We start from the raw sequence: 346,872 nt of genomic DNA on the forward strand, positions 1-346,872 counted from the left end.
AACACTTAGCGCAACGGCATCAGACCTTGATGGTGATGAGTTAACGTATGAGTGGACGGGTCCAGGTACGATAGAGTCAGCAAACAGTGCGAGCACGAAAGTGTCAGGTCTCGTTGCGGGTGACTATGTTTATACTGTGACAGTAAGTGATGGTACAACAACGGTTGAACAAAGCTTACAGTTATCAGTAACAGAAGCTCCCGAGGTTGATGACTCAGATGACGATGAGGATTCAAGCGGCTCACTTGCGTGGCTAACACTTCTAATGGCAGGTTTTGCAGGCTTAAGACGCCGTAAAGCGAAGCGCAGCTAATCACTCCCTAAGTGTGTTATGTGACAAAGGGCCTTCGGGCCCTTTTTTCGTTTGTGTACTCTGCTCGACTTAAAAGGATGTGGCCTACATGTCGTGTTTACTTCGCTTTTTAGTCAGGCTGTTTTATTAACGTTTGCAGTTAATTAAAAATGGGGGCAAAAGCCAGATTGCAAAAAGGGGGGATAGGGAAGGTGAGTGTTTATGTTACTCTTTTATAAGGGAAAATAAGTCATCTTAGAAAGATGGGTTTTTACCTTATAGCTAAAAGTAATAAAGCGATTGAAAATCCTCTGTAGCAAAATGTACAGAGTATTTCATATTTTTTTCAGTGTGTTAGTTTGAAGTAAGTGAGGGATTAGCCCCGCATTAACATACTTGTTGAGTGAAAAAATTATACAAAAATGTGTGCAAACGCTATGATCGCACCCAGAAGGGTGGAAACCTGTGGGTTATTAATCGTGTTTAGGCATCATTATAATCATTAATAATGCTATTAAGGTGAATTAAGTTGATGAAAAAATTGCTTGGCTTACTGTGTTGTTTAACGACGTCTATCGCTTATGCGCAGGGAGATGTAAAACAACCACAGTTGATAAAAAAGTCGACAATTCATGCCAGTATTACACTAGGATACGGTGGTATAGAGAACCCTGTTCTTGGTGCGGATAACGTCACGTCTCCTGTTTTACCAAGCGTGGCTTATTATGGTGATGATTGGTACTTCGACGACTTTTCGCTTGGTTACAGCTTAATCGAAACCCCAGATTACTATGTCGATTTACTCGGCCGCTTTAACGATGATGGTTTCTTTTTTGAGTTGGATGGTATCGATAAACTGTATGCCACGGGTGTCATTAGAACAGGCACTGATAGACCAACAAGACCCTCAGCTTCACCAATAAACCTGACCCCCATTGAACGCGATTTATCGTATATGGCAGGGGTAGCCTCAGCGGTAAACGTGTACGACTCTGTGTGGTTAAGTGCTGCATATTTTCACGATGTAACGCATGTACATGACGGTTATGAATTACTTTTGACTGGCTCTCGTGAATTTAAATTGTTTTCGGGTATCGCGGGTATAGAGGCCGGCGCGACCTATAAGAATGAAGAATTAATCGATTATTACTACACCGTTTTACCATCAGAAAGTGTGGTTCGCTTACCTAAATATGATTTAGAGAGTGCGGTTAATTATCACTTAAAAGTGAGTTACGTATACCCACTGAGTGACAGTTTTAGTATCGACTTTAAGCTTAAACACACGTGGCTTGATAGCCATTTGGCACGTTCACACATGATCGAAAAAAATGGTTACTTTTCGGGTTTTGCTGGAATTACTTACCACTTTTAGGCCAGCGTATTGCAATTTCAGCCCCACCGGTGTCTGTGTTGTTTGCAAGTGATATGACCCCACCATGCCAGCTGGCAATGCGATGCACAATGTAGAGCCCTAACCCATAGCCGCTTGCGAGTTTATCCCCTTCACCTTGTTTAAAAGGCTCTATGAGTGCGTCAGCATTTATAGGCAGTCCGGACCCGTCATCAGTCACACTAATGGTATAAAAATCACTTTCTTCCGCGCTGTGTATTAAAATGGTGTGTTTTGCGTACTTAGTGGCATTAATCAGCAAGTTTTGAACGGCAATGGCCATAAAACTTGCTTCGCAATAGGCATTTATTACGTCTAATTTAACGCTAAACTTAAGCTCTTTGTAGAGTTCAAATTTGTGGATCTCAGTCTCAATCAACCTTGTCAGGTTGGTTTTCTCTTGATTAAAGACACTTTGTTGATGCTCTAATCGTGCAAATGACAAATATTGTTCAAGGCGTAATTCAATTTCATCGATATCGCGTTCTATTTGAATACTTTCTTCTGTTTCACATTCAGAAATCGACAGTGCAAAGCGCATTCGCGAGAGTGGGGTACGAATCTCATGGGAAATAATGCGTGATAAATCATTATGAAGTTGTACAAACTGTGTGATGCGATCAGACATATGAGTAAAGGTATTTGCTAAAGGCGCAATGGAGGAGTTTGGTTTGATATCCAGCTCTATGCGTTGCGGCTTTTTACTGAAACGGTATGCGGCACGTTGCAATAACCCTAAATCACGAAATACAGGGCGAATAAAGGCTAAGATCATGGCTGCAAGCAAAATGTAAAATGCAAAAAAAGCGAGCCAGTCATTTTTACTTTGTGAAATAAGCGTAATAGGGCCGACTCTTTGTATTGCACCATTATCGCTCTTCAAATAAACAAATTGTTGGCCGTTTTCATTGACACTGATAATGCCATCTCTGTCGAATGATGCCTGTAAAGAGTCAGGTAAAATTAACTCATTTTGATTAAATGCGTTAATACGCGTGTCTTTATGTTGAGCGATGAGTGCTAATTCATCCACACTGAGTTGAATACTAGGGGTTTGCTCTAAGAAAAACTGATTATAGAGTTGGCCAAATGCAAGCACTAAGGCAATTAAACTTACGGTGATGATTAAATAAAGTTTAAAAAACTGCTGCTTCATATTTCTGAAATATCCAAGCTGTATCCTTTACCTCGCACAGACTTGATATCTAAAGATTCTTTATGATCTTTAATGGTTTCTTTTAGTTTTTTCCTGAGTCGACTGATTTTTAAATCGATAGCACGGTCAAGACCGTCGTACTCACGACCGATAATATGTTTGAACAAGACTTCACGTGAAACGGGTTGCGGTGAGTTTTTGGCAAGGTAGGCAATAATTTCAAATTCACTGTCGTTCAGGTTAAGCGCTGTGTTATGGAAAAAGATATCTCTTTTTTTATTATCGATGCGCAAAATATCGTTTTGCTTAGAAAAGTTATCTTGGCCAACAGAGTGGGTAATAATGGTTTTAATTTTGGCCAGTAGTAATTCAGGCTTGATTGGTTTTAAAAGATAGTCATAGGCGCCCAAATCTAACCCTTTAATTTGTGATTGCACTGAATCTAAGGCGGTTAAAAAGATCACCGGACAGCTGAACTTTTCTTTCAGCTGCGAAATTAGTTCAAAACCATTACCATCTGGGAGCATTATGTCGCAGATAATAAGTGATGGAATAAAGGTAATTTCGCTTTGGCGATATGCCTTTGCTGTATTAAAAACATCAATTGTGTAGCCATGCTTCAATAAATACGTTTGAATTAAGCTAGCTAGCTTTACATCATCTTCAATCAAAAAAATATGGTGCATTATAAACTCCAGCCAAAACGCCGTTTAATACGATAATCTTTAGCTTCATAGTTTGCTATTGAAAGTAATTGTTGCTGAACAACTTCATTGTTTATCGGATTTATTAGTTTAACAGTCAGCGGGTGCTCGGTTTTTATTATAAATTTTTCAATAATTAAGCCGTTTTGTGTATAGCACTGTGTGTACTGTGGGCGTTGTGTTACCTCTAAGCAAAGTTCTTTAAATGGGGCTAACCTAAAGTGAACTTGAATATTAAATTCACATACTTTTTGTTTTGTATCTGTTACACACACAATGGGTGATACTTTAAAAAAAGGCTGGTCTGTACTTTCATCGGCCAGCAAACTTGCTGAAAAGCACAAACATAAAAACAGTAATGACCAGCTTAATCGGTTTATCATTTAACCAAGCCCCTGTTTTCTAAAAGTCTTTTTTTCAAAGTAATATTAACCATTGAACGTTGGTGTAACGTACCTATCTCAATATGAGAGCTCATTTTTATGCCGCTTATTATAATTATGATTATGCAGCCTATGAGTGGCAATTACACGATAAAAAACGTGTTCATCATACCTTATTTACCGTTCCCGCCACAAATAGCACTAAGAACTGCCAGCGCTTTCAGACCTATTTGTGTTTTTGTCGCGACTTCTAAGTTAGCGCCTTGTTTTAAAATAGAATCTGAATTTATATTTAGTTAAAATTAATAACTTTTCATTACGCTCTGGCGCTGCTTTAGTGTTCACTATTGTTGTTCATTTGTTAACTGTTGCGTACAAATTGATACAAAGTTCATTTTAGATATAAAAACCAACATTTTAGTAATTGTAGCTAAACTCTCGCTGAGCGTGTGACTTATATTTAACAGATTCGACCTCTCCTATAAATTTTTCTGGTAGTATAGGCAGGTTATAAGCAGTTTAAGCAGTGAACAATTATGTTAAGTCCATTTTATCAGCAACATGCTGATTACGTCTCTATTACTCGTGAGCAAGGTTGTCGTTTTGCTAAGTCCGTGGCAGATGACTTTAATCCGTTACACGACAAAGATGCCAAAAAGTTTTGTGTACCTGGCGATTTACTTTTTTCGCTTGTACTCAGCCGTTACGGGATCAGCGAAAAGATGGAATTCACTTTTGCTGGTATGGTTGATGAGACATCAAAGCTCTCTTTTCCAGAAGGCGCCGATGAATTTGATATCACTGATGGCGATAAAGTAATGCTTAAAGTGAAACGTGAGGGGGCGGTCAGTCAATGTCCAGATTTGATCAATAGCTTAATTAAAAACTACGTTGAGTTTTCTGGTACCACTTTCCCGCATGTGATCATTCCATTAATGGGTAAGCAAGATGTAATGATCAATCCAGCACGACCTATGGTTATCTATGAGTCAATGCTCATTAATTTAGACCGACTTGATATTACGTCACCAGCGCTGCAATTCGCGGAGCCTGATTTCACTTATACAGGTAAGCGAGGAAAAATCACCTTACGTTTCGATTTATTAGAAAAGGGTGAAAAAGTCGGGTCAGGCGAAAAGCACATGGTGGTGTCAGGCATTCGTGAATACTGCCAAGCAACCGTGGATGATCTGATTGCGTTTTATAATCAACGCAAAGAAACACTTAAACCTGCATAACGGCAACCCTTGTAAGAAAAGGCGCTTTAGCGCCTTTTTTGTTTTTAGTGTTGCGCGTACAATAGACGTTTTACAGTAATTGTGCATCCTATCATGTCAGTAACCAGCTTTTCAGAGTTAAACCTTGCACCTGAACTCCTTTCAGCATTGCAAGCAGAGAATTATCACACCCCAACGGCTATTCAAAGCCAAACTATCCCGCTTATTTTAGCCGGGGTTGATGTTATGGGAAGTGCACAAACAGGCACGGGCAAAACAGCTGCCTTTGTTTTACCACTGCTTAATAACTTATTGCGTGAAGAGCCGCTGCCCGAGGCTGTAAAAGTTTTAATCCTGACACCAACGCGAGAGCTTGCACAACAAGTATTTGCCAGTGTTGAGCGTTATGCAGCTAATACACCTATTAAAGCCGCGCTTGCTTATGGCGGCGCCAGTATTGGCCCACAAATTAAAGCCATTAAAGGTGCGCAAGTTGTGGTGGCTACACCAGGACGATTACTTGATCATGTGATTAAAGGGAGCATTAAATTATCTGCCATTAGTGCCCTTGTTTTTGATGAAGCAGATCGCATGCTTGATATGGGGTTCATTGATGAAATAAAGCGTATTCTTCGTCATGTTCCAAAACAGCGCCAAACCTTACTCTTTTCAGCCACATTTGATGACAGCATTTTTGAGCTAAGTAAACAGTTGTTGAATGATCCTAAGTTAGTTGAGGTTGATAAACGCAATTCGGCTGCTGTTGAAGTTGAGCAGATTGTGTATGCGGTTGATGAGGATCGTAAACGCGAACTCGTTTCACATATGATCGGCATGAAAAATTGGCAACAAGTACTTATATTCACCCGCACTAAACAAACGGCCGATAGTCTGGCAAAAGAAATGTGTAAGGACGGCTTAAAAACGGAGTCTATTCACGGCGATAAAAGCCAGGGGGCGCGAGACAAAGCGCTGCAAAATTTTAAGACGGGTGTCACTCGAGTACTTGTCGCTACAGATGTTGCGGCGCGTGGCCTTGATATCGCCTCATTAAAGTATGTGATTAACTACGAACTACCCTATGTTGCAGAGGACTATGTTCACCGTATAGGGCGGACAGGACGAGCGGGTGAAACAGGGTTGGCCATGTCATTGGTGAGTATTGATGAGCAATGGTTACTGGATGAAATTGATGTTTTATTAGATACACGCTTAACACCACAATGGCTGCCAGGTTACGAGCCTGATTTAACAAAAGAGCCAAAACAAGTCCGAAAAAACACGAATAAGGCACGACGCTCTCGTGACAAAAAACGTATATTAGGGCAAAAAAATCCTAGGCGCCGATAGATTAAGCTGTATCAGTGCTAATTTAAGGGAGCCTAAATTAGCACTAATCAACACGCTAATAGCATAAGTCGTGTGTACATTAGCTTGGTGAACAAAAGCGTTTAATGAACTGTTATGCTTACCCGCATTTTCTTTGCTAGCGACCACGTTTTCTTGTTTTAAAATCGCTGTTAATTAAACGTATTGGTATAAACGCGCACATTATTTAAGCGATTTGTTTTTCGGCTAGGTTTAATTCCATGGTTGCTTTAAGTAAGCGGTAAAGATTAATTGACGCATCAATTTCTTCTTTACGGTTTGTTAAGCTCTCAATATTTAAACCAAGTGGCACCGCTAAATGTGCGCAGCTTTGTAATATGAGGTCAAGATTTTCACGGCAAATGCGTACTGACTCACTCAATGGATTTGCAGAATCAAGCATGCGCCATTTTGTTGCCTCCGGTACAGAGATACCCAGCCACTCCATAAAATCTAACGTTTTCTCACCACCACAGGGTGTAAACGTTAAAATTATACGCTTAGGTGCGATGCCTAACGCTTTGCAGCTACGTGCATAGCTAGTGATTAAATCAATGGTTGCTTGTGCGTTGTAGACGGCTTGTGAAATAAAAAACTTACAACCTTGCTCTGTTTTTTCTAATAGACGGTCATGCTCGTTACGTTTGCTTGCATGGCGTTCAGCAATAGTCACACCGCCAAGAAACACATCATTGTCTTGCTTAGCAAGGGTGTTATAAGCATCAGGTAAACTTAGTTTGATATCACCATGCGAAGATGGGCTGCCTACCAAGACTAGATTTTTTAAATCAAACTCATTACGTGTTTCGTGTAGCCAATCGGTAAATTCAGCTTCACTGCGCTGGGCAACACTTTTGTAGGTAATAACATCTAAATGAGACAGGCTACGCAACAAATGGCTGTACTCACGTGGGTCTACGGTTTCTTTAAATGGAAACGGACGCGGCTTTTCTGTACGGCTGCTTTCATCTTGAATGTCGTAGATAATGACACCATCGTATTCAATTTCATGAAGGCGACCCAATAATTTTTGTGCAATGGTTTCAAGCATGGCTTTATCAGTGCCTGATTTAGGCGGTGTGGTACCAATCAGGTATACACCCTGATTGGTGTCTTCAATTTTCTCTTGTAGTGATAAAGCCATAATCCTCATTCCAGCTCGTGCCTGCGTCTATGGGAAATAATATAGCAGCCATTTAGACGTCTAGATAGATTTTTCTGTTGAAAGTTTTTCAATGAGCATGAATTTAATTCAAGTTGGTGGTGGGGTGTTATCTTAAATTGACACACCTGTTTACATTAATTGTGCCCTTGACCCTCATATTTTCCAGTACTTTCATGCATAATCAAACACAACTGATTATGAGAAAAATAACTAACAAGTAAAATTAAAGGATCATTATGAAATTTAGATTATTAGCGACCAGTGTTGCTGTAACGCTTGCTCTTAGCGGGTGTGCGACGAATTCACAATCAAATATGGTTAAAGAAGTCGAAATAGAACAGGTTGTCAGCCAAGAAGATAACCGTGTATTTAGCCAAGATTACGTTTTAGAAGAACTAGAAAATGGTCTTCGTGTCATGGTGGTAAAAACGGATTACCCCGATGTTGTTTCATTACAAATTCCCGTGTCGGTAGGTTCTCGTAACGAAGTAGAAGAAGGCAAAACGGGCTTTGCTCACTTTTTTGAGCACATGATGTTTAAAGGCTCAGAAAAATTCCCACAAGACGTGTATTCAGATATTTTAAAAAACTCGGGTGTTGATAACCGCGCGTATACTACTAATGATTACACCAACTATCATTTAAACTTCTCAAAAGAGCACCTTGATAAAGTGCTTGAAATTGAAGCTGATATCTTTCAAAACCTCACGTACAGCGAAGAACAGTTCCGTACAGAAGCCTTAACAGTGAAAGGTGAGTACTTAAAAAATAATGCCAGTCCAATTCGTAAATTGCTTTCAGCAGTGCGTAACGAAGCATTTGAGAAACATACTTATAAACACACCACGATGGGCTTTTTTGAAGACATTGAAGCCATGCCAGATCAAATGGCTTACGGGAAAGAGTTTTTCGCAAAATTTTATAAACCAGAATATGTATCGTTGGTCATTGTTGGTGATGTCGACCCTCAAGAAACCATGGCAATGGTGAAAAAACATTGGGGTAACTGGAAAAAAGGTGATTACCAAGCAGATATTCCAGTAGAGCCAAAGCAACAAGCGCCAAAATATATACATGAGCAAAATGACGGTTTACCAGGCCATTGGTTGCTTGTATCGTATAAAGGCACTGCGTGGGATCCAACGCAAAAAGATCGCGCCGCACTTGATTTAATCTCACAGCTTTATTTCTCAAATAACTCAGCGCTTTATCAAGAATTGGTGGTTGATAAGCAAATCGCAAGTCAAATGTTCACTTATAATCCTGATACAAAAGATCCGGGGTTATTGCATGTCTTTGTAAAAGTAGAAAACGAAGCCGATCTTGCAAAAGCACGTGATGCCATTAACCGCACATATGTACAAGCACGCACTGAGCTTGTTGATGCCCAAAAACTGGCAGACTTAAAATCAAATTTAAAATACAGCTTTATCAATGGGCTTGATTCATCGCAATCAATCGCCTCGACACTTGCAAGCTACATGCATTTTGAGCGTGATCCAGAGGTAATCAATCAGCTCTATGCGACTGCCGATAGCATCACCCCAGAAGACATTAAAGCGATAGCGAATAAATACTTTGTTGATTCAAGCCGAACTACAGTGACGATGTCGGCTTTAGATAACGTGGCAGGATTTGAGCAAGAAGTTGACCTAAACGCAGCCGTTGCAAGTACAGAACAAGCGCCAACAGAGCGTCATTTTAAAGTGCTCGATAAAACCAACAGTTCACCATTGGTTGATGTTAACTGGTTATTTAATACCGGTGCCGCGGCCGATCCAGCAGGTAAAAAAGGCGTCGCCGCATTAACGGCAGCCATGCTTGCGAAAGGTGGCTCAGAAACGATGAGCTATAAAGACATTCAAAAAGCGTTATACCCACTCGCGGGTAGCTTTGGGTATCAAATCGATAAAGAGATGATTTCGTTGCGCGGTCGTGTACACAAAGACAATGCGGCACAGTGGTATGCGCTTGTGAGTGAACAATTACTCAACCCAGGTTTTAGAGAAGATGACTTCAAACGCCTGAAAAAAGAGCTTATCGATAGCATTAAAGCGGGGCTTAAAGCATCAAACGATGAAGAGCTCGGTAAAGAAGTGCTTTATCATCAACTGTATAAAGGCCACCCATACGAAAGCTATAACTATGGTGACTTATCTGATCTGGAAGCATTGACGCTTGATGATGTAAAAGCGTTTTACGACAAGCAATTCACACAATCAAAACTAACCGTAGGTTTAATTGGTGCGATTCCAAGCGATGTAAAATCTGCGATGCTAAAAGATTTAACATCGCTGCCACAAGGCAAAGAAAGCCGTTTAGTAATTCCCGATGCGCCAGCACTGAGTGGTCACCATGCCACCATTGTTGAAAAGTCGGCGCAATCAACAGCCGTGTCGTTTGGTTTCCCAATAGAGACGATTCGTAGTAGTGAAGATTGGACTGCATTATGGCTAGTGCGTTCATACTTTGGCGAGCACAGAAGTTCGAATAGCTTCTTGTATCAGCGTATTCGTCAAACCCGTGGTATGAACTATGGTGACTATGCGTACATTGAATACTTCCCACGTGGTATGTTCCAAACTAAGCCTGATGCGAACTTAGGCCGCTCTGAGCAAATTTTCCAAGTATGGCTGCGTCCATTGCGCTCTAATAACGATGCGCACTTTGCAACCCGTACCGCGTTATTCGAGTTAGATAAGCTTATTAAAAACGGCATCAGCAAAGACGATTTTGAAGCAACGCGCAACTTCTTAATTAACTTTGTGCCACAAATGGTGGCAAGCCAAGACCGCCAACTAGGCTACGCGCTAGATAGTGAGTTTTATAATACAGAGAGCTTTGTTGACTATGTACGTGGCAAGCTTGAAAAGCTAACACTTGAGGATGTGAACCGTGTTATTCGCGAGAATCTGCAAACTGACAATATTCACTACGTGTTTATTACAGGTGACGGTAAAGACATGCAAAAGCGCTTAGCGTCAGAGCAAACATCGCCTATGGTTTATAACGCAGAAAAACCAGCAGAACTTGTCGCGGAAGACAACGTGATTGCTGATTATAAGCTCGCTATTCCAGCGAAAAATATATCAGTCGTTGATGTAGAAAAGGTGTTTCAATAACACACAATAGAGTGCTCCTTTAGGGGCACTCTTCTTTATTTGTTTGCGGGTAGTGATCAGCAACAACAAGTTTGTTGCGGCCAGTATCCTTCGCTTGATAAAGTGCATTATCGGCCATTTCGATCAATTGCATGGCATTATCAGCGAGGTTTGGCACAAGTGTTGCCAAACCAATACTGACTGTTAAAGGGTGGCCAGCCAGTTCGGGGAGCTTTAATGCTGTAAGCTCGGCCATAAAACGCGTTAATAGCATTTGAGCCTGTAAACAGTGAGTATTTCCCATCACTAATATAAATTCTTCGCCACCGTATCTTGCACATAAATCGCCAGGTCTACGCGCGTAGTCGGGCAGTATTTTTGCGACTTCTTTTAGGCAGGTGTCACCAACGACATGGCCAAAGTTATCATTGAGAAGTTTGAAGTTATCTAAATCAATCATCGCCAGCGATATGGGAAGTTTGAGTCGCATGCAGCGGCTCCACTCTTGCTCATAAAAGTCATCAAAATGACGTCGATTAGCAATTTGTGTCAGACCATCAATATGCGCTAACTCTTGAACTTGCTGTTCAGCAAGTTTTCGTTCAGTGATGTTTAAATGACTAATCACCACGAAACGCTGCGCATTATACTCCAGTGGCACAGCACGCATCATAAACCAGCGTTTTTCGATGTCGCTATGACAAGGGTACTCTAAGTAAAATTCGGGTTCTTGATGATTGATGACTTTATTGAGACCTGCTAAGGCTTTTATTCCAAAATCATCGCCTTGTATTGCGGCTGACTTGCAGATAGCTAAGTAATTTTGTTTCTGCCATTGAATATCACAGTCACAATTATTCTCATCGCCAAACGTTTGCCAACTGCGATTAACAAATATGATATCGCCCAGCTCATTGATAACAACGATATGTTCTGAGATGGTATCAAGTATTAATTTCAAAAATTCTTTTGATTCAACCACATTGGTTCCTGACCATGACTACTCAATTAAGATTAGCAATAAATGCTGAGTTTTCACTGTTGTTGATGTAAAAAATAATCCGAAGCACTTAATTTATTGCGCAGTTCATTTTACTGCATTGTGAAGGTGTTACAACAGGGAATAAGTCGATACTTCAAACAACAGTGAAACAGGTTACTCATATTTTTAAGTAACCTGTTTTACGTAATAGAGAGGCTGTTGAGTCGGTTTTAAGGTTTTGCTATTTAGTTTTCTGCCGGAATCACACCAAGGCTCAACTCTGACAGTTAATCTATTTGTTATAACAATGCGCCAACTTCCACGCCGATAGCTAACAACAAAGTTGCTGCAACAAAGGCGATGAGCACTACGTGACCACGCTGTTCTTTTTTCATCATTCACTCCTAAAAAATAACAAATACTGTTGCCATACCCAGTGCAAAACTAACACACGATGAAGCTGCAACAATTGCGGCCAAGTTTTGCTTCGATACTGCTTTTGCTTCGCTTTCAACGGCTGGTTCATCGTCTAGTTTGATAAGCTCACCTTGGCGTACTTCAAATACCGCACATAGGCTCATGGTGGTTTCTTTTGATGCCGCACCTTCTTTTTCAACGCGTTGAATGGTTCGTAGGCTTACATCACAGGCGTCGGCCAACTGCTGTTGTGTCCAGTCGAACTTAAGCCTTAATGTTTTAATTGTATTAGGGTTTAATTGCATCACTTACTTCCCAATAAACGGCTCGATAAGTGTGATAAAGGCAAAACCAAAAATAGCCCCCCCAATAAAGCAACCTAAGGTAACCATAGCAACTTGTTTTGGGTTATCAGTCAGTGCGGTTTGCGTGCTTTGCTTTACCAATTTGCCAGCTTTAAAAAACGAACATTCAAGCTTGCCTGTTAGCATATTTTGCATCTTAAATTCGACTGCATACGCATTATCTTGGTAGTTAAAGTCGTGACGACTTTTAAAGCCGAAGCTGCGCTTCTCACTAACCAATTCATCGTTTACATATATTTCTTCTTTGCCGCTCATGATGTGACCAAAGCATGCGATTTGGTTATCACCATCTTGAAAGTAAAGTTTATAACCTAGTTTATGTGAGTTTAGTACGTCGTTTTTCATCATCGTTTCCTTGTTAAGTTGATGATGTAAATTTAATGATTATTTTTGTTTTTTACGCCGTCAGCGATACGCCAGTCCCTATTTTGGCATATGACAGCCAAGATGTCATATTGGTTTTGTTATTGAAATATAAGCGAATTATTTTAAGTGGTTCGATTGATGTTGTATCGGTCACTGTCGTATTGGCTTGCACTAAAATAACCGTTAGATAACAAAAAAGTAGCGATGACACTCTGGTTATTAGATATAACCAGAACAAATAAACAACGGGTTAGTACATCTTGCTACAAATCCGTTAAACTTAAGGCATAGCAGTTAGGTACAACCAGAAAGGCAAAAATATGCGTCATGAAATTTGGCAACAGCTTCGCGAAGAAGCAAACGAAGTCGTTACTCGCGAACCATTATTAGCAAGTCATGTTTACTCGTGTGTGTTAAATCATGAGTGTTTGGGGTCGGCGCTGAGTTTTATTGTTGCTAATAAGCTGGCAGATGCCGTCGTGTCAGCATTTACTATTCGTGAATTATTTGACCAAGCCTTTGTAAAATGTGACTTAATGCTAACGCATGTGGCCCATGACATAAAAGCTGTTAAAGATCGTGACCCCGCAGCCGATAGTTATTTAACTGTGATACTTAACTTAAAGGGCTTCCATGCAATACAAGCACACCGACTCGCACATTGTTTATGGCTGCAAAACAGAAAAGAGCTTGCTCGCTTTATTCAAAGTAGAACCTCAGAAGTATTTGGCGTTGATATCCATCCTGCTTGTAAAGTCGGTCATGGTATTATGTTTGACCATGCAACTGGGATTGTAATTGGTGAAACCGCGGTTATCGAAGATAACGTATCGATTCTACAGTCTGTGACATTAGGCGGTACGGGTAATGAGCAAGGCGATCGCCATCCTAAAATTCGCGCAGGCGTTCTAATTGGCGCGGGTGCAAAAGTACTTGGTAATATAGAAGTCGGTGAGGGTGCGCGTATTGGCGCAAACTCTGTGGTATTGAGTCCTGTTCCTGCCCATACAACGGTGGTTGGGGTGCCAGCTAAAGTAGTCGGTAAACCAAACTGCCCATGCCCCGCAGAAAGCATGAATCAAAACTTTTTAGATGATAGTGCAGCCACCCCTAGCAATGAATCGCATACGAGTGCTATGTTGTAATTTCAATTACATTATTATTTAAAGGGCAACGGAAGTGTCTAAATTATCTTTAGGGTTAGTCGTTGCAGCGTCTTTTTTATGTGGCGCTGCTGCGATGTCGTTCTATCAATCTTTTTCTGCTACAACAACGTCTGACATTGAGCCAGCAGCGCCGAGTGTTGCTGGTTATGAACCGCATGAAACTTCATCTGTGAGCATTAAAAAACCTGAAACCATGAGCGCTCAAAATGAGCCACTCAACAAGGCGCCTATAGAATCCGCTACGGCAACTGAGCTTGTGCAACAAATTGAAGAGTTACAGCAGCAAGTGGCAAATCAACAAACAATTATAGCCAGTTACAAAGCGGCGGTTGTCTCACCGCAACAGATTAATTCGCGTACCGAGGCATTGTACAGTTTATTAGAAGAGCAGGCGCGTGATGAAGCATGGGCGTATCAAACAGAAACGGCCATGGCAGACTTTCTTATCATGGCCGATTTACCTGTACAGCCAGATATGACTGTTGCCAACTGTAAAACCTCCGTCTGTGAATTTAAATTGCAACAGCCTGAAGGGGTTGATTCACTTCCTGCACATTATTGGCGAAATATCAGCGATAAGTTGATGGAGCAAGGCTGGTGGAAGCAGTTTAAATACTCTTCTTCCACATCAAGCGACGATACTCTGAGCATCATTGTTAGTACTGAACAGTAAATAACGCACAGCTAGATCACGTTTGATTTTAATTGGCCGTCCGCTAGTTCAGTTATCAATAATTCCCCTGATTTGATATCAGCCACTGACTTCACAACGTGACCGTGCTCATTTTTAGTGATGCTGTAGCCACGTGCTAGCACGCTTAGCGGACTCACCGAGTCTAAACGGCTTGCTTGCAGTGAAAGGGTGTTACGAGAGATTGAGAGCTGTTGTTGCATAGCTTGCGTTAAACGGCCATGTAATTGCACTAATTGATGTTCGCTTCTGGCCAGCTGCTTTTCAGGTGAACGCTGCATTAAACGCGGTGTTAAGTTTGCAAGAACGCGCTCATAATGCTGAATTTTACCGTTAATAGCGCTGTGCAATGCGAGGGTTAACTCATCTAATTTTTGAGTTTGCTGGTTTAACTGGTTACGCGGATGACACAGCTGCAAACGATGTTCAAACTGTGTTGCAGTGCTGCGTTTAACAGACAGTGTATGTTTAAATGCATGGTGTAAATGCTTCACTAACTGACTGACTTTATTGTGTAGCTCCTGCGTGTTAGGGCTAACAAGCTCGGCAGCGGCAGAAGGTGTAGCGGCACGTATATCGGCTACATAATCACTGATTGTGGTGTCGACCTCATGCCCAACTGCGCTGACAATAGGTAATTCACTGGCAAATATAGCGCGGGCGAGTTGTTCATTGTTAAAGCACCATAGATCTTCTAATGAGCCACCGCCACGACCGAGTATTAATACATCAACTTCATGTCGCTGGTTAGCAATATTAATTTTTTCAATAAGTTGGCTGTGGGCATCAGCCCCTTGCACCATGGCAGGGTAAATCACAACTTCAAGCTGCGGTGCGCGACGCTTTAAAACGGTTAAAATATCGCGGATGGCAGCCCCAGTCGCAGAGGTAATGACACCAACGCGGTTTATCGTAGTGGGGAGGGGCTTTTTATGTGCAGAACTAAAAAGGCCTTCAGCGGCAAGGCGCATTTTCAGTGCATCGAATTCTTGTTTTAGTAACCCTTCACCAGCCGGTGCCATATGCTCAACAATGAGTTGATAATCACCGCGCGGTTCGTACAATGAAACCCGAGCACGCACTGTGACTTGCGCGCCATTTGTTGGGCGAAAAGTCTGTCCACGGTTATTGCCTCGCCACATAGCCGCTTTCACTTGAGCTCTGTCGTCTTTTAAAGTGAAATACCAATGGCCTGAAGCCGGGGCAATAAAATTAGAAATCTCGCCCGTTAACACAAGTGATGAAAAGCCTTGCTCTAAAACATGGCGAATTTCCTTATTTAGGCGCGAGACCGTATAAATAGGCTGTGTTGAGTGCGTTAAAGCCATTTAAAACCCCAATAAAATAAACTGCGTCTACTTTATCATAAATAAATGCGGAATTTTATTTACTCATGCGCATAACGCTGATAAAATTTGGCCGCAATTCCTTATACTCAGATCCACATGTGAGAAGTTGCCAAAATGCTTAGAATTGCTAAAGAAGCTCTTACCTTTGACGACGTACTTTTAGTACCAGGTCATTCTACTGTTTTGCCACACACGGCAAATATTTCAACTCGCTTAACGCGTGGTATCAAACTTAACTTGCCGCTAGTTTCAGCATCTATGGATACTGTAACAGAAGCTCGCTTGGCGATTGCGCTAGCGCAAGAAGGCGGTTTAGGTTTTATCCACAAAAACATGATAATCGAAGAGCAAGCTAAAAACGTACGTAAAGTAAAAACGTACGAGGCAGGTATTGTTTCTTTCCCTGTTACTGTGACTGCGGATCTAACAATTGCTGATGCTATCGCGCTTTCAGAAGAAAAAGGTTTTTCAGGTTTCCCTGTAACCGACGCTGACAATAACCTTGTAGGTATTGTTACAAGCCGTGATATGCGTTTTGAAACTAAACTTGAGCAGCCTGTTTCTACAGTGATGACGAAAAAAGAATCGTTAGTGACTGTAAAAGAAGGTGCAGACCGCGATGAAATTTTAGGTCTCATGCACGAGCACCGTATCGAAAAAATTCTTGTAGTTGATGATGCATTTAAACTGAAAGGCATGATCACTGTAAAAGATTATCAAAAAGCACAAGACAAACCTCACGCATGTAAAGACGAACAAGGTCGTTTACGTGTAGGCGCTGCTGTAGGTGTTGGCCCAGGTACTGATGAGCGTATCGCTGCCCTTGTTGAAGCGGGTGTTGACGTATTACTTATCGATACTTCACATGGTCACTCACAAGGTGTTATCGACCGTGTTGCACAAACTCGTCAAACATACCCAGATTTACAAATCGTAGCGGGTAACGTTGCGACAGCTGAAGGTGCAATTGCCCTTGCTGATGCAGGTGTTGATGCCGTTAAAGTGGGCATTGGCCCAGGCTCTATCTGTACTACACGTATCGTTACAGGATGTGGTGTACCACAAATCACCGCTATTTCAGATGCAGTTGAAGGCTTAAAAGGCCGTGACATTCCTGTTATTGCTGACGGTGGTATTCGTTTCTCTGGCGATATCGTAAAAGCACTGGTTGCGGGTGCATCATGTGTCATGGTGGGTTCAATGCTCGCGGGTACAGAAGAAGCACCAGGTGAAGTTGAGCTATATCAAGGCCGTTACTACAAGTCATACCGTGGTATGGGTAGCCTTGGTGCGATGAACCAAAAAGAAGGTTCATCAGACCGTTACTTCCAGAAATCGAACGAAGCAGACAAGCTTGTTCCTGAAGGTATCGAAGGCCGTGTTGCTTATAAAGGACCTATTGCGACAATCATTCACCAACAAGTGGGTGGTCTTCGCAGTGCAATGGGCTTAACTGGCTGTGCGACAATTGAAGAGTTAAATACTAAACCTCAGTTTGTCCGTGTAACGTCGGCTGGTATGGGTGAATCACATGTTCACGATGTGCAAATCACCAAAGAAGCGCCAAACTACCGTTTAGGTTAATAACCGTAACGTATTGAAATTACATGGGCTAGCATATGCTAGCCCTTATTTATTTTTCATCTCCCCTGTGGGAGAGCAGTTCCTGACTAACGAGATACTCCATGAGCAAAGACATTCACGATTCACGAATTCTCATTTTAGATTTTGGTTCGCAATACACGCAATTAATCGCACGTCGTATACGTGAAATTGGTGTTTACTGTGAGCTGTGGGCTTGGGATGTAACAGAAGAGCAAATCCGCGAGTTTAACCCACAAGGTATTATCTTGTCGGGTGGCCCTGAGTCAACAACGCTTGATAACAGCCCACGTGCTCCAGAGTATGTATTTAATGCAGGCGTGCCTGTACTTGGTATTTGTTACGGCATGCAAACAATGGCAATGCAACTTGGCGGAAGTGTACACAGCTCAGATAAGAAAGAGTTTGGTTATGCGCAAGTTGAAAAAGTAGGCAACTGTGCGTTATTCGATGCTATTGAAGATCACATTACAGATGGCGGCGCAGGCGTACTTGATGTATGGATGAGCCACGGCGATAAAGTAATGGAAGTACCTGATACTTTCAAAACGACTGCTAAAACATCAACGTGTCCACATGCTGCTATGTCATGGGAAGAAAAGCGTTTTTACGGCGTACAATTCCACCCAGAAGTGACACATACTCACCAAGGTCTTCGTCTTCTTGAGCGTTTTGCGATTGATATCTGTGGCTGTGAAAAGCTTTGGACACCTGCAAAAATCATCGACGATGCGATTGAGCGAATTAAAGAAACAGTCGGTGACGATGAAGTTATCTTAGGTCTTTCAGGTGGTGTTGATTCATCGGTTGTTGCGATGCTTATTCACCGTGCGATTGGCGACAAGCTGACTTGTGTATTTGTTGATAACGGTTTACTTCGTTTAAACGAAGGCCAACAAGTCATGGATATGTTTGGTAACAAGTTTGGCCTAAACATCATCAAAGTAGATGCTGAAGATCAATTCCTTGCAGATCTTGCCGGTAAATCAGACCCAGAAGACAAGCGTAAAGCAATTGGTCATACATTTATCAAAGTATTTGATTCAGAAGCGAAGAAACTGAAGAATGCACGTTGGTTAGGTCAAGGTACTATCTACCCAGACGTGATCGAATCTGCTGCATCAGCAACAGGTAAAGCACACGTAATCAAGTCTCACCACAACGTAGGTGGTTTACCAGACGACATGGAAATGGGTCTTGTTGAGCCTTTACGTGAGCTATTCAAAGACGAAGTACGTAAAATCGGTCTTGAGTTAGGTTTACCGTACGACATGCTTTACCGTCACCCATTCCCAGGGCCAGGTTTAGGTGTACGTGTACTGGGCGAAATCAAGAAAGAATACTGTGATTTACTTCGCCGTGCAGACGCTATCTTTATCGAAGAGCTACACAAAGCTGAGCTTTACCACAAAGTAAGCCAAGCGTTTACGGTATTCCTACCTGTTAAATCAGTCGGTGTAATGGGTGATGCGCGTAAGTATGATTGGGTTGTATCACTGCGTTGTGTAGAAACAATCGACTTTATGACAGCACGTTGGTCACACTTACCTTATGAGTTCTTGGGGGTGGTGTCTAACCGTATCATTAATGAAATTGATGGTATCTCACGCGTTGTTTACGATATTTCAGGTAAGCCACCTGCAACTATCGAGTGGGAATAATCCTTTTATTTCTGTAACTACCGTATAAAAAACGGCGGATTAGCTTGCTAATTCGCCGTTTTGTTTATTTTGAAAGCAGTTGAACCACAAACTGTGTTTTTTTACTTTACCTTTATAAAAAGCTCTATATAATTCATCGTCATTGCAGGGGCGTAGTTCCAATTGGTAGAACAGCGGTCTCCAAAACCGACGGTTGGGAGTTCGAATCTCTCCGCCCCTGCCATTTCTTCCCGCTTTACTTTAATCGCAAATCTCCCTATATTACTTGCTCTTAATCATGATTGAGTTGTTATGAATCCAAGTTACGCTGCGATATTTTCTGTACAATCTTTAGAGTTAAACCAACACTATCGAACAGTGCCTGATGTTCAAGTAGAACATGCGCCAATGTCTGAGCAAACGCCGCTTACACTCTCGTTACAGTTTCATCATGATCTTGAAAAAGCATGTGCTCCTTTGGTGATTACACACGTTGTCAAAGCGCCAAATATAAGCTGGCAGGATGGCTGTTTAGCCTTACCAAGTGAGAAACTTAACAGTGAGCAAAAAAAACAATTGTGGTCTTTAATTGGTGAACAACTTGATAAGCTTTAAGCCTGTTGATGCAAATTATATAACTCAGCTAATGACAATCGAAAATGCCTGTCACAGTCACCCATGGACCGAAAAAACCATGTTGTCGTGTTTAGCTGGACGTTACTTTAATCTTGCCGCTTTTAAAGGTGATGAGATGCTTGGTTTTTACATTGGTGAGCAAGCTGGGCCTGACTACACGTTAATGGATATTTGTGTGGCGCCAAGTCATCAAGGGCAGGGCATTGCAAAGCAGCTTTTAGATGCTTTTATTCATCATGGTGAGCAACAACACGCTGAAAATCTATTTTTAGAAGTGCGAGAGTCAAACACGCGTGCCATTGCACTATACGAGCGTGCAGGTTTTTCTCATATGTCGGTGCGAAAAAATTATTATCCGACAGCAACAGGTAACGAAGATGCCATTTTAATGGGCTTAACTTTACGCTTCTAGCGTTTAAGAAGCCTTTTTTAACGCACTGATAAGCATTTCGTAACTTTGTTCTATTTGCTGGGCTTGGTTACTGCGTAGTGCCGTTTCGAGTTGCCCCGCAGTCTCATGGATTTCCTCAAAGCTAAAGCAACCCGCACTGCCTTTTAGACTGTGTGCCAGCGAGCGTAATGCTTCCCACTCTTTAGTTCGGTACAACTGCACGACTTGGTTGAGGTAGTCAGGTAATTTAGAACGGTAGTTGTCGTTAATTTGCTGGAACTTCTCACTTTTGAGTAAATTTTCCCACTTGTTTTGACTGTCTTTTTCAATATTTAAATAACTAACCAGCACTTGCTCAAGGGCATTTTTATCAATCGGTTTTGCAAGTGCTTCATCGCAGCCTGCTTCGAGATAGGTGTCAACATCGGTTTTCATTACATTTGCCGTAAGCGCGATGATTGGTCCATCGTAGGCTGCATGGCGCAGCATTTGCGTCGCCTCTAAACCACCCATAACAGGCATTTGCATGTCCATAATAATGAGTTGGTAGTCATTGACGAGTGCCATTTCAACGGCTTCTGCGCCGTTTTTCGCGATGTCTGGCTCAAGTCCCCAGGTCTGTAATAACAGTTTGATAAGCAATTGGTTATCAGGGTTATCTTCGGCGACCAATATATTTGCATCAAAACTATTTGAGGCAAAAGAAAGCTGTAGATCTTTGCTTGGAGACAATTGCTCTAAGTTGTGAATAAAGGCGTCATTTTGTTGTTGTTCTGGTTTTAGGTGACACGCAATTTGCACTGTAAAACAGCTGCCTATACCGGGCTCGCTCTTAAGGTAAACATCTCCTCCTAATAGCTGAGCCAAGTTTTTCGAAATACAAAGTCCTAACCCAGTACCGCCAAAGCGGCGAGTTGTTGTGGCATCGGCTTGTTCAAACGGTTTAAACACCCGTTCAACTTCGCGCTCTGACATACCAATACCTGTATCTTGAATCGCAAATTCTAAATATTGTTTTGCACTGTTGTAGCGAATATCAATGGAGATATGCCCTTGTTCGGTAAATTTCACCGCATTACTGGCTATGTTGATTAATATTTGCTTTAAACGGGTCGTATCACTGTTAATACTTTTAGGAATTGGCAGGCTGTAGTTAATTGTAAACTCTAATCGTTTTTCGTTTGCCAGTGGACGAATAATCGAATCAAGATCATGAATTAATTGGACGACTGAGCATGGCCCACACTCTACAGCAAGCTTCTCAGCTTCAATCTTTGATAAGTCGAGAATGTTATTAATGAGCTCAAGCAGGTGTTTTGAGTTTCTTAAAATAGTGCTTAAATGCTGGTCGTCATTCACGGCATCTTTATTGTGAAGTAGCTGTTCGGTAAACCCCATAATGGCAGTAAGAGGCGTGCGAATTTCATGACTCATATTCGCTAAAAAACGACTTTTAAGTTGATTCGCTTGTTCAGCTTGTGCAATGGCTATTTCAAGCTTGTTGTTCATTGCTTCAAGTGCTTTTGTACGGCTTTCAACTTTATCTTCTAGGTGGTGTTTATACTCTTTTAACTCATCTTGATAATGACGAATCTGGTTCACCATGTGGTTAAAGTCGTTAAATAATACACCGACTTCATCATTGGTGTGGGCGGGTAAATACACCGATAAGTCACCATCTCCAACGCGATGGCTGGCCGCACCCAATAACTCAACAGGGGTGAGTAGTAAATTGCGTACCACAATATAAATTAAAATGGGTAACGAAATAACCGAGATGATCACAATCAGCGCGGTGATTAAACTAATGGCTTTACCAGATTGGTAAAGTAAATCTTTGGGCGTGGTCGATACATAATAATCGCCATCGGTCATTTGTACCGCATAAATAATACGCTCTTCTTTATCGATACTCGACAGTTCAATGCTAGACAGCTTGCCATAATCGGCCAAGCCTTTAATTTGTTCTAATTCATACTCACTTAAATAGTTGCCCCGTAAATCGTAGTCGGAGCTAAAGAGTATTTGCCCTTTACTGGTCAAAAATAGGTTTAAGGTGTTATTAAAAGGGGCTTCTAAAATACTGGTGTTCAAAATTGATGGCTCAACATGAACAACGATAAAGCCTAACTCTTGGGGTCGTTTTAAGTAATAGTCGATATTGTAAATAGGGTGCACAAAATAAAGACTGGTTGAGCCGTCTTCTTTGGGGATCATAAATTGTTGTTGACGTAAATTAGACTGTAGAACTTGATCAAAAAACGGGTAACTTTTAGGTGCAGGAGTTAATTGGCTCGAATAAAACGCATCACTTTTACCTTGCGAGTCAACATAGTTAATGCTGACAATATCAGGGTACGCTTCTGAGTAACTGGCAAATACATTCATTAACTCGCCGAGGTGTTCTATATACTGATTTTTCGAATTAGGCTCGCGTGCTAAAAAATCGGCAAGTACCGGAGAGGTTGATAAAAGGCGAGTGATGGAATGAAATGAGTCAATATAGTTGAAAATTTTATGCTGTTGCTGCTCAACAAAGCGACTCACAATAAGCTCTGCTTGTTTTTTTGTTGAATTGGTCACATTGGTTAACGTAAAGCCACCTAAAAACAACAAAGGTAAGATCACTAATGGCGTGATATACCATAATAATCGAATACTGAGCTTACTGGTTTTCATGACCTAAATTGATATCCCTCCGTGCAATTTGTCAATAGTATGCGTTACAACTTGATTACACAAGCTTAGCAAAAAAGTGAACAACGAAAATTGCTTATCAAGGGGGAATAATTACTTACAATCGCTGCTTTTTTGGCTAAGACAAACAGGGTATAATGCCCGCAATTCTATTTTATTTTTCAGTGCGCACCGAGGCCTCTCGTTTTTAGAGCCGCTAGGTGTGCTTTGTTATGACTAAAAGCAGCTTACATGTCTAATTTAACTACCGAAATTAATAAACGACGCACCTTTGCGATTATCTCGCACCCGGATGCGGGTAAAACCACCATTACAGAAAAAGTGCTGTTATTCGGACAAGCAATCCAAAAAGCAGGTACCGTAAAAGGTCGTGGCTCAAACCAGCACGCTAAATCTGACTGGATGGAAATGGAAAAAGAACGTGGTATCTCGGTAACTACGTCAGTAATGCAGTTTCCCTATAACCAGCGTTTGGTAAACCTTCTTGATACACCAGGACACGAAGATTTCTCTGAAGATACATACCGTACCTTGACCGCAGTTGACTCGTGTTTAATGGTTATCGATGCGGCAAAAGGTGTTGAGGATCGCACACGTAAATTAATGGAAGTAACGCGCTTACGTACCACGCCAATCGTTACCTTTATGAATAAGTGTGACCGTGATATTCGTGATCCTATGGAGTTATTAGACGAAGTAGAAACCGAACTAAACATTGCATGTGCACCAGTAACATGGCCGATTGGCTGTGGTAAAGAATTCAAAGGTGTTTACCATATTCACCGCGAAGAAACGATTTTATATAGCACCGGCCAAGGCCACACTATTCAGGAAGTTCGTACAATTAAGGGCTTAGATAACCCTGAGCTAGATGCAACCATCGGCAGCGAACTAGCAGAGCAATTACGTGAAGAACTTGAGCTGGTAATGGGTGCATCGCACGAGTTTGACTTAGACCTCTTTTTAGCGGGCGAACTCTCACCTGTTTACTTCGGTACGGCGCTAGGTAACTTTGGTGTTGACCATGTACTTGATGGCTTAACTGAGTGGGCTCCGTCACCATTACCACGCGAAACAGAAGATCGCCAAGTGCTTGCAACAGAAGAAAACTTCACTGGTTTCGTATTCAAAATTCAAGCGAATATGGACCCTAAACACCGTGACCGCATTGCTTTCATGCGTATCGTATCAGGCAAATACAGCCAAGGTATGAAGATGAATCACGTACGTATTGGCAAGCAAGTGAGCATTTCTGATGCGGTAACCTTTATGGCCGGTGACCGCGAACGTGCGCAGGATGCTTATGCGGGCGATATTATTGGTTTACATAACCACGGTACGATTCAAATTGGTGATACTTTTACCCAAGGTGAAAAGTTGAAGTTTAGCGGTATTCCTAACTTCGCGCCTGAATTATTCCGCCGTATTCGTCTAAAAGATCCTCTTAAGCAAAAGCAGTTATTAAAAGGCTTAGTGCAGTTATCAGAAGAAGGGGCGGTGCAAGTATTTAGACCACTTATTAACAACGACCTTATCGTTGGCGCTGTTGGTGTACTACAGTTTGATGTGGTTGTTGCACGCTTAAAAGCAGAATACAACGTAGATGCTATTTATGAAGGGGTCAGTGTTAATACTGCACGCTGGGTAAGTTCAGACGATACTAAAAAGTTTGAAGAGTTTAAACGCAAGTGCGAAAGCAACTTAGCGCTAGATGGGGGGGATAACCTTACTTACATCGCGCCAAGTCGTGTAAACCTAAACTTATCAATGGAACGTTATCCTGATATTAAGTTTAACCATACACGCGAAAACTAAGCTTACACAGGCACATATTTTAAGTGCCCGCATGGCGGGCAATAAAGGTAAAAATTACAATGAATATCCGTACTCTTTTAATTGAAAAAGCCGTTGCAGCCATGGTTGCAGCAGGACTACCCGAAGACACGAACCCCGCGGTAACACAAAGTACACGCCCGCAGTTTGGTGATTACCAAATCAATGGCGCGATGGGAGCGGCTAAAAAGCTAAAATCAAACCCACGCGAACTGGCACAAAAAATTATCGATAACCTAGACCTTGCTGATATCGCAGAAAAAACAGAAATTGCAGGCCCAGGTTTCATCAACATTCACTTAAAGCCTGAATTTTTATCAACAAGCTTAAAAGCAGCGAATGAAGATGAAAAGCTCGCGGTTTCACCGCATGCAACCGCACAAAAAGTTGTGGTTGATTACTCATCACCCAACCTTGCGAAAGAAATGCACGTTGGCCATTTACGTTCTACGATCATTGGCGATGCCGTTGTTCGTGCGCTTGAGTTCCGTGGTGATGATGTTATTCGTCAAAACCACATGGGAGACTGGGGTACGCAGTTTGGTATGTTGATTGCGCACTTAGAAGACCAAATTAGCCAAGGTGTCGACTTAGACAAAGTGGCTCTAGCAGACTTAGAAACCTTCTACCGCGATGCGAAAAAACGGTTTGATGATGAAGAAGGCTTTGCCGATAAAGCCCGTGACTACGTGGTTAAATTACAAGGTGGCGATGCGCACTGTGAAAAGCTGTGGAAGCTATTCATTGCCACGTCAGTGAAGCACTCTGAAGAAGTGTATAAGCGCTTAAATGTTACGCTTAAACAAGACGATATTATGGCTGAAAGTGCTTACAACAGTGAGCTTGCTAATATCATCGCTTTATTAAAAGACAAGCACATTGCTGTTGAGTCTAATGGCGCACAAGTTGTGTTCCTAGACGAGCTTGCTAATAAAGACGGTGAACCTTCAGTATTTATCGTGCAAAAATCAGGCGGCGGTTTCTTATACGCGACAACTGACTTAGCAGCGTGTGATTACCGCTCAAACAAACTAGGTGCTGACCGTATCTTAATTTTTGTTGATGCGCGTCAAAGCTTACACTTTAACCAAGTTGAGCTAACTGCACGTAAAGCTGGTTTGTTACGTGATGAAACTAGTTACGAGTTTTGCCCATTCGGCACCATGATGGGTGAAGATGGCAAGCCATTCAAAACACGTACGGGTGGCACCGTTAAACTAGCTGACTTACTTGAAGAGTCAATCACGCGTGCAGCAGCAAAGCTTGCAGAGCGTGAGTCAGATCTAAGCGACGAAGAGCGTAGTGAAATTGCCCGTAAAGTAGGGATTGGCGCAGTAAAATATGCGGATCTTTCAAAGCACCGCACCAGCGACTATATCTTCAATTGGGATACGATGCTGAGTTTCGAAGGCGCAACTGCACCTTATCTTCAATATGCGTATACGCGTGTTCGCAGTATTTTCCGCAAGTCAGGTATTGATGCCGCTTCATTAACAGCAGACGTTGCTATCAACGAGCCGCAAGAAAAAGCACTTGCGCTAAAACTTCTCCAATTAGAAGAAGTACTCGACCTGATGATCAGCGAAGCAACGCCACACGTACTATGTGGATACCTATACGAACTTGCAAGCCTATACATGACGTTCTACGAAGCGTGCCCAGTACTTAAAGACGGTGTAGAACCAAGTGTACGTGATAGCCGTTTAGTACTGTGTAATTTGGTTGCGAAGACGCTTGAAAAAGGGTTGGATTTGTTAGGTATCGAAGTTATGGAGCAAATGTAATCTGCTTCGTGTAGTTCGCTTTAGCTGCGTTAATGAGTTTATTTAGCCTAAGTCACATACAAAACACGTATGCTCCTTGGCATAAATAAGCTCATTGCCTTGCTAGCACTCCTACACTTGCAGATAACGTATGTTACCGCCTTCGTAGGTTGGGTAGAGCGCAGCGACACCCAACAAAAATTGACAAGATATAAATGTTGCTTAATTTTTAGCTGATAGCTTACTGTGATAGAAGGAATTTTTAAATGAAACTTGAAGATATTCGCCGTGAATATTTACAGGATGGTTTATCTGAAGACATGCTTGATGCATCGCCTATCAAGCAGTTTGAAAAATGGCTTGAGCAGGCTGTGGCAACTAACTTGCCAGATCCGACGGCAATGGTGGTGGCAACGGTTGATGAGCATGGTCAGCCTTCGCAGCGCATCGTTTTGCTAAAGCACCTTGATGAAAACGGCTTCGTGTTTTTTACCAACACGGGTTCACGCAAAGCGCAAGAGCTTAAAGGGAACAACAAAATTTCCTTACACTTTCCTTGGCACCATATGGAGCGTCAAGTAATTGTGTATGGTGAAGCAAAACCATTACCAACCACAGCAGTGGCAAAGTACTTTTTATCGCGTCCTAAGGAAAGCCAGCTTGCAGCTTGGGCGTCTGCGCAAAGTCGTCCTGTCTCGTCTCGTAAAGTGCTAATGGAAACCTTTGCTAAAATGAAGCAGAAGTTTTCTGATGGTGAAATTCCTCTCCCTGATTTTTGGGGAGGGTATTGTGTAGAGCCGACTAAAGTTGAATTTTGGCAGGGCGGTGCACACCGTTTGCATGACCGCTTTATGTATCAGCGCAACGCTGACGGCAGTTGGCAATTCGGTCGTTTAAATCCATAAATGCGTTTTATTGATTCCCATTGTCACCTCGATTTTAGCGAGTTTGATGAGAATCGCGACGCGCTTATCGACGCGTGTCAAAACGCAGGGATCTCACACTTTGTTGTGCCGGGTATTAGCTTGGCACAATCGACCCAATTGCTTTGCTTTTCAAAATCGTATCCAAGCGTATCAATTGCACTAGGCTTACACCCTTATTTTTTATCACAGCATCAACCCCATCATCTAAGCGAGCTAGAGCAGCTTGCTAAAACCCATGCGAATGAACTTGTTGCGATTGGTGAATGCGGGCTTGATCGCAGTATTGATAATCTTGATAAACAAATTGCGTTATTTGAAGGGCAGATTGAGCTTGCTAACCAATTGGCACTCCCACTGATAGTTCACCACCGACAAAGCCATGATCTCATTGCGCATTCATTCAAGCGATGTAAGCCTAAATATGGCGGGGTAATTCATGCATTTTCCGGGTCGCAGCAACAAGCAAACAGCTATATTAAGCAAGGTTTTAAACTCGGGGTGGGTGGGGTGATAAGTTACCCTCGAGCTGAAAAAACACGCCAAGTGATAAGTAATATTGCCCCCCAGCATTTAGTACTTGAGACCGATGCGCCCTCAATGCCACTTGCAGGCTTTCAAGGGCAAATCAATACGCCACTAAAAATACGAGAGGTGTTTACTCACCTATGTGAGCTAAAAGGTGTCTCGGGTACTGAAAAGCAATTGTTAGCTGATGCGCTTTATGACTCTTGCTCAGCACTTTTTTTGATATAACGATTTACCTGCCAGCGCTTTAATCCTCGGCCTAGTTGCCATGTAAAAATACAGGTAATAACCAACATGAGTAAGACCTGTCTGCCTAAATCATGAAAACTGCTGTGACTGGTTGCAATTGACGCTTGTGTTAAATAAGTGATGGTTACAAAGCCTATCGGACGCTCATCATCGCTTATTACAGGCTCGACAAAGGGGGTTTTGAGTTTACTTATTCCCGGGGTCGAGTCTGGTAAAAGTCCAAATGTGTGGTGGCTTTGCCAGTTATCACTGGCGGCAATTTGGATCCCTTGTTGGTCATAAACGATGGCTGCTAAAACATACTCGTCTTCTGCTATGTTATTACACAGTGCATTTAATGCGGGCTTATTTTTTTCTTCGAGCGGGGTCTGCGCATTAAGCGCCATAAATTTTGTTAGGCTTGTCGCGGTACTGTTAGCACTGTCATAAAGTAGTTGATGGCTTTGAAAGCTACTATTAACGGCAACCCAACTAAGCAACACAAAACAGGCCGCAGCTAGGCTTAATCGCACGATGCGTTGGCGATAAGTAGCCGAAAATGGAGTTTTAAGTTGGTTATTTTTCATAGTCACCGTATACGCTGCTGACAGCTTTTACAATTGATGGTACAACTAAACCAGTATAATAACCTTATTAGTTCATTGATTGCGAGTAGCAAATACACGCACAACAACAGACATAAGTCTAACGTGGAGCCACTATGTCACAGCTTAGCTTAGCTGCTACACCTACAGCAAATTTAACAGGTCAAATAACACTAAATTGCTGGTATAAAATTGAAAATAAACACCTAATTGCGACAGATATTTTACCCAAAGCACACCAAGGCGTACTGAGCGTGGCGTTTGGCGGTGAACTCAGTGCTGACCATTTACTGGCTCTGACAGCGTTTTTAAGCTCGCACGGCTTCACAAATTTAACCGTGTGTTGTTATCAGCCTATTGAATCTATGCCCTCAGCGTGGTGTGTTCATAGCGACTCAACATCACCACTCAGTCCATCCGTATTAACCGCCTTTGCCAATCAGCATGGCTTGCAATTGGTGCAGTTAACGAATCCACCCACCGTGAATGAGCCTGGTTTATTACTCATGGACATGGATTCAACAGCGATTACGATAGAATGTATTGATGAAATTGCACGTTTAGCCGATGTGTATGATGAAGTGGCCGCTGTCACTGCGCAAGCCATGGCTGGGCAGCTTGATTTTGCACAAAGCTTAAAACAGCGTGTTGCAAAGCTTGAAGGCATTGATGTTGATTTAATCGATGATTTAAAATCGCGTTTACCCTTGATGCCTGGTGTGAATGAGCTCTGCCAATACCTTAAAAAGTATGACTGGCATCTTGCCATTGCCTCGGGTGGTTTTGTGCCATTTGCTGAGCAAGTACAATCGCTTATTGGTTTAGATGAAGTACATGCTAATACACTTGAGTTTAAAGATAACCGGCTAACGGGTAAGGTCATAGGCACGATTGTTGATGCAGAAGAAAAAGCGCGAGTGCTTAAGCGAATCGCAGAAAAACTGGCGCTTAATACCCGTCAAACTGTTGCCATGGGTGATGGGGCTAATGACTTAAAAATGATGGCTGCAGCAGGGCTTGGCGTGGCTGTTCATGGAAAACCGAAAGTTGTTGAGCAAGCACAAACAGCCATTAATGAAGGCTCGTTACTTCAAGTCAGTTACTTGCTCACAATTCCATTAGATTACACGCTTTAACCACGTTTTCTTGCGCTTATTCATTTCGATTTTGAGTGTTTCATCAATATCAAAATGCGTAAGCGCTTCATCACTAATATCAATTAAATCACCCACACCTGCCACGGCCCACAGCGCTTCTTCAAGATCTTTCGCTTTATGTAAGGCATACTGACTTATATATTTGAGTTCGTTTGATAAATAATCAATATCAGGGCGCCCTGTACGTGATACATATAAACGAAACACAAACATGAGGTCATTTCTCAGCGCTTTTTTTACAAACAAAGTCTGGGGTTTGTAGTCATCTTCACTAATGCACCGACTCGTAATCGCGTCGCTGATTGAAGGTTGGCGAGGGTCAAAACGAATAAATAAGGTAAAAGCAAGCGGCGGGTCTTGGCGGCTACGATCTTTTATGAGTGGTGTAATGACTTCGGTGATTTGCTGCGTTGATAAAATCCCTTCAATACTGGTGTTTTCGTTTAAGAGCGCAAAGTTTTGCAGTAATACATGTAATGGGCTCGGATATAAACCCTGACCAATTGCACCGGCTTTAAAATGCGCTGCTTCTTTGTGTAAATAGAACGGAAATTGGCAAACACTTTTGGTTACCATATTTCTGAGTGCCGTTGAAAGACCCGGTATTTTAGGCGACTCTTCACACACCCTTAACTTATCTTTATTGTTTTCAATCAGTACCGTAAAGAACTTAATCGCCATATGTGGTAAGTCTGTAATACGGTGAACTTTTAGATTAACCGTGGTGAGTGACTTACTAATCGCCATGACTTCGTAAGCAAGGCTCGATAAATCATGTTTTTTGGTAATTTTTTGTAAATCAGGCAAGCTAATATTAATTATGTCGCCTTTTTTAAACTCAACAGGTTTATCACACTCGATTTGTAATCCCATAACTGACAAGTCGCGGGTATGGCCTGTGATAATCTGCTCGTGATGATTTATGGCGATAGCTGTCTTGTACAAATAGCGCTTGTGCGCTCTTAAATTTACATATTCAAGGGCTACGGGCTCTAGGTGTGGCGGTGTTTTATGTTTGCTATGGCCAAATTGTTTTAGTTGATTAATCGCGTTTTTATCAAATGTTAATTGTTTATAAGAGTGCTGCTCATAGGGCGTACCAATGGCCGTTAAGATCAGTAAATATTTAACGTCTTTGATCAACCCTTGCACGCGAGGTGAGGGCGGTTTGTTCAACTTTTCAATGTCTTTCCCTGCACTACTGGGCAGTGACAACGGAATATACGAATCTTCAGGGTGACTTGGCATCAATTGCAACTTAAAACATTGCCAGCTGTCTTTTTGACTACCAAACCCTAAAAATAAATTTTTAAGCTGAGGCTGGCTTTCAAGCTCACTACGCGTGGCAGAGTAGTAATACACTTTACCAGCAACAACATGCGTGAAAGTATAAAGGTACTCTTCTTTTACTGCCTCTGGTGAGCTTAATAAGTGGCCTATACGTTGTTGGTTAATAATACTGTATAAGCAAGACAGCTTGCGCTCGTCACAAAAATAACGCTGAATAAAAATATTATTTTCAGTTGTTAAGGCAAGGCTTGGGTATAGCTTGTCACCTTGTAAGCTTAAAAAGGTATAAAGAGAGGTCACACGCGGAATGTAATATTGTTCATAGCCTTTTGACACAACCGCATCGAGCGTATTGTCTAGGTTAACTTTATAACGACGCTTATTGCCGTGGATAAAGCTTTCTAAAAACTCATCAAACTTTTCGTTGTTTTCAATAAAGGTGCGTTTTAGGCGAACATGATTGTATTCGCGTGATACTTTTTCAATCGCGACGACTTCGTACTGAATTCCGTTTTTTAAACCTAACTCAAAATCTTGTTCAAGGCCGACTAGGCGCAGGCCTATAAGTTGACCTTTTTTTAACTTGTAGCGTGGCGCGAGCTTTATCTTCGCACCACTGAGTGAGATATCAGATGTTGTTGCGGCTACTTTGCTGTCTTTATCAAACTCAACAGTGATTTTGATAGAGTAATTCATCCGCTCTTCACGACGGCTTTCGTAGGAGGCAAATTTTATCACTTTGGCTGATAACTGACTGTCGTTATCGTCTTCAGTAAGAGCTTGTTCGGCCGCTTTCTTTTGCATGACACGATGGTTGTTTTCAGTGTTCATCACCGCTTCATAGACAGCAAGGGTGTAACCGCCATGGCGTTTAATAGCCTGTTCAAACACTTCGATGGCAGTATCGTCCATAAAGTGTTGTTTACCTTCGTATTCGTATGGTTTTACTTGACCCGTTACTTGCCCACGTAAATCAATAAACCGTGCAACAGGCTGAGATAAACGCGACATCTCCATTTTGATCAAAAACTGCTCAGGCTTAGTTAAGCCCGCTGTTTTTGATTTAAACAGTTTGTCGAATTTTGGGGTGCCTAAATACGCCTTTAGCTCTTCAACTAGGCTTTCATATTTAAGCAGAATGTCTTCAGCCATTTATAAAACCATCAACGTCTATTAAAAAAAGTAGGTATACTAGTCGGCAATTACGCAGTAAAAACACAAACAGTAGTCACTTTTTTATTTTATTAATTATTGTTATAAGTATTTGCCAAATAAATGGCAAGCACTGTTAAGTTTTATTTGTAAGCAAAAACTATGCCCTAAAGCGGTTCTTTATTTAACAGTGTGTTGAATAAAGAGCTGGAGTAAGAGGTTTTAGTTACAACGAGTTATCTTTTTGTGATTATAAACTTACTATACATTAATTGTGTTAAGTGTCAGTTTTTAATAACAAGTTAGTCACAAATTAGCGACCTAAATAGGTAAGGCCGAATGGCAAAATCAGCAAAAATCGAATTTGTCTGCACAGAGTGCGGCATGAACTATCAGCGCTGGCAAGGACAGTGTAAGTGCGGTGCATGGAACACGCTAGCAGAATTTAAGCCCTCAGCCGGACAGTCAAAACAAGCGGCAAGCCGTGCCGTGGTTGCAGGCTACGCAGGCGGTGTTGGCGGCGGCTCAAAAAAAATTAATGAAGTCGAAACCGCCGAAGCAGAAAAACGCTTAACCGACATTGGTGAGTTAGACCGTGTATTAAGTGGCGGTGTGACCACCGGTTCCGTAAATATTATTTCGGGCGATCCAGGGGCTGGAAAAACGACATTATTGTCAGATTTAATTGCTCGCATGTCGAAAGTGATGCCGTCACTTTATTGTACGGCAGAAGAGTCATTATCGCAGTTTAAAAACCGTGTAAACCGACTGCGTTTAGATTATAACCCTGATGAGCTTTATTTACTGTCAGAAACCAGCGTTGAAGCAATTATTGAAGAGCTTGATAAGAACAAGATTAAGTTTGCGGTGATCGATTCAATTCAAGCGGTTGTGACAGAAGCCGCTAATGGCAGCCCAGGCTCTCCTTCACAAGTTAAAAGTGCAGCACAAGCACTCACTCAATATTGTAAGCAAAATGACGTCACCATGTTCATTATTGCTCACGTTAATAAAAACAACGAAATCGCAGGCCCGCAAACCTTAGTGCATATTGTTGATGCGCTGCTGCATATTGATACCAACGATGGGCAAATTCGTACCTTACGTGCCAATAAAAACCGTTTTGGCGATATTGATACCGTCGGTATTTTTAGAATGTGTGAGCGCGGTATGCTCAGTGTTGACAACCCAAGCGAAATATTTTTATCGGGATCAAGCACCGAATCGCCGGGATCGGCTATTACATGTATTCGTAAAGGTAATCGTAATTTATTGTTAGAGATTCAGTGCTTAACCACAGAAACAGAGGCTGAGTTTCCGCAGCGAGTGTGTGTTGGCTTAAATATGAATCGTATCAAAATGCTCACGGGAATTTTGCGTAAACACACCAAGACTAAAATCTTTCATGACACGTTTTTTAATATTGTCGGTGGCCTAAAAATTGATGAGTCTGAAACCTGTATCGACTTAGCATTAGTTACGGCATTGTTGAGTAGTTTGAATGAATTTGTTGTGCCAAGAACCACCTGTATTATGGGCGAATTAAGCTTAAATGGTGACGTTAGGCCCATCGACAGTGGGGTGCCGCGAGTAAAAGAAGCCGCTCAGCATGGTTTCACTGAAATTTTTATTCCATATCGTAACTACCATAAATCAATGGAAGGATTGGGCGCAAAAATTACACCTGTTAAAACAGTGCATGAGTTACTGTCTTTAATAAACTAGTTGTAATTTGATAGACTATAAAAAACACCAATCAAAGGAAATAAAATGAAAAAGTTAGTAATTGCAGCCGTTGTTGCTGCAGCTGTAGGTGGCGTCGTTTACGCAAACTATACAGCAACACAGGAAGTGAAAAAGGTTGTTGATAAGCAACTAAGCGCTTTATCAAGCCAAAGTGGTGTAGATATCACTTACAGCGATATTTCAGCAAGTGTGTTCAGTAGCAGCATGCAGTTGTCTGGTATAAATGTGCAAAGCATTGAAGGCGATGAAACCATTGCCACTATCGACAATATTGAAGTGACGGGTTACGAAGTTGATGCGATCCCACCCCACACGGGCTTCGTGATGACAAATTTCCGCTTTAGTGATGAGTTTTTATCGCAACTTCCAGACAGTGCGAATAATAAGCTTGCCGCAACGAGTTACAACGTGAATTCATCGCTTGATTACAACAAAGAGTCAGGTGATAGCAAGTTTGCGCTTAACGTGAAGGCAAGCGAAGTGGCTGATGTACGTTTTAATCTTGGTTTAGCAAATTCAACGGCGTTGATGGAAGCATCTTTATCAATCAGCCAAGCACAAAATGCTGCGAATGGGGCTGAGCTCACTTTAGAGCAACAACTACAGCAACAATCAAAAATGATGGCGGCAATGAGCCAATTAGAGCCGCGCAGTATCGAGCTTGAAATCAACGACGACGGTGAACTTAAAACTGTTGTCGAAAGCTTCTTAAAAGCGCAAGGCATGACACTTGATGACCTTGAGCAAGTTGTGGCAATGCAATTACAACAAGCTCCTGTAAGTGCGGAGTTAGACACTGCGATTAAAAACTTTGCCAGTGGTTTATCAAAATTGTCTTTATCGGCACGCCTACCTGAAGGCAAGTCGATGATGCAAATCAACCAGCAAATCATGATGCTGGTTGGTCAGCCTGAAGAGCTTGCGAAATTTATTAATTTAAAAGCCAGTGGTGAATAACCCGCTGACCGCAGCCGTGCGTTAGCTGCAATAACCTTAAAGTGTTCAACTCTCTAGTTTACTCACTTTAAGGTTATTTTTTACATGCCTTACACCCTGACTGTGTTCTAAGAACTTTTGTGCCAGCGCACGTTGAAACCCCGTTTCCGTTGAACCTAATAATTCAATCGTATCGCCACTTACAATAACCTGTAAGTTTTCAATTTTAAAATTGCGGTTATTCGTTAGTTTCTTTAAAGCCACTTGCTGTAATCGCGGTTGCGCCGAAGTACTGGTTGTTAAAACATGGGTGTTGGCACTGACTTGTGTGGCGCAAGCCAATAAAAAAAGACAGCTAAATAAGGTTACGACAACAGATAATTTGAAACGGCTCATACAATTCCCTCGCAATAATGACAGATTGAACTCTGTATGAACAATTACAAATTCTGTTCCAATTTTAGTTTGTTGATTTTTATAGGTTTTATTTTTTTGAAGAAACTGTATGTGAAGTAATTACACATAGTTCAGTAAAAAAGACACGGCAAATAACAGCGATAAAAATGCCGAGACAGGCTCGGCATTTTTATTAACAAGGCTTATTAAGCACGCACTACTTTTTCTTTTTTGGTTTTGCCTTTTTCTTCGCTTTGATCTTTGCTGGATCTTTTTTCTTTTTAGAAGGGATTTTTGCTTCTTTGTGTTGCGGCTCTATCCCTTTGATTACTCGACGCTTTAGTTTTTGTTCGATGTAACGCTCAACTTTGCCTAAAATGGCAACGTCATGCGCTTCGATAAATGAAATCGCGATTCCTTTTTTGCCTGCACGACCAGTACGTCCAATACGGTGAACGTATATGTCTGCGGTGCGAGGCATATCAAAGTTAATCACATGGCTGATATCTGCCACGTCAATACCACGGGCAGCCACATCGGTTGCTACCAATATTTTATTGCGGCCAGAATGGAAGTTCTCCATTGCTTTCATGCGTTTATCTTGTGGCATTTCACCACGTAACCAAGCAACGCGCAGTCCTTCGTTATTTAACGCACCAATTAATGATTCTAGGCGTTCACGGGTCTTAACGAACACTATCGCTTTATGGATATCATCGCCGTTTAAGATATCGACTAACATTTTAAGCTTATGGTTGTAGTCGTCGGCTAAGTGAACCCACTGGTGGATCTTTGCTTTTTCTTTACGCGACGATTCTGCTTCTAGTAGCGCAGGATCATTTAAAATACGCTCAGCGAAAAGCTCAACACTGTCACCTTCAAGTGTGGCTGAAAATAGAAAACATTGACGACGATTTCTGGCTTCATCACAAATACGCAGCATTTCTTTACGAAAGCCCATATCGAGCATGCGGTCGGCTTCGTCTAAAATAAGCATTTCGACATTTTCAGCATGGAAGTTCTCGGTTTCGAGGTATTCCATTAAGCGCCCAGGTGTCGCGATAAGAATGTCGTTATTGTTCTCAAAAATTTCTTTGTGCGTTCCATAGTTGATGCCGCCCGTCACAACACCTATTTTAAGGTGTGTTTGCTCAGCAAGCTGTTCACAATGCTCATGGATTTGATAAGCAAGCTCGCGAGTAGGAGTCATGATAAGTACGCGGGCAAAACCAGGGTCACGACGAGGGAAATCAAGCAAGTATTGAATAGCTGGGATCAAAAACGCGGCTGTTTTACCGGTACCTGTGGGTGCAGATGCCAAAATATCGCGCCCTTGTAATGCTTCAGGGATCGCTTGTTGTTGAATGCTGGTTGGCGTATCAAAACCCATTTTATTAATGGCATTTAACAGCTTGTTATCGATATCAAATTCAGAAAATTGCATAGAGTGACATAAATAGAGGACAATTGGCGTTAATTATACGCGCTATCCAGCTGTTGGTGAATGAAAAGGTGAAAAAATGTCAGGTTTTGTGTTTAAACAGTTTTCGATAGGGCAAACTCACACTGCAATGAAAGTTTCAACAGATGGGATTTTGTTGGGGGCATGGGCACATGTAAGCGATGCTGCACGAATTGTTGATATTGGCACAGGCACCGGGTTGCTTGCTTTAATGGCAAAACAACGTGCGCCGAAGGCGGTTGTTAACGCTATCGAAATAGAGGTTAACGCGTGTATTGATGCTCGCGCTAATTTTGCTAATAGCCCTTGGCCTGACATTATGCTTTATCAAGGGGCTGTGCAGTCTTTTAAAGCAGCAACCCCCTTTGATGCAATTATCACTAATCCACCTTATTTCAATGCCAGCCTTAAAGGCGATAATGCAGCACGCAATACAGCGCGCCACACCGATGGATTGAGTTTTAGCGAATTAATCAAAGCGTGTAGTGCGCTGAGTCATGCACATACTCTGCTCAATGTGATACTGCCTTGTCCTGAGGCCGAGCAATTTATTGCCATTGCAAAGCAAGAAGGCTGGTATTTAAACCACCTGTGTTTAGTTAAAACAACCGAGAAAAAAGCACCTAGTCGCAGTTTAATGTTATTTAGTCAGGTTGCAGCCCCTTTAACGACAACACATTTAACGATTCATGCAAACAGTGGCGCGTACAGTGCTGAATATAGTGCGCTATGCAAGGACTTTTATTTGAAAATGTGACGCATACCAGCCATTAATAGTCCGTCATCACTTTACTCTAAAAGGTCGTATTGCTATTCACTGATGCTCGATTGTAGGCCATTTTCGCTTACTAATAATGTATAAGAGTGTCCATATGAGGCATGACAAATGGCAACTGATTCATCAACACGCTTACCTTCATCATTCAGTCGAGAGATTTTAATATCATCTGCGCAGTCATCAGTGTGATACCACGTACTTAATTGATTTTGATATAGGTTAACTATTTGATTCTCTATTTTTAAGCGAATGTTTTCGGTGGCAAGAAAGCGGACGGCAAAAAAGCCCTCTTTGTTATTTTGAGTCTGTTTTATGAGCGTTAAACGCAGCTTTTCTGCACTTTGCCAGGCGACAAAATGGTAAGGCTGGTCGTTGTCCACTTGATACATTTGCTCTGCGAAGTTGCTCGCTTCACTGTGATCTTCTACATAAAATGAAATACGGCGTCGTTCATTGTGAAGGTGTGTTATATCAACAGGTAATGAACCTGATGCGAGCGTGTCTACATAATATTGCGCATCACTGACTTCTCTTGCGTTACCAAACAGGTCGGTATTTGCCATGGAGTAGTCAACCTCTAAGGCGGTGGTGTTTATCAATGTATACTTGTTCTCATACATCTGGTTGCCAAAATCATGACTTTCCTCGACTTCTAACTCATCACACCCTACAAGCAGCGTTGTTGCAAAGAGTAAAAATAGCGCATTTTTCATTGTTTATCCTTTTACTAATGAAGCTGCCGTATGGTTCCAATTCGCAAAAATGCTTAATTATTTTGAGGGATTAAACCGGTTGCGACCTGTGTTAAACATTGCTGATTTACGACTGCATGGATGCAGGAGGTAGAGCAATGCAGGAGCAATTGCCGAGAACAACTAAATAACGAAACCTTTGCCTTGTTTTCAACGAGGTTTTATCGCCCCAAAATAGCGCACTTAATTAAGCGAATTGGTATGGCATATTGATGCGTTGATTGTACCTCTATTTTGCACTTAATTGCACGGGAGGTTGCAGCTGCATTACTTCATCAAGTTGAATTTGTTGAACATGCTCAAGCTCAAGCAAGGCGTCTAAGACTGCTTTTGTGTGCTGTTTTTCTATTTCAGCACTGCAAAAATCAATGATACTAAAACGGCGTTTTATCAATAAGCCATCGATATCAGGTAAAGGGTCTTTGGTTTCTATTAGCACGCGTGTGGCAGGGCAGGGGTCGGCATACCCAGAGCGCATTAATTTGTTTAAGTTAAATAAATTATCGTCGAGTTTACCAAGCTCTACGGCGGTTTTAGCGCTATGCGGAATAAATAATGACTCACCAAAGCGGTTTGTTTTAATCTCGCCATCTGCTTTAATTGGGGTGACTTGATTATTGTCGAAGCTGACAATATCTCCGGTAAGTAACGTATATTGACTCATTGTGTTCCCTCGCAATGTGTTGTCTTTTTCTGATCATAGCAAAATGGTGTGTTTTACCAAGCCCTGATATAGTAATAAGGCCTTAAATTTTATGCGAGTATTTTATGTTACGACTCACAATCGCTTTATCAGCCCTTTTATTTTCTCAATTAAGCGTCGCTGCAATGAGCCCTGTTGGGCTTTGGAAAACCATTGACGAGGAAACCAATGAAGCTAAATCTTTGGTACGCATTCGTGAGCAAAACGGTGTACTTATTGGTGAAGTTGAAAAAATTCTTAACCCAGCCAAACAAGATGCAATATGTGATGCATGTAAAGGCGATAAAAAAAATAAGCCAATTTTGGGAATGGCCATTATCGATGGCGCGAAAGAAGCGGGCGATGGCAGTTGGCAAGACGGTGAAATTCTTGACCCTAATAATGGCAAAACCTACACCTTAAAGCTCACCCCTAAAGAACAGGGAAAAGTGCTTGAAGTACGCGGTTATATCGCCTTTTTCTACCGCAACCAATACTGGCAGCGTGTTGAATAGCCTAACACTAAAAACGCCAAGCAATGCTTGGCGTTTTAATAAATAAATGGGTTATGCAGCAATGCACTTAATTAGGGAGTGAATATTACAGGGTCTCGCTGTATTCAGTCATCACTTGCTCAACCCAATTAGCAATACGTTCATCGCTGAGTTCATATTGGCTGTCTTCATCAAGTGCCAATCCAACAAAGTGTTTACCCTCATTTGTGAGAGCTTTTGACGCTTCAAATTCATAGCTATCATCGTTAGGCCATAGACCTAAGAAGGTAATATCTTGATGGCAAATTTCGTCGTGTAGCATACCCAAAGCATCTTGAAACCACTGGCCATAACCTTGCTGATCGCCCATGCCAAAAAGGGCCACGGTTTTACCGTTTAGATTCACCTCTTTGATGTCGTCCCAAATTGATTCCCAATCTTCTTGTAACTCACCAAAGTCCCACGTTGAAATGCCGAAGATAACGAAATCGAATTGTTCTGCATTTTTTAATGGCTCATCTTTGATATTGTGTAAGCTGACAACATCTTGCCCGATAATATCGCGAATTTTCTCTGCCGCTATTTCTGTATAGCAAGTAGTAGAACCATAAAATAAACCAATCTGCATCGTATTTATCACCGTGTATTTGCTTGATATGATAGTTACTCAAGCTGCTTTTAGTATCTATCTTCCTGTAGTTTGATACTATTTTACCGTAAGGCTTTTTTAATTGATACCTTGATAAGGATGACAATACGCGTGGCTGAAAATAATTTCACAGCTGAAAAAGTAGCAATAACGTCAAACAATGCCGAACATTTAGAGCTGTTTTTAGATATTTTGTACCTTGAGCAAGGGGTCAGTGAAAACACATTGATGGCATATCGCAGCGATCTTGATAAGTTTTGTCAGTTTTTAAAAGACAAAGATCTACTGGCTGTCAGCAGTGAAGATATTGAAGCTTACTTGGCATACCGAGTTGATTTAGGGCTTAAATCACGCAGCACTGCGCGCAGCATCAGTGCGCTTAAACGTTTTTACCAATACTTTGTACGTGAAAAAGCCATTGCTGATTCGCCAATGCTGAATATTGCACAGCCAAAAGCAGGGCAGTCATTACCCAAAACTCTGTCTGAGGCTGAGGTTGAAGCGCTACTCGCTGCGCCTAATATTGAAGAGCCTATGGGGCTGCGCGATAAAGCAATGTTGGAGCTTTTATACGCAACGGGTCTGCGCGTCACTGAGCTGGTAGGGCTTAGGATGGAGCAAATTAACTTGCGCCAAGCAGTTGTGTTCGTTAAAGGTAAGGGAAATAAAGAGCGTTTAGTGCCGCTTGGTGAAGAAGCGATGTATTGGCTTGAGCGCTTTTTAAAAGTTGGCCGCGCGCAGATGATCAAGCATGCGACTGACTTTGTGTTCCCATCTAAGAGAGGGATTGGCATGACGCGACAAACTTTTTGGCATCGTATCAAACACTATGCTATTTTGGCATCAGTTGAATCGCCGTTATCACCGCATACGCTTCGACATGCGTTTGCAACGCATTTGCTGAATCATGGGGCTGATCTTCGTGTCGTGCAAATGATGTTAGGTCACAGTGACTTATCAACAACACAGATTTATACCCATGTAGCGAATGAGAGATTGAAGTCGGTACACGAGCAACATCATCCACGTGCTTAGTGCAAGATTTTTAAAGATGTACCGGTCTATATAATAAATGATCAGGATATAGGATAGTTATGAAAAAGTTAGTTTTAGCCACGGCACTGCTTGGTACGAGTTTAAGTGTGTTTGCAAATGGTGTGTCGACCACCGACGCTGCAGATGCGCCAATTATTGCTAAATTTGCTGAGTTAGGTGTTACGGTTAAAAAAGTAAACCCAAGCCCTGTTGCTGGCCTTAAAGAGCTAATTACTGACAAGGGGGTACTTTACGCAAGCCCTGACGGTCAATTTTTAATGCAAGGTACGCTGATTGATCTTCAAAATCGCGTCAATCTCACTGAGCACGCATTAAGTGATGTACGTAAGGCGGGTGTGGCTGAATACGAAGATTCAATGATTGTTTATAAAGCAAAAAATGAAAAACATTCAATTACTGTATTCACCGATATTACATGCGGTTACTGTCGTAAATTACACCGCGAATTAGACGATTTCTTAGAAGCGGGCATCACCGTAAAATACCTAGCTTTCCCTCGTGGCGGTTTACGCGGTAAAGGTTACGAAGACTTAATGAATGTGTGGTGTGCAAAAGACCCAGCAGAAGCACTAACTGAAGCCAAAGCCGGTGCAGAGGTTGCCAAGGTAGAAGGATGCAGTGCCCCTATTGCTGAGCATTATCAATTAGGCCAAAGCTTTGGTATGTCGGGTACACCTGCAATTATTTTAGAAGATGGAACGATGATCCCAGGTTATCAATCAGCAGCACAAATTAGCCAAGCGCTTGATGCCTTACCAAAAACATCTTCATAATCTTTTTATAAATAGGCCTGCCCTAGGTAGGCCTTTTATTCGCTTTAAGCTAACTAAAGTAATACTTCCAACATGGAAAAAATAATCCAAGTTCGTCCCCGTGTCGATGACTCATACCTTCCTCAACACTTACATCCCGTTATTAAGCAAATTTATGCCTCGCGCCAGGTAAAAGATGCCAATGAATTAGATAACAGTGCAGCGACCCTGCATGACTTTAAATTATTTAAAGACATAGACAGAGCCGTATTATTACTGCAACAGGCACTCGCAGAACAACAGCGAGTATTAATTGTCGGTGACTTCGACGCCGATGGTGCAACCAGTACGGCCACTTTAATGCAAGGCTTGGCCATGTTTGGGTTTAACAACCTTGACTATTTAGTGCCTGATAGGTTTAGCCTTGGTTATGGCTTAAGCCCCGCACTGGCGGCGCAAATTGTTGAAATGAAGCCTGAGCTGGTTATTACAGTGGATAATGGTATTTCGTGCACTGATGGCATTGCGATTGTGAAGCGCGCCGGTATTAAGGTACTGGTTACAGATCATCATTTACAAGGGGATACGCTGCCTAATGCAGATGCTATCGTGAACCCTAACCGCCATGATTGTCAGTTCCCATCTAAATCGATTGCCGGTGTAGGCGTGGCATTTTATTTATTAATTGCGCTGCGCAGCCACTTACGCGAACAAGGGGCCTTTGAGCATAGTCCAATGCCAAACCTTGCTGAGTTACTTGATATTGTCGCCCTTGGTACGGTGGCTGATGTCGTTGCGCTTGATGCTAATAATCGTACGTTGGTTCACCAAGGATTAGCACGTATTCGCAGTGGTAAAACTCGTCCGGGAATAAGCGCTTTAATTGAAGTGGCTAATCGAAATGCGGCACGTTTAAGTGCCAGTGACTTTGGCTTTTCATTGGCTCCTCGCTTAAACGCTGCAGGGCGTTTAGATGACATGAGCTTAGGCATCGCGTGCTTGTTATCAAACGACATAAACCAAGCTCGCCGTATTGCCAGTGAACTCGACAGCCTTAATCATGAGCGCCGCGAAATAGAGCAGGGCATGCAGGTTGAGGCGCAGGCCGTGCTCGATCGCCTTGCCTTTAAAACCGACGCTATCCCCGATGCGATTTGCTTGTATCAAGCCGACTGGCATCAAGGGGTAATTGGTATATTAGCGGGGCGTTTAAAAGAGAAATATCACCGGCCAACGATTATTTTTGCCGCGGGCGATAACGGTGAAATAAAAGGCTCATGTCGTTCAATTGAAGGTCTGCATATGCGTGACTTACTTGAACGAGTGAATACCTTGCACCCACACTTAATCAGTAAGTTTGGGGGGCATGCAATGGCAGCCGGCTTGAGCATTAATGAGCAGAGTTTTCCCGAGTTTAAAGCCGTGTTTGAGCGCATGGTCACCGACACACTGACCGATGAGCATAAACAAAGTATTTTGTTGACCGACGGCGAGTTGCCAAATGAGTGTTTTTCGATGGAGTTTGCCAACCTGTTAAAAAATGCAGGGCCATGGGGACAGCAATTTCCCGAGCCGGTATTCGAGCACCTATTCGAGGTTATTCAACAACGTATTGTAGGTGAAAAGCACTTAAAACTCGTGTTAAAGCATCAATCTGGACGTTTGGTTGATGGTATTGCATTTGGTGTCGATGTGCGTGCCTGGCCCGATACCGAAGCACGCTATGTTAAAGCTGCCTACCAACTCGATATAAATGAATTCCGTGGCAAATTCTCGTTACAACTGATTATTCGAGAGCTACAAAAAGCGACATAAAAATATCGCTATAATCGACATAAAAGGCTAATAAAACGCTCGGTTTTTTGTTAAAATCGGGCGTTTTTAATATTTGTAGATATTTTACCGTAATTCATCTTGAGAGCTGTGCGCGGTAAATCAGCCATTTTGGAGTAATGTACATGTTTGAAGTGAATCCTGTGATTAATCAAATCAAGGAAATTCGCGAACGTACTGAACTGCTTCGGGGGTACCTTTGACTACCCTCTTAAAAAAGAGCGGTTAGAAGAAGTTAACGCAGAACTTGAAGATTCAGCAGTGTGGAATGAGCCTGAGCGTGCTCAAGCCCTTGGCCGTGAAAAGTCGGCATTAGAAGCTATCGTTGAGACCATTGATAACTTAGTGGCCGGTACTGAAGACGTTGAAGGCTTAGTTGAACTTGCTGTTGAAGCCGAAGATGAGGAAACCTTTGCTGAAGCCGAGGCTGAATTAGCCGATTTAAATGCGCAACTAGAAAAGCTTGAGTTCCGTCGTATGTTCTCAGGTGCCCATGACCAAAACGACGCGTACTTAGATTTACAATCGGGTTCTGGCGGTACTGAAGCGCAAGACTGGTGTAATATGCTACTGCGCATGTATTTACGTTGGGGTGAAGCGAAAGGCTTTAAAGTTGAGCTTGTTGAAGCAACCGACGGTGATGTGGCTGGTATTAAAGGGGCGACAGTTCGCTTTGTTGGCGAATATGCATATGGCTGGTTACGAACTGAAACGGGTGTGCACCGTTTAGTGCGTAAAAGCCCGTTTGATTCAAGCGGTCGTCGTCATACCTCGTTTGCGTCTGCTTTCGTGTACCCAGAAATTGACGATAATATTGAAATTGATATTAACCCCGCCGACTTACGTATTGACGTATATCGCGCGTCGGGTGCGGGTGGTCAGCACGTAAATACCACCGAATCAGCAGTACGTATTACGCATTTACCAACCAATACGGTTGTGCAGTGCCAAAATGAGCGTTCGCAGCATAAAAATAAAGACCAAGCAATGAAGCAGTTAAAAGCGAAATTGTTTGAGCTTGAGTTGCAAAAACAAAATGCCGAGAAGCAAAGCCAAGAAGATGCAAAATCAGACATTGGCTGGGGAAGTCAAATTCGTTCATACGTGCTTGATGACTCGCGCATTAAAGACTTACGAACGGGCGTTGAAAACCGCAATACTCAAGCGGTTCTTGACGGCGATTTAGATAAATTTATTGAAGCCAGCCTTAAATCTGGCCTATAACCACCAAGCTAAAAAAGAGCTAAAAAATGACTGATCAAATCCAAGACGAAAATAAGTTAATCGCTGAGCGTCGCGGCAAATTAGACGCTATTCGCGAAAATTGCCCAGCCAACGGTCATCCAAACCAATTCCGTCGTGAACATTACACGGCTGATTTGCAAGCTGAGTTTGGTGATAAATCGAAAGAAGAATTAGTTGCTGAGCAACATGTAGTTTCAGTAGCAGGTCGTATCCTTGCTAAACGTGGTCCTTTCCTTGCGTTACAAGACATGAAAGGTCAAATTCAAGCATACGCATCAAAAGACGTACAAAAAGAATTAAAAGCAAAATACGGCCAACTTGATATCGGTGACATCATCGGTGTTAAAGGTGCGCTAAATAAATCAGGCAAAGGCGATTTATACGTCGAAATGACTGAGTATGAGCTACTGACTAAGTCACTGCGTCCATTACCAGAGAAATTTCATGGTCTATCAGACCAAGAAACAAAATACCGTCAACGTTATGTTGATTTAATCACCAATGAAGCGACGCGTGAGACATTCCGTATTCGTTCAAAAGTGGTAGAAGGTATTCGTCGTTTCTTAGCAGACCGTGATTTCATGGAAGTTGAAACGCCTATGCTACAGGTTATCCCTGGTGGTGCGTCTGCACGCCCATTCGTAACGCATCACAATGCACTTGATATCGATATGTATTTACGTATTGCGCCAGAGCTTTACTTAAAACGTTTAGTTGTGGGTGGCTTTGAGCGTGTATTCGAAATCAACCGTAACTTCCGTAACGAAGGTTTATCGACGCGTCATAATCCAGAATTCACGATGATTGAGTTCTACCAAGCATACGCTGATTACATCGACTTAATGAATATCACTGAAGATATGCTACGTACAGTTGCAACAGATGTATTGGGTTCACCAATCGTTGTTAACACAACGAAAAACGAGCATGGCGACGTAGTTGACTCTGTAGAGTATGACTTTGGTAAGCCTTTCGCACGTTTAACAATGAGCGAAGCTATCCTTAAGTACAACCCTGACTTTGATGCGGCTGTATTTAATGACCCAGAAAATCATTTTGAAGAGCTTAAAGCGTATGCGAAGCAAGTTCACGTTAAAGTACCTGAAAACTGTGTATGGGGCCCAGGTAAGTTCTTGTGTGAAATCTTCGAAGAGACTGCAGAGCATAAGTTAATTCAACCTACATTTATTACGGCATACCCTTGGGAAGTGTCGCCACTGGCTCGTCGTAACGATGAAAACCCATTTGTTACTGACCGTTTTGAGTTCTTTGTAGGGGGTCGTGAGCTTGCAAATGGTTTCTCTGAGCTAAATGATGCACAAGACCAAGCAGAACGTTTCTCTCGTCAAGTTGAAGAGAAAGACGCGGGTGATGATGAAGCAATGCACTACGACGAAGACTACATTCGTGCATTAGAGTACGGCTTACCGCCAACAGCAGGCGAGGGCATTGGTATTGACCGTTTGGTGATGTTATTTACAGACTCATCAACGATTAAAGACGTCATTTTATTCCCTCATATGCGTCCGCAAGCTGATTAATCAGTACTAATCAGTACTAAGACTCTAATAAACGCCGCTTTTTAGCGGCGTTTTTATTATCGGAAATTTCTGATTTTAAACGTTGAGTTCTGTAACTACTGATTTGTAATTAATTGATAAAAAAAGAAATACTGATTAAGTCTGCGTTGTTGTTGTAGTAAAAATGTTAAACATCGCCTTTTGTTCGTAATTACAGTGGTGTTTTTTTAATACGAGTATGAGAACATTGTACAAATGTCGTTCAACGTATTAGTGGACTTAATTATAATGACAAAAAAGCCTGTGCAGTTGCAGACAGACACCAGTAAAAGCGATGAGCAACGTGAAGCTTTTTATCGTGCCTGCATCGCCGAGTTTCAACAACTAGGCTATCAGGATCAATATTTAGCAGAAATAACCGATGAGCATATCCCATTAGCGGGCATCGATTCGTTCAGACAAAAAGCAAAACCGGTCAAAGGCTGAGCAAAAGTTTGTTGTTTTTACCCGTAGTGGACAATCTATAACCATCTGTGCGATTTTCCTTGAAAAGTGTTTGACATATTTTCTGAAATCTTTATTATACGCCCCACAAGACGGAGAGGTGGCCGAGTGGCCGAAGGCGCTCCCCTGCTAAGGGAGTATAGGGTTTGTAGCTCTATCGAGGGTTCGAATCCCTCCTTCTCCACCATTTTTTAAATGGTTATCTTGTAAAGTAAAGAATGGGCGCATAGCTCAGCTGGATAGAGTACCTGGCTACGAACCAGGCGGTCGGAGGTTCGAATCCTCCTGCGCCCACCATCCTTTACTAACATCAAAATGTGGGCGCATAGCTCAGCTGGATAGAGTACCTGGCTACGAACCAGGCGGTCGGAGGTTCGAATCCTCCTGCGCCCACCACTTTTGAAAAGTCTTAGTGAGACTTAAACTAACTAGAATAGAATGTGGGCGCATAGCTCAGCTGGATAGAGTACCTGGCTACGAACCAGGCGGTCGGAGGTTCGAATCCTCCTGCGCCCACCACTTTCTATACATTCATACAGCAATGTAAGAAAGCATAAACCGACAAATTGTCGGTTTTTTTGTGTTTAAACGACACCGTCATTGCAAGACGTAAATAAGCAGAAATATTGCGGACGCGTAGCTCAGCTGGATAGAGTACCTGGCTACGAACCAGGCGGTCGGAGGTTCGAATCCTCCCGCGTCCGCCACTTTCACTCTGAAAGTGACATAAACCGACGAAAGTCGGTTTTTTTGTGCCCGAAATCCGCAGCTGCGGTATCATACCATTGTGCAAAAATACTTAATCATTTTGAGTGATTAAACCAGTCGCTACCTGCGTTAAAAATTTCTGAACTAATAGGAATTGCTGGCAGTAAGTTAAGTGATAAGAACAAGCGTCAGCAAATAACTCGCATTACTGACGACTTTTTCCTCGACCGCATCAAAGATAACAGTGTATCGCTTTACCGTGACCTAATCACTAACTTGCAAAAGTACACAGAGCAGGTTCTCTAAAAGAGTAAACTGACGTTGAATCTAAGCGTACGTGGCTCTATGGGGTGGTAGTGATTATCTTCTACTCCCTCTGCGGGCTCAGTCGGTAAGCGTGATGCATAATAGTAATCGATATCATGATCACTGCTATCGAATAGATTAAGTAGCTCTAAGCCGACTTTCCAGTGAGTATGTTGGTAACTAACTAAACCGTTAACGACGGTCAAAGGCTCTGAACGTTGACTGCCATCATCATTGAGCATGCGTTTACCTATATGGCGAAGACGCAACGATGTTTGCCATTGCTCTGTTATGTGCCAGTTTACCCCAGCACTGGCAACTACTGGCACAGCCCCTTCAATGCGGTCGTTCTGGCTATCTATGTCTAGGCGTGAATGTGTAAACGATGCTTCAGCATCAAGGCTAAGTGTCTCGGCTAGCCAATAGTAAGCGCTTAGTTCTAATCCGTAACGTGTTGATGCATCACTGGCTTCAGTATTGCCTGCATCACCAACAAAGAGGAGTTCTGAGTCAAGTGAAAGCCACCACAGTGCCGCTGAAAAGTTAAAGTGCTTTTCATCAAAGTAGCGCATGCCCAACTCAGCACCATTACTTTTAACCAGCAAATCAACGGTATCCGTGGCTGCAAGGGTTAAAGGGTCTTGTTGAATTGTTGCGCCGCGTGCATCGTTAGAATGAAACGATTGCCCCCAGTTGGCATAACCCGCTACGTTCTCGTTGAATAAATAAGTTAGGCTTGCTTTGAAACCGAGTAAATCGTCATTTGCATCGCCTGAATTTAAGTGATTATCGCTGTTAACGCTCGCATCAATATAGTCATAGCGTACGCCTACAGTGGCCTCTAATTGAGGGCTCATAGTAAGTTGGGTTTGCCAATAAGCAGCATAACTTGTTTCGTCAACACGGTCTTCACGTACGGTTGATAAGTAATTTCTCGACTGTGTGTTATACAGTCCTACGTTATCAATGTTATCGTTACGAAGTTCAACACCTACATCATGATTCAGTAAAATAGAGCCTAAAACATCCGAAAATTGATAACTGATTGCCCCGCCAGACACCGTACGATTATCACGTTGATTAAATTGGTCGCCATTAACAGGATCATTAAGAAAATACGAGAAATTAGAATACAAGTTCAGTTTGTAATCAATTACATAGGCATTAGCTGTGAGGTGTTCATTTTGCCAATTAGCCGATAAGCTATAGCGACTAGAGCTGCCACCTAATGTGGTGTCCAAAGAGCCCAGCGATGAAATGATACCTTGATCAACGGCGCGTTGCGGAATTTGGTCAGCCGAATTCCACGTATTATCATATGCCATAGCACTGATGGATAGGTTACCGTGCTTAGACTCATTAACGAAACGAAGGAGGGCGTTCTTTTTATTTACACTTTCTTTAATGTCTTGCCATGGCCCGTCGTAACCTTGCCATTCTGTGGCGCCAATAAGTTTGCTATTACCAAGTGGAATGCTGCCTAAAGCAACCGCGCGTAAATAGTTATCCTCACCAATAGTGAAATCTAACTGTTGATGCTTTGGGTTATCTGTCAGGTGAAAGTAGGCGCTGCCCGCAGTTGAAAAGTCACCTTGCTTTGCATCGTAACTGCCTTTTTGATAACTGACTGTGGCAATCGTTTCGGGAATAATAAAGTTCAAGTCTGTATAGCCTTGCCCATGTCCATGGCTGCGCATATTGATTGGCATACCATCAATATTGGTTGAAAAGTCTGTACCATGGTCAAGGTTAAAACCACGAATAAAGTATTGATTTGCCTTACCTGAACCACTGTGTTGAGTAACGGCCATACCGGGGATTAACTCAAGTAGCTCTGTGCTTCTGAGCATGGGTCTATTTTCAATCTCACCTTGGCCAATAATGCCACTTGAGGCGCTGATTGATTCACCGATTAAGCCAGTGCGGTGGCCATATACGGTAATTTTTTCAATATTAGCAAATGCGCCACCAGAACAGCTTAGACAGCCCGCAATAAAGCATAACTTTTTCATTTTATAAATCCCTTTTCTATTTGGTATTAAAAGTATATACGCGTAAGTCATTTTTTTGGATGCAGAATAGATGAATCGTAATAAAGCTGAGTTAATTTGCTTCATGGGAAATTTGTGTTAAATTTAATAAAATATTCCAAAAATAAAAATAAGTGGGAATTTTATTTTATGCACACCATGCGTTTACGCTCTCTCAATTTTACGCTGTGTAGTAGCCTTTTGCTGTTAGTTGGCTGTCACGCGAATAACCCCGTGGACACAATGACTGACGAGCAGTTTTTTGCCGAAGTGATGATGGCACCTGCAATCATGCCACGTGATTTAAATAATACCGGTTGTTTAAGTCTCGCTAATAATGGGACTGGAAAAGGCTATAAAAGTGCTGACCAAGTGGCTTATCAGCAACCTGATTGGCAGTCTCGAATTGCCGCGGATTGGCAATATTTTTCTCCGTCTCAACAGCAAGGAAAATTGCTTGTTATTGATTATCAGGTAAGAGGTGGGGCACTTGCTTACCGTTACTTAAGTGATGGCACGCACAATGAGCTTTATGAGCCGTGGAGCTCATCAAAGATTCAAGCCTTCACAGGTGCTGTCGCTACCGTGAGAAAAGAGCAGCCTAAATTAGGTGCGCACGCACTGGCTGGTGATACTCCCTTGGCTGATTTAATTAGTAGCGTAAATAGCTATGAGCCATTTGGAAAAGCGGATGGCAATTCAAATGCAATCGCGAGTTATTTTATTAATGTTGCTGGGCGCAATACATTACAAAGCTTCTTTTATAATGACTGGTTAAAGCTCAAAACCCCTGGTTTATTATTTAATGGTGCCTATGGCGGTGAGCAGTTTATGCCATCTGATGAATATTGGCATGACCCTGCACACCCAGAACATGATGCAAAGATCAGCCATTACAAAGCAAATCGTGATGATCCTGGTTATTTAAGTTACCGTTGTGATAACTGCGGTTTAACGGGTAATAAGGCAATGACTACCTTGGCACAAGCTGAATGGTTAAAACGCCTTGTTAGTCACGACCGTGAACCCAGTACCCGTATGCCGTATTTGCAAAGTAGCGATGTAGATGTACTCCTTAATGGCACAGGTCATAGCGAACAACAGGCTGGCGGAGGTGGTATGATGATTGGCATCAGTCATCTTGTGACTAATGCACTTGCAAAAGCGATTGCACCCAATGATACACGCTCGGCAAAAGAAGTACTTGATACCGCGACAAATGGGCAGTGGCGAGTGTGGCAAAAAATCGGCTGGGGCCCAAGTGAAACTCGCTCTGCGACCGAAACGGTTATGCTCGCACATGTATGCTTGGGGCAAATTAATGGCGGTCGCGAGTTTACCTTGAGTATTCAGCAAGCAATCCCTGGTGCAGAGGAAGCCAACTTGCCAAAAGTAGGCAAGCTAATGCAGCAAAATTTGCAGGCAGCTTTTACAAAATTATTAGATTCACGCGTTCAATAAGTATTAAGGAACACACATGCGTCGTTCAATTATCGCTTTATCAATTAGCTTAGGTGTCGCCTTTAGTTCACCTATGCATGCCGAGGTTTGGCAATCAGATGTGATAGCCGTCACTCAGTCGCAGCTTTCACCTAGCTACTGGTTGCAGCAAGGTGCATCGGCAAAAATGCTCATGACAAATGCGCAAATTCAGGCGTTTAACGATAAGTTAATCAAAGAAAATAAGTACATTGTTGATCCACTGTCATTTCAAAAATCGCTGTCTAAAGCCAAACTCACTAGCTTAATTAATCAAGCCAGCTCAGTGCCAAAAAGCCCGCGCTTTTTTACTGACGGACGTCAATTAACAGCGAAAGATTTTGCTAAATATCAGGCAAATTTAAATATTAATAAGGTCGCGAGTACTAACTTAGTTCGCTTTGGTGTGGTGGTGAAGCGTACGTCATTACGGACCTTTCCAACGTGGGATCGGGTGCTCAACAGTGGCTTAGATCACGACCTAGATCGCTTTCAAGAAAGTGGCATGTTTCCGGGAGAGAGTGTCGCTGTCTTGCATCAAAGCGCGGATAAAAAGTGGCTTTTAGTGCGTGCTTATAACTATTTAGCGTGGACGCCCGCTGAGGATATTGCTTTTGCCGATGCTGATAAAATTAAAGCGTACCGTGACCAAGAAAACTTTTTAGTCATCACTGGCGCTAAAGTGCACACTGCTTATGTGCCTAATGATGATGCACGCTCAGAAGTTCAGCTTGATATGGGGGTGCGTTTACCCCTTGTTGATAACGAGCAAGTTCCTTACTTACTGAATGGGCAAAATACCTATGCCAGCCATATTGTGCAATTACCAACGCGCGATGAAAATGGCCAATTAGCCATAAAGCCAGCAATGATCAGTAAAACCGCAGATGTAAATATCGGTTACCTCGCCTACACCGAACAAAACCTGATTAAGCAAGGCTTTAAGTTTTTAGGTGAGCGGTACGGATGGGGGCACGATTACAATGGCCGAGATTGCACTGGTTTTGTGGGTGAAATTTATAAAAGTTTTGGTTTACTCATGCCACGTAACTCCGGTCAGCAAGGGAGCAGTGAGTACGGTAAAAATAGCCGCTTTGATAAAAATGCCAATGAAGCGTCTAAATTATCCGTTGTTAAGAATATGGCAATTGGTGATTTAATTTATATTCCAGGTCATGTGATGATGTATCTAGGTGAACACCAAGGTGAGCCGTACGTAATTCACGACGTGAAAGGGCTTGGCTACAACAAAGGCGATGGTAGTTTTTACAGCAGTGCTCTAAATGGGGTATCGGTTACTCCATTATTGCCGTTAAGACTCTCGCAAGAAACCAGCTATTTAGACCGTGTGTACAACATTAAACGTATTCGCTAGAGGCCTGTATGAAAATTAAAGCAATTCGTTTTGCAAAGCTCAAAGTGCCATTAGTGACCCCATTCAAAACGGCGTTGAGAGAAGTTAGTTTTATAGAAGATTTAGTGGTGATCATCGAGACTCACTGCGGCCAGATTGGTTATGGTTCAGCAGCATCAACCCCAGTTATTACAGGGGATACTCACCAAGGCATGATAAGCGTTATTAAGCAGTTTATTGCGCCGAAGTTATTGGGCTTCGAAATAGAAAATATTAATCAGCTCACCCATATTATACAAACGACTGTAGTCGGTAATAGTAGCGCAAAAGCGGCGCTAGAAATTGCTGTTTATGATTTATGGGGCAAGCTTTATAAAGCGCCATTGTATAAATTACTCGGTGGCGGGCAGTCAGAGCTCAAGACTGATATCACTATCAGTGTTGATAATATCGATAAGATGCTCAGCGACTGCCAGCTCGCGGTTGATCAAGGTTTCGATGTATTAAAAGTTAAAATCGGCAATAACCTGAACCAAGACATTGAGCGTGTTAAAGCAATTTATGCGGGCTTTGCAAGCAAAGCACTCTTGCGTCTTGATGTTAATCAAGGCTGGAGTGCTAAGCAAACAGTGCAGGCACTTCAGCAACTAGAACACGCCGGAGTCGTGCTTGAGCTTGTAGAGCAGCCTGTTAAAAGTAACGACATCCAAGGACTAAAATACATTACTGATCGTGTTAATACACCGATTATGGCCGACGAGAGTGCTTTTTCTCCTCAGCAGGTTATTCAGCTTTTAGAGCTTGGCGCCGTTGATATTATTAATATTAAGCTGATGAAAACCGGTGGGTTGAGCCGTGCGATTGAAATAGCCAATATCACTGCGCAGTATCAAGCGCAGTGTATGATTGGCTGTATGCTTGAGGGCAGTATTGCTGTGGCGGGTGCTGCACATTTAGCATCAGCAAAAGCCCAACAAATTAGTAAAATTGATTTAGACGGTCCAGCCCTTGGCCAGTATGATCCGGTGCAAGGTGGGGTTGAATTTAATGGCCCGCAGATCACGCTTTCGGATGCCCCAGGTCTTGGTATTGAATCAATCAACGGTCTTGAACTGATAACAAATGGAGTGTGGCCAGAATGAAAAAAATCTTTAGTTTTGTTGCAGCAATGAGTTTAACCGCCTGTGCAAGCTCGCAGCAGTACACGCCTGTGATTGATAATACACATCAACAATTAGTTGTGGTTGTAGCCAATGACAGTGACGCAATTGATGCGACGCTTTATCGCTTTGAAAAAAAAGGGCGACAATGGCAACAACAAGGTGATCAACACGCTGTTGTGCTTGGGCGTACTGGGCTTGCTTGGGGTGTTGGCTTACATCCAGCACAAGCTGGTTTGCAAAAACAAGAGGGGGATGGCAAAGCGCCAGCGGGTATCTTTGAACTAGGTACTGCATTTGGTTACTTAGACACATTACAAACGAATCTTAGCTATCAAGCTATGACTGCTAACGATTACTGCATTGATGTAAAAGGGTCTCCTTTTTACAACCAACTCGTTGATAAGTCAGAAGTGGGAGACGCTGCGGTAAAAAACTCATCTGAATGGATGCGCCGTGATATTTACAGCCAAGACGACTTATATAAAAAGGGGATCGTGGTAAAGCACAATCCTTACAATGTCGATGGGGCGGGCAGTTGTATTTTTATGCATTTATGGCGTGCGCCCAGTAAACCAACAGCAGGATGTACAGCGATGACCGAAACCGATATGGATACCTTATTAGCTTGGCTTGATGAGCGTAAAAAACCATTATTGGTGAGTTTAACTAAGCAGCAATATCAGCAAAAACAAAGTCAGTGGCAATTGCCGGTACTGGAAAATTAAAAATAATAAAATAAAAGTATTTTATTTTTGTCGTAATGGTGGAATAATATATTCCATTAAGGTTTGAGTTAGGATAATAAATGAGTGCAAATTACGCATTACTCGATTGGTTAGTATTCGCAAGTTATGGCGCAATTTTATTGCTCAGTGGCTGGTGGTTTAATCGCAAACGTGCCAACTCAAGCCAAGATTTTTTCTTGGGTGGAAATAGCATGCCGACCTGGATGGTGGCTATCTCTGTTTTGGCGACGTCGCAATCTGCGGCAACCTTTATTGGTGGCCCTGATCAAGGTTATCAAGGTGATTTTTCTTATATCGCAACAAATATAGGGGCGTTTATTGCGGCATTTGTGGTGTCGGCATTTTTAATTCCTAAGTTTTACCAACAAAAAGTGTACACAGTGTATGAGCTGTTAGAAAAGCGTATAGGCCCAAAAGCTAAACGCCGTAGCGGTTTAATGTATTTATTTGGTCGTGTGTTTGCCAGTGGTGCGCGTCTTTATATGGCAGCCATCGCGGTGGCTATGATTTTATATGGCAATATACATGCCGACAGTGTGGTGATAGCGACCTTAGTACTGGCGCTGGCGGGGTTACTTTATACCTTTTTAGGCGGGATCCGCAGCGTTATCTATTCTGATGTTTTACAGAGTGTTGTTTATGTTAGTGCAGCGATCGCGGTTATTTGGTGTTTGCTGAATATTATTCCTGCCGATTTCTCGACCATTATAGCCACCTTAAATGAACCCGCTCCTGGTGCTGACTCGAAACTTGCTTTGTTTAAGTTTGATTTAGACTTTACGCCATCAGGGGTATTCAATATGGCCTCTGTATTAACCGGGTTTGTATTGTTAAATATTGCAGCATTTGGCCTTGATCAAGACATGACACAGCGTTTATTAACCTGTAAGAGTCCAAAAGAAGGCAGTAAGGCATTACTGCTATCGGTGTTGATGGTAATACCGGTTATGGCTATTTTTATCTTCATTGGCATGCTGCTTTATATTGTTTATCAGCAACCAACACTTATGAATAATCAGGCTGGAGAGGCGGTTGTACAAGAGTTTAATGGCGAAAAAATTACCATTTTTATGTATTACGTATTAAATGAAGTACCAGCAGGAATTAAAGGCTTGGTTAGTGTGGGCATAATCGCTGCGGCGATATCAACATTAAATTCGGGACTGAGCTCAATGTCATCAGTGATAGTGCAAGATTTATATCGCCCGTATCTAGAAAAGGCCAATAAACACGTGAGTGACCACCACTTTGTTAAAGCTGGTAGAGTGGGGATGGCAGTAGTTAGTTTAGCGTTGGCGTTGATGGCAATACTTTGCTATTTCTGGCAGCAATACAGTGATATGCCGTTATTAAAGTTTGCCTTAAGCGTTATGGTGTTTTCGTACAGCGGTTTATTGGGTGTTTATTTCACAACGTTATTTACAAAACGCGGCAGTGAAGGTTCTGTGCTCGCTGCATTAATTGTTGGTTTTGTTGTTACGCTATTAATGCAACCCTATATGATTGATTGGTTATTGCCTGAGTCGATGCGCTTTTATTTAGGTTTTACTTGGCAGTTATGTATTGGCACCTTGTTATCAACATTAGTGTGTTGTGTTGGCAAACCCAAAGCAAGTAATGAGGCATTTGCATAAATGACAGTGCGTTATGTTCTAGCCATTGATGGTGGCGGTACTAAAGTTTTAGCTGAACTGACAGAGCAATCCTCACAATTGACGTTTCGCTCACAAGGCGGGCCCGCGTCTATTTCGAATGATCTTGATTTAGCAGTTGAGAATATTGTGAAGGTTGTTCGAGACGTTTGCGAACAAAGTGGTGCAAAGGCCAGTGATATCGTTGCTGTAATGGGCCTCGCCGGAGGTGCATCAACCACATTAGCTGAGCAAGTTAAAGTAATGCTCAAGCTAATTTACGAGATTGAGTTTGCAAGTCTTCGCATAGAGAGTGATGCCATTACATCGCTTTATGGTGCAAATTTGGGGGAACCTTGTGTTGTTGTTGCCCTTGGTACAGGTGCTGTCGGTGCGCGTTTACAATCAAACAACCAAGCTAAATTAGTCGGTGGTTGGGGTTTTACTGTGGATGACTTTGGTGGCGGCGCGCGTATTGGTCTAATGGCTGTACAGTATTTATTAAACGATATAGATTGTTACGATTTACCAAAAAGCCGATTAACGATTCGCTTGAGTGAGCAGCTAGGATGCACTCGTCAAGCAATTAGTCATTGGCTTAAACAAGCCAAACCCGCGGATTATGCACGTTTTAGTCCGCTTGTGTTTAGCTTACAAAACGAATGTAAAGTAGCCAATAAGGTATTAACTGAGCACACGACGTCAGTGGTTGAGTTAATTAATAAAAGTCGCGGTACATCGCCGTTACCCGTAATTTTAATTGGGGGGCTTGCTAAGGTGAGCCAAGACTTATTGCCACTTACATTGCAAAACGAATTATCTCCTTGTAAAGGGGATTCATTAACTGGTGCCGCTATACTAGCGGTAAAGCATTACCATGACATTATTGAAAAAGGACAACGTAATGAGCCCTGAGCACGTCTTTAAGCATCAAAGTGAGTTACTTGAAGAATTAAACGGTATTGTCTCTGAAGGACAAAACCCTGACACTTTGGATATCGATCTGCTCAGCACCACTGAGATCCTCACAAAAATCAATAATGAAGATCACAAGGTTGCAGCAGCCGTTAAGCTGGTTATCCCGCAAATAAGCTTAGCAGTAGATCATATTGTTGAAGCATTTCAACAAGGTGGCAGACTTATTTATATAGGCGCAGGCACTAGCGGCCGTTTAGGTATTCTTGATGCTGTTGAGTGTGCCCCGACCTACAGTGTGAGCGAACAGCAGGTTTTAGGCATTATTGCTGGCGGTGACACCGCGTTTAAAAAAGCTGTTGAGGGTGCCGAAGATAGCACCACACTTGGTGTGGAAGATTTAAAAAATGCGAACCTTACAGGAAAAGATATCGTTGTGGGTATCGCTGCCAGTGGACGTACTCCATACGTGTGTGCTGCAATTGAGTATGCTAAGTCGTTAGGGTGTGTCACGGTGGGCATTACGTGTAACCCTGATTCAGCGGTGATGCGTTTACCGCAAATTGGTATTTGCCCTGTGGTAGGGGCAGAAGCTGTGACAGGCTCAACACGAATGAAGTCGGGTACGGCACAAAAGCTTGTACTTAATATGTTAAGCACTGCCAGTATGATCCGCACCGGTAAAGTGTATAAAAACCTGATGGTTGATGTAAATGCAAGTAACGAAAAGCTCCATGCACGTGCTATTCGTATAGTGATGCAGGCAACTAGTTGCTCACAGCAACAAGCTGTCGATGCTTTAAAGCAAGCCGAGCAAAGTGCCAAATTAGCTATTTTGATTGTATTAACGGGTAAGCCTGCAGATGAGGCAAAACAGCTGCTTTGCCAAACGAATGGGTTTTTACGTAAAGCGGTGGAGGAATAATGCGTTTTTTAGCCATTTTAATTGTGAGCTGTTTAGCATTACTTGGTTGTAAGGAAACGCCAGTTAATGTGCCAGAAAAAGCACAACCATTACAAGTGGGGGCTGTTAACTATCAAGCCTATGTGCCAGAACTTAAAGGCAAGCGCGTTGGTTTAGTTGTCAATCAAACGTCAGAAATTAATGGTCAACATTTAGTCGACTTTTTACTCGAGAAAGGCGTTGTGGTGCGTAAAATATTTGCCCCGGAACATGGTTTTCGAGGCGATCATGATGCGGGTGCCCATGTAAAAAGTACTGTAGATGCCAAAACGGGTATCGATGTTGTTTCTATATACGGCAGCAATAAAAAACCGACCCCAGAAGCACTGGCTGATCTGGATGTTATTATTTTTGATATCCAAGATGTCGGAGTGCGCTTTTATACATACATCAGTTCAATGCATTATATGATGGAAGCGGCTGCTGAAAACGGTAAAGCGTTTATTGTTCTTGATAGACCCAATCCGAACATTGCTTATGTCGATGGGCCAATTTTAGATCCCAAATTCCGTTCGTTCGTGGGTATGCATGAAATTCCCGTTTTACATGGTATGACGGTTGCTGAGCTTGCACAGATGATTAAAGGCGAAGGGTGGATAAATAACGCAGCTGAACTTCAGCTATCAGTGGTACCGGTGGCGAATTATAAGCGCACCATGACTTACGACTTGCCAGTAAAACCAAGCCCTAATTTGCCAAATGCTCAATCTATTCAGCTTTATCCATCATTATGTTTCTTTGAAGCGACACCCATAACCATTGGTCGTGGAACTGATTTTCCGTTCCAAGTCGTCGGCTATTCACCTGTAAAACTAGGCGAGTTTAGTTTTACGCCACGTGCGATTAAAGGGGCATCAATGAACCCTAAATTCAAAGACGTTGAGGTTTTTGGTCAAGATTTACGTGATTCAAACATGCATGGCTTAGATTTAAGTTTATTTATTGCTGCTTATCAACAACTAACCGATTCACAGCAGTTATTTTTTGAACGTGCTGAGTTTATGGATAAGTTAGCGGGCACAGATAAGCTTCGTTTAGCGATTGAGGCGGGACAAACCGAGCAACAAATAAAACAGAGTTGGCAAACTGAGCTTGCGGCATTTAAACGTAAGCGACAGCCCTATTTACTGTATCAATAACAAAACATATTTCAAAAAGAGGCACTTGCCTCTTTTTTTATTATCACCTTTTGACGGCTGTGGTAAATTTAGGCTCTGAATAATTAAAAGGATGTATTATGAAGGTCTATTTTTGTGCGGCAGTATTTGCCTTACTCTCTGGCTGCTCACAGGCCCCTAGCAAGGCTGCACGTATACTTGACTTAAGCGCCGATAAAAGCGCTGCAGATCAGCTATGGGCGTTAAAACGCGTAACTAAACCTAGCTATCCTAAAGTGGCACAGATGACCAAAAAAGCGGGCTGTGCACGCTTCATTATTACGATTGATCAACACGGGAATAGCAAAGATATTACCTTTCTAGAAAGTTTCCCCGCAGGCATGTTTATTAGTGAATCGCGTGAAGCACTTAGTGACTGGCACTGGCAAGCAACATTAAAAAACAGCCAGCAACACGCTATTAAACGTACGGTACAGATTGATTATTTTATTAAGCAGGCCATTAATTTAGATGAAGCAAGAACGTTTTGTACAATTTAGATTAAAAGGGATGAAAAAGGGCCGCATATGCGGCCCCCAACAGGATTGATTGGTTTAAAACTTGAAGTTAACTGAAAGCTGTAAACTACGTGGATTATAGTAACTGCGTGATTCACCATAGTTTTCATCAAGTACATACGGGTTTTTGTTGTAACCTGTTTGACGGTTAAAGACATTAAATAAGTCAGCACGGAATTGTAGTTCCATGTCACCTGAGAACGTAAAGTCTTGCGTGTAGTTCAAGTCAAGTTGCCAGTGGCTTGCTGTTCTACGAGAACCAGCAGGTTCTGCATAACGACTAACATGGCTTGTCGGATAACCATACATAGTCCCATCCCAGTTTTCCCAAGCTTGACCAGACTGGAATACAAAGTACGCACCAATGTTTGCTTCCCAAGGCACAGTGTAGTAACCATAGACTTTAACCTTATGCGGCTTATCTCCTGAAAGTGTGCCGTAACGGTTATCCCATGAGTAACGGCCGCGGCCATCACCATAGTATGATGAGCCAATAAAGTTATTTGCATCGTTACTTGTCGTGGTATTGTCTTGGTCGAAATTACCGTAGTAATGGCTCCACACATAAGAGGCATTGATATAGCTGTTTTCACCTAGGTATTCAGCTTCGATACTGGCTTCCCAGTATTTCGTTTCGCCGCCATCAACCTCAGCGATTACATACGATGAGCCACCGATTTCATCGATAATATCGGCAAGGTTTTCAACATAAAGGCCTTTATCTGCGATATGTTGTGGCACACCTTCGGCATCAACGCCTGAGTAATCAGTTAAGCGTGCATTGTTAGGCATATCTTCCCAAAAATGCATACCTTTACGGTGACGTACGTGAGCACGTAATACTAAATCAGAGCCCACATATTTCGTTGTGCCAAGCGTGAATTCATTGATACGACGAGGTTTCATGCCTTCTTGGAATGCTTTACCTGATGAACCACGTCGAGGTGATGCAGAAAGAATGTTGCCAGACTCATCTAGAAGTAGCTCAATTTCTGAGCGCGTATTACGGTCCCACGAGGCTGCACGAGCGAGTGAACTTGCTTCAGGATTATAAATTGCGAAATTTGCAAAGACTGAGTCTTCATCTGAGTACGTCCAAGTTGCACCTAAACGAGGTTGCAGCATATCACTCCAGTCTGTTTTATACATTTCGTACTTCTGTCCTGGAGCCAACTCATAACCTGAAACGGTGCCTGACTTCGCTTTTAAACCTTGCCCGTACCACGTATCTTGGCTTACGAGTAAACCGATATTATAAGTCCAGTCACCATGTTCTATGGTATCGTTTATTTCAAAATTGATACTACGCATTTCTGAGTTTATGCCAGAAACAGTTGTACCATCTTCAGTTGCCAGACTCATTTGTTGCACATGTGCACGATATATAGCATCTGCAGGGTCAAAGCCTGCCGTATCTGCATCAGCATCAACTAAACCGCCAAGGTAAGAGATGCGCCCCCAGCCATTTGATAAACGGGTAAGTTGTTCTTCACTTTCTTCCCATTTGGCACCAAAGTGGAGTGTATGGTACGTGTCACCCCAATCAAATTCATGTTCTAAGTTGAGTTCAAATGAATCACGATAGAAGTTTACATTGTCATATTGTGAATAAGCGCCAACACCACCGCTGCCTTTCATTACACCATCTTCAAGATAGCCATAAGTATTAATTAATGCGGTAGCTCCGGCATTATAAATAGCGATTTGCTCTTCTGTGAAACCTTCTTTAGAGACATATTCTCTTGGTTTTGGCACCGAAAAATAGCCCATCTGAGTAAGGTTGTTAACATCAAGCTGACTATTTAACGAAGGTACGACACTCAACTCAGTATCTGGTTTCGAACCTGTTTCTAATTCAAACTTACTGTATTGGAATGACAGGGTGGTTGCAGAGCCTAAAATCCAAGAGCCATCTAACGTAAAGATATCTTGGTCGGCTTTGCTACCAACAGATACACTGTCAGTTTCGTAAGCGCCTATTGAATCGCCTTTTACCTCTTTATCAGAGGTACGTTGTGAAATATTAATTAAAATATCGTCGGTCGGTGCCCATGTAAGCTTACCGAAGTATTCGTCACGGATACTTTCATAGTCTTTTACTTCGCCATAAGCTGTATTCTTGTTAGCCTTCGTTTCTTCAGGGCGATAATACGAGGTATAAAAGTACAGTGTATCTTCAATCAGCGGTCCACCTAGGCTTGCAGTTAACCAGCTTTTATCCATCTCATAACTTTCTTCGCCTATAGGGGTCGCAACAAAACTCTTCGGTTGTGCTTTGTATTCAACGTTACCGTGAAATTCATCAGTACCAGATTTTGATACTGTATTGATTGAGAAGCCACCTGAACGGTTAAAGCCTACCGCTTTAGCACCACCGCGGTCCATGGTGACATACGCCACGTCATGGGTCGAAGGCTCTGACGCTAAATTACCAAACATTGGCATGGAAACATTTACGCCATCAAAACCGTATGAGTTATCAACCCCTGAACCACCTGCTGACGGACCTAAAACTGTGTTCGCCGAAAGCTCCACACCTGGTACAAGTTTTAATAGGTCTCGGTAGTCTTGACCCACTGGCACGTTGTTGATTGCCTCTTCGCCTAGTGAGTTGGTCAGAGCTGACTTACCCTGACGGTATAATTTACTACCAGTAATGGTGATGACCTCAACATTTTCATTTGCGCCACCGAAGGTAACGTTTAGGCTCGATGTTTGCTCAAGCAAAACATCAACGGTCATCGTTTGAGTGACCCCGTTTTTATCGGTGAAAGTGAGTTCATAAGTCCCCGGTTTTAGTTGGGGTAAGTCGTAGCTTCCGTCTTCACGAGTCACAACAGTGCGTGGTTTCGGCATTACGTTACTTTTTGCCGTTACCGTGATCCCCGCCAGAGACTGCTGTGCCTCTGGTGTTGATACTTTACCCTTGATTCCACCGGTTAAATTAGCAAAGGCTGGTGCGCTGGCTAAAGCCGCGGCCATTACAACACCTGTTAGAGCTGTTTTCTTTGCGCGAAGTGCATTATGTGTCGCTTTAGCTATGGAGCTTATTACGAGTGAGGATGCATGTTGTTTCATTGTTTCCCGTCCTTATATTTATATGCTTTGTTGGACTGCTTACCCAATTGAGACTTATGAACTTTAAAATTATGTTGCCTATACATTAAACAGCTGTTAGAAGAATCGGTCAAGAATATTTTTTTGTTACTTATGGTTGTTTGTGGAATAAAATATATTACCTTTATTGGGTAAGTGTTTGTGTTCATTTGCTTTTAAGAGCATACGGAATGTGAGGGGGCTTTTTTGTAAGAAATTATGAACGCTTTATTTTTTATTAGCTTATAAAAATCAATACATAACAAGAAAGGTGAGGTGCAAATTTAGTTGCTAAATAAAGGCATAAAAAAAGCAGCTTTCGCTGCTTTTTTAGGTTTATAGTCTGTATTTAAAAATTAGTTATTCTTAAATTCGCCTACAACTTCATTAGAATGTTCTAGTAATTTTCTGCCTTGTCGACTCGATTGAGTCAGTGCAATGAACAGAATATCAATGACAAAATCTTGTGCAGTTCGGGCTAAAATTGATGACAGCCTTACTGATTCACCTTCAGCAACAGAGTAGAGTTTTACATCTGCTGAGTCTGCGACGGGGCTACTACCAAACTTAGTGACTGAGATCACTGCGCTGTCGTTTTTCTTAGCTTGTTTAACGACCTCAGCAATTTCACGGGTCATCCCCGATTCACTAATCGCAATAACCAAGTCACCTTTTGAAAACGTAGCAACGTAGGCAAGTTGGGCATGGCCGTCTGGTTCAGCGATAGCTGGCATCCCTAGCTTTTGTAATTTATAAGAGAAATCTTTGGCAACCAGCGCCGAGCCACCTAAACCGCAAATAAGAATACGTTTAGCTGATTTTAATAATTCAACCGCTTTTTCGATTGCAGGCGCTTCGTTAAGGTTTTTGGTTTCAGTTAAAACGGCCAGTTTACTGCTGAGTAATTTTTCGGCAATTTGTTCAAGAGAGTCGTTTAAGGTAATTTTACCGTGTAACTTGGGCTCGCTGCTTTCATCGTTTAGGGCATCGATAACGGCTAGCTTAAAAGCAGGAAACCCTTTGTAACCTAATTTTTGTGAAAACTTAACCACGCTTGATTGGCTTACACCAACCACTTTTGCTAATTCAACAGAGGATAAATTACGAATCGCATTGGCCGAGTTTAATGTGAAATCTGCTAGTTTGGCTTCGCTGCTCGACAAAGACTGGCGTAAGGCTTTAATTTTTACAAAAGTAGACATTCGGGCTCACTTTGTTAGTTAACTTATTCTTTGTGTAATACAAACCTTTCAATCGAGAATATTAAGCGCCAAGACGCAAAATTAAGTACAAACGACGAATTATTTTTGTTTTACTCGAATTAACTTTGGAATATTTTTCTTAATTTAGATGGAATAATATAGTTTTATTCCATAATAGATACAACATTATTTGTTGAGATAGCACCATTTTTAGTGAGGTAACGATAATGTATGCTTTTTATTCTTGGATCTTAAAATAAAATATTTTACATGTTAAGTGGGTGTTGCTACTGTATTGCAGTGAATCGTCAATGCTTAAAACTTCAGGTATGAAACTGTTATGAGTTTTCCCTCTTTAAAAACATTACTTAAACAGCTGTGTTATCTCAGTGGCGCTGCGCTTTTAGTCAGTTGTGCCAGTAATCAATATACGTTTACCCAGTCAGCTAACTACAGTCATCGCGTTAAGTTTTTAGTGATGCACTACACCGCGATTGATTACGAAAAGTCGATGCGAGCTTTAGTGGATGAAGGGGGCTTAAGCTCACATTACTTATTACCGGAGTCGGGCGATTCAAGTTATCCGCACGATAAATTAGAAATTATTCAACTTGTTGATGAGAACGATCGCGCGTGGCATGCTGGACGAAGTTACTGGCAAGGACGTGAAGATTTAAACGATCACTCCATTGGCATTGAAATAGTGAATGTGCCTACATGTCATATTCCTGAGCATAGTTCGCCTGCAATGCAAAATGATGCAAGCAAGCTGTGTATTTATCCTGATTATGATGCCAAGCAAATTGAATTATTAATTACGTTAAGCAAAGATATTCTTAAACGCAATCCAGATATTGGGCCAACTCAAATTGTAGGGCATTCAGACATTGCGCCAAGTCGTAAAAATGATCCTGGCCCGCGTTTTCCTTGGTATCAATTATATAAAGCGGGTATTGGCGCGTGGTACGACAGCGACACGGTCGATAAGTATTGGCAGTTATTTAGCGCATCGAAACCTTCGACAGAGTTAATGCAAAAAGCCATGCGCAGCTACGGTTACGAGGTGATTGCAACGGGGCAACTTGATTCACAAACATTAGATGCGTTGAGCGCCTTTCAAATGCACTTTTTACCTTGGCATGTTAGCGGTAATAACGATGCCAGAAGTGCAGCTGTACTGTTTGCTTTATTAGAAAAGTATTTTCCTAAAAAGTGCGAGAGACTGTTTAAAGAGTATCAGCAACAGCAACTGGCAACGGAGCCTGAGACAACGGTGCTTGCGAATGCACAAGTTGTCGTACGTATTCCATCGCTCGACCCCAGCAGCCGTGAGTTAGTAAATAACCGAGGCACGTTTCAAGCGTATAAGGGACGTGGTGAAATAATCATTGAAAACCACGATGCCCGCAGTGCTGATATTTATATTAATGGTGAAAAAATTAATATCGCATCACCATTAACAGCTGAAAAAGTATATCAATACAGCTTAGCGAAACGCACTCATAACGGTATTAACACCTTTAAAGTTGACAATGTTCAACCAGAGGGGGCGAGCTTAACATTGCGGTTTCCTTACCCAACATTGATTAAAAACACACATAAAGACCGTTTTAAAGCTGTTGATGAGCTGATAAATCAAGAAGTCGCCGCAGGATTTCCTGGCGCTGTGCTTGGCGTTATTAAAGAGGGTGAGTTAATTAAATTAAGCCACTATGGCGCTGCTAAAAAGTACCATGCAGATGGCACGTTGCTCGCATCGCCTGAAGCGATGAAAAACGATACCTTATTCGACATTGCCTCGAATTCAAAAATGTTTGCTACTAACTTTGCGTTAATGAAACTTGCAAGCGAAGGTAAGTTAGATGTAGAAAAACCATTGTTTTATTACCTGCCAGAATTTAGAGGCAGCGGTCGAGAGCAGCGTTTAGTAAAGGATTTGCTCACGCATAGCGCAGGTTACCCTGCAGTGGTTGATTTTCACCGTAAAGATAATAAATTTGGCGAACGGTTTTTCTCGCAAAACAGTTTACGTACCAAAAATTTACTGCTTACAGGAGTGCCTTTTGTGGCGGGGCGTAATGTAAAGCACCTCTATTCAGATATTGATTACATGTTGCTAGGCGTATTGATTGAGCGCATTAGCGGTATGCCTCTCGACAGCTATGTCGAAAGCCAACTCTATCAGCCGCTAGGGTTAACACACACAGTGTACAACCCTTTGCAAAAGGGATTTTTAGCGTCGCAGATTGCTGCAACTGAAATAAATGGTAACACCCGTGGCGGGCGTATTGAGTTTGACAATATTCGTACCGATGTATTGCAAGGTGAAGTACATGACGAAAAAGCCTTTTATGCTTTAGGGGGCGTCGCAGGGCATGCAGGCCTCTTTAGTACGGCTGGCGATATAATGGTATTGATGCAGGTGCTGCTTAACGGCGGTGGCTACGACAATAAACAGTTATTTACCCCACAAGTACTCGCGCAATTTACTCAGCCTCAAGCCAGCGACGAAACCTATGGCTTAGGCTGGCGAAGAGCAGGGCACCAAGCACGCACATGGCATTTTGGCCCGTATGCCAGCCCAAGAGCCTATGGTCATACTGGCTGGACCGGCACCGTTACTGTGATTGACCCCGAGTATGACCTTGCCATCGTGTTACTTACCAATGCCCGTCACACACCTATTGAGGGCAACGATAAAAGTTATGAATTTGTCGGAAAGCGTTTTGAAACAGGTAAGTATGGTTCAATTATCTCACTGATTTATGAGAGTATATTAAATCACTAGTCGATTTAAGTTGAGTTTAGCGGCAAAGCCATTAAGCTTAGCGAGTTTTTGCATAATAAAAATAAAATATTGGTCTTAATTTAAAAGGGTTTTTATGTCTTGGTATTCAATTTTACCACCCTTGATTGCTATCTTAATTGTGTTTTGGCGCAAAGAAGTGATCATGGCTTTATTGGTCGCCGTTGCGTCGTCTGAGTTTTTGCTAGCCCTCAATGGTGAAGGCAATAGCGTGTTTTACACTTTTATCAATACCATTGAACGGGTAATCGAAGTCGCGAGCTCAGCGGGTAACAGCCGTATTCTTATTTTTAGTATTTTGATTGGTGCACTGCTTGCCTATATTCGTGAATCTGGCGGTGTGGCAGCAACCGTAAACCTATTAATGAACAAAGGTGTTGCTAAGAGTAAGCGCCAAGTGGGTTATTTAACCATGTTCTCGGGCATTGCGGTGTTTATTGAATCGAACTTGAGCGTATTAACTTCGGGTATTTTATCGCGAGGTTTATTTGATAAATTTAAAATGAGCCGGGCGCGTCTTGCCTATATTATTGATAGTACCAGTGCACCCGTGTGTATTTTAATTTTACTTAACGGCTGGGGTGCGTATGTGCTTGGCCTACTTGGTAACTACGAGATGGAAGAGTCTGCTGTTTCGGTACTGTGGGGCAGTATTGGTTATAATTTTTATGCGATTATCACCTTGCTCATCGTGTTTTATACCATTACTTTCGACAAAGTACATGGGCCATTAAAACAAGCCGAAGAGAACTTTGAGCAGCAAGAAACCGAATTAGCAGAAGAAGTTAAAGGCTCAAAAGCGCGTTACATGCTTATTCCACTTATTACCTTAATTGGCAGCATGGTTGGCTTTATGTTCTGGACTGGCGATGGCGATATTGCTAGTGGCAGTGGCTCAAAATCAGTGTTGTATGCAACCATTTTAGCCTGTGTAGTCGCTTACTTTTTAATGATTAGCTCTCGTGATTTTACTCACCATAAGCTTGTTGATATTGGCTTTAAAGGCATGGGTGAATTATTACCGCTGGTTGCAATTGTCTTGTTATCACTCACACTTGGTGCGAGCTTAAAAGACTTAGGCACCGGTGTATTTGTAGCGGGGCTTGTGGGTGATTTCTTACCTATTTACCTTGTTGTGCCAGTGCTATTTTTAACCGGAGCGGTTATTTCATTCACTACGGGTACCTCGTGGGGCACATTTGCCATTCTTATTCCAATTGGTGTGCCGCTTATTCAAGCGCTAGGTTTACCGCCTTCACTGGTTATTGCTGCCATTCTAGGTGGCGGTGTGTTTGGCGATCACTGCTCGCCAATTTCAGATACCAGTGCGGTATCGGCGATTGCCTCTGGGTGTGACTTATTAACCCACGTTAAAACTCAAATGCCTTACGCCTTATTCGGTGGCGCATTAACCTTTATCGCTTATTTGGTAACCAGTATTTTGGTTTTGTAACTTTAAGCCTTAAGCAAACAATAAAAAACCACAGAGAAATCTGTGGTTTTTTATTATTCGCACCTCGTTTTTTTTGGCGCGACTGTCAAATCTCGATAGTCAGCACGTTCAAATCTGACGACTGAAAACTAACTTCTTCGAGGTGACAGCTTAAGGCTTGGAGCTAGGCTTTAGGCACAACTTTATAAATACCTACACCATCAACCCCAAGGTATAAATCTCCATTTGGATGGGTCGCAATACTGCGCACTCTGCCAACACCCTCAAATACTTTGCTGTGGCCAGTGACTTTATTACCATCGAGTTTAACAAGCACAAGGTGAGCAAACTTCATTGAGCCCACGGCTATTTGCCCTTGCCACTGCGGGTATTTATCGCTATTTATAAACGCCATACCAGAGGGCGCAATTGAAGGTACCCAGTACCAATCAGGTTGCTCCATGCCTTCGCGGCTTGTTTCATCCGTGATTTTTGTACCAATGTAGTTAATGCCGTAGGTGATCTCAGGCCAACCATAATTAGCCCCAGCTTTAATAATATTAATTTCATCTCCCCCACGAGGGCCATGTTCATGACTCCAAATTACCCCAGTTTCTGGGTGCATAGCCATACCTTGAGGATTACGGTGACCATATGAGTAAATGCTTTTACGCGCGCTTTTATGGTTATAAAAAGGGTTTGATTCAGGAATAGAGCCATCACTGTTGATACGGTGAATTTTACCCGCATCGTAATCAAGGCTTTGTGGGTGAACATCTCTGTCGCCACGGTCGCCAATCGAAAAATACAAATAACCTTCTTTATCAAACTCAATACGCGAACCATAGTGTTTAGTTGTTGTGGTATTTGGTTCACCATTAAATAAGAGTTGCTGGTCTACAAGCGTCATGTCCTTTAAACGTGCACGCATTATTGAGGTGTTATAGCCTTCATCATCACCTTCATAACCTGAGTAAGAAAGGTAAATCCAGCCATTGTCGGCAAAATTTGGGTCGAGCTCTATATCAAGTAATCCCCCTTGGCCTTCTGCGTGAAGCTTAGGAGTTCCTTTGATTATTTGTTTATCAAGCTGACCATCGCGGATCAGCCTTAACTCACCACGCCTATCGGTCACTAATAAATCACGCTCGTTTAGCCACGCCATACCCCAAGGGATCTGAATCCCTTTACTCACTAATTCAAGCTCATACTTATTGGCACTGGCATCTAACGGAATTGTTTGCTCTGGCTGCGCACATGCCTGCAAGCTGGTTAAACTGATAGAAGCGACGACGAGGCTGCTAAATAAAGACTTTTTCATGGTTACTCCAAATTATTAAGCACAATACTATTAGCCTAGCTTGTTCGTAGGTAAATTGTTATTAACTTTCAGTAAAGTGCGACTATTGGTAGAAAAAGCGGGATAGAACAAAAGCGGTTGTAAGTTAGCCGTAGGCGTGAAATTTATTTCGCGCGAAAAATGAAATGTATGAATGTAGTTGGCTTTTTAATCTCGAATATTAGGCATTACAGTCATGAAAAAACCTGCCAAGTTGATTAACTCGAACCTTCGTCCCTAGATAGCTTTGTTTTAAGTTTACTGGTAGCTTAGAGATATCAGTTACTTAAATGGATTTAATCTACGTATGAAATCAGAAAAGTTTTTCAAATGGGTGTGGAATATTAATGGCCTTGTGTTACTTATTGGCTTAATTATCACAATATTGGTTGTTGGCTATAATCTTGCGAGCTTTTTGTTTAAATCTAATACTCAAATGGATCATCAGGCGCTCAATTTAGCTGAAGATGAAAAGCAGCAAGAAAAGTGGAAGTTAGGGTACCCACGAAAAGTCGCTGATAGCGATTATTATTACATCCCGTTAGAGTCAGAAAAAAGATCGGTTGATATAAAACCTGAATCAGCAGTTTACGAAAGCTTTGGTAGCGGCAGCTACAAATATAATCCCACGCGCTCAAAGAATATCTTATTTATTAATGACAAAACCAATCAAGCAAAGTGGCTATTTAACACAACTGATCAGTTAATCATAGAGTTTGGTGCTTTAAGCAATTACAAAGAGTTTGATACTCGAGCCTACATGGAGCAACAAGTCGATACTCCTCGTGGGGTTTCTTATGAGGTTATCAAAAACGATAGCAATAATGATAAACGGCTTGATGGCAAAGACAAGCGCACCTTTGCGCTTAGCAAGATTGATGGCTCAAACTACACCGAAGTCATTTCAGGTTACAACCGCATTGTAGAGTCTAATCTCAACGCCGAAGGCAATCTATTTGTGGTATTCATCAACAACAACGAAGTTTATTCGATGTTGATAGATCTAGATACATTCAAAGTGATTAGTAAGAGTATGCTGCCGAAGGTCGGGGCATGACCCAAAAATTAATGCTATTTAAAATAATTTGATATTTGGATACATGGTATGGAAAGAAAGGAAAGCGAAGTAATAAGTGAAGACTATGATAAAGAGCTAACTTTATGGAAAAGTCGTTTTAAGATTTATTTTTATGCTACTCCAATAATAACTATAGTATTTTTCTTATTACAAGCACTATTCACTAGTGAACAGCTATCTACAGATTTTAAACTAATTGAAAACTGGGTTGGCTTTTCTAGTACCTTCAAGTTACCTATAGGTGTCTTTACTTCTATGGTTGCTATTACCTCATTAATAGGGATGTATTTCAGAAGCATTCAAGTTTCACATCAGCTAAATAAAATAGAAAAGCAGTTAGATATTTCTCAACAGCAATTTAATTTGGCCAATAAGAAAGAAAATTTTGTTCTGTTCATAGAACATAGGAAAGCACTGTCTGAGTTAGTAAAATTAGAGCTAAAAGAGCAAGTTTCTTATCAGAGCAACATTCTTCAAAGTAGAGATTTTAAATCAGCTTTATGTATTGATAGTCAAAAGCTATATAAAAAATTATTTCCAGAAAATAGCCCCGAAGAAATGGTTTGCTTTGATTTATGGGTGCCTAAAAGTAAAGAGATCATAAATATTGAAGTATTGAGTGAAAAACTATATTCACTAAGTAACCTCGATTTATTAAAAGTTAATTTAATATCTTTGTACTCTTTCTACGAAATGTTTTTAGATTTTGGCGTTGTGTTTCAAATAAACTCTTATGGCTCATGCCAGAACAAAGGAGGGATTGAAATTGCGTATTTTTTCATTGATTTTTCTATTATAATCAATGTATTGTATAAATTGGGTCTAATTGAAGAAACTGATACTCAAAGACTTAGAGGAAAAATTATAAGCATAGCACTTGATATTAATGATTCTCTTATTCCGGAGTAGTTGTTATTCAATCTAAATATCTCGGCGTTAAATCGCCTCTTAGGCTCGAAAAATTGGCTTAAGCTTTTTATGCTTCACATTTCATGGCTTCATGCGTTAATTGTTTAAGTGCGATGATTTGCCCTTGTTGGTTTTGGTCAAGGGCCAACAGGTCGCCTTGGTGAATGTGGGTATCGAGTGTGCCGTGTTTTTGTAGCTCTTCAAGTAGTGACTGTTTTATTTGTACGAGTATATTTTGCTCGCAGTCTGCGATATACCAATCGTTATCAACACTGACTAAGCGGCCAGTGAAGCGGGTACGGGTTTGATGAGCAGCAAGGGCGTGTTGGTAGTCGGCTTCTAGGGTTTGTTTTTGTTGTTTTAGGTTGCTGACATAGCTGCCTTTTGCGTCAAGTTCATGAACTTCAAGCCAGTGGTAATCTGATAAATCTACAGCATATACGTCAGTCAGTTCGCGGTTATTGTATTGCAACATAATAAAGCCCAAAATGGCCAGCGCAGCAAAAACACCTGTCATTTGAAGTCCTAAAAAGCGTTGCTGTTTTGAGCGAGCTTGTTGTGGCTTTTGCATTTGCGTCAGCTGCTCAGGGCTTAAAGTATGCTGTGCTTTGCGTTTTTGATAATGCGCTTTTAAATCGGCATCAAATAGCTCGTCGTTACGCTTCATGATTGCCTCCAAGTTGTTGTTTTAGGTTTTGACGGGCGTATCGCAGCCGAGTTTTTATGGTCTCATGGTTGCTTTGTGTAATGGCAACAATGTCATCGAGGCTAAAGCCTTCTTGCTGCAGGGTCAGTGCTTCTCGCTGTACAAAGCTAAGCGCCATTAGTGCTTTATCAAATGCGTCATAATCGTAGTGATAACTTGCATCGTGTGGCTCAGATACTAGCTGGTTGTCTTCTAGTTCAACAAATTTTTGTTGTTTTCGAAACTCATCAATTAGCACGTTACGCGCTAAACGAAATAGCCACGCTTTTGGGTTGTTTTGCGCGTGATAAAAGTCACGTTTATCAATGACTTTTAACCAGGTTTGCTGGCAAATATCGAATGCTAAATCTTTATCACTTTGTGTTACTAGGTAGTGATAAAGGTCGTTACCGTATTGAGCAACAAGTTGGTTGAGATAACGGTTGTCGCCTGTTTTGGCATACAGCGCCAAACAATCGCTGTTTGGCGTGTCAAATAACCATGTCTTGATGCTCATTAGCATAGGCCGTTATCCATCTATTTTAAAATCAAGTTGAACGCTTTGGTTTGTTTGTAATTGTGCCACACCTTCAACTACTTTGGGGCGGTATTTCCAACGTTTTATAGCGCGAATAGCTTCTCGATCAAATACTCGTTTTGGCTCAGCGTCAATAATGACTGGGTCGATAACTTCGCCGGTGGGTGAAATGCTGAAACTAATTTGCACCCATCCTTCAATACCATCACGTGCAGCAACAGGGGGATACTTAGGGTTAATACGCACGATAGGGGTCGCATCACCGGTTGGTTGATTAATTGCTTTACTGAGTGAGTCGCCAATATCATCAAATGTCATAGTAGGTGTTGCATCGGAAATGATTATTGTATCTGGGTTTTCAGCAGCTGGCCGCGGGGGCGTTTTCGGTGGCACCTGAGTAACGGGTGGTGGCGGCAAAGTTTGCTTTACTTGCACTTTTGAATCTTCGGGTACTTGGTAAATTTCAACGGTAATATCGGGGCCCATTTTTATATCTGCGCGTTGCTCTGCTGAAATTAGGTATTGCATAAAGGCAAATGCAGCAAAGGTCATTACCCCGCCACCTATAATTGCGACGGTTGTCTTTAAAGCGCCATTGCTGTTATTCAAGCTTGCTGAGTTTAGTGGTAAAGTATGCATAGCCGTTCCTTTTTGGATAATTGCTTTCATAGCTAAAACGGCTGGCAAATAAAAAAGGGGTGAAACTATTTTCACTTTTTATTTTTTCACTTTAATTAGTGTGATTCTTTAGGTAGTTATGAAACTCATTCAAATAGATAAAGCCCGTTACCGTAAGCATTTAAACCACGTTATTGTAGCGTGTGTTATTGCTTTAGCCGTTGGTAGTTTAGCCATTTCACAAACCTTGATTGCGTTATTCCCAGACCCAAGTGGGAGTCATTTTCACTGGAATCTATCGGGGGTTGTTGTGTGCAGTTTGCTGGTGGGCTTTGTACTCAATAAATACCGCAACCATGATTACATGACCGAGATTGTGTATGTGTGGGAGCTTAAAAAAGCGCTGAATAAGATTACCCGTAAAATGCCAAAGCTAAAAGCGGCTGGGCGTGAGGGCAATGCCGATGCTTTATTAGCGATTCATTACAGCTATGCTGGCTCGCGTTTGTTATGGCAGCTCGACGACAACACCATCACTATGGATGAGCTGGCAATTAAACAAGCTGAGCTTGATAGTGTCGCCGAGAAATATAATTTAAGCCTGGATGCCGAGCGCTATGATGAGGCTATTTTAAAGAACTTTTAAGGACGAGTAATGAAGAAGGTTTTGGTTGTATGTTTGGGTAATATTTGCCGCTCACCAACCGCTGAAGCGGTGCTCAGAAGTCGTGCAAAGACGCTTAATGTTAATGTGAAAGTCGACTCAGCAGGCACGATTGGCTATCACCAAGGTAATCCACCTGATTCACGTTCAAAAGCAGCAGGCGAAAAACGAGGCTACAGCTTTAAAGGAATTTATTCGCGCCCGGTGACGCAGGCTGATTTTTATGAGTTTGATTTTATTTTAGCGGCTGACAAGCAAAATCTTGCTGATTTACACGCGCAATGCCCTGAGCATTTGCAATATAAATTGTCGTTATTTTTAAGCCATGGTGATGCGGGCGAGCAAGAAATTCCCGATCCTTATTATGGTGGCGATCAAGGTTTTGAAAAGGTCCTAGATTTAATCGAAAACGCGGCGGATAACTTGCTCAAAAAGCTTTAATTTTTTTAAAAGGTCGCACTGCGACCTTTTAGTTTATTTTGATTAGTTTATTTTAAAGTCGAGCTGAACTTGGGTTGTTGATGCAACGGCATGCCCATCTTCAAATTTTGGGGCATAACGCCACTTTTTCATTGCTTTTATAGCTTCTACTTCGAATGCTTTACCGCCTTTAGACTCAAGTACGGCAACGTTATCTACAAAGCCTGTGGGAGTCACTTCGAACTCCATAATAACAGAACCACTTTGTCTAAGCTGTGCCTTTGACATGGGGTACTTAGGATGCACGCGATACAAGGGCTCTTGCTCTTGGTTGTCTTTCCACGGCACCATTTTTGCGATAGCAATACAGTGCTTGGTTGCTTCATCGCTTTTACCTATTTTTTCGTATAAATGAACTAGCTTAGAGTGGGCGTCCAGTTCGGCTTTGTGATCAAAACTGAGTGCGTCATCAAATACTTTAACAACATGGTTAAGGCGCTCAATTGCGTAGTCATAATCGTGCCTGCTTTGAGCAAAAGCGGCGGCTAAAAAGTCTGCTTGAATACGCTCTAGCGAGTTACTTGGCACATTATCTTTGTAATATTCATCGGCTTCTTCTAGGTAACGTTTAGCTGTTAAGTAACGTTCACCACTGTTTTTAAGGGCCAAAATACGTGCTGCACTGAGCTTACTGTCGGCAACCAGTTTGTCATTCTTTTGTTGCTCAGCAATGCTAATTAAGTCGCTTAAGTAAGCACTTGCTTTTCTTGCTGATTGAGTCGATTCAGCCATGCCGAGCAGTGCATCATAGACTTCGGTACTGTGTTCACCATGTCTTTTTTCTAAAATAGTGTATGCCGTTTTGTATAACTCGTATTGTTTTTCGTGCTGGTACGTGGCAAGACTATTTGCGTAGTTAATGGCTAAATTCGCTGTATTGTCGGAGTTTTCGCCATACACTTTTTGACCGAGTTGATAGGCTTTTTGCGCAAGTTCGGTAGTGTCTTGTTGGTTTTCAAGCGCAGCTAAATAGGCGCGGTAAGTTTCATTAAACTCACTGTTTATATCTTGATTAGCTAAACAAGGCTGGCTTAATAGTATGCCTAAACATATGGCTAAAGAGGCTTTTTTCATAATAATCCTTATTATATTTCGCAAGTTAGCTTTTAAATAAACCACAAACGAGGGTTACTCATATTTATTAGTCGAGATTAGCAAAAGGTATTATAAATGTCACTTAATTGGGTAATTTCTAGTTAAAAATGCGGAGGAAGTGTTGATGAATACGGCTGTAAAATTAAGCTTGAAAGATGTGCAAAGCTCGTATCTTCGTCTGGTTTGAGTGTATAATACTTGAATTGCTGGTAACTGCCTCAATATTAGTTATCACTCGTCGTATGTTGCATTCTTACAACCTCAAACTGTTGTAATCACATTTGCAGTATTGCATTTATTTTTTTAATTTGGATTTGTCGTGGCGCAAGTAAGAGCAAGAGTCCAGCTAAATGTTGGCAAAAACAGTGATATCCCTGCAGAAATCGTCTCGTTTAGTGGTTTAAATGATGGCCAAGAGCATATTGCTTTAGTATTTAATCAAGCCGACACCGAGCAAGACATCCCCTTAATTCGTATGCATTCAGAGTGCTTAACGGGTGATGTATTTCATTCTTCGCGTTGTGACTGTGGTGAGCAGTTAAATGAGTGCATTGAAATGATGCATGAGCAAGGTGGAATTTTATTATATTTGCGCCAAGAAGGGCGTGGCATAGGTTTATACAATAAGATTGATGCTTATGTATTGCAATCGCAAGGTATGAATACTTACGAAGCGAATAACCACCTAGGTTTTGCCGATGATTTGCGTGATTTTTCTGACGCTGTTTTAATGCTCGAGGCACTTAATCAAAAGCATGTTAAGTTAATGACTAACAACCCAAATAAGCTCAAAGCTCTGCGTGATGCTGGCATTGAAGTTGATTCAGTTGTCGGCACGCATGCACACATTAAAGCAGGTGTTGTTGGTAATCGCGCTTACTTAGAAACAAAAATCAAACATGGTTCACACATGCTTGATATCAAAAAAATTAAAAAGCCTGAATAATTTTCACAGCAGGTGACTATAAACAAATAGCGCACCCAGTTATACTCGGTGCGTTTTGTCGTTATTGAATGAGAAGCTATGTCGATCGAAGTGCGTATTTTTAAAGCCGATGCAGGCGTAAAATGGTTTAAAGCAGGTTGGGAAATCTTTAAGCTGCAACCGTTTACGTTTATTTTAATGCACCTATTAATAGGTGTGATTGGTTTCTTATCGTTAGTGTTACCCCTGCTGCAAGTTGTCGGTGCATTTGTTGCCCCATTTTTAATGGCGGGCTTTTATCAAGCCGTGCTAACTAAACAACAAGGTGGCACGATTAGTCAGGCAGATATCTTTAAACCGTTTACCAATAAAGGGAACCGTATTGGTTTAGTGCGAGTTGCTGTGTATCAAATGGCGGCGGGCATTTTATTAGCGGTGTTATCTAATTTTATCTTTGCAGATGCCTATGCAGTTATTTCAAGCCAAACGTTCGACCCACAAAACCAAACACACATAGCGGATTTACTGGCAACCATTTCTATGGGGCAAGTGGCCGTTTTTTTACTGGCAATCTGTGTGTATTTAACGGCGTTTGCTTATGCAGTCCCCTTGGTTTATTTTCAAAAGCAAACCAACATGTTCCAGGTATTAAAAACCTCGTTCATGGTGTTTTATCATAATATGGCTCCGTTAGGTGTTTACGGTTTGATTTGTGCTGTATTAATGCTGATCTGTATACCTTTATCGTTTATTCCACTATTGGTTTTAATGCCAATTTGTTACATTAGCTTCTTCGTGTCTTTTCAGGCTATTTTTATGCCAGTTGTGCCAAAAAGTGATGACCAACCAAAGACACCAGAAACATCGTCACAATCAGGACGCTTTGACGCGTAATGGATGATAAAGAAAAAAAGTTAAAAAATTACGTACTTTGGTTACTTTCACGACAAGATTACTCGCGTCGCGATTTAACCCGAAAGCTACAACAAAAAGAAGCGACGCCCGAGTTTACAGAGCGTTTGTTAGATTGGTGTGAGTCACACAACTTTATTAACGAGCAGCGCTACTGCGAAGGGTTTGTACGCCGCCATTTAGCGAAGTATCATGGGGCTAAACGCATCCAAAGCGAAGCAATGGCAAAAGGGATAGATCGGGCTTTGTTAGACAAGACGCTCGAAGAGTTCGAAATCGATTGGTTTGAGCTCGCACAGGACGCATATTTAAAAAAGTTTTCAAATTCACGTAAAGAACTCGATCAGAAAGAAAAAGCGAAACGTGTACGCTACTTGATGTATCGAGGCTTTAATTACGAACAAATTGATTTTGCAATGCAAGCACAGCAATAAACGGGTGAGACTTTCACATGCAGCATATGACTACCGCACAGATCAGGCAACAGTTCTTAGACTTTTTTGCCTCTAAACAACACCAAATTGTTCCTTCAAGCTCGCTGATCCCGGGCAACGATGCCACATTATTATTCAATAACGCCGGCATGGTGCAATTTAAAGATGTATTTTTAGGTGCGGAAAGCCGCCCTTATTCACGTGCAACCAGCTCACAGCGTTGTGTGCGCGCAGGTGGTAAACATAACGACCTTGAAAACGTGGGTTACACTGCACGTCACCATACATTCTTCGAAATGTTAGGTAACTTCAGCTTTGGCGATTACTTCAAACAAGACGCGATTAAGTTTGCGTGGCAGTTTTTAACAGAGACTGTAAAGTTACCGCAAGAAAAGTTATTGGTTACTATTTACCACGATGACGAAGAAGCGTTTAACATTTGGCACAAAGAAGTGGGTCTAAGTGAAGACCGCATTATTCGTATTGCAACCAGCGATAATTTCTGGTCAATGGGTGACACGGGTCCGTGTGGTCCATGTTCAGAAATCTTTTATGATCACGGTGAAGAAATTTGGGGGGGGCCTCCAGGTTCACCTGAAGAAGATGGCGACCGTTTCATCGAAATTTGGAACCTCGTATTCATGCAATACAACCGCCATGCCGACGGTACAATGGAGCCGCTTCCTAAGCAATCTGTTGATACTGGTATGGGTCTTGAGCGTATCGCGGCTATTTTACAAGGCGTTCACTCAAACTACGAAATCGATTTGTTCCAAGCACTCATTGCTGCGGCGGCTAAAGTAACCAACGCGCAAGATTTAAATGATAAATCATTACGCGTAGTGGCTGACCACATTCGTTCGTGTGCATTCTTAGTGTCTGACGGCGTTATGCCATCAAACGAAGGCCGCGGTTACGTATTACGTCGTATTATTCGTCGTGCAGTACGTCACGGTAACAAACTTGGCGCAAAAGGCGCGTTCTTCTATAAGCTTGTTGCTGCACTAATCGAGCAAATGGGTCAAGCGTACCCTGAGCTTGCTAAGCAACAAGAAATTATCGAAAAAGTATTACGCATCGAAGAAGAGCAGTTTGGTAAAACACTTGAGCGTGGTCTAGCAATTCTTGAAGAAAGCCTTACTGACATCGAAGGTGATGTAATCCCGGGTGATTTAGTCTTCAAGCTTTACGATACTTACGGTTTCCCTGCTGATTTAACGGCTGACGTTGCGCGTGAGCGTTTCATGACTATTGATGAGCAAGGTTTTCAAGAGTGCATGGCTGTTCAGCGTAAGCAAGCACAGCAAGCGGGTAAATTTGGTGCTGATTATAACCAGCAACTTAAATCTGAAAAACACACAGACTTTAAAGGGTACGACTCAGAGCACTACACTGGCACCGTGGTTGAATTATTTGCCGAGGGCCAATCTGTTTCTGTACTTGAAGATGGCCAAGAAGGTATTGCTATTCTTGACCGTACACCATTCTACGCCGAGTCAGGTGGTCAGGTTGGTGACACGGGGGTGTTAAAAGTGGCGGGTGGTGAGTTTGTTGTTACTAACACTACCAAGCTGGGTAATGCATTTGCGCACCATGGTCGTGTACAAGGCCGCATTGGTACAAACGACAAAGCAGAAGCAACAATTGATGCAGCACGTCGCGATAGCATTAAGAAAAACCATACTGCCACGCATATTTTACATGAAACGCTTCGCCAAATTTTAGGTGATCACGTAAGTCAAAAAGGTTCACTGGTTGACCCTGAGCGTTTACGTTTTGATTTCTCTCACTTTGAAGCCGTAACAAAAGATGAATTACGTCAAATTGAGCGTGCAGTGAACGACGAAATCCGTCGTAACTTTGCGCTTGAGACTGAGCTTATGGCAATTGATGAGGCCAAGGCAAAAGGGGCGATGGCGTTATTCGGTGAGAAATACGACGACGAAGTGCGCGTAGTCACGATTGGTGATTACTCAATCGAGCTGTGTGGTGGTACTCACGTTAAGCGTGCTGGTGATATTGGTTTATTCAAAATCGTATCAGAAAGCGGCATTGCAGCTGGTATTCGTCGTATCGAAGCGGTAACAGGTGCTGAAGCTGTTGCGTATGTCAGTGAGCAGGAGCAACAGTTAAACGATGTTGCAGCTCTAGTAAAAGGTGATAGCAGCACGGTACTTGAAAAAGTAACAGCACTCCTTGAAAAGTCAAAAGGGCTTGAGAAGCAAATTGCTCAGCTTAACGATAAGCTAGCAAGTGCGGCGGGTGCATCGCTACTTGACTCAGTTGTTGAAGTGAATGGTATTAAACTTCTAGTTGCTGATGTAGCTGGTACAGAGTCGAAAGCATTACGTGGCATGGTTGATGACCTGAAAACGAAGATTGGTTCAGGCGTGATTGCACTTGGTGTAGCAAACGGCGACAAAGTTAGCTTAATTGCCGGTGTAACTAAAGACCTGACAGGCAAAGTGAAAGCGGGTGAACTTGTTAATCACATGGCTGCACAAGTGGGCGGTAAAGGCGGTGGTCGTCCTGATATGGCGCAAGCGGGTGGTACTCAGCCAGAGAACCTAAGCGCAGCTTTAGAAAGCGTAACTAGTTGGTTATCTGAACGTTCTTAATCACTAGTGGCACTTATCGTCCAAAAGTTCGGCGGCACTTCAGTGGGCTCCATTGAGCGTATTGAGGCCGTCGCCGACCTTGTTGTTAAAACAAAACAACAAGGCCATCAAGTTGTGGTGGTGCTCTCGGCTATGTCGGGAGAAACTAACCGTCTGATTGACCTCGCTAAACAAATAGATTCTCGGCCTAGTGCCCGTGAACTCGATGTGTTGCTTACCACTGGTGAGCAAGTGTCGGTATCGTTGTTGGCAATGGCAATAATTAAGCGTGGACACTCCGCTGTTAGCTTACTTGCCGATCAGGTAAATATTCGTACTGACAATATGTTCGGTAAAGCCCGTATTGAAGAAATTGCAGCGACACGGCTAAAGCATGAGCTTGAGCATAACCGGATTGCAATTATTGCTGGTTTTCAAGGCCGTGATATCGAGGGCAATATCACCACGTTAGGTCGCGGCGGCACTGATACCTCAGCAGTTGAAATTGCGGGGGCAATTAATGCCGATGAATGCCAAATTTATACTGATGTTGACGGCGTTTATACGACCGATCCACGCATTGAACCAAATGCGCGTCGTATGAGCCATGTTACCTTTGAAGAAATGCTCGAAATGGCGAGTTTAGGCGCAAAGGTCTTACATATTCGCAGTGTCGAAGCAGCAGGAAAGTATAATATACCGCTCAGGGTGTTATCGAGTTTTAATCCCGATCAAGGGACCTTGATCAGTTTTGAGGAGCCGGATGTGCAAGCAAATATTGTGTCGGGTATTGCGTTTAATCGAGATGAAAGTCTTATTTATGTCAACGCAGTGCCACAAGGAATGGAAAACCTTGCAAAAATTTTGCAACTTTTTGCAGAGTTCGGTATCGAAATAGATATGATTAATCAAGTTAATCATAACTTTGAAAAAATAGACTATGCTTTTACTGTGCACACAAATGATTTTGAGCAGGCGCTTGAAATTTTAACCAGTAACCAAAGTGCTATCAAAGCTGAATCTATAAATGGAGTAAGCAATGTTGCCAAGGTATCTGCTGTTGGCGTAGGGATGAAATCTCACTCAGGTGTCGCAAGTTTATTTTTTAATGCACTTGCACAAGAAAGCATCAAAGTGATACTTATATCAACATCAGAAATAAAGATATCAGTTTTAATTGATGAAAAGTATTTAGAACTGGCTGTACGTGCACTACACAAAGTTTTTTTAACTGAAAATGAGTAAGATATAGAGTTTTTACTTACTTTTAGGTCTAGTTTTCATTAAAATGATTTTGACGCGGAATCTTTTAATTTTTTGGAACATGGGAGCAAGAGAATGCTAATACTAACTCGAAGAGTAGGTGAAACCCTAATGATCGGTGACGAAGTAACAGTTACTGTTCTTGGTGTTAAAGGAAATCAGGTTCGCATTGGTGTAAATGCACCTAAAGATGTCTCTGTACATCGTGAAGAAATTTACATGCGAATCCAAGCAGAGAAATCTAACCCTAATCCGGGTAATGTTTAATCAGCAAAAAGATTTTTTAAGAGCCACTCATTGAGTGGCTCTTTTATTTAGCGCGGTGGTCATTGCTTCGTTTAGCGCTTGCTTTGATAAATACTGCATGCCTTTGTCTGCTTTTAAAATATAACCCCGCTCTGTTTCAATAATCTCATTGATTTGCTGCCAACTTAATTGGTAGCTTTTGTAAGGGTTTTCGGCTTTTACACCCTCATCATCAAAACTAACAGTTACTTCACTGCCTGATGCGCGACTCAGCATTTGCCTAGTGACCCACCAAGGGCGTTTGTAGTAAAACGATAAACACTCAACGATAGCCAGCATAAACATAAAGCTGCCAAGGTAATGGTTTTCAAGCATATAAAAGGCAAGTAACCCTAGGCTTATTAGCAATACTAATAATGGATATTTTGGTTTTGCCTGTGAAGAGTAGGGCAATGACTCATCAAAGCACTCATAGTAATAAGGTTTATCTAGTGTGTAAGTTATACTTAGCGACATTCATGGTACTCACATTATTTGATACATGAAGTTTATCATTTTTAGAAAAAAACTACCGTAGTTGGTTTTCATTTTGTTGTCATTATGAGAGCTTATACCAACCTGCAATATTACTTAATCATTCAGAGGGATTAAACCTGACGCTAGCTGCGTTAAAAGTTTCTATCTAGAACAACGTAATGATGAAGCTTTTCGCCTTGCTATTGCCCGTTTTACCTGTCTCTAAACAGCTTATTTAATTAAGCTGCCTAGAGTTTAAGTGAATGCGTTTAAGTAAATGTGTTTTTAGGCGAAAATATTATGCTCTTTAGCTCATTATCTTTAGCTCTTACAGTGACCACTAACTCGTTTTTAGTTATTGCCGACATGCCTTATACACCGATTGATGAAATTAACCTTGCTAAGCCCAATGGCAAGTTAGCAAAAGCTGTTGCGACTACGCCTCATGGCTTTTTGATGCATTTAGGTGATATGAAATCTGGCTCTCTTGCATGTACCAATGAACTCTTAACAAGCAATAAAAAACTACTTACTTCTCTTTCTTCTCAGCCATTTATTTACACGCCTGGCGACAATGAATGGACCGACTGTGACCGTGCTACGCTAAATCCCCGTTTTGATGAACTTGAGCGATTAAACTACGTTAAAGGATTAATGTATGACGAAGCATACGTTAAAAAAGCGAAGCAGCTAGAGGGCTTTACACAGCAGGCCGATATGCTTGAAAACGCTCGCTGGCAGTTTGACGGAATAGAGTTTCGCACTTTGCATATACCTGGTACGTTTAATGGCCGCTCTCAAATACTAAAAACTGATAAACATGTTGCACTCGATGCGGCCGATACACGAGACAAGCTTAATGTAAATTGGTTAAATCAGGCGTTAGTTAATCAGAGTGCGAAAGCATATGTGTTTGGCTTTCAAGCCGATATCTATCGTTCAACTAAAAAGCAGCCATGCGCTGATTCACGCCGAAGCGACTGCGACGCCTTTAAAGTATATCGAGATGCAATCAATGACTTTGCAAAGCGCACTGATAAGCCGGTGTTGGTAATGCATGGTGATACACCCCCATACTGTCAGCAGCAACTGGCTGATAATTTAACCCGTTTGAATGTACCCGGCGACTTTGAAGTAAGTGATATAGCGAAGGTGAGTTTAGTCGATGGTAATTGGCAAATTAACAGTATGGCGTCAGGGAAAGTATTAACTGTTCAATGTAAGTAAAAAATTAAGTAAAAAAAGAGCGGCTTTATAAGCCGCTCTGGTTTTAAGTTATTAAAACTTTAACTTCACACCCATTTTAAATTGACGACCTAAAACGTCATAGTTACTTGGGAATGTGTTACCTGAGTTTGAGCTTGTATCACCAGCTTCACCGCCCACTACAGGTGGCTCTTTTTCAAACATGTTATCAATACCGAATGTAACATTCATGTATTCGGTAACATGATAGCTGGCAAATAAATCGAAGTAATCGTAGCTTTCAATACTTCTGAATTCTTCAAAAACATTAGGTGCTTCGATTGGCTCAACATCAACACCATCTATATGGCGCCATTGTAATGAAACCGTAAAGTCTTCCCAAATCCAGCTAGTACGTTGTACCCAGCGTAATTCAGAAACAGGATCACAGCTTGTGCTGAAATACCCTTTACAGTCAATAATGCGGGCAGTGCTGGAACTTTGTGATTCTTGAGTTAGGTATTTGTTTACATTACCAGAGAACTGCAATTCGCCCATATCATCAAGCAAAATACCAAAATTAAACCCAAGCTCTACACCCTCGGCGCGTTGGTTTTTTAAGTTGGTCGTAAATTGCTCAATACCCGCGCCAGCAATTGTTAAATCACCCCCAATGCGGTTGATTTTTGCACACTCGTTTGCATCGCCAAGTACATAACATGCATCCAGAATTTCCTGAGCAGAGAAGTTACCAATAATATTATCAATATCAATATCGTAGTAATCGAGTGTAATTGTAAAGTTTTCAACAGCACTGAACTCAGGCGTCCAGACAATACCCGCAGTAAATGTTTCTGCTTCTTCAGCACCAGGTGGGTTTAAAGGATCGCTCCCGCTGATAACTTGCACTTGACCAGATATTACATCTTGTACATTACCTACTTGCGCGTCAGTCATGCCAGTTGAAATACAAAGTTGTCTCAACGTTGCATCAATATTAGCGGCATTTGCGACAGAGCAAGGATCTTGTTGTGCATTGTCTAAGCCTGTGACTACAGGTGATGCAATCTCACCAACATTAGGTGCACGTGTTGCTTGTTGTTGCATTACACGAACAAGTACATCACTTACAGGGCGCCAGTTAAAACCGAGCTTCCAAGTTTCGTTACTACCAACAGTGTCATAGTCTGCCCAGCGGAAACCAAATTCAACATCAAGTGTTTCAGCACCAGGTAACCCATCTAACACAGGTAGGTAACCTTCTAAAAATACCTCATCAACTTTAAAGCCACCCGAAATCGGTAGCTGGTTACCACCGGCTCCCCCTTGGCAGCTTGCAGGGGCAAGTTTTAAACATTCATCCGGTTCAAAAAGGCCTTTTTCGCGACGATTTTCATAACCAAAGCTCATCGAAAGTGGCGCACCTGCACCTGGAATTTCGATAAAATTAATGGCGCCATTAACCGTTGCGGTGAAAATTTCTTGGCTGTATTTTTGCTGTTGCAGGGCGATTGCTTGAGCGTATCCTGCCATTTCTTCAGTGATTGTACCGAAACCACCAAATAAATTGATTGGCACACAGCTAGAATCACCATTTTTACAAGTGACACCATCTGTTGTATCAAGAGCATTTTGAATATTAGTTAGGTTAGTATAGCCGCCACGCACTGTGGTTCTGTTAGATTCACCATATTGGTAGCTAACATCGTATTCCCAGTCATCAAGGAAGAAACCTGTCACACCAGTTACAAGTTGGAATTGCGCACTGTCATAACGTTCTGTTCTTGCGCCAAGTTCTAACGTTCTACGACGAAGTTGAACTTTTAAATAGTCTTCACTATCAACGATACCATTGCCATTGACGTCTTGCCAGTTGCTATCATCTAAGCTTCCAGCTGCCAGAGCTGCTGTTGCTCCGTCAATCATAAATTGTCTAGCTTGGTCACCAATTAGTGGATTAGCAAGCGGTAAGTTGAAGCTTGAACCAAATGTTCCAGATGGTGCGACCTGAGTATCAACACTGGTATTTGTGTAGTTGAAGCTTGAATATACTTTATGCTCATCAGTTAAGTTATATTTAGCAATGGCTGTAGCAGAATAACGCTCTGAAGGTGTTTGGTAGAAGTTATAAGGGTTAAAGTTAAATACACTACAGGTGTCTGGTTGCAATGTTCCGTCATTTCTAAATTGCCCAGAACCTGTTGTACCCGCACCTACAATCGCAAATCTTGTAGGGAATGCAGTTGTTGAACCGCCACTTTCAACAGAGTTTGGACCGCTACAATCTGCTGGTGCTGGAATTGGGGGTTCACCATTGAGGAATTGCTCGTAGTTAGCACCTGTTTTAGTTTCTATACCGAGTAGGCCCAACGGACGGTCACCCAGTAAGATTTGATCACGTTGGCTCCAGCCTAAAGAGAGAACCACATTGCCTTTATCATCTTCTAAATTAGAGCCGATTGTCAGAGCTATGCTGTCTTTATCGCCATCACCATCACCTGTTTCAGAGTGCTTAAAGTCTAAATCAACGCCTTGGAAGTCATCTTTTAAGACTACATTCACAGCACCTGCAATCGCATCTGAGCCGTATACCGCAGAAGCACCACCGGTAATAATGTCAATTCTTTCAATGAGGGCTGTGGGGATTGTTGAGCTATCAACAGACCCATTATAGTTGTATGGAATCATCCGGCGACCATTCATTAACACTAAAGAGCGTTGTGAACCTAAGCCCCTTAAGTTAATGGTTGCTGCACCGCCAGAGCCATTATTTACGTTACTACCGTCTCCAGGGATTGTAGAGGGAAGGGTTCTAAGGATTTGCTCTACTTCAGGTTCTTGTTGATAACCTAGTTCTTTTTCTCCAATTGAAACAATAGGGCTTGCAGAGACCGCACCAGGTTGTCTAATCCGACTACCGGTGACTGATATCACTTCGAGATCTTTTTTTGCTTCAGTTTCTTCTTCGGCTGAACTTGTTGGTGCATACAGTAAAACTGATGACACGAAGCCTGTACTAATTGCTAATCTTATAGCATTAGATAGTTTGCTGGTTAACATTGTTATCTCCCAATAAATTATAGTTGGCTAGAAAACAATGGAATACTGCTGATAGTCCATTCTTAGCAATATCAGCTTAGTATACATATTAGGTAAAAGTAAAAAAATACTTCGTTATTTTGTATATGTTTTTCAAAAATACCAATGCTTTACGAAAAAAAGCGACTTATAAAGCCGCTTTTTTTCGTAAAGTCTCTATTTTTAGCAGTTAGTTTCTTCTGCTTTTACACCTTCTTTAACTTCTTCGCATGCATCTTCTACTGCATTTTGAGCGTCGGTTACTGCTTCATCAATGCGCTCACCAGCTTCTTCTGCTGTGTTGTCTTCACACCCCATAATAAATAAAGCTGAAAATAGGGCGATAGTAGCTGCTTTTAAAGTTGAATTTTTCATAATGAAATTCCTTGTAAATAAATTAGTAAAGTAAATTGCTGTTGGTTTGTTATTACTTAGGTACATTGCCTCTAAGAGCACCTGATATAAGTGAAATAACAAGTAAAACTAAGAATATAAAAAATATGATTTTAGCTATGCCTGCTGCGGCCCCTGCAATACCGCCAAAACCTAACACTGCAGCGATTAGCGCTATAACTAAAAAAGTAACTGTCCAGCGTAACATAATGTTCTCCTTGGTTATTTAATTTCGTTTCGGTTGATTAGACTGAAGCGAGTTCCATACCAAAGTTTTAAAGTCCTTATTTTTCAATTTGTTAGTTTTTTTTCGGTTTTTTTTGTGGCGTGTCGTTTGGTAATTATTACGAGTGATCATGTAACTTATTCATAGTGATAATTTTTCAACTTCTATGCTGAAAGTGGACGCCTGTGAGTATGTTTTCTTGGTAAGACCAATTTAACCTGTATGGCATACAAGTTACCAAACCCCTTGCTTTAGCTGATTTTTACGCTGCTACGTTACACAGTTAACTATTTTTACATATAACTTTTGACTATATTGAGTATTTTTATCGTCTATATTGGGTAGTTAATTGCCGTAATGGCTTGGTGTTAATTAATTGTTTGATGTGTTACCCTGTAATTAATTGGTTTTACCAATTGACAATAAAGCTTTAAAAATAAGTTTTGTTTGTTATTATGAGTGTATAAATATTCAATTTAAGTGTTTTTTTATTCTGAGTAGCGAGGGGAGCAGTATGGATATTGGTGGCTTACTTACAACCGCAGCCAGCTTAATGCTAACGGGTATGGTGGGTGTATTTATCTTTCTCAGTATTTTGATTTCAGCCGTACTGCTGATGTCGAAATTGTTGGGGCGATTTGAAAACTCTGCGAGCTCAGTTCCAGTCCGAACCGCAAAATTACAGCCTCAGCAAGGGGTACCACCGGCACATATTGCAGCTATCAGCGCTGCTATCGCTCAATTTAGAAATAAACAACAATAACGGAGCAGCTTGAACATGGCTAAATTAAAACTAACCGAATTAGTATTGCGTGATGCGCATCAATCTCTCTTAGCAACGCGTATGCGCCTAGATGATATGCTGCCTATTGCCGAAAAGCTTGATCATGCAGGTTATTGGTCTATTGAATCATGGGGGGGAGCTACTTTTGACTCCTGTATCCGTTATTTAGGTGAAGACCCTTGGCAGCGTATCCGTGAGCTAAAGGCGGCAATGCCAAACACTAAACAGCAAATGTTATTACGCGGTCAAAACCTTTTAGGTTATCGCCACTATGCTGATGACGTTGTTGAAAAATTTGTTGAACGCGCCCATAAAAATGGTGTTGATGTATTCCGTATTTTCGATGCGATGAATGATGTACGTAACTTAGAAACGGCGATTAAAGCGGCTGTTAAAGTGGGAGCGCACGCGCAAGGGACTATTTCGTATACGGTAAGCCCTGTTCATACGCTTGATATGTGGTTAAAACTTGCTAAACAATTAGAAGAGCTTGGTTGTCACTCTATTTGTATTAAAGATATGGCGGGTTTATTAAAACCGTATGAGTGTGAGCAACTCATTAAAGGGTTGAAAGAGACAGTTTCAATTCCGATTGCTATGCAATGTCATGCGACTACAGGGCTTAGCACTGCAACATATCAAAAAGCAATTGATGCAGGTATTGATATGCTTGATACCGCAATATCGTCAATGAGTATGACGTATGGCCACAGTGCCACTGAAACAATTGTGTCAATTGTTGAAGGCACAGAGCGCGATACTGAACTCGATTTAAATCAACTTGAAGAAATTGCTGCGTACTTCCGTGATGTTCGCAAAAAGTATGCGGCATTTGAAGGCAGCTTAAAAGGGGTTGATGGTCGAATTTTACTCGCACAAGTGCCTGGCGGCATGTTAACTAACATGGAAAACCAGCTTAAAGAGCAAGGTGCAGCAGATAAATTAGACCAAGTATTACTTGAGATCCCGCGTGTTCGTGAAGACTTAGGGTTCATTCCGCTTGTTACACCCACCTCACAAATAGTAGGAACACAAGCGGTACTTAATGTATTAACTGGTGAGCGTTATAAAACAATCACTAAAGAAACTGCCGGTGTACTTAAAGGTGAATATGGTGCGACACCAGCGCCAATGAATAAAGAGCTGCAAGAACGCGTCCTTGATGGTGCTGAACCGATTACTTGTCGCCCTGCTGATAAACTTGAGCCTGAACTTGAGAAATTAGAAGCCGAGCTTTTAAAAGAAGCCAAAGAGCAAGGCTTAGAGCTTGCTGATGAAGTAATTGATGATGTGCTTACTTATGCATTATTCCCGCAAATTGGCTTGAAGTTTATTAAAAACCGCCATAACCCTGATGCATTTGAAGCAGTTCCAACAGCTGAAACTGCCCAGACTGAAAGTAAACAACCTACGTCAGGCAAAAATGCCGTTAAAGCTGAGCAGTATAGCGTAAAAGTTGATGGGAAAGTTTACGATGTCGTAGTAGCGCAAGGTGGTGAGCTTAAAGAAGTTACTCTTAAAGACAGCGAATTAATTCCACAATCGGCATCAGCGTCAGCGGGTGAAACGCTCAATGCGCCATTGGCGGGTAATATCTTTAAAATTAAGGTAAAGCCGGGCCAAACGGTAAATCAAGGCGATGTGGTTATCATTATGGAAGCAATGAAAATGGAAACCGAAGTCCGTGCTGCACATACAGGCACTGTCGCTGAAATCTTAGTAGCCGAAGGTGACTCAGTTACCACTGGCGATGCTATGATTTCGTTAGCGTAGGGGATAGAAGATGGATGGTCTTTTAAACCTTTGGCATGCAACGGGTATAGCAAACTTTACCTTTCCTGCTTTGATTATGATTGCCGTAGGGTGTTTATTGCTGTATTTGGCAATTGCACGTAATTTTGAGCCGTTGCTGCTTTTACCCATTGGCTTCGGCGCTATTTTGACAAACATTCCAGTTGCTGGGTTATCTGACCCAGGTGGGCTTTTATATTATGTTTATCACATTGGCATCGACTCAGGTGTTTTTCCACTGTTGATCTTTATGGGGGTGGGTGCATTAACAGATTTTAGTGCTTTAATTGCAAACCCTCGCATGTTGTTATTGGGGGCTGCTGCTCAGTTTGGTATTTTTGCAACCTTATTTGGTGCCATTTTACTTAACTTTATTCCAGGTTTTGAGTTTACCCTGCAAGATGCATCCGCTATCGCTATTATCGGTGGTGCAGATGGTCCAACGGCAATATTTTTAGCGTCGAAATTGGCTCCTGATTTATTAGGTGCCATTGCAGTAGCTGCTTATTCGTACATGGCATTGGTTCCTATAATTCAACCGCCCATCATGCGAGCTTTAACAACGCCTGAAGAGCGCCAAATTCAAATGCCACAATTACGTGCTGTGTCGAAAACTGAGAAGATTATTTTCCCGCTTATGGTATTGAGCCTAACTATTTTGTTCTTACCAGCGGCAACCCCTCTTGTTGGCATGTTTTGTTTAGGTAATTTAATGCGAGAGTCTGGTGTTGTTGACCGTTTAAGTAATAGTGCGCAAAACGAGATCATTAACATTACCACTATTTTCTTAGGTCTTGCTGTTGGCTCAAAACTGGCTGCCGATAAGTTCTTAACTGTCGAAACGATAGGTATTTTAGTACTTGGTGCATTGGCTTTTGCCATTGGTACAGCGTCTGGTGTCTTTATGGCAAAAGGCCTCAATAAGATTTCTAAATCACCTATTAACCCGCTAGTAGGGGCTGCTGGAGTGTCAGCCGTTCCAATGGCTGCGCGTGTTGTTAATAAAGTAGGCCTTGAAAGTAACCCGCATAATTTCTTGTTAATGCATGCAATGGGGCCAAATGTTGCAGGGGTACTAGGCAGTGCTGTTGCAGCTGGTATTTTGTTAGCGATTGTAGGTTAATAAATCGATTACACATTTTACTTCCAACCGACTGGCGCAGTAATTTTACTGCGCTTTTTTTTGCCTATAGACTGGTTACATTACCGTCTACATTAGGAAGCCACCATGAATATATTTGTTATCTTACTTTGCTTGTTTATTGCCTTGGTTATTCTGGTGCCGTTACTTGAAAAGTACCATTCAAAACTGGGCCTTGATGGCGCAACTAAATACGCTAAGTACATTTGGCCTCTGGTGATGATCTCAATGGTTATTCAGCTTATTTATTTACTCGTAAGGTAATTTAGGGCCAAGCACAAAAAAGCCGCTACAACGTGCAGCGGCTTTGTCATTATTAATTAGCTTATTTGTTTAAGGCTAATTGCATTTCACGGTTACGCTGTAATTGCGCTAAGAAGTTATCTGCAATAGGTTTAAACTTGGCTAACTCATCACGAGGCAAGGGTTCTGATTTAGGTAGTTTTACCGTTTTAGGGTTACGGTGTACACCATTTACCAAAAACTCATAATGTAAGTGTGGGCCTGTTACACGACCAGTAGCACCGACCGTACCAATTTTTTGGCCTTGCTTCACTTTCTGACCCGTTTTAACCATTTTTTTGTTTAAGTGTAAGTACTTAGTCACGTATTGAGTGCCATGGCTAATAAAAACATAGTTACCGTTGTACTTACTGTAGCCTGCCTTAAGCACTTTACCATTACCAGCTGAAACAACCGGTGTGCCAGTGCGCGCGGCATAATCGATACCGTTGTGTGGCTTAACTGTCTTTGTTACAGGGTGTAAACGGCGTGGGTTAAAGCTAGAGCTAATATATTTAAAGTTAACTGGTGCACGCAAGAAGGCTTTTTTCATGCTACGGCCTTCAGGAGTGTAAAAGTTACCATCTGTATGACGAATTGCTGTGTAGCGCTCGCCTTGGTTAATAAATTCTGCGGCAATAATTTTACCGTCGCCAATGTATTCACCATCAACATAATGTGCTTCGTAAATTAAACCGAATTGGTCGCCATTACGAATATCATTGGCAAAATCGACATCCCAACCAAAAATATCAGCAAAGTTCATAATTTGACGTTCGCTAAGGCCTGCGGCAATACCTGATGTCCAAAAGCTGCTATTAATCTCTCCACCGGCTGATTTACTCAGCGTTTCTATCTCTTTACTATCGATAGAGGTGTCGTAGTTACCTTCTTCGTTTAAGGTAACGTATAAGGTATCTGTTTTTGAGATAACATAGCGAAGCTGTGCTAATGAGCCATCTTCTGCGGTTGCAAAGCTTAATACTTCACCTGGATGAATTTTTGTCAGTTTACGCGTTTCAGCATTTGTATTGATTAGCTTGTGTAATGTTTGTGCTGAAAAACCTGCACGTTTAAAAATAAGTGCTAAATTATCGCCATTGCGAACTTCATGGTCGATAAGGTCGTATTCTGGAAGTTTAGCTGCTGCTTGCTCAGAATTTAATTCAGTCAGTTTTTCGTTATCGTCAACTTTAACTTGTAATTCGTAGCGCTTGCCAATCTCAAGTGCATTCGCACTGTTATCCTTTGATGCGGTGGCTTTTTCCGAAGGTAATAATGCTAAGCCAGCAATAGCAGAAACCAAACCGAGAATAAGCAGTTTGTGTTTTTTGGGGAGTTTGTGCACAACGTGAACCATAACGTGCCTTTTTCTGCTGTCAAGAAAATTAATTACTAATATTGCAGGATATACCTAAAATAGAGCAAATACCAGAGTTTTGTAGATTTAAACTGGCGCTATTTTACGCTAGAATTAGTAGGCGCGTTAAACTTTTTTGATTAAATTTGCAGCAGATGCCAAGAGTTAAACTAATTATGCATTAGTTAACTAAAGTACCTTCATTAAAATGCAATAACGCGGTATAAAGAACAATCACGCGCGCTGCCTTCGGGGCTTTTACTTAACACGGTTAAGTTAGCTTTATTTTTGTGCAGTATTTCTGGCGCTAACTAGCTAAATTTTAATGTTTTAGTTCTATTTTAACCCTAATAGGCCACCACGCCCGGTAAGCTGAATTTTTGGAGTAATACACAGTGGATTTACAAACCGCTCTAGCTGAGATAAAACGCGGTGCAGAAGAGATATTAATTGAAGACGAATTAGTTGAAAAATTAAAGTCTGGTAAGAAGTTAAAGATCAAAGCGGGTTTCGATCCAACTGCGCCTGATCTACATTTAGGTCACACAGTACTTATCAATAAAATGAAAACCTTCCAAGACCTAGGTCATGAAGTGATTTTCTTGATTGGTGATTTCACAGGTATGATTGGTGATCCAACGGGTAAAAACGTGACACGTAAACCGTTAACCCGTGATGACGTGCTTGCAAATGCCGAAACATATAAAGAGCAAGTATTTAAGATTCTTGATCCTGCTAAAACAACGGTTGCATTTAACTCTACGTGGATGGAGACATTAGGTGCTGCGGGCATGATCAAACTGGCTGCGCGTCAAACAGTAGCACGTATGCTAGAACGTGATGACTTTAAAAAGCGTTATGCCGGTGGCCAATCTATTGCAATCCACGAATTTTTATATCCACTTGTTCAAGGTTGGGACTCAGTTGCATTAGAAGCAGACGTTGAACTAGGTGGTACTGATCAACGTTTTAATTTACTAATGGGTCGTGAGTTACAAAAAGACGAAGGTCAAAAGCCACAAACAGTGCTAATGATGCCGCTGCTTGAAGGGACTGACGGCGTACAAAAAATGTCTAAATCATTAGGCAACTACATTGGTATTACTGATGAACCAAACGATATGTTTGGTAAAGTGATGTCAATTAGTGATGAGCTAATGTGGCGTTACTATGACTTACTAAGTGCGTTATCTATTGAAGAAATTGCTGCGCTTAAGCAACGCGTTGCAGAGGGTGTTAATCCGCGTGATATTAAGATTGAACTGGCTAAAGAATTAATTGCGCGTTTCCACAGCGCAGATGCAGCCGAAGGTGCACACCAAGATTTCATCAAACGATTCCAAAAAAATGCTTTACCAGATGAAATCCCTGAAGTGACTGTAACGATCGCTGAAGAGTCGGTCTTTATCACTAATTTGCTAAAAGAAGCAAACTTAGTAGCGAGTACGTCTGAAGCAATGCGAATGATCAAGCAAGGCGCAGTTAAAATTAATGGTGAAGAAAAAGTAACAGATACTAAGCTTGAAGTTGCAAAAGGCACCACTGAGATTTACCAAGTAGGTAAACGTAAGTTTGCAAAGATCACGGTTGCTTAATACTTCCATACTAAGCAAAACAAAAAACCAGCTTCGGCTGGTTTTTTTGTCGCAATTAGTTAACGAGCAATAGTGTGGCTATTTCGATTGCAACGATTGATAGCAGCCAGAATGCTTTTGCTTGATTTAAACGGTTTATAAGCACAGGAATATCATCGGCAGTGGGTAATCGTTCGGTGCCTACACGCATTTTATTGTAACGTTCGCCTTGATAAAGTGCGGGGCCGCCAAGTTGTACGTGTAAGGCTGCTGAGGTCACACTTAATAACCAGCCTGTATTCGTTTGATAAAAATGTCTACCGTAGTATTTAATATAATGAATACTGTGTTTACTGGCATTGGTTGCCGCAATCGTGATGGCAACTAATCGAGTGGGTAGCCACTCAAGGACAAATAACAGCTTTGCGATAGGTTTTAAAAATGGACTATTTGGCTGTTGCTTTTTACGCCATGATTGGTGAATAAGCGTTAATAAACGATAAACGATTGCGCTAATAGGCCCGCCGATTAAATAAAAGAATATAACGGCAAAATAATGCCTCGCACTTTGCAGCACCAATGACTCCATGGTGGCTTTACAGATACCTGGCGATGAAAGTCGTGACACATCACGTGCAACCAAACTCGATAGTAGCTCTTTTGCGATAGCTTTTTGATTTTGTTTTATGAGTCTAGCAATACGCAGCGACTTCTTTTCTTGTAAGCGGCTACTTAGCAGTAAATATAAGATTAAGCCATTCAGTAACTCGGGGTAGAAAGCAAACTCTAAGAACAATACAACAAGAACGACAATCACTAAAACGGTCAAAGTAAAGGCAAGGGTAGAGGCAAGATATTGATAACTCGTGGGGTTTGAACGGTTATATAAACGCTCTCCCAAGGCTGCGAATATAATGCTTAAAAAAGTGTTGGGGTGATACCAGCTAACTAAGGGGAAAAAGCGCTCAGCAAGGAGCGCTATAAAAAATACAATAATGTCCAAATGGGTTTGAACAAAATGTGTAATCACCTTATAAACTCACCGAGGTCAGTTTTTCTAATAGGGCCACAACCATTTTTGATGAATTAATTGATGCTGTTTCAATGTACTCTTCAAATGACTGCGGTGATTCTTTACCCGCTATATCTGACATAGAACGAATAACCACAAACGGCGTTTCAAGTACGTGGCAAGCTTGAGCAATTGCAGCGCCTTCCATTTCTACGGCAAGCATTGTTGGAAATTCAGCACGTGTTTTTTCTATACGTACCGGGTCACACATAAACGAGTCGCCAGTACAAATTAGGCCAATCATGGTCTTAACATCACTGATTTGGCTAACGCTTTGTTCTGCAGCTTCAATCAGTTTTGGGTGAGCTGCAAAACCAGCAGGCATTTGTGGTACTTGACCGATTTCGTAACCAAACGCAGTAACATCAACATCGTGGTGACGCACTTCAGATGAAATAACCACATCACCCACATTTAATGACGGTTCAAAGCCACCCGCAGAACCGGTGTTGATCACACAATCAGGTGTAAAGTTATCAATGAGTAACGTGGTCGCTACCGCAGACGCCACTTTACCGATACCAGACTGAACAAGTGTTACTTTATTACCTGCTAATTCGCCTGTGTAGAATGTAAACCCTGCTTTTGTCATCGTGCTTGGGTTTGCCATTGCTTCGCGTAAAATTTTTACTTCTGGCTCCATCGCGCCAATAATACCAACGTGCATAATATTTGATTCCTTAGATTGAATAGGATGATTATACCTAAAAATGTATAAAACAAACAAAAAAGCAGACCCGAAAGTCTGCTTTTGCCACTATTATGACAACTTATATTTCAGCAAGTGCGGTAGAGCTCGTATGAGCTTTTGCTTGAGATGGCGACAATACTGCAGGCTTTGTAACACGGTTGCGTGTTGGTCTTATCGGCGCTGCTGCAGGTTTCCCTAGCTTAAACATAATCGCATCACGGACTTCCCTTGGTTGATAACCCGATTTCACCTTCATACGAATATGAGGAATGCCAGCCGCTTCTAATGCGCCACTAACAAACCAATCTCGCTGTGCTTTATGACCGTCTTTGTTGGTATTATTTACTAAATCAACCGCTGCAACGATTGTTAGCTTTTCTTTATCGATAAGCACATAATCTAATTGCTTACCTTTTGCCTTCGTCATGGCTGCTCGCTTTGCTTTAACAGATAAGCCTTGCTTGCAGTCAATTAAATCGATTAGTTTTACGCGGCTTACAATTTTGTATTGATCGCCAACGGCACGTTCAAGAAGGTTTAAAAAAGCACTTTCAACTTGAGTAAAAACACTTTGTTTACGAGTGAAAGGGTACGGGTTTCCGCCATCATCGCTGAACTTTGACGCAACAACAGAAGCCACTACGACTAAAACTAAAATTGATAATAAAGCGAATTCCATAAGGTAACTCCACAACAACAAATTGACACTGAAATATAAAAGCAATATGTGTGCCTAAGTGTCGGGAGTTACCAAATTATTTAAGCAGTATAACCGCCAGCAACTCCTTTTACGGCAATTGCAACAGCATCATGCGCATGAAGTGATTCGTAGTGGTTGATTTGCAACCAGTAATCGGCATACTCTTGCTCTTCTAACAGCCCTTTGATTTTACGAGCGGCGTCTTCACAGAACATCAGGTTTTGGCCATTTAAACGTGCAAATTCTTGCTCGTCTTCACGTTTAACTGCCGCTTGCACAGGGGTTTTTAATTCACCTTCTAATGCATCTATTAAGCCAACCACATCAAAGCTGGTGAGAGCGTTATCAAGCTTCACTTTCACATTTGCAATTGATCGCTGAGAGTGGGGTGTGGCGACAATCCCTTCTGTTGTGCCCAGCCAGTTTAAAACCATTTGTTTATCAATTTGTTGCTCTGCAAATTTTTCATCAAATGCATGTTGAATTAATTGCCTTGCGAGTGCAGCTGAGCATGGGCAAGTCGATGAGTAAGTGACATCAACCATTAGCTCAAAGCTTAATACACCTTGATTAATTTTGGCTATTAGGTGGATTGGGTAGTTTTTCCAACCCACTTTGCCACTCAACAAAGACTCACGACGCAATGGAAGCTCAAACTTAAATTCAATTTGTGCTTGGTCACTTAAATCATCATGGCTACTAATAAAGGTATCAAGTGCCTGAGCAAGTGTTTGTGGGTTCACTTGCTGTTCAGTTGATAAGGTATCGAGTGCTAAAAATAAGCGCGACATGTGAATGCCTTTCGCATCTTCTTTATGTAAATTTACAAATGCGCGTGCTTTAGCAACTACATTTACAGGGGCAATATTGCGAGATTCAAAAATGAAAGGAAGTTCAATTTCGCCCATGCCAACCCAGTCTAATTTTCCTGTTCGTAAGGCGGGAGCCGTATCAGCAATATCTGGCATCGTGGTCTGCATGGTAATACTCATTCTTTGCAATTATTAAAGCGCGGTATTTTACATGAAAAAATATAAAAAACGCGGCGTTGATGAAAAAATTCTGTGTTTATCGCACAATATGAATATTTCATAAGGAATAGTGATAAAATTAGCTATGCTGTTTTTTTTAGATTATGTGCCTAAGCTTTATCTATGATTGATTCTTCTTTGAGTCCGTGGGCTCGCACACTCTCAAGCTTTATATCAAAATACGGTGAATTCAAAACCGCCGCAGCTTGCTATGCCCTGTTATTGGTTATGTCTTTAATATTGTCGTGTATGTTTTACTACGTGGCAGTTGGAACCGTAACCTTAGTTGATGTATTGGCTGTAATGTTTTTTACGGCTGTCGTATCGCCAATTTTAATTTCTGTATTGTTAAATTCTATTCGTCAGTTAGAAGCGTCATACAGTTACTTAGACAGTGCAACCAAACAAGAAAAGCTCTTAAACCAAACGTTAAAAGACAATATTAGTCGCCTTAATGAAGAAATTGACGAACGTAAAATGGCGTTTCATGCCAAGCACCGAGCAATTGAAGAGTTAAGACGAGAAATTGCCGAGCGTAAGAAAACACAACAAGAGTTAGCACAACAGGGCATGTTACTTCGCTCTATTGTCGACTCCTCACCCGATTTATTCTACTACCGTGATAACAATGGTGTGTTCGCTGGGTGTAATAAAATGTTTGAAGAGGTGATTGGTAAAAGTAGCGAAGACCTGATTGGCAAAAGTGTCGAAGAAATTTACCCAAGCGATTATCTACCTGAAGTATTACGCACCGACAAAAAAGTGTCGCAGACTCATCAAGCACTCACTTTAGACGTTGAATACCCTGTAGCAGGGGAGAAACGTTGGTTTGAAATGCGTAAATTGCCGTTTATTAATGAAAAAGGTGAATACATAGGCTTACTTGCGTTCGGTCGTGATATCACCAGCCGTAAAGAAGCTGCTCAAGCGCTAGAGGCAGCCTACAAAGATAAAGGGAAATTCATTGCTACTCTGAGCCATGAATTAAGAACCCCACTTAATGGCATTGTTGGTTTAACCCGCATGCTACTCGATACTGAGCTCGATAAGCAGCAACGAAGCTGGTGTAATACGGTGTTCTCAAGTGCTGAAACGCTGGGTAATATCTTCAATGATATTATAGATTTAGATAAAATTGACCGTGAGCAACTTGATATTGTAGCCGATTCAGTGAATGTTGCAGACTTTATTAATGATGTTGTGAACTTTGCGGGTTTAATTGCTGAACAAAAAGGCCTCGACTTTAATATCAAGCGTAAAGGCACGCTTGATGTGTATGCGTCTTTAGATCCGACCCGCCTTCGCCAAGTTGTTTGGAACCTTATTAATAATGCGGTGAAATTTACCCAGCAAGGTCATGTAGAACTCGAATGCCGCCGTGAAAATCGCCCTGATGGGCCTTGGTTAGTAATGCGAGTGAGTGATACAGGACAAGGGATCCCTCAAGAGCAGCTACACCGTATTTTTGACATGTATTATAAAGCGCCAGATATAAATGGCACCAACGCAATTGGCTCGGGAATTGGTTTAGCCGTAACTAAAGCGTTGGTTAGTGCCATGAAAGGTGAAATACATGTTAGCAGCACAGAGGGCGAGGGCAGTGTATTCGTGGTAGAAATCCCCCTTAAACTTTGTATTGCGCCAACCGAGCAAAGCTATGCAGTTCGCAGCTTAAACATTTTGTTAGTTGAAGATGTGCCATTAAATGCTGAAATAGCAACTAACCTGTTAGAGCAGCGTGGTCACGAAGTTATTTGGGCTGAAACCGGTGAAGATGCGCTGTCGTTTGTTTACACCGAGGATGATTTAGACTTAGTGCTATTAGATATGCAATTACCCGACATTAATGGTGATGAAGTAGCAAGGCAAATTCGTTATGATGAGCATTTTGATAACTTACCGATAGTCGCCCTTACCGCCAACGTAAGAAGCGCCGAAGAGGAGCTCGCAGGTATAAGTATTCAAGGTGCATTAGCAAAACCAATTAACACCACGAAGCTTGATAAAATGCTGGGTGAGCTATTTGATATTAAACAGCAAAAAGTACCTGACTCTGCATCTGTTAAAGCCGCTAAGCCGAAAGATCTTTCCGGTATCAAAGTAGAATTACTCGACATTGAAACCATTGAAGATTTTGTTGGCTCTATGGGGTTAGAGGTGTTTAAACGCAGCGCTGCGTTATTTGCTAAGCTTAACCCGCAGTATCAAACAGAATTAGCCGATGCTCTGGCTATAGACGACAGAGAAGAATATAAATCGGTAGCCCATAAGCTAAAAGGTGCTGCAGGTTCTGTTGGTTTAAACGATGTGCAATTACATGCTAAAAAGATGGAACACGGTGCGCTTGATGAGAGTGCAGAAGAACTGCAAGAGTGGTTAAGTGTTTTAGCAGATAAAATAAATGAAGGGCATGAAGCCCTCCAATTATTTTTACAACAGTTAGAAGATTAGTTCTAATTAGTTGTCAATTTTACCAATGAAGCGGTAGCCTTCACCATGGATGGTGCTGATAAGCTCAGATGTGCTGTTATCGCTTTCAAAGTGTTTTCTAATACGACGAATTGTTACATCAACTGTACGGTCGTTAGCACGTAGCTCGCGGCCAGTCATATGCTTAATAAGTTGCTCACGGCTAAAGATACGGCCAGGAGAATCAAGCATTAAGCGTAACGCACGGTATTCACCTTTAGGCAGACGTTTAGCATCGCCACTTGGTGATGTTAAACAACGGCTGTTTTCATCAAGTTCCCAACCGTTAAATGTAATAACACCATTTGTTTCGATATTAGCTTCTTCGCCACCTAACGCTGTACGAGAGATTAGGTTGCGCGCACGAATCGTTAGTTCGCGAGGGTTGAACGGCTTAGTGATGTAATCATCTGCACCAATTTCAAGACCTAGAATACGGTCAACGTCGTTGTCACGACCTGTTAAGAAAATCAGGCCAACATTGCGTTTTTGACGTAATTCACGAGCTAAGATTAACCCGTTTTTACCTGGTAGGTTGATGTCCATAACTACAAGGTTCACATCATCATTATTTGTAAGCTTGTCATGCATATCATCGCCATCAATGGCTTCAATAACTTTGTAACCTTCAGCTTCAAATAAACTAACGAGGTTTAGTCGAGTTACGTCTTCATCCTCTACGATCAGAATGACTGGCGTTTGCATTGTATATTAACCTTTTCGGAAATTTTATTTACAAAAATTCGGTATTATCAAGCAAAACCGAATACTAGAGATTATAGGAGTAGATCCAATTGTTAACAAGTAAAATCAATTTGGATAAAACTTAGCCATAGCTAACAATCGAGATTGCACTTTAAAGTTCTGCTGCAATACGTGCTGCTTATTGATATACAGTCGGATTTTATTCCCTTCTTGAACCAGAGAGGCTATGCCGCCGTTTTCTAAAAAACTGATACTTTCACCTATTGTTAAAGTATCCAATGAAATTGTATCGGTCCAAAGTGGAAGTATATCATTTTCTAATGTTTCATCAATGTATGTGATATCACAAAGTTGAGAAAGTTCAGAAATTTGCTGAGTTTTTTTAACTAATATCACATTAATTGGTTTGTTGTTAATTTGCAGTTCATCTCGGTCCTTCATAAATGCACCAGGACCACTATTTAAACTGTAAAAACAAAATGACACAGGGCGTGCAGTGTCATCATGTGTGAACTCAACAAACTTCGCAATTTGAAATAAAAATGCCGATTTTACTTGGTCAGGTGACTTAGCCTGCGCGGGGTATGTTATAAGCACTAATACAAATAGATAAAAGAGCGCTCTCATTAAACTGCACCTTCGTTCAATGGCAGAGTAATAATAAAGTGAGCGCCTTCATTACTTAGCTCATCGTAAATAATGCTGCCCCCTAATGCTTGGGTAACTAAATTATAAACGAGGTGCATGCCTAGACCACTTCCACCTTCGCCACGTTTGGTGGTAACAAAGGGATCAAAAATTCGTTTTTTAATCGATTTGTCTACCCCAACGCCATTGTCGAAATAATGAATGACTAAGCTGCTCTCATTACGCTCAACGTCAAAGGTTATTTCGTTATTTTGATTGTCAGTAAAAGCGTGTATCACGGAGTTACTTAACAGTTGTTGTAAGATCTGTTGCAGCGGCCCTGACTTTGTTTCGATGCTAATGTCGTGACTGCAATTAATGTTTACTTTAGGGCTGCGGTATTCAATTTCTGAACGCATTGAGAGCACAACATCACTTAATAGGTTATGTAAGTTAACCAGAGAAGTCATTTCGCCATCTTGGTTTACAGCCACCTTTTTGAAGCTCGACACCAGTTCGGCAGCGCGGTTGAGGTTACGATAAATTAAGTCGAGGTTTTCAATGCCATCATCTATAAAGCGTTTTAAATGTGCCGATGTTAAGGTTTTTTGTTCAAACAGCGTATTGATTTCAGCCAGCTTGTCACGCAACAGCGTCGACCCGGTTATCCCCAGACCAATTGGGGTGTTAACTTCGTGTGCGACCCCTGCAACCATTTGGCCCAACGAAGCCATTTTTTCGTTTTCAACGATTTGGTTTTGATATTGATGCATTCGCTCAAGGGTGTTGAGTAGCTCTTGGTTTGCTTCACGAAGGGCAATGGTTCGCTGATTTACTTTTTCTTCAAGGCTTTGGTTGAGTTGTTTTATCTCTTGTTTGTCTTTTTCATGGCGCTCAATTTGTTTTTGAGTGCGCGCAAGCATGATGTTTAAGCTGCCCGCGAGTTGATTTATTTCATCAATATTGGTTTTTTGCGCGCGCGTTTCATAATTATGATTTTTAGAAACGTCTTGCAGTAACACACTCAGCTCATCAATGGGGTTTGCAATACGCTTTTGAATACTTCGCGCAACAAAAAACACTAATACCAATACGAACAGCGTCAGTAGGATATCAATCATAATTTTATGATTAATGTATTCATTTAATCGGTCTAGACCACCGCGAATATACACATAGCCAATGGTGTTCCCCTCGTAAACGATAGGGGTAACAAGCTCAATAACCTTATCTTTAACATTAGGTACTAATAAGTCATTAATACTACCTACTTTAATTGGAACGGGCGGTGTTTTGCTGGCGTTAAAGCTACTGAAAAAAACCGGTTCATTAGAAAGCTCGTCAATAGAGTAAATATGAATGTTTTTTATTAAAGGCACTGACTCAAATGATTTTAAGCGCTCAGTTTCTGTTTCGTTATCGTCGAATAGCACGGTAACTTGTGCGTTGTATGCGACAATTTTAGATAAAATAGTAATCTTATCGATGATGAGTGATTTTTGCTCTTTTACATCAAGGTAGGTCGAAATAGAAATAGATAGCGACAAACAGAGTGCGGTAACTAACATTACTGCGTTAGTTAAAGCTTTGCGAATACTTGTTTGTGCAGAGAATATTGACATGCGCTGTCTAAAGCCAATCTTTTTAGTATTATTAGTAACTTCTTAGTCTAGCAAAGACAACAAAAAGTAACTAAATAATAAGAAAAATATTTCAACAACCAATATTAATTAACGAAAACTAAGCCGCTGAGTAAACTGAAAACTTAGTATTTTTGAAGTCAGTTGTGTATTGACCAAATTGTGCTTCAAGAATAGGAGGGTATTTCAAAAAGCTGTTCGCGACGATTGTAAGCTTACCCTGTTTAGTAAGGTGTTGTTTTGCATTAGCTAAAAACGCTTCAGCAATTGTGTAGTCGGTCGCAATGCCGGTATGAAAAGGTGGATTACTGATTATTAAATCAAATTTACCATCAATACTTTCAAGACCATCACTTAATATTGCGTCACCTTGTAAATTGTTTAACGCAAGAGTCTGTGTGGTTGCATAGGTTGCAAGTGCGCTGACATCACTGCAAGTAAACACAAGGTCAGGGTGTTTAATTCCTAGATAGGCGGCAATTACACCGGCCCCACAAGCAAAATCGAGTACTTTACCTTTACTGATATTAGGGGCGTTATTTAATAACACAGCGGTCCCTACATCGAGTGCGCCATGGTTAAATACTCCCGGTACACTGATAGCGGTAAATTCAAGATCGCCCGCTTTAACTTGAAATGGCTTGTGGTAACGGCTGATATCAAAACTATCGTTTAATGTCAGCTCAGAAAAAAGGTATAGAATACAGTGTTTGGCGCTATCGATTTTGTTACTAAAACCACATAAATCCTTAAGCTGCTTTTCTGCTGACTTAACGCCACCTTTGTTTTCACCAACAATAAGAAGCTGTGCATCTTCTTTACAAATAGCGCGAATATTATCAAGACACATTAAAGCTTCAGGCTTCGCTTTAGGGTAGTAATAGATAACTAAGTCGTAATTCCCTTCAGGAATAGTGTGATCAACCACCGCGCGTATGCCATTAATTTTACTGGCATACTGTGCATTTGCGTGGTTATAGCTAAATGCAGTTATGGCCGCATTTGGGTTTAATGCTTTTAGCTCTCGTAAAAAGCCATCTTGTTCAAAGTTAACCACTAAAATGGATTGCCCAACTAACTCTTCGTCGTTGCGAAGTAATAATAAACTGGGGTTGGTTAACTTACTCATTCTGGCTTTACCTTATGTTACTTCGTACGTTCAAACATTAAATCCCATACACCGTGACCTAGACGGTGACCGCGTTGCTCAAATTTAGTCAACGGGCGAGAATCAGGGCGAGGAACATAATCGTTTGTTTCAGATTGGTTTTTGTAACCTTCTGCAACTTGCATAACTTCTAGCATGTGTTCTGCGTAATTTTCCCAGTCTGTTGCCATATGGAAAACCCCACCTATTTTCAACTTGCTACGTAGTTTTTGTGCAAATTCAGGTTGCACGATACGACGCTTGTGGTGACGCTTTTTATGCCATGGATCAGGGAAAAACAGTTGCAGCTTAGATAAGCTTTCATCGGCAATACAGTCAGCCAACACTTCAATAGCATCGTGCTCAAATACACGTAGATTGGTAATACCCGCTTCATCGGCATCCATTAAACATGCACCCACACCTGGGCGATGTACTTCGATACCAATAAAGTTTAACTCAGGGGCATTTTTGGCCATTTCAACAAGTGATTTACCCATACCAAAGCCGATTTCTAATACGATATCGTTATCGTTACCAAAGACGTCTTTCAGGTCGAGCATGCCGTTTTTATGCTCAAGGCCCATTGTTGGCCAACACTTTTCGATGGCGGCTGCTTGGCCTTTAGTTAGGCGACCTTCGCGCTTAACGAAACTACGAATAGTGCGGATATATTTACCCTCTTGCTTTGCTTGCTCGAGGTTAGGGTTACTTGAGTCATTCATATAATTTGGCCTGATAAAAACACGGACTATAGAAAAAGGGTGCGTATTATCCCTGACCAGCGCCTTGAGTACAATAGTTAGGACCTGTTTATCTTTCGAGATTAATTTTGCTGTAGTGAATTTGATATTGAGGCATGGCGGAGTTTATGACGTGGAGAGGGGGCATAATTGGCAAAAGCGCTGTGTCGCTGTTAATTACGCGAATAAATATGCGAAGCGCTTTTGCTCTATTTAAGGACGGATTAACACTTATATTAACTCTTATTTAATCCTGTAAGGGTAACACGCCTCGATGCTGGGTTTTCACTTGCTTGGCCTAACTAACTGCAATAGACTGAGCCGCAATGAGCTTCAGCAAGTAAAGATGTTATTTTGAATTTAAGCAATAAGGAGTCAACTTGGTTTGCTAACCAAGTGGTTGACTGGTATCACCTTCATGGTCGTAAGACACTGCCATGGCAGTTAAATAAAACCCCTTACAAAGTATGGATCTCCGAAGTGATGTTGCAACAGACGCAAGTGATCACTGTTATCCCATACTTTGAGAAGTTTATGCAAAGCTTCCCTGATATTATCGCGCTCGCTAATGCTGATGAAGATCAGGTATTACATCACTGGACTGGGCTTGGTTATTACGCCCGTGCCCGTAATTTACATAAAACAGCAAAAATAGTCCGTGATAAATACCAAGGCAAGTTTCCTACAACCCTCGAAGAAGTCATGGATTTACCTGGCATTGGCCGCTCGACTGCAGGCGCTATTTTATCGTTATCGCTGGGTCAACATCACCCTATTTTAGATGGTAATGTTAAGCGGGTTCTTGCGCGGTTCTTTATGGTTGAGGGCTGGTACGGGGTTAAAAAAGTTGAAAACCAGCTTTGGTCGTTATCGTCTCAGTTAACCCCCAAAGAGTCGGTTACTGAATTTAACCAAGCCATGATGGACTTAGGAGCAAGTCTTTGCTCTCGCAGTAAGTTTGATTGTCAGCCATGCCCGTTAAAGAGTAAATGTCAGGCATTTAATCAAGGTAAAGTGAAAGAGTTTCCACACTCAAAACCTAAAAAAGCGGTGCCTAAAAAAGCGTGTCATCAACTTATTTTAGCCTGTGACAATAAAGTATTAATGGAAAAGCGGCCAAGTAGCGGTATTTGGGGAGGTTTATTTGGCTTTTTTGAATTTACCGAGTACAGCGAGTTAGAACACTTTTTAGCACAACATGGTTTAACTGGTAACACGCAAGCACTTGAGGCATTTACCCATGTATTCTCGCATTTTGAATTAACCATTAACCCACATGTGCTAACCTTACCGGCAATTCCTGATTTTATTAACGAGCACCAACTTGTTTGGTATCCGCTTGACGAATCGGTTGAAGTTGGGTTGGCTGCACCCACTAAAAAGCTGGTTAAACAATTAAGCACAATAGATTACAATAGCATCACGCAATAAGAGTAGAGAGCAATTATGGCACGTACAGTATTTTGTCAAAAGTTACAAAAAGAAGCTGAAGGCTTAGGCTTCCAACTATACCCAGGTGAGCTTGGTGAAAAGATTTTCAACAACATCAGCAAAGAAGCGTGGGGCCAATGGCAGCATAAGCAAACAATGCTGATCAATGAAAAACATTTAAATATGATGGACCCAGAGCACCGTGCTTTTTTAGAAGAGCAAATGGTAGGGTTTTTATTTGAAGGTAAAGACGTAGAAATAGAAGGCTACCGTCCACCTGAAAAATAATAGAAAAGGGCCAAAAGGCCCTTTTTTATTGCTCGGTTTCAGCTTTTTTAATTTGCTCTTTGAGAAACTGCGCTACCTTAGAGTACTCAATTTCAAAACCATCACGCAGCTCAATTAGCTCATCGCTGGTTGGCTCTTCGTTTTTGCAAAAGTGCTCAAATTCAGCGGCAAGCTCGGCGACTTTCATCGCACCAATCGTTTTCGAAATTGATTTTAGCTGGTGGCACGACGAAATAATGCTGTCGATGTCATGTTCAATGACACCCGCATTAATATTTTTAGTCAATTGATTACTTTGCTCTAAATACATTTTAAAGAAGCGCAGTTTTTTAGCCTCATCGTTATTAATATATTTAGCGAGCATGTTCATATCGATAGGCATAGCTGATTTTTTGGCTTCAACCGATGTGCTTTGTGGATTTCTTTTGTTAGACCACTTTAATAAGGTGGATTCAAGCACATTTAATTCAACAGGCTTAGTGATGTAATCATTCATACCAATGCTCAAGCAACGATCTTTTTCACCTTTAAGCGCATTTGCTGTGATTGCTACTATATACGGTTGTGCATTAATGTCTTCTAGCTGAGAAGCTTCTTCGCGAATACTTTTTACCATGTCGTAACCTGACATTTTTGGCATGTGTAAGTCGGTGAGAATAATCGCATAGTGATTTTTTCGCCACAGCTCTAAACCTTGTTGGCCATTTTCTGCCAACTCGACCCCGTAACCGAGTAAATGAAGTTGGTCAGTTAACACTTGCTGGTTTAAAACATTATCTTCCACTAACAGAATAAGCTTATTTTCCTCGCGCGCTTGTTCAACGCTTAAGTAGTTGTTAAATGTTTTTGCAGAAGTAATTTGCTTTGGCTGATGTAAGCCCGCAGCAACAAGTAGCGACATCATAAAGTTAGACTTACACAGTGGGGCAGCATTTAAATAGAAAATATTTTTATGATTAACGGCTGCTTCATCTAATTTACTGAGAACGATTACTTGTTGGTGGTTATCTTCTAGCGTGTAAAGCAGGCGGCGCAATATATAATTAATGTCCTCCATGCTTTCGATCCCATCGAGAACCCAAATAATATCTTTACTGTCTTGTTCTGCTTCTATTTTTTCGTTGCTGTCGGCAATGACGGCGGTGGCCCCCATAAACGAGAGATAGCGCGTTAATAGTTTTTTACGGCCATCATGATTCGTAACAACCACAACGCGCTGATCTTTAATGACGTGTTTATGTGCAAAATCGACTTTACCTTGCGTGCTAAAAGGAAGTTCTACAATAAATTCACTGCCGATACCCAAGTCACTGGTGACAGAAATAGTGCCCAGCATAAGCTCTGTTAAGCTTTTACAAATGGATAACCCTAGGCCTGTTCCACCGTATTCACGCGTAATTGAGCTTTCGGCTTGTATAAAGGGATTAAATATTTCGCCAAGTTGTGCGCGTGTCATCCCTTTGCCATTATCAGAAACACCAAAGCGTAAGGTGTAGTGATCGGTGGTATTTTGCACCACTTCTACTGATATTTTTACGCAGCCTTTACGGTTATCATCGGTGGTGGTGAACTTAATGGCGTTACTACATAGGTTGTACAGTACTTGGCGTACGCGAACAGTATCTCCAATCAGGTTGGTTGGAATGTCGGGGGCAATGGCAAGCTCAAGGTCAAGATCGCGCTTTCTCGCGACAGATGACAACACCCGCGCGACCTCTTCAATGGTGTCTGACACTGAAAATGGCGTATTATCTATATTAAGTTTACCCGCCTCGATTTTAGAAAAATCAAGAATATCATCCAAAATTCCCAATAATGAAAACGCTGAGTCTCTAATAATGGTGCTTAGTCTATGTTGCGCTCCATCAAGTTCTGTTTGACGCAGTAAATCAATTGTACCAATCACGCCATTCATGGGAGTGCGAATTTCATGACTCATGGTTGCTAAAAAGGTCGTTTTGGTTTCGTTTGCTTGTTCTGCTTTTAAGGTGGCTTGTTCAAGGGCCAGTGTTCTGCTTTGTACCTCTGCTTCAAGACCGCTTTGTAGTTTTTCTAAGTCTTGCTGAGCGGCTTTGTTTTCGGTAATAACCGACAACACTTTATTAAGTAATTGATTAATATTTTTAGCGACTTTATCTAAGCCAAAATCGAGCTCTTCTGACACCTGCGTTTGATAATCGGCATTTTGTGTTATTACCATTAATTCGTTGCTGAGTGATTCGCTGTTTTTCATAAAACGTTTATTAATTAATACACTCAAGGCAAATGATAAAATAACTAAAGCTAAAAGCGTTAAACCCGCGAGGGCATACGAGAGCGCGGCTGATTCTATGATTGGTTGCTGCTGTGGATGTTGTTTTACTATAAGCTCACCAACGGGTTGATCATTCAGCTCAAGCACCGTATGAATAATTGTGCCTTGAGCAAGTTGCTGGTCCACTTTACTTGAAGCGATAAGCGCCTCTTTGTTATTAGCGTAGACAAGCGATGCATCGCCATTAATTTCGTATCTATATAAGTAGTAATCAAAATCTTTATTAAGCAATAGGCTTAAATCGAGTACTTCTTTAACTTTATCTTGTCCAGGCATAGTGAGTGCGCTGATAAGTGGTGCAGATAATAACTCTGAAACTTCTATTGCAGTTAAGCGAGGGGGCTCTGTTTGCTTCGGCGCGTTACTGGTTGGGTAAAAGGAGTAAGCAACCACCGCTAATAGGGTGATAACTACGTTTGTTATTATAAAAAGAGGTAATAGGCCTTTTACAGTAGAGGTCGATTTACTCGGCATGGGTCTTATCCAATAATTTTACAGCAAAATTAAGCAGTTCCTTGATGGTAGAACAATCCTACCATCAACGAAGAAAAATTCACCACGTTTTTACCTAAGGAAACCAAATAACAATTAGAGTAAACTATCAGAAAGCGTCAGTTTGATGCTTAAATAACCGTAAAAGTATTAAAAATAGCAATCTTGATGGAAAACTGTTCAAACAGTTATAAAGCTCAAAAAAAAAGTTGACTTGCGAAGGCAAAACCCGTTTAATACGCCGCACGCCCAGATAGCTCAGTCGGTAGAGCAGAGGATTGAAAATCCTCGTGTCGGTGGTTCGATTCCGCCTCTGGGCACCATTATTAAAAATATTGGTGTTTTAAATCAAAAGATTATAACATTAATATAGTGCAGCAGCACACAGCTTTAGTGTGCCGACTTAGCTCAGTTGGTAGAGCAACTGACTTGTAATCAGTAGGTCATCCGTTCAACTCGGATAGTCGGCACCATTTATTAAAAGTCTAGTTAATTAACTAGTTTTTAAGCCCAGATAGCTCAGTCGGTAGAGCAGAGGATTGAAAATCCTCGTGTCGGTGGTTCGATTCCGCCTCTGGGCACCATTATTTGATAATTACTTTTAAAGTGATTATAGTGCACAACGCACACAGTTTTAGTGTGCCGACTTAGCTCAGTTGGTAGAGCAACTGACTTGTAATCAGTAGGTCATCCGTTCAACTCGGATAGTCGGCACCATTTATTAAACAATTAGTAAATTGTTATGCCCAGATAGCTCAGTCGGTAGAGCAGAGGATTGAAAATCCTCGTGTCGGTGGTTCGATTCCGCCTCTGGGCACCATTATTTAAAAGCCTCGCTATTGCGGGGCTTTTTTGTTTCTGTTGCAAAAAATAGTAACAAGTAATGGTCATAGGCTTTGAGTGTTAAACCGGTCGCTCCTAATACAGTTTCACTCATGGTTGCTTTTTCTCCTCAAATTGCTCCCAGCTTACGTTTGAACGTTGTAACTCTAATCTCATCGCTAAATACCTGCCGTTTATCGTACTACAACGTCAACGAGTGTAATTTTATGTAAAGTCAGTTGAGCAAAACTTAATGCAATGCTTGAATTACACTCATAAATAGTTATTTTTCAGGTTTTTATGATGAATTGGCAATGTAGGCCAAGTTTAGTTGCCTTAAGTGTGGTTTTGCTAAGTGCATGCGCAAGCCAGCCAACGAATAGTGAACGAGTACCAGAACTTGAAGCTATACCAAACGCTTGGCAACAACTAGACAGTGCTTCAAAAGTATTAGCTGTGAAGGGTAATTGGTTACAGCAGTTACAAGATCCACAGGTGCTGAGCTTAGTTGAACAGGCTTTAGCGAATAATCAGGGGATTTTACAAGCGGGTTATGATGTTGCAATTAAAGAGCAACAACTCGTTGCTGCGGGTGCGGCTTTGTGGCCAAGCTTAGACTTATCAACACGAACTAGCCGCAGTAAAGATAACCGCCCGGTAAATTACAATAATGCAAGTTCAGCATCACTTGAGCTCGGATACGAAGTTGATCTATGGGGTAAGTTGTCGGCGTCAGAGCGCCAAGCTAACTTAGAATACTTAGCAGAGAAAGCGTCGTTTGAGCAAGCTAAGCAGCAGTTAGTTGCTGATGTTGTTTCGGGTTGGTTTAATGTGATCAGCAATCATAAATTGCTCGAACTTTTTAAGCAGCGCGAACAAAATGCAGAACAAAACTTATCAATCATTGAATCTGGTTACCGCCAAGGTCTAAACGAAGCACTGGATGTTTACCTTGCTCGCAATGAGCTAAATACAGAGCGTTCAAACATTGCAGAGCAGCAAGCTACGTTAACAAAATCAATTCGTGATTTAGAGCGTTTAACAGGGCAATACCCCAGAGGAGCGCTTACGGTTAGCGCAGACTTACCTTTACTTGATAATGCCATACCACTTGGTTTGCCGTCTGAGCTTATTACCCGTAAACCTGATTTAATGGCCAGTTGGTATCAATTACTCAGCACCGATGCCGGTCTTGCGTATGCGCACAAACAGCGTTTTCCAAGCTTGAACTTATCAGCCTCAATCAGTGATAGCACTGATCGAATGAGTGATTTATTTTCGCCTTCAAGCCTTGCTTGGTCTTTACTTGGCAGCATTTCGATGCCGTTATTTGAAGGCGGACGTTTAAAAGCGAACGAAGAGCAAGCTAGGCTCAATGTTAAACGCCAAGAACAAGTTTACTTAGCGACTCTTTATGATGCATTTAACGATGTTGAAACAGCAATAAGCCAAGAGCAAGCGCTAAAAGTGCGTTACGAAAAAACACTTGAAGCACAAAAAAATGCCATCGCGGCAGAGCAACTTGCTTTTGAGCAATATCAAAGTGGTTTGGTAACGTACACCACGGTTCTGGATGCACAAGACCGCTCTTTTAACGCACAAAGTTCAGTTATTCAAATTAAAAACCAACTTATCATCAACAGAATCAACTTACATATTGCCCTCGGGGGTGATTTTAGTGAAGCAAACACCGAAGTAGCAGAGCAATAATCATGAAAAGCAAAACTCGTAAAATATTAATTCCACTCGTAGTGATAATCGTGACGGTACTTTTAGTGATGTTTATAAAAGGGAATCCGCCGCAAGCTAATCGCTTTTCATCACCTCCTAAAGCAAAAGTGAATGTTGCTGTTGAGAGCCTCACACCGCAAAGCTTTCAAATTATGATCGACAGTTTTGGTACAGTTAAACCGCGCACACAGAGTAAGTTGGTTGCGCAGGCCTCAGGACAAATCATTAAAATAAGTGAGCAATTCCGTGAAGGGGGCTTTTTTGAAAAAGGCGATGTACTTGTACAGCTTGATGATAGAGATCACCGCGCTGAAGTTAAATCAGCGCAAGCCGCACTATTAACCGCTGAACAAAGTTTACTTGAAGAGCAAGCGCGTGGCCGACAAGCAATGACAGATTGGCAGCGCTTAGGTAAAGGCGAAGAAGCGAGTAGCTTAGTACTTCGCAAACCTCAACTGGCAGCCGCAGAGGCGAGTGTATTATCGGCACAAGCCAACCTTGAAAAAGCAAAACTTGATTTAGAGCGAACTAAAATAACCGCGCCTTATGCAGGACGAGTGTTAAGCCGTAGTGTTGATTTAGGCCAAGTTGTTAGCAATAACATGGAAATAGCCATTATTTATGCTGTAGATAGTGTTGAAATTAGGCTACCGATTAAAAATAAAGACTTACCGTTTATTAATTTGCCGGAGCAATTCCGCGATGGTGCTAAAAATAGTGCGGGTTCACTTGTCGAGTTCAGCTCAAACCTAGTAGGCAAACAGCATTGGCAAGGCCAAGTGATTCGTACCGAAGGTGCGATTGATGAAAGTGCTCAGCAACTTTATGTTGTGGCGCAAATTCACGACCCGTATAAAGCCACAAGCGATAACCAGTACCCCATTAAAATTGGTCAATATATTAAAGCGCAGATTAAAGGTAAAACCGTTGAGAATGCTTTAGTTATTCCAAACAGTGCAATTTACCAAGGCAGCTATGTGTACACCGAGGAAAAAGGGGTTTTACGTCGAAAAGACATTACTTTGGCTTGGCAAAATGCAACTCAGGCAATCGTGGCTGATGGTTTATCGGCTGGAGATAATTTAGTGCTTACACCACTTGGGCAAGTAAGTTCAGGTACGCAAGTAACGGTAATGGGCAGCGAAGCTTATCAAGCTACGCGCGCCGATACACCGCGACTAAGCCGCGAAGAGCTTGAAAAAAAAGCAAAAGAGCAAGGCATTACGGTTAAAAAATTGATTGAGCAACGCCGCGCCGCTCGTGAGCAAGGAGCGCAATAATGATAGCTTGGTTCACAAAAAATCATGTTGCAGCTAACTTATTGCTGATCAGCATTTTATTAGCGGGGTTATTTAGCGTTTCAACGCAAATACCGCTTGAGGTGTTCCCATCATTTGAATCTGATCGCATCAGCGTCAGCGTCTCATTACGTGGCTCTACACCTGAAGATGTCGAAAAAGGGGTCACGATCCGAATCGAAGAAGCGGTGCAAGATTTAGAAGGTGTAAAACGCATAACGAGCCGTTCAGCTGAAGGCTCGGCTTCTGTCACAATTGAAGTCGAAACAGGTTATGACCCGCGAGAGTTATTAGCGGATATAAAAAGCCGAGTCGATGCGATTAATACCTTTCCGGTTGATGCTGAAAAGCCAATAGTGTCGCTCGCTGAATGGAAACGTGAAGTAATAGCGGTCACCGTTTCAAGCATTTATGGTGAAAAAGAAACCTTAGAATATGCAGAAACAGTGCGCGATGAATTGTTGCGCCTACCTAGCGTGACTCAGGTTGAGCTAAGTGGGGTGCGCAATTATGAAATTGCTATTGAGGTAAGCAAAGATACCTTGCGTCAATACGATTTAAGTTTGTCGGATATCTCTTCTGCTATTCGTAATTCAAGTACCGATGTCTCAGCAGGTAACTTAAAAACAGAAGGGGGCGATGTGCTTATTCGCTCTAAAGGGCAGGCATATCGTAAAGATGAGTTTTCAAAGATTGTAATTAAGCATCAAGCAGATGGCACGATCATTCGCTTGGGAGACATTGCTAGCATTAAAGACGATTTTGAAGAAACCCCGGTACGCACGCGTTTTAATGGTAAACAAGCCGCCTTTATTGATGTTTATCGTATTGGCCCACAAAGTGCGATTGAAGTCGCTGATGCCGTGAAAAACTTTATTGTCGCACAGCAAGATAACCTGCCTGAAGGCTTCGAATTAAGCTACTGGGATGATGACTCAGAAGTGGTAAAAAGTCGTATTGCAACCCTCACCAGCAATGCGATTCAAGGTGGTATTCTGGTGCTTGCTTTGCTGACACTGTTTTTACGTCCCGCTATCGCATTTTGGGTGTTTATTGGTATACCGGTATCGTTTATGGGGGCATTTTTAGTGATGCCACTATTTGGTATCACATTAAATGTTATTAGTTTATTTGGCTTTATTTTAGTGCTGGGTATTGTTGTGGATGATGCGATTGTCACCGGCGAGAATGTCTATACCCACTTAAAAACAGCCGAAACAGGCGAGCAGGCTGCAATTCGTGGTACACAAGAAGTAGCGACCCCAGTGACATTTGGGGTATTGACTACGGTGGCAGCATTTTTACCGCTTGCCTTTATTGAAGGTGCGCGTGGTGCTATTTTCGCGCAAATCCCCGTGGTGGTTATTCCTGTATTACTGTTCTCGTTAATTGAGTCTAAGTTTGTATTACCGGCACATTTAAAGTATTTAAAGCTGCGCCACGAAAAGGGTGAGCCTACTAAGCTGGAGCGCTTACAACAGCGTTTTGCCGATGGCTTTGAGCATGCCATTATGAAATATTACCAACCGCTGCTTAATCACGCTCTTAAGAATAAACTGGCAACAGTCAGCTTGTTTGTGGGTATTTTCGTTATTATTTTAACGTTAATTACCAGTGGCTGGACAAAGTTTGTGTTCTTCCCGCGCATTCCAAGTGAAACAGTGAGGGCATCAGTAACATTTCCTGCGGGTACACCGTTTGAAGTCACTAATAAATACGTGATTAAAATGTCTGATAAAGCAAAAGAGCTGCAAGATAAGTACCGTGACGAAGACGGTCAAAGTGTTATTTTAAACATTTTGGCTACTACAGGTGGCCGTGGTGGCGCGTCTAATTCGGGGAGTGTTCGGTTTGAAATTATGCCAGCAGAAAAACGCGAATCAGACATTGGCTCTCGAGAACTTGCGAGTGAATGGCGCGATTTAATTGGTATTATCCCCGGTGCGGAAAGCGTAACCTTTCGTGCTGAATTTGGTCGAACATCGAGCCCTATCGACGTACAGCTAACAGGCAATTCAATATCGACACTTGAGCAAGTTGCAGAAAAAGTAAAGCAACGTTTGGCAACATACCCAACAGTGTACGAAATTGCCGACAGCATGTCCGATGGTAAAGAAGAGCTGCAAATTGAGCTAACAGAGCAAGGTTTAGCGCTTGGTTTGAATCGCGTTGATGTGTCGCAGCAAATACGTAACTCGTTTTTTGGTGCGCAAGTACAGCGCATTCAGCGTGGTCGTGACGATGTACGTGTTATGGTGCGCTTACCCATTGATGAGCGTCGTTCAGTAGCCGATTTAAAAGATATTCTTATAAATACACCTAGCGGTGGTACGGTGCCATTGTCGCATGTTGCCACTTTAGTGCCGGGACAAAGCCCGTCATCAATTTACCGTATTGACCGATACCGTACGCTTAATGTGACTGCCGATGTTGAAAAGTCAAACACCAACATGACAGTGCTGCAGGCAGACCTAAAATCGTACCTTGATGAACTAATGCAGCAATTCCCAGGTGCAGACTATTCGCTTGAAGGTGAAGCTAAAGAGCAGCGCGAGTCATTTGGGTCGCTTGCTTGGGGGCTGGTGTTTGTGTTTTTCATTATTTATGCGCTGTTGGCAATACCGTTTAAATCGTATATGCAGCCATTGATTGTCATGAGTGTTATCCCCTTTGGCATGATAGGTGCGGTAATGGGGCATTGGATCATGGGGATGGAGCTTACCATTATGAGCTTGCTCGGTATGCTGGCCTTGATTGGCGTGGTTGTGAATGACTCACTGGTGCTGGTTGATTTTATCAATAAAAAGCGCGAGGAGGGCGGTGACCTTCTCGAAACAGTTAAAATGGCGGGAGCATCGCGTTTTCGCCCAGTAATGCTTACCAGTTTAACCACTTTTATTGGTTTAATGCCGTTGTTATTTGAAAAAGCCACACAAGCACAATTCTTAATTCCGATGGCGGTAAGCCTTGGGTTTGGGATTATTTTTGCAACCCTTATCACCTTATTACTTGTTCCGGTTAATTACTTATTGATGGAACGTTTTCAGGGGTGGTTTAAATAGGCTTGAGACTAGGTACTCGTTATTAGATTCTAAATACAAGTACTCAGTGCTATAACGCGGGGTAAACCTGCTGCTACAGGTAAAAAGGTGGCGGCGGGTTTATTCCGCGTTTTTATTCGTAGGTAGATTCGAGCGTAGCGAAATCAAGTAAGTTAGCAAATTCTAAAGATTAAAGATAAACCGAAGAAGACCTTTAAACGCCAAAAAATTAAATGCCAAATGGTCTAGGTGAGAATTTATTCTGCGTGCAAAAAATACAGTTTAGAAAAATATAAAATGAAAGTATTGATAGCTCGTAGCTCGTAGCTCGTAGCTCGTAGCTCGTAGCTCGTAGCTTGAAGTAATGAAGGTGTTCCCCAAGTATGCGGTGCCCGGTGTCAGTCCTGAAACCTTGAGGTTTCAGGGCGGGAATCTGCGGTCTACCGTAGGCTTCTCGGTACATGCCGAGCTTGCACAATAGTAAACGAACAGAAACCCTAACATAAAATTTATCGGCTCAGGGACTTAACCAAGCTCCAACACCCTAGGGAACATATTCAGTATATAAGACAAGTTTCAATCATTAAACCATAGAAACCAAAAAAGCGGATCGTTCGGGTAGTTTTTCCCCACCTTTAACGAGGCATTTACTTTTCAGATTGCTTTTTGACCTCAATCATACAATTAATTGGAGTTGCGATTTATCGAGTGGTAGCATGACGTTACTGAGACGAACAAAGAAAAAGTTATGAGCACGTTACCTGATTACCAGCAAGCGCAATTGCTATTAGAAAAAAATGAAATTTTTGTCGCACCCGCCGAAGCCCATGGCGTAATAAGTGGCTTACTTGCTTGTGGCATTAATATTGAAGCCGACGAGTATTTAGGCTTATTAAGCGATGTTTTCAATGATGGTTTAGCATTCAATACCGATCTAAAAGCGTTTTTTGCCACTATATATACACAGGTTGTGGCGAGTTTTGGTGACGATGAATTTCAGTTCGATTTATTCTTGCCAAGTGATGACGAGACCCTAGTTGACGTAGCAAACGGCCTAGTGTCTTGGGTATCGGGTTTTATGCTTGGTTTCGGTTTAAAGCAAAAAGACTATGGCAAATTGTCTGCGGACGTAAAAGAAGTTATTAGCGATTTTAGCGAAATTACTCGCTTGGATACTTTATTCGAAGAAACCGAAGAAGACAGCCAAGCACTACACGAAGTGATCGAGTACGTGCGCGTTTCTGCCTTATTATGTTTTGCTGAACTCGGTAAAGAGCAAACAGATAAAAGCACTAAAAAGACCCTTCACTAATTAAATTACAGAGGTTTAGCATGTTGTCTATTGCTATCGATAAAGCTGAATTTAAAGCCCGTCGCGAGCGTTTACTTGCGATGATGGACAAAAATAGCATCGCGATTATTCCTGCAGCTGCTGAAGTTACACGCAGTCGTGATACCGAATACGCATTTCGCCAAGACAGTGACTTTTTCTACTTAACGGGTTTTAACGAACCCGATGCAGTGTTAGTGCTTTGCCCATCAAGTGACACGCCAAGTACGCTTATTTGTCGCAATAAAGATAAATTAGCTGAAATTTGGCATGGCCGTCGAATTGGCTTCGAAAAAGCGAAATCTGAGTACTTATTCGACGCAACCTGTCCACTTAGTGAACTAGATGAACAATTATTAGATTTGGTGAACGGCCAGCAGATTTTATTTTATGCACAAGGCACTTACCCACATTTCGATACGAAAATTTGGGACTTATTAAGCACGCTTCGTGGTGCACCAAAAAAAGGTTACAAAGCGCCTCACACTATTAAAGATATTCGTGGCCTAGTACACGAAATGCGTTTATTTAAATCTGACGCTGAACTAAACATTATGCGCACTGCTTGTGAAATTAGTGCGCAAGGCCATATTCGTGCGATGCAATTTGCAAAACCAGGCGCAACTGAATATCAGCTAGAAGCAGAACTGCACCATCACTACGCAATGAATGGTGCTCGCCACCCAGCATATGGCACCATTGTTGGCAGTGGTGATAACGCCAATATACTGCATTACACACAAAACGACGCCGAACTAAAAGAGGGCGACCTAGTACTGATTGATTCAGGGTGTGAGCTTGAGGGTTATGCAGCAGACATTACTCGAACATTCCCTGTGAATGGCAAGTTTAGTGAGCCACAAGCCGCGCTTTATAATATTGTACTTGCGGCGCAAGAGGCTGCATTTAGCCAAGTGAAACCCGGTGGTAGTTTATCTAAAGCCAATGAACTGGCTTCAACGGTATTAACGCAAGGCTTAATTGACTTGGGTATTTTAACGGGTGAGCTTGATGAGCTAATGGCAAACCAAGCCTGTAAAGCGTTTTATATGCATGGCCTTGGCCATTGGTTAGGCCTTGATGTGCATGATGTAGGCGAATACAAGCTTGACGAAAAAGAGCGCGTATTTGAGCCAGGAATGGTCTTAACTATCGAACCCGGTTTATACATCAGCGAAGATACCAAAGCACCTGCGCAATACAAAGGTATTGGTATTCGTATAGAAGATAACTTACTTGTCACAAAAGAGGGTCATGAAAACCTGACACTCTCAGTACCTAAAACTATCAGTGACATTGAAGCAGTGATGCAAGGCAAATAAAGGCTAGGAGCAAACGTGGCAGAGCAGTTTGATGTTGTCATTATCGGCGGTGGTTTGGCTGGCGCAAGTTGTGCATTAGGCCTAAAACACAGCAATAAACAGTTATCAATCGCTGTGATTGAAGCAAATGAAGTAAGTGCAAACTATCACCCAAGCTTTGATGATAGAAGTATTGCACTGGCTCAGCAATCGGTTCAATACTTACAATCCATTAATGCATTTGATTGCCAAGCGCAATTTGCTGCTGCAATTGAAAAAGTAACGGTTTCTGACCGTGGTCACTTTGGTAAAACCCACATTGATTGCCATGAATATGCGCAAGATGCACTTGGGTATGTCGTTGAGGTGAATCCATTTGGTCGCAGCTTGCACCAGCAGTTAACTCGCACAGATGTGAGCCTGTTTTGTCCTGACACGGTTGCTAAACTTGAGTACCAAGCCGATGCTGCGAACGTTACTTTAAGTTCGGGCGAACAGCTGAGTGCAAAACTGGTGGTTATAGCCGACGGTGCTAATTCGAGTAGTCGAAAGCTGGCTAATATTGAGTTTAATACGCGCCCTTATCAGCAAGGCGCGATCATTGCCAATATTGAAGTGGCGGGTGGTCATCATCATCACGCATTTGAACGCTTTACCGAGCATGGCCCGATGGCGCTTTTGCCCATGAGCAATAACCGTTACTCGTTAGTATGGTGCATGGAGCCTGAGCATATAGATGCGCACATGGCGCTTTCAGATGATGCATTTTTAGCTGCTTTGCAAAAGTCGTTTGGCTATCGTGCCGGCACGTTCAGTAAAGTTGGTATGCGTGCCAGCTACCCGCTGGTGTATGGAAAAGTAGACGCGCTAAGCAGCCATCGAACTGTACTTATAGGTAATGCTGGTCATGCTATTCATCCCATTGCGGGGCAGGGCTTTAATTTAGGCTTACGTGATGTGCAACTACTTTGTGATATGGCGCACCGCAGCGATTTAGGTGATTACGCTTTTACCCGCTACTATAGCCAAGTGCGCAGTCAAGATATTGCCACGGTTATGACTTTAACTGACAGCTTGGTGCGGTTATTTTCAAATTCATCGCGAATGCTTGCGCTTGGTCGTAGCATTGGTCTTTTCTCAATGGATTTATTCTCCTCGTTAAAAACCCCGTTAGCCAAACAGTTAATGGGTCAAGTTAAGCAAGGTAAACGAATATGAAACAAGCACAGGTTTGTATTGTTGGCGGTGGCTGTGTAGGCCTTACGCTTGCACTTGGTTTAGCTAAAGCCAATATTAGTGTGGTGGTGATTGATGCCAGTGAAAAGCAGGCGCTTCCGGGGGATGAGTATGGCCTTCGCGTTAGTGCGCTGAGTCTGGCGAGCCAAAGTTTGTTTGAGTCACTGAATGTGTGGCCTGAAATTATTAAGCAACGCGCCACGCCTTATACCTCGATGGATGTACGCGATAAAGACAGCTTTGGCAAAATTCATTTTGATCACAATGATCTCGACTTACCGCAGCTTGGTCATATCGTTGAAAACGACATTATTCGCTACGCTTTAATTAGTGAACTTGAAAAGCAAAGTAATGCCAGCTTATTATTCGAAACCCGTTATCAACAAATACATCAAACAGAGTCCGATGTCTTTATTACACTTGAAAGCGGTGAGCCTGTGATTGCTAAATTGCTGGTAGCAGCCGACGGAGCAAACTCGGCGATTCGAAAGCAGTTCAATATGCCAATTACGTTTAAAGATTATGATCATCATGCCATTGTTGCGACTGTAAAAACCGATGATGAGCATAATCACACAGCACGCCAAGTGTTTTTACCAACCGGCCCTTTAGCGTTTTTGCCGCTGCCTGATAAACATACGCATTCGATTGTGTGGTCAACCAGCCCTGTGCACTGCGAGCAGTTACTAGCACTTGACGATACCGAGTTTAATAAAGCACTACTGGCTGCACTGGATGGCCAATGCGGTTTATGCGAAGTTCAAAGTGAGCGCATGGCGTTTCCACTTAAAATGCGTTATGCACAGCAGTGGGTGTCGGGCAAAGTCGTGTTAATGGGGGATGCAGCGCATACTATTCACCCACTTGCCGGGCTTGGCATGAACTTAGGCTTAAAAGATGCCGCTTACCTAATTGAGTTATTAACCAATGAGCAGGGTGAGTTTGCAAGTACACGCACGCTGCGTGATTATGAACGTACCCGTAAGCTTGATGCGCAAAAACACATTGCCATGATGCAAGGACTAAAAGAGTTATTTGCCGGTGCTAATCCGCTTAAAAAGCTCGTGCGCGGTGTGGGGCTTAGCCTTGTTGATAACTTGGGGCCAATTAAACACTTGTTCGCAAAAGAAGCGATTGGTAAGTAATAACTAAGCCGTTGTAAATATTTAAATAAAGCCGTAACTAGCCAGCTAGTTACGGCTTTTTTACGTTTAGCTGAATGCAAAATGATAGCGCTGTCATTTTTGTTAGTGTATGATTAAATTTTTGTGATTGGTATGGAAATTAAACAGCACAATGATGTTTTAAAGCCAGCCAAATAAAAATAATTAATTAAAATAACTAGTTGAGAAAAATTATGGAAGCAACGGTTGAGTGTGACAACAACACAAAACAAAGCATTTGGCTGCCAATGGTATTGGCAGGATCAATGTTTTTTATTCTGGGGTGTATAACGTGGCTTAATGGTGCAATTACACCATTTTTGCAGCAAATGCTTGAGCTGTCGCCGTTACAAGCTTCGTTTATTATTTCTTCGTTTTATATTGCGGTTACTGTTGCAGGTATTCCCTCAGCGATGCTCATAAGACGCGTTGGTTATAAAAATGGAATGGCGATTGGCTGTGCTGTCATGGCGCTGTCGGCGTTAATGTATATTCCTGCCGCGAAACTGCAAATGATCGAAATATTTTTATTTGCACAGCTTATGATAGGTGTAGGTCAAACAATTCTTCAAACGGCTGTTAACCCCTATGTAGTAAAAATGGGCTCTGAAAAATCAGCCGCGGTGCGTGTATGTATTATGGGCTTATTGAATAAGTTTGCTGGAGTTATCGTACCGGTGATCTTTGCTGCGGTCGTTGTAAGCGGTGTAGTCGATGGTGCGGGTAAACTGTCGCAAGAGCAAAAAGACATTATGGCCAATAGCTTAATTATGCCGTATGTATTAATTGCGGGTCTTATTATGTTATTTGCTGCGTTCGCAAAATTTGCGCCTCTTCCCGATTTAGTGTTTGACGAAGGCGAGTCATCAAATGGTAAAGGTGAGTTAAAAGAAACACTTGCTCATCCGCACCTTGTTCTAGGTGTTGTGGGTATTGCTTTGTATGTCGCAGTTGAAGTGATTGCTGCCGATACGATTGGCTCTTACGCTTTGCAAATTGGCGTTGCTGATTACTCCGTTATGACTTCGTACACAATGGCGTGTATGTTGATTGGCTACGCGATAGGTATTGCAACTATCCCACGTTTTATGAGCCAGCAAACAGCGCTATTAATGTCGGGTATCGCAGGCATAATCACCGTGCTACTGGTGGTATTTGGTAGCAATGACTCGTTTATTATTTCTAATCTATTACTTGTGCCATTTGGAGGCCCTGAACTCCCCGATCCTTTATTGTGTATCGCGCTACTTGGTTTTGCGAATGCGATGGTGTGGCCTGCAATTTGGCCATTAGCATTGGCGGGTTTAGGCCGCTTAACTGGCACTGCATCGGGGTTGTTGATCATGGGTATTGCAGGTGGTGCTTTAGGTCCGCTGCTGATTGGTTTAGGTAACGTAGCAGGGCTGGGCGCGCAAGGTGCGTATATTGTTATGATCCCAAGTTATCTATTCATTTTATTTTATGCTCTTAAAGGCCATAAGATGAAAAGTTGGAAATAACAATACGTTAAGAATTCAAGTTAGAACAAAGCCGCGACGACCATCATCGCGGCTTTTTTACGAGTTAGCACGACAAACCGGATATAAATACAAAGAGTTGCGACCCTTACAGCTGAAATTGGCGTTTTAAAATCTCGCCGGTAAAGCTTGTTTTTAAATAAAAGCCGCGAGGTAGGGTTTGGATCACATGCCCATTTGGCCCAATAGCATCAGTAAGCGCTTTACTGTTAGCCGCTTTTGGTCTTATTTGCATTACATCACCCAAGTGTCCCGAAATTTCATCGATACGACCCAGCGCGATAAGTTCCATTTGCTCTTCCCAGTCACGTTGCAACTGTGCATCTTGCTCAGCACTGGGTTGCCATAAAAAACCACTGCCAATGGTACGATTAAATGGCAGAATTTCGCGTTCTCCCAAAATCGGTAACCACAACACATGATTGAGCTTTTTACGCACCGTACTTTGCTGCCATGTAAGACCTGTTACGTTCAATAACGGCGTAACAGAGACAAAAGTTGTCTCTAAGGGTTTACCTTTAAACGAAATAGGCAAGGTTTTTAACTCAATACCAAGCTCTTCAAAATCAGGAGTGGGTTTCGAGCCCGCTGTTGCCCCTAATACATATTCAATAAGCTGACCGGTCCAGCCTTTTTCACGCAGCAAGTCATCGGGTGTTTTAAATTGGTACTGCTCTGCAAGCTGGCCGAGTGTAAGCCCCGTTATTGCATTCACGCGTTGCATTAATTCGTTGATTGAGCTTGGTTTTAGTGGTCGCATACGGCGTTTATTTGATTGTGTTATTAACCTTAACATGATAGCAAATGCGCATTGCCGTGGATATCTTTGTATTTGGGTGTTTTTTGCGCATGTTGAAAGTGAGTTAAAAATAGTCAATTTGTTTTGTGGGAATAACATCTTAATGTATTGAAATTTAATGACTTTTGTCGGTGTTTGATTTTTGGCTGTTGTATTAATTAGACAGTTGTTTGTATAAATACAGATATATGAACATGTTTATCCACAGTTTCTGTGGAGAAAGTGCTTTTTTGAACTGGCTATTGTGGATTTGTTTGCAAAATAAGCATGATTTACAAAAGTTATGCACAAGCTGTGGGTAAGGTGAGAAAAATACGGTTGTAAACTACTATTTTATTAAAAGCGCGTATTTTCGTAATAATTGCTTTCTAACATATTGATTAAAAGCGCTTGTTAAAATGCTAATTTCAAATCTGGTTTCGGCGAAGGTGTAAAGTGTTTGCTGTATCGCAGGTTATGTGGAACAATCAATAAAAATCGACTTACAAATGAGGCACTAAGGTGATTGATGCCGAAGGTTTTCGTGCCAATGTCGGAATTGTAATTTGCAATAATCAGGGACAAGTATTTTGGGCTCGACGTTATGGTCAGCACTCTTGGCAATTTCCCCAAGGTGGTGTCGATGATGGTGAAACAGCAGAGCAAACCATGTACCGAGAATTACACGAAGAAGTGGGCTTGCTTCCTGAAGACGTCGAGATCGTCGCAAGTTCAAAACATTGGTTACGCTACAAATTACCCAAGCGTTTAATTCGCAGAGACTCAAGTCCTGTGTGCATTGGGCAAAAACAAAAATGGTTTTTACTGAAATTACGTTGTAAAGACGAAGATGTAAACTTACTTAAAACTCATCATCCAGAGTTTGATGACTGGCGATGGGTGAGCTATTGGTATCCGGTGAGGCAAGTTGTGTCATTCAAGCGCGATGTTTACCGTCGTGTAATGAAAGAGTTTGCCCCGTTTGCAATGCCGTTTAATAAACGAGAACAACATAAAGATAATTGGCGACAAAAGCGATAAGGGCAACTTTATCAACTAAATGAAAGGAGCAGCATCATGTTAGCCACGCTCAGATCAATTGCTGAGGCTGTGTCGCAACAAGCGGACTTAAACAGTGCCTTAGCGTGTTTTGTGCAAATGGTAAAAGATGCCATGCAAACACAGTGCTGCTCAATTTACTTTGCTGATTACAGCCAAGACAACTTTGTATTAATGGCCACGCAAGGACTTAACCCAGATGCTGTGGGTAAGTTTAGAATTGGTTTTACCGAAGGCTTAGTTGGCTTAGTGGCGCAACGCGAAGAGCCAATTAATATAGCGTTCGCTAAATCACACCCTCGCTTTAAACTCTCTCCAGAAGTTAATGAAGAAGGCTATAACGCGTTTTTATCTGTGCCTGTGGTGCATCAAAAAAAAGTGCTGGGCGTTATTGTAGTTCAGCAAAAGTTAGCGCGTGTTTTTAGTCCCGATGAAGAATCTTTTTTAATTACTCTTTCGGCACAACTTGCATCGCAGCTTGCACATGCCGAGATCAAAGAGATTTTAAGGCTTGATGAGTTCTCGCATCAGACTTCGGTACTCAAAGGGGTGTCGAGCGCGCCGGGTATTGCCATTGGTGAAGCTTTTGTGGTGTTGCCTAAACTCGATTTTAAATCGATTGAGTTGCAAAAAGACGATGACATAAGCACGCAACGTAAATTATTTACGCAGGCTGTTGCGGCAACACGCAACGAGTTTAATACGTTATCAATGACATTAAGCGATTCGATTCCGCAAGAAGCGCTCGCGGTATTCGATGTGTATCAGCAGCTACTTGATGCAAAAAGCCTAGGCAAAAATGTTGAAGAGCAACTTCAACAAGGCTGGAGTGCAAAAAGCGCATTAAAAATAGTTATCGAAAAGCTGGTGGCGCAGTTTAACGCCATGCAAGACCCATACATAAAAGAGCGCGCAGTAGATGTTAAAGACATTGGTTTGCGTGTTTTACACCACTTAGTTAATACTGAGCATGCGGTAAAACCTTACCCTAAAGACACCATTTTAATTGCCAGTACGCTAACACCTGCCATGCTTGCCGAAGTGCCCAAAGGGCATTTAGCGGGGGTGGTTAGTGTAAATGGGGCAGCAAACAGCCATGCGTCAATATTAACGCGAGCAATGGGGATACCCGCTATTTGGGGTATTGAAGACGTTCCCTTACTGCAATTTGAAGGTAAGCCGATGATTTTAGATGCCTACGCAGGGCGTTTATATATCTCACCTTCGCAAATGCTCCACGATGAATACAGCCAATTAAAATACCAAGAAACATTACTGAATGATCGTTTCGTCGCAGAGCAGAACCTAGATGCGGTCACCTTAGATGGCGAGCACATTAGCTTATTGTTAAATGCAGGCCTTGAATTAAACACAGAGCAAGACAACAAACTGTTTTGTGATGGAGTGGGTTTGTATCGTACCGAAGCCTGGTTTATGCAAAAGGGGCAATTTCCTTCGCAGTCGGAGCAAGAAAAGTGGTACCGAGAAGTGCTTACCAGCTATCACCCGAATCCTGTGGTAATGCGCACCTTAGATATCGGCGGTGATAAAGTATTAGACTACTTTAATATCACAGAAGAGAATCCTTTCTTAGGGTGGCGGGGTATTCGCGTCACCTTGGATCATCCTGAACTATTTTTAGATCAACTCAGAGCGATGTTAAAGGCCAATATCGGTTTAGGTAACCTTAGAATAATGTTACCCATGATCAGTGGCTCTGAAGAAGTCGACGAGTCAATTAAGTTAGTTGAACAAGCGCTGTTCGAACTAGAAGAACAATACCCAGAGCAAGCCATTGACCGCCCAGAAATTGGCATTATGTTAGAGGTCCCTTCAAGTATATTCATGCTCGAAGAGTGGTCACAAAAAGTCGACTTTTGCTCTGTGGGTAGCAATGATTTAACTCAATATATGCTGGCCGTTGATCGCTCTAATGCGCGTGTTGCAGAGCTCTTTAACCCCTATCATCCTAGTGTGCTGCGAGTGCTACTTAAAGTTGCTCAAGAGTGCCAAAACCATGAATTACCCTTTAGTTTATGTGGTGAGCTTGGTGGTGACCCAGAAGGGGCATTATTACTAATCGCCATGGGGTATCGTCGCTTAAGTATGAACCTTTCATCAATCAGTAAAATTAAATTTGTACTGCGTCGCTTAAAAGTAAGCGATATGGAGGAGCTGCTTAGCGAATGTTTATTGCAGCCTACCGCTAAGCAAGTATTGAGGCTCACACGTAACTTTATGATAGAGCACCAATTGGGTGAGTTATTTTACACCCCTAGCCAAGGGCAAGCATGAGAGTAAATTGTACTGTGAAGCGTTTATATATTCGTTTAGTATATACATATAACAAACTGAATATATGAGTGTGCTATGCATGACGTAATACTTTTAATGGTGTACTGCGCTATTTTAGGCAGTGTAGTAGGGTTTTTAGCCGGTCTGCTTGGCATTGGTGGTGGCTTAATTATTGTGCCTGTACTGAGCGCCATGTTGGTATCATTTAATGTTGCTGACTCAAGCCATGTATTAGTTATTGCCATAGCCACCTCACTTGCTTCCATTATTTTTACGTCTACCTCTTCAGCGTTGGCTCATCATCGTAATGCTAATGTGCCGTGGGAAATTGCTCCTTGGGTCATGACCGGTGTAGGTATTGGTGCACTCGTGAGTGGCTTTGCGGCGAGTTTTATTCCTGAGCAGTTATTACGTTTAGTTTTTGCCACGAGTGTGGTGTTTATCGCGTTACGCATGGTGTTATCTACACGTACCAAGGCTGCAAGTGAAAAACCATTGCCCTCAGGTCCCGTAATTGGCTTTTTATGTGCAATAATGGGGGCATTATCAGGACTGATTGGTATTGGTGGCGGTGCACTTATTGTGCCTTTGCTGCATTATTTCTCTGTCGATATTAAAAAGGCCATTGGTTGTGCCGCAGCATGTGGTATTGTCATTGCGCTGTTTGGCTCGGTTGGTTATGTGTCTGCAGGTTGGCAAGTAACCTCCTTTAGTGATGGTTTTGCCGGATTTGTTTATTTACCCGCATTAGTCGGCATCGTTGTCACGTCGTCATTAATTGCTCCTTATGGTGCAAAAGCGACGCATTATTTACCTGTGGCAACAATAAAAAAAGTATTCGCGCTATTACTTGTCATAATTGCGCTTAAAATGGTGTTTAGTTAAAGGTTTTTATTTTTATGGCTCTTCAATTTCCAGAGATAGATCCGGTTATTTTTTCGGTAGGACCGCTCAGCGTACGTTGGTACGGTTTAATGTATTTAATTGGCTTTGCTTTAGCTATGTGGCTGGCAAACCGTCAAGCTGCAAAACCTAATTCTGGGTGGACGAAAGAGCAAGTAAGCGACTTATTATTTTACGGTATGCTCGGGGTAATACTCGGTGGGCGTATTGGCTATGTGTTGTTTTATCAGTTTAGTTATTTTATTGAAAACCCGTTTTATTTATTCAGAATAGACCAAGGTGGCATGTCATTCCATGGCGGCACACTGGGGGTTATTACCGCAATTATGGTCTTTGCCTGGACACGTAAAAAATCATTGTTAGAGGTCGGCGATTTTGTGGTGCCATTAGTGCCATTGGGCCTACTAGCCGGCCGCATAGGTAACTTTATTAATGGTGAGTTATGGGGACGCGTAACCGATGTACCTTGGGCGTTTATTTTCCCTACCGGTGGGCCAGAACCACGCCATCCGTCACAACTATACGAAGCATTTTTAGAAGGCTTGGTGCTATTTTTAATTTTGCAATGGTTTATTAAAAAGCCACGCCCAGCAGGGAGTGTCGCCGGTTTATTTTTATTAGGCTACGGCGTATTTAGATTTGTTGTTGAGTATTTCCGTGAGCCAGACGCGCATTTAGGTCTATTTGCAGGTGTGATTTCAATGGGACAAATACTCTCGCTGCCAATGGTATTTGGGGGCCTTGGTTTGTTAATATGGGCCTACATGAAGCCGCAACGACGCGTTGCAAGCAAAGCATAATAAGAGCAAGTCAATGAAACAGTATTTAGATTTATGTCAACGCATTGTTGATGAAGGCGTGTGGGTCGAAAATAAGCGTACAGGCACCAAATGTTTAACCGTTATTAATGCTGACCTTGAGTACGATGTAGCAAACAATAAGTTTCCGCTTATAACAACACGTAAAAGCTTTTATAAAGCAGCCATTGCAGAGTTGTTAGGCTATCTTCGTGGTTACGACAGTGCGGCACAGTTTCGTGATATCGGTTGCATGACATGGAATGCCAACGCGAACGAAAATAAAGCTTGGCTCGAAAACCCGCATCGACGTGGTGAAGATGATATGGGCCGTGTGTACGGCGTACAAGGCCGTAGCTGGCAGCGCCCAGATGGTACACACCTTGATCAACTTAAAAAGGTAATTACTAACTTATCTAACGGCATTGATGACCGAGGTGAAATTGTCACGTTTTATAATCCGGGTGAGTTTGAACTAGGTTGTTTACGTCCGTGTATGCATACGCACACTTTTTCATTACTGGGTGATACTCTATACTTAACCTCGTATCAACGTAGTTGTGATGTCCCACTGGGTTTGAATTTTAATCAAATTCAATGTTTTGTGTTATTAGCGTTGGTTGCACAAATCACCGGACACAAGCCCGGAAAGGCGTATCATAAAATAGCAAATGCACATATTTACGAAAATCAGTTAGAGTTAATGCGTGATGTACAGCTTAAGCGTGAGCCATTTGCATCACCTACACTTAAAATAAATCCAAATATTAAATCACTTGAAGACATTGAAACTTGGGTCACAAAAGACGATTTTGAAGTAGAAGGTTATCAGTGTCACGATGCAATTAAGTATCCGTTTTCAGTGTAAAAAGAAAAAAGTTTAAGGAGAAATCAATGAAAGCAGTGATCCCAGTTGCTGGTCTTGGCACGCGTATGTTGCCTGCAACAAAAGCGATTCCAAAGGAAATGTTACCTATCGTTGACCGCCCTTTGATTCAATATGTGGTTAATGAGGCGATTTCAGCGGGAATTAAAGAAATCGTATTAGTGACGCATTCAAGTAAGAATTCTATCGAAAACCACTTTGATACGAGCTTTGAGTTAGAAGCAACATTAGAAAAGCGTGTTAAACGTCAACTACTTGCAGAAGTACAGTCTATTTGTCCTAAAGATGTCACTATTATTCAAGTACGCCAAGGTGAAGCGAAGGGGTTAGGCCACGCAATTAACTGTGCAGCGCCAATCATTGGTAATGAACCGTTTGTGGTTATTTTACCCGATGTGATTATTGACGATGTGGCGAGCGATCTAAAAAAAGACAACCTTGCAGAGATGATTAGACGCTTTGAAAGTACTGGTCAAAGCCAAATTATGGTTGAGCCTGTGCCACTTAACGAAGTTGATAAGTTTGGTGTGGTTGACCTAGGTGATGCGAAAATTAAACAAGGTGAAAGTGCCGCTATTTTAAATATGGTTGAAAAACCGCCAATTGATCAAGCGCCTTCAAACCTCGCCGTGGTTGGTCGTTATGTATTAAGTAAAAACATTTGGCCACTTCTTGCAAAAACCCCAGCAGGGGCAGGCGATGAAATTCAGTTAACAGACGCGATTGCAATGTTAATGGAAAAAGAAACCGTTGATGCCTACTCAATGAAAGGGAAAAGCCATGACTGTGGAAGCAAAATAGGCTATTTAAAAGCGATTGTTGAGTTTTCATTACGACGCGATGAATTTAAAGATGAGCTCACCGACTTCATAAAAACGCTGGTTAAATAATCAATTCTATTTGATTAGTTAAAAATGATGTAAAAAAAGTGCCTATATGGCACTTTTTTGTTATTTACATGTCATCCACAATTGTCGATTATTACCTAATTAAGGACTTTTCTGATATACCTTTGTATTAGCAGATTGCTAAGATAGTTATTACAGAAAAGTGCTTAGTTACCCACTGTAGAATAGCTAATTAAGCTATACTCATAAAAATACCTATAATGAAACGGATTTTTACTGCTTTAGGTTGTCGTATATGAAAACTTAAGCTGAGGGTGCTACTAAGTTTTTATTGCAGTTAGTAGAAGCACTGTACTGAAAATATAATAATAAAAAAGCAATTTGTTAGTGTTTTCTTGTTTAATATCTAAACGATATTTTAGGCTTTTTACAGGCAGGTAAGTACTAACAAACGGTCTTCTCAGATTAAGAAGCAAATATATAATGGTACGTTTAAGAATCCTGCTTATGAAATATTGCTTAAAACCGTTGCGTTACAGCACGTGCCTAATGGTGCTGTTTGTTGTATCGGGTTGTAGTCACCATTCATTACCTACCACATTATTTAATTTTTTGTCGTTTAGTCATCTATTTCAGTCAATAAATGTTCAGGCCAATGAGCAAAGCGTATTAGCAAACGTGCAATCGCTGCCTGAGCTAAGCACAGAGAGCACAGATAGCGCGTTACCTGCAGCTGGGCTGCCTACTATAGAAGAGCCAGATTCTATGGCTAAATCAGACGAGCGTAAAAGCAGCGAACAGGTTAAACCTGAATACAGTTTTGCATTACAGCTTGTTGCAGTAAATTCAGAAAAAAACTTAGCCATTACATTTAAAAAAATGAAAGCCTTAGCCCCCGAGGTTTTTCAGGGCAAACCGCTATTAAATGTTGAAGTGGCTGATGTTAATCAAAACACCTATTACCGTTTAAAATTTGGCGGCTATAAATACCTTAAAAACGCAACCGCTGATTGTGAAGCCATTAAGCGTCAAGGGCTTGATTGTTGGGTAAGTAATTATACCGATAATCGCATTTACCTATAGCGTGCTGATATAAAGGCTAAAAGCTGGCATTTTATTTGCTGTGCTTAAGCTCTGTTTTTTTAGCTGATGATAAATATGCCAATTTCAACGTTGTTCAAACACTTATTAATTACTGCCAGTGTGAGTCTGTTGCCTGCATGTATGTTGCTGCAACAGCAACCAGAGCCGCTATATACAGAGCAACAAATACAGCAATTTGCGGCTCAATATCAATCACAGCAGCAAAGTATTGCCCGTTTAACCGAAATGGAAAATGATTTACGCATTATGACGGCCGAACTCAATAGTAAGCCAGACGTGCAAACGCTCTCTAAAGCATCTAAGAGTGATCAAACTCATTCCGATAACGCGCCAGTAACCTACAATGATGCCGTAGCTCGAAATGCTCAGGCGCCTGCTGGCGCTCAGCTTGGAGTGTATTTAGACCCAAGCCAAATTAAGCGCCAAGTGTTAATAATGAAAAAACAGTATCCCGGTGCATTTGATAAACTAGAGTTTGTGTTTTTAAAACGCCCCACAAAATCACAAACACGGTATGCACTGCGTGTTGGCCCGTTTGCCAACTACAACGAAGCAACCGTGTTTTGTTACCTTGCTAAACAGCTTCAACAGCACTGTTTAACCGCGCCTTTTCTAGGCGAACCACTCGACTTATCACGTCGCTAAAACGATTTATACTAAGTAGGCACAGTTATTGCTTTTAATTAACCATGTTCGATATGGGATGGCAATTATGCGTCTACTAGTGTCATTAATATTTTTAAGCTTAGCGGGTTGTAAGCTCTCTGAAGAGCCAAAACCAGTGGTAAGTACAGCAGCACCAAAAGCCGTTATGGCGCCTTATACGGTACACCAGTATGTGGCTGATTTAAGTTCGCAATTAAGCCGAATTCAAGGGGCTTTTAAAAGTAATGCACGCATTGCTGTAACCAGCTTTTACTTGGCTGATGCACTTGATTCGGGCCTTGCAGAAGGTCAGGGGGCAGGGCTTAGTCAACAAATTCAAGAAAGCTTAATGACGCAATTTGCTCAGCTTGGTTACCATACCATTGAGTACCGATTAGAAAATAATTTAAATTTACAATCATCTGCCGATAGTATGTTAAGCAGAAATACAAAAAATTTGCGCCAACGTCAGAATATTGACTTTGTGATCACCGGCACCTTAACGCGGCAACAACATGCCTATATTGTTAATGCCCGTTTAGTGGATGCAGCCGATCAGCGGATCGTGTCTGCAGCCAGTACCGAGATCCCCATTAATGTAATGTGGGGAAGTGAAAAAGTTCAGCAGCGCGGTGGCATGATCTACCGCAGTGAATACTAATTAGGAGTCCACTCATGAGACGTTTACTACTCAGCTTATGTTTACCATTAGGGTTCGGCTGCGCACAAATGATGTCACCCTCACAAACGATAGACACCAAAGAGCCACAGCTTACCCGCAGTGAGCGCGCGGTTGCCGCACCACAAACAAATGTGTCGGTTTATCAAAGTAGTCAGGCCGTTAAAAATAACACCACCTTTACTGCAGCCCCTACGCGCAAAAATATAAATCATTATGTACGTGGATTAATGCAAGACATGGCACAAAATCTTCAATACGTTAGTGATAAAACACCCCTTGCCGTATCGAGTTTCATCTTTTTAGATGATCAATACAACACATCGAGCTTACTAGGTAATCAAATTGCCGAAAGCTTCATGCACGAACTGCATACGTTTGGTGTGCCTGTTGTTGATTTTAAAACCACAGACTACATTCGTGTAACCCCAAGCGGTGATTTTGTGTTTAGCCGTGATTATTTAGAGTTGAGTCAAGATCAAAACTTTAATTACGTACTTGCAGGCACGTTAGTAAACCACCAAGGTGGTGTGTTGGTAAATGCACGTATTATTGGGCTTGCCAGCAAAGCTGTGGTTGGCTCGGCACAAGGCTTTATTCCGCAGTCAGTGGTTGATGCTCTTGATAGTAGCAACCGTACCGACGGTATTATGCTTAAACAAGCGAGTGAGTGAGGTAAGCTATGAGCAAGTTTAAACTTGTTGCATTAACCGCCGCTATGACACTCAGTTTATCTGGGTGTGAGTTACTTAGCCAAACGCCTGAGCCAAGCAACCAGACTGCGAGCAACGCACCAACTAACTATGATATAAACACCATGATGCTACTTGCTCAGCAGCAAAATGAATCAGAGTTACAAACCAATAGTCGTCAATTTAAGCCTTATCAGCATTATAAAACGTTAGGTAATTACGTTGAACAAATGGCGCTTGATATAGCCGACACCATGCAACAAGAGTCCGAGCTTGGCATAGCCGTGACCTCGTTTGTCGATTTAAATGAAAGCCTACAACAAAGTAACCAACTTGGTAATCAAGTGGCAGAAACCTTGTATCATCAACTGCAAAAGTTTGGCTACGGTGTTATTGATTTTAAGACGCGCGATAGTGTGGTTATTGATAAAACAGGTGATTTTGTTTTTTCACGCGATATCAACGAATTAACCAAGCGCCGAATTGCAAGTCATGTGCTAGCGGGCACCTTAATTTATCGTCCCAGTGGCGTTGAAGTGAATGCCCGCGTGATCAACTTAACCACCAAGCAAGTTGTCGCCACCTCTAACAAAGTAATCCCGTACTTTGTGCTGCAAAATGAGTCGATACAGTCGGCAACAGCCCAGCTAAACTAACAAAAATTAATACCAACCGGCTAAAACCGTAGTCGGTTGGTATAATCTCTTGATTACCAAAGCCTTAGCCCGTTATAATTTTACGAGTTGCATACCGCTAGTGACCGTCACTAGAAAACTCAGTGCAAGTGTGGCCTCTTAGTTAAATGGATATAACGGCCCCCTCCTAAGGGGCAGTTACAGGTTCGATTCCTGTAGGGGCTACCAATAAAATCAATATGTTAGGTGTTTTTGTTGTGTTGGTAATTTTTTCATGTAGCAAATGTATAGCGCTATGCTTCTTTTCTCTAAATTGTTGAAATTTTAGCTCTGCTTTCATATTTATTAATTATTTGATCAACTAGTTCTTTACACTCTTCTAGATTGACGTGATTTTTTTCTTCAATCAGATATTTAATTATACCTCTTAAGCTATAAAACTCAGAGCTAAATGACGACCCTTTCAGATAGCTTACTAAATAGTTATGAAAATCAGTTAACAATTCCTCAGTGGGCTCATCTAAGTATCCTGCTGCGATGAACCATAAATTAAGTTCAAAGTTCACATTTTTAGATATTTCATTTTTAGAACTCTCACTAATGACATCGTTAATAAAGTTTTTAATTATAATTTTAATTTCGTCGTTACCAATGTTAAAGACTGGATGGATCAAACTTCTTGAGTATTTTATTCTCTCCCTTAAGTCTAAGTCACTAATTTCAGAAATTAACTTCTCAACTAATTTTGCGTTGGTAAAAATACCATCATTTATTTTAATGTAACTATAAAGGTTGCTTATTGAGTTTCCTGTGAAAGCGAATATATCAAAACCACTTGCGTTTCTATAGACTATCTTTGTAATAATGCTTTCTATTAACTCAATTAATAAGTTATTGTTAATTTTGTTTTTGAACAAATTATACTGCAATGCAAGGAAAAAGTTTATTGATTCATATGTTCCCATTGTGTTGTTATCACTCGAAATTAACCTTTTGAAATTTGTTACAACGAGTTCTGTTTGAGGTTCGTTTATGTTTAAGAAAGATAATAGGTAAATGATATTTGTTAATTCATCTTCCCTACACTCGAAAATTGAGTTGGCACTTAAATGGTTTTCCATGATGTTTTTAAAGGCTTGGTCAATTAACCAGCTCAAATCTGTGTCCTTAACATTAATTTTTTTTCTTTCTTCTTTACTGTAAAAGTATTTCTCCAATAAGATTTTTAGCTTTTTACCTTTAAAGTACTTTATGCAAGTGAATAGCTCATAAATATTAAGATTCACTTCTTCATTTAACGACTGTCTAACAATTGATATTTCAACAAAGTTTTCCATCATTTCGAAAAAAACGTTTTCATTAATGAGTATGTTGTTCATTACGCTGAATAATACAATGTTAGCGTGCTCTACTGCTGGTTTTTCAGCTTGAGCATTGAAGTTTAATCCTCCATTTTTTGTTGACTCAACAGCATTAGCTACCCCAAGTAGGTAGTTGATGTTTTTAAAAGACTGTATATAGATGCTTTTTAAAGAAACAAAGTCATATAAAACTTGCTGCTTTTTTATTTCTGATTTAGGGAATTGAAGAAACTGTTCTTGTAAATCAAATGTTTCTAGTCCTTTTTCCCAGTCATTTTCTAATGAATTTAATGAGTATTTTAGTTTGTTTATAATATTGTTTATATTGAAAAGAGCTATTAATAATAAACCATAGTTCTTTTGTGACTTGCAGATTGTTATTATCTCCGAAGTCTTTAAATATGCTTGTTTGAAATTGTAGGTTTTATAGTGTAGATCAGCTGTTTTAAAAGAGTTTTTTAGGTCTGTTGAACTGTTGTCATCTATACGGTCTAATTTAAAATTAAGTGCATCGTAAATTTCTTCGTTGTTTAATTTTTTTGGATTTACATAGTAACATTTATTACTCAGATCTTGGGAGTTGAGTATGACTCCAGAAACTCTAGCTTTTGCCAGAATTTCCATAAAGTTATCTAGCTCTTTGTTGCTATCTAAACTTATTTCACCTTTATCAAGTTTCTCTAAAATATCAACGAATTTAGTGTGTATTAATCTTGTGCTTTTATTATAGTCTTTAGTTAATACACCATTTTCTGAGAAAAGTTCTAATATTGCATTTGCATTAAAATCATACTCATAACCGCTATTGCTAAGTGAACCTCTTATTTGATCAATTAAAACAAAGTTTAAGTTTTGTAAGTGATTAACCTTTTGTGAAACAAGCTCTATTACTTCAATGTCTGATAAGTCTTTTTCTTGCTTGAATTTTGAATTTTTTATGTCATCTAAAAAGTATGCTACCTTTCTCGAGCGTTCGGGAAGTATAGAGTATCTATTTATTTCAGAAGAGCTGACTTCTAATGATGGTAAGACTAATGTTTTAATTCCGTGGTTCTTTAAGTAGTTAGATTGAGACCTATTTTCCTTAGAAACAACCAAGTACTTTGAAGGCGAATATTTTGAATTATTCTGAATCCATTTCATGATTTGCTTAAGATTTATGTCATTGTAACCATAGCCTAAAAATAAAACAGTATGTGTAGATAGTATGCTCTTTATATAGTTTTCTATTAACGGAAAGTTATGTGAGTAACTTAAATAATCATCCTCTTTAAAAACTATATTATGGTTTTTGAAATCTCCATGCATTTTTATTAGTTTTTTGTTCATTGTGGACTTTACTAAGTCTTTATCTGAGCAGACTACACTATATAAAGCACCTGTAGTTTCAATTGCTGATTCCAATAAGCAATCCCAGTTTGTTGTTATTACACAGTTAGGGTTTAGTTCAAAAATAGTTTTATGTAGCTCTGAAGGGGGGATATTATCAGGGAAAAAACTTTTTATCTTATTAAAATAGTTAGTCTCTTCGAATTCTAAAAAGTAAAGTTGAGCAATTTTTAGATAGTCAGTTTCATTGCAGCTCTGAAGATCGCTTTTCATAGAAGAAATTAAATCCTCCCATAATGGCATCTCGAATGAGCTTGTATCTGAGCTTTTCGATATGCCTGAGCCAATAAATATAGCAAGCCTATTTTCATCATTAGCCTTAATAATGTGCTTTAAATGACTATCGTATAAATCCATTTTAACCCCTTCTTTTCTTTAAAGTTTAGCGCGAATTTAACTATAAACTGAAAAATGCATATAGCAAAAGTTAATTTAAATAAGTTATTAGTACAGTTATTTACAGAACTCCAAGTAAGAGATTTCTTGCCATTCTGGCAAGTGGGTAGCTAAAGATTATTTTTGAAGTTTGGTAGAGGATTTTAACTACCTAAAGCTTGTTTTATAGCTTTAGGTCTTCTGAAAAGCATCAAAACAATGCTTTGAGTATGACTTGGTAGCTAAAGCGCATGTTTGGGCTTTAGCTATTTAAAGTGATTGAGTTAGGTTTTTCTAACTGCCATGGGTAAAAGCGGGTAACAAAGGTTTTTACTTATCGGTTTTTTAGAATATCTGTTTGCTGGTTTTAGGGGCTACCAAGTTGCATATCAACCCGAATAACCCCCGCTTTAGTCATTGTAATGACTAATCTGTTACTTTTTCTAATGCACCTGTGCGCCATGGTTCGATGATAATTTTAATGTGGTCGTTTGGTTTAAATAAGGTGTCGAATGCGCCTTGTACACCGTCGATGCCGACTTTGCCGGTGCGCATTTTTTGCCACGCTATTTTGCCCGAGGCGATATTCTCAAGTGATTGAGCGAACTCTTCAGGTTGATAGTAATAAGAGAAAATAAGGTCGAGCTCTTTTACGGTTGCATACGCAAAGTTCACTTCGAGTGGTGCGGTATGAATGCCTGTTACAATAATTTTTGCTTTGGCTGGCGCACGCAAAATATAGTCGTTTAGTAGGCGGCTTACACCTGCACATTCAAAAATTACTACCTTGTGATCGCCTGCGAGTGTGGCCGCTGTTGTTACTTCGTCATCGGCCATGGGGTTTACGTAGTGTGTTGCACCAAACTCAAGGGCGATTTGTTTTTTACTCTCTTGCGGGTCAGAGGCAACAATATGTTTTACGCCTTGCAGTTTTAGAGCGGCAATAGCGGCAAGACCAATAGGTCCGCAACCTACGACAACGGCGACATCATCTTTATTCATATTTGCGCGATTAACGGCATGCAAGCCCACAGCAAGAGGCTCGGTAATGGCGGCCGCTTCTGACGGCACGCCATCAGGAATAGGTAATAATAGCGCTTCATCAACAATAAAGTACTCAGAGTAAGCACCATATATACCGGGTGTTACTCCAACTCCAGCACCGCCTGCTGACATTAAAATAGGCACCGATGTTACGCGAGTGCCCGCAGCAAGCTCGCCTTTTGTATCTGGACCGTAGCTAACAATTTCAGCGGCATATTCGTGGCCGAGTAATACTTCTTGATCATTCCCAGCACTTTTATCCATGATGCCAAGGTTCTTATAAATATCAAATACATCGCTCGTATGGCGAGTAATATGAATGTCTGATCCGCAAATTCCACACGCAAGACTTTTTACAAGTACTTGTCCAGGCCCAGGTGTTGGAATGGCTATTTGTTTTACATGTAGTTGGCCATTTTGCATAGCGACCGAATTCATTTGGCTCATATGTGTATCCTCAATTGAACGGGAAAGGTTTTCACCTTGTGTGCTATCTACACTAAGTAAACTGGCAGGGTATATCTTGACTTTTTACGACAAAAACATGATAAATTGCGACATAACAAAGTAATAAGAGCATTAACATGGACTATTGTGTACGTGCAGGTTCGTTAGCTGGGTATCAAGAGTTGGTGAATGAGCTGGGTGCAAACCCTATTAGCTTATTAAAACAAGCGGGTTTTTTACCTAGCCACTTGCGTGACGCTGATAACATGATTGTATACGAAAAAGTATCGCACTTATTAGAGCTAACGGCGCTGCAGCTGGCCGACCCTTTATTTGGTTTTAAGTTGGGATTACGCCAAGGGATCCGCGCGTTAGGATTAATTGGCGCACATATGGCGCAGCAAGAAAATATTGCGACAGCCCTGAGTATTGCACGTAAATATTCATTTATGCATGTGCAAGGCGCGCAGTTAGCGCTAACACATTTGACGGCAAAACAATGCGAGCTGCAAATAAGTTTAGTGATAAACGAGTTAAGCCGCAGCACACAAGTCGTGCAATTAAGCATTGCGCTTATTTACCGTATTTTACGTGATATGGCGGGGGCTGATTTTGAGCTTCAGTGTATTTGTTTACAGCAAGCCATTAGCCACGAACAGCAAAAAATACTCCGTAAGATGTTTCAATGTGAAGTTGTGCCACAGGCTCAAAATAATGCCTTATTGTTTTCGTCGCATATTTTGATGAAAAAACCAATTCGTCCAGATAATTTAATTACCGACATTATTAATCAGCAATTTCAACTAAATAGTGCATCTGTAGTGCTACCTATTAGCGATTTAGTTAAGCACAGCATTACAATGTTATTACCGACAGGTGAATGCAATAAAGACAGCGTGGCTTTAAACCTTGGTATGCACCCTAAAAAGTTAGAGCGATCGCTCAAAGAAGCCGGAACAAGCTTTCGGGAAGTGTTAAATGAAACACGAAAATCAATTACGTTACGTACCCTCGAAATGAGTAATATGTCGATGACCACCTTGGCATTGAACCTTGGTTATGCAGAATTCTCGGTTTTTAGTCGCAGTTTTAAAAATTGGTTCGGGCTGTCGCCTCGTGCTTTTAAAAGGCAAATAAAGAAGTAAGCCCTCGGCGCTTTACCGAGGGCGTATTACTGAGTTAGTTAAAATAACCTGTATTAAGGTATAAATGTGTGACCACCCCTGCAAAATAGCCGAGCAAAATAACCGGTGTCCATTTTAAATGGCTATTAAAGGTGTATATACCACGCGCTTGCCCCATAAGAGCCACACCCGCAGCCGAACCAATTGACAATAGACTGCCGCCAATGCCAGCGGTGAGGGTAATTAATAGCCATTGACCATGAGACATATCTGGCATCATTTGCAGTACTGCAAACATCACAGGAATGTTATCTACCACAGCCGACATTAAACCTAAGATTATATTTGCACCTGTTGCTGACCAGTTGTTATAAAGCAAATCAGACAATAAGCTTAAGTATCCGATAAACCCTAAACCACCCACACAAATTACAATGCCATAGAAGAACAGTAGGGTATCCCATTCTGCGCGAGATACGCGGCTAAATACATCAAATGGCACCACATTTCCTAAGCGCTCTAAACGTTGTTTATCACCTTCACGCTCTGCCATAGCACGTTTTCTTGCCAGTGAACCCGGTAGGGTTACACGTAAGAAATAACCAAAGAATTGTAAGTAACCAAGCCCCATCATCATACCTACAACAGGGGGTAAACCAAACGCTGTTTTAAGTACCACAGCCGTAAGAATGGTAAGTAAAAATAGGCATAAAATACGGATAGCACCGCGTTTTAGTTCCACATCTTCATCGGCTGTTTGTGGGTGTTTATTGTTAATAAAGAAAGACATCACTAAAGCAGGAATAATATAGCTGACTAACGCGGGTAAAAATAAAACGAAGAACTCAGAAAAGGCAACAACATCAGCCTGCCAGACCATAAGTGTGGTTATGTCACCAAATGGGCTAAATGCACCGCCCGCATTGGCAGCAATAACAATATTAACGCACGACATAGCAATAAAGCGGTTATCATCGGTTGCTACTTTCATTACCACGGCACATAGCAGCAACGCGGTGGTTAAGTTATCTGCCACAGGCGAAATACAAAAAGCGAGTACGCCACTGATCCAAAATAATTGTTTATAACTAAAACCGCGTGCGACTAACCAGCTACGTAGGCCGTCAAATAGGCGGCGCTCTTCAAGCGCGTTAATGTACGTCATCGCGACCAGTAAAAAGAGCATTAACTCAGAGAACTCAAGCAACGCATGACGAAATGCATTGGTGCTTAAGTCCGACATGTTTTGGGCGCTGTATTGCCACGCAATTAAGGTCCAAATAATACCGGCAGCGACAAGAACCGGTTTTGATTTTCGTAAATGGATTTTTTCTTCAAGAATAACGAGTACATAGGCAAAAATAAAAATAGCGACACAGATAATGCCGACGGGGTGGTTAAGTAGGTCAATAGCGGCTGTTGTTTCAGCGTAAGCTTGGCTACTGAATCCTACCAAGGAGAGCAGGAGTCCTAGTATCAGTTTGTTCATTGTGTGTTCCATTTAGTCATATTTAGAGTCGACGGTATTTACTGTGTGAAGCGGTGGCTATTTTAGATTTTTTTTGTACTTTTTGTAACAAAGAAGTAATAAAAATGTAGGTATATCCAATATAAATATGAGTAATGTTTAGGTATGAAGGCGCTAAAAATAGCAGGGGAAAAGTTCGTAAGGTAAATAGGCCGCGATTTCTAATGGGCAGAATCGTTAAAGGTTTTATTTAAGGTTTATTCAGCGCGGTTTATAACGATTAAATAGCGTAAATACAAAAGGGCTACAAAGTAGCCCTTAAAGGAAGTTTTGCGTTGCTTATGCAAAATGTTTTTCTAAGTCGTCTGAGCCGCCAATGTGCTGACCACCAATAAATACTTGTGGTACAGTTTCACGACCAGACAAGGCTTTTAAGCTAGTAAGTGACGCATGTTGCCCCAATACAATTTCTTCGTACACAAGGCCTTTGCTGTCTAGCAATGCTTTTGCTTTTATACAAAATGGGCAATTAGGTTTAGTAATAATGCTCACAGGCTCTGGTTTAACTTGCGCTGGGTTGATGTAATCAAGCATGGTATCAGCATCAGAGACTTCAAATGGGTCACCTGGCTTTTGTGGCTCAATAAACATTTTTTCAATCACGCCATCTTTAACAAGCATTGAATAGCGCCAGCTACGTTTACCAAAACCTAAGTCGTTTTTATCTACTAACATACCCATGCCGTCAGTAAATTCGCCATTACCATCTGGAAGCAGGGTAATATTTTGTGCTTCTTGGTTTTGTGCCCATGCGTTCATTACAAATGTATCGTTTACCGAAATACATACGATGTCATCTACCCCATTTTTCTTAAATACGGCTGCAAGCTCGTTATAGCGAGGCAAGTGAGTTGATGAGCAAGTGGGTGTAAACGCACCTGGTAAGGCAAATAACACCACGGTTTTACCTTTAAAAATGTCGTCAGTGGTGATTGACTGCCATTGCTCACCTACACGTGTTGCAAATGTAACGTTTGGTACTTTTTGACCTTCGATATTGTTTAACATTGTTTTTAATTCCTCTTGATTTGTTGAGTACTATTGTGACGGTTTGCTCTTAATAGTTCCAATCGTTTGTTTGTATTGATACGATAGGTAATACCAATCAGTAATAATGCTTAATCATTTTGAGACGGATATGAATTTAAAAGACTTTGAATATGTTAAAGCCGTTGCCCAATTTCAGCACTTTCGTAAAGCGGCCGATGCATGTTATGTCAGCCAGCCTACGTTAAGTGGGCAAATAAAAAAGCTTGAAGAAGCGCTTGGCGTGACTATTTTTGACCGCTCAACCAAGCACGTTACTATAACAGCGCAAGGGCAGCGGCTAGTTGACCAAATTATTGTAATACTTGAGCAAACTCAAGTGTTAAAAGAACTGGCCGCGAGTTCACATGACCCCCTTCAAGGTAAAGTTAATGTGGGTATTATTCCTACCATAGCGCCTTATTTATTACCTACTTTGCTGACCTCAATGAAGCATGCATTCGCTAAAACGCAGTTTTCGTTTATAGAAATGCAAACAGCACAAATATTAAGCGCCCTCGACAAGGGCGAAATAGACATTGCGATTGTCGCTGATGTGCCAGACTTAGAGAGTTATCACAAATCGGCTTTGTACAAAGAAGACTTTTTACTTGCGGTATCTGAACAGCACGCGCTGGCAAGCCATAATGAGGTTGCATTAAAACAGTTAAATGGCGGCGAGTTACTGATGCTTAATGAAGGGCACTGTTTTAAAGAGCAAGCTGAGCAGTTTTGCTTTTCGGCAGGGGTTGAAGTGTCTAATCAATATAAAGGAAACAGTTTAGAAACCTTGCTTGCGCTGGTGGCAATGGATGATGGCGTGACCTTTGTGCCAAAATTGGCGTGTTCACCCAGAGCGGGTATTAACTATGTGTCTATTGCGCCTAATCAGCAGCGTCAAATTGTGATTGCAACTCGAAAACATTACCCACATATCGCTGGGGTAGAGCAATTAGCCGCATGGCTAAATGCTCATAAGGGCTTACACGAACGCTTACTCAGCGCCCGCTAGTTCTATAATGTCGTTAATTTGAATCGCGGGCAAAGGTTGTTTATCGATACTGGTAGCAACCGCTGACTGCTGATACAGCTGTGTTACTTTCACTTGGTTTAAAGTGGTAATTTTGTGTGGCAGCTTATTTCCTTGTGCATCTGTAATGTAGTTGTGATGCGCAATATTTAAAATTTGGCCTTGTTGCAGGCCATGAGCTTTGCCCAAGTTAATAATGAGCGTGTCGTTTTCAATATGTAAGATCTTGCCTTGAGTGGGCAAACACGCCATGGCTGCTTGCAAGTCGTAGGTCAGAGTTTGGTTTACATCACTGATTGCACGGCCATAATCGGTTGCCCAAAATCTATCGCTGTAAACATCGATGATATCGGTTTTTTTGTACGGCCAGACCCCTTCTGCTTGATAGCTTTTCTCCCACAGTTTTTCATAGGTTGTGCCATCAAATAAAACATAATCGACTTTGTAAGCACGTTTAAAGCTGTCGTCCTGCCAAAATGCATAGTCGTTGTTGAGCTTTTGATTAACCGACAGGTCGCGAATACGGCTAAGCAACACGTATTGCGAATTACTGCGACTGGTTATTTCTTCAAGTAGGGCATTACTGTAATCGTATTGTTGGGTAAAAAAGTGATCAACCCTAAGAGGCACGTTGTAATAGGCTGTTGGCTTGGCTGCCATTTGCGTATTACTTAAACTGGCATACAGTTGCTCACTGATCGCTTTATTAACGTCAAAAATTTGGCCCATTCTTGCCTGTTCACGATTTACTAATTGGCTTTGTGTAACCGCGATAAACTTAGTGTATTGATTTGCAGGGCATTCTTCGGCTTGAGGGAATATATCTAAGCGAAGTGTAATGGCATAGGTGTCGTTATGACGGTCTTCGCTGATTAACTCTATTTTTTGGATCTCGCCATGACTGCTGATCTTCAACTGATCTTGTGTCAAAACCCCGTCAACAAGGGTTTGAACAGACGTTACACGGGCTCCTGAAAACACCAATGCTTGGGTGATCGCATCTTTAATGGCGGCTGATTTTGCCTGACTCGTGTCGCCATTTTTCACTACGGCATGCCCTGTAGACTCAAACCATTGAGCTAAGCTATTGTTTGAAAACACAATTGTGAAGGCTAATCCGATACCTTGTAAACTGGCTATAATTTTACGTTTCATGCTGACACCTAGCACCGATAACTATTGATTAGCCTAAACGAGCAAGGAATGTACCAGAAGTGGCATTAAACGTGCATATTTGTGACAAATGAGTTTTAAGCGGAAGCAAATTATGCGAGCACTTCTATTTATTGGGCTTGTTACCTGCGCAGCATTAACGGGCTGTAGCAGTATTTTTGATAAGCATGTTGAGTATACTTACATTGAACCAGATGACTACCCAATACTAAAAGCGGTGGGTTACGCGCCTATTAGTGCGCAGCCAGGCGGCAGTGAATCGCAACGAGCGCTGCTTGCAATTAAAGCCTCTAAGCTTGAAGCCTACCGAGAGCTGGCTGAGCAAGTTTATGGGCAAAAAATTTCCGCCGGCACCACGGTGCAAAATAGTGTTGCGCACAACGATCAATTGCAAAGCCAAGTGCAAGGGGTGATCAAAGGCGCTCAGGTGATCAAAAGCTACGCTGTAGGCGATATGTATGCAACCGAATTACAGCTAGATATGAAACGCGTTCACGACCTTTATATTGGTGAAATTAAGCCACGTGAAGTAAAAAAAGTGACTTATTATTAACCGTTAAATTCTCATAGTTGCAGCTTGGGTGCTATGCTTTTAAGACTGTCGGTTTTAATAAAAGCATACTGGTGATAACACGTTACTTAAACCAAGCTGTTCTGTTCTTTGGCATGGCCTATGCTCAGTAAAGGCGTTGTGAGTGCATGCCGCTTTGCTTGGCGCTATCGCTTTTTTTCGATCCTCTTTTTTTTGGTTTTATGCTTAACGAGCGTCGCGCTTGCTGAACGTTTGGTGATTGAGTTTTCAACCTTTATCCAACAAATGCAACAGCGTTATGGTGCTAACCGAGTGACTGTCGCCAGACAGTGGCAGGGCATGCTGCAACATGCTGCAGGCTTACCCGAGCAGCAGCAAATTTTAGTTGTGAATGACTTTTTTGCCCGCACACTTCGTTATCAAACTGATATAGAACTTTGGAAGCAAAACGACTATTGGGCGACCCCTCTCGAGACCATGGGCAAAGGGTTGGGGGATTGTGAAGATTATGCGATTGCCAAGTATGTGAGTTTACGTGCGCTGGGTATCAGTGACGACAAACTTAGGCTTATTTATGTTAAAGCCCAACTCCCCGGTACTCGGCAAACCCAAGCGCATATGGTGCTCGGTTATTTTACTCAGCCTAATGCCCAACCCCTTATTTTAGACAGTTTGATTGTTAAGGTGCTGCCTGCAGCCAAACGCACCGATCTTAGTCCCGTTTTTAGTTTTAATAGTAAAGGCCTTTGGGCAAATAATTCGACGCAAAGTGTGGCAGATCCAACCGCGAGACTATCGCGTTGGCGTCATATTTTAGAGCAAACGCGTAAAGAAGGAGTTAAATGGTGAGCGTATTTAAAGTGTTAAAACGCAAAAGAAATAAAACCATTACCTTAAAACAGGAATTGTGGATTGCCATTTTAACGGTGATTATTATTGGTTTTGTAAGTAGTTTGCTGATTAGTACCAGCTCGGCGAAAGAATACTTTACCACTGAGCTTAGAATGAAAAATGTCGATAATGCTAACTCGTTGGCATTAATGCTGAGTCAAATGAATAAAGATCCGGTGGAAATAGAGTTACTTATTTCGGCTACTTTTGATACCGGGTACTACCATCGTATTGAGCTCAAAGACCCCCAAGGCGACACCATAATAAAACGCATTTACCGTGGTGAGCTAACCCTAAATGCACCCCGTTGGTTTCGTCATTTATATTCGCTAAATGTGGCGCCGGGCATCGCACAAGTCAGCGATGGCTGGCAACAATTTGGTACGTTATATGTCGAAAGCCACAGCGAATATACGCAAGATGCACTGTGGCAGAGCGCCGTAAATTTATTTTATAGCTTTTTAGCGGTTGCGGTGTCTGCATGTATTGCTGGTGCTTATTTCTTATCAAAAATATTAAGCCCATTGAGCGATGTAATGAAACAAGCGGTGGCGCTGGGTGAAAAGCGCTTTATTAAATCAAAAGTGCCAAGAACCTACGAATTTGCCAAGCTTGTCACGTCAATGAACCAATTATCATCTCGCTTTAGTCGCACAGTCAAAGAAGACCGCCGACGCCTAGAAGAAATGCGCTTTAAAAGTCAGCACGACGATTTAACGGGGCTTGCTAATCGTGAGTATTTTAATGCAACGCTCGATACCTTTTTACAAAACTCACAAGCACACGGTGCTTTATTTCTGTTTAGAGTGATTAATCTTGATGCATTATCTGACCAAGTGGGACGGGTTGAAATGGTGTCATTTTTACGCCGTTTTTCAGAGTCGTTAGTGGTGTTTTTAGAATCAAATGAAGACAGTTTTCGTGAGAGCCAAATTGCACGTATGTCGCATGTCGATTTTTTAGTGTTATTTAGTGATGTCAGCGAGCTAAAAACACTCAGCGATAATGTGCTAAATATACACAAGCAGTTAGTGGCAGAGTTTGCTCAAGTGGAGCTTGGGGTGTCTCATAGTTGTAGCCTTATTAAAGCCGATGATACTCGAGGAGAGTTACTAACACGCGTTGATCAGCTATTAAAAATTGCTATTGCCCAGCCAGGATGTAATGCATACATTAACGACAATGTGCCGGTCCATCAAGAACATATTGATGCCGACCAATGGCGCACAACAATCGAAACTGCACTTAAAGAGAATCAACTTGAAATTGCCTTATACCCAGTCAGTAGTTTTAGTGGCTCGTTACTCCAGCAGCAAATTTCATTGAGTTTACTGTTAAACGGTGAAAAATATCGCTTTGGATTTTACTACCAATGGGCACATCGCTTGCACTTATTAGCAAGGCTTGATTGGAGTTTAATGAAACTGATGATCCTTGAATATGGTGATAGTGAGGATGAATCAATACTTGCCATAGAGCTGAGCGCCGATACTTTGCGAGATGACATGGCTGTGGCCTCTATTTTAACAGGGCTTTCTGCTTACCCGAATTTAGCTAAACGCTTATGTTTTGAGGTAAGAGCGGGTTTTGCAGTGAAAGAGTTTAGTTTGTTTAGAAGCTTTTGTTCGCAAGTACACTGTATTGGCGCCAAAGTTGCGCTTAAAAGAGTGGGGGCTGAGTTTACTAAGCTCACTAAAATACAAGAACTTGGCCTTGAGATGATTAAAATTGACACGGTTTATTGCCACAATATTAGTTTTAGTGAAGACAACCAAACGTTCTTACGTGGCGTATGCTCTTTAGCTCATTCTTTAGGTATTAAAGTGGTTGCAGAGGGAGTTAAAAACCCGAGTGACCAAGCCATACTGCACAGTTTAGGATTTGATGGCTTAGTCGCAATTGAGGAACGTGTTGGTTAATGGCCTTTTACGGCCAACATTAATTGCATACGATCGCGTACTTTTAATTTATTAAAAATAGAGCTCATATGCTCTTTTACAGTCCGCTCTGTAATATGTAAGGTTTGCGCAACCTGTTTATTGGTTGCGCCAGTGACAACGTGATCAACAACTTGTTTTTCACGTTTAGTTAAACAGCTCAAATCGCATTGATGTTGGTAGCTAATAGGTTGGTTTGACAAAACACCGACCAGATTCGACAGTAACTGCCCCGGTAACCAAATACCACCTGAACACACGGTTTCTGCTACTTGCTCGATAATCACTTTACTCGCAAATGCCTCTATGTAACCACGTGCACCAAGTTGAAGTGCTTGACACAGTTGGGCTATATCAAGTTGTGTGGTCATTACGATAACGGGTATGCGTTGGGCGCTGTACTTCTCAACGAGAGACGGCCACTCAGGTCCATCGGCTAACAACCAAATTAATGTGTCTGCAATTAATTGCTTGGGCGACGAGGTATGAACGGCACAATCTGGAAACGCACTTTGCCAATGAGGCGATTGCAATTTATCTTGTGTAATAAAAATACTGCGGCGCATGAATACTCCGTAAAAATGCTGTAATTATCTCGTCTTACCTTTCGGTCATCGCTAAAGACGTTGCACGTAAAATGGGTTTGAAAAGGTATTCTAGTACGGTTTTTTTGCCGGTTATTATATCTACCTGAGTGGTCATGCCCGGAATAATGGTCAGGTTTTCTGAAAAATGATTGCGGTTTGTTTTTAACTGCACAATGTAAAACGTATTATCTCTTTCATCGGTAACGGTATCAGCACTGATATGTGTAACTTCGGCTTCTAAGCCGCCATAAATAGCAAAGTCATAGGCACTGAATTTGATCATCGCAGTTTGGCCTGGACGTAAAAAAGCGATGTCTTTCGGTAAAATTTTTGCTTCGACAACGAGCTGATCATCAAGTGGAATAATTTCAAGAGCATCACTGCCCGGTTGTAAAATGCCCCCGACGGTATTAACCAGTAAACGTTGAACCGTGCCATTCACGGGGGAGCGAATTTCGGTTTGTGTTACTTTGTCGGCAAGCCCTGATTCGGTTTCTTTTACAGCATCTAGACGAAGCAAAGCTTCTGATAACTCGTTGCTCCAGCGGTTGATCATGGCAAGCTCAACTTCGGTTACTTTGTTTTTAGCTTCGTTAATGGCTGACATGGTGCGGTTTATGGCGGCTTTGGTTCTGTTTATTTCGCCTGTGTGCTCTACTATTTGGCGCTCTAGGCGAATAATATCAATATCAGAAACAGCACCAGAGCGTAATAATGGGCGTGTGACAGACAACTCTCGATTGGCCAAACTTAACGAGTTAGTGTGTTGCTGAAGTGCTGCTTTTGCTTCGGCATAATCTTGACGGCGTTGCTCTAATTGCCGCTTGTGTATAGTAACTTGCTGTTCGAGTTCTTGATTACTGCTCTCAAACATGGCTTGTTCATGGGCGATTGCCTCAGGGGCTTTTTCTATAATTTCTGGATCAAACGCGAGAGGTCTTTTTTGGGTTAACGCTTTAAGGCGCTCTACCTTTGCTGTTAACGACAGTATTTTTGCTTGGTTTTCTCTAAATGAAGAAATAAAGCGTGTTGGATCTATCTTTATTAATACATCGCCTTCGTTAACTATTTGGCCTTCTCTGACATAGATTTGCTCAATCATGCCGCCATCATAAGACTGCACGACCTGTAGTTTATGCGACGGGATAACGCGTCCTTCGCCCCGTGCTACTTCGTCGAGGTGCGCAAATGCGGCCCACATAATTAAGGCTAACAGGCTGAAACAAATAATATAAAGCAGTACTTTAGCGCTAGCAGGTTGCTGTTGCATTTTTTCCCATTGTGCATCTACAACCCAGTCTTGACTGGTTGGGGGTGATAACCAACCTGAAAATAACTTTGAAAAGATCGAAGGGCGTTTTGTTTTTTGTTTTTCAAGTGCTTTGTTTAAGCGCTCAAACGAGCGCTGTTCAATAGGTAGGTTATTATCGCTCATGATACTTTTCCTACTGTTTGATGATTTAACGCTGATAACACTTGAGATTTAGGGCCATCGGCAACCACTTTACCGTTATCGAGCACAATGACACGGTCGACCAGTTCGAGTAACGAGGTTCTGTGAGTTACAACGATTAAGGTTTTTTCTTGGCAACTGCGTTTGATGTTATTAATGATCTTAGTTTCGCTGTTGTGATCAAGTGCCGAAGTTGGTTCATCCATCAACAGTATTGGCGGGTTATTTAACAGTGCTCGGGCAATACCAACCGCCTGACGTTGACCCCCAGAGAGTAATCGGCCTTGCTCACCAACTTGCATGTCGAACCCATCGGGGTGAGAGTTTATAAGTTCAAATAACTGACTTTGCTGGCATGCCGAAAGTATTTGCTCATCTTTAGCGTGCCACGCACTGAGGGTGATGTTGTCTTTTAACGAACCAAAAAATAATGAAATGGTTTGGGGTACATACCCAATGTTGTGCCTAAGCTCTGCGGGGTCGATTTGGTGGATGTCGTTATTATCAATTGAAATAGTGCCCGCCGTTGGCTCATACAAACCTAAAATTAGTTTTTCTATGGTGCTTTTCCCTGAGCCATTGCGCCCTAAAATAGCTACTTTTTCACCGGCTTTTATTTTAAAGCTAACACCACTGAGCGCTTCGTTGCTTTCATCGGTATATTTAAAGCGTACGTCGTTAAATTCTATGTCGCCAAGCAACACTGGATGACTTAACCAATGTTTGCCTGTGGGGCGCTCAACGTCTTTTTCCATGATTTCATTTAACGAGTGCATTGCAATTGCGGCATGATGAAATTGCGCGAGTACAGCCGCAGATTGACTAATAGGAGCCATAGTACGTGACGACAATAAGTAGGCGGCAATTAGCCCCCCTTGGGTTAAATCACCTTCGATAATTAGGTGTACACCTACTAACATAATCACCACACCAACACACTGCTGAACCCACGAGCCAGCATTGGCTATAGAAGATGATATTAAGCGACTTTGGGCATTGACTCGGGCTATAAAAATCGTTGATTTTTCCCAGTTTGACTGGGTTTTACATTCACTGTGAAAGCTTTTGACATCTTCAATGTTTGTTAAGCTTTCAACCAAAACAGCATTGCGCATAGAGCTTGCTTTCATGGTTTGTTCTGACAGGCTCTCGAGTTTTCGATGGGCGGCCAGCGCGTAACTCATTAATAGCAGTGCCCCAACGATAATAGGTAAACTTAATTCAACACCAATAATCGCGATGACTGTGAGGTAAAGCAGTACGAAAGGTAAATCGACAAGGGCAATTAAAGTAATGGAGCTAAAAAAGCTGCGCACTGCCTCAAATGATTGAATATTACTGGCAAACGAGCCTGCTGACGCAGGACGGTTTTTTAACTTCATACCCAACACGCGTTCCATGATCACTGCCGACACTTTGACATCAATACGACTGGCTGCCAGCTCTACAAAATAACTGCGCACGAGTCTGAGAATAAAGTCTGCGGTAAGGGCAATTAGTACGCCTGTGGCAAGCACCCATAACGTTTCAGTGGCATGGTTAGGCACAACGCGGTCATAAACATTCATGACAAACAATGGCATTGCAATGGAAAGAATGCCCAAAGCAATGGCAGAAATAATGACATCTTTGTATAAGCTTCGACACTCTTTAATGACACCCCAAAACCAGCCGTCTTTCGACAGTTTTTGCAGTACGGGGGAGCGCGCATCAAAGGCAAACTCGGGTTGTGCATAAATGATCATTGATGTACTGGTTTTATAAAGCTCTTCAAGGCTTAATGTCACAGCAGAGTCTGGCATCTCGGGGTAGATCACTTCGACTTTATCATTTTGAGTGTCGAGTTTTGTAATGACGCAAGCCTCATTCCCTTGCAAAATTAATACGGCGGGTAACAAAGCAACGTTTAAGTCGCAAAGTGCTTTGCGCACAACCTTGGTTTTAAAACCAATACGTTTTGCTGCTCGCGAGAAACCCGATGGCGTTAATAAGCCATCCTCAAGGGGAAGCCCACTAAGCAGTGTTTCACGAGAAAACTCTCGATCATGATAGCGGCATAAAATTTCTAGGCAGTCTACAAGACTGCCGCCGTGGTCGAGTACATCGTTCTCTTGCATAAAATGTCCATTATTAATAAACCTAAAGTTTAAGACCAGCCGTCTTTCATGGCGGGTGGGCGATTACCTTTTTCGGTTATTACCGCTTCAATGCGACGATTTGCTGCGTTTGCGCGAACAGAAATCTCATTTATTCTTGGCTGATCAATTCCATAGCCTAATGACTTCACTCTTGTTGGTGAGATACCGTATTGTTGAATGAGTATTTCAGCGACCGAAAAAGCACGTTTTTCTGACAGTTTTTTATTGTAAAGAGCAGGGCCTTCTAATGAAGCATGGCCTTGGATTTCGACATTTTTACTGGGGTGTTCTTTTAAGAAGTCTGCCAGTCTTGCAATTTCTTGCATATATTCAGGGCGTACAACACTAGAGTCGGCAAGAAAGGGAATACCTATTTCGACATTGCTAGTGTTGCTACGGTACTTTGTACAGCCTCTTTCATCGACCTCCGTAAAAGCAGGAGTTGATGGGCAATCATCATTTTCGTTAGCAACGCCGTCGTTGTCATCGTCAACGAAGGTGCTTGCGGGTGTTGTTGGAATGGTGAGATAACTCGGCATGGCTGTCACACTCATATACGCGTTATCTTGTTGCTTCTTTTTTTGTAAAAAGGCTTGTCGACTCAGGGTCGCTGCAACATCAAATTTAGGACAAATACTGTCAGCACTGAGTGCGATAGGATCGTCGGTTAGCTCACTGATTGCAGGAAATTTATCTGATTTTACATTGAGGGTTTCAAGTAATTTCCCCATTTCGGCTAGCATCGTTAGTATGGCTGCTTGTCTATCGTAAAGGGCTGCAGTGTAAGAGCGATTAGATTGAAATGATTCATTCTCTGCATCAAGTACATCGAGCAATGTGCGCTGACCAATATCGAATTGGTCTTTGTAGGCGTATTTAACTTTTTGCGACGATTCTTTATGGTTAGCGAGCGAAGGTATTTTACTTTGTAGAACTTGTACACTGTTGTAGGCGATTTGTAAGTTCTGCCTTATTTCTATACATGTTTGATCGCGTTGATATTTAGCAACGTTCACTTCTTGATAGGCTTGGTCTAGATTTGCGCTATCGAGTCCGCCGTTATAGAGGTTGTATCTCACATCAATACCAACACGTGCCTCAGAGCGGGTTTCGTTTAACCCTAACTCGTCTCGGTCTTGCATGCCGTAGCGTGCTGATAAATCAACATTCGGATGAAAGGCCGATTTTTGCGAGTCTGCATTGGCTTTTTGTGCTTCGATATTGTAAAGCGATGCATAAAAATTTGGGCTGTTTTTATAGGCGATATCAAGGGCTTGATTTATTGTGATGGGGATTGCGTCATCACTCAACTTTGCCTTTACCGTACCTTGAGTCGGAAGCTCGCCAATAATACGCAAATAGCGTGCACTGACATCATGCAAGTTTTCATATTCTGTCATCACGTTTGACTGCGCTAATGACAGACGACCACTAATTTGTTCAAGATCAGCAGCACGCGCAACGCCAGCTCCCACACTTTGTTCAATCTGCTGATAAACCGATTCATGTTCTTTAAGGTTAATTTCAGCAAGTTCAACAAGCTCGGTAAACTTTTGTACGTCTAAATAAGCGATACTTGCAGCGAGTGCTGTTTTTTCGGCTTGATCTAATAATTCGAAATAACGTATTAATTGGATTCGTTCAAAACGTTTTACGTTATTTGAGGTTCTGAAACCATCGTAAAGCATTTGCCCGAGCGTTAATTCTGCAGTGTTACGGTTATATTCTTCTTCAATACCGTAATTGCGCTTTTCGTACCCAGCACTGGCCGACACATCCACTGTGGGTAAATAGCCAGAACGTGCCGCATCAATACCATGCATAGATGCTTTAAATGCATGCCAAGCTTGTTGCACTTCAGGGTTGGTTGAAATTGCTTTATCTGCCACATAATTTAGCGGCATCACTGAAACTTGTTCTGCATTAGCATTAAAAAAGCTGCCGTTTGCAGCAAATAATAAAGTGAAAAATACAGAGAGTTTCTTGGTAGTGAACTTTTCGCTAATAGTCATATCATCCTCTTTTATCGACTAAATTTAATTCACGCTAAGTTAGTTTTAGTCAACAAATTTAGATACTGCAAATACTTCTTTTGTATTATTTTGCGGGTGTTTGATCACATTTTTCGTGTACCCGCACTTTAGTTCTATAGTATTAGCTTTATGTAAAACCTGTACCATAGTCCAGTAACTAAGTGCTGTTTCTCTACTAGATTTACGTTATACGCGTGCAATTTAAATATGTTGAGGAATAGCAAATGGATGCGAACCAATTATTAGTTATTGATGTACAAGGCTCTGCCGGTATTATTCAAGCCGATGGGTCAATTAAAGCACTGAGTGTGGGTGATGTTATCACTGTGGGTGATACCGTTATCACTGCGGATAAGTCAACATTGTTAATTGACGTGCAAGGTGAGTCTTTATCTATTCCTGCTAATAAAAAGGTCACCATTACGCCGGACCTACTCGCAAAAGAGGTCAAAGATAGCTCTGAAAATACGGTGTTTGATGACAGTATTGACGACGCCATTGCAAGCTTGAATCAACCAAATCAAACAACCCCAGACCCGCAGCAAGGTGGTGACATAAGCGACTTTTTAGATGCGCTTGAAGGCGGTGGCGATATTCTCGATAGTTTAGAAGCCACTGCCGCTGGTGGTACAGGGGGAGCGACCTCAGGTGGCGGTACTTCATTTGTAGAATTAGCACGTATTGCAGAGGGCATTGACCCTTCAAGTCTCGCATTTGATGATAGTTTTAATAGCGATAGCAGTGGTATTTTTTCGCCGCGTGATACAACCGATGGTGTTGTCCCAACAGACACCTTAACGGCAACGGTTAGTATTGATGACCCAGGTGTTATAAATAACTCTCAACCTGTGATCACAGGAACCACTGAAAATCTTGTTGGTGAAACAGTCACCGTGACTGTCACCGATGTGAATGGTAATAACCAAGTGGTTACGGTGGTTGTTCAACCCGATGGTACCTTTACGACTCCACCTTTGGATCCACTGCCTGATGGCCCTATTGTGATTGAAGTGGTTGCTATTGACCCGAATGGCGACCCTGTGAGTGACACGATTGGTGCGAATATCGATACCATCGCGCCTGTTGTTACCATTAATGAATTGCCCGACTCTGCGTCACAAACGGTGGTGATTAATGGCTCTGTATCAGGCATTAGCGCAGGTGATGATGTCACAATTACGGTGACAGACAGCGCAGGCCAAGTACAAACATTTGTCACCCAAGTTGATGAGCAAGGTAATTGGAGTATTACCACAGAAGCGCTTGCTGAAGGTTTATATACCGTATTGGCTTCGGCTGTAGATGCGGCAGGTAACGAAGGCACCGATACAGAAAATGGACTCGTTGATTTAACGGCACCGGTGATAAACATAGACCCAATTGGTGAAACTAATGACACAACCCCCACGATTTCAGGCAATGTGAGTGGGGTGACTGTTGGCAGTGAGATCACGGTGGTGATTACTGCAGCCGATGGCGCTATTCAAACCGTGATAGCGATTGTTGCTGACGACGGTAGCTGGACAATTGATGTGCCAGTTGCGTTGGTTGAAGGCGAATTTACCGTCACAGCCACTGTTTTAGACGCAGCGGGTAACGAAGCACAAGCAAGCACCACTGGTATTATTGATGTAACCGCCCCGATAATAAATATTACCCCAATTGATGATACGCAAGACACCACGCCAACCATAACCGGTAATGTAGTCGGTGTGGTTGAAGGTAGCGTTGTGACGGTTGTGGTAACCGATATAAATGGCCAAGTACAGACTTTAACCGCCCTCACCGATGCTAATGGTAATTGGACTCTCGATGTTCCAAGTGAACTGGCTGAAGGGCCGTTTGAGGTGACTGCAACTGTCAGCGACTTGGCAGGAAACCAAGCACAGGATAGCGCAACAGGGGTGATTGACTTAACGGCACCAGACATCACCTTAACTGCCATTGCTAATACGAATGACACCACGCCTGTGTTTGTTGGTCGTGTTGAGGGTGTGCCAGAAGGCACACAAGTGACTATTCAAGTTGTGGGTAGTGATGGCCAATCACAATCGCTTACAGCGTTTGTGTTAGCTGATGGCAGCTATAGTGTGGAGGCGAGCACAGCATTACCTGAAGGCGGTTTTACTGCGATTGCAACAGTATCAGATCCGGCAGGAAATTCTGCGACGGCTAATACTTCTGGGACAGTGGCGTTTTCGCCTATTTCAATCACGATCGATTCTATTGCAGATAGCAACGACACCACGCCATTACTAAGTGGTCAAACTGAGGGAGTTGCGCCGGGCACAACTATCATGCTGTCTGTTACAGCAAGTGATGGTAGCGTATTTAATTTATTAGCAATTACACAAGCTGACGGAAGTTGGTCTATTCAAATGACTCAACCTCTTCCTGAGGGGGATTTTACGGTTGTAGCAACCGTGCTAGACCCACAAGGTAACGAAGCGCAAGCTACTGCAATCGGTAATGTTGACCTAACAGTCAGTATTAACTTTATTATTGATACCAATGACACAACCCCCAGCGTATCGGGTTCGACCCAAGATGTTGCCCCAGGCGCAGTGGTCACCGTGACCTTTATAGGCAGTGATGGCGCGACAGAAACAATACAGGTTATTACCGATGCAAATGGTGATTGGTCTGTAGAGGCCACCATTCCTTTGGTTGAAGGCCAATTTACCGTCACGGCAACCGTTACGGATGAGGTGGGTAACACGGCCACAGCCAGTGAAATTGGTGAAATTGACTTAACCGATCCAACTATTTTCATTGATCCCCTTAATGATACCAATGACACAACGCCAACAATTTCAGGGTCAGTACTTGATGTACCCGCAGGTACTACCGTTTCATTGCTTGTGACAGACAGCAATGGAGTAACGCAAACACTAACAGCTACAACCGATGCGCAAGGTAACTGGCAGGTCGATGTTGCCAGCGAATTAGCCGAAGGCGATTACACTGTCACAGCAAGTGTCAGTGATGAAGCCGGGAATACCAGCACCGCCACTGCAACAGGTACTATCGATTTGACCGCGCCTATTATCAACATTGATACAATGGCTGATAGTAACGACACAACGCCGACAATATCAGGCACGACGCAAGGACTTGATGCAGCAACGACAGTCACGGTAAGTGTGACAGACAGTGCAGGCAGTACACAAACATTCACAACAATTACTAATGCCGATGGTAGCTGGTCAGTTACAGTCACTGATGAATTAGCGGAAGGTGAATTTACGGTTGTTGCACAAACACAGGACAAAGCGGGTAATAGTGCTGAAGATACTGAAACAGGTGTTATTGATTTAACCGCTCCGAGCATTGCGATAAACGAATTTACGGATTCAAATGATGTTACACCCGTTATATCGGGTGTTGTTTCGGGCGTTGAGCCCGGCACTTTAGTCACTATTACGCTTGTTGATAGCAATGGCAATCAACAGGTCTTAACTGCGGTTGTAAATGCTGACAACACGTGGCAAGTCGGTGCAAATCAGGTCTTAGCAGAAGGTGAGTTTACAATCACCGCCACGGTGAGTGACCCTGCGGGTAATCAAGCACTTGATACAGCAACAGGCGTTATTGATTTAACAGCTCCTATTATTGCTCTTGACTTCCTTGGAAGCAGTGCAGACAACACCCCGACTATCACGGGGACGGTGCAAGGCGTTAATGCGGGTACAACCGTCACGCTTGTGGTCACTGACTCTAATGGCAATAGCCAAACGTTCACGGCCTTAACCAACAGCGCAGGTGGCTTTAGTGCGGATGTACCAAACGGCCTAGCAGAGGGGGAATACACGGTAACTGCTTCAGTGGCAGACGAAGCTGGCAATCAAGCGCTTGATACCGCAACGGGTAATATCGATTTAACCGCGCCAATTATTGATCTTGATCCCTTAGGGAGCAGTGCCGACAACACCCCGACCATTACAGGTACGGTACAAGGTGTTAATGCTGGAACAACAGTCACGCTCGTGGTCACTGACTCCAACGGCAATAGCCAAACATTTACAACGGTAACCAACAATAATGGTGGCTTTAGTGCAGATGTGCCTACAAGCCTTGCTGAAGGTGAGTATACCGTAACAGCCTTGGTGGCAGATGATGCAGGCAACCAAGCCTCTGACACTGAAACAGGTCTAATCGATAGTTCATCACTGACTATTTTAATAGACGCTGTTGGTGAGACAAATGATATAACCCCCACCATTTCAGGGTCTACATTAAACGCGACAGCGGGAGATCAAATCACCGTGGTGATTACGCCTGAATCTGGCGTGGCTCAAACCTTTACCACACAGGTTGATGCAAATGGTAATTGGACCATTACAGTATCGCAAGCGTTAGCTGAGGGTGAGTTTACCGTTGATGCAACGCTGACTGATCAATTTGGTAATACAGCAAGCGACTCAATTACAGGGGTGATTGATATTACGGCCCCTAGCGTGACAATTGATACGATAGGCTCAATAAACGACAGCACACCAGTGATTTCGGGTACATCACAAGGTGCCGTGAATGGCAGTACAGTGACTGTGACAGTGGTTGATTCGCAAAATAATAGCCAAGTGTATACCACCACAGTCGATGCCAATGGAAATTGGTCTGTGCCTGTAACCAGTGCAGTCGCGCAAGGGCAATTTACAGTGACGGCCAGTATCACTGATAATGCGGGTAATACAGGCACAGATACCGAAATTGGTAATTTTGATGGTGTGGGTCCGCTATTAACGCTTGATTTCGATCCGCTTACAAATGATACAACCCCACTTATTTCGGGTACTACAGATGCAGTTGCTGGCACGGTTGTGTCGGTTGTTGTTACAGATAGCAATGGAGCGACGCAAACTCTTTCGGCTGTTGTAGCTGCTGATGGTACGTGGTCTATCAGCCCTGATACGCCTTTGGCTGAGGGCGCATTTACAGTCACAGCCAGTGTCGCGGATGAGTCAGGTAATCAAACTCAAGTAACGGATACTGGGGTGATTGATATCACTGCGCCGACCATTTCGATTGATAATCTGGGCACAGTGAATGACACCACGCCAACGATCAGTGGTCAAACAAATGAACCTGCGGGCAGCATCGTAACAGTGGTGGTCACTGATGGTGTCGCAAGTTATGAATTTACAGCAATTGTGAATGCCGATGGCAGCTGGTCAGGCGATGTACCTGCTCAGTTAGAAGATGGCAATATTAGTGTTACTGCTACTGTGACCGATGCGGCGGGTAATTCAGCGCAAGCTAACAGCGCCTTTATTCTTAATAGCTCTGCACCGAGTATTGCGATTGATGCCATTAATGATACCAATGACACAACACCGACAATTAGCGGTACGTCTGATGCCCCTGATGGCACGCTAATAACAGTCATCATTGAAGACAGTGATAATAATAGCCAGTCTGTTACTGCGACAGTGCAAAATGGCGTATGGAGTGTAGAACCAACACAAGCACTTAGTGAGGGGAGTTTCACGGTGTCGGCGTCGGTCACTGTGGATGGCTTAACCAGCGATGCCAGTGCACAGGGTTTAATTGATATAACCCCTCCGACAGTCACTATTGATGCACTTGCAGATACCAGTGATGTTACGCCATTAATTTCAGGCCAAACATCGGGTTTAGTGTCGGGTAGTATTGTAACCGTGACCATTACAGACAGTAATGGGGATTCGCAGGTTGTTTCAGCGACGGTGGCACAAGATGGTTCGTGGTCTGTGGCGGCAAGTACAGACTTAGCCCAAGGTCAATATACAGTAACCGCGGTGGTTGCCGACAGTGCAGGTAATCAAGCAACAGACACCGAAACAGGCATTATTGATTTAACAGCCCCTACAATCAGCATTGATAATATTGCCGACACAAATGATGTAACGCCCGTGTTGTCTGGTCAAACAACGGGTGTACCTGCAGGCTCACAAATTACCCTCTTGGTGACAGATAGTAACGGTAATACGCAAACCCTGATTACGACTACCTTAGCAGATGGTTCATGGTCAGTTGAGGCTGATGTGATTATTGCCGAAGGCGCATTCACCGTTGAAGCAACAGTAAGTGACGCGGCAGGTAATACAGCTTCTGATACCGCGACTGGTGTTGTGGATACTACCGCACCTACCATCACGGTGGATGCACTTGCACCAAGTTCAGATGTAACACCAGTGATCAGTGGTATGGCAGAAGGAGTTCCTGCGGGCACTGTTGTCAGTATAGTGATCACAGACAGCCAAGGCGTGCAGCAATCACTCTTTGCAACCGTTAACAATGATGGTAGTTGGTCTGTAGAGGCGTTAGATGCGGTCGCTGAAGGTGAATACACCGTTGTTGCAACAGTGCAAGACGCAGCCGGAAATCAAGGTACAGACACCGAAACAGGTCTTATTGATACCACAGCACCGACAGTGGTCATCGACCCACAAGCTGTGACAAACGACACAACCCCCGTCATTAGCGGACAAACCTCAGGTGTGCCAACCGGCACCGAAGTTAGGCTGACAATTACAGACAGTGCGGGCAATGTGCAAACGCTGGTGGCAACAACGGGAGCCGACGGTAGTTGGTCAGTTGCTGTATCTCAAGCATTAGCGCAAGGCAGTTATACCATTGACGCTGAGGTGTCAGATGCTGCTGGTAACACAGGAAACGACACGGCCTCAGGCGAAGTAGATATCACCGCGCCTGTTGTCAGTATTGATGCGATTGCCGACAGCAACGATGTAACCCCTGTTATTAGTGGCCAAAGTACAGGCGTGCCTGCGGGGACGCTTGTTACATTAACCATCACCGACAGTGCGGGTAATGTTCAAACAGTAACAACAACAGTACAAGCCGATGGTAGTTGGTCAGCTGAAGCAGCAACGGCACTCGCCGAAGGTGATTACACCGTTGTTGCAACCATTGTGGATGCCGCCGGTAATACAGGCACCGACACCGAAACTGGCACAATTGATGTGACCGCGCCAACCATCACCATTGATGCGCCAGCGCTAACCAACGACAACACACCCACAGTCACTGGCTCATCAGATTTAGCCAATACGAATCTTGATGTGACCTTTACCGATGCCAATGGCACCAGCCACACAGTGACAGTGACCACCGATGCGTCAGGTAATTGGAGTGTCGATGCAGGGCAAGCATTGGCCGATGGTAACTACAGTGTGACAGCAAGTATCAGTGATTCAGCCGGTAATAACAGCAGCGCCACAGACAGTGGTGTAGTTGATACAATTCCACCAGAGCTTGCCTTTGTGCCGACCTTCTTACTAGGTCAATTGGTTACTTTAAGCGGTACCTCTGATTTACCGGCTGGTAGCACGGTCACTATTACTCAAAACTTGGTTGGCGGTGGCGTAGTGACATACACTGCGACAACCGATGCCAATGGTGATTGGTCATTGACCGGCTTAACTGTACCACTGGCCAGTTTAGCGTCTATCACCGCAAGTGCGTCTGATGAAGCCGGCAATGTACGCACGATTACCTCAACCGATTTTGATGGTACACCGCCGACCTTAACCGTGAGCGTGGATGCACTGACAAATGACAACACCCCACTTATTAGCGGGACCACCGATGCCGGTGAAGGGGCACAAGTCAGCGTGGTTGTCACCGATGCCAATGGTGCAACAGAAACACTGACCGCCATTGTTGATGCTAATGGTAATTGGAGCGTGAGCCCAACCACCGCCTTAGCCGATGGTCAGTTTAGCGTTGAAGCCAGTGTCCGCGATGGGGTTGGTAACTTAAGCGAAGAAACCGTGACCGGTGTTATCGACACTCTTGCGCCAACACTGACCTTAACTGGTGTGGGTGAGGGCAGTGATGTCACGCCGGTGTTAAGTGGTACCAGTAATGAAATTGGTGCGACGGTTACTATCTCTGTCACGGATAGCAATGGCACAGTACAAACTTTTACTGCCATTGTTGGCAGCAACGGAACCTGGAGTAGAGAAGTTCCTAATGGTCTTGCTGAAGGGGATTATACCGTCACGGTGACAGTAAGTGATGATGCAGGTAACACCAGCAGCGTGACTGCAACAGGTAATATTGATACCACCAACCCGGTTGTTACTGTGAATGATAATGGCCTAGGTAATGACGATACACCAACCTTAAGTGGTACCTCAACCGAGCCTGCGGGAACACTGGTCAGTATTATTGTTATTGACAGTAATGGGGATACACATAACTTTACTGCGACTGTAGCTGCCGATGGGTCGTGGCAAACAAATGCCTCTGTATTACCTGACGGCGATTATACTATTACTGCAACGATCACCGATGCAGCAGGCAATGTTGGCACAGACTCAGGCACGGGTCGTATTGATACAACGCCACCATTATTAACCATTAATAATCTAGGGACGGTCAATACAGATACGCCAACAATCAGTGGGACTTCGTCAGAACCGGCTGGCACAGTTATTTCTTTAGTTGTAACTGATTCAAGCGGTAATACGCTGAACTTATCAGCGGTGGTTGATGGAAATGGCGACTGGTCTGTTACTTCATCGTCACTAACAAACGATGATTACACGGTTGTGGCAACGGTTGCAGATGCTGCTGGTAATACAGCAACAGCCTCTGAAAGCTTTACACTCGACACCTCTGCGCCAAGCATTGCGATAGATGTTATTGGTGAAATTAACGATCCAACTCCTACGATTACGGGCACAACTGATGCCGCTGATGGCAGCACGGTGACAGTTGTGATTGATGATGGTGTCAATCCGGTAGAAACATTAACCACAACGGTCACTGGCGGGGTTTGGTTTGTGACAGCAAACAATGCGTTACCAGAAGGAAGTTTTACAGTTACCGCAACGGTGACGGTTAATACTATTGATGGCACGGCAACACGCACAGGAACAGTCGATCTTACTGCGCCTAGTATCACCATAAATGATATTAACGACACCAATGATACCACTCCAACGATTAGCGGTACGACAGACGCAAGTGCAGGCAGTTTAGTCACCTTGACTATTACTGACTCTCTTGGAAATACACACACAGTTGTCGCGACAGTATTAGCCAATGGTAGTTGGTCTGTTGCCGCTTCGACTATATTAGCCGAAGGTACATTTACAGTCACAGCTTCTGTTACAGACGCTGCTGGTAACACAGGCACAGACAATGCGACAGGTAATGTAGATATCACCGCACCTGTTGTCAGTATTGATGCGATTGCCGACAGCAACGATGTAACACCTGCAATTAGTGGCCAAAGTACAGGCGTGCCTGCGGGGACGCTTGTTACGTTAACCATCACCGACAGTGCGGGTAATGTTCAAACAGTAACAACAACTGTACAAGCCGATGGTAGTTGGTCAGTTGAAGCAGCAACGGCACTCGCCGAAGGTGATTACACCGTTGTTGCAACCATTGTGGATGCCGCAGGTAATACAGGCACCGACACCGAAACTGGCACAATTGATGTGACCGCGCCAACCATCACCATTGATGCGCCAGCGCTGACTAATGACAACACGCCCACAGTCACTGGCTCATCCGATTTAGCCAATACGAATCTTGATGTGACCTTTACCGATGCCAATGGCACCAGCCACACAGTGACAGTGACCACCGATGCGTCAGGTAATTGGAGTGTCGATGCGACGCAAGCATTGGCCGATGGTAACTACAGTGTGACAGCGAGTATCAGCGATTCAGCCGGTAATAACAGCAGCGCTACAGACAGTGGTGTAGTTGATACAATTCCACCAGAGCTTGCCTTTGTGCCGACCTTCTTACTGGGTCAATTGGTTACTTTAAGCGGTACCTCTGATTTACCGGCTGGTAGCACGGTCACCATTACCCAAAACTTGGTAGGTGGTGGCGTAGTGACATACACTGCGACAACCGATGCCAATGGTGATTGGTCATTGACCGGGTTAACTGTACCACTGCTCAGTTTAGCGTCTATCACCGCAAGTGCATCTGATGAAGCCGGTAATGTACGCACGATTACCTCAACCGATTTTGATGGTACACCGCCGACTTTAACCGTGAGCGTGGATGCACTGACAAACGACAACACCCCACTTATTAGCGGGACCACCGATGCCGGTGAAGGGGCACAAGTCAGCGTGGTTGTCACCGATGCCAACGGTGCAACAGAAACACTGACCGCCATTGTTGATGCTAATGGTAATTGGAGTGTGAGCCCAACCACCGCCTTAGCCGATGGTCAGTTTAGCGTTGAAGCCAGTGTCCGTGATGGGGTTGGTAACTTAAGCGAAGAAACCGTGACCGGTGTTATCGACACCCTTGCGCCAACACTAACCTTCACTGGTGTGGGTGAGGGCAGTGATGTCACGCCGGTGTTCAGTGGTCGTAGTAATGAAGTGGGCGGCACCGTCACCGTGACAGTCACCGACAGCAATGGGGCAGAGCAAACACTCACCGCCACCGTAAATAGCAGTGGTGATTGGAGCGTTGAAGTACCGACAGCCTTAGCCGAAGGCAGCTACACGGTTGCCGTGACCATCAGTGATGATGCAGGCAACACCAGCAACGTTACCGCCACAGGCAATATCGATACCACCAACCCCGTTGTTACTGTAAATGACAATGGCTTAGGTAATGACAGTACACCGGTTATTTCAGGGACGTCAACAGAGCCTGCTGGCACGGTCGTGAACCTTAGCATCGTTGATAGCAATGGTGATTCACACAGCTTGACCGCGACAGTCTTAGCTGATGGGTCATGGCAAGCCACATCAAGCAGCTTGCCAGATGGTGCGTACACTGTGACTGCCACTATAACTGATGCTGCGGGCAATGTTGGCACAGACACAGGCACCGGCAGCATTGATACCTTACCGCCTAGCTTAGCAATTGATAGCTTGGGAACGGTGAATGATACCACCCCAACCATTAGCGGTACGTCTAACGAGCCTGCGGGCAGTGTGGTGAACTTAAGTGTCTCTGATGGCACCAACACCTACACCTTCACCGCGACAGTATTAGCGGATGGCACTTGGAGCGCCGATGTCCCTAGCCCACTGGATAATGGCACCTTCACGATTGATGCGAGCATTACGGATGCGGCAGGCAACGCCACCACCGCAAGCGACAGTGCACTGCTTGACACCACGGCCCCAAGTGTCACGATTAATGTGATTGGTGAAACAAATGACACCACACCGACCATCAACGGCACCAGTGATGCTGAGAATGGCAGTGTGGTGACGGTTGTGATTGATGATGGGATAAACCCTGTCGAAACAATTACCACCACCGTCAGTGGGGGCACGTGGAGTGTCACGCCGACAACCGCATTACCAGAAGGTGAGTTTACCGTGACCGCCTCAGTGCTCGAAAATGGTAACACTGGCACCGCCACACGCACCGGTATTATTGATACCACCATGCCAGCGATTGACATTAACGAACTGGGTATTACAAACGACACCACCCCGACGATTAGCGGCACAGCCAGTGCGCCACAAGGCAGCACAGTCACCGTGGTGATCACCGATGCAAACAACAACAGTCACACCGTGACCACCACCATGCAAAGTGATGGTAGTTGGTCAGTGGCAGCCAGCACGATTCTAGCGGAAGGCGAATACACCGTTACCGCGACAGTCAGCGATCAAGCTGGTAACCCAGCATCAGCAAGTGCCACCGGTGAAGTGGATATCACCGCGCCAGTTGTCAGTATTGATGCGATTGCCGACAGTAACGATGTAACACCAGCAATTAGTGGCCAAAGTACAGGCGTGCCTGCGGGGACGCTTGTTACATTAACCATCACCGACAGTGCGGGTAATGTTCAAACAGTAACAACAACTGTACAAGCCGATGGTAGTTGGTCAGCTGAAGCAGCAACGGCACTCGCCGAAGGTGATTACACCGTTGTTGCAACCATTGTGGATGCCGCCGGTAATACAGGCACCGACACCGAAACCGGCACAATTGATGTGACCGCGCCAACCATCACCATTGATGCACCAGCGCTAACCAATGACAACACACCCACAGTCACTGGCTCATCAGATTTAGCCAATACGAATTTAGATGTGACCTTTACCGATGCCAATGGCACCAGCCACACAGTGACAGTGACCACCGATGCGTCAGGTAATTGGAGTGTCGATGCGACGCAAGCATTGGCCGATGGTAACTACAGTGTGACAGCGAGTATCAGTGATTCAGCGGGTAATAACAGCAGCGCCACAGACAGTGGTGTAGTTGATACAATTGCACCAGATATCCGTATTATTCCTTCATTCTTATTAGGAAATTTAGTTGGCTTATCGGGCACATCAGATTTGCCAGAAGGCAGTGTGATCACAATTACTGAACATTTAGTAGGGGGCTTAATAGGTGCGACTTATACCGCCACGACTGATGCAAATGGTAATTGGACGCTTGCCAACATTACTGTCCCACTTATTAGCCTGGCTTATGTTACGGCAAGTGGCACAGATGCGGCGGGTAACACTGCTACTGTGAGCACATTAGAATTTGATAATGTGGCGCCTGAGCTGACGGTTACTGTTGATGCATTAACAAATGATACAACCCCAACCATTTCGGGCACAACGGATATGGGAGAAGGCACGGTGATCAACATCACCGTTCAAGATGCCAATGGTGATTCACAAACCTTTACTGCAACTGTGCAAAGTAACCAAACTTGGTCTGTCGATGTGCCCACAGCGCTAGCTGAAGGGACCTTTACAGTAACGGCATCGGTAAGGGATCAGGTCGGTAATTTAACTACAGAGCAAACATCGGGTGTGTTAGACAGCATTGCGCCAACCTTAGTTGTTAACGCGGTTGATGGCACCTCTGACGCGCGTCCAACTATTTCAGGTAGTAGTAACGAAATAGGCGGCTTAGTTATCGTTGAGGTTGCAGGACAAACCATTACCACCACAGTAGCATCAGATGGTACTTGGCAGTTTATAGTACCGGTTGATATTACCGATGGCAGTTACACTATTACGGCGACCATAACGGATGATGCTAATAATACGCAAACTGCAACGGCATCTATAACGGTTGATACCGTCGCCCCCGTTGTGGCGATAGATACACTGGGACTTGGTAACTCAAGTACGCCTGTTATTTCGGGCACATCGACAGAAGCCACAGGTACTCAGGTTTCTGTTACGGTGACAGATAGCAACAACGATATACAAACATTATCGGCAACCGTCCAAAGTGATGGGTCATGGCAAGTAACACCGAGTACTATGCCAGATGGCAATTATAGTGTCACAGCGACTATCACAGATGTTGCAGGTAATGTTGGTACTGACACCGAAACGGGGTCAATTGATACTCTTACACCTGAGTTGGTTCTTGATGGTTTAGGGACTATTAATGATTCAACACCAACAATTAGTGGTAGCACCAATGAGCCTGCAGGCAGCACCGTAAATATTAGTGTGGTAAATGATGGGAATACATACAGCTTTACTGCAACTGTTCAGGCTGATGGGTCATGGTCAGCAGATGTTCCAACAGCATTGGCTGATGGCTTACTGACTATTACAGCGACAATTACCGATGCTGCAAACAACACGGCAACGGTAACAGACACGGCAACGCTAGATACCAATGCACCTACAATTTCGATTGATGCTCTTGCAGTCACTAACGACACCACACCGACCATTTCGGGAACAAGTGATGCAGCTGACGGTATTCAAGTGACCATTACTGTTGTCGATGCACTTGGTAATAGCCAAACAGCTATCGCCACTATTAGCAGCGGTACATGGACTGTAGACTTAACAACGCCGCTCAGTGAAGGAAACTATACTGTTACAGCAAGTGTGTCTGAAGATGGACTCACTGGTACGGCAAGTCGTCAAGGTGACATCGATCTCACTCCGCCAGCGTTAACAGTTGACTCTCCAGCAATCACGAATGACACCACACCAACAATCAGTGGTACAAGTGATGCACCACAGGGTAGCGTGGTGACGATAAGTGTCACCGACAGTGCGGGCGATATTGTGACAGCATCTGCGGTTGTTGGCGCATCAGGTGCTTGGTCTGTTGCATTAGGTACAGCATTAGCTGAAGGTGCCTACACGATTTCAGCAAGCGTTTCTGACACTGCTGGTAACACCAGCTCAGCCTCTGCATCGGGTGTGATTGATATTACACCTGCGAATGTGGTCATTGACACTGTGGCTGTTTCAACCGATTTAACGCCAGTGATAATGGGCAGTGCAACTGGCGCAGTGGCAGGCAATCGAGTCGTCGTTACGTTTGTAGACTCTTCCGGCGTAAGTCACAGTGTCGAAACGACACTAGATGCAAGTTTAAATTGGCAAGTTGAAGCGACTCAAGCACTTGCTGAGGGAGCGTATACGGTAACCGCAGTCGTGACGGATACCGCAGGAAACAATGGCAGCGCTTCAACGACATCTGCGGTTGATACCACAGCACCTGTCGTTAGCATTGATCAAAGTAGTTTAACTTTAACGAACGACTCAACCCCTCTTATTAGTGGTACGTCTGATGCGGCCAATAGCACTATTACAGTCACCTTTATCGCAGCCGGTGGAGCACAGCACAGTGTTACAACGACCACCGATGCGAACGGTGACTGGCAAGCAGCAGCAGATCAAGTGTTGGCCGATGGAGTTTATTCTGTTACTGCAAGTATCACGGATACTGCGGGTAATACCGGAACAGACAGTAAAACAGGTGGCGAAGTTGATACCGTAGCCCCAGAGCTCACCATTGTGCCATCTTTCCTATTAGGTCTGTTGGTCTCTTTATCTGGTACATCTGACTTACCTGAAGGCAGTGTTATTACGATAACAAACTACCTCGTCGGTGGAGTGGCTGGTGTGCCATATACAGCAACCGTTGATGCCAATGGTGATTGGCAAGTATTGAACTTGTCGGTGTCATTATTGAACTTAGCTTATGTAGAGGCAACAGCGACAGATGCCGCCGGTAATACCACGACTATTAGTACAGACACTTTTGACAATTCTGCCCCTGAATTGACATTAGATGTACCCGCTATCTCAGCAGACACAACGCCAGTGATAAGCGGCACAAGTACTGTGGGAACAGGGCAAACTGTGACACTGATTGTGCAAGGTGCCGATGGTGCTTCACAAACGCTAACGACCTTAGTGAACAGTAATGGCACTTGGTCAGTGGAAGTATTATCTGAACTTGTTGATGGCACTTACACTGTAACGGCAAGTGTCACAGATGCTGAAGACCGCACTACAGAGCAAACAGCCTCAGGTATTATTGATGCTGGATTGACTATAACCATTGATGATGGGTTACAGCTCACCAACGATGACACCCCGCTCATTACGGGTAAATCAATTGCACCAAACAGTGAAATAGAAGTGGTGTTTGATAATGGCACTACGCAACAAACGAAAACGGTTACCTCATTAAGTGATGGCACTTGGAGTGTAACACCAGACAGTGCGTTAGTGGATGGCACTTACACGGTAACCGCAACGATTGTTAGTAGTGGCGTAACAACGGGTGCAATTTCAGGATTAGAAATTGATACGATTCCGCCGACACTTGAGAATATAGATGTTAACTCTTTACTAAACTTAGGGCTTGTCATTACTGGCTTTGACGGCACAACGGATGCAGAAGATGGGGCTATCGTGCAATTAGATAACGCCCTTGCTTTAGGGATCACCTTATTGAGTGAAGGCGGCTCGGTTGTACAAAATGGACAGTGGTCAATAGATATCGTTGATATTAACCTGCTTGATATATTGGGTTTAGGCCTAGCAGATGCACGCTTTAGCATTACAGATTCAATTGGTAATGTGCGCGTTGTTGATATTAACGGCAATGATATTGAAATTAATGGAGAGCCCGCAAGCACTGGCGGTGCGGGTCCTGAAGAAATGGCCTTAGGATCTGACAGCATTGAGGCTGACGAGCAAACTGCAGAAAGTATTGATCTTAGCCTTGTTCTATTAGATGCAAGCCCAGAGCCTACCTCAAGTGGGGGTATTGCTGCGCTTGACGTGACTATCGAAGATGTCTTAAGTGATAGTGAACAAAGCAATTTACTTGCCCTTGATAGCAACAGTGAAAGTCAGAGCTTAGCATTTACAGGCAACACAGAAGTCACGTCAGAGCCTGCCAGTAATATCCAAAGTGAGTCAGATGAGCTAATCAAAAAACTCATTGAGGGAGGCAATAACTCAATTGATATTTAGATAAATAGTTAAGCTTAAATAAGAAAAGCGCGATAATTATCGCGCTTTCTTTTTGAATTGGGTAGTTTGTAAAACGAGAAACGAGAAACGAGAAACGAGAAACGAGAAACGAGAAACGAGAAACGAGTAACGAGCAACGGGTAACGGGTAACGAGCAACGGGTAACGGGTAACGAGCAACGGGTAACGGGTAACGAGCAACGGGTAACGAGCAACGGGTAACGAGAAACGAGTAACGGGCATTATGCTTTAAGGTTATGCACTATTTTTTTATCGCCTTGAATCACACTGCCACCTTGATCGTAGGTCATCGATGAAGGTGCGCCAATCAAGATATCTTTTAGTTGCTTAACACTAAGCTGGGCTTGATGAGCTGCATGTGCATTCACATCATTTTTCTTTTTACAGGCTGCAAGAAGAGAGTTTACTTTAGAAATGAGTTCGTTTACTTCATCATCTGGCGAGTCATTTTTGCTAACCAGCGTTTGCACTTCTTTATCTATTGACTGAATTTGCTGTAGTAGAGAGACTTTTTGTTGGGCAATACTTTTTAGCCCCTCACCACGTTTTGCAGCAATGGCTGTTAATTCATCATCCAAAAGCACAGCAATAGACTCTAAACAAGTGACTTGTTGTGTTAATTTGCTGGCGATTAAATGATTATGATCAGCCATACACATCAAACTCAAATGCGGCGATATTTTTAGCTAACTTTTCAGCATCAATTTGGTATTTACCTTCGCTGATTGCTTTTTTTAACTCAGCCACTTTATTGCTATCAAAGCCAGACGACTGTTCAGCTTTATCTTGTAAAGATTTAAGTTGTTTAGCTTGAGGCGTTAAGCTTACCGAATCTGCACTTGCTTTTGGCGCTGTCGATTTTGCCGCTGCCGCGTTAGCGTTATCTTTTTGTAAATCAAGATTTTTTTGCTTGGTATTCGTCAACACAGAAGTTTGTTGTTGACCATTATTGACATTGCTTACCATAATTTTTGACCTATACATTACCCAACATATGCCTATATATCGGCGGGCACAGCGGATACTTTAGCATAAATATAAAAAATTAAATATTCACTTGCACAGACTCAACACCATCCACACGTGCATTTAATACTTTACCTGATTTTTTGTTTTTTACACGTACTAATTCGTCTAATGTGCCATCTTCAAGCGCAATACCTGTTGTTTTGATCCTCAAGCCACGCAGTGAAGCATAAATAGTCACATTGTCGCCTTTACACACCATGCAAACTTGGCTCATTACAATAGGCACACCACTGCGAATATTGCGCTTGCTACGACTGCCGACAAGCATTGATTTTTCTTGAACATATTGCGTTCTTACAAACTGCTTAGGTTTCATCTCTAAGCGCAAATGCTCTGCTCTAATTACTTCACCGCGTGCTAAATTGGTTGTTACGACAACAACGGGTTCCAGCTCAATAATGCGAACATGCACATATTGAGTCCAACTATTTATGTCATCGCATTTAAGTTGTACGGTAACCTGCCGATTAAAAGGAGGTTCTGTCGGTAATGTTTTATTTAATGGCGATTCACACAATCTTTCTGGAATACGGCTATCAAGTGGTAATGCACTTACTTGCGGTGCCGTATCGAGATCGGGGATCTGCTCGCTGACAAAATCAATAGCGATTTGTTGAAGTTGCTCGTTATTATACACTTCAGCTTGTAGATGCGTGGCAAATAACAAGCTAGAAAGAAAATAAAAAACACTGTATCTTCGGCTTTTTTTTAACAAACTCATATTGTTTCGACTATGCTTATTGTTGAAAACAAGGTATAAATATTTTGCGTCAAAAAACAGACGCTTCGTAACCTTATGTAGCTTTAACACAAAGTAAGCAATTATTGTTCCGGCTCTGGTTGTTTATCTTTAGGAGATTGAAATGGCAGGCATTTTAGACTCAGTAAACCAGCGTACACAGTTGGTTGGGCAAAACCGCCTTGAATTACTATTATTCAAACTCAGAGGGCGACAACGCTTTGGTATTAACGTGTTTAAAGTAAGAGAGGTTCTACAATGTCCACCGCTTACAAACATGCCAAAATCGAATGCTTATATTCGTGGTGTTGCACACATTCGTGGTCAAACCATTTCTGTTATCGATTTATCAATGGCTGTTGGCGGTCCTGCCATTGAAAATATCAAAGATAGTTTTATTATCATTGCGGAATACAATCGTTCAGTGCAAGGGTTCTTAGTCGGTGGCGTAGAGCGCATCGTTAATATGAACTGGGAAAAAATTATGCCGCCACCTTCAGGTGCAGGGCGTTACTCTTATTTAACCGCGGTCACTGAAATAGAAAACGAACTGGTAGAAATCTTAGACGTCGAGAAGATCCTTAACGAAATTTGCCCTGTTAACACTGAAGTAAGTGCGGATGTGATTGGTGAGGGAGAAATCCAAAAAGATTTAGGGGAGCGAATCGTTTTTATTGCTGATGACTCGGCCGTTGCGCGTAATCAGGTAAAACGTGCGTTAGAACCTCTCGGTGTACAAACTGAACTCGCTAAAAATGGTAAAGAAGCTTTAATACGCTTACGTGAAATAGCAGAACTTGATTGTGTAAATAATATTACTGAGCGAGTTGGCTTGTTAATTTCAGACGTTGAAATGCCAGAAATGGATGGCTACACCTTAACCGCAGAAATTAAGGCCGATCCAAAGTTATCACCTTTGCATGTAATCTTGCATACATCACTCAGTGGTGTTTTTAATCAAGCGATGATAGAAAAAGTGGGTGCCGATGATTTTATTGCAAAATTTAACCCAGACGAATTAGCGACTGCCGTTAAAAAGTGGGTTCATTGTGATTAATTATTTATAGGTGGTATTACTTTGGAAAATAAGCACTTACAACAAAGCGAATACGATCAGTTCCGCTCTTTTTTAGAGCAACAATGTGGCATTGTACTAGGCGATAACAAACTTTATTTAGTGAAAAGTCGCCTGGCACCCTTGATGGCGCGTTTTAATGTTGAGTCATTGTCACAGTTGGTAAGTAAAACCTTGAGTCCTCACGAGAGGCAGCTTCGTGCCGCAGTGGTTGATGCAATGACAACAAACGAAACTTTGTGGTTTCGTGATCAATACCCATTTGAATTGCTTAAAACTAAACTTTTCCCTGAATTCAAAGAATTGCGTCGTCCAATTAAAATTTGGTCAGCGGCAAGTTCATCAGGTCAAGAACCGTATTCTATTGCCATGTCGGTTGCTGAGTTTCAATCTAAGCAACCTGGCGTTTTAAAAATGGGCGCACAAATTATCGGCACAGATATTTCTAATACTATGCTTGATATGTGCAAAAACGCAGAATATGACTCACTGGCTTTGGCACGTGGCCTGTCTGTTGAAAGACGTCAAAAGTTTTTTAAAGACAGTGGTAACGGTATGGCTCAAGTAGTTGATCCAATAAAGAAAATGGTCAGTTTTAGGCATTTAAACTTATTGGATTCGTATGCCTTGATGGGGAAATTTGATATTATTTTTTGCCGTAATGTATTGATCTACTTTGCACCCGAAGTAAAAGCAAAAATTATCGCGCAATTTGCGCAAGCACTTAATCCAAAAGGGTACCTGTTTTTAGGCGCTTCAGAGTCAATGGCTGGCCTTAGTGACAGTTTTGATATGGTGCGATGTAATCCGGGTATCATCTACCAGAAAAAGTAATCTTTCCTTAGCAACCTAGTTCTTAGGTTGCTAATTTCATTATATATCAACATCTTAATTATAAAATAATCATGCTTAATTTTTGGCTTACCTTTTGCATTAGCTAAGGAGAGTCAAATTTTTGGAGATGGTTATGGCTATCAGTTTTGATAAAGCATTCGGTGTGCATCCTCATGCCATGTTGATCCGTTCACAACGCGCTGAGTTATTAGCGACAAATATCGCTAATGCTGATACGCCGGGCTATAAAGCGAAAGATGTCGATTTTGCATCCGCATTAAAAGCGGCAAAAAGCAACCAGCACGGCGGCAATAGCATGGTAAGAACGGATGAGAAACACCTTGCCGGTGGCAGCCGATTTGTTGGTAATTCAGAAATGTTTCGTACGCCAAATCAAGCAGATACAGGTGATGGTAACTCTGTTGATATACAAGTGGAACGAAACTTGTATGTACAAAACTCATTAGAGTATCAGGCAAGCCTGCAATTTATGAGTAGTAAAATTAAAGGCCTTAAAAAAGCCCTCGGTAGTCAAGGAGCTTAATCATGAGTTTATATAATGTTTTTGATATTTCGGGCACGGGTATGAGCGCACAAAATGTTCGCTTAAATACCACAGCAAGTAATATTTCGAATGCAAATACAATTAGCTCAAGCCAAGACCAGACATACCGAGCGCGCCATCCTGTGTTTGCTGCTGAACTTACAAAAGCGTCAGCATCGCAAAGTAATCCGCAGGGCTCTTCTGTTGGCGTTAAAGTATTAGGCATTGTAGAGAGCGATAAGCCGCTACAAATAGAATACAACCCGAATCACCCCAGCGCGGATGAAAATGGGTATATCTATAAACCAAATGTCAACGTTGTAGAAGAAATGGCTAATATGATTTCTGCCTCTCGCTCTTACCAAACAAATGTGCAAGTTGCTGATGCAGCTAAGCAAATGTTAAGTAAAACACTGTTGTTAGGACAACGGTAATCGAGGATAAGTTATGAGTAACGACATCAGCTCTGCATCATCATCCTATATGGATAGCTTGCGTTGGAATGAGACAAACACGCCAACAGCAAAAGAAGACAGTAACACACTGTCTCAAGAAGATTTCTTTTCGTTGTTAACGCAGCAGTTGTCGTTTCAAGATCCGAGCAATCCTGCTGATAACGATCAAATGATTGCGCAAATGACGAACTTTACCATGGCAGAAGGTATTTCAAATTTAAACACAAAATTTGAGTCACTCACTGCATCCATGACATCAAATTCGGCATTACAAGCGTCAACGTTAGTGGGTAAGCAAGCGTTGCTTGAGTCAGAGACTATTGACTTTGATGGCGAAAATTTAGCTAAAGGTTCCGTTGTGGCAGAAACAGCTGTTGAATCTCTTACGTTAAGAATCACTGATTCGACGGGACAATTAGTTCGCACGATTGATTTAGGATCGAAATCTGCCGGTGCTCACCGTTTCGAGTGGGATGGTAAAGATGGTGAGGGCAATGTTCTTCCTGAAGGCGAATACAATATTAGCGCTGAAGGCTTCGTAAATGGAGACTACAGCAGCATGCCTCTGGCAACCTTTAAGAACATTGAAAGTGTCAATATTAATGGCAGCAGCGGCATTATCGTAAATACAAAAGAGGGTGCGGTTAGGCTAACTGATATAGCTGAAATCGCATAATTAAAAAGGTTTGGGTTAGCTTAGGCTAAGAGATAGGTTAGAGGTGAGTTATGAGCTTCAATATTGCATTAACAGGTTTAGCAGCCGCACAAAAAGATTTAGACGTAACGGCAAATAATATTGCCAACGTAAACACAACGGGCTTTAAAGAGTCGCGTGCTGAGTTTGCTGATGTGTACGCATCGTCAGTATTTAGTTCTGGTAAAACAAAAAACGGCGACGGTGTTAAAACAGCAACGGTTGCACAACAGTTTCACCAAGGGTCGTTATCATTCACAAATAACTCACTTGATTTAGCAATCACAGGGGAAGGTTATTTTGCGATGAGTGATGACATCGCATCACAAGACTTTACATATACGCGTGCGGGTGCATTTAAATTAAATGCAGATAACTTTGTTGTTGATGCCAATGGTAACTACCTGCAAGGTTTCCCTGTTGACCCATCAACGGGTAATACGACATCGGTAAGTTTAAGTACTACTTCACCGATTCAAATTCCAGATGCTTCAGGTTCGCCTCGTCATACGAGTAATATCTACAGCTCAATGAATTTAGACGCACGTGTCGATACGCCAACAACGACAACCTTTGATCCAACTGATAGCACGAGCTATAACTCGTCTACTTCAACAACTGTTTATGACTCATTAGGTGAGCCGCATGTTGTGCAGTTATTTTTTGTAAAGCAAGACCCTACAGCAACGCCAAATACGTGGGAAGTGTACGCCACAATGGATGGTCAAGCGTTTGATGCTTCAGGTGCTGCAACGGGCACAGGTGCACACACGCCAATTGATACACTTGAGTTCACGGCGGCGGGTTTACCGAACGTAACCGCTCCAGAAACCACATTTGATGACATTATTTTGCCTTCAGATGCTTCGACAGGTTTATCGACACTACTTGGTAATGGCGCACAGTTCCCGAATGAAATCACGGTTAATTGGCGTGATGAAGCAGGCACCGCTAATAAAGTGCCTACGCAATACGCCAGTAACTTTGAAGTAAAAGCACTTGAGCAAGATGGTGCGACAGTCGGTCGTTTAGCGGGCATTGATATTGGTGCAGATGGAAAAGTAGTTGCTTCATACAGCAATGGCGATACTTCATTCTTAGGCCAAGTTGCTATGGTGCGCTTTTCAAACTCTCAAGGCTTACAACAAGCGGGTGATACTTCTTGGAAGAAAAGCTTAACCTCGGGTGAGCCTATTGCGGGTGAGCCAAACTCAGGCACATTGGGTTCAATTAACTCATCAGCACTTGAGCAATCAAACGTTAATTTAACGAATGAACTGGTTGACCTTATCAGCGCACAGCGTAATTTCCAGGCGAATTCACGTGCCTTAGAAGTTAACTCAACATTACAACAAAATATCTTACAGATCCGTTAATTTTAGCGGCTCTAAGCTTAATCCGACACGAAAGGCTGCCCCCTCTATTGGCAGCCTTTTTTATTTTCCTTTGCTTATTTCCGCGTCAATTTTACTTTGGCACTTTTATTGCATTTCATAGTTATCGTATTTTTAGTGAGTCAATGTTATGGACAAAATGGTCTACATTGCCATGTCTGGTGCAAAGCAAAGCTTGCGTGGCCTTGAATTAAAGGCAAACAACTTAGCAAATGCAAACACCACTGGCTTTAAAGCTGATTTTGCACAAGCACGCTCAATGCAAGCATTTGGCGAAGGCTTGCCATCGCGTGTATTCGCAATGCAAGAGCGCCCAGGTTCTAACATGGAGTCGGGTGGTTTTGTTGAAACAGGCCGAGAACTTGATATTGCCATGAGTGATCGGGGTTGGTTAAGCGTACAAGATGCATCGGGCAATGAAGCCTATACCAAAACAGGCACGCTGAATATTACTCCCGATGGCGCATTGATGACCAGTCATGGTCGTCAAGTTATTGGCGAAGGTGGCCCCATTATTTTGCCTTTACCAATCGAGAAGATTGAATTTAGTTCTGATGGGTCAATTCAGGTGCGTCCACAAGGGGCACCTGCAAACTTTTTAGAAGTGGTTGATCGTTTAAAGGTAATCGAAGCCGATAACAATCAACTAGAAAAAGGCAATGATGGCTTATTTAGGCCAAAGCCAGACATGTTGGTAAATGACTTATGTGGTTTTTGCGATATTTCAACTAATGTAAAAGTGCTTTCGGGCACCCTTGAAATGTCGAACGTGAACCCCGTACACGAAATGGTCGATATGATCAGCAATCAACGCCAATTTGAATTACAAGTTAAATTGATGAAAACAGCGGAAGAGCTTGATGAACGTCAAGATCAGCTGTTACGCATTGTTTAAGATGACTGAGAGGGTAGAGTTATGAATCCTGCATTGTGGATCAGTAAAACCGGGCTTGACGCCCAACAAACCGATATTTCGGTGATCTCAAATAATCTCGCGAATGCCAGCACGGTCGGTTACAAAAAAAGCCGCGCCGTATTTGAAGATTTACTGTATCAAAATATTAATCAGCCAGGTGGTCGTTCCTCACAAGACACTGAAATGCCATCAGGTTTGATGTTAGGCGCGGGTGCGAAAGTGGTTGCTAACCAAAAGAACTTTTCACAAGGTAACATGCTTACCACTGAAAATTCATTGGATTGGATGATTTCAGGACCGGGCTTTTTTGAGGTCTTACTCCCAGATGGCAATATCGCTTATTCGCGTAATGGTCAATTTACCACCGATGAAGATGGCCGCATTGTTACCGCGGGAGCCGGTTTTCCTGTGCAACCAGAGATGAATGTGCCAGACGATGCACAATCAATTACGGTATCACAAGATGGTGAAGTGTCGGTGCGTATCTCAGGCCAAGCTGACAATGTTGTTATTGGTCAGCTAACTATCAGTGATTTCATCAATCCATCTGGCCTTGAGCCTATGGGTCAAAACCTTTACACCGAAACGGCTGTAAGTGGGGCTCCTGTGCAAGGTAATCCCGGTATTGATGGTTTAGGAACTGTTGTACAAGGTTCACTTGAAACTTCAAATGTGAATGTAACAGAAGAGCTCGTTAACCTCATTGAAACACAGCGAATTTATGAAATGAATTCAAAAGTGATTTCGGCTGTTGATGAAATGCTTAGTTACATTAACCAACAGTTATAATGGGTAGGAGGCAGCATGCGTAACATTATCTTAGTCACATCAACAGCGTTATTGCTCGGTGGTTGTATGGCAACACAAAATAACCATGTGGTTCAGGATGACCCTTACTATGCGCCAATGTACCCAGAGCCTGCAGCAGAGCAAATGGTACCCACTGGTTCATTATTTGATAGTTATTTATCAAATGACCTGTATTCAGATAAAAAAGCGTTGCGGGCAGGCGATATCATCACGGTTAAACTGCAAGAATCGACTCAGGCAACCAAAGCGGCGAAAACCGAAACCGATAAAGAAACCGACGCAAGCCTTGACCCAGTCATTGGTTTAGGCGGCAATCCTGTGAATATAGGTGGTGATAGTATCCAATTTGGCATTGGTTCAGATTCATCATTTAAAGGTGATTCTAAATCGAATCAATCGAACAGCTTATTTGGTGATATTTCAGTTAATGTTATGCGAGTTTTGCCGAACGGTAACTTAGTGATCCGTGGCGAAAAGTGGCTTACTTTAAATACCGGTGAAGAGTTTATTCGTCTTGAAGGTTTAGTGCGTCCCCAAGATGTGACAGCAGATAATACGGTGACTTCAAACCGAGTTGCGAATGCGCGCATTCAATACTCAGGTAAAGGTCAACTTCAAGAAGCGCAAAGTGCGGGTTGGTTAACTCGCTTCTTTAGCAGTTCTATTTTCCCATTTTAGAGGATACAAATCATGAATGGGTTTAAATACATTATTGCTCTTTGCTTAATTAGCGTACAGTTTTCTGTTCAGGCTGAGCGAGTTAAAGATGTGTCTATGGTTGAGGGTGTACGCTCAAATCAATTAGTCGGTTATGGTTTAGTGGTGGGTTTACCTGGCACGGGCGAGCAAAGTCGTTTTACAGAGCAGAGCTTTAAAGCGATGTTAAATAGCTTCGGTATCACGCTTCCTGCGAACTTAAAACCAAAGATTAAAAATGTTGCAGCCGTTGCTGTACATGCCGAGTTACCCGCGTTTAGAAAACCAGGTCAAACCATTGATATTACCGTGTCTTCAATTGGCAGTGCAGGAAGCTTACGCGGTGGTACGTTATTACAAACCTTTTTGAAAGGGGTTGATGGTAATACGTATGCCATTGCACAGGGCAGTTTGGTCGTGGGTGGTCTAGGCGCAGAAGGTGCTGATGGCAGCCGAGTGATTATTAACACTCCCACCGTTGGCCGAATTCCGAATGGGGCAACGGTTGAGCGCGCTGTTAAAAGCCCGTTTATGCAAGGTGACTACATCACCTTTAATTTGAATCGTCCAGATTTCACAACGGCAAAGCGCCTAGAGCAAACTATTAATGATTTAGTTGGGCCAAACAGTGCTCAAGCAATTGATGCAGCGTCTGTACGTGTCATTGCACCGCGCGATGCATCGCAGCGCGTATCGTATTTATCAACGCTTGAAAACTTAGAGTTCACACCGGCTGATACTGCGGCAAAAATTATTGTCAATTCACGTACGGGCACCATTGTTATTGGTAAAAACGTAAAATTACAGCCAGCTGCAATTACCCACGGTGGATTAACCGTGACCATTGCTGAGCAGCAAAACGTATCGCAGCCGAATGCACTGAGCGAAGGCGAGACGGTGGTGACAAACCAAAGTATTATCGATGTTAATGAAGATGACTCTCGCGCTTTTGTGTTTAATCCTGGTATTAGCCTTGATGATTTAGTGAGAGCGATAAACGAAGTTGGTGCCGCCCCTGGTGACTTAATGGCTATCCTTGAAGCGTTGAAAGAGGCGGGAGCCATAAACGGGCAACTTGTTATTATATAATCAATTAAAAACGCGCTGAGCTCAGCGCGTTTTTTCATTTTTACCTTCCCTCAATCTGATAAATCCTCTTTTGGCGTAATTATTGCATTTGATTATGCATTATTAATTATTGTGTCAAAAAGCTGATGGATACGAATCATCTCGACAAGCAAAACTTTTTTGATTTAGGCAACTTAGACTCATTGCGTCAAAGTGCTCTAAAAAGTGATGCCTCTAGCGATGCGTCAAAAGAGGCGCTGAAAAAAGCGGCGGCACAATTTGAATCTATCTTTACGCAAATGCTGCTTAAAAGCATGCGTAAGGCTAATGAAGCATTTGAAGACAAAGACAGTCCGTTTAACTCGAGTGGCGTAAAATTCTTTGAAGAAATGCATGATCAACAGCTTTCTGTTGAGTTGTCTTCTAACGGCTCACTGGGTTTGGCTGATCTTATTGTGCAGCAGCTATCGCCCGACGGTAAGAAATTTACTCCTGGTTCCGTGTTAAGAACAACCGCAGAGTTTGATAGCGATAAGCGTGTTCGCGGTAATCAAGAAGCTAAGCCAGAAACACACCCAATGGCTGAAGTTGCCACTGATGAGCAATCAGAAAACCGCTTTGAAGATGCTGAGTCATTCATTAGCTCTGTTTGGGAGCACGCAAAAAATGCGGCTGAAAAAATTGGTTTAAACCCTGCTGTGATGGTTGCTCAAGCTGCGCTTGAGACAGGGTGGGGTAAGCATATTATTAGTAAAGCGGATGGCACCAGTAGTAATAACCTTTTTAACATTAAATCTGATAAGAGCTGGCAAGGTGACAAAGCAAGTAAAGTTACGCTTGAGTTTGAGCAAGGTGTGCCTGTTAAAAAGCATGCAAGCTTCCGTTCTTATCAGTCAATTAAAGACAGTGTGAATGATTTTGTTGATTTCTTAAATGAAAACCCACGTTATCAAGACGCATTAAAAAACACCGCAGAACCTGCAGCCTTTTTAGATTCGTTACAAAAAGCAGGTTATGCAACAGATCCAAATTATGCCAACAAAATTAAGCAGGTATTGAAGCGTGTTGAGCTTCAAAGCGTCGCTGCTTCATTGGTACGTTAAGGAGTAAGTCCTCATGTCATTCAGCTTATATGACATAGCAAATTCAGGTGTAAGAGCGAATTCTGAGCTTTTACAAACGACCAGTAAAAACATAGCCAATGTAAATACAGCGGGTTATGTTCGTGAGCGCACTGAGTTCAGCACCATGATCGACAACCAAGTTGGTCGGGGTGAAACGTATCGTTTACTCAATGAGTTTGCTCAAAAACAGCTAAATCGTGACACGTCAAATAAAGCATTTTTTGATCAGTTTGTAACAGAAGCAAGCCGAGTCGATAGCTTGTTTTCTGAAGAGTCGAATAGCTTATCAACCAGCATTAACTCGTTTTTTAATAATGTTCAAGAAAGCTTAAATCAGCCTTCATCGACGGTGGCGCGTTCGCTGGTTATGACAGATGCACAAAACCTGATTGATCAAATGGACAGGCTTTCAAGCATCGTGGTTGACCAGCAGACTGTTGTGAACGAGCAATTAGAAATTTTCTCGGACGAAGCAAATAACTTAATCCAAAGTATTAGCGAATTGAACTCTAAAATTGCCGCGGTGCATGGCACTGATCGTGAATCAGCGTCTAGCGGACTGTACAACGAGCGCGACAAAGCAATTCGTGACTTATCAGAACTCATTGATGTAGAAACTCTCAACGGTAATAACGGTGAGAAACAAGTCTATTTGGGATCTGGTCAAGCATTAGTGATGGAAAGCGGTACCTTTAACCTGTTTTCATTTACTGGCGATCCCGATCCCAGCTTCAAAGAGCTACATTTAGATGTTAATGGTGGCAAAGCCGTGCCGCTTGAGGTTGATGTAAGTAAACTTAAAGGCAAAATAGGCGGCTTACTGTCATTTCGTGATGACATTTTAGTGCCAGCCCAGAATCAATTAGGCCAAATGGGCTTAGCCCTTGCTGATGCCTTTAATCAGCAAAACCATTTAGGTATGGATGCCGATGGAAATTTAGGCGGTGATATATTTAAAATCCCCACGGTTGATGCATTTGCTTATCAAGCAAACACGGGCAACGGCAGTATTACTGCAAGCGTTGAAGCTGGTAAAGGCAATGAATTGCCAGCAAGTGATTTTATTGTAAAGTACAGTGGCACTAATGAAGTTGAAATTTACCCTGTTGATAATAAAGGCGAGACGATTAAGGATGCCAACGGCGATGAAATTTTTACTACAGCAGTCGTTGACCCAGCAACAGGTAAGGTTAATTCACAAAATAACCCAAATTTAGATTTATTCGGATTAGAGTTAACACTGGATATGTCTTCTTTACCTGATATTGATGATCAATTTATGGTCAAACTCAATTCTCAAGCATCAACAAGTTTAGAGCTTGCAACAAATCGCCCAGAAGATATAGCGCTTGCTTCACCTATTCGTACTGCAAACGATATTAATAATACAGGTACTGCCAGTATTTCAGCTGGTACGGTGTCTGATGTATCAAATTTTACAGATACCCCATCGTTACAATTACCAACAGGGTCTTTAACTTTAACAAAAAGCGCTGAAAACCCCGATATGTACACCTTAAGTGATGGTACGAATACGACAGCTCCATTTGCAATTGATTCTTCTGGTAAAAATGTTATTCACCAAGCTGAAACAGCGGGCGTGTTAGATGACATAACAACACTCACTGCGGAGCAAGTTGGCTTCGATTTTGATATTGAGGGGACGCCAGCTTTAGGTGATTCATTTACAATAGAGGCCAATGAAGATGGCTTTGATGATAACCGTAATGGGCAGTTTGTAGCTGATATTCAAAACTCAAATATAGTTAGACAAAATGTAGTCGGTAACGCTAGTAATAATCATCTAACCTTAAACAAAGCATATACTAGTTTAGTGTCGGATATTGGCGTTGTGACTAATCAGGCACAGACTAATGGTGCAGCATTTACTGCGCTCGCAGAGCAGTCTGAAGCGTGGTACGAATCTCTGTCAGGTGTAAACCTCGATGAAGAAGCGGCGAATCTATTGCGTTTCCAACAATCGTATGCGGCGTCTGCACAAGTGCTTGCGACTGCCCGTTCAGTTTTTGATACCTTATTAAGTGCGGCGAGGTAACTATGCGTTTATCTAATAATTTAATGTATCAGGGTAGTATTAATAAAATACTTGATGGACAACAAGGTGTGGCAAATGCCCAAGAGCGTGTAACAACGGGTAAAAAGTATTTATCGACCTCTGAAAGCCCGTCTGCTTATTCACAAGCAGCATTATATACGAATAAGATCCAAACAAATGAGCAATATACTAAAAATATTAATCAGTTGAATAATCGCTTAAATACTGAAGAAGTTGTATTAAAAGGTATTACAGATGCAATTCAAAAAGCGCAAACACTGACTATTCAGGCTGGTAATGGTGCGCTCAATACTAACGATAAAGCATCAATAGGCAAAGAGCTAGAAGAGCTACAGCAAACAATACTTAGTCTTATGAATACGCGCTCTGAAGATGGAAAATATATATTTTCAGGGTATCAAGATAGTATTCAGCCCTATCAATTTGATACCAGTTCAGGTGAGTTTGTTTATAATGGGGATCAGGGGCAGCATAGTATTTCAATTGCAGAGGGAGTCTCCATCAAGTCAAGTGATAACGGTTTTAATACTTTTGAAATGGTCAATGCTCGCTTAAATGTCGAGTCGAATATTGCTACAACAACGGGGGCTATTACTGCATCTGTGTTTGTTGATTCACAAGCTGAGTTTGATGCTTACCATAAAGCAAATTATAACTTTGCTCCTTCGGCAAGTACCACTGCAAATACATATACGGTAAGGTTAACAGCAGGCACTACAGCTGGTGATCCTGATGAATATGAAATCTTACGTGATGGTGCTGCGCTTACACCTGCCCAAACTGGTACGGTTTCTGAAAATGGTCAAATAAACTTTGCTGGGTTGAATATCGAATATTCAGGAGCTGCGCCTGGGGATATTAATTTTACTTTAGAGAAACCTCGCAAAGAAAATGTTCTAAATACTTTGGAGTCGCTTATTCAAGGATTAAATGATTCAACTTTGGATAATCGTGAGTATCAGCAAATGCTGTCAGACGCAACTACTCAACTAAGCAATGCAAATGAGCAGGTAGTATTTACTCAATCAAGTTTAGGTGGCCGAATGAATGCAGTGAGTGCCATTAGTGCCTCAAATAAAGCATCTGATATACAAAATCAAGCAAGCCGAGCAAACCTTGTAGAAGTTGATATGGCAGAAGCTGTTAGCGAGCTCACCAAACAAGAAACTGCATTGCAAGCATCACAAGCAACATTTGGCCGATTAGCTAACCTTTCTTTGTTTGATTACCTGTAAGCAGAATTAAATTGCCGTTTTGGTTAGAGCAAAGCGGCAAAAACCTCCCTCAAGTAGCGGCAATTAATTGTCGTATCAAAATTAAAAATTTACAACATTGTTATTTATATTGTTATCCATATTATTTTTAATTTAAAAACAATGGGTTGTGTTTTTTTTAATGTTGGCATATTTAATGCTTTTATTAATTTGTAATTATTTAATAGTGGTTCCTGTTAAACGTGTTGAACCACACTCTGTTTAACCTTTGGAGATGGTAAAATGGCATTAACAGTAAATACAAATGTAGCTTCACTTAATTCTCAGCGTAGTTTAGCAAACTCAACAAATGAGTTGAGTACGTCGTTTCAACGTTTGTCTTCAGGCTTACGAGTCAATAGTGCAAAAGATGATGCGGCAGGTTTACAAATTGGCACTCGGTTAGCGACACAAGTTAATGGTTTAAATCAAGCTGCACGAAATGCGAATGATGGTATCTCAATTGCGCAAACTGCCGAAGGCGCATTAGAAGAGACAACCAATATGCTTCAGCGTATGCGTGTTCTTTCAATTCAGTCAGCTAATGGTTCAAATAGTGCATCTGACCGAGCAGCGTTACAAAAAGAGTTTGAGCAATTAAATGAAGAGATTGATCGCGTTGCATCTGATACTACTTTTGGTGGGGTAAATATTTTGACCGGTACTTATGGGGCTGAATTCCAGGTTGGCGCAGACGCAAACCAGATTATCTCTGTTAAAGTTTCAGTCGCAATGAATTCAACAGGGCTTGCTACAGGTGCACTTGATATAAGCACAGCGGCGGGCGCGCAAACTTCAATAACAGCTATAGATGCTGCTTTAACAAGTGTTAATGATATTCGAGCAAACCTAGGTGCGAAGCAAAACCGTTTTAGCTCAACGATTCGTAACTTAACTAACGTATCAGAAAACGTATCGGCATCTAAATCACGTATAATGGATGCGGATTTTGCAAAAGAAAGTGCGAACCTTGCACGTAATCAAGTGTTACAGCAAGCGTCAAGCTCAATGCTAGCGCAAGCTAATCAGCAGCCTCAAATAGCCCTTTCGTTATTACAATAACTTTTATAGTAGTAAAATTAAAAGCCAGAGCATTGTTCTGGCTTTTAATTTTCTGAATTTTAGTAATAAATAATTTTTTTATAAAAAAAGCTAAAGTAACGTAATGAAGCGCCGATAACTTAACTGTAGGCAGGAATCATAGAGCTAATTACAAACTGTAAAGCTTGATTCCCATCTAGTTAAATTATTAGGAGGCTATCATGGCTTTAAGTGTAAATACCAATGTAATGTCATTAAATTCACAGCGTAATCTATCTAGCTCAACAAATGCGCTTTCAACATCATTCCAACGTTTATCTTCTGGTTTACGTGTTAACAGCGCAGCTGATGATGCGGCTGGCCTTCAAATTGGTTCACGTTTAGAATCACAAATGAAAGGCCTAGACCAAGCTGCTCGTAATGCTAATGATGGTATCTCAATTGCACAAACTGCTGAGGGGGCATTAGAAGAGACAACTTCTATGCTACAACGAATGCGCGTTCTTTCAATTCAGTCCGCTAATGGTTCAAACAGTGCTGCCGACCGTGCTGCACTACAAAAAGAGTTTGTGCAATTAAATGAAGAGATCGACCGTGTTGCATCTGATACAACGTTCGGTGGTGTAAATATTTTGACAGGTACTTATGGGGCTGAATTCCAAGTAGGCGCAGATGCAAACCAGACTATTTCTGTTAAAGTTTCAGTCGCAATGAATTCAACAGGGCTCGCTACAAATGCGCTTGACATAAGCACGGCGGCGGGCGCGCAAGCTTCAATAACAGCGCTAGATACTGCTTTAACGAGTGTTAATGATATTCGAGCAAACTTAGGTGCGAAGCAAAACCGTTTTAGCTCAACGATTCGTAACTTAACAAACGTATCTGAGAATGTTTCAGCTTCACGTTCACGTATCATGGACGCCGATTTTGCTAAAGAAAGTGCAAGCCTTGCTCGTAACCAAGTGTTACAGCAAGCGTCAAGCTCAATGCTTGCGCAGGCAAACCAGCAACCACAAATAGCACTATCTCTTTTATAATTTATAAACTTTAAACTAAAATTAGAAGGACTTGTGTACTGGTAAAGCTAGTGTACAGGTCCTTTTTGGGTTTTAGAGGTGTCAAAATGGATAATATTAATACCAACTTCAATAAAGACGGTTTTGCTAACATATCTGTGAAAGAGCCTGAGAATGAGCTAGTTGCTAAAAGTGTGAATCACCAAAATTCGATGAATGATGAAGCAAGGCGTATTAATAAGCTGGGGAGAAATGGCGAAGTGGAACAGAGTTTGCTTGAGTCTGTCGATAAGCTAGAAACTCTAGCTCAGCTAAATTCAAAGCAGTTTAAGTTTCATATTGATGAGCAAACAAAATCTTCAGTGGTGGTTGTAACAGATAAAGAAACAAATGAGGTTATTAGGCAAATACCGAGTGAAGAAGTATTGGAACTTGCAAGTAAGATAGATGAACTTCAAGAGCAAATATTCGGGCAACCTTTAGGGGTTTTGTTTGATCAAAAAATTTGAGGAGTAAAGTATGGCTAGCATAACTTCAGCGGGCGTTGGTTCGGGGCTTGATCTTGAATCGATTATTTCTGCAACCATTAAAGCAGAAAGAGTTGTTAAAGAAAGTCAGTTAAATGAACGTGAAATAAACTATACAACTGAATTATCAGGCGTTGGCACATTTAAGGCAGCCTTAGATACGTTCAATAAAGTTTTAGCGAAACTTGGTGATGCAGAAACTTATAATTCGCGCAACGTTACATTCAATAATGGTTTGGAGGAAACAGAGCAAGCGTTTGATGTTGAAGTTGGCAGCTCAATGCAAGCAGGTAATTTTTCTGTTGAAGTCTTACAACTCGCAAAGGGCTCTAAATTGCAATCAACGGCGCTCGGTTCTGTGGACAGTACCGTTGGTGCCGGAAACTTGACATTCAATGCTGGTGATTCTGAATTCATTGTTGCTATCGAAGCAACTGATACACTTGAAGACATACGAAATAAAATAAATAAAGCAAGTGAAAACTTTGGCGTCAGCGCGAATATTGTTAATAGTGACAGTGGCGCTGTATTAACATTTAGTTCATCAATTTCGGGCGATGGCAACACTCTTTCAGTAACCTCTGATGATGACTCCTTAGCTAGTATTGCTACAAGTACACCAAGTGGCAGTTCAGGTTTAACTATTCAACAGCAAGCTCAAGATGCTAATGCATTGATAAATGGACAAGTTGTGAGTAGCCCAACGAATGAACTAAAAGACAAAATTCAGGGCACAACGTTGACTCTTAAATCAGTAACCACAGAAGCACAAGAATTTAGTGTTTCTGTTGATCAAGGAGTAGTAAAAGAAACGCTAAATGAATTTGTCGATGCTTATAACACCTTAAAAAGTAAACTTGACTCTCTTTCTGACTCATCATCTGGTGCATTGGCTTCTGATAGTACTGTTAGAACAATGGAACAACAATTGCAGAGAATGTTTACTAACGAGCTTGGTGGCGCAACTGAAATACAATCTTTGATGGAAATAGGTATAACCTTTAACCGTGAGGGGGAAATGGAAATATCATCATTAGGTATTGGCACTATGCAAAGTGGCAAAGAGTTACTCAATAGTACTATTTCTGATAAGTACAGCGCACTGCAAAGTTTTTTTAGTGATGATGATGGTTTAGCCACAAGGGTTGACGACCTTATAGAGCTTTACACAGGTAGTAATGGCTCATTGTTAAAAAGAGAACAGTCCCTAAATGAATCGCTGGAGAAAGTAGAAACAGACCGTGATGCTTTAAGTGAACGCTTGGCAAACCTTGAAGCTTCTTTAAGAAGCCAATATGCCGCGCTAGACAGCATTATGGCGCAGTATCAAACATCGAGCTCATATATATCGAGTATTTTAACTAATACATCCAAAAGTTAAGTTGAAGAGGTAAAAATGAACTTACGCGCAAATACTTATCAAAAAGCACAAAAAGAATTTTCTCTTTCTGAGGCAGATCCGCACAAGGTCATTCAGATTTTGATGCGAGAATTTTTGACTCAGGTGTATCAAGCAAAAGCTTTTATGGGCCGCTCTGATATTGAGGCTAAAAATAATAGTATCAAGAAAGCTATTGGTATTATCGGAGGATTAAAAGGTGGCTTAAACTTTCAACAGGGCGGAGAGATAGCAAGTAACCTAGATAACCTTTATGATTACCTTGTCGTGAGGCTTTCTGACGCAAATACACAAAATTCGCCTGAAATACTTGATGAAATCAATGACTTATTTTCTCCGATAAAAGAAGCGTGGGATTCTATTTCTGAAGAAGATAAAAAGAAAGGCTTTGCACTGTTAGAGCAAAGTGGTGCATAAGTGAATACGTCACCTAGTGATACAGCTGTTCATCTTAGTAAGTACCTTGAAAGCTTGTTAGAAGCAGAACATGCCATGGTAAAGAAGGAAGATTATAGAGATTTAGCCGACGTTATTAATAAAAAAAATAATTGTTTAGCTGAATTACTTGAGCTATCTGAAAGCCTTGATGAACCAAGTAAAATTTTTATCAACGCATTTATAGCAAAGCTCAAGGTGGAGACTGACACTTTATATGCTTTAGTCGGTAATGAAAAAGCACGGTTGAAAACATTACTGGCCTCTATGAATACAAAAAAAAAGCAGCTAAAAATGTATTCAGCGGTTAAAGGAGCGAATAATAATGAATGATTTAACAACAGCTATAAATGAAAAGTTAGGCGAATTAGAGCGCTACCATGAATTTCTTCAAGTACAAATTGAAAATCGAAAGAAATATGAGGATGTACTTAACGGTTTTGTTCGGCCTGATTTTGATTTAGAAAAGATGTTTGAATCAAACATGCAAGCTTTTAAAGAAATTTATCCCGATATTTATAGAGTTTGTCTTAATTATCGGTTGTCGCGATTCGAACTGCGCATGGATGGGGTTAATATAAATCTTTATGATACAAAAAAAGATGTTTATTTATATGAAAAGGATGCCTACCAAGACTCGCTTGTACAATTTTTGAGTTTTCAAGAAAAACCGTTTGTGCTCACCAATAAGTTCTCTTTCCGTGATGAAATAAATGATGGATTTATTCATAGTAATTATTTAAATAAATTAGCGGTGAATTTAAAAAGGCAAAATGATAAAAAACTAAGTAATATATTGCCTGGCATTCTACCAAGTTTAATGTTACTTGGTGTAGGCTCTGGTTATCATATACAATTACTTTTAAATGAACATGTTATAAAAAAATTATATATATATGAGCCTTATTTTGATTTGTTTTACTTGAGCTTATATTTGACTAATTGGAATGATATTTTTACAAAGTTGCATGAGAACGGCACAGAGCTTCATTTCAGTGTAGGCGAATTTGATGATGATTCTGGTATAACTAAAGAAGTGGAAGCAGTTTTTCAAGAGTTTGGGCGCTTTTATTCTGGTTATAGTTATCTTTACAAAAATTATCATGACAGTTACCTTGATCTTATAGCTAAAAATCTATCACAGCAGTTTGTTGGTAATGTTTTAGGGTTAGGTTTTTATGATGATGCTATTTTAAGTATCGATAACTTTTCAAATAATTTTGATATACCTTTCCTTAAAGGTGAAAAGTCAGAAGAGTTTAAAGATATACCTGTGTATTTAGTTGCAAATGGACCTTCTTTAGATTCAGATATAAAGTGGTTAATTGAACACCAAAATAATGCTGTTATCATAAGTTGTGGTACTGCACTTAGTGCATTATATAAATATGGGTTAAAGCCAGACTTTCACTGTGAAATGGAACGCTGCCAAGTAACCCATGACGTTTTGGCATCGTTTTATGATAAAGAGTTTTTTAGTGGGATTACCTTACTTGCCTTAAATACAGTGCTGCCCTCAGTTTTTGCTATGTTCGAAAATAAAGTACAAGGCGTAAAATGGGGAGAGGCAAGTAGTAAAATCTTTATACAAGCATTAGGTCAGCAAAAAATGCCTGCCTTGCTAGTTAACTGCAGCCCAACGGTAAGTAATTGTGCATTGGCTTTTTGTGAAGAAATAGGCTTTACTGATATTACTTTATTTGGTGTGGATCTTGGCTATAAGTCTGAGCAACATCACTCGAAAAACAGCGTGTATTATAAAGATGAGAAAGACTCTGGTCTATATCAACAAAAAGCTAAATACAAGATAAAATGTAACTTTAATCCAGATGACTTCGTTGAAACTGATGAGATTTTTAAATATTCTCACTCAGTACTAGAAAGAACATTAGCGAGAAGCCCACACTTAAAAGTAAAAAATTGTAGTGATGGTGCTTATATTGAGGGAGCGTGTCCTATTCATTCTGATTCTCTAGTAAGCTCCAAGATAAAAGATAAAGCTAAATTAGTTTTGCATATTACTGATAAGATAAAAAGTTCAGAAATATATTCAGACGCTGCTTTCTCGTCTTTAGCTAATGATGTACCACTATTCGTAGACTTATGTGATTTATTTATTGAGCAACTTTCTGCTCAACCCATTTCGGCCGATGCAGTATTATGCACTTTAGATGATCAGGTTCGACGGCTCTCAAGTTTCAGTGACACAAATATTAGTTATTTTGAAGAGCTTTTACGCGGTACTATATTACATACCCACTCTATGCTAGTAAATTCGTTATATAGTCACTACGACGAGAAGCAAGCGTTAGAAAATTTTATCGATAGTGCATTAATAGTAAGTGAATATCTAGAGGCCATAAAAGAAGATTATATAAAGAGGTTTGGCAATTTGTAATTATAAGATGAGGTGAGTCTGCTATAATAATCTTCTTTTTTTGCTAACAGAAGACAGAAAAAGGTCCTGCTATGTATGCTAGTTTTTCAATAATCGAGGGTTACTAGTAGCGGTAAACAAGTACAAAATTTGGCAAATTAAGCTATAATTTAAGCAATCGGTTTGTCGGAGGCCGCTATGAAAATTCAATCACCCAATACCGGGTTATTCAATCAAACTCAGCAAGCAAATAACAAGCTTGCTGAACAATTAGCGACAGGTAAAAAAGTAAATTTTGCGGCGGACGATGCCGCTGCACTGCAAATTATTGATAGGCTAACCTCTCAGCAAAATGGTTATAGCCAAGCTATTAGCAATGCTTATGATGGTATTTCTTACTCGCAAGTGACTGAGTCTAACTTGTCGGGCGTTAACGATGCGGTGTCGCGAATCCGCGAGCTGTCTATCCAAGCAGGCAATGGTGCACTGACAGACAATGACAGAGCAGCATTGCAAGAAGAAGTAACGCAGTTGCAAACGCAGATCACAGAAACATTTGAAAATGCCACTTTTGGTGGTAAGCCATTGTTTGATGGTGAGCAAGTATCATTTCAAGTGGGACCAGATGCCAATACCACCCAGTCAATTACGCCGAGTAACGGCAGTATCGCCTCAGTGATTGCGGGTATTGATATCTCGACACAAGCAGGAGCACAAGCTGCGATTGATATAAGCGACCAAGCGAGCGAAGAAATTAACACGCAACGTACTGAGCTAGGTGCATTTCAAAACACTTTAGAAAGTACAATAAAAGGACTGGGTAACCAACGCGAAAACATCGCAGCAAGTCAAAGTCGAATTGAAGACACTGATTATGCAAAAGCGGTGTCTGATCAAATTGCTAATGATATTTTATCGCAGGCATCCGTTGCACTGCGTGGACAAGCAAACCGTTCTGCAGAATCAATTTTGGGTTTGCTTTAACCCTTTAGTATTAGTTATAGCTGCTAAGTGACTATTTTTTGGCGTTGATGTCAAAAAGTTGCCGCTTAGCGCTTGCATCCCTCTTAAACTCGCTTACAATTTAGAAACTAACTAACCCGTAGTCACTGTGGTTCGCCAATAATGATCTTAATTTTAGACAATAATAATAATCGTGCGATTGGTTTAAATGCAGCCCTCACTTTTATCGGAGAAGCTGTACAACTCGTTGATGAGTCAACACTTCAATCATTTTGTGAAAAACATCAACAACAAGAGTGCATGGTTATTCTTGGTGCACTTCAGCAATTAGATCATGAGTCTGTCATTAAGCAGTTTCCTGCGATCCCTTTTCTTTTGATTGGTGAAACGTTAAAACCACTTTTAAGCATTGCCAATGTTGTAGGCTTAATTTGTGAGCCATTTAATCATGATGTGACTACGCAGCTTTTACATGATTGTCAGCAGTATCAACGTATGTTGCCGGGCGATCATAAACAGTCAAAATCGAATAAATTGTTTGATGGTTTGGTTGGTGAAACAGATGCCGTTAAAGATGTGCGTTTTTTAATTGAGCAAGTTGCTAAAACCGATGCCAATGTGCTGATACTCGGTGAATCTGGAACGGGTAAAGAAGTGGTTGCGCGAAATGTTCATTTGCTATCTAAGCGCAGCTCCGGCCCATTCGTTCCCGTTAACTGTGGTGCCATTCCGGGTGAGTTATTAGAAAGTGAATTATTTGGCCATGAGAAAGGTGCATTTACAGGTGCAATTTCGGCGCGAAAAGGGCGTTTTGAATTAGCCCAAGGTGGTACGCTCTTTCTTGATGAAATTGGTGATATGCCGCTACAGATGCAAGTAAAGTTGCTGCGCGTTTTACAAGAGCGAAGCTATGAGCGGGTCGGTGGTACAAAACCAATTCAAGCCGATGTGCGTATTATTGCAGCGACCCATCGCAATTTAGAAGAGATGATAGAAAAAGGCGATTTTCGTGAAGATTTATTCTATCGTTTAAATGTATTTCCTATTGAGAACCCGTCGTTAAGCGAACGCGCTGATGATATTCCGCTCCTGCTTAAAGAGTTAATGCGTCGTGTTAATGAGCAAAGTGGCACGACGGCGAAGTTTACAGAGCGAGCAATTCAAAGCTTAAAAGAGCATGCGTGGCCAGGAAATATTCGTGAACTGGCAAACTTGGTTGAGCGTATGGTGATCATGTTCCCTGATAAAGTGGTTGATGTGCCAGATTTACCTGCAAAGTATCGTTACATAGAAGTTGAAGCCTATCAGCCTGAGTACCCTGAAGAGTTGATGGAACGAGATGCATTTAACGATATATTCAGCACTGGCTTTAGCGATTATGAAGATGAAGAGCCGCAAACGCCCGCTACACATGTTGACTCGGGTTTATTACCTGATGATGGCATTGAGCTTAAAGAATACTTAGCAGAACTTGAAATTAGCCTAATTAGTCAAGCGCTTGAGCGTTATGATTATGTTGTAGCGCGTGCTGCCGAAATTTTGGGCGTGCGCCGCACGACACTTGTCGAAAAAATGAAAAAATATAACTTATCGCGAGACTAGCGCTTGTTTGTATTATGTAGGTCGATGTTTACGGGAATACCTGAATTGACACGCTAAAGTACGACCTACTTGATATCGCATTACCTTCCTTTATTTAAATCAATCGCTTAATATTGCTCGATTATCTGGGCTTTTCTAAAACAATCATTACTGTGATCGTTAACCATGCCACAGGCCTGCATATGGGCATAAACGGTTGTTGGACCTAAAAATTTAAAACCACGTTTTTTTAAATCTTTTGCAAATGCTGTCGAGGCTTCAGTAATGGCTGGATAATCTTCAAGTTTATCGACATTATTTACCAAAGGTTTCCCCCCAACGAACTGCCACTGGTAATTTGAGAAGCTACCAAACTCTTTTTGTATCTCAATAAATCGCTTGGCATTATTAATCGTGGCGGCAATTTTTAAGCGATTGCGAATAATGCCGTCATCTTGCATTAGGCGTTCAATGTCGCTGTCATCCATTTGTGCAACGTCGTCAACAACAAAATTTTTAAAGGCGCGACGGTAGCCATCACGCTTTTTTAAAATTGTGTACCAGCTGAGTCCTGCTTGTGCAGATTCTAAAGTAATGAACTCAAAAAGGCGGTGGTCATCATAAATTGGCACCCCCCATTCTTCGTCATGATAGGCGACATAATCGTCTTTGCTGGTATCGAGCCATGGGCAGCGGTTGTGGTGATGGTGTTGCATCGTTCCCTCGCGATTGTCATTTTTTTGTCGTTGTAAAATTGACGCTAAACTACTGAAATAAAACAATAATAATTATGGTACGGATTGTGCATTTACACAGCTAGACACGATTTTTTGAGTATCGATTATGGCCTTAGCACATGTACTAAAACCACAATTTATCACAGCTAATCAATATAACCCATGTTTACAGCAAGAAGAGTATGTGGGTGAGTTGAGTGAACTTCGTCAGCAAGCAAGTTGGTTGAGCCATTTGGTTGATACCATGCCTGCGGGGGTTGTGGTATTGGATGGCCGCGGCATGATTGCAAAAGCGAATCAAATCGCTATCGATATGCTTGGTGAGCCTCTGGAGGGTGAAAAGTGGTTCAGCGTTATTCAGCGCTCTTTTCGTCCTAAACAAGATGATGGTCACGAAGTCTCACTCAAAGATGGTCGCTTGATTAAGCTTGATATAACGGCTCTGACGCCAGAACCGGGGCAATTAATTTTAATGACCGATTTGACCGAAACACGCCGACTGCAAAAGCGTGTTGCACACATGCAGCGCCTGAGTGCGCTGGGTAAAATGGTCGCATCGCTTGCGCATCAAGTAAGAACACCGCTTTCGGCTGCTATGTTATATGCGGCTAATTTAGGTTCTAAACGCTTACCTGAAAGCTCGCGTGGTAATTTTCATAACAAGTTAATGTCACGATTAAAAGATTTAGAAACCCAAGTGAATGATATGTTGTTGTTTGCTAAAAGTGGCGAACAGCAAGTAGTTGAGCGTGTATCAATGCAGCAATTACTCAATGAAGTAAAAGCGGGGGCTGATGCTATGGTGGCGCAAAACCACAGTGAATTAACCGTTAGTTTGCCAGAGCCCGATATTGAAATTGTGGGCAATAAAACAGCGTTAGCCAGTGCTGTTCAAAATCTTATTCATAACAGTATTCAAATTATTGGCCAGCACGCAAAAGTGTCACTCAGCGCTCAGCGTGATGAGAGGAGTGAACACTGTGTTCGTATCAGCGTCAGCGATAATGGCCCTGGAGTCGATATTAGCCAAGCCGAAAAATTATTTGAACCCTTTTACACAACGAAAAGCCAAGGTACAGGGCTTGGGCTTGCAGTCGTAAGCTCAGTCGCTAATGCGCATCAAGGACGGGTCGAAGTGGCTAATAATGCCCATGGGGGGGCATGTTTTAGTTTAATCCTGCCCATTAGTGCAGAAACTACGTCAGTGGAGGCAAGATGAATACGAACTCTATTTTAGTCGTTGAAGACGACGCAGGCTTACGCGAAGCCTTAATTGATACATTGGAAATGTCAGGTATTGATTGCATCGCTGCCGACAGTGCCGAGCAAGCAATGGTATTGCTAAAGCAAGGGACGTATTCATTGGTGGTAAGCGATGTACAAATGGGCGCGATGAGCGGCCTTGATTTATTGCGTAGCATTAAACTTAATTACCCTGAGCTACCAGTATTAATGATGACAGCATACGCCACCATTGATGATGCGGTTGAGGCAATGCGTTTAGGGGCTATTGATTATATGGCTAAACCATTTGCACCCGAAGTTTTATTGAATATGGTGAGTCGTTATTTACCCGAGAAAGAAAAAGAAACCGATGGGCCGATTGTCGCGGATCCATCCAGTATTAAATTACTTGAGCTTGCCAGTAAAGTGGCACGTTCAGATGCCAGTGTCATGGTGCTCGGACCCAGTGGTTCGGGTAAAGAAGTGCTGGCGCGCTTTATTCACGATAAATCAAGTCGCGCAGATGCCCCCTTTGTAGCGATTAACTGTGCTGCTATTCCTGAGAACATGTTAGAAGCGACCTTGTTTGGTTATGAAAAAGGCGCGTTTACTGGGGCGATTCAAGCGTGTCCTGGCAAATTTGAACAAGCACAAGGTGGCACTATCTTGCTTGACGAAATCACCGAAATGGATTTAGGTCTGCAAGCTAAGTTACTGCGTGTTTTGCAAGAGCGTGAAGTTGAGCGTTTGGGTGGTCGTAAAACCATTGAGCTCGATGTTAGAGTGCTCGCAACCAGTAACCGTGATTTAAAAGAAGCTGTTAGCGAAAATTTATTCAGAGAAGATTTGTATTATCGTTTAAATGTTTTTCCTTTAATGTGGCGTCCGCTGTGTGAGCGCCCAGGTGATATTATTGTCCTTGCAGAGCATTTAATTGAGCGTCATTGCATCAGAAGTAAAGAGCCTATCGCATTATTAACTGAGCAAGCTAAGCAAAAACTGCTATCGCATGCTTGGCCGGGTAATGTCCGTGAACTTGATAATGTGATTCAGCGTGCACTGATACTATGTGATGGTAATAGCATTCATGAAGACGATATATTTATTGAAGAGCTCTTAGCGGTTAAAGCACAGACTGTAAATAGTGCACCGGTGCAAAATGCCCCGGTTTATAAAGAGCAAGTGGTTAACCCCATGCATGACGAAATTCCATCTGTTAACGAGCAGGGAAATTATAAAGATGAGCTTAAAGACAAAGAGCATCGCATTATTTTAGAAACCCTAGCTAGGTGCCAAGGAAAGCGCAAAGAGGTTGCTGAAACATTAGGGATTAGTCCACGAACACTTAGATATAAACTAGCTCAAATGCGCGATTTAGGTATTGCATTACCCGCTTAAAAGCATCCCCCTTTAACTGACAAGCTCACTCCGTGTGGGCTTGTTTGCTGTCAAAACTCTGACAAACAAAATAACCACCTAACACATTGATTTATATTGTTTTATTTTGTGGCACGTTTTGTGCTTTATCTATATATAAGTAAACTGCATTGTCAGAGAGTATTATGAAAGTTCAAAACAGCGCATTATTTCAAGAAATGCAATCTATGGCACTTGAAGCTAGCCGTAGTCAATCCGTTAATAATTTACCAACTCAGGCTCAGCCAACATCATCGGCGCAATTTGGTGACTTACTTACAAGCGCGCTAGATACCGTTAATGGCCTGCAGCAAGAAGCAAAACAAAAAGTAACAGCACTTGAGATGGGAGACCGCAGTGTATCCCTTGCTGAAGTAATGATTGCTTCGCAAAAGTCTTCGGTTGCTTTTGAAGCAACGGTGCAAGTTCGCAACAAACTTGTTGAAGCATATAAAGAAATCATGAACATGCCTGTTTAACTAGGTAGTGGAGAATTATTGTGGCGCAATCTAATCAATCAACTGATCTAGCCCTCGCAGGCGGCGGTGTCGATACTTCAGACACGGATGATCAACAAGAGCAAAAGTCAGGCTACCTCAGTGCCCTCAATGGCGTTGATGTATTACGTCAGGTGACGTTGGTCATTGCACTGGCTATTTGTTTGGCAATCGCAATTTTTATTATTATCTGGGCTCGTCAACCAGATATGCGACCGCTGGGTAAAATGCCAACCGAAGAGCTTATCCAAACGCTGGACTTTTTAGACGCACAGAAGATTGATTATGAACTTGATGGTAATGTCATCTCAGTTGAAGAAGGCGAATACCAAAATATTAAATTATTGATGGCCCGTGAAGGTCTTGAGCAAGCGCCAAGCTCAGGCACCGACATCATCATGCAAGATATGGGCTTTGGTGTTAGCCAACGCTTAGAACGTGAACGTTTAAAACATGGTCGTGAGCAGCAACTTGCTCGCACAATCGAAGAGCTAAAAAATGTCACTCGCGCCAAAGTGCTTTTAGCAATTCCAAAAGAAAACGTATTTGCTCGTCGTGAAAAATTACCATCAGCTACCGTTGTACTGACTCTTAAACGTGGCCGTATGTTAGATGGTGAAGAAATCGACTCAGTTGTTGATATTGTTGCCTCTGCAGTACAAGGTCTTTCACCTGAGCGTGTTACGGTGACAGATCAAAACGGTCGCTTACTTAATTCGGGTTCACAAAATTCACTGGCAGCGCGTTCTCGCAAAGAATATGAAATTGAGCGCAAGCGTGAAGAAGAATACTTAAATAAAATCGACAGCATCTTAATTCCTGTCGTAGGCTTAGGTAATTACACTGCGCAAGTTGATTTAAATATGGACTTTAGTGCGGTAGAAGAAACACAAAAGCGCTACAACCCAGACTTACCTGCAGTGCGCAGTGAAACAACATTTGAAGAAAATAACATTGGTGGTCTTGCTGTGGGGATCCCAGGTGCCTTGACTAATCAACCGCCTGTTAATTCAAATATTCCTGAAGTTGCAGGACAAGGGGGCGCTGGTAGTGCAATGAACCCAAGTCGTTCGCACAAAGAAGCAACCCGTAATTACGAGCTAGATACCACTATTTCTCATAAGCGTCAGCAAACAGGTGTTATTCGTCGTATTAGTGTATCTGTTGCGGTTGACTATGTGCCACAAGTGGGTGAAAACGGCGAGACAACAATGGTTCCTCGTTCTGTTGAAGCGCTGTCAAATATCCGTCGCTTGCTACAAGGCGGAGTGGGGTTTGATATGCAACGTGGTGATGCGCTTGAAGTTGTTACTGTTCCGTTTGTACGTGAAGACACCGCTGCGGCCATAGAAGTGCCTATTTGGGAACGAGACTGGTTTATGAAGATATTACGTTTATCATTAGGTGCATTAGTGATTATCGTACTTATCATGGCGGTTGTGAAACCTATGCTGAAACGCTTAATTTACCCAGATGATACACTTGAAGAGTATGATGAAGATGCACTTAGCTCTGGTGTAGATATTGGTGATAGTACGCTAGATATGCTAAATAAAGACTTTGACTCTGCTGCTGTAGGATTCTCAAGTGATGGTACACTACAGCTGCCAGATTTACATGGTGATGAAGATTTACTCAAAGCAGTTCGTGCATTGGTTGCTAATGAACCAGAACTGTCTTCTCAAGTAGTGAAAGCGTGGTTAACTGAAGATGACTGATCAAGAACAAAAACAACTCCCACCGGCGTTTGATGTTGATAAATTAGACGGTGTTGATAAAGCAGCGATTTTATTGCTGAGTTTATCGGAAGAAGATGCTGCGCAAATTCTAAAACACTTAGAGCCTAAGCAAGTGCAAAAAGTGGGCATGGCGATGGCTGCATTAGACGATTTATCGCAAGCGAAAATCAGCGCCGTTCATAACTTGTTTATTGAGCAAATTCAAAGCTTCAGTACCATAGGTTTCCAATCTGAAGACTTTATTAAAAAAGCGCTTACGGCCGCACTTGGTGAAGATAAGGCCGCCAGCCTAATCGACCAAATTGTGATGGGGTCGGGAGCGAAAGGTCTTGATTCACTTAAGTGGATGGACTCGAAACAGGTGGCTAATATTATTCGTAATGAGCATCCGCAGATTCAAACCATTGTGCTTTCTTACTTAGAGCCTGAGCAATCAGCCGAGATTCTGTCGCAATTCCCAGAGAAAGTGCGTCTTGATTTAACGATGCGTATTGCGAACCTTGAAGAAGTTCAACCAGCTGCATTGCAAGAGTTAAACGAGATCATGGAGAAACAGTTCGCCGGCCAAGCAGGTGCACAGGCAGCGAAAATGGGCGGCTTAAAAGCAGCGGCAGATATCATGAACTACCTTGATACCAATATTGAAGGTCAGTTAATGGATTCGATTCGTGAGCATGACGAAGAAATGTCGCAACAAATTCAAGACTTGATGTTCGTATTCGAAAACTTAATGGATGTAGAAGATCGAGGCATTCAAGCGATTCTGCGCGAAGTACAGCAAGATGTCCTTATGAAAGCGATTAAAGGCACAGATGAGGCACTGAAAGAGAAGATCTTAAGTAATATGTCTAAACGTGCAGCGGAATTACTGGCCGACGACTTAGAAGCTATGGGCCCTGTGCGTATTAGTGAAGTAGAAGCGGCACAAAAAGAAATTTTGTCTACAGCACGTCGTTTAGCTGACTCAGGCGAAATTATGCTTGGCGGTGGCGGTGGTGAGGAGTTCCTGTAAACCATGACAAAGCCTTCTTTTCATCCCGGACGCCCAGTTCATGCAAGTGACGCAGTCGATGAACTACTCGAGAACTGGCCGATTCCTGATGTAGCGCAAGATACCCGAAAGTTTGCTGGGCGCTCAACAGCTTACGGTACCCCTTTGGCTGATCTGTACCGTAAAGAGCAAGAAAAAAAAGACGTTGAAGAAGAACCAGAAGAACCTGAATTTCCACCTTTGACGATGGCTGAGCTTGAAAAAATTCGTCAAGATGCTTTCGACGAAGGCTTAAAGCAAGGCCATGAGCAAGGTTACATTGATGGCTTTGAAAAAGGCGTGGGTGAAGGAAAAGAAGCAGGCTACAAAGAAGGTGTTGAGCTGGGTAAAGCACAAGGCCAAGAAGACATAAAACCGATTTTAGAAGAGCAACTGACTACGCTAAGAAGTTTGCTTGATAGCCTAACTCAGCCCTTATCAAAAGTGGATGAAAGTGCTGAAAAGCAACTTGTTCAACTGGCCGTTATGCTTAGCGAATCGCTTATTTATCAAGAAATAAAAACATCACCAGATGTTATTTTGCACGCACTTAAACACGCTATTGATGCACTAGCAGACGAGCAAACAAGAGTGCGTATTCATCTACACCCAGATGACATTGCGCTGATCACTGAAAGTTACGGTGAGCAAACTATTACAGATAATCACTGGCAATTAGTAGCAGAACCGACACTTGAACGCGGCGGCTGCGAAATAAAAACCCCGCAATCATCCATCGATATGACCGTAAAAACACGCGTCAAAGAAACATTGGAAAACTTCTTGCATAATAGTGGTATCTAACTCTTTTTAGGCTCACTATGAGTAGTCAATCAATGACCCTTAGCGACCGTTTAAAACGGTACGAAAAGCATATTAAAGTTTCTAAACCGGCCGTTGCGGGTATGTTGACGCGCGTAGTCGGTTTGACGCTTGAAGCAAGAGGTTTGAGAGCGCCAGTAGGCAGCCAATGTAAAATAGAAACTATCAATGGGTTTGTCGATGCTGAAGTGGTTGGTTTTAACGACCAAACGCTTTATTTGATGCCAAACGACCATATTTCTGGAGTACTCCCCGGTGCAAGAGTGATCCCACAAGTTAATGAAACGGGTTTACCTGTAGGGATGGGCTTATTAGGTCGGGTTGTTGACGGCTTAGGTCGACCGTTGGATGGGCTGGGTGCTGTTAATGCTGAGCACTACCTCAAGTTTGCGCAAAATACGATTAACCCCCTTTCAAGAAGACCAATTAGTCAGCCGATGGATGTGGGTGTTCGTGCGATAAACTCTGTGATTACGGTGGGTCAAGGCCAGCGTATGGGCTTGTTTGCAGGCTCTGGTGTTGGTAAGTCGGTGCTGCTAGGAATGATGACTCGTGGTTCAGAGGCTGACGTCATTGTTGTTGGTCTTGTGGGTGAGCGTGGCCGTGAGGTCAAAGAGTTTATTGAAGAAATACTAGGAGTAGAAGGGCGTAAACGTTCAGTGGTCGTTGCTGCTCCTGCTGATGCATCTCCCTTGATGCGTTTAAAAGGCTGCGAAAGTGCAGTAACCATTGCAGAATATTTTCGTGACCAAGGGCTTAATGTGCTGTTACTGCTCGACTCTGTAACCCGTTATGCTATGGCACAGCGTGAAATAGCGCTGGCAGTGGGTGAGCCACCGGCAACAAAAGGCTATCCACCCTCGGTGTTTGCTAAGTTACCAGCATTGGTAGAACGCGCGGGGAATGGCGGCGAAGGGCAAGGATCTATCACAGCCTTTTTTACGGTACTGAGTGAGGGGGATGATATGCAAGACCCTATTGCTGACTCGGCTCGAGCTATTCTTGATGGACATATTGTGCTCTCTCGAGAGCTTGCTGATAGCGGCCATTATCCCGCAATAGACATTGAAAAGTCGATCTCGCGGGTGATGCCGCAAGTGGTGTCAGAGGCGCATATGCAGCAAGCACGTGTGCTTAAACAGGTTTATTCAATGTATCAGCAGAATAAAGATATGATCACGCTTGGAGCATATCAAAAAGGCACTGACCCGATGCTCGATCAAGCCATTAATATGATGCCAAGAGTCAATCAATTCCTACAGCAAGGCATGAAAGATGTGATCAGTTATGATGATGGCCTTCAAGGCCTTGCGCAGTTATTAGGACAAGCATAATGGCAAACAGTAAACTTGATTTATTATTAAAGCTTGAAAACGACAAAGAAGAATCATTGCGCATGGATTACTTAAAAGCGCAGCAGCACTTGCAAAGTAATCAACAAAAACTGCAAGGTCTAAACAACTTTCGATTAGAGTACTCACAGCAATTGCACTTAAAAGGCCGTTCTGGTTTATCAAGCGCAGGGTTTAGTCAGTACCATTCGTTTATAGCAAAAATCGAAGAAGCCATTCGCCAACAAGCCAGTACTGTTAATACGGCAAAACAAGTTGTATCGCAAAGAAAAACACTGTGGCTAAAACAGCAAGTTAAAGCAAAAGCAGTCGCTAAATTAATTGAGAAACACGCGTTAAAACAGGCTGCGATAGTGGCTAAAAATGAACAAAAAATGTTGGACGAGTTTGCCTCTAATCAGTTCTTCCAGCGTCAACTGAAAAACCCAACCTTATAATCCTGATTTTTAGGCATGCAATTTGCAGCTATCTGCTTAACAGCGTTAATTTTGGCACTTGCGGCGGCAAATTGCCTCTTTATATTTAGGTGAATTATGGCGATCAGTGATATTAATTTGCAGGTTAAAACTGAGCACGATACTGGTTTTTTAAGCAAAGAATCAGAGGCAAATGATCACGCATCAGGCCTAAGCTTTTTAACTGAATTGTCTGAAGCAAGCGAAGCGGTACACTCTAAAACTGTCGCTAATAAACAGAGCGACAATAGTAACGTAATGCAAAGTGAGGCTGAACAAGCAGGCGGTGTCGTAGCAAATAATACAGACAGCAAACAGGTCTCTGATAAGCCGACGCATAATGATGAAGGCACAGACGTTGCCCTCATCGAAGGGGAAGACAACCCACTGCTCTCACAAATTAATGCATCACACGCAATGAGCACGCGTGTAAACGTGCTCGCAGACAAACATGAATTTAGTGGGATTGTGGTTGATAAAAAGCCCACCCCAATTGATGATATTACGCCTGTTATTCCTTCGCCTTTAAGTGCGTCTTTAGCAGATGATGATGCGTTGTCTGACAGCGAAAACTCAGTTGCCAATCTATTAACTAAGTCTAAAGTTGCTACCGCGATTGACAATCAATTGAAACCGATTGGCGAATTGCCACCGAAAGATTCAGTCACGCCAATTATTGATAGTCCGTCTGTACTCGATGACACTGAAAATGCGACAACAGTAAACACTGCCAAGCAGCCTCAAGTTATCACGGCAAATACTACTGAGCAAAATGCAGCGATGAAACAGGCCGCACAGGCTACAGAACTGTTGAGCAGTGTAAGTAATGATACGAAGGCCGCATCGTTAGGTTCAGTGGTGACTCCCAGTGGCGAAGTGCAAGAATCGCAAGTTGTAGATGCTAAGTTAGCACCGACTAACAACGCTGCTGAAAATGCGAAAAATATCGCTAGTAAGCCAGCGATAGATACTGACAATACCATTACTAAAATGGCGGCGACAAATTCAGCTGATAGCGTGATGAGTGAGAAAGCGGCAAACGAGTCAGTCACGAATCAATCAATTGTCAGCTTGTTGGCAAAAGTACAAAGTGGTGATGGTCAAGCGGTCGGTCAATTTGCCAAAGAATTGACTTTAACGTCAACGCAGCAGGTAAAACTTGAGCAGCAAATTAATCAATTAAAGGCGGCAGGTGAGCTAAGCTCAAATGACGTTGATAAGATTAAAGCGCTACTTAGCGAAGCGATGAATACTCATAGTGAAAAAACACAGACACCGCAGCCGGCATTAGTCGCAGACGCAGCGAAAGCAGCACTAAGTAATGCTACAGAAAGCAAAGTGTCTGACAGTAAAGTCCCTGACAGTAAAGTTCCGGCTGCAATAGAAAAACAAATTGCCACATTAACGAAAGATGAGCAGCAAGCATTGCTTAATAAAGTAAACGCACAGTTGCAATCTTTAACACCAGGCACTCAACAATATGAAAAATTAGTGGCGGTGCAGACTCTTTTATCTGACGCGGTTACCCCCGTGAAAGCGGATGCTGTAACACCCACATTAACGGCGACAACAGAGCCTGACAGTAAAAGCCCTAAAGCTGAGCGCAGTGAGCAATTATCAGTGCTAAAAAATGCCAGCGCTGTAAACACAGACACTGAAGCAACATCAAAGCTTGATACTTTACTCGACACTGAGCGCCCAAAAGAGGTGTCGACAGCACGAGTCGTGCAGCTTTTCAATCAATTGACGGCACCGCTTAATCCCTCTCAAACAGGGGCTTATGAGGCGGCCTATCAACAATATGAACAAGCCTTAGATGTGCATAGTTTTCAAACACAGGCTCAACAGCAGCCACAAAGTAAAACAGTGAGCCTTGACCCTGGGGTGATGCAAGCAATTAATATTATAAAAAGTGATGCGGCAAAAATGCTCCAAGAGCGAGTCAGTGCCCTGTTAAATATTAATAACAAAGAAGCTGAAATACGTCTTGATCCGCCTGAAATGGGCAGCATGCAAATTCGTATCCGCAGTGATGCTGAGCAAGCACAAATTAACTTTGTTGTGCAAAATCAACAAGCCAAAGAAGCTTTAGAGCAATCGATGCCACGTCTGCGAGAAATGTTAGCGCAACAGGGGATTGAGCTAGGCGAAAGTAGTATTCAGCAAGGTAACCCTGAACAACAAGGCAGCCAGTCAGAGCAAGGGCAGCTTGCAGGGCATCATAATGACGAAGAGGTTCAGCAAGACGTCACGACGCAAAGCGTAGAAACTTCTCGACAACAATCGTCATCATCAATAGATTACTATGCATAAGTCCTGCTATTATAAGAAATAATACAGTTACAGAGAATGAGTTTACTGTAACGCTTAAGGAAGTGATTATGGCCGAAGACGCAAATTTAGAAATAGAAGATACCGGTAAAAGTAAAAAAAAGCTGATTATAATCATTGCTGCAGTTGTTGTGATTTTAGCCGCAGGTGCAGGGTATTTTTTATTTATGGGCGATGATGCCCCACAAGAAAGCCTTGCTGATGAAACAACGGTTTCTGAAACGGCTGCTCCATCAAGCTCTGCGAAGGTCGGTTCGGCGTTATATGTCGCGATGCCGCGTCCTTTTGTGTTTAATGTGCCAGGTGCCAGTCGTGATCGAATTGTACAAATTAAAGTGCAGTTATTAGTACGCGGTGAAGTAAACGAAGAAACGGCAAAGAAACATATTCCACTTATCGAAAGTACTTTATTAGGGGTGTTGTCTACGACCACAGCTGATGAACTTGGCACCAGTGAAGGTAAAGAGTCAGTGCGTGTGGCGGCACTAGAAAAAGTTCAAACTGCCTTAAATGATGTTGAAGGCAGTAAAGTGATTGAGCGGGTGTTGTTCACCGGCTTTGTGATGCAATAAGGGGTCAGCGTGAGCGATTTATTATCCCAAGACGAAATTGATGCGCTCTTACACGGCGTTGATGAAGTCGAAGAGGAAGATATTCACGACGGTGGTGATTCAGACGGTAATACACTTCAGTATGACTTCTCATCACAAGATCGTATTGTCCGTGGTCGCATGCCGACCTTGGAAATCGTGAATGAACGTTTTGCCCGTCATATGCGGATCAGCTTATTTAACATGATGCGCCGTACCGCAGAGGTATCAATAAACGGCGTACAAATGATTAAGTTTGGCGAGTACATCCATACCTTATTTGTACCAACAAGTTTAAACATGGTGCGTTTTCGTCCTTTAAAAGGCACTGGCCTGATCACCATGGAAGCACGCTTAGTGTTTATTTTGGTCGATAACTTTTTTGGTGGTGACGGGCGTTATCATGCAAAAATAGAAGGCCGTGAATTTACGCCAACAGAGCGTCGTATTGTGCAAATGCTACTCAAAATAATCTTTGAAGATTATAAAGAAGCATGGGCACCGGTTATGGATGTGTCGTTTGAGTACCTCGACTCTGAAGTTAACCCTGCGATGGCAAATATTGTTAGCCCAACAGAAGTGGTGGTTATTAGCTCGTTCCATATTGAACTTGATGGCGGTGGCGGTGACTTTCATATTGCCTTGCCGTATTCAATGCTTGAGCCAATTCGTGAATTACTTGATGCCGGTGTTCAATCAGATACTGAAGACACTGATTTGCGTTGGAGTAAAGCTCTCCGTGATGAAATTATGGATGTCGAAGTCGATTTATCAACTCAGTTATTAGAGGTTGATTTAACGCTTGCGCAAATTATGGAATTAAAAGCGGGTGATATTATTCCCGTTGAAATGCCTGAACACATTACGGTCTTTGTTGAAGAGCTGCCGACCTTTAGAGCTAAAATGGGCCGCTCTCGAGACAATGTGGCATTACAAATTAGTGAAAAAATTAAACGCCCTGAATCAGTTAAGTCTGAACTCCATGTGTTCACTAAAGGTGGCAAAAAACTGGATTCGGATGCAGAATTAGCAGAACTAGAAGAAGATCTTCACCTCTCTGAAGGTGTCGATTTAGACTGGTAGTCGATTTATAAGGTTAAATATAATGAGTGATGATCAAGATACAATGGACGAATGGGCAGCGGCATTAGCCGAGGCCGAGGAAGCCGAAAGTGCAACAAGTAATGCCTCAGTTGCTGAGCTTGACGAGCTGAAAGATGAGAAGCATGAACTCTCAGGTGATGAAAAGCGCAAACTTGACACCATTTTAGATATTCCAGTCACCATTTCGATGGAAGTTGGTCGTTCTAAAATCAATATTCGCAACTTATTACAATTAAACCAAGGCTCTGTTGTTGAGCTTGATCGTGTCGCTGGTGAGCCACTTGATGTGTTAGTTAATGGCACCTTGATTGCGCACGGCGAGGTGGTGGTTGTTAATGACAAGTTTGGTATTCGTCTTACAGATGTGATTAGCCAAGTTGAGCGAATTAAAAAGTTACGATGAGCGCATTTATAGCTTTATCTAGTGCCAGTAGCACTGTTTTTCCTACAGCATCACCTACGGCAGATTTGCTGTCTATGGTGATGTCTTTGCTTTTAGTGTTAGTGGTTATTGTGGTATTGGCGTTTTTTGTCAAGAAGCTCAACCCTAATTTATCAAACAGTGAAGAGTTTAAAGTTGTTCGCAGTTTACCGCTTGGTTCGCGTGAACGCTTGATGGTTATTGAAATTGATAATGCTCAGCATTTAATAGGTGTTACGCCGCACAGTATTAACTACTTGCATAAGCTAGAAACTCCCTTAAAAGAAAAAGAATTACCGGAACTTGCCAAGCGCTTTGGCAAGTTGTTGAACCCACAATCACCCCCTAATAAAAAGAATTAACGCTATGATCAAGTGGATACTTATTTTAGCTACCGTGTTATTCCTGCCATCTGTTAATGCAGAAGGCATCGATGCACTCACTATCACGACCAACCCCGATGGCTCGCAAGACTACTCGGTAACTTTGCAAGTACTTGCAATAATGACTGCGCTGAGCTTTATTCCTGCGGCAGTGATTATGATGACTTCATTTACGCGTATTATTGTAGTGCTGGCAATTTTGCGCCAAGCAATCGGTTTACAACAAACTCCTTCGAATCAAATATTGCTTGGTATGTCATTGTTTTTAAGTATCTTTATTATGGCGCCAATTTACCAGCAAGTGAATGAGCGTGCGATAGAGCCATACCTAAATGAACAAGTCACCTCAGTGCAAGCGTTAGAATTGGCAAAAGAACCAATGAAAGCCTTTATGCTTTCGCAAGTGCGCCTTAAAGATTTAGAAACATTTGCAAAAATAGCGGGTTACGATAAGTTGGATTCTCCTGAAGACACGCCTTTAATCGTGCTGATCCCCGCATTTGTGACCAGTGAGCTACAAACCGCTTTTATCATAGGTTTTATGTTCTTTATTCCATTTTTGATTGTCGATCTCGTGGTTGCATCGGTCTTGATGGCCATGGGTATGATGATGTTATCGCCGATGATCGTCTCCTTACCATTTAAAATTATGTTGTTCGTACTGGTTGACGGGTGGAGCTTAGTAATGGGGACGCTTGCGAAGAGCTTTGGGCTTGGTGTGTAGCAATGCGTAACATAGCGTGTAACAGTTAGGAGTCATACGATGGAACCGGAAATTTTTGTCGATATTCTCAGCGACGCTTTATTTTTAGTGATCAAGCTGGTGTCAGCGATTGTTGTGCCTGGCTTGCTGGTGGGGCTTGTCGTTGCGGTGTTTCAAGCTGCAACATCAATTAACGAGCAAACACTCAGTTTCTTGCCTCGTCTACTCATTACAATCAGTGCGCTTATATTGGGTGGTCATTGGTTCACTCAAGAACTCATGGATTATTTTACGCGGCTTGTTATGTCGATTCCGGAGATTGCGGGGTAAATGGAGTTTCCATTTGCGGTCATCTTACAGTGGCTCAGTGACTTTTTACTGCCATTTGTACGCATTAGCTCCATGATTATGATCATGGCAGGCTTAGGTGCGAAGAATGTGCCAACGCGTATTAAGCTGGGTTTAGCGGTCGTGGTGACCTTTGTGGCTGTGCCTATGCTGCCGCAGAGCACGTTTACAAACCTGTTTTCGTTTGAAATGGTACTGGTTGTTATCCAACAATTATTGATTGGTGTGGCAATTGGCTTTGCTTCGGTATTATTGCTGAATACTTTTGTACTTGCTGGTCAAATATTGGCGATGCAAACAGGCTTAGGTTTTGCCTCTGTTGTTGATCCCTCGAATGGCTTGAGTGTACCCGCGGTGGGCCAGTTTTACCTGATTCTAGCCACGTTACTATTTTTTGTCTTTAATGGGCATTTGATGATGATTCAAATGGTCATACACAGTTTTGAAGTCTTGCCTATTGATGGTACTTGGTGGTCGGTTGACCACTACTGGGATATCGTTACATGGGGTGGGTGGATGTTTACCACCGCGTTAGTTCTGGCTCTTGCTCCATTGACAGCGATGCTTGTGATCAATATGTCATTTGGGGTCATGACGCGTGCTGCTCCGCAATTAAACATTTTTTCGATAGGCTTCCCTTTTACTCTTGTCGCAGGGCTTGTGATTATTTGGGCTACGTTAGGCAATTTTATGACTCAGTTTGAGTTTCAGTGGTTAAAAATGGTTGAGTTAATGTGCAGCCTTGTTGGCTGTACACCTTAGGAGCGCGCCATGGCTGAAGATTCAGGTCAAGAGAAAACCGAAGAACCCACCGGGAAAAAAATAGAAGACGCCAAGAAAAAAGGCCAAGTTGCCCGCTCTAAAGAGTTGGGAACGATGTTCGTATTAATTTTTTCGGCTATTTCATTGCTGTTGTATGGCCCTGAAATTGGCAAGGGCTTATATAATGTGATGGGACGATTATTAAGCCTTAATCGTAATGAAACTTACGACACCACCAAAATGTTTTCAGTGTGGAGCATTGTCTCTGATGCCTTGTTGTTCCCGATGGCGATGTTTGTTCTCATTATTGTAATAGCGGCATTTATCGGTAACACGTTACTGGGCGGCTTTAACTTTAGTTGGCAAGCTGCAGCGCCTAAAGCCAGCAAAATGTCACCGGCTAAAGGGATTAAACGTATGCTTGGTCCCCAAGCAGGCGTTGAGCTGGTTAAGTCGATATTGAAGTTTGCGGTGGTTGCAGGCTTTGCAGTATTTTTAATTAATACCTTTTTTGATGAAATATTACATCTAAGTATTGAAAGTGCGCCGGGGAATTTCATTCATGCCCTTGAGATTCTAGCTTGGATGTTTTTAGGCCTGACTTGCACGCTAATTATTATTGCAGCGATAGATGCGCCTTATCAAAGCCACAAGCATCACAAAGAGCTTAAAATGACCTTGCAAGAGGTAAAAGACGAATATAAGAACTCAGAGGGTGATCCACAAATTAAAGCCCGTATTCGTCGTACTCAGCGTGAAATGTCGCAAAGGCGTATGATGCAAGACGTGCCAGATGCCGATGTTATCGTGACCAACCCGACTCACTATTCGGTTGCCCTAAAGTACGATACCGCCAAAGCAGGTGCGCCAATTGTACTTGCTAAAGGGGTCGATGAGCTTGCTATGCAAATTCGTAAAGTGGGTAAGGGTAACGATGTGCCTATTGTTGAATCACCCATGCTTACCCGTGCGCTTTATCACACCACCGAGGTGGGCCAGCAAATACCTGATCAACTGTTTACCGCAGTAGCGCAAGTGCTTGCCTATGTATTTCAATTAAAACGCTTCCAAAAAGGGCGTGGTAAACGTCCTGTTCCACTTAATAAAAAGCTCCCTATCCCAGAGGCTTATAAATATTAATTAGCCGTTTAATAACTTGGAATAGTTATTGCAAATTCCGTGTAGTGTCAATTTTTTGAAATTGTTGAATTATGGAATTTAAAGCGGTATTACAACAACTTAATAAAGATAAAAAAGAGTATGCGAAGGGGCTTGGAACACCATTACTGGTGCTTGCAGCCCTTGGCATGGTTATTTTACCTCTGCCTCCTTTTCTTTTAGATATTCTTTTTTCGTTTAATATCGCGCTTGCGCTGGTGGTGTTACTCGTTACGGTTTACACCATGAAGCCCCTTGAGTTTGGTATGTTTCCGGCCGTGCTGCTAATAGCCACAATTATGCGTCTTGCATTGAATGTTGCCAGTACTCGGGTGGTACTCCTTGAAGGTCATAATGGCGGGGATGCTGCTGGTAAAGTAATTGAAGCGTTCGGCTCGGTGGTTATCGGCGGTAACTATGCCGTTGGTCTTGTTGTGTTCCTTATTCTCATTATTATCAACTTTGTGGTTATCACCAAAGGTGCAGGGCGTATTTCAGAGGTGTCAGCGCGTTTTACACTTGACGCTATGCCAGGTAAACAAATGGCGATTGATGCTGACTTAAACGCAGGTTTTATTAGTGCAGAGCAAGCTCGTGAGCGCCGTGAAGAAGTAACCCGTGAAGCCGACTTTTATGGCTCAATGGACGGTGCCAGTAAATTCGTAAAAGGTGATGCTATTGCCGGTATTGTGATCCTTGTGATTAATATCGTGGGTGGTTTATTTGTCGGCATGATTCAACATGACTTAAGCTTCAGCCGTGCAATGGAAGTATATACGTTATTAACCATTGGTGATGGTCTCGTTGCGCAATTACCTTCATTACTTCTTTCAATTGGTACTGCGATTGTTGTGACGCGTCAAAATGAGTCGCATAACATGGGCGATCAGTTTAAGTCGCAGCTAGGAAACGAAAAGTCGTTATTTATCGCTTCAGGTATTTTGATCACCATGGGCCTTGTGCCAGGCATGCCTCATCTTGCATTTTTAAGCTTGGGCGCATTGTTAGGTTACCTTGCTTACTTTACCCAACAACAAAAAATTAAAGCAGAAGCAGAAAAAGCTGAATTGGAAGCAAATGGGGGCTCGCCAGGCACCGGTGTTGCTAACAAGCAAGAGCAAAAAGAATTGGGTTGGGACGATGTACAGCAAGTAGATGTGATTGGTTTAGAAGTCGGTTATCGCTTAATTCCACTGGTTGATCAGTCGCAAGGGGGAGAGCTACTTAACCGTATTAAAGGTGTGCGTAAGAAACTCTCGCAAGAACTCGGTTTCTTGGTACCGCCCGTGCATATCCGTGACAACTTAGAGTTAGACCCTAACGCCTACCGTATCACAATGATGGGTGTATCCAGTGGTGAAGGTGAGCTTAAGCATGGTGACGAACTTGCTATAAACCCAGGGCAAGTATTTGGCCCAATCAAAGGTGTTGAAACAAAAGATCCTGCTTTTGGACTCGATGCAGTATGGATTAAGCCAGACCAGAAAGATGAAGCCCAATCATTGGGTTACACCGTGGTTGATGCAGCTACTGTCGTGGCAACCCATATTAGTCAGCTATTAACAAACAGCGCAGCATTACTATTAGGTCATGAAGAAGTACAGAACCTACTTGATATGTTAGCGAAAAGTCATCCTCGTCTTGTCGAGGGACTGGTTCCTGACGTGTTACCATTGACCACGGTTGTAAAAGTGCTGCAAAACTTACTTAACGAAGGGGTCGCAATTCGTGATATGCGTTCAATTGTTCAGACCCTTGTTGAATATGGCCCACGTAGCCAAGACCCAGATGTGCTAACGGCTGCAGTGCGAATTTCACTGCGCAGATTGATTGTTCAAGATGCGGTTGGTATGTCATCTGAAATCCCTGTCATAACCTTGGCGCCTGAGTTGGAACAGATGTTGCATCAGTCACTTCAAAATGCAGGTGACGAAGGTGCCGGAATAGAGCCAGGACTTGCAGAGCGACTTCAGCAATCATTAAATGAAGCGCATCAAAACCAAGAAATGGCCGGCGAACCTTCGATATTACTAACGTCAGGAATGTTACGCACTGTGTTATCTCGTTTTGTTAAGTACACCATCCCAGGTTTAAGGGTAATGTCTTACCAAGAGGTACCAGACGAAAGACAGATTAAGATTGTCAGCTCAGTAGGCCAACAATAGGATAGTAAAGGGGTTGTACCATGAAAATTAAACGTTTTTTTGCTAAAGATATGCGCACCGCACTGAAAGAAGTGAAAGATGAATTAGGTGTTGATGCGGTTATTATGTCTAACAAAAAGTTAGCGAATGGTGTTGAAATTGTCGCCGCTGTTGATTATGACAAAGCAGCCCCAAAAGCCGAAGCGAAACCGGTGCCTGCACACACAGCGCCACAACAGTCGCATAACTTCGTTAAACCAGAACCTATGCGCGCTAAACCTGAGCCACAAGCCCAAGTTGCAGACAGCCTACAAGCGTTACTAGAGCGTCAAGCCCCACGCCCTCGTTCGCCAGAGCTTGCTTCAATGTTTAATCAATCTGGTATTGAAACGAGTGAACATTATCAGCCAAAAACACACAGTTTTGCGCCGCAAGAGCAGCCGCAATATTCAGCAAAACCTCGCTATCAAGAGCAAGCAGCACCGCGAGTGCAAACACAAGCACATAGCTTAGGTTTTGATGATGATTTAGACACAGGCTTCGACGATTTAGATTCACCAGCAGAACACAAAACGGCCACACCCGCAAGCCACTCAGAAATGGCGACGATGCGTGAAGAAATGAATGCCATTCGTCAATTACTTGAACATCAAGTATCTGGTTTGATGCAGCAAGACATGGCGCGTCGTGATCCTACCCGCGCTTGTATGATTGATCGCCTAGCCGGTATGGGCATTGAGCGTGATGTTGCGGAGCAAATGGCGTGTTTTATTCCTGATGACGTTTCGCGTCAACAAGCGTGGCAAGCCTTATTGCAAATGGTTGAAAACCAAATGCATACAACAAATAATGAAATTTTACGTCAAGGCGGTGTGTACGCTTTAGTGGGTCCTACGGGGGTGGGCAAAACCACCACCGTGGCGAAATTGGCAGCCCTTGGTGCACAAAAATATGGTGCAGATAAAGTCGCGCTTATTACAACAGACACTTACCGTATTGGAGCGTATGAGCAGCTAGCCACTTATGGCCGCATTATTGGCTGTGGTGTGAAACAAGTTAAAGACGCAAATGAATTAGCTGAAGTGTTATACCATTTACGCAATAAGCGTCTAGTATTAATAGACACTGCGGGTATGAGTCAACGCGACTTACGCTTAACTGAGCAACTTAATACATTAATGCGCAATCAGCGTGTCGACATTCGCAGTTATTTAGTGTTAAGTGCAACAGCGCAAATTAACGTGCTACAAGAAACCGTTCGCCACTTTAAAAAAGTGCAACTAAGTGGTTGTATCTTCACTAAGTTAGATGAATCACTTAGTTTAGGTGAGATTATTAGTATTGCGATTCAAAATCGCTTGCCAATAGGGTATCTTACTAATGGTCAGCGTGTTCCTGAAGATATTCGCGTTGCGAATGCAGAAAAACTAGTAAAAAAAGCTGAGCAATTATATTTAAAACGAGCAAAAGCACAACATTCACGACGTCAAGCAGTAGCGTCGAACACAGTAGGGATGTATGATTAACACAGTATTAGATCAAGCAAGCGGCCTGCGCAAAATGAATCAAAATAATAATAGTGGCGTTAAAGTTATCGCTGTCACTGGCGGCAAAGGTGGTGTGGGTAAAACGAATGTGTCACTCAATACCGCGATCGCATTAGGTCAGCTGGGAAATCGTGTATTAGTATTAGATGCCGATTTAGGGTTGGCAAATTGTGACGTAATGCTTGGTTTACGTGTCGAGAGAAACTTATCTCATGTTTTATCTGGTGAGTGTGAACTGGATGAAATTCTTGTCGAAGGCCCAGCAGGTATAAAAATTGTGCCAGCGACTTCGGGCTCGCAAAGTATGGTTGAGTTAACACCGTCAGAACATGCGGGGCTTATCCGCGCATTTAGCGAGCTAAATACTGAGTTTGATATTTTAATTGTCGATACCGCTGCGGGTATTTCAGACATGGTATTAAGCTTTTCGCGTGCAGCGCAAGATGTTGTTGTTGTTGTATGCGATGAACCTACCTCAATTACCGACGCTTACGCCCTAATTAAAGTGTTAAGTCGTGAGCATGGCGTTTACAAATTTAAAATAGTTGCCAATATGGTGCGCAGTATGCGTGAAGGGCAAGAATTATTTGCTAAACTCTCAAAAGTAACGGATCGATTCTTAGATGTGTCTATGGAACTTGTCGCAACCATTCCGTATGACGAGAATATGCGCAAATCGACCCGCCGCCAAAAAGTGATTGTGGAGTTATTTCCAAACTCACCAGCCGCTGTGGCATTTAAAACATTAGCAACGAAAGCAGTTAAGTGGCCAATTCCAAATCAACCGTCAGGTCATTTAGAATTTTTTATTGAAAAACTAGTAAACGGTTAACTATGACAACATCGGTGAATAAAGCGATGGGATATCAATCAGCACAGAATTTAAATGCGATTGTTGAAAAACATGCCTCTTTAGTCAAAAAAGTGGCGTGTCATCTAATTGCTCGTTTACCTGCCAGTGTGCAACTCGATGATTTGATTCAGTCAGGTATGATTGGCCTTATAGAAGCGTCGAAAAATTTTGATGCGAGTAAAGGGGCCAGTTTTGAAACATTTGCGGGTATTCGAATTCGAGGTGCTATGCTCGATGAAATCCGTCGAGGTGATTGGGCTCCCCGTTCAGTTCACCGTAATGCACGCCTTGTCGCTGAAACGATTTCGGATTTAGAGAGTATTTTAAACCGCGAGCCAAAAGACACAGAAGTTGCTGAAAAACTTGATATTACACTGGATGAGTACCATCATATTCTACATGATGTAAATTCCAGTAAGGTACTGGGTATAGAGGATTTAGGCGTTGATGAAGACGTCATCACACCTATGGGGCATGATTTAGCACTAGACAAACCGTTTAATAATGTTAAAAATGAACGGTTTAACCAGTCTCTATTGACGGCTATCCAATCTTTACCAGAAAGAGATGCACTCGTTTTGTCTTTGTATTACAACGATGAAATGAACTTAAAAGAAATAGGGCACATACTCGATGTTAGCGAATCGCGTGTGAGTCAAATACATGGTCAGGCGATGATTAAGCTCAAAGCAAAAATCAATGACTGGATTAATTAGTAGTAAGTAAATAAGGTTCAAACCTCACCGGAGGATGTTTTGGATAAAAACATGAAAATTCTTGTTGTTGATGATTTTTCTACAATGAGACGTATCATTAAAAACCTGTTAAGGGATTTAGGTTTTACCAATGTGCAGGAAGCTGATGATGGTTCAACAGCATTGCCGATGTTGCAAAATCAAGAGTTTGATTTTGTTGTAACAGATTGGAATATGCCTGGAATGCAAGGTATTGATCTATTACGCGCAATTCGTGCTGATGATAGCCTTAAACATATCCCCGTGTTAATGGTGACAGCTGAAGCGAAAAAAGAACAAATTGTTGCTGCTGCTCAAGCGGGTGTTAATGGCTATATCGTCAAACCATTCACTGCTGCGACACTGAAAACCAAATTGGAAAAAGTGTTTGAACGTTTAGGTTAATCTAAGGGGAGAGGCTTATGTCAGCACTTGCTGCGCCTCAAATAAGTTTAGAGCAAGCTCGTCAACTTGTTGAGTATCTTGAAAATGGTGAACAAGAGAAGGCTGATAAGCTGATACTTGAAACAGCATCAAAAGAACAATCAGAGTTGTTTGCTGAAGTCGGTAAATTGACACGACAACTTCATGAAGCACTAAAAAACTTCGATCTTGATACTCGACTCACAGATTTAACAACAGAAGCAATCCCGGATGCAAAGCAGCGCTTGAATTATGTCATGGAAATGACTGAAAGCGCGGCCAATAAAACGATGGATGCCGTGGAAGCGAGTTTGCCTATAGCACAACAGCTCGCTGATGAAATTGCCACGATTAAACCAACGTGGGATCGTTTAATGAATCGAGAAATTGAACTCGGTGAATTTAAAACGTTATGCCACAGCTTAGATAAGTTCATGAATAACTCGCACACCAAAACAGATGAGTTACAAGGCTTGATGACCAACGTGCTAATGGCGCAAGATTATCAAGACTTGACGGGGCAGGTAATACGCCGTGTTATCGAATTAGTGCGCGAAGTAGAAGACAGTTTAATCAATCTCTTAACTGTATTCGGCAGTCAAGACGATGGTCAAATAAAACAAGAAAAACAGGCCATAGACAAAGCACCTGCACAAAGCGATACGCTGGCAGGTCCAGAAGGGCCAATTATTGATAAAGAGTCACGCGATGATGTTGTTTCAGGACAAGATGAAGTTGATGACCTATTATCAAGTCTGGGCTTCTAAGAGGAGAGTAGCTGCATGAGCTTTGAAGTCGATGAAGATATTTTACAGGATTTCCTTGTTGAAGCAGGGGAAATTTTAGAGCTTTTGTCAGAGCAATTGGTCGAGCTTGAAAATAATCCAGATGATAAAGACTTACTAAACGCTATTTTTAGAGGCTTTCACACCGTAAAAGGTGGCGCAGGCTTTTTAAGCATGACTGAACTTGTTGATGCGTGTCATGGTGCTGAAAATGTGTTTGATTTGTTGCGCCAAGGCGTGCGCAGTGTCACACCAGAACTTATGGATGTTATTTTACAAGCCCTCGATACAATCAATGAAATGTTCGCGACAATTCAAAATCGTGAACAACCAGAGCCAGCAGATCAAGCCCTCTTAGACGTCCTACATAAATTAAGTCAACCACCAACAGCAGAAGAGCTCGCTGGTGAAGACACAACCGTAACAGACGAAGTAGCAGAAGAAGTCACTGTTGAGCCTGAACCGGTTGTTGATACACCCGAAGTTACTGCTGATGTCTCTAGTAATATTGATGACGACGATCCGTTTGCATTTGATATGTTATTTGATGGGGGATTGGGTGATACCCAAGCTCAACCACAAAACATAGATGAAATTACTGAAGATGAATTCGAAAGCTTGCTCGATGAGTTGCACGGTAAAGGCCAAGGGCCTGCATCAATCACATCAGACACCATGAGCAGTGACAGCGATGATATTACCGATGATGAGTTTGACAGCTTATTAGATGAGCTTCACGGCGTTGGCAGTTTTGGTGAAGTAAAAGCCGACAAAATTACCAGCCAAGCTCCCGCTGAGCCAAGCGCTCCGGTCGAGCAAAGCCCCCCTGCAGTCAGTAATGAAGGCTCTGATGATGAAATTAGTGATGATGAGTTTGAAGCATTACTTGATGAATTACATGGCAAAGGCAGTGCGCCGCAATCATTAGAGACAGATAAGCCGCAAACGCCAGAAACAACCAAAGTTGAGCCAACAAAACCTGCGGCCCCAGTGGCTGCAAAGGTTGAGCCTGCTAAATCTGCGCCACAACCTGCAACGAGTAAGCCTGCACCAACTGAAAAAGCGCCCGAGAAACAGGCTGCTGCGGCGGCGAAAAAAGCGCCGCCTCCCCAAGCTGAAACAACCGTGCGTGTCGACACTAAACGGTTAGACCAAATTATGAACATGGTTGGTGAGTTGGTGTTGGTGCGCAATCGCTTAGTGAGCCTTGCAAATAACACCAACAGTGAGGCGATGGGGAAAGCTATTTCGAACCTAGATGTCGTCACGGCAGACTTGCAAGGTGCGGTAATGAAAACCCGCATGCAGCCAATTAAGAAAGTATTTGGTCGTTTCCCGCGTGTTGTTCGTGATTTAGCACGTAGCTTGAAAAAAGACATCAACTTGCTATTAGTCGGTGAAGAAACCGACTTAGATAAAAACTTAGTTGAAGCCCTTGCTGATCCACTTGTTCACTTAGTGCGTAACTCTGTTGACCATGGTATCGAGATGCCTGCGGTGCGCGAAGCGGCCGGTAAGCCTCGTACAGGGACAGTTACGCTTTCAGCATCGCAAGAAGGCGATCATATTCTGCTAACCATTCGTGATGATGGTGCAGGTATGGATCCTGAGAAGCTGAAAAAAATAGCAATAAACAAAGGGGTTATCGATCACGACCAAGCGAGTCGTTTATCGGACACTGAAGCGTATAATTTAATATTTGCACCTGGTTTTTCAACCAAAGAGGAAATCTCAGATATTTCAGGTCGTGGTGTGGGTATGGATGTGGTGAAAACCAAAATCACCCAACTAAATGGCTCTGTGAACATTCAATCTGAGCTAGGTGTTGGAACCATACTTGAGATCAAAGTACCTTTAACACTGGCAATCTTGCCGACTCTGATGGTTATTGTGGGTGAGCAAACTTTTGCTTTACCACTGGCTGGGGTGAGTGAAATTTTCCATCTTGATTTAACAAAGACCAACGTTGTCGATGGGCAACTGACAATTATTGTCCGTAAAAAAGCGATTCCATTATTTTATTTACAACATTGGTTAGTGAAAGGAGCCAATCGCCAAGAGCGTAAAGCAGAAGGTCATGTGGTTATCGTACAGATTGGTACTAAGCAAGTGGGCTTTGTCGTTGACTCATTAATTGGTCAAGAAGAGGTGGTGATAAAACCTCTCGATGCTTTACTGCAAGGTACACCAGGTATGGCAGGCGCAACAATCACTTCTGATGGTGGCATTGCACTGATTTTAGATGTACCAAGTATGCTAAAACATTACGTTGGCTAATAATAGTTAGGCTCAATAATTTTAAAGTGCAGCTAATATGCTGCACTTTATGGCATAAATAACAAGAGAGTGCTAATGGCAGTCAAAGTATTAGTTGTTGATGATTCAAGCTTTTTTCGTCGCAGAGTAAGCGAAATATTAGAGCAAGACAGCGACATTCAGGTAATAGGGTTTGCTGTAAATGGCCGCGAAGCAGTTGATAAAGCGCGTGAGCTAAAACCAGACGTTATTACAATGGATGTTGAAATGCCGGTACTTGACGGCATTAGTGCTGTTAAAGAAATTATGGCAGCAACGCCTACGCCAATATTAATGTTTTCTTCGTTAACCCGAGATGGTGCAACAGCCACGCTAGATGCATTGGACGCGGGGGCGCTTGATTTCTTGCCTAAAAAGTTTGAAGACATTGCAAGAAACAATGAAGAAGCGATTGCCTTACTACAAAATAAAGTAAAGGAAATAGGGCGTCGCCGTATTTCTCGTTTTACACGTCCTTTGACTTCACCTCGTCCGGCGTCCCCGACACCTGCAACTAGCACGCGAACTGGCGGCATTGTTCAGCCAGATCGTAGTTTTAGCCGTTCAACTCCCGCAGCGCCTTCGCCGTCGAGTAATGTTAGAGCGTCAGGGAAGCAGTACCAAGTTGTTGCAATTGGCACCTCGACAGGTGGCCCCGTTGCGCTGCAAACAATATTAACGCAACTACCTGCTAATTTTCCGCACCCCATATTACTTATTCAACATATGCCGGCTGCATTCACGCCAGCGTTTGCTGCACGTTTAAATGGCCTGTGTAAAATCAATGTGAAAGAAGCACAGCAGGGTGACAGACTGATGCCTGGCACTGCGTATTTAGCACCGGGTGGTCAGCAAATGCTGATAGAGGGACGTGGCTCTGCACGCACACTGCGTGTGTTTGAAGATGACAGTCCGCGTATTACCTATAAACCCAGTGTCGATGTGACATTTGCCAGTGCTGCAAAAGCATTTGGTGGTGATGTATTAGCGGTGGTGCTGACTGGTATGGGGGCTGATGGTCGTGATGGTGCTCGCATGCTGAAGCAAGTGGGAGCCACTATTTGGGCACAAGATGAAAAAACCAGTGTGGTTTATGGTATGCCACAGGCCGTTGTTAATGCGGGTTTAGCCAGTGAAAACCTAGCTCTTAATGATGTTGCTACACGCTTAATACGTGAGACTGGCTGTGGATAAGCTGTCTTTTCTTGGATTAATCGTTGCTATTTGTGCCATAACCTTCGGCTACGCGCTTGAGGGAGGGGTTGTTAGTGCTTTGTTCAATGGTCCTGCCTTAATTATTGTACTTGGGGGAACTTTAGGTGCGGTCATGCTGCAAACGCCAGGCAGTGTGTTTACTAAAACGCTGAAAATTAGTCACTGGGTGTTTTTTCCTCCTTATCATGATGTGGACGCCGCGATTGAGCAGGTGAAGCGGTGGTCACAAAAAGCGCGTCAAGAAGGGTATTTAGTTTTAGAGTCTGAAGCGCTTGCGCACCCAGACCCCTATGCTGCAAAAGGTTTAAGCTTGCTTGTTGATGGCGCCGGCGAAAATAAGCTCAGAGATACGCTAGAAATTGATTTAATGCTTGAACGCGAACGTCTGTTAGAAGTCAGTCGCGTGTATGAAGCAATGGGCGGCTATAGCCCCACAATTGGCATATTAGGGGCCGTGCTTGGCCTTATTCAGGCAATGCAATTTATTACTGACCCAGAAAAGTTAGGCGCAGGCGTTGCAACGGCGTTTATTGCGACGATTTACGGCGTCGGTTTAGCTAATTTATTGTTCCTGCCAATGGCAAATAAGCTAAAACAACAGATTGAACAAAAAATGCTGTATCACGAATTACTTGCTGAAGGCATTATTGCGATTGCTCAAGGCGAGAGCCCACTCAATATTGAACTTAAACTTGAGGCGTACCGTGTTGAACGTCCAAGCTTAGTCAGTGAGTAAGTTTTTATGATGCGCCGTCGTATGCGTCATACCACTCAAAAAAGCCAGCACACAGAGCGCTGGTTAGTCTCTTATGCAGACTACATGACTATCATGTTCGCTTTTTTTGTTGTTATGTACGCTATCGCTATTAGCAAGAATGAAGATTTTCAAATTTTGTCTGATTCGCTTGAGCAGGTGTTTGAAAAGTCAGCTCGCAAACAGGAGCAGGCAGGCACAGGCGTCAATGGGACGGGTATTTTAACTGACCGTGTGACCCCTGAAAACGACATTTTGTACGGTGAAAGTATACGTAAAGATGAGCAAGGCCCCGAGTTACTCGACGGTCAAAGTGAAACCAGCAATATAGATAAAAAGCACTTAGGTAAACCCCTTGATAGCTTGCTTACCAAGTTACAATCAGCATTAATCGATGAAATTCGGGATGGTGAGGCTAGTTTAGAGCTTCATCAAGATTGGCTTATCATAGAATTGAGCTCAGGCATGTTATTTTCATCGGGTAGCGCAGTTGCACAACAACGAGCAAAGGAAGTGGTTGCTCTAGTTAAAGAGATTATTGCCCCTGTTGATAACTATATTCGCGTTAGAGGCTACACGGATAACGAAGGTATCCGTAATGAAATGTTTCGTTCTAACTGGGAGTTATCTGTTGCACGTGCCACGTCTATACTTGTTGAGCTTGAAAGTTTAGGAATAAACCCTGCACGAATGGCAATTGAAGGGTATGGCCAGTATTCACCGTTTGCCAGTAATGATACAGCACAAGGTCGAGCCGAAAATCGTAAAGTCGTGGTGGCATTATCTAAATACGGTTTACCGCCAGAGCCGAAGCAAAATAATGATCAACCAATGGATGTCGCACCTGAAGAGCCTGCTGAAATTGAGTTGCCAAGCAATGATAACACCATTAAAGTGATTCAATTACCCCATGGTGGGATTCGAATTACCACGCGCAATGAACAATAATAAGGTGTGATGTGAAAATTTGGACAGTAGCGAATCAAAAAGGTGGAGTAGGGAAGACAACAACAGCTGTTAGTCTTGCTGGTATTCTAGCATTACAAGGAAAGCGCGTTTTACTCATAGACACCGATCCGCATGCGTCACTTACTTATTATTTTGGCATTGATTCAGAAGAGCTGGAAGTCAGTGTTTATGATATTTTTGCCCGCGGCAATAGTATGGCAAGTGAAGAAATTTTACAGGCGCTGTGCCCTTCAACGCTTGAAAACCTTGATATAATGCCCGCGACCATGGCCATAGCAACGCTTGATAGAAGCATGGGCAACAAAAATGGCATGGGCCTTATTTTAAAAAAAGCACTGGCTAAAATTAGTGAGCATTATGATTACGCTATCATTGACTGCCCGCCAGTCCTTGGGGTGCTAATGGTTAATGCATTAGCTGCCAGTGAGCGTATTTTGGTTCCTGTGCAAACTGAATTCTTGGCATTGAAAGGGCTTGATAGAATGATGCGTACTATGGAGTTAATGCAAACTTCACAGTCGAAACAATACCAATATACAATTATCCCTACTATGTACGACAAGCGGACTAAAGCATCCCTTGAAGCCTATAAAACGTTGCAGGATAATTACAAAGACAAAGTGTGGTCTGGTGTAGTGCCGGTGGATACAAAATTTAGAGATGCGAGTTTGGCACAACAAGTGCCGATTCAATTTTGCCCGCGTTCACGCGGGGTTTTTGCATATCGCGCGTTACTTGATTTCTTAATTGCACAAGGTTAACGATGAGTAAGCATTTATTTGCCAATGAAAAAGTGATGACCCAATACTTGGGTGCCTTGCTGTGCGAAGATGAACCTGCTGAACAAAATCTAGAGCCTGTTGCAAAATTACTGGAGCAAGTAAAACAACCAAAAGTAGACATTGCTCCGCCAGAAGCGGCACCTGAACCCGAAATACCCCTAGTTGAACCGACTAAAGAGCTTGAGAAAACCGAGAACCAAGCTAATATCAAAGATATAGTCGAGAAATCTAGCAATGACATTGCAGCTAAAACGTCATCTGAACGTCAAGAAGACTATTTTGATGGTGAGTTTCAGGCTTTATTTTTTGAGGTGGCAGGGTTAACCCTTGCAGTACCGTTAAAAGCATTAGGCGGTATCCATCAACTTGCAGAGGTAAACCAATTATTTGGTAAGCCTAAGTGGTTTAAAGGGGTCATGCTTAACCGCGATGAAAAACTGAATGTGGTAGACACCGCTCGCTGGGTAATGCCAGAAAAGTATAATGAAAAGCTAGAACAATCACTAGATTATCAGTATTTAATCACCTTAGGTGATAGCCAATGGGGATTGTTGGCTGAAAAGCTCGTAAATAATATTACGCTTCGCAAAGAAGATGTAAAATGGCGAGCAAAATCAGGTAAGCGGCCTTGGCTTGCTGGGGTTATCAAAGAAAAAATGTGTGCCTTGATTGATGTTGAAAATTTATATCAATTGCTAGAGCAAGGCTTAGACAGCCGTGAGCAGTAACTATTATTACGGAGTAATAGCATGAGTGAAGAAAGACTACTGTCAGCGAATAAAAATGCTGATAGCAACGATGAAGTGTTACAGTGGGTAACCTTTAAACTTGAAGCAGAAACGTACGGCATTAACGTAATGCAAGTACAAGAAGTACTTCGCTATACCGAAATTGCTCCTGTACCAGGCGCGCCTTCTTATGTACTGGGCATTATTAACTTGCGTGGTAATGTTGTTACGGTTATCGATACGCGTGCACGTTTTGGCTTAATGGGTGCAGAAGTAACAGACAATTCGCGCATTGTTATTATTGAAGCCGAAAAACAAGTTATTGGTATTTTAGTCGACAGTGTGGCTGAAGTTGTTTATTTACGCAGCTCTGAAATCGACAGCGCGCCAAATATTGGCACTGAAGAGAGCGCTAAGTTTATCCAAGGCGTTTCAAACCGTGATGGTGAGTTATTGATCTTGGTTGATCTGAATAAGCTATTAAATGACGATGAGTGGGACGAGCTGAGCGCACTATAAAGCGTTTGGAAATTATATGCTGTTATACTCCTTGTTTGGTGCCTCAATCCTACTTGTATTAGTGTGTTTGGGGCTTATTTTTGTTAATAACAATAAACAATCCGCGGCTATTCAAGCAAAGCAAAAACAACTGCAAGAAACTCAACAACAACTGAGTATTCTGCGTAGTGAAGTGGCTGAAATGCGCGCAGGAATGCTAAGTATTGGCAAACGTGTTGTCGCAGTGGAAGAAAAAAGCCAAGAGCTTGAGCAACTGCAAGACGCACAAAAATATGATGATCCTAATGCGAAAATCTATTCGCGCGCGGTCAAAATGGTTGAACTGGGTGCTGATCTCGAAGAGATTATTCACGAATGTGAACTACCCAGAGCTGAAGCTGAGTTACTTATGTCGCTTCATAAACAAAAAGGTGCTTAAGAGCACCTTTTTGCCAACTTGCACTAATGCTTAATCATTTTGAGGGATTAAACCTATCGCTAGCTGCGTTAAAAATGTCTGATTTACGACTGCATGGGTGCAGGAGGTAGGGCAGGAGCAATTGCCGAGAACAACTAAATAACGACATTTTTGCCTTGCCATCGACACCATTTTTTACCTGATATAGATTATACCATTCCGCAAAAATACTTAATCATTTTGAGTGATTAAACCAGTCGCTACCTGCGTTAAAAATTTCTGATTTAGAACAACTAAATAACTAAAATTTTGCCTTGTTATCAACGCGGTTTTATTGCCTCAAAATAGACCACTTAATTAAGCGGAATGGTATTACTTAATGATGTGAAAGGACGTTCCTTTTTAAGCCTGAATATTTAACTTGCCTTGAAAATCTTGCCAACCAGGGGGAAATTTACCGCGTAAAACATACGAAAAGGCAATAAGCTCAGCAATCACATAATAAAGCTCCTTCGGTATCTCTTCACCTAACTCAAGATGTGACAGTGTTTTTGCTAAATCAGCATCTTGATGAACTAAAATGCCTTTTTGTTCGCCAAGCTTCACAATTTCTTCTGCCAGCTCACCAAATCCTTTACAGGTTACTTTTGGCGAGTTTCCAGCTTCGTAGAGAAGACCAATGGCTGACTTATGTGTGTATTGTTCGCTCATTGAATATTAAACCTTAATGTTGATGATGGCATGCGATTTATAAAATGCCTGATGAGTCGTTGTACCTTGTTTTAAACTTAACTCTCCTACATTTAAACCATGACTAGCGAGCTTATGGCGCAGTGTATCTAAATGCGGGTGCGCTAGAGCGGTTACCTCTTGCGACGATGCAAGCAATTGGCAATCGACCGCGGTATCCATAACCTCAGCCGTTACTTGCAGTATACCAAGCGTTGCAAAGTCAAAGTTTAACCTAACAAACCACACATTCTTGCTCTCGAGTTTATTTTTACTGGGTTTTTTGTATTGCCCAAGACTTATCTCTGTTTGCCCTGTTTCTGGGGGGAGTTTCATGGGTAAGAAAAATTGCGCGAGGGCGCTGGCATCTTGTTGCTGGTTAATCGGTGTTGCTTGCACTTGAGCGAGCGCTGTTTTTACTTGGCTTATCTCTGCGGCCATGGCTTGCAAGCTAGGTTGTTGAAGTTGTTCGAGTAACTTATTACTGTTCACGGCTTTAAAGTTAGGTACTAACACTTGTAAAAGTGCATCAAGCCCTGTTTGATTATTAAAGCTAAGGTTCGTAGGGGCTTGGCTTACGATGGGGGCCGCGAGTGTGGTTATAGCTAATTGTTCAAGCCCTTGAGTAAAACTGGCTTGTTGGCTTTGAGGTGTCAAACTTGAGGGCCTTATAATGCTCAGTAACTCACGCTCAATGGTTGAAGGGTGTACATTTTGATTTGATATCATTCTATTAAATGCTTGATTCACCAATCTATTTAAATCGACTGAGGGGGATTTGTTTTGCTCACTTAGTTCATTGATTTTTTGACTTAGCTGTACAGGAAGATCACTGACTGCGCTACTTTTGGTGTTAGGTAAAGGCAGTAACTGTGCAATTAACGCCGCCTCTAAAGGCCTAATGGGTTGTAATGGTTGCGCTAAGTTAGGCTCTTTCAACGCTAAATAAGGTGGCTGCATTTTTAATGTATTACTCGCATCTGTCAGCAGTTTGTCTAACTTGGGGTGTGTCAGCGCTGGTTGCGTTTTGAGACTTGCTACATTACTTGGCGGCTGGGTTAGTGTCATTTGGTTTGCTGCAACAGGTTTAGCGTGAGGCTTTATTAATGGCGACTCTGTCCCCTGAGTTTTATTAGCCTCAGCGGGGATTAGTTTTTGTAATTCAATTGCTTGTTGACTATTGATGCGTGGAAGAACACTTGCTTTAATCAATTGAAATAGCTGAACAAGTGGCGCCGATTTAGTAAAGCTAACAGGCAGCATCGGGTTTTCGACCTGCGCTTGTATTGTAGCTGTTGTCCCTGAAGTGTTGGCTAAGGGGGCATGAGTCTTTGGTGCATCAGCCACAGCGGTTGCTGATGTTGACTGATGGAATCGTGTTTCGTTTGGCCTGTTATTTTCAAAAGCCGCGAGTTTTACAATATCGAGTCGTTTAGCATTAAAGCCAAGCTGACTGATTGAGTCGGTTTTAGTATTCAATGCAGCATCAAGTGAATTATTTGTGGCTTTATTTGCAGCGGGTAGTTTTTCGAAATAACGAACAGCATCGGTTATGCGCGTTTTTAGGTCGGCAAAACTGCCTTTTAACCATGAGCGAATCGGTGAGTTTGTGGTGCTTAGTGGCGTTAATTCAACATGCTGTTTAGGGGAAGCATTGCGCTGGCTTTGCAGTGCTTGAATAAAGGTCTCTGCGAGAGAATTTTTAAGTGTTATTTGCTGTGCAGGCGCTTGGTTAATAAGCGTGATAGTGTCTTTAATTGCCTTAGGTGTCATTATTAAACTAAGCGGGCTTAACTGCCATTGAGCTTGAATATTTTTTACTTGCTTAGAGGGCAGTGTATTTAATGGCACCGTTAAGGAGGACGTTGGCTTTTCAGGTAAGTTCAACTGCACTTGTTGCCCAGATAGCTTTAGGTTTAGCTCAGGTGTGAGTTTTGCCAAAAGTTCTGCGACCTTTTGCTGGCTAATACTTTGTTGGTGAAGTGAATCACCAAAACGGTTAATGATTGTCAGCGAAAACTCGTTGTGTTTATTGCTGGCAGGCACTATCACAGCCTTGAGTGGAGTTTCTGTTTTTAAGAGTGCTGCAAGGGTGTTATTGAGTACAAATTCAGTGTTGAGTACGGGTAATTGCAAAGCCGGCTTTGTTGCAGCAAGGTTTGCAGGTAAGGGGGCGGTTGTACGTGAGTCACCCTGTGTTAACAGATTAAGTAAAGCGTGTAACTGAGGCGCTTTACTCAGCGTCATTGTTACGGGTAAGGGTGATATTGTCAGTTGTTTACCATCGCTGCTTAATTGAATGGTTGCGGCTAAAAATTTCTCAAGTTGTGGGTTCGCTTGTTCTGTCGATAAGCGTAAGGTTTGCCAGCTGTTATTAATTAATACATCCATTTGCACAGTATGTTTAGTTACAACAATATTGCGTGCTGTTAAGTGCTGATCTGTGAGTGCTTTTAACGCGTCGTTGGGGTGTTGTTGACCAGCCGAATGTATGCCTTTTGGATCAAGGTTTAGGTGAGTGGTGAGAGTCAACTGGCTTTGTTTATTCATTATTTTAGATCAAATATAAGTTAATCGTTATAAAGCAATATTCGTATTACCCTATCATTATGGTAGACTAACGCCTAATTTTGGGTATAGAGAATCATCATCTTGTTACACATTAAGGCCGTCACCTGCATCAAGCAAGATCGTTGTTTGTTTGCGGATCTTAATTTCAGCTTGAAATCGGGGCAAATTATGCAGTTAGCTGGTCCGAATGGGGCTGGTAAAACATCATTATTGCGTATTATTGCTGGTTTCGCTATGCCAGATGAGGGCGATGTTTTATGGCAAGACCGTTCGATTGCAAAATACTACGATGAGTATGCGCAATCGCTTTTATTTATCGGTCATAAAACAGGTGTGAATAGCCAACTGACGGCGCTTGAGAATGTGGCATTTTGGCTAAAGATTAATGGATACGATACACAGCAAGATCTCTATCCTATCTTAGCCAAAATTGGTTTAGTAGGACTTGAAGATGTGCCAGTACGCATGCTCTCCGCAGGACAGCAACGTCGTGTGGCTTTAGTGCGACTATGGCTAAACAGTGCAAAGTTATGGATTTTAGATGAGCCATTTACAGCACTTGATAAAAGCGGTGTGGCATTTTTACAAGCACGATTCGTTGAACACTTAAATGCTGGTGGGGCTATTCTTCTCACTACGCACCAAGATTTAACAACACAGTTTAGTGATCTTAAAACGGTGACTTTGGAGTATCGCCACTGATGGTAAAGCAGCACTCTTATTGGCAACTGTTCTCTGCGGTTTTTTCAAAAGATCTTAAATTAGCGTTTCGTCAGCGTGCTGAAATCGTTAATCCTATTCTATTTTTTCTGATTGTTATCACTCTTTTCCCACTGGCGATTGGACCTGAACCGGGTTTATTAGCACGAATGGCACCGGGTATTATTTGGGTCGCCGCATTACTCTCAACCATGCTTGGTTTAGACAAACTTTTTCGTGATGATTACCACGATGGCACATTAGAGCAGCTTATAGCTTCGTCATACCCGTTACCTTTGACAGTATTAGCTAAAGTGGCTGCTCATTGGGTGATTACAGGGCTGCCTTTGGTATTAATGACGCCAGTTTTCGCTTTGTTATTAAATTTAGAAAGTTCAGCACTTCTTGCTACAGTGCTAACCCTGTTATTGGGCACACCTTTGCTAAGCTTTATAGGCGCAATCGGTGCTGGACTCACGGTGGGTTTACAAAAAGGCGGCATTTTAATGAGTTTACTTGTGTTGCCTTTGTATATCCCAGTATTAATTTTTGCAACATCTGCTATCGATACCAGTTCAATGGAGCTTGCGTATAGTGGACAGCTTGCAATCCTTGGCGCCATGCTAATCGTTGCGATTTTAGCTGCGCCAATTGCCATATCGTCAGCATTGAAAGTGAGTGTAAGTTAATATGTGGAAGTGGTTACATCCCTACGCAAAAGCAGATCGTGCTTACCAATTGTGTAACACCTTACTGCCTTATTTCGCCGTCGTGACGGTGGTGTGTATGATTGTTGGATGGGTCTGGGGGCTGGCTTATGCACCTGCAGATTACCAACAAAAAGACAGCTACCGAATTATTTTTATCCATGTCCCATCTGCAATCTTATCGATGGGTGCTTATTCCTCTATGGCGATTGCCGCAGTGATCGCATTAGTATGGCAACTACGTAATGCTGAACTTGCAGTGATTGCAATTGCGCCTGTTGGAGCGTGTGTAACAGCAATCGCATTAATCACCGGAGCAGCCTGGGGTAAACCTATGTGGGGCGCTTGGTGGGTGTGGGATGCACGCTTAACGTCAGAGCTTATTCTGTTATTTTTATACTTAGGTGTGTTGTCGCTATACCATGCTTTTGAAGATAAGAAAGCCGCAGGGCGAGCCGCGTGTATTTTGGCCATTGTTGGGGTAATAAACCTCCCTATCATTCACTTCTCAGTTGAGTGGTGGAACACCCTTCATCAAGGTGCCACAATCACAAAGTTTGATACAAAAGCGATTGACCCAAGCATGTTTTGGCCATTAATGGTGAATATTGTTGCGTTTGCTGCCTTTGTCGGGACTGTGACGTTGATCCGTCTTAAAAATGAAATATTACAGCGTGAAAAGCACCGTCCGTGGGTGCGTCAAATGCTTGAGCGAGGTTAATCATGCAGTTTGATTCTTTTGCAGATTTTATTGCCATGGGAGGCTATGGCTTTTATGTGTGGTTGTCATTTGGCAGCTGTGCATTAATTTTACTTGGTATTTTAGTGAGTTCGTTAAACGATACGAAACGTATTTTCTCTTCAGTTAAGCAACAAGCACAACGAGAAGAGCGCATTAAAAAAGCGAAGCAAGAGGCAGGGCAATGAATCCAAGACGTAAAAAACGCTTATTAGCTGTTGTCGCCATCATTTTCGGTGTGGGCGCAACGATTGGTTTGGTGCTATATGCACTACAAGAAAACATTAATTTATTTTATACGCCGAGTGAGCTTGTTGATGGTAAAGGCCCTAACAAAGAAAAACCGCACATAGGTCAAAAATTGCGTATTGGCGGAATGGTTGTGCCAGGCTCTGTTGTGCGTGATGAATCAAGCCTTAAAGTCAGTTTTAAACTGATTGATACAGGCCCAATGGTGACAATTAATTACCAAGGCATCTTGCCAGACTTATTTCGTGAAGGCCAAGGGATTGTAGCCCAAGGGGTGCTTGTGAATGCCAACGAAATTGATGCGTTTGAAGTACTCGCTAAGCATGATGAAGAATACATGCCTGCGGAAGTTGCTGAAGCAGTGAAAGGTATCAAGCACGAAAAACCGACCTATAACTTAGAAAGCGGTAATTAATATGATCCCAGAACTCGGTTATTTTTCACTCACACTGGCCATGGTGCTCAGTGTCTTATTGTGTATTTTTCCATTGTGGGGTGCTCATACTGGTAATTTACGCCTGATGCGTGCTGCGCCCTCACTGGCAGTGGGCCAGTTTGTGTTTGTACTGCTCTCTTTTGCTGCGCTTATTTATGCCAGTTTAACTGATGATTTTACCGTTTCGTACGTAGCCTACCACTCAAGTAGCACCTTACCTTGGTATTACAAAATTACCTCGACGTGGGGGGGCCATGAAGGCGCTATTTTGTTGTGGTTAGTGATGCAAGCAGGGTGGACTGCGGTTGTTGCAATGCGTTCTAAATCATTGCCTTGGGTATTACGTGCGCGTGTACTGGGTGTTTTAGGCTTTTTAGGCGTGGGCTTTATGCTTTACACCTTGTTAATGTCGAGTCCATTTGAACGATTACTGCCTTATTTCCCTGTTGAAGGGCGAGATTTGAATCCACTTCTTCAAGACCCTGGCATGATTATCCACCCGCCATTACTTTACATGGGCTATGTGGGTTTATCAGTGTCATTCGCGTTTGCGATTGCTGCACTCCTTACCGGCAAGCTTGATAATACGTGGGCAAAATGGTCTCGACCTTGGACAATGACAGCGTGGGGCTTTTTAACGTTTGGTATTACTATCGGCAGTTGGTGGGCATACTCAGAACTAGGCTGGGGTGGCTGGTGGTTCTGGGATCCAGTGGAAAATGCCTCGTTAATGCCGTGGCTTGTTGCCACCGCGTTATTGCATTCATTATCGACCACAGAAAAGCGTGGTGTATTTAAGTCGTGGACAGTATTACTGGCAATAGCTGCGTTTTCATTGAGCCTATTAGGCACCTTTATTGTGCGTTCAGGCATTATTGTTTCTGTGCATGCGTTTGCCTCAGACCCTAATCGCGGTATGTTCATATTGGCCTTTTTAGCGATTGTTGTTGGTGGCGGGTTGAGCCTGTATGCACTGCGCGTTTCTCAAGTGAAAAGTGAAGGGCGTTATAAGTTTGCATCACGCGAAGTGGCACTGTGGCTTAATAATATCTTTCTCGTTGTAGCGACTTTAATCGTTCTGTTAGGTACGTTGTTACCTATGATCCATAAAGAGCTTGGTTTAGGCAGTATCTCTATTGGTGAACCATTCTTTAACAAAATGTTTGCTATTTTACTTGTTCCATTCGCTATTTTAATGGGAATTGGGCCGCTACTACGATGGAAACAAAATAAGTGGTCAATGCTACAAAATAAGCTTGCGTTATCAGCAGTAGTCAGTGTTGTTGCAACTGCTGCATGGCTGTACTCAAGCTATGATGTAGTGGCGCCAATCACGTTTATAGCCACAACGCTGGCGATATGGATTTTTGTCACAACGTTTGTCGATTTAGTGTCAAAAGTGACTATTCACACGACCTTGTCTGAGGGCTTTAAACGTCTAGGTTTGAGTTATTGGGCGATGGTATTGGGTCATGTTGGTTTAGCATTTGTAATTGCAGGCGTTACCTTAACCTCTGCGTACTCAGTTGAGCGCGATGTATCGATGAAGCCGGGTGATAAAGTCGCGCTTAATGAATACCAGTACCGTTTTGACGGTGTTAAAGCAATCCGTGGTGCGAATTACAGTGGTCATGCAGGTGTGGTGACCGTGTTTAAAAACGACAAGCAAGTAACCGTCTTACATGCAGAAAAGCGTCGTTACGACATTGGCATGCAATTTATGACAGAAGCTGCGGTTGATGCAGGGTTTACTCGTGACTTGTATTTAGCGCTTGGTGAGCAACTTAGCCAAGGCGCGTGGTCGTTGCGTATTTACCACAAACCGTTTGTTCGTTGGATGTGGCTTGGTGGTATTTTAATTTCACTCGCGGGTTTCTTAGTCTTAGGCGATAAGCGTTACCGTCAAAAATCATTGAATGGGGAGGCCGCAGCATGAACCGAAAGTTGTTAGCATTAGCGCCTTTGCTGGTTTTTGTTTTACTGTGCGTATTTTTGTACCAAGGCTTATTTGCTAATCCACGTGAATTGCAAACAGGGCGTATTGGTCAAGCGATGCCTACTTTTAATTTGCCTGATTTAATGGATGAGTCTAAACGTTGGACAGACACTGATTTAAAAGGTGAAGTGTATCTTCTTAACGTATGGGGCACATGGTGCCCAACCTGTTTGGCTGAATTAGGCTACTTAACTGAGCTCAGAGAACAAGGCGTTAAAATTATCGGCTTGTACTATGAGCAAGGTTATGACCCTGACTTTGACGGTCAATTTGATATTAATGCGTTACGTGACGATGTCACGAGTATGCTCAATCGTGCTGGCGACCCATACCAGTTTAATATTTTAGACTTAAAACGCACCTTGGCTCTCGACTTAGGTGTATCGGGTGCCCCCGAAACCTTTTTAGTTGATAAACAAGGTACTATTTTACTTCACCATACTGGCGATATTAACCCGCGTGTATGGCGAGCTAAGTTTGCACCGTTAATGCAGGAGCTACAGCAATGAGGTGGGTGATTTTTTTAGTAAGCTTGCTGATCACGGTGAGTGCTTTTGCAGAGCAAGATAAATATCAATTTGATAATAACGAACAAGCAGCGCGTTTTAGTGAGTTAACGAAAGAGCTGCGTTGTCCTAAGTGCCAAAATCAAAATATTGCCGATTCAGATGCCGTTGTGGCAAAGGATCTCCGTGATAAAGTGTTGGCGCTCGTTAAAGATGGCAAAACCAAAGAGGAAGTGATTGATTACATGATTGATCGCTATGGCTATTTTGTTCACTACGATCCACCTGTTACACCAGCAACTTTAGTGTTGTGGGTGTTACCTGTATTGATTGTGGTGCTGGGTTTTGGCTTTATTGTTTTGCGTCAACGTAAAGCGTCGGTTAAACAAACTTGGACAACAGAAGACGAAGCGTTACTCGCTAAGTTAATTGAACAAAATCAACGTCAGGAGCAAAACTAAATGGCATTAATGTGGGCTTCTTTTGTTTTACTCACACTGATTGCATTGCTGTTTGTTGTGGTGCCGTTTTTTAAACGCGAACGTATTCAACGCCTTGATCACAATGCAAACTCGGAATTGATCCGAATTTATTACCAACGTTTAGAAGAATTGAAAGCTGATTTAGACAACCAGCGTATTGATAAAAATATGCACAGTGAATCGGTTATTGAGTTAAAGCGTCGTTTATTAAACGAGCTTTCGCCAGAAAAAGCACTGAATAGTAAAGGTAATAATCGTATTTTTGCACTAACCGGAACCGTGTTTTTAATTACATTAACGGTTATTTTCTACAGCTACACCGGCAGTCAGCAACAGATTAAAGGCTGGCACGATGCCATGGCAAACTTAAAGTCATATGGTGAGCGTGCAGTAATGCAAAGTGGTGAGCCTTTGACAGCAAATGAGCTACAAGCGTTTGCGTTAGCACTGCGTACTAAGCTTGATCAAAGCGGTGACGATGAAGTGGCTTGGATGCTGCTTGGACGTGTTGCTATGTCGTTGAATGAGTTCGACATGGCGATGCAGTCATTTGATAAAGTGTTGAAAATGAATCCTGATAACAAACAAGTGCTGATCAGTTACTCTCAGGTACTTTTAATGGAAGGCAGTGACGCAAACATGTCACGTGCTGCAACAATGTTATCTCGCGTGCTCAAGGCTGAGCCCACCAATATCGATGCTATTTCATTGTTAGCACTTATTGCGTATGAGCGTAAGGATTGGTTGCAAGCTAAAACTGCATTCGAAGTGTTACTTGCTAGTATGGAGCAAAATGATCCCCGTTATCCAATGATTGCACAGCGTATTGCTGAAATTGATGCACATTTAAATAATGAGCAACAAGTCGCAAGCGCTGGTGCAGTCAATGATAGCAACAGCGAGATTAAAATCACGGTCAATTTAGATGAATCACTTAGCAATAAACAACCTGAAAATGGCACTTTGTTTATTTTCGCAAAAGCAGCCAGTGGTCCACAAATGCCATTAGCTGTTGTGAAAATGACCGAGTATAGCTTTCCACTTGAGGTGACCCTCAGTGATAGTAATGCCATGGTTGATGGTTTAAATTTATCGAGTGTCGATAAAATTATTTTAACCGCGCGTTTATCAAAAGATGAGACTGTGGTAACTTCTAGCGGCGAGTTGGAAGGTAATTCGGATGTCTTAGAGCGTAAAAACGTTAAAGAATACGCGTTGCTAATTAATGAGTTAATACCGTAAGGATAGCCGATGTTTAGGCACAGTATATTTTTTATCTTTTTTGTAGTGCTAGCAGGATGCGCACAAATTCCTGAAGAAAAAGTTGATGAGCGTGACCCGTTACAGTCATTTAACCGTCCAATGTACGATTTTAATATGGACGTACTCGACGCGTACATTCTTCGCCCTGCAGCGGTTGGTTATGTGGCCGTTACGCCTATGCCGGTTAGACGCAGTATTGTGAATTTTACCGATAATATCACTGCACCAACAGACATGGTAAATGCGGGTCTTCAAGGCAAGCCTGGTAATATGGGAATTAGTCTGGCACGCTTTTTAGTCAATTCAACGGTCGGTTTGTTGGGTCTCTTCGATGTTGCTTCATCACTGGGGTTAGAGATAGTGGATGAAGATTTTGGCCAAACACTGGGTGTTTGGGGAGTTGGTGATGGTGCCTACTTAATGATCCCAGGCATGGGACCAAGTACAGCCCGTAATTTAACTGGTGATGTTGTCGATAACGTCGTATTACCAGAAATAGCCCTGACTACGCCGCAAACCGTATTGGTTTTTGTTTTAAAAGCAGTGGAGGCCCGTGCCTCATTGATAAACCAAGAAAGTTTATTAAATGAGTCGCTCGATCCGTATATCTTCGTAAAAGATGTCTATTTTCAGCGCCAGCTCTATGAGCTTCACGATGGCAATCCCCCCATCGAAAAAGAGCCTGATGACTTTGATGAAGACTTCTTAGAAAATCTTTAAAAAGTATCCTATAAAAAATGCCAGCATGAATGCTGGCATTTTTTATGGAGATGAAGCGGGGTGGTATTAGTCGCCAAACACAGCCATTTGTTCATTCGCCCAGTTAACAGCGTCATGGTATGCATCGGGAACTTCTTCAGGCTTCAGACCAAGTGCTTGCTGTATTTCATTGGCGTTTTGCCAATTAGCTTGCTCATATTGTTTTACCAAGCGTAAATAACTGGCTAAAAGGCCTTCGTCTTTAAGAAGCGCAACTTTAATGTCGTTTGCCAACGGCAACTTATTCATTACGCTAGACATCTCTTCATCTAAAATAGCGTCCATTAAGGACATCATACCGGTTAAAAATGCCATTCCTGTATCACGGAATTTTCCGTGACTGATTGCCAATAACTCTGCAAATCGAGCACGAGTGAGTGATAATCGAATAAGCTCTGCAGGCTTATCAGCAGCCACTTGTGCAGCAAAAAGTAGCGATAAGAAGCGTTTAATTTCTTCACTTCCCAATACAATAAGTGCTTGTTTAATAGTGCTTATTTCTGCACGGCGTTTAAACGCGGCTGAATTTGAGTAACGTAATAATTTATAAGATAAATTAACATCACGCTCAAAGACTTCAGTGATTTTCTTAAGGTTTAGATCAACACTCGATGTTTCGTATAAAAGCTCAGCAAGTGCCATCTCTGACGGAGGCAGCGTTTTACTTTGTACCATTTCAGGTTTTGAAAAAAAGAAACCTTGGAAATAACTAAACCCTAGGTCGAGAGCAAGTTGATATTTTTCGTGGGTTTCTACTTTCTCAGCAAGTAATTTTATATGAGGGAAAGGCTTTATTGCCTCAATTACCTCTTTAATTGACTCGGCCTCGGAGCTTAAAAAGTCGATTTTAATAATATCGATAAACGGATAAAAATGACGCCAAACAGGTTGATGAATATAGTCATCAAGGGCAAGTGTATAGCCTTTTTCTTTTAAATCTTTGACTAAAGCAAGCAGGCGTTTTCCCGGTTGAATTGTTTCAAGGATTTCGACAACAACGTGGTCTTTACCTAATAACAGCGGATAGCCTTTTTGTAAGGTGTCTAAAGTAAAGTTAATAAAAGCGGGTTTATTGTCGGTTAAATCTTCTAAGCCGAAATTAAACTGGCTCCCTTCAATAAGCCGTGAAGTTGCTTCATCGCCATCGATGTCTGGAAACACATTATCTACACCATCCCGAAAGAGGAGCTCGTAGCCTATGAGTTTCTTTTCCTTATCTAAAATCGGTTGGCGCGCAGCGTAAAAATACATAATTGAAGCAAGTCCACATCTGTTAATTCATTTCCTTCCCGCAATATATTGCATTGAGCTTAAAATAGCATTAGTTAAATAAATTTTATGCGGGAAACGTAATTTTATTCTCTTGTTCAAGACCTTAAGACTAAGATAAATTGTGCTTAAATTCTATAACTTGAATTAAATATCAGAAAAATTGTTAGCAAACCGTTGTTATTGTAAATTATACAGCTCATCGGCTTAATTGGAGTTGTGGGGCACAAGCATGATATAGTCGTGTGTGATACCGGCTTTTATCCCAATAATGTCTTAAAACTAAGTAACTTGCGAGTCATTATTTGGATTAGAAGCCTACATTGATTAATTTTTGGAGGCTGATTTGGAAACAGGAATGATAATTTCGTTAGCATTGTACTTCATTGTTATGTTGGGAATAGGGCTTTATGCCTATAAGCAATCAACTGACGATGTATCGGGTTATATGCTAGGTGGGCGTAATTTATCACCCAGTGTAGCTGCGTTATCGGCAGGTGCGTCTGACATGAGTGGTTGGCTGTTAATGGGTCTGCCAGGTGCAATGTATTTATTTGGTTTAAGTAAAGTTTGGATTGCAATAGGGCTCGTATTAGGTGCTTGGGCAAACTATTTCCTCGTAGCGCCGCGATTACGTGTGTATACCGAAAAGGCGAATGACTCGATTACTATCCCAGACTACTTCGCTAATCGATTCGATGATAATAAGAATATTCTTCGCGTTATTTCTGCCATTGTGATCATTGTTTTCTTTACTCTTTATACCTCATCAGGTGTTGTTGCCGGTGGTAAATTATTCGAAAACTCATTTAATATGAGCTACGAAATGGGGCTCTATATCACCACGGGTGTTGTGGTTGTGTATACCTTGTTTGGTGGATTTCTTGCAGTAAGTTTAACGGATTTTGTGCAAGGCTGTATTATGTTTATTTCGTTATTAGCTGTGCCTATTGCGACTTTTACAATGCTTGATCAGCCTTTCATGGATACCTTGGCTAATGCTCGCTATGACCTCTTATTAAGCTCACCCAAAGAAACAGAAATTCATGCACTTAACATGATGGATTGGTTTGCAGGTGGCTCGACAATTGCGATTATTTCGGCAATGGCTTGGGGCTTAGGTTATTTTGGTCAGCCACATATTATTGTCCGCTTTATGTCAGTGCGCTCTGTTAAAGATATGCCTACCATGCGTCGTATTGGTATGTCTTGGATGACATTGTCTGCAATTGGTGCTGTATTTACTGGTTTATTCGGTGCGGCTTATATGCTTGAAAACCAAATGCCAATCGACGATAAAGAAACAATTTTCTTAGTTTTATCTGAACTCATTTTCCACCCACTGATCGCAGGTTTTCTCCTAGCCGCAATTTTAGCAGCGATTATGAGTACTATTTCTTCGCAGTTATTAGTGTGTTCGAGCTCTTTGACTGAGGATTTTTATAAAATTTACCTGAATCGCGACGCGTCTCAAAAAGAGTTGGTATTAATTGGTCGTGTTAGTGTGATGTTGGTTGCCGTTTTTGCTATCTACTTAGCTTATGACCGTGATAACTCTATATTAGATTTAGTGAGCAATGCATGGGCAGGGTTTGGTGCGGCATTTGGACCGTTAGTGTTGCTTAGCCTTTATTGGAGACGAATGAACCTACAAGGGGCAATAGCGGGAATGGTTGTGGGCGCTGCGACAGTGCTGTTTTGGATTTATGCACCGATTACGATTGATGGTGAAAAGTTAAGTGCCATTATTTATGAAATTGTACCGGGCTTTATCTTATCAAGTATTGCCATTGTGGTCGTTAGCTTGAACACATCAGAGCCAAAACAAGAAATTACACAATTATTTGATGAAGTTGAATCGTCACTTTAGGACGCTAAGTGTCATTCTTTAGAATGTAATTAAAAAGGGCAACATAAGTTGCCCTTTTTTGTGTTAATTTTTTTAACTCTACTTTAAGAGTGACCGGTTACTTTGATGAATAATATCCGCTGCTAAAGTAAGGGATATTAACTGGCTGCTTTTTCTTTTATATCAGCGACTTTATCTGTGTCTGCTGATTTGGCTTTTTTCGGTTTGCTAGGCAGTTCTTTAGCGCCTTTTAGTACAGCCATAAATTGGTCTTTTTCTTTTGCTATTTCAAGGGCTAGAGATTCAATTTGTTGCTCACTTAATGGTACATCTACCTTCTCAAGCATGAGCTCTAACGACTCAGCGATGTCGAGCATTTTATCGTACGCATCAGCTTCTTTTTTGGTAGTAAACGTCATGCGCTCGACTCCGTTTCTTTCTACAACATATTTAACAACAACAGCCATGATTTCTCCTGCATTCAAGCGTGGCATTTGCAGCGTGTAATCGCTACTTTGATTACTGTTTTTATATACAGTAATCGTTTGGGGCCGAATTTGCAAGCTGCGTGTGTGTATTTTTTATGACATTAATTTGACAAAAAGGCATAAATTGACTTTATTTAGTTTGTCACCAAATTAGTGACGAATGTAATGGAATTAGTGTTCGGTGACGAGACTATTTAACAGTCCACGTAAGGACATCATGGAGGAAACAATGAAGTTTTTATCAAGTTTACTATTTGCAGCAAGTCTTGCATTACTGCCGGCGACTCAGGCACTCGCTGAAAAACCAGCTGAGTCAGTGCAAACAAAAATTCAAAAAGTGAGTATCAATAAAGCCACTGTAGAGCAACTTTCTCAGTTACCTGGCATTGGTAAATCGAAGGCTCAAGCCATTGTTGAGCATCGTAAGAATCAAGGCCCATTTAAATCAGTTAAGCAACTGAAAGAGGTTAAGGGGATTGGTGATAAATTGTTCGCTAAAATAGAAGGAAAAATTTCGCTTTAACTAAATAGTAATTTAAACAGGGCGTCTATTCGCCCTGTTTAAACTCTTGTATCGCTTTTCGCAGGTGAGGTTGAGCGAACATATTTTCAACCGGCGTTGTGATTAATGGGTAGCTTAATCCCGCTAATAATAACCAAGGTAAAAGCATCCAACCTTCAAAGTAGGCAAGGCCTAGAAACAAGGGCGCTAAAAATGCCAGTTTGCACACAGATAAAACGATTTTATGCATTGGGCTTAAGTGGCTCAGTGCAATTGCTATTATCTGCTGACGCTGCCTTACTTTAAAGGTCTTTAATTCAGGAATTTGACTGCTAAAAAAGTAAATCATTACAGTGACTTTTTGACTAGTAAGCGGCTTGCTAAAACCCCGACAAAAACAATTGAATATGCGGCAAAGATGACTTCCATCCATGCGGGCATACTCATTGACGCAAATTGCCAATCAATATTGCCACAGTCTCCTGTTGCTGCGAAAAAGTGCGGGATCCATTCATGTAGGGGCATGAAACTAGGGAAATTTGGCTCAATGGCACAGCTAAATGCAAATGGATCTGTGTTGTTTTGCATAGCAATGTGCTCTTTTGCGATAAAGTAGCCCCAAATGGCAGAGACTCCCCACGTTGCAAAGGCGATTAATCGGCAGGTTACAGCGTGTGGGTTTATTGCTCCAATGATACTCGCGGCTAAGAGACCAAGCATCGCTGTGCGTTGGTATATGCACATAATACAGGGTTCTAGACCCATACTATATTGAAAAAACAGGGCTGTTATTTCAAATGCGAGTGCCGTTAAGGCTAATAATACCCAAGGGGTTCTTTTGTTTGCTAACTCAGCTAACCAACTCATGAAAAATCTCATTTCTAATTGTTTTCAAGATTATGCTTAGGGACTGCACAGGGTGCAAGTGCCTGCGATGAATATTCGTAAAAACAACGCAGATAAATAGTAAAGGAGCCAACGGCTCCTTTACTTAATGTGTATGAATGAAGGTTAAACACTCACAGCTTGTAGAGATTCACTTTGATAACAACCCAGTACGCGAGTGTATTGGGTATGCTCTTTTAGCTCTTCTAGCGCTTGTTTTACATGTGCATCATCTAGGTTTGCTTCTAAATCAACGTAAAACACTTCTTCCCATGGATTTCCTGGCACTGGTCGAGACTCTAGTTTTACAAGGTTAATTTGATGGTGTTTAAATATCATCAAGGCATCTGCAAGCGAACCTGCTTGCTGTTTAGTTGCCATAATCAAACTTGTTTTAGTGGGGATTTGTTTAGAGACTTGCAATGGTTTACGTGCAACAACAATAAAGCGGCTGTGGTTTTCACTTTGGTTTGCAAGTCCAGACTTAACAACCTCGAGGCCAACATTTTTACCCGCCTGAGCAGAGCCAATTGCCGCACTATTCGGGTTCTCAACTGCGGATTGTAGCGCGTGAAATGTCGAATCACAGGTTTCATGTTGGATATCACCGAGCCCTTGCACAAAACGACTGCACTGTGCGAAAGGTTGTGGATGCGCATATATTTTATTGATGTGTGAAAGCTCAGTGCCCGGTATTGCAAGTAAACAATGCTCAACACTGTGAGTAACTTCACCTACAATAGAAACTTGGGCGTGTTGTAATAAATCAAAGACTTCATTGATACTGCCCGAACTTGTGTTTTCAATCGGCAACAAGCCAAAGTCGGCTTGGCCATTTTCAACTTTCCCCGTGATTTGCTCAAAGCTCGAGCAGCCTATTTCTATGACTTTACCCGGGCGGCGGCTAAAGTATTTATGACATGCTAATTGGCTGTATGAGCCCTGACCACCTAAATATGCCACACGATGCGTTTCGCTCATTGCATCTGGGTTCAGACTTTTTTGTAACATGGCCTGTTGATTTAATACGGAGTCTTCCAAAATAGTCTGGAACACATTATTGATGTAGTAGGCGTCTAACCCCAGCGACTTTCCATAGCTTATTAGCTTTTCAAGCAATGCTTGTTCGCGGGCTTCATCGCGAATGGGTTTATTGTTGGCAATTTTATATTCAACAACACTGTGACTAATACGTCGTCGTTTTGCGAGTAATACTAATAAATCGGAATCTATTTCATTGATATCGTGTCGTAACGCATTTAATGCATCGTTGCTCATGTTGGTTTCCTCATTCCAAAACAGTGCACAAACAAAAAAGCCTCCCAAGAGGGAGGCTTTAGCTATTCGGTGAATTTATCTCGCAAACAGTTAAGCCTCCTCTATCTAAAGAAGCTAAAAAACGAAAAATAAGTGCGAGAAATAATGTGTTTCATCCAGTTAATGTAAGAAGTGTCGTTTATAAAGTCAACAGCATATCGAAGGAATTTGCAAAACACATGGATTAGTTATGAAAATTCATCAATCTTCATAAAAAATTTATAAATCTAAAAATGAATCTGGTATATTTGTTTTTGGATAATAAATAATAACAATTATTAATAAGGTAGTCCTGTGGTGTATCGACGCCCGCCATCTCGTTTTGGTGTGAATTCGTTAAGTATGAAGCTATCGCTGCTGATTTCTGCAATTTGTTTAATTGCGGGTATTTGTGCAGCGGCATTAATGCTTAAATCAGAAGAAAAACAGCTCGTTTTTGAAGAACACGAACTTTTAAAGCATTCGAGTGAACGCTTAAGTCGTCAATTTAACGGCTTGATAAAAACAAAAACAAATATTGCTGAACAAGCGAATAATGTCGTTACTAGCCAGTTATTACTTAACGAGTCTCACTTGCAAAGTAATCACAATGCCGATATTAAATTTGCTGTTGATGGCAGCATACGCAGTACGTCTGCAGATGGACTCTCCGCCGCTTTTATTCCTCAAGATAACTATTCCGCTTTTTATAAAAGGCTGATTAACGATTCCGAGTCATTATGGAAAATAGTGTCACCGACACTTATTCAAGATTTCTTTAATTTTTATTTAGTCAGTAAAGATAACTTTATACGTATCGCGCCGCCAAACTGGGCACTCAATGTACCTGCTGAGTTTGATTTTACAAAAGGCGAAACATTTAACTACGCACAAGAAGCATTAAACCCAAGCCGAGAAGCAGTGTGGTCAAAAGTTTACTACGACACCATTTGGCATAAATGGGTGGTGAGTGTATTGGTTCCGGTTTACCACAATAATGAATTTTTTGGTGTCACAGGCAGTGATATTGCGCTAGAAACCTTACTTGCTCAATTACCAATTGGTGATCGCGAGCAACATTTATTTGTGTTTGATGCAAAAGGACAGTTACTTGCGCATCCCGATTTAGATAAATCGACATTAGAAGAATATGGCCGCGAAGGTAAAAAACTACTGACAAAAGACTTTGTTAATGCGGATTTACAAACGCTCGTCTCAGAGACTATTCGTTCTAAATTACCTGAATCTGCAAATTCATTTGTGCAAGGCGGCGAAACACACATTATCAATATTCGTAAAGTAGAAGGCCTTAACTGGTACATTGGTATTTATAAAAAGCGTTCTTCGGCGTTGTCTGCCTTAGAAGAGTTAAAAGTTAAGTTTTTTGGACTGTTTATTTTATATGCCATCTTAGTCGCACTGTTGTTACATCAAGCGCTTTACCAGCTTGTTCTGCGCCGTATCCACTCGTTAGTTAATGCCGTTGTCAGCTTTGGCAAAGGGCAATTGCAAACAGAGTTTCCGTACGCAAATAAAGATGAGATTGGCACCCTAAATGGCTCATTTAAAGATATGGCGATAGAAATCAGAAAGCTAATTGATGGATTAAATCAGCGTATCAGTGAAAAAGAAATTGCCGAAAAAGCGGCTAACCGATTATCAAAAGCGGTGGCATTCTCTGGAACCGGTGTTGTCATCACCAACCAAGATTTTGAAATTGAGTACGTCAATCCGAAAATGGTTGAGATGACTGGGTTTGAAGAGCGCTACTTTATTGGCTCGCCTTTAATGAGCATCATATCGCAAGAAATGGCCATTTTGGTTGACGACATAGATGTTGATTTAAGAAGCCGAAATTATTGGCGTGGCGATACACTGTTACAAGCCAATGAGCGCCAATCTGTATGGGTGTCATTAAGTATTTCGCCGATTCGTGAAGATGGCGGAAAAATTACCAGTTATGTTGCATCAGCGCAGGATATTTCGTTTGTAAAAGAAAGCCAACGTAAGATGGAGCAGTTAGCTTATTTCGATACACTAACCGGACTTGCCAACCGAACGTTCTTTAGAATGCAACTACGTAAATCGATGGCGCTTGCAGAGCGTGGGCATTATGCGTTTGCGTTATTTTATTTTGACCTAGATGAATTTAAGCGAATTAACGACACTTTAGGTCACGATGCTGGTGATCAGTTATTGGTCGAAGTGGCTAACCGTTTGAAAAAACGTTTACGCACAGAAGATACGATTGCCCGACTCGGGGGCGATGAATTTGCCGTACTGTTAAGTGGTATTGAGCATCAAACACATGCAATGGAAGTGGCAAATACGATTCAAAGAACGCTCAATGAGCCAATCAAACTTGGTAATAATGAAGTGATCATCAGTGCGAGTATAGGCATTACAATGGCACCATTTGATAGCCAAGAAGAAGATCAGTTACTTAAACATGCCGATTTGGCTATGTATGAGGCGAAAGCAAAAGGACGAAATACTTTCCACTTCTACAGCCAAGAATTAAATGCCGCTGCGAATGAACGGTTGTTCATTGAAAATGAGCTACGTAATGGCATTCGTGAGCGTCAGTTTGAGGTTTATTATCAACCTCAAGTTGATAGCCGAAATCAGCAAGTGGTTGGCTATGAAGCGCTTATTCGTTGGTTCCACCCTAAAGAAGGCATGATCCCACCGACTAAGTTTATTCCGATTGCAGAGGCAACCGGTTTAATTGTTGAATTAGGGGCGTGGGTTCTTCAAGAAGCGTGTGAGTTCGCTGCGCGCTTAGCGAGTAAAAACCTAAAAAATAATATTTCAATCAACTTATCGGCACGCCAGTTTAAAGACGCTAATTTGGTTTCGACACTTGATAAGATCATTAAACAAACAGGGGTTGAGCCTAAGCGACTTCATTTAGAATTAACTGAAAGTATGTTGATGGGGCATGTTGAAGCGGCAATTTTGCAGTTGCATCAGCTTAAAGCATTGGGCGTATCAATCTCTATTGACGATTTTGGCACAGGTTATTCATCGCTGAGTTACTTGAAACGTTTTCCTGTTGATATTCTCAAAGTCGACCGCTCATTTGTAAAAGATATCCCTGAGGATACCAATGACATGGAAATCACCGCGGCGATTATTGCTATGGCGCAAAAGTTAAAGCTTAATGTTGTTGCTGAAGGTGTCGAAACGATAGAGCAAGTTGAGTTTTTACAAAACAACAACTGCTATATTGTACAGGGTTACTATTACAGTAAGCCGGTGTCCGAAGCGCAGCTGCCAGCACTTTTTGAGCGCTTGAGCCATATAGAAGACGTTAATTAAAAGGGGGCTTTTTAGCCCCCTGCAATTTTAACTTTAAATTTGAGCGCTTCGAGAATCGCTTTAAGCTTTTCTCGGTCGTCGCCTTGAACCTCAATAATACCGTCTTTTACTGCACCGCCTTGGCCCATTTTACTTTTAATGGTTTTGGCGAGCTTTTTAAGATCATGTTGTTCAGCGTCAATGCCAACAACAAGCATGACACCTTTGCCTTTACGCCCTTTGGTTTGACGTTCAATGCGAAGGAAGCCATCTTTAAACACCTTACTTTGCAAAGGCTTTGTTTCTTTAGGTTGCTCAATGCGTCCAGTGGCTGTTGAATAAACTAGATTATTATCGCTCATAGTGATACTCGTTATAAAAGCTTGCCTAAATGATAACAAATTTCCTCTTAAGTGTTTTAATTTTTGGCTTATTTCTTCTAAGCAGTTATATTTAGATATGTCTTAGAAAAGATTTGTTTATTAGGAGTTTATTATGAGTTTGACGCGCAGCACTTCTGCTGATGGCGCTATTTTAACTGTACAAATCAAAGGAAAGTTTGATTTTAATCTGGTGCAATCTTTTCGTCAGGCATACGCTGACTTAAGCGATAACATAAATAAGATTGTAATCGATTTAAGAGAAACTGATTACATGGATAGCTCTGCGCTGGGTATGTTACTAAATATGAAAAAAAACCTTACGGGAAAAGTTGATAATATTCAAATTAGTAATTGTCAGCCGCAGCTAAAAAAGATTCTGCAAATTTCTCGTTTCGATAAAAAGTTCGACATTGATTAATGCTTAATATCCTGGTTGTTGACGATCTTGCTCTAAATCGTCGCATGTTAACCGTGATGTTAGAGCAACAAGGCTATCGAGTTTATAACGCTGAAAATGGCTTGATGGCGCTAAAATTACTGGCAGAGCACAGTATTGATATTGTGCTACTTGATGTCATTATGCCGGTTATGGATGGCTTTGAAACAGCTGCAATAATAAAAGAGCGTTTTAGCCAAGTTTATCTCCCCATTATTTTTATTACGTCGCTTGAAGACGAAGCCAGTTTTGAACGTTGTTTAGCGGTAGGCGGAGATGATTTTCTTCATAAGCCGTTTCAAGAAGTGATTTTAAACGCAAAAATTAAGGCGCACAGCCGAATAAGAAACTTAAGCCAAAAGGCGCGAGAACAAAATTTACAACTTGAGTATCACCAAAATCAAGTTGAACGCGAACACGAAATCGTTGAGCATATCTTTAATAATGCGTTAGAAAATCAAAAGCTATTTACGCAACACCTCGATTTTCATCTTTCACCCGCTGCCATGTTTAATGGTGACATGTTCCTCGTCGCGCAAAGTCCCATAGGCAGTTTATATTGCATGCTTGGGGATTTTACCGGGCATGGCTTAGCGGCTGCAGTTGGGGCACTGCCAGTATCACGGGTGTTTTATACCATGGTGAGTAAAGGCATGTCAGTGAGTGATATTGCTGCTGAAATTAATGCTGTTTTGGCTAATTTATTACCTGGGCACATGTTCTGTGCTGCGACAATATTAGAGCTTAGCCATTCTGGACGCAGTTTATCTGCGTGGCTTGGCGGCTTACCTGACACCTATATCATTAACGATAAAGGCGAAATTACACGTACCTTAGAGTCCCAGCATATGGCATTGGGGATACTTGAGGGAGATGAATTTGAACGCGGCCTAATACATATCGAAGTCGAGCCAACCTCACGCGTTGTGATGGCTACCGATGGCATTATTGAAACGGCCAATCCCCAAGGTGATTTTTTTAGCGAGACGCGTTTTAAAGAAGCCTTGTGTTCAAAAGAAAACATTACAACAGCGCAGGTGTTAGAGCGGGTAAATAAATTTGCGCAAGGTAACGAACAACAAGACGATTTGAGTTTAGTGCTATTAAATTGTTTACCTGTTCCTGAACCAGAACAAGCGGCAGAGCCTTTTTCTCCTTTACCGTTTAACTTTTCTTTGAGCCTGAATTCAAAGCAAATAAAAAGCACAGATCCGGTGTTAGAGGTTGTGGATGTGCTCACCCAAGTAGCGGGCTTGAACGCGCATCGCGCAAATATATTTTTAATATTGTCTGAGGCATACAATAATGCTTTAGATCATGGGGTGTTAGGTTTAGATTCTGAGATTAAAAATCAAGAAGATGGTTTTTTAGTTTATTACCAAGAAAGAGACACCGCACTTGCCACTCTAAGCGACGCTTTAATTATTATTGATATTCGTTATTGCCCAGATAACTTAGCGTTGTATTTTACGGTGTGTGATTCTGGAAATGGCTTTGCTAAGGCACATGCCTCAGATCAAAGCTTAACGCGAGAGCATGGTAGGGGGTTAAGTTTACTAGGTGAAATAGCCTCTCATATTTCATTTAATGCCGCTGGGAACCAAGTCGAAATTTGTTATCAATTATCCTCATCAAGCACTAGCTCACACTAACAACGCATGTTATGATTCTGCCATTATAGATGTTTGGATGGCTAAATGATTTCAACTTACTTATCAATTGCGCAGCTTGATTTACCAGAAAACCTTGTTGCTGAGCAATTATCGTATCTAGAACAATACCTAGCAGATGCAGAGTTACCTGAAGTACGCTGGCAGTATCAAATTCCTGAATTAGGTGAAGGTGGTGCCTGTAGTCTGTTTGGTTATTTACAGGATGAGCCATTCAAGCTGAGTGATTTTGTCGCTAATAACGCAGAGAACACTGCTAAGCTGGCAAAACTACAACAAATTATTGATTTTGTTGTTGAAAAAACTCAGGTGGACTGGTTTGGTATTTATCAAGCGACAGCAACGGATGAAGGTAAGCAGTTATTAAAATTAGTTTACCATGGTGCCCCAAGTCGTCCTTTGTTTCCTATAACAGAGGCCTTTGCTAAAGGCAGTAACAATGTGCAAGTCGCGTTATCTAAGCGTGGCCGAGTTATTAACAATGTTGCTGATTACCTTGCCAAGGGGGGTGAATATTATACGTGTGATCCCAACGTGAAAGCAGAGACATGTTTGCCGCTACTTTCACAACAAAATGAGTGCTTAGGTATTATTGATGCTGAAGCATTTAATAATGATTTCTTTGATAAGCAAACCCTTGCTTTACTGGTGGCTTGCTGTATCAAAATTCCTCAACTCTTGGTCTAATTTAACTAGTAATTAGGCTGGGTTTTTATGTTAAGCTAGTGGCAACGCTAACCCCTATAAAAAGAGATAGTCAATGTTCTCAGAATTAAAACCATTACCAACAGACCCTATTCTTGGCCTAATGGCGGCCTTTAAACAAGACACAAATCCAAATAAAATTGATTTGGGTGTCGGTGTTTATAAGGATGAGCAAGGCAATACGCCTGTACTTAAAGCGGTTAAAAAAGCGGAAGCGTTTCGTTTAGAAAACGAAACCAGTAAATCGTACATTGGCTTGGCGGGTAACTTAGATTACTGCCAAAAAATGGAAAACTTATTACTGGGCGAGCATCCAGCACTATTAGCAAACCGTGTACGCACAGCACAAGCACCCGGTGGTACAGGTGCGCTTCGCGTTGCGGCTGAATTTATCAAGCGTTGTAACAAAGACGCGACAGTGTGGGTAACAACGCCAACATGGGCAAACCACATTAGCCTATTTGAAGCGGCTGGTTTAACAGTTAAAGAATACCCTTATTACGATTACGAGAATAAAGACCTGTTATTCGATGAGATGATCAATACCTTAAAGCAAGTGCCAAAGGGTGATGTTGTGTTATTCCATGCATGTTGTCATAACCCAAGTGGTATGGATTTAAATGCAGAACAATGGAGCACGGTTGCAGACCTTGCTGTCGAAGTTGGTTTTACACCTCTTATCGATATCGCTTACCAAGGGTTTGGTTCAAGCTTAGAAGAAGATGCTGCAGGCTTACGTAAGTTAGCAGCAGCCGTCGATGAGATGATCATTTGTTCTTCTTGCTCGAAAAACTTTGGCTTATACCGTGAGCGTATTGGTGCATGTTCTATCATCGCCAAAGATGCAGCAACGGCCGATGTGTCAAATTCTGTGCTATTAAGCGTTGTGCGTAGTATTTACTCAATGCCTCCTGCTCACGGTGCTGATATTGTAAGCACTATTTTAAGCAGCACTGAACTGACACAAATGTGGCATGATGAGCTTGATGAAATGCGTAACCGTATTAATGGTTTACGTACTCTAATTAAAGAAAGCCTCGCAGCGAAAGGCATTGCGCAAGATTTCTCATTTATTGACCGTCAAAACGGGATGTTCTCTTTCTTAGGCATCAATAAAGAGCAAATTGATCGTTTACAAAAAGACTATTCAATCTACATCGTTGGCTCTAGCCGAGTAAATGTTGCTGGTATCAGTGATACAAACATTGACTACTTTGCTAACGCAGTTGCTGATGTATGCAAATAAGACATTAATGTATGTCAAAAAAAACCGCACGACGTGCGGTTTTTTTCTATCTGCTGTTTCGCTAATGTAGCCAGCGAATGGCACTGTTGAGCATACTGTTATAGCTATCAAGCGGTGCGCCGATACTGGCAATGAGTATTGTATCTGCTCGCTCACCTCGGTTTATATGTCCAGCAAAGCGTTCGTCGCTGAAATCTTCAGCGCCAGTGCCAAAGGGCTGTTCATCAGATGGGACAATAAAGACTGTCATTGGGCCAAAATCAGATTCAAATACTAAATGCAGGCCTTTTTTACCTTGGAAATCACAAAACGTAAGGTACGTTACTTTACCTGGTAGCTCATCTAAGTGTCCGCCGATCGTGGCAAACTTTTTGTTCACATAGGCAAGATCAATTGCCTCGTGTTTATCAAGCGATCCAATCTCATGGTATAAATGTGCAAAAGCATGTTCACCGACACTGTAGAGAGTATGTTGTTTGTTGGTGACAAAGAAAATACTTACGGCAATCAAAAACGACGCTGCTGCGGCTAAATAAAGGCGCTTAAAGGCGAATCGAGATTTTGCCTCAATAATTGTGTCAAGTGGTTGCTCAGCCGTTTGCTCTTCAGCACGATGCTCCTCAGCGGCATAGGTGTTTTCAATAATGCGTGCGGCAAGGTTTTCGGGCACGGGTACATTTAATGCGCTGTGAATTTCAGCATCAAGTGCTCGCACATCATTAATAAATGCGTGTTTTTCTGTGTCCTGCTCGGCAAACGTTTCAAGGTCCTTATCAATCGTGCTTGGTTCGGCGAGGATGCGGCGGCGAAACTCGAGTTCATCCATTACTTTGATGCTCCTCTAAGTTGGTCATCATCACTGCTTAAAGCCTCTTTAAGCTGGTTTCTGGCACGAAAAAGACGTGTCATAACGGTATTTTTATTTAAATCGAGGATCTCGGCAATCTCATCGCCAGAACACCCCATTACAACTTGTAAGAGTAATGGTTCTCGATATTCATCTGCTAACTTTCCAATCTGTCGTTGGATCACTGTTTGTTCCATTTCAGCGTCTAAGGTTGTGCTTCTTTCATCTACTAGCGTCTCGTTTTCAACGTCGGCGTAGTCAAATTGTTTACGCTCAAAACGACGGGCGTTTTCGCGCCTTAGTATGGTTAAAAGCCAGGGTTTAACCGCGTGCTGATCTTGAAGCGAATCCAAGGCACGCCAAGCTCTCAGGAAGGTTTCCTGCACTAAGTCTTCGGCAACACTTTGATCACGACACAACCAATATGCAAAGCGAAAAAGCTCACTGTGGTAGATATGAACCAGCGCTTCATATCGCTTCTGTTTTTCTGTCATAGTAATTAAGACCTGCCTATCAGAAAAAAAATTTCTGATATTATTCATTATTTTTAATAACAGCTAACCTCAAGATTAGCTGTTATTTTTCATTATTTTATTACTATTAATTGATTTTAATCGTAAAGATTTTTCAATGTCTGATTTTGCGCCGCCGATTTAGGGTGTTTTTCAGCCTGGTTAAGCTGATTAACAATCAGCACTAAATCAGGTTTTTCATGCGATGAACTATAGAGTTTTGCACGTAATTTGGCAATTTCAGTGTTTAATGATTCATCGTTTAGTGTGGCTAGCAGTGAGTCTAAAGCCCCCGTTGTTTTTCCTGTCTGGTGTTTTGCATAGCGACTTAATGCACTATAAAACGCAGTGTATTTACCTTGCTTAGCTAACTTTTTAAGCTCGGGTAATAAGGATGAAGTCGTCGCTGAAGTGTGCGTTGACTCTCCTGTTGATTGAGGGCGTTTTTTAAAATACAGCACCAGCGTCACTAACCACAGTATGTAACCGGCAACGGCAATAATTATCAGCCAAGTTGGCGTACTTAACTGAGTAACGACAGCAGGTGTGCTGTTATTTAAGCTAGGCGTGGCTGCTTGCTCTGTAGGCGCTGTAACAGCTGCTTGAGGTGGCGTGAGCGGGTTAGTGCTTGGTACGACGGTAATCGAGCGTGCTGGGATTGTTGCATAGCTTATACGATTAATTTTAGTGTTGAACCAAGGTAGCTTGATTTCGGGCAGTGTATACGTTCCCGGGGTTTGCGGTAATAAAGCATAAGAGGCTGTTTGCTGAGAAATGACGCGGCCATCGCGAACAAGGTGATTGTTCTCTTTTTCGTCAGGGTAGCTTCTAAAACCTTGCACTTGCGGCATATCGATATCAGGAAGTTGCTCTTTAGTCACGCCCAGTGCCGTTAAAGTAATGGTCCGCGTAATCGGGGTGCCAACTTCTACAGTGTCATCTTTTGGTTGCCATTGCTCATCAAGGTTAACCAGCTCACTTGGCAACCAAGCACCAGAATAGTTATCAGGAATCGGTTTGATTTCTGCGTCAATATCTTCGCCCATCGCAGAGATTTCCATTTGGCGATAGTTTTGACGAATACGGCCATTAAACACAGGGGCTGTTATGGTGTGAATGCCACTTTTTTGTGGTTGCACTAAGTATTCACGGGTGATCACTAAATACCGTTTACCGTCAATCAGTTCATAGCTTTCTGATTGTTTGTTAATAGGGGTTAGTTCAGCATCTGCCATGACTGGTGTCGTTAGGTTACCATCGAGCAGTTCTTTGTTATTGTCTAAGTACAGTTTAACCGTGTAAACACCCGCTTCTTGTACATATAAGTTGTTTGGCTTGAGACTGGTTTTTATAAACGCATCTTTATTTTGCTCTGACGATTGGCTGCGTTTAGAAACGCTAAGTTGAATTGGTTTTGAACTTACACCTGCCACCGTAAAAGCAGGAATAGTGTAGGTGCCTTCCTTACGCGTCATGAGTTTTACAGACCAATTAGTTTGTTTACTAATTTCGCCGTTAATAATGTTTGTGCGTGAGCTCACACTGGTTGGCCCAACGACAAAGTCTTTTAATAATACAGACGTGTCGGGTTGTTCACTGTTAATCGTGTCGTCTGCAGAAATAGTGAGGATAAAAAATTCGCCCGCAAGGACGGGGTTTTTATCAACACTGGCCTGTAGTTGGGTGGCGGCCCAAAGCGGCGCTGCCGCGATTAGCAATAAACAACATAATAATCGCATTACCATGATTTTTCGGCTCCTCGTGGACGACGTTGATAGTTTCGTTTTTGTGCTTCTAACTGCATTTTATTTCTTAATAAGATAGCGGGATCATCGGGAACTTTACGCAGCAACTGATTCAGTTGCTGGGCTTTCTCTTTTTCTTCATTTGTTAGTTCAGCCGCTTGTGCCTGCATAGCTTGTTGTTCAGCTTCTTTTTTAGCTTGTTCATCACTTTGCATCGGCTCTGGCTGCGCGTCTTTTTGCTCGGGTGTTTGCTCAGGCTTTTGTTCACCAGAGTCGGATGGTTGCGCTGATTCAGATTGCATTTCAGGTTTATTTTTTTGCTCGCTATTTGACTCGCTTTGCTCACCTTTCTGATCCGATTGTTTATCTTGCTCAGAGGGTTGTTCACCTTCTTGTTGCTCGCTCTGTTCGCTGTTTTCACCTTGCTGCGAATTATCGCCTTGTTGCTTTTTCTGGTCGTCTTGCTGACCATCCTTGTTTTGTTGGTCAGAATTTTGCTGTTGATCTTGTTGTTGCTGTTGTTGATTTAATAACTGCTCAACAAGTGCTTGATTTTCTTGTGCCTCAGTAAAATCATCTTGTAACTGTTGGGCTTGCTTATAGGCATCAATGGCTTGTTCTAGCTGCCCAGCTTTAGCCAGAGCATTACCGTAGTTATAAAGGCCTGTTGCAGACTTATCTTGGCTAAAAGCATCAACCGCAGCTTGGTAATTACCTTGCTGATAAAGTGCGGCTCCTTTTAGCTGGGTGTTATCTGTATTAACGGCCTGATCAAACTGCTTTTGCTGATAAGCATCCAAAGCGCGTTGATCTTGGTTTTTAAACACTGCTGGTAACTCTGCGGCGTGTATTTGCTGTTGTGGTAGTAGCATAATAAACATAAAACCAAGCACTAGGCTGCTGCCCCGGATTAAAAAGAGTGCCAGTGGCATTAAAATCAGTAAGCCATAAATACCTGCATCGATACGCCATAACGTTTGGCTTTGTTTTTCGTCTTTGAGACGCTCTGCGTTGGCGCTGGGGGCGAAGGCTTTTATGTCTTGGTTACTGGTTTGATATAACGCAAATTTGCCTCCACTGTTACGAGCAATTGCTGTTAAGCGGCTGATATTAAGAGTGGGAATGACGATTTGCCCCTGTGAGTCTTTCAAAAAGCCGCCTTCAGGTAACTTAATGGGGGCGCCTTGTTCAGTGCCAACGCCGTAGACATTTAAGCGGTAGCTCGATTGAGCAGTAAAGCGACTAATGTCATCGTGATCGAGTTGATCAATACCATCGGTTACCAAAATAATGTCACCGTCTAAATACCCGGCTTGCTTTAGTAAATCATCGGCTTTTTCAAGGCCATCAATCACGTTTGACCCTTTGCTTGGCATAATATCTGGACTCAAACTTGGAATCAGATTCGCTAACGTGCTGGCATCATTAGTTAAAGGCGAAATAGTAAATGCTGACCCCGCATAGGCCACAAGTGCAGTATCACCCTCTTTAAATAGCTCAATCATATCAAGTGCTTTAAAACGCGCTTGTACTAATCGACTGGGGGCTATGTCGGTACTGAACATTGAGTACGACATATCCATGACGATAACGCGTGCATTTTTTGCTTGAAACACGGGCACCTGTTTTTTCTCAAAGCTTGGGCCGGCCGAAAAAACAATCGCAAGCAGGGTAAATAGCGCCACCAACCAGAGTGGTTGTTTTTGTTTGTTGTGACTTTCGCTCATAACAAATTGTGCAAGGTGCGGTGCAATTAAATCAGCTGGAGCATGCTTTTTATTTCGTACAAATAGCACGCTAAAAATAATCAATGCAGGCAGCAATAACCAAAGTAGGGTAGGGCGAATAAACTCAAAATCCATGCTTAGACCTCCCGTTTAAATTGGCGAATAAAATTAACAAGCAAGGCAAGTGCAATAATGCCCAACGCTGCAAGTAAGGGTAAATAAAACAAGGAGACTTGCGGGCGGAATGTTTGTTCATCACTGCTGATAGGCTCCAGTTTATCGAGCTCTTTATAGATTTGCTGAAGCCCTGCGACATCCTTCGCTCTAAAGTAAAGACCACCGGTTTGTTCTGCAATGCGTTTTAGTAAGCCCTCATCTAGATTACCGCCACTCATTCCGCCCATGTTAAATAAGCTAAAACCGCGTGGGTTATCGGAACCTACGCCTATGGTGTACACTTTTATTCCCTCTTCACGGGCAAGTAACAGCGCGTCATCAGGGTCAAGGTTGCCTGCAGTGTTTTGGCCATCTGTTAACAACACCACAATACGGTTACTTTCGTCTTTATTGGCAAACCGTTTTACCGACAGCCCTAAAGCATCACCAATCGCTGTGGCACGGCCAACTAACCCAATTTGCGCTTCGCTGAGCATTTGGCTTACTGTTTTTACATCGCGGGTTAGTGGGGTTTGTAAAAAGGCGGTATCACCAAATAAGATCAGTCCTAAGCGGTCGCCTTGGCGTTGCTCTATAAAGTCACTGAGTACCGCTTTTACCATGGTCAGCCGGTCAACATATTGTCCTTGATACGCCATATCTTGCTCTGTCATCGAACCTGATAAATCAACTGCCAGCATGATATCGCGGCCTTCATTTGGTAAGGTAATTGGTTCATCAAGCCATGTTGGATTGGCAATAGCGATAACCAATAGCGCCCAAATTATCCACTCGACAATCGATACCTTGCGGCCGTGGTCTTGTACGGCTTGATTATTAAGGCCTAACTTAGCAAATCCAGGGATACGCAAACGCAAGTTACCTTGTTGCTTTAGCGGCTTTAAGCGGCTTAATAACCAAGGTAAAGGTAATAAAATAAAGCACCATGGCCAGCTAAACTCAAACATTAATAGACTCCTTGAGTTTAAAGTTATTGATGGCATGGCGTAATTTTACACCCAGCTCGGCATGGTTATTGTTTGGTTGATAAAGTTGCATTAATTCATCATAGCTAAAGGTGTCGCCGCTAAGCTGTGACAAACTCTGTGACCATTGTGCCACAGGCTGAGCAGCTAATTGTTCTGTGTAATAGTGACGTGTTAAGCGTTTTAAAATGATATGCAGCGCTTGAACGTCGTCATCTGCGAGTGTGCGACTTAGTTCAATAGCCTGTTTTTTGGCTTTTTTAAATTGGTTATTTTTATATAACTGCACCAAGCCAATAATCAAAAGCACACAGACTATTGAGATTATTAGCCACCAAATAGGCGCAAGTGGCCACCACGCAACCTCTGCGGGTGCAATGACATCATGTAAGCCATCGAGCGGATTTGTTTGCATTGTTACTTTCTCACTAATTGCAGCTCAAGCGGTGTGGCTGCACTGAATGAAATTAAACTCAGCCCCGATTTCTGTAAGCGTTTTAGTCTTTGAGTAAAAGAGTGCTCGGCTGATTTTGCGAAGCGTTCACGGAATTGTTTGTCCATTAATGGTAGGGCTAAATCTTGGCCATTAGCAGACACGGTGACGGTTTGCTTAAATGCTGGCAGCTGATGCTCAAACGGGTCACTGATATGACAACCAATTAGTTCGCAGTGTCTACTGAGCATTTCAAGCTGTTTAAAGCTTGCTTCATCAAGAGCATTAAAGTCTGAGACAATATACACAAGGCTTCCTGGCTTTGCTAAGTGATTTAATCGTTTGAGATTATCGCTGAATAAGCTGGAAGCTGTTTTGTCGATATTGTTAAGTGCGTTGCTGTGAATATCGCATAAATTATGGCAAAGCTTTAATACTGCCTTTTCACGTGATGTAGGTTTTAGCTCATGATGGCTGTGTTGGTTGAACACCAAACCACCTATGCGGTCACCTCGTTGGCAGGCCGACCATGCTACCAGCGCACTGATATGCGCAGCTTGCACCGACTTTAATAATAACCGAGAGCCAAATAGCATCGAGTTTGAAAAGTCAGTAAAGACAAAAACAGGACGCTCTTTTTCTTCTTGAAACAGCTTTGTGTGGGTTTCGCCAGTACGTGCTGTTACACGCCAGTCGATAGAGCGTATATCATCACCAGCTTGGTAATGGCGCACTTCGGCAAATTCCATCCCACGCCCCTTATGAGGCGCAAGATATTGCCCAGCTAAGCTGTTTTTGATTTTTACTTTGGGCGCAAGTTCAAGCAAGCGAGCCTTAGCTTTGTAATACATCAACTCTTTGAGTGATAAATTAACGCCTTGACTATGACTTGCAGCTAACCACGCCGCTGTATCAAATTGGCTCGACATAGTTTATGGCACTGCAACCAATTCTAGGATGCGACTGATAACGTCATCCTTACTAATACCATCGGCTTGGGCTTCGTAGCTTAAAATGATGCGATGACGTAACACATTGTGAAGAACCGCTTGGATATCATCGGGGGCAACAAAGTCGCGACCTTCAAGCCATGCATGTGCACGGGCACATTTATCAAGCGCGATTGTGGCACGCGGACTGGCACCGTATTCAATCCAGCGGCCAAGTTGTTCATCAAGTTCTGATGCTTCACGGGTTGCAACAATTAATTGCACTAAGTACTTTTCAAGCGGTTCAGCAAGGTATAAGCCTAAAATTGCTTTTCGGGCGGCAAATAATTCGCTTTGGCTAATTTGCTCTGTACTCGCTTGTTTATCAGAAATTGCTTCGCCACGCGTCAGACGCAAAATATCAAGCTCATGCTCAGCGCCCGGGTAATCAATGCTTAAGTGTAATAAAAAGCGGTCTAGTTGTGCTTCTGGCAGAGGGTAAGTCCCTTCTTGCTCTAATGGGTTTTGCGTTGCCATCACCATAAACAAGTCTGACAACGGGTAAGTGTTTTTGCCAACGGTTACTTGGCGTTCTGCCATCGCTTCGAGCAATGCAGACTGCACTTTTGCAGGAGCACGGTTAATTTCATCAGCCAAAATCAGGTTATGGAATAACGGCCCTTTTTCAAAGACGAATTCGCTTGTTTGCTGACGATAGATATCGGTGCCTGTGACATCTGCTGGCAACAAGTCAGGGGTAAATTGAACCCGTTGGAAACTGCCTTCAACGCCTTTAGCTAGCGCGTTAACAGCACGCGTTTTAGCAAGTCCAGGCGGGCCCTCAACCAATAAATGACCATCCGCTAAAATAGCGATTAACAGTGCTTGAGTTAATTGAGGTTGGCCGATAATTTGCGTGTCTAAGTATGATTTTAATTGTGAAAATGCGTTAACTGCCATAATAAAAAGACTGTCCTAAAAGCGTGAGTCAAAGTTCATTTTTGTGAAGCGCCAATAAACACTATTCAGTGCCGATAAATTATGCAAGCGATACTGTGATTGGGGCGCTATCAACAAGTTATAAGGATTCAAAAGTCATAACACAAGTGTTAGACAGAAAATCCTAAAATAGTTCGTTATTTTTTAAGGATTTTTAGCCTAGCATATAAATGGTGCTATTTTTTGTAAATAGGTCGAAAAAAGCCTATGGTTGGTAACTTACTATTGGCATTCATACACGGGTTGTTTTAGAATCAGGAAAAACAAACAGGTCAGACCTGTCAGCGGGAGAGCATAAATGTCTGAGCAAAACATACTTAAAACAGCAAAGGGCGATCGTATCGCTATCGTTAGCGGCTTACGAACGCCATTCGCAAAACAAGCCACAGCATTCCATCATGTACCAGCCCTTGATATGGGCAAGTTAGTTGTCAACGAAATGCTTGAGCGCCTTAACTTCGATAAATCTGAAATTGATCAATTGGTATTTGGGCAAGTAGTGCAAATGCCAGAAGCCCCTAATATTGCCCGCGAAATAGTGCTTGGCACCGGTATGCCTGTCTCTGTTGATGCGTATTCGGTATCACGTGCGTGTGCAACAAGTTTCCAAGCAATTGCCAACGTAGCCGAGTCAATTATGGCGGGGTCTGTGCAGGTTGGTATTGCTGGCGGTGCTGATTCATCGTCTGTATTACCAATCGGTGTGAGCAAAAAATTAGCGGGCAGCTTAGTTGATTTAAACAAGGCGCGTACGTTCGGGCAGCGTTTAAAAATATTCTCTAAATTGCGTTTAAAAGACTTAATGCCGGTACCGCCAGCCGTTGCGGAATACTCTACAGGTTTATCTATGGGTCAAACAGCTGAGCAAATGGCTAAAACGCATAACATTAGCCGTGCTGACCAAGATGCACTTGCGCACCGTTCACACACGCTTGCGAGCCAAGCATGGGCCGACGGTAAATTAAAAGACGAAGTGATGACGGCACACGTTGCACCGTATAAGAGCTTCATCGAGCAAGATAACAATATTCGTCATAACTCAAGTATTGAAGGTTACGCTAAATTAAAACCAGCCTTCGACCGTCAACACGGTTCAGTGACGGCGGCAAACTCAACGCCATTAACTGATGGGGCCGCTGCGGTGCTTATGATGAGCGAAAGCAAAGCAAAAGCACTGGGTTACAATATTTTAGGCTATGTCCGTAGTTTTGCGTTTTCGGCAATCGGTGTGCACGAAGACATGCTTATGGGCCCAGCCCATTCAACACCCATCGCGCTTGACCGTGCGGGCATCACATTAGCTGATTTAGATTTAATTGAAATGCACGAAGCATTTGCAGCGCAAACACTGGCAAATATGAAAATGTTTGCATCAGATAAGTTTGCCCAAGAAAAGCTGGGTCGCAGCAAAGCGATCGGCGAAATTAACATGGACAAGTTCAATGTGTTAGGTGGCTCACTTGCTTACGGTCACCCATTTGCGGCAACAGGTGCGCGCCTGATCACGCAAAGTTTACATGAACTTAATCGTCGCGGTGGCGGCCTTGCTTTAACGACTGCCTGTGCAGCGGGTGGCTTAGGTGCAGCCTTTGTATTGGAGAGTGCGTAATGACAGATTCAGTATTTAGTTTATCGGTAGGTGATGACGGTGTTGGCGTTGTGACAATTGATGTGCCGGGTGAAAAAATGAACACCCTGCGCAGTAGTTTCGCAGAAGATTTAAAAACACTATTAAAAGACGCACAACAACAAGCTGTTAAAGGCATGGTATTTATTAGTGGTAAAAGCGATAACTTTATTGCCGGTGCCGACATTAAAATGCTTGATAGTGCAAACAGTCGTGAAGATGCATTAGCGCTGAGCGAGATGTGTCAGCAAGCGTTTTTCGATATGAAAAAACTACCATTCCCAACAGTCAGTGCCATTCATGGTGCGGCGCTTGGTGGGGGATTAGAGTTTGCATTAGCGTGTGATTATCGTGTCTGTTCAGACAGCGACATCACGAAGCTGGGTTTACCCGAAGTACAACTAGGCTTATTACCTGGGGGTGGGGGTACTCAGCGCTTACCTAAATTAGTTGGCCTGCAAAAAGCGCTCGAATGGATGCTAACAGGTAAACAAGTACGTGCAAAACAAGCGAAAAAAACAGGCTTGGTAAATGATTGTGTTCCGCACAGTGTATTACTTGAAGTTGCAAAAGAGTTTGCCCTTAAAGGGAAAGCGAAAGTAAGCAAGCCTAAATTAGACCGTTTGAGCCAATTGTTAGAGTCAAACCCGTTTGGCCGCAATATTATTTTCAAAAAAGCCCAAGAAAATGTGCTTAAGAAAACGGGCGGTCATTACCCTGCGCCTTTAGCAATTATTAAAGCCGTGCGTGCGAGTGTTGAACTTGATCAATTAAAAGCATACAAAACAGAAGCAGAAGGCTTTGCAACGCTTGTTATGAGCGACGAGTCTAAAGCGTTGCGTGGTATTTTCTTTGCAACCACTGAAATGAAAAAAGAGTGGCGTAATGATGACGCACCAGCCATTAGTAAAGCCGCAGTTCTTGGCGGCGGATTGATGGGCGCGGGTATTGCCCACGTAAGTGCTGTTAAAGCGGGTGTGCCTGTGCGTATTAAAGATGTGGCTGAAAAGGGCATTAGTAATGCAATGAACTACAGCTACAAGATTTTAGACAAAAAGCAAAAGCGCCGTATTTTATCAAAAGCCGAGCTGCAACAAACCATGAGCCGTATTACAGGCACGACAGATTACAGCGGCTTTAAACACATTGATATTGTTATTGAAGCTGTGTTTGAAGATTTGGCACTTAAGCAAGGTATGGTGGCCGATGTTGAGCGTGAGTGCCAAGACACCACGATTTTTGCAAGTAATACATCGTCATTACCGATTGCACACATTGCCGCTAATGCTGCACGCCCAGAGAATGTAATTGGATTGCACTACTTCTCACCTGTAGAAAAAATGCCATTGGTTGAAATAATTCCTCACGCTGGCACGTCTGAAGACACCATTGCGCGCGTTGTTAATTTTGCTCGTAAGCAAGGTAAAACGCCGATTGTGGTGAAAGACATGGCGGGTTTTTACGTAAACCGTATTTTAGCGCCGTATGTAAACGAAGCGGCTAATTTACTGCTTGCGGGTGAACCTATTGAGAAGATTGACCAAGCGCTTGTTGAGTTTGGTTTCCCTGTGGGTCCATTAGCTTTACTTGATGAAGTTGGCATTGATATTGGCTCTAAAATTGCGCCAATTTTAGAAAAAGAATTGGGTGAGCGTTTTAAAGCCCCTGATGCCTTTAATCGTTTAATTGATTCTAAACGTTTAGGTCGTAAAACGGGACGTGGTTTTTATCTTTACGACAAAAAAGATAAAAAAGTGGATGAGTCAGTTTACGAGTTATTGGGTGTGACTCCTTCGCCACGTCTAAATAAAAGCGAAATAGCCAAACGCTGTGTGGCACAAATGCTAAATGAAGCGGTACGTTGTTTAGATGATGGCATTATTGCCAGCCCACGTGACGGGGATATTGGGGCTATTTTTGGTATCGGCTTCCCACCGTTCTTAGGCGGCCCATTTAGCTATATGGATAAGCTAGGGGCGGCGCAAGTGAGCTCTGAAATGGCAACATTTGCAAACTATAACCCTATTTTTACGCCATGCGATACATTAAAGGCAATGGCTGAGAATAAGGGGCGTTTTTATCAAAGTGCTGAAGAGTTTGTTGTTGAACAACAGGAATCACACCTAGACCCTGTCGAAGTAACGAAAGAAGTGGTTGAAGATGAGCAAGCCTCAGAAGAGCCAAATGCTGAAACAACTAAAAGTTAAGCTGTGTAGTTAACGAGTGACTTCATACTAAAAGCCCTGTTCCTATTGAACAGGGCTTTTTTGTTGCTGTATTGGCTATAAGTTGTATTTAAAGTAGGGGAGTGATTTGCTATAACAGACTTTATTTAGCAAACGACTAATCACCATGACTCTCACCACTGCGCGATTAACTTTAAGACCTTTAAATGCCGATGACTGGCCATTATTTTATGCATTACACAACGATATTGATGTGATTGAAAAGTGCTTTGATAAACCCTCTGAAGCACACGTACGCGCTAAGTTTAATGAACGCTTAAAGCCTTGGTCACCAGGTGGCAATACGCCGTTGTGTTTGGTGATAGTCGAAACCTGCACGGGCAAAGAAGTCGGGGTGACAGGGTTTACGTCATCCACTGTGCCAAATAGCCAAGAAGTAGGCTATTTGCTACTGCCAAACTTTCATGGCCGTGGTTATGCTACTGAGTCATTAAAAGCGGTGCTTGATTATGCTATTCGCGAACACCGCGTTTGTGAATTTAAAGCCGTGGTCACTGAGGGCAATGTCGGTTCAGAAAAAGTGCTGGAGAAATGTGGTTTTCAGTTAATTGAAAAACAGCCTGATGCTTATATGATAGGGGGTATTTTGTATACCGATCATCATTTTTATTTGAATCGCACTGATCACACCCTGTGATCAGTGCTGATGTAACTAGCGAAGAGGTTAAAGGTGCAACTCAATCGCTTTTCTGTCTTTTTCAGGCATGTTTGCGACCACTAGATTAAACGAATTATCAATCATACGTTCAATCTCCCCTTGTGGTACTGTGCCATCTAAAATAACGGTATTCCATAAACGTTTATTCATGTGATAACCCGGGACCACGGATGGGAAAATATCTCGCAATGCTTGGGCTTCATCAGGATCGCATTTTAAATTTAACCACCAAACAAGGTTACCTTCATCGTCAATTTGGCCTTCTTTTCCCTCTACGAGAGTGGCAAACATTTTATGGTTAACCTTATAAACATCGACATCTTGGCCAAATGGTTGGGTGATCATCACCAATGGCTTTTTCATTAAATATTCGTGTACTGTGTGTTGATTCATGATCCAATCCTTGAAGTCATTTTTCGTAGTTATAAACATAGCAGAATTTTTAAGTTTGGAGATATCTATTTTTATAATTTGCTGAAAACTAGGATAAATAATGCGGGTGATGGAAAACTGCAAATTTTTATTGAACAAAAGCCATTACGTGGTAAATTTCTGTCATCAAAAAACGATAGGAATACACCCATGCCTAAGGCAAGTGAAGTAAAAAAAGGCGCAGCGATTGAATACAATGGCCGTGTTTTAGTAGTAAAAGATATCCAGCGTTCTGTGCCGCAAGGTCGAGCTGGTGGTAGCTTATACCGTATGCGTTTATACGATGTTGTTACTGGCGGTAAAGTCGATGAGACGTTTAAAGACAGTGACATGTTAAAGCTTGCTGATTTGACGCGTCGTGAAGCAATGTTTTCTTATATTGATGGCGAAGAATATGTGTTCATGGACAATGAAGATTACACGCCTTATAACCTTAATAAAGACGCAATTAGCGAAGAAATTTTATTCGTTAACGAAGAAACACAAGGTGTGCATGTCATTGTGATTGATGGCGCGCCTGTTGGTATCGATTTACCTTCAAGTGTAGAACTTGTTGTTGAAGAAACTGACCCTTCGATTAAAGGTGCCTCTGCGAGTGCACGCTCGAAGCCTGCGCGTTTAACTACTGGGTTAACGATTCAAGTACCAGAGCACATTTCAACGGGCGATCGTATTCGTATTAATACTGCTGAACATAAGTTTATGGGTCGAGCAGAAAAATAATTATCAGATCATCTGTAAAAGCCGACATTTATGTCGGCTTTTTTGTTAAGTTAAAATTAGGGCTAAGTTCACTTTAAACATCAGCCTATGTTCCTTTTTTTAGGCTAAAAGGCATTGAAAAAAGACAGGAAAACGCGCATCATGGTTTACTTAACTTATTGCTTTTTAAGGTTCTGCCCTAATAAGCAAAGACGATAATAACGACTAGTAGTAGATTGCATGTTAAACCACGGATTGGAAAACAGAGAGTACGTTAAACTCCCAGAAGGTGTTGATATTGCTATAACACCAGCAGGTGTTGTGGCGCGTAGTTACGCTTATATTATCGATCTTATTATTCGTGGCTTGATCCTGCTTGCCATAGCAACGCTCTTTTCTTTTTTTGGAGACGCAGGCGAAGGCCTTGTTCTTATTGCCTACTTTCTTATATCTTGGGGATACAACATCCTTTTTGAAATGGAAAATGGTCAGACCCCCGGTAAAAAACGCCTCAAAATACGTGTAGTACAAGACAACGGTTTGCCAGCGAGCTTTTCGCAAATAGTGGTACGCAACTTATTACGTCCTGCTGATATGCTGCCTATTGGTTATTTTTTAGGACTCATCGTGATGATGTTTAATACGCGATTCAAACGGATCGGCGATTGGGCAGCAGGCACCTTAGTTATTTATGATGATGAGCTGCAAGAGCGCCCATTACTGCCCAAAGGTGATGTGAGCATTCCTGCTGTCAGCTTGACGACCGAAGAGCAATTAGCGGTGCTTGCTTTTGCTGAACGACACAATGAGTTATCCGCTGCCAGACACCTGGAGATTGCCACTATACTTGCTGAGCCTTTAGCCAGTAATGAAACCGATATTGAGGAGCAATTAGCCAGTTATGCCCGTTATTTTGCTGGGCAACTACACGATAATCATGACCACTCACACGTGGAGAGTCAGCAATGAAACAAACCCAATTTGTAAAATCGAACACACAAAGCTGGGATGAATTCAAAGCGTTATGTGAAATGGAACGTTCAGAGTCGTTGCCCATTCATTTTCCAAATCTGTATCGCAAGATCTGTAATGATTTAGCCATCGCTCAAAGCCGTCAATACAGCCCCATACTCGTTGAACAAATAAATCGTTTAGTGCAGTTAGGCCAAAAACGTTTGTATTTGTCTCGTAGCAATCAGTTTTCTGAGCTATGGCATGTCGCACGAACAGCGTTTCCTCGGGCTCTGTATGAAAACCGTGTGATGTTAGCTGTTAATTTGCTGGCTTTTTGGGGCTTAGCTTTAATTGCCTTTATTTGGGTAAGACTGGACCCAGATGCAGCGTATACTTTTCTAGGGCAAGGTACGTTGCTAAACATAGAAAAAATGTATGACCCAAGTGGAAGTGTGCAATCTGCTGAGCGGGGGGCATCACAAGATTTATTAATGTTTGGGGTGTATATCTACAACAATATAGGGATCGCATTTCAAATGTTTGCAGGGGGAGTGTTGTTTTGTGTAGGAGCTGCATTTTTCTTGTTATTCAACAGTTTTTATTTCGGTGCCATTGCCGCACATATTGTAAATGTTGGGTTTGAAGGACCGTTTTTCTCGTTTGTTATCACCCATGGCTCTTTTGAACTGACAGCGATTATCATTGCCTCTGCAGCAGGGTGCCGAATTGGCTACGCACTCCTTAACCCTGGTCAATTCACGCGTGCTTATGCCATAAAACAAGCCGCACAAAAAGCCTTGCCCTTAATTGTAGGGGCCTTTTTAATGCTGGTGATAGCTGCTTTCATAGAAGCGTTTTGGTCCCCGCGCGATATTGCGAATGAAATAAAATATACAGTGGGCAGTGGGTGTTGGGCGTATGTGCTGTATCGTCTCTATAAGGGAATGCGTTATGGAGCTTAATCGCCTGATTTTTAACCCTCGTAAACGTGATGCTTACGAAACCTTTGATTTAACAGTGTTATTAGTTAAATCGCACTTTTTTTCTTTGTTTTTTATGTATTTATGCATGGCCTTACCACTATTTATAATTGTGGGCGTGTTACTTAATTGGAGCTGGAGTGCCTTTTTAATATGGTGGCTTAAACCTTTATTCGAGCGCCCGATACTCGATTACATGTCAAAGGCGGTTTTTAATCAACCGGTCTCGATTAGCCACAGTTTAAAGTCGTTAAAGCAATTAAAGTTGGCAGAGATGCTAGTGCATTTAAGTGTCTTAAGGTTCAGTCCTAATCGTGCTTTCTTGGCGCCAGTTGAACAACTAGAGCAACTGTCTAAAGAACGAAAAGCGAAGCGCAAACAGCTGTTGTTCGCTTCAACAAAACCCAAACAAACACTTTGGATGCTATTTTGTGTCCACTTTGAATTTATTTTGTTGATGGGGTTTTCTGCATTAACGATTGCATTAGTGCCGTATTCATTTACTGCTGAAGAAGCGATGTATCAGATTTTTGAGGCCCCTGAATGGTTAGAAATTGCCTTTAATGCTTTATATATAGTAAGTATTGCACTCGTTGCGCCTTTATTTGTCACGGGGGGCTTTTTAGCTTATTTACATCGTCGAGTTGAGCTTGAAGGGTGGGATATTGAGCTCGCTTTTAAAAATATTCGCGCACGTCTAGGTGGTGTATTGTGTTCACTGGCACTGCTTTTCTTATCCAGTGTTACTATTGCACCGTCCGCCAGTTACGCCGATGAAATTGATAAACAACAGGTAAAAGAGCAAGTCACAGCGCTTTATAATGAACCTAATGTGATAGAGACAGAAACAACGTGGACGCCTATTTTTGAACCCAAAAAAGCCTCATCGAGTGACTTATCATGGTTATTTAATATTTTTGAAGCCATAGGGCAGGTTTTTGGTGTATTGGGATGGGTGTTAGTGGCGTTATTAGTCATTTGGTTAGTCTATTACTTAATGAAAAAACGCGGTTTTTTTGCCAATTTAAGCCTGCCTGAACGTGCCAGACATAAAGAAGAGCCCGTGATCCCCAGTTTGTTTGCTGAAATTAAAGCACAGGATTTACCTACAGATTTAATTGCCTCGGCATTGCGTTGTTTTAATGCAGGGCAACACCGTTTAGCGCTGGCTTATTTGTTACATTACTCGCTTAGTTGGGCGCAGCAGCAACATCAAGTGAGATTACATCGCTCAATGACTGAGCGTGAATGTAAGCGTGCGATAGATGCCAAAGTACCGACGCATATACACGATATTTTTACGCGCTTGTTTACAGCGTGGGTGAGTGTTGCTTGGGGGCACCAAACACCCGATCTTGATTTTATTGCTCTTACAGAGGAAATAAAAGCAATGACAGCCAGCAAGGAGGAAAGTACTCATGAAGCTTAAATATGTACTGATTGCTGCTTTGGTATTGCTTGGTTTTATTATTGTTGCGGGGGTTGCGTCGCTGGAGTGGGAGAAAAAAGAATTCGAAATAGGTTTTCACTCTGATGTGGCTAAAGATAATTTCACCATGGCGCAGCGATTGTTAAACGCAAATGGCATTAAATGGCTTAAAGATAAACACCTTGCTGCACATGCCGATAGCGAACAAATACGCATTGACCCACACACTATTTTAATTGTCGATGAAGCGGTGCTTGCCGATTCGTATCAATTAGATCAGCAGCTCGCTGAATGGGTGGCTGAAGGTGGGCGATTGGTGTATGTATTGAATCGACAGCGCGATGAGTTGGCACTTGATAATACATTGTTTTTTAATCAACTAGGGATCACCGTTTCAGCGAAAGACAGTGCCTTTGACTATGACTTTGCAATGCTTAAAGAAGGGTCTAAAAACAGCACCTTGGCTATTAATGAAGACACCGTGTTAGCGCTTGAACTAAGCCGTGCATTTACGATTGAACATTGCCCAGGTGTCAGCACAAACACAGAACAGGGCGATACTGTTATGTGTGACCTCGCTTTTGGGCAAGGCCGCGTTATTGTAATGCCGTCATTGGCACCATTTACAAACTATCGATTACGCCACCTTGACCATGGCAGCCTCCTACTTTGGCTTAGCAAAGGGGCTGATAAAGTGACATATGTTCCTTATTTAACATACCCTAATTGGCTGGCAAAAATATGGCACTGGAGCTGGCAGTTTGTTGTGAGCCTTTTATTATTGGTTGTGTTTACAGTGTGGCATATCAGTAGTCGAATTGGTCGAGCCTATGCCCCTGACTTCGATATTAAAACCAGTTTTAATGCGCATATTCGTGCAGTGGCTAATTTCTACATGCAACACGGACACGAAGCGTATTTATGGACAGCGCTTCGTAAAGACTTTAATGCCAAAGTAGAGATGCGAGTCCCTAATTTTAAAATGTTAAGTGATGATAAACAGGCACAAATTATTGCTAATTTAACGCACTTCGACAAACAACAAGTGACTCAGCTGCTTGTAAGTGAATTACCCACGTCACGCGAGCAACGATTAGAATATATCAAACGATTTAAACAATTAAGGAATGCATTATGAGCACGGAACTGGAAAATAAACGCATGAGCTTGATAGATGCCGCGGAGGCTGTAAAACAAGTAAAGCAAAACATTTCACGTGTCCTCGTTGGTCAAGATGCCATTGTTGAAGATGTGCTAACCGTTTTATTTGCAGGTGGTCACGTACTGCTTGAAGGTGTGCCAGGGCTTGGCAAAACTTTACTGGTTAGGGCATTGGCAAAAAGCTTAAACGTGGATTTTTCGCGCGTACAGTTTACGCCTGATTTAATGCCATCAGATGTTGTTGGTCATAGCTTATATGATATGAAGTCGGGTGAATTCAATATTAAAAAAGGACCCGCCTTTACCAATATTTTATTGGCAGACGAAATTAACCGTGCACCCGCAAAAACCCAGTCTTCATTACTTGAAGTGATGCAGGAGCAACAAATAACGATTGATGGTGAATCGCTTTCTATCGATTCTCCTTTTATGGTTTTAGCAACACAAAACCCGCTCGATCAAGAAGGGACTTACCCGTTGCCTGAAGCGGAATTAGACCGATTTATGATGAAAGTTGAATTGGGTTTTCCTTCGCATGAAGCGGAAGTGGAGTTGTTAAAACTTAACACCAAAGTGGTGTCGAATGAATCAACGGTTGAGCAACTGCCAGCAGTACTTGATGCCGCGCGTATTAGTGAAATTAAGCAGCTATGTGCAGATAGGCTAGTTGACGAAAAAATTCTTAATTATGCTGTCGATATTGTTCGTAATTCACGAACTTGGCAAGGTGTATTGCACGGCGCAGGTTTACGAGCATCAATAAACCTGATTAAGGCTGCAAAAGTAATCGCATTGATGAATGGGCGCGATTTTGTGATCCCAGATGATGTAAAATCAGTCGCCCCTAATATTTTAAGACACCGTTTGATCTTATCGGCTGATTTAGAGTTAGAAGGGGTGTCGTACGACGAAGTTATCAATGCCATATTAGCCAGTGTTGAAGCACCTCGCTCATGATTCGAATTAAGCTTAGACCTGCCAAACGCCTTGTTTTACTGCTATGTGCAGTTGTGCTGATGGTGCTTGTCTGTGCTATAGCTGAGCTTGGAAGCGTAATAATGACGGCGTTATTATTGGTGCCTGTCGTGATTACATGGATTGACTTAATGGCGTCAAAGTCGCAGCCGCTGTTATCAACAGAATTGTCGACGAGCCAAAATATGGCATTGTATCGTTGGCAGCCAGTTCAGCTTACTATCAATAACACCGCTAAGCAGCCCCTGCTTCTCGATGCCAGTCTGCATTTAAGTCAGGCCATAGAGCTTGCTGAGCCGCAACAGACGGTATTTTTAACAGCGATGCAGCAAGCACAGCTGAGCTTTAATATTCGTGCTCATAAACGCGGTGATGCTGACATAACCGCTATTGAGCTCAGAGTTGGCTCGTCTTTTGGGCTGTGGCAATCTAGCTGGTTAGTCAAGCAAGAGACTCGGTTAAAAGTGTACCCTGATTTTAGTCGTGTAACCTCAAAGCAACACCTTAATGGCGTAACCAATAAGCCAATTAATGGCTTAAAGTTAACCAAAAAGCGGGGTGAAGGTATTGAGTTTCATCAATTAAGGGAATACCGGCAAGGTGATAGTGTTAGGCAAATTGACTGGCAAGCGACCAGTAAACGTCGTAAATTAATTTCTCGTGAATACCAAGAAGAGCAGAATCAGCATGTGATTGTGATGCTTGATGCATCTAAAAAAATGGCGATTGAAGCAAACGAAGGCACTCACTTTGATCATGCATTAAATGCACTTTTATTGCTCGCTCACACCGTTTTAAAACAAGGTGACTGGTTCAGTATGCAAAGTTTCAATCAAGCCTTGCGTTGGTTACCAGATGTTAAAGGGGCGCAGAATGTCTCGCGGGTGATGAATCATTTTTATGATTTATACCCCGATAATAGCAGCAGTGACTATTTAGTCGCGGTTAATCAACTTATTGCTAAGCGAACTAAACGCTCTTTAGTGCTCTTGGTGACAACGTTAGATGAGCAGAGTATTGATGAATTGCTCCCAGCCATAAAAATGCTGCAAAAGCACCACCTTGTAGCGCTTATCAATATAAATAACCGTGCAGTGGCTGAGGTACTCGATGAGCCAATCGAGAAGTATGAAGATGCAACTAGTTATTGTGCGGCACTTGCTTTACTTAATGCACACAAAGCCAATATGGCAAAGCTTAAAAAGCAAGGTGTCATCGCTATTGATTGTAAGCCTACGCAACTACTGCCACATGTGTTGAATACGTATTTAAATGTGAAGCACTCAGGTGCTCTCTAGCAGGTAATAAAAAAGGCATTGAGTTCAATGCCTTTTTTACGTTTGTAACGATTATTTTTGCTTGTCTATTGCTTCGTTGATTTTATATTGAAAGTAAATCACGTTGAAGAAAAAGGTTAAAATACCATTTAGTTTGACAGGCTCATCACTGCTTTCGTTAATTAACTCAGTTAAAGAAGTACGCAGTGAAAAGATAAGAATGATCGCGACAACAAAAGAAATAAGCGACACAACCCCCCCAAGTTCGGGGCTAACTCCCGCAATCGATAAAATAATATTCACCGCGTATAAACCAACATAGCCGTAAATTAAACCTTGGCTAACTTGATGTTTAGCGAGTGAATTTGCAAGATTTGTGCGATTTACTAGCCAATAAACACTGTAAATGCCCAGTGTAAAAACACTTAAAAAGAACACGCCCCAGGCAGAGAAACGGTCAAAGTTTAAGATTGGTTTATTACCACTGCTGTTTGCATCTGTTAGGGTAGCTTCGGGCGCTTGGTATAGATTGCTGGTTTCATTAGACATAATATATCCTCATATTTTATTGTTTTTTCCTTAGGTGCCACAGGCACGTTCCTATATTATATCCTCGACTTTATTCTGTATATCATTTCACGCATTTTTTAGCGCTTTGCAATTGATAGTAATAGAATATAACCCGTCTTTATAGTGGCTATTACAGCTTCATGGTTTAAACCTGTGCTTAAATTATATACACTGCGCGCTGTTTTTAATGAGGTGCTGTGTGCTGCTAATTCTACTGAGTTGTTTATTTGTATTGGTGATGTATTTAGAGTCGCTTTCGAAGGGAATGCCTGTAAAACGTTGGATGTTTTTAGGGGGCGTGCTTGGGCCCATTGCTTGGTGTTTGTTTAATGTGCACTACCGCCGTGCTTTTGTTCGCCATGTTGGCCGTCAGGCATGTGGTTGGCGCCCTTAATTAACGTTTACACTCCTGATTAAACTTGGAGCTGACTTAGTGAGTTGGCTTTTCAAAAATGCGGTAAATTCAGGGTGTGACAATGGTTTTGAGTAATAATAACCTTGCACCGTTTGACACTTTAATTCTTTTAACATCTCTACTTGTTTAGCTTGTTCAACCCCTTCGGCAACAACATGTAACTCTAGGTTGTGTGCGATGGTAACGATTGAGTCAACCATGTTCCGGCCCCGCTCAGTTTGCATATCATCAATAAATGCTTTATCAACTTTAAGCGTGTTTAGTGGAAACTGTTTTAGATAGGCGAGGGATGAATAACCGGTGCCAAAGTCATCCATCGCTAAGTGAATGCCTCTGGCACTTAATGAGCGCATGACTGCAATGGCTTCTTGCGGGTCATCCATTACGGTGCCTTCGGTAATTTCGAGTTCGAGAAAATAAGAGGGCAACTCGTTCTTTTGTAATATTAAATCAATGCGAGTGGTTAAGTCGGGTAAACTAAATTGCTTAGCGGATAAGTTCACCGCAACACGGCCATTAAAGAGGCCTTGATCTATCCAGTTTTTCACATCGCGACAGGCTTTATTTAAGACCACTTCACCAATTTCAATAATTTGCCCTGTTTCTTCGGCAATCGGAATAAAGACGCCCGGGCTTATAATCCCCTTTTTAGGAGTGATAAAGCGGACGAGTGCTTCCATGCCATCGAGTTTACCGGTGTGAATATTCATTTTCGGTTGGTAATAGACTTCGAAATGATCCTCTTTTAATCCGTAGCGCATTAAGTTTTCAATTTGTAAGCGCTTTACCGCCTCACGGTTCATTGTGTCATTAAAGAATAAGTAGCTGTTGCCTTTTTTCTTTGCGTGATACATCGCAGTATCGGCATTTTTTAGCAATAGCTCGGGGGTATTACCGTCTTCTGGAAACAGCACGATTCCGACACTTGAGGTAATTACCAGCTCATGGCCTGCCATATTAAAAGGGGTGGCAATTGCGGCTAAAAATAGTTTAGCCATCCGTGTGATGGTATGAATGTCGTTAGTGCCCGACATAACCAATGCAAATTCATCACCACCCAAACGATAAAACACATCTTTCTCGCGAGTGAGTTTATTTAAACGCATTGCCAGTTTAGCTAGGAGACTGTCACCTAGTTGATGACCTAATGAGTCATTAATTTTTTTAAAGTTGTCTAGGTCAAACACTAAAAGAGCATGGTGATTGTCTTGCTTTGCGAGTTTTTTTAAATTGGTGAAAAATAAGTTTCGGTTAGGCAAACCGGTTGTCCGGTCTCTGTTTGATAGGTTATGTAATTGAGACTCCGCTTTTTTACGCTCGGTTTGATCAGAATAAACAACCACGTAATTACAAATTTGATTATGCTCATTTTTAATTTCATCAATTGAAATTTCAATGGGTAATAATTGACGTTGAGCATTTTTAAGTTTGACTTCTTGTTGCCAATGTTCGGTGGCTTTTACGGTGGCTTTAATTTCGTCGACATAACTTTGGTCGTAGCCAAGCAGTGCAAAATCTTTCTTTAAATACTGTTCACGGCTGCCGCCAAACAGAGTTAAAAAGCTCGGGTTTAAATCAACAAGCTTAAAGTTTTTGTCGTAGATAGCAATTGCATCAGTCAGCGATTCAACACATTTAGCAAATAGGTTTAAACGGGCTTCTGTTGATTTTAGCTGTGAAATATCCCTGACAGTGCCTGTCATTCGTAAGGGATTTAGGTTGGTATCTTTTTCGATAATTTTTCCACGGTCTAATACCCAGTGCCAGCGATCAAAACTATCTTTAATTCGGTAACTAGCCTCGAAAAATGCAGTGTGTTCTGCAAAATGTCTTTTGAGTGCATTTTCAACGTGTGGTAAATCATGTGGGTGAATAAGGTCTCGATTAGGAGGGAAGCCGTTGGCGTTATTCGTATCTGTGGTGTATTTATCGTTGATACGTATTACTTCGCCCGTTTTTATGTTCCAGTCCCATAGGGTATCACCACTGCCTTCTACGGTACTTTTTAGTCGATGTTCAGAGATTCGCAGCTGATGTCGAGAACGCTTTAGTTTGTAAATGACAAATAGCAAATATGGCAGCAAGAGCATCATAATTGTGCTTGGGATCAGCAACAGTGTACTTTGCTCAAGCTCTATCGGGCTTGCAGAAGCAGAAAAAACATCCGCCATACTCATTATTAAAAAAGTAGAAATCATTTTTATTATTTTTATCATTAATGAAATACCTTAATTCGCACCAGATAATTTAATCTAAGCTCACGAACGAGTCAAAGAGAATGAGAAGAAAGGTTGGCTTTTGCTGGTTTTTTGAGCTTCGGCTCACTTAAAAGTTCGATTCTAGGCCGATTTTCAGAAAAGATCTCAATAATATATTGCTGCATATCCTCAAGACTCAGCGCATCAAGCTCAGCGATCAGTTGTTGCTGCATATTAAACTCAGTATCGCGGTTACCAATTGCCAGCCATAAACGTTGTGAGCGAAGTCGTAAGTTTTTGTCTTTTTCTGCAATATGTGTGACGAGTCCCGCTTTTGTTTGAAGCCATTGCTGCTCATCAACAGTGGGGATCTGTGCGACAAAATTACTAATAAATTGCTGGTGGCGTTTGAGTATCTCATCAGCGTTGTGTTTAGGCGATTGCACATAAAACGCAATGCCAGCGCGTGTGTTGAATGGGGCATAACCAGCACCCACTAAATAGCCAAGCTGCTGTTTTGTTCTTAGCTCGTTAAAGTAGTCTTGATTGATAAGATGATTAAGCACCATCATTTTAACTTTTTCTGTGGTGTCATCGGTTAATGCTTGGTAATAAAGCACCATCGCGTGGTCGTTGCAATTGAGTGTGATACGTTGGTGTTCTACTTCGGTAACATCGTTTAGTGGCCGTGTTAAATCGATAATAGTGGTACTGCCAGAGAGGTGATCAACGATTTGCTTTTGAAATTTAAGTGCATCGCTGCGCTGCCAATTGCCATGTAAAAATGACTCAACATGCAAGGCTTTAAAAAACTCAGTTCTAAAGCAGTTGAATTGGTGGAAACTGGTATCTTTTAGCGCCTGAGCAAGTGCATTGGGCTCAGGGTTCCACGGCATAATTTGCGCCCCTAAAATACTGAATAGCTCACTGACGGGTTTGTTTTGATTACTGTTACGCCAATGCCTAACAAGCTGTTTTTTATACTCGGCAAAGCGTTTTGCGCAAATATCGACATTAAACAGTGCTTCGAGTAATTCGTTAACTAAGGTGAGCTGACTTGAAGATAAACCGGCGGTGTGCAGTGTAAGCCCACCCTGATGCGAGGTTAAATGATAGCTCAGCCCAGCCAGTTCGGCTGGATAAAACTGCTCTGCCACACTGTCCATAAAAAGGTCTGCAAACAGGCGCGTTAGCGCCATGTGTTTTACGTCTTTAATTGCGTAGTGAGAATCCATCGCTAAATAAAAATGCCCTTTAGCAACGCGGAAAGTCGCGTCTTGCTTAAACCAAAAATCAAACCCTTCTTGTTTCACAAGTAGTTCAGGCGCTTTTTTGGGAGTGTCTAGCGGTAACAGTTCAACCTCTTTGGTTAAATAAGGGTTAGCGCAAGGCAGACACATTTCAGGTAAGGGCGTGTTTATTTCACTTAATGCTTCTAACCAGCATGGCGATATATCTTCGATTTTATAAGGTGTATTGTACCAAGCGGTAGTATGTTCTGGCTCAACATCGGGGTGAATGAGCACCAATCGCATATTATCTGGGGTTAACCATTGCATCGCAATTTCATGGGCGCAACGATTAAAGCCTTCCATTAAATAATCGCCTTGTACGTAATTTTCTTCATCGTAATGCTGCATGTTAATGCTTAAATTACTAACCCAGTCGATGAGGCGTGCTTTTTCTTGGTTATCAAAGGCAATTTGTAACAGGTTCTTTTTATCTTGATAAAGCCTGGGAAGTTTGGCGCAGTTTTGATTAATTAAACAGATATACTCAAATACCATTTCGACAATATCTTCATAGTATTCAATACCTTCATCTGTAAGAGCTACGCTGATATTAAAATCTTTAAAGTTACTGCCATTAATACCGCCACCAGCAGAAAGAGCATTGATCCAACCTTGTTCTTTTAAAATTGAATACAACGAGCCCTTGCCCTCATAGCCAAGCAAGTGAGCAATAAAACTAACCGTTTTATGGCGATAAAAATCATCAATGTTGGGCATAGCAAAACTGATGATGAGCTTTTGCATATGTTTGTGCGGTTCAATGTGTAAAACTTTGCCCAAATCTTGTTTGCGATAAAGGGGAGGCTCGATGATCTCTTTACTCTTTGCTTGCCCTTTAATATCGCTAAAATACTGCTTAACCCAGTCAGTCATCGTGGCAATATCGGCGTTACTGCAAATAACTAAAGTCATCCATTGTGCTTGGTAATGACGGTTGAAAAATGCGCGCAGTTCTTCGCTAATACAGCCCTCACGGTCTGCTAATGTGTGTTGATTACCCACCGAAAACTTAGCAAAAGGGTGTGCTGGGTTTACCGTTTCTTTATGCGCTTGATAAATACGGCGTCCGTCGTCTTTAATTTTTAATTTAAATTCAGCGTCAATTGCATTGCGCTCTTTGGTGGTTTCTTTTGGACTGAGTAAGGGGGCAATAAAAAAACGACTAAATTGCGCGAGTGCATCTGAAAACTGTTGATTATTGATGTCAAAAAAGTAGCAAGAATGCTCGGTGCCAGTCCAGGCGTTCGTGCTGCCACCTGATTGTGAAACAAAGTTCGAAAAGGCACCAGACTCGGGATATAAATCAGTCCCTAAAAAAAGCATATGCTCTAAAAAATGAGCCAGACCTTGTCTATCAAGGGGATCGTCGAAGTGACCCGCATTAACAGCCATAGAAGCCGCTGATTTTGTTGACTCTAAGTCTTGCACTAAAAGCACTTTTAGACCATTGTCCAGTGTTAGGGGCTGGTATGTTCTGTTATCATTGCGGCTGATATTCAAAAGATTCTCCTGAAAGAATGCGTTAATGTCCTAACAACAGATGATAATCTCAGGAACGCTAAAGGCACAGCAACGAAAATCTACCTGAATATCATAAGCGGATGTTTAATCTATCTTGTGATGATATTCTAATATAGCTAACAATCAAGCAAACTGGCTACTGTTTTATATTCTTTAATTGGTTGATTTTTTATGAAAACAATCTTAATCATGCGCCATGGCGAAGCAACGCCTATGCAAGCAGATGATGCAGCAAGACAATTGACGCCAACGGGTCAACAAGAAGCCAGTAGGATGGGGAAGTGGTTAGCATGTCATTATAAACCAGACGCTTTGTTGGTAAGTCCGTACTTACGTGCCCAGCAAACGGCTGAGAATGCAACACACAATATTCCGTTACTCTACAAAGAAACGTGTCGCGACATTACTCCCGACGGTGTACCACAAATGGCTACTGATTATTTAGAAACGTTAATCGCGATGCATCCACAGTGTAATACTTGGCTAGTCGTCGCTCATATGCCGATCGTGAGTTATTTAGTTGATCAATTGAGCCCTGGTAATATGCCTATTTTTAATACGGGTGCTGTAGCGGTCATTGAATATGATGAAACGAAACAGCGAAGCCACTACTTAAGTATTCACTCGCCAAATAACGTCGAAATATAGCAGTATGTCTGTTAAATTACTGTCACTGTTAACTATTTAATACATACTATGACAATTGAACGATTACAAACAGGTGCGCGAATGAGCCGCATCGTTAAGCATAACGGCACGGTTTACTTATGTGGGCAGGTGTGCGCTGATGCAGAAAAAGGCATTGCTGAACAAACGCAAACTATGCTCGATAAAGTTGAAACTCTGCTAATTGAAGCCGGTAGCAGCAAAGAGCATATGTTAAGCGCCACCCTCTATCTTAAAAGCATGGAATACTTTGCCGATATGAATGCTGTGTGGGATGCATGGGTACCTGAAGGTCATGCCCCCGCGCGTGCCTGTGTTGAAGCTAAAATGGCGCGTGACGCGCTACTTGTTGAGATTTCAGTTGTTGCAGCCGTTAAGTAACGAGCAACGAATCAACAAGATGATTGCTGATTTTAACCAGCAGTCATCTCGTCAAATTAGTACTTTGCCTGCTTGGCATTTTTGCGATAATGAGGTGGATGCCAATGAATGCGCTGACCTTGTTCTGCAAGGAGTCAAGCGAGCGACCACCTCATCACTGTATTGGTTTGAAGCTAATAACGAGGCGCTCCCTCGGGTTGGTGACTTGGCTATTTTTACGAACTGGCAAGGGCGGCCGCTTGGCATTATTGAAACCACCTCTGTTGTTATCACCCCTTATAATCAAATTACCGAAGCGTATGCCGCGTTAGAAGGCGAGGGCGATAAAAGCCTTCGTTATTGGCAACAAGTGCATTGGCCATACTACCAGCGAGAATTACACGGCACAGCTTATTCACGTCATCCTGAGATGCCCTTAGTGTGCGAGCAATTTCAGTTAGTTTTTAAGGAGTCATCATGAGTTCAAATCCCGTTGTGCTTATTACTGGTGGTGGGCGTGGTATTGGCGCAGCAACAGCTAAACTATTTGCCAAGCATGGCTATGATGTGTGCATTAACTATAAATCAGACCAACAAAGCGCCGAACAAGTTGCCAAAGAAATCGAAAAGCAAGGGGTTAAAGCGCACACCTTTCAGGCAGATGTGGCTGATGAGCAACAAGTAATGGCTATGTTTGTTGCACTTGATAGCACGGTGTCACGCTTAGATATACTGGTTAACAATGCTGCGATGATGAAGCCACAAATGTCACTTTTAGAAATGGACGCGGCGCGTATTAATGCTATTTTGAGCTGTAATGTGACAGGGGCATTTTTATGTGCGCGAGAAGCTATAAAGCGAATGCACAAAGGCAGTATTGTTAATGTGTCATCGGGGGCTTCACGGACAGGTTCAGCGAATGAGTATTTAGATTATGCTGCCTCAAAAGGCGCACTTGATACCTTTACCATAGGCCTTGCAAAAGAAGTCGCCAGTATGGGAATTCGTGTTAATGCTGTAAGGCCCGGCTTAATTTACACTGACATGCACCGTGATGGTGGTGAAGCTAATCGCGTAGACCGCTTAAAAAGTAAATTACCACTCGGGCGAGGCGGTGAGGCTGATGAGGTCGCCAAAGCCATTTATTTTTTGGCCTCAGAGCATGCATCGTTTACCACAGGCAGTTTTGTGGATGTATCTGGTGGGCTATAAGACTTAAAGTAAAATGCTTAACCAAACAGTAAAACTTATAACGCTCAGTGTGGTTGATATGACGACAGCACTTGCGAGCGTTGCTTGATGTTGTTTTATTTGGTTAGCTATTAAATACGCATTCACTCCTAATGGCGACGCACTGAGTAATACCAGTACAGTCATCAAAGAGTGTTCAAGGTTGAAAACCTGAGTTGCAAAAAAGTACACACTACATGGTAAGGCTACGAGCTTAATGATGGTTGCGATAAGGGATGCTTGCCAGTTATCTGCAACCTTATAAAACGCTAAATTTGCGCCTAACACAAACAGTGCGCAGGCAATAGCTGGCTTGGCAAGTAAGCTCAAACCATTCGCCAAATCGTGATAAAGCGTTACACCCAATAAGTTAATCGCAAGGCCACTGCTTATACTTAGAACCACAGGATTCAGTAACATATTTTTCGCGAAGGCTCGCCATGAAAAGGTTTGCTGCGATTTTGCACTCAATAGAAAAGTCAGTGTAAACAGTAAAGCGCTGTGAAAGGTAATGATCATAAACACAATCCCAACCATTTGCTGCCCAAGTGCGGCGATAATAATTGGTAGCCCGACTAGTACGGTATTAGAGTAGCTACTACCAAGCGCAAACACGGCATGGCGAGATGCGGCTGATTGCTTATAAATTACATAGCGATCAAGCAAATACCCGAGTGCGTAGATTGCTAATACAGGAATATAAAAGCTTAAAAATCCAGCTATACTAACGCTACTATGTAAATCTGCTTGCGCCATATTGACAAATAAAAATGCCGGAACGCTAATATAAAAAGTAAATTTACTGAGGCCTGCGATGTGTTCTTTCGATAAAAATCGACTACGACTACTAATGTAGCCACTTAGCACGATAAAAATCAGTGGAAAGATGATCGAAAAAATATGCACTTGTGGCCTTATTAAAAGTGACGTTAACGTCGGAATTCGTCACTTTGTGGAAGGTTAATTAAAATAAGTACTGCGCCTTTACCGCCAAATTCAAGCGGGGCTTGGTGCATAGCAATAACATCGGGATGTTGCACTAAATACTGCGGTACTTTGTGTTTTAAAATACGCTCACCAATCCCATGCACGATACACGCGCAGTAGTAATGTTGTTTTTTACATTCGTGAATCAGTCCTGCAAGCTCATCTTTGGTAAGTTCTTTATTTAACCCATGTAAATCAAGGGTTAGCTCAGGTACGTAGTCACCACGACGCAGTTGTTTTGCCAAGTAGGAATCATGTCCTGGTTTGACATAGCTTACAGTGCCGTGCGTATCAATATCTGGCACATATTCGTCTGAAAAGAAAAATTCTGACTGATGTTGCTTTTTTTGCTGGGAAAATTGCTTCGCTTGTGACACTTTAGGCTTGTTAGTAAATCGGATAGTGTCTTGTTTAAATGCTTTGGCACCACTGATACTCTGACGAAATAAGTCTATATCGTCAGTGCTGATGTGATTGTTGTCGTGGGGATCTTTTTTCATGGCGGCAGTCTAAACAAAAAAACGCTAAAAATCGAGTAAAAAGCAATTGAAAAGACGGTACAATACGCGTCAGAACAGACTTTGAAAGTTAAGGAACATATATGAACCATTTCCAAATAGAAGACGCAATTTTAGACGAGGCAATTGCTGAACTTTCAACGTTGCACGATTGGTTACGTTGGACAACCAGTCAATTCGCGAGCAGTGGTATTTTCTTTGGCCACGGCACAGATAACGCATGGGATGAAGCTGTCAGCTTATTGCTACCAGCACTAAGTTTACCTGTTGATGCACCTAAAGAGCTAATGCATGCGCGTTTAACGAGCACTGAAAAAAATCGTTTAGCAGCATTAATCGCTGAACGTATTAACGATTGCACGCCAGTGCCTTATTTAACAAATATTGCCTGGTTTGCCGGCATGCCATTTTATGTTGATGAGCGTGTATTGATTCCGCGTTCACCTTTTGCTGAGCTAATTAACAACCGGTTTGCTCCTTGGCTTGAAGAGCCTGAGTCGGTAACCCGCATTCTTGATTTATGCACAGGCTCTGCATGTATCGCCATTGCGCTTGCACAAGCTTTTGAAGACGCGCAAGTTGATGCCGTCGATATTTCGTATGAAGCCCTAGAAGTTGCTGATATTAATATTAGTGATTACATGCTTAATGAGCGTGTATTACCTATTCAGTCAGACGTATTTAGCGGTGTGCCAGGACAAAAATATGACCTGATCGTTGCCAATCCGCCTTATGTTGATGCTGAAGACATGGCCGACTTACCGCGCGAATTCCACCATGAGCCAGAGCTTGGTTTAGCATCGGGCCATGATGGCCTTGACGTCACTCGTACCATTTTAGCTGAAGCAGCAGAGCATCTAACTGATAACGGTTTGTTATTTGTCGAAGTTGGTAACTCTATGGTACATATGGATGCATTGTACCCAGGCGCGCCGTTTGAATGGATTGAATTCGAACAAGGTGGCTTAGGCGTATTTGTGATAAGCAAACAACAGCTTGTTAATTATTTCGCCGATTAATAGCGAATTTAAAAGCCGAGCCTTAGGGCTCGGTCTCAGTAGCCAGGAATGAGGAAAGTTAATGGCAGGTAATAGCATAGGGCAGTTATTTAAGGTGTCCACCTTTGGTGAGAGCCACGGCGTTGCATTAGGCGGCGTTGTTGATGGCACACCAGCAGGCCTTGAAATTAGTGAGGCCGATTTACAAATTGACTTAGATCGTCGTAAACCAGGGCAAAGTCGTTATACAACACAGCGCCGTGAAAGTGACGAAGTCAAAATTCTTTCAGGTGTATTTGAAGGTAAAACCACAGGCACAAGTATTGGTTTACTGATTGAAAACACCGATCAACGTTCAAAAGACTACGGTAAAATCGCTGACGTATTTCGCCCAGGTCATGGTGATTACACCTACTGGCATAAATACGGTATCCGCGATTATCGTGGCGGTGGTCGCTCATCAGCTCGAGAAACCGCGATTCGTGTGGCGGCAGGAGCGATTGCTAAAAAATATTTAAAGCAATTTCATGGTATTGAAGTACGTGCATGTTTAAGTCAGCTTGGGCCTATTAAAGCCGAAAACTATAACTGGGATGAAGTAGAAAACAATGCGTTTTTCTTCCCCGATACCAGTAAATTAGACGCGCTTGATGAGTACATGCGTGAGCTTAAAAAGCAGGGTGATTCGGTAGGCGCTAAAGTGAAAGTAGTCGCTAAGAATGTGCCTGTTGGCTTAGGTGAGCCAGTATTTGATCGTCTTGATGCTGAGCTTGCGCACTCACTTATGAGCATCAACGCGGTAAAAGGTGTTGAGATTGGTGATGGCTTTGATGTCGTTGAGCAAAAAGGCTCAGAGCACCGTGATGAGCTGACCCCAGATGGTTTTACATCAAATCACGCGGGGGGAGTGCTTGCGGGTATCTCGACAGGACAAGATATTATTGCGTCTATCGCGCTAAAACCAACGTCAAGCATTACGATTCCGGGTAACAGTATAAATACCAGCAACGAAGCCGTTGAAATGATCACCAAAGGTCGTCACGACCCGTGTGTGGGTATTCGTGCAATCCCCATCGCCGAGGCGATGATGGCGATTACCTTAATGGACCATTTATTACGCCAGCGTGGCCAAAACCCCCATGTTAGCCACGAGCATGGGCCAATCAAAGGCTCAATCTAAAAGTATCTATTTAGAAAAAGTAATGAGCGCGATAGCTTTCAAGCCATCGCGCTTTTTTGTGTTTTAATTTAAAATTTTAACAGAGGCAACAAGCTGTTTTTTTGATCAGTCCATTCTGCAAGTTGATAATTCCCGTAGTGCTTTATAGGCGATAAGTCACTAATAGAAACATCATTTAAAAAAGTGTGATTACTGGTTAATACCACCCAGTCAGAGCCCAGAGATTTTAAGCCACGCCCTTGATAACTGTACTTTATTAACGTTTTATCAAAATGCTGGCTGTGTGCTTGTAATACGGGCAATAAATCGATGTGGTTATTGGAAATATGCACGATCAGCACGCCATTTTCATTGAGTCTTTGCCAATAGAGCGACATAGCTTCTCGAGTGAGTAAGTGCGCGGGAATAACATCACTTGAAAAAGCATCAATGATTAACACATCAAATGTTTCTTGATGATTTTTTTGAAGCGCAATTCGACCATCACCTATGGTTACTCTCACATTGGCTTTACTGCTATTTAAATAAGAAAAATAATTCTTTGCCATGTCATGCACTGCAGGATTGAGTTCAAAAAAATGGAGGCGGTCACCTTGACCCACAAACTTTGCGAGTACACCAGCTCCTAAACCAATGACACCTATGTTTAATGCGCCCTGTTGTTTTAAAATCGTGAGAGATTTAGCAACACCCGTATGTTGATGATAATAACTTTGACCAAGGAATTGATTATTATCAAGTGGCTCTGCGCCATGGATGGTTGTGCCATCTATTAAGCGCCTTTCTTTTATTGTATTGGTATTAATATCTTTTACTGTGAGGTAACCGTAAAAATTGCGGCTCGTAGCAACATTATACTGATTAAAGTTTACGGCTAAGAAACAATAGCATGAGAGCCATACAACAGCGGTTGCAACGAGGGTGTACTTAATGTGTTTATTACCTGTTTGGGTTTTAAATTGGCAATAGCAAATAAAGCTAAAAATAACAGCTAACCCCAGTAGATACTCATCAAGTTGCACGAAAAGTAAAGGAGCAATCATGGTACTGCTAAGTGAACCTAGCACACCTCCTAGGGCAATATAAAAGTAAAAAGTGGTTAATTGAGCGTTATCAGGGGCTGTACTTCTTAGTTCACCATGACACACCATGCAGGCGGTTAATAAGATAGCGCAATACATAATGAGTTGAGCTAGTGCGCTAAATTGGCTGCCAAAATAAAACATTAACAGTCCAGCAAACACTGCAAATACAAACGTATACGCCCACACATAACGCTGATAATTTACTTTATTGGCAAACGTATAACTAAAAGTGAGTAGGTAAATCACCAGTGGCAAGGACCAAAGTAATGGCATTGGTGGAATATTAGTACTGATCATATGTGTTGTTGACACTAACATCGCGGTACTTAAGGCACTCAAAATAATCCAGATTGATTTTCCTTGTGATAGCTTTGCACTATTCGCTAACTGAGGTTTTCGGGCTACTTTAAGGTCTTTTTTTAGCAAAAACGCCATTATTAATAGTAATAAGGCACAGTAGCAGAGTAGCCCAAAAAGCCAATATGACTTTTGCTGCTCTAGCGAAAACAGTAATTCAAATATAAATGGGTAACTCATTAACGCCATTAAAGAGCCTAGGTTTGAAATAGAATACCAATGGTACGGAACATGTCTTGCAAAGACTTGGATATACCAACGCTGTAAAAGCACACTGGTTGCGCTAAGTAGCATAAAAATAGGGCCTATTTCTCGCAATAAATGCACAAATACAGCGAGAGTTGGAGGCCAATCAGTGAAGTGAAAAATTTCGTTTTGTAAGTAAATAACCAGTGTTGCAATGATAACCAATAACAGGTGAGTAACTACTTGTAATGTAATCGTGTACCGACTGATATAGTGTGCATAAAAATAACCAAGCAATAGCATTGTTTGATAAAACACTAAGCTGGCTGACCAGACAGAGGCACCTCCACCAAAGTGAGGTAAAAGTTGCTTTGAGAGCAGAGGCTGAATTTGAAAAAGTAAAAAAGCACTGATGAAAATAGTGGCGATTGATAAAAGTTTATACATTGTTTTTGTTACCTATTGAAAGATGAAAAAACAATCTACGAGTTTGAGTAAAGCCACAATGGAGTAATGCTTGAGTTTCTCTTAAGAAAACCTTAACCTTTGATTCGTCAATATTTATTGGAGCAGTAAGTGGCGAGTTATCGAATCGGTAAATTTGTGATTGATGAAAGCAGATGTTTAATTTCATCGCAAGAATATGAGCAAGTTGTCGAGCCCAAAGTCATGGATGTATTACATACCCTTTATATTCATCAGGGGAAGGTCGTAAGCCAAGAAATGATCTTCGCTGCGGTTTGGCCTAATTCAATATTTAATCCAAGCTCAGTACAGCGTTGTATTGCGTTATTACGAAAAGCCTTAAAAGAAGATGCCAAGAACCCTCAATTTATAATTACTCATCCAAAACGGGGTTATAGCTTGGAGCAGGTTGAATTGAGCCAATCAACTAAAGCAACTAAAGCAAAAACGCAATGGTTGCCGTTGCTACTCGTGGTACTCGTTTTTACAGGCGTTGTAGTTTGGCAAATGATTGCTGATAAGCAAGCGCATCCAAGTTTTAGTCAATTAATGCCACTGACGTCAAGCGAACTGAATGAATCTAATTTATCTTTATCGCATAATGGTAACCACTTAGCCTTTGTTCGAGGTGATAAAGGCAACCAACATATCTGGTTAAAGGAATTAGCCACAGGTCGAGAAGCTAGGCTCACGAAGTTTGCTGCAAGTTATTTTGCCTTAGGGTGGTCTTCACAAGACAATGCGTTGGCGTTTGTCGAAGCGAGTGAGCATAATCAGTCACTCCAAACTTTATCGCTTGATTTATCGTCATTTGTGGCACGTGAGAAAACGACTGTCAATCGCTTTACCGAGACGACACTGACGAGCCATCATATTTATTGGGGAGCTGGAGAAGTACTCTATTTTATCGAGAAAAATAAACAAAGTAATGACACCCAACTGGTTTCACTGGATATAAACAGTAAACAAAAAAAGCGATTACTAGCGGCTTCTGAGCAAGATTGGTTACTTGTTCATGCGTTATCAAATGATGGTAGTAAAGTCGCGTTAGGTTTTGAAGCAGGACAAAATAAATACCGTATCGATGTGCTTGAGCTTGCTAGTAATACAGTGAAAACCATTGCAGTAATAGAAAACGGTATTCAAGGTTTGAGTTGGCATCCAAACAATCAAGCGTTATTAATAAGCCAACGTAACCAACTTATAAGTTTAGATCTTGAAGGTGAGCTGCAGCTTATTCCGTTTAATAATTATCAAATAATTCGCGATGCCCAGTACACTTCATCTGCTGAGTCAATTTTAATGGAATTAGTGAATGTGGATGTTGATATTGTCAGTCAAACACGAACAGATCCAAATACACTTACAAAGCGGGTGGATACTTCCTCGGTTGACTTTCTGCCAGTGTTTTCACCGGATTCAACAAAATTTGTATTTGAGTCACATCGCTTTGGACTAAAACAATTATTTTTGTATGAAAATGAAAAACAGAAATTAGTCTTCGCAAATCCAGATAACGAAGAGCTGTTTGGTACTGTATGGCATAAAAATGGTCAGCAAGTATTCACTGCAAGCAAAGATACCTTATATAAAATTGATATTGTCAGTGGGACCTATGAAGCTATTCCACATCCTCATCACTCATTTTATTTACGCGAAATGTATCATAATGAAGAATCCATTTTAGTCTCTTACCGCGCAAAAGATGGGGTTACATTTCACCCAGCTAAATTTGATTTAAATGATCTATCGCTGACGCCATTTTCTGGTTCTGGTAAACGCTTGAGTTGCTACGGTATGGACTTAGATGATAAAGACCAGATTTATTTTTCAAATAGTAATGAAGTTTTTCGCGTAAATTCTGACGGTGATATTGAGTTAATATGGCAGTCTCAACAAGATGAAATTATTGGAATTGCAGTTGAAAAGCAGCAATTAGCTATCACCTTAGAACAGCCGCATAGTATCAAATATCAAACGATTGATTTAGTTTCATCTGATAGCGAAAGTTGGCAATTAACAGCCCCAAAACAGCATATGCTGATTAATGCGTCACACGATTTGAATGAGTTTTTATACTTAACCGACCCTAAACGTACGCGCAAATTAGTCAAACTACTTTAATATGTTCTATCAGAGACTTAAGTTGCTCAAGGCTGACGGGGTTATGAGCATGATTACCATGCAAAAGCACTATATCAATCACTGGTAAGAGGGGGAGTGTTTCATCGGTAATTTCTTCTACGCTCTTTTGCATACTAATGCGTGCCATGCTCCCTATTGCGAGATTTTGCTCAATTAAACCATGTAAAGCCCCCACAGAGCCGCAGCAGGCGATAATATTAAAGTGTCGCTCTGCTTTCAGTAGACCTTCGATGCTGGCTTGGTGAAATTTACAGTCGCGTTGAAATAAGGCCAGTGGCAAGGGGGTTGCAGGGTTTAATTTAAAAGACGGACTTTTCACCCACACTCCTTGGCTTGATTGTATTAGGTAACCTTCCTCTGAGTTTGGTGAACGGGTCGCAATCACTAAATCAAGTTGACCTTGGTCAAGCTTAGCCCTTAATTCACTGCTAGGTGCGCAGCTAATTTGTATATCCAGCGCAGTATTTAACATGCGCAGTGAATTCACGAGTCGCGGTAAAATTGAATGGGCGTAATCATCAGGGCAGCCAATACGAATTCGACGGTTTCCAGTGCCTGCTTGAAGTTGCTTAAAGGCCTCATCGTGAAGATTGATTAACTGCTTTGCATAACTTGCTAATTGATGACCTTGTTGGGTAAGCACTAACTGTCGTCCTTGCTTCTCAAATAAAGAACTCCCTGTGTCTTGTTCTAGTTTTTTCATCTGCATACTTACCGCAGATTGGGTTCGGCAAATCTGTGCGGCTGCGCGGGTAAAACTGCCCGTGTCTACAAAAGCACAAAAAGTTCGTAAGGCATCAATATCCATGATGTATCAGTTTCTCTTATGGGTTGTATAAAAACAATTGGCGAGTAATTCGCCTTTTGCTGCTCTATAGTGGTATTAATCTAATCGTTAAGGGATGAAAAATGCAATTATTTATTGGTAATAAAAATTATTCGAGTTGGTCATTAAGAACGTGGTATTTATTAAGTAAATTCAATATATCATTTACCGAGCAGCAACTTGTTTTAGATACCCCAGACTTTTATGACAGATTAAAAACGAAATTTCCTGTACAAAAAGTCCCTGCATTAATCGACGGTGATTTAGCAGTGTGGGATTCACTCGCGATTTGTGAATACATCAACGATGCTTATCTAAATGGCAGAGCATGGCCTGAAAACTTAAATAAAAGAGCTCACGCAAGAAGTGTGGCTGCAGAAATGCATAGTGGCTTTCTCGCACTCAGAAATGAAATGCCCATGAATATTCGAGCTAAAAGACATGTTGAGCTGTCAGAACACGCAAAGAAAGACATTGCGCGCATTGATGAGATATTTTCGATGCGACCACAATCGTCGTCCAATACATGGCTGTATGGTGAGTTTTCAATTGTTGATGCGATGTTTGCGCCCGTGGTACTGCGCTTTAAAACTTACCAAGTAACATTATCAAGCCCTGCACAAGCTTATTGTGACCAGGTACTATCGTGTCCTGTTTTGAATAATTGGATTGCACATGCACTGCAAGAAACAGATATTGTTACAAGTGATGAGGCAGGAGAGGATATTATTTAATCACCGCGCACAAAGCGATAATTTTATGCTTTGTGCCATTTTCGCAACTTTGTGTTGGTGCATGTGTGTAATTTATATACAAAAGAACGAGTTTAATTGTAAGCTCTTCACTCTATAATGGAACGGTTGCTCTTTATTTAAACACCTCATTACTCGCCTTTTTCCGTTCCTGCGTAGGTATATAATTATGAGCACATTCGGTGCAAAGTTATTAAATCAAGATATGTCAATTGCACGCTACTTTTGTCGGTTCAACTCTATGCAAGTTGAGCAAGCATTTACTCAAAGTAAGCTTGAGCAAGATAAAAAAACTGCACAGTTTCTTGCCTGTATCACCGCCATTATGATTATGCTGGTGACCTATTCCGATAAAATGATAATTCAACCCAGCTTTTGGCCCGGTATTGCATTATTTAGCCGGACTATTTCTGTTGCAGTTTGTGTGATCACTGCACTTGGGGTGTGCTATATCCGGACGCCACAGCAATTATCGCAGGCGGTGGCTGCGTTTATGACATTCTTATTTTTTAGTATGCAATTTATGGTGTTCACCTTTGAGCGCCATTATGTCCTGCATATGTTTTTTGATGTGATTATTTTGATCACTATGTATTTCTCTACTTTATTGTCATTAAAGAATGCCACCTTAATCGGTGTGTCTTACAGTGCATTTGCAATTACCGTTATTTATTTTAATAAAGATGTAAGTAGCCATACTTTTTATATGGTTGGGTTGGCACATGTATCCGCTAATTTTGCAGGGGTCGTTATGTCGGCTCATGAGCATTTAATGCGTCGGCAGCTTTTTGTTCGTAACACTCAGCTAAGTCAACTTGCAGATGAAATGAAAAGACAGGCATTTAAAGATGCGCTCACACAGCTGCCTAACCGGCGTGCGTTTGATAATAATTATGAGGGATATCAAAAATTAATTAAGCAGCAAAATAAAACGAAACATGTGTGTGTCGTTTTAGCTGATATTGATTACTTTAAACGCGTAAACGATACCCATGGACATGAAATGGGGGATACCGTGCTTAAGCACTTTTCGACTTTTTTAACGAACTCTCTGCGCAGTGCTGATGATGTCTATCGATTTGGTGGTGAAGAGTTTGTCATTGTACTGCCGCTTTGTTCATTAAAAGATGCCACTGCGCTTATAAACGGCATGATAGCAAGGTTAAATGCCGAGGAGTTTAAATTAGGTAGTTGCTCTTTATCGATACAAGCAAGTTTTGGTCTGACCATCATGCGTGAGGAGCAGCAAAAATCAGTGATATCACGAGCTGATTTGGCTTTGTATCAAGCTAAGGAAGGCGGAAGAAATCAATTGGTTATTAAAATTTAATCGATACCAAGGTGCGTTTAATTTAGTCAATAAATTGTAATTATCCAAAGATACTTGTATATATTATCTGTACTTCTTTTTTCTTATATTCATTCAATAAAGAGAGCATGCAAGGAGATGCATAATGCTATCACGCCATAAAAAAGGCTATAAAATATCAATTAGAGCGAGTGTTCTCTTAGTCTTTGCGCTTGCCAGTCTTTTAACGGGAATTGTGGCGATTAGCTTGCATTATTACTTCAGCGAAAAGTTAGTATTGCACACCAAAGCTCAGCAATTTAAGCAAACAAGCCAGCAGATTGCTGATCATATCACACGTATAAATCAGCGTGCAGATAACACCCTCAGCGTGATGGTTCATGACACACGCCTATTTTCACAAAGCCAAGGTAACTATGAGATTTTTCGAAATGTACTCATAGAGGTGCTTAGTCGCCACACAGATTTTTATTCACTTATTTTAGGGCGTGCGAATGGTGATTTTCTCCAAGTTATTAATCTAAAAGGGTATGCAAATTTACCCGCCAGCTTGAATATAAAAGATGAGTATAAATGGCTGGTCATTAAAGTATCGGGGGAAGGTGAAGAGCGTCGTAAGTCGATGTTATTTTTAGACTCACAACTGACAGTCCGTAAAGCAGAAGAACAACAAACCGATTTTGATCCACGAACGCGAATATGGTTTCAAGACGCAGAAAGTGGGGTTGTTACCAAATCTGAACCGTACATGTTTAATGTTTACCACGTACCGGGTTATACCTATTCGATTAAGTCAGATGATACCGGCGATGTGCTTGCGGTGGATATAGCAAGTTCGAGTTTAAGTGCGTATTTAACTGAGCAACAGACTAAAATGCAGTTTTTGGTTTCCGCCGAAATGTATGTCTATCAGGGCAGTGGTGACATTATTGCCAGCAGTAGAACGCAAAGCCATCAGCATACCTTTGATGATTTATCAGCGCTTATTAAGCTTGATGACCAAAAAACAGGCCTTGCAAATAAGCGTCATCAGTTTGGCAAAATGCTGGATGTACATGAAAATGGGATAGAAAAATACATGTTTGTCGTGCCCTTACCATTAAGCGGTGACATGCAAGCTGACAATGACGATTTCTTCACTGTATTGGTAGCAAAAGAAGATGTACTTGCGGTCATTCGCGAGAAAATTCGGATTTCTATTTTAATAACGAGTTTATGTTTATTACTGCTACTGCCAATATCGTGGTTTTTTGCATCATCAATTGTGAATCCAATTTTAAAGCTTGTTGGTGAGAACAAAAAAATTCAGCAGCGCGAGTATAAAAATGTGTCTACTCTGTCAAGTAGCATTCTCGAAATTCATTATTTAGCCAATTCAATGGTTGATATGAGCCGCTCTATAGAGAAACACGAAAACTCACAAAAAGCACTCATGGAATCGTTTGTTGAACTTATAGCCCAAGCGATTGATGATAAATCACCTTATACAGCAGGGCATTGCGAACGTGTCCCTGAGCTTGGCATTTGGCTTGCAAATGCTGCATCTGATTCAACAGATCCCGCCTTTGCAGAGTTTGCATTTGAAAACGAAGATGAAAAACGTGAGTTTAGACTGGCAGCGTGGTTACATGACTGTGGTAAAATTACCACGCCAGAACACATTGTAGACAAAGGCACCAAACTAGAAACCATTTATAATCGTATTCATGAAATCCGTACACGTTTTGAAGTGTTGCTGCGCGACGCTAAAATAAACTACTACGAAAAGCTGCTTGAAAACCCAACACACGAGGAGACACTGCAACAGCAGTTAGACGCTGAAACAGACAAATTACATGCTGACTTTGCTTTCATTGCTACTTGCAATGTGGGAAGTGAATTTATGGATGATGAGCAGCTTGCACGCTTAAAAGACGTTGCGTGTATTAAGTGGCATCGGCATTTCGATGCAACGCTTGGTTTATCGCCTCTAGAAGAAATGCGCTTTGCAGATTTAAAGGGGCAATCTTTACCTGTTGAAGAAACGCTGTTAAGTGATAAACCCAGTGACCTAATTACGCACCACAAGGCTGTGGAATACGATGCTAATTTAGGTATAAAAATGTCGGTTCCTGAATACAAGTATAATTTAGGTGAGTTATATAACTTACAAATTAGAAGTGGAACACTTACCGCAGAAGACCGATTTAAAATTAATGAACACGTTATCAGCACGATTCGTATGCTTAATAATGTGCCATTCCCTGAAGAGCTAGCCCGTGTGCCGCGCTATGCATCGACCCACCACGAAACCTTAAAAGGCACGGGGTATCCGCGTAAATTATCAGCGGATGACTTATCGATACCTGAACGAGTGTTAGTACTTGCTGATATTTTTGAAGCACTCACTGCAGCAGATAGGCCATATAAAAAGGCCAAACCATTGAGTGTTGCTATTGATATTTTAGCTAAAATGGTCGATGACGATCATATTGATCGTGACGTATTTAAACTGTTTTTAAGTTCAGGCATTTACCTTGAATACGCAAAACGCTATTTGAGCCCTGAACAAATAGATAACGTCGATATCGCAAAATACCTCTAACCGAGAGGGGTTGTTTTTACTTTAGGCTGAAAAGTCCGTACAATTCGCCTCGTTTTTGGTGCGTTGTTGTAACGCTTTTAACGAGATGAATGTAAGCCAGTATGCATCAGATTGCCGATTTAATCGCTATTTTTGACAGCACTTTTTATCAAAGCCATAACACGCGCTTAATTAAAGGTGCTGACGAGCCTATTTACCTGCCTGCAGATGAGCAAACGACTTATCATCAAATTGTCTTTGCGCATGGTTTTTACGCCAGTGCACTCCACGAAATTGCCCATTGGCTGGTGGCAGGTGAAAAACGCCGCTTACTGGAAGATTATGGCTATTGGTATTGTCCTGATGGTCGTGATAAACATCAGCAAGCTGAGTTTGAAGCGGTAGAAGTTAAACCCCAAGCAATAGAATGGGCGCTTAGCGCTGCGGCAGGCTTTGACTTTAATGTTTCGGTCGATAATTTAAATGGCGAACAAACGTGTCGTTTTGCTTTTCAGCAGCGTGTTCACCAGCACCTATTAAGTTTACTAGCGTCTGGTTTTAATCAACGAACTTACGCACTACTAAAAGCACTCAGTGATTTTTATAAGACCCCGTGGCCACTGACAAGTGCACAATTTGTATGGCAACATCCAGGAGAGTTATCTGATGCAGTTTAAGTTAGGTTTAATTGTAAACCCTGTTGCAGGGCTTGGTGGCAGTGTAGCTCTTAAAGGCAGTGATGGTGCTGATACAGCAGCGAAAGCCATGGCACTCGGCGCAGAACCCAAAGCAAATTTACGCACCCGTGCAGCACTTGAAGTATTACTTGCGTATCAAGACTCGCTCATTATATACACCGTTAATGGTGAAATGGGGGAGCGAACAGCCACCCAATTAGGCTTTAATACCCAGGTTATTTATCACAGTGGCGACGTTACGACGCCGGATGACACCGAGCAAGCTGCAAAGCGTCTCGTAGAACAAGGCGTAGACCTTATTTTATTTGCAGGCGGTGACGGAACAGCCCGAAATATTTGTCATGCTGTTGGCGACACTACACCCGTGTTGGGCATTCCCGCAGGCTGTAAAATTCATTCAGGTGTGTATGCTATTACCCCAAAAGCTGCGGGCCGAGTGGTTGAAATGCTTGTAAAAGGTGAGTTGGTGAGCTTAGGCGATGCAGACGTGATGGATATCGACGAAGCCGCATTTCGCGAAGGCACTGTAAAAGCAAAGCGGTATGGTGAAATGCAAGTGCCGAGCGAAGTACGTTACGTGCAAGCGGTTAAAAATGGTGGTAAAGAAACCGACGAGTTAGTGCTTGCTGATATTGCTGCTTATGTGGTGTCTGACATGGATGAAGAGACTTTATACGTCATGGGCAGTGGCTCAACAGTTGCTGCCATTATGGAAGAAATGGGCCTAGAGAATACCTTACTCGGTGTTGATTTAGTGGCAGACCAAGCGCTGATTGCTCAGGATTTAACTGCACAGCAATTACTGGAGCTAACACTCGGTAAACCGACTAAATTAGTGATCACCCTGATCGGTGGTCAGGGCCATATTTTTGGTCGTGGAAATCAACAGCTCAGTCCAGCACTTATTCGTGCTATCGGCCGCGATAATATTATTGTGGTCGCAACCAAAACAAAATTACAGGCCTTGAATGGCCGCCCATTGATTGCCGATACTGGCGACAGTGAGTTAGACGATGAATTAAGTGGTTATATTCGAGTAACCACAGGTTTCAATGACCATATAATGTATGCAGTAGGTCATCAAGATGGGCTGCACCCAGAGGAGAGATAACCATGAGTTTAGTAAATTATATTGATGCAGCGCAGCAATATTTTGATGATTTAGTTGATAAAGCAACCGATGATGAGTTATTTGCTGGTGGCTATTTACGAGGCCATTTTGATTTGGCGGTAGGGTATGCGCAAGTTGAAGAATTAAACTTATCAACCGACGAGCTTAATAACCAAGTCGAGTCGAGCCTGGTTAAAGCATACCGTAATGGGGAGCTTAACGAAGATGATAAAGCATTAGTGGTTCGTTTATGGGATGAAGTAAAAGCATTAGCCTAATCGGTGTTGATGTTATTTAAATAAGCGGCTTTGGCCGCTTTTTTTATATAGTTTAAGTACCCAAATCGGATAGCTTAGTTAACTTAAAATTTACCTCTTAACGCGGATGCGATAAGGTAAGCAAGAAATTTTTCTAGGGAATTCGAAAATGAATAATAACAATGATGTGCAGGCACCAAGCGGAGCAATCGCACGTTTTTTAAATACGATTGAAAGGGTAGGCAATAAGCTTCCTGATCCGGCCATTATCTTTTTAGTGGCCATGTTACTTATTTGGCTGCTGTCGTGGCTTTTTTCGGGCATGACATTTGACGCCATAGACCCACGAACAGGCGAGGCCATTGTTGTCCATAATTTGTTGGCGGGTGATTCCTTAGCCACCTTTTTATCGTCGATGGTAAAAACCTTTACAGGCTTTGCTCCTTTAGGTGTTGTGCTTGTTGCAATGTTAGGTGTTGGGGTTGCTGAGCATTCAGGCTTTATCAATACGGGCTTAAAGCTAATGCTAAAAGTCACTCCTAAGCAGCTATTGACCCCGTCTATTATTTTAGTGGCGATTGTTAGCCACACCGCAACTGATGCTGGCTACGTGTTAGTTATCCCGCTTGCTGGGGTTATTTTTTATGCGATGGGTCGTCATCCTCTTGCGGGTATTGCTGCGGCTTTTGCGGGCGTGAGTGGGGGCTTTAGTGCCAATTTCATTCCATCAGGTATCGATCCATTACTGCAAAGCTTTACCCAAAGTGCAGCCCAAATTATTAATCCTGATATGGCGATTAACCCGTTAAATAACTGGTTTTTCACCTCAGCTTCAAGCTTATTCATTATTTTATTAGGCTGGTACATTACCGATAAAATTATTGAACCACGCTTACAAAATACCCCACTTGATGGTGACACCGAAGACTTACCCGCTTTTGATGAAGCGCGTAGCGATGAAAAGCGTGCGTTTTATATTGCAAGCACAGTGATGGTAGCAGGCCTTGCTTTACTTTGGTTTGTATCCGCTCCCGCAGACTCAGCTATGCGCAGCCCCGATGGCTCACTGACTAACTTCCGTTCACCTTTGATGCAGTCTATCGTGCCACTAATTTTCCTACTGTTCTGGATACCTGGTGCAGTTTATGGCTTTGTGGTTGGCACGTTCAAAAGCTCTAAAGACATGATTGATGCCATGAGTAAAGCAATGGGCGGCATGGCGTATTATATTGTTATGGCGTTTTTCTGTGCGTTATTTATCGCGGCATTTAGTAAATCAAACCTTGGGGCATTACTGGCAATAGAAGGTGCACAGCTGTTAAAAGCCATGCAATTACCCAGTTCTGTAACCGTGATTGGTATTATTTTCTTAACTGCATTCGTAAACTTGTTTGTGGGTTCAAGCTCGGCAAAATGGGCATTACTTGGGCCTATTTTTGTGCCTATGTTAATGCAATTAGGCATATCGCCAGACTTAACCCAAGCAGCGTACCGTGTGGGTGATTCAAGCTCAAACATTATCACCCCGTTAATGCCTTACTTCCCATTGGTTGTCGTGTACTGCCAGAAGTATGTTAAAGGCACAGGTATCGGCACCTTAATTGCCATGATGCTGCCGTACTCTATCGCGTTCCTAATCGGCTGGAGTATCTTCTTACTAGCATATTGGGGCTTAGGCATCCCACTCGGCCTACAGTCAAGCTACGTGTACCCAGCGGGTTCATAACGATTAAGTAATAAAGCCTCAGCCATGCTGAGGCTTTTTCAATTTCTATTTATTTAGATTTCATATGGGAAATATAATTGAAACTTAAAATAGATATTAAATCATTACCTCAAGTTGAGTTTCGACCATATATGATTGAATGTGCATATGATTATTATATGGTAGCTAAAACTGCGTCGCATCAGAGAATGGGGCTTCAAAGTGTTTTATCGGTTTTATCTATCGAAATACTATTTAAAAGTTTTAATGCTCTTGCTGTAGGTAATATAAGTAAGCCAAATGAAACATATATCTTCGATAGAAAAAGTTTACCAAAGAAGTCTGATCCACATGATTTAATTATTCTATATCACTCATTACCTCTTGATATCGCAAAATTTTTAGTTAATAAAAATGAGCTTGAAATTCTAGAAAAATATAGAGAATCTTTTAAATCAAGCCGCTACATTTATGAGCCTAATGCTAGTAAATTACATAGGGACGACATAATCAAGCTAGCAGCAAAATTAATATGTTATGTAGTTTTCTTATATAAGGAGCAAGGGTGCAAAGATAGTTTTATTCAATATTTTAATGTTGATGAATTTTTCTTTAATGATGTCCAAAAGTTTCTAGGTGTTTATTAACTTAAGACTGAAAGTTTAGGCTGACAGCTTTACTTCAGACACAAAAAAACCTTGTCACTCTCATGACAAGGTTTTTTTAGTCGTTAGCTTTAAACGCTTAGTTTGCTGTGAAGCTTACTGGACGACGCTCTTTACGAGGGCCGCTACGTTTTTCACCACGGTCTTTGTCTTTGAAGCTACGCTTTTTATCACTGCGCTCACCTGCTGGGCGTTCGCTGCGCTCTGGGCGCTCAGAAGCGGCTTCAGCTTTGGTGAGTGTCATTCCCATTGGGCGTTTACAAATAAACACTTTTTGGAAGTGATCAAGCACATCTTTAGGCATGTTTTGCGGTAATTGTACCGTACTGTGACTGTCGTGCAGACGAATGTCACCAATAAACTTGCTTGAGATATCTGCTTCGTTAGCAATCGCACCAACGATATTTTTAACTTGTACACCGTGCTCACGACCTACTTCGATACGGTATGTATCCATAGGACCCATGCTGCGGCTGTTACGTTCACGCGGCTCACGCGGTTTACGTTCGCGAGCAGGGCGATCACCACGGTCAGCACGTTCGTTACGACGGCGATCACCACCGCGTTCTGTACGTTCGCCACGCGGTTGAACTTTAACTTCTTCAACCTTGATTGGTGATTGTTGCTGCGCTAAACACAGTAAGGCACCTGCTAAGTCTTCGAAGCTTAGTTCAAGCTTTTCAGCCATGTTGGCCGCTACTTGGTTAAAGAACGTGATGTCTTTATTTTCAAGTGCAATAGTCAACTTGTCTTGCAATGCTTTGATGCGTTTTTCTTCAACAACTTTCGCTGTTGGTAAATCTACTTGTGCAATTTCAGACTTCGTATGACGAATGATATTTTTAAGTAAATAACGCTCGTTGTGTTTTACGAAAAGAATCGCTTTACCTGAACGACCCGCACGACCTGTACGGCCAATACGGTGAACGTAGGCTTCAGAGTCTTGTGGAATATCGTAGTTAATTACCAAGCTTAAACGGTCAACATCTAGACCACGTGCTGCAACGTCGGTTGCAATTACGATATCAAGTAAACCACTTTTCAAACGCTCTACAGTGCGTTCACGTGCTTGTTGGTTCATGTCACCATTAAGTGGTGCGGCAGAGAAACCTTCGCGCTCAAGTAATTCAGCTAATTGTACTGTGTCATTACGTGTACGTACGAAAACAATCGCACCATCGTATTCTTCAGCTTCTAAGAAGCGCACGATCGCTTTGTTTTTGTGTACGTGTGCATTCCAAAATACTTGTTCAACAGTCGATACTGTTGAGTTACGCGCTGAAATATGAACTTGCTCAGGCTCGTTCATGTATTTGCTGCTGATATTTTGGATTTGCTTAGGCATGGTTGCAGAGAAAAGACATGTTTGCTTTTCACGCGGTGTTTTTTCCATGATGCTTTCTACATCATCAATGAAACCCATGCGTAACATTTCGTCCGCTTCATCAAGAACAAGGGCTTGTAAGCTCTCGAATTTGATTGTGCCACGGTTAATGTGGTCGATTAAGCGGCCTGGCGTTGCAACAATGATTTGCGCGCCACGACGAAGTGCACTTAATTGGATGCTGTAGCTTTGGCCACCATAAAGGGCTAAAACTTCTACACCACGAGTATGCTTAGCATATTGTTCGAATGCCTCAGCTACTTGGATCGCAAGTTCACGCGTAGGCGTTAGAACAAGGATCTGTGGCTGTTTCACAGACGGGTCAATATTATTTAGTAATGGCAGTGCAAATGCTGCTGTTTTACCTGTACCCGTTTGCGCTAGTCCCAGTACGTCCTTTCTTTCTAGCAATAACGGTATACATTGAGCTTGGATTTCAGATGGAGTCTTGTAACCTAGCTCTTCAACTGCTTTTAAAATTGCAGGAGAAAGATTTAAAGATTCAAACGTGACTGGTTCTGACATTAATACGCCTCAACGAATTTAAAGAGGCGCGCATTGTATAGGAAATACAATGCAATTGCTTGTATAAATTACAACTAATTTGTATGTGGTTGATGTTGGTCATAATTTAATCAGTTGTAATTTACCAAAATCAACCATGTTTACAATTTATTGATATAACCCTAAATTTTCTTTAGCGTATGCTTCGAATTCTGTGAAGCCACCAATGTGAGTTTGGTCAATAAAAATTTGTGGAACGGTTGGGCAAGGTTTGCCAGCAGACTTTTCTAAATCTGCTTTGCTGATACCTTCTTTAATAATATCGATGTAGCGAAATTTAAAATCCTCACGCTCGTTCGCTAGTTTTTCTGCTACGTCTTTTGCGCGTACACAGTATGGGCAGCCCTCACGGCCAAAAATTACAGTCAACATATCGCTCTCCTCGATGTAAGTGTGTTGGTCTAGTTATCATATTAACGAATTAGATTCATAAAAACAGTGCATAAAATCGATTACTCTATTCTGTTTTTTCTCTGAGTGCCTCTTAAGTCACTTACGTGTTCGTATGCGCAGCCCAAGTTCTGTGGAATACCCCATAGAATGAGCTGTAATCGCGAGTTGCTCATTAATAACATAATACGTTGGGTAGGCACTGACTTTGTAATCTTGTCCTGTATACCGCGTCCCTAATAAAACGGGCATCGTTAAGTCTAGTGAATCTGTAAACTGCGTTATCTCGTCAATATTTTCATAATCAAGGGCAATGGCAACCGCGTTCAGTTCGCCTTGTTGATAGGCTTTTTCGAGATTAGGCATACTGTAGCGACAAATACTGCACCAAGGGGCAAAAAAATACAGCACTGTGTTTGTGCCTTTTAAATCGGCAATGGTGACGCGTTGCTGTGGATTGTCGAGTGTCGCTAAATTGAAATAGGGGGCGGGAGTGTGGTCTGTTGGTAATAAATTTCGTTGCCGAAATAGCGTAACGGCATACAAGATGATAGCCATCAACAGCAGGTTTTTAGTCAAAGCGACTGTTTTTTTTAAAACTGAGGGTATTTTTTTCATTTTTATTTTGTACGTGCTTAGCCCTTTAAAATCAACTTATTCAGACCAGAATAAGCCTCAATAAATTTCAAAAAGAGAAAAAAATTGCAATTTTTTTTGTAAAAAATCTTGAAAAGATTTTGCTTGCCCATAAATCGTTTAGTGAGGACGCCTGATGGGTCCCAAACAAACCAAAGTAATTGAAATTTATATAATTAATTTAACTTTGTTAGCACTTGTTCAAAAGAAGAGGACTAACAAAATATCGCTTAAATATGAGGATATTATTATGCGTACAGTAGACTTATCACCACTTTATCGTTCATTCATTGGCTTCGATCATTTAGCATCATTAATGGATGCGGCAGCACGCACAGACAAGCAGCCAAGTTTTCCTCCATACAACATCGAAGCATTAGATAAAGACAAATACCGTATCACTATGGCCGTTGCCGGTTTTAGTGAAAGTGAACTGACCATTGAGTCAGAAAACAATACATTAAAAGTCAGCGGCACAAAAGCTGACAAAGAAGACAATGCAGAGCGTAAGTTTATCCATCAAGGAATTGCTGAGCGCAACTTTGAACGTAAGTTCCAACTAGGTGACCACGTTAAAGTACTCGGTGCAGACCTTGAAAATGGACTTTTAAGCATTGATTTACAGCGTGAAATTCCTGAAGCACTCAAACCACGTAAAATTGAAATTGGCAGTGGTAAATTGCTTGAGAATAAGTAATTAAGCTGTAATCAGCATTGTTTCCCCTTGTTATTTGTTAGAAGTAGGCCGCCTCATTTGAGGCGGCCTTTTTTATAATTTCTCTAAATTATCGACGCACCACTTTGCGCGTTTGAGAGTGGCTTGTTGCTGCGATTCGTCTTGTTTATACCAGGTGTTATAAATCATGCCTATACGCGGATTTTTGCTAAGCAATTGTTCGTGCTCTAACATGAAGTTCCAATATAAACTATTGAAAGGGCACGCATCATCGGTGGCTTTTTCTTTCACGTTGTAATGGCAATCCTTACAATAGTCACTCATTTTATTAATGTAATTACCACTTGCGGCATACGGTTTAGTGGCAATTAAGCCGCCGTCTGCAAATTGACTCATGCCGCGAGTGTTGGGCATTTCAACCCATTCGATAGCATCAATATAAATACCTAAATACCAAGCATCGACTTCATTTGGGTTTATGGCTGTAAGCAAACAAAAGTTACCCGTTATCATCAAACGTTGAATATGATGAGCATAGGCGGTGTCTAAACTTTGCTTAATTGCATGGTGCATACATTTCATTTTAGTGTTTGCGTGCCAAAAATAGTCGGGCAGGGCACGCTTTGCTTCAAGGGCATTTTTGTTGGCGTAGTCAGGCATATTTTGCCAGTAAATACCACGCACATATTCGCGCCAGCCCAGAATTTGTCTAATGAATCCTTCAACTTGGGCAATATCAATTTTTTGCTGCTGTTTTTCAAAAGCCTCAATCACGCGCTTAATAACCTGCATTGGGTGCAGCATTTTAGTGTTGAGAGCAAACGACAAGCGGCTGTGATATAGCGACCATTGGTGCTCAGATTGACAGGTCATCGCATCTTGAAATTGCCCAAAGTGAACTAACAAATGATCGCAAAAAAAATCAAGAAGCTGCTTTGCTTCATAACGTGTTGTTGGCCAAAGTATCGAATGATTGCACTCTCCAAATGTCGTTATGTTATGTTTTTTTATGCGTGAAAGAATGTCCTTAACATCGTGCCCAAAGCACAGTGGTTCAGGAATTGCGTTGAGATCATGTTGTTTTAACTTGTTTCTATTTTGTTGATCAAAGTTCCACTTGCCTCCGACCGGTTCATTGTTTTCGTCCATTAATATATTGAATCGTTTACGCATTGTGCGATAAAAGAATTCCATTTTTACATGCTTGTCTTTTTTAAAGTGTTGGCATATATCATTAAAGGGAAGTAAAAAATGCTCTGTGTCGTATGCGTTAATCGCACACTCACTGTTTTCTGAGAATGCCTGTAATTGCTGTTTGAGTCGGTATTCATCGGGATACTGGTATTCAATGCGTTTACATTGGTAGTGTTTCGCTAAACGAGTAAGAAGGGCGGGTAATGATTCGTCATCTTTTGTGTCATCTAAGGTAAGATGTAGCACATTAAACCCCGCGCTTTTGAGCGCCTTTGCAAAGTGTTCCATTGCTAAGAAAAAGGCGGCAATTTTTTGTGTATGATGTTTTACGTAATCGGTTTCTTGTTTTAGCTCAGCGATGACATAAAGAGTGGTGTGCTGATCTTCATCTTTATACCAGCTGTGGCTAGCATTGAGTTGATCGCCAAAAATAAATCGCAAAGTAGAGTAATGCACAATAGTAAACCCATGATAATTGATTTAAATTACTACGTAATACCGCTGAATTTAGATCGTGTTGGCCCACAACATGCTTACAGAAACACAGGATAAACAACAGGGACGATATTATGAAACCACGCTTCTTTACTTTATTTACACTGGTTTGTTTAGGGGTCACTTTGAGCAAGGCGGCCAACGCGGCAATTTATCAATGTGAAAAAAATGGCATTGTTGAGTTTAGCCAACAACCTTGCGGCAAAGATGCAAAGTTGATCACCGTTAAAGAGCAAAACCCCACATTATTAGGCTCGCCAAAACCTGTTTCTGAATCAAGCGATGTAACAGCAGAGATTGATAACTATATTCGATTAAAGCAAATAGACGCCAAAATTGCAGAACACAATAATAAAATAGACTCTTACTCAGAACGGATGAACAATGAAATTGCGGCATTAAGCAGTCAAGCCGATGCGCAACTGCACAATTTGGTCGGAGCAAAAAAAGAAGCCGCCATAGCTAAACAGATGTCTGCCGTTTCAGAACGTTATAATTTATTGATCAACAATGAGCAGCGTAATATAGACAGGTTAAGCACAGAAAAAAGCCAGTTAGTTTTGCAAAGTAACGATACAGAACAGAATGAAATTGACCATTTTATTCGTAGTGAACAGATTAAACGTGAAATCGCAGAGCACAAAGACAAAATTGACCGTTATCATGTTGAGCTAAATCAACAGATTAAGCGCCTTGAGCAACAAGCCTCTACCAGACCGACTAATCTAGTCGATGCGAGTAGCGACCAGGCTTTATCAGACAAAATGTCTGCGGTGACCAGTAAATTTAATACTCTCATTGCTGTTGAGCAGCGCCAAATCGATAGATTGAATAATGAACTTACTCAACATTAATTAGTGTCAGCCCTCAACTACGAACTAAGTCGAGTAGCGCAACGTGTATTGATTGAAATCACATTACTGTAAGCAAACAAATAGCTTTTAACAATGTTGGAAAATATACGAATTGCCTGTGACCACGCTTGTTTTAGGTGGCTGTTTAAGCCTCTTTGCTGGGACTCCAGCGTGTCGAAAAATGCGTCACACAAATGGTCTATATCGTGACTTGATACATTCAAAAAGCTTAGGTTGTTTGCTATATATTGAATGAAAGGCATCACCAAAGGTAAGTCATCAAGGTGTGACACAACCTTATTAAGCGCACAAAATAGTATATAGCTTCGTTTGCTTACACTCTCTTCGCTTGGCATCGTCATTGTTAGATTACGCTGGCTCAAATTGTGGTAAAAGGTGTGCGTAAATTGATGGAAATCAGGTTTTAGCAGTTCAACATTCTGTTGTAAAAGCCTTTTTTGAAAAATAGATAGACTCATAGGAAAATCGCTTAATAGCCAACACTATAGTTTGTTCTTCTTATAGTGTTAACTATAGACCTATTTTTCCGGAAATAGGAAATTTTATGACAAGGTTGTCATTATTTTTTTTCGTAAAAAATTGTCCAACTAATTCATGCCCGAAGGTTGCTAATTGAGCGCTACATGCTTATAATAGCCGCCATTGACTTGATGTGCTTGCCACTCAAGCAAACGATATTAAGTAATTTACTTGATATCCATTGGCGCGGGATGGAGCAGCCTGGTAGCTCGTCGGGCTCATAACCCGAAGGTCGTCGGTTCAAATCCGGCTCCCGCAACCAAATTCATGTTAAAACATCGTAAGTTGTCTTTAACATGCACAGTAATTTTTTACTGTATGAAGTCGCGCATTCTGGGTAATGCGCGTTTTGCGTTTAGGCTATTTAGTTTAATTTAGTCAGGTAATTGACCGCAACCAAGCTTGGCCCTAGGCCACACAGTTTTATGCTTTAGGTGTGACGCCCCGCTTGGTTCGGGGCGTTGTTGTATCTGATCTAGCATGATTTTATGAATCATTATTAAACTCAGTATTTCAGGGCTATATGCCCTTTTTTTGTTTGTATGGAGGATTTTCGTGACAAAACTTGAGCAAGATTTAGTAGCCATGCTCTCACCAGCCGTTGAAATGTTAGGCTTTGAGTTACATGGTCTTGAGTTTGTGCAAGCTGGTCGCCACTCTACATTACGTGTTTACATCGATCATGATGCAGGGATCACGGTAGACAATTGTGCCGACGTAAGTCGTCAAGTTAGCGCAATCTTAGATGTCGAAGACCCAATTACAAACGAATACGATTTGGAAGTGTCGTCTCCTGGTGTTGATCGTCCATTATTCAAACAAGATCACTACGAGAAGGCACAAGGAGAAGAAGTACGCGTGCGTACTAAGCTTCCACAAGATGGTCGCCGTAATTTTAAAGGCGATTTAGTATCAGTTAGCAGTGATATGATCACACTTTCAGCAGATGGGACTGAGCATATGATTATGCTAAGTAACATTGAACGTGCGAACATCATCGCAAAGTTTTAATTCGAGTGCGAAGGAATAGGGCAAGCGAGGCATAACCCATGGCAAAAGAAATATTATTGGTTGCTGAAGCCGTCTCCAATGAGAAAGCGGTTCCAAAAGAAAAGATTTTTGAAGCGTTAGAGTTCGCATTAGCGACTGCAACAAAGAAAAAACACGATGGTGAAATTGACGTTCGCGTATCAATTGACCGTAAAACAGGTAATTACGATACATTCCGTCGCTGGAAAATCGCTCCTGTGCAAGAAGATGGTTCACTTGAGCACCCGTATAGCGAAATCACGCTTGAAGCGGCACAAGTTGAAGACCCTGAATTGCAAATGGGTGATTACGTAGAAGAACAAATTGAGTCAATTAAGTTTGACCGTATTACAACACAAATGGCTAAGCAAGTTATCGTACAAAAAGTACGTGAAGCTGAGCGTGCACTTGTTGTTGAAGAATACAAAGACCAACAAGGTGAGTTAGTAACGGGTGTTGTTAAAAAAGCAACGCGTGATGCTATCGTACTTGACCTTGGTAACAATGCAGAAGCGGTTATTTACCGTGACGACATGCTACCGCGTGAAAACTTCCGTCCGGGCGACCGTATTCGTGGTCTTCTTTACGAAGTTAAACCTGAAGCGCGTGGCGCACAGTTATTCGTAACGCGTTCTAAGCCTGAAATGCTCATGGAGCTATTCCGCATTGAGGTGCCAGAAATTGGCGAAGAAATGATTGAATTACGTGCAGCAGCGCGTGATCCAGGTTCACGTGCGAAAATCGCTGTTAAGTCAAATGACAAACGTATTGACCCAGTAGGTGCCTGTGTAGGTATGCGTGGTGCGCGTGTTCAAGCGGTGTCTACTGAACTTGGTGGCGAGCGTGTTGATATCGTACTTTACGATGATAACCCAGCGCAATTCGTTATTAACGCGATGGCACCTGCTGAGGTAGCATCTATCGTGATGGACGAAGACACGCACTCAATGGATATCGCTGTTGAAGCTGATAACCTAGCGCAAGCAATTGGTCGAAATGGTCAAAACGTTCGTCTTGCTAGCCAGTTAACTGGCTGGGAATTAAACGTAATGACGGTTGATGAAATGCGTGCGAAAAATGAAGCTGAGTCAGACAAGTTAATCAACTTATTTACTGAGTACCTAGATATCGATGATGAGTTTGCAACATTACTAATCAACGAAGGTTTCTCAACCCTTGAAGAAGTTGCTTACGTACCAGCATCAGAGTTTTTAGAAATTGATGGCTTAGACGAAGAAACAGTTGATGTTTTACGTTCACGTGCGAAAGACGCACTGACAACCAAAGCACTTAAAACTGAAGAAAGCCTAGAAGGTGCAGAACCTGCAGAGGACTTATTAGCCCTTGAAGGTTTAGAGCGTCACCTTGCATTCGTTATGGCAAGTAAAGGTGTTATAACATTAGAAGATTTAGCCGAGCAAGGTATCGACGAGTTAGTTGATATCACTGAGCTTTCAGAAGAAGAAGCTGGCAAACTAATTATGGCTGCGCGTAACATTTGTTGGTTCGCAGACGAGTAATTTATTAACGGAGGTATTACACACTATGGCAGAAGTAAATGTTGAAAAACTAGCCGGAGATATTGGTACAACTGTTGATAAGTTACTACAGCAGCTTGAGCAAGCCGGTATTTCTAAAAAAGCAGGTGATATGGTGAGCGAGGCTGAAAAGTCAACGTTACTTGACCACCTTAGCAAGCAGCATGGCGGCACGGGCTCGGAAGGCCCTGCTCGCATGACTTTGCAACGTAAAAGCAAGAGCACACTGAGTGTGACTGGCTCTACAGGTAAAGCAAAGTCTGTACAAGTAGAAGTACGTAAAACACGTACTTATGTTAAGAAAAGCGCCATTGAGCAACAGCAAGAAGAAGAGCGTTTAGCTGCAGAAGAAGCTGCACGTAAAGCAGCAGAGCTTAAAGCCCAGCAAGAAGCTGAGGAGCTAAAAGCGAAACAAGAGGCAGAACGTAAAGCGAAAGAAGAAGCTGAGCGTAAAGCCAAAGAAGAGGCTAAACGCAAAGCTGAAGCTGAGCGTAAAGCGAAACAGAAGCAGATGACCCCAGAACAAAGTGCTAAGTCTGAAAAAGATCGCGCCGAAGCTGAGCGTCTGCAAAAAGAAGCAGAAGAGGCCGCATTGAGAAAAGCTGAAGAAGAAGCGAAACGTCAAGCAGAAGAGGCAAGAAAGCTAGCTGAAGAAAATGAAGCTCGCTGGAAGAAAGAAGAAGAAGAGCGTAAGCAGCGTGAAGAAAGCGCTGATCACCACCTTACGACTTCAACTTATGCACGTGAAGCAGAAGATGAGTCTGATGCTCGTGAAGAGCAAACTGCTCGCCGTGCTAAGAAAAAGAAAAAAGGTCCAGCAAAAGAAAAATTTGTTGCACCTAAAGGTAAAAAAGGCAAGCTTAAAGCGCCTACATCGTTACAGCATGGTTTCCAAAAACCAACCGCAGACGTTAAAAATGAAGTTCGTATCAGTGAAACTATCACTGTTGCTGAACTTGCATCGCGTATGGCTGTTAAAGGTGCCGAAGTTGTTAAAACAATGATGAAAATGGGTGACATGGTTACCATCAACCAAGTGATCGACCAAGAAACAGCACAGCTTGTTGCTGAAGAAATGGGACACAAGGTTATCATTGTTAAAGAAAATGAATTAGAAGAGAAAGTGCTAAACGACCGTAACGAAGAAGGCAAAGCGCTTCCTCGTGCACCGGTTGTGACAGTAATGGGTCACGTTGACCATGGTAAAACGTCAACACTTGACTACATTCGTTCAGCGAAAGTAGCATCAGGTGAAGCGGGTGGTATCACTCAGCACATTGGTGCTTATCATGTTGAAACAAATGGCAACATGATCACGTTCTTAGACACACCAGGTCACGCCGCATTTACCTCAATGCGTGCTCGTGGTGCAAAAGCCACTGATATCGTAATCCTTGTTGTTGCAGCAGATGATGGTGTAATGCCACAAACTAAAGAAGCGGTTCAGCATGCGCGTGCAGCTGGTGTGCCTCTAATCATTGCTGTAAACAAAATGGACAAAGAAGGCGCAGATCCAGATCGCGTTAAAAACGAATTAGCACAGCTAGACGTTATTCCTGAAGAGTGGGGTGGCGACACGCAATTCGTCCATATCTCTGCAAAAACAGGTTTAGGCATTGATGACTTACTTGAAGCGGTATTAATGCAAGCTGAGATCTTAGAACTAACTGCACCATCAGAAGGGATGGCTGCGGGTGTTGTAATCGAATCACGCTTAGATAAAGGCCGTGGTCCAGTTGCATCTATCTTAGTTCAGTCTGGTACGCTTAACCAAGGCGATATCGTACTATGTGGCCTTGAATACGGCCGTGTACGTGCAATGAAAGATGAGAACGGTAAAGACATTAAGTCTGCTGGCCCATCTATTCCTGTAGAGATTCTAGGTCTTTCTGGTATCCCTGCTGCAGGTGATGAAGCAACGGTGGTTAAAGACGAGCGTAAAGCCCGTGAAGTTGCTTTATATCGTCAAGGTAAGTTCCGTGAAGTGAAACTAGCGCGTCAACAAAAAGCGAAGCTTGAAAACATGTTTACTAACATGACTGAAGGCGATGTTTCTGAAGTTAACGTGGTACTTAAAGCGGACGTACAAGGTTCAATTGAAGCAATTGCTGATTCATTAACTAAACTATCTACTGATGAAGTTAAAGTGAAGATTGTTGGTTCAGGCGTAGGTGGTATCACCGAAACTGACGCAACACTTGCAGCAGCCTCTAATGCAATCGTTGTAGGCTTTAACGTTCGTGCCGATGCATCAGCACGTAAAGTGATTGAATCAGAAAACCTAGACCTACGTTACTACAGCGTAATCTACAGCCTGATCGAAGAAGTTAAACAAGCCATGTCTGGTATGCTTGCACCAGAATTTAAGCAAGAGATCATTGGTCTTGCTGAAGTTCGTGACGTGTTTAAGTCACCTAAGATTGGTGCTATCGCAGGTTGTATGGTGACCGAAGGTATCGTTAAGCGTAGCGCACCTATCCGTGTACTTCGTGATAACGTGGTTATCTATGAAGGTGAGCTTGAATCATTACGTCGCTTTAAAGATGACGTAGCTGAAGTTCGTAACGGTATGGAATGTGGTATCGGCGTTAAGAACTATAACGATGTTAAAGTTGGCGACCAAATCGAGGTGTTCGAGACGGTTGAAGTACAACGTTCACTTTAATTTCGTCTAAGTCACTATTATAAATGGGGGCTAAGCCCCCATTTGTGTATTCGTAATTAAATTAACTTATTTATATACATCAATAAGTTATAATTTTAGAGTGAAGTATAATGAGAGAATTTTCTCGCACTGATCGTGTTGCACAGCAAATTCAAAAAGAGATTGCTGTTATTCTTCAACGCGAAATTAAAGACCCGCGCTTAGGTATGGTAACGGTGTCTGCAGTTGAGGTATCTCGCGATCTTTCGTACGCAAAAGTATTTATTACAGTATTCAATACTGATGATGAAGATAAAGCCAAGCAGAGCGCTAAAATCCTGAATGAAGCAACGGGTTATATTCGTTCTTTATTAGGTAAACGCATTCGTGCGCGCATTATGCCAGAGTTACGTTTTGTCATTGATAACTCACTGATGGAAGGTATGCGTATTTCAAATTTAGTGGACTCGGTTATTCGTGAAGATAATGCAAAGCATGTCAACGAAGATGATAGCGAAGAAGGCACTAAAGACTAATGGCTAGACGCAGTAAAGGCCGTGCAATTGACGGCATTTTATTACTTAACAAGCCGAAAGGTATCTCGTCTAATAAAGCATTGCAGCAAGCAAAGGGCATTTACTTTGCACAGAAGGCCGGGCACACCGGCGCGCTCGATCCGCTTGCAACAGGCATGCTGCCGATTTGTTTTGGTGAAGCAACTAAGTTTACCCAGTTTTTGTTAGACACGGACAAAACGTATGTCGTACGCGCTAAACTTGGGGAACGTACAACCACCTCAGATTCGGATGGCGAAGTTGTTGAAACGCGTCCAGTAGCGGTAACTCGTGCTCAACTCGAGCAAAAGATCGCAAGTTTTTTAGGTGAGTCGGACCAATACCCATCAATGTACTCAGCATTAAAATATCAAGGCCAGCCTTTATATAAATATGCACGCGAGGGCATTGAGGTACCGCGTAAATGCCGAAAAATTAATGTGTTTAGTTTAACGCTTGATGAGTTTGATGAAGCAAATAACGAAGTGCAAATGACCGCCCATGTATCGAAAGGGACGTATATTCGCACTATTGTGGATGACCTTGGTGAAAAGTTAGGGTGTGGCGCACACGTTATTATGTTGCACCGAAGTGCTGTTGGTCATTATCCGAGTGATAAAATGGTGACGCTTGAGCAACTTGAAGAAAAATTGCAACAAGCTAAAGCCGATGACGTTGCACCGTCTACTTATTTAGATGCGCTTTTGTTACCCATGGATACCGCGTTGGTTGACTTACCTGTGATTGAAATTAGTAAAGAACAAGGTATGGCATTTAGCCATGGTCAAACCGTGGTGATTGGTAAGCCCGTGCCTGATGGTGTGGTGAAAGTAATGGCTGATGGTATATTCATTGGCACAGGCGAGCGTCATAAAGACGGTCACCTAAAATCAAAGCGTGGTTTATCGAATCAACTGCCTGAGTAAAGATTACCTTGTAGTTATTGCTAAAGCTGGTAGAATACGCCCGCTCAATCGTTTTGGCTGAATTAGTGATCGGCTAAGACACAATTTAAATTAATTTTTGGAGTTACTATGTCACTAAGCAATCAAGAAAAAGTTGAAATCATTGCTAAATTTGCACGCGCTGAAGGCGACACTGGTTCACCTGAAGTACAAGTTGCACTTCTAACGTTCGATATCAACAAGCTTCAAGGTCACTTTGCTGATCACAAGCACGATTTCCACTCACGTCGTGGTCTTCTTCGCAAAGTAAGCCAACGCCGTAAACTGCTTGATTACCTTAAAGGTAAAGACATTGCACGTTACACTGCGTTAATCCAAGAGCTTGGCCTACGTCGCTAAGAACTAGATTACGAGAAAAGGGGCTATATAGCCCCTTTTTTTGTGCGCGTATGAAAGGTATACTAGCGCACAACTTAGTAGCACAGGTTGCTAAGTGTTTGAAAAATCATCATTGCCAATTGTAGTACTTAATTGATTTTACTTAAGGTTAATTAAGTACTGTAATTGGTACTTTGATGGACTATTTTTACCAATTCAGAGATGCAGCCTACGGGCTAATTTTTCTGAGTTGCTTCTACATTTAAAGGACATTTTTAAGTGCAAGCAATTATTAAAGAATTTCAACTAGGTCAACACACTGTGACACTAGAAACAGGTGCTATCGCTCGTCAAGCTGACGGCGCTGTACTTGCAAGCATTGGCGACACTTCAGTACTTGTTACTGTTGTTGGTAAGCGTGATGCACAACCAGGCCAAGACTTTTTCCCACTAACAGTTAACTACCAAGAGCGTATGTACGCAGCGGGTCGTATCCCAGGTGGTTTCCTTAAGCGTGAAGGTCGCCCTAACGATGGCGAAACACTTATTGCACGTTTAATTGACCGTCCAATTCGTCCACTTTTCCCGAATGGCTTCGTAAATGAAGTACAAGTTATCGCGACAGTTGTTTCTGTAAACCCTGAAATCCAACCTGATATGGTTGCAATGATTGGTACATCAGCAGCGCTTGCAATTTCTGGTATTCCATTTAATGGTCCTATCGGTGCATCACGTGTTGGTTTCATCAACGGCGAATACGTTCTAAACCCAACGTTAAAAGAACTTGAAGAAAGCCAACTTGATTTAGTGGTTGCGGGCACAGACAACGCGGTATTAATGGTTGAGTCTGAAGCGAACGTGCTATCTGAAGATGTTATGTTAGGCGCTGTTGTATATGGTCATGAGCAATCTCAGGCTATCATCAACGCAATCAATGAGTTCAAAGCAGAAGCGGGCAAGCCTACATGGGATTGGACTGCACCAGAAAAGAACGTTGCACTTGAAGAGAAAGTAGCTGAACTTGCTGCTGATAAAGTGGGTGAAGCATACCGCATCACTGACAAAGTAGCGCGTAAAGAAGCGTTAGGCGCAGCTAAAGACGCTGTTATTGAAGCGCTTTCTGCTGAGCTTGCTGAAGACGAAACACTTGATACTCAAGAAGTAAGTAAAGTATTTGGTTCTTTAGAGAAGAAAATTGTTCGTGGCCGTATCACTGCCGGTGAAAAACGTATCGATGGTCGTGAACCAGATATGATCCGTGCACTAGACGTAATGACGGGTGTATTACCGCGTACTCACGGTTCTGCTATCTTCACACGTGGTGAAACACAAGCACTTGTTACTGCAACGCTTGGTACAGAACGTGATTCACAGTTAATTGATGATTTAACGGGCACGCACAAAAACCACTTCATGCTTAACTACAATTTCCCTCCGTTCTGCGTAGGTGAAACAGGTTTTGTTGGTTCACCTAAGCGTCGTGAAATCGGCCACGGTAACTTAGCTAAGCGTGGTATCCAAGCTGTAATGCCAACACTAACTGAGTTCCCTTACTCAATCCGTGTTGTATCTGAGATCACCGAGTCTAACGGTTCATCTTCAATGGCGTCTGTATGTGGTACTTCTCTTGCGTTAATGAACGCGGGTGTGCCTATTAAAGCCTCTGTTGCAGGTATTGCGATGGGTCTTGTTAAAGAAGAAGAAAACTTTGTTGTTCTTTCTGACATCTTAGGTGATGAAGATCACTTAGGTGACATGGACTTTAAAGTTGCGGGTACTTCAGACGGTATCACTGCACTTCAAATGGATATCAAAATCGAAGGTATCACACAAGAAATCATGCAAATCGCGCTTAAACAAGCAAAAGCTGCACGTTTACACATCTTAGGTGTAATGGACGAAGCGATTTCTGCTCCTTCTGAAGAGTTATCTCAGTTCGCTCCACGTATCTACACGATGCAAATTCCGGCGAAGAAAATTGCTGAAGTAATTGGTAAAGGTGGCGCAACGATTCGTCAACTTACTGAAGAAACAGGCACAACGATTGAAATCGAAGACGATGGTACAATCAAAATTGCAGCAACTGACGGCATTAGCGCAAATAATGCAATCAAGCGCATTGAGCAATTAACAGCAGAACTTGAAGTAGGCACAATCTACACAGGTAAAGTTGTTCGTATCGTTGATTTTGGTGCATTCGTTAATATCCTTCCGGGTAAAGATGGCCTAGTGCATATTTCTCAAATCAGCACTGAGCGCGTAAACAACGTTACTGATCACTTAAGCGAAGGCCAAGAAGTACAAGTAAAAGTACTTGAGGTTGACCGCCAAGGTCGCGTACGTTTAAGTATCAAAGAAGCGATGGCACCGGCTGCTGAAGAAACAGCAGAAGCGCCTAAAGACGCTGAATAAGGTTTGATTTTCCAGTAATTTACTGGATACAAGAAAAAGGGGCTGTTTAGCCCCTTTTTTTATGCTTTAATGAAACTCAATCGCTTCAACTTTGTCTACAGAGAATTCAGGTATTAAGGACTTTAATGATTTTTAAACACTTAGCATTGACAGCTGTGGCTATTTTTTCTTTAAGTGCATGTCAAACAACTTCTCAGCCTGAGTCAGTCCCTATTGTTAATGTGCCGTTCACCGCACCATTAGCGTCTGATTTTCGAAATGAAATTACCATAGCCCGTTATTCAGAGCTGCTTAATCGCACCGATTTAAGTGCAGAACAACAAGCAAAACTTTATTATGATCGCGGTGTGTTATTTGACAGTTTGGGCATGTCGACATTAGCGCGTATAGACTTTAATCGGGCCATTAAACTAAAGCCTGATTTAGCAGAAGTGTATAACTTTTTAGGTATTCATCACACGCTTATGCAACAGTATGAGCAGGCGTATGAGCTTTTTGACTCGGCGCTGGAACTCAATGAACAGCATGAATATGCTTATTTAAACCGCGGGATAGCGTTGTATTATGGAAATCGTCCATTATTAGCGCAAGACGACTTACAGCAGTTTTTAGACCGCTCACCCAGTGACCCTTATCGTGTTTTATGGCTTTACCTAGCACAAGCAGACGCTGACAAGCAGCAAGCGCTGATTGATTTAAAAGCCAATTCACAAGGGGTTGACGAATCCCAATGGGGTTATCAATTACTTGCATTGTATTTAGGCGAAATCAGTGAGTTTGAATTCTTATCAGGTATTATTGAAGGGGTTACTTCTGAGCAAGAGTATGCGCATCGTTTATGCGAGGCGTATTTCTATCTAGCTAAATTACATCAAGCAGCAGGTAATGATTACATTGCGGCTGATTATTTTAGGCTTGCTCTTGCAACAAATGTGCATGAGTTTGTTGAATATAAATATGCGCGTCTAGAGCTTGAGTTAATGGCTGGTGAAGACGCGAGCTAATGTTTACCTGATAGGCGGGTTATTACTGAGCTTGAGCACTCTCTCAAGCTCGGTATCTGACTTCACGCCTTCGTATCTTTATTATTTTAATAAAACCCCAACACGTGCTGTGGCCATTTTCTATTTGGCTCCCACTGTTGTGAGTTCAAACCTTACCCTTGTTGATAATGTTCAATTACGGCAACTCGCTGAACTAGGTGAGTTAGATGCTCATTACCAACTCGCATTACGCTTTCTACAACAAGGTAACCCTGCGGCAGCTAAGCTGTGGTGGCAATCCGAGTTTGATAATTATGCTGTGGACCAGCAACAAGCCTTAGCAGACAACTTGATTGCTCAGCAGCAGTGGCAGTCAATTGAATGGTTGTGGCAAACGAATCGTTTGCCACAAGGCGATGCGAGGCAAGCTTGGTTGTTACGCCAGCGCTCGGATGCAGAGTATATAAAGGCCGATTTTGCAAAACGTCACAATTTTTCATTGTCATTACACACAGTGAGTGTCATGCCACAGTGTAAATTTAATGTGTTGATGTTGACTGATCATCATGCAGGAATTAATGCACTGAAATCATTTAAACGTTTTTACCAAGCTAAACCAGAGCCAGAGAAGAATAGTTTTTGCTTTAGTGAAATTGTCTACGTTGGCGATCAGTTTTCTTGCCGTAATCATGATATGGCAGTTCAGTGTAATTGGGAAAACGCTGTTGCATACAATTGGCCTGCAGGCTTTGACTTTATCGTAATGATGTCAGAGTCGGGCGCGGCAAATGTGGTTGGGGGGATTATGCATATTAATTCTCAACAGAGCTATCAAGTGTTTTTGCATGAGCTAATGCACTTTAATGGTTTTGAGGATGAATACCCACTTCCAGAGAAAAAACAGCAGTGGTTGTGTAAACAGCAGGGTAAAGTGGCGCCTAATTTATTCATTGCCAATGATGTATTGCCACCAAGTGGTTGGCAGAAGAGCCGCGCATGCAAGAATTCAATGGCGTATAAACCCAGTCCTAATTGGTCAATTATGCAATACCAAACAATGGCGTTATCACAGCAATACAGACAACTTTGGCAAAAACAAATTAACCAGCCCTTAACAAAGCCGATAAGGTTTATTGATTACTTCACGTTTTTAGGTGTAAAGCCAACGATAACAACAACTTCAAGCTTGGATAAATTTTCTGACTAATCGTAGAATTATTGCTATTTTAACACACAAAGCGGTTAAAAAATGTGCAAATAGGCTGCTCTCCTATAGACAAAATAGCACCTGATCAGTATAACTATACGCACTGTAAGCTTTTTTTGAAGCCAACTTTTAACCATCCAAATGAACAGTACGCACCTAACTATAACTAGCAGCGGTATTGATATTCTTATGACACAAAAAGGCTCCTTATTATGACTTTGCTCTGGATACCCCTGTTATCCTTAATCGGCAGTGTTATTTCATCCTGCACTTCAAAACTAACGCGAAATCAAAGTACGGCTTTGACCATGTTAGCGCCTTTGATTGCCCTTGGAATTGTATTCTCGTTTACGCCTGCGGTTTTTTCTGGCGAAATAATCCGTTATAGCGCGGACTGGATCCCGCTACTCAACATGCAAGTTTCATTTAGGCTTGACGGCCTAACCTTGCTGTTTCTGTATATGATATTAGGCATTGGTGTCTTGGTCATATTCTATGCTCGCTATTACCTGAGCAAAGATGACTCTTTACCGAAGTTGTACTGCTATCTAATGCTATTCATGACAGCCATGGTTGGCATTGTTATGTCAAATAACGTGATTCAATTATGGCTATTTTGGGAGCTAACCAGCATTAGCTCGTTTTTACTAATTAGCTATTGGTGGGATAAGTCAGAAGCACGTAAAGGTGCGCGCATGGCATTGGCAATTACTGGTGCAGGTGGTTTAGCGTTATTAGCGGGTTTATTACTCATCGGCGATATTGTTGGTAGTTATAATTTAGATGTTATTTTAGCCAGTAAGACACTGATTCAATCGCATGATTTATATGAAGTGGCATTGGTACTTGTGCTGTTGGGGGCGTTTACTAAATCGGCGCAATTCCCATTCCATTTTTGGTTACCGCATGCCATGGCAGCGCCAACACCTGTGAGTGCGTATTTACACTCGGCAACCATGGTTAAAGCAGGGATCTTTTTACTCGCCCGTTTTTATCCTGCCTTATCAGGAACCGATACGTGGTTTATTTTGGTTGCTATGACAGGGTTATCAACGTTGCTTGTTGGTGCTTACGTTGCGCTCTTTAAGCATGATCTAAAAGGGCTGCTTGCCTACTCAACAATTAGTCATTTGGGCCTTATTACCTTATTGCTTGGTTTAGATACAGAGCTTGCGACTGTGGCCGCTATTTTTCATATTATTAACCATGCGACATTTAAAGCGTCTTTATTTATGGCCACCGGTATTATTGACCATGAAACGGGCACACGCGATATGCGTAAACTCAATGGTATGTGGCATTTTATGCCATATACCGCCACATTAGCAATGGTCGCAGCAGCGGCAATGGCGGGTGTGCCACTACTGAACGGCTTTTTATCGAAAGAGATGTTTTTTGCAGAAACACTGCATCAACAAGTGCTTGGTTCAATGTCATGGTTAATCCCTGTTTTAGCGACCGTTGCAGGTGCGCTCTCAGTCGCTTATTCGGCGCGATTTATTCATGATGTCTTTTTTAATGGTGACCCAATTGATTTGCCAAAAACGCCTCATGAACCGCCGCGCTATATGCGAGTACCAATCGAAATATTAGTCGTAGTGTGCATATTAGTCGGTATGTTCCCGCATTTTGCGGTCAGCGATATTTTGGCTTCAGCGTCATTTGCCGTTTTAGGTGATGCGGCGCCAGCCTATAAGTTGTCTGTTTGGCATGGTTTAAACCTTCCGCTGTTAATGAGCTTTATTGCGACCTGTTGCGGTATCATCATTTATGTGCAGCGCAAACACCTGTTCCATTTCCAAGCATCGCTCCCCACGCTGAATGCTAAAAAAGGATTCGACCTTGGCTTGTACAGTGTTATTAAGTGGTCGCAACAGAAAGTTAATCGTATCGAAAATGGCTCGCTGCAACGCTATGCTTTTGTGATGATTGCGGTGGTTCTTTTATGTGCAGGTTGGCCACTGTTTGAAATGCGCCAACTAGCAGGGGCAAGTGAACTAACGCCGATTGATTTTCATAATGCGATAGGGGCTGGCTTATTAATTATTGGTGCGCTGGCAACTGTTATTTGGCATCGCTCTCGTATGATTTCACTGATCATGATTTCAATCGTGGGCTTAATGGTATCGGTCGCATTTACTCGATTCTCGGCACCTGACTTAGCATTAACTCAATTAACGGTTGAAGTAGTGACTGTTATTCTACTGATGCTTGCGCTGTTTTTCTTACCACAGCGCACACCAAAAGAATCAAGCTCATTACGCATGTTACGTGACCTAGGTATATCCTCTGCATTTGGTGTTGTTATAGCAAGTATCTGTTATGCACTCCTAACTAGACCGCTTGAGTCTATTTCAGACTTTTTTGTGGCAAATGCAAAAACAGGCGGTGGGGGAACCAACGTTGTAAATGTGATCCTTGTTGATTTTAGGGGATTCGATACATTAGGTGAAATCACCGTGTTAGGTATCGCTGCACTGGGTATTTATAAACTATTAATTAACTTGCCATTATTTATGCCAGCAAGTGACAGTGAAGGGCGACCTTGGGCACGTGAACGATACCCCATTTTACTTGCCAGTATTTCACAAAGCTTATTACCGCTTGCGTTATTGGTGTCTGCGTACATTTTCTTGCGTGGTCATAACTTACCAGGAGGCGGTTTTATAGCGGGGTTAGTGACTGCGATTGCCTTTATTTTGCAATATATGGCTAACGGTTCTAACTGGATTGCGGCACGTTTTGATGTGAATTACCGTAAGATTATCGCTTCCGGTATTGCCATAGCCTTATTCACGGGGTTAGGAAGTTGGGTGTTTGGGCGTCCATTCTTAACAACATGGTTTGATTATTTTGATATACCGCTAGTCGGCAAGACAGAACTTGCCAGTGCTATCATGTTTGATTTAGGTGTGTATTTAACTGTTGTAGGTGCAACGCTGATGATTTTAGCAAGTTTAGGAAAACTCACTGCTGATACACCCAAGCAAGAGGTAAATATTTAATGGAAGTATTGTACGCATCATGCGTGGGCGTGCTTGTCGCGTGTGGAATTTACTTAATTTTAAGAGCACGAACCTTTCCGGTGGTGCTTGGTTTAACCATGTTATCGTACGCGGTAAACCTATTTTTATTCTCATCAGGCCGTTTAACAATCAATAAAGCGGCTGTGCTTGGCAGTGGCAGTGAATATGCCGATCCGTTACCGCAAGCGTTAGTATTAACGGCCATTGTTATTGGCTTTGCAATGACGGCATTTGTGGTGATTTTATCTATTCGTGGTCGCGCAGATTTAGGTAACGACCATGTAGACGGACACCTGGTTAAATCGTCGAAGGAGCAAAAATGATCCAGCATTTAGCTTCATTGCCTATTTTAATCCCTATGCTAACAGGCGTTATACTTTTAATGCCGCCCTGTGGGAAAAACCTCTATATTCGCCGTGTTATGTCGGTGATTATGGCTGTGATCACCGTGCTCATTAGCGCTGGTTTATTAGTGTATGTGAATGATACTACGCCACTTGTGTATGCTATTGGCGATTGGTCAGCACCGTTTGGCATTGTATTAGTGGCCGACAGATTAGCGACATTGTTAGTGCTTTTAACCAGTTTACTGGGGGCTGTTGTTGTACTTTATAGCTGTGCCGGAGATGACAAAAAAGGCAGTTTTTTCCACCCATTAGTGCACTTTTTGATCTTAGGTGTGAATGGCGCGTTCTTAACGGGAGATGTCTTTAACCTGTTCGTCTTTTTTGAAGTATTGCTCATCGCTTCATACTCATTATTAATGCATGCTGGCGACAAACACAACACCCGAGCTGCGTTGCAATATGTGATTTTAAATTTAATTGGTTCAAGCGTGTTCCTGATAGCATTAGGCGTGCTCTACGGTGTACTAGGCACATTGAATATTGCTGATTTAGCCCAAAAAGTGCCTTTGCTTACAGGGGATGATGTTTATTTAGCAAAAGTAGGTGGTTTGTTGCTTATTGTCGTGTTTGCGTTAAAAGGTGCGTTATTACCGCTGCACCTATGGCTGCCGAACACCTACGCAAGCGCATTACCGGTTGTGGCTGCACTCTTTGCTATTATGACTAAAGTGGGTGTATACGCCATGCTGCGTGTATACACCGTTATTTTTGGTGATAATGCAGGCGAGCTTGCGCACATGGCTCAACCGTGGTTATGGGGTTTAGCACTTGCTACCATTGTAATGGGGGCCATTGGTGTCCTTGCCAGCCAAGACTTTAGAAAACTGGTGGCCAACTTAGTCATCGTATCAGTCGGTACGTTAGTGGCACTTGTTGCGCTTCAAAATGTAGCGGCAACTGCGGCATTACTCTATTACTTAGTGCATTCGACTATCGTGTGCGCCGTGTTGTTTTTACTTGCTGACTTGGTCGCGCTTCAGCGTGGTAAAGTTGCAGACCGTTTAGTTGCAGGACGCGCTGTCGCTCAGCCGTTTTTGTTGGGAATTAGTTTTGTGATAGCCGCACTTACAGTTGTGGGTATGCCACCGCTGTCGGGCTTTGTGGGTAAAATTTGGATTTTGAAGAGTACCCTAGATAGCGAAAAAGCCATGTTATTTTGGCCTATTTACCTTTTAGCGAGTTTGGCTGTTTTGGTGGCTGTTTCTCGTGCAGGTACAAGCTTGTTTTGGGATCATAAACACAAAGACAGCGATGCAATAAAAGGCGTCAATGCACACCCACTGAAAGTGATTGCATTAATGACGCTATTAATTTGCTCGCCGTTGATGGTTATTTTTGCTGGGCCAGTGTCTGAATTTATGTTGGCGACCTCAGAGCAACTGTTCGACATAAACAGTGGTATCAATGATGTTTTACATGGAGGCCAGTAAATGCGGTTAGAAGCTCGTTTTCGTTGGCTACCTACGCCATTTCGCAGCGTATTATTATTTATTGTGTGGCTGCTATTAAATAATAGCGTGTCACCTGGGCACCTATTGTTGGCTGCTTTCTTTGCTATCACGATCCCGTGGATTACTTTTCCATTTCGTGACCCGCAACCGTTAATTGTAAGACCGGGGCTGGCATTTAGACATTTATTGTTAGTTTTATACGATATTGTCACAGCCAATTTGCAAGTTGCACTTTTAATTTTGGGACCAACTAAAAAGTTGCGTCCGGGGTTTGTTAAAGTGCCTCTCGATTTAAGTCATGAAATGCCAATCACAATTTTGGCAAGCACCGTGTCGCTAACCCCAGGTACGGTAAGTGCTGAGGTGTATCCTATTCCTGAATCACTTGCGGAAGGGGAAGAAGTACAGCAACGCTATTTGTTAATTCATGTCTTGGACTTAGCAGATGAACAGGTGTTAATTAATACGATTAAGCAGCGCTACGAAGCACCGCTTAAGGAGATTTTTCGATGCTAGACACGGTTTTTTTAATTGTTTACGCCATGATCGCAATATCGTTATTGCTTAACTTGTGGCGTTTGATTGCAGGGCCATCAGTGCCTGATCGCATTTTGGCTCTTGATACTATGTTTATCAACACCATCGCATTGATTATTCTGTATGGGATGAGCATGGATACAGGGCTTTATTTTGAAGCGGCTTTACTTATCGCCATGTTGGGCTTTGTGAGCACCGTCGCTGTATGTAAGTACCTGCTACGCGGCGATATTATTGAATAAGGTAACAGATGATGAGTGAGTGGATTGTATCAATCTTATTATTAATTGGTGGTTGCTTTATTTTAATAGGCTCAATAGGGTTAGTTAAAATGCCTGATTTTTTCATGCGTTTACATGGGCCAACGAAAGCAACAACATTAGGTATGGCATCGTTACTCATTGCTGCCATGGTTTATTTTACTTACACCCACGATGGCGTGAGCGTAAAAGAAATTTTAATTTCTATCTTTTTATTAATTACCGCACCTATCAGTGGCTACATGCTCATTAAGTCGGCAATACATCATAAGCTACGGGCTAAAGAAGGCACGAAGGGCTTAGATAATATTGAAGACGATTAATATCTGAGCACACAGCATTGTGTGATCTGCGATGGTGGCTTTTATTGCGCTCGTAGATCGCATAAAATGCCCCGTCATTAAGCACACTAGGTAAATATGTCATTATGCGAGTAGCACTTGGAGTAGAGTACAACGGCGCACGTTATAGTGGTTGGCAGCGCCAGTCACATGTTAATAGCGTACAACAAGAAGTAGAAACTGCGTTGTCGCGCATTTGTAATCACCCCGTTGAAATAGTCTGTGCTGGCCGAACTGATGCTGGAGTGCATGGCACTGGGCAAGTCGTGCACTTTGATACACACGCAGAACGTGAAATGGTCGCGTTTACGATGGGCATGAATACCTTACTGCCTAAAGATATTTCGATACGTTTTGCAAAGCCTGTTGATGAAGATTTTCATGCTCGCTTTAGTGCGACGGCGCGTCGATATCGTTACGTGATTTACAATTACACTTATCGTGGCGCAATTATGAGCGAAGGGGTGACGCACTTTCATCACCCATTAGATGAAACTAAAATGCAAGCAGCCTGTCAGTATTTAATAGGTGAGCATGACTTTACTTCGTTTCGCGCACTGCATTGCCAAGCGAATACGGCAAATAGAACGATTCATCACTTGTCTGTAAAACGTCAGGGTGACTATGTCGTTATTGACATTAAAGCCAATGCATTTTTGCACCATATGGTGAGAAATATCACGGGCTGTTTAATGGATATTGGCTTACATAAGCATGAGCCAGTGTGGTTAAAAGAATTACTTGATTTAAAAGAGCGTGCAAAGGCAAGTGCCACTGCAAAAGCGGCGGGACTGTATTTAGTGGACGTGGATTACCCTGAGCATTTTGGTATTCCTAAAACCCCATTAGGACCTTTGTTCTTACCTGATTCAGATAGTTAACTGCGAAAGGCTCACTACTAAGACCAGTTTTTTATATCGTCTGCGGGTAATTCATGTTTTAATTGAAAAAATCTGTCTGCTTATTTCTTGTGTAAATTACTAAGTGGTATTTCACTTTAGCAGACTGCGACACAGAACAGTATTAAGAGAGTTGCAAATGAGTTGGTTAGAAAAAATCTTACCTAAAACGACTAAATCGTCAGGTCGAAAAGAAATCCCTGAAGGGGTTTGGGCTAAGTGTACAGACTGTGATTCAATTTTATATAAAGCAGAATTAGAAAAAGCACTCAATGTATGCCCTAAATGCGATCACCACATGCGTTTAAGTGGTCGTAAGCGTCTTGAAAACTTTTTAGATGACGCTGACCGCCAAGAAATTGGTGCACAGCATGAGCCAAAGGACGTTTTAAAGTTTAAAGACTCTAAAAAGTATTCAGATCGTATCACGCAGGCGCAAAAAGTAAGCGGTGAAAAAGACGCACTTGTTGCAATGAAAGGCCGTTTAAAAGGTATTCCAGTCGCTGCTGTTGCATTTGAGTTCTCATTTATGGGTGGTTCAATGGCGTCGGTTGTAGGTGCACGCTTTGTTGATGCTGTTGACCAATGTTTAGAGCACAACATGCCGCTTATCTGTTTCTCTGCATCGGGCGGTGCGCGTATGCAAGAAGCATTAATGTCATTAATGCAAATGGCTAAAACAAGTGCAGCTTTAGCTAAAATGAGCGAAAAAGGCTTGCCATTTATTTCAGTATTAACAGACCCAACGATGGGCGGTGTATCTGCATCACTTGCCATGTTAGGTGACGTTAATGTCGCTGAGCCAAAAGCATTAATTGGTTTTGCAGGCCCACGCGTTATTGAGCAAACAGTACGTGAAACGCTTCCAGAAGGTTTCCAACGCAGTGAATTCTTGTTAGAGCACGGTGCAATTGACATGATAGTTGACCGCCGTGAAATGCGTGACACCCTTGCTCGCATCCTCGCAAAATTTATGAACTTGCCTTCTACCGAACAAGAGCATAGAGTAGCGTAAATTTCAGCTTAACTGATTACACGCTATGACAGAAATCCTTCCTAGCCAATCATCGAGCCTTGATGATTGGCTTTGTTATTTAGAAAGTATCCACCCTGCAAATATTGAGATGGGCTTAGAGCGCGTTGCACGCGTTGCTAATCAAGTCGATTTACTCAATAGCCCTAGCAAAATTATCCTTATCGCAGGTACGAATGGTAAAGGCACGACTGCGCGTTGTCTTGAAAGCCTTCTTCTGGCGCAAGGCTTTAGTGTTGGTACGTATGCTTCTCCTCATTTAATTCGATATAACGAGCGAGTGCGTATTAACGGACAAGAGCTGGACGATCAATTTCATGTTGATGCGTTTGATATGCTCGAAAAAGGCCGAGGTGACACGTCACTGACTTATTTTGAATATGGCACCTTAGGCGCGTTAGCTATCTTTAAACGCCATGCTGTTGATTACGTGCTGTTAGAAGTCGGGTTAGGTGGACGATACGATGCAACAAATATTGTTACACCGCATGCCTGTGTTATTACAACCATCGACCTTGATCATAAAGAATACCTAGGTGATACACGTGAGCTTGTCGGTTACGATAAAGCCGGTATTTTTCGTAACAATACTCCCGCAGTTGTTGGCGATTTAAATATTCCTCATACGGTTACCGATTACGGTAATGAAATTAACGCGGATATGGTGTTATCTGGCCGTGATTTTACTTTTGCCGAGGACGCTGACGGGTTTAATTGGCAGTATCAGGGAAATAACTGGCGCTTTGCAAAGCCTGCCATCCCTTGTCAAAACGCTGCAACTGCACTGACGTTATTAAGCAAGCTTGCACTTTTACCACGTGAGCAGCAGGTGCGTGAGTGCTTGGCAAATTTAACGGTAGAAGGGCGCTTTCAACAATTAAGCGACACACCACGTGTTTTTACCGATGTTGCACATAATCCTGAGTCAGCACGTTATTTAGCGCGCAAATTAAGCGTGTATAAAGATCAAGGGTTTAAAATTCATGCATTAGTCGCTATGCTTGCAGATAAAGATAAAGTGGCTGCGATGTCGGCCGTGGCAGATGTGGTTGATGAGTGGTCATTAGCGAGCTTAGATTGTTTTCGTGGAGACACAGTTGAAAATCTAGCGAAGGCACTGGCTGAGACACCATCGACAGCACCCAGCACGCATTACCCTAATGTAGAAGCTGCGTTGGATAAAATAGTGCAAACAGTCGATGCGAATACCTTAGTGATTGTGTTTGGTTCGTTTATCACTGTGGCTGCAGCCATTAACTACTTTAAAAAATAGAGAGGAATTCGGTGAACGCAGGGTTTATTAATCGCTTAGTAGGGACCACCATTGTGGTTGTAGCGGCTATTGTCTTTATTCCAAATATTTTGGATGGAGAGAAGGTTCATTACACAGACGGCTTTAAAGCGATCCCTGAACGCCCAGAGTTCACGACGATTGACTTACAAGAGGCGATTGATAATAAGGTCGCCTCAACAGAGCAGCCCTTAGCAGCGCAGGTAGAAGATATTCAGGCTGATGACGCAAAGCTTGCTTCAGACCACGTTAAACAAATCGATGAACCCGCCAAAATGGTCGAAGCATCGACAGACGACACCGTGACTATTGCTAAAATAGAGCCTAAAGCGGAAGTTAAAACGCAAGTTAAAGCGCAGCCTAAGCCTGCTGAAAAAACAGCAGAACCGGCACGCAAAGCCGAAGAAAACTTGACGCAAATGGCTTATGTGATTCAACTCGGTAGCTTTTCGCACGCTCCAAACGTTAAATCACTGCAAGAAAAGCTAAAAGCAAACGGCTTTAAAACCTTCACTCGTCCAATTAAGACCCCTAATGGCACTTTAACAAAAGTCTTTGTGGGTCCGTCACTGAATAAGAAAGAGCTTGAGAGTAAACTGCCCGAGTTAAAACAGCTAACCAAGTTAAATGGCAAAGTTACTCAGTTTGAAGTAACAAAGTGATCTAACCTAAGTTGCACGCTTTCATACCAATGCGCTTATTTAGTTCCTTAAAGTGATTTAGTCTAATTGCGGATTGGTATAACCCCTTAACCCCTTAACCCCCTAACGAATCCTGTAACAGCGACAAGGGGGCTTTCACCGAACGGGTGGCGATACAGCTCAAGTATCATTTAAGTTGCCACAACACCGTATAGCCCCCCTTGTAACGTGCCAAAGGGCATGGCTAAAACATGTTTTTACTGCCTTGTTGATTTAGCCAAGATATCACTATTGCCTGCAATCAATGCCTTGTCTAAATACGTTTTATATCATGCTGAAATCTTGCATCTACAGGTGGTTTGGGTATAGAATGCGCCCCAAATTAACGACTAGTTGGTTATTATGATCTGGGTTGATTACGCCATACTTGGCATCATTGCACTGTCTACCATCATTGGCTTAATACGTGGCTTTGTAAAAGAAGCAATGTCATTGGCTGTATGGGCTGGCGCATTTATCATCTCTAGCTTGTTTTACCAATATTTAGCATCCTTCCTAACAAGTATTTCAGAACCCCTTTTAAGAAATGCTGCCGCAATAGCCATATTATTTTTTGCGACACTCCTGTTAGGTGGATTACTAAACTATATTTTAGGTGAGCTTGTACAACGTACTGGTTTATCTGGCACCGACCGTGTTTTTGGCATAGTGTTTGGTGCGCTTCGAGGCGTGTTGGTCGTGAGCGCGTTACTCTTCTTTCTTGATGCTTTTACCGGTGCACCTAATACGCATTGGTGGGGCAACTCTATTTTGATTCCAGAATTTGGCTTTGTTGTTGAGTGGTTCTTTTCGTACCTCGAAAACAACTCAAGTTTTTTAAATTCTGTAAACCGTTAATCGGCGAGGATAAATTTAATGTGTGGTATCGTTGGCATAGTCGGAACTTCTCCTGTTAATCAGGCGATATATGATGGCTTAACTGTTTTGCAACACCGCGGTCAAGATGCAGCTGGCATCATTACCATTGAAAACAACACGTTTAGCTTACGTAAAGCCAATGGCCTAGTTAAAGATGTATTTCATACCCGTCATATGAAGCGTCTACAAGGAACGATTGGTATTGGCCATGTTCGCTACCCGACAGCTGGTTCATCTAGCTCGTCTGAAGCGCAACCTTTCTATGTTAACTCGCCATTTGGTATTGCACTTGCGCACAATGGTAACTTAACAAATGCAGAAGCATTAAAGCAGCAATTATTTTCAGAAGCTCGCCGTCATGTTAATACAACATCAGACTCTGAAATCTTACTTAATATCATGGCGCATGAGTTAAGTAAGCCAAATAAATTAAAGCTTGAAGCACAAGACATTTTTGATGCTGTCACTGAAGTAATCAATAAAGTAAATGGTGGCTATGCAACAATTGCAATGATCATCGGCCACGGTATTGTTGCTTTTCGTGACCCGAATGGTATTCGTCCGTTAGTATTTGGTAAGCGTGAAACGGCAAACGGCACAGAATATATGTTTGCATCAGAAAGCGTCGCATTAAAAACAGACGGTTTTGAGTTTGTACGTGATGTTGCGCCAGGCGAAGCGATTTATGTGACTGAAGACGGTCAGCTTTTCTCTCAACCTTGTGCTGAAAAAACGAGTTACTCGCCTTGTATTTTTGAGTTTGTTTACTTTGCTCGCCCAGATTCAAACATTGACCGTATGTCAGTGTATGCAACGCGTGTCAACATGGGTACCAAACTCGGTGAAAAAATTGCACGTGAATGGGCCGATAAAGACATTGACGTTGTGATCCCTATTCCTGAAACATCATGTGATGTCGCACTGGAAATTGCTTCTGTACTTAACTTGCCATACCGCCAAGGTTTCGTTAAAAACCGTTATATTGGTCGTACATTTATCATGCCTGGCCAAGAAATGCGTAAAAAGTCAGTTCGCCAGAAATTAAATGCGATTGACCGTGAGTTCAAAGGTAAGAATGTACTGCTTGTAGATGACTCAATTGTGCGTGGTACTACCTCAGCGCAAATCGTTGAGATGGCACGTGAGTCAGGTGCTAAAAATGTATACTTTGCTTCAGCAGCGCCTGAAATACGCTTCCCGAACGTGTACGGTATTGACATGCCTTCGGCTGCTGAGCTGATTGCGCATGGCCGTGAAGTAGAAGACATTAATGCAAGTATTGGTGCAGATGGCCTAATCTATCAGTCACTTGATGACTTAATCTCGGCAGTAAGCCAAGAGAACCCTGAAATCACACGTTTTGAAACATCGGTATTTGATGGTCAGTATATTACGGGTGATATTGATCAGGATTATTTAAACCGCATTGACCGCTTACGTAATGATTCAGCGAAATCAACGCGTGAAAATGCAATGTCGTCAGGTTTAGAGTTACACAATCAAGAAGAGAATGGTGCTGATTAATTAGCAACTCGCTTGAATAATAAAAAAGGAGCTTGCGAGCTCCTTTTTTGTTTGTGGAAAGAAAGGATTTAATTCTCGTTAGGTAAACATAGGATGGACAATGCCGTTAGTCCACAAAATAGCGGTTGCAGCTAAAATAATGACCAATAAAATCAGTCCGCATGTGACCACTGAACTGGCATAAATAAAACCTCGCTCCTCAGGGATATGCATTAAAATGGGCACCCCTGTGTAGAGTAAATATACCGAGTAAGCAAGCGCGACCAAGCCTACACACACGACAAACCACAGCTCGGGTAGAAATGCAGCAAGCGATGACATAAACACCGGTGTTGCCGTATACGCAGCAAGTTCCAAAGTTTGTGTAAAGGTCGGTTTTGCACCAAACGTAACGGCCATCCAATGCGCAAGGTAGGCCAGCGCAAATACGCCTACTATTAGTGCAAAATACATCGCAACCGCGATAAGCAATGCACTATCATGGGTCAAAAAGACTGCCTCACCTGAGCCAATGCTCCAACCCAAATGAACTGAAGAGTAATACCCCATAATAGAGGGGATACACGCGATAAGTAAGATATGTGATAAGCTGTAACGCAAGCTTTCATGCCGATTATCAATGGTTTGCCACTCTTCGAGTGGATGAGCATATAAGCCCCATAGATGGTTTAGAATCATAATTGTTGCCCCTGTAAAAAAGGAATATGAGCTGTTTTATTTTTGTACAGCTTTGATTAAGTTATGGTTCACTTATTAAATCTTGTCAAGAAGCTGAAATAATCGAATACTCAGTTAAGATGTAACTCTTTAGTGCATATAAGAAATTACTTTTGCCCTGATTTGGGTCATGGAGTGAAACGATATTTATGTGGTAAAATGCACGCTTGTTTGACGATGAGAATAGAATCAGTGCCTTACTCTGCATTATTAGCCCCGATACAGTCATTTTTGCAATGCGAAACACCCGATGAGTGGATTGTTGCGGCAACCAAAAAAGAAAACTTAGATATCGTATTAATCGATCACTTAATTTGTGAATTAAAAGCGGCACAGAGTGCGATGTTTTTAATTCGTAAGTATGCGGTTGATAAAGAAAGTGCGGATGCGTTACTTGAGTGGTTAAAGCCCTTTGAAACACTTATTTATAAGCGCGACGGCGATTGGCGTGAGCTTGCAGATAAAAACAAGCTGACTAAGTCGATGATCCCAAAATCGGATTCACCTTATGGGCAAGATCTCATTGATAAAATGGTGATGCTTATTAAAGAAGAGCTGCATCATTTTTATCAAGTGCTTGAGATTATGGATGAATATGGCATTGAGTATAAAAGTATTACCCCATGTCGTTATGCCAAAGGGATGCTGCGCCACGTAAAAACTTACGAGCCAGATGCCTTAGTTGATAAGTTAATTATTGGTGCCTACATTGAAGCACGCTCGTGTGAGCGTTTTGCTAAATTAGCGCCGCATGTTGATAAACGCTTAGGTGATTTTTATATTTCATTGCTGCGCTCAGAAGCGCGTCATTACCAAGACTATTTAACACTTGCGCAAGAGATCAGTGAGTTTGATATCAGCGAGCGTGTCGAATTTTTTGCGCACATTGAAGCTGAGTTAATTTCAAGGCCTGATGACGATTTTAAATTTCACAGTGGGGTGCCTGCTTAAGGCATCTCAGTGCGAATAAATGGTGAGTAGAAGGCTTGTTTTTCTTTGTCACTTAGATGATAACGATTAAGGATTATTTCTGCTTGGCCATTGTTAATTATTTCGACCAAGCCTTTTTCTAATTCGTTTTGAAATTCAATTGATTGAGGATGGCTTTTAGCTGAAATGATATAAAGTTGATGAGTCGCAATATTGGGTTTTAACGCGGTAATAACCACATCGCTGTTTTGTAATTTACTATTATGTGCGAGCCAGTATTCAGCCACTTCTTGCGTACCTGCTACGAGGTCAACCCGTTCTTGCTGAAGCAAGTAAAGGCTTTCAACTAAATCACGTGTGGTTGTAATACCTAATGTTGTGTTGTTCGTAAATTCTTCACTACTTACATAATCTTCTCCTTTACTTATCGTGTAAGGCAGGAGAGATTCGAGAGAGCCATCGTATCGAATTACGGCATCTTGGCGCTTAAACAAAACAACATTGGCAAAGCCAAGAGGTTTTGAATAATAAAATACTTTGGCTCGCTCTTCTGAGTAAAAAGCACCTAGAACAGCAATGTGCTTATGTCGTTTGGCTAATTTAAGTGCCCGAGCCCACTGTGTATATTCAATGACGGCTTTTTTATTTTGACTTTTTAAAGCGGCAATAACCACCTCATGAACCCAACCCGGTTTTTCACTATTATCGATTAGAAAAGGTGGGAAAGGCTCTGTGACTAACCGCCAAGTTTGGCTATTGAGTGTAAAGCAAACTAGTAAGCAGCACAGGCATGTTAATCGTGTAATCATAAAACGGCACGCTTTAAACGGAGACTCTGTTCAAGCATAGCTAAAATTCTTACGATTTAAAGGGGGTGTGGACGAGTTCTTGATTGTTGGGGGTTACTCTTAAATATGAGCCTTGTTCATACCAGTCACCTAACACAGTACGAATTAACGTTTTACCATTAACAGTGTATTGATGAACATTTGGGCGGTGTGTATGACCGTGGATCATATTGGCAACGTGGTGCTTTTTGAACATGGCAAGAACAGCTTCTTCGGTTACATCAAGAATTTCGAGTGCTTTACCTGCTTGGCTTTGTTTTGACTTTTCGCGGGCGTTACGGGCAATTTTCTTTCTGTACCATAGTGGCATCGCTAACATGAGCTTAGGCCACCACCAACCACGACTTTTTTTACGAAACTTTTGATATTCAATATCTTGAGTACACATTTCATCGCCATGCAGTAGCACCGTCGGCGTGCCATATAAATCAATAACAACCTGTTCAGGCAGCAACGTCATATTGGCGCTGTTGGCATAGCCGTCACGCATAATAAAGTCTCGATTGCCGTGTATGAAAAAAAGCTCAGTACCACTTTCAGCTGCTTGTCTTAAGTGTGCAGCCACACGTTCTGAAAGTGTCGTTTGATAGTCATCACCAACCCAAACTTCAAAAAAATCACCCAGAATATATAACGCATCTACGTCATCATTAATAATCTTGTCATCAAGAAAATCAAAAAATGCCGTGGTGATATCAGGGCGGTTTTCTGTTAAATGGAGGTCGGCAATAAAATAGCTCTGTTTCATAGTCACTCGCAAAAAAGCGGGCTTAAGCCCGCTTATAAAGACTCACCGTTAGCTTAGCTAACAGTTACTTTTTCGATAATTACATCTTCAAGTGGTACGTCTTGGTGGAAGCCTGCGCTGCCAGTCGCAACACCTTTGATTTTGTTTACGATGTCCATACCTTCAACTACTTCTGCAAACACACAATAGCCCCAGCCTTGTGAAGTTTCGCTGCTGAAGTTTAAGAAATCATTGTCGTTCACGTTAATGAAGAACTGTGCAGTCGCTGAGTGTGGATCAGGCGTACGTGCCATGGCTAATGTACCAACTTTGTTTGCTAGGCCATTGTTTGCTTCATTTTGAATAGGGTTATTAACTTCTTTTTGAACCATACCTGGCTCAAAACCACCGCCTTGAACCATGAAACCATCAATTACACGGTGGAAAATAGTGCCGTTGTAAAAGCCTGCGTTTGCATACTCTAAAAAGTTTTTAACAGTGTTTGGTGCATCGCTTTCGTGCATTTTGATGGTGATATCACCAAAGTTTGTGTGTAGAACAACCATGAGGTTTCCTATATCTGGTTTAATAATGCCGTTATTTTATAGCACTTAGCTAAGATTAACAAAGTGCTTGTTGAGAAGATTAACAAAGTGCTTGTTCAATTGATAAAGCGCTAGAGCAGTGGCTTTGCAAGTGTTACCATAGAGAATCTCGAAACACCGTTAAGGACATTTTATAAATGGTACAAATTTACAACACACTTACACGACAAAAAGAACAGTTTAAACCCCTTGTTGATGGCAAAATCGACATGTATGTGTGTGGTATCACTATTTATGATTACTGTCACATTGGACATGCGCGTACTTTTGTTGGCTTCGACGTTATTGTCCGTTACCTGCGCCATATTGGTTACGACTTAAAATATGTCCGCAATATTACGGACGTTGATGACAAAATAATCAAGCGTGCTCATGAAAACGGTGAGTCTATAAATGACTTAACAGTCCGTATGACTAAAGCGATGCACGAAGACTTTGATAGTTTAAACATGCTTCGTCCTGATGTTGAGCCAACGGTAACCAACCACATGGATGAAATCATCGCCATGGTTGAGCGTTTAATAGCGAAAGGTCATGCTTACGTAGCAGCTGACGGCGATGTATTGTTTGATGTATCAACATTTGAGCAATACGGTGCACTTTCACAGCAAGACTTAACTATGTTGCAAGCGGGTTCGCGTGTTGAAGTTGCGCAAGATAAGCAAGATCCGCTTGATTTCGTACTTTGGAAAAGAGCCAAGCCAGGTGAGCCTTCGTGGTCATCGCCATGGGGTGAGGGTCGTCCTGGTTGGCATATTGAGTGTTCGGCAATGAGCTCTAAACATTTAGGTGAGCATTTTGATATTCATGGGGGAGGATCAGATTTACAGTTCCCTCACCACGAAAACGAAATTGCTCAATCATGCTGTGCAAACAACCGTAAGTACGTAAATACCTGGATCCACACAGGCATGGTGCAGGTAAATAAAGAGAAGATGTCTAAGTCATTGAACAACTTCTTTACCGTACGTGACGTACTAACAGAGTACGATGCTGAGTCGGTTCGTTATTTCTTAATTTCGGGTCATTACCGCAGCCAACTTAATTACTCGCAAGAGAACCTTGAGCAAGCACGCTCTTCATTAGAGCGCATTTACACGGCATTACGCGGTGTAACACCTGTTGAGTGTGAATTAGCCGACAATGAATACGTTACAAAATTCAGAAAAGCAATGGACGATGACTTCAATACACCTGAAGCATTACCTGTGTTATTTGAATTAGCAAAAGAGCTTAACCGTGTGAAAGACAGCGATGCAGAGCAAGCTGGAAAATTAGCTTTTGTGCTTCGTAGTATTGCCGAAGTATTAGGTGTTGCGCAGCAAGACCCAGAAGCTTTCCTGCAAGGCGGTCAAGACGATGACGAAGTAGCACAGATTGAGGCCTTAATCATGCAACGTAATGAAGCCCGCGCTAACAAAGATTGGGCCGCTGCTGATGAAGCACGTGATGCGCTAAATGCGTTAGGTGTGGTGCTTGAAGACTCTGCTGGAAAAACAACGTGGCGTAAAGCGTAAACACTAAGCTAAAATTGAAACCGACAAAAGGTTGCCATATTGGCAGCCTTTTTTGTTTTTAGTTTTTTATTTTTAAGTATTGACCTCAATAAAGGTTGAGGTTTTATTTTATCGCTATTGTGCATTTACAAGGACTTACATTGAATATTTTTCTTGCCATGATCCCCGCTTTTTTATGGGGTACAACTTATGCGGTGACAAAATATGCGACCCCTGATTGGCCGCCGTTATTATTAGGTGCGTTACGCGCATTACCCGCAGGGTTACTTTTATTATTAATAAAACCAAGCTTTCCTCGCGCGCGTCAATGGCCCAGCTTACTCGTTTTAGGCGCTATAAACATCGCCCTGTTTTTTGCGTTTATCTTTATTATGGCGATTAATCTTCCTGCAGCAATTGCAGGTGTTGGCATGGTGTCGGTCCCCGTGGTCGCACTTTTATATGCATGGATAGCAAAAGGACAGCGACCTGCAAAGCCTCAAGCTATTAGTGCAGCCGTATTAGTCGTGCTTGCATGGTTATTGTTCGACCCCGCTTATGTCGCTTTAAATGCACTGGGTGTCGGTGCTTTATTGGGGGCATTACTGACGATTGTGATTGGCAGTACCCTTGTACAAACCTTATCAGTCAGTATTCATTGGTGGGTGGTGCTTACATGGCAGTTAATTATTGGCGGTACTATTTTATTACTCGCTGCGGTTATAGACGGCAGCTTCATTAATCCAACAAATTACCACAGCGTTTTTGAGCCTATTTCAACGCTACAATACAGTGCATTATTTTGGCTTATTGTGCCCAATACAGCGATTGCCTATATTTTATATGTATGGTTACTTGGGCGTATGAGTGTGGCTGAATTTTCGTTTGGCACGATTGCGAATCCAATTGCAGGGATCATCTGTGCAATTATTTTATTAAATGAGCAATACCAACCATGGCAGTATCTGATTATGTTTACGATGATTATTTTTTCGGTGTTGCCGCAAATGCTAAAACTTAAACGCGTGTAAACGTATTCGTTTCACAATAAAAAAGGGTTGCCATGTGGCAACCCTTTTTACAATCAATCATTATTAGCTGTGATATTTTTCACATGCTTCAAGGGTGTTCTCAATGAGGCTTGCAACAGTCATCGGGCCGACACCACCTGGCACAGGCGTGATGAAGTGCGCTTTTTGTTCGGCAATATCATATTGAACATCACCCACAAGTTTGCCAGATTCAAGGCGGTTAATACCTACATCAATGACGATAGCGCCTTCTTTAACCCAGTCACCAGGAATAAATTCGGGTTTACCTACAGCCACCACCAATAAGTCTGCACGACGCACATGAGTTTCTAAATCCTGCGTGAATTTATGACACACCGTTGTTGTACAACCGGCAAGCAGTAACTCAAGTGACATAGGACGACCAACAATGTTCGATGCACCAACCACAACCGCATGCATGCCTTTATAACGCACACCCGTAGAGTCGAGTAGGGTAATAATCCCTTTAGGTGTACAGGGGCGAAGTGCTGGCATACGCTGTGCTAAACGGCCAATGTTATAAGGATGGAAACCATCAACATCTTTATGAGGGGTAATACGTTCAAGAATCTTCTCTGCATCAAGACCTTGCGGCAAAGGAAGTTGAACTAAAATGCCGTCTACTTCTTTGTCTTCATTAAGTTGATCAATTAATGCGAGTAAGTCTTGCTCTGTCGTGTCGCCAGGTAAATCGTAAGATTTAGAAACAAAGCCGACTTCTTCACAGGCTTTGCGTTTTGAACCTACATATACTTGGCTTGCTGGATCTTGACCAACTAACACGACTGCGAGTCCTGGAGCACGTAAACCGTTTGCAACACGCGCTGCAACTCGTTCTGCCACATTACTGCGTACTTGTTTAGCTATTGCCTTACCATCGATGATGTTTGCCGTCATGGGTGACCTTTCATTGGGGTTAGTTAACTTGATACTGATACATCAAAATATGATCATCCGAATAAGGGGCATGGATATAACAAACACGTTTGTTTGATCATATTTTATTATGCTGCGTATTTTCGCAGAAAAGCTGCATAGCGCCAAGATGCAATATGATATAAAGCGTCTATTTATAAAAAAGAGTTCAAATTTTAGCTTATATTTGCAATATTTAACCATTATGAACTAAAAGTGACCGATTGAATTATTTTCTTAAAAAAATGTTTGACCTGACTCGGCCAAATCACTATTATGCACCCCGTTGTTAACGAGGTCACTCGCAAACAATAGTAAGTATCGGCGATTAGCGCAGTTTGGTAGCGCACTTGGTTTGGGTCCAAGGGGTCGCAGGTTCAAATCCTGCATCGCCGACCACTTCTTCTTCAAGAAGCGGTTGCTTACAGGCAAACTTTTGAAGTTTTCGATGTGCCCGTAGCTCAGCTGGATAGAGCAACGCCCTTCTAAGGCGTTGGTCGAAGGTTCGAATCCTTCCGGGTGCGCCATTTGAAAATATGTAAATGCCGTGGTGATTGTAGCTCAGTTGGTAGAGCCCCGGATTGTGATTCCGGTTGTCGTGGGTTCGAGCCCCATCAGTCACCCCAATTTACACACAGTATCGGCGATTAGCGCAGTTTGGTAGCGCACTTGGTTTGGGTCCAAGGGGTCGCAGGTTCAAATCCTGCATCGCCGACCACTTTCACTGTGGTTGTATTTTTAAAACTTCTCTTTATATCGGCGATTAGCGCAGTTTGGTAGCGCACTTGGTTTGGGTCCAAGGGGTCGCAGGTTCAAATCCTGCATCGCCGACCACTTTCTACTAGTATATTCATCTTGGTAATCTGAGCGTTTCATGCGCTAAATTAATACCGCTTAGTCATTCCCTTTTTAAACATTCTGATTTAATTAATCACCTTACTTTGCTGATAATTTTACGTTCGTTTTTTGTTCGTTTAAACGCTGATTGCCGCTATATAGACCAAATAATTGCCCCCTAGACTCGACTATCAAAAATATTAGGTTATAATGCCGCGTCTATTGTTTAACATAGTGCCCATAGGGGCAGAGCAGCAATGGTATCTCATGGTTACAATGCGTCGTTTTAAGTTGAATTTTTCAGCGTTAAAACTTGCTATCACTCATGGAGATCACCTTGTTTGTAAGGAAGGCGAACAGTCGCCAAAATTGAAGATTGAGGTAAATCATGCAAGTTTCTGTTGAGACGACTCAAGGCCTTGAGCGCCGTCTGACCATCACCGTTCCTGCAGAGAACGTTGAGACTGAAGTAAAAAAACGCTTACAACAACTGTCTAAAACCCAGCGTATCGATGGTTTCCGTCCTGGTAAAGTTCCAGCGTCTATCATCAACAAACGTTACGGTGCTGCAGTACGTCAAGAAGTTGCGGGCGAATTAATGCAACGCAACTACATCGAAGCAATCGTTTCTGAAAAAATCAACCCAGCGGGTGCACCAACTTTCGCACCAAAAGCGTTAGAAGCAGGTAAAGATTTAGAATTCGATGCAACGTTTGAAGTGTACCCTGAAGTTGAAATTCAAGGTCTAGATAAAATTAACGTTGAAAAACCAGCTGTTTCTGTTACTGACGAAGACCTAGCTAACATGCTAGAAACGTTACGTAAGCAACACGCATCGTGGACTGAAGTTGACGCTGCTGCAGGTGAAAAAGATCGTGTAACTATCGACTTCGTTGGTTCTATCGATGGTGAAGAGTTTGAAGGCGGTAAAGCTGAAGACTTCCCTCTAGAACTTGGTCAAGGTCGTATGATCCCAGGTTTCGAAGACAACATCGTTGGCAAAAAAGCGGGCGAAGAAGTTGTTGCTGAAGTAACATTCCCTGAAGAATATCACGCTGAAAACCTAAAAGGTAAAGCGGCTTCTTTCACTATTACTGTGAAGAAAGTTGAAACTCAAGAGCTTCCTGAGCTTAACGAAGAGTTCGCAACTAAATTCGGTGTTGCTGAAGGCGGCGTTGATGCACTGAAAGAAGAAGTTAAGAAAAACATGTCACGTGAGCTTGACCAAGCGGTTAAAGCTAACGTGAAAGACCAAGCTATCAAAGGTCTTTTAGCGAACAACGAAATCGACGTGCCAAAAGCACTAGTAGATCAAGAAATTGATGCTCTACGTCAACAAGCGGCACAACGTTTTGGCGGCAACGCTCAAAACATGCCTGAGCTTCCAGCTGAGTTATTCCATGAGCAAGCTGTAACTCGCGTTAAAACTGGCCTATTACTAGGTGAAGTGATTAAAGCGAACGAGCTTAAAGTTGATGACGCAAAAGTTGAAGCGTTAATTGCAACAGTGGCTTCTGCATACGAAGATCCAACTGAAGTAGTAGAATACTACAAAGCAAATGATCAACTAATGCAGCAAATGCGCAACGTAGCGATGGAAGAGCAAGCAGTTGAAGCTATCCTAGCTAAAGCAAACGTGACTGACGTTGAAAAAGCATTCGACGACATCATGAATCCACAGCAAGGTGCTTAATAAGTCATTGACTTAAGCTCTCGCTAGCGATTAAATGGCTCGTGTTACACTGTATTTATACAGCGTACTCGGGCCATTTTAGTTTGTGGTGGCCAGTTTCACCAAAACCAACAATACTTATGTTAATGCGCAACATTAAACATAAAGGATTGAAAATACATCTTTGTGTTCGCATATACTTAAATAGATTGAAAATACGCGTAAATTAACATTAGTATAAATGTGCTTTCCTTATAGTAAGGATGAGTCGCAGCGGATAAGGAATTAAATAAGAATGAACAGCGGTATGATAGACCCTCTAAACGCATTAGTCCCTATGGTTGTTGAGCAAACAGCAAAGGGTGAGCGCTCATATGATATTTACTCACGTCTTTTAAAAGAGCGCATTATTTTCTTAACAGGCCAAGTTGAAGATAACATGGCAAACTTGATTCTTGCGCAAATGCTGTTTTTAGAGTCAGAAAATCCAGAAAAAGATATTTATCTTTATATCAACTCGCCAGGTGGCTCGGTCACTGCAGGCATGGCGATTTACGATACAATGAATTTCATTAAGCCTGATGTCAGTACTATTTGTGTTGGCCAAGCGGCGAGCATGGGAGCCTTCTTGCTATCAGGTGGCGCTAAAGGCAAACGTTTTTGTTTACCTAACTCGCGTGTGATGATTCACCAACCACTTGGTGGTTTCCAAGGGCAGGCGTCTGATTTTGAAATTCATGCCCGTGAAATTTTATCAATTAAAGATAAACTAAATCGCTTGATGGCTGAGCATACGGGTCAGCCGTTAGACGTGGTATCGCGCGATACCGACCGTGACAACTTTATGAGTGCAAGCGAAGCGGTTGAATACGGTCTCGTTGATTCAGTATTTTCTAGTCGCGAAACAAAGTAATCTGAATAGCTAATGATATCGTATTATTAGCTATCACCCTTTACTATGCGAAAACTTATATTCTTTGATATAGTTAACCATAGTGAATTAGCAGCAGTTGCGTGCTGCTGCCAACGTAAAAAATGAGGTAGCTGAATGTCTGACACTCCTACAGACGGCGACAAAAGTAATAAATTGTTATACTGCTCTTTTTGTGGCAAAAGCCAGCATGAAGTTCGCAAATTAATTGCAGGCCCTTCAGTATACATTTGTGATGAATGTGTTGAGCTGTGTAACGATATAATCAGGGAAGAGATCAAAGACATTGCGCCGAAACATAGCGCGTCTGATAAACTGCCTGTGCCGAAAGAAATTCGTAATCACTTAGATGATTATGTGATTGGCCAAGACCACGCGAAAAAAGTACTGTCGGTTGCGGTATACAATCATTATAAACGTCTTCGTAATCAAACCATCAACGCTGATATTGAACTTGGTAAAAGTAATATCTTGTTAATTGGTCCTACAGGTAGTGGTAAAACATTACTTGCAGAAACGATGGCTCGTTTACTTGATGTGCCATTCACTATGGCTGATGCCACAACACTAACCGAAGCCGGTTATGTGGGTGAAGACGTCGAAAATATTATTCAAAAATTACTGCAAAAATGTGATTACGACGTCGAAAAAGCGCAACGTGGTATTGTTTATATTGATGAAATTGACAAGATTTCTCGTAAATCAGACAACCCGTCAATCACCCGCGATGTATCAGGCGAAGGTGTACAACAAGCACTTTTAAAACTGATTGAAGGCACGGTTGCCTCTGTACCACCGCAAGGCGGTCGTAAGCATCCGCAGCAAGAGTTTTTACAAGTTGATACGTCGAAAATCTTATTTATCTGTGGGGGTGCATTCGCAGGCCTAGATAAAGTGATTGAGCAGCGTAGTCACAAAAATACGGGTATTGGCTTTGGTGCTGAAGTTAAACAATCATCTGGCAGCCGCAGCTTAAGTGAGACATTTAAAGATGTTGAGCCTGAAGATCTGGTGAAGTACGGTTTAATTCCTGAGTTCATTGGTCGTCTACCGGTTGTTGCAACGTTAACAGAGCTGGATGAAGCCGCACTGATTCAAATTCTAAGTGAACCTAAAAATGCTTTAACTAAACAGTTCTCTGCATTGTTCGCAATGGAAGACGTTGAGCTTGAGTTCCGTGAAGATGCTTTATCAGCGATTGCGCACAAAGCAATGGAGCGTAAAACAGGTGCACGTGGCTTACGTTCAATCGTAGAAGGTGTATTACTTGATACCATGTATGAACTTCCTTCGATGGATGATGTAAGCAAAGTGGTAATTGACGAAACGGTTATTAAAGGTGAGTCAGACCCAATTTTGATTTACCAAAGTGGTAATCAAGACAAAGCGGCATCTGAATAAATTTGAAATAGTTCAAAATTTAAGCGGTTAAACATAAAAAAGGAGCCAATGGCTCCTTTTTTTATAAATATGTTGAACTTTCCCTTACATATCCCCATATACTTGAGTAATCTTTAAAATAAATGAAGTGCGAAGAGAATATAATGACGCTTGAGAGAACAGATCGAGTTGAAATCCCCGTGTTGGCACTGCGCGATGTAGTGGTATACCCGCACATGGTGATCCCGCTATTTGTTGGTCGTGAAAAATCAATAAAATGCTTAGAAGCGGCGATGGACAAAGACAAACAAATTTTCCTAGTGGCGCAAAAAGACGCCTCTGTTGATGATCCGCAACAAGATGATATCTACCGTGTTGGTACCATAGCCACAGTACTTCAGTTATTAAAGCTACCTGATGGCACCGTTAAAGTGCTTGTAGAAGGCACGCAGCGTGCGAGCGTCGAAACGTTTTTAGATAACGATGATTTCTTCGTTGCTGAGGCGCAGTTCATTGAATCAAGCCACATTGATGAGCAAGAGCAAGATATCTTTATTCGTAGCGCTATTAGCCAATTTGAAGGCTATGTGAAACTCAATAAGAAAATCCCACCTGAAGTACTAACTTCTGTGTCGGGAATCGATGAGGCTGCACGTTTAGCAGATACGATGGCAGCGCATATGCCACTTAAAGTGCCAGAAAAACAAAAAGTACTTGAGATTTCTAATGTAACAGAACGTCTTGAGTACTTAATGGCCTTGATGGAAGGTGAGATAGACTTACTGCAAGTTGAGAAGAAAATTCGTACTCGCGTTAAAAAGCAGATGGAAAAATCGCAGCGTGAGTACTACCTCAACGAGCAAATGAAAGCGATTCAAAAAGAGCTTGGCGAGCTGGATGATGTACCAGATGAATTCGAAGCAATTAAAAAGCGTATCGAAGAATCGGGCATGCCAAAAGAAGCGCAAGAGAAAGCAAGTGCTGAACTTGCGAAGCTGAAAATGATGTCACCTATGTCGGCAGAAGCCACCGTGGTTCGCTCATATATTGATACGCTTATCAATGTGCCATGGAAAAAACGCTCTAAAGTGAAAAAAGACTTAGCGGGTGCGCAAAAAATTCTTGATACCGACCATTACGGTTTAGACAAAGTCAAAGAACGTATTATTGAGTATCTTGCAGTCCAACAGCGTACTAATAAATTAAAAGGCCCAATTTTGTGCCTAGTGGGTCCACCGGGTGTGGGTAAAACATCACTAGGACAGTCTATTGCGCGCTCTACGGGTCGTAAATATGTTCGTATGGCTTTAGGTGGCGTACGCGATGAAGCTGAAATACGTGGTCATCGTCGTACTTACATTGGTTCAATGCCGGGTAAGTTGATTCAGAACATGACCAAAGTTGGGGTTAAAAACCCACTGTTCTTATTAGACGAAATCGACAAGATGTCTTCTGATATGCGTGGTGACCCAGCTTCAGCATTGCTTGAGGTATTAGACCCAGAACAAAACAGCCATTTTGCTGATCACTATTTAGAAGTCGATTACGATTTATCTGATGTAATGTTTGTTGCTACATCAAATAGCTTTAATATTCCGGGTCCATTATTAGACCGTATGGAAGTAATTCGTTTATCGGGCTACACCGAAGATGAGAAGCTAAATATTGCCAAGCAGCATTTAATTCCAAAGCAAGTTAAGCGTAATGGTCTTAAAGATAGCGAAGTTGAGATTGAAGATAGCGCCATCATTGGCATTATTCGCTACTACACCCGCGAAGCTGGTGTGCGTAATCTTGAACGTGAAGTGTCTAAGCTGTGTCGTAAAGCAGTGAAAAATATTTTGCTTAATAAAGACATTAAGAAAGTCACCATTGACGAAGACAACCTAGAAGAATTCCTAGGTGTGCAGCGCTTTGATTATGGTAAAGCAGAAGATGGTGATCGTATAGGCCAAGTAACGGGTTTAGCGTGGACTGAAGTAGGCGGTGACTTATTAACGATTGAGTCAGCCGCAGTGCCTGGTAAAGGCAAACTAACGTACACGGGATCGCTGGGCGATGTGATGCAAGAGTCAATTCAAGCAGCAATGACTGTGGTGCGTAATCGCGCGGATAAATTGCGTATCAATAGTGACTTTTACGAAAAACGTGACATACATGTCCACGTGCCTGAAGGTGCAACACCCAAAGATGGCCCAAGTGCGGGTATTGCCATGGTGACAGGTTTAGTATCGAGCTTAACGGGTAACCCGGTACGTTCTGATGTTGCCATGACGGGTGAAATCACTTTACGTGGTGAAGTACTTCCAATAGGTGGCTTAAAAGAGAAACTTTTAGCTGCCCACCGTGGCGGTATTAAAACCGTTATTATTCCAAAAATTAACGAACGTGACTTAAAAGAGATCCCTGATAACGTTTTAGAGGGTCTTGAAATTCACCCAGTTACATGGATTGATGACGTTTTAAAGATAGCTTTGAAGCACCCAGTAGAGAGTTTTTCAGTCGAAACTGAAAAAAACCAGTAAAAAACAGCAAAAAAGTGCTTTTAGGGGCTTTTCAAATACAAAGGGTATGATAAGTTAAGCACTAGTTTTCAAGCCTAGGCCTTATGTGGCCTAGGGTTGAGAAAAATATAATAACCTGAGCATAAACTTAACTTGCTCATAAATTTTCAAAACAGTGATGTTAATTAAAAAAACAATCGCTCTTGATAATAACAATGAAAGAGGATGATATTGTGAATAAATCTCAATTAATCGATCAAATCGCAGCTGATGCTGACATTTCTAAAGCGGCTGCTGGTCGTGCACTAGATTCATTCATCGAGGCTGTTTCAGGCGCTCTTAAAGATGGCGATTCAGTGGCGCTAGTTGGCTTTGGTACTTTCTCAGTACGTGAGCGTGCAGCGCGTTCAGGTCGTAACCCACAAACTGGTGAAGCTATCCAGATTGCAGCAGCAAACATTCCTTCTTTCAAAGCAGGTAAAGCGCTGAAAGACGCAGTAAACTAATCAGCAAAAGATTAGTAAGGTGAGAGATACCTAATCACACTTAAATTGAATTAGGTAACTTAGCACCAGTTACTTCAAGTGAAAAAGCGTATCTGGTAAGATACGCTTTTTTTACATGAGCAGGGTTAATTTGTACCTGATCAGAATAGAGATAGATAAATGCTTGAGAAAATCAGAGAAGGTTCGCAGGGACCTGCAGCCAAAATTATTTTAGGCGCGGTGATTTTATCTTTTGCTTTAGCTGGGATCGGTGGTTATTTAGGACAAACCACAGAGCAACCCGTTGCAGAAGTAAATGGAGTTAAAATTAGCCAAACCGAATTCAGCCGTGCTTATCAAAATGAGCGTAATCGTTTAGAGCAACAATTTGGTGAATATTTTGCGCAAATCGCAGCCGATCCAAATTACATGGCACAAATCCGCCAAGGCGTAATTGACCGTTTAGTACAACAAGAATTGCAAACTCAACTAGCGGCAGAATTAGGTCTTCGTGTTAGTGACGAAAGTGTCCGTAAAGCTATTTTAGAAATGCCTTACTTTCAAGTGGGTGGCCAGTTTAATAACGACCGCTATCTACAAGTGCTTCGTCAAATGAACTTTCAACCAGATACTTTTAGAGAGTATCTACGTGAAGATATGACGCGTAGCCAACTTGTGGGTGCTGTTGCAGGAACTGATTTCGTATTAGAAAACGAATTAAACAACAGTGTTGCACTTCAACAACAAACGCGCAGTATCGATTACCTTGTTGTTACTAAAGAGTCGTTACAAGAAGGCGTTGAAGTAAGCGAACAAGAAATTGCTGATTACTATGACCTAAATCAACCGCAGTTTTTAGCACCTGAGCAAGTATCAGTGAGCTACATTGATTTAAATGCGGCGAATCTGAGCCTAGATTCAAGCGTGTCAGAAGAAGATGTAAAAGCGTATTACGATCAAAATAGCGCGCAATATATTGAGCCAGAAAAACGCCGTGTTTCACATATCTTAATTGATAATAGTGAAGACGATGATGCTGCAAAAGCGAAAGCAGAAGAGTTACTTGCACAACTTAAAAATGGTGCAGACTTTGCGCAGCTTGCTGAGTCGTCATCAGACGATGTCGTGAGTGCTGAGATGGGCGGTGATCTTGATTGGATAGAGCGCGACATGATGGACCCTGCGTTTGAAGAGGCAACATATGCACTTGCAAACAAAGGTGACATTTCTGATGTTGTAGAATCTGAGTTTGGTTATCACATCATCAAACTGACAGATATTCAAACACAGCAAGTAAAACCTTATGCTGACGTAAAAGGCGAGTTACGTGCTGAGCTGGAGCGTTCTAAGAAAGTGAATGCTTTCTATGAGAAGCAAACAGAAATGGGTGAATTAGCGTTTGAAATCTCTGACACATTAAACGATGCAGCAGAAGCGGCAGGTGTTGAAGTTCAAAAAACAGAGCTAGTAACGCGTAACGCATTACCAGAGCCACTTAATAACCCACAAGTTATTGCGGCAATTTTCTCTCCAGAAGTGTTAGAAGATCGCATGAACTCAGAAGTGATTGAAGTGGGTGATGAGCATGCTGTTGTTGTTCGAGTGAATGATCACAAACCAGCAACGACGAAGCCACTTGCAGATGTTTCAGAGCAAATCAAAGCGACGTTAGTTGCGCAGAAAGCATCTGAACTTGCTAAAGATAAAGCACGCACTCTGTATGCAGATATTGAAGCAGGTAAAAGCTTAAGCGATATTGCGGCAGCTGAAGGCTTAGAAGTTCGCCAAGAAGCGGCGTTAGCACGTCAAGCGTACACCGTTTCACCCGCTATTGTTCAACAGGCATTTAGAATGGCACACCCACAAGGTGCACCCGTGACAGATGTTGTTGATTTAAATAATGGTGACTCTGCGATTGTTGCGCTTAAAGCGGTGAATGAAGCTCAAAGCAGTGATATTAATGAGCAACAAAAACAAAACATCACAATGGCGCAAGTAAATAAAAACTATATGGTATTTATTGCTGCACTCAAAGCGCAAGCTGATGTAAAAGTACCTAAAGCTGCTCAACCTACAGAGTAAGCTATTAGTTAGCTAAATGAAGAGGCGCCTTATGGCTGTCTCTTGATCACAACTTTTCACCGAGAGACATTGCTAATTCATAGCCTTCAAGGATGGTTTGAAGTTTAAACCATCCTTGCCATAACACGTTGACAGATGCACGCCCTGTGCGCTTGGTATCTTTCCAGCCTCCTAGCTTTGCCAGTTCTTGATACGCCCATGACATATTTGGAGCGGTTGAAGGCAATGGTGTTTTTATTCTCTTTAACCATAATAGCTTCCATGCTTTGGGAGATAACAGTTGTTCACAACTTGGAGAGTCTGGCTGCTCATTGGCGAACTTTAGTTGCAAT

The 346,872-nt window shown here is 42.1% G+C and carries 294 protein-coding genes, 18 tRNA genes, 1 other RNA gene and 3 pseudogenes; 228 read left to right on the forward strand and 88 right to left on the reverse strand.

The window, feature by feature from the left end:
• Positions 1-313, forward strand: a 313-nt coding sequence (locus BWD47_RS08485; protein WP_143474483.1) for a GlyGly-CTERM sorting domain-containing protein, incomplete at its 5' end; no start/stop codon positions are given.
• Between the two features lie 511 nt (positions 314-824).
• Positions 825-1,667, forward strand: a complete 843-nt coding sequence (locus BWD47_RS08490) for a MipA/OmpV family protein (protein ID WP_075593813.1) — start codon at positions 825-827, stop codon at positions 1,665-1,667.
• Here the strand turns inward: BWD47_RS08490 and BWD47_RS08495 are convergent.
• From BWD47_RS08495 to BWD47_RS08505, 3 genes are read right to left on the reverse strand one after another with little or no spacing between them, the layout of a single operon-like run.
• A complete protein-coding gene (locus BWD47_RS08495; RefSeq protein ID WP_075593814.1) occupies positions 1,651-2,841 on the reverse strand; it encodes an ATP-binding protein in 1,191 nt (396 codons plus the stop codon). The genes BWD47_RS08490 and BWD47_RS08495 overlap by 17 nt on opposite strands.
• On the reverse strand, positions 2,838-3,527 hold the full coding sequence (locus BWD47_RS08500; protein ID WP_036970639.1) for a response regulator transcription factor: 690 nt from the start codon (positions 3,525-3,527) through the stop codon (positions 2,838-2,840). The genes BWD47_RS08495 and BWD47_RS08500 overlap by 4 nt, the downstream gene beginning before the upstream one ends.
• Positions 3,527-3,928, reverse strand: a complete 402-nt coding sequence (locus BWD47_RS08505) for a DUF3019 domain-containing protein (RefSeq protein ID WP_075593815.1) — start codon at positions 3,926-3,928, stop codon at positions 3,527-3,529. The genes BWD47_RS08500 and BWD47_RS08505 overlap by 1 nt, the downstream gene beginning before the upstream one ends.
• A 536-nt stretch (positions 3,929-4,464) precedes the next feature.
• Between BWD47_RS08505 and BWD47_RS08510 the strand changes: the two genes are divergently transcribed.
• Entirely contained in the window at positions 4,465-5,166 is a 702-nt protein-coding gene (locus tag BWD47_RS08510; protein WP_036970634.1) for a DUF3581 domain-containing protein, read from the forward strand.
• A 93-nt stretch (positions 5,167-5,259) separates the two neighbouring features.
• Positions 5,260-6,495, forward strand: a complete 1,236-nt coding sequence (locus BWD47_RS08515; RefSeq protein ID WP_075593816.1) for a DEAD/DEAH box helicase — start codon at positions 5,260-5,262, stop codon at positions 6,493-6,495.
• Between the two features lie 205 nt (positions 6,496-6,700).
• Here BWD47_RS08515 and BWD47_RS08520 read toward each other — a convergent pair whose 3' ends face one another.
• Positions 6,701-7,657: a methylenetetrahydrofolate reductase gene (locus BWD47_RS08520; RefSeq protein WP_036970627.1), complete on the reverse strand. Its 957-nt coding sequence runs from the start codon at positions 7,655-7,657 to the stop codon at positions 6,701-6,703.
• 257 nt (positions 7,658-7,914) lie between these two features.
• On the opposite strand from BWD47_RS08520, the gene BWD47_RS08525 reads away from it, so the two are divergent.
• On the forward strand, positions 7,915-10,800 hold the full coding sequence (locus tag BWD47_RS08525) for a pitrilysin family protein (protein WP_075593817.1): 2,886 nt from the start codon (positions 7,915-7,917) through the stop codon (positions 10,798-10,800).
• 19 nt (positions 10,801-10,819) lie between these two features.
• On the opposite strand, the gene BWD47_RS08530 is transcribed toward BWD47_RS08525, so the two are convergent.
• From BWD47_RS08530 to BWD47_RS08540, 3 genes are all read right to left on the reverse strand, one after another.
• Positions 10,820-11,761 (reverse strand): sensor domain-containing diguanylate cyclase, encoded by a 942-nt coding sequence (locus BWD47_RS08530; RefSeq protein WP_065978450.1) that lies wholly within the window; start codon positions 11,759-11,761, stop codon positions 10,820-10,822.
• Positions 11,762-12,165: 404 nt separating this feature from the next.
• Positions 12,166-12,483, reverse strand: coding sequence for a helix-turn-helix transcriptional regulator (locus BWD47_RS08535; RefSeq protein ID WP_074989757.1), 318 nt, complete (start codon positions 12,481-12,483; stop codon positions 12,166-12,168).
• Between the two features lie 3 nt (positions 12,484-12,486).
• Complete coding sequence (locus BWD47_RS08540; protein ID WP_065978449.1) at positions 12,487-12,891, reverse strand: hypothetical protein; 405 nt, start codon at positions 12,889-12,891, stop codon at positions 12,487-12,489.
• Positions 12,892-12,923: 32 nt separating this feature from the next.
• Here BWD47_RS08540 and BWD47_RS20120 point away from each other — a divergent pair, with 32 nt between their 5' ends.
• The 3 genes from BWD47_RS20120 to BWD47_RS08550 all read left to right on the forward strand — a co-directional run bounded on the left by BWD47_RS20120 (position 12,924) and on the right by BWD47_RS08550 (position 14,748).
• Positions 12,924-13,100 carry a hypothetical protein gene (locus tag BWD47_RS20120; protein ID WP_162898024.1) on the forward strand — a complete coding sequence of 59 codons (177 nt, stop codon included), beginning with the start codon at positions 12,924-12,926 and terminating at the stop codon, positions 13,098-13,100.
• Positions 13,101-13,229: 129 nt separating this feature from the next.
• Positions 13,230-14,054, forward strand: coding sequence for a serine O-acetyltransferase (gene cysE / locus BWD47_RS08545; RefSeq protein WP_036970620.1), 825 nt, complete (start codon positions 13,230-13,232; stop codon positions 14,052-14,054).
• Positions 14,055-14,088: 34 nt separating this feature from the next.
• Positions 14,089-14,748 (forward strand): hypothetical protein, encoded by a 660-nt coding sequence (locus tag BWD47_RS08550; RefSeq protein WP_074989758.1) that lies wholly within the window; start codon positions 14,089-14,091, stop codon positions 14,746-14,748.
• A gap of 11 nt (positions 14,749-14,759) precedes the next feature.
• Here BWD47_RS08550 and xseA read toward each other — a convergent pair whose 3' ends face one another.
• Positions 14,760-16,094, reverse strand: coding sequence for an exodeoxyribonuclease VII large subunit (gene xseA / locus BWD47_RS08555; RefSeq protein ID WP_036970617.1), 1,335 nt, complete (start codon positions 16,092-16,094; stop codon positions 14,760-14,762).
• A gap of 135 nt (positions 16,095-16,229) precedes the next feature.
• On the opposite strand from xseA, the gene guaB reads away from it, so the two are divergent.
• The 5 genes from guaB (at position 16,230) to rimI (ending at position 20,405) form a co-directional block, all read left to right on the forward strand.
• Entirely contained in the window at positions 16,230-17,699 is a 1,470-nt protein-coding gene (gene guaB, locus BWD47_RS08560; protein WP_075593818.1) for an IMP dehydrogenase, read from the forward strand.
• Between the two features lie 101 nt (positions 17,700-17,800).
• Complete coding sequence (gene guaA, locus BWD47_RS08565) at positions 17,801-19,378, forward strand: glutamine-hydrolyzing GMP synthase (protein WP_065978447.1); 1,578 nt, start codon at positions 17,801-17,803, stop codon at positions 19,376-19,378.
• 146 nt (positions 19,379-19,524) lie between these two features.
• Positions 19,525-19,601 (forward strand) — tRNA-Trp (locus tag BWD47_RS08570).
• 68 nt (positions 19,602-19,669) lie between these two features.
• Positions 19,670-19,972, forward strand: coding sequence for a hypothetical protein (locus BWD47_RS08575; RefSeq protein ID WP_036970608.1), 303 nt, complete (start codon positions 19,670-19,672; stop codon positions 19,970-19,972).
• The gene (gene rimI, locus BWD47_RS08580; protein ID WP_065978446.1) at positions 19,959-20,405 is read left to right on the forward strand and encodes a ribosomal protein S18-alanine N-acetyltransferase; all 447 of its coding nucleotides are present in this window, start codon (positions 19,959-19,961) and stop codon (positions 20,403-20,405) included. Before BWD47_RS08575 ends, rimI begins: the two co-directional genes overlap by 14 nt.
• Positions 20,406-20,408: 3 nt before the next feature.
• Here rimI and BWD47_RS08585 read toward each other — a convergent pair whose 3' ends face one another.
• Positions 20,409-23,063, reverse strand: coding sequence for a hybrid sensor histidine kinase/response regulator (locus BWD47_RS08585; protein ID WP_036970603.1), 2,655 nt, complete (start codon positions 23,061-23,063; stop codon positions 20,409-20,411).
• Positions 23,064-23,312: 249 nt separating this feature from the next.
• Between BWD47_RS08585 and prfC the strand changes: the two genes are divergently transcribed.
• The 4 genes from prfC to BWD47_RS08605 all read left to right on the forward strand — a co-directional run bounded on the left by prfC (position 23,313) and on the right by BWD47_RS08605 (position 28,356).
• On the forward strand, positions 23,313-24,896 hold the full coding sequence (prfC, locus tag BWD47_RS08590) for a peptide chain release factor 3 (protein ID WP_036970600.1): 1,584 nt from the start codon (positions 23,313-23,315) through the stop codon (positions 24,894-24,896).
• Positions 24,897-24,955: 59 nt separating this feature from the next.
• Positions 24,956-26,698 carry an arginine--tRNA ligase gene (gene argS / locus BWD47_RS08595; protein ID WP_036970597.1) on the forward strand — a complete coding sequence of 581 codons (1,743 nt, stop codon included), beginning with the start codon at positions 24,956-24,958 and terminating at the stop codon, positions 26,696-26,698.
• A 245-nt stretch (positions 26,699-26,943) separates the two neighbouring features.
• Complete coding sequence (gene pdxH, locus BWD47_RS08600; RefSeq protein WP_065978444.1) at positions 26,944-27,582, forward strand: pyridoxamine 5'-phosphate oxidase; 639 nt, start codon at positions 26,944-26,946, stop codon at positions 27,580-27,582.
• Positions 27,583-28,356: a TatD family hydrolase gene (locus BWD47_RS08605; RefSeq protein ID WP_075593819.1), complete on the forward strand. Its 774-nt coding sequence runs from the start codon at positions 27,583-27,585 to the stop codon at positions 28,354-28,356. It begins immediately after the preceding gene.
• On the opposite strand, the gene BWD47_RS08610 is transcribed toward BWD47_RS08605, so the two are convergent.
• A complete protein-coding gene (locus BWD47_RS08610) occupies positions 28,323-28,943 on the reverse strand; it encodes an AhpA/YtjB family protein (RefSeq protein WP_036970587.1) in 621 nt (206 codons plus the stop codon). The two genes, BWD47_RS08605 and BWD47_RS08610, sit on opposite strands and share 34 nt — an antisense overlap.
• A gap of 134 nt (positions 28,944-29,077) precedes the next feature.
• On the opposite strand from BWD47_RS08610, the gene serB reads away from it, so the two are divergent.
• Positions 29,078-30,097, forward strand: coding sequence for a phosphoserine phosphatase SerB (gene serB, locus BWD47_RS08615; protein WP_036970584.1), 1,020 nt, complete (start codon positions 29,078-29,080; stop codon positions 30,095-30,097).
• On the opposite strand, the gene BWD47_RS08620 is transcribed toward serB, so the two are convergent.
• Positions 30,080-32,560: a PilZ domain-containing protein gene (locus BWD47_RS08620; protein ID WP_075593820.1), complete on the reverse strand. Its 2,481-nt coding sequence runs from the start codon at positions 32,558-32,560 to the stop codon at positions 30,080-30,082. The genes serB and BWD47_RS08620 overlap by 18 nt on opposite strands.
• Before the next feature lie 339 nt (positions 32,561-32,899).
• Here BWD47_RS08620 and radA point away from each other — a divergent pair, with 339 nt between their 5' ends.
• Both radA and BWD47_RS08630 read left to right on the forward strand, forming a co-directional pair.
• Positions 32,900-34,285, forward strand: coding sequence for a DNA repair protein RadA (gene radA, locus BWD47_RS08625; protein WP_036970582.1), 1,386 nt, complete (start codon positions 32,900-32,902; stop codon positions 34,283-34,285).
• A gap of 45 nt (positions 34,286-34,330) precedes the next feature.
• Positions 34,331-35,263, forward strand: a complete 933-nt coding sequence (locus BWD47_RS08630) for a hypothetical protein (RefSeq protein ID WP_074989442.1) — start codon at positions 34,331-34,333, stop codon at positions 35,261-35,263.
• Positions 35,264-35,308: 45 nt separating this feature from the next.
• Here BWD47_RS08630 and BWD47_RS08635 read toward each other — a convergent pair whose 3' ends face one another.
• Complete coding sequence (locus tag BWD47_RS08635; RefSeq protein ID WP_065978441.1) at positions 35,309-35,638, reverse strand: BON domain-containing protein; 330 nt, start codon at positions 35,636-35,638, stop codon at positions 35,309-35,311.
• A 217-nt stretch (positions 35,639-35,855) separates the two neighbouring features.
• On the reverse strand, positions 35,856-37,082 hold the full coding sequence (srmB, locus tag BWD47_RS08640; protein ID WP_036970576.1) for an ATP-dependent RNA helicase SrmB: 1,227 nt from the start codon (positions 37,080-37,082) through the stop codon (positions 35,856-35,858).
• Between the two features lie 76 nt (positions 37,083-37,158).
• On the opposite strand from srmB, the gene BWD47_RS08645 reads away from it, so the two are divergent.
• Positions 37,159-37,857: a tRNA1(Val) (adenine(37)-N6)-methyltransferase gene (locus BWD47_RS08645; protein ID WP_075593821.1), complete on the forward strand. Its 699-nt coding sequence runs from the start codon at positions 37,159-37,161 to the stop codon at positions 37,855-37,857.
• Between the two features lie 53 nt (positions 37,858-37,910).
• Here the strand turns inward: BWD47_RS08645 and BWD47_RS08650 are convergent, their stop codons facing one another.
• Positions 37,911-38,591, reverse strand: coding sequence for a hypothetical protein (locus tag BWD47_RS08650; RefSeq protein ID WP_075593822.1), 681 nt, complete (start codon positions 38,589-38,591; stop codon positions 37,911-37,913).
• Positions 38,592-38,859: 268 nt separating this feature from the next.
• Positions 38,860-39,294 carry a hypothetical protein gene (locus BWD47_RS08655; RefSeq protein WP_065978437.1) on the reverse strand — a complete coding sequence of 145 codons (435 nt, stop codon included), beginning with the start codon at positions 39,292-39,294 and terminating at the stop codon, positions 38,860-38,862.
• Positions 39,295-39,398: 104 nt separating this feature from the next.
• Between BWD47_RS08655 and BWD47_RS08660 the strand changes: the two genes are divergently transcribed.
• Positions 39,399-39,827, forward strand: a complete 429-nt coding sequence (locus BWD47_RS08660; RefSeq protein WP_036970567.1) for a DUF2147 domain-containing protein — start codon at positions 39,399-39,401, stop codon at positions 39,825-39,827.
• An 85-nt stretch (positions 39,828-39,912) separates the two neighbouring features.
• Here BWD47_RS08660 and fldB read toward each other — a convergent pair whose 3' ends face one another.
• Positions 39,913-40,434: a flavodoxin FldB gene (gene fldB / locus BWD47_RS08665; RefSeq protein ID WP_065978436.1), complete on the reverse strand. Its 522-nt coding sequence runs from the start codon at positions 40,432-40,434 to the stop codon at positions 39,913-39,915.
• A 168-nt stretch (positions 40,435-40,602) separates the two neighbouring features.
• Between fldB and xerD the strand changes: the two genes are divergently transcribed.
• The 11 genes from xerD to BWD47_RS08720 all read left to right on the forward strand — a co-directional run bounded on the left by xerD (position 40,603) and on the right by BWD47_RS08720 (position 48,072).
• Positions 40,603-41,490, forward strand: a complete 888-nt coding sequence (xerD, locus tag BWD47_RS08670) for a site-specific tyrosine recombinase XerD (RefSeq protein WP_371915641.1) — start codon at positions 40,603-40,605, stop codon at positions 41,488-41,490.
• Positions 41,491-41,549: 59 nt separating this feature from the next.
• Positions 41,550-42,284 (forward strand): bifunctional protein-disulfide isomerase/oxidoreductase DsbC, encoded by a 735-nt coding sequence (dsbC, locus tag BWD47_RS08675; RefSeq protein WP_036970561.1) that lies wholly within the window; start codon positions 41,550-41,552, stop codon positions 42,282-42,284.
• Between the two features lie 72 nt (positions 42,285-42,356).
• On the forward strand, positions 42,357-44,078 hold the full coding sequence (gene recJ, locus BWD47_RS08680) for a single-stranded-DNA-specific exonuclease RecJ (RefSeq protein ID WP_075593823.1): 1,722 nt from the start codon (positions 42,357-42,359) through the stop codon (positions 44,076-44,078).
• 143 nt (positions 44,079-44,221) lie between these two features.
• Positions 44,222-45,320 (forward strand): peptide chain release factor 2 gene (prfB, locus tag BWD47_RS08685; RefSeq protein ID WP_118844059.1). Its coding sequence is split into 2 segments (ribosomal slippage): positions 44,222-44,296 and positions 44,298-45,320, totalling 1,098 coding nucleotides; the frame shifts between segments, so codons are not numbered across the junction.
• A gap of 26 nt (positions 45,321-45,346) precedes the next feature.
• Positions 45,347-46,882 (forward strand): lysine--tRNA ligase, encoded by a 1,536-nt coding sequence (lysS, locus tag BWD47_RS08690; protein ID WP_036970557.1) that lies wholly within the window; start codon positions 45,347-45,349, stop codon positions 46,880-46,882.
• 267 nt (positions 46,883-47,149) lie between these two features.
• Entirely contained in the window at positions 47,150-47,347 is a 198-nt protein-coding gene (locus BWD47_RS08695) for a hypothetical protein (protein ID WP_036971722.1), read from the forward strand.
• A 112-nt stretch (positions 47,348-47,459) separates the two neighbouring features.
• Positions 47,460-47,552, forward strand: a tRNA-Ser gene (locus tag BWD47_RS08700).
• 33 nt (positions 47,553-47,585) lie between these two features.
• Positions 47,586-47,662 (forward strand) — tRNA-Arg (locus BWD47_RS08705).
• Between the two features lie 22 nt (positions 47,663-47,684).
• Positions 47,685-47,761 (forward strand) — tRNA-Arg (locus tag BWD47_RS08710).
• Between the two features lie 46 nt (positions 47,762-47,807).
• A tRNA-Arg gene (locus BWD47_RS08715) sits at positions 47,808-47,884 on the forward strand.
• Positions 47,885-47,995: 111 nt separating this feature from the next.
• Positions 47,996-48,072, forward strand: a tRNA-Arg gene (locus BWD47_RS08720).
• Between the two features lie 303 nt (positions 48,073-48,375).
• Here BWD47_RS08720 and BWD47_RS08725 read toward each other — a convergent pair.
• The gene (locus tag BWD47_RS08725) at positions 48,376-50,391 is read right to left on the reverse strand and encodes a TonB-dependent receptor (protein WP_065978433.1); all 2,016 of its coding nucleotides are present in this window, start codon (positions 50,389-50,391) and stop codon (positions 48,376-48,378) included.
• A 168-nt stretch (positions 50,392-50,559) separates the two neighbouring features.
• Here BWD47_RS08725 and BWD47_RS08730 point away from each other — a divergent pair, with 168 nt between their 5' ends.
• From BWD47_RS08730 to BWD47_RS08770, 9 genes are all read left to right on the forward strand, one after another.
• On the forward strand, positions 50,560-51,870 hold the full coding sequence (locus tag BWD47_RS08730) for a hypothetical protein (protein ID WP_075593824.1): 1,311 nt from the start codon (positions 50,560-50,562) through the stop codon (positions 51,868-51,870).
• A gap of 16 nt (positions 51,871-51,886) precedes the next feature.
• On the forward strand, positions 51,887-53,263 hold the full coding sequence (locus BWD47_RS08735; protein ID WP_075593825.1) for an SH3 domain-containing protein: 1,377 nt from the start codon (positions 51,887-51,889) through the stop codon (positions 53,261-53,263).
• Positions 53,264-53,271: 8 nt separating this feature from the next.
• Positions 53,272-54,384: a mandelate racemase/muconate lactonizing enzyme family protein gene (locus BWD47_RS08740; protein WP_075593826.1), complete on the forward strand. Its 1,113-nt coding sequence runs from the start codon at positions 53,272-53,274 to the stop codon at positions 54,382-54,384.
• Entirely contained in the window at positions 54,381-55,130 is a 750-nt protein-coding gene (locus BWD47_RS08745) for a L,D-transpeptidase (RefSeq protein ID WP_065978429.1), read from the forward strand. The genes BWD47_RS08740 and BWD47_RS08745 overlap by 4 nt, the downstream gene beginning before the upstream one ends.
• A gap of 80 nt (positions 55,131-55,210) precedes the next feature.
• Entirely contained in the window at positions 55,211-56,785 is a 1,575-nt protein-coding gene (locus tag BWD47_RS08750) for a sodium:solute symporter (RefSeq protein WP_065978428.1), read from the forward strand.
• A complete protein-coding gene (locus BWD47_RS08755; RefSeq protein WP_051501818.1) occupies positions 56,786-57,697 on the forward strand; it encodes a BadF/BadG/BcrA/BcrD ATPase family protein in 912 nt (303 codons plus the stop codon).
• The gene (murQ, locus tag BWD47_RS08760; protein ID WP_075593827.1) at positions 57,687-58,622 is read left to right on the forward strand and encodes an N-acetylmuramic acid 6-phosphate etherase; all 936 of its coding nucleotides are present in this window, start codon (positions 57,687-57,689) and stop codon (positions 58,620-58,622) included. The genes BWD47_RS08755 and murQ overlap by 11 nt, the downstream gene beginning before the upstream one ends.
• On the forward strand, positions 58,622-59,800 hold the full coding sequence (locus BWD47_RS08765; RefSeq protein ID WP_075593828.1) for an exo-beta-N-acetylmuramidase NamZ domain-containing protein: 1,179 nt from the start codon (positions 58,622-58,624) through the stop codon (positions 59,798-59,800). The genes murQ and BWD47_RS08765 overlap by 1 nt, the downstream gene beginning before the upstream one ends.
• A gap of 98 nt (positions 59,801-59,898) precedes the next feature.
• The gene (locus BWD47_RS08770) at positions 59,899-60,318 is read left to right on the forward strand and encodes an energy transducer TonB (protein ID WP_075593829.1); all 420 of its coding nucleotides are present in this window, start codon (positions 59,899-59,901) and stop codon (positions 60,316-60,318) included.
• Between the two features lie 54 nt (positions 60,319-60,372).
• On the opposite strand, the gene BWD47_RS08775 is transcribed toward BWD47_RS08770, so the two are convergent.
• Positions 60,373-63,414, reverse strand: a complete 3,042-nt coding sequence (locus BWD47_RS08775) for a TonB-dependent receptor (protein WP_075593830.1) — start codon at positions 63,412-63,414, stop codon at positions 60,373-60,375.
• A 374-nt stretch (positions 63,415-63,788) separates the two neighbouring features.
• Positions 63,789-64,634: a MurR/RpiR family transcriptional regulator gene (locus BWD47_RS08780; RefSeq protein ID WP_036970537.1), complete on the reverse strand. Its 846-nt coding sequence runs from the start codon at positions 64,632-64,634 to the stop codon at positions 63,789-63,791.
• Between the two features lie 340 nt (positions 64,635-64,974).
• Between BWD47_RS08780 and pbp4b the strand changes: the two genes are divergently transcribed.
• Both pbp4b and BWD47_RS08790 read left to right on the forward strand, forming a co-directional pair.
• Positions 64,975-67,422, forward strand: coding sequence for a penicillin binding protein PBP4B (pbp4b, locus tag BWD47_RS08785; protein WP_075593831.1), 2,448 nt, complete (start codon positions 64,975-64,977; stop codon positions 67,420-67,422).
• A gap of 94 nt (positions 67,423-67,516) precedes the next feature.
• Positions 67,517-68,893 (forward strand): Na+/H+ antiporter NhaC family protein, encoded by a 1,377-nt coding sequence (locus BWD47_RS08790; RefSeq protein WP_036970533.1) that lies wholly within the window; start codon positions 67,517-67,519, stop codon positions 68,891-68,893.
• A gap of 163 nt (positions 68,894-69,056) precedes the next feature.
• Here the strand turns inward: BWD47_RS08790 and BWD47_RS08795 are convergent, their stop codons facing one another.
• Positions 69,057-70,193, reverse strand: a complete 1,137-nt coding sequence (locus tag BWD47_RS08795; protein WP_075593832.1) for a PQQ-dependent sugar dehydrogenase — start codon at positions 70,191-70,193, stop codon at positions 69,057-69,059.
• 325 nt (positions 70,194-70,518) lie between these two features.
• On the opposite strand from BWD47_RS08795, the gene BWD47_RS08800 reads away from it, so the two are divergent.
• Both BWD47_RS08800 and BWD47_RS08805 read left to right on the forward strand, forming a co-directional pair.
• Positions 70,519-71,268, forward strand: coding sequence for a hypothetical protein (locus BWD47_RS08800; protein ID WP_075593833.1), 750 nt, complete (start codon positions 70,519-70,521; stop codon positions 71,266-71,268).
• Positions 71,269-71,316: 48 nt separating this feature from the next.
• Positions 71,317-72,198 (forward strand): hypothetical protein, encoded by an 882-nt coding sequence (locus tag BWD47_RS08805; protein WP_075593834.1) that lies wholly within the window; start codon positions 71,317-71,319, stop codon positions 72,196-72,198.
• Between the two features lie 67 nt (positions 72,199-72,265).
• Here the strand turns inward: BWD47_RS08805 and BWD47_RS08810 are convergent, their stop codons facing one another.
• The 3 genes from BWD47_RS08810 to BWD47_RS08820 are packed head-to-tail and all read right to left on the reverse strand — an operon-like array spanning position 72,266 to position 74,060.
• Positions 72,266-72,865, reverse strand: a complete 600-nt coding sequence (locus BWD47_RS08810) for a hypothetical protein (RefSeq protein WP_075593835.1) — start codon at positions 72,863-72,865, stop codon at positions 72,266-72,268.
• Positions 72,855-73,406: an RNA polymerase sigma factor gene (locus BWD47_RS08815; protein ID WP_065978423.1), complete on the reverse strand. Its 552-nt coding sequence runs from the start codon at positions 73,404-73,406 to the stop codon at positions 72,855-72,857. Before BWD47_RS08815 ends, BWD47_RS08810 begins: the two co-directional genes overlap by 11 nt.
• 6 nt (positions 73,407-73,412) lie before the next feature.
• On the reverse strand, positions 73,413-74,060 hold the full coding sequence (locus BWD47_RS08820; RefSeq protein WP_075593836.1) for an energy transducer TonB: 648 nt from the start codon (positions 74,058-74,060) through the stop codon (positions 73,413-73,415).
• 118 nt (positions 74,061-74,178) lie between these two features.
• On the opposite strand from BWD47_RS08820, the gene BWD47_RS08825 reads away from it, so the two are divergent.
• Positions 74,179-74,685, forward strand: coding sequence for a DUF3087 domain-containing protein (locus BWD47_RS08825; RefSeq protein WP_075593837.1), 507 nt, complete (start codon positions 74,179-74,181; stop codon positions 74,683-74,685).
• Between the two features lie 9 nt (positions 74,686-74,694).
• Positions 74,695-75,144, forward strand: a complete 450-nt coding sequence (locus BWD47_RS08830) for a low molecular weight protein-tyrosine-phosphatase (protein ID WP_036970515.1) — start codon at positions 74,695-74,697, stop codon at positions 75,142-75,144.
• A 42-nt stretch (positions 75,145-75,186) separates the two neighbouring features.
• Here BWD47_RS08830 and BWD47_RS08835 read toward each other — a convergent pair whose 3' ends face one another.
• On the reverse strand, positions 75,187-76,257 hold the full coding sequence (locus BWD47_RS08835) for a TonB family protein (protein WP_036970510.1): 1,071 nt from the start codon (positions 76,255-76,257) through the stop codon (positions 75,187-75,189).
• Positions 76,258-76,597: 340 nt separating this feature from the next.
• Between BWD47_RS08835 and ribA the strand changes: the two genes are divergently transcribed.
• The 6 genes from ribA to csrA all read left to right on the forward strand — a co-directional run bounded on the left by ribA (position 76,598) and on the right by csrA (position 82,676).
• Positions 76,598-77,224: a GTP cyclohydrolase II gene (ribA, locus tag BWD47_RS08840; RefSeq protein WP_036970507.1), complete on the forward strand. Its 627-nt coding sequence runs from the start codon at positions 76,598-76,600 to the stop codon at positions 77,222-77,224.
• 78 nt (positions 77,225-77,302) lie between these two features.
• The gene (locus BWD47_RS08845; RefSeq protein ID WP_065978419.1) at positions 77,303-78,097 is read left to right on the forward strand and encodes a BPSS1780 family membrane protein; all 795 of its coding nucleotides are present in this window, start codon (positions 77,303-77,305) and stop codon (positions 78,095-78,097) included.
• Positions 78,097-78,549, forward strand: a complete 453-nt coding sequence (locus tag BWD47_RS08850) for a regulatory protein RecX (protein WP_036970503.1) — start codon at positions 78,097-78,099, stop codon at positions 78,547-78,549. Before BWD47_RS08845 ends, BWD47_RS08850 begins: the two co-directional genes overlap by 1 nt.
• A gap of 17 nt (positions 78,550-78,566) precedes the next feature.
• Positions 78,567-81,167, forward strand: a complete 2,601-nt coding sequence (gene alaS, locus BWD47_RS08855) for an alanine--tRNA ligase (protein ID WP_065978417.1) — start codon at positions 78,567-78,569, stop codon at positions 81,165-81,167.
• 6 nt (positions 81,168-81,173) lie between these two features.
• Positions 81,174-82,391 (forward strand): aspartate kinase, encoded by a 1,218-nt coding sequence (locus tag BWD47_RS08860; protein WP_036970498.1) that lies wholly within the window; start codon positions 81,174-81,176, stop codon positions 82,389-82,391.
• A 93-nt stretch (positions 82,392-82,484) separates the two neighbouring features.
• Positions 82,485-82,676, forward strand: a complete 192-nt coding sequence (gene csrA, locus BWD47_RS08865; protein WP_036970495.1) for a carbon storage regulator CsrA — start codon at positions 82,485-82,487, stop codon at positions 82,674-82,676.
• A gap of 27 nt (positions 82,677-82,703) precedes the next feature.
• Here csrA and BWD47_RS08870 read toward each other — a convergent pair whose 3' ends face one another.
• Complete coding sequence (locus BWD47_RS08870) at positions 82,704-83,171, reverse strand: YcxB family protein (RefSeq protein WP_036970492.1); 468 nt, start codon at positions 83,169-83,171, stop codon at positions 82,704-82,706.
• Positions 83,172-83,471: 300 nt separating this feature from the next.
• On the opposite strand from BWD47_RS08870, the gene BWD47_RS08875 reads away from it, so the two are divergent.
• Positions 83,472-84,398 (forward strand): hypothetical protein, encoded by a 927-nt coding sequence (locus BWD47_RS08875; RefSeq protein ID WP_075593838.1) that lies wholly within the window; start codon positions 83,472-83,474, stop codon positions 84,396-84,398.
• A gap of 51 nt (positions 84,399-84,449) precedes the next feature.
• Here BWD47_RS08875 and BWD47_RS08880 read toward each other — a convergent pair whose 3' ends face one another.
• From BWD47_RS08880 to BWD47_RS08890, 3 genes are all read right to left on the reverse strand, one after another.
• Positions 84,450-87,416 (reverse strand): TonB-dependent receptor domain-containing protein, encoded by a 2,967-nt coding sequence (locus BWD47_RS08880; protein WP_036970486.1) that lies wholly within the window; start codon positions 87,414-87,416, stop codon positions 84,450-84,452.
• A 201-nt stretch (positions 87,417-87,617) separates the two neighbouring features.
• On the reverse strand, positions 87,618-87,809 hold the full coding sequence (locus BWD47_RS08885) for a hypothetical protein (protein WP_036970483.1): 192 nt from the start codon (positions 87,807-87,809) through the stop codon (positions 87,618-87,620).
• Between the two features lie 52 nt (positions 87,810-87,861).
• Positions 87,862-88,035, reverse strand: a complete 174-nt coding sequence (locus BWD47_RS08890) for a DUF1328 domain-containing protein (RefSeq protein WP_036970480.1) — start codon at positions 88,033-88,035, stop codon at positions 87,862-87,864.
• Between the two features lie 532 nt (positions 88,036-88,567).
• Between BWD47_RS08890 and BWD47_RS08895 the strand changes: the two genes are divergently transcribed.
• The 4 genes from BWD47_RS08895 (at position 88,568) to BWD47_RS20125 (ending at position 92,033) form a co-directional block, all read left to right on the forward strand.
• Positions 88,568-88,816 (forward strand): OadG family transporter subunit, encoded by a 249-nt coding sequence (locus tag BWD47_RS08895; RefSeq protein WP_065978414.1) that lies wholly within the window; start codon positions 88,568-88,570, stop codon positions 88,814-88,816.
• Positions 88,817-88,831: 15 nt separating this feature from the next.
• Entirely contained in the window at positions 88,832-90,610 is a 1,779-nt protein-coding gene (oadA, locus tag BWD47_RS08900; protein ID WP_036970475.1) for a sodium-extruding oxaloacetate decarboxylase subunit alpha, read from the forward strand.
• A gap of 10 nt (positions 90,611-90,620) precedes the next feature.
• Positions 90,621-91,751: a sodium ion-translocating decarboxylase subunit beta gene (locus tag BWD47_RS08905; RefSeq protein WP_036970471.1), complete on the forward strand. Its 1,131-nt coding sequence runs from the start codon at positions 90,621-90,623 to the stop codon at positions 91,749-91,751.
• A 105-nt stretch (positions 91,752-91,856) separates the two neighbouring features.
• Entirely contained in the window at positions 91,857-92,033 is a 177-nt protein-coding gene (locus BWD47_RS20125; protein ID WP_162898025.1) for a hypothetical protein, read from the forward strand.
• 61 nt (positions 92,034-92,094) lie between these two features.
• On the opposite strand, the gene BWD47_RS08910 is transcribed toward BWD47_RS20125, so the two are convergent.
• A complete protein-coding gene (locus tag BWD47_RS08910) occupies positions 92,095-93,411 on the reverse strand; it encodes a peptidoglycan DD-metalloendopeptidase family protein (RefSeq protein ID WP_036970468.1) in 1,317 nt (438 codons plus the stop codon).
• 395 nt (positions 93,412-93,806) lie between these two features.
• Here BWD47_RS08910 and tyrS point away from each other — a divergent pair, with 395 nt between their 5' ends.
• A complete protein-coding gene (gene tyrS, locus BWD47_RS08915) occupies positions 93,807-95,006 on the forward strand; it encodes a tyrosine--tRNA ligase (RefSeq protein WP_065978412.1) in 1,200 nt (399 codons plus the stop codon).
• A 55-nt stretch (positions 95,007-95,061) separates the two neighbouring features.
• On the opposite strand, the gene BWD47_RS08920 is transcribed toward tyrS, so the two are convergent.
• The 4 genes from BWD47_RS08920 to folE2 form a co-directional block, all read right to left on the reverse strand.
• Entirely contained in the window at positions 95,062-96,015 is a 954-nt protein-coding gene (locus BWD47_RS08920) for a regulatory signaling modulator protein AmpE (protein WP_075593839.1), read from the reverse strand.
• Position 96,016: 1 nt separating this feature from the next.
• The gene (mtnN, locus tag BWD47_RS08925) at positions 96,017-96,724 is read right to left on the reverse strand and encodes a 5'-methylthioadenosine/S-adenosylhomocysteine nucleosidase (protein ID WP_065978410.1); all 708 of its coding nucleotides are present in this window, start codon (positions 96,722-96,724) and stop codon (positions 96,017-96,019) included.
• A gap of 103 nt (positions 96,725-96,827) precedes the next feature.
• Positions 96,828-97,427, reverse strand: a complete 600-nt coding sequence (locus BWD47_RS08930) for a DUF2726 domain-containing protein (RefSeq protein WP_036970456.1) — start codon at positions 97,425-97,427, stop codon at positions 96,828-96,830.
• 80 nt (positions 97,428-97,507) lie between these two features.
• The gene (gene folE2 / locus BWD47_RS08935; RefSeq protein WP_075593840.1) at positions 97,508-98,428 is read right to left on the reverse strand and encodes a GTP cyclohydrolase FolE2; all 921 of its coding nucleotides are present in this window, start codon (positions 98,426-98,428) and stop codon (positions 97,508-97,510) included.
• Between the two features lie 174 nt (positions 98,429-98,602).
• On the opposite strand from folE2, the gene arcB reads away from it, so the two are divergent.
• Positions 98,603-100,930 carry an aerobic respiration two-component sensor histidine kinase ArcB gene (arcB, locus tag BWD47_RS08940; RefSeq protein WP_075593841.1) on the forward strand — a complete coding sequence of 776 codons (2,328 nt, stop codon included), beginning with the start codon at positions 98,603-98,605 and terminating at the stop codon, positions 100,928-100,930.
• A gap of 6 nt (positions 100,931-100,936) precedes the next feature.
• Here arcB and arcA read toward each other — a convergent pair whose 3' ends face one another.
• The 5 genes from arcA to trmB form a co-directional block, all read right to left on the reverse strand.
• Entirely contained in the window at positions 100,937-101,653 is a 717-nt protein-coding gene (gene arcA, locus BWD47_RS08945; protein WP_036970449.1) for a two-component system response regulator ArcA, read from the reverse strand.
• A 105-nt stretch (positions 101,654-101,758) separates the two neighbouring features.
• The gene (locus BWD47_RS08950; RefSeq protein ID WP_036970447.1) at positions 101,759-102,280 is read right to left on the reverse strand and encodes a YfiR family protein; all 522 of its coding nucleotides are present in this window, start codon (positions 102,278-102,280) and stop codon (positions 101,759-101,761) included.
• Positions 102,280-103,902, reverse strand: a complete 1,623-nt coding sequence (locus BWD47_RS08955) for an ATP-binding protein (protein WP_036970444.1) — start codon at positions 103,900-103,902, stop codon at positions 102,280-102,282. Before BWD47_RS08955 ends, BWD47_RS08950 begins: the two co-directional genes overlap by 1 nt.
• 118 nt (positions 103,903-104,020) lie before the next feature.
• Complete coding sequence (locus tag BWD47_RS08960) at positions 104,021-105,049, reverse strand: methyltransferase (RefSeq protein WP_065978407.1); 1,029 nt, start codon at positions 105,047-105,049, stop codon at positions 104,021-104,023.
• A 17-nt stretch (positions 105,050-105,066) separates the two neighbouring features.
• Entirely contained in the window at positions 105,067-105,792 is a 726-nt protein-coding gene (gene trmB, locus BWD47_RS08965) for a tRNA (guanosine(46)-N7)-methyltransferase TrmB (RefSeq protein ID WP_074989461.1), read from the reverse strand.
• Positions 105,793-106,164: 372 nt separating this feature from the next.
• Here trmB and mutY point away from each other — a divergent pair, with 372 nt between their 5' ends.
• Together mutY and BWD47_RS08975 are read left to right on the forward strand one after the other, a co-directional pair.
• The gene (mutY, locus tag BWD47_RS08970; protein WP_371915640.1) at positions 106,165-107,241 is read left to right on the forward strand and encodes an A/G-specific adenine glycosylase; all 1,077 of its coding nucleotides are present in this window, start codon (positions 106,165-106,167) and stop codon (positions 107,239-107,241) included.
• Between the two features lie 15 nt (positions 107,242-107,256).
• The gene (locus BWD47_RS08975; RefSeq protein WP_036970432.1) at positions 107,257-107,529 is read left to right on the forward strand and encodes an oxidative damage protection protein; all 273 of its coding nucleotides are present in this window, start codon (positions 107,257-107,259) and stop codon (positions 107,527-107,529) included.
• Positions 107,530-107,554: 25 nt separating this feature from the next.
• On the opposite strand, the gene BWD47_RS08980 is transcribed toward BWD47_RS08975, so the two are convergent.
• Positions 107,555-110,317 (reverse strand): ATP-binding protein, encoded by a 2,763-nt coding sequence (locus BWD47_RS08980; protein WP_075593842.1) that lies wholly within the window; start codon positions 110,315-110,317, stop codon positions 107,555-107,557.
• A 265-nt stretch (positions 110,318-110,582) separates the two neighbouring features.
• On the opposite strand from BWD47_RS08980, the gene BWD47_RS08985 reads away from it, so the two are divergent.
• From BWD47_RS08985 to BWD47_RS09020, 8 genes and pseudogenes are all read left to right on the forward strand, one after another.
• Positions 110,583-110,658, forward strand: a tRNA-Phe gene (locus tag BWD47_RS08985).
• Between the two features lie 74 nt (positions 110,659-110,732).
• Positions 110,733-110,808 (forward strand) — tRNA-Thr (locus BWD47_RS08990).
• Positions 110,809-110,843: 35 nt separating this feature from the next.
• Positions 110,844-110,919, forward strand: a tRNA-Phe gene (locus tag BWD47_RS08995).
• A gap of 57 nt (positions 110,920-110,976) precedes the next feature.
• Positions 110,977-111,052 (forward strand) — tRNA-Thr (locus tag BWD47_RS09000).
• 27 nt (positions 111,053-111,079) lie between these two features.
• Positions 111,080-111,155, forward strand: a tRNA-Phe gene (locus BWD47_RS09005).
• 305 nt (positions 111,156-111,460) lie between these two features.
• Positions 111,461-112,889: pseudogene (locus BWD47_RS09010) on the forward strand (efflux transporter outer membrane subunit).
• Entirely contained in the window at positions 112,870-114,168 is a 1,299-nt protein-coding gene (locus BWD47_RS09015) for an efflux RND transporter periplasmic adaptor subunit (RefSeq protein WP_075593843.1), read from the forward strand. Before BWD47_RS09010 ends, BWD47_RS09015 begins: the two are co-directional and overlap by 20 nt.
• Positions 114,168-117,248 (forward strand): efflux RND transporter permease subunit, encoded by a 3,081-nt coding sequence (locus BWD47_RS09020; RefSeq protein ID WP_065978401.1) that lies wholly within the window; start codon positions 114,168-114,170, stop codon positions 117,246-117,248. The genes BWD47_RS09015 and BWD47_RS09020 overlap by 1 nt, the downstream gene beginning before the upstream one ends.
• A 349-nt stretch (positions 117,249-117,597) precedes the next feature.
• Here BWD47_RS09020 and ssrS read toward each other — a convergent pair.
• Positions 117,598-117,781: non-coding RNA, 6S RNA (ssrS, locus tag BWD47_RS09025), on the reverse strand.
• Positions 117,782-117,975: 194 nt separating this feature from the next.
• On the opposite strand from ssrS, the gene BWD47_RS09030 reads away from it, so the two are divergent.
• The 5 genes from BWD47_RS09030 to nagP all read left to right on the forward strand — a co-directional run bounded on the left by BWD47_RS09030 (position 117,976) and on the right by nagP (position 123,756).
• A complete protein-coding gene (locus tag BWD47_RS09030) occupies positions 117,976-118,539 on the forward strand; it encodes a UPF0149 family protein (RefSeq protein WP_036970422.1) in 564 nt (187 codons plus the stop codon).
• A 20-nt stretch (positions 118,540-118,559) separates the two neighbouring features.
• Positions 118,560-119,879, forward strand: a complete 1,320-nt coding sequence (pepP, locus tag BWD47_RS09035) for a Xaa-Pro aminopeptidase (protein WP_075593844.1) — start codon at positions 118,560-118,562, stop codon at positions 119,877-119,879.
• A gap of 15 nt (positions 119,880-119,894) precedes the next feature.
• A complete protein-coding gene (gene ubiH / locus BWD47_RS09040; protein WP_065978399.1) occupies positions 119,895-121,076 on the forward strand; it encodes a 2-octaprenyl-6-methoxyphenyl hydroxylase in 1,182 nt (393 codons plus the stop codon).
• The gene (locus BWD47_RS09045; protein WP_036970414.1) at positions 121,073-122,239 is read left to right on the forward strand and encodes an FAD-dependent monooxygenase; all 1,167 of its coding nucleotides are present in this window, start codon (positions 121,073-121,075) and stop codon (positions 122,237-122,239) included. Before ubiH ends, BWD47_RS09045 begins: the two co-directional genes overlap by 4 nt.
• Positions 122,240-122,451: 212 nt before the next feature.
• Entirely contained in the window at positions 122,452-123,756 is a 1,305-nt protein-coding gene (gene nagP / locus BWD47_RS09050; protein WP_036970411.1) for an N-acetylglucosamine MFS transporter NagP, read from the forward strand.
• 106 nt (positions 123,757-123,862) lie between these two features.
• Here nagP and mutH read toward each other — a convergent pair whose 3' ends face one another.
• Positions 123,863-124,534 (reverse strand): DNA mismatch repair endonuclease MutH, encoded by a 672-nt coding sequence (mutH, locus tag BWD47_RS09055; protein ID WP_075593899.1) that lies wholly within the window; start codon positions 124,532-124,534, stop codon positions 123,863-123,865.
• A gap of 540 nt (positions 124,535-125,074) precedes the next feature.
• Between mutH and rppH the strand changes: the two genes are divergently transcribed.
• From rppH to BWD47_RS09115, 12 genes are all read left to right on the forward strand, one after another.
• The gene (gene rppH / locus BWD47_RS09060; protein ID WP_036970409.1) at positions 125,075-125,593 is read left to right on the forward strand and encodes an RNA pyrophosphohydrolase; all 519 of its coding nucleotides are present in this window, start codon (positions 125,075-125,077) and stop codon (positions 125,591-125,593) included.
• Positions 125,594-125,629: 36 nt separating this feature from the next.
• A complete protein-coding gene (gene ptsP / locus BWD47_RS09065; RefSeq protein WP_075593845.1) occupies positions 125,630-127,906 on the forward strand; it encodes a phosphoenolpyruvate--protein phosphotransferase in 2,277 nt (758 codons plus the stop codon).
• A gap of 75 nt (positions 127,907-127,981) precedes the next feature.
• On the forward strand, positions 127,982-128,791 hold the full coding sequence (locus BWD47_RS09070; protein ID WP_065978398.1) for a sulfite exporter TauE/SafE family protein: 810 nt from the start codon (positions 127,982-127,984) through the stop codon (positions 128,789-128,791).
• A 14-nt stretch (positions 128,792-128,805) separates the two neighbouring features.
• Positions 128,806-129,609, forward strand: coding sequence for a prolipoprotein diacylglyceryl transferase (gene lgt / locus BWD47_RS09075; RefSeq protein WP_036970400.1), 804 nt, complete (start codon positions 128,806-128,808; stop codon positions 129,607-129,609).
• Positions 129,610-129,622: 13 nt separating this feature from the next.
• Positions 129,623-130,474, forward strand: coding sequence for a thymidylate synthase (locus BWD47_RS09080; RefSeq protein ID WP_036970397.1), 852 nt, complete (start codon positions 129,623-129,625; stop codon positions 130,472-130,474).
• Between the two features lie 26 nt (positions 130,475-130,500).
• Positions 130,501-131,382 carry a UTP--glucose-1-phosphate uridylyltransferase GalU gene (gene galU, locus BWD47_RS09085; RefSeq protein WP_036970395.1) on the forward strand — a complete coding sequence of 294 codons (882 nt, stop codon included), beginning with the start codon at positions 130,501-130,503 and terminating at the stop codon, positions 131,380-131,382.
• 465 nt (positions 131,383-131,847) lie between these two features.
• A complete protein-coding gene (locus BWD47_RS09090) occupies positions 131,848-132,423 on the forward strand; it encodes an SPOR domain-containing protein (RefSeq protein ID WP_051501816.1) in 576 nt (191 codons plus the stop codon).
• 75 nt (positions 132,424-132,498) lie between these two features.
• A complete protein-coding gene (locus tag BWD47_RS09095) occupies positions 132,499-133,089 on the forward strand; it encodes a hypothetical protein (protein WP_036970393.1) in 591 nt (196 codons plus the stop codon).
• A gap of 67 nt (positions 133,090-133,156) precedes the next feature.
• Positions 133,157-133,750 carry a FlgO family outer membrane protein gene (locus BWD47_RS09100; RefSeq protein WP_036970392.1) on the forward strand — a complete coding sequence of 198 codons (594 nt, stop codon included), beginning with the start codon at positions 133,157-133,159 and terminating at the stop codon, positions 133,748-133,750.
• A gap of 14 nt (positions 133,751-133,764) precedes the next feature.
• Complete coding sequence (locus BWD47_RS09105) at positions 133,765-134,442, forward strand: FlgO family outer membrane protein (protein WP_036970388.1); 678 nt, start codon at positions 133,765-133,767, stop codon at positions 134,440-134,442.
• Between the two features lie 8 nt (positions 134,443-134,450).
• The gene (locus BWD47_RS09110) at positions 134,451-135,116 is read left to right on the forward strand and encodes a FlgO family outer membrane protein (protein ID WP_075593846.1); all 666 of its coding nucleotides are present in this window, start codon (positions 134,451-134,453) and stop codon (positions 135,114-135,116) included.
• Between the two features lie 132 nt (positions 135,117-135,248).
• Positions 135,249-135,323: transfer RNA gene (locus tag BWD47_RS09115), tRNA-Arg, on the forward strand.
• An 80-nt stretch (positions 135,324-135,403) separates the two neighbouring features.
• Here BWD47_RS09115 and BWD47_RS09120 read toward each other — a convergent pair.
• Positions 135,404-138,202 (reverse strand): SIR2 family protein, encoded by a 2,799-nt coding sequence (locus BWD47_RS09120; RefSeq protein WP_075593847.1) that lies wholly within the window; start codon positions 138,200-138,202, stop codon positions 135,404-135,406.
• Positions 138,203-138,646: 444 nt separating this feature from the next.
• Positions 138,647-139,711 (reverse strand): zinc-binding dehydrogenase, encoded by a 1,065-nt coding sequence (locus BWD47_RS09125; protein ID WP_075593848.1) that lies wholly within the window; start codon positions 139,709-139,711, stop codon positions 138,647-138,649.
• Positions 139,712-139,848: 137 nt separating this feature from the next.
• On the opposite strand from BWD47_RS09125, the gene BWD47_RS09130 reads away from it, so the two are divergent.
• Complete coding sequence (locus tag BWD47_RS09130; protein ID WP_075593849.1) at positions 139,849-140,856, forward strand: AraC family transcriptional regulator; 1,008 nt, start codon at positions 139,849-139,851, stop codon at positions 140,854-140,856.
• Positions 140,857-140,890: 34 nt separating this feature from the next.
• On the opposite strand, the gene nhaD is transcribed toward BWD47_RS09130, so the two are convergent.
• Positions 140,891-142,324: a sodium:proton antiporter NhaD gene (gene nhaD, locus BWD47_RS09135; RefSeq protein ID WP_036970244.1), complete on the reverse strand. Its 1,434-nt coding sequence runs from the start codon at positions 142,322-142,324 to the stop codon at positions 140,891-140,893.
• A gap of 318 nt (positions 142,325-142,642) precedes the next feature.
• Positions 142,643-143,371 (reverse strand): glutathione peroxidase, encoded by a 729-nt coding sequence (locus tag BWD47_RS09140; RefSeq protein ID WP_036970241.1) that lies wholly within the window; start codon positions 143,369-143,371, stop codon positions 142,643-142,645.
• Positions 143,372-143,501: 130 nt separating this feature from the next.
• Between BWD47_RS09140 and BWD47_RS09145 the strand changes: the two genes are divergently transcribed.
• Positions 143,502-144,401, forward strand: coding sequence for a LysR substrate-binding domain-containing protein (locus BWD47_RS09145; protein ID WP_036971689.1), 900 nt, complete (start codon positions 143,502-143,504; stop codon positions 144,399-144,401).
• On the opposite strand, the gene BWD47_RS09150 is transcribed toward BWD47_RS09145, so the two are convergent.
• The gene (locus BWD47_RS09150) at positions 144,384-145,574 is read right to left on the reverse strand and encodes a flagella assembly protein FlgT (RefSeq protein WP_036970238.1); all 1,191 of its coding nucleotides are present in this window, start codon (positions 145,572-145,574) and stop codon (positions 144,384-144,386) included. The genes BWD47_RS09145 and BWD47_RS09150 overlap by 18 nt on opposite strands.
• Positions 145,575-145,686: 112 nt before the next feature.
• Between BWD47_RS09150 and BWD47_RS09155 the strand changes: the two genes are divergently transcribed.
• The 3 genes from BWD47_RS09155 to BWD47_RS09165 all read left to right on the forward strand — a co-directional run bounded on the left by BWD47_RS09155 (position 145,687) and on the right by BWD47_RS09165 (position 148,934).
• Positions 145,687-146,145 (forward strand): LPP20 family lipoprotein, encoded by a 459-nt coding sequence (locus BWD47_RS09155; RefSeq protein ID WP_075593850.1) that lies wholly within the window; start codon positions 145,687-145,689, stop codon positions 146,143-146,145.
• A 120-nt stretch (positions 146,146-146,265) separates the two neighbouring features.
• Positions 146,266-146,973 (forward strand): transglutaminase-like cysteine peptidase, encoded by a 708-nt coding sequence (locus BWD47_RS09160; protein WP_083633653.1) that lies wholly within the window; start codon positions 146,266-146,268, stop codon positions 146,971-146,973.
• Positions 146,967-148,934: a LapD/MoxY N-terminal periplasmic domain-containing protein gene (locus BWD47_RS09165; protein WP_143104609.1), complete on the forward strand. Its 1,968-nt coding sequence runs from the start codon at positions 146,967-146,969 to the stop codon at positions 148,932-148,934. The genes BWD47_RS09160 and BWD47_RS09165 overlap by 7 nt, the downstream gene beginning before the upstream one ends.
• Here the strand turns inward: BWD47_RS09165 and BWD47_RS09170 are convergent.
• From BWD47_RS09170 to BWD47_RS09185, 4 genes are read right to left on the reverse strand one after another with little or no spacing between them, the layout of a single operon-like run.
• Complete coding sequence (locus BWD47_RS09170) at positions 148,931-149,518, reverse strand: response regulator transcription factor (RefSeq protein ID WP_036970232.1); 588 nt, start codon at positions 149,516-149,518, stop codon at positions 148,931-148,933. The genes BWD47_RS09165 and BWD47_RS09170 overlap by 4 nt on opposite strands.
• Positions 149,519-149,552: 34 nt before the next feature.
• On the reverse strand, positions 149,553-150,974 hold the full coding sequence (locus BWD47_RS09175; protein WP_074989852.1) for an HlyD family type I secretion periplasmic adaptor subunit: 1,422 nt from the start codon (positions 150,972-150,974) through the stop codon (positions 149,553-149,555).
• Complete coding sequence (locus BWD47_RS09180) at positions 150,971-153,109, reverse strand: type I secretion system permease/ATPase (RefSeq protein WP_065978386.1); 2,139 nt, start codon at positions 153,107-153,109, stop codon at positions 150,971-150,973. Before BWD47_RS09180 ends, BWD47_RS09175 begins: the two co-directional genes overlap by 4 nt.
• 29 nt (positions 153,110-153,138) lie before the next feature.
• Positions 153,139-155,142, reverse strand: coding sequence for a TolC family outer membrane protein (locus BWD47_RS09185; RefSeq protein ID WP_227006835.1), 2,004 nt, complete (start codon positions 155,140-155,142; stop codon positions 153,139-153,141).
• A 245-nt stretch (positions 155,143-155,387) separates the two neighbouring features.
• Here BWD47_RS09185 and BWD47_RS09190 point away from each other — a divergent pair, with 245 nt between their 5' ends.
• On the forward strand, positions 155,388-171,365 hold the full coding sequence (locus BWD47_RS09190) for an Ig-like domain-containing protein (protein WP_075593851.1): 15,978 nt from the start codon (positions 155,388-155,390) through the stop codon (positions 171,363-171,365).
• A gap of 241 nt (positions 171,366-171,606) precedes the next feature.
• Here the strand turns inward: BWD47_RS09190 and flgN are convergent, their stop codons facing one another.
• From flgN to flgA, 3 genes are all read right to left on the reverse strand, one after another.
• On the reverse strand, positions 171,607-172,038 hold the full coding sequence (gene flgN, locus BWD47_RS09195; RefSeq protein ID WP_075593852.1) for a flagellar protein FlgN: 432 nt from the start codon (positions 172,036-172,038) through the stop codon (positions 171,607-171,609).
• Positions 172,031-172,351: a flagellar biosynthesis anti-sigma factor FlgM gene (flgM, locus tag BWD47_RS09200; protein WP_036970217.1), complete on the reverse strand. Its 321-nt coding sequence runs from the start codon at positions 172,349-172,351 to the stop codon at positions 172,031-172,033. The genes flgN and flgM overlap by 8 nt, the downstream gene beginning before the upstream one ends.
• 79 nt (positions 172,352-172,430) lie before the next feature.
• Positions 172,431-173,135, reverse strand: coding sequence for a flagellar basal body P-ring formation chaperone FlgA (flgA, locus tag BWD47_RS09205; RefSeq protein ID WP_075593853.1), 705 nt, complete (start codon positions 173,133-173,135; stop codon positions 172,431-172,433).
• A 142-nt stretch (positions 173,136-173,277) separates the two neighbouring features.
• Between flgA and BWD47_RS09210 the strand changes: the two genes are divergently transcribed.
• From BWD47_RS09210 to BWD47_RS09315, 22 genes are all read left to right on the forward strand, one after another.
• Entirely contained in the window at positions 173,278-174,210 is a 933-nt protein-coding gene (locus tag BWD47_RS09210; RefSeq protein ID WP_036970211.1) for a chemotaxis protein, read from the forward strand.
• A gap of 21 nt (positions 174,211-174,231) precedes the next feature.
• Entirely contained in the window at positions 174,232-175,062 is an 831-nt protein-coding gene (locus BWD47_RS09215; protein ID WP_036970209.1) for a protein-glutamate O-methyltransferase CheR, read from the forward strand.
• Positions 175,063-175,195: 133 nt separating this feature from the next.
• Positions 175,196-175,606, forward strand: a complete 411-nt coding sequence (gene flgB, locus BWD47_RS09220; protein ID WP_036971676.1) for a flagellar basal body rod protein FlgB — start codon at positions 175,196-175,198, stop codon at positions 175,604-175,606.
• A gap of 2 nt (positions 175,607-175,608) precedes the next feature.
• Positions 175,609-176,040 carry a flagellar basal body rod protein FlgC gene (gene flgC / locus BWD47_RS09225; RefSeq protein ID WP_036970207.1) on the forward strand — a complete coding sequence of 144 codons (432 nt, stop codon included), beginning with the start codon at positions 175,609-175,611 and terminating at the stop codon, positions 176,038-176,040.
• Between the two features lie 13 nt (positions 176,041-176,053).
• Positions 176,054-176,737 carry a flagellar hook assembly protein FlgD gene (locus tag BWD47_RS09230; protein WP_036970204.1) on the forward strand — a complete coding sequence of 228 codons (684 nt, stop codon included), beginning with the start codon at positions 176,054-176,056 and terminating at the stop codon, positions 176,735-176,737.
• Positions 176,738-176,787: 50 nt separating this feature from the next.
• Entirely contained in the window at positions 176,788-178,131 is a 1,344-nt protein-coding gene (flgE, locus tag BWD47_RS09235) for a flagellar hook protein FlgE (RefSeq protein ID WP_074988697.1), read from the forward strand.
• A gap of 148 nt (positions 178,132-178,279) precedes the next feature.
• A complete protein-coding gene (locus BWD47_RS09240) occupies positions 178,280-179,044 on the forward strand; it encodes a flagellar basal body rod protein FlgF (RefSeq protein WP_075593854.1) in 765 nt (254 codons plus the stop codon).
• A 21-nt stretch (positions 179,045-179,065) separates the two neighbouring features.
• Positions 179,066-179,854, forward strand: coding sequence for a flagellar basal-body rod protein FlgG (gene flgG / locus BWD47_RS09245; protein ID WP_036970195.1), 789 nt, complete (start codon positions 179,066-179,068; stop codon positions 179,852-179,854).
• Between the two features lie 15 nt (positions 179,855-179,869).
• The gene (gene flgH, locus BWD47_RS09250; RefSeq protein WP_036970191.1) at positions 179,870-180,553 is read left to right on the forward strand and encodes a flagellar basal body L-ring protein FlgH; all 684 of its coding nucleotides are present in this window, start codon (positions 179,870-179,872) and stop codon (positions 180,551-180,553) included.
• 12 nt (positions 180,554-180,565) lie between these two features.
• Positions 180,566-181,660 (forward strand): flagellar basal body P-ring protein FlgI, encoded by a 1,095-nt coding sequence (locus BWD47_RS09255; RefSeq protein ID WP_036970188.1) that lies wholly within the window; start codon positions 180,566-180,568, stop codon positions 181,658-181,660.
• A gap of 125 nt (positions 181,661-181,785) precedes the next feature.
• Positions 181,786-182,742, forward strand: coding sequence for a flagellar assembly peptidoglycan hydrolase FlgJ (flgJ, locus tag BWD47_RS09260; RefSeq protein WP_036970176.1), 957 nt, complete (start codon positions 181,786-181,788; stop codon positions 182,740-182,742).
• Between the two features lie 13 nt (positions 182,743-182,755).
• Complete coding sequence (gene flgK / locus BWD47_RS09265; RefSeq protein ID WP_075593855.1) at positions 182,756-184,819, forward strand: flagellar hook-associated protein FlgK; 2,064 nt, start codon at positions 182,756-182,758, stop codon at positions 184,817-184,819.
• Between the two features lie 2 nt (positions 184,820-184,821).
• Complete coding sequence (gene flgL, locus BWD47_RS09270) at positions 184,822-186,075, forward strand: flagellar hook-associated protein FlgL (protein ID WP_075593856.1); 1,254 nt, start codon at positions 184,822-184,824, stop codon at positions 186,073-186,075.
• A gap of 261 nt (positions 186,076-186,336) precedes the next feature.
• The gene (locus tag BWD47_RS09275) at positions 186,337-187,155 is read left to right on the forward strand and encodes a flagellin (protein WP_075593857.1); all 819 of its coding nucleotides are present in this window, start codon (positions 186,337-186,339) and stop codon (positions 187,153-187,155) included.
• A 200-nt stretch (positions 187,156-187,355) separates the two neighbouring features.
• Positions 187,356-188,171, forward strand: coding sequence for a flagellin (locus BWD47_RS09280; RefSeq protein WP_075593858.1), 816 nt, complete (start codon positions 187,356-187,358; stop codon positions 188,169-188,171).
• An 86-nt stretch (positions 188,172-188,257) separates the two neighbouring features.
• A complete protein-coding gene (locus BWD47_RS09285) occupies positions 188,258-188,659 on the forward strand; it encodes a flagellar protein FlaG (RefSeq protein ID WP_075593859.1) in 402 nt (133 codons plus the stop codon).
• Positions 188,660-188,669: 10 nt separating this feature from the next.
• Positions 188,670-190,058, forward strand: a complete 1,389-nt coding sequence (fliD, locus tag BWD47_RS09290; RefSeq protein WP_075593860.1) for a flagellar filament capping protein FliD — start codon at positions 188,670-188,672, stop codon at positions 190,056-190,058.
• A 15-nt stretch (positions 190,059-190,073) separates the two neighbouring features.
• A complete protein-coding gene (gene fliS, locus BWD47_RS09295; RefSeq protein ID WP_075593861.1) occupies positions 190,074-190,493 on the forward strand; it encodes a flagellar export chaperone FliS in 420 nt (139 codons plus the stop codon).
• Positions 190,494-190,844, forward strand: a complete 351-nt coding sequence (locus tag BWD47_RS09300; protein ID WP_075593862.1) for a hypothetical protein — start codon at positions 190,494-190,496, stop codon at positions 190,842-190,844.
• A complete protein-coding gene (locus BWD47_RS09305; RefSeq protein WP_075593863.1) occupies positions 190,837-192,909 on the forward strand; it encodes a 6-hydroxymethylpterin diphosphokinase MptE-like protein in 2,073 nt (690 codons plus the stop codon). Before BWD47_RS09300 ends, BWD47_RS09305 begins: the two co-directional genes overlap by 8 nt.
• 177 nt (positions 192,910-193,086) lie before the next feature.
• Positions 193,087-193,872, forward strand: a complete 786-nt coding sequence (locus BWD47_RS09310) for a flagellin (RefSeq protein ID WP_075593864.1) — start codon at positions 193,087-193,089, stop codon at positions 193,870-193,872.
• A 141-nt stretch (positions 193,873-194,013) separates the two neighbouring features.
• Positions 194,014-195,453, forward strand: coding sequence for a sigma-54 dependent transcriptional regulator (locus BWD47_RS09315; protein ID WP_074988678.1), 1,440 nt, complete (start codon positions 194,014-194,016; stop codon positions 195,451-195,453).
• Positions 195,454-195,560: 107 nt separating this feature from the next.
• Here BWD47_RS09315 and BWD47_RS09320 read toward each other — a convergent pair whose 3' ends face one another.
• On the reverse strand, positions 195,561-196,148 hold the full coding sequence (locus BWD47_RS09320) for a DNA-3-methyladenine glycosylase I (RefSeq protein WP_075593865.1): 588 nt from the start codon (positions 196,146-196,148) through the stop codon (positions 195,561-195,563).
• Positions 196,149-196,275: 127 nt separating this feature from the next.
• Here BWD47_RS09320 and BWD47_RS09325 point away from each other — a divergent pair, with 127 nt between their 5' ends.
• The 31 genes from BWD47_RS09325 (at position 196,276) to BWD47_RS09475 (ending at position 226,670) form a co-directional block, all read left to right on the forward strand.
• Positions 196,276-197,388, forward strand: coding sequence for a PAS domain-containing sensor histidine kinase (locus BWD47_RS09325; RefSeq protein ID WP_036970150.1), 1,113 nt, complete (start codon positions 196,276-196,278; stop codon positions 197,386-197,388).
• The gene (locus BWD47_RS09330; RefSeq protein WP_075593866.1) at positions 197,385-198,791 is read left to right on the forward strand and encodes a sigma-54 dependent transcriptional regulator; all 1,407 of its coding nucleotides are present in this window, start codon (positions 197,385-197,387) and stop codon (positions 198,789-198,791) included. Before BWD47_RS09325 ends, BWD47_RS09330 begins: the two co-directional genes overlap by 4 nt.
• 164 nt (positions 198,792-198,955) lie before the next feature.
• Positions 198,956-199,288 (forward strand): flagellar hook-basal body complex protein FliE, encoded by a 333-nt coding sequence (gene fliE, locus BWD47_RS09335; RefSeq protein ID WP_036970144.1) that lies wholly within the window; start codon positions 198,956-198,958, stop codon positions 199,286-199,288.
• Positions 199,289-199,308: 20 nt separating this feature from the next.
• On the forward strand, positions 199,309-201,024 hold the full coding sequence (gene fliF, locus BWD47_RS09340; RefSeq protein ID WP_036970141.1) for a flagellar basal-body MS-ring/collar protein FliF: 1,716 nt from the start codon (positions 199,309-199,311) through the stop codon (positions 201,022-201,024).
• The gene (gene fliG / locus BWD47_RS09345; protein WP_036970138.1) at positions 201,017-202,057 is read left to right on the forward strand and encodes a flagellar motor switch protein FliG; all 1,041 of its coding nucleotides are present in this window, start codon (positions 201,017-201,019) and stop codon (positions 202,055-202,057) included. The genes fliF and fliG overlap by 8 nt, the downstream gene beginning before the upstream one ends.
• Before the next feature lie 3 nt (positions 202,058-202,060).
• Positions 202,061-202,879, forward strand: a complete 819-nt coding sequence (gene fliH, locus BWD47_RS09350; protein WP_075593867.1) for a flagellar assembly protein FliH — start codon at positions 202,061-202,063, stop codon at positions 202,877-202,879.
• Between the two features lie 17 nt (positions 202,880-202,896).
• Positions 202,897-204,231: a flagellar protein export ATPase FliI gene (gene fliI, locus BWD47_RS09355; RefSeq protein WP_075593868.1), complete on the forward strand. Its 1,335-nt coding sequence runs from the start codon at positions 202,897-202,899 to the stop codon at positions 204,229-204,231.
• A complete protein-coding gene (gene fliJ, locus BWD47_RS09360) occupies positions 204,231-204,686 on the forward strand; it encodes a flagellar export protein FliJ (RefSeq protein WP_036970129.1) in 456 nt (151 codons plus the stop codon). Before fliI ends, fliJ begins: the two co-directional genes overlap by 1 nt.
• 96 nt (positions 204,687-204,782) lie before the next feature.
• Positions 204,783-207,017, forward strand: a complete 2,235-nt coding sequence (locus BWD47_RS09365) for a flagellar hook-length control protein FliK (protein ID WP_075593869.1) — start codon at positions 204,783-204,785, stop codon at positions 207,015-207,017.
• 68 nt (positions 207,018-207,085) lie between these two features.
• Positions 207,086-207,607: a flagellar basal body-associated protein FliL gene (gene fliL / locus BWD47_RS09370; protein WP_036970126.1), complete on the forward strand. Its 522-nt coding sequence runs from the start codon at positions 207,086-207,088 to the stop codon at positions 207,605-207,607.
• A 9-nt stretch (positions 207,608-207,616) separates the two neighbouring features.
• On the forward strand, positions 207,617-208,708 hold the full coding sequence (gene fliM, locus BWD47_RS09375; RefSeq protein ID WP_036970123.1) for a flagellar motor switch protein FliM: 1,092 nt from the start codon (positions 207,617-207,619) through the stop codon (positions 208,706-208,708).
• A gap of 22 nt (positions 208,709-208,730) precedes the next feature.
• Positions 208,731-209,132: a flagellar motor switch protein FliN gene (fliN, locus tag BWD47_RS09380; protein WP_036970120.1), complete on the forward strand. Its 402-nt coding sequence runs from the start codon at positions 208,731-208,733 to the stop codon at positions 209,130-209,132.
• Complete coding sequence (gene fliO, locus BWD47_RS09385) at positions 209,129-209,512, forward strand: flagellar biosynthetic protein FliO (protein WP_075593870.1); 384 nt, start codon at positions 209,129-209,131, stop codon at positions 209,510-209,512. The genes fliN and fliO overlap by 4 nt, the downstream gene beginning before the upstream one ends.
• Before the next feature lie 4 nt (positions 209,513-209,516).
• A complete protein-coding gene (gene fliP / locus BWD47_RS09390) occupies positions 209,517-210,257 on the forward strand; it encodes a flagellar type III secretion system pore protein FliP (protein ID WP_036970114.1) in 741 nt (246 codons plus the stop codon).
• A 39-nt stretch (positions 210,258-210,296) separates the two neighbouring features.
• Positions 210,297-210,566 carry a flagellar biosynthesis protein FliQ gene (fliQ, locus tag BWD47_RS09395; RefSeq protein WP_036970111.1) on the forward strand — a complete coding sequence of 90 codons (270 nt, stop codon included), beginning with the start codon at positions 210,297-210,299 and terminating at the stop codon, positions 210,564-210,566.
• Positions 210,567-211,346: a flagellar biosynthetic protein FliR gene (fliR, locus tag BWD47_RS09400; RefSeq protein ID WP_065978751.1), complete on the forward strand. Its 780-nt coding sequence runs from the start codon at positions 210,567-210,569 to the stop codon at positions 211,344-211,346.
• A 9-nt stretch (positions 211,347-211,355) separates the two neighbouring features.
• Complete coding sequence (gene flhB / locus BWD47_RS09405; RefSeq protein ID WP_036970105.1) at positions 211,356-212,486, forward strand: flagellar biosynthesis protein FlhB; 1,131 nt, start codon at positions 211,356-211,358, stop codon at positions 212,484-212,486.
• Positions 212,487-212,557: 71 nt separating this feature from the next.
• Positions 212,558-214,669, forward strand: a complete 2,112-nt coding sequence (flhA, locus tag BWD47_RS09410) for a flagellar biosynthesis protein FlhA (RefSeq protein ID WP_075593871.1) — start codon at positions 212,558-212,560, stop codon at positions 214,667-214,669.
• Positions 214,670-214,689: 20 nt separating this feature from the next.
• Positions 214,690-216,174 (forward strand): flagellar biosynthesis protein FlhF, encoded by a 1,485-nt coding sequence (flhF, locus tag BWD47_RS09415; RefSeq protein WP_075593872.1) that lies wholly within the window; start codon positions 214,690-214,692, stop codon positions 216,172-216,174.
• Positions 216,167-217,027, forward strand: a complete 861-nt coding sequence (locus BWD47_RS09420; RefSeq protein WP_036970099.1) for a MinD/ParA family protein — start codon at positions 216,167-216,169, stop codon at positions 217,025-217,027. Before flhF ends, BWD47_RS09420 begins: the two co-directional genes overlap by 8 nt.
• A 26-nt stretch (positions 217,028-217,053) precedes the next feature.
• Positions 217,054-217,764 (forward strand): RNA polymerase sigma factor FliA, encoded by a 711-nt coding sequence (locus tag BWD47_RS09425; RefSeq protein WP_036971668.1) that lies wholly within the window; start codon positions 217,054-217,056, stop codon positions 217,762-217,764.
• A gap of 39 nt (positions 217,765-217,803) precedes the next feature.
• Positions 217,804-218,187 carry a chemotaxis response regulator CheY gene (cheY, locus tag BWD47_RS09430; RefSeq protein ID WP_016708035.1) on the forward strand — a complete coding sequence of 128 codons (384 nt, stop codon included), beginning with the start codon at positions 217,804-217,806 and terminating at the stop codon, positions 218,185-218,187.
• Positions 218,188-218,204: 17 nt separating this feature from the next.
• A complete protein-coding gene (locus BWD47_RS09435; RefSeq protein ID WP_036970081.1) occupies positions 218,205-218,972 on the forward strand; it encodes a protein phosphatase CheZ in 768 nt (255 codons plus the stop codon).
• Positions 218,973-218,987: 15 nt separating this feature from the next.
• Positions 218,988-221,267, forward strand: coding sequence for a chemotaxis protein CheA (locus tag BWD47_RS09440; protein ID WP_075593873.1), 2,280 nt, complete (start codon positions 218,988-218,990; stop codon positions 221,265-221,267).
• Between the two features lie 75 nt (positions 221,268-221,342).
• The gene (locus tag BWD47_RS09445; protein ID WP_075593874.1) at positions 221,343-222,479 is read left to right on the forward strand and encodes a chemotaxis response regulator protein-glutamate methylesterase; all 1,137 of its coding nucleotides are present in this window, start codon (positions 221,343-221,345) and stop codon (positions 222,477-222,479) included.
• Positions 222,472-223,236, forward strand: a complete 765-nt coding sequence (locus BWD47_RS09450; protein WP_065978755.1) for a flagellar motor protein — start codon at positions 222,472-222,474, stop codon at positions 223,234-223,236. Before BWD47_RS09445 ends, BWD47_RS09450 begins: the two co-directional genes overlap by 8 nt.
• Positions 223,237-223,242: 6 nt before the next feature.
• Positions 223,243-224,202 (forward strand): flagellar motor protein MotB, encoded by a 960-nt coding sequence (locus BWD47_RS09455; protein WP_065978756.1) that lies wholly within the window; start codon positions 223,243-223,245, stop codon positions 224,200-224,202.
• Positions 224,203-224,213: 11 nt separating this feature from the next.
• Positions 224,214-224,984: a ParA family protein gene (locus BWD47_RS09460; RefSeq protein WP_036970071.1), complete on the forward strand. Its 771-nt coding sequence runs from the start codon at positions 224,214-224,216 to the stop codon at positions 224,982-224,984.
• A gap of 2 nt (positions 224,985-224,986) precedes the next feature.
• Positions 224,987-225,733, forward strand: coding sequence for a chemotaxis protein CheW (locus BWD47_RS09465; protein ID WP_036970068.1), 747 nt, complete (start codon positions 224,987-224,989; stop codon positions 225,731-225,733).
• Positions 225,734-225,754: 21 nt separating this feature from the next.
• Positions 225,755-226,252 (forward strand): chemotaxis protein CheW, encoded by a 498-nt coding sequence (locus BWD47_RS09470; RefSeq protein ID WP_036970065.1) that lies wholly within the window; start codon positions 225,755-225,757, stop codon positions 226,250-226,252.
• A gap of 16 nt (positions 226,253-226,268) precedes the next feature.
• Complete coding sequence (locus BWD47_RS09475) at positions 226,269-226,670, forward strand: DUF2802 domain-containing protein (RefSeq protein WP_036970062.1); 402 nt, start codon at positions 226,269-226,271, stop codon at positions 226,668-226,670.
• A gap of 381 nt (positions 226,671-227,051) precedes the next feature.
• On the opposite strand, the gene BWD47_RS09480 is transcribed toward BWD47_RS09475, so the two are convergent.
• Together BWD47_RS09480 and BWD47_RS09485 are read right to left on the reverse strand one after the other, a co-directional pair.
• Complete coding sequence (locus BWD47_RS09480; protein ID WP_036970060.1) at positions 227,052-227,360, reverse strand: EscU/YscU/HrcU family type III secretion system export apparatus switch protein; 309 nt, start codon at positions 227,358-227,360, stop codon at positions 227,052-227,054.
• 6 nt (positions 227,361-227,366) lie between these two features.
• Positions 227,367-229,928 carry a flagellar hook-length control protein FliK gene (locus tag BWD47_RS09485; protein ID WP_075593875.1) on the reverse strand — a complete coding sequence of 854 codons (2,562 nt, stop codon included), beginning with the start codon at positions 229,926-229,928 and terminating at the stop codon, positions 227,367-227,369.
• Positions 229,929-230,030: 102 nt separating this feature from the next.
• Between BWD47_RS09485 and ccmA the strand changes: the two genes are divergently transcribed.
• From ccmA to BWD47_RS09535, 10 genes are read left to right on the forward strand one after another with little or no spacing between them, the layout of a single operon-like run.
• Positions 230,031-230,651, forward strand: a complete 621-nt coding sequence (gene ccmA, locus BWD47_RS09490; RefSeq protein WP_118844096.1) for a cytochrome c biogenesis heme-transporting ATPase CcmA — start codon at positions 230,031-230,033, stop codon at positions 230,649-230,651.
• Complete coding sequence (gene ccmB / locus BWD47_RS09495; protein ID WP_036970055.1) at positions 230,651-231,337, forward strand: heme exporter protein CcmB; 687 nt, start codon at positions 230,651-230,653, stop codon at positions 231,335-231,337. The genes ccmA and ccmB overlap by 1 nt, the downstream gene beginning before the upstream one ends.
• Before the next feature lies 1 nt (position 231,338).
• Positions 231,339-232,076: a heme ABC transporter permease gene (locus BWD47_RS09500; RefSeq protein ID WP_036970052.1), complete on the forward strand. Its 738-nt coding sequence runs from the start codon at positions 231,339-231,341 to the stop codon at positions 232,074-232,076.
• A 2-nt stretch (positions 232,077-232,078) separates the two neighbouring features.
• On the forward strand, positions 232,079-232,282 hold the full coding sequence (ccmD, locus tag BWD47_RS09505; protein ID WP_036970047.1) for a heme exporter protein CcmD: 204 nt from the start codon (positions 232,079-232,081) through the stop codon (positions 232,280-232,282).
• Positions 232,279-232,758: a cytochrome c maturation protein CcmE gene (gene ccmE / locus BWD47_RS09510; RefSeq protein ID WP_036970044.1), complete on the forward strand. Its 480-nt coding sequence runs from the start codon at positions 232,279-232,281 to the stop codon at positions 232,756-232,758. The genes ccmD and ccmE overlap by 4 nt, the downstream gene beginning before the upstream one ends.
• A gap of 1 nt (position 232,759) precedes the next feature.
• Positions 232,760-234,715: a heme lyase CcmF/NrfE family subunit gene (locus BWD47_RS09515; RefSeq protein WP_036970041.1), complete on the forward strand. Its 1,956-nt coding sequence runs from the start codon at positions 232,760-232,762 to the stop codon at positions 234,713-234,715.
• Positions 234,712-235,284, forward strand: a complete 573-nt coding sequence (locus tag BWD47_RS09520; protein WP_065978760.1) for a DsbE family thiol:disulfide interchange protein — start codon at positions 234,712-234,714, stop codon at positions 235,282-235,284. Before BWD47_RS09515 ends, BWD47_RS09520 begins: the two co-directional genes overlap by 4 nt.
• Positions 235,281-235,742, forward strand: a complete 462-nt coding sequence (locus BWD47_RS09525) for a cytochrome c-type biogenesis protein (RefSeq protein WP_036970035.1) — start codon at positions 235,281-235,283, stop codon at positions 235,740-235,742. Before BWD47_RS09520 ends, BWD47_RS09525 begins: the two co-directional genes overlap by 4 nt.
• The gene (gene ccmI, locus BWD47_RS09530; RefSeq protein ID WP_074988670.1) at positions 235,743-237,005 is read left to right on the forward strand and encodes a c-type cytochrome biogenesis protein CcmI; all 1,263 of its coding nucleotides are present in this window, start codon (positions 235,743-235,745) and stop codon (positions 237,003-237,005) included.
• 9 nt (positions 237,006-237,014) lie between these two features.
• Complete coding sequence (locus BWD47_RS09535) at positions 237,015-237,746, forward strand: VacJ family lipoprotein (protein WP_036970030.1); 732 nt, start codon at positions 237,015-237,017, stop codon at positions 237,744-237,746.
• Between the two features lie 66 nt (positions 237,747-237,812).
• On the opposite strand, the gene BWD47_RS09540 is transcribed toward BWD47_RS09535, so the two are convergent.
• On the reverse strand, positions 237,813-239,036 hold the full coding sequence (locus BWD47_RS09540) for an EAL and HDOD domain-containing protein (protein ID WP_036970026.1): 1,224 nt from the start codon (positions 239,034-239,036) through the stop codon (positions 237,813-237,815).
• Positions 239,037-239,412: 376 nt separating this feature from the next.
• Here BWD47_RS09540 and putP point away from each other — a divergent pair, with 376 nt between their 5' ends.
• Positions 239,413-240,924 carry a sodium/proline symporter PutP gene (gene putP / locus BWD47_RS09545; RefSeq protein ID WP_065978762.1) on the forward strand — a complete coding sequence of 504 codons (1,512 nt, stop codon included), beginning with the start codon at positions 239,413-239,415 and terminating at the stop codon, positions 240,922-240,924.
• 137 nt (positions 240,925-241,061) lie between these two features.
• Here putP and BWD47_RS09550 read toward each other — a convergent pair whose 3' ends face one another.
• Entirely contained in the window at positions 241,062-241,370 is a 309-nt protein-coding gene (locus BWD47_RS09550) for a YebG family protein (protein WP_074988669.1), read from the reverse strand.
• A 250-nt stretch (positions 241,371-241,620) separates the two neighbouring features.
• Here BWD47_RS09550 and BWD47_RS09555 point away from each other — a divergent pair, with 250 nt between their 5' ends.
• Positions 241,621-241,914: a helix-hairpin-helix domain-containing protein gene (locus BWD47_RS09555; protein ID WP_075593876.1), complete on the forward strand. Its 294-nt coding sequence runs from the start codon at positions 241,621-241,623 to the stop codon at positions 241,912-241,914.
• Positions 241,915-241,939: 25 nt separating this feature from the next.
• Here the strand turns inward: BWD47_RS09555 and BWD47_RS09560 are convergent, their stop codons facing one another.
• The 3 genes from BWD47_RS09560 to BWD47_RS09570 form a co-directional block, all read right to left on the reverse strand.
• The gene (locus tag BWD47_RS09560) at positions 241,940-242,242 is read right to left on the reverse strand and encodes a DUF6170 family protein (RefSeq protein ID WP_036970014.1); all 303 of its coding nucleotides are present in this window, start codon (positions 242,240-242,242) and stop codon (positions 241,940-241,942) included.
• Positions 242,242-242,760: a disulfide bond formation protein DsbB gene (dsbB, locus tag BWD47_RS09565; protein ID WP_075593877.1), complete on the reverse strand. Its 519-nt coding sequence runs from the start codon at positions 242,758-242,760 to the stop codon at positions 242,242-242,244. Before dsbB ends, BWD47_RS09560 begins: the two co-directional genes overlap by 1 nt.
• Positions 242,761-242,904: 144 nt before the next feature.
• Entirely contained in the window at positions 242,905-244,056 is a 1,152-nt protein-coding gene (locus tag BWD47_RS09570) for a chorismate mutase (RefSeq protein WP_036970008.1), read from the reverse strand.
• A gap of 333 nt (positions 244,057-244,389) precedes the next feature.
• Between BWD47_RS09570 and BWD47_RS09575 the strand changes: the two genes are divergently transcribed.
• The gene (locus BWD47_RS09575; protein ID WP_118844097.1) at positions 244,390-247,395 is read left to right on the forward strand and encodes an EAL domain-containing protein; all 3,006 of its coding nucleotides are present in this window, start codon (positions 244,390-244,392) and stop codon (positions 247,393-247,395) included.
• Between the two features lie 11 nt (positions 247,396-247,406).
• Here the strand turns inward: BWD47_RS09575 and BWD47_RS09580 are convergent, their stop codons facing one another.
• Positions 247,407-247,736 carry a translation initiation factor gene (locus tag BWD47_RS09580; RefSeq protein WP_036970005.1) on the reverse strand — a complete coding sequence of 110 codons (330 nt, stop codon included), beginning with the start codon at positions 247,734-247,736 and terminating at the stop codon, positions 247,407-247,409.
• Between the two features lie 133 nt (positions 247,737-247,869).
• On the opposite strand from BWD47_RS09580, the gene BWD47_RS09585 reads away from it, so the two are divergent.
• The 4 genes from BWD47_RS09585 (at position 247,870) to BWD47_RS09600 (ending at position 251,814) form a co-directional block, all read left to right on the forward strand.
• Entirely contained in the window at positions 247,870-248,175 is a 306-nt protein-coding gene (locus BWD47_RS09585; protein WP_036970002.1) for an STAS domain-containing protein, read from the forward strand.
• Entirely contained in the window at positions 248,175-249,845 is a 1,671-nt protein-coding gene (locus tag BWD47_RS09590; protein WP_065978766.1) for a fused response regulator/phosphatase, read from the forward strand. Before BWD47_RS09585 ends, BWD47_RS09590 begins: the two co-directional genes overlap by 1 nt.
• 45 nt (positions 249,846-249,890) lie before the next feature.
• A complete protein-coding gene (locus tag BWD47_RS09595; RefSeq protein WP_036969998.1) occupies positions 249,891-250,550 on the forward strand; it encodes a GAF domain-containing protein in 660 nt (219 codons plus the stop codon).
• Positions 250,551-250,623: 73 nt separating this feature from the next.
• A complete protein-coding gene (locus tag BWD47_RS09600) occupies positions 250,624-251,814 on the forward strand; it encodes an amino acid aminotransferase (protein ID WP_036969996.1) in 1,191 nt (396 codons plus the stop codon).
• A 61-nt stretch (positions 251,815-251,875) separates the two neighbouring features.
• Here BWD47_RS09600 and BWD47_RS09605 read toward each other — a convergent pair whose 3' ends face one another.
• From BWD47_RS09605 to BWD47_RS09640, 8 genes are all read right to left on the reverse strand, one after another.
• Positions 251,876-252,640, reverse strand: coding sequence for a DUF3379 family protein (locus BWD47_RS09605; protein WP_075593878.1), 765 nt, complete (start codon positions 252,638-252,640; stop codon positions 251,876-251,878).
• On the reverse strand, positions 252,640-253,203 hold the full coding sequence (locus tag BWD47_RS09610; RefSeq protein WP_074988664.1) for a sigma-70 family RNA polymerase sigma factor: 564 nt from the start codon (positions 253,201-253,203) through the stop codon (positions 252,640-252,642). Before BWD47_RS09610 ends, BWD47_RS09605 begins: the two co-directional genes overlap by 1 nt.
• 68 nt (positions 253,204-253,271) lie before the next feature.
• A complete protein-coding gene (locus tag BWD47_RS09615) occupies positions 253,272-254,918 on the reverse strand; it encodes a BatD family protein (protein WP_075593879.1) in 1,647 nt (548 codons plus the stop codon).
• On the reverse strand, positions 254,912-256,780 hold the full coding sequence (locus tag BWD47_RS09620; protein WP_075593880.1) for a VWA domain-containing protein: 1,869 nt from the start codon (positions 256,778-256,780) through the stop codon (positions 254,912-254,914). The genes BWD47_RS09615 and BWD47_RS09620 overlap by 7 nt, the downstream gene beginning before the upstream one ends.
• Before the next feature lie 2 nt (positions 256,781-256,782).
• Positions 256,783-257,769: a VWA domain-containing protein gene (locus BWD47_RS09625; protein WP_036969987.1), complete on the reverse strand. Its 987-nt coding sequence runs from the start codon at positions 257,767-257,769 to the stop codon at positions 256,783-256,785.
• The gene (locus tag BWD47_RS09630; protein WP_036969985.1) at positions 257,762-258,202 is read right to left on the reverse strand and encodes a DUF4381 domain-containing protein; all 441 of its coding nucleotides are present in this window, start codon (positions 258,200-258,202) and stop codon (positions 257,762-257,764) included. Before BWD47_RS09630 ends, BWD47_RS09625 begins: the two co-directional genes overlap by 8 nt.
• Positions 258,203-258,204: 2 nt before the next feature.
• Positions 258,205-259,149 (reverse strand): DUF58 domain-containing protein, encoded by a 945-nt coding sequence (locus tag BWD47_RS09635; RefSeq protein ID WP_036969983.1) that lies wholly within the window; start codon positions 259,147-259,149, stop codon positions 258,205-258,207.
• A gap of 3 nt (positions 259,150-259,152) precedes the next feature.
• Positions 259,153-260,109, reverse strand: coding sequence for a MoxR family ATPase (locus BWD47_RS09640; protein WP_036969980.1), 957 nt, complete (start codon positions 260,107-260,109; stop codon positions 259,153-259,155).
• Between the two features lie 337 nt (positions 260,110-260,446).
• Between BWD47_RS09640 and fadI the strand changes: the two genes are divergently transcribed.
• The 3 genes from fadI (at position 260,447) to BWD47_RS09655 (ending at position 264,658) form a co-directional block, all read left to right on the forward strand.
• Entirely contained in the window at positions 260,447-261,757 is a 1,311-nt protein-coding gene (fadI, locus tag BWD47_RS09645; protein WP_036969977.1) for an acetyl-CoA C-acyltransferase FadI, read from the forward strand.
• Positions 261,757-263,982 (forward strand): fatty acid oxidation complex subunit alpha FadJ, encoded by a 2,226-nt coding sequence (fadJ, locus tag BWD47_RS09650; RefSeq protein ID WP_074988659.1) that lies wholly within the window; start codon positions 261,757-261,759, stop codon positions 263,980-263,982. The genes fadI and fadJ overlap by 1 nt, the downstream gene beginning before the upstream one ends.
• Before the next feature lie 145 nt (positions 263,983-264,127).
• Entirely contained in the window at positions 264,128-264,658 is a 531-nt protein-coding gene (locus BWD47_RS09655) for a GNAT family N-acetyltransferase (RefSeq protein ID WP_036969973.1), read from the forward strand.
• Between the two features lie 27 nt (positions 264,659-264,685).
• On the opposite strand, the gene BWD47_RS09660 is transcribed toward BWD47_RS09655, so the two are convergent.
• Positions 264,686-265,072: an MmcQ/YjbR family DNA-binding protein gene (locus tag BWD47_RS09660; protein ID WP_036969971.1), complete on the reverse strand. Its 387-nt coding sequence runs from the start codon at positions 265,070-265,072 to the stop codon at positions 264,686-264,688.
• A 189-nt stretch (positions 265,073-265,261) separates the two neighbouring features.
• Between BWD47_RS09660 and yeiP the strand changes: the two genes are divergently transcribed.
• The 7 genes from yeiP to BWD47_RS09695 all read left to right on the forward strand — a co-directional run bounded on the left by yeiP (position 265,262) and on the right by BWD47_RS09695 (position 272,610).
• Entirely contained in the window at positions 265,262-265,834 is a 573-nt protein-coding gene (gene yeiP, locus BWD47_RS09665) for an elongation factor P-like protein YeiP (protein ID WP_036969970.1), read from the forward strand.
• A 219-nt stretch (positions 265,835-266,053) separates the two neighbouring features.
• Entirely contained in the window at positions 266,054-266,782 is a 729-nt protein-coding gene (locus tag BWD47_RS09670; protein WP_074988658.1) for an RDD family protein, read from the forward strand.
• Positions 266,779-267,729 (forward strand): stage II sporulation protein M, encoded by a 951-nt coding sequence (locus BWD47_RS09675; protein ID WP_074988657.1) that lies wholly within the window; start codon positions 266,779-266,781, stop codon positions 267,727-267,729. The genes BWD47_RS09670 and BWD47_RS09675 overlap by 4 nt, the downstream gene beginning before the upstream one ends.
• Complete coding sequence (locus BWD47_RS09680) at positions 267,719-269,176, forward strand: hypothetical protein (protein WP_074988656.1); 1,458 nt, start codon at positions 267,719-267,721, stop codon at positions 269,174-269,176. The genes BWD47_RS09675 and BWD47_RS09680 overlap by 11 nt, the downstream gene beginning before the upstream one ends.
• Positions 269,166-270,314: a DUF4350 domain-containing protein gene (locus tag BWD47_RS09685; protein ID WP_074988655.1), complete on the forward strand. Its 1,149-nt coding sequence runs from the start codon at positions 269,166-269,168 to the stop codon at positions 270,312-270,314. The genes BWD47_RS09680 and BWD47_RS09685 overlap by 11 nt, the downstream gene beginning before the upstream one ends.
• Entirely contained in the window at positions 270,311-271,294 is a 984-nt protein-coding gene (locus BWD47_RS09690; RefSeq protein WP_036969962.1) for a MoxR family ATPase, read from the forward strand. Before BWD47_RS09685 ends, BWD47_RS09690 begins: the two co-directional genes overlap by 4 nt.
• The gene (locus BWD47_RS09695; RefSeq protein ID WP_074988654.1) at positions 271,291-272,610 is read left to right on the forward strand and encodes a DUF58 domain-containing protein; all 1,320 of its coding nucleotides are present in this window, start codon (positions 271,291-271,293) and stop codon (positions 272,608-272,610) included. Before BWD47_RS09690 ends, BWD47_RS09695 begins: the two co-directional genes overlap by 4 nt.
• A 51-nt stretch (positions 272,611-272,661) precedes the next feature.
• Here the strand turns inward: BWD47_RS09695 and BWD47_RS09700 are convergent, their stop codons facing one another.
• A complete protein-coding gene (locus BWD47_RS09700) occupies positions 272,662-273,138 on the reverse strand; it encodes a DUF4234 domain-containing protein (RefSeq protein ID WP_074988653.1) in 477 nt (158 codons plus the stop codon).
• A 220-nt stretch (positions 273,139-273,358) separates the two neighbouring features.
• Between BWD47_RS09700 and BWD47_RS09705 the strand changes: the two genes are divergently transcribed.
• On the forward strand, positions 273,359-273,553 hold the full coding sequence (locus BWD47_RS09705; RefSeq protein WP_036969956.1) for a hypothetical protein: 195 nt from the start codon (positions 273,359-273,361) through the stop codon (positions 273,551-273,553).
• Here the strand turns inward: BWD47_RS09705 and BWD47_RS09710 are convergent.
• Positions 273,550-275,667: a putative bifunctional diguanylate cyclase/phosphodiesterase gene (locus tag BWD47_RS09710; protein WP_371915642.1), complete on the reverse strand. Its 2,118-nt coding sequence runs from the start codon at positions 275,665-275,667 to the stop codon at positions 273,550-273,552. The genes BWD47_RS09705 and BWD47_RS09710 overlap by 4 nt on opposite strands.
• Positions 275,668-275,843: 176 nt before the next feature.
• Positions 275,844-278,564, reverse strand: coding sequence for an insulinase family protein (locus tag BWD47_RS09715; protein WP_075593881.1), 2,721 nt, complete (start codon positions 278,562-278,564; stop codon positions 275,844-275,846).
• A gap of 192 nt (positions 278,565-278,756) precedes the next feature.
• Between BWD47_RS09715 and sixA the strand changes: the two genes are divergently transcribed.
• From sixA to BWD47_RS09735, 4 genes are read left to right on the forward strand one after another with little or no spacing between them, the layout of a single operon-like run.
• Positions 278,757-279,233 carry a phosphohistidine phosphatase SixA gene (sixA, locus tag BWD47_RS09720; RefSeq protein WP_075593882.1) on the forward strand — a complete coding sequence of 159 codons (477 nt, stop codon included), beginning with the start codon at positions 278,757-278,759 and terminating at the stop codon, positions 279,231-279,233.
• Positions 279,234-279,281: 48 nt separating this feature from the next.
• Complete coding sequence (locus BWD47_RS09725; RefSeq protein WP_065978777.1) at positions 279,282-279,632, forward strand: RidA family protein; 351 nt, start codon at positions 279,282-279,284, stop codon at positions 279,630-279,632.
• A gap of 19 nt (positions 279,633-279,651) precedes the next feature.
• On the forward strand, positions 279,652-280,092 hold the full coding sequence (locus BWD47_RS09730; RefSeq protein WP_075593883.1) for an ASCH domain-containing protein: 441 nt from the start codon (positions 279,652-279,654) through the stop codon (positions 280,090-280,092).
• The gene (locus tag BWD47_RS09735; protein ID WP_075593884.1) at positions 280,089-280,823 is read left to right on the forward strand and encodes an SDR family oxidoreductase; all 735 of its coding nucleotides are present in this window, start codon (positions 280,089-280,091) and stop codon (positions 280,821-280,823) included. The genes BWD47_RS09730 and BWD47_RS09735 overlap by 4 nt, the downstream gene beginning before the upstream one ends.
• Before the next feature lie 3 nt (positions 280,824-280,826).
• Here BWD47_RS09735 and BWD47_RS09740 read toward each other — a convergent pair whose 3' ends face one another.
• Positions 280,827-281,747 carry an AEC family transporter gene (locus BWD47_RS09740; protein WP_036969941.1) on the reverse strand — a complete coding sequence of 307 codons (921 nt, stop codon included), beginning with the start codon at positions 281,745-281,747 and terminating at the stop codon, positions 280,827-280,829.
• Positions 281,748-281,770: 23 nt separating this feature from the next.
• On the reverse strand, positions 281,771-282,328 hold the full coding sequence (smrB, locus tag BWD47_RS09745; protein WP_075593885.1) for an endonuclease SmrB: 558 nt from the start codon (positions 282,326-282,328) through the stop codon (positions 281,771-281,773).
• Between the two features lie 101 nt (positions 282,329-282,429).
• Here smrB and prmB point away from each other — a divergent pair, with 101 nt between their 5' ends.
• Positions 282,430-283,365 carry a 50S ribosomal protein L3 N(5)-glutamine methyltransferase gene (gene prmB / locus BWD47_RS09750; protein ID WP_065978781.1) on the forward strand — a complete coding sequence of 312 codons (936 nt, stop codon included), beginning with the start codon at positions 282,430-282,432 and terminating at the stop codon, positions 283,363-283,365.
• 61 nt (positions 283,366-283,426) lie between these two features.
• Complete coding sequence (aroC, locus tag BWD47_RS09755; RefSeq protein ID WP_036969935.1) at positions 283,427-284,524, forward strand: chorismate synthase; 1,098 nt, start codon at positions 283,427-283,429, stop codon at positions 284,522-284,524.
• 68 nt (positions 284,525-284,592) lie between these two features.
• Here aroC and BWD47_RS09760 read toward each other — a convergent pair whose 3' ends face one another.
• Positions 284,593-286,599 carry a fused MFS/spermidine synthase gene (locus tag BWD47_RS09760; protein ID WP_075593886.1) on the reverse strand — a complete coding sequence of 669 codons (2,007 nt, stop codon included), beginning with the start codon at positions 286,597-286,599 and terminating at the stop codon, positions 284,593-284,595.
• A 129-nt stretch (positions 286,600-286,728) separates the two neighbouring features.
• On the opposite strand from BWD47_RS09760, the gene BWD47_RS09765 reads away from it, so the two are divergent.
• Positions 286,729-288,741: a winged helix-turn-helix domain-containing protein gene (locus tag BWD47_RS09765; protein WP_036969931.1), complete on the forward strand. Its 2,013-nt coding sequence runs from the start codon at positions 286,729-286,731 to the stop codon at positions 288,739-288,741.
• Here BWD47_RS09765 and BWD47_RS09770 read toward each other — a convergent pair.
• Entirely contained in the window at positions 288,728-289,570 is an 843-nt protein-coding gene (locus tag BWD47_RS09770; RefSeq protein WP_036969929.1) for a LysR family transcriptional regulator, read from the reverse strand. The genes BWD47_RS09765 and BWD47_RS09770 overlap by 14 nt on opposite strands.
• A 101-nt stretch (positions 289,571-289,671) precedes the next feature.
• Here BWD47_RS09770 and BWD47_RS09775 point away from each other — a divergent pair, with 101 nt between their 5' ends.
• The 8 genes and pseudogenes from BWD47_RS09775 to BWD47_RS09810 all read left to right on the forward strand — a co-directional run bounded on the left by BWD47_RS09775 (position 289,672) and on the right by BWD47_RS09810 (position 298,630).
• Entirely contained in the window at positions 289,672-290,322 is a 651-nt protein-coding gene (locus BWD47_RS09775) for a glutathione S-transferase family protein (protein WP_075593887.1), read from the forward strand.
• A 187-nt stretch (positions 290,323-290,509) separates the two neighbouring features.
• Positions 290,510-291,670, forward strand: coding sequence for a GGDEF domain-containing protein (locus BWD47_RS09780; protein ID WP_051501806.1), 1,161 nt, complete (start codon positions 290,510-290,512; stop codon positions 291,668-291,670).
• Positions 291,671-292,643: 973 nt separating this feature from the next.
• Positions 292,644-294,233, forward strand: a pseudogene (locus tag BWD47_RS09785) (HD-GYP domain-containing protein); the annotation flags it as partial.
• A 101-nt stretch (positions 294,234-294,334) separates the two neighbouring features.
• Positions 294,335-294,889, forward strand: a complete 555-nt coding sequence (locus tag BWD47_RS09790; protein WP_036969921.1) for an elongation factor P hydroxylase — start codon at positions 294,335-294,337, stop codon at positions 294,887-294,889.
• On the forward strand, positions 294,879-296,021 hold the full coding sequence (locus BWD47_RS09795) for an ATP-NAD kinase family protein (RefSeq protein ID WP_075593888.1): 1,143 nt from the start codon (positions 294,879-294,881) through the stop codon (positions 296,019-296,021). Before BWD47_RS09790 ends, BWD47_RS09795 begins: the two co-directional genes overlap by 11 nt.
• Before the next feature lie 2 nt (positions 296,022-296,023).
• On the forward strand, positions 296,024-296,299 hold the full coding sequence (locus BWD47_RS09800) for a YfcL family protein (protein WP_036969913.1): 276 nt from the start codon (positions 296,024-296,026) through the stop codon (positions 296,297-296,299).
• A gap of 148 nt (positions 296,300-296,447) precedes the next feature.
• The gene (locus BWD47_RS09805; protein WP_065978787.1) at positions 296,448-298,004 is read left to right on the forward strand and encodes an AbgT family transporter; all 1,557 of its coding nucleotides are present in this window, start codon (positions 296,448-296,450) and stop codon (positions 298,002-298,004) included.
• A 77-nt stretch (positions 298,005-298,081) separates the two neighbouring features.
• Positions 298,082-298,630: a hypothetical protein gene (locus BWD47_RS09810; protein WP_075593889.1), complete on the forward strand. Its 549-nt coding sequence runs from the start codon at positions 298,082-298,084 to the stop codon at positions 298,628-298,630.
• A 97-nt stretch (positions 298,631-298,727) separates the two neighbouring features.
• Here the strand turns inward: BWD47_RS09810 and BWD47_RS09815 are convergent, their stop codons facing one another.
• The 3 genes from BWD47_RS09815 to BWD47_RS09825 form a co-directional block, all read right to left on the reverse strand.
• Positions 298,728-300,557, reverse strand: coding sequence for a DEAD/DEAH box helicase (locus BWD47_RS09815; protein WP_036969910.1), 1,830 nt, complete (start codon positions 300,555-300,557; stop codon positions 298,728-298,730).
• Positions 300,558-300,704: 147 nt separating this feature from the next.
• A complete protein-coding gene (locus BWD47_RS09820; RefSeq protein ID WP_036969909.1) occupies positions 300,705-300,968 on the reverse strand; it encodes a GrxA family glutaredoxin in 264 nt (87 codons plus the stop codon).
• A gap of 117 nt (positions 300,969-301,085) precedes the next feature.
• Positions 301,086-301,565, reverse strand: coding sequence for a TlpA disulfide reductase family protein (locus BWD47_RS09825; protein WP_256719329.1), 480 nt, complete (start codon positions 301,563-301,565; stop codon positions 301,086-301,088).
• 307 nt (positions 301,566-301,872) lie between these two features.
• Here BWD47_RS09825 and BWD47_RS09830 point away from each other — a divergent pair, with 307 nt between their 5' ends.
• Complete coding sequence (locus tag BWD47_RS09830) at positions 301,873-302,319, forward strand: Hsp20 family protein (RefSeq protein ID WP_036971655.1); 447 nt, start codon at positions 301,873-301,875, stop codon at positions 302,317-302,319.
• A gap of 72 nt (positions 302,320-302,391) precedes the next feature.
• Here BWD47_RS09830 and BWD47_RS09835 read toward each other — a convergent pair whose 3' ends face one another.
• Positions 302,392-303,951: a cryptochrome/photolyase family protein gene (locus BWD47_RS09835; protein WP_075593891.1), complete on the reverse strand. Its 1,560-nt coding sequence runs from the start codon at positions 303,949-303,951 to the stop codon at positions 302,392-302,394.
• Between the two features lie 110 nt (positions 303,952-304,061).
• Between BWD47_RS09835 and BWD47_RS09840 the strand changes: the two genes are divergently transcribed.
• The 23 genes from BWD47_RS09840 to purF all read left to right on the forward strand — a co-directional run bounded on the left by BWD47_RS09840 (position 304,062) and on the right by purF (position 329,359).
• Positions 304,062-304,841 (forward strand): DUF4124 domain-containing protein, encoded by a 780-nt coding sequence (locus tag BWD47_RS09840; protein ID WP_075593892.1) that lies wholly within the window; start codon positions 304,062-304,064, stop codon positions 304,839-304,841.
• A gap of 725 nt (positions 304,842-305,566) precedes the next feature.
• Positions 305,567-305,643, forward strand: a tRNA-Met gene (locus BWD47_RS09850).
• 293 nt (positions 305,644-305,936) lie between these two features.
• A complete protein-coding gene (gene rimP / locus BWD47_RS09855) occupies positions 305,937-306,392 on the forward strand; it encodes a ribosome maturation factor RimP (RefSeq protein WP_036969905.1) in 456 nt (151 codons plus the stop codon).
• A gap of 38 nt (positions 306,393-306,430) precedes the next feature.
• Entirely contained in the window at positions 306,431-307,930 is a 1,500-nt protein-coding gene (gene nusA / locus BWD47_RS09860; RefSeq protein WP_065978792.1) for a transcription termination factor NusA, read from the forward strand.
• Positions 307,931-307,955: 25 nt separating this feature from the next.
• The gene (infB, locus tag BWD47_RS09865; RefSeq protein ID WP_065978793.1) at positions 307,956-310,613 is read left to right on the forward strand and encodes a translation initiation factor IF-2; all 2,658 of its coding nucleotides are present in this window, start codon (positions 307,956-307,958) and stop codon (positions 310,611-310,613) included.
• Between the two features lie 110 nt (positions 310,614-310,723).
• The gene (gene rbfA, locus BWD47_RS09870) at positions 310,724-311,128 is read left to right on the forward strand and encodes a 30S ribosome-binding factor RbfA (protein ID WP_036969898.1); all 405 of its coding nucleotides are present in this window, start codon (positions 310,724-310,726) and stop codon (positions 311,126-311,128) included.
• Positions 311,128-312,072 carry a tRNA pseudouridine(55) synthase TruB gene (gene truB, locus BWD47_RS09875; protein WP_075593893.1) on the forward strand — a complete coding sequence of 315 codons (945 nt, stop codon included), beginning with the start codon at positions 311,128-311,130 and terminating at the stop codon, positions 312,070-312,072. The genes rbfA and truB overlap by 1 nt, the downstream gene beginning before the upstream one ends.
• 108 nt (positions 312,073-312,180) lie before the next feature.
• On the forward strand, positions 312,181-312,450 hold the full coding sequence (gene rpsO, locus BWD47_RS09880; protein ID WP_036969894.1) for a 30S ribosomal protein S15: 270 nt from the start codon (positions 312,181-312,183) through the stop codon (positions 312,448-312,450).
• Positions 312,451-312,708: 258 nt separating this feature from the next.
• Positions 312,709-314,841 carry a polyribonucleotide nucleotidyltransferase gene (gene pnp / locus BWD47_RS09885; protein ID WP_036969884.1) on the forward strand — a complete coding sequence of 711 codons (2,133 nt, stop codon included), beginning with the start codon at positions 312,709-312,711 and terminating at the stop codon, positions 314,839-314,841.
• A gap of 125 nt (positions 314,842-314,966) precedes the next feature.
• Entirely contained in the window at positions 314,967-315,845 is an 879-nt protein-coding gene (gene nlpI, locus BWD47_RS09890; protein ID WP_036969883.1) for a lipoprotein NlpI, read from the forward strand.
• A 31-nt stretch (positions 315,846-315,876) separates the two neighbouring features.
• Positions 315,877-317,031 (forward strand): hypothetical protein, encoded by a 1,155-nt coding sequence (locus tag BWD47_RS09895; protein WP_075593894.1) that lies wholly within the window; start codon positions 315,877-315,879, stop codon positions 317,029-317,031.
• A gap of 212 nt (positions 317,032-317,243) precedes the next feature.
• On the forward strand, positions 317,244-320,036 hold the full coding sequence (locus tag BWD47_RS09900) for a monovalent cation/H+ antiporter subunit A (RefSeq protein ID WP_075593895.1): 2,793 nt from the start codon (positions 317,244-317,246) through the stop codon (positions 320,034-320,036).
• Positions 320,036-320,380 (forward strand): Na+/H+ antiporter subunit C, encoded by a 345-nt coding sequence (locus BWD47_RS09905; RefSeq protein WP_036969879.1) that lies wholly within the window; start codon positions 320,036-320,038, stop codon positions 320,378-320,380. Before BWD47_RS09900 ends, BWD47_RS09905 begins: the two co-directional genes overlap by 1 nt.
• Positions 320,377-321,894 carry a monovalent cation/H+ antiporter subunit D gene (locus tag BWD47_RS09910; RefSeq protein WP_075593896.1) on the forward strand — a complete coding sequence of 506 codons (1,518 nt, stop codon included), beginning with the start codon at positions 320,377-320,379 and terminating at the stop codon, positions 321,892-321,894. The genes BWD47_RS09905 and BWD47_RS09910 overlap by 4 nt, the downstream gene beginning before the upstream one ends.
• Positions 321,895-322,431 carry a Na+/H+ antiporter subunit E gene (locus BWD47_RS09915; protein WP_036969871.1) on the forward strand — a complete coding sequence of 179 codons (537 nt, stop codon included), beginning with the start codon at positions 321,895-321,897 and terminating at the stop codon, positions 322,429-322,431.
• On the forward strand, positions 322,425-322,694 hold the full coding sequence (locus BWD47_RS09920) for a K+/H+ antiporter subunit F (protein ID WP_036969869.1): 270 nt from the start codon (positions 322,425-322,427) through the stop codon (positions 322,692-322,694). The genes BWD47_RS09915 and BWD47_RS09920 overlap by 7 nt, the downstream gene beginning before the upstream one ends.
• An 8-nt stretch (positions 322,695-322,702) precedes the next feature.
• Positions 322,703-323,035, forward strand: a complete 333-nt coding sequence (locus tag BWD47_RS09925) for a Na+/H+ antiporter subunit G (RefSeq protein WP_036969868.1) — start codon at positions 322,703-322,705, stop codon at positions 323,033-323,035.
• Between the two features lie 104 nt (positions 323,036-323,139).
• Positions 323,140-323,934: a tRNA pseudouridine(38-40) synthase TruA gene (gene truA / locus BWD47_RS09930; protein ID WP_036969860.1), complete on the forward strand. Its 795-nt coding sequence runs from the start codon at positions 323,140-323,142 to the stop codon at positions 323,932-323,934.
• Positions 323,935-324,091: 157 nt separating this feature from the next.
• A complete protein-coding gene (gene accD, locus BWD47_RS09935) occupies positions 324,092-324,967 on the forward strand; it encodes an acetyl-CoA carboxylase, carboxyltransferase subunit beta (protein ID WP_036969857.1) in 876 nt (291 codons plus the stop codon).
• A gap of 25 nt (positions 324,968-324,992) precedes the next feature.
• On the forward strand, positions 324,993-326,258 hold the full coding sequence (gene folC / locus BWD47_RS09940; protein WP_065978798.1) for a bifunctional tetrahydrofolate synthase/dihydrofolate synthase: 1,266 nt from the start codon (positions 324,993-324,995) through the stop codon (positions 326,256-326,258).
• Between the two features lie 11 nt (positions 326,259-326,269).
• A complete protein-coding gene (locus tag BWD47_RS09945) occupies positions 326,270-326,938 on the forward strand; it encodes an SPOR domain-containing protein (RefSeq protein WP_036969853.1) in 669 nt (222 codons plus the stop codon).
• Positions 326,939-327,319: 381 nt separating this feature from the next.
• Positions 327,320-327,814 carry a CvpA family protein gene (locus BWD47_RS09950; RefSeq protein WP_036969851.1) on the forward strand — a complete coding sequence of 165 codons (495 nt, stop codon included), beginning with the start codon at positions 327,320-327,322 and terminating at the stop codon, positions 327,812-327,814.
• An 18-nt stretch (positions 327,815-327,832) separates the two neighbouring features.
• Positions 327,833-329,359 (forward strand): amidophosphoribosyltransferase, encoded by a 1,527-nt coding sequence (gene purF / locus BWD47_RS09955; RefSeq protein WP_065978800.1) that lies wholly within the window; start codon positions 327,833-327,835, stop codon positions 329,357-329,359.
• A 78-nt stretch (positions 329,360-329,437) separates the two neighbouring features.
• Here purF and BWD47_RS09960 read toward each other — a convergent pair whose 3' ends face one another.
• The gene (locus BWD47_RS09960) at positions 329,438-330,037 is read right to left on the reverse strand and encodes a Yip1 family protein (protein ID WP_036969848.1); all 600 of its coding nucleotides are present in this window, start codon (positions 330,035-330,037) and stop codon (positions 329,438-329,440) included.
• Between the two features lie 231 nt (positions 330,038-330,268).
• Here BWD47_RS09960 and miaE point away from each other — a divergent pair, with 231 nt between their 5' ends.
• On the forward strand, positions 330,269-331,027 hold the full coding sequence (miaE, locus tag BWD47_RS09965) for a tRNA isopentenyl-2-thiomethyl-A-37 hydroxylase MiaE (protein WP_075593900.1): 759 nt from the start codon (positions 330,269-330,271) through the stop codon (positions 331,025-331,027).
• Here the strand turns inward: miaE and BWD47_RS09970 are convergent.
• From BWD47_RS09970 to BWD47_RS09980, 3 genes are read right to left on the reverse strand one after another with little or no spacing between them, the layout of a single operon-like run.
• Entirely contained in the window at positions 331,024-331,815 is a 792-nt protein-coding gene (locus BWD47_RS09970; protein ID WP_036969846.1) for an ABC transporter substrate-binding protein, read from the reverse strand. The genes miaE and BWD47_RS09970 overlap by 4 nt on opposite strands.
• 49 nt (positions 331,816-331,864) lie before the next feature.
• Complete coding sequence (locus BWD47_RS09975; RefSeq protein WP_036969843.1) at positions 331,865-332,602, reverse strand: UDP-2,3-diacylglucosamine diphosphatase; 738 nt, start codon at positions 332,600-332,602, stop codon at positions 331,865-331,867.
• A 53-nt stretch (positions 332,603-332,655) separates the two neighbouring features.
• Positions 332,656-333,147: a peptidylprolyl isomerase gene (locus BWD47_RS09980; RefSeq protein ID WP_036969841.1), complete on the reverse strand. Its 492-nt coding sequence runs from the start codon at positions 333,145-333,147 to the stop codon at positions 332,656-332,658.
• Positions 333,148-333,323: 176 nt separating this feature from the next.
• Between BWD47_RS09980 and cysS the strand changes: the two genes are divergently transcribed.
• Together cysS and BWD47_RS09990 are read left to right on the forward strand one after the other, a co-directional pair.
• Positions 333,324-334,703 (forward strand): cysteine--tRNA ligase, encoded by a 1,380-nt coding sequence (cysS, locus tag BWD47_RS09985; RefSeq protein ID WP_075593897.1) that lies wholly within the window; start codon positions 333,324-333,326, stop codon positions 334,701-334,703.
• A 140-nt stretch (positions 334,704-334,843) separates the two neighbouring features.
• On the forward strand, positions 334,844-335,713 hold the full coding sequence (locus tag BWD47_RS09990) for a DMT family transporter (protein WP_036969839.1): 870 nt from the start codon (positions 334,844-334,846) through the stop codon (positions 335,711-335,713).
• A 63-nt stretch (positions 335,714-335,776) separates the two neighbouring features.
• Here BWD47_RS09990 and folD read toward each other — a convergent pair whose 3' ends face one another.
• Positions 335,777-336,631, reverse strand: coding sequence for a bifunctional methylenetetrahydrofolate dehydrogenase/methenyltetrahydrofolate cyclohydrolase FolD (gene folD, locus BWD47_RS09995; RefSeq protein WP_036969836.1), 855 nt, complete (start codon positions 336,629-336,631; stop codon positions 335,777-335,779).
• A 340-nt stretch (positions 336,632-336,971) separates the two neighbouring features.
• On the opposite strand from folD, the gene BWD47_RS10000 reads away from it, so the two are divergent.
• From BWD47_RS10000 to ppiD, 11 genes are all read left to right on the forward strand, one after another.
• Positions 336,972-337,048, forward strand: a tRNA-Pro gene (locus BWD47_RS10000).
• 51 nt (positions 337,049-337,099) lie between these two features.
• Positions 337,100-337,176, forward strand: a tRNA-Arg gene (locus BWD47_RS10005).
• A 23-nt stretch (positions 337,177-337,199) separates the two neighbouring features.
• Positions 337,200-337,275: transfer RNA gene (locus BWD47_RS10010), tRNA-His, on the forward strand.
• Between the two features lie 15 nt (positions 337,276-337,290).
• A tRNA-Pro gene (locus BWD47_RS10015) sits at positions 337,291-337,367 on the forward strand.
• A 39-nt stretch (positions 337,368-337,406) separates the two neighbouring features.
• Positions 337,407-337,483 (forward strand) — tRNA-Pro (locus tag BWD47_RS10020).
• A 391-nt stretch (positions 337,484-337,874) separates the two neighbouring features.
• Positions 337,875-339,179 (forward strand): trigger factor, encoded by a 1,305-nt coding sequence (gene tig, locus BWD47_RS10030; protein ID WP_036969831.1) that lies wholly within the window; start codon positions 337,875-337,877, stop codon positions 339,177-339,179.
• Positions 339,180-339,453: 274 nt separating this feature from the next.
• A complete protein-coding gene (clpP, locus tag BWD47_RS10035; protein ID WP_036969828.1) occupies positions 339,454-340,071 on the forward strand; it encodes an ATP-dependent Clp endopeptidase proteolytic subunit ClpP in 618 nt (205 codons plus the stop codon).
• 135 nt (positions 340,072-340,206) lie between these two features.
• On the forward strand, positions 340,207-341,490 hold the full coding sequence (gene clpX / locus BWD47_RS10040) for an ATP-dependent protease ATP-binding subunit ClpX (RefSeq protein ID WP_036969827.1): 1,284 nt from the start codon (positions 340,207-340,209) through the stop codon (positions 341,488-341,490).
• Positions 341,491-341,633: 143 nt separating this feature from the next.
• Entirely contained in the window at positions 341,634-343,994 is a 2,361-nt protein-coding gene (gene lon / locus BWD47_RS10045) for an endopeptidase La (RefSeq protein WP_036969826.1), read from the forward strand.
• A 188-nt stretch (positions 343,995-344,182) separates the two neighbouring features.
• A complete protein-coding gene (locus BWD47_RS10050; protein ID WP_256213542.1) occupies positions 344,183-344,479 on the forward strand; it encodes an HU family DNA-binding protein in 297 nt (98 codons plus the stop codon).
• Between the two features lie 159 nt (positions 344,480-344,638).
• Entirely contained in the window at positions 344,639-346,540 is a 1,902-nt protein-coding gene (gene ppiD, locus BWD47_RS10055) for a peptidylprolyl isomerase (protein WP_075593898.1), read from the forward strand.
• A gap of 46 nt (positions 346,541-346,586) precedes the next feature.
• On the opposite strand, the pseudogene BWD47_RS10060 reads toward ppiD, so the two are convergent.
• A pseudogene (locus BWD47_RS10060) lies at positions 346,587-346,872 on the reverse strand (IS4 family transposase); the annotation flags it as partial.

It is taken from the genome of Pseudoalteromonas sp. PAB 2.2 (genome assembly GCF_001938575.1).
In the GTDB taxonomy this organism is placed as follows: domain Bacteria; phylum Pseudomonadota; class Gammaproteobacteria; order Enterobacterales; family Alteromonadaceae; genus Pseudoalteromonas; species Pseudoalteromonas lipolytica.

Coding starts and splice junctions, on each gene's coding strand:
- BWD47_RS09435 (WP_036970081.1), top strand. CDS start 218,205: ATGTCAGCACTTGCTGCGCCTCAAATAAGTTTAGAGCAAGCTCGTCAA.
- guaB (WP_075593818.1), top strand. CDS start 16,230: ATGCTTAGAATTGCTAAAGAAGCTCTTACCTTTGACGACGTACTTTTA.
- BWD47_RS09520 (WP_065978760.1), top strand. CDS start 234,712: ATGAACCGAAAGTTGTTAGCATTAGCGCCTTTGCTGGTTTTTGTTTTA.
- ccmI (WP_074988670.1), top strand. CDS start 235,743: ATGGCATTAATGTGGGCTTCTTTTGTTTTACTCACACTGATTGCATTG.
- fliI (WP_075593868.1), top strand. CDS start 202,897: ATGAGTAGTCAATCAATGACCCTTAGCGACCGTTTAAAACGGTACGAA.
- BWD47_RS08500 (WP_036970639.1), bottom strand. CDS start 3,527: ATGCACCATATTTTTTTGATTGAAGATGATGTAAAGCTAGCTAGCTTA.
- BWD47_RS09830 (WP_036971655.1), top strand. CDS start 301,873: ATGCGTACAGTAGACTTATCACCACTTTATCGTTCATTCATTGGCTTC.
- BWD47_RS09080 (WP_036970397.1), top strand. CDS start 129,623: ATGAAACAGTATTTAGATTTATGTCAACGCATTGTTGATGAAGGCGTG.
- BWD47_RS09320 (WP_075593865.1), bottom strand. CDS start 196,148: ATGCAACACCATCACCACAACCGCTGCCCATGGCTCGATACCAGCAAA.
- BWD47_RS09685 (WP_074988655.1), top strand. CDS start 269,166: ATGAAGCTTAAATATGTACTGATTGCTGCTTTGGTATTGCTTGGTTTT.
- BWD47_RS09165 (WP_143104609.1), top strand. CDS start 146,967: ATGGTGAGCGTATTTAAAGTGTTAAAACGCAAAAGAAATAAAACCATT.
- flgG (WP_036970195.1), top strand. CDS start 179,066: ATGAATCCTGCATTGTGGATCAGTAAAACCGGGCTTGACGCCCAACAA.
- BWD47_RS09690 (WP_036969962.1), top strand. CDS start 270,311: ATGAGCACGGAACTGGAAAATAAACGCATGAGCTTGATAGATGCCGCG.
- BWD47_RS09695 (WP_074988654.1), top strand. CDS start 271,291: ATGATTCGAATTAAGCTTAGACCTGCCAAACGCCTTGTTTTACTGCTA.
- BWD47_RS09795 (WP_075593888.1), top strand. CDS start 294,879: ATGCAGTTTAAGTTAGGTTTAATTGTAAACCCTGTTGCAGGGCTTGGT.
- flhB (WP_036970105.1), top strand. CDS start 211,356: ATGGCTGAAGATTCAGGTCAAGAGAAAACCGAAGAACCCACCGGGAAA.
- BWD47_RS09470 (WP_036970065.1), top strand. CDS start 225,755: ATGAGTGAAGAAAGACTACTGTCAGCGAATAAAAATGCTGATAGCAAC.
- BWD47_RS09160 (WP_083633653.1), top strand. CDS start 146,266: ATGCTCAGTAAAGGCGTTGTGAGTGCATGCCGCTTTGCTTGGCGCTAT.
- BWD47_RS08755 (WP_051501818.1), top strand. CDS start 56,786: ATGACAGTGCGTTATGTTCTAGCCATTGATGGTGGCGGTACTAAAGTT.
- flgH (WP_036970191.1), top strand. CDS start 179,870: ATGCGTAACATTATCTTAGTCACATCAACAGCGTTATTGCTCGGTGGT.
- BWD47_RS08540 (WP_065978449.1), bottom strand. CDS start 12,891: ATGATGAAAAACGACGTACTAAACTCACATAAACTAGGTTATAAACTT.
- BWD47_RS08850 (WP_036970503.1), top strand. CDS start 78,097: ATGGATGATAAAGAAAAAAAGTTAAAAAATTACGTACTTTGGTTACTT.
- BWD47_RS08880 (WP_036970486.1), bottom strand. CDS start 87,416: ATGTTAACCAGCAAACTATCTAATGCTATAAGATTAGCAATTAGTACA.
- arcA (WP_036970449.1), bottom strand. CDS start 101,653: ATGCAAACGCCAGTCATTCTGATCGTAGAGGATGAAGACGTAACTCGA.
- BWD47_RS09535 (WP_036970030.1), top strand. CDS start 237,015: ATGTTTAGGCACAGTATATTTTTTATCTTTTTTGTAGTGCTAGCAGGA.
- BWD47_RS09660 (WP_036969971.1), bottom strand. CDS start 265,072: ATGAATCAACACACAGTACACGAATATTTAATGAAAAAGCCATTGGTG.
- BWD47_RS09240 (WP_075593854.1), top strand. CDS start 178,280: ATGGACAAAATGGTCTACATTGCCATGTCTGGTGCAAAGCAAAGCTTG.
- BWD47_RS08800 (WP_075593833.1), top strand. CDS start 70,519: ATGAAATCAGAAAAGTTTTTCAAATGGGTGTGGAATATTAATGGCCTT.
- truB (WP_075593893.1), top strand. CDS start 311,128: ATGGCTAGACGCAGTAAAGGCCGTGCAATTGACGGCATTTTATTACTT.
- lon (WP_036969826.1), top strand. CDS start 341,634: ATGACGCTTGAGAGAACAGATCGAGTTGAAATCCCCGTGTTGGCACTG.
- fadJ (WP_074988659.1), top strand. CDS start 261,757: ATGACAGATTCAGTATTTAGTTTATCGGTAGGTGATGACGGTGTTGGC.
- BWD47_RS09175 (WP_074989852.1), bottom strand. CDS start 150,974: ATGAGCGATAATAACCTACCTATTGAACAGCGCTCGTTTGAGCGCTTA.
- srmB (WP_036970576.1), bottom strand. CDS start 37,082: ATGCAATTTTCTGAATTTGATATCGATAACAAGCTGTTAAATGCCATT.
- BWD47_RS08520 (WP_036970627.1), bottom strand. CDS start 7,657: ATGGCTTTATCACTACAAGAGAAAATTGAAGACACCAATCAGGGTGTA.
- folD (WP_036969836.1), bottom strand. CDS start 336,631: ATGACGGCAAACATCATCGATGGTAAGGCAATAGCTAAACAAGTACGC.
- BWD47_RS09330 (WP_075593866.1), top strand. CDS start 197,385: ATGAATACGAACTCTATTTTAGTCGTTGAAGACGACGCAGGCTTACGC.
- ptsP (WP_075593845.1), top strand. CDS start 125,630: ATGTTAGCCACGCTCAGATCAATTGCTGAGGCTGTGTCGCAACAAGCG.
- BWD47_RS09580 (WP_036970005.1), bottom strand. CDS start 247,736: ATGAGCGATAATAATCTAGTTTATTCAACAGCCACTGGACGCATTGAG.
- BWD47_RS08495 (WP_075593814.1), bottom strand. CDS start 2,841: ATGAAGCAGCAGTTTTTTAAACTTTATTTAATCATCACCGTAAGTTTA.
- BWD47_RS08795 (WP_075593832.1), bottom strand. CDS start 70,193: ATGAAAAAGTCTTTATTTAGCAGCCTCGTCGTCGCTTCTATCAGTTTA.
- BWD47_RS09670 (WP_074988658.1), top strand. CDS start 266,054: ATGTTAAACCACGGATTGGAAAACAGAGAGTACGTTAAACTCCCAGAA.
- BWD47_RS09710 (WP_371915642.1), bottom strand. CDS start 275,667: ATGATGCTCTTGCTGCCATATTTGCTATTTGTCATTTACAAACTAAAG.
- BWD47_RS08955 (WP_036970444.1), bottom strand. CDS start 103,902: ATGTCAATATTCTCTGCACAAACAAGTATTCGCAAAGCTTTAACTAAC.
- BWD47_RS09840 (WP_075593892.1), top strand. CDS start 304,062: ATGAAACCACGCTTCTTTACTTTATTTACACTGGTTTGTTTAGGGGTC.
- BWD47_RS08805 (WP_075593834.1), top strand. CDS start 71,317: ATGGAAAGAAAGGAAAGCGAAGTAATAAGTGAAGACTATGATAAAGAG.
- BWD47_RS09630 (WP_036969985.1), bottom strand. CDS start 258,202: ATGCAAACAAATCCGCTCGATGGCTTACATGATGTCATTGCACCCGCA.
- BWD47_RS09790 (WP_036969921.1), top strand. CDS start 294,335: ATGCATCAGATTGCCGATTTAATCGCTATTTTTGACAGCACTTTTTAT.
- pdxH (WP_065978444.1), top strand. CDS start 26,944: ATGAAACTTGAAGATATTCGCCGTGAATATTTACAGGATGGTTTATCT.
- BWD47_RS09185 (WP_227006835.1), bottom strand. CDS start 155,142: ATGACTATTAGCGAAAAGTTCACTACCAAGAAACTCTCTGTATTTTTC.
- nagP (WP_036970411.1), top strand. CDS start 122,452: ATGGAAGCAACGGTTGAGTGTGACAACAACACAAAACAAAGCATTTGG.
- BWD47_RS09500 (WP_036970052.1), top strand. CDS start 231,339: ATGTGGAAGTGGTTACATCCCTACGCAAAAGCAGATCGTGCTTACCAA.
- BWD47_RS09615 (WP_075593879.1), bottom strand. CDS start 254,918: ATGGTAATGCGATTATTATGTTGTTTATTGCTAATCGCGGCAGCGCCG.
- BWD47_RS08790 (WP_036970533.1), top strand. CDS start 67,517: ATGTCTTGGTATTCAATTTTACCACCCTTGATTGCTATCTTAATTGTG.
- flgB (WP_036971676.1), top strand. CDS start 175,196: ATGGCTATCAGTTTTGATAAAGCATTCGGTGTGCATCCTCATGCCATG.
- BWD47_RS09310 (WP_075593864.1), top strand. CDS start 193,087: ATGAAAATTCAATCACCCAATACCGGGTTATTCAATCAAACTCAGCAA.
- flhA (WP_075593871.1), top strand. CDS start 212,558: ATGGAATTTAAAGCGGTATTACAACAACTTAATAAAGATAAAAAAGAG.
- BWD47_RS09560 (WP_036970014.1), bottom strand. CDS start 242,242: ATGATTTACTTTTTTAGCAGTCAAATTCCTGAATTAAAGACCTTTAAA.
- BWD47_RS09730 (WP_075593883.1), top strand. CDS start 279,652: ATGATTGCTGATTTTAACCAGCAGTCATCTCGTCAAATTAGTACTTTG.
- serB (WP_036970584.1), top strand. CDS start 29,078: ATGTCACAGCTTAGCTTAGCTGCTACACCTACAGCAAATTTAACAGGT.
- BWD47_RS08930 (WP_036970456.1), bottom strand. CDS start 97,427: ATGGAATTCGCTTTATTATCAATTTTAGTTTTAGTCGTAGTGGCTTCT.
- BWD47_RS08835 (WP_036970510.1), bottom strand. CDS start 76,257: ATGAAAAAAGCCTCTTTAGCCATATGTTTAGGCATACTATTAAGCCAG.
- radA (WP_036970582.1), top strand. CDS start 32,900: ATGGCAAAATCAGCAAAAATCGAATTTGTCTGCACAGAGTGCGGCATG.
- rpsO (WP_036969894.1), top strand. CDS start 312,181: ATGTCACTAAGCAATCAAGAAAAAGTTGAAATCATTGCTAAATTTGCA.
- pepP (WP_075593844.1), top strand. CDS start 118,560: ATGTTGTCTATTGCTATCGATAAAGCTGAATTTAAAGCCCGTCGCGAG.
- BWD47_RS09980 (WP_036969841.1), bottom strand. CDS start 333,147: ATGGTTGTTCTACACACAAACTTTGGTGATATCACCATCAAAATGCAC.
- nusA (WP_065978792.1), top strand. CDS start 306,431: ATGGCAAAAGAAATATTATTGGTTGCTGAAGCCGTCTCCAATGAGAAA.
- flgM (WP_036970217.1), bottom strand. CDS start 172,351: ATGGTAAGCAATGTCAATAATGGTCAACAACAAACTTCTGTGTTGACG.
- BWD47_RS08610 (WP_036970587.1), bottom strand. CDS start 28,943: ATGAAAAATAACCAACTTAAAACTCCATTTTCGGCTACTTATCGCCAA.
- purF (WP_065978800.1), top strand. CDS start 327,833: ATGTGTGGTATCGTTGGCATAGTCGGAACTTCTCCTGTTAATCAGGCG.
- BWD47_RS08505 (WP_075593815.1), bottom strand. CDS start 3,928: ATGATAAACCGATTAAGCTGGTCATTACTGTTTTTATGTTTGTGCTTT.
- cysS (WP_075593897.1), top strand. CDS start 333,324: ATGGTACAAATTTACAACACACTTACACGACAAAAAGAACAGTTTAAA.
- dsbC (WP_036970561.1), top strand. CDS start 41,550: ATGAAAAAGTTAGTTTTAGCCACGGCACTGCTTGGTACGAGTTTAAGT.
- BWD47_RS09675 (WP_074988657.1), top strand. CDS start 266,779: ATGAAACAAACCCAATTTGTAAAATCGAACACACAAAGCTGGGATGAA.
- BWD47_RS09275 (WP_075593857.1), top strand. CDS start 186,337: ATGGCATTAACAGTAAATACAAATGTAGCTTCACTTAATTCTCAGCGT.
- BWD47_RS09095 (WP_036970393.1), top strand. CDS start 132,499: ATGCCAATTTCAACGTTGTTCAAACACTTATTAATTACTGCCAGTGTG.
- BWD47_RS08510 (WP_036970634.1), top strand. CDS start 4,465: ATGTTAAGTCCATTTTATCAGCAACATGCTGATTACGTCTCTATTACT.
- fliD (WP_075593860.1), top strand. CDS start 188,670: ATGGCTAGCATAACTTCAGCGGGCGTTGGTTCGGGGCTTGATCTTGAA.
- BWD47_RS08895 (WP_065978414.1), top strand. CDS start 88,568: ATGGATATTGGTGGCTTACTTACAACCGCAGCCAGCTTAATGCTAACG.
- fliN (WP_036970120.1), top strand. CDS start 208,731: ATGAGTGATGATCAAGATACAATGGACGAATGGGCAGCGGCATTAGCC.
- BWD47_RS09315 (WP_074988678.1), top strand. CDS start 194,014: ATGATCTTAATTTTAGACAATAATAATAATCGTGCGATTGGTTTAAAT.
- flgL (WP_075593856.1), top strand. CDS start 184,822: ATGCGTTTATCTAATAATTTAATGTATCAGGGTAGTATTAATAAAATA.
- guaA (WP_065978447.1), top strand. CDS start 17,801: ATGAGCAAAGACATTCACGATTCACGAATTCTCATTTTAGATTTTGGT.
- BWD47_RS09180 (WP_065978386.1), bottom strand. CDS start 153,109: ATGCAAGAGAACGATGTACTCGACCACGGCGGCAGTCTTGTAGACTGC.
- galU (WP_036970395.1), top strand. CDS start 130,501: ATGAAAGCAGTGATCCCAGTTGCTGGTCTTGGCACGCGTATGTTGCCT.
- flgE (WP_074988697.1), top strand. CDS start 176,788: ATGAGCTTCAATATTGCATTAACAGGTTTAGCAGCCGCACAAAAAGAT.
- truA (WP_036969860.1), top strand. CDS start 323,140: ATGCGAGTAGCACTTGGAGTAGAGTACAACGGCGCACGTTATAGTGGT.
- fliQ (WP_036970111.1), top strand. CDS start 210,297: ATGGAACCGGAAATTTTTGTCGATATTCTCAGCGACGCTTTATTTTTA.
- BWD47_RS09605 (WP_075593878.1), bottom strand. CDS start 252,640: ATGGATGAACTCGAGTTTCGCCGCCGCATCCTCGCCGAACCAAGCACG.
- BWD47_RS08825 (WP_075593837.1), top strand. CDS start 74,179: ATGAAACTCATTCAAATAGATAAAGCCCGTTACCGTAAGCATTTAAAC.
- BWD47_RS08960 (WP_065978407.1), bottom strand. CDS start 105,049: ATGAGTAAGTTAACCAACCCCAGTTTATTATTACTTCGCAACGACGAA.
- clpX (WP_036969827.1), top strand. CDS start 340,207: ATGTCTGACACTCCTACAGACGGCGACAAAAGTAATAAATTGTTATAC.
- BWD47_RS09070 (WP_065978398.1), top strand. CDS start 127,982: ATGCATGACGTAATACTTTTAATGGTGTACTGCGCTATTTTAGGCAGT.
- BWD47_RS09625 (WP_036969987.1), bottom strand. CDS start 257,769: ATGTTTGAGTTTAGCTGGCCATGGTGCTTTATTTTATTACCTTTACCT.
- BWD47_RS09640 (WP_036969980.1), bottom strand. CDS start 260,109: ATGGCAGTTAACGCATTTTCACAATTAAAATCATACTTAGACACGCAA.
- BWD47_RS09445 (WP_075593874.1), top strand. CDS start 221,343: ATGGCAGTCAAAGTATTAGTTGTTGATGATTCAAGCTTTTTTCGTCGC.
- flgJ (WP_036970176.1), top strand. CDS start 181,786: ATGGATACGAATCATCTCGACAAGCAAAACTTTTTTGATTTAGGCAAC.
- arcB (WP_075593841.1), top strand. CDS start 98,603: ATGATTGATTCTTCTTTGAGTCCGTGGGCTCGCACACTCTCAAGCTTT.
- BWD47_RS09030 (WP_036970422.1), top strand. CDS start 117,976: ATGAGCACGTTACCTGATTACCAGCAAGCGCAATTGCTATTAGAAAAA.
- BWD47_RS09590 (WP_065978766.1), top strand. CDS start 248,175: ATGCTTAATATCCTGGTTGTTGACGATCTTGCTCTAAATCGTCGCATG.
- fadI (WP_036969977.1), top strand. CDS start 260,447: ATGTCTGAGCAAAACATACTTAAAACAGCAAAGGGCGATCGTATCGCT.
- xseA (WP_036970617.1), bottom strand. CDS start 16,094: ATGGCTTTAACGCACTCAACACAGCCTATTTATACGGTCTCGCGCCTA.
- BWD47_RS09970 (WP_036969846.1), bottom strand. CDS start 331,815: ATGATTACACGATTAACATGCCTGTGCTGCTTACTAGTTTGCTTTACA.
- BWD47_RS08630 (WP_074989442.1), top strand. CDS start 34,331: ATGAAAAAGTTAGTAATTGCAGCCGTTGTTGCTGCAGCTGTAGGTGGC.
- argS (WP_036970597.1), top strand. CDS start 24,956: ATGAATATCCGTACTCTTTTAATTGAAAAAGCCGTTGCAGCCATGGTT.
- BWD47_RS09285 (WP_075593859.1), top strand. CDS start 188,258: ATGGATAATATTAATACCAACTTCAATAAAGACGGTTTTGCTAACATA.
- BWD47_RS08620 (WP_075593820.1), bottom strand. CDS start 32,560: ATGGCTGAAGACATTCTGCTTAAATATGAAAGCCTAGTTGAAGAGCTA.
- BWD47_RS08575 (WP_036970608.1), top strand. CDS start 19,670: ATGAATCCAAGTTACGCTGCGATATTTTCTGTACAATCTTTAGAGTTA.
- BWD47_RS08660 (WP_036970567.1), top strand. CDS start 39,399: ATGTTACGACTCACAATCGCTTTATCAGCCCTTTTATTTTCTCAATTA.
- BWD47_RS08980 (WP_075593842.1), bottom strand. CDS start 110,317: ATGCCGAGTAAATCGACCTCTACTGTAAAAGGCCTATTACCTCTTTTT.
- BWD47_RS08765 (WP_075593828.1), top strand. CDS start 58,622: ATGCGTTTTTTAGCCATTTTAATTGTGAGCTGTTTAGCATTACTTGGT.
- prfC (WP_036970600.1), top strand. CDS start 23,313: ATGTCTAATTTAACTACCGAAATTAATAAACGACGCACCTTTGCGATT.
- oadA (WP_036970475.1), top strand. CDS start 88,832: ATGGCTAAATTAAAACTAACCGAATTAGTATTGCGTGATGCGCATCAA.
- BWD47_RS09635 (WP_036969983.1), bottom strand. CDS start 259,149: ATGTCGAGCCAATTTGATACAGCGGCGTGGTTAGCTGCAAGTCATAGT.
- BWD47_RS09585 (WP_036970002.1), top strand. CDS start 247,870: ATGAGTTTGACGCGCAGCACTTCTGCTGATGGCGCTATTTTAACTGTA.
- BWD47_RS09780 (WP_051501806.1), top strand. CDS start 290,510: ATGAGCACATTCGGTGCAAAGTTATTAAATCAAGATATGTCAATTGCA.
- BWD47_RS09820 (WP_036969909.1), bottom strand. CDS start 300,968: ATGTTGACTGTAATTTTTGGCCGTGAGGGCTGCCCATACTGTGTACGC.
- BWD47_RS08770 (WP_075593829.1), top strand. CDS start 59,899: ATGAAGGTCTATTTTTGTGCGGCAGTATTTGCCTTACTCTCTGGCTGC.
- fliH (WP_075593867.1), top strand. CDS start 202,061: ATGACAAAGCCTTCTTTTCATCCCGGACGCCCAGTTCATGCAAGTGAC.
- BWD47_RS08975 (WP_036970432.1), top strand. CDS start 107,257: ATGGCACGTACAGTATTTTGTCAAAAGTTACAAAAAGAAGCTGAAGGC.
- yeiP (WP_036969970.1), top strand. CDS start 265,262: ATGCCTAAGGCAAGTGAAGTAAAAAAAGGCGCAGCGATTGAATACAAT.
- BWD47_RS09975 (WP_036969843.1), bottom strand. CDS start 332,602: ATGAAACAGAGCTATTTTATTGCCGACCTCCATTTAACAGAAAACCGC.
- BWD47_RS09210 (WP_036970211.1), top strand. CDS start 173,278: ATGGCAGGCATTTTAGACTCAGTAAACCAGCGTACACAGTTGGTTGGG.
- folC (WP_065978798.1), top strand. CDS start 324,993: ATGACAGAAATCCTTCCTAGCCAATCATCGAGCCTTGATGATTGGCTT.
- BWD47_RS08585 (WP_036970603.1), bottom strand. CDS start 23,063: ATGAAAACCAGTAAGCTCAGTATTCGATTATTATGGTATATCACGCCA.
- BWD47_RS09100 (WP_036970392.1), top strand. CDS start 133,157: ATGCGTCTACTAGTGTCATTAATATTTTTAAGCTTAGCGGGTTGTAAG.
- BWD47_RS08695 (WP_036971722.1), top strand. CDS start 47,150: ATGACAAAAAAGCCTGTGCAGTTGCAGACAGACACCAGTAAAAGCGAT.
- fliR (WP_065978751.1), top strand. CDS start 210,567: ATGGAGTTTCCATTTGCGGTCATCTTACAGTGGCTCAGTGACTTTTTA.
- BWD47_RS09540 (WP_036970026.1), bottom strand. CDS start 239,036: ATGTATTTTTACGCTGCGCGCCAACCGATTTTAGATAAGGAAAAGAAA.
- BWD47_RS08650 (WP_075593822.1), bottom strand. CDS start 38,591: ATGAAAAATGCGCTATTTTTACTCTTTGCAACAACGCTGCTTGTAGGG.
- BWD47_RS09555 (WP_075593876.1), top strand. CDS start 241,621: ATGAAGTTTTTATCAAGTTTACTATTTGCAGCAAGTCTTGCATTACTG.
- BWD47_RS09090 (WP_051501816.1), top strand. CDS start 131,848: ATGAAATATTGCTTAAAACCGTTGCGTTACAGCACGTGCCTAATGGTG.
- pbp4b (WP_075593831.1), top strand. CDS start 64,975: ATGAGTTTTCCCTCTTTAAAAACATTACTTAAACAGCTGTGTTATCTC.
- BWD47_RS09920 (WP_036969869.1), top strand. CDS start 322,425: ATGCTAGACACGGTTTTTTTAATTGTTTACGCCATGATCGCAATATCG.
- BWD47_RS09465 (WP_036970068.1), top strand. CDS start 224,987: ATGAGTAAGCATTTATTTGCCAATGAAAAAGTGATGACCCAATACTTG.
- fldB (WP_065978436.1), bottom strand. CDS start 40,434: ATGCAGATTGGTTTATTTTATGGTTCTACTACTTGCTATACAGAAATA.
- ccmB (WP_036970055.1), top strand. CDS start 230,651: ATGGTAAAGCAGCACTCTTATTGGCAACTGTTCTCTGCGGTTTTTTCA.
- BWD47_RS08535 (WP_074989757.1), bottom strand. CDS start 12,483: ATGCAATTAAACCCTAATACAATTAAAACATTAAGGCTTAAGTTCGAC.
- nlpI (WP_036969883.1), top strand. CDS start 314,967: ATGATTTTTAAACACTTAGCATTGACAGCTGTGGCTATTTTTTCTTTA.
- csrA (WP_036970495.1), top strand. CDS start 82,485: ATGCTAATACTAACTCGAAGAGTAGGTGAAACCCTAATGATCGGTGAC.
- flgN (WP_075593852.1), bottom strand. CDS start 172,038: ATGGCTGATCATAATCATTTAATCGCCAGCAAATTAACACAACAAGTC.
- BWD47_RS09770 (WP_036969929.1), bottom strand. CDS start 289,570: ATGGATATTGATGCCTTACGAACTTTTTGTGCTTTTGTAGACACGGGC.
- BWD47_RS09440 (WP_075593873.1), top strand. CDS start 218,988: ATGAGCTTTGAAGTCGATGAAGATATTTTACAGGATTTCCTTGTTGAA.
- BWD47_RS08775 (WP_075593830.1), bottom strand. CDS start 63,414: ATGAAACAACATGCATCCTCACTCGTAATAAGCTCCATAGCTAAAGCG.
- tig (WP_036969831.1), top strand. CDS start 337,875: ATGCAAGTTTCTGTTGAGACGACTCAAGGCCTTGAGCGCCGTCTGACC.
- BWD47_RS08645 (WP_075593821.1), top strand. CDS start 37,159: ATGTCAGGTTTTGTGTTTAAACAGTTTTCGATAGGGCAAACTCACACT.
- BWD47_RS08830 (WP_036970515.1), top strand. CDS start 74,695: ATGAAGAAGGTTTTGGTTGTATGTTTGGGTAATATTTGCCGCTCACCA.
- mutH (WP_075593899.1), bottom strand. CDS start 124,534: ATGCGACCACTAAAACCAAGCTCAATCAACGAATTAATGCAACGCGTG.
- BWD47_RS09570 (WP_036970008.1), bottom strand. CDS start 244,056: ATGAGCAACGATGCATTAAATGCGTTACGACACGATATCAATGAAATA.
- BWD47_RS08740 (WP_075593826.1), top strand. CDS start 53,272: ATGAAAATTAAAGCAATTCGTTTTGCAAAGCTCAAAGTGCCATTAGTG.
- BWD47_RS09120 (WP_075593847.1), bottom strand. CDS start 138,202: ATGGATTTATACGATAGTCATTTAAAGCACATTATTAAGGCTAATGAT.
- BWD47_RS09515 (WP_036970041.1), top strand. CDS start 232,760: ATGATCCCAGAACTCGGTTATTTTTCACTCACACTGGCCATGGTGCTC.
- BWD47_RS08845 (WP_065978419.1), top strand. CDS start 77,303: ATGTCGATCGAAGTGCGTATTTTTAAAGCCGATGCAGGCGTAAAATGG.
- ccmE (WP_036970044.1), top strand. CDS start 232,279: ATGAATCCAAGACGTAAAAAACGCTTATTAGCTGTTGTCGCCATCATT.
- BWD47_RS09020 (WP_065978401.1), top strand. CDS start 114,168: ATGATAGCTTGGTTCACAAAAAATCATGTTGCAGCTAACTTATTGCTG.
- BWD47_RS09815 (WP_036969910.1), bottom strand. CDS start 300,557: ATGTCAGAACCAGTCACGTTTGAATCTTTAAATCTTTCTCCTGCAATT.
- BWD47_RS09125 (WP_075593848.1), bottom strand. CDS start 139,711: ATGAGCCAAATGAATTCGGTCGCTATGCAAAATGGCCAACTACATGTA.
- flgC (WP_036970207.1), top strand. CDS start 175,609: ATGAGTTTATATAATGTTTTTGATATTTCGGGCACGGGTATGAGCGCA.
- BWD47_RS09950 (WP_036969851.1), top strand. CDS start 327,320: ATGATCTGGGTTGATTACGCCATACTTGGCATCATTGCACTGTCTACC.
- BWD47_RS08725 (WP_065978433.1), bottom strand. CDS start 50,391: ATGAAAAAGTTATGCTTTATTGCGGGCTGTCTAAGCTGTTCTGGTGGC.
- mtnN (WP_065978410.1), bottom strand. CDS start 96,724: ATGCACGTTGGTATTATTGGCGCGATGGAGCCAGAAGTAAAAATTTTA.
- BWD47_RS09015 (WP_075593843.1), top strand. CDS start 112,870: ATGAAAAGCAAAACTCGTAAAATATTAATTCCACTCGTAGTGATAATC.
- ccmD (WP_036970047.1), top strand. CDS start 232,079: ATGCAGTTTGATTCTTTTGCAGATTTTATTGCCATGGGAGGCTATGGC.
- BWD47_RS20120 (WP_162898024.1), top strand. CDS start 12,924: ATGATTATTTTTGTTTTTTACGCCGTCAGCGATACGCCAGTCCCTATT.
- sixA (WP_075593882.1), top strand. CDS start 278,757: ATGAAAACAATCTTAATCATGCGCCATGGCGAAGCAACGCCTATGCAA.
- BWD47_RS09130 (WP_075593849.1), top strand. CDS start 139,849: ATGGACTATTGTGTACGTGCAGGTTCGTTAGCTGGGTATCAAGAGTTG.
- BWD47_RS09600 (WP_036969996.1), top strand. CDS start 250,624: ATGTTCTCAGAATTAAAACCATTACCAACAGACCCTATTCTTGGCCTA.
- BWD47_RS09155 (WP_075593850.1), top strand. CDS start 145,687: ATGCGAGCACTTCTATTTATTGGGCTTGTTACCTGCGCAGCATTAACG.
- murQ (WP_075593827.1), top strand. CDS start 57,687: ATGAGCCCTGAGCACGTCTTTAAGCATCAAAGTGAGTTACTTGAAGAA.
- flgK (WP_075593855.1), top strand. CDS start 182,756: ATGTCATTCAGCTTATATGACATAGCAAATTCAGGTGTAAGAGCGAAT.
- BWD47_RS08780 (WP_036970537.1), bottom strand. CDS start 64,634: ATGTCTACTTTTGTAAAAATTAAAGCCTTACGCCAGTCTTTGTCGAGC.
- BWD47_RS09700 (WP_074988653.1), bottom strand. CDS start 273,138: ATGTCTAATGAAACCAGCAATCTATACCAAGCGCCCGAAGCTACCCTA.
- BWD47_RS08910 (WP_036970468.1), bottom strand. CDS start 93,411: ATGGTTCACGTTGTGCACAAACTCCCCAAAAAACACAAACTGCTTATT.
- aroC (WP_036969935.1), top strand. CDS start 283,427: ATGGCAGGTAATAGCATAGGGCAGTTATTTAAGGTGTCCACCTTTGGT.
- fliG (WP_036970138.1), top strand. CDS start 201,017: ATGACTGATCAAGAACAAAAACAACTCCCACCGGCGTTTGATGTTGAT.
- trmB (WP_074989461.1), bottom strand. CDS start 105,792: ATGAATGACTCAAGTAACCCTAACCTCGAGCAAGCAAAGCAAGAGGGT.
- BWD47_RS09610 (WP_074988664.1), bottom strand. CDS start 253,203: ATGAATAATATCAGAAATTTTTTTTCTGATAGGCAGGTCTTAATTACT.
- prmB (WP_065978781.1), top strand. CDS start 282,430: ATGAACCATTTCCAAATAGAAGACGCAATTTTAGACGAGGCAATTGCT.
- clpP (WP_036969828.1), top strand. CDS start 339,454: ATGAACAGCGGTATGATAGACCCTCTAAACGCATTAGTCCCTATGGTT.
- BWD47_RS09735 (WP_075593884.1), top strand. CDS start 280,089: ATGAGTTCAAATCCCGTTGTGCTTATTACTGGTGGTGGGCGTGGTATT.
- BWD47_RS09525 (WP_036970035.1), top strand. CDS start 235,281: ATGAGGTGGGTGATTTTTTTAGTAAGCTTGCTGATCACGGTGAGTGCT.
- BWD47_RS09305 (WP_075593863.1), top strand. CDS start 190,837: ATGAATGATTTAACAACAGCTATAAATGAAAAGTTAGGCGAATTAGAG.
- BWD47_RS08490 (WP_075593813.1), top strand. CDS start 825: ATGAAAAAATTGCTTGGCTTACTGTGTTGTTTAACGACGTCTATCGCT.
- BWD47_RS08870 (WP_036970492.1), bottom strand. CDS start 83,171: ATGTCGCTAAGTATAACTTACACACTAGATAAACCTTATTACTATGAG.
- BWD47_RS09045 (WP_036970414.1), top strand. CDS start 121,073: ATGAAACAAGCACAGGTTTGTATTGTTGGCGGTGGCTGTGTAGGCCTT.
- fliE (WP_036970144.1), top strand. CDS start 198,956: ATGAAAGTTCAAAACAGCGCATTATTTCAAGAAATGCAATCTATGGCA.
- BWD47_RS09725 (WP_065978777.1), top strand. CDS start 279,282: ATGACAATTGAACGATTACAAACAGGTGCGCGAATGAGCCGCATCGTT.
- BWD47_RS08950 (WP_036970447.1), bottom strand. CDS start 102,280: ATGAGAGCGCTCTTTTATCTATTTGTATTAGTGCTTATAACATACCCC.
- BWD47_RS09105 (WP_036970388.1), top strand. CDS start 133,765: ATGAGACGTTTACTACTCAGCTTATGTTTACCATTAGGGTTCGGCTGC.
- BWD47_RS08745 (WP_065978429.1), top strand. CDS start 54,381: ATGAAAAAAATCTTTAGTTTTGTTGCAGCAATGAGTTTAACCGCCTGT.
- BWD47_RS20125 (WP_162898025.1), top strand. CDS start 91,857: ATGAATATATTTGTTATCTTACTTTGCTTGTTTATTGCCTTGGTTATT.
- putP (WP_065978762.1), top strand. CDS start 239,413: ATGATAATTTCGTTAGCATTGTACTTCATTGTTATGTTGGGAATAGGG.
- accD (WP_036969857.1), top strand. CDS start 324,092: ATGAGTTGGTTAGAAAAAATCTTACCTAAAACGACTAAATCGTCAGGT.
- BWD47_RS09170 (WP_036970232.1), bottom strand. CDS start 149,518: ATGCGCCGCAGTATTTTTATTACACAAGATAAATTGCAATCGCCTCAT.
- BWD47_RS09255 (WP_036970188.1), top strand. CDS start 180,566: ATGAATGGGTTTAAATACATTATTGCTCTTTGCTTAATTAGCGTACAG.
- alaS (WP_065978417.1), top strand. CDS start 78,567: ATGCAGCATATGACTACCGCACAGATCAGGCAACAGTTCTTAGACTTT.
- smrB (WP_075593885.1), bottom strand. CDS start 282,328: ATGAAAAAAGATCCCCACGACAACAATCACATCAGCACTGACGATATA.
- BWD47_RS09775 (WP_075593887.1), top strand. CDS start 289,672: ATGCAATTATTTATTGGTAATAAAAATTATTCGAGTTGGTCATTAAGA.
- BWD47_RS09455 (WP_065978756.1), top strand. CDS start 223,243: ATGATGCGCCGTCGTATGCGTCATACCACTCAAAAAAGCCAGCACACA.
- infB (WP_065978793.1), top strand. CDS start 307,956: ATGGCAGAAGTAAATGTTGAAAAACTAGCCGGAGATATTGGTACAACT.
- BWD47_RS08875 (WP_075593838.1), top strand. CDS start 83,472: ATGCTCTTTAGCTCATTATCTTTAGCTCTTACAGTGACCACTAACTCG.
- fliP (WP_036970114.1), top strand. CDS start 209,517: ATGATCAAGTGGATACTTATTTTAGCTACCGTGTTATTCCTGCCATCT.
- rbfA (WP_036969898.1), top strand. CDS start 310,724: ATGAGAGAATTTTCTCGCACTGATCGTGTTGCACAGCAAATTCAAAAA.
- BWD47_RS08815 (WP_065978423.1), bottom strand. CDS start 73,406: ATGCTAATGAGCATCAAGACATGGTTATTTGACACGCCAAACAGCGAT.
- BWD47_RS09760 (WP_075593886.1), bottom strand. CDS start 286,599: ATGTATAAACTTTTATCAATCGCCACTATTTTCATCAGTGCTTTTTTA.
- cysE (WP_036970620.1), top strand. CDS start 13,230: ATGCGTCATGAAATTTGGCAACAGCTTCGCGAAGAAGCAAACGAAGTC.
- BWD47_RS09485 (WP_075593875.1), bottom strand. CDS start 229,928: ATGAATAAACAAAGCCAGTTGACTCTCACCACTCACCTAAACCTTGAT.
- folE2 (WP_075593840.1), bottom strand. CDS start 98,428: ATGCAGACCACGATGCCAGATATTGCTGATACGGCTCCCGCCTTACGA.
- BWD47_RS09110 (WP_075593846.1), top strand. CDS start 134,451: ATGAGCAAGTTTAAACTTGTTGCATTAACCGCCGCTATGACACTCAGT.
- BWD47_RS08885 (WP_036970483.1), bottom strand. CDS start 87,809: ATGAAAAATTCAACTTTAAAAGCAGCTACTATCGCCCTATTTTCAGCT.
- BWD47_RS09800 (WP_036969913.1), top strand. CDS start 296,024: ATGAGTTTAGTAAATTATATTGATGCAGCGCAGCAATATTTTGATGAT.
- BWD47_RS09475 (WP_036970062.1), top strand. CDS start 226,269: ATGCTGTTATACTCCTTGTTTGGTGCCTCAATCCTACTTGTATTAGTG.
- ppiD (WP_075593898.1), top strand. CDS start 344,639: ATGCTTGAGAAAATCAGAGAAGGTTCGCAGGGACCTGCAGCCAAAATT.
- BWD47_RS09420 (WP_036970099.1), top strand. CDS start 216,167: ATGATTAACACAGTATTAGATCAAGCAAGCGGCCTGCGCAAAATGAAT.
- BWD47_RS09620 (WP_075593880.1), bottom strand. CDS start 256,780: ATGGATTTTGAGTTTATTCGCCCTACCCTACTTTGGTTATTGCTGCCT.
- BWD47_RS08890 (WP_036970480.1), bottom strand. CDS start 88,035: ATGTTACGCTGGACAGTTACTTTTTTAGTTATAGCGCTAATCGCTGCA.
- BWD47_RS09595 (WP_036969998.1), top strand. CDS start 249,891: ATGATTTCAACTTACTTATCAATTGCGCAGCTTGATTTACCAGAAAAC.
- BWD47_RS09145 (WP_036971689.1), top strand. CDS start 143,502: ATGAATTTAAAAGACTTTGAATATGTTAAAGCCGTTGCCCAATTTCAG.
- flgA (WP_075593853.1), bottom strand. CDS start 173,135: ATGAGTTTGTTAAAAAAAAGCCGAAGATACAGTGTTTTTTATTTTCTT.
- BWD47_RS09190 (WP_075593851.1), top strand. CDS start 155,388: ATGGATGCGAACCAATTATTAGTTATTGATGTACAAGGCTCTGCCGGT.
- BWD47_RS09280 (WP_075593858.1), top strand. CDS start 187,356: ATGGCTTTAAGTGTAAATACCAATGTAATGTCATTAAATTCACAGCGT.
- BWD47_RS09325 (WP_036970150.1), top strand. CDS start 196,276: ATGGCCTTAGCACATGTACTAAAACCACAATTTATCACAGCTAATCAA.
- BWD47_RS08905 (WP_036970471.1), top strand. CDS start 90,621: ATGGATGGTCTTTTAAACCTTTGGCATGCAACGGGTATAGCAAACTTT.
- BWD47_RS08810 (WP_075593835.1), bottom strand. CDS start 72,865: ATGAAGCGTAACGACGAGCTATTTGATGCCGATTTAAAAGCGCATTAT.
- fliS (WP_075593861.1), top strand. CDS start 190,074: ATGAACTTACGCGCAAATACTTATCAAAAAGCACAAAAAGAATTTTCT.
- BWD47_RS08655 (WP_065978437.1), bottom strand. CDS start 39,294: ATGAGTCAATATACGTTACTTACCGGAGATATTGTCAGCTTCGACAAT.
- BWD47_RS08730 (WP_075593824.1), top strand. CDS start 50,560: ATGCACACCATGCGTTTACGCTCTCTCAATTTTACGCTGTGTAGTAGC.
- BWD47_RS09140 (WP_036970241.1), bottom strand. CDS start 143,371: ATGTTAAACAATATCGAAGGTCAAAAAGTACCAAACGTTACATTTGCA.
- BWD47_RS09655 (WP_036969973.1), top strand. CDS start 264,128: ATGACTCTCACCACTGCGCGATTAACTTTAAGACCTTTAAATGCCGAT.
- fliJ (WP_036970129.1), top strand. CDS start 204,231: ATGGCAAACAGTAAACTTGATTTATTATTAAAGCTTGAAAACGACAAA.
- dsbB (WP_075593877.1), bottom strand. CDS start 242,760: ATGAGTTGGTTAGCTGAGTTAGCAAACAAAAGAACCCCTTGGGTATTA.
- BWD47_RS09365 (WP_075593869.1), top strand. CDS start 204,783: ATGGCGATCAGTGATATTAATTTGCAGGTTAAAACTGAGCACGATACT.
- BWD47_RS08525 (WP_075593817.1), top strand. CDS start 7,915: ATGAAATTTAGATTATTAGCGACCAGTGTTGCTGTAACGCTTGCTCTT.
- BWD47_RS09230 (WP_036970204.1), top strand. CDS start 176,054: ATGAGTAACGACATCAGCTCTGCATCATCATCCTATATGGATAGCTTG.
- BWD47_RS09480 (WP_036970060.1), bottom strand. CDS start 227,360: ATGAGCGAACAATACACACATAAGTCAGCCATTGGTCTTCTCTACGAA.
- BWD47_RS09960 (WP_036969848.1), bottom strand. CDS start 330,037: ATGATTCTAAACCATCTATGGGGCTTATATGCTCATCCACTCGAAGAG.
- lgt (WP_036970400.1), top strand. CDS start 128,806: ATGGCTCTTCAATTTCCAGAGATAGATCCGGTTATTTTTTCGGTAGGA.
- fliL (WP_036970126.1), top strand. CDS start 207,086: ATGGCCGAAGACGCAAATTTAGAAATAGAAGATACCGGTAAAAGTAAA.
- BWD47_RS09805 (WP_065978787.1), top strand. CDS start 296,448: ATGAATAATAACAATGATGTGCAGGCACCAAGCGGAGCAATCGCACGT.
- flhF (WP_075593872.1), top strand. CDS start 214,690: ATGAAAATTAAACGTTTTTTTGCTAAAGATATGCGCACCGCACTGAAA.
- fliO (WP_075593870.1), top strand. CDS start 209,129: ATGAGCGCATTTATAGCTTTATCTAGTGCCAGTAGCACTGTTTTTCCT.
- BWD47_RS09910 (WP_075593896.1), top strand. CDS start 320,377: ATGATCCAGCATTTAGCTTCATTGCCTATTTTAATCCCTATGCTAACA.
- BWD47_RS09905 (WP_036969879.1), top strand. CDS start 320,036: ATGGAAGTATTGTACGCATCATGCGTGGGCGTGCTTGTCGCGTGTGGA.
- BWD47_RS09915 (WP_036969871.1), top strand. CDS start 321,895: ATGCGGTTAGAAGCTCGTTTTCGTTGGCTACCTACGCCATTTCGCAGC.
- BWD47_RS09680 (WP_074988656.1), top strand. CDS start 267,719: ATGGAGCTTAATCGCCTGATTTTTAACCCTCGTAAACGTGATGCTTAC.
- BWD47_RS08820 (WP_075593836.1), bottom strand. CDS start 74,060: ATGCATACTTTACCACTAAACTCAGCAAGCTTGAATAACAGCAATGGC.
- BWD47_RS08735 (WP_075593825.1), top strand. CDS start 51,887: ATGCGTCGTTCAATTATCGCTTTATCAATTAGCTTAGGTGTCGCCTTT.
- recJ (WP_075593823.1), top strand. CDS start 42,357: ATGGAAAAAATAATCCAAGTTCGTCCCCGTGTCGATGACTCATACCTT.
- BWD47_RS08750 (WP_065978428.1), top strand. CDS start 55,211: ATGAGTGCAAATTACGCATTACTCGATTGGTTAGTATTCGCAAGTTAT.
- BWD47_RS09150 (WP_036970238.1), bottom strand. CDS start 145,574: ATGAAACGTAAAATTATAGCCAGTTTACAAGGTATCGGATTAGCCTTC.
- BWD47_RS09425 (WP_036971668.1), top strand. CDS start 217,054: ATGGGATATCAATCAGCACAGAATTTAAATGCGATTGTTGAAAAACAT.
- lysS (WP_036970557.1), top strand. CDS start 45,347: ATGACTGATCAAATCCAAGACGAAAATAAGTTAATCGCTGAGCGTCGC.
- BWD47_RS09900 (WP_075593895.1), top strand. CDS start 317,244: ATGACTTTGCTCTGGATACCCCTGTTATCCTTAATCGGCAGTGTTATT.
- BWD47_RS09925 (WP_036969868.1), top strand. CDS start 322,703: ATGATGAGTGAGTGGATTGTATCAATCTTATTATTAATTGGTGGTTGC.
- nhaD (WP_036970244.1), bottom strand. CDS start 142,324: ATGAACAAACTGATACTAGGACTCCTGCTCTCCTTGGTAGGATTCAGT.
- BWD47_RS09550 (WP_074988669.1), bottom strand. CDS start 241,370: ATGGCTGTTGTTGTTAAATATGTTGTAGAAAGAAACGGAGTCGAGCGC.
- BWD47_RS08635 (WP_065978441.1), bottom strand. CDS start 35,638: ATGAGCCGTTTCAAATTATCTGTTGTCGTAACCTTATTTAGCTGTCTT.
- BWD47_RS08605 (WP_075593819.1), top strand. CDS start 27,583: ATGCGTTTTATTGATTCCCATTGTCACCTCGATTTTAGCGAGTTTGAT.
- BWD47_RS08515 (WP_075593816.1), top strand. CDS start 5,260: ATGTCAGTAACCAGCTTTTCAGAGTTAAACCTTGCACCTGAACTCCTT.